Genomic DNA, 461,373 nt, shown 5'->3' with positions numbered 1-461,373 from the left:
GAAGTCGCGAACCGCCTCCTTGATGTCGTTCTTGGAGTTGTTCTCCATCAGGGTCTCGATCGCGTCCACCACTTCGGCGTTGGTCATCTCCGAGAGCCTCGACTTGTAGTCGTTCATGAAGGTGGTGCGTCGGGACTTGCTGTTGACGCTGAAGTCGCGAATGTCGTCGACGATGCGATTGAGACTCCGCGTCCCGTTGTCGCTGTAGGCGGCGAGCATCGTGAGCACGTCGACGCTCGCGGTGTAGCCCGAGACGTACTTGCCCTCACCGACGGTCATGTCGCCGAAGGTCTTGCTGCCGTCGCTGACGACATCGGGAAACTTCACGCGGTCGTTGGTGAAGGCGCCGTCGGCGTCGACCATCGCCTCCCAGATTTCATCGAGATTGTCCTCCACCGAGGAGAGCCCCAAGCGATTCACCGCCGCGAAGGTGCTGTCGTCGTTCATCGAGCCGGAGTAGTCGAGGACCAAGACGATGTCGCGGGCCTCGAGAAACGCGGTCGCGGAACTCTGAATCGCCACCGAGTCGTAGCCCAACACCCTGGCGAACGCCAGCGGCAGGCGACCGTCCTGCGCCGCCAAGTCGGCGTTGTCGCGACGAGCGGTCACCCGGACGACGTTGAACGGTCCATTGGCCCAGTCCGTGGTCAGATTCCCCGCGTCGTCAAGGGAGCGGCGGCCGAACTGGATGTCGGTGGTCGGATCGACGAAGATTCCGTTGCGCTGAGCGACGTCGACCGCGACATTCTTGGCTGCGGTCACCGCGAGGGAGTTGGCGTCCTCGACGCTTCCGGCCTGGGCGTTGACGACCCCATTGCGAATCTCTTGCGTGGCGGCCAGCGCGGCCGCGTCGACGGCGTTTTGCATCCGTCCTTGTTCAAGCCTGATCAAACCGATGTCGACCGCGAATGCCACCATGCCGAGGATGCCGACCAAGGCAATCGCCGACAGGACGAGAATGATCCCTCGACGCTCGTGTTGGGACGTTCCGCGATCTGTGTGCGTTGGAATTGAAGATCGTCTCACCGAGGAGTCTCCCTTGTCACACAGCAATTTTGGTATCAATTGAATCGAAACGATGTCGCTGAGGGGCCGAAAAGGATCCTTCCTTCGGTCACAAGAGTCTAGCATCCCTTCAATACGTACGTCACGTTCAAACCGGACAATATTTCGCTAAGAACGGCTAATTTTCATGGTTCTATTTCAGTTCCAGTCAACTCGATGACCACTTTCCGCACCCCATGAGTCAGCCGGGGGTGAAAAGCCGCGAAATCGCTTTACTTCCGCCGGTTACGGAGCTAGTTTCCTATAGCCTTGCTGAACCACCGCGCGTCGCCGACCAATACCGGCGAACGACTGGTCGTTCGCGAGAAGAATGACCGACAACATCATTGGCCCCATCCCCGATGACGGCCACGTCGTCTCGGGCCCATCATCGCGGAGGGCCAAGGCGGGATCCGAGCCGCCACCGGGCCCGTCCGACGGAAACGAATAGCCGAAATCAAGAGCCGAAGAACACGAAGAAAATTGGGAGCTTTTGCCATGCGTGGTTGGAGAGAGTTTCTCCTGGGTCTGGCCGTCGTCGGCGGCATCTTCTCCTTCACCGGGTTGGCCAGCAGCCTGGAGATCGAGCCCTCGTCGGCCGATCAACACCTTCTGCTCGACGAATCGAGCGAGGAAGCCGAGGAGAAGTCGGAAAACCCCGACAAGCCATAAGCTTACCTCACGCGGCCAACCAAGGGTCTTCTCGGCGCGACGGACAGTATTCGTCTTCCGCGAAGACGGCAACGTCAACTGACCAGTGGAGCCTAACAATGAGTTATTGGAAGAATCTCTTGCTCGGAATCGCCATCTTCGGCGTGGTTTTCGGACTGAGCGGCGTCGCGGTAAGCCTCGAAATCGACACGACCTCGGTCGCGACCAGGGCCGACGATGACGACGACGCGGAATCGGACCGGGAAGAAGACACCGTCGAGGAAGCCGCCGAGCAAGAGCGGAACTAGTGCTGCGTCAATCGCTAGATCTTCGGGGTGGTGATCCTACGATCACTTCTCACTGGCTGACCAGCAGCCAGTGCCACCCGAGCTATTGGATCTGACAACGCACAAGGGGCTCCGTCTCGACCTGCGAGTCCACGCCGTGTGAGATGTCACAAGTCATCGTGAAGAATCAATGAAGAGAGCCTTCGTCCCTCGGGGCGGAGGTTTTTTCACGCGCCGACAGACAATGTCGAGTCCTTTCGCGGTGCCCCGGCGACTATCTCTCGCCACTTACCCTCGAGCCGCACCGCTACATTCCCTGAAGGAGACGATTGACGACTTGCTCGTAGGGCATGGTGTAGGTCTGAATCAGCAAGAACGTCACGAAGTAAGCTAGCCGAACCGACGTCTTCTCGCTCTGGGCGATCCCCATGATCATCAGCAGCCAGCCGAATCCCTTGACGGTCGCCACCAGATAGGTCGTGATCGCGAAGAACATCAGGATCGCGTCGCGCCAGGGCGCCACCCGTGACCGAGCCGGGAAGAAAAACAACACCCCGATCGTCCCCTCGATCAAGATCGTCCACCACGTCATCAGCCACGCGAGCCACTCCATCCGCGCCGAGGAATGGAGCGTCACCGTCGTCGGTGCCGTCCCCTGCAAATAGCCCGTCGTCAGGAGCTGCTCCAACTCGCGGTTGCGCGCCAGTTCGAACGCGGGAACGCTCCCAAACCAGGACGCGAAGTCGGCGAAACGGTGATCGGTCAAGAGCGTGAACTCGAAGAACGAACCATCGACATAGTTCGCCGAGATGAGCTTGGCCACGACCGAAAAACTCATGCAAAGTGCGATCATCCATCGGCCGTTGAGCGCGAGGACTCGCTCACGATCGCTCTCGCCGAGCGAATAGGCGCCGAACATCGCCAGCGCCCAGTAGCACTCCAAGTACTTGTGGTTGTCCGATTGAAACCAGTTGTAGAACAGGGCCGACGCGAGCAGCGCCGTCATGATGAGCCAATAGGTCGGATGGCGGCGATTGCTCGGAAAGACCACCCCGCAGATCGCCAGAATCACCACAGGCGAGCGAACGTACCAGTACTTCGGCGAGTGAAAGAGCAGGAGGACGAGCGTCATCACGGTGATGACGTCGAGCCAGTCGATTCGGGCGAGCCGAGAACCGAGCGACTCGCGTGGCGACGTGGCTTCCGTCATGGACTCCCCCCCTTCCCCTTCCGCGCGGCGGCGACCGGAATCTCGACCGCCAGGAGGGGCTCCGAGGTGAGTTCGTTGGTGGTCGGGTCGAAGCGATAGCGCAGCAATCCGACCTCGACGGCGTTCGCGTCGATCCGTTCCGACTCGGGATAGGGGGCGTCGCCCCGCATCACCGCGACGGCGTGGCGGGGCGGCTTCTCGGGCTGGAGGCCAGCGGCCGGATCGTCGTTGCTTGGGAATTCCTCGGGAGCATGCCGCCAGGGAAGCGACGCGAGGCGTTTGGCCAGTCGGGAGAGTTCGGCACGCGACGCCGTCGCCCGCGCCTTCCTTAACAGATAGCTCAGCGAAGCAGGGATCTCGGCGACGATCGGCCCCTTGTCGGTTCGTAGCCTCACCACGACGAACCGGGCTCTCGTCGAATCGATCGTCGAGAACATCCCGAAGCCGCCCCCCTTCCAGGGAGTCAGGCTCGTCACTTGGGCGGCGATCATCTGGGTCACCGCGATCGCGCAGAGCAAGAGGAGCGGCAGATAGGTGTGGATCACCTTGATCGTCTTGGTCGGCGCGGAGGCGGACACTTCGGCATCGTTCATGGAGTTGTGAACTCCTCGGAGGCCCGACCAGGCGACCGTCTCAACAGCCTACTGCTCTGTTCCAACTTTAGGCTTCGCCTCAAGAGTCGGTTCTGGCTTCGGCTGGCTACGACTTCTCGTCGCCCGACGGCGGTTTCTCTTCGGGATCGACATCCGACGAGTCCTGAATCGCCTTGTTGAGCCAACTCGTCCAGCGATCGCGGCTCTTCAGACGGGGATCGTCCTCGGCGGGCAGCGACTCGTCGACCGTCGAGTCCCCCTGCGACGCGGCCCAACTCTCCAGGTGGAAGTGCCCCGCGGACGCATCGATAGGTTCGACCGTGGTCTCGTCATCGGAGGACAACGGGACGGCGCTCGCCCCGCCGCGATTGGTCAGCTTGTGGTCGCTAGTCAGCTCTCTTCCGGGGGTCGAGTCGGTGTCGACCCAGGACTCGAACGAGCGAATGTCGGTCCGGTCGCCAACGGGTTCGACCTGGTCATCGAGCCCGAGCCAGCGGTACCAGTCCGGCGTCTCCTCGGGCCCGGCCAGCTTCGGCGGCTCCTCGGCGGGGACCTTCGGCTTCGGCGGCGGCGGGGCCTTCTTGATCGGCATCTTGAAGGCCTGCTCGATGCGTTCCTGCAGCGACTTGACCCGATCCTGAAAGGAGGACTCCATGATCGTCTGACCGTGCTGGAGCGTCTCCGGCGGCGCGTTGGCGACCTGCTCGGCTTCGTCGCCCAAGGCGTGGGCCTCGTCGCGAAGCTGCCTTAGGGCGTCCACCTTCTTCGATAGGGCATCGAAATCGAACACTCGCTCGTCTCCCGTCACTTCGATGCGTTTGGATAGCTCGTCCGCCAGTGGCGTTCGCCCTTGACGATCTCCGCCGCGTAGCCGAGCAACTTCCGACAACACTCGGTTTTCTGGTCCTGGGGTTGCTCGGCCCAGAGGAGGTTCATCGCTCCCGAAACGGCGCGATTGGCTTGATAGGGCTTCGGCAAGACCTCGGGGAGATGCGGTTCGCTCATGCTCCCGCCGCTCCAGAACGCGGCCATCGCCACCAATCCGGTCGCCGTTCCCAGCCCCGCCTCCTTACCCGCTTGTCCCGCCTCGCGCCGGGTCGCTTCGCTCGGGTTCGCGACCCAAGCCATCGCGGCGCGAATCGGCTCGGCCTCCTCCTCGGGAATTTCCGGCCCGAGAAGATCGCCGAGGCAGACGCATCCCCACCAGACCGCCGGTCGCGTCGTCAGGAAGAACGCGGTCAGCCCCAGAGCATCCGAGTAGAGCTCCCACTCGAGCAGTCGCGGGATCGCCGCATCGACCGTCGGGACCGGAGCCAACAGGCGTTGAGCATCGTCGCTCAAGCCCGCATGCTCGGCCAGTTCCGGGGGAGAGGCCGTGTTCACTTGGTCAGTGTGGTGAATCGTCATCGAACGCTTCGTCCCCCGCTCGTTAGGAGTTCACGCTTTGCGCGGTCGGCGGCGGCGACTCGACTTCATCGCGGGTCAGGATGAGCGTCTCCTCGTCGTGCGAGTCCTTGGTCTCCTCCATCTCGTCAGCCGGAGCGTGAGACATGCTCGGCTCGGGGGCCGAGGCCGTCTCCGGCTCGAGCCAGCGTCTGGCGCCTTGGGCGACCTGCATCCCGAGGCCGAGCAGCACGCGGCAATGGGCGTCAAGTCGGTGGTAGTCGGCCAACGCCACGGTGAGGACCACCGCCCCCGCGACCGCCTTGGGCACGAGGTACTCGGAAGCTTCCACCGTCGGCATGCCTTCGGGGGCGATACTCCCTCCGCTCCAAAACGCCGCCTTGGCGAGGCATCCCGCTGGAGTGCTCATCCCGGCGGCGAGCGCCGCGCGGCCGGCCCGTTGCCGATGGCTCTCGCTCGGATCGCGAACCCACGCCATCGCGGCGTCGAGCGCGCGGGCCTCCTCGTCGGGAAGGAGACGTGGACCGAAGAGACTGCCATAGCAGAGACATCCCCAGTAGACCGCTTGGCGTTTCTCCAGCCCGAAGGCGACAAACCGCAGCGCGTCGTAGTAGAGTTCGTACGCGACGAGGGCCCGCAAGTAGTCGGCGGCGGTAATCTCCTCGGTCAGCAACCGAAGCGCGTCGCCGGTCGTCGTCCCAGGCGGGTCCCAGAGGTCCACGGCGCGCGTCGTCCCGCCGCCGGCGAACTGGAAGGGAATGTTGAGAACCTTCACGGCTTCCTCCAATGAAAGCATCACTCGATCAACGACAACGCGATCGCCGCGTTCATCTGGACCATGTCTTCCGACAGCGAGACCCCCATCATGCTCAGCTCGGTGTCGGCGTTGAGGCTGATGATCGGTCCATTGAGAATGATCCCCGCGGGCGTGATCGCGATGTTGGTCGGACCCGCCGAAAGCGTGATGGCCGTTCCCATGATCGTGATGATGCCGGTGCTGGAGATGTCAAGTGTCGCGCCCGCATCGATCATCATGGCGGCGCCGGCCGTGAGGTCGACCGCTCCCGCCGCTCCGATGGCAAGATCGGCGGCGGCGGCGATGTCGTGGCTGACCGCGGCCACCTCCTCCTCTTGCTCCTTGAACTTGTTGATCAGGAAGCTGATATTCGACTCGCCCCCCTTGATCTCGGTCGTGAGCGGGCGACGAATTTCGAACTGGGCACCAAAGAAGAGTTCGGTCGTCAGCACCGTGAAGAGGTTGAGCGTCCAGCCGACGTTGACTGTCTCGTTGAACGCGAGATTGATCGCCAGGTTGTTCCCGGCGCAGATCGTGTGCATCTCGCCCAGGCAGTAGGTCGAGTTGTAGTAACCAATCGTTCGCGTCACGTAAGGCGACTGGTAGTTCCACCCCGGCCCCCAGTAACTCGAGTCGCCACCCGATCCGGAACCCTGGCTCGCGGTGGAGGTCGTCGTCGAGGGCGGGCTTGCCCCAGAGCCGTCGTCGCTCGCGTCGCCCGAGGTTCCACCGCCGATGATCATGTTGTAGACGCCCGCGATCGCCTCGTGCTTGTCGGCTCCGGTGCTGACGTGCATGTCGTTGGCGACGACGGTGCTGTGATCGTTCTCGACCGAGGTGGTCAAATCGCGTTCGGCGTGGAAGTGAAGCTGCTCCTTGCCAAGCGTGTCGTCGATGCGGAATTCGCTGTAGTTTTCCGCGTCGCCGTGCCGACTACGAGAACGGATCCCCATCTGGGAACGCTCGTCGGGCAACTTGTAGGGAACCGGTTGCTCGGCGTTGTAGACGCTCCCGGTGACGATCGGTTGATCGGGATCGCCGTCGAGAAAGTCGACCACGACCTCCTGACCGACGCGCGGCAGCGCGACCATCCCCCAACCCTGGCCGGCCCAAGGTTGCGACACCCGTAGCCAGCAACTGTGGCTCGACTCGTCCTCGACCTCCCCCCAGTGAAAACTAACGTGGATGCGGCCGTACTTGTCGGTGAAAACCTCGGTCCCGGCGGGCCCGACGACCTTCGCGGTCTGGCTCCCTTTCATGGTCGGAATCGGCGTCTCGCGTTCGGGGCGAAAACGAACGCTTCGAGGAACGGCGCGGAAGGTGTTCTTGTAGTGCGACACGCCCCTGTCATCACCGCGAAAGCTGGCGAGCTCGACCTGGTGTTCCACCTCGGTGATGAAGTAGGCTCCATCGCCGTCGAAGTGTCCCGCGAGGTGAAAGCCGAAACCGGGGGTCATGTGACTCGCGGTCGATGTTCCCTCGATGACCACGGCGCCGGCGGCGCGTTCCTCCATCCGAATCCGCGCCGTGCGACCTCGGTCCTCGAAGATCTCGTGGAGTTCCTCGGACGATTCCTCACCGGTGGGCAACACCCCGTCGTGCCGGTGCGAGTACGAACCGGGATAGTCGTAGACCTCGGTCTCCTTGAGCGCCCCAAGCGGGAGCGAGTGGCGCACGCTTCCCGCCGTGACCGATTCGGTCAGCGACTCCTGAGCCCCGACGTCTTGGCTGGGCAACTCGAAGGAGTAGTCGCCGAGCTTCACCTTGCCGGGAACCAGCTCTTGGCTCTTGATCCAGTCTCCCACCAGCCCCAACTTACCCTCGGCTTGGAACGTCGCGTCGTAGCGCAGTTCCCCCTGGTCGGGCAACAGGGGCGATTCCCGCGAGTCGTCGCAGATCACCAACTCCTCGCCATCCTCCTGTTGGTCGAAGCGAAAGTGGATCCCCTCCTCTTCCATGAGCCGGCTGGCGAACGCGAAGTCCGATTCCTGCGACTGCACGCAGTAGTTATGTTTCGGGTAGTGATCGTGAAGGGTGAACTTGACGCGGTATCCCTCGAACACCTTGTCGAGGATCTGCGGCACCGTCTGCTGCTGAAACACGCGGGAGCGCTTGTTCTGCGATAGCGCCCACAGCTTCGGCACCAAGCGAGCCCGGTAGAGGACGAATTCCTCGTCCCGTCCCACCTGTGCCATCCGGCTGATCATGCCGCGAAAGTACCGCCGCGGCGTTTCGGGAAGGTGCGACTCCACGGCGGCGCTCTGACCGAGAATCTTGTCGAACGAGATCTCTTCCCCTCGAGGGGCGACCAGGTCGAGTTCGAAGGCGTAGAGTTCGGAAACGGCCTCTCGACCGTGGAAGCCGATGAGCAGCAGCGCATCGTCGCCGAGCGGTGAGCTGAACTTCATCCACCGGTCCGCTTGGGAGTATCGACTCATGGAGAATTCTCAAATCGCGAAGGATGACCAACGGGTGGACCGCAGAAGGCTTTTTACGAAGCGAGTGGGCCGTTTTCATCTTTGAGCATAAAGCGAACCATCACCCATGTCGTCACTAAAGCGATGACAAAAAGAGACGCGGCGACCCCGATGACCCAGTAGTGGTAGCGGACCGCATCCTCGACAAACGTCTGGAGACTGTGCAGGACGATCATGTCGAGTTGCCCCCCCGGCGGTTTCCCCTCGATCTGGAGCCGGCGGATTTCGATCAATCCCGGTTGCTCTCCCTGGGCGGCGATGAGCAATTCGTTGTCGACCTTCTTGTCGAAGAACCCCTCGAGCGGCGGATCGACGAACTCGACCGGCTCCCCCGGACGAAGGGGGAGGCGCGAACGTGGGGGTTGCCCGTGCCAGTTCAGCAAGTGTCCTTGGTCGTCGGTCACCAGGATGGTCGCCGATTTCGCGAGTTCCGAACCGGGAGCCAAGAGGATCTGCTCGAAGTCGACTTCGACGACCACCGCTCCGATGAGTTCATCGGTCTCGGGCTCGCGGACCGCGGCGCCGAGCAACTGGATGGGATGGAGCTTGCCCTGCTCGTCGGTGACCGCCTGCCGCGCCATCACCCCGGAGTAGGTCGTGTCGCCCTGGGGCAGCTTCAGGCAGTAGGCGAGGAAGGGCTTCCACCAGGTCACCAAGGGAATCGGCTCGGAGATATCGACCAGGGTGGAGCCACCGGGAGTGTCGCGCTGCACGCCGCGGACGATGCGCTGATCCTTGGCATCGATGATGTTCACCGAGAGGTACTCGGGATGCCACTTCAGCAACGCGCGGATGTCGCTGATCATCTGTTCCGAGGCGCTGGCCTCGGCCATCTTCTTTCCCCTCTGGCGCGCTTCGATGAAATTACCGACCGCCGGAAAACTGGCCAGAAGGCTCGCGTCGGCCTTCATTGCCTGCATCTGGCTGTCGACGAGAAGCTTCATCTCCTCGACCACCTTGGTGAGCCCGCCGCGTTCGACGAGATTCAGTTGCCGCGACTCCGACCAGGAGTAGGCCATCAAGACCGCGCAGAGGACGCCGACGACCAGGACCAGCGACGCGACCGCCTGGGCGCGAATCGGATTGCGGCGCATCATCGCGACCACGCGCCGCGCGAAGGGCCGATGATAGCAGTCGACTTCCTCGCCTGCCAAGACGCGGTTGATGTCCGCCGCCAACTCCATCGCCGAGTCGTAGCGGTCCTCCGCCGCGAACGCCATCGCCTTGGCGCAGACCGCCTCCAATACCGGCGCGACCTTCGGATTGACCGACCGCGCCAACGGCGTCGGCTCACTGGCCAGACGTTTGAAGGCCGCGCGAACGTCCTCGCCGACATGCTTCTGGTGGGGAGCCTTCCCCGTCAGGATCATGAAGAGGGTACTTCCCAAGCCATAGATGTCGGTCTTCACCCCGACGTGCCCGATGTCGCCCGCCGCCTGCTCGGGCGCCATGTACGCCGGCGTCCCAACCACGTGCCCAACCTGGGTCGTTTCCGAGAACTTGATCTCGTCGCCGAGTGTCTCGTCCGCGACCGCCGTGTCACTCGCGGCATCGTGGACCCTCTTCGCGAGCCCCCAGTCGATCAGGATAACCTCGCCGAACAAGCCGATCGCGACGTTGGCCGGCTTGACGTCTCGATGGATCACGCCCTGGGCGTTGGCGTAGCCGATCGCCTCGCAGACATCGACGAAGCTGAGCAGAAGTTCCCGTAGACGCAGTCCCGACGAGTTCGGTTCGTTCTTGGTGGCGTGGTGGGCGCGAATCCGATCGAGCAAGGTTCCGCCATTGAGCAGTGGCATCGTGTAGTACGGCAGCTTGCCCGCCACACCACGCGCCTGAAAGTCGTAAATCGGCACGATATGGGGATGCTGGAGGCCGGCGGTGATCCGGCCTTCGCGGAGAAAGCGCCGATGCAGCGAGGGTCGCTGCGCCGCGCTCTGCTTGAGTTCCTTGAGCGCGACCGTCCGCTCCATCCCCTCGTCGAAGACTTCCCAGACGGTCCCGATGCCCCCCTCCCCGCGTCGCTCGTCGAAGCGATAGCGCAGGTCGGTATCTCCGGATGCGGCCGCCGGCTTGGTCTCGCACCAGTGAGCCCAGAAGTCGCGGATTCGGTGGGGGGCGGTCCGTTGGAGCAGATGGTCGAAGGCTTCCGACTCCTTCCACCCGAAGCCCTCGAGCTGCGAGCGCACCTCCTCCAGGGAACGTTGCAGGTTCTCCGGACTGACAATACCATGTCGCCGTAGTTGCCGAACGAAGTCCAGCTCATCCGACTGCCCCAACTCGGCGCACGCCGCCCCCAAGCGTTCCGTGGAAACCGACTCGTCCTGCAACAGAACCAGCAACAGGAATAGATCCTGCCGATTGATCATGCTCCCCTTCCTCCAACGGACGTTCTCGCGCCACCGAACACCGCCGGCGTCCACCCGCCACCGAACACCGTTGGCGTTCTCGCGACGACCAAGGTATCGCGATCACCATGTCGAGTGCTCGTTCTATCTGTCCCGACCATCGCGGCCCACGAAACCGGAACAGTGACGAGTCGAGTGAGGAGATTGGAGAAAGGAGTGAGGAGATGGGAGGCAGTTCGAAAGGAAGGAAGCCACAGGAGTCTCCTCTCTCCTTTCGCGGTTCTCCTCGCTCTTTCCCCCTTTCTTCAAGGGAGGGGAACGGCCCAAAAGAATAGATCTTGCGTCACGTCGACACGTCTTCCAACACGGACGCCGCCCCCGACGACTCTTGCAACGGCAACGCCGTTGAAGAACACAGCCCAAGGTCGCGCAGCGCACCTTGGGTCACCAAACACGATTCATTCCAAACCCCGAAGCGGGTTTGACCGCCTTCCCGACCCAACCTCGACACCCGCGTCACGTCGACACGCCTTCCAACACGGACGCCGCCGACGACGACTCTTGCAACGGCAACGCCGTTGAAGAACACAGCCCAAGGTCGCGCAGCGCACCTTGGGTCACCAAGCACGATTCCTTCCAAACCCCGAAGCGGGTTTGACCGCCTTCCCGACCCAACCTCGACACCCCCGTCACGTCGACAGCGTCTTCCAACACGGACGCCGCCCCCGACGACTCTTGCAACGGCAACGCCGTTGAAGAACACAGCCCAAGGTCGCGCAGCGCACCTTGGGTCACCAAGCACGATTCCTTCCAAACCCCGAAGCGGGTTTGACCGCCTTCCCGACCCAACCTCGACACCCGCGAAGCGTCGACACGTCTTCCAACACGGACGCCGCCGACGACGACTCTTGCAACGGCAACGCCGTTGAAGAACACAGCCCAAGGTCGCGCAGCGCACCTTGGGTCACCAAGCACGATTCCTTCCAAACCCCGAAGCGGGCTTGACCGCCTTCCCGACCCAACCTCGACACCCCCGTCACGTCGACAGCGTCGAAGATCGCGGATGGGCACGACCGGTGGGGAGCGCGCGGGTGGAGATGCGAGGACTCGACTACTCTTCTTCCTCGAGATCGAAGAAGGAGTCGACTAAGCCCTCGTCCAAGGGGGATTCGAGGAGGGTCGCCGACGAGCCCGAAAGCCCGATCCATCGGCCGCGGATGCCGACGTCGCCCGTCAGTCCGAATTGGACGCTCGACGAGTTGAGCGACGAGAAGGAGTAGGTGATGCTCGACGAGCGGTAGAGCCCCCGCTGGTCGATTTCTCCCTCGACCCACTGGCCGAGTAGCGGGGCGTCCCCCGCGACGCCGAAGACACTGGGGTTCATCGTCACCGTCTCGGTGACCGAGGTGTTCCCCGCGGTGAGCTGGGTGATGTCGATGTCGGCGATGAAGATGAAGCCGTCGGTCTGGTAGCCGATCTGGTCGCCGAAGTAGTCCTCGATGACGTGACCGACCGCCGGCAAGATCGGCCCGCTATCCGGATCGGCCTGCCCCGATCCGTAGGTGATGTTGCGAATGTTGCTCGCGGTGATGGTGCCACGCTGGCCGGTGTTGAGGACCGGGATGTCGATCGCGACGTAGGTCGCCAGCTCGGCGCGATAGAGACCGATATCGTCGACTTGGTCGCCGTCCCAGTCGCCGATGAGCACCTGATCGGTGTCGAGTCCGATCCTGACGCTGACATAGGCGGCCGAATCGAACGCGTTGATCGAGGAGGTGTTGATGAAGAAGGTCTCGCCGCGCCGGATGCCGACGTTGGGGATGCCGTTGCCGGTGAAGTCGCCGACATAGCCCTGATCGCCGGCGTTGCCGAAGGTGATCGTGAAGAACTCACGGCTGTTGAAGTCGGTCAGCTCGCTGGTATTGAAGGCGAACTCGGCGGTGTCGGGGCGGAAGATGCCGATGCCGTCGGTGGTCGAAGGGGTGAGCCGTTCCTGGAGCGACTCGAACGAGAGCGCGGGACGGAGCCACTTCTTCCTCCTCGGTTGCTCGCTGAGGGCGGCTCGTAGCCGTCGCGTCATCTGACGAAGCAGGCCGAGCGTGCGAGGAGCGGGCTGACGGTTGAACGACACGTTGCGGACCTCCGGATGCGTCAATCAGGGTGCGTCGTCGGCCCAGCGCGGCAGGTGACGTGGTCGCCCCGCGATCGTCCGACATCGTTCTCGTCGGCCTTCCCGTCGCTCGCACGCCGCTCATTTTGCGAGTTTCTTTCGCATCGTCGCGGGGGCGATGCCTCAAAAACGCTTCGTTGATTCCGCCGCGCAATACCGTTAAGGGTCACGCGAAAGGGCCATGACGATCGGGGTGAGTTTGCCGATCGCCGCGATCGCGCGCTCGTCGCCTCCGGCAATCTCCCCTGGCACCACTCCAGCCACGTCGATAGACTCGCGCCTGTCGTCCGACGCACGGCGAACGACCACCGCGCCCCCGGCCCCTTGGAGCGAGCCCGACCTCTATGTCATTGTCCGGATTCAACAAAGTCATTCGCGGCACCAAGCGTCTCGCCCAAGTCGTCCGGGTCCTCGCCAAGCACGGCTTCCGCAAGCTGATCGTCGATTCGGGACTGCACCGGGAACTCCCCGTCGGCAAGGAATTGCTCCAGGGGGAAGTCGAACAGGAGATCGCTTCGAGCCAGCCGACCGAACGGCGCGTCCGTCTGGTCCTTGAGGAACTGGGCCCCACCTTCATCAAGCTCGGCCAGGTCCTCAGCACACGACCCGACCTGGTTCCGCCCCGACTCGCCGAGGAGTTCAAGCACCTCCAGGGGGACTGCCCCAAGCTCGAGTTCGCCCTCATCGGCGAACGCCTCGACGAGGAACTCGGCCCCAAACGCGACGAACTCTTCGCGTCGATCGAGGAGCAACCCCTCGCCGCGGGCTCGATGGCGCAAACCCACCGCGCCCTGCTTCGCACCGGCGAGCGCGTCATCCTCAAGGTCCTGCGCCCCGGGATTCACGACATCCTCGCCGCCGACATGGACGTCCTCTCGGAGATCGCCCGCTTCACCGAAAGCCACTTCCGGGACATGGGCTACAGCCCGACCCAAGTCGTTCGGGAGTTCACTCGCGAACTGCATCGCGAGGTCGACCTCGTCCACGAGGGCAAGTCGACCGATCGGCTCGCGGAGTACTTTCGCGACGATCCCGACGTCCACTTTCCCAAAGTCCATTGGGAAGCGACCACCAAGAACCTCCTCACCCTCGAGGAGATCGACGGCACCCTGCTCTCGCGACTGACGCCCGAGACCCTCACGCGCCAGGAGCGCCGCCGCTGCGTCGAGATCGGCACCGACGCCGTCTTCAAACAGTGCCTGCAGTTCGGCTTCTTCCACGCCGACCCGCACCCGGGGAACATCTTCGTCCTGCCCGGCGGCCGGATCGCCTTCATCGATTGCGGCATGACCGGCCGCATCGAGAAGAAGACGATGTACCAGCTCGCCGATCTGGTCGCCGGAGTCGTGACCGGGAACCTCGAAGGCGTGATCCGCACGACGATCGCCCTGGCCGACACCGACCCGTCGCTGCACGAGAGTCGTCCCTTCCGCGAGGACACCTGGGAGTTCATCTCCCGCTTCGACGGCGCGACCTTCGAAACGCTCGACATGCCGGGCCTGTTGAACGACTTCTTCGGCCTGCTTCGCGAGTACCGGATCCAGTGCCCCAGCGACATCGTTTTTCTCATCAAGGCGATGACGACGATCCAGGGGGTCGGGCGTCAAGTCGATCCGAGCTTCGACGCGATGAGCCACCTACGCCCGCACGTCGAACGACTGATGAAGCAACGCTACGGCTTCGCCGCCCAACGCGAGCGATTGCAACGAAGCATCCTGGGTTATGTGGAACTCTTGGAGGAGATACCCAACGACATCCGGGCACTGGTGGCGCGGCTGCGGCGCCGGGAATTCAGCATCAGCGTCGAGCACAAGGGACTCGAGCGCCTCAACGACGACACCATCGAGCGGGCCGCGCGCAACGTCGCGTTCGCGCTGGTGATCTCCGGCTTGACGATCGGCTCGTCGATCCTCATTCTCGCCGACGAATTGGCCAACGCCTCTCGACTCTTGACGCGAATTGGGTTCACTGGACTCATCGGGGCGGGCGTGTTGATCGCGGTCTTTTTGGCCTCCAACCTGCGGCGATCCCTCTAGCAGACCGTTGCTTTAAGCAGGCTGCCAGAAACAAGCGACTATTGATGGAGTCTTGGACATGATTTACTCCCTGATCGAAGTCAGCGCCAACGACGAGTACCGCAAGTCGACCATCGAGCGACTTCGGGCGCTGCGTCATCGCGTCCTCGCCGCCGAGGGTTGTCGAGGTTTCGAGATTCTCGCCGACGCCGAGTTCGATCAAGCCGGCGTCGTGCCGGTGCGCCCCGACGTCATCACGATTCTGCTGAGGTGGGAGAGCCTGCATCACTACGCGGCCTTTCGCACCTCGCCCTTGGTCTTGGAGTTCGTCAATCAGAACGCCCAGTACCATCACGGCGCCTCGATCCGCGTGCTCAAACCGGAGGAGTAGGCATCGAGACAACCCCGCCGGGGTGGCGATGTCCATTGGTTCGTTACCTAGGGTGCGCTACGCGCCACTTGGCCCCTTCGGCATAAGCCCCAGAGCGAGTTCCCCCGTTGAGTGTTCGCGGAGGTCAGCCGATGCCGCCGTCATGACGGAGACCAATGGCGTGAGTGGCACATGCGTCACATGACGTCTCGTCAACCGTTCGTGCGGAATCTTACTGAATCAAAGACGACTACCGCATGCCAACGGCCAGCGTGGGCACGGCACCCGAGAAACGTTCTCGCCATCCAAACGGTGACGTTCTCTCGGTTCGAACGGCAACGCCGTTCTCTGATGAAGCCCAGGGTCGCGCTTCGCGCACCCTGGGTTACGGGTTGGACAAAGGTGTTCCGAACGGCAACGCCGTGCTCTAATGAAACCCAGAATCGCGCCACGCGCACCCTGGTTGACGGTTGATCGAAAGCAATAACTCGTTGATCGTTTCGCCGGCTACGATTGGTCGAGTTGCGAACGGTAGGTCTTCGCCTTGGTGCGGGCGACGGCGGCTTCGTTCTCCAAGCCGAGCTGCGAGAGCAGCCGTTCCAGATCCTCGTACGAGACCGAAAGCAACGCGGCGATCCGCCGATTGCCCGGATCCCGCTGCCATAACTGCGTCAGACGGGCGATCGAACCCTCGAGCGTGCTCCGCGACTCCATCAGCCGGCCGAGTTCGCGTTGCGCCCGCGCGAGGTCGAGCTGGAACTTGCTCGCCCAGAGCCGATACGCGGTCGCCTGCGGAAATCGCTCCGCCAACGTCATCTGAAGTTCATAGGCCTTGCGAAAACAATCCTCGACCTGGATCAATCGTTCGCGTTTGACCTCGTCGTCGGCGGTGCTCGAACGTTGTTCGATCACGCTGCCCAACTTGTAGTAGAGGTGGACGAGCGCGAGGGAGCAATCGAGCGAGTGGGGATCCTGGCTGACGAGATCTTCGCCGATCGCCAGGGCCCGACGGAGATTCGCCTCGGCGCGGGCGTAGTGCTCCGGCCGCAGCGACGCCCCGAAGACATTGAGCTCCGACAGCGTCTCCATCAACTGATGCCGGCTGTTGACGTCGTTCTTATCTTCCTTGATGAGCTGTTCGAAGATCTCGACCGCCCGCTTCTCCGCGGCGATGTCCTCGTCGGTCCGAAGTGAATACCGATCAGCGGCTAGCTCCCGAAGACAAACGCCCAACAGAGACCGCGCGGCGCGAAACTGGGGATGGTCGTCGACGAGACGCTCAAGGACCGCGACGGCGTTCTCGAGATGCTTGCGGTCCTGACCACGAGGAAACGTGACTTCCTCTTCGGCGTCGAGCGCGTCCGTCACGGGAAAGACCGCCTCGTCGGGCGGCGGACTGAATGGCCCCATTCCCGGCCGTAGCCGAGAGCCGAGTAGATAGTGCGTCCGCGCCACCTCGTAGTTGAGTTCCTTGGTCGGCGTCGTCGTGGCCATCGCTTGCCCCAGTTCCTCGAGCGCCGTCTCGTGAACTTGCCGCGCCTCCTCGGTTCGCTGCAAGCGACGGAGAACGTCGCCCATGTCATTGCGAATGCGAGCCACTTCGAGTTTGGGATCGTCCAGGGCATCGCTGGTCGCCGCGAGCGTTTGATACTTGCCGATCGCGTCGCGGTAGGCTTCCAGCGCCGCGTCGAACTGTCCGAGCGACTGCTGAATGCGCCCGACCCGACGCCGAGCGATCGCCGGCCGAGCCCCGATCGACGCGTCGCGAATCTCCTCCTGGGAGAGTTGGTCGTAGAAGCTCAGCAGTTCCTCGAGCAGGGCCGCGTCGGCGGAGGAGACGGCCCCCCCTTGGTTGCCGGCGAGCGTGGTCGCCCCCTCGATCTCCGTCGCTCCCGCCCCTCGGGACGGATGAAAACGCTCGAAGATCTTATCGAGGGTCGTCGAAGCGATCTGGGCGGAGGTTTCGGCCTTGATGCGGTGTTGAGCTTCGCGATCGAGCGACTGTTGCAGCGCGACCACCCCGAGCGCCGTCACGAGTCCGAACGCGAGTGAGAGCCCAAGCGTCGTCGTCGAGAGGGCCGCGACCGTCGGCGACTGTTTCATCCATCGGCCGATCCGTTCCACCGTCGAATAGCTGCGTGAGGAGACCTGACGATCCTCGAGAAAACGCCGCAAGTCGTCGGCCAAGTCGCTGGCGCGCTGATACCGATCCTCCGGCTCCAGCGTCATCGCCTTCTCGACGATCGTCGCGAGGTCCTTCGGGATTCCCCGGCGAGTTTGATGGAGCGGTTCGCACTTGCCGGTGCGGATTCGTTCGACCATCTCCCGCCAAGGCGTTCGCGCCTTCTGGTCGAACGCCGGCTTGCGCGAGAGGAGTTCGTAAAGCGTCACCCCCAGGCTGTAGACGTCGCTGCGGGGATCGACGAAGCCGTCGAGCCGTTCGGGTGCGATGTAGCGAAGGGTTCCGACAATCTCCCCGGTGACGCTGATTGAATCGCCGTGCAGCGACTTGGCCAAGCCGAAGTCGGTGATCCAAACGTTGCCCCGGCGATCGAGCATGATGTTGCCGGGCTTGATGTCCCGGTGCAGCGTCCCTTGGTCGTGGGCGTACTGAAGGGCTTGGGCGATCTGCAAACCGATGCGCGCGACGTAGCGGTCGTCCTCGATCGGGTACGACGCGGGCGTCAGGTGTTCCTCGGAAGTCAAGTCGATGTCATCGCCGTCGAAGGTATCGACCATCGCCGGGATGGGTTGGGTCGGAAGCTTGCCCGAGGAGGGAGCGACCCGTTCGGCGAGGGGACGATCCTCGTCGAGTAGCGCGTCGAGCGTCACGCCATCGATGAGCTGCATCACGTAGTAGCAGCAGTCCTCGCGGCGACCGGAGTAGTGGACCGGGACGATGTTGGTATGGTGAAGATTGGCGGCGGCGCGGGCTTCCCGGCGGAAACGGCGCACCGCTTTGGAGTCGGCGGTGCCGACGATGGGAAGCACCTTGACGGCGACGCGACGGCGCAGCGAAGCCTGATGGGCTTCGTAGACCACGCCCATGCCACCACGACCAATCTCACGGATGACGCGCAGGTCGCCCAATCGCTCAAGCTGCGCCAGTTTCTTGGTTCGATGGCGCGAGACCTCGAGGCTTTCTTTCTTCTTGGTGCGAATCCCCTCCATCGCCTCGATGGTCGGAAAGAGTTCGCGGATCTCGTACGCCAAGTCGGGGTGTCGGTTGACGTACTCGTCGATCGTGACCCGCTCTCCCTTGCGTTTGCGTTCGATGAACTCGGCGGCCAATTCCTCCAAGGGATCGCGCGGCGCGTCCTCGTCGATCTCGCGTTCCTCGACGAGTGGTTCGTCTTCGTCCGACTTGCCCACGACGTTGGACCCCTCACGCGATCGCCCGACGTTGGCCGACGTCGACGTTCGTCTGGTTGTTGGTTTGGCGGCTACGTTTCATCGAAGAAGCCGGGGAAGCGTTTGAGCACTCCCTTGAGCCTGCCAATGGCCCGAATGTAGCGGATACTCGCCGCCTTCGGTTCGATGTTGAGCACTTCGGCCACTTCGCTGTTGGTCAACTCCTCGAGATGACGCAGCGAGAGCACCTCGCGATCGATGGGGTTCATCTGTTCGAGGGCCTCCTCGAGCAGCCCGGTCAACTCGGCCTTGATCGCCGCTTGGCTCGGCGAGGTGAGTTGGCCGACGAACATGCCCACGATCGAGAGGGACGAGGCGGCGGCTTGCCTGCCACCGCGAATCGAGACTTCTCGACCGGCGTCGCGTTTCTTCGACCCGAGATGGCGTCGATGAACATCGCACAACGTTTGACCCACGATCAAGCGTAGCCAAACGAAGAACGACATCGACGGGTCGTTCAAGTAGTGGTGAAGACGGGAGATCGCGTTGATACACGACTCTTGAAGAATGTCGTCTTCGTCCACCCGGGGTTTGATCCGTCGGTCCATTCTTAAGTGGACCGTCATGGCCAGTCGTTGTCGGTGGCGTGCGAAGAACTCGGCGACGGCTTCCGCCCCCCGCGTCCTTAGTGCCTCAATGACTTCGACCGATTCCGCCTCTTCAGTCAACAATCGTTACCCCCTGGGTTCTACAACGGACCGGAACTTCCAGAATCTACGTCTCGCTTCCGCCTCGCGAGAAAGAATCCACCACAATTTTCGCCCCCGCCATGTAGACGTCGACACAACCCCGCGTTTCCACCTCCATGGGGAGTCGTCACAAACGCTCTTTGCTGTTCGCTGGGGCAAGAAACCGCTCGGGCTGCGGTTCCTCCCCAAACCCGTCACGTCCCTCGTATTCTTCGTAGTCTCACAGAGGAAGGAGACATTCATGTCGATGCGTTTCTCGCCGCAACGGCGAATTCGTTCGTTGGTCGCTCCGAAGAGCCGCCTGATTAGCTGTGAACCACTCGAGGATCGTTTCGTCCTCACCACCGGCACCGTGAGTGCCGCCGAGGTGCTCGGGATGACCGACGCGCTGCTTTCGGCGGACCTTTTCGCCGAGTACCGCACGATTGACGGCACCGGCAACAACCTTTCCAACCCTGACTGGGGCTCCACGGGCATCCAGCTTATCCGCATCTCCGACGCCGAGTACGCCGACGGCGTTTCCGAACCGGCCGGCGAGGACCGAGTCAGCGCTCGGGAAATCAGCAACGCGGTCGCTTCGCAAGAGACCTCCATCGTCAACGATCGCTACCTGACCGACTTCATCTGGCAGTGGGGACAGTTCATCGACCACGACATCGACCTCACCGGTGGTGGCGAACTGGAAGAGGAATTCAACATCGACGTTCCCGCCGGGGACTTCTTCTTCGATCCCACCGGGACCGGCGAGCAGGTCATCGAACTGACTCGCTCTATCTTTGATACGTCAACCGGCACCGATTCCTCGAACCCGCGTGAGCAGATCAACGAAATCACCGCGTTGATCGACGGCTCGATGGTCTACGGATCCGATGAGGAAACCGCCGCGGCGCTGCGGTCATTCGAGGGCGGAAAGCTCCGCGTCACCGAGAGTGAAAACGGCGATCTGCTGCCCATCGGCGAAAGTGGCTCCTTCGAGGCGGGCGACGTCCGCGCCAACGAACAGATCGCCCTGACGTCGATGCACACACTCTTCGTCCGCGAACACAACTGGTGGGCCGATCAGCTCGCCGCCGAGCATCCCGAGTGGACCGACGAGGAACTCTACCAACAGGCTCGTTCGATCGTCGTCGCGGAAATCCAGTCGATCACATACAACGAGTTCCTTCCGGCCCTGCTCGGCTACGACGCGATCGACGACTATGAAGGGTACGACCCGAGCGTCGATCCGAGTATCGCCAATGAGTTCTCCACCGCCGCGTACCGGATTGGGCACACGATGCTCTCGCCGGAGCTCCAGCGACTGAACAACGACGGCACCGAGGCCGAGGAGGGCTCGATCGCGCTTCAGAACGCGTTCTTCACGCCCAGCGAAGTGATCGACAACGGCATCGACTCGCTCCTGCTCGGACTGGCCAGCCAGCAAGCCCAAGAGATCGACAACCAAGTGATCGACGATGTCCGCAACTTCCTCTTCGGACCTCCCGGAGCGGGCGGCTTCGACCTGGCGTCGCTGAACATCCAGCGTGGCCGCGATCATGGCTTGGCCGACTACAACCAGATGCGCGAGGACTACGGCCTCGAACGCGTCACCAGTTTCGCCGACATCAGCTCCGACCCGAACGTTCAAGCGAACCTCGCGTCGGTCTACGACAGTGTCGACGACATCGACGCGTGGGTCGGCATGCTCGCCGAGGACCATCTCCCCGGATCGAGCATGGGCGAACTCGCCTCGACGGTCATCTCCGACCAGTTCGAGCGTATTCGCGACGGCGATCGCTTCTACTACGAGAACGTCTTCTCCGGGGAGGCACTCGCCGAAATCGAGAGCACCAAGCTCTCGGACATCATCAAACGCAACACCTCGATCACCAACATCCAGGACAACGTCTTCTACGATTCCTCGGTCCTGTACTACAAGGCCGACGGCAACACTTCCGCCGAGATGACGGTGGTGATCGACGAGACCGAAGTCCGGATCATCGACCAGCGGACCGGTCAGGTGCTCGAGAGCCGCGCGATCGAGGACGTCAGCCAAGTCCACCTGGTCGGTACCGACCTGGAACAGAACCGCTTCACGATCGACACTTCGCAAGCCGAGATGACCCTCCCCGGCGGGATCGTCATTGCCGGAACCGAGGGCGAGCGTGATGTCGTCACCGTCCGCGGCTCGCGGGATGTCGACGAGGTCGTGATCGACTCGGGCGTCCTCACCATCAACGGCGAAGTCGTCCAAATGTCCGACGTCGACGTCTTGCGTCTCGGCGTTCAGAACCAGGACAACGTCGAGATCGTCGATGCCGACGGGGTGGAAGTCGTCACCATCAACCAGCGTCGTCCCGGTGGCGGTCGCGATGACGGCCGAGATGGCGGACGCGATCGCGACGGTCGAGATGGTCGCGGCGGCGGAGGCCCCGGCGGTCCCGGTGCTCAAGTCGCCGACAACAACGACGGTGGCGGTCGAAGAGATCGCAACGGCGGCGGCGGTCAACAAGATCCCCGTGCCGTCGACATGTTCTTCGAAGGGATGATGGGCTAGATCGCCTCGTCATCCCACCGGCGTCCGTTGGCGGGTGCCCGCTCCGACACTCGCCGACGCCGCCGGGGTTTCATGAGAACGCGAAGCCGCGGTGGGTCGGGGGCCAACGGAAACTTTTCGACATGACTGCGCACGTCGGAAAGAATCTGCCCGACCCGCCGCGTTTTATCGCTGTCGCCATGATGACAGCCACTCATGCTTCCATCAAGTCGCGCCCCGTCGACCGTCAGCCCCATCCGCCGACCAAGGAGATCACCGGGATGAGTTCGCTACGCTACGCTCTCGCCGCATGCTCGCTGCTGCTTGTCGCCACGAGCGTCCTCGCTCACCCCGGTCCCGGCGGCCATCAACATGGTCAGGCCCATCGCGATCAGGACAACGAAGTCAGCATCGTCACTCGCGGCAACTACCGCTACATCACCGCCAACGGCATTCCCGATCACCAACACGGTCGCTTTCCCAACCGCGGCAATCCCAACAGGATCGCGCCGCAGCGCTACACGTTTCGGGTTCCGCTCCAACCGCGAATGAACGAGGAGTTTCGTTCGGCGATGGGCCAACCCTTCGGCGTCGCTCTCAACGGAGTTCCCTTCGACCCGGGAACCGCGGAGTTCTGGAACCGCGATCGTCGCTCGGGGTGGAACTACGAAGCGCTCTCGGGAAAGATCAACCTCGGCCTCGACGCGAGCAACGCTCATGTCCAGCCGACGGGAGCCTATCACTACCACGGCATGCCGACGGGCCTGATCGCCAAGCTCGGCGACGAGAAGAAAATGGTTCTGGTCGGTTACGCCGCGGATGGCTTCCCGATCTACGCTCTCCATGGACATGCCGAGCCCAACGACGCAGAGAGCGATGTCGTCCGCTTGCGCTCGAGCTATCGCTTGAAGAAAGGATCGCGTCCGGGTGGCCGCGGCGGTCCAGGCGGGCGCTATGACGGGACCTTCGTCCAGGACTGGGAGTTCGTCCCTGGCGCCGGGGATCTCGACGAAGCCAACGGCCGGGTCGGCGTCACGCCGGAGTATCCCGAAGGGACGTACTACTACGTGGTCACCAACGAGTTTCCGTTCATTCCGAGACTCTACCGAGGGACACCCGACGAGAGTTTCGCTCGACGGGGGCCGGGTCGAGGTCCGGGCTCCGGTGGGCGTCGAGGTCGTCGTCCACCTCCGTTTGGCGGTCCCGGCGTCCAAGGACGCGGAGGGCGACCGGGGCCGCCGGGCGGATTTCCCCCACCCTCCGAACGCGATCGCTAGCCGCCACCGCGCTCCGCCTCGTCCCGTCGCAACGCATCGCCATCGGGACGCGGCAGCTTCGTTTTCGATCAATAAAGGCCCCGTTTCCCGCCAAGAAGCCCCCGATTCGAGCGAGTTTCTCTCCAAAGTCGTCAGAAAAGCGTCCATTTCGCGCCGAAACGGCGCCAAAACATCACTCGAATTCTCGACTTTCCCCTCGCCTTCCCGATTGGGGAAAGTTAATATTTTCGTCAGCAGTAGAGTTCGGTTCGTTGACGCACGTCTTTCTTTCGACGAAACGGAGAACTGTCGTGACTTCATCTCGCCGCTCCCCATCCATTCGTCGCCCGAGGCGCAAATCGCGCCGCCTCCTTCGAATTGGAGCCGGTATCGCTCAGTTCGTTCTCTTCGTCGCGGTCGCTTGCGCGATGCTCGCGGGACCGAGCGAAGCGACCCTTCGCCAGGGCGAGGAACTCTTCGTTCACGAGTGGCAACCGAACGATCCCTTGGCACGCAACGGCGACGGGCTCGGGCCGGTCTTCAACGCCAAGAGTTGCGTCGAGTGCCATTTCCAAGGAGGCGTCGGCGGCGCCGGCCCCAACAAGCACAACGTCACCGCCTATGAAATTCTACCCACCGCCCAGCGGCCCCAACGGCTCTCCGGCGTGATCCACGCCTCGGCCACCGATGTCTCGTACCGCGAAACGACCGAACAACTGCGGTCGCTCTTCCCCGTCGAGCCCGGCGGCCCGATCCGAGTCAACTGCGCGACGATCACGCCCGACTTCGACCCGCTGCGAATGACCGAGATCAACACCCCGCCCCTCTTCGGGCTTGGGCTGATCGACAACATCAACAGTTTCACGGTCCAAGGGCATCACTTCTCCAAGGCCATCAAGAAGATCGGCAGTGAACTGCAACTCGAGTTCGACGCGGTCTCGGTCGGGACCCCGCGCATTCTCGATGACGGCCGGTTCGGTCGCTTCGGCTGGAAGGGCCAGTTCGCCAACTTGGAAGAGTTCGTCGCCGCCGCGTGCGCGATGGAGCTTGGCCTTTCGAACCCACTCAAGCGACAGCCGGTCCCGGGCAAGCCCAACGAGAGCGATACGGCTCGCTTGGACATGGATCGCCAGCAACTTCGCTCGCTGGTCGCGTTCGTCAGGCACCTGCCCCGCCCCGAACAAGTGATGCCCGAGGACACGGCCGAACGGCAGATCATCGAACGGGGTGAGCATCTCTTCACCTCGATCGGATGCGCTCAATGCCATACCCCGACCTTGGGCGGCATCGAGGGACTATACAGCGATCTGTCGCTCCACCGCCTGACCGAGCCCGACAATGCGAGCTACCGCGAGCCGGTCCCGCGCGATCCGATCGGTCCCGATCGTCATCCGAGCGCGGACGAGTGGAAGACGCCCCCGCTTTGGGGCGTGGCCGACTCGGCCCCGTACTTTCATGACGGCGGCAGCCCAACGCTCGAGAGCGCGATCCACCGTCATGCGGGCGCCTCGCGGAAGGTGACGGAGCAGTACAAACAGCTCGAGAAGGAAGATCGCGTCGCGCTGATCAAGTTCCTAAAGAGCCTGCGGGCTCCGGTGATGCCAGCCGTGGGCGAGGGAACACTCGTCCTCAAGCCCCAGTAGCGGCCAGCATCCCGAACCATAAGTGATCGCGCCGGCGTTTTAAAGGGCTACTCCGGAAGTGATTGGCACATCGTAAGTGTGTCGGTGCACGGCTGGCAACACGGGAAAGTTAAGGGATGGTTTTCACGCCTATACTCTCCTCTTCCGCCATTCCAACATACATGCACCGCGACGAACATTCACAGGGAACGAGACCCGACAATCGGCGTGAGTGCCTCCCCTTGATATCTCGACCTCGATCGATGTAGACTCTCAGACACCAGGGACGGGCACACTAGATGGAAGGGAAGCAACCGATGGCCGAAAAGCCGAAAGAACCAAAGAATCCGCCTCCAGAACCTCCAGCTCAATCACAACCTGCTGTCCCAAATTGGGGACAACGTTCGGGCTCTTTGCCGGGAGAGCGAAGGGCGTTCAGTACGCTACAAGAATTCATTTCGAAGGAAGCGGATTGACGGAAGATTCTTTTGCCCAGAGCACGTAGAGCGTGACCAGCAAAGGAATGATTAGCGATACCACCGCCACGAAGTACCATCTTGTGGCGCGTTTCAGAAGCTTCGCTTTCTCCTCGGATGCGAGGGCCGTTCCCACGCACAGCAAGTGCAACTCGAACACGAGGTGGGCTCTCGGGGCATCCTTTCGATCATCTTCCTCAACATACCGCTTCGCTTCCAGGACGTCGGGGAGGTAAGGGGTGTTCCTTGGCTCAAGTGAGCGAATAGTGCTTCGGATTCCGAGAACGAGCGCACAGATGGGAACGAGGAATGCCGCTCCAGCGGAAACCGACAGTTGCGCAGCTGCTACCCCTCCCGCAACCGTGGTCAGCAAGGAACCGAGCCCAAGCGATTGGAGCATGCTGTTCGCCTTGTCATCCAGCCTGTCGAATCTTTCGACTTGTCTGGAGTAGGCGTTGAGTCCGTAGTCGTAGACCCACTCGTATTCTTCTCCATCAGCATTGAGCTTGAACGCCTCGCGTTTTTGCACTTCTCGGCCGTACTCCTTGCTCGTCGCAACGTCAAGAACACCAAACAACCGATCGTCGTACGCCTTCAGCAATTTCGTGCACACCTCATATGCACAACGACAAGATCGCCCCATGTCACGCCAGACAGTTCGTGCAGCCAAGTCGTATCTCTCCCCGACCAAATCGCTGGGTCACTCCTCGTGACAGACGAAATGTTGCCAGTGTCGTCACTGATCGTGACGTCGCCAGTTCCCTTCCTCGTCGTAGTTCAGGCTTTGGTTGCGACCTGTGGCTTGCCAGAGTGCATCAAAGACAGGTCGCAGGATGTGATCCAAGTTCTGCGACGACTCCTCAATGATCACATCCGGAAGCAAGAGAAAGTCTCGGTCAATTCCTGGCGAAGCACCTCGACTGAAGGCAGCGCTTACCGTCATGTTGAATCCCTTCACGTTGAGGAACGAGAGGAGCAAAACAAGCGGTGGGTCTATCCCGATTTCGCTCAGCATTCTCTCTGACGCCTCAACCGCATCCAGAACTGACTTTTCCATCCGTCCAGAATCGATCATTCTGTCGTGCCCAGCAATATCGTTCACATCGACCATTTCGATGCATCCATCTCGAAATATCTGGGAATAGTTGGCCTCCAAATCGGAAGCCCCCGTAGTCAGAAGGAATCCATCAAGATTTGGACGGCGCTTGCTGGCAACGCTTCCAAGTGAAGGGGGAATAGGCCGCGAGCTGATGAATCGCTTAATGTCAACGCTCGTGGTGTCAGAAAAAGTCGAGATCGGAACGATATGGAGGACAACTGAGGGATCGCCGCACTCAGCTACATGCGTCTCGCCTGCAATGATCCTCGCCAACCGGTCATCGCGAAACCGACGAATACGCTCAGCCAAGTCGGCCGATCGAGTGAACGCGGACCGAAGCTCGACAACGTCTAGTTCGCACTTTCCGCTAGATGTCCTCAAATGGAATTTCGAGCTCGCTATGACTCTGTGTGGACCTATCCAGCTCTTACCGACACGGATGACAAGAACGGCCCCCGAGGCAAACCCGTCGACGAATCGAGGTTCTGCGATTGGCACGCGTGGCTCGATGGTATGTCGAAGGATCTGTTGGATGCGTAGAAGTTCTTGGTCAACGTTGATGTCGGGGAGACCCACCACCGAGTCTGCCAAACCCGTATTCTTCCCGTTCTCTTGCTTCTCCACGATCCCAAAGATGATGTCCCCGCCCCGCGCGTTCGCGAACGACGAAACATCGGCAGCGAACTCCTTTCGTTGATCCCTTGTGTCCAACTCCAATGCTTGCTTGTACTCGAGCGTTGGCCCTTCCGGCACCTCGTTGTCGATGAGTCCCTGGATGTCCGATGCGGTGATGTCGTCGAGCCGTTTGTCGGAGAGCATAGACCTACCCTTGTTACTTCAGAGTCAATCCAATCCTTTGCAGATGTGACAATAACGACGCGCCATGGAACGAACAAGACCCCGATGACATGCCGTCACCATCCGCCAGCACTGCGAGTCTGAATGCATGAAACGTCGGTCATTGACTTCGAACTTTGTGTACTGCATCTGTGAATACTTCTCATCCTCATCGAACAATATCTGCTGACACGAGCATGGCCATAGCGAGCCGCCCTTCGATCGTCCTGCCTGCGACGGACGCCTACACGAGACTTCTGGCGTGCGACGCACGCCCCGGTAGCGGAGCAACCGGGGGTAGCCTGGAAGAGAAGAAGAGTGCGGCAGGCAAATGGCCTGCCCTACGAAAGAGTGTCAATGCGACGCTCTCTGTCCCTACGAGGACTCCGAGAGGCTCCTGAGGGAGTGATCGTGGACTTGGCGGTCGAGCTCCGAACCGATCTGCTTGAAGACCTCCTCCCAGGCGCCGGGGCGAGGCTGACGGAAGAGACGCATCGTGGGATACCAAGCGCAGGAGTCTCCCTCGATGCCGAAACGCCAATCGGTCGGCATCGGCAACGCGACCCAAACGTTGACCCCGAGGCCGCCGGCCAGGTGGGCGAGCGCCGAGTCGGACGTGATTAGGAGATCGAGGTGCGTCATGATCGCGGCGGTGTCCATGAACGAGCCGCTTGACTCATCGATCTCGCCGCCCAGATCCTCGACACGATCGGCGCGGCCGAAGGTCTTGAGCTGCTCGCTCCCCTCCCCCTTTTGCAGACTGACAAAGCGAACGCCGTCGATTTCCATCAGCGGTGCAAAGCGGTCGAGCGGGATCGAGCGTTCGCGGTCCTCGAGGTACTCGACGTTCCCCTGCCATGCGATCCCCACGAGCACGTCGTCGCCCGACCGCAACCGTTCCCCCCACTCCAGTTGCAACTGGGGGTCGGGCGCAAGGTACGGTCCGGCATAGGGAACGTTGTCGGAACGGGTATGAAGCACGCGCGGAAGCGACAGCAGCGGCAGGTGAACGTCGAAGTCGGGACGATCGTCCCCCTCGGCGATGACCGTCTCGATCGCGTCGCAGCGGGAAAGCAAGGGGACAAGCGCGGGTTGGGCTTCGAGCACGACGCTCGCTCCCAACTCCTCCAGTCCCTCGGCGTAGCGAATGAACTGCAGCGTGTCCCCGAGACCGCGTTCGGCGTGCAGCAGGATTGTCTTGCCTTCGAGCGAGTCCCCTTCCCACGCGGGCTTGTCCAATTTCTTCATGGGGGTGAGCTGCCATCGGGCTTCGTAGTTCTTCCAACCCTCGTCCCACTCCCCAAGGGTGAGTTGCGTCAGGGAGAGGTTGAGTTTCGCCTCGGCGTAGTCGGAGCGAACACCGAGCGCTCTTTCGAAGGTCTTCTTCGCGTCGACATGGCGCGATTGTTTTTGACGCGCGGCGCCCAAGGTGTTGAGAGCCTCGGCGAAATCGGGCTGCTCCTCAAGGGCACGTTCGACGAGCCCGACCCCTTGGTCAAGCACCCCGAGCGCGATCTTGACCGCGCCCAAGTTGTGCAGCAGCGGCGCGTGTTTCGGGAAGAGCTGACATCCGCGTTCGAGGCAGGCGATCGCTTCGTCGGTTTGGCCGGCGTAGTGCAACGCAGCCCCCAAGTTGGCATAGGGGTCAGGATTGCGCGCGTTCTTCGCGAGCATTCGCTGATAGATCGGGACCGCCATCGCCGCTTGTCCGGTCGCCATGAAGGTCTGAGCCAGGTTCTCCTCCATGGTGGAGGGATCGAGCTTGGGCGCCTCGCCCTCCCCCGCTTGCATTCCCTCGAACATCTCCATCCCGGGGAACGAACTGGACAGCTTCTTCTCGAGCGTCCGGAGCTTCTCACCCAACTCGACACCGTTCTTGCGTCCCTCGGAGACGACGCCAAGGAGCAACGACTCCAGGGACGCGACATCGTTGGTTTCGCCCTTGACGGCATCCAACGCGAGATCGTCGAGGCGTCGCTGAATCGCCGACCGAATATGGCCGATCCCATCAACGACCTTCGACCAATCGTCGATCCGGTCGGGCAGCTCGTCGCTGAGGTCGCCGCATCCGGTGGCTTGGGCGAGACGGACCTCCTTGTCGAGGTAGGCCGTTCCCAACTCGATCAGTTCGGTTCGGTTGCCGAAGCGTTCGGGAAGTCGCTGGAGAATCTTCAACGTCCCATCGGTCTCGTCGCGAAACGAATCGAGCAGGATCCCGGTCTTCGGCGGCAGGGTCGCGCCACGCGCCGGTCCGATCAGCGACAGAAGCCACGAGGTGAATTGCCTTCCTTGTTCCTTCAGCTCATCCCCACCCCGAAAGAGCAACTCTTCGAGTAGGTACACCGATTGGTCGAGTGCCCGCTTTCCGAGACGGATCGACTCGGCGGGAGGAGCGCCAAACTCTTCCTCGAGCGGCCGCCAGGAGGAAGAGACCGCATCGAAAAAGAGTCCGACGACCGCTTGCTTGTACGCCACCGCGAAGACTTGGGCGATCGGCAGCGCGAGGACGCCCTGCTTGCCGGGCCGCCAGGGAATCTCGATCTTTCCCTTGGGACGAACCAGCGACTGCGGCGCGAGCAGTTCCTTGACGAAGATGAGATCGCTCAGCTTGTTCTGCGCGGCTTGTTCCAGGAGAAACGCGGCCCGAATCCAAGGGTTGATCATTTCGACTTGGGAAAAGACGAAGTATCCCCCGGGAAACCAGTGACTCACGTAGCCGAGCGCCGACTGGTCGACCGGCTTGTCCGCCGCGGCCATCCAGGAGGCATGCTCCAGGGTTCCGACGAGGTAGACGTGCCGAAGCAGGCTCTTGGTCTCGGCGGGAACGAGTCGCATGAGTAGCCGGCAGGCTTCGTCCAGCGCGTCGACCAACTTCGCGGAGGGCGACACCGGCGTGAGCGTCGGCGCCGAAAAGGTTCGGCCGACGTGACGCTCGAACTGTTTGGTCCATTCGTTCGAGCGAGGGGTCTGGTACCAGAGTGCCGGTCCCCACTCTTTATCGGCGAGACGATCGGTCCGCTCGGCGAGCCGTTCAAAGACTGACTCGGTCCGTCCCTCGGCGATCATGGCGGAGACAAGCTCGACGATCGGCGGCGTCTCATCGCCCTGCTGGAACTTCTTGATCTTCACGCGAAAGTTGGCGCCGAGCAGGGAAAGCCTGACCACGGGATCGCCGAGCAGGCGACGCAACTCGAGGGGGTCGCGGGACTCCGCGGCGCCGAGCCAAGCCTGGAGGGCGGGAATCTCGGGCGTCAGCCGTTGGGCGATCGCCAAGAGTCGCTCGATGGTCAATCGCTCGATCGTCGGCCCATCGCCGAACTCGGGATGCTCCGTCAGCGCGCGAAGGTGGGAGGCCCCTTGGCTGGGCGTTTCCGGGAACTGCTGAGCGGCCATGATGATCCTCGAAACGAGAGAGTACGGGAAGCGGCGACGGAGTCCTTCGTCTGCCCGTCCCGTTGGGTCGACGGAAGTTTCCTAAAGAAGTGGCGTTCGACTTTCCAGGACGCGCGCCAAGTGATGTCCGAGCCCGTTGTCGGACAACGTGATGTCCGAGCCCGTTGTCGGACAACGTGATGTCCGAGCCCGTTGTCGGACAACGTGATGTCCGAGCCCGTTGTCGGACAACGTGATGTCCGAGCCCACCGTTTCCCGGACGGGACCTACATCGGGATGATGACGGTGGCGACCCCTGGCCCGACGATGGCGGTCTCCATCGCGACCCCGGTTTCGACACTAACCCCCGAGACGAGACTGCCGACGTAGGTGGCTGGCAGCCCGCCGAAGAGGACCGTCACGCTTCCCTCGGCGACCACCCCTTCGAGGGTCGCCCCGGAAACGATATCGGTCTCCACCGACGCAAAGAGGCCATCCAAGAGAACCGTTTCGGCGCACGGTCCCGTGATCACATTGGCGCCACTGTCCAATCCACCGAGTGTGACCGCAAGAGAACTCATCGCTTCATCTCCTGTATCCTTGGCTCGCTTCGATCAACGGACGGCCAACAGCCCGTTGATCTATTCGACGCCGACTACGAACGGCCCTTTTCTCCAATCTCGGCGTCAACGAAACTCGACGAATCTACCGATTCGTCTCCGTTTCTTCTCCTTGATCTTGGCCAACATGGCTCGTTCTCGCGTTGGCCCGCATAGATCAACGGGCAGCTAGCCGAGAGACAGGCGTTTTCCGCTTGCCCACGGCGAGCGTGGGCATGGCACCCAAGAGTCTCTTGGGCAATAAGTGAACCAATCCGGACTGCTAGGCGCGTGCTTGCCGCGCCAGGGCGCGGAAGACGAAAACACCTACCAGCGCTAATAATACGACTAAAACGGCCACAACCGCGAATAGGAGAGCCGCTTCGATCTCCAAACTCTCGAGCAAATCGCCGTAGTTCCAGGTCGAAATCGCCGCGTAGACGAAGTTGGGTTCCACCTTCAGTCGGGTCACGTGAACGACTTGATTGACCACGTTGATCTCCATCGTCTCCGGTCCCTCCTCGTTCGCGATGAACTGAGCGATCCGTAGCCGATCGTCGGCGGAAAGTTGCGTGTGCCGTTGCCCTTCGACCGGAAAGACGATCTGGCCCTCGGAATTGGCGAAGGTCAAGTTGAGCAGCCCGCTGGCCGGATCCGACATCAAGTCGAAGAAGTTGACGAGATTCAGTTGGACGGAAAGGGCTCCGACCACTTTCTCCATCAGCACGATCGGTCTGACCGCGAGCAACATCGTGCCGGCGGGACTGCCGGGGGCCGGCAGATCGCGGTACGCCGTCTCGCCGGAGAATTCCTCGAGCGGCCCCTTGCGCTGGCGAAAGAGGTCGATCATCCACTGTTGGAGATCCGGGGAGATCGGCAAGGGATGCTCGCCGACCTCCGACGCGCTGGCGACCGCCTCGAACCGATCGCCCGTGAAGCGGTGAAACGTGACCGTCCTGACGACGGGGCGGCCTCGCAGGAAGCTATCCAGATACGTCTCGAGCGCCGCGCGCTTCGTCGCGATCAACTCCTTGTCGTCGTCGGCGACGGCGTGGAAGAGGTCGGCGACGATCGGCAACGACACCAACTCGGTTAGCTCGCGTTCAACGCGGTTGTCGAAGATGTTCGTGGCGCGGCGGAAGCCACTGCCGAGCACTTTCGATTCCATCTCCTCGATGCCGATGGAGGGGCGAACCCCTCCGTAGGCGACGACGAGCAGCGCGATCCCGGAAAGGATGACAGGTAGCAACAGGGCGCTGACGACGGTGCTGACAAACAGGTGGCGATGGATAAAGCTGGCGAAGCGTTGGGAGGTGGGAGCTTTGTACGCCTCGACGGTCTCGCCGGCGATCCAGCGCCGCACGTCCGCGGCCATCTCCGCGGCCGAGGCGTAGCGATCGGCTTGCTCCCGCGCCATCGCCTTGGTACAGATCGCGTCGAGCCCTCGCGGAACGTTGGGGTCGATGTCGCGGGGACTCGGCGCGCTGCGACCGGCGATCCGCTGGTAGAGCAACGCTCTCTTATTGACGACGAGGTCCTGGTGCGGCGGCAGACCGGTCAGCATCTCGAAGAGGATCGCTCCGAGGCCATAGACGTCGGTCTGGACCGAGAATAAATCCTGGCGTCCCATCGCCTGTTCGGATGACATGTAGAGCGGGCTTCCCAGAATCCGGCCGGCGTGGGTTTGGTGGTCATCGGCGGCGAGCGTGATGTCGCTGGCGCTCGCGTCATCGTCCGAGTCGAGGCCCTTGGCCAAGCCCCAGTCGAGGACGTAGACCCCCCCATATCCCCCGACGAGGATGTTGTCCGGTTTGAGATCGCGATGAATGATGCCCTTGGAGTGGGCGTATTCGATGCCCTCGGAGATCTTGAGGAAGACCTCGAGCCACTGATTCAAGTCGGTCGCCGACGACGTGCCAAGGACGGTCGATCCATCGCTGGAGATCATCTCGCGAAGGGTCTGGCCCTGCACGAAGAGCATCGAGTAGAAAGGAACCTTCGAGCGGGCGGGAAAGCCGGCGTTGTAGAGCGGGATGATCGTCGGGTGCTGAAGCTGGGAGGTGATGCGCATCTCCCGTTCGAAGCGTCGGCGCGGCTCGTCCATGGCCTCGAACTCGGGCTTGATCAGCTTGACCGCCACGTCGCGTTCCAACCCGATGTCGTGACCGACCCAAACTTGGCCGAGTCCCCCTTCGGCGTGAAGCGTTTGCAAACGCAGTTGCGTGATCGATCGCAGGAGGTTCTGGTCGGAGGTGACGCTGGGGTCCTTGCCGCGAAGATACATCGCGACTTCTTCCACGGTCGCCATCGGCGTCACTTCACGCAGGGCCTGCTCGGCAAGACGCGCGAGGATCTCGGAGAAATCGCCTCCATCGGCTTGCGCCTGGCGTTGCACCTTCAGGCAGCAGTGAAGCGGATCGCCCAGGTTCATCGACCCGCGTCGCAAGAGCGCGTCCAGGAGGGTCGTGATCTCCGGCTTGCGTCCGATCTGACTTAGACTGACCGCGAGATCGCCGACCTCGATCCTGGAGTTCAATAGCAACAAGGAGGTCAAAAATCGCTCCGCCATCTTGGCGGAGTCCTCCGACTGCTCGAGCCAGCCATCGTCGGCGAGGTACGCTCCGACTTGGTTCGCACCTCGCCACTGCGCGAACGTCGGCGCCAGACGAACCTTGAGAAAGTCGACGATGGGCAGCTTGGCGGCGAGGTACTCGGGATGCAGTTCGGCGAGCTTTTCGTCCGCGTCGGTCTCGGACATCAGATCGATCGCATGCAGCTTGGGCGGCACGCTCACGGAGGAAACAGGCTCGATCAGGCGTAGCGCGGCCTTCGCCCCTCCCGCGAGGGACGAGAGCAGATAGCGGTCGGTCAACCAAACAAGCTCAAACATTCACCCTATCCGCTTCCGCGAGGGCCCATTCTCCCATCGTCCATGGCCCCCGAAGGCGTTTTCCGCGTGCCCACGGCCAGCGTGGGCATGGCACCCAAGACTCTTTTAGTCGATGAATCAACCAATCAGGACACTGGCTCCTTTTTGTCGTCGTCCTCGAGAACCCACTCGCCGGGTCGGGCGCGGACTTCCAGGCCGACCGTCGTGACGCTGAGGGAGTCGTCGCGCCGTTTTCCCTTATCGCCTGAGGCGATCGCCAAAAAGATGGCATCGGCGACCGACTGGGCCGTCATGGCCGGGTTGCCTTTGAGAGGCTTGTCCGGACCGGGAGCGAACCCCGCCTTGCCCACCGCGCGAGCGAGATGCGTCACGACCGTCTTCTCGCGCTGTCGCGGCTTCAGCAATGAGCGGACCATCTTCTGATTCTTCTCGGTGGGATCGCGCACCCAATAGAAGATGCTCCCCAAGAGTGCTTCGTCCTCGCGTACGAACTGTCCCTCGGCATGCTTCCAGGCACACAGCATTCCCCACCATATGGCATCGCGGCTCGGCAAGATCCGTGCGATGATCCGGATGGCGATCACGTACTCGCCAGCCTCGATCAACTTCGCCAAGAAGTCGTCGACCGGCAATTCGAGTAGTTCGTCCGTTCGGAAGTTCCGGGGCAATGGGATGCCCTGGCACACCTCCTTGGCTCGCATCTCGTCGGCGCTAGCAGTTGACATCAAACCCCTCACCAATCTCGTTTGCGGGGCAGGCCTCCCCTGCTCCGTCGTCTCGTTGATCAATCTCCACCACTGCCGTCCGACTTGCTCTGAACGCCCAACCAGTCGACCCAGGACATGTAAGAACCGGTTCCCCTGTCGGAGGGCGGACCGGACGGTTTGGGCGCCTGGGCTCCGACGGGCGTGTCGCTGGCCGCCAGGAAGTCCTGCCAATTGCTCCCTTGGTTCGGCGCCTTCGGCTTGCTCGACGGTCCTTGGCTGGCCAGGACCGATTCGTACAGATCCCTCACCTTCGAGGTCATGACCCAATCCTGGAATTCGTCGTGACTCCGTTCCGCTCCTTCGGGCGACTTCGGCTCGCCGAGATAGTGATCGAGAACCTCCTCGCGGACGCGACCGTGCCAATCGTCCACCTGGCCCGCGTTTCTTCGGATGCCCATCTTGGCGCGGGCCGCTTTCATCAGGTCTATTTTCTTCTTCCTGGCCTTTTCGATCTCCTCGGGCATGTTGTTGATCTGCTCGGTGGCCGCGACGAGCCGGCCGTGCGATTCGGTGATCTCCTCGACCACCCCCTTCATGGTCTCCGGCAGTTTCGATTGAATGTGATCGAGTTGGGCGCCGCACCAATCAAGCTGTTGTTGCATCGCCGGCGGCATATCGGGATACATCTTCTCGATGATCCCCTTCAGACCGTCGAGAGCTTTCCCGTCAAAGTTGCTGATGGGACTCAGGTCCGGGAGCGGGGGAACCGGCGGCAGTTCCTTGAATTCGGGCATCTGGGCCATTGGTGAGGTCTTCCTACTCGCGCGTCGTCTCTGGGTTCGCTGGTGCCTGCCGTCCTACGCGACGATAAGCCCCCCGGTGATGGTCGTCTCCCCGATGATATCGACGGTGCTCGACTCCATCGTGATGAGTACTTCGCTCACCAGGACGTACGAGGAACTGCACTCGAGTTGGGCCCCCGCCTCATCCAACAACAGGTTCGAGATGCCGAAACAATCGACTTCGAACCCCGTGACGCTGTCGAGTTCGATCGTCGCGTCACCGGTCGTCATCGTGATCGTTTCGGGGGTGAGCACTTGAATGCCCGCGGCCTCCATCAGGATCATCTGGTTGAAGTCCTGCGACTGGATCGTGAGCAGTCCGTCCGACGGGAACTCGATGGTCACCTCCCCGGTGGCGTCGGCGGCGTCGAGCAACTGGATCCCGCAGCCTTCCCCGGCGACGAGCGAGATGTACTCGCTCGCGGAGGCCTCGATTCCCCCGCCGGTGAGCCCTTCGATGCCGGGCGCTTGCAGGGAAATGATCGGGGAGTCGAGCGGGGTGACTCCGGGAAGGCTGGCGATCGTCACCGAGCCAGCCGAGACAATCCGTCGCGACGGCGCACTGAAATCGGCCCCGTAGGGCAACTCCGCCATCTCAATCGCTTCAATCTCTGATGCCATGGGTTAGCCCTCGTTGAAGTTGGATTTTTGACATGCGACTCCGCGCCACGACGTCAGCGTCCCGATCGGCAACGTCGCTGAGAGACCGTTGCTCGAGCCAGGCTCCCCTTCTTGCTTCCGGGCGTCAGGGCCACGACGAGCGTGGGCACGGCACCCAAGAGCCTCTTCGTCAGTGAATGAACCCATCAGGACACTAGGCATCCCCATCGCCCTTGAGTCCCTCGTACAGGATGACGATCAACGAATCGATGAAGATGACCCCAATGATCACCCATAACAGACACATCGCCTCGTAGGTCGAACACCACGCAACGAACGCGGCGAACTTGGTGGCGACGAACGTTCCCGTCGTGGTGAACAACGTCGCGACCGCGTTGGCGATCCCGACGATGATCGACCCCGCGAAGTTGGCGTTCTCACTGATGAAATAGGTGATGGTCTCCAACTGATACCACGTTGATTGAATCACGAGGGTCAGCAACTCGAAGATGACGATCTGCCAACTCTTGGAGATGTCGAGGGTTGATTTGTGGTCGACCCAATAGTTCACGTAGCGTTGGAAAATCGACACCACGAGGAACAACAACGCGAAGATGCACGCCGCGATCGAGGTGGCGGATTTGTTGAAGAGCAGCCCCGAACCACCGTTGTACATGATCATCGGACCATGACTGACCAGTGTTTGGGGCCCATATGTCCCCGCGGTAAACGCTCCGAACGTGTTGTAGAGCGTCCCCTGTACTTGTGGCGCCAAGAGCGCTCCCCACCCCGTCAGCGCGGACGTGGTTTCGGCGGCCACCGACAAGTCCGAGGCGAACATGAACGAAAGTCCGATCGGATTGAACGTCACGAACTCCCCGATCCCGATCGTCAGCGAATCGAAGACGCCGACGACGCCCGACTGGGCGATCCCCCACGTCAGCTCGCTGTCGGTCGCGATCTCGCCGAAGGTGTCGTCCCCTGGCTCGTAGACGCCATCGGACCACGAGCCATCTCCCATCGCCCCCGTGCCGCTCGTTGTGCCGCTGTCGGTCGAACCACGTGTCCCCCCGGCGTCCGTGGAACGGGATGAACCACTCAGGTGATGACCGAGCCCTCTCTTGTGAGCTTCCTCCATGATCTTCGCGTGGGCCTTCTGGTAGCTGGTCTGCCCGGAAGAATCGGAGTCAGCGCTGTCACTCGTGCTCGACTCGGTACTACTGGGATTGACCTCCTTGGCAATCTCGGATCCGACGTACTTGGAGCGAAAGCTGCTGATGTTGGACTGATGGGCGCCACCGGTGTTGTGATAGAAGTTCCTGCCGAGTGTCTGACTCATGTCATTCGACGAGAACATGTGCAGATGACTGGTCGAGTCATCCATCATGATGCTTGTCGACTCGGCGCTATCCCCGAGACCGGACGACCGAAAGACCGACTGGCTGTTGTTGTCGGGCAGATCGCGCGGGTGAAGATTTTTGGCGTTGTGCATCGAGTGATCGACGTAGGGCCGATCGGGGTCCTGCTGGTAAAAGTTGACCACCACCTCGTCGCCGGCGCGCGGCAAATGAACGTGTCCCCGCCGGTTGCCCGCCCAGGCATGACCGACCCGCATCCAGCACGATTGGTTCTCCGACTCATCGTCGCTCCAGGAGAAGCAAACCCGAACCCGGCCGTGCTTGTCGACGTGCGGATGCCCTTCGCGCGGCCCGACTACCGTGGCCGGTTCCGGTCCCGCCAATGGTTTCTCGTAAGTCAACTTCGGACGATACGGGAGCGTGGTCGGCTGGGCGCGGAACTGATTCACGTAGGAGAATGCTTCCTCGCCACTGGACGTCGGCAGCGGTTGAGTGGCAAGATGTTCGACGTCCCGAAAGAGGAACGTCCCTTCTCCACCGGGCGTTGACTTGGCCTCGACGAGCTTTCCCGCGGTAAACGCGCCGATATCGCTCGATCCCCGCACCCAGATACTGTCGGCGGCGTGGCGTTCCATCAAGATTCGGACGACCCGCTGACTCTCCGAATAGATTGAATTCAGGTCGCCGCTCTGCTCCTCGCCCTGGGGCCCGACGTCGTCGAACCACTGCGCGAACTCCGGACCATGTTCGCTAACCTCCACCTTCTTGTTCGATTCGGTCAAGAGCGTCTTTGACTGAGTCCCGAGTTCAACCTTTTCGAGGATCGGAGCCATCGAGCTAACGAGCTGGTCACGAAGCTGGAACGCACGATCGCGCACGCTGAAGCTTCCCGGCGTCAATTCCTGATGCACTTCCCAGGACCGGATGACCCCGGTGCGGCGCGCACCACCGGTGATCGGATGAAACGCCCAGGCCCCGCCATCGACCGAGTGCGTGTTCTCGAGACTGTCGAGGATCACCAAGCGGTGCGAATCCTTGGAATGTCGCCAGTTGTAGAAGAGGCCGCACTCCTGGAGGATGCGCTGGATGAAGTTGAACGTCGATTCGCGGTACTGAACGCTGTAGTTCTGGCTCGTGAGCGAGCCGAGGGAATGCGCTTCCGCGTCGATGCCGGCGTCGCGCATCAGTTTCAGCGCGATCTCGACGGCGGTCTTCCGCTGAAAGACACGGCTGCGAAAGTCCTTGGTCAGTAGCCACAACTTGGGAACCAGGACCGCACGATACGATGTGAGCGAGGGGCCCGTATGCCCCCGTTGGAACTCCGCGATGATGCCGTTGACATGCCGTTTGGACTGGCCGGGAATGTCAATCGTGATCGTCGCCGAATGGCCAAGCAGGCGATCGAACGGGATCTCGGTCTCATTGGCGGCGACCAGATCGAGTTCAAAGCGATAGAGATCTCCCACCGCCTCGCGACCGCGCAACCGGTGAATCATCAGGGCGTCATCCGCCAGCGACGTCTTCAGCCGCAAGGGGCGTTCGGCTTGGGAAAAAGAACTCATCGGATCGCAAGTCCCCTGCAAGGGCTCAATGTCGACATGGTGGCACCATGCCCTTCGTCTCTCGGCTGCTCATCGGCATGCGACGGTCATCGACCACTAGATCGTACCCGTCGCAAAGAGGATCCCGATGATGATCCCCAAAAAGATCAATGATTTGATCAGGACAATGATGACCCTGGTGAAGCCAGCCGTGAAGAACGCCGCGAATTGGGTTTCCACAATCGCCCAACTCAACGCGGGAAACGTAAAGAGCGTCGAGATCCAGCCTAGCAAGGTGGTGGAGAGAACGGCAAATTCCTGAGTGGCATCTTGCAGATAGTAGTTGAGCAACTCCAACTGGAACCAAATCGACTGACACTCCATGACGGCCAACTGGAACAGAACGACCTTCTCGAGGCGTGATTCCGAGTAGGTCCCTCCGTCCTTGTGGTCCATCCAGTAGTTGAAGAACCTCTTTAGGATATCCAATGCGAAGGACAGAAGAGCGAAGATTGCCGTCGCCACCGATAGCGCCGAGGTGGCTTCGTAGACGGCGCCCGACCCGGGACAAGAGAAAACGCTCGGACCGTGACCAATGATCGACGTCGGTCCGTAGGTCGCACGCGTGTAGGCTCCAAGCGTCGCGATGGGCACCCCCATGACTTCCACCGCGGCCAAGTTGCCCCAGATCCCGGAGAGCGTCCCCGCGATGGCTGCACCTTCCACCGAAACGATCCCCGACATGAAGGAGAGACCGATGGGATTGATCGTCGGATAGTTAACCGTACCCAGAATCAGGGTGTCGTTGACGCCCACGGCCCCCATCTCGAAGATCCCGAACGTCAAGTCGCCCTCCGAGCTGATCTCGTCAAAGGTGCTATCGCCGCTCGCGGACCAGGCGGCGGGGCCCCCAACACCACCTGAACCGGAGTCGCCCGACGTGTTCGCGTCGGAGGTCGCCGAGGATCCCCGCTTGCTCGAAGATCCCGTCGAGACGCTCTGGGAACGAGCCTGCTCCATCATTCGTTGGTGCAGCGCGGCAAGCTTATCCTTCGAGGAGGTGCTGCCCGACGAGCTGGAACTGCCGACGTTGGGGGCCATCGGCTTATAGATCGACGGACCGAGGTAGCTCGAACGATTGCCAGCAATGTTGCTCTGCTTGCCCCCGCCGACGTTTTCGTAGAAGTTGCTCCCATGTGTCCGGCTCATGTCGTTGGACGAAAAGAACTGCAAATGGCTCGCCAGATCGTCCATCGCGATGCCGGTAAAGTCGGAGCTGTCACTGAGCCCCGCGGAGCGAAAGACCGACTGCTGGTTGTTGTCGGGCAGATCGCGCGGGTGGAGACTCTCCGCATTGTGCACCGAGTGATCGACGAAGGGGCGATCGGGGTCTTGCTGGTAGAAGTTGACGATCACCTCGTCGCCGACCCGAGGCAGATGAACGTGCCCGCGCTGCTTGCCCGCCCACGCGTGCCCAACGCGGAGCCAGCAAGAGAGATTGGTCTGCTCGTCGTCGCTCCAGGAGAACGCGACGCGCACCCGGCCGTGCTTGTCGACGTGAGGATGCCCTTCCCTCGGCCCGACCACGACGGCAGGTTCCGGACCGGCCTTCGGTTTCGTCGCGGTCAGCGCGGGGCGATAGGGAGAACTCGTGGGCAGCACGTCGAAGGTGTTCTGGTACGAGAAGGGCTCACTGTCCTCGCCCGCGGTCGCCCAGGGGACCGGCTGAACGGCCTCGTGCGTCACCTCGCGGACCAAGAAGGTGCCGCTCCCGCCGGGCGTGTTCGAGGTGCTGAGCACCTTCCCGGCCTCAATGGCGGCGATGTCGCTGGCGCCGGTGATCCCCAAGCCTTGAGCGACGTGGCGTTCCATGAAGCGGCGAACCACCTTCTGCCCCTCGCCGTAGAGATCCCCGAGGTCCGCGCTCGAGTCTTCCCCCGAGGGACCGACATCGTCAAACCACTGGGCGAACTCGGGACCATGCTCGACCATCGCGATCTTCCGGTTCGCGTCGCCGAGTAACGCTTGGGTCGTCGAAGCCCATTCGATCTTCTCGATCAGCGGCGTGGCGGCGTCGACGAGTTGCTCTCGCAACTGAAACGCCAAGTCGCGCACTTGGAACTCGCCGGCCGTCAGTTCCTGACGCAGTTCCCAACGGGAGATCGTCCCCGTCGCGCGCGTCCCACCGGCGATGGGAAGGAAGCGCCAGGTCTGCCCGGCGACGGCATAGGTATTCTCCGTCCTGTCCAGGATGATGAGGCGATGCGCGTCCTCGGTGTGCGTCCAGTTGTAGTAGAGTCCGCTCTCTTGGAGGATGCGTTGGACGAAGTTGAAGGTCGATTCGCGGTACTGAACGCAGAAGTTCTGGGCGACGTAGGTCCCGAGGTCGTGAACCTCGACCTCGACGCCGGCATCGCGGAGGACCTTGATGGCGATGTCGGTGACCGACATCTGCTGGAACGCGCGCGTTCGCCGGTCCTTGGTCAGCAGCCAGAATCTGGGAACGAGCACCGCTCGATAGGAGGTGTAGAGCTCGCCGGTTTGGCCTTGGGTGAACTCGCCGATGATGCCGTTGATGCGCCGCACGGGCTGATCGGGGAGCTGGATGACGAGGGTGGCCGACTTTCCGAGGAGGGTCTCGGGGGAAACTGACGTTTCCGGGCGCGCGACCAAGTCGATCTCGAAGCGGTAGAGGTCACCAATGGCCTCTTGGCCGCGCAGCCGGCGGACCGAGAGCACACCGTCGGGGAGCGACGTATTCAGACGCAGTGACCGCGGATTCAGTGAATCGCTCCTCACGAATTCGATGCCTCGGTTTGTTCTCCACCACTCGGCGCGATGCCTCGGGTACGTTCCCCTTTAAACGATGGCTGGGCACTTGATCCACAAGAAATCTAGTCAGGAGGGATTCTGTTTTCTTCGGGCGCGGTCGGTGGAGTTCAGCCAATCGTGCCAGGAAGCGTAGGAAGCGGGATTCTTCGCCTCCTCGTTCGGTGTCCGGGACTCCTCGGGCGTATCGGTCACGGAGGCATTCGTCTCCGGTCCAAGTTCGCTATTTCTGAGGTACTCCGACCAGTTGCGCGGCTGCGATTTCGGGCGACCCTTGCGCGGCTGACTGGGCTCGCTCCCCACAAGGGCCGAGTCGTAGAGGTCTCCCATCCCCGATTCCATGGCCCAATCGTGGAAGTCGTCGAGTCCCGCCTCCAGTGCCAACTCCCCGACGTGCCTTCCGAGAAAGTGACCGATCACCTCGCTGCGTGCGGGCTCGTGCCAGTTCTCAACGACCTCGCCTCTTCGCTGGGGCTTGGACATCTTGGCCCGGGCCCGCTTCATGAGCGACTCTCTCTTCTTCTTGGCCTCCTCGATCAACTTCGGGGAGTCGTTGATCTTCTCGCGCATCTGCCCGAGCGAGGTGTGCATCTCCTCAATCGTCGCCTTGAGATTCGTCATCGCTCCGGGGAGTTCCCCTTGAATGTGCTCGAGTTGCGCCGAGCACCAATCGAGTTGTCCCTGAAGCACCGGAGGAAGATCGGGACGCATCGTTTGGATGAAGTTCTTTAGGCCATCGAACGACGACTCGTTGAACACCGTGAGACAACTCAAGTCCGGCAGCGGGTCAAGCGGCGGAATTTCCTTGATCGCTGGTAACTGGGGCATTGGACGCTTTCTGTTTTCTCATGAATGGATCGATTCCATAAGCGACTTCCCGACGTCGTTCCTATGCGACGATCAGGCCACCGGTAATGGTCGCCGCGCCGGTGATGGAGGTCTCCCCGGTCAATTCGATCGTGCCATTGATGGAAACAGTCGTCGATGCCATCGCGATCGCGGTCTCGGTGGCGACGAAGGTCGATGAGTAACATCCAAGCTGAATGCCAGCTTCGTCGATGAGAAGAAAGGAAACCCCAAAGCAATCGATGTCGACCCCGGTCTCGTTGTTGATCTCGACGTAGCACTCCCCGGTGGTCATCGTGATCGTTTCGGGAGTCAAGATTTGAATTCCCACCGCTTCCATCAGGATCATCTGATTGAAGTCATCCGACTGAATCGTGAGCAATCCGTCGGCGGGAAACTCGATCGTCAGCTCGCCGGCGGCGTCGAGGAGCTGAATCCCGCAGCCGGCACCCGCGGTGAGGGTGACGAACTCACTCGCGGAGATTTCCACGCCCCCACCGGTCAGTCCTTCAATACCCGGCGCCTCGATCGAGACCAGTGGAATGTCGACTGGTTCGACTCCCGGCAAACTCGCGATGGTCACCGAGCCCGCGGAGACAATCCGTCGCGAGGGCGCGCTGAAATCGGTATCGAATGGCAACTCGGCCAACTCGATGCCCTCAAGTTCCGAAGACATCCTCTCGCCTCCCTAACACGTTGAATCCAGATTCGAGCGAGTTGCCTCAGCCCCTCACGCGAACTCGTACGTCAACACAATGACGATGGCGGAGACCGCGATCACGAGCGCGACGACGATCCAACAGAGATTCGCGATCACCCACGCCAACAATTCCGACCACTTCGTGGCCGCGTACGTTCCCGTCGCGACGAAGAGGGACGCGACGGCATCGGTGAACGTCGTGACGTATGATCCCGCCATCGCTTGGGTGTCGTACACGAAGTAGCCGGTCGTCTCCAATAGCTGGCAGACGTTGAGACACTCGATGTGGCCTACCTCGAGCCACATCGCTTTGTCGAAGCGGGACGATGAATAGTCTCCTCCATCCTTGTGATCCATCCAGTAGTTGGCGACCCGCTGAAGAATGGTGAACACCAGATAGAGCAACGCGAAGACCGCGGCGGCGATGCAGGCGCTGTTCGTGTTGTAGAGCACCCCCGATCCGGCCTTGAAGTCGATCCGCGGCCCGTGAATCGTCTTGATCGCCGGTCCGTAGATCAACGCGTTGGTCGTCCCGAACACGTTTGACAAGTTGCCCTGGCACTGTACCGCGAAGAGCGCCGAGAAGGGATCGACCAATTCCGTGGCGGCGGTGGCCGACGCGGAGGCACCCGAACCGATGTAGAAAAGCCCAATGGGGTTGAAGAAATTCGCATTGTGGATACCGACGGTGAGTTCCTCCCAGAATCCGACGACTCCTTCTTCCTTCATCCCCCAAATGAGTTCCGAATCGGTCGCAATCTCGTCGAAGGCGCTGTCCCCGTCGTCGGAGGGCCAGTCGGCTGGCCCCCCTTCCGACCCCCGTCCACTCGACGTCGTGGGACCACTGGACGTGGCGCCGCTCGCCCCACTCGAGAGATGTTGACTCAAACCTTGCTTCGCCGCCGCTGCTCGGATCTTCCCGCGAACGACTTCCGCCGAGCTCCTACTCGTGGCCGACTTGCGATTGCTCCGCGACGTCTGCGACTGACTCTTGTCCGGATTGACCTCTTTGGCGATCGTCGAGCCGACGTACTTCGCGTGGTAGCTGCCGATGTTCGCTTGATGGGCGCCGGAAGTATTGTGGTAGAAGTCGCCCCCGAGCGACTGGCTCATGTCACTCGAGGAGAACATCTGCAGGTGACTGACCTGATCGTCCATCGCGATCCCGGTGTACTCGGCGCTGTCGCTAAGTCCCCCGGAGCGAAATACCGTTTGCTGGGAGTTCTCGGGCACGTCGCGCGGGTGAGTGTTGGTCGCGTTGTGCATCGAGCCATCGACGTAGGGACGATCGGGATCGTGCTGGTAGAAGTTGACGACCACCTCGTCGCCGACTCGTGGGAAGTGGACGTGACCGCGGTTCTTGCCCGCCCAGGGATGCCCGACGCGAAGCCAACACGAGGAGGTCTCCTCGAGATCGTCGCTCCAAGAGAATCGCACCCGCACGCGGCCGTGCTTGTCGATGTGGGGATGGCCCTCCCGGGGGCCTTCCACCACCGCCGCTTCCGGTCCCACATTCGGCTTCGCCGTCGTGAGCGCGGGCCGAAAGGGAAGAGTCGAGGGCCGGCACCGGAACTGATTGCGATACCAGAAACTCTCCGACTCGTCGTCGACACCAATTGGTTGGTTCGCCTCGTGGAGCACCGACGTGACCAGGAACGATCCATCGCCGGCGGGAACCTTCTTCGTTTTCAAGAGGTGCCCGGAGGTGAGCACCGGGACATTGCTTGTCCCCTCGATCCACAAACTCTCCGAGGCGTGGCGTTCCATCATCAGTTTCGCGGCCCGAGTCCCCTCGGCATAGATCGCCCCCATCTGGTCGCTTTGGTCATCGCCGTTGGGCCCGACGTCGTCGAACCACTGGGCGAACTGGGGCGAGTGCTCGCGGACTTCGATTCCGCGGTTCGTTCCCGAGAGTAGCTTGTGCTGCTCGTTGCCGACCGCGGCGTTCTCAAGCAAGGGATTGATGGCGCCGACGACCTGATCCCTTAGTTGGAAGGCGAGGTCTCGCACGCTATAGTTGCCCGCCGCGATCTGCTGATGGACGCGCCAGGTGTGGATCGTCCCCTTCTTGGCAATCCCCCCCTTGATCGGATGAAATGTCCACGAGTCGCCCGCGACCTTGGCGGCACGACTCACGTCGTCCCAGAGTACGAGTTGGTGGGAATCCTTTTCGTGTTTCCACCCGAAGAAGATGCCGTGCTCTTCTAGGATGCGTTGGAGAAAACGGAAGGTGGACTCTCGATACTGAACGCAGTAATTCTTGGCGACGTACGTATCGGACAGTTCGGCGCGGACGTCGACGCTCGCTTCGCCGAGCACTTGCTCGACAACGTCGACCACGGAAAGCTGTTGAAAGACTCGGCTACGGCGGTCCTTCGTCAGCAACCAGAGCCTGGGAACGATAACCGCCCGGTACGAGGTCCACTTGACGCCCATGTCGACGCGAGCGAACTCGGAAATGATGCCGTTGACGTGGCGCGTCGATGGACCGCCAACGTCGAGGTCCAATGTCGCCGACTGGCCAAGCACCGCATCGAACGCGACCTCGGTCTCCTTCTTGGTGACGAGTTCGAGTTCGAAACGAAAGAGGTTACTGACCGGTTCGGTGCCATGAAGACGCCGAACAAGAAAAGTGGAGTCCGGCAACGGGGTTCTGAGGCAAATGAGCCGATCGTGTTGCGACGTCTTCGCGATGACGATCCTCCTACTTTTGGTCTAGGCCAAGTGATTATGAGCCCCTCCTCTCGATCAACAACGTAATTTGACAGGGATCGACACGAAGATTTGATAAATTCGACGCGGATCACCGGACTCACCCCGAGAAACCCTTCGATTGAACATTCCGTGGCGATGAGCGAGGCCAAGGCGTGGACGAGTACGCCGGCGAAGACTTGGAAGAAACGACGGCGAATCCGGAAATTCGTCGCGTATCTTTCGACGCCGAGTTTGGTCAACGTGAGCCGTTTGTAGCCGGCAGCGAGTCGATGGACGGGCTGCGAGCCGACCCGAGGACACGACGTGAATCACCAACCCGACGCCGTCCCCTTCATCCCGCAGTCTGACCCGCGGTTCTGCGGCGCCGCCTCCCTCGAGATGGCCTACCGCCACCTTGGCATCGCCCGATCCCAGGAACTCATCTGGCCGGATATCACCGAGGACGATCGACTCGGCCGCTTTCAATTGATGGCTCGCGACGCGCTGCGCCAGGAGTGCGAGGTGCTACTCGCTCAAGCCGACGACTCCCTGACTTTCCTCGAACGTTGCCTCGAGCAGTCCGTCGTTCCGATCCTCAATATCCGTCCCATCTTTCACCATCACGTGGGGCACTACGTGATCGCGCTGGAGATCAACCAATGGGACGTCGTGGTACACGATCCTCACTTCGGCCCCAGACGACAAATGTCGCGTCAGCGTCTCGCGGAGCTCTGGAGTCCCAACCGCTACATCGCCGGATTCGTCGTCCTAGCCGTCGCGGCCGCCAACGCAACGCCGGCGACCGCGAGCGCCAAGTGCAGCAAATGTGAAGCCGATGTCGCGATGCCACTCGGAAGGTTGCTCGCGAAAGATGAGGGCGATGCGACTCGACGCCATGACGATTGGCGCCGGGTCTTCTGCCCCTATTGCGACGCCACGCTGCTCAACAACCAGCGGACAGAGCCGACATGAGACCGGCAAGCCATCGACAGCAATCCAAGCCAGACCGATTCGGCTCCCATTTTCCCCAGCCATTCGCGGCAACTCCGCCCGCGAGTGCTTGATGCTTCGCCGACCGCTCATACAACGACAGACGTGGCACGGGCCATGTCGCCCCGGGGCATCCCCGACTTGCGGCAAGACGCTCGTGCGAGCAAGCTGATCGCTTGCGACACGTCGCGCCCGTAGCTCAACGGATAGAGTAGCGGACTTCGAATCCGACGGTTGTAGGTTCGAATCCTACCGGGCGTGCTTTCTTAACCACTTCACCTGCAAGACTTTCCATTCATCTGCCACATCCAGGCTAGCAGCTATCCTTCGACTAAATCACCCCTGATCTCCTACCAATGACGCCCCGACCGTGCACAAGCTGTGCACACTTCGTTTTTTGCACTCTCACTTCCCGCCAGTCGCCAATCTGTTGGATATCTGGTGGATGAACCCCTCAAATCCAACAGATTCTTTCGCCCAATTTCCCTCAACAGCAACCCGTCACGGTCTTTACGTCTGGTGGGCGATTGGTGGATTCCACCAGATCCCGTTCTTGCAGAGGCAACGAAGTCCAACGCAGGACGCACAGATGATGGCGAAGTCAGGAACCCGAACAAAACGCGAGCCACGGCCGGCCCCTGAGCCAAGCGAATCGGCGCCGGTGTGGTTCGCCCAACTGGTCGAGGGCCTTGAGGATAACGACCTCGAGTTGGCGGCAGAGGCACAAAAGCAACTCCGTCGACTCGGGTGGGAATGCAAGCGGACCAATCCAGGGCTACCGGTATGAGTGCTTCCGCCACTGACGCCGAGGTGACAGATCTTGCGACACTCAATGTGTTGATCTTCGATCGACTCGAAGTCATCGCGAAGGCCCTCACGGACACCGACGCGAGGATCCTCCCACGGTTCCTCTCGAAGGGAGATGCGGCGCGCTACGCCGGCATCTCGGAAGCCTCGATCGAGAAGCTGTTGAGCATGAGGATGTTGAAGCCCTATCGGCCGGTCAAGCGGAGAACCGTCGTCGATCGGTTGGAGCTGGAGCAATACGTGCTTTCGACTCAACCTCGATAGGTGAGTCATTCCCTGAGCCACGTCGCGTTAGCAGGCATCGCGACGTGTAGGCCCGGAACGGTGGAACGTCGCATGTTGTTCGATCGGTGCGCCACGGCGTGCTGAGCCGTCCGGGCCGCTTTGATTCGTTGTGTTTGGTTGTGTGTTTAGAAACTCAAGAGGAGAGAATTCGATGGATGAAAAGAGACCGGTTCTTGTGACGACTCAATGGAAAGGCGTGTTTTTTGGGCAACTGGAATCGGAAGGGAGCGAAGGCCCCACCGGTTGCTCGGTGGCACTGACGGGTGTCCGCAACTGCATCTACTTCGGGACTGAGGGAGGGTTCCTCCAACTAGCCGATACAGGCCCCACGGAAAAATCGAAGATCGGTTCGCCCGCGCCTCGTGTCTCACTTGTGGGCGTCACATCAATCGTCGATTGCACGCCCGCAGCGGCGGAAGCGTGGCAAGGCGCCAAGACCCACGGGAGCTGAGTATGCAGGTCCCCAAGATCTACTTGACCCCCGACCACTTCCGAGCGGTTGGGGCTTGCGAGGATGGAGTCAGCGAGTTCATCGAATCGCATGGTCTCCAATCGCGGACAGCCGTTCGTGCCGATCGGCTCTACGCTCTCGCTGAGCCCAATCAAAAGGACTGGATTCTGTCGGCAGCGACCGGGCTGATTAACGGCGACGGCGACGGCTACGGCTACGGCTACGGCTACGGCGACGGCGACGGCGACGGCTACGGCTACGGCGACGGCTACGGCTACGGCTACGGCGACGGCGACGGCTACGGCTACGGCTACGGCTACGGCTACGGCTACGGCTAACCACGCCATTCAGAGGGAACACGCAATGTTGGTGCTAAGACGGCGAGAAGGAGAAGAGGTGGTGATCAAGGCAGGCGGGAAGGTGATCCGCGTCGTCCTGCTCCATCACAACTGCCGTGGCGAAGGCGTTCAGATCGGCTTCGATGCGGACAAGGATGTCACGATCGTTCGGAAGGAAGTTGCAGAGAGAGGGGGAAATTGATGGAAGTCAAGATCGGCGACGACGTGGTCAAACCCATCGTCGAGGCGAAGATCCAAGCCGCAATCATTGAAGTGCTCGGCAACGAGAAAGGACTCATTGAGCGAGTCGTAGGCTCGATCATCAATCGCAAGGTGAAAGAGCGAGAATACTCGAGCAACACGATTCCCTGGATCGAACACGTCTGCCGGGATGTTATTCGCGACGCGACGGAACAAGCAATCCAAGAGTGGGCGAAGTCAAACCAAGGGGTTCTCGTCGAAGAGTTCAAGCGGCAATTCGGCCAGAAGAAAACCCATACCGCGATGGTGAAAGCGATGCTCGACGGCATGATCGAAGCTTCGGCGTCACGGTTTCGCTTCAAGGTCGAGTTCCCGTCCGAATGATAGGTGTCGTCGCCAATCGCATCCCCACCCAGGAGAGTTCTGCGGATGTCTAACTTAGTCGAGTGTCGATATGCTCCTATGGAACGCGCCCGTTGCCTAACGTTGGCGCGTGGGACGGCCGCAAAAGCGATTCGACTCTTAGAGCGAGTTGTTCAGCTAGACCTCAATCCTACTCAGCCAACCATCCGATCGCTCTCGTTGTCGGCTGCTGAGCTGCAACTCAATCTGTCGGCGCTCGTCGAAACCTTGGGCATCGAGTCAGAGGCAACGGAACAACTCAGGGGCATCATCGACCCCGAGGAACTGTGCGGGGCGCGTCCCTGTGGGCGTTGCGATGCGATCCTCCCTTGGTGTCCCAGCACATCGGAGGGTGTCACCGATGTCTAAGCAACTCCTTACCCACTCGCGAATGCAGTCATTCAAGGCGTGCCGTAAAAAGCATGAGTTTGAGTACGAGCTAGGCATCCGCAAGGAGGTCGACAGCAAGGCACTCCGCATGGGGGCAGCGGGCCACGAAGGCCTCGATGTCTACCGCAAGACGCAGGACATCGAGAAGGCCCTAGGAGCTGTGCGGACGTCGTACGGCCCCTGTCCCGACGAATTCGACGACTACGAGTGGGCGATGGAGCGAGAGACCGTCGAGTGTCTGGTTTCGGGCTACGTCTGGCGATGGGAAGAGCAGCCAGTCACGGTCATCGCCTCGGAGCAATCCTTTCGGCTGCCACTGACCAACCCCGAGACGGGCGCCGCAACGCCGCTGTGGGACGCCGCGGGGAAAATTGACGGTATCGTCGAGATCGACGGCCGGCTGCTTGTGCTCGAATCTAAATTCGTGTCGGAGTCGCTTGAGCAAGACGGTGTCTATTGGCGACGACTCCAACTCGATTCTCAGATCAGTCTCTACTGTTGGGCCGCTCGACAGATGGGCTACAACGTGAGCGGCGTCCTCTACGATGCCGTTCGCAAGCCTTCCATCGCGGCGACTCCCATCCCGTTGCTCGATGACGATGGCAAGAAGATCGTTCTCGATCGACATGGAGAGCGAGTGTTCAACCGAATCAGGCCAAAGAAGAAATGCGAACATTGCCAAGGCACGGGGGAAGTGTGCCAAGGTGTCGAAACCACTCACGCAATGCCAACGATGACCGCTGACTGCGAATGCACCTACGGGGCTCCACGTCAGACGGCCGACGCCGAAAAGGGATGGGTGTTGCAAAGTCGTCCGATGACGTCCGATGAGTGGCAAGAGAAGCTGTTTGCGGACATGGGCGAACGCCCCGAGTTCTACTTTTCCCGCATCGAGATCGCTCGACTTGATGCCGACATTGACGAGTGCATGTCGGAGATGTGGGACATCCAGCAAACCATCCGCGAGGCTCAGTTGCGTGACCGTTGGTACAAGACGGTTTCACGTAACACCTGCCAATACTGTGCTTTTTTTGGTCTCTGCACTTCCAAATGGAACGGCGGGCCGACGCCGGACGGCTTTGTTCGTGTCGAGAACGTTCATCCGGAACTCACATAAGGACTACCATTCATGGCCAAAGGCGCACCCACACCGAAACCACAGCCGACCAAGCCGAGCGGGGCGTCTCCGCCCTCATCGTCTCAGTCGTCGACGTCGAGCCGCAGCATTGGCGTCGTGCGGGGGACGATCGCTCAGGGAGAGAAGATCGGCATCTACGGGCCGGGAGGCATCGGCAAGACTGAGCTGGTGGCGTCCCTGCCACAGGTGGGGCTTGACCCGCTTTTTCTCGACCTCGACCAGGGGACCATGGGTATCGATGTTGCTCGAGCAACGCTCGATGATGGCAGTTTGGCCTACAGCTTCGAGGATGTTCGCGCCGCTCTCCAAGGGATTGCTCTTAGCGGTGACTTCGACGCCATTGTGATCGACACATTCTCTTCGCTCGAGGATCGAATCCGCGAATGGGTGATCGACAACGTCCCTCACGAGAAAGGGAGGATGGTTCGGCGCATTGAAGACTACGGCTTCGGCAAGGGATTCTCCCACATCTTTGAAGCCGCGATGCTCATTCTCCAGGATCTCGACGCGATCGCTCGCCGAGGAATCCACTGCATCGTGGTCTGTCATCAGTGCACCGAGAAAGTCCCGTCGGCCGAAGTCGACGACTACTACGAGTACCAGCCGCGACTTCAGTCTCCGCCGAAGACTGGCAAACTTCGCGAACGTGTCTTCGAGTGGTGCAATCACTTCTTTCGCATCGACCACGATCGCAGCGTGAACGACGACGGTCGGGTGGCCAAGGGCGATGTCCGCTCGATCCATACGGTTCGGACAACAACGGCGTGGGCGAAGCATCGGACGATCCCCAACGGCAGGGAGTTCCCCGAGGTGATTCCCTACCCGAAGGGGAGTCACGAGCTTTGGGACGTGATCTTCGGAGAGGAGTAGGGACGTGAAGGCACAGGAAGTATTCCATCAGTCTGACGGCGCGGTAACCACTCGCTACTACTGCGACCTGATTGCTCGTGGCCGAATCGGCCAAGTCGCCTTCGGCTTGTTCAGGGCTGCTAAGCGGTCGCAGCGAGCAAAGACCTACCGTAAGCGTTCCCATGCGAAGAGTGCGTATCGAGGGAAAGCAGAGGCGATGCGTTATTTGAACGTGGCGCTCGAGAAGATCGAGTCGATCAACTGGGGATGGAAGGAGGATCCAGAAACGCCGAGATACGACAAGATTCTCTACGTCGATCTCCCCCAGGGCCAAGCGTCGTTTCACTCCGAAGAGAGGTATTCGGATCGCGAATATTACGGCTGGTGGGACGGCTCGGGAAAGACCACGCCGCGAGTAATGGCCTTCTGTGACTCCATCATGGCGCGGGACGCGTACGGCATCGACACGAAGACGCTGATGCCCTTTGGGGCCAACGTCGGCGTTGCTCTCGACGCGTTGCCCGCGGACTACTGTCGGACGATCGGCACTTGGGATGGCCTAGAGAACTGGCCTTTGTTCAGGGCCTACTTTGCAAGGATGGAAGTCAATGCACAAGATCTCGACGGAATCGTCTAGGACCAAGTGGCAACCGTTGCATGTTCGCTTCATCGAGTTCTGTGTAGTGATCTGGGGGTTAGGGGAAATACGTTCTCACCAACACATACACCTGGTCTCATCTAAGCATCGCGCGAAGTGCGAGATTTGCGGAACTGACATGGTCGTGACGTCTCATTGGCTGTTGGCGTCGCTACTCTTCAAAGAGTTCATGGTCCAATGCGAACGGTGTGCACCGAAGAAACATGGGAATCCTCATGATTCAACTCCGAAAAGCGAAATCCGTTACGAGGGGTGGGGATCACGTCCTCTATTAGCTCACAGGAAGGAATGTCGTGAACGAAAAAGCACTAGCTGATCGAGCGAAGGAATTGCTCTCCGAGTTGGGAAACATCATTGAGCAACTCAATGACGCGAGCGGGACCGTCTCGCTTGAGGTGTGGGTCAATGGAGGTGGTGAGTCGATGATGCTTCATCAACTCACTGGTGAGTTCACATTGTTCGCTGGTCTCTACACCGATTTGACCGGCGACGATGAACGGGCGTCTGAGGGTAACGAGCAGGAAAAGGACGGGCAATGAGTCAAGAAATTCAACAGGCAGGAAACTTTCGCGGCGACATCGTCTCCTATTGGCTGAAAGAGGCTGAATCGGAAGCGGTTGCCATTGGGATCGAGGTCAAAATTCTCGACGTCTGGCATGAAGGCGAATGGTGCGATTGGTCCGAGCACAACCTCGTCGCGAGAGGGGATCTGTGGGTCATCAAAAAGGATGGCTCCATCAACCGTCAACAGGTTGAAAGCCTAGCTAAGAGCACGGGGTTCGAGGGCAACCTCGAAGCAATTATCAACCAGGAGTGGGATCCGCATCCGGTCTCGATCGTGGTCCAGGAGGATTCCTACAAGGATCAGATCCGCTTCCGAATCAGTTGGATTAACAACTACGACGCGACGCCCGGCGGCGGCAACATTTCCCCCGAGAAGGCTAAGCAGCTCCAACAGAAATTCGGTGGAGAGTTCCGCGCGATCGCTGGCAACCAGACACGCAACGAGGCCAAGCCGAAGGGGCGACCCAAGGCGGCAAAAGCCAAGTCCAAGGGGAAGGCCAAGGCGACTCCAGCAGAGGCCGAAGAGCCGGTAGAGTCGCCGGTTCCGGACGTCGGTGAAGACGATGACGCAGTCCCGTTCTAATGGTAGCTCTTCGTGGACAAAACGCCCTGGTTTCCGTTCTACGCCGACGACTTCCTCGTGGGCACCATGGACATGTCGGACGCGGAAGTCGGCATCTACATTCGCCTGCTCGCTTTGGAGTGGGCGAAGGGCCCGTTGACGGAACATCAAACGCATCAATGTGGACGCAAACGGGCCCTAATCCGAACCGTAATCGACCTCAAATTTGACTCATACGTCGATGACGTTGGACAGAAACGCTACATCAATTTACGGCTTGAGAATGAACGTAAACTCATGGAACAGAAGAGGAAGAGGAAAGCGGAAGCAGGAACAAAGGGTGCCCGATCACGATGGCAACCGCATGATTCTGCCAATGGCAATACCACAACCACAACCACAACCAGAGATATAGAAGAAGAGAGTTCTTCGAACTCTCTCGATCAAACCTCCGGTTTGACGGATTCCGATTCGGACCAATCGAAGTCTTCAAAATTCAAATACTCGAAGGCCTTCTCCGAGTGGTGGGAACACTACCCCCGGAAGGTGTCCAAGAAAGCCGCGCACGAAGCCTACAAGCGTGCTGGGGCTCGCCTGCGGTCCGAACACGATTGGACCTCGAAGCAAACAATCGACTTCCTCCTGAGCCGCGTGAAGGCGTTCGCGGCGTCTCCGATGGCAAGTCGTGGTGATCGACAATTCATCCCGCACCCCGCGACGTGGCTGAACGGGGGGCGGTACGACGACGACGAGAGCGAATGGGATTTGGCGAACCAAGAGGGTTCGTCGCCGAAGCCATTCGACCTGAAGGCGGAGATGGCAAAGGCGTTTGGCGAGGACGGCGCGGATGACCAATGACGAGTTCAAAGACTGGTTTGAACGCCACTGCGCGTTTTTCCCGGGAATCAAGACGTGGCTCAACAAGCAGGAAGACGACCATCGTCAGATGATCTTCCGAGCATGGCGGGAACTTCTAGTCTCGTTCGAGTTCGACACAGCGCGTGAAGCGTCCAAGCGCCTCTACGGCGCGGAGCAGACAACGCCGTACGAGCGACACGCGGCCGTCATCCGTCGCTTGTGCTCGGAGATGTCGAAGGGCGTCGATACTCCAGCCAACCGGAGGCATCGCGAAGGCACTTACGAGTGCAAATGGTGTCTCGACTCGGGGTACGTGTCGATCTACGCGTGCGGGACGTGGCTGGCGAATTGCATCAAGCTCTACGGCGAAGACTTGGGCATGAAACAAACCGGCACGGTGGCATGCACGTGTCACCGTGGCGACCGAGTCACCAGTCGTACGCGATTCGACCCTGAGCGAATGATCGTGGCCCGTCGCTCGTGGCGCGAAGAGGAGATGCGAGGCGATCGTCCCGAGATCTTCGACAAGGACGGGCGTCTCTACATGGTCAAGCACGAAGGAAAGGAAGCTGTCTGATGAAGTGCCTATCCATCCAACAGCCTTGGGCATGGGCGATCCTCGCCAAAGGCAAGAACGTCGAGAACCGCACGAGGCCGCCGATCAAGTCCTGCTACCGCGGGCCTCTGCTGATCCACGCGTCTCTATCTCGTCCTCGTCGAAACGATGCGTTGCTGAAGAAGACGTACGGGATTCAATCGCCGAACACCCTTCCGGCGGGATGCGTTGTCGGCGTTGTCGATGTCGTCGACAGCATGTCTCTAGGTGACCTGTTCTACGAGCGGCCTGCGTTTCTCTATTGGGCGGAAGGGCCTTGGTGCCTGTTGCTTCAGAACCCGCGAGCACTCGCTGAGCCGATCCCATGGAAGGGGCGACTTGGCAGTTTCGATGTGCCACTAACAATCGAGGAACTGGAGTTCGCAACATGAGTGAAGAAGAAATCATCGCCGCCAAGCAGACGGTTATCGATCTTCTCAAGGAATCGTTAGAGAAGGCAGACATTGGCATCAAGCCTATCGATACCACCTTGGACGAAACTGGCCTTGAGATCGAGGTGGATACCGGCGACGCGCATTGGGGTTGGTGGACGATTGAGCTGACGACCGAGGATGTACCGTGAATCACTCCGGCGCGTAGCCGGCGTGAGGGTTCCGCGTGCTCAGTATCACGTGGGACTCTTTACCGCTTGGGTCCGTGCCCCGGCTGGAACTCTGGCCGGTCGGGGCACGTCCTTGGGAGAGACAGATGAGCACACCGATTGATTGCCTGCGCGAAGGCCAGTGGATCGCGATCACGGATGAGCGAGACGAAACGTCAAGCTGTTGGAACGACTCCTACATCTTCCACTCGCCTCGTCCCAAGAAGAAGAACATCACCGGTGAGCCACTGCGCATTGAAGCGATCAGTCTTCCGTTCCTGCTCGTCAATGACGGCCAGCATCTGTTCGCGATCGACGTGCGACGAGTCGAGGTAACGCTACTCCGTCACCGCTACGCGAAGATCTTGCGGCCGTCGACAGAGAAAGACGTCGTCCAGATGCCAATCAAGCAAGCTCAATCGAAACTCTGTCCGCTCTGCCAAGAGAAGATGATCGAGCGAATGCGCGGGATTGGCGAGTGGATGCTCGCGTGCAAACAATGCGGCTTCGAGGGGAAGGTGGCGAAGAAGTGAGCAACATCGTTGGCATTGACGCTTCGCTGACCAACACAGCCGTGGTGATCGGCGATGGTAGGGAGTGGCACGCGAAGGAGTTTCCGTCGAAGAGCCTAGGGGAAGCGGTTGCAGATCGCGTGATGCGCTACGACCTGCTTGTGGCTAGCATTCTCGACTACCTCAAGAGCCACTTTATCAACGCCATCTACATCGAGAGCTATTCGTTCGGGCACAACCTCGCCGGCCAATCGCGGCTATGCGAACTCGGCGGCATCCTGAGATGGCATCTGGTCGACCTGTCCAACCGCATCGTGGAAGTGCCACCGACAACGCTCAAGAAGTTCGTCACCGGCAAGGGCAACGCGCCCAAAGACGTGATGCTGGCCCACATCCAGAAGCGATGGGAGCAGCTCTTCGAGTCCAATGACGTGGGCGACGCGTTCGGTCTCTACCAGTTGGGTTTGGTGGCGGAAGGGATCGTGGAGCCGGCGACCGTCGCCATGGCGCAAGCAGTGAAAGGGTTCAAATGAGTTTTCCTATTCCATCCGAAACCGACTCTTCTGGAAATCAAAGACGGTAATGTGATCACCGCCAAGGCGTTCGTGATTGGCTGCAATCACGCGTTGACGGCACGGGCATTCGTGGAATGGGGGCCAAAAGGACTCCACCGATGACTGACATTCAATGGACAATTGGCATCCTAGGGACCGTGGCTTTGTTGTTGGCCATGTTGATCGTCGGCTCGATAGCAACAGCGAGAGGGAGGTGGTGAGTGATGCCAATTGACGTTGACCTGTCACCGAACGCGCCGATCACCGAGAACGAGCAAGGCCGCAAACAATCGGCGATAGACGTTCGGTTTGACCTCCTGCCAGCGCATTCGCTGTTCGCGATCGCGGGTGTCCTGCACCGCGGCGCCCTGAAGTATGGGGAGGGCAACTGGAAGGGTATCGCGACAGACGATCATCTGAATCACGCGCTCACGCACGTGTTCGCCTACCTCGCCGGTGACACCCAGGATGACCACTTGGGTCACGCGGCGTGCCGGATGCTGATGGCGCATGAGATGGCGTTGACTGGAGAGGTGGAATGAGCAACGCAACTGAACTCGATATGACGCTCCTCTATCGTTTTTGCGGTGAGCCATACGGGCGGCACAATCTCGCTCACCCGTTCGCTCGCAATGGCTGGATCTACGCGACCGACGGTTGCATTTGCGCCCGCGTGCCCGATGAGGGACAGCTGCGGATGTCGTCTACCGGCCATCTGCCCAAGGGTGTCGATCACCTGAACTGGGATTGGGTCGATGAGCCGGGCGAGCCGGTCACGGATGAGTCAGCAACTGATGTCACCCTGTGGGCTGCTTGTGATAAGTGCAGGAAAGGATTCGTCCAGCGGCTGAAATGCGAGAGGTGCGACATCGACGGCGAGTGTCCACACTGTCACCGCAAGTGCAATATCTGCGATGGCCTTGGCTACGAGGTGAGGCTAGACGGCTTTGATTGGAGATGCTTCGAGTGCAAGGGAACGGGGTGGACGGCCGACAAGCCATTTACCCCCTTTCGCGGAGAGGGACACTTCTACGCTAGTTACTTGCGGCTGGTCTCGATGCTTCCGAACGTGAGAGCGTCAGTCGCGTTTGCCAACAACGAACCACGTTTGCGATTCGTCTTCGACTATGGCGGGCAAGGGCAATTGATGGGCGTCATTCCCCGTGAGGACATGATCAAAAGGAACTGACCTCGCCGGCGGTCGTGTAAGAGGCAACAGGAGGAAAATACTGCGTAGGTTTCAGTAACGCATTTCAAGTGAAAGGGTTCAAGGATGGCAGTGAAGAAGAAAGCCGCAGTGAAGAAGAAAACGGCGGGAAGCCAGAAGCCTAAGGAGCGTCTCGAACAGTCGGAGTTCCCCGGCATGGAGACGCCGAAGCCGCCAAAGGAGGTTCTCGACGCTCGCGACAAATTCATTCAAGCCAAGCGCGATGCGGCCGAAGCCGCAGAGAATCGCGGGCACTGCGAGCAGAGGCTCATCGAGCAGATGCACAAGCACGGCATCACGAAGGTCAAGCTCGACGGCGAGAACAAATTCATTGAGATCGAGGCGCCCGAAAAGGCCAAGGTGAAAACCGTGCCAAAGGAACAGCGGGAACATCGTGGAGAGCAAGACTAGCTCTTCGTCGGCCAACCAGAACCATGGGGCTGGGTTGAGAGACATCCCAGCCCCCGACCTCAATCGACTAAGGGGTGGAACCATGGTTGCGATGAAGAAGCGTGGCACGAAAACCACGCGATTGAAGCGTGGGCAGCGGATAGAGATCATCCCGCCGGACGGGGAACCGATCGTCGTTATCCTCTCCCGCGCGTCGAAGGCGGCAATCACGATCGACGCCTCTTGCGACGTGAAGATCAACCCCGAGACCGAAACTCCACCTTGCTTTTCTGAGACCTGATCGATACAGTGCCGATAGACATCGGTCCAGATGTCTTCTCGCGGGAGTGTCAGGAGGCAGCCCGCGTGCGTTTAACCAAAAACGTGCGCGAGGTATGCCATGAACTTGACGACCATCCTGCTCCTCTTCGTTCCCACGCAAGATCCCTCGCCGGTGCCCCCCTCGCCGGCCAAGGCCGTAATCAATGTCATCGGCACGTCCGAGCCAGACCCAGGAGTCGTCGTGTTCCTCGACGCTTCGGAGTCGGTCGCATCGGACCACGAGTGGTCGGTCATCCCAAACGATGCCGAGCTGCGACCGGTTCCGAAGGCCGGCAAGCTGATGATGCTGTTTTCGAGCAAGTATCCCGGGCCATACGCCGTCATGCTCAGTGTCGCCAACGGTGGAGACGCGGCGGTTGCTCAAACGATCATCACCGTGCAAGGCGACATCCCGCCCGGCCCCGACGACGAACCAATCCTGCCGGCCGACGGTGCGTTCCAGCTCACCAAGCTTTCGTTCACTTGGGCTCAAACGCTTCCAGCCGATGCCCGGCACCGATCCGCTGACGTGGCGGCGGTCTTTCGGGAGATCGGTTCGAGCGTGACGTCCGATAGCGATTGCGGCGAAGTGGTCGCTCTCACGTCGGCTGGCGTCCGCAAGGCCGCTGCCGGATACGTCGGCGACTGGAAGCTCTACTGGCAGCCAGCCTATCAGGCCTACATGTCGGACCTCTTCGAACGCGGCGTATTCAACGACTGCCGCAACATCAAAGACGCATGGTTGGCTATCGCTGACGGCCTGGAAGCAGCGGAACTCGAGTAAACGGAGTCCGGCAATGGGCGAGCAACCGCTCAGCAAGGCGCAGAAGAGCACGTGGATGGCCAGCGGCATCGCGATTGGGACGCTAGTCGCCTCGATGTTCCAGATCCAGTTTCAAATCCCGATCAAACTCGACTTGGCGACGCGGATTGTCGGGTTGAAGACGCGGCAAGAGTCTGTCGAGGTCAGGCCAGTTCCGGTCTGTGACCCGGTCGAAGCAACGTCTCGCTCTCAACGCAACAAACTCGGCGGCGCCTGCCCGTAGGGCGCCGGATCGACCAACGTGGACGAACCAGGGAACTGACGAATGGACTTCTCGAAACTCGGCTCGTGGCTCGCGGCCATCAAGAAGAAACCGAAGACCTCGCTCGCGATGGCGATCGTCGTAGCGATTATCTCGGCGGTGGCGATTTACAACCCGGAACTGATTCCCGACCTCGGCTCCGACGACAACCCGGCACCAGTACCGCTCCAAGGCTGGGCGGGCGAAGATGAAGCCGAGCAGGCGTGGAACGCCATCGGCGACACATTCCCGAAGTTTGCCATCACGCCGGCTCACAGCTCCAAGGGCTCCGTGGTCAATCTTTGGGACGCGGCCAAGCTCGTCAACGACGGCAAACACCTCGAGACATTCGACCAGAAGATCGGGGACTGCGTCAGCCAGGGCGCCGCCAACGCGATCAACTACCTTCAGTGCGTGGAGATCGCTCTCCATAACGAGAGGGAGGAATTCCGCTCGGCGTTCCAACCGTACATCTACGGCACGTCTCGCGTCCAGATCGGGGGCGGTAGGCTTGGTCGATCCGATGGGAGCCTCGGCGTGTGGGCGGCTGATGCGGTCCGCAAGTACGGCGTGCTTGCGGCGGATGCCCCCAATGTCCCGCCATACTCCGGAGATATCGCGAAGGAATGGGGTCACAAGGGCCCACCAAGCCAGTTCATCGAGATCGCGAAAGAGCACATCGTCGGGGCGACGGCTCGCGTTCACTCGTACGAGGAAATTCGAGACGCGATCACCAACGGCTACCCGGTGACCATCGCATCGAACCAGGGCTTCCAGATGCGAGCCAAAGTGATCGATGGGCGGCTGTGGGGGATTCCATCTGGCTCTTGGGCTCATCAGATGTGCTTCGTCGCGGTGGACGACACGGTGGATTGCCCACGGTCCGCCGGCGGTGGTCATGGGGCGGCTTACTGCCTCAACTCGTGGGGTGAAGACGCTCACGCTCCGGTGTCCGAGTATGCCTCGACCGACGATGCCCCTCCGGGTGGCTTCTGGGTCGCGGCCCCGATCGCCGGCAAGATGGCTCAACGTGGAGAGGCGTTCGCCTTCTCAGCTTTCAACGGATTCCCAGCGCAATCAGTCGATTTTTCAATCTTTGGCGAGGCCTTCAACGATGATCTTCGCCGCAACTAAGGAGCGTGTTGATGTGTTCCATCTTCCTGGCTGCCGCACTGTCGTCGTGCGGCGCTGATGTAAGCTTCGCGGTTTTCGGACCTGAGCCGGCCAAGGTCGTCCGTGCCGCACCCGTGCTGAACTTCGCCCTGTTCGAGAGTCCGGCCCCCAAGCAGAAGGCGAAGGAAGGGGACCGAGCCGAGGTCGCGGCCGAACCGGTCCGCTACGAACGGGTCCGCATCCAGGAGTGCGTCAACGGCCAATGCAGTGTCCGCTACGAGCTGCGGCCGATCTATCGACGGTGAGCCTAGCCTCGCGCGGCTGGCCTCGAGTGTTTCGATACCTCCGCTCGGGGCCAGCCTTCCCCCACTGAGGAGAGTCCGATGTCGATGAGACTCCACCACCGATCAACCAACGGCGTCCACCGTCGGCCTCTTGAGCGTCGCGTCCGCATGCCTCTGTGGGCGACCCTCGCGGTGAAGGTGTTGAGCAGTACGCCCGCCGTGATCCTCGCGGTGGGTGCGGTGGTGTTCTCGCTCATGTGGATGTCGTTCTACAGGTGATGCCATGGTTGCTCAGCATGTCGACCCCGAGAGACACCGCACTCCATACATGGAGAGGCGAGTCGGGCCAGTAAGAACCCCGTTGCGCGGCGATGACGGATTGCACGAGCAGCGGATTCGGTCGTATGCGTCGACCGTCGACAGGCTGGAACCGTTATTCGAGCCCCCGGCGAGGTATAGACTACTCGGAAGATGGGGTAACCGGCAACGGTTCCTGATTGGATATGACGACTGCCGGCATAGGGTCCGGCAAGAGCTCCTGTGTTACACCAGGCCAGAGCTTGAGAGGGTTGTGGACGTGTGGATGGAAGAGCGCGTCCACGGGCAGTGGAAGCGAATTTGCACGATCCCGATGAGCGTGGTAAGGGCGTTAGCGGGCAAGCACATTGAGGAGGATGTCTGATGCCGCCAATCGTCATCCCATCTCCGTTCGGACGAACGCTCATCGACGACGCTGATGCTTCGGCGGCGCGTACCACGATGGGGCTAGGGACCATTGCCACCCAGGACGCCGACTCTGTCAACATTGATGGTGGGGCCATCGATGGGGTGGTGTTCGGAGGATCGGACCCCGCTGCGGCGACGGTCACGACGCTGACAGCGACGGGCAATACGACATTCGTCAATGGCACCTATGGAGAGAGTTACCCGGCAACACACTCTGTGGACACGTCGGGCAATTACACGATCTCCGCTCCCGATGACACGTCCTCACCAGGAGAACTCAGGCTCCAGACCGACGGAATGAGTCGGATCACGGTGGCCGCGAACGGCAACATCACGATTCCTCAATCGGTGTTCTTGAATGGTGTGTGCAATGTTCGCGACAGTAGCTATGGGAACTCATACCCAGCGACCATCGACGTTGATAGCTCGGGGCATCTGACCATCTCCGCTCCAGATGACACGTCGACGGCAGGCGATCTGATTCTCGCGACCAATTCGACGACCGCAATGACGATCGATGGGGAGACGGGCGATGTCGACATTGCGAACGATCTGGATGTGGGGGGAACAGTCACCTTTCGCGGCTCGGCGTTCTTCAAGCGTTCATCCCCGATCGTGTTTTCTGATGGCGACGATGGCGCGTCGAATCGTGCGGCGTTCATCGCGCGATCCGAGTCCGACGATGACTACTGGATTTCGATTCAGAGTAATCCCTCAAGTCATTCGAGCCGTCCAGGCCAAAGCCTGTTGACCGCAAAGAGCGCCGGAAGCGTGGCTTCGCTCATATCGTTCGCCCCTGGTGGGGCAAAAGTCGAGACCGGAAATCTAACGGTCGCCAATCGCCTGATCCAAACCCTTCCCGCGTCCGCGATCGACGACGGCGACCTAGGCAACTCTGACGCGTCGTTCTACCTCGATAGCGACACGATCAAGGCCAGGTATAAAAATGCTGGCGGAACTGCCATGACTGTGTCACTTGGCGGAACCACCCTGTTCACTGACGAGCCAGTAGAGTTCGCCAACTCCACGTATGATGCAACGCTAGCAGCCAGGGGCGAGGTAGAGTTAAACAGCAGCGGGTATCTCAACCTGATTGCCCGTGACGTCGAGGGGATACATCTGTCGTGCTCCGCGAACCCTTACGACGTCTCGTTCACCCAGTATTCTGCATCGTTTTCGGTGCCTATCATTGCTGGGAACATTTCGCTCTATCCGCTGTCGGGGACGATATCGTCGGGCGCGCTCAGCGTCGAGCAGCGGTCACATAGGACGGTACAGGGCGAGGGCGGGGCGGCTGACGATCTAGACACGCTCACCGACTTGACGGCTGGGCAGATCGTGATTCTGTCGGCGGGAACGCACGATATTACCGTCCGCGACGGGGTCGACAACATTCACCTGGACACGTCTAGTCGCGTATTGACCGGGAGTAGCAACGATTTTCTGGTGCTGTTCTCTCCTGACGGGAGCAATGCCTACGAGATCAAGTTTGTGGACACGTGAGATGGATCGAGCCTCACGATGACTAGGAGTCACTAGATGCCGTCATTTCCCTACGTCGTGAACTACGACGGGTTCAAGTTCACGATCGACGACCAGGCGATGTACGACAGCATCCTCGCGGCAGCCGACAGGCTCGATCCGATCGCGGAAGAGGACCGCGACCCCGAGGAAACGCAACTCCAGCGATTCCACCGGATCAACAAATTCCAACTCTGCGACATTTGGAATAAAGCGGGCGTGAGACTTGGGCGTCAGGCAATCCCCAGGCGGCCCTATGGCGACTTCATCGGCGATCGGGAGGAATGACGTGGCGTCACTCGCTGGGCTCGGCACCACTGGAGAGACCGCTTACGTCGTGATCGAACGGATCGACGGCAGCGATTCAGGCAAGGTCTGGGATGCCGGTTCCGAAGCTCTCGACACCTACGACTCGTCTGATATTGACGACTACGACATCGCGGCCACCGAGGAGGGGACCGCCAGCGGTCGCTACGCGGTCACGGTCCCATCGTCGCTTCCGGGGGGGCGTTATCGGATCATCTGGAGAATCCGGGCCGGCGGCTCTCCGACGGAGAGCGATAGCCCGTTCTGGGAAGAGACGATCGACTGGGACGGGTCGAACATTGTCGGGCTCACGACCGCGACCAGCGAGTTGACCGATGTGCCGACGAGCACGTCATCGGCATTGACCTGGATGCTCTGGATCGGGGCTTTGTGCTTCCATCGTCGCCGAACGAACAAGGCAGACGGGAAGACCTACGTCTACCAGTCGGACGGATCGACGGTCCTCGGCGAGGTCGAGTTCTCCGACAATGGGAGCGAGGTCGATATCCTGAAGGGAGTTGACCCGTGAGCAGCAGTCGGCTGATGAACATCGCCGCCGCGACCAATCCCGTGGCGGGGGCACCCCTCGATCCGGACGGGAATCTCACGATGCGGGATCTCTACTTCCTGAATAAGATTCCGTCCCCCTACATCGCGGCGGCGGAGATGGCGGCGACGTTGCAGGGCGACAGCCATCCCCCACGGGTGGCGAGAGAAGTGTTGGCGTACTAAGGTGCCGGATCGGATGGTCACACAAGCACATCACGAGCTGTGGGAGGCCTACCAGGCGGACCGGTCCGATGAAAACCGGAACCGATTGGTCGAGGCGAACCTACCGCTGGTGCACCGCATCGCATCGAGAATCCATTCGGCTCAACCAGCGGTAGGTCAGGATGACCTGTTCTCGGCAGGCGCCATGGGGTTGATGCGAGCTGTCGAGCTATTCGATCCGTCTCGGGGCGTCCGATTCTCCACCTATGCCTATCGTTGCATCTGGTCCCACATGATGATGGCGTTCGATTCGATTGATTGGATACCACGACACGTACGCCATGCATGCACGGGCCTGCCCGCAGTCTTGCCACTCAACTCGATAGACAGCATCTCTGATGGAGAGACGGCAAACGTGGTGGACTACCGCACAGCCGAGGCTCCCACGCTGGACACGAGAGAGCATGTCAGGCACTTGCTGTCCGTCCTCACAAGGACCGACAGGGTGATCGTGACCCTGCACTATCTGCGTGGGCTGACCTACCGAGAGATCGGGGAGCAGATAGGGCTTTGCACGGCGGCAACCCAGAGGCGTGGAGCCAAGGCCCTTGACCATCTGCGGGCCATGGTCCAGGGTAGATCTGAAGAGCTGGCTGCATGAAATCCCGTGCCAAACTAGGTGCCATTCAGGTGTCACTTTGGCATGCCAGGATGGCAGGCCCCTGATTATCACTATGAGAAAATGGCGGGTCCTTCGACAGGGGGTACCCGGGGTCGAGGGTTGGCGTATCGCGAGCATTTTTCGCGTGAGGTGGTCAATTCCAGGTTGGGGTTGTAGCGGCCGCGAGGGCATCTGATTGGCGTTATCCGAACGAAACGTGATGCGGCGAGAGCCCAGGGGCTCAAGAGCGAAGAGACCGTCAGGAAGTGGCAGACCCGCGAGGACTTCCCGGCGTTTCCGTGCAAGGAAAAAGAGCTCGATGCTTTTTGCGCGCGGCACCGCATCGGCAAGCACAACGATCGATTCCGCAAGAAGTCCGACAAGAGCACTGAGCCCTCGCGAGAGCCATCGCCATCCGATCGAAAAGAGATCGCCCTCGCGATCAAGCACGAGCTTGAGATCGCGAGGCTCCGAGGTGAACTCGTCTCGCGTGACGCCGTCGATCGAGGCTTCCAGAAGTTTTTTCTCGATGCAAGGTCTCTGTGGGAATCCGTCCCCGACGCCATAGCGATGCTCATCGGCGACGCCGAGCTACGCGAGGTGGTGAGGGACGATGCCAAGCGAATCATCGACGATGGGTTGCGGGCGTGTCAGGCGGCTATGAGGGCGATCGAAGAGCAGTGATCCAGTCGACACCAGAGCCATTCCGATTTAGCGACGCGTGCGTTGGTAGCCTCAGTCCTACTGTCGTGGTCGCTCCCGATTTGTGGGTTGAGGAGAACATGTACTACGGGAGCGACGTGTCCGCGGTGGCTGGGTACTGGTCCCATACCAGGTTTCCCTACAGCCGCGAGCCGCTCCAGATGCTGGACGACCCGCAGATCGAAGGGATCATCCTCAGTTGGGGGACGCAACTCGGAAAGACCACGCTGCTCGGCGCATCGGTTTGCTGGACGGCGGACAACCGGCCGGGTTCGATCATGATCGCGTGCCCGAACCAGGATTCCGCGCACGAGCACAACGACACCAAGCTGATACCGGCCCTTGAGAGCTGTCGCAGCGTGGCGCGGCGTCTTCCGCCGAAACACCAGCGGAACAAATCGCGGCTCGACCTCGGAGACCGATGGATTTACTACGCTTGGTCGGGATCCGCGACGACGCTGTCAGGCCGTACCGTGGCGATGCTGGCCATCACCGAGGTCAATCTTTGGGGAACGCTCATCAAGGAAGGCGATCCCGTGAAGATGGCCCGCGACCGGCTAAAGGCCATACCGGGATCGCGGAAGAAGATCCTCATTGAGGGCAAGCCGACCATCAAAGGCCAGTGCGCCATCACTCGAGCCTACGAGCAATCGGACATGCGACGGTTTCACGTTCCGTGTCCGCACTGTGGTGAGTATCAGGAGCTTAAGCAGGGTAATCTGGTCTGGGACAAGCGGCCCGACGGAACGAGTTGCCCGGACTTCGCGAGCAAGACGACGCGGTATCGATGCGAACACTGCGGACAGGACATCAGCGAGGATCGAAAGGTCCTCATGCTCCGTAGGGGCGTGTGGGTGCCGGCGGGCCAACGAGTCGAGCCACTTCCCGTCACAGCTCACGGCGGCGATGGGGCATCCCTGGCACCTACGTACCGACTTGTCGGCGAGAAGTCGAACCCTTCGCGGTTCGCTGGCTTCCACCTCAGTAGCCTTTACTCCAACGTGATCCCATGGGGCGAATACGCGCGCGAATGGCTGGAAGTCCAAGGCGACTTGGAAGAGCTCCGCGCGTTCATCAACTCGTGGACCTGCGAGCCGTGGGAGGTGCGATCGAGAGCGTCTGATGAGGATGAGATCAGGACGCACATCCAGGACTACAAGATCGGGACGGTTCCCGGCCCGACTCTCTCGCTCATCAGCACGGTCGACGTGCAGCACAACGGGTTGTGGTTCGTCGTTCGGGCGTGGTCGTATTTGGCGTCGTCGTGGCTTGTGGACTACGGATTTCTCGAGGGATGGGACGCTCTCGACGAGCTCTTCCAGTTGACCTACGAGGGCACGGACGGAGAGATTCACACGATTCGCACGTGCTGGATCGACTCCGGCGACGGGACGCGCACCGATGAGATCTACGAGTATTGCGCGAAGCACCGCGGATTCTGCGTCCCGCTGAAGGGCTCACGTCAGTACGGGCTGAAGGGCCTTCTCCAGCCGATGAAGCTCCAGTATCGCCAGCTCGAAGGCTGGATGATTGACGCTGGCCAGGCCCGCGATCGGCTCTACGACTCGCGACTGAACGTCACCTGTGGGGCGCCGGGCTATTGGGCGATTCCTTTGGACGTCGGCGAGGATTACCTCAAGAGCATAGTGTCCTGGAAGCGCGAAGAGGAAGAGGACAGAAAGACCGGCGAGAAGCGGCATCGCTGGGTATCGGTCAGCAAGACGTTCGAGCACTTGGCTGACTGCGAAGTCTACCAGGAGGCTGCGGCGGCAAGGTACAAGTTCGCGATGAGACGGCCGGGCGGTGCGAAGCGTCGGCCCCGCTCACTTGGTCGACGCAAGTCAACGCCTGGAGGATGGTAGTGAGAGCCAGAAAGCCACGAAGTCGTCGATACAGCAATGACACGCGAGAGGCGAAGATGACGCCATGTCCGATCTGCGGAGCACCTTCTAAGGTCTATCATCGGCGCGGTCGAATTCAGTATCTGAAGTGTGCTGGATCGACAGCGACGAAGGGGTGCGGACACACTTTTTCCAACGACGTTAAAATCAAATAGTAACAACCCACAAATCTCGTCGTCGAAATGTCCGTAGAGTGGGACATGGCAACCGACGATCAAATCAATGAACTAGCTGAAACCGAACTCCAGAACCGCTTGGAAAGCGGTGGCGTCGAGGAATATCAGACGCAGGACATTCGGTTTCGAGGCGCACGGCTCTTAGACCTCGACGAACTCCTGAAGCGTCGTCGCAATCGCAGGGCCTCTCGCGCTCGACTCATCAAGCCCATGGGGGACAAATGAGTCTGAGCTACCCCGAACTGTTGGATCGCGTGTCGAAGGGCAACGGCCGCTACTCACCTCAAGCCGGCTACGTTGGCGGTCAGCTCACGCGCACCAACGCCGACTTTCGCCCACGCAACCGATCGGCTGACGCTCACGTCAAGTCCGATGACAAGCTGCTGAAGGCCCGTAGCCGATGGCTCGGCCGCAATAACCCGATGTGCATTGGCGTGAAGAACACGCTGGTCAACAACGTCATCGGGACCGGGATCAAAACGAAAGCCCAGGTCCGCGACGCCAGCGGCGAGCTGCTGAAAGACTTCAACACACAAGCCGACGACTTGTACGCCCGATGGATGGGGGAAGCAGATACCAGAGGCCGGCAGCACTGGTATCAGATGAGTCGAACCAACTTGCATGAGACGATCGAGGCGGGAAACGGGTTTCTCGTCGAGCGGCAAATCAACGATCCTGGTCGGCTGATTCCTCTTGCGTTCGAACTCCGCGAGTCGGACCAGCTCGACGAGACGAGGGACCGACCGGCGGGCGATGGCGTCAACGAGATCCGTCGCGGGATTGAATTCGACGGACGTGGGAGGGCTGTCGCCTACTACTTCTGGACCGAGCACCCCGGCGGCGTCTACACCGGTCGATACGAGTCGGAGCGAATTCCTGCTTGGCAGGTGATCCACCTCTACCGTGGGGAGCGGCCATCGCAGACGCAAGGAGTGTCCTGGTTCGCTCCTTTGGTGCGGAACCTCTGGCACCTCTACGACTACATGGAGTACGAGATCGCAGCGGCGAAGGTCGCGAGCTACTTCGTCTACATGCACAAGCGGGATGACTGGGGCGAAGGCGCCGACGACTACTTCGTCGACGAAAACGGAGACGCCGGTCCGCTCGACGTCGACGGCAACGAGATGCTTCCGCTTGGACCAGGCATCGGGCTAACCGGCGGGCCGAACGACAGCATCGAAGTCATCCAAAGCAACCGACCGAACAGCCAGGCCACAGCGTGGATCACGCTCCTCATGCAGATGATGGGCAACGGCGTTGGACTCAGCCTCCAGCGATTCACCGGCGACTACTCTAAGACCAACTTCTCTTCTGCTCGCGCTGGCGACCTTCAGGACCGCAAGGGTTTCGTGCCCATGCAGCATTGGCATACGTGGTATGTCGACCTCGAGGTACGCCGACGAGTGACGCAGCAACTTATCGGTTCGGGGCTTCTTCCTGTCCCCAATGGCGGGATCGCTCGATTTAACAGGAACCCGTTTCGGTGGCTCCAAGCGGTCGCACGGCCGCCGGGTTGGGGATACGTCGACCCGGAAAAGCAGATCCGCGCGGCCAAGGAGGCAATCGCAGCGGGTCTAGGCAACTTCGAGCTGTTTTTCGCGGACATCGGTCTCGACAGCGTCGAGGTTCACAAGAAGTTGGCCGAAGAGCTCAAGGACATGAAGGCCGATGGGCTGCCAGTCGAGCAGATGCTCTGGGGCAAGATCGAGCAAATGGCCGCCGAGGCACAGTCGGCACGCGAAGAGGAAGAGGACGAAGAATGACCGCGCGACGCATCAACAAGATCGCGAACGCCTTCTACTCAACGCCGCTGGCGATCCTGCCAGAGAAGGCGGCGGACATCGAGACGCTGATTGAGGCTCGGCAAGAGGGCGTCTTCTTCACGCAAGACGAAGTCGCCGCGTTCATCGGCGGGCCGACGGAATCGCACGAGATCGTCATGCACGGCAACGTCGCCGTCGTGTCCGTCTTCGGCGTCATCGAGAAGCGGATGAACCTGTTCGTCGAGATCAGCGGCGGGACGTCGACCGAGCTGCTTGTCCGAGACATTGAGGCGCTCGCCAACGACGACAGCGTCTCCGCGATCGTGCTCGACGTCGACAGTCCGGGAGGTTCGGTTAATGGTCCAAGCGAGCTGAGTCATGTCATCGTCGAGGCTCGCAACAAGAAACGCATCGTCGCCGTCGCCAACGATCTGGCCGCGTCGGCCGCCTACTGGATCGCATCGGCGGCGAGCGAGGTCGTGACGACCGACTCGGCGAGCGTCGGGAGCATCGGTGTGTTCGCGGTCTTCCGCGAGCATTCGCAGGCGGAAGCGGAACGCGGCATCAAGACGACGATCGTTCAGGCCGGCGACATGAAGACGGCGGGGCATCGCTCAAAAGCCATGACCGACGACGAGCGGGCGATGTTGCAAGAGCGTGTCGATTCGTTCCACGAAATGTTCATGGCGGCCGTCGCCGAGAACCGTGGCATGTCGATGTCGGCGGTGCGATCGGTCGCGGACGGACGGGTCTACGTCGGACAGCAAGCGGTCGAGGCGGGGCTGGCCGATCGCGTTGGAACACTGAGTCAGGTAATCGAGGAACTGTCGAGCCGAACGTCTCGGCCGGGCGGTGCTCGTGTAAGAGTCGAGGGAATGCAGATGACCAAGCAAGAAGCCGAGACGACCACCGAGGTCGAGACCGTTGACATGGAGGCCGTGGCAACGAAGGCCCGGCAAGAAGAGCGTGAGCGGGTGACCGAGATCGAAGCGATGGTCAAGGTCCATGGCCCGCGCATCGGCGACGCTGACAAGCTCAAGGAAGAGTTGGTCAGCTCTGGCGCGTCGCTTGACTCCGCTCGCGCTCGCGTGCTCAAGGCGCTCACCGAATCGGAGACGGCGGCCCCTCGCGGAAGTTTCGAGGTTGGCCCCTCGTCAAACGAGAAGTTCTACGAGACAGTGTCCGACGGCCTTGCATTCCGCGTTGGCGGAAGCGAGGCGGCGGCGTCCAACTTTGCACGGGACTCGACCGGTCGGCTCAAGTTGTGCAATTACGAGCGGGTGTACGACAGAGGTCATCCCGCCGGCATTCGGTTCACCGGTCAGGCTCGCAAGATCCACCCCGACGCGAACATTTTTCGAGGCATGCGGCTGATTGACATCGCGGCGGAGTGCCTGAACCGAGAAGGCATCTCCACGCGGGGAATGGACCCCACGCCACTAGCGAAGCTTGCTCTCGGCTGGGAGTTCGAGGGAGTGCCCAAGGCGGGCGCTCTCGGAGGTGGCGGCTTCCATACCACGGGCTCGTTTCCCGAATTGCTTCGAGACGCCGCGAATAAGACGTTGCTCATGGCTTACGCCGAGGCTCCGTCGACGTGGCGGCAATGGGTGCATCAGGCCGAGTCGGTTTCCGACTTCAAGAACATCCATCGCGTGCGATTGAGCGGGGTGTCTGACCTCGAAGTGATTCCCGAGGACAAGGCGTTTCCCGAGGATGAGCTGAAGGATTCGGGGGAAGATTACGCCGTCGAGACTCGTGGCAAGGCCTACTCGTTCACGCGACAGATGCTCATCAACGACGATCTCGGAGCTTTCACCACGCTGACGATCCGGCAAACGCGAGCGGCGGAACGTACGATCAACCGAGCTGTCTACGCGGTGTTGACCGGTAACCCAACGATGCGTGACAACACGACGCTCTTTCACGCGAACCACAACAACATCGTGGACACCACGGGCGCGCCGAGCGTTGCTCAGCTCAACGAAATGAAGCGGCTGATTCGACTCCAGACGGACCCGAACAAGCCTGAAATCATCCTCAACCACGAGATGCGGTTCTTGCTCGTTCCGGCGGCGCTCGAGGGCGTGACGCTCGAGCTGCTCAACTCGGTGTCGAATCCCGAAGGGACGAACTCGGGCGTTGCCAACATTTGGCGTAACCGCGTGACTCCAGTCGTCGAGGGCCAGCTTGATCTAAATGATCCGGTGGCCTACTACGGTCTCGGCGCCTGGCAGGATGCCGATCACATCGAGGTCTCGTTCCTTCGCGGAGAGGAGTCGCCAATCCTCGAAGACGAGTTCGACTTCGACAAGAAGGGGCGGAAGTTCACCATTCACCAGACCTTCGGCGTCAAGGCGATTGACTGGGTGAACATCGTTTACAACGACGGCACGTCGGCCGGATAACCGTCGCTAGCAGTCGTCTTTCTCGGGCAAGCTACCAACTTCGAAAGGTCTGATCATGGCTGACACGTTTCGCATCGATCACCACTTCCTCGGTGAGGGGTCGCTCTCCGCCGCGGGGGACGAATCCGGCTCGCAGTTCATTCAGGCAATCACCGGTTCCGGCCCGCCAACGGTTGGCTACGTCTCGGCCGTCGACGCCGTTGGCGTACTCCAGGCCGCTCTCTCGGCCGACAGCGAAGTCCAGAACGCCTGCGCCTACTCGGGCGATGTCTTGGGCTACGACATCGAGCGGCTCAAGAGCGTCGAGTTTCGCGCGAGGTTGAGTACGGCTCTTGGGACGACTGCAACGACGATGGTAGCGTTCGGACTCACGTCGGCTCGAAACGACGCCATCGACTCCATCACGGAAGCATTGTTGTTCCGGGTGCTCGGAGACGGCTCGGGGGCAGTGCTTGTCGAATCCGATGATGGAACGAATGACAACAACGACGTCGCCACGGGTGAAACGCTTGCCACCACCTGGAAGCGATTCGTCATCGACTTTACGCAGGGGTTGTCGGACGTCCGTTTCTACATGGACGGCGGCTATGGTCTCAAGCGTGTCGCCGAGAGCACGACGTTCAGCGTGGCCAACTACACGGCAGGCCTCCAGTTCTTCGCTCAGATCCAAAAAGCGGCCAACACGAACGTAGGCACGCTCCAGATCGACCGATTCTCGGTGGAGTTCAAGGAGTTGTAAGCCGTGGGGCTGCGTGACCAGATCAGGAACCACGTCGACAAAGCGATTTTGAACACGAATCACTTTGCGCAAGAGATCACGTACACGCCCGACGGAGGAAGTGCGACGACGATCAGAGCCATCATGGTCTACGACGCTGGTTTCGGTGTTCAGATCCTCGACGAAGGTGAAGAAGAGCGGAAGACCGCGATGGCCCGAGTGAAGAGCAGCGACGTCGAAAGCCCGCAGCGAGGCGAAACAATCAGCGACGGCACGACGACTTGGAGTATCACCGGCGTCACGCGTGGAATGGACTTCATGACGACCCTGAACCTCATTGCGATCGGCGACGTCCTCAAGTCACGTCGCGGGCGACGGGAGACCATTTGATGGTGACCGCAACCGGGCCGATCGCGAAGCCCTTGGCTCTCTGCGCGGAGTTGGTGGCGGAGTCGGAGACATTCATCGACCTATGCACGGCGGCGGAAGTCGAGGACGCAAGCACGCGGGTCTACGTCGAGGCGGTGGCGAACCCGGCCAGACCGTTTGCCGTAGTCGCTAGTTCGGATGACACGCGGCATTCACGATCGGGGCACGTCGGCGGGACGTGCGAGATCCACATTGAGTTGGACACTCCAGAGGCCTACCAGGGCGATGAGAACATCGCGGACGCCCTGACGTGGTTCGAGAGCCAGATCGGCGCGATCATCGACGAGATGTACGACCTGGCTCAAGACGGCACCAAACTTCGTCTGGCAGTCGCTCAGGATGACGGAATCACGCTGTCGAGCCTGGGGCTACCTCCAAAGGAAACACAGAGCCAGCCCAACAAGGGTGACTACCTCATGACAACGTTTCGCGTCGAGTACGGCCGGAGGCGGTGATGCTGGCACTTGTGCCGCTATCCGTGGTCATCCAGAGAAAGCGGAAGCTTTCGAAGGACATTCCACAGCGTCGATGGAACGACATGGTCCGCAACTCATTGCACGAAGCGGCGGTGATGTGGATCCGTGAGTTCCTTCCGCTCAAGTTTTTGCCGGGAAACAGCCAGCGATACACCTTCGCGCGTCGGTCTCGCAAGACGCTCGAGATCAAGAAACGGGCGAAGTTTTACCGCCCGTTCTCTCGGAACAAATTCGCGGTGAAGGTTCCGGCGGCGGAACCGAGGATCTCGTGGATTCGCACGGGGACGACACGCGACCTGATGACCAAGCGAGAAGCGTCGAGCTTCAACATCAAGAAGACGGCGACGAGTTCGAAACAAACCGTTCGGGTGCCGCTCAAGCTTGGGCACCCGATCAATCCCAAAAACGTCGGTGAGATTTCGGAAGTTCTCCCGTCTGAAACGCGCGATCTCCAACGGCGGGCCAAGACGACGTTCGTGCGAGAGTTCGACGCGGAAACGCTAGGCAACGAACGGTTCGTGATCAACGGACGCGCAGCGTAGAGGAAATCATGGCACACGAACGTTACACGCTCGGCCGAATCGTGGTGAATGGGTCCTCGACCTGGAATCTCGAAGGGCTCGAGTCGAAGAACCTGTCCTCGGGCATCCAGACGCTGTTGCGTCGCGCTGCGGGTCAGCCAGACGCGTCCTGGATCGCGGTGACCGAGGTTGCCCCTCGCCTGTCGGCCACGTGCTCGGATGTCGAGACGTTTTTGTCGAACGTCGCGATGTCGGGCTTCGCGTTCCCTCAGTCCACGACCTACACCACCGTCGAGAACTACTTCGTCAATCTTCCCGATGGTGGCGTGCGAGACGCGACGGCGTGCGTGAAAGGCGCGATGAACAAGGGGCTAATTGTGCCTCGTCGTCTGACCTGGGGGTTAGAGCCGCCGGCGACGATCGAGTTTGACATCATTGCGACATTCGACGGGACCAACGCTCCGTTGATCCTGAGTGTCAGCCAGACCATGAGCGGGACGCCAGTCATCGGGGAGATGTTCCGCGCGGGCCCGGTCACCATCAACGGCACGACAGGTGACAGCTTCACGTCAGGTTCGTTTGACTTCGGGCTTTCCGAGGAAGCCGCGCGAGCCATGGACCAGATCTATCCAACACGCGTGCACATCCAGGCACGCGAGCCCGAGTTCCGGTTCCCGACCTCGGACTTGTCCATACTCAACACCTACGGGATCAGCGGGACAGCTCAGAGTGCGACCGACAGCGTGATCGCTCTTCGTCACATGCCAAATCGAAGCTCGGTGACGGCGGACACGGAAGAGGAGCACATCACGATGACGGTCGACGATGGGCTGATTTTCTGGGAGGAGGGCGGCGGCTCCAACGACTCGGACGCGGAGTCGACCGTGGTCCTCAAGCCAATCTTCGATGGGACCAATGAAATGGTTGTGTTCGCGACTGACCAAGCCCTGTCGGAATGAGGTGAGATGTGACGAAGGAAAGCACAGCCAACGACGCCGCGAGAATCAAGGCGATCCGAGACGCAGCGCAAGCCGACTCGGAGAAGCTGATCCCGAGGCCGCTCGTCGATCTACTGATCGTCCGAGAGGTCCCGGCGGAAGAGGCTGCTGGCCTCATCGACGACTACCGGCGACAGGGCTACGTCTACGCTCGTGGTCAACTGATCGGCACTCCGCCCAAGGAAGAGCCCACGGTGGCGCCCGAGCCTCAAGAGCCGACGGGAGACGATGAGTGAGTAGCCTCCTCTACTACTTCCCGAAGGCCGAGCCCTTCTACGATCCGAAGCAGATCCCCGCGGCGTGTGAACTCGATCATCTCGCTGGCGCCAAGATCAAGACGTCGTCGAAGGTCTATCGCGACGGTCCCGACGGCGGCATGGGCGCCGTGATCGTCGTCGAGCCGGGCGGTGGGAAGGCCGCGAAGTGCGGCATCTACCCCGACAAACAGACGTGGCACCCAGTGCGCAATGGAGACCAGGTCACTCACTACCTTGGCTGGGAGTCTGAAAACCCGCCAGGTCCATCCGACCTCGAGCGACCCAAGCAGGTCGAAGGCCATCCAGTCGAGCTTGGTGACGGCAACAAGTGGGTGATCCCGTGCGTCCACGTACCAAGCCCGGCGAACACGATGCCGATGGCCTACACCATCGGCGATGACGGAGCCTTCTCGCTGTCGTTGCTTCCCGGCTACGAGAAGCTCATGGAAATGTCGGTGGTATGGCACGATCGAGCGAACAGCAGTGAAAGCTTCCGGTTCTCGCACCTGGAGTTCGCCGAGTACGCTGTCGCGCTGTTGGCAGTCAACTACCACGTCGGATGGCATGAGGTGTTGCGGCTGGCGTTGATCCACACGTCTGCGGCGATGTTCAACGAGATCGTTCTTGCGAGCCTTGGAGGCCCCGACCTCGTGGCTTACGCGAAGGCGCAAAAAAAAAGCGGCACACCTACAAGTGGCTCCGAAGTCTCCGTTGGCGACGTGGGCTAGCACCGGACTACTGGCCTACATGGGCTGACTTGCACTGGCTGGAGGAAGAGCGTGGGAGTTTCGTCGGGTGAAGTCTTTGAGTTCTCCGCGGACGCCAAGCAGGCGATCGCCGAGTACGCGAAGCTCCAGGCGTCTATCCGCGCCACGCAAGGCGAGCTGACGAAGGCGGCACGCGCGGCGGTGAGTGGCAGCGTGGAGGCGCAAGGCGCTCTCGATGCTCACTCGAGCAAGATCCTCATCCTCAACAAGCAGTTCGAGGAAACCCGCAAGCGGATCAACGAGGCGAAGGCCGCACAGCAAGGCCTGTCCCAAATCCAGGTTCCCGGCACCGAGGGTGTCAGCGGCGACCTGTCGGCGGCGATCGCGGCGCAGGCGCGTTTACAAGCCGCCCTTCAGGCCACGCAAAATGATCTCATGAAGGCATCGCATCTTGCCGAGGCTGGCAATGAAGCCGCGGCGAAAGAGACACTCAAACATGCGGCGGCGGTCGCGGTGCTAGAGAAACGGCTGGAAGCGGCTGGAAAAGATGTCGCTCGGGCAAACGGTGCCGGCAAGGGTTTCCTCAAGTTCAGTGGCCAGGCGGGAGCGAACGTCACCCAGCTATCGTTCGCCGTTGACGACTTTTTGACCGTCTGGAGCGGCCAGGGCGGCAAGATGGGGATGGTTAACGGGATGCGGGCGGCAGCGAACAATATGAGTTTCGTTTTGGCTAGCTTCAATCCGTTGCTTGCTATTGTCCCCTCGCTTGCGGGGGCGGTACTGAGCCTTGGTGTTCGATTGCAAGAGACTGCGGACGCCAGCAAGGCGGCTGTCGACGGTAACCGGGAATACCTGTCTAGCATCGAGCACATCGAGGACGCACTGAAGGGTATGGCCGAAGGGGAGAGGGCGGCGGCGGATGCCAGGGATGAGCGACAATTCCTTGGGAAGATGTCGGTACTCACCGAAGCGGCCCAGAAAGCGCGGCAGGAAGTAGTAGACGCACAACACGCATACAACGAGTACATCCGAACAAGCATCACCAGGAAGGATCTGTTCGAGAAGTGGACCCCGGAAGAACAAAGGGAGTTTGTCGCTCGCAGCCCCGCCGGCTCGATAGTCACCAAGAATCTCGACGAGGCCATGCGGCAATCTGATCGTGCGGATCTTGAAAAGAGCCAGCTTCAGCAAAGGCGAGACGAATTCGTAGCCGCACGTGAAGCATCGCGAAAGAAACAGGAGGATGATCGGAAAGCGACCGAGACAAGGCGTTTTCTCGAGTCTCCGTTGAGGGATGTTTTTCGGGATCAGCGAGCCCGCGGATTCCAAGGTCAGGCAGTAGAGCAAGCACTGCTCGACGCGTCTGGCCAAATTGCCCCCGGAAACATGTTTCGCAAAGATGTCACGCTGGATCTGCTCAATCAGTTTCGGGCAGACGAGAAGGCTGGTGTCGCGATCGAGGCGGCAACCGCAACGCCCGAACGAGCGAACCTAGAAATGATCAACTCCAAAGTGGATGAACTTTCTCGCCAGCTAGCGAAGGCTCGGTTTGCCGCGACCGCGCCAGGCAGTGAGCAGGGCGAGCGAATGAGTCCAGCGGAAAAAAAGATGATCGAGCTGGCGGAGCGGCAATTGCGAGAAACTGAGCTCCAACGGCAAGACGCGAAGGCAGTCGAGCGGTCACTGAGCAAGAAGATGCCGACATTGAGAAGGCACGTTCAGCTTTGACTCAATGATGGGTCTGCGTCCACGCGGGCTTTCGTTGCAAGGATCAAGGTGGCACGGATAGAAGCCGCTAATGCCCCGGCAAACGTTCCGGCTGCGAGACAGAGGCCTCCAGTAATCGTGCATGATGCTGCGGATGCAAACAGAAGGTATGCAGCCGTGTAATTTTTCTCTTGCGACCAAGATGCAGGGATGTTTCCAAATGCAAAGAGTACCAAGAATCCAGCTAGCCCAAGCAGGATGCCGCCAACGACAAAGAACACTGTCGAGGATGTCGCGAGCAAGTCGACGCGACTGATCTCCGTTGCAAATATTCGCTGGCATACACGTTGGAGCGAGTAGTTGGTTGGCGAAGGTGTTGTCGTGGCCGGGATCTTTGGTGGCTTCGGTGCTGATGACTGGGGACGCTTCTCGGGCACTGCGACATCGGGCGCAGTTGGTTCGGCCGAGAGATCGGGACCAGATGTGGGTGACTCAAAAAAGTGGCGGATGCTGGTGGCGCGACTAGCCGGAGCCCACTTCTTTCCCGTTGTGCTCACGAGAGTGGATTCCGTGATTGTGCCGTAGCTGACCAGTCTGGCGATGTCGTCAATCGAGCATGGTCCGACTACCGATCCAAGCTCTGCGTCTTTGTAGTGCCAACGCGTGGTGGCCTTGACGCTCATGGTGACCTCCAGTGTGTGTGCCCCGCGAACGGCATTGTAAGCGGGTGGCGACGTGAAGGGCAACTAGCGAACGATGGCGATTCTCTGGGACATGATCGGATCGTTCTCTTTTATCGCTCTCGAAGGCGATGTCGACGGCCTCGGCGGCGCCGAGGTGGAGGACGTGTCGCGATCTGGCGTCGACGGGAACGCCTACCGCGAGACCGGGTCGAAGTCGGAGGAATCCGAGCTTCGGGGAGAGACTGACGTTGCGTCGGCAGCGGCGGCGGACGCTCTGATCGACTCCTATCGCGCCCTCGAAGGGACAGTTGTCTCGATCCGGCTCCGACAGATCACCCGCAGCAACTACTTGGTGATAAAGGCCCGTGTCACGGAACGCTTCCAGTCTGCCAACACGAGCGGTGGCGTGACTGGTGGTCTCTGGACAGTCCGCAGTGTGTGGCGAGTGGTGAGGGTGGGCTCATGACGGTCACCGCCCAGGCCCGACAGATCGACTACTTCGCGTTTCGGCTCTCGTTCTCAAGCGACGAGACACCACCGGTCCCGTTCCGAGTGGTGCGCAACGGCGACATGATCTACTCGTTCACTTCGACCGACGGCACCGGGGAGATCACGGTCACCGTGGAGCCCGGTACGGTGCCCTTTTTCGAGATCCTCGACCGAGCGGGCCAGCGGCCACAGCCAGCATTCCCTGGGAGACTGACGCTCGCATGGCAGGCGGTGACCGGAGCGACTCGGTATCGGGTCGATGAGTACGTCGACTCCGAATGGACTGAGCGACAGACGATCGCCAGCACGGGCGAAACGAGCTACACGTGGGTTTCGCGATGGCTCGAGGACTCGGCATCCCATCAATTCCGCGTGGTCCCTCTCGACAACGCAGGCAACGAGGGATCAGCTCAGACGTTCGCGGCGCTGATGGTGAGGCACCCGGACGCGCCGAATGTCACCTATACGTACAACGGTAGCGCAACCCCGACGCTGACGATCACGGAGGCGAGCTAGATGTGTTGGTTCGATTCGCGAGTGATGGCCAGGTTGTGCGAGCAGATCCGCCGTGACAAGAGGATGATCCGGCTAGCGATTCAGCGGCGAGCGAAACGCGAACGAAGAGAAAAACGATCACGGAGGTAAGCTAGATGGGAACCTATTCCGCCGTCGCCGAAGTCACGGCTGGCGCCGACACAACCATCATGAACATCACCGGCGGCACCGCCGCGCGGGTGAAGGTCAAGTACATCAGTGTCACCTCGTCGTCAGCGCCTGCGGACACGCAGACGAAACTCCAGCTTCTCCGGTCGACATCGGTAGGGACGTCCGACAACGACTATACGCCGGTCAACCTCGACCCGGGCGACCCCAAATCGGCTGACGCGACCGTCAAAACCGGCGACTTCTCCGGCGAGCCGACAGCGACTATTGTCCTTCACGAATTCGCGCTAAACCAGCGAGGCAGCTACCAGTTCCACGCCCCAGAGAAAGCCGAATTCGTTTCCACAGTCGCGGCCAACAACGGCATTTCGCTGAAGTGCGTCTCGTCGTCGGGAACTCCTGAGATCAATGCGACGATCGTTTGGGAGGAGTGATGCCCAGGCGGTTCATTTACCAGCAGTCGTCCGACCCGATCTATGCCGACAACGAGCTTGGCGGTGACTCGCTGCGCCTCTATCTCTCGGGCGCGGCGAGCGATGGCGCATCGCAAGCCGACCCCGACGCGGCACTCGGCAACTACCGTTCCTCGAGCGAAGCCGATCGGGTCGGTGTGATCCAAACGAAAGCGATTAGCGGTATCTCCGTAGAGCAGTCCTCGAGGCGAAACGGCTCCGAGGGTGCCACGGGGCAGATTGCTGTCGTCGACGCCAATCGGGTGAGGTACGCGGCCCCTGGCAGTACGACGTCGGGCGATCCGGTGTCGATCCCCAGCGGAGAGACGCGAGTCGTCGCGGATGGTGATGACCCGTCGAAGTGGCTTCGAATCACCCGGACCTCGTCGGCATCTCTCTCCGGCTCCGCACTGATCGAGTTCTCTCAGCAATTCAACAATCTCTTTGCGATGGGCGACGCCGCGAACGCGGAAACGACTTCCGGCGGCGACCGCTACCGCGCCGTGATCGTTCGCGGCGTCGCCATGCAGACAGCGACATCAACCAAAGTATGGCTCGGAACACTCGGCGACTCCTCTACGTCGTCTGGCGGGGCTCTGGGGGGCTCTGGGGCGGGGTCAGTTACCGGACCGGCCTACGCGTTCGAGTCATGGCCGCAAAAGGGCTGGTGCCGGATCGAGAACAGCGGCGGGACGCTTCGCGAGATCATCTACTATTCGAGCCGCACGGCGAACGTGCTCACGGTGCCGGCTGATGGTCGAGGGAGGCTCGGCACGTCGGCGGCGGCGGGCGCTACGAGTGATCTGGTTCACTCCGTCCCTGGAATACGAGTCGCCTGGGAAGCGGCCGACCCAATCGTCGGTGGAAGTGTCCAGACGATCGCGGACGAAGAAACCGCCCCTACGGGGCTCACGTGGTCGACGGGGATATCATCGTCAACGGGGCTCGACGTGGGGACGATCCAGACTCACGAGCTGGGAGCCATCTGGATTCATCGAGAGTTGCCGGTCGGGACCGGAGGCTTTCCGAAGCATATCAACGACCTCCAGATGTCATTTGCGATCGAAGGGATCACCTACACCGAGACGCTGGATGGGATCTTCCGCGCCGCGGTGGATGCTCTCGCTCGCTACGAGTTGCATGTCGGCGAGGACGCGGCGACGGACTTGACGGCGGACCCAGACGAGACCTTTTCGAGTCTCCCTCACACCACCACGCTCGAGCTAGACCCTGGGCACGTCTACTACGTCGTGACGAATCGACGGAACGCCTACGACATGGCGTCCCAGGTAGGCCAGACAGAGACGATCACGATCGATTCAGGCGGCGACAGCCAGACCAACGCCCCCAGTGCCCCGACGGTCCAATCGTTCGGCCCTGGGCTCTCCGGAGCCTTCTCTCTCCAGGCGATCTACTACGGCGCGGCTGACACGTCCCCTGCGGACACGTGGCTGATCTACTTCACCTCGGACGGCTCCGACCCCGACCCGGGCAACGATACCCCGACCGAGGTCGCGATGAACCTGGCCGATGGCGCGGCCTACCTCGACTGGTCATCGTCGACGTTCGCGGGCGGAACGACGGGCAAGGTGATCGTGCGTGCCCAACGATCGAGCGATTCCGTGGAGAGCGCCAACACCACGATCTACACGAGCACAAATGACGCGATCGGATTCGGGGCGCAGTCGGGCGGGATCTTCTATCGCCGAGTTGCGGAGCAAACGTAATGGGCGTGTCAGTCGCGAACAATTCGACGCTTCTCACGCCGATCCCCACCGCGCGACGGTACGTCTCGATTCGGCGCAATTGGTCGGATGATTGGACCTACATTCCGTTCTTGGAGGCCATCGAGTCGGTCGAGTCCGCGGCCCCGGAGATCTCGTCGGCCGACGTGCTCTACCGCTTCGGCCGGATCATTCGCGAGGGGGACACGTCAGCATCAAGCTACCTGCCCGTCGACCTTCGCAACTACTACCTCAAGATCGCATTTCAACATCCCTACACCGACCCTCAAGACGCGTGGTTGGGCATCGTGACCGAGACGCAATACGTGCTCGACTCCCCCGATGCGCGGGGTGACCAACAGATCAAGGCCTATGGATTTGGCCACCTTCTCGACCAACAGGTGATCCGCACGGCGACCGTCGAGGAACAGGGTACGGCCAGAACCGTCTCTTGGGTGCCGATTTTCAATCGCCCGCACATGCGGGGCACGTCTCTTCTCGGCAACCGATCCACCGACCCGATCGACGGCAACTACCGATTCAGCCGCAACGGGGAAACGTGGAATGCCAAGCAGGTCATTGAGCTGATCTTGGCGGAGCACGCGCCGGGGCCATTCACGTGGGAACTCACGGGCCAGACCGAGCCCCTTGAGCAGATCGAGCAGATCTGGGACTTGGGCGGACAAACAGTGTGGGGAGCCCTCAATACGCTGATCAATCGACGGTTCGGGTTGGCGTTCTTCATCGAGCCCCAGGATGGTGCGGAGACCGTGGCGATTCGAGTGGCGACCACCGTAGGGCAGACACTCTCTGCCGGGGCGATGACACTCCCAGCTAACCCAGATCAAATCTCGTTCACCGTCCCGGCAACATTCCCGTGGACGCACCTGGTCGGAGCGATTCCGTTCCGCCACTCGACCACCAATCTCTACGACAAGATCACCTTCCGTGGGGAGCGAATCAAAGTCTGCGCGACGTGGACGTTTGCCGACGGGACTCTATTCGAGCACTGGCCATCTACCTTGCAGGATGAATACAACGCGGCGGCCGGTGATGACGACGAGGAAGCGAACGCGCTCTTTCGTTCGCAAGAAACCTACGCCAGCGTCTACACGCGGTATCGAGTCCCCTACCTCTGGGACTGGAAGGTCGGCAACGGAGATGGGTCGCAGTTCGCCGCGATCGCGTTTCGCGCGAATGACGATGGCTCTATCGAGCCCGATGCGGAGAGTGACGAGGCGAGGCTGTGGACCTTCCAGAAGGTGTTCCAGCGAGAGACGCTGCTCCGGTACAACGTTGACTACTCGACAATCCCCGCGACTGACAACAACGAGGAAGGGACCGAGCCGGAGTTTCGCCCGCTGATGGTGTTTGTGCTCGACGACACTGATGGCGATGCCCACGAGGCCGATGACAACTATCACTACGTCGACAAGCTCGGCGAGGACATCGAGGGCGCGACCAGCGTTAGCGTTCGCCCGCTCGACAAAGAGATGGGCTTCGAGCTTGGGGTGAGCCCGCAACACTACTTTGCTAACGGGCATTTTGACGACGCCGACGCGGCGAGAGTCCAACCCGAATTCGACTACGAAGCGTTGCTCGTGACCGCGACGATCGAGGTGGATGAGCGGCAACGAGTCACTCTCGATGGGCTAGCGGAGAACCCACACGAGACATCACGGGAGCTAGTGGTAGAGGTGCCCGGCGCCGAGTATTGGGTGATTGCTCCGTGGACCGTGTGGGACCTAGACGACGATGGGTCACTGTTGAGAACACAAGCCACCTATCGAGTGATCCGAAACGACTTGGCGAAGCTCGAGGCCTACGCGGTGGCGTGGGGGGCGTGGTACCTGATCGGCCGACAGGCGGTCCAGATCCCGCTCATGACGCTTGGCCTGTGGTGCCGGATGGGGGCGTTCCTGACGCACATCAGCTCGATTTGGGGCAATGAGCCGATCAGGACGATCGTCACCTCTCGACGGCTGATCTACGATGTATCGGCTGACCAACCCATGGCAGTGATCGAGACCGGTTGGGGCTCGATCGACTATGCCCCGGAGCCGCTTCTATGACCGAAGACGCGATCCTCGATCAACTGGAGCGACAACTCGAGGCGATGGAGCGGGACGCGGCGCGGATCGTGGCGAGATTGCCGGTAACGGTTAGTGGCACTGATCAAATACATTTCGAGAAGAAAACATCAATACCAGCACAGGGAGATAATAACGATGTCCAAGTCGCCGAATTTTCGGACGAACACGAGAACCTTATCGTCGACAGCACGAACGAGCTTCCTGTCGTTCAACGTCCTCGGTTCCGGGTGATCCCAGAAGGCGACGACGAAGAGGTTACAGTAATTTGGTTAGCATTCACCGTGTTCCCGATCGCCATGGCGACGATTAGGAAGATTGACGGAATCTGGTGTTACACCGACTTCAGCCAAACCCATGATCCAAGTTCGTAGACCATGAGTAGCGTTCGCATCCAAAACATCGCCGCCCGAATCGACGCACTCCAGCGAGAGTTGGCGAACATACCAGCCCGGTTTCCATCAGGAGGCCGCGGCGGGGTGTCTCAATACATGTTCGCCAAGCTAACAGAAGACTTGGACACCCCAGGGACCGCGACTGCTCATCGGATGTCGATGCGTCAGTCGGAGGCGAACACGGACCATTATGAACTCTACGAAACGGAATCAGAAGTTGTCGTGGTTGACCCGAACATAGGTACGGCGCCAGTGCCGAAGTCGCGAATCCCTGAGGCGCTAACGCCTGTCGAGGCGGGCAACATCGTTTCTTGTTTCAAATGGAAGGGGAAATGGATCGTGGACGGCATCACTCTTGGGCAGTGTGGGTGAACGATGTTTCAGCAACTCGGACCAGAAAGTAATACTGAAGTTTGGCCAGTTAACGGAGGGGTGCCAGCCGTCATTAGCAAGTCATGCGAGCAAGACACCGAGATCGTGTCCCCTCTCAACGCTCTATCATGCTGGATGACGGTAAATCTTCCCACTAGGGGTACTCAGACGATTCAAGCGGCCTACGTTGACGACGATGACGACTGGATCTACTTTGAACGTGACTCGTCACTGGAGTCGAGCGACGGACTACATATCGACATCCAAATGTGCAAGCACAAGCAGCGGACCCAGACGAGCGTATACGGGTGGGAGTACAAACGCGCCAGCTTGGTGCAAGTGACTATTAGGGACGAAACAAACAACCAGGGCGCCAAGTTTCGGACCAACCAAGCAAGTCAGACCATCTTTAACTCGACGTTGTTTTACGGAAAACAAGCGTACCCCATCGGTGACGGCACTCCGTTGCCGGTTTACCTGGAGGATGATTGCGCGGCAGCGAACAGGGTTTGGGTTGGAAAGTATGCGATCCCTGGCGCGAGCTCTTACGCCGCGACGAGATGGTTTCCGACGACCGCACAGAAGGGCGTCACGGTCACGGTGGACACGACACAGATGGACCTGACATGCCACGGGCAAAAGACCTACTACATCGGCGCGCCGACGGCATCGGTTTATTCTGGAGAGAGCCAAATCGTTGATCCGGTTTGGACTCATGTTGAAGTGCAAGGGAACCTGACGAGGACAATTGAAGTTCGGTCCATCGACAATGGGACCAACGGTTTCCAGTCGGGGTTCATCAAGTACACCGTAGGGCGTAGCGTCCTCAGCCCCGGCAGTTCTACGACGACGTGGCGGCTAACGTGCAATGAAGCGAGAGATCCTACCGATCCATTCACATCAGAAGAGTTCGAGTTCGAGTCCCTTGATCTTGTGGGAGGATCTTGGGAAATCCTTTGCCAGCCGTCCGGGACGCCAGAAGTCACCATTGCTGAGTACACGCCGTGACTAACGAGTGCCCACACTACCGAGACGAGCAGCCCCATGCGAGATGCGCACGCGACGAGATGACGATTCTCGATCAGTCGTATTGCCAGTTTTGCCGAACGACATGGGTTGATGGGCGGCCGCCCGACAAACGGACCGACGTAACCTCCCAGGCGACGAACAAGGCGATCCCCCCTCGCCCCGAATGCTACCACCTCGGCCCCGCCGCCAAACGCTGCGGCTGCGGGGCTCACTGGCACCAGTGCGACGTGATCAACGCATGCGTCAGACGACGACACTGTCAGACGTGCGAGCAATTCGACGAGGCCTAGTCGCCTCCTCCCACCAATTCTGCAAAATTCTCGAATACTCCCTTGCGTTGTTTCTGCACTGTGCTATTATTCAAGTGTAAGGCACACGCAACCAAGGGAGACGAGGAAATGTGGGGACTCAGTAAGAAAGCCAAGACTCAGATCTGCAAGACGATGCTCTTCGACGCGATCGAGGCGAAGGACGAAAAGGAGACCTGGAACATGCTCGAATGCCTGGAGTCCCTGGTAGGGTCGGACGAGGCGGCGAAGTTTTACAACACGATCAAGAGGTGAGACCAGGGGCCAAGGACGGCCGCCCTTCGGGGCGGTCCGAGACCAGGAGGTAGACGATGACCGAGCAACAGATGATTGCGGCACTCAACGAGATGGTCGCCACTCTCTCCAAGCGGATCGGCCTGGAGGAGGATCAAGGCAACCGCGAGGCCCTGGAGGATGCGGTGAGCAATCTCAGGCAAGCTATCATTTGCCTGGAGGATGTTGACTGAACCTCCATTCCCGTTGCATTCTGCACGCTGCTACAATAGTGTGGCAGCGTCGGGAACACGAAAGGAAACACCCATGCCCAGGCCATTAGCCGAGCCAGATACCACCACGCCAGAGGGAGCCCTAGGGGCCGCCATTCGCAAGCAACGGATGCGCAAGGGGCTCAAGTTGGCCGAGCTGGCCAACGCCATCCAGAGCAACCACACGTTGCTCGGTCGCTACGAGAGCGGCAAACATGTGCCCACCGTGCGGCAGATCATTGCGATCGCCAGGGTGGTGGGGTGCAAGCCCAGTACGCTGGTCAAGGCCGTGGATGAGTTCGCTAGCGATTCTGCAAAATCCTAGCAAACGCAGTTGACACGATTCTGCAAGATGCTACTATATGAGTGTAAAGCAAACGCGACACACGGGGCGACGCGGGCCGATGAGGAGGGTAGAGGGATGAGGGGAAGCGACGCGGTCGAAGCCGCGATCAACAGCCTGGAGACGCTCGGGTCACCGAAGGCGATAGCCGACCACTTATACGAGAGCGGGATTCGCGGGTCGATGAATCCCTGGAAGGGGCCGATCAACGTGTACCATGGTTTGGCGGGAGGTCGCTGAAAAGAAAAGGGGCCAACTGCCTCCCAGCATCCAGCAGCTACGCTCGGAGATTGCCCATCATCTCCGGTTGCTCGTGTCCTCGTCCGAGCGGTGGCCATACTGGAACGGAATGGAGATCTGGGATACGTCGTGGCCGATTGAGGCCCCCGACAGGGACGACGAAAGCAAGCGGTTCGCGGGAGAAATCAATGGCCGGATGGTCGAGAGCGACAAAAAATTCGTCTCCGTCCATCTAGATGGACGAGTCAGAGAACTGCCATCCAAACTGAAGGCGTATAATTTCGTCAACCGCTTCCGGGGCGGTGATAATGGCTGGCAGGGGCCGTATCACTGGGACAAGTCGACCGAGTCCTGGGCGTCCTCTCTGGCGATTTACGGAGCATTGGCCTGTCGGTGATCGGCGATACTCGCCACGCCCCAAGGGCTTGGCCCCATTGCGAGCCACCAACAACCAAGCGAGGGCAGCATGCGCGTCCGCTACCACCTATCAGGCAAACAGGCAAAAGATCTATCGCGGGGAACCGTGATCGCCGTCGCCATTCCCGCCCCGTGGCACGTGTGCGACGCTAAAGCCTATTTCCGCGATCACGTGGAGATAGGCTCGTCCGAGATCAAATCAGCCTGGGAAGGCGAGGTCACGTGCAATCTGCTCGGCGGAGGAGGCGGCGACCTCGCCGAGCGATTCGGCTCGATCGTCCAGTCCCCCGAGTCGTGCGGCGATAAGTTGCCGTTCACCGCCCAAGTCGCCGTGATCGTCGCGGCCCTGCGGCACCCTCGGAAACACGAGAAGGGCCGCCAGCCGACCAAATGGGCCGGAGGTTACGAGGTGATTGACTAGTCGACCGCAGCTAGGCTTCGTCTCAAAAGTCGGCTCTGGCTTCGGCTGGCTACGTTGCCGCGGGACTTTGTCGGTCTGCATCGACGAATCCAACGGATTCGCCTGTTTCGACCTCCTCGTCCCCCACCAACTCGCTGTGCCTCGGGCCGACGATCAACTTTTGAGACGAAGCCTAGCACTAGGAGCCCCAGCCATGGCCGAATGGTACGACGAGGTAGCGATCCGCAAGGACGCATGCGATCTTCTCGGGAGGTTGGCCAGCCTCGCGCCGGAACGCGAGACGTTCCCGATCGTTCACTACGATCTGTCGGAGCTAGGACGAACGTCATCATGGGTCGCGATCGACGATGGGGAGATGGTACGAGTCGTCCGCCTGTCGAGCCTTGATCGGCCTGTCCGGCTGTCGACGTGCTACGCCCATTGGGAGCGGTCCGCAGAATGGGCGGACGACACGACGGCTCAACTGGTGGCGACCGAGCTAGGTCTGCCTCGTGTCTGGAGTGCTGACGGTCTCACGTCCTACGCATGCTAGCCACCAGCTCAGCCCTTCGGGCTGTTGTCATTGGGGATTTCGGCAACGAATTACGTCTCCGACCCAGAGTGTGCAACCGTTGCTCGTAACGGCCATCTTGCACTCGTCGCGACCATCTTCGTCCTTGTGGGTCACGCCAACGATATTGATGTTGACTCACACGCTAGCGCACAGCGGGCCTTGACAGAATCCGCATCAGACAAGAATAGGATCTGGTTGCGATTGATCTGTTGGATCATCTCGTCCGCGTTCATCTCTTCCCTCGCCTCCAATCCCACGGCGGTATCGGAATCTCGTCCGCCCACAGTCCGCGGTGTGACTCTCGAGCCTCCGCTTCCAGCCGCTCGAGCACTTCGTCCCCCTCTGCGTACTTACGATACCACCAGGCGAGCCCTTGTGTCACCAGCTCGTGGTTGACTGACCGCCCATCGACGATCACAAACCCGACGAGCCGGCCGTACCGATCGGTATCCGTGACCACCACCGCGACATTCTTCCCGCCGCAGCGATCGAGCACGTAGTCGGTCGCAACCTTGCCGAACGGTTGCCCCCGCTCCGGGCAGTCGATCGAGGCAAGACGCACTCGCACTGCTTTGCCGTCGCGCAGCACGTCGACCGTGTCACCGTCGACAACCTTCACCGCTCGCCCTGTGAACGCCACAGCGGGCCGTTCCCCCGCCCATGCGGATGACGAGATGAGGACGAGAGCGAGGGCCGTGAGAGCGATCCTGGGGGCCATGGGTATGTCTCCGTTGCGCACGGGGTGAGTTGTCGGCTGTATTGTGGGCTGGCGTGCGTGTGAAGGCATTAGGGGTTTCCCTAGCGGGCAACCACGCCGATAGCCCTCCTGATTGCACCCCACGACTCACGCCAAGCCCCGACCGGTGTAGTTGATCACGGAATGGGGACTTGGCCCCATAACGACTTGTTTCCCAATAACTTGCGTCGAAAAGCCACGTTTGGAGCGTAGATTCAACTAGGACAACTTCAGAAAATTCGTGGCGGTTTCAACCACACCTCTACTGCCACGACACCTGACCGCGCAGCGAAAGCCTGAGAACATGCATCGACGGATCGATGAGGACGAACTTCGCGTCCTCAAGCTCTCTTCGCAAAACCTTAATCTGGATGAGATTGCGGCAAAGCTAGGGGTGTCTGTCCGAACTGTCGAACGGTGGAGTTCCAGCGCGCAGCGGAAGCTCGGAGCGACCAGTCTCAAGCAGGCGATCGCACTATACCTCAAGCGAACCAGCGAAAACCGACAGCCTATCCACATTAGGCAAACTCCCCGGATCGCCCGGGATATCGGTTGCGTTTTCGGTTAGCGCTTGTACACTCGTGGAAGTCGTGGTCCTGAGCAACGGAATGCTCTGCCAACTGGCCAAGCCCAGGGGCTCACGGACAAGCCCGGACCCATCGCGACGCTCACGCACTCCATCACCGATGCCACTTCTATCCCCGCGCGGGCAACCGCGAACCCATCACTTGCGCAGGCTTCTCCAACGGCAACGCGAATGAGTCGCGCCCGTTGGGGATTTCCCCAACATGAGAATTCGATGAATCAGACTTGATGGGACGAAGGTAGAGGGGTACGTTGACCCCACTAAAACTCAAAGGTGCCTTACCGTGTTCGCAGCTTTCGCAAATCACCAAAAGCTGAAGAGCGTCGCCCTGACCGCTTCAGAGTCCCTTTGTCGCGAGGCATTGGGCGGGTTACCTTTGACCCGTAGTAGCTCTGTTCGGTCAGGGTGGCGCTCTGCGCGGAGGCCCCACATCACGTGACCAATCCCTGATCTGATCAACTGATTTCGACAACTTGACGTGATTTTGCGGCCGCGCAAAGAGCGGGCCGGCAAAGGTTGCAGCCTTTCCCGGCCCTACACAAGTCCACGCAATGGATTTGATCTTGTGCCCGTATCGTAGATGGTACGCGCGCCTAGGTCAAGGCTCTCTTGCCGGCCGTCCATGAAGGACGGCACAACAAATGAAGAAGCAACGTATCGGTTTGATTGAGCTCTTGGCCCGTATCGTGGTCGACATCGACGAGGAAGGAAACCTCTCGTTGGGTACGACCACCCACACCAACGAGGATCTGGGCGCCGACGCCGTCGGCCGAGCCCTCGCCATCCTCTACTCCGACACATGGCATTGGTCTCAACGATCGATTGCGGAGATCGCGAAAGCGGCTGGCTGTGATCGCTCGACGCTGAGCAGCAACCAGCGGTTTCGTCGTGCCTATCAGGCGAGCATGAGAGCGCATGAGGTTCCGCCGCGGCGTGGATTCAAGATGGACGATGGACGCATGGAGGCGATTGACGACAGGTCAGACGATGAGGAGTTCTAGCGATGAGCGCACGAAAGCTTCCGCCAGGAATGCGGTTGAGAGGCAAGGTCTACTACGCGTGGTTTCGACACCAAAACCAACTGATCCGAAAGCGGCTTTCGTCCGATTTCAACTCGGCGAAAAAGATGCTCACGGAGCTCCGGGCACGTGTCGAGCTTGCTGCGTTTGGTTTGCTCGACAACAAATATCCTTGGGACGAACTCAAGCGAGAGTTCTTGAAATGGGCGAAACAGACGACGCGGATGGAGAGAGAGTACCGGCAACATCTCGACAAGTTCGAATCCTACCGCCCTGTCGTCACAGTGGCAATGATCACTCCATCGCTAGTGATAGGTTATCGCGAATGGCGACAATCGATGGGGAACGTCTGCCCGCGAACCGTCAACAAGGAAATCACCACGCTCAACATTTGTTTGAACAAGGCGGTCAAGTGGAGGCGAATCGAGAGCAACCCGATCAAGGGGCTTGAGCCACTGAAGCACGACATCAAAAGGAAGGTACGACGGGCATTGTCGCCAGATGAGGTCAAGCGATTGATTGACGTCAGCCCACCGCACTTGGCGATTGTGTGGAAGACGTTCGTATCGACTGGGCTCCGCAAAGACGAATTGATCAACTTGACGTTGGATGACTATGACGCGGACGAGAAGACGGTAACGGTCCGGTCCGAGTTTGCGAAGTCTGGCAAGGCTCGGGACGTTCCGCTGATCGACAGTATTGTTGAGTTCATTGAGCAACGAAAGGATGAGGCCGCGCCAACGGATCCCATTTTCGTGGTTCCTAGGACAGGTCACCCCTGGAGGAATAACTTGCTCAGCCGCTTCTACGCCTATGCTGGAACTTGCCCATGCAAGAAGAAAGACCTTGCCAAGTGCCGATGCCTCATCAAACAACGGGCTGAAATCGAAGATGCTCGACCGAACGGATCGGTTGACATCCATAGCCTGCGAGTCACGTTTGTAACTGAAGCCATCAACAACGGGGCCAGCCCAAGAGCGGTCCAAGTGATCGTTGGTCACGCCACGCTTGAGATGACCATGGATATCTATACGAAGGCGACCGATCAGTCTAAGCGCAACGCGTTGGACTCGCTCCCTTGGGCGTAGGAAATCAATACCGACTGCTACCAACCAAGACGTAAGCGCGCACAAGAAAGAGCATTGACAGCATTTTCACCCTGAAACTGTTGCTGCAAAAGCGCTTACGTCGCTACGCTACGTTCTTCGAATCCGACGGTTGTAGGTTCGAATCCTACCGGGCGTGCTTTCTTCATCAACTCCAGCTTCGACGAAGCCTCTTCAAGGAAGAGGGTTCACTCGCAGAGCCATTGCTGACCTCTCCATCCATGCGCTCGATGGTCGAGTCGTCGCGCGCAGTGTCGGATTCCAGGCGGAAGGAACGCCACGTCGTCTGGGAAACGAGGTCCGCAATCGGCGATCGACCGATCCGGCGACGGGAACCGACGGGACGTCGTCCCGTGACTTTCGCGAGCGTCCGCGATCGATGACCATCGCGGGTCTTGGCGGCGTTGCGACCGGATGCCTTTCAATCCTGTGTTCTTGGTTGGCTAGAGTCACTGCGGCAGGCGGCTTGTGAAGAGGGTGCTGTTAGTCAACCGGTCTTCGCCATCGATGGCAAGACGAATCGCCGCAGCCACGACCGCAAACGCGGGCTGGGAGCGTTGCACGCGGTCAGCCTGTGGGCCAGCGAGTTGGGCCTGTCGTTGGGACAGGTCGCCTGCGAGGAGAAATCGAACGAAATCACGGCGATTCCCGAGCTATTGCGGTTGGTCGATCTCCAAGGAGCGATCATCACCATCGACGCGATGGGAACGCAGAAGGCGATCGCCCAGCAGATCGTCGAGGGCGGAGCTGACTATGTATTGGCAGTCAAGGGTAACCAAGAGAGCCTCGAGACAGCGATCGCCGACACCTTTCTGGTCGAGACCGAAGACGACTTCGCCATTGGCAAGGTTAGGCTCCGTCTCAAGAGTCGGCTCTGGCTTCGGCTGGCTACGTTGCCGCGGGCCGACGATCAACTCTTGAGACGAAGCCTAGTAGCCATGAGACGACCGAAACCGCCCACGGCCGCACGACGACACGAACCTATTATCAGATGCCGGCTCCGCGAAGCCTGGTGGACTCGGCCGCGTGGGCGGGACTTCGGACGATTGGCATGGTCATCGCGGTCTGCCTGCGAGACGGGAAAGAGACGGTCGAGATTCGCCGCTACATCAGTAGTCTTGGGATGGGCGTCCGACGTTTCGCCCGTGCCGTCCGCGGCCACTGGGGGGTCGAGAATTCCTGCCATTGGATTCTCGACGTCGTCTATCGCGAGGACGATTCACGTATCCGCGATCGACGCGCCCGCGAGAATTTCGCTTGGCTCGATCGTTTCACGCTCTCTCTCCTGAAGCAACATCCAGGCAAGGACAGCATCGCGATGAAACGCCGAAGCTGCGGTTGGAGCGACGACTTCTTGATGGAAGTTCTTACTGGAAAAGCCACTTAGTATGCGCTGGCCCTGGGGGGGACCGTAGGCTCCATTTCACCAACTTCGCACGGCTTTTCATCCAACGTCCACTTCCCCGTTGACCCTCCATGATGTCACGTGCTATCATGCCCTGCCGGGCATACGGTGAACGTGCGCTTCGCCGCGCCCCATGCGCCGACTCGTCTCCAACCGGAAAGCACGCCATGCCCTTTCCCCTTCGTCATCGTGCGTTCACCCTCGTCGAACTCCTCGTCGTTATCGCGATCATCGGCGTTCTGGTCAGCCTGCTGCTTCCCGCCGTGCAACAGGCCCGGGAAGCCGCCAAGCGTGCCCAGTGCCGCAACAACTTGCGACAGATCGGCGTCGCGCTGCACGGCTACGCCGAGTCTCACGGACGCTTCCCTCCCGCCGCGGTCTGTAGCGACTCGGGAGGATGTCGCAACAGCGCCAACAACGGAGTCAACGCGCGCGATACCAACTGGGGAGCGAGTTGGGTCACGATGTTGCTTCCGTTTCTCGATCAGCAGCAGTTGCACAATCGCTACAACTTCGCGCTGCCGACGGGCGATCCTCAAAACGAACTGGTGACGCGGACGAAACTCAACGTCTGGAAGTGTCCGAGCGACATCGAGACGAACATCATCCTCGACACCTTCACCGGACAAGGCGAGTTCTGGCGGGGAAACTACGTCGGCAACGGCGGCGTCGGCAGTATCGTCAGCGACGCTCACTACGACGACGCCAAGCTTCGGGGAGTATTCCATCTTTCGCGGCAGTGGGGAGGCCGGCTCGGCGACATCACCGACGGTACCAGTAAGACGCTCCTCACCTCGGAGATCCTCGTCAACTCAAACCCCAGCTACAACATCTCCTACGACGACTCGCGCGGGGCTTGGGGGTTCGCCGGCGGAACAATCATCAGCGGCAAGACGACCGATCCCTTTCGCATCCTCGTTCCCAACATCGTTTCGTCACTGGGCAATCGCGACTACGTCGCTCTCTGTCCCGACGGCCCCACCGCGGGCGACCCGATCTTCTACTGCGGGGATAGTGTCGATAGCGTGAATCACTGGATGGCCCCACGAAGCCGACACGCGGGCGGCGTCCACGCCGGCTGGGCGGACGGAAAGGTCGATTTCCTCAGCGACACGATCGACGCCAACATCTATCGGCGGATGCTCGCGATTTCCGACGGCGAGATCATCGACTCCTTTTGACCGGTGCGCGCAGTCCGTTGATCGAAGCGGGCCAAGGCGAGAACGAGCCATGTTGGCCCACATCAAGGAGAAGAAACGGAGGCGAATCGGTCGATTCGTCGAGTTTCTTGGACGCCGAGACTAATCAAAAGGTTCGCTCGCAGCCGGCAGCGAATAGATCGACGGGCCGCTAGGAGCGGGTGGGCCGGGCATCGACTCACCTACTTGCGACAACCACCCGTCTAATTCTTTCGCTACAATGACTCCTCGACACGTCTCGGATAGGAGAGGCTGAAGATTCGATCACTCTGAGGAGTTCCGACTCAATGGACTCGAAACGACGTTCCGTCCTGGCGATCGCCAGTTCCCTTCTCTTCGTCGCCAGTGCCGTCGGCGGGGACCAATGGACCGACTTTCGCGGACCGACCGGCCAAGGAATCGCCAAGGCGAAGGGTGTCCCCATCCAGTGGAGCCCCAAGCACAACGTCACTTGGAAGACCCCCGTTCCAGGGGAGGGCTGGTCCTCTCCCATCGTCTATCGCGGGAGAATCTTCCTCACCAGCGCTGTCCCCGCTCCCGGCGGCGACAAAGGCGACTTGTCGCTCCGCGCGATCTGCCTCGATGAAGAATCGGGCGATATTCTTTGGAACAAGGAGATCTTCCAACAGAAGGGATCGGACGCTCCTCGCATCCACTCGAAGAACAGTCACGCCAGCCCATCACCGCTCATCGATGACGGCAAACTCTTTGTCCATTTCGGACACCAAGGGACCGCCTGCCTCGACTTGAAGGGCAAGACGCTCTGGAAGAACCGGGCGATCACCTACGAGCCGGTTCACGGCAACGGCGGCACACCGATTGTCGTCGACGATCTGCTCATCTTCACCTGCGATGGCAAGGAGGATCCCTTCGTCGTCGCCCTCGACAAGAAGACCGGTAAGGAACGCTGGCGCAGCTACCGCGAGGTCGATTCCGATCGAGGATTCTCGTTCTGCACGCCGCTGGCGATCGAAGTCGACGGCAAGACCCAGGTCATCTGTCCCGGCAGCAACGTCGTCAGCGCCCTCGATCCCGAGACGGGTGAGAAGATCTGGTCGGTCGATTACTACGGCTGGTCGGTCGTCCCGCGCCCGGTCTTCGGCAAGGGGCTCGTCTTCATCTCCACCGGTTACATGACGCCGTCACTGCTGGCGATTCGACCTGATGGCAAAGGCGACGTCACCGACTCGCATGTCGTTTGGTCAACTTCCCGTGCCGTGCCCAACACGCCGTCGATGCTTCAGGTCGAGGATGAGCTCTACACCGTGTCGGACAAAGGAATCGCGACGTGCTTCGACGCCGCCACCGGCAAGGTCCATTGGCGCCAACGTCTCGGCGGGAACTTTTCGGCGTCGCCGCTCTATGCCGACGAGAAGATCTACTTCCAAAGCGAAGATGGTAAAACGACGGTGATTCACCCGGGGACCGAGTTCATCCCGATCGCGGAAAACGATCTCGACGAGACGACCTTCGCCTCGTACGCCGTCTCCGACGGTGCTTTCTTCATTCGGACGAAGGAACATCTCTATCGTTTTGACGAGAAGGGCGAATTGGCAGATACCGGCCCATGATGAAAACGATCGCTCCCGTCGCCACCGTGAGAACCGTCCCCACGACTTGAGCCGGCTTCATGAACGCGAGCACCCCGGCCGTCGCCAGCGTGCTCGCGACGTAGATTCCCGGCAAAACCAAGGAGGGCGTCGGCGTCGTCGCCTTCCGAACCCTCGGCACGAAGAGACACGACACCGTGCACGCGGCACATACCGATAGCGTCAGCCCCAGATAGTCCAACAGGTCCCGCAGCGTGCTCCAGTAGACCAGCCCGGACGCCAGCAGCACTTGCAGAACGATCGCGGCCCGGGGCGAGTCCCCCTCGAAGCGAAGGACGCCTGGCAAGAGCCCGTCGGCGGCCATCTTCGCGTAGACCCGCGGCGCCGCCATCATCATGCTGAAGACCGACGTCACCAGAGCGATCACGACCGTCATCCGTGCGAGACGACCGAACCAGTCGCCGCCGAGAGCTTGCGCCGCCAGCGCCGCCACGTCGGGCTTTCCAACAACCGCCTCCGGGTTGGCGTAGACGAAGACCGCGTTGAGCAACAAGTACAGCACGACAACCGTCGAGGTTCCGAGCAACAGCGCCCACGGGACGGTCCGTTCCGGCTCCTCGGCCTCCTCCGTCAAGTAGACCGCCGCGTTGAACCCCAGGTAGCTGAACGAGATCCAGACCAATGACTGGGCGAACGCGACGAAGGGGAAGCCGCCCTCCCCGCCCTCAACACTGGTCCCACCCCAAGGATGGGTCGGCAGCGTTGTCGCCGCCAGCAGCAGAAGCACCACGAGCAAGCCGAGTTTGATGGCGACAACGACGTTTTGGGCGACGACGCCGACTCGGCCTCTCACTCCATGCAGGAGTCCCGTGACGACGATCAAGAAGATCGCGGGAGCGTCCTCGGAAATCCAAGTCGGTCGATGGGTCTCGGGAAAGAGGTAGCTTTCGAAGGCGGTCGCCGCATAGGCGATCCCTCCCGAGAAGCCGGCGATGAGCGAGATCCAGCCGGCCACAAACCCGAACGCGGGATGGATTGCCCGCGAGAGAAAGAGGTACTCTCCTCCCGATTCGGGCATCGCGCGGGCGAGCTTGCCATACGCGTCGGCCCCCGCCAGCGCGATCGCTCCCGCGACTAGCCACGCGAGAACCACCCAGGCCGGCGAGCCGAGACTTTGTAGTGTGAACCCCGAGGTCGTGAAGACTCCCGCGCCCACCATGTTGGCAATCACCAAAAAGGTCAGCGTCGGAAGCCGAAGATGTTGGCGTGTCGTGGTGATCCCCTAAATTCTCGGAAGATGGTTTGTCTCATCGTCGGCACATCGCCGATCGGTCCGTTCTCTTCGCAGAAACCAATAGGGCAAGCCGAAGCGTCCTTCGTGGACTTTCGAATCGGAGCTTAGCATCGATCCACGAATGAGGCATCATGGACGTGGGTGAGAAGATCGTTCGGGTCTCCCGAGTCGGATCCCTGGCATCTGATTCGGATCACCCACCGAAGAACGAGCGGCGAGAGGGCCCTCGCCGAAGGACACACCGGGTGGTCCCATTTGCGGATGGGCAAGGTGGACTACCGCGACGAGGGGAACCCGATGGCCGAGATCGCACCAAAACTCCAAGCCGCGCTCGCGCTTCACCAACGCGGCGACCTTGACGCGGCGGAGCGGTCCTACCGGAACATCTTGCGAGACGCGCCCGGACACCCCGATGCCCAGCATTTGCTTGGCCTCGTCCTGCATGCGCGCGGCCGAACCGACGAAGCCCTCACGTCGATTGATCAAGCGATCGAACGGCACGACAATCCGACCTACTGGGCGAACCGCGGAGCCGTCTGTCTCGAAACCCAACGACTCGATGAGGCGGCGACCGCCTTCGAGAAGGTCGCTCAGGCACGGCCCGAGGACATCGCCAACCTCGAACGTCTCGCGGCGGTCCTCATTCATCAGCAGCGCTGGAACGATGCCATCCCCACGGCACGCGCGATCCGCGATGCGCGGCCCGAGAACCCGGAAGCCCACGTCACCCTCGGCAATCTTCTCTTCATGGCCCAACAGCCCTGGGAAGCCGAAACCTCCTTTCGCGCCGCACTGAAGATCAATCCCCACCATGCCAACGCTTGGTACAATCTCGGCAACGTCCTCGTCAAGGATGGTCGCGTCGACGAAGCTCTCGACGCCTTCCGCCAAGCGGCGACGTTGCAACCTGGACACGCGAAAGCGAACGCCAACACCGCCCTCATGCTGCTGCAACGAAACGCCCCACACGAGGCACTCCCCTTCGCCCGACGAGCCAACGAACACGCATCGGGGGATGCCAACAACCTCTTCATCCTGGCCAACACGCTCCACCGGCTCGAACAAGCGGAGGAAGCGATTGCCCTCTTTCGCCAAGTCCTCGGCCAACAACCACGGCATCCGGGAGCCCTGCAAAACTTGGCCAATCTGCTCCGAGAACTGGGACGATTCGACGGCGCCGAGACGGTCTATCGCGAACTCCTGAGCATCGATCCGGACTCGGCGATTGGCCACTGGGGGCTCGGCGAGACGCTTGAACGAAAGGGAAACCTCGCCGAGGCCGAATCGGAACTGCGCCGCGCGGTCGAACTCGAACCGCTCGATGCGCGTTTTCGTGCCGCCCTGACGCTCGCTCTCGCATCAACCTGCGATTGGCGTCAGCGAGACGAGGTCGATCAGGTCATCGCCGACACGAGGTCGACCTTTCTCGGCGGCCAGCCGATGGTGATGACCCCATCGATGGCGAGCAAGCTCCCGTTCACGGGAAGAGATCGCCTCGCGATCGCCCAACGATTCAGTCGTGACCTTACCGCCTCGCTCCCACCCAACTACCGCCCCCTCGCCGACGAGCGCATCCGAACCTCGGGCCCGCGACGCAGGATCGGCTACCTCTCCCACGACTTCCGCGATCACGCGACCTCGCACCTCATGGGCTCGGTCTTCGGCTGCCACGACAAGGATCACTTCGAGGTCTTTGCCTATTCGATGGGTCCCGACGACGGCAGCGAGTTCCGCCGACGAATCGCCGAAGACGGCGAGCACTTCGTCGACGTCGCCGCGTTGACGCCCCAAGCGATCGCCGAGCGGATAGCCAGCGATGGCATCGACATCCTGGTCGATCTGATGGGCTACGCCGCGAATCATCGCGCGGGCGTCCTCGCCCTACGACCCGCCCCAGTTCAGGTCAACTACCTCGGTTTTCCCGGGTCGATGGGCGCCGACTTCATCGACTACCTCATCGCCGATCCCATCATCGCCCCCAGTACTCGCTCGGAGGACTACCAAGAGTCGCTGGTCCTCCTTCCCCACTGCTACCAACCGACCGACCACCGCTTCGCGTTACCCGAAGCGCCCAGTCGCTCGACCGAGGGACTCCCGGAAAAGGACTTCGTCTATTGTTGTTTCAACACCGGCTGGAAGATCGAACCCGATGTCTTCGGCTGTTGGATGAGCATTCTGCGGCAGGTTCCCGAGAGCGTGCTCTGGCTCCTCCCGAAGTGGGAAGCGTGCGAGCCTCATCTGCGGCGCGAGGCCGAAGCCGCGGGCATCGACGCATCGCGTCTCGTCTTCGCCCCCGTGCGATCACGCTACGAGCACTTGGCTCGTCATCGACTCGCCGATCTCTTTCTCGATACCTTCTTTTGCACCGCCCACACGACCGCCAACGACGCGATGTTGGCCGGCGTGCCTCTGTTGACTCTGCTCGGCGAGTCCTTCCAGGAACGCGTCGCCGCAAGTGTCGTCACCGCCGCCGGTCTTCCCGAACTCGTCGTTGACGACAAGGAGACGTACGTCGAACGAGCCGTCGTCCTGGCGACGACCGAGCGCGAAAGGCTGAGGGAGCTACGAAGCCGCCTCGACACTCTCCGCTCCTCGGCTCCCCTCTTTGACACGCCGCAAATGGTCCATTATCTTGAAGCGGCCTTTCGCCAGATGTGGAGCCGATTCGAACGTGGCCAGGCCCCCGCGATGATGCACGTAAGCGACACGGCGGACTAGTCCCCCACTGCGGCGAGTTCCGCGCCACCGTCAACCCGCGCAACCACCTCGCCCACTGCTTCTGCTGCTAGCGAAACCTCAACAATATCGACTTCCTGCTCGAACTCGGCTACGACTTCCGCGCCGCCGTCACCCTCCTCGACCAATGGCTCCGCCGCTATCAGCTCCAAAAGTCCCAAAACAAAAATCGTACCCCGCCATTCCCGTCGAAGTAGGACGGCAGCTCACCGGCCTCAACTGTCGTCCAAGGGACCGGCCATGCGCAAGCAACGAACAAGCCAATCCCTTCGCGCCCATCCTCCTCCAGAATTCCCGACAATTCGGCAACACCACCTCCAACATCCCAAAATCCCTACAGCCCTAATTCGGCAACGAATGCGACCAGAATTTGAACCGGGACAGCCAGCCAATCTCATCGCACCCATCCTCCTCCAAAACTCCCGACAATTCGGCAACACCGCCTCCACAGACACAAAATCCTTGAAGCCCTAATTCGGCAACGAATGCGACCAGAATTTGAACCGGGACAACTCAAAACGGGGACACCTACTTCTGGTTGCAGTACAACTCGACGGGAACACAGACAGCAAGAACTCCTAGTGACCCGTAGAAGAGCAGGCCTCCGGTATCTCCGAGAAGGATCCAAGCGACCTCCGTTTTCCAATCTGCGTTGCTCGCACCAGAATACACAGGTGGCGACATAACGGAAAAAAGAACTCCAATGACGCCGCAAAAGATAGCCGTTCGCTGCCAACAGTCCGGTGTGCCCGCCAGTGATACCGACATGCCGACAATCATCACAACGGCCACAGAACCGGCAAAGGTCCACCTCGCAAAGTCCCCACCCAAGAGACATGCCAAGAACAGCAAGGTTACCGTTGATGGAGCTAACAAAAACGCCCTATGCATCCTCATGGCAAGACAAGCAAAGGGAAAAGTAACTGTTGGCAAAAACAGTACCATTGATTCCGTGTGCCAGGGCGTGCGTACTAGCGCTCGCAAAATCATGCCCCAGACAATCGCCCAAGCACAAAGATAGTACTGCGAGAAGCGCATCTTTATCCACACACTGCCTCCAATGAGCATGACAAGAAGAGAGCAGGCACTGCTTTGCTCGCTACCTAAGTGGCCAATCATCATCTTGCGGATAGCTTCCGCCTTCGTTAGTGCACCTGGTAATACTACCATAAAGCTGATTCACCGCATGATCGACGGCCATCAAGGCATCTGGAGTGCCTGCACAGATCATAAATGAATGGCTCTATTGCCAAATCTGTGGGTGGTGAGTGTCTTCTCCGGTGCGCGTTCACGGGTTGACCTTGACGAAAACGGTGGATTGTTCAGTCTTCGTTCATGGAAGGTCATCGGGAGCAAGCATGGAGGATTGCGACGGCGCCACTCGAAGAGCGAGTGGTCGCCATCGAGGAGATCCTGATTCGCCTGAGTAAGCTTGAAGAAGAGGTAGAGGATCTTCGGGCGAAGGCGGGTCAGGATTCGACGAACTCTTCTCGTCCTCCTTCGAGCGATGGTCCTCGTGGCCAGTCCAAGGGGAAGGCGAAGCGCAAGCCACCCTCCGCGCCAACGGGTCGTAAGCGAGGCGGTCAGCAAGGTCATCCGAAGCACTCTCGGCCGTTGACGCCTCCGGAAAAGGTGGCCGCGGTGGTCGATTGCAAACCGCGGTCGTGCGGTGATTGTGGGGCGCCACTGCATGGGGACGACGCGACGCCCGTCCGGCATCAGGTCGCGGAAATCCCTCCCATCGAGCCGGTGGTCACCGAGTATCGACTTCATGAGTGCGTCTGTGACCGGTGCGGGGCTCGGACGCGCGGCGGCTTGCCCAAGGGGGTACCCACGGGCAGCTTCGGTCCCCGGTTGACCGCGATCTTGGCCTTGCTCTCGGGCGGCTGCCGGTTGGGGAAGCGGACCGTCCAACAATTGGCCGACCAACTCTTCGGCCTGACCATCTCGCTGGGCATGATCTGCAAGTTGGAACGCCGGGTGGCCGAGGCGTTGGAGCAGCCGATCGCCCATCTTGGCGAGTACGTGCGAACCCAGCCGGTCAACATCGACGAAACCTCCTGGCGTGAGCATAAGAGCAAGAGTTGGTTGTGGGTGGTGGTCGCTCCCTTGGCCACCTTCTTTCACATCGCTGACCGTCGAACTGGCCAAGTGGCCAAGTCGCTGCTCGGCGAAGCGTATGATCAAGTAGCCACTTCGGATCGTCACGGCGCCTACAACTGGATCAAGCATCGCCAACTTTGCTGGTCGCATCTGCGGCGCGACTTTCAAGCCATGGTCGATCGCGGCGGAGCCGGTCAGCCCATTGGCGAGCGTTTGCTATCGATGTCCGATGCCCTCTTTATCTGGTGGCATCGGGTTCGTGACGGCGATCTGGCCCGCAGCAGCTTTCGCACCTATGTCAGCATCCTCCGTGGCGAACTAACCGACGCTCTCGAAGCGGGAATGCAATGCGGCTGCGCGAAGACCGCGCGGATCTGTAAACGATTGCTCAAAGAAGAAGCGCATCTTTGGACGTTCGCACGCCTCGAAGGGATCGAACCGACCAACAACACCGGCGAGCGAGCGATCAATGTCGCGGTGCGTTACCGTAAAATGAGCGGGGGAACCGACAGCGAGGCGGGAAGTCGATTTGTCGAGCGCGTCCTCTCGGTCGTCGCCACTTGCCGACAACAAGGCCGCGACGTCCTGGAATATCTCACGGAATGCCTGCAGGCCAAACTGCATCAACTCGAACCGCCTTCGCTGGTACCATCACGCGAGCACTAACATCCTACCCAACCAAACCAACACGCCCGCCGATCAAACCCCGTGAACGCGCACCTTCTCCGTTCCGCTTGGTAGTGGAGGTTACCGCCGTAGGCCAAGGGCCGCGTCCGGCTGCTGCTTTGCCTGGTCTTCTCGCTTCGCTCGCCCTGCAGCCTCGCCATCGTGGCTCGGCTTCGGTCGCCCGGCAAAGACTCCTCCTTGGCCGTTGGCGGGGAGGATGTTCCACTGGTCAAGCGGAAAGGAGAGAAGTCGGCAGGAGGGAGTAAAAGAGCATCCCGCTCTCGAGTGGCGCATGATGGAGTTTGCGAGGACTTCTTCAAACGCCAGCCGCGAGAGACGGGATGCAACTGCAGGTTATCCTCAACGCCTTGGAGCGTCACGGGAGTTTCGTCTACGAATCGGTGGCTTGGACTGATTCGTCGAAACGGGGACTGCTGGTTCGGGTTCGCCCACGGCGTCGCAGTCGGCCGATCTGTTCGGGTTGCGGGAATCGTGGCGGCACTTACGACCACCTGCCGGAACGCCGTTTCCAGCATGTGCCGTTGTGGGGCCTGGCGGTTTGGCTGGTCTACGCGGCGCGGCGGGTCGCATGCCCTGCTTGCGGGGTGAAGGTGGAACGCCTTCCCTGGGCCTCGGGCAAGGAGCGGACGACGTCGAGCTTCCAATGGTTCCTGGCCCGTTGGGCCAAACGCTTGAGCTGGCGTGAGACCGCCGCGATCTTCGGCACGAGTTGGCACACCGTCTTTCGTGCGGTGAAAATGGCGGTTTGCTGGGGAATCCGCCATCGCGACCTGGAAGGGATCGAGGCGATCGGCATCGACGAGGTCGCCTACCGCAAGGGCCATCAGTACTTCACCCTGGTCTATCAGATCGACCGCGGATCGCGTCGTCTGCTTTGGGTCGGGCAAGACCGGACCAAGGAGACGCTCGGTCGTTTCTTTCGCTTCTTCGGCAGGCGGCGAACCGAGCGGCTGAAGTACATCTGCAGCGACATGTGGAAGGCCTACCTGTCGGTCATCGCTCGCGAGGCCAATGGGGCCCTGCACATCCTCGACCGCTTCCACATCATGCAGTTGTTCAACAAGGCGATCGACAAGGTGCGGGCCCAGGAGGCTCGCGAACTCAAACGCAAGGGCTTCGAGGTGCTCAAGCGGACGCGTTGGCTGCTGCTCAAGCGTCGCGGCAACCTCAAACGCAAGGAGGTCCTTCGTCTCAACGAGTTGTTGACGCACAACCTCAGGACGGTCAAGTGCTACCTGATGAAGGAAGATTTCCAGCGGCTTTGGGACTACAAGGCTCCCTGGCGGATCGGATCCTTCTTCCAGGAGTGGCTCGATCGGGCCTTGAGCACACGGATCGAACCGATGCGCAACCTGGCACGAACCCTCGAGCGTCACGCCGAGCAGATCTTCAATTGGTTCGAGGCAAAAGGAGAGATTTCCGCGGGCGCCGTCGAGGGAATGAATCTGAAGGTCAAATTGACGACCCGCCGATCCTACGGCTTTCGCGACCCCAGCACCCTCAAATACGCTCTCTATCACAATCTCGGGAACCTCCCCGAGCCACCATCGACCCACAAATTCTGAAGACGAGGCAAACAATACTCTTCCGGTGAGTCCAAGCTGGGGTAACCGCCTTGCTTGTCGAGCCATTCCTGGATCCACCTCTGCACGGAAAGAAGCGTCAACTCAGAAAACTGCTTCTCCAGTCCAGGATTGTTCGTAAGAAAGATCTTTCGTTTCCATTCCCAAGTGCACTGCCAGGCTGAGGGTATCGATGAACTGATCGATGCCCCGGCACCAAGCAACATTGCATGCGGTACTTCGTGGTCCACGCCAATGGCGCGAATGAAAGCATCAAGTGGTAACGAGAAATCATCCATGTACTATCCCAACTCCCGTTCCAAACAGCTCAATAGCTCGATGCACATCAATAGGGCTGACACGGCAACTCCGAGATATACCCGAATGTTGTGTGGTGGTTGAAGGAAAAAAGCGGCGTATCCTGCTGGTGAGGTAGTTGAGATTTCATCAGCGGCCCGACGAGGGCAACGGAGGATACGCCATGAGCAAGAGTACTTGGGAAGAACTCGGGAATCCAGCGGAGAGTCGGGAATCGGAAGCTCTTTCGCTTCCCGCTGCTGGTGAGAAAAAGAGCCCGCTGGATCAGATCGTCCGCGAGGGGGCCCAGCGGATGCCACGGCTGGCCATCGGGGACGGAGCCCTTGGCTTCTGGGCCGCGCTTCGCAAGGTCTACGGCGAGACCCGCGAGCAACGCTGTTGGCTTCACAAGACCGCCAACGTCCTCAACAAGATGCCCAAGAGCGTCCAGCCAAAAGCCAAGGCCGATCTGCACGAGATCTGGATGGCCGCCACCCGGGAGGAGGCACGCAAGGCGTTCGACCATTTCGTGGAGAAGTACGGGGCGAAGTATCCGGGAGCTTCGCAGTGTCTGGAAAAGGATCGCGACGTGCTGTTGACCTTCTACGACTTTCCCGCCGAGCACTGGAAGCACTTGCGGACCACCAACCCGATCGAATCGACCTTCGCCACGATTCGACTTCGCCAGAGAAAGACCAAGGGATGCGGCAGCAGACGAGCAAGCTTGACCATGATGTTCAAGCTCGCACACGCCGCACAGAAGGGATGGCGACGACTCAATGGCTACGAGAAGATCGTCCCTCTCCTCGAAGGAAAGACGTTCGTTGACGGAGACCTGCAGGACGCCGCTTGAACTTCCTCAGAACACAACGTTTGACAGTAGCTCGAATCAATCAGATGGCACTCAAATGTCACCCGAGAATCACCGAGTAGTCGATCAAGAGTCACTCAACGTTTCCCAAGATTCACTCGGGAGTCACCGAAGAGTCACTTTGTCAGAAGGTCAAGCGAGCAGGAGGCTACGTCTTGGCAAAGGCGAAGGCGGCGTAGTTCGGGTCTTGGACCAACGATTGCTCAAGCGACATCCCGACTTGAGCTGCTGCCTGCGTCATCCATTCGACCGACTCGGGAAAATCCGACGATTCGACGTGCTCGACCGCCATCTCCCGCTGTCTTTCGGTCATCGCTTCGCATTCGGTCCGAATTCGGTGTGTCACCCGATCCACCGCCTGCCGGTAGTTCTCCTCGTCGCGGCGCATGACGTCCGCCCAGAGAAAGAGGCCGCCTGGCTTGAGGACGCGCGCGACGTGGGCAATCACCGCTCGCTTTGCTTCCTCTTGGAAATGATGAATCGAGTAGCTCGCCAGCACGAGATCGACGCTGCTGTCGGGGATCTCCATCAACTGGGCCGCCAAGTCGCCGTTGCGGAGGGTGAAACGCCCATTCCACTCGCGAAACCTCGTTGCCGCTCGCTCGATCGCGGCCTCGGAAACATCGACGCCGAGGTATTGCTCGAACGGGATCGCTCGCAAGACATTCCAAGCGAGCCAGCCGTCACCACACCCCAGGTCGACGATCCGTCCCTGAGCGGGGACTCGCTGGCAACAGCGGGCGAATGACTCGACGAGTTCGCGATGCAGCATGTAGTTGTGCCGGATGACCGCCTCGTAGATCTCCCACTGCTCGAACAGGATCCGCGTGTTGTCAATGGCGTCTTGATCCATCGTTGGTACTCGGCAATGGCGGAACCGCAAGCTGGGGCCAATAGCAGTCCGTTGATCTATTCGCTGCCGGCTGCGGACGGCCCTTTTAACCAATCTCGGCGTTGGAAAACCTCGACGAATCTACCGATTCGCCTGCGCTTTTCCTCCTTGATCTTGGCCAACATGGCTCGTTCTCGCCTTGGCCCGCTTGAATCAACGGACTGCTAGGGGCGGTTCGACCTAGTTATGGTGATCACGTCCCGACGTAACGTCGGTTCTACGTGGAATGATACGATGTGGCAGGCAAGGAATCACAGTCCACGAATGACGCGGGTCTTCTTCGCATGCTCACGCAAGCGTGAGCATGACCCGAGTCGTGAATGGCGCCCGCGACCGTGGGACTGGCGTGCGACGAGTGCACTGGTCCATCTAAGTCTTGAGGTGCGGCTGGCCCTGTGTCAGCCAGTGAAAATGAGTTACGTCACCGGCAACCCGAAGTGAGACGTTTGCCCGTGGACTAGTGATCGAAGAAGGTCACGACGCCGGTGTCCATGTTGTAGTAGGCGCCGACGATGTTGATCGCATCGTCCTGTTCCATCTGACGAAGAATGTCGCTCTTGGCGCGGATGTTCTCCATCGTCATGCGGACGTTCTCGAGTGTCACCTTGCGGACGAGTTCGTCGTTCTTGCTGGACTTGTCGCCGTCGATTTTTTCGACGCGTTTGACCGCGGGGCGGATGTTCTTGAGCATCGCGGTGATGTTGCCGAGTTCCACATCGTCGATCGCTGCCTTGATCGCGCCGCACTGCTCGTGTCCGAGGACGACGATCAGCTTCGCTCCCGCGACTTTACAGCCGAACTCCATGCTGCCGAGGATGTCGGTGTTCTCGAAGTTGCCCGCGACGCGCGCGACGAAGATATCGCCGATGCCGCGATCGAAGACGTCCTCGACGGGAATCCGCGAATCGAGGCAGGAGAGGATTACCGCCTTGGGAAACTGGCCGAGGGAGGCTTTGCGGATCTGGGAGGAGTGATCCCGAACCGTGAGTGTTCCGTTGACGAAGCGTTGGTTGCCATTCTTGAGGGACTGGAGGACTTCCTTGGGAGTCAGCTTCTCCTGTTCCTCGCGCGTGAGGACCCTCGTGACGAGGGGTTTGAGATCTTGTGCCGATTCCGCCTCCTTCTCTCCCCCCATTGCTTGGCTCGTTTGGAGCGCGCACCCCGCGGATTGAAGGGAAAGGGCCGCGACGGCGACCATGACCAGCGAACTCGATTGAAACAGCGACGCCCGGTCGTATCGGTCCATGAGAATCCCCAATGCCTAGGAACTTGCCTTTCCAACGCTCATCTCGAGGCCACGTTCCCACCTCCACTCCACCCGTGCGGGCGGCAGGGGGAGCCGAGAGGAGACGACCCAGGGATGTGATGGGAAATCCTGGTAACGTTCCAATGCGACCTTTGGACAAGGGCCGGAAACCAGACGGCATCGCGGGATCTCGAATCGGAAAATGACCAACCGCTATTGGGAGGAAACGACTTCGGCGCCGGAGGGCCCCACTTGGCTCGCTCGCGTCGAAAGTGCGCGAAATGCGCGCATTGGAGATGGGTTCTGCATCGAATTTGACCGTCAGAAGGAGAAAACTGCTGGGAATCGCGGCCCTTCGGCGAGAAATGTTAAAGTTTTCTTCATGGGAAGTGCCGGCGCGACCGGAGACAGGTTCTCCAGACTTCCCCACCCCGCCCATCCGCCGCCTCAAGCGAACCAAGTCCTTGGCAAGGAAGAGGGTCCGTTCACCTCGGGGCTCGGCAACCTCCTGCGATAACTCGCGTTCGGGCATTGGAGTCCGCCCGTCTCCTCCCCTTCGCGGGGGACGTGTTGGTCCTTGGACGACCGGATCAACGGGATGATCGGCACAACGATTGCACATTTCCGATCGCCCAAATTCTCCACTGTCTCGTCCAACTCCAAATTCAGTCACCGAGGGGAGCCACTCAAATGGGATCGGCCGCTGTGAAGTCGTCTAAGAAGAAGGACAAGAAGCTTTCGTCGAGCCAAGCGGCCAACGGAACTCCCAAACCGCCCAAATCGCCCGATGCCGAGAAGCTGTCGAACAAGGTCTACGAGCAGGAGTTGGCCCGGCTGCAAGTCGAACTCGTGAAGATGCAGGAGTGGATCAAGTCGACTGGCCACCGCGCCGTGGTCCTCTTCGAGGGACGCGACGCCGCCGGCAAGGGTGGAGCGATCAAGCGGATCACCGAGTGCTGTAGTCCTCGCGTCGTGAGAGTCGTCGCCCTGCCCGCCCCGACCGAACGCGAAAAGACCCAGTGGTACTTCCAGCGCTATGTCCATCATCTCCCCGCTGCCGGCGAGGTCGTTCTCTTCGATCGCTCCTGGTACAACCGGGCCGGCGTCGAACGCGTGATGGGATTCTGCTCCCAAGACCAGTACCAGGAGTTCATGCGATCCTGCCCCGAATTCGAACGCATGCTGGTCCGAAGTGGCATCAAACTGCTCAAATACTGGTTTAGCGTCAGCGACGAGGAGCAAGAACGCCGTTTCCAGAAGCGAATCTCGGATCCGACTAGACGTTGGAAATTGAGCCCGATGGATTTACAATCGCGGTCGCGCTGGCTGGAATACTCCAAAGCCAAAGACGCGATGTTCGCGCACACCGACATCAAGCAGGCCCCTTGGTACGTCGTCAACGCGACGAACAAGAAGAAGGCCCGTCTGAACGTGATCAACCATATGCTCGAGCAGATTCCCTACGAGGATCTGACCCCCGAGCCAATCGAACTGCCGCCCAGACAGGACAACTCGGGCTATGTTCGTCCTCCGATGGAGGACCAGACTTTCGTTCCCGAGATCTACTAAGTGGCCGATGGTACCGCCTAGCAGTCCGTTGATTGAAGCGGGCCAAGGCGCGAACAAGCGATGTTGACCAAGATCAAGGAGAAGAAGCGCAGGCGAATTCCTAGAGTCGTCGAGTTTCTTTGACGCGGAGATTGGTCAAAAGGGCCGTTCGCAACCGGCAACGAATCGATCAACGGGCTGCTGCGGGTCGAACTGGTACCACGGTGCTCCGGCGGCCCTGAAGGATGTTCCCATCGGCACCCACTTGCAAGGCCACTTCTACATCCGCCGTCCGAACAAAGAAGAGTCAACACTTTCTACTGGGGACGAAGGATCCATGAGTCCGACTTCAACAAGGCGATCTTGCTGGAAGACGACTTCAGCCACTATGCGCGGCAACACCGAGCTTGGCATTCAGGTTCCATTCAAGCCCAACGAGTTGATCGAGGGCTATCGGCCTGGCCGAGTCGTTCACACCATGTCATCGACGACGTGGAGACTGCCGCATCTTCCCCTCGAGGAACGCCTCTTTCCCCTCCGCGACTAGCCGCCGGAAGTTCTTTGGCCAATGGCACCTCTCCTCTTTGGTACCATGGACCCTTCGAGAGCACTGGACGTCGGAAGCGGAGTCCGCGATGCGTGCGGGCACGCTTGTCGTCTCATCCCTCGACGGGACTTAGTTCACTCAAGACAGAGGTGACGGAATGCCAAGGGTCCGTGGCGCGGTGATCGCGGCCGCTCTTTCTCTCTTCCTTCTCAGCAACCGTACGACGGCGACGGCTCAGCCAGCTAGCCAGAAACCCAACATCGTCCTCATCCTCACCGACGACATGGGATGGGCCGATCCCGGCTTTCACGGCGGTAACCCCGACCTGACGCCCAACCTCGACCGGCTCGCCAAGCAAGGCGCCCGCTTCTCCCAGTTCTACGCTCACTCGGTCTGCGCCCCGACGCGAAGCGCCCTGATGACCGGTCGCTACGCCTTTCGCAACTGGATGGATTGGCGCTCGGAAGACTTCGGCAAACCGAGCTATCTCGCCAAATTGGGCCTCCAACTCGCCCATGACCAGCACGGCGAACCGACCCGCATGCTCCATGCCCTCGACACCAACGAGCGAACCGTTGCCGAGGTCCTCCAGGACGCGGGGTACTTCACCGCGATCCTCGGCAAGTGGCATCTCGGCGAGTGGCTGCCCGAGCACCTCCCCATGGGCCAGGGCTTCGACCATCAGTATGGCCACTACGCCTGGGGGATCGACTACAACAACTACACAATCCCGCACAACGCACCGGCACGCTTTGCCGTCTATGATTGGCACCGCAATCAGAAGCCCCTCGACGAGCAAGGTTACTCGACCGACCTCATCGCCAACGAGGCCGTACGCCTCATCGCCGCTCAGCCGAAGAATCGCCCGTTCTTTCTCTACGTTCCCTTCAACGCGATCCATGGCCCGCTGGAAGAGATTCCGCGCTACCTCGACCAGTACGACAAACGCAGCGCCGCGCTCAGGTGTCTCGACGACGCGATCGGCCGCATCGTCGGAGCGATCGACCAGTACGGCTTCGCCGACGACACCCTTCTCCTCGTGGTCAACGACAACGGCGGCTTGCGCGAGGAGTTCAACAAGCCTTACCGCGGGACGAAAAACACGACCTTCGAAGGAGGCGTTCGGGTCCCTTGTGTCATGCGTTGGCCCGGCAAGATCGAGCCTGGCACTACCAACGATGGGATGATGCACGTCGTCGACGTGCTACCGACCTTTGCCGCGATCGCGGGAGAATCGCCGACGGGATCGAGACCACTCGACGGCATGGACATGAGTGACGTCATCACCGGCGAACGTCCCAGTCCCCGAAGCGAGATCATCTTCGAGGTCGAGGGAAGCGTCCGCCTGCCGACGATACGATCGGGCAAGTACAAACTGATGGGTGATGCTCTCTACGACATCGAGCGTGACCCGAGCGAAGCGACCGACATCGCCGCGAAGCACCCCGGCATCGTCAATCGGTTGAAGAAACAACTCACCGAGGTCGGCAAGGAGCGTCCCCCGTTGGCGACGGTCATCGGCGATCCGCCCGTGCTGATGGAGCCACCCCTCCCCTACGTCTACGGACAGCGAGAAAACGAGCAGGTCCCCACGTGGCTCAAGCGCCGGGTCGATGCCGTTCGCGCCAAGCAGCCAACGTCCTGGCCCAAGGGTCAAACGCCCTGGCCGCAAGCACCCTCGGGAGCGACGATCGACTACAAGGGCGATGGACGCTAGCGTTTTGTCAGATCCAAGAGTTCGGGTGGCACTGGCTGTTCGTCAGCCAGTGTCGATGCGTTCGACACTTCAGTTGATGCCTTTCGGGAGACCCGCTACTATCCGGCGGGGCCGACGACATTCTCCTTGAGGGACCGATCATGCAAACTACCTGCCTTGTCATTCTCTTGCTCGGAGCGCCAGAGTCCGCGGCGGAGAAGGTTCCGACGAGCGAGTCGTCCGTCTCGGAGTTCAACGCGGCCAAGCTGAGAGAGCTCGACGCCGACTGCAAGCGATTGGTCGGCGAGGGGAACCTCAAGGGCGCGCGCGACGCCCGTCGGAAAATCGCCGCGATCATCACCAAGGCCTTCGGCCCAAATCACTGGCGAACCAAAGAACAACGCCGCTACTTGGAGCAACTCAACGCCGCCGCGAAGCTCCCGATCGAGGACCAACTGAAGGTCCTCTCGGCCTCGGAAAAGGAACGCGTCGCCCAATCGCTCATGAAGAGGGGTCACTACAAGGACGCCCTCCCGTCGCTGGAGAGCGCCCTTCGCAACTATGAACTCGCCCTCGGGCAATCGAATCTCGCCTATGCCAAGGGCGCCATGGCGGCGGGTTGGTGTGCCCTCATGACTCAGCGATACGAGGAAGCGGAAGCCAAGTACGTGCGTTCCCTCCGACTCTTGGACGAATTGGTCGGCTCCGATCATCCGCTCAACGTTCGGGCGAAGTCCCAACTCGCGAGGGTCTATCAGAAGACGGGAAGAAAGACGAAGGCGTACGAGCTCATCAACGAGGCCCTCGAGCGGCAAGAGCGGATCTCCGGTGCCCAGTCCCTCGAGGCGGCGGAGATCGTCAACGCCCTCGGCGGCTTGCAGTTCGAGCGTGGTAACCCCGAAGCGGCCGAAGCCTCCTTCCGCCGAGTCGCGGCCTCCTGCGAGCACCACGAACGGACCGACGTGCTTCTCTACGCCTACGCGCAAGAGAACCTGGCTCTCTTCTACATCAGCCGTGGCGAGTTTGACCGAGCGGAAGTAGCCCTCCGCCGCGCCATTGCCATTCGAGAGAAGCGCCAATCACCCGACAACCCAAGCTTCCAAGCCATCCGCAAGCGCTATCAGCACGTCGTCTCCAAGCTCAAGGAAGAAGAGCCCAAGGAGGAAGTCTCCTCGTCGTAGCAAGCCTCCAGAATTTGGGTGCCATGCTCGCCGTTCCGGGTGGCCCAGGTTGCTCGCCGTTCCGGGTGGCCCAGGTTGCTCGCCATTCCGGGTGGCCCAGGTTGCTCGCCAACCTGGGTGGCGAAGCCACAAGAGGCCCTTCCACGGACCGGTGGTGAATCGCGACCCGACTGGCGGACCTCTCTTCCGGGTGGCCCAGGTTGCTCGCCAACCTGGGTGGCGAAGCCACAAGAGGCCCTTCCACGGACCGGTGGTGAATCGCGACCCGACTGGCGGTCCTCTCTTCCGGGTGGCCCAGGTTGCTCGCCAACCTGGGTGGCGAAGCCACAAGAGGCCCTTCCACGGACCGGTGGTGAATCGCGACCCGACTGGCGGTTCTCTCTTCCGGGTGGCCCAGGTTGCTCGCCAACCTGGGTGGCGAAGCCACAAGAACATCAGACGTCGGACAAAGTAGCCGCAACACGGCGGCCGAGTACAGCCTGTGGGCATCAGCCCCAGGTCACCCATCAGGCGATTTCGGAGTTCCGGAGGGACGACAGACGTCGCGTTCTCACCATTGTCGCCCTGTTGGGGCTCGACCTTTTCGGCACACCATCCTGGCACTCACGTGCCAGGCATGATTCGCCCCCCGCTTCGCGGCTACTCAACGGAACGGCATCGCGCCGGGAGCCATGCCTACGCGATGATCTCGTGAACCACATCGCCGTGAACGTCGGTGAGGCGGTAGTCGCGACCTTGATAGCGGAACGTGAGCCGCTTGTGGTCCATTCCCAAGAGGTGAAGGATCGTCGCGTTGAGGTCGTGAACGTGCACCGGATTCTCGGCGACGGCATAGCCAAGTTCATCCGTGGCTCCGTGGGAGAAGCCGCGTCTGACCCCACCGCCGGCCATCCAGACGGTGTACGCTTCCTTGTGATGATCGCGACCGGCTTTGGTCACCTTGCCGGTGCCGTTGCGACCTTGTGCCATCGGCGTCCGCCCGAACTCCGCGGACCAGACCACCAGGGTGTCGTCGAGAAGTCCCCGCTCCTTGAGGTCGCCGATCAGCGCCGCGATCGGCTGATCGACTTGCCCGCACTTGACCGGCAAGCGGGAAAAGACGCTGCCGTGCATGTCCCAACCCTGGTCGAAAAGCTGGACGAAACGAACACCGCGTTCCACTAGGCGGCGGGCCAGGAGACAATTGTTGGCGAAGCTCGTCTTACCCGGCTTGGTCCCATACCGCTCGTGCACTTCCAGCGGTTCCGACTTGATGTCCATCAGTTCCGGTACCGAGGACTGCATGCGGAACGCCATCTCGTACTGCTTGATCCGCGTGGCGATCTCGGGATCGCCCACATTCGCCAGTCCGTCCTGGTTGATGGTGTTGATCGCATCGAGTACCCTCCGGCGCGAGGCGGTGTCGATTCCCTTCGGGTTGGAGAGAAAGAGGACCGGGTCACCCTGACTGCGGAACTCGACCCCCTGATAGACCGTCGGCAGAAACCCGCTCCCCCACGCGCTCGAGCCAGCTCCCAGCACTTGCCCGGTGATCAGAACAACGAACCCGGGAAGGTTCTCGTTCTCGCTTCCCAAGCCATAGGTTGTCCACGAACCGATGCTCGGCCGACCAAAACGCTCGAACCCGCTGAGCAGGTACATCTGCGCGGGGCCGTGATTGAACTGGTCGGTGTGAAGCGTGTTGATGAAGGTGATCTCGTCGGCCACCTCCTGCAAGTTCGGCATCAAGTTCGAGATCGCATGCCCCGACTCACCCACCCGGCGGAAGGTGAACTTCTTCTCCTTCGGCGTTCCCAACAGTGTCGGCTGGTTGCGGATGAAGGCAAGCCGCTTCCCTTTGAACATCTCGTCGGGACAGAGTTCCCCGTCGCGTTTTTGAAGCTCGGGTTTGTGGTCGAAGAGATCGAGATGCGAGGGGGCACCGACGAGGTGGATGTAGATGACGCTCTTCGCCTTGGGCGCGAAATGGGTTCGCCGGGCGGGGTCGGCCTTGGCGGAGTCGAGCGACTCGGCGGCAGCGTCCCGCTGAAGCAACGACGTCAGCGCGGCCGCGCCGATGCCGGTCCCGACAGTCTGGAAGAGCTCACGGCGAGTCAGCGCTTGCAGCGCGTTCGTAAGATCGGTCATCGGATCGCTATCCTCTCGTGATGGTCTCGTCCAGGTTCAACAGAACACTCGCGACGTGGAACCAGCAAGCTAGTTCCCCAGCGAGGGTGACATCGCTCACGCCGCCCCGTCGCGCTCCCTTGACGATGCGTCGGGCAAGCTTGGGATCACTTCTCAACCGCTGACGTTCCGCTTCGTGGAGCGCCACCAGCGCGTCGATCTCCTTTTGACGCGGTTCGCGGGCCAAGCAGAGCCGAAGCCCATGCGCGGCACGTCGTTCGACACTCGCATCGGGAAGGTCGTTCACGATCCGTTCGGCCAACGCCAGCGCCATCTCGACGTAGGCCGGATCGTTGAGCAACGTTAGCGCTTGCAGCGGCGTGTTGGTGCGTGGCCGCTTCACGACACACGCCGCCCGGTCGGGAGCGTCGAAGTTGACGAAACTCGGATAGGGAGCCGCGCGCCGCCAGACGACGTAGATGCCCCGGCGGAAGCGATCCTCATCGCGTTCCTCGACCCACTTGGGAGCGTTGCGTCCCACCGACCGCCAGATCCCCTCGGGTTGGAAGGGCATGATCGGTTCGCCCCCCATCTTCGTCGCCAAGAGTCCGCTGACCGCCAGCGCGTTGTCGCGAATCATCTCGGCCGACATGCGGAACCTCGGCCCCCGCGAGTAGAGCTTGTTCTCGGGATCGACCTTGAGGTGCTTGGAGGTGAACGCCGATGACTGCCGGAAGGTCCGGGACATCACGATCAGCTTGTGCAAATGCTTCGCGGACCATCCCCCGTCGACGAACTCGACCGCCAACCAGTCGAGCAGTTCCGGATGGGTCGGCGGTTCGGCTTTCGTTCCGAAGTCCTCCAGCGAACTGACAATCCCTTGACCGAAGAACTCCGCCCACCAGCGATTGACCGTCACCCGCGGCAGGAGCGGGTTGGCGGGATCGACCAGCCACTTGGCCAACCCGAGTCGGTTCCTCGGCAGGCCGGGTTCGAGTGGATGGAGCACGCCCGGCGTCCCGTAATTGACTTCGGAGCCCTTGTTGAGGTAGTCGCCCCGCAAGAGCACCCGCGTCTCGCGCGGCTCGCTCATCTCGACCATGACCAAGGTCGTCGCCGGTTGGAGTTGTCCGAGTTGTCGCGTCGTCTTCTGAATCTCCGCGTCGATCGCCGAGAGTCTGGGGTTGGATTTCGCGAAGTGCTTGTCGAGTAGTCGCCGCTCTTCGTCGGAGAGGTCATTCTCTTTTCGAAGGATCTTCGCGATCGCTTCGGGCAGTTCGGCGGCGCCCGGATCGCCGACGAGGCCGGAGAGCCTCACGCGACCGAGGGTGCGACCGCGTCCGTAGTTCTGCTCGAGCGTGAAGACGAAGGTCGACTCCTCGCCCGAACCGACACGCTTGGCGGTGCGAAAGGACGCCCAGTGCGGTTTACCGAACTGGGGAGCGATCGCCCATCCGGTCTTCGGATTGCCGTCGATCGCGTTGGCGACCTCCCAGCGATCTTGGGAGAAGTCGGCCTGGGCGCCGTGCAGCGGAACGGCGCGGCGTTTGGAGCCGTCCATTTCTCGAACATCGACCTCGCTCAAAATGAAGTTGGTTCGGAGTTCGTCGCCGCGACCGGGCCCCATCCCAGGGAGCGAGGGATGCGTGAGGGCTTCGATCTTGAAGGCGCCGATATCCCTTTGCTTGGTCGTCGCCGTGATGGTGTAGGTCGTCGTCCCCGGAAGGGAGCCACTCACGAGGACCGACTGATCCTCGAGAATCTCATGCTCCTCCCCGCCGGTCGACTCGAACGCGACAATGGCGAGGACCGTCCATTCGGGAGGGCTCTTCAGTCCTTGACGCAGTTCGCGTTCCCACGCGTCTCGCTCTTGTTGATCGAAGGCCGCGCGACGCTGGGCCTTCAACTCTTCAAGCCGTTGGCTCAGCTGCTTCCGCTTCGACAGTCGCTCCTCGGGGAGCGGTAGCGACATCTTCGGCCCGACGAAGTCGTAGGTCACGCCACTCTTCTGCTTGACCTCGAGCGGGGTGTTGTTGAAGTACGCGAAGAGCCGGTAGTACTCGGTCTGCGTAAAGGGGTCGTACTTGTGGTTGTGACACTGGCAGCATTCGAGCGTCGTCCCCAGGAAGACCGTGCCGGTGGTGTTGACGCGATCGAAGAGCTGGTTGACGCGATTCTCCTCGGGATGAACTCCGGCCTCGACGTTGCAGGTGACGGTCCGATGAAATCCCGTGGCGATCTTCTGGTCGATCGTCGCGTTGGGCAACAAGTCGCCCGCGAGCTGTTCGATGGCGAACTGATCGAACGGCATGTCCTTGTTGAGCGCTTCGATCACCCAGTCCCGATAGGCCCAACTCTCGCGAAGTTGGTCGGCCTGGAAGCCGTTGGAGTCGGCGTAGCGGGCCAAGTCGAGCCAGGGCCGCGCCCAGCGTTCGCCATAGCGTGGGGAGTTGAGGAGTTCGTCGACCACCGCCTCGTACGCCTCGGGGTTCGGATTCGCGACAAAGGCGTCGACTTGCTCTGGCGAGGGAGGCAATCCCGTCAGCGCCAGATAGACGCGTCGCAGGAGGACCGCGGGATCTGCCGAAGGCGATGGGCGTAGGCCCTTCTCTTCCAACGCCGCCAGAACGAAGTCATCAATCGGGTTGACCGGCCAGTCATGCTGATCGACGTCGGGACGTTCGGGGCGTGTCGGCGTCACGTAGGCCCAGTGGGTAGGTCCCTCGGCGTCGTCCTTGGGCCAGTCGGCGCCCTGCTCGATCCAGCGATTGATGAGGGCGACCTCCTTGGCCGAGAGCCGGTCCCCCTCGGGAGGCATCATCGCGTCCTCGTCCTGGCTCGTAATCCGCTCGAGGAGGATGCTCTGCTTCGCGTGGCCGGCCTTGATGACGACCTCGCCCGAGTCGGACGCGGTGAAGGCATCCCGCCGGCTGGTGAGCCGAAGCCCCCCGCTGCGGTCGGCGCCATGGCATTCGTTGCAGTGATTCGCGAAGATCGGCCGAATGTCGCGTGCGAACTCGACACGTTCGTCGGCGGTTTGGGCGGGTTCCAGCGCCAAACTCCCACGTGCCACGCACATGGCGAGCGCCCCGACGAGGAGGCTCCATCGAAACGGTCGGAGGGTGCTAGCATCGATCATGAGGGTTCCTTTGTGATCACCGGCCCGATACCTCACGGGCAGGCTCGTTCTCATGAAGGCATCGTGTCGCTACTTCGCCGCCGGTGGCGTGACGGTAAGGGTGATGTCATCGACGAGAACCTCGACATCGCCCGGCGCGGTTCCCGGCACCGCTTGGATCATGACGAAGAGCTCGCCGTCCTCGTACGGAAGTTGCTCGGGAGTTTGGTAGTCAAGGCCAACCGCGATCGTCTGGCCGAGATCGGGGAGCGAAAGCGAACGCCAAACCCGCAGCGGGGTCGTCGGCCCACTCTCGATGGACCCCGCGTAGAGCCCGATCGTGTAGCCCCCATCGTGCCGTGCTGGCTCGGGCGCCTTCGGCTGGGCGACCTTCAGCGCGATCCGATAGGTGACGCCGGCCTCCATCGCTCCGACCGCTTGGTGCATGCTCGTGTAGGTATTGCGACCATCCGCGAAGGTCTTCGCCGCCAAGTAAGCCCATTGCCGCCCCTTGGGGGCCTTGGGAATCGTCGTTCCGCGCGGACGCGGCAATCCGGAGGGAAGCACGCCGGCGTCGATCGTCATTCCCTCGGCGTTGGCCACCGGATGGGCCATGAGCGTCCAACCGGCGGCGGCCAGAAGCGTCCCATCGACCGAGTGGGGATACTCGAAGCTGCCGTTGGCCAGCTTCGACTTCGCGAGGTTCAAATAGTCCCGAACTCCCCGATACCGTCGACCATCCCCCATGATCGCCGAGGTGAGGATGCCGTTCGTGTCGACCGCCAGGCCATCACGACGCGAGAGCCGGAGCACTTCGTCGACGCCGAGCAGTTCGCTGGAAACGACCGCCTCGACCTCGCCGCGAAAGACCGTGGCTCGCGTTCCGCTCGGAGAGACGTGGATCCCGATCTCGGCGCCGAGGTCACGGAACTCGACGTTGGGGGTCTCGATGGTGAAGCGCTGATCCCCATCGCCAAGGGCCGTCGCCAACGTCCCGGCGCGGAGACGTCCCCTGCCCGTCTCGAGCAACCGAAAGCGTGCCGGCCCCTCGAGAGAGACCACCGAGCCATCGTCGAGACGAAGACGCACCCGGCCATTGGCGATGTCGATTGCTTCGGCACCGACGCGCGTCCCGACCTTGATGGCGGGCCCCTTCCAGGTCACCTCCTCGGCGGCGACGAGTTCGGCCCATGTCGGCGTCACGGGGAAGACATCCTCGAGCCCGTGCGTCGCGACTTGCCGAGATGGTATCGACTCCTTCTTCAGCACCGGCGTGGCCTTGGCGAGGGAATGACGTTCCCGCGGCGCGGGGGACCGAGTGTCGCCTCGCGGCCAGGAGAGGGCGATCGCGAGCACTAGGCCCGCGGCCAGCGCCGCCACCCAGCGGAAGCGGTCACGACGTGCGTCGCCATCGGAGGCTGGAAATTCGGAGTCGCCATCGGAGGCTGGAAATTCGGAGTCGCCATCGGAGGCTGGAAATTCGGAGTTGCCATCGGAGGCTGGAAATTCGGAGTCGCCATCGGAGGCTGGCGATACGGGAACGGGCTGAAGGCCCTCCTGCTTGATCGTCGCCAGCGAACGATGGGTCAGCCGGCTCGTCAGTTCCCACCGCAAGCTATGGTGCAAGTCGATCTGATGGAGATAGTACCTTTGGGCTTCCGAGTCGTCGCGCAGGAGCGAGTCGAGCCGCACCATCCCCTCGGCATCGACCGCGCCGCGGCAAAGGTCCTCGATCAGCGCATCCAGCTCCGCACGGCGCCGCGCGTCAAGTGATCCCATGGGCCACTCCTTTCGGCAAGGAGCCACACGTCTCCCCTCCTCTCGCGGGAATGGGGTCGCGGCCCGTAGCGAGGACTCCGCTCATCAGCTTTCCCCCGCCAGTTGACGATCGATGCACGCCGCCAAGACATGGCGAATGCGTCGCAGCGAGCGATAGACGCTTGTCGCCGTCCGGCTCAATCGCTTCGCGATGTGGGCGACCTTGCTTCCGGGAGCGTAGCAGTCCTCGAGCAAGGAGCGATCTTCGTCGGGTAGCTTCGACAGGCAGAGCGAAAGGGCCTCGCGACGCGCTTCGAGCAGCGGTTGTTCGGCGAGCCACGTCGCGGCCAACTGATCGAGCACCAACGGGCTGAAGGTCGCCGTCGCCGAACGCCGGCGTTTGTAGTCGCGAACCTGGAGCGACGCGATGCGAAAGGCCCAAGCCAGAAAATCGCCTCCCGGGCGATCGGGGTCGAACTGGTCGAATTTGTTCCAGATCACGATGTTCGTCTCTTGGAGGACCTCGTCGGCGTCGGCCGGGTTCGGGAGCAGCGAACTGATGAAGAGCGACAAGCGGCGTTGGTGCCGCGCGAAGAGGGAGAGGCACTGATCCAAACGTTCGGATTCGCTCCACTCGGTTTCTGCCATGTCGCTTCCATCCTGCGTTCACGGGTTAACGCGGAATTTGTGCCGATTGTGAACACGGAAAACGAAAAACTTTTGTCGACTTCTCCACGAGCCGACTTGGATTTCCGGCCGCCGATTCCAACAATTCGTGCGTGCAAAGCTCGAGACGGCCCGCTATCCTCGGGCACTTGGGAAAAGGGTGTCCGTGACGAACGCGGGCGACCCTGGGGGCGAACAGACCTGCCGATCGATCCAACCGAGTGAGCTTGAAAGTCCGTCCATTCGGCTTTTGTGACTCTTGAATAGTTCGTGGTGATCGCTGGCGTGGCGTGCTGAGCGTCAACTTCACCGTAACCGAAACAGACCTCCAATTGGGGAGCTTCCACATGAGAAAAGTGTCCATGATGGCCTTCGTCGCCACCGCGTTGTGCGTCGCGAGCGTTCACGCCGAGGACGATTGGGTTGAGATCTTCGACGGCAAGACGCTTGAGGGCTGGACCCAGAAGAACGGCACCGCGACCTACCGCGTCGAAGATGGCACCATCGTCGGCAAGACCAACGAGGGTAGCCCCAACTCCTTCCTCTGCTCGAACAAGGACTACGGCGATTTCGAGCTCGAGTTCGAAGTGAAGGTCGACCCCGGCCTCAACTCCGGCGTCCAAATCCGCTCCAAGACCAAGCCGTTGCCCGAGGGCAAGGAAGGCTATGGTCGCGTCAACGGTCCCCAAGTCGAGATCGAGTCGAGCGGCAACAACGGCGGCGAGGCCGGTTACATCTACGGCGAAGCGGCCGGCGGATGGATGACGCCGCAGGACAGTCTCAAGGCTCACAAGAAGTTCAAGGACAACGAGTGGAACAAGTATCGCGTCGTCGCCAAGGGTCCCCGCATCCAGACCTGGATCAACGGCGAGCAAGTCGAAGATCTCACGCACGAGAAGGCCTACGGCACCCACCCCAAAGGTTTTATCGGCCTGCAGGTTCACGGCATCAAGCGCGGCACCGGCCCCTACGAGGTCTCCTGGCGCAACATCCGCGTCAAGGAACTCGGTGACAGCGACGGCCAATAAGCCGATCACCGACATGGCGCGGATGCCCACCACGTGGCGTCCGCGCCCATCTCCTCTACTCCGAACTCCCGCAAGCCGTCCGGGGGGCGTTGGCTACCGGTCAGCCAGTGACGATCAACAATCATCCGACAACACCACGATCGTCACGAAACACGTCCCATAGTCCCTTCCGCGAGGTCTCTCCATGCGACCACAGTCCTTCGGTTATCGCTCGAGTGCCTCTCGAATCGGCCCGCTTCTGCTGACGACCCTCGTGGGATGGGCGAGCTTGTGCCACTGGTCGGCCCCGGCAAGCGCTCGCGACGTGGCGACGCGTCCCAACTTCGTCATCGTCCTCGCCGACGACCTGGGCTACGGCGACGTCCACTTCCAGGGCAATCCCGACCGAACCACCCCCAACCTCGACGCGCTGGCGGCCGAGGGACTTCGGCTGACCGACTTTCACGTCAGCGGTCCCGTTTGCAGCCCGACGCGTGCCGGCCTTCTGACCGGACGCTATCAGCAGCGCTGCGGCGTGGACGGGGTCATCAATGCCGGCTTTGACAAGAATCGTCACCATGGATTGCAGCCCGATGAGGTGACCTTCGCGGAGTGCCTCCACGATGTCGGCTACACGACCGGACTCTGCGGCAAGTGGCACCTCGGGTACGAACCGAAGTACAACCCGACTCACCAGGGTTTCGACCTCTTCCGAGGTTACGTCAGCGGCAATATCGACTACCAGTCCCACTTCGACCGCGTCGGGGTCAAGGACTGGTGGAGGCAAGCACAACTCAAGGACGAGCCGGGATACTCGACCCATCTGATCACGAGCCACGCGGTCGACTTCATCGACAAGAACCACGACGGGCCCTTCTGTCTCTACATCGCCCACGAGGCTCCCCACACGCCGTTTCAGGGACCGAACGATCCCGCCTTCCGCGTCGAGGGCAAGGTCGTTCAGGAGCGGGTCTCTCCCGCCCACAAGAGGCGGGCCTACCGCGAGATGATCGAAGAGATGGATCGCGGCGTCGGCGACGTCCTCGCGGCCCTCAAACGACACCAGATCGACGACCGGACGCTGGTCCTCTTTTTCTCCGACAACGGCGCCGCTCGCGATGGCTCCAACGGCGAGCTGCGTGGCTTCAAGGGATCGCTTTGGGAGGGTGGCATTCGCGTTCCCGCGGTGGCGTGGTCCCCGGCGACGATCAAGGCGGGAGGGGTCTGCGAAGAGACCGTCTTCAGCCTCGACATCATGCCGACGATGTTGGCCCTTGCCGGGACCACGGCACCGAAGAATCGCCCTCTCGATGGCGTGAACGTCAGCGGGGTGCTGATGCGCGATGAACCGGCTCCCAAGCGGACCCTCTTTTGGAAGTACGGTCGCAAACGCGCGGTTCGCCGTGGACCTTGGAAGCTGGTCGAGAACGCCCCTGGCCTCGAGGGGACGGGCCTCTTTCGCCTCGACACCGATCTGTCCGAAATGACCAACCTCGCCGCGAAGCATCCCGAAGTCGTCTCGTCGCTGACGCGTGCATTGGCCGATTGGGAGAAGTCGGTCGCGTCGAGCGCGACTCCGCAGCCGGGGAGGTCGTCGAAGTAGCCTTCGCCGACAGTCTTGGTTGACGGGGAATCCCTTCGCGTGGGGCGAAAGAAGTGGAAGTGTTTTGCGGGGCCACGCACACGCGCATGCCCACGCAAATGTGGGCATGGCACCCGGCACCTAGAGATGGGTATGGTTGTTAGGAAAGTGTCCTGGATCGCGTCAATGGACTGTCAGACGTCCGACTCGACCGTTGGGCGCCGATGGTTGGTATTGCTCGGCGGGATCGGCTCAGTCGTGGCGTAGTGCGTCGGTTCGGGGAGACCGCTGCGCAGGAACCCGTCGCGACGCTCTTGACACTTGTTGCACTTGCCGCAGGGGAGCATTCCCACCGGCGTGACGCACGAGAAACTCTCTTCGAGTGGGAAATCGCCGCCGCGGCGGATCACTTCCTCCTTCGTCAACTGCTCGTAGGGTCGCTCGAACCGAAGCTCCGCTCCCAGGGCGAGGTTAACGGTCAGACTCAATTGCTCGAAGAAAGCCGGTGTGGCGTCGAGAAACGGATTGCCCGCCAACGTCCCGAGCGCGAGCGTCCTGATGCCATGACGATGGCACCAGATCGCCGGCTGGGTGAGCAGCAGCATGTTGCGACCGGGAAGATAGACGTCGGCGTCGTCGATCGGCATCGCGTGACCGTCGAGGCTCCAGTGACCCGCGTAGGCCTGGGCCAGCGACGACTCCAGAACCCGCAAGGGGTCGATGCTCGGGAGACGGAGCCGGTCGAGATAGCGTTCGAGCGCCGCTTGTTCGGCCTCCTCCCAGACGAGTCCAAATCGCATGTAAAACGGAACGACGCGTGGCGAGGACAACGCGAGTTCGCCCAGGAGAACGCAACTCTCCACGCCACCGCTGACCATCACGGCCACCGGCCTTCGCGCCCATTTCTTATCAATAGCCTGCCGCATAGATTGAGCGTCCACCATCGACGGGCAAACAGACTCCCGTCACGAAATCATTCTCGATCAGGAAACGGACGGCGTGGGCGACGTTCTCGGGAGCCCCTTCTCTCTTAAGGAGCGTCGCCTTGATCACTTCCGCTCGCTCGTCGTCCGCGATGCTCTCGGGGAGCATGACCGGCCCAGGCATCACCGCATTGACTCGCACCCTCGGATTGCGCTCCGCCAACTCGACGGCGAGCGTCCGAGTCATCGTCGGGATCGCTCCCTTCGAGGCAAAATAGGCGACGTGATCCACGTAAGGCCTGCCGATCGCCCAGTCGCCAATCGCGACGATCGATCCACCACTCTCTTGCTCGACCATCCGGAGGCCGACTTCTCGGGCACAGAGGAACGTCCCGGCCGTATTCGTCTCCCACTCCTCGAGCAGACGTTGCTTGGTGACCTCCTCTAACTTGTTACGAGACCAGCGTGCCGCGGCGCAGACGAGAACATCGAGGCGGCCGAAGATGTCATGACAACGATCGACCATTCGCCGAACGTCGTCCTCGTCGGCGATGTCGGCGGCGAAGCAACTCGCGGTCGCGCCGGCGGCTTCGAGCTCGGCCACCGTCTTCCGAGCCGAGTCCTCCGACGTTCGGTAGTGGATACCGACTCGGTAGCCGTGGGCGGCCAAGTCACGCGCGACGACGTTGCCGACACGGAGGCTGCCACTGCCGGTGATCAACGCCACGGGACCAGCGTCGCGATCGCTCATCGAGTTCCTCTCGGTCGTGAGTTCGGAGGTGTCAACGCCTCATTGTAGACTCCGTTTCGAGAGTTCGCTCTGGCTTTGGCTCGCTAGCTTGGAGAAGCGCGTTGCGGGGAGACGGGAGTCAAACGCTTCCGGCGAGAATTCGAAAGGCCTGCTGCCACGATTGGTTGGCATGATCGGAGCGGACCTCGTCGTTGATCCGTCGGAACACGGAGAGAAGGTCGAGAAAGCAGTCGAACAGTTGGGGATCGAAGTGTTCGCCACGGCCGGACATCATCACCCGGATTGTTTCCACCTCGTCCATCGCGGGTTTGTAGACGCGTTCGTTGCGAAGCGCGTCGTAGACGTCGGCGATCGCCACGATCTTGGCGGCCTCGGGAATCGCCTCTCCCGTCAATCCCTGGGGGTAGCCGCGGCCATCGATCCGTTCGTGGTGACTCAGTGCGATATCACGAGCCATCTGTAGTAGCGAGAGATCGGAGCCATCGAGCATCGCGGCGCCGATCGTCGTATGCCTTTCCATGCAGAGGAACTCGTCGGGGGTCAGGCGTCCCGGCTTGCGAAGGATCGAGTCCGGGACCCCGATCTTTCCCAAGTCGTGCATGGTGGCGGCGAGTTGGATCTGGCGAACCCTCTCGGAACTCCAGCCGAGCGCGTCGGCGATCTGAGCGCTGTAGAGGCCAATGCGGCGCAGGTGATCCCCCGTCTCCGTGTCGCGCCACTCCGAGGCCGACACCAGGCGCAGGACAATCTCCTCCTCGCGACGGACCAGGTCGGCGGTGCGGGCGGAGACTTCGACTTCCAGTTGCTGTTGGTAGTGGCTACTGGCCATGACCAGGCGACGGCGTTCCAGCGCGTTGGTCGCGTTGATCAGCACTTCGTTCTGACTGAGGGGTTTCGCGAGATAGCCGTAAGCGCCCTCGCGCAGCGCCCGGATCCCGACCTCACGGTCGTCGAGTCCCGTCACGAGAATGACGGCGGCCAGGGGATCCTTGCAACGCGCCTCGGACAAGAGCTCGAACCCATCGCCATCGCGAAGGAAGACATCGCAAATGACGAGGCTGATGGGCTTGGAAGTAAGCAGTTCTTTCGCGTCCCCGACCGATCCACTGACGTGGCAAGCGTAGCCCTCCTTCGACAACCATCGAGCGATCAACCGTCCGATCAACGGTTCATCGTCGACGATGAGCAAATGGACTTTCGAGGAGTCCCACGCGAGAGCTTCGCTCGCCGCCACTGATGATCTCCTAGTCGCCGCGACCAGCGCGACGTTGAATGAGGCCCACTTCCATCAACAACCTGCTATCCGAGACCGCCTCACTCTTCCCCGAGGTCCCTAGTTCCGCGCGGTGACAAGTCGCCGAGTCGATCGCTGGCTCGCCGTTTCATCGCCCCCGGGATCCCGCCCGTGGGATCGAGTGGCGTTAAAATTTCGTGAAGCCGAACGTACCCTCGCGACACCCTTGAAGACAAGGCCGAAGGACCTCGCCTTGGGCATCACGCCTGCACCTCACGACCCATCGGCGCCGGTATTGCCGAACTTTCCGTCATAATCGTACCTGACAGGCGAATACCCTTCCTCTCGCGGCCACTACCTCGAACTCTAGAGACATCGATCAACCTGGGGCCAGAGATCGGCTCGCACGTTACTTATTGTACGCGTCGTCAGAATCTACCGAGATTCGAACGACGCCTTCAAATAAGGGAGATTGAAGTACTTCCCTCTACAAATCTTTCCCGTCCGGTGTGGGGAAGATCACCCGATGGAGCGAGGGAGCATGCCCATCTTCCTCCGTGGCGACCTCACGAAACCGAGCCGTCATTTTGAGCGAGTTGCGGGGTGACAACAGAGTTGCTGTCGCCATAATCGCCCTCGGGAAGCTTCTCCCCGACAAACTCCGCGAGCCCGGCTTCGAGTGAATGACACCCTATCGTGACCAATTCTTCCTGGCCTCCTGCGTGCAGCGGGGCCTTCTCGACGAACCGTCGCTCGCCGACGCCCTCGACCGGTTCGCCTCGTCGCGACAACGAAGCTTGGTACGGACGCTCGTCGATAGCGGATGGATCGCGGTCGCGGAGTTCGAGGACTTTCGGCGTCGCGTCGAGGAGTACTTGGCGACCTCGGAGGAGGAGGAGTTTCTCGCGCTTTATCGCTTGGCGAAGGGACTATCGTTCCCGGGACTCCGCGACCTGAAGAACCCTCGGGTACGTCGCCTCTTAACGGATTTCATTCCGCGCGCGGAACCGCGACACCGCATCCATACCGTCGTGAGCTGCGAGGACAACGACTACCAGTATTGGCAAGCCGAGCTACTCGCCCACAGCTTCTTCCGCTCGGGAATGACGGGGGACCTGACGCTCCTCGTCGCGACGGAAGGTGCCGCCCCTCCGACGCATGACTTTAGCGCCGAAGTCGTCACGACCCATCGCGCCTCCCCTCATCCCGAGACGGGGGACGACTACGCCGCGTACAACAAACCCGCGTCCCTGCTTGAGTGGTTCTCGAACCATCGCGTCGACGCCGAGCAGATCTTGATCCTCGATCCCGACTGCATCTTCCTACGACCGGTCCTGTCGCAGTCGGGCATCGGTTATCCGCGCGCCGATTCCGTTCACTACATGGACACGACCAACGAGCGAGGAAGCCGCTTGATTCAGAAGCATTGCCGTACCGGCAGCCAATACGCGTTCCCCGCGGTGATCCCCGTGCTCATCGAAGCGGACGATCTCCGGATGATCCTTCCTCGTTGGCTGGAGGCGACCGAGGAGATCAGAAACGACCCCGAGAGCCGTGACCTAGCCGGCTGGGTGGCGGAGATGTGGGGGTACGTAATCGCGGCGGCCGAGAGCGGCCTCGTCCATCTTCCCAGCCGGTTCAGTGCAGCGCCGATGGACGCGACGACCGACTGTCCGATCATTCACTACTGCTTCGACGTCGACTACGGCGAAGGCGGCTACCATTGGGGAAAGAGAACCTACGCTCCCTGGTCGAAGCCCGAACCGCTGCCGAGGGAAGCCAACGGGGCCGCCCGCGCCCTGCTCGAGATCCTCGAGGAGAAGGCGGCCCGGTGCGACTACATGCTTCTCAACGAGCCGCCCGCTGTCAATTCGTGATCGGGGACAGCAACGGGCTCAGTTCCGCCACGAACTCGTCACTCGACAAGAGACCGTCGATGACCGAGCGGACATTGCCGGCTTGAACGAGGTCGACCCATTCGCTTCCCTCGTCGATGCCGCGTTGCCGGTCGAGGAAGCGGATGTAAAAGTGATCGACCTCGCGGACCGCATATTCCCGGCTCCGAAGGAATCCCCGAACAACCTCTTCTCGCGAGCCGGTCTCCGCGAGCAGACGCAACCAATCGTCGATCTCGGAATCGAGGACGCTCCCCTCCCGGTCAAGCAGTTGGCCGTATAGCGCCACGATCCAGTCGCGATCGGTACCCCCGAAACGAGCTCGGAACTCGTCGGAGGCCAAGATCCCCACCTTCGCGGCTTCCTTTCCAGCCCCCGCCTGGATCGCCGCCGCGAGCCCGTCGATCTCCTCGGCGGTGCCAACCCGACCGAGATAGGTCGCGAACAACTCCTCGGCGAAGAGGCGGTCGAATTCGAAGGACCGCGTGAACCCTTCCACGACGCTTTGCCGCGGGGTCCCTTCATCAAGCAGACGCTGCCATCCGATAGTTTCGAGACTGCTCGGGCCGGGGTTGCGTCGCAAGGCGATCGTGTAGAGAGCTTGCGGGAATAGGCTCGTCCGCGGAGCCACCTGAATCCGCTGCTCATCCTGGATGATCTCGCGGCCCTCGCCATCGGTGAAGCGGAACGAGAAGCGGTCATAGCCGACGAACCCGGTGTTGGGAACGTAGCGAACCACTCCGTTGCCAATGATCGAGATCGTGCCCGACGCGGTTGCCGAGGAGATCTCCAGCGAACTCGGATCGAGCGTCGTCAGCCCGAGGTGTCCGGCAAGATCGATCGTGAGGGCCGTGTCCGTCGGCGTGGCGAACTGCACTTCCCCGGCCGGAGGAGCGGTGATGCCACCATTGCCGGTTACCTGGACGGCCCCCATGTCGACCGAGCCCGACGTGCCTCGGGAGAACCCACTGCCACGTTGGTCGGTGAGCAAATCGAGCGGATTCGAGCCGGCCTTCAAGACGGGGCTGCTCGTGGAGGGCTCCTGGGTCAGGGTCGATCCGCCATTGTCCGTGAGCATCCCCAAGTCGGCCGAACTGCCGACGATGTTGCCGTCGGTCCCAGAGACGATGCCCGTTCCCGCGGAGCCGGCAAGCACCTCGACGAGCGAGTAGCTCACCGACAACGTGCCGCCGTTGGCTTGGAGATCGTCGCCCCCACCGGTGGCGCTGTTGCCCGAGAGGATGCTGCTGACGATCGTGACATCCCCGGTGCCGTTCTGGGCGAGAATGCCGGCACCGGCGCCCTGCGTCGAGTTGCTTCCGATCGTGCTGTTGTAGAGAGAGGTGGTCGCGCCGGAGGCCAAATAGATCGCTCCCCCGCCGTAGACGTTCGCGGCCTGATTGCCGCTGAAGGTACTGTTCTGGACCGTCAGTGTTCCCGAATTGACCAGGGCGCCGCCTCCGAAGTCGGTCGAGTCGTTGTTCGAGAGGGTGCTGTTCTCGATCGTCAGGGTCGCGCCCCCGTTGTTGATGATCGCGCCGCCGACTTGGGCGCTGTTGTTGTCGAGGGTCGAAAAGGAGATCGACGTGGTCGCTCCGTCGCTGTTGTAGAGCGCTCCCCCCGAGCGATTGGGGGCGCCGTTACTCACCAGCGAGCTATTGCTGATCGACAAGCTTCCCGCGCTGACAATCGCTCCCCCGCCGAAGCTGCTGGCGGAATTGCTCGAGATCGTCGCGTCGTCGATCGTGACGGTACCGCTGCCGCTGTTGTAGAGGGCCCCCGCGGCGGGCGCGGTATTGTACTTCGCGACCGACTGCTGCTGGAGCGTGAGCGTTCCGCCGTCGTTGAAGAAGGCCCCGCCGTTGCCGGCCGCGGTGTTCCGGTAGAAGTTGGTGGACGAAAGATGGGCGGTGGCGTTGCTGCTCACGCCACCTCCGCCGTAGGCGGTGGTGACGTTGCTCTCGAAGGTGGTGCCGGTTGTTGTCAGGTAGCTCATCGTTCCCGATCCGGGATCGACGATGTTGGCGATGCCACCGCCGAACGGCGCGGAGTTCCCGGTGACGGTCGAGTCTTGAATCGTCAACGTGCCACCGCTGTTGATGATGCCACCACCGCCGAAGTTCTGGGACGAACTCACGATGTTGCTGGAGATCGCCGACGAGTTGGTGATGCTGAGGGTGCCCGAGTTCGCGATTCCGCCGCCGCCGTAGGAAGCGGCGCTGTTTCCGGAAATGGTGCTGCCGTCAATCGTCAGGCTCGCGCCCGCGGCGTTGCCGATGCCCCCCCCGAAGGGCGCGCTGTTGCCGCTGATCGTCGAGTCCCGGATCGCGACGGTTCCCGCGGCGTTGTAGAGGGCGCCGCCACCAAAATTCTCTCCCGTGGCGACGCTATTCGCCGAGAACGTGACGTTGTCGACCAGGACGTTGCCACTCTGGACCAGCACGCCGCCACCCGATCGATCGGCGCCGGCGTCGGTGACCTGTCCGTTGGTGATCGTCAGGTTCGTCAAGGTGACATCGTAGCTGGCGATCGGGTTCGAGTCGCTGATCGCGATGTTGAAGACGCGCGACGAGTTGGTGCCGCTGACCGTCACGTTGCTCAGTTGGGATAGCCCGTTAATCGTGAGTTGATCGGTGATCTCCAGTTCGCCACTGCTGAGCTGAATGTGGAGGGTGGGAATCTCCGAGGCGAAGACGATCTCATCGGCTCCCTCCATCTGGTTGGCGACCTCGACCTGTGCCCGCAAACTTCCCGGGCCGGAATCGTCGGCGTTGGTCACGAAGAGCGTCGCGGGAACGGCACGTTCCTCGAGCAGTTCCAACATCGGAAGGGCGGCACGGCGGTGCGAGGGGGAAGCCACGTTGGCGGGTCGAAAGGGGAAACGTGCATCGATCGACATGGGTAGCGTCTCGTCGAGGTCTTGGTTCAACAACATCCAGGAATCCTCCTTTATACGTAGAGATCCCTCCCATCCGCTCCGGCTTCACCAATTCTTCACGTTGATCGCGCGGGTCACCGGTTGCATCTCGTTGCGATGGTGTCGGAAGACCGATCGCCGCCGATCGAGGGACGGGAAGTCGTGCGCGAACTGGACGTGGTGACTCGGCCCTGCCAGGTCTTATCCGGATGCCCACGCGCGCGAAGCCTTACGGCATTTCCACGCGAACGCGGGCATCGGCCCTTCTCAGACTCTGGGCCATGAAGCCACCGATCCAGGCCTCTACGGGCGGGAGTCGTTGATCACCATGGCGATGGATCGGCCTTCATCGGAGGCGAGATCGATCAACTCCGACTCGTCGAGCACCTGACCATTGGCATTTTGAAAGACGGTGACCAAGGGGCGGGTGAACGAAGCTCGGCCCGAACGAACGATCGTCGCCGCCCGCGCGTCGTCGAGAATCACATCGCAACCCAGCGGTGGGACGCCCAAGACGTGGAGCATGGCGCGAATCACCAGCGGATCAAAGAGTTGGTGACTCGTCATCCGCAACATGTAGCCAATCGCCTTATGCGGGACATAGGCACGGCGATAGGGACGCGGTGCCACCAGCGCGAGGTAGACGTCCGCCACCGCGAGTATTCTCGCGAAAGGATGAATTCCCTCGAGGCTGACCCCGCGCGGGTAGCCGACCCCGTTGGGACGTTCGTGGACCTGATAGGCCGCGAGGTGAGTCGCGCTGGGAAGTCCCGCCAACTTCGTCAGGCAATCGGCCGTGTGAATGGTGTGTCGGGCGACGAGCGCGAACTCTTCGTTTCCCAGCCGCCGCTTCGCTTCGCGAAGATTCCTGGGAACGCAGTGCATGCCGATGTCACAGAGAAGCCCCGCCAACCCGATCTGCAAGACATTTCGTTCATCGTAGCCCAACTCGATGCCGAGCGCCATCGCCAACACCGCGAGCCGAACCGCGTGCCGCTCGATCGTGTCATTGGCCCGGGCCCGCGGGAGGCACCCCAAGACGCCATCGATATCGGTTCGAAGCTGCGTCAGGAATTGCCCCGCGATGGCGCTGACGTGATGATCGCCGAGTTTGGTGTCGCGCCGCGTCGCCAGCAGACTCGCCATCAATTCGGTGAGCATCGTCACCGCGTCGGTGTAGCGGGCGACGACATCGCGCGCGAAGCCCTGGTCGATGTCGGCCCCGTCCTGATCGAGAAGCGTCGCCTTGACGGGGACGCCCGCGTTGACGATCTCGAGCCCCTGCTTGCGACCGGTGTCGATGTCGAGTTTCTTGCTCGCGCTGGTATGGATGTTGAGCTTCGTGTTGATGCGTACCTCGCCGAGCGTCTCGAGCGGTTGGGTGTCGACGAGCGTGGAACGATCATTCTCGTGCATCCAGGCGTTGACGATCTCGCGCGAGCGGAGCGACTGCAACAACTGTAGCGTGATCACCTCGCCCCCCGGCAGCAGACGTCGACCGGAGCGCTGCAACAGCGGGTATTCGGGACGTCCCCCAACGGGCAAGTCGGCCACCGCGACGGGCCGAAGCATGCCGACATTGCGAACGGCGGCACGACGCGGCGAGCGCCGCTTGCGAGCATCGGGTTCGGTGTCGAGGATATGATCGACGGCCGAGTCGAACTTGCGCGCCGTCGCGAGTCCCTGCAACTCTTGCGAGTAGTCCTTGGTGATCGGCTCCGGCGGAGGCTTGGGAATGTAGGGAGGCGCGTCGGGATCGACCACCGACGTCAGCGCCGCCACCAAGTCGGCGGCACTCGAGAATCGTTGATCGGGATCACGCTCAAGCAAGCGATTGACGATGCCGTCGAGCGGCTTGGGAACGTCACGTCGACAACTGACCAGGCTCGGCGCCTCCTCCTGCGCCTTGGCGACGAGCTTCTCGAGCGTCGTTCGCCGGTCGAAGACGACCCTCCCCGTCAACAAGTAGAAGAGCGTCGCCCCAACGGAGTAGAGGTCCGAGCCGCGATCGACTCGCCCCGGATCGACCAACTGTTCCGGGGCGACGAAGTCGATTGTTCCGATCATCCGCCCATGGAGGGTCATTCCGCTGAGGCCGCGTTCGACCAGCCCCTCGTGTTCCTCACCGTCGGGAGCCCCATTGCCGACGCGGGCGAGCCCCATGTCGAGGATCTTGACGACGCCGTCGGAGTTGACGAGCAAGTTCGCCGGCTTGATGTCGCGATGGATGATCTGTCGCGCGTGGGCGTAGTCTAGCCCCCGTGTCGCCTGCAACACGTAGTCGACCGCGATGTCGCAGGGAAGCGGTCCGAAGCGGAGGACCCGATCGGCGAGATCGCTGCCGTCGACATACTCCATCACCAGAAAGGGGATGCCGTCGTCCTCGCTGGCGTCGTAGGCATGAACGATGTTGGGATGGCGCAAGCGCGCCGCGGCCACCACTTCCCGGCCGAATCGCTCCACCGCGTCGGGCGAACGAGCCACCTCCGGCTTGAGGACCTTGAGGGCGACGGTTCGGTCCATGCGGCGGTGCCGAGCCTTGAAAACCGTTCCCATGCCGCCGACGCCAATCTCATTGAGAATCACGTAGTCGCCGAGAACGAGCCCGCGTGTGTGCCCGGCGAGCAGTTGGCGCAGCTGATAGTTAGTGATACGGCTCTGTTCGAGCAGTCGCTGGACCAACGCCTCGGCATCGCTCGGCATTCGCGACGGCGGCAGCGCCTCGAGGAACTCCTCAAGCTCCGCGAGGCTCATCAGACGACTCTTGTCGAGGCGTATCTTCAGTGCCTCCAGAGAGTCCTCCATCTCCCCTCCGATCGTGACGTCAGCACCGAGACGAACTCGTCCGAGAGGACCGCCACCCGAAGAATCCAGGACGTTCCGCTCCGCGACGCGATCCGACTCGCGTCAGGACTCCGCCGCCCGTTGCTGAAGGAGTTTGGCGACGAGGGCCGTCCAACCCGTTTGGTGGCTAGCTCCCAAGCCTTCGCCGGTCTCCCCATGGAAGTACTCGAAGAAGGGAATGTGATCGCGCCAGTGCGGATCGTTCTGAAAGATCTCGTTCTCGCCGAAGACCGCCCGTCGTCCCGTCGCGGCATCGCGCAGGAAGATGTTGGTCAATCGACTCGAGAGTTCGCTGGCCACCTCTCCGAGCGTCGCTTCCCGGTCCGAGTACCGCGGCATCTCGATCTTCAGCGAGTCACCGAAATAGTGATGGTACTTCTGGAGCGACTCGATCATCAAGTAGTTGACGGGGAACCAGATCGGTCCCCGCCAGTTCGAGTTACCGCCGAACAGCCCGCTCTTCGACTCGGCCGGCTCGTACGAGACGCACAGTTGTTGCCCATCGAGGGAGAAGCAAAACGGTTCGTGCATGTGCTGGCGCGACAGGGAGCGAACCCCGAACTCGGAGAGAAACCGCGACGGGTCGAGCATTCGCTCGAGCACTCGGACCAGCGCCCGGCGGTCAACGATCGAGAGCAGCCGCCTTCCGTTTCGCCCTTCGACCGTCAGCGAGTGAAGCGGCTGGACGAGATTGGGGCGGTACTTGATGAACCACTCCATCCGGCGACGAAAATGCGGCAAGCGATCGATGACTTCCGGTTTGAGGGTCTCGACGGCGAAGAGCGGAATCAGTCCCACGAACGAGCGGACCCGCAGGGGAACGTCCTCCCCCCCCTCGCGGCGGATATGGTCGTAGTAGAAACCGTCCTGCTCGTTCCAAAGGCCCGTTTGCCCACAGGTGTTGTTGATCGCGTTGGCGATGTAGACGAAGTGCTCGAAGAACTTCGTGGCGACCGATTCGTACGAGCGGCGATGGCTCGCCAGTTCGAGCGCGATCGCGAGCATGTTCAAGCAGAACATCCCCATCCACGCGGTGCCGTCGGCCTGCTCGATCTGGGTACCGTCGGGCAGCGGTTTCGAACGATCGAAGACGCCGATATTGTCGAGCCCGAGGAAGCCGCCCTGAAAGATGTTCTGCCCTTGGGCGTCCTTGCGATTGACCCACCAGGTGAAGTTTAAGAGAAGCTTGTGAAACGCCTCTTCGAGGAACTCGACGTCCGCCTTTCCCGTCACCTTCTTGGCGATCTTGTAGACCCGCCAAGCGGCCCAAGCGTGGACGGGAGGATTGGCGTCGTTGAAGTCCCACTCGTACGCCGGAAGCTGTCCGTTCGGGTGCATGTACCATTCTCGGAGAAAGAGAATGATCTGCCGCTTGGCCCATTCGGGGTCGATGAGCGCCGTCGGCAGCATGTGGAACGCGACGTCCCACGCCGCGAACCAGGGATACTCCCACTTGTCCGGCATCGAGAGGACATCGAGACAGTAGAGGTGGTTCCAGGCGCCGTTTCTGATGTTGTTTCTGTGCCGCGGCGGTGGCGGCGTGGCGGGGTCACCCTCGATCCACTGCTCAACGCCGTAGTGGTAGAACTGCTTACTCCAAAGCAGGCCGGCGAAGGCCTGGCGCTGGACGAGTCGCTCATCTTCGTTCAGGTTCGAGGAGTGAGTCGCTCGGTAAAACTCGTCGGCCTCATTGGCCCGCTCGCGGACGATGCGATCGGCGTGGGAGAAGGGATGCTCCCAGTTCGTATCGGCGAGTCGAAAATTGATGACGAACTCTTGCCCGGGCGCCAAGACGCGGTGAAAGTGACCCGCGCACTTCGAACCGAACTGCTCGGGATTGACGCACTCGGTCCGACCGCCGACGACCGCTTCCTGAATGCCGTCCTTCACGTAGGGACTCGGGTTCTCCCCGCCGAAGACGGCCGCGACATTGGTGTCGTTCTCGGTGAAGAGGAACGGCGGCGCGACGCCGCTCTCATCCGCGGCCCAGAACCACCGCTTGCCCATGTGACGTTCTTCGGTCTCGATCACTCCCTTACCGAGATGACGCAAGATGCCCCGTTCGGGCCGGTAGCCCCACGACCACGTGTTGCGGTACCAGACGTGGGGAAGCACGTGAATCGGCGCCGCCTCCGGGCCGCGGTTGATCACAGTGACCCGTCCGATGATGTCCTGCTGGCCCGCCTTGGCGTATTCGATGAAGACGTCGAAATAGCGGTCCTCGCGGAAGACGTGATTGAGCGCGTCAAAGAGCTCGTACTCCGGTTCTTCCCGACCGCGACGGCCGTTCTCCTCGATGAGTTGCTCGTAGGGGAACTCGCACTGAGGATACTTGTAGAGCATCTTCATGTAGGAGTGGGTCGGCGTGTTGTCGAGGTAGAAGTAGTACTCCTTGACGTCCTCGCCGTGGTTGCCCTGTCCGTTGGCGAGACCGAAGAGCCGCTCCTTGAGGATCGGGTCGTTCTCGTTCCAGAGCGCGACCGACATGCAGATATTCTGGAGCCGATTGCAAACACCGGCGAGGCCATCCTCGTTCCAGCGATAGGCTCGTTTCCCGGCCATCGAGAAGGGGAAGTAGTCCCAAGCGTTCCCGTCGTCGCTGTAGTCCTCGCGAACCGTTCCCCAAGCTCGTTCGGAGACATAGGGGCCCCAGTCCTTCCAGTCGGCCTTGCGGCCCTCGGAATCAATGAGCCGCCGATGCTCCGCGGTATTCGGCCAGGTCAACCTCGCTCCTCCCTCGCCTCTAGCAAAACAACTGATATCGCCCTCGGGCGCATCGTGGCATTGTCACGATGCGGACAGCGCGATGAAAGCAAATTCCCACGGCGCGCCCGGCGTCACTTGGTCGACAGTTTCGCGACCGCCGCTTCGTCGGTATAGAAAACGAGCTCCCCGTTTGTCGGCTTGATTCGCTGCGAGGGAAGCCGGTCGGGATCGGAGGGTCCTTCAAGAACCTCGACCAACCGATCGGTTTTGCTCTCGCCGACGACCAGGAAGAGGACCTCCTTGGCGGCATTGATCAACGGAGCCGTCATCGTCATCCGGGTCGCGTCGAACTTGGGAACGAAATTGGGCACGACCCACCGCTCCGTTTCCGCCAGCGCGGCGGTCTCGGGAAAGAGCGACGCTGTGTGCCCATCCGGCCCCATGCCGAGAAAGACAAGATCGAACGAGGGGGGCGGACCGTCGACCGCGACGCCGAAGAGGTTCGCGATCTCCTCCTGGTGCTCGCGCGCCGCCGCGTCGTGATCGGCGCGAGCGGCGGGCATGCGGTGGACGTGATCGGCGGCGAGCGACAACGTCGACAGCAGCGCCTCGTTGGTCATGTGGTAGTTGGACTCTTCGTGGTCGGGCGGCACCGGACGTTCATCGCCCCAGAAGAGATGAACCTTGTCCCACGCGACCCGCGCGCGATTCTCCGGCTCGGCGAGGATCTGATAGAGACGCTTCGGCGTCGATCCCCCCGACAGCGCCACCGCAAAGAACCCCCGCTCCGCAATCGCTCGGGCCGCCAGTCGAATGAATTCCTCGGCGGCGGCTCGCGCGACGGCTTCCCCGTCGCGGAAGGTCTCGATTCGGGCTCGCTGTTCGCTCATCGGTCGATCGCTCCTCATCCTGTTCTCGGCATGGACCACCTCGGCCTCGACGTGGCCCTCTACCATAAATGGGGGACCAACGCCCCTTGTCAACGAGGAGAGTCGTCGGTGCTGCACACCCTGGTCGTACCGATCTACGTCAACCTGTGGATCGTGAGCTTGCTCGTCCCATTGATCGCCTACGGTTTGGTCAAGCAACGAGGACGCGCGAGCTTCCACGCGGGAGAGGCGGTTGCGCTGGCCAACTGGCCAATCGCGATGATGCTGCTGTTGGTGGTGCTGGGAAGACTCGACTTTTGGGAAGTGGCTTTGGTCGCGGGACTCTGGGCGACAGCGACGTTCTGCTTCGCGGCGGCCGTGGGGTACCGCCAACTCACCGACGACAGCCGTTGCCGACGACAGGGAATCCCCGTGGCGATGCGTCCCTGGAGCCACTGGGCCGGACTCGCGTTGGGAGTCACTTTCTCGGCTGGGTCACTACTCGCGTTCCTCGTCCCCTGATAGGCACGTTCGCTACATTGAATCTCGGCCCTCAGATCGTGCGGAAGATTGCCCAATCATAGGCGTGTTCCGCATGCCCACGGCCAGCGTGTTCCGCATGCCCACGGCCAGCGTGGGCGTGGCACCCAAGAGTCTTTTTGTCAATGAATTAACCAATCAGGACACTGGCAGTCCAACAAGCTCCATGTGTCAAGAATTCCTCACCTCTCCAAGTCAGGGAGCGCCAAGCGACCCTGGCAGGCTTGGCCTCGGAGAGGTCGACGAGCGAAGCGAGACGGGTGAACAAGATCCCGTTGGAGTCAGGGCTCGTAGCGTCCCTTCTTGCGCGGAACGTACTCGTCGATCGGGAACTCGTCCGACGAAGGGGACTGGTCGGTCCTCTTGGGACGGCGACGTTCCGAGGAGGTGGGTCGCCGTTCGCCGGAAGAGGCTCGGCGAATCTCCTCGGAGATGGCCGACGTTCGCTTCGAGTTCTTCGGCTTGGCGGACTCGCCCGAACTCCTCTTCAACTCGTAGCCGACGATCGTGATCGCGATGATCGGCTGAAGCTCCTTGATCGCGGTCAACATCACCTCGACCGAACGCTTCTTGGCCGCCTCGCCGCCGGCTTCTCCGAAACAAGGGAACGCCAGCGACATGAACCCATGTTCCTCCGCCGCCTTGATGGCGTTCTGGGTCGCCTCGCCGATGGCATCCTCGAGCAGGCTCCCAAAGATCCCGAGCACCGCGACATGAACGATTCCGCGCATTGGCAGGCGCCCCGCGGAGGTGACGAAGGCCTCTCCCTCCTCAAGGCTCCCGGCGCAAGCAAGTTCGCGAAACGGCTGATCCCCGCCGCATGAAGCGATCTCTTTCGCGATCCCCTTTCGAAAGGTCAGCCAGGAGGGAAGCAGATTTCGCGACCAAGGATGAACGATCGCATCGACATCCTGGATCACGAGTCGGTCGGTGGTGAAATGTAAGTCGCTCAAGATGATGGTCCCACGGACGCTTCGCCTACCCATCTCTCGATGAATGGCAGAACCCTACCGACGCATTCGTTTGAAGATGCGGCCGGTAGGCTCGACGTGACAGCGAGCCATCACTCGTAGTGATCTGCGATTCACTCGCCGGAATCTCGTCCGCGCTTACTTTCCATCCTTCTCGGGAAAGAACACTTGGCATCGCGACGGCTTGAAGCGACTTTCGCGAGACGCAACGAAGTAAGAAAACGTGCCCGCCGCGGAGACCTCTTATGGCGGCATGGCAAGGGAAATCTCGAACGCTTGGCGACCATCGCACCGAGAAGACGATCGACCTTCCGAGGGCAGCAGGCCGAATTTCATGCGAAACGCGTACGAATCAGGCGGGCTTGGCAATCCTCTCTAAGAGATTTCTTACCCTTCGAGGCGGCAACTATCACTGTAATGCCTCGGGACGAACACCACAAGGGAACTCCTTGCCCATCACGATGCTTTCCCGCCGAAAACAGAGCTAACACGCCACGACCACCACCTGCACGATTAAGATCATGCACTTCCGCGATGATTCTTTCGCGCTAAGAAACGCGTTGGTACTGTCTTCTCCACGTGTAAGACCCTGTCGCGCGAACGCCCATCATCAAGCGCGAGGCGCCGTGCCGAGCAACCGGAGCCAGGGCCGTTTGTCGTTGGCAGGCCGTTGACGTCATCGGATCGAGAGGATCGGTCGTGGCCGACGGCGAATGGATCGACAAGCCGTTCGTTCGACTCACTCCTCCTTCCGCTCCACGATCGTGGAGATGACGTCGGTCCCAGGCGTGTCGCAAAGGGGAATACTCGTCGTCGGCTCGGACAAGACTTCCGCGAGCGTCGTTTTCGCGAACGCCTGCTCGACATGCTCGAGCGCCTTGTCCAAGCGCGCATGCAGAGGACAGAGGTGGACGCCGTGGGAAGCGAGTCCGAGCGGACACTCGTTGATCCGTTGGATCGGCTCAACGGCGTTGACGACATCGAGGATGGTCAACTCCTCGGGAGACTTGATGAGCGTGACCCCACCACCGCTGCCTCGCTGCGAGCGCACGACCCCGCCGCGCCTGAGCGACTGGACGACCTTGGAGAGATAGGCGCGGGGAACGCGCGTCGTCTTGGCGATCTGATCGGTGGTCTGCGCTTCGGGGGCGTGTCCCGCCAGGTGGACGACAACCCGCAGCGCGTACTCAACGGTTTGAGAGAACATTCAGGGAAACCTCTTGTCTCGTCCTTGCCACGTGACCGGCGTCATCGCCTCGGCCTTCACCCCATGGGAGTTCTCGACAACCTCGCCTCGAGATCCCTTCCGCGACCGATCGTCCAAGTGGACATTGACATCCTATTCAATTGCGGTAAGCTCTTGTAATTGGATGCGTACATCCAATTTCCGCGACAGCCGTGGGGCTGTCAAGCTGCGATAGCAGTCCGTTGATTTAAGCGGGCCAAGACGAGAACGAGCCATGTTGGCCAAGATCAAGGAGAAGAAACGCAGACGAGTCCGTCGATTCGTCGCGTTTCCTCGACGCGGACTTTGGTCAAAAGGGCCGTCCGGAGCCGGCAGCGAATAGATCAACGGGTTGCTAGGAGTCTTCTTCCTCTTTCGCCAAGGAGGCGCTTCCCCGTGCGACACATTGACGAACAACGGCTCAACACCGACCTCGAGTACCGCTACGACTACCTCTCCGAATTCATGGGCTTCTCCGAAGACGACGTCGATTGCCTTCATGAGCTCGCCCAATACCTCGCCCCAGCCGTTCCCGCTCTCGTTGACGCCGTCTACGACAAGCTGTTCGAGTACGATGCGACCAAGCGCCACTTCGCCGTGGCCCAGCACGGCTACGACGGCCCGTTGCCCGAGGGTGTCGCCTCGCTGTCGCTCGACGACGACGTCATTTCGTTTCGCAAGCAGCACCTCGGCACCTACCTCGCCGCCCTGGTCACCCGGCCCTATGACTCCAAGATGGTCACCTACCTCGACAACGTGGGCAGGATGCACACCATCAAGGGCGGCCGCGCCAGTTTGCAAGTCCCCCTCGTGCAGATGAACGCCCTGCTCGGCTTTGTCTCCGATGCGCTCATCGCGACGCTCTTTGGACTCGATCTCGACATCGAGAGAAAGCAACGGATGGTGCGTGCGGTCTCCAAGCTCTTGTGGCTCCAGAACGATTTGATCAATCGTCACTACGCCGAGCAAGAGGCGCCGGTCGCCGTTTGAGGACGAAGTAGCGCCGTGGTTTCTACCCCAATGGGTACATTCGCGACGACGGCATTGCGGAGACCAAGCTTGGCCACCGAACGACAGGCATCACACGCATGCCCACGCTCTCGTGGGCATCGCCCCTGGAGCGTGTTGGTCCAAGCGGACGTTTCGCGACGTCGGCCGGTCGCCAACGATCCTATCAGACGAGCAGGGCCGTTTCGACGACCAGTCCCGGCCCAAAGGCCATCGCGATGCACGGTCTCGGGACTTCGGTTTGACGAAGCCGGTCGAGAATAAAGAGGATTGTCGGCGACGACATGTTCCCGAGTTCGGCGAGCACGCCACGTGAGGCCTCGAGAGCCTGGTCCTCGAGCCGCAACGCTCGCGTCACCGAACGAAGAACGCGCGGGCCCCCCGGATGGACCGCCCACGCCCGAATGTCGTCAAGTCCCATTCCATAGCCCTCGAGCCATGTCGTGAGCCATGGCTCCAGATGGGTCTCGATCAACTCCGGGACGCGCGCCGAAAGGGTCATTTCGAACCCGTGGTCGCCGATCCGCCAGCTCATGCAGTCCTCGGACCCGGGGATCAAGCAGGACCCCGTGCCGCGAATCATGAAGCCTCGCTCTCGCCGCTGGGGCCGCGGCCGCGCGAGGAAGGTTCCCGCACCATCGGCGAACAGCGCGTTCGCGACCGCCATGTCGGGCTCCCATCCATAGCGAAAATGCAAACTGCACAGCTCGACCGCGCAGCCGAGCACCCGGGCCCCGCCACCCCGCACGAGTGATTCCGCGACGCGCAATCCATTGATGACGCCATGGCACCCCATGAACCCGACGTGGACCCTGCCGACATCGCGTCGTAGTTCGAGTTCCTTGATCAACTGAATGTCGACTCCCGGCGCGGAGAACCCGCTACAGGAAACCGTCACCAGGTGAGTGATTTCCTCGGGCAACGTCCCCGACTCGGCGAGCGTCTTCCGAGCGGCGTCGAGGGCGAGCCGAGGAGCCTCCTCCTCGTAGCGAGCCATCCGTTCGGCGGTCGAGGGGCCACGGTCGCCCGGGGACTGAGCCGGTTCGAAGAACTGCTGCCGGCGTTCCCCTTCGGACGCTTCGAGCAAGACACTGTGTCGATGCCCGACCCCGCTTCGCCGATAGAGCGCGGCGAGCAGCCGAGTTTGCTCCTCGTTCTCGCAACATAGCGCGTTGGCGAATTCCACGGCGTCGGATTGCTCGATCCCGTGTCGCGGCAACGATGTCGCCAGCCCTTCGAGCGAAACTCCCATCGTCACGGTCGCACCCTCCTCGGCACCATCCAGTTCACCAGGCCGTTCGATATCCTTGGACTCGCCGAAAGGATCCGAAGAGAAACATCAATCATCCGGGGATGGCGCAGCAGTGTCGCCAGCACCCGACATTTCCATTGTCGTCCGGTAACGACGTGCGCGTGGATCCGCGACCAGCGACGCTCTAGCTCCGGTCGCCAACCACCCACGGTCTCGATCGCCGGTTCCGCGACCGCCAAGCCCGATCGAATCGCCCACTCCATCCCCTCGCCGGTGAAGGGCTCCACGTACCCCGCGGCATCGCCGATCACGAAGAGGCGTTCGGCGGCCAATTGCCGCGTTCGTCGCGTCAGCAAGGGCGTCCCCTGCCAGTCGGCAGACGACAAGTCGCGGATCGGCGCCGCTCCGGCCTCGTCCAGGATCCGACCGATGGCGCCGTCGGCTCCTTCGCGGCGCGTCCGCTCCACATCGAGGGCGGCGGCGACGTTGATCCGCCCGTCCTCCAGTCGTGTCACGCCGACGTAGCCGGTGTGGGCGACATTCATGAAGATCGCGCCCGGTGGGTAGTCGCCTTCGGAGCTCTCGATCGCGGCCCCGAGGCCGATACGCGACCTTCTCTCGACGGTCGTGTCGAGAGTCTCCTCGCCGGCAGCGAGACGGCTTCCCAACCCCGTTGCCAGGATCACGACTCGGGCCGCGACCTCGACCACCTCGTGACCCTGTTCGAGGCGGACCCGTCGATAGCCCTTCTCGATACCTTCCACCAACGCGCGTGTCTCGGGAAGGAAGGACGCCCCCTGCTCCGCCGCCGCCGCGACAAGCATCTCGTCGAGTCGCTCGCGCGAGACGGCGATCCCCATTCCCGGCAAGTCGAGCGCCAAGCGCCGCCCGCGCGTCGCGAGCTCCAATCGCTGCGTTCGCGGTGCGCCGAGCGTGTCGAGCCAAGACGACAACCCGATGTCACTCAATGCGGTGACGGCGGCATCGTTGAGACAACCGCCGCAGACCTTCCGTCTGGGAAAGCTCTTTCGGTCGACGAGAAGTACCTCCGCTCCCCGGCGTGCGGCCTCGTGGGCGGCGACGGCTCCCGCCGGCCCCGCGCCGATGACGACAACGTCCCAAGCACGGTCGGCATCGCGTCGAGCAATCGTTCGCGGCTTCTTCAAGGACGCATCCATGTCAGCAAGAGTCGCTGCAACCAACGCCGGTGAACGTGGCAACCATCCATCCCAGCGGCCTGAGCCAATCGCTCGACCTCTTTCACTGTATAAGCGGCCCGCACGGAAAGGGGGCCATCGGTCCGGACGACGTAGCTGCTGGTCAGGAAATGGCACCCGGTATAGGCCAACGCGTAGCCGAGCGGACCACGGACGAGGTCGTGCACGAGCACGAGATGACCCGCGGCGCCAGCGAGGTTTCGCAACAGGGCGATCGAGCGTTCTTCGTCGAGATGGTGGAGAAAGAGCGAGGCCGTGAGGACGTCGTAGCCCGATGGGATGGGATCGTGGTCCAAGTCGAACGGGAAGAGCTCCATCGCGACGTCGGCTCGAGCGGCGTTCGCACGCGCCTCCTCAAGGGCGACCGGGCTGCGATCGCATCCGGCGACCTCGAGCGTGAACCCCCGGCGACGGGCCCAGGTCGCGAGCCGAACGGTGACGTCCGCCCCGCCGCACGCGATGTCGAGCACCCGCGTGGTCGAACCGCGTCGCGACTCGCAGAAGCGCCGCAGCGGACCCCACAGAATCCGGGCGCTGGAGGTGACCGCGTTGAGTCGCGCCAGTCCCTTGAGCGCTTGGCGATGGGCGCCGCGATCGAGCTCGGCTTGATCCATGATCTCCGGTTCGAGATGACGCGCGCTCAGATCGGGGAAAAGCAACCGTCGGCTCCCAATGGCATGAGTTGAGACATTGAGCTTGTGAGACTGGTGAGACTGGTGAGAGGTCGAGACACAACGACCGGCGGGGATCATCCCTCTTGAATGGCCTTGTAGAGCGTCCGCGATCGCCGAAAGCCGATCTTTCGGTAGAGACTCAAGGCGCCGCGATTCTCGGCGGTCACCTCGAGGCTTCCCATCCGCAAGTTGACACTGCGAAACCCGTGCAAGGACTTCAGGAGAAGCGCCGCGCCGAGACCTCGTCCACGAGCCTCGGGCACGACGCCAAGGTTCTGAATCATTCCGGTGCCGGTTCGGTCGGCGACCCCCTGCACGGTCCCAACATAGCCGACGGAATCGCCGAGAAGCCAAGTCGCTTGGGGAATGAAGCCCTTGCGCGAGGAGATCTCGCGCATCAACCGCTGACAACCATCCTCTTGGCCCAAGCAGGGAAAGATGCGGGCGTCCAATTCGTCGTGGAAGCAGCGAAACTTGACGCGGGCATGATGGTCCAGCATGGCCCGATGCCACGCGACCCAGTAGTAGCCTTCGGGCAAGTCGATCAAGGGGGGGAGTTCGGAGAGATCGATCTCCATCCGGTAGCGTTTGACGTAGGTTACGACCATGTTGTTCGCCACCGAAAGGGCATTCTCCTCGAGCCGCTTCGCGGCTATCCCATTGTAAGTCCGCCCCTAGAGATACGACAATACGCGCGTTTCGGCCCGCCGAACTTCGTCGAGTCCCGCCAGTGGAACTCGCGTCAATTCGGGCGCGTGCGTCCACGAGGCGACCATCGGCGTCGGCGGTGTCCGTGGGCACGCGACGGTCGCCGCGACAACGTCCGCCGCTGGGACGGAAGACGCATCAGCGCCGAGGCGATCAGACCGGAGGGGACCGCGATGGTTCCCACCCCGGCGATGGTAACAAAAGCGGTGAAGATCTTCCCGCCCACCGTCACCGGATACATGTCACCGTAGCCGACGGTGGTCAAGGTCGCCACCGACCACCACATGCAATGAAAGATCGATTGAAACTTGTCGGGCTGGGCCTCGCTCTCGAAGTAGTGAATCCCGACGGCCGACAGGAAGATCATGATCGCGACGACGAGGAGCAGGAGGACGAGTTCCTCGCGAATCGACTCGAAGGCGCGCGCGAAGTCCTTGATCGCGAGGTTAAATCGCATCAGCCGGAAGAGACGAAAGATCAACAAGAGCCGCAGTGCCCGCGCCGGCGCCGAGTCGATCGCGCCCGCCGAGAGATAGAAGGGCAGAATGGACGCCAGATCAACCATGCCCGAGTAGCTGAAGATGTACTCGCGCTTGTCGCGCGCGGCGATGAGCCGCAAGACATACTCCACGGTGAAGAGGACGATGACGACGTAGGTCAACGTATCGACGGTGCGTTCGACGCGAGGCGACAAGCTTGGGCCGTACGACTCGACACAGTAGAGGAGCATCCCGAAGACGATCAGCCCCATCGCGCAGAAGTTGAAGATGCGGCCTGATCGTTTGCTTTCGTCCAGCAGCTCGGCGATGCTCAAGGTCGCCTCCGTCATGAACTCGAAAAGAGGCGGCGCAACCAGCCCGTGGGCGCCGGTTCCGGCGGAGGGACGTTGAGCATCCGCCCGTGCAGCACCGCCAGACCGTTCTCGCGGCAAATCCGCTCGGCCATGCGATGGCCCACGAGCCGGACGATGCGCTGGTGGGCCTCCGCCATCCGGGGGGCCCGTTGGCGAGGCGAATGACCATCACTCCCGAGGAAGTGGACGATTCCGCGTTTCAGCCAGCTCTTCACGCCACGTTCGACATCGGGACTCGACGGCCGGGTGATGCTGCCGGCGTTCACCTGGATCAGGAAACCGTCCTCGACCAGCGATTCAATCAACCCCCGCTCCCTCAGGAGTTCGGGATAGCGCTCCGCGTGAGCCAAGATCATCGACACGCCCGACGGGATGAGGACCCGGCCGACTGGTCGCGGATCGATGAAGAGGTTGTGTGGCATCTCGATCAACAAGTACTTGCCGGCGTCCGCGATCGTCAGGAGTTGCCCCTTGTCGAAGAGATCATCGAGGTCGGGGCAAAGCATCACCTCCGCCGAGGGAAAGATCTCCAGATCGATGCCCTCGTCGGCAAGTTGCTTCGTGAGCCTGCCGGCCGCTTCGCGGATTCGCTCGGGGGTCACGTCTTCCCATTGCTCGTTCTGGTGAGCGACGGCGGCGACATGTCGCGTCCCTTCCTCCCAGGCGATGCGACACATCGCGAGCGCTTCCTCGTCGTTGGCCGGTCCGTCATCGAGACCCGCGTAGAGATGACAGTGCATGTCGACCAGCGTGTCCATGTCCTCGCCCTCCCACCAGGCAACGAGTCGGGCGTCCCAAGGCGCCATGAGCCATTTGCCGAAGGCGATTCTAAGGAAGCTCACCGTCCGCGGCGCGGTTCGATTCTTGACCATTTACTCAGACGGAGACGTCGACGACGACGGAGCGGCATCGCCCTTCCCCGCCGCGACGGGCACCGCGCCCGGGACGTCGGCGTCGGCCACCGCGTAGTTGTCGAACTGGATCGTGTACGCCGAGGAAAACCACGAGCGGATGTCGTCGGTGACGTCCGGCGCCTCGGGGAGATTGACGTGAAAGGTCGCGCTGTGGTGATCGGCGCGAACCTCGCCGTCCTCGACCACCAAGCAGCCGCTCTTAAAAACGTAGCGAGGCGACTCGAACATCGCTCGTTTGTCCTCTTGCGGCAGGTAGACCGTCACGTCCGCGTCCGCCCCCGGCCCCAAGTGTCCCTTCCGCGTCAGTCCGAGCAGCTTCGCCGGGCTCGCCCTGGTGATGATCGCGATTTCTTCCAGCGTGTACTCCCGGTCGAGGTCGGCGAGCAGACACCGACGCGCGATCCCCTTGGGAAGCGTCTTGAAGACCTCCCGGCGTCGATCGCGACTCATCAACAGTTCGATCGTGTGAGGATAGGTCGTGAAGGCGGCCCCGTTGGGATGGTCGGTGCTGAGCGCCAGTCGCCAAGGATCGGAGACCAACAAGTACCACTCGAGCCCCGCCGCCCACTGGATCGCGTGCACGAGATTCTTGTCGCGGTATTCGATCGGCAAGACACCGCATCCGGTCTCGCACTCGCTGTCGGAGGAATACCAACGTCCGCCGGTGACGCGATGCAAGTAATGGCCGACGGGGCCATCGCCCGTCATCGCCATCGTCCGGCCAAAATGGATGTTGCCGACATCGATCGAGAGGTTCGGATGCTTCATCAGCTCATCGACGAGTTTGGGAACCGCGGAAGTGAAGCTGAACTCGTCGTCGGCGCCTCCGCCGTAGCCGTGAAACTGAACGTGAGCCAAGTGGGCGCGATGACCTTCGAAGGCCCGCATCGTCTCACGGGTCGTCTCCCAATTGCCGGGAATGCCGAGGTTGCAGGTGTGGACGTGAACGGAATGAGGCAACGTCAGCGTGTCGGCCGCTCGCGCGAGCTCGCGCAAGATCGCGCGCGGCGTCACTCCGAAACCGGCGACGAGGCTGTCCAAGTCGGTGACCGTCTTGCGACCGGGCCGCTTCCACTGCTCGACGCCGCCGGGATTGACGATCTTGAGACCGTATCCCTTGATCGCGGTCAGCAGCCAAGCGAGGTAGCCGACGGTCCGCTCCTGGTCTTCTTCCTTGATGCGCTCCATCAAGTAGTGATTGTTGCCGCACAGCGCGAGGAAGGCTTTGTCGACGACGGGCGTATCGTCGAATTCCTCGTGAACCTCACGAGCGTAGAGCGGGGGAACCGCGGCGTCGACGGCGGACGTGTATCCCAGTCCGGCGTAGAGGTAGCCTGTCGCGTAGGAAGTCGGCACCGTGCCGCCGAGGCCCGATCGGCGTTCCTCGACGCGGGCGACGGGATCGCCTTCACGTACGATCTCCGGACACATGCGACGGCCCGCGTTGAGTTTGGGGCCCGCGATATGACTGTGCATGTCGACGCCGCCGGGCATCACGACATAGCCACGTAGGTCAATCGTGCGGGTAGGCAAGACGTCCGGATCGGAGGGGGCCGCGACGATCCTCGCGTCCTCGATCCAGAGATCCTTTTCCTCGCCGGCGATGCCATTGGCCGGATCGACGACGGTCCCACCTCGCAACTTCAGTAGCGTCATGTGTTTCCTTCGTCGGAAGCAAGCGGCCGGCGGAAGCGTGCGTGGACGGTCCTCCCCCTCGGCCGACGAGAGGATCGCGTGTCACTAGTGCTCTAGTGTCCTGATTGGTTAATTCATTGACGAAAAGACTCTTGGGTGCCTGCCCACGCTTGCCGTGGGCAGGCGGAACACGCCTATGATTGGGCAATCTTTCGCACGATCTGAGGGCCGAGACTCAATGTAGCGAACTTGCCTATCAGGACACCAGTTCAATTTAGAGCTGGTGTTTGGGGTTGCCTTGACCGTTTAGCACTGGCTGACAAGCAGCCAGTGGCACCCCAAAAATTGGATGGTCCAGTGCACTAGCTTCTTCTACGAGGGTGTGGGAGGAATTCCATCCCGGTGAGGCGCGGGAGCGCCTATGCCGAGGAACTCGGCGTGTCCGATTCAGATTCGATCTGGGAAACGATGGGCGAGGAATCGGCGTCGGACCCGCCCGTCTCCTTTCGCTTGGGACAGGCGCCGCATGAGAGCGTCATGTTGGCGATCCGTACCGGTTCGCCACCACAACTTCCCTTCAGGCAGCGGCCTTTCCACAGAAAGCCGATCCCCATCAGGAGGGCGAAGAGACCGAAGACACAGATGGCGAGTGCGATTTCGAGCATAGCACTTCCATTCTAGGCTGATTGTGCTGATCGACCACCGGTGCCTTGGTTGAGGAGCTTCTTGCGAGGCGGGGTTCGCCGTTCCCGAACGAGAAACCTTCGCCGCATGCCCGCGCAGTGCGTTGTCCCTTTTGGCACCCAAAGCACCCAAGAAGATCGACGAGAGTTCTCGAGTCAGTGGGCAACAACGCCCCTCCAGTCTTTCGCCTGGGGAATCGAAGAGTTCTGGAGGCTACCGCGAAAGAATCGGCATTCCCCGATTTGCCCGCAGGCGACTGGTGCAAACGTCGTCGACGGACGGATCGACCATCGATCGCCAAGCCCGAATCGGACGATGATGACCATGCGCCTCGCGACAACAAGGTCGTGGCCCAACGTCCGATGGACCGGACAAACGAGTATCGCTCCCGTGATCGATCTGCACGCCTACATCCACCGATTGCAACTACACCCGTTGCCGACGTTGGAAACGCCCGTCGAGCCGGGCTCGCTCCTGATCAATCCCCTGCTCAGCCGGGACGTGAGAGTTCAGGAACATGTGCGCCGCTTCCTCCCAAGCCAACCACCGGAGTTCTGGGAAACCGAACGGTCGGCGAGCAACCTCGTCCCCGAGCCGATTCCGGCCACCTTTCGCGCCGATGACGACGGCGGGTTTCGCGAACTCGGCATCCGCATCGACGCCGGGGCCCTACCGCCCGCAACGCCGATCTCCGTCTCCGTGACCGGGGTCGAAGGCCGCACCTTCGCGGCACGCTCCCAACGAGCCAATCGTTTCGCGCTGGTCACGCTCTTGGGCGACCTGCGCGACGATGCGGATCGTTCGCGGTACTTGAAGGACTGCTGGGTGGTGACCGAAGTCTACTACGTGGTCGACGCGACCTTCCGCATTCGGACGTCGACGGGAAATCGCCCTCCCACGTCGGCCACGGAGGTCGGCATTCAAGTGCGTGGCGAGGGACGCGTCGACTGGCTCGACGAGGGGACCTTTCGCATCACCCACCATCATGCCATTCCGTTCGCGTTCGGCGGCTTTCAGGTCGTTTGAGCGGACTACGATCGGCGGTCGGCGTTCCCCTGATCGCGCACGGGCAAGCCAAGGACGTCGGCCGTATGACCGTCCAGTCCACGATTGGGGGATTCGAGCGTGAATCGGTTGGAGGTGGCGGGAGGGTGACCCGGCGCGAGGCTGTCGCCCCTTCCTGGAGCGGGAGGCGCGATCTCCTCCCGCTGGATGTTTACGTTGCCCGTCGGGGCAATCGGCTACAGGCGCGCGACGCTGTCGACGGCCGAAGCGATTTCTTCCGGGCTGGGCACGTAGCGATACTGCATGAGGTAGGCATCCTCGTCCGTATCGGGGTAGTAGTGCCGCAAGATCTGAACCGCCCGGAACCCTTCGTGACGGAAGAAGAGCTGGGCATCCAAGTTTGTTTCTCGAACCTCGAGCGTGATGCGGGTTCGGCGATGACTCGAAAGCTTGCTGATCAGCTTATTGATCATCTGCGAACCGATCCCCTGGCGAGCGTGCTCGGGGTGGACGGCAAAGTTGAGGATGTGCAGCTTCGTCTTGTGTAGCTCGTAGATCATGAAGCCGACAACCTTTTCGCCGAGCTCGGCGACCATCCCGATGCAGTTGCGCTGACGCAAGCATCGCAGAAAGTCCTCTTCGGACCAGGGATAGTCGTAGAGGCCCTGCTCGATGTTGAGGACCTCCGGCATGTCTCTTCGGATCATCCAACGAATATGGACGCGAAGATCACGCTTCTGGGTGTAGCCGGCACTCATTCACATTCCCTTCCCTGGACAGCACGGGCCTCGATGGCTGGTCCCGTACGTCATCCTGACGTCAAGTTGCGGGGCGACTCGCTCGCGCGATCGTCCCCGCACCCAAGGTGACTTCCCAGCGCGGTGACCGGCTCCTCCGGTCGGCTGGAATGTCTCGCGTCGAATCATGTAGCGACGTCCGCTGGTGCCGTTCTCGCGCCCGACCTGATGCGTCCAATCGAGTCCAAAACGACAGGATCGGTCGACATCGTCGCTCAGCGTTTTGGGCTGATAGCAGTCCGCCCAAATCAGAACAAGAGCACTACCCGCCGAGGAGTGGTCGTCGCGAAAAAACCATCGCCCGCCGATCGCTAGCAGATCGCAAGGAGCGATTGCCGTCAAGATCGGGCACGAGGGCTACTTCTCGGATCGGCACCCCTCCCCCCCTTGATCAGTCAACATCAGCGAAATCGAGCTTTTCTCAAACTGGAAGCGTGACAAAGACCAAGAAAACCCCGCAGTCTCGCGCCCTCGCCAAGACCGTTCTCTCCGCTACCGGAAGATGGAGAACACGACCAATTCTTGTCGAATTCACGGGAGGGCTTCTCACCGGCGCGGCGACCTCCTCGTCCCCCACCAACTCGCTGTGCCTCGCGCCGACGATCAACTCTTGAGACGAAGCCTAGTATTGCCAGGAAGGTTCGCGGAGAATTCCGCACGATTGAAGTCGAAGAGCGAATGGGAGAGGAACGACCGCTTCAGCGCGACGTGACGCCGGTCAACCAGGGCATGATGAGCGAACAGACGATGCCGCCAACCGCGAGCGTCGGCCAAAAGATGAAGGGGAAGAGATTGAGTACCGCGTACCAGTAGCGACCACTTCGTCCGCGAACCGCGACCGACGAGGTGATGACGTCTGTTTCGGTCGTCTTCGTTCGACTCGCCATCGTCACCTCAAGATTCCGTAAGGATCCCCTGCAACTGCTTCGCGACCGCAGGCGTCCACCGATAGACTCGGCGGCGATCGCCCTCGAACATCCCGCCGAAAAAGACGGGAACCGCGACCACTCGAAAGCTCGCGTCGTCGACCTTCTCCATCGGAACAAGAAAGGTTTGTCCCGCCGGTGCTTCGGGAGTGTCGACTCCCGAGAGGGCGATTGTCGTTCCCTGAAGAGCCTGGTCGCCGCGCCACACGTTCTCAATGACGAATTGAGGTGGCTCGCCCACGAATTTGCCGGTCACGACCGCGGATGCCGTGAGAATTTGGGGACGCGAGAGGATGACCGGGTTCGAGACCGTGAGAACCTGCACCAAGAGAAAACAGAACCAGAGCCCGAGAGGTATCGTCGCGAGGATCAACCGAAGCTTGGCTCCTGACGTCGACGATTCCGCCGGAGGGGCGGTCGGCGTGGCGGCGTCCTTGGTTGACGTCTCGTCCGTCACTTAGAGTTCGTCCCACTCGATCTTGTATTCGCGGACGAAGACCTCGTCGAAATCGTAGAGATCGTCGAAATCCTCAAGACGATCGTCGTCCGATTTGTGCCAGTGACCGGCCTCGATCAAGGTGTAGACCATGGCGCCGAAGTCGCGGGTGTTTTGGATGCCCCAGAGTCGAAAAACGACGGGAGCCATCATGCCGAACTGCTCGAGGGCGTAGTGGCGAACTCCTTCGAGGAGCTGCTGCCCGGAGACGTGATTGCTTTGGGTTTCGGGCTCCGCCGCTTCTCCAGCCGGACGGGAGACCTTACCCAGCATCCGTTGGGTATACGCGAGAGCATGACAGAGGAACTCGTACGCCTCGACGGCGTAGCGATCGTCTTGCTGCGCGATATCCACCAATTCGGACCGACGCCCGCTCATCGTTGGGATCCTCGCCGAAACTAGTGTCGCGCGGAGAAGAACGCTCCTTCTCCGGAGCGTTCCTGGCCTGTCAACAGTCACTCCCCCATCTCTACGCTTCATTCTAATCGGTCGCGACGACGATGCAAGACGCACCCTCAGGAACGCTAACCTAAAATATCCTTTCGAGTTGCGCGGAATCCCCTTCTCAAACCCCATTCACCGACGGCAAGACCGTTCGACGCGCTTCGAGGGTCAAATTCGACACAATCGGATCGAAATCGCGCCGATTTGCCCCCGTTCGCCCCCGTTTCGCACCAGTTCGCCCTTCCGCGAGTGATATGTTTCAGCAGATCCGCCCGAATGCCAATTTCCCTAGGCGGATGGAAGGACTAGACCCATGGCACAACTCCAACATCTCCATCCACTGCGCAGCACCCGTCCAGCCCGCTGGATCGCGTTGGCTGGACTTTCGCTCTCGTTCGTGATGAGCAGTGGTTGCGCGACCACCGGATCCGGGAAGGAGTTCAACTGGCCGTGGAAGAAAAAGGAAGGGGTCGCGGCCGGGCCGCTGGTTCCGTCCGCTCCCGACGGAGGGTTGCTCCCTCCTCCGGGGTCCGCCGATCGTCGCTTGCCACCGCCAAGCCGTTCGGCCGTGAACCTCGGCAAACCAATCTTTCCCGCGACCGCCCGACAGGAATCGGAAGATCTCAACCTGATCTCCTGGACCACCGGCGACCATCGGTAGCCATTTGGTCTACTATCTGATATCGTTGATCGAGATTGACGCCGAAATCGGAAGTTCTCGAGCAACCGTCGCCGCTTTCTGCACGAAGGTCATCTCTTCCCTCGGCAGCGGCACTTCCACTTTCAACGGCGGATTCAGCGCGACCAACGTCGTTCCCTTCGGCTGCCACCCAAGCGAGTTCTGGAAGTCGAGCACCACCGTCTCGTCGGTCTTGTCGACCAGACAGATGATCTCCAATTCCGTCGAATGCCCCGTCAACACGCTCATCGGTTCAAGGGCATCCTTGTCGGGACTCGCGGTCACCACTGGAGCCCCCTCCCGCCGAATCGCCACCTTCCCCGGCCAATAGTGCGTCAACGTCTCCTCGGCCAAGTTCGTCACCACCAGCGAGACGAGCATCGTTCGACTACGCTGCTCCTTGTCCCCGCAATCGATCCGCGTCACCGCCACCTCGACCCATCCGTTGTGCTCGACGACGAGCTCCTCTTCCTCCTCCGGCTTCTCCGCGACGACCGTTTCCTCGTCGTCCAACCCAAGTTCCATCGAGTCATAACGGGCCATGTAGGGACTGTGGGTACAGCCGCACAGCGCGAACAGCAGCATCGTGGGAGCGAGGGTTCTCAAGACGACGTCTCCTCTAACCGCCGGTGGAAGCATCGAGCGGAACCAACTGCTCGGTCGTCACGATCGGTACCGGCAAGTCGGTCTTGTTGGTCGTGGTGCCGATCACGCCGATGCGCCGACCGACGTAGGAGTCCATGCTGAGTCCTGGGACCGGGACGATGTAGTGCGTGTTGAGCCCAGCGTTGTTGCGGAGCGTGTAGGTCGTCTTGCCATCGACGCGGATCGCCGCCGGTCGCAGCACCCCTTGGGCCGTGAACCGCGGACCGACGTCGTGGGCGATCTGCTCGTGACGCTGCTGCAACTGGGCCAATTCGCTGTCGCGCTGCATCGCCGCTTCGGTCTGACGCCGAGCGTCGAGGAGTGTCCGCTTCAACCCGGACCACCACTGAACCCGACCGAGCGACGCTTCGATCTCGCGGCGCTGCTCCGCCGTGGGGTTGGCGTCGAGCAGCTTCTCGAACGACTCCTGGGCCTCGTCGAGGCTCCACTTTTCCGGTGGGCGGGCCCGCATCGCCTCAAGCTGGTTCTTCAGCGACGCGATCCGCTTCTCGAGAGGAGCCTTCGGATCGTCGGCGAACTTCACGGGAGGTTGATCGGCGTCGGACTCCTCCTTCGGAACCGTCTTCTCCGACTTGGCGAACGTGAGCTCCTCCTCGTCGGCCTTGGGATCTCCCTCATGGATCGCGGGCGGAATGACGCGACTGCCGACGGCATTGACCAGCGGCGCTTGCGGCGCGCTGTCGAAGTCGGTGTCGTCGTCGACCAGGCCGACCTTCTCCTCGGCCGCCGCCGCGACGACGGGCATCTCCGTCCCGTTGCTGGGCAGGTCGAGATCGGTCCGAGCCACGTAGCGAACTTCCTCGTCGGGAGGGAGAATCTTGTACCAGGCGACGATCTTGCCGTCCTCTTTGCCGTAGGCCTTGTCGAGGATGGCGACGTGATCGCCTTGTTTGAGCGTTACTTGAAAGACGTGCCGCGCATCGGTCAATTCGCTACCGATACGCACTTTTGAACTGGGAACAATGACTTTGCCGGAGCCGTCTTCCTGTTCCTCGACGGTGCGCGCGAGGATCCAACTGAAGCTCCCGCCCGGGGGTTTGATCGCGACCCAACGTTTGGTCGAGTCGCCGTAGGCCGTCACCGCTTCACCCACGCTGAGTGCCTGGGTCGGGTAGAAACCGATGCCCGGCCCACTCAGGGCGTAGGCTTGCTCGTTGGCGACCTTCGCTTCATAAGCGGACGGAGGTTGGGCGCTCGCGACCGAACTGGGGCCACTAGCGACCAACCAGGTCAGCAACCAAGAGCCAACGTTCCGAAAGCGATGCCTCATGCCTCGCTCCGACGAGCACCCCGGACTATTCGATCGTTCCCTCAACGATCGTCCAAGCCCTCCTTAGAGTGACCAAGCCGATTTCATGCAAGCCCGTTCGTCGACCGAACCACGTCGGTTTCGACGCGTCGAAACCCACCAGCACGATAGCGAAGCCAGCCAGCTCCCCGTATCCCGCCCCATTCGCCGCATCGAGCCACCCTTTGCGAGCTTGCCTCGTCGTGTGCCTTTGGAGCTTCCCGTGGAGAGGCCCGCGTCCACCAGCTTGTTGAAATGTGGTGGGCCCTCCCTAGATTTGTGAGGGTTGCGACACGAGGTGTCGCAAGCAACAGGGACATGCCCCATCGGCGTCGGCCGGCGAGCAAACCGGTCGGTTCCCACCCACCTAGCGGCCCGAACGACGCTCCTTCGTCATCGAGAGTTTCGCAATCTCTGGGATCGCATCGTGGAGGAGTCTGTTCCCTGAGCCGGCATGGATCCACGCATGGAGTTCGGTCCGTCGCCGCACCGCCTGTTGAATCTTCACCCAGGGAGTCGTCTCAAATGAAGTGGTGGCTGATTTTCGTCATCTGTACCATCCTGGCCTGGGGCTGCTACGTCCCCACCATCCACATGGGCCAAGGCGCTCTCGGAGGGTTGACCGAGTCGGGCAAGCCGAACTTCAAGGCGGGTGGGCTTCGCGCCTTCCTGTGTGTCGGGCTCGCCTACTTCCTGACGGCGGTCATCATCCCCGGCATCATCATCGGCGTGACCCCCGCGGAACAATCCTTCACGATGAAGGGAACGACGATCTCCACCCTCGCGGGGATCTTCGGCGCGATCGGGGCCCTGGGCATCATCCTCGCGATTCGCGCGGGCGGCCATCCGGTCTACATTGTTCCGCTCGTCTTCTCCGGTGCTCCCATCGTCGGCGTGGTCGTCGGCATGATCCTTCATCCGCCCCACAACGCTCCAAGTCCCATCTTCTACGCGGGGATCGTGCTTGCGGCGATCGGAGCGGGGTTAGTCCTCTTCGCCAAACCGGCGTAGTGGCGTGTCTTGGCCTCGTGTCCTGATAGGCAAGTTCGCTACCTTGAATCTCAGCCCTCGGATCGTGCGGAAGATTGCCCAATCATAGGCGTTTTCCGCATGCCCACGGCGAGAACGAGCCATGGTGGCCAAGATCATGGAGAAGAAACGGAGGCGAATCTGTCGATTCGTCCAGTTTTTGGATACCGAGGTTGGTGAAAAGGGCCGTTTGTAGTCGGCATCGAAAAGATCAACTGGCTGCCAACTTCAGCCTCTTGTTCCCCTCTCCCTGTGGGAGAGACAGCCTCTTGTCCCCCTCTCCCTGTGGGAGAGACAGCCTCTTGTTCCCCTCTCCCTGTGGGAGAGACAGCCTCTTATTCCCCTCTCCCTGTGGGAGAGGGGTTAGGGGTGAGGGGATTTTTGAATGAGGGGACTCTTCCCCGATGCACCGACTCGTGGACGGTCGAATTTCCAACCTTGGGTTGTCGGTGACGCAACTCGTTCTCCCTGGACGACAAGCAGCCAGTGGCACCCGAACATCATTTCTTGATCAACCGCTAAGACGCGAGCCGTCGGCTCTCGACGTCGGGCTTTCGGAAAGGATGAGATGTCGCCGAGTCGCCCGTGCTCCATCTCACTCGGGGAGGAGCTTGGCGCGGGACTCGTTGGTCGGCCTTCTCGGAATCGCGAAAAACCGATCCCAACGCGGTCGCCGCGAAGACCACCAAGACCACCGCCCAGATCGTCGAACGGATCGTTCGCAAACCGCCACCAAACGCCATCGCGCCCAGGACGCTGATCCCAAACGCCAACGCCAGGCAGAAGCTCAGCCCACGATAGCCAACGTCCTCGACGATGCCCGCGTAGTTCATCAATCCGGCGATCACCGCCAACCCCAAGGCGATCACTCCCCAGCTTCCGAGTAGATCGAGCTCCCGTTCATCGCGACGATCGAGCAGGATGCCGCCGACTTCCCGTTCGAGTCGATTGAGAATGTCCTGAACCTGGGCTTCCGAAAGGCCTTCGTGGCGAGGGCGTCGTCGGGGCCGTTGCCGGTAGGAATAGGTCTTGCGATGGTCGCCGCGGGTGGACGCCTCGGCTTCGGCGTCGGACTGGCTGTCTCGCGCGAGCAGATCCTCATAGGCCTGCTGGATCCGCACGAAGTCCTCTTGGGTGCCGCCGACGTCGGGATGATGCTTGCGCACGAGTTCGCGGTAGGCTCGCTTGATCGTCTCGAGATCGGCGTCGGCCGGAACGCCGAGGATGAGATGCGGCTGCATCAAGCCTGCTCCCACTGCATCACCGGTTCGAGATTGGCAAAGGGGGCGTCCCTCCCGTCGCGCCGGTCGAGACTCCCCTTCCTTTCACTCTGTGACGCGATCGCGCCGTTGTCAATCTTCGTCGATGAAGGGAAAGAGCCGCTGCAGGAGTTCCTCGGTCATCGGCGAGCCATACTCGGAGATTTCGAAGGCCTCGATCCACTGAATCGATTTAGCCTTCTTGCCGCCGTAGATCTGCTTGAGTTCCTTTGCGTAGCGTTTGGCCGGAAGCGCGAAGATGTCGGAGAACCACTTGCGGACGAACGCTCGCCGCTCACTCAGGTCACTCGGCACCTGATCGAGGATGCCCTGATTGAACGGCAGCCACTCGTGGACCTGCGAGACGTGACAGTTGAGCATGTCGACCACGATCTCGAAAACGTCGTCGATCGGAACGATGACCTCCGGGGTGAAGGGACACGGCTTGGAGAACTGATCGCTCAAGTAACCGAAGACGGGGTTCTTCCGAAGAAAAGGAACGTCGGGAGCGACCGGCGGGACGGTCACCATGTACGCCGCGTCTTGGATCAGTTGGGACGTGTAGCGATGGTCGGGGTGATAGTCGTTCGGACGATGCGTCAGCACCAAGTCGGGCTCGGTCTCGCGAATCAGCCGCACCACCTCGAGGCGTCGTTCGAGCGTCGGCAATAGTCCGCCGTCAGGGTTGTCGAGGACGCGATACTCGACGCCGGCAACCAGCCCCGCCGCCGTGGCTTCCTTGCGGCGACGTTCGGCCAACTCGGGGCCGCTCATCTCATGGTGCCCCGCGGAGCCATCGGTCATGCTGACGAAGGTGACGGCGATGCCGTGGCGTTTCCACAGCGCCGCGGTGCCTCCTGCCTTGATGTCGCAATCGTCGGGATGCGCCCCAACCACCAATACGCGTGGTTCACTCATGAACGATGCCTCTCCTAGCTGCAATGGGTGAGTTTCCCTGCGAACAGTTCCCGACCCCTCGGTGGTGCGGCCCACCTAGTGTCGAGCCATAGGGTGGCTTGTGGCACCCGCGTGACATTTGGACGTAAACGATTCCTAGCAGTCCGGTGATCTATTCGCTGCCAATTGGCCCGCTCAAATCAACGGACTGCTAGGACGACGACTCGCCCTTGGGCTCGAGCGGTCGCGCGGGGACGCCGGCGACGACTTCTCCCTCGGCGATGGTCTGGTTCTTGGTCACGACCGCCCCGGCGCCGACGACCGACTTCGCGCCAACCGCGACGGGAGCCACCAAGACGGCACCACTCCCGAGGAAGGCTCCGTCACCGACCGTCGTTTGGCTCTTCACCCCTTGATCGTAGTTCGCGGTGACGAGTCCCGCCCCGACATTGACTCCTTCTCCGAGGGTCGCGTCGCCGAGGTAGGCCAAATGTTTCGCGGTCGCTCCCTTGCCCATCGTGCTGCGAACGATTTCGACGAAGGCTCCCACTTGAGCCCCCTCCTCCAACACGGTCCCCGCGCGCACGTGGGCGAAGGGGCCGAGGTGGCATCGCTCGCCAATCGTGGCGGGGCCCCCGATGACGGTAAAAGGCTGGATCACCGTATCGCGGCCGATCTCGGCCCGGGCGTCGATGTAGGTATTGCCCGGATCGACGATGGTGACCCCCGCGTCGAGATGCCGCGACTGGATTCGCTGTTGCATCAGGACATGGGCGTCGGCCAAGTGACGCCGATGGTTGACGCCGTGAACATCGATCTCGTCGGCGAGGATCTCCGCATCAACCGCGTCGCCTCGCTTCCGGAGGATACCAGGAACATCGGTTAGGTAGTACTCTCCTTGGGCGTTGGCCGGTTTGACCTCGGCGAGGGCTTCGAACAACGAACGAGAATCGAAGACGTAGAAGCTGCCGTTGACCTCTTGGATCGCCGCCTCCTCGGGCGTGCAGTCTTTCTGTTCGACAATGCGGTCAAATCGTCCCTCCGCGTTGCGAACAATGCGCCCCATGCCGAAGGGATTGCTCATTGTCGCGGTCGCGAGAAAGGCTTTCATTCCTCCTTCGCGCGAACGCTGGAGCATCTGCTCGATCATCTCCGCCCTGATCAGGGGGCCGTCGCCGGCGAGGACGACGACTGGGCCGGCGTGATCGACGAACGCGTCGCGGCAGCAGTCGACGGCATGCCCGGTCCCCTTCTGTTCGGTCTGCTCGACGAACTCGACGCCGGGGGTATTCGCGAACCGCTCCCGCACCAAGTCGCCACGATAGCCGACGACTAGGACCTTGCGGCGAATGCCAGCGCCTTCCAACGCCGCGAGGACGTACGCCAAGAGAGGTTGGCCGCAAAGCTCGTGAAGGACCTTCGGCAGGTCGGACTTCATGCGGGTGCTCTTGCCCGCGGCCAAGACAATCGCCGCCGGTTCGCTCGTCGCGTGCTCGTCCATGAGTCCCCCTCCATTTGCGCTTCTGCTGGGATCTCGCCCACGTCGGCGATGCTCCCTCGGACTCGAGAGAAATCCCATCCCGTTCCGTGTCAATCAATGGACACGGGCCAAACACGGCAAGCCGCCGGACCGGCGCCGAATCGTTGGAGCCCCCGTCGACGGTGAAGGATTCGGGTTCCTCGATTGCGACTTCCCGCCACGATCCTTACGTTGTACAGGGGTTGGTGGACTCTTGGAGACTTTCCTGATGCAGAATCGTCCCTTTGGCAACGACGACGTCGATGTCACGGAAGTTGGATTGGGCACGTGGCAGTTCGGTGGCGAGTGGGGAACGATCGACGACGCGTCGGCCCTGCGAACCCTTTCGGTCGCCCACGAGCGAGGGATTCGCTTCTTCGATACCGCCGACATCTATGGACAGGGCCGCAGCGAAGAATTGATCGGGCGGTTCCTCAAGGAGTCCGATGCGAAAGTCTTCGTCGCGACCAAGCTGGGACGTTTCCCCGAACCGGGCGGCCACGCGAACTATTCGCTCGACGTCTTCCGCCAACACACCGAGGCCTCGCTCAAGCGTCTGGGCGTCGACGTTCTGAACCTGACGCAACTGCACTGCATTCCCGAAGACGAGCTACGGCGTTCGGACGTCTTCGATTGGCTGCGCCGCCTGCAGCGGGACGGGATGATCGAACGCTACGGCGCCAGTGTCGAGACGATGGATCAAGCGCTCTTTTGCCTCGAGCACGAGGGGATCGCGTCGCTGCAGATCATCTTCAATATCTTTCGCCAGAAGGCGATCGCGGAACTCTTCGACGAGGCCCAAGAGAAGGGAGTCGCGATCATCGTCCGACTTCCCCTCGCCAGCGGCCTGCTCGCGGGCAAGTTCACGAAGGAATCGACCTTCGACGAGTCGGATCATCGCCACTTCAATCGCGACGGCCAGTCGTTCAACGTCGGCGAGACCTTCGCGGGCCTTCCGTTCGAGAAGGGTGTCGAACTGGCCGACGAACTCAAGTCGATGGTGCCCGACGGAATGACGATGTCCCAAATGGCCCTGCGGTGGATCCTCGACTTTCCCGCGGTGACGACCGTCATTCCGGGTGCGTCGCGTCCGGAACAGGCCGAGGGGAACGCCGCCGCGAGCGACCTCCCGCCGCTCTCCCCGGAGCTGCATCAGCGGTTGAGCACCTTCTACACTCAACAAGTCGCTCCGCACATTCGCGGCGGCTATTGATCGGCGAGCGGGTCACGTCGCCGCGACCGGCTTGCGATAGAGAATCGTGTCGCGATGCCGTAGGGACTCCAAGGTCACCGGCACGCCATAGAGGCTCTCCGCCGCTCCGAGCAAGAGATAGCCGCCCGGATTCAGCATAAGGTCGATCTGTTCGATCACGCTCCGTTGCATCGGTGGATCGAAGTAGATCAACACGTTTCGGCAAAGCACGAGATCGAACCGGCCCAGGGTCACGAAGGGCTCGGCGAGATTGCAGCGGCGGAACTCGACGTGCCCCCGAAGCCGCGGGCAGATCTGGTAGCTCTCGTCGCACCGGCTCACGTAGGCCTCGATTCGCTCGGCCGAAAGACCGCGCTCGATCTCCGCCCGTCGATAGATCCCCCGACGCGCTCGCCGGATGGCCTCATTGGAAATGTCGGTGGCGAGGATCGAAAAGGCGTTGAGGCCCGCACCCTGATGGCGCGAGCCCGCGAACTCATCGATGAGCATCGCGAGGCTGTAGGGTTCCTGGCCACTCGCCGAGGCGACGCACCATACCGACACCGTCTTCTCCTCCGAGTCGACGCCACCTTGGCCCGTGGGCGCGCACGCGGTCAGGCGTGGCAGGACCAGTTCGCGCAGGGCCTCGAACGGGTGTTCGTCGCGAAAGAAGCAAGTCTCCCGCGTTGTGATCGCATCGATGACCTCATCGCGAAGCTGGAAGGAGTCGTAGCCAAGCATGCGGTTCCGAAACTCGCTCAGATCGGCGCAGCCATGCTTACGCGCGATCGGCCCGAGTCGTTGCTCGATGAGGTATTCCTTCCCGTCGGGAATCGACATCCCGCAGATGCGGCGAATGTAGTCCCTCAGGGCTTGGAAGTCGGAGGTCGAGAGCGCCAAGTCAGCTTGCTCCCGGATGGTGGGCCAACGCCGAGATGACCTCGGCGATCTCCGAGATCGGCACGACGCGATCGACCAAGCCGGCGGCGACCGCGCTTCCGGGCATCCCCCAGACAACGCTACTCTCCTCATCCTGGGCGAGAACGTACGCCCCGGCACGCCGGAGTGCCCTGAGTCCCTCGGTTCCGTCGTGTCCCATGCCGGTCAGGACACACGCCACCGCGTTCTGCCCCAAAACCGGCGCCGCCGACCGAAAGAGAATGTCGGCTGACGGCCGGCAGCCCGACTCGGAGGGAAGATCGTTGATCCCGGTGCGGATCATGCCCTGGCGTTTCCGCAGGAGCAGGTTGCGTCCCCCCGGCGCGATGTAGATCGTTCCCGCTTCGACCGGCTCATCGTCACTGGCGACGACGACGCGAGCGGGACACTTGGCGTCGAGACTCTTCGCGAGAAAAGGGGTAAACTCCGCGGGAAGATGCTGCGCGACGAAAATGGGAGCACGAGTCACCCGGCTCAGCTCGGGAAGCAGGAACGTGAGCGCTTGCGGACCTCCCGTCGAGACCGCGATGAATATTCCCTCGATCTCGCGGTCAAAGCGATGAGCGATCGGCGGCGCGGCAATCGGGGCAGGGACCTGCGCGCTGACGGTGCCGACATCCCGTTGGGAAGCGTAGGCCCGGAGCTTCTCCGAGACGCTGCGCCGGATGCGGTCGATGTCGGTGACGCCGTGGGGGCCGCTCGGCTTACAGACGAAGTCGAACGCTCCCGCCTCGAGCGCCTTGATGGTAACCTCGGCTCCCTGACGCGAATAGGCGCTGACCAGCAGCACCCCGACGGGAGGATCATCCGGTCGCGACCCGTTGAGTCGCTGAATCGCCCGAAGTGTTTCGAGACCATCCATCTGCGGCATCTGGAGATCGAGGGTGACCAGATCGACGGGGTTGGCTCGGAGGTATTCGAGCGCTTTGACTCCGTTCCAGACCGATCCGACCACTTCCACTCCGGGCAGCGGAGCGACGATCTCGCGAAACGCCTCGCGAAAGATCCGCGAGTCATCAACGATCAACAAGCGCAACGGCGACGTCACACACGCCTCCATCGTCATCCGTGCTCTCTCCTTCCCTGAGCCGAAAGTCATCCCTCGAGCTTGAAGCGTTCGACAAGCCGTTGAAGCTCCGCGGCGATGCGGGACAACTCCGCCGAGGAGGCACTGACTTTGCGGGAGCTCTCGACGTTCTCCCGGCTCGACTCGCTCACGCTGTGTATGTTTCGCGAGATCTCGACCGCCGTTCTTGCGGCCTCGCCGGTGTTTCTGGACATGTCGGAAGCCCCCTTGGCCGCCTCGCCCGCGTTCTTGGAGGTGTCGTTGGCTCCCTTGGCCACTTCGGCGATCGAGACTGCGATGTTCTCCACGCCGCTATCCGCGTCGCGGACGTTCTGGGAGATGACATTGGCCGAGCGAGTTTGGCGCTCGACCGACTCGGCCACCCGGTTGGTCGACTGATTGATTGCTCCGATGATCTCGGCCACTTGCTTGATCACCGCGACCGCCTCGCGGGTGCTCGACTGAGCCCCTTCTATTTTACTCGCGATGTCCTCGGCGGCTTGGGCACTTTGGTTAGCGAGCTCCTTGATCTCGCCGGCGACGACCGCGAATCCCTTGCCCGCTTCCCCGGCGGCGGTCGCTTCGATGGTGGCATTGAGGGCCAAGAGATTGGTCTGGAGCGCGATCGTCTTGATCACCTCGGTCACTTTGTTGATCTCACTGGCGGCCGAATCGAGCGAGTTCATTGAGGCGGTCGCGTCCTGGGCGAGCGATGAGGCCTCGTTGGCAACCCGAGACCCCTCCTTGACGTCGTTCTCGATTTCCTGGAACGCCTTGGTCATCTCCTCGATCGACCGCGCCACGGTGCCGACGTTGGTCGACGTCTGTTCCGCGGTTGAGGAAATCGTCGCGATGTTGACGCTCATCTGTTCGGTGGCGGAGGAGATGCTGACAACGTTCATGCTCATCTGCTCGGCCGAAGCGGCCATCGTGTTGATGTTGGCCGACATCTCCTCGGTCGCCCCAGCGACGGCCACCGACTGATCGGAAACGTCCTGTCCACGACTGAGCAAGTTGGTCGAGACGGTCGACAGTTCGTTGGCCGACCGATTGACCTCGCCCGAGACGCTCCGAATGTCGGCGACGATCCGCGTGAGCGAGCAGACGACCGAATCCATCGCGTGGGCCAGCTCGCCGATCTCGTCCTCCTGATCGAGGTTGAGTCGTCGACTCAGGTCGCCTTCGGCGATCGTCTGGATCATCGAAACGCACGCCGCCACCGGCCCGGTGATCGCCTGTTTGATCGCGAGCGAGAGAAAGAGCCCAATCGCGATCCCGACCACCGAGAACCCGACAATCGCGTAGGTCGCTTGGCGGTAGGTCGAGTCGCTGTACTCCTTTTCCTTGCCCAACTCCGCGCGCAGACTCCGCGTCAGATCCTGGATCTTCTCACCGGCTTGCTTCTGCAAGACTTCCTGGGGGCCCATCGACATCTGGGCGGAGAGTTCATTGCTGTTGGCCCGCGAATGGGTGATGATGCGACTGTTGGTTTCCTCGAAGGAGGTCAGGGCCTCGCGAGCCTTCGCGGACTCGTCCTTCGCTTCGGGAAAGGTCTCCGACACGATTCGCAGCTCTTCCTCGATCCGGTCCTGGAGGAGCTTCATCCGCCCCTCCAATTCGTCCATCGACCGCGACGTCAGCGCGTCGATATGAAACGCTTGGAGACCGTGCCAGCGAAGGATGTTGACCTGGGCCTCGGCCAACTCCTCGAACCGGTCGGGAGTCTTGGCGCCCGAGGTCGTCTGAGTCGCCTCGATCGGCCGCGGCTGCGTGCTCTCGACATGGCGACGAACCCCACTCAGCGCCTCCTGAAACCCCTTGAGCGTCTCGTAAGACTCGTTTTGATGCAGATCGGTCGCTTTGAGGTTCGAGTTCTGGATCGCGAGTTCGAGCATCTCCCGATCCTGTTCCTTGAGCTCGTCCCACGACGCCTTGAACTCCGCCAAGTACTTGCGCTGCTGATCCTCGCCATCGGCCTCCAAGAGTAGCTCGAGATCGGCGAGCGTCTTGTCGATGGTCTCTCGTTCCGCCTCGGCGCGCTTTTTGTAGCGTCGCGACTGTTCGTCATCTTCGGAGAGAATCGCGTTCTTTCCCGCCCGGATCTGTTCGAGCAGCCGGGTGCGAATCTCCGTCGAGAGTCGCAACTTCTCGAGCGTGTCACCGACGACGCGAACGAGCTGCTTGTTGACGGAATCGAGTCCGTAGATGCCCACCCCGGCGATCATCATCGACGTCAACACCAATACGCCGATGAGCAGCCCCATCTTGATCGACAGTCGCCAGTGCTTCACGAATCGTTTCCCCCTAGTCCTCTAGTCGGTAGCCCAATCGGATCATCGTCGGACGATTCTCCGCCACTCGCTCAACGCTCCGGCGACGCCGAAAGGGTCGTCGTCGCGGCGCCCTGCATGGTCATGATCTTCTCGATGGCCGGCAAGAGCTGACGCGAGTTGACCACCATCAACAATTCCTCGTCGAGCCGGCAAACGCCACAAACGAAGTCGGCTCCCAACTGACGCCGCTCGGCCCCCTCGGGGAGCCCCTCGTCCCGGCTGCGACGTTCCTCGACCAGGTCCTCGTCGACATCGACGATGTCGCCGATCGCGTCGACCATCACGCCGAAGGAATCGCCCGCCGACGGCTTGAACACCATCAACCTCGTGTCGGGACCGATCTCGAGTCGTTCCATGCCGAGCATCAACCGCATGTCCAGGACGAGGTGGATGCTGCCGCGCAGATTGACATATCCCATCACTTCATCCGGCGCGTGGTGAATGGGCGTCAGTTCTCTTTCCGTATTGATCTCTTTGACGTCGAGCACATCGACACCGAAAAGCCGCCGCCCCAACCGGAACGTGCAATACGGCTTTCGCCCCGTCTCCTTTGGCGTGTTCACGGCGCCGTCTCCTTTCCGGCGACGCACGTGCCGAGCAGGTCGGTCACCGTCGCCATGAACTGCTCGCGGTCGAGCTTCACCTCGTAGCGGTCGAAGCCGCACTCCTGGGCCCGTTCTCGATCGTCGTCGCTGCAGAGAGTCGTCAACGCCATAAGCGGAACGCGGAGCCCGCGGCGCCGCACCTCGCGGGCGAACTCGAAGCCGTTCATCTGCGGCATCTCGATATCGCTGACGATGAGGTCGAACGACCCCTCGTCGAGTTTCGCCAGCGCGTCGGCCCCATGGATCGCGGTGACAACTTGATGACCACCATCCTCGAGAAATCCGGCGACCAGTCGTCGAAAGAACTGCGTGTCCTCCACGAGTAGGATCTTCATCCCGGGAACGCGCGTCTCCTCGAAGTGTTCGGCCGCCCAAAGCGGATCGGCTTTCTCGCTGAGCCGATGCGGATCGACGAAGAGGGTCATGTGATCGCCGACGATCGCCGATCCGAAGATGCCGTCCTCGCGGTAGCTCTCGACACTGAGATCGACCGCCAACGTCTGGGCGTCGATGATCGAGGACGCGAGAATCCCGACCGGACGGCGCCGGTCCTTCGGCATGATCAGGTACATGCGCGACTGTTCGGGATAGGCCGAGACGTTCAGGAGCCGGTCCAGTCGCAGGACCAAGGTACCGACGCCGTCGATGGTGACGAACTCCTTGTCCCCCACGCGTTCGATCCTCGCGGGATCGACGATCGCGATACGGCGCACCGCGGGCAAGTGGATCGCGAAACGCTCCTGTTCCCCGGCTTTGAAGAGAAGCACGGTCTGACGCTCGACCGGTTCCCCGTCGGCCTCGGTGGTGTCGAGACCCGAGTCGGTCTCGAACGAAATGCCGACATGACGCGCGATGCCGTCGACGTCCAAGATGAGCGCCACGCGGCCATCGCCGAGAATCGTCGCTCCCGAGTAGCACGTCAGCGAGCGCATCGTACTTTGCATCGGCTTGACGACGACCTCCGCGGTGTCAACGACTCGATCGACGAGCAACCCGTAGCGATGCCGCCCCACCTTGAGCACGACGATCGCGGAGGTCTGCGAGAACTCCTCGGCGGTGACCGCGTCGAAACGCGACTCGTCGGAACCGTGGTACTTGCGAATGAGCGCCGCGCGGTCCTCGGGTCGAAAGGGCTTTCGGCGGCACAGAACCTCGTGAAACCGGACCAGCGGAAGCAGACGATCGCGCAAACGGTAGATCTCTTGATCGTAGGCGCACTCGATGCGGCCCGAGCGTGACGAGGACTTCGGCCGGACGACTTCTTCCACGCTCTTTTGCGGAATCGCGAAGCGCTCGTTGCCGACGACGACGATCAAGCACGGAATGATCGCGAGTGTCAGCGGCAATCGAAGGGTGATCGACGTCCCCTTGCCGGGCTCGGAGTGGACCGTGACGCTCCCTCCAAGTCGCTCAATGTTGGTCCTCACGACGTCGGTGCCGACCCCGCGGCCGGAAAGATTGGTCACCGAGCTGGCGGTCGAGAATCCGGGAAGGAAGATCAACGAAAGCACCTCGTGCTGGTTCATCGCCTCGAGTTCGGCCTCGGTGCGAAGGCCGAGGTCCATCGCCTTTCGCTTGATGCGCTCGGGCTCGATGCCACGACCGTCGTCCTCAATGGCGATGCTGATCTGCCCCCCCTCGTGGGTCGCGCCCAAGTGGATCTGGCCCGCTTCCGTCTTCCCGGCACTCAAGCGTTGCTCGACGGTGCCGATGCCGTGATCGCAGCTATTGCGAATCATGTGGGTCAGTGGATCGGCGAGGGACTCGAGAATCGACTTGTCGAGTTCGACCTCGCCACCGCTGATCGACAGGTCGATCCGCTTACCCAGTTCGCGGGCGAGGTCGCGCACCACTCGAGGAAACCGGTTGAAGAGATTGGCAACCGGCTGCATGCGGGTCTGCATCACGGTCTCTTGAATTTCGGTCGTCACACCGCTGAGGCGTTTGACCATTCCACGAAGGTTGAGCCGTTCCTTTTTGACGATCGAAAGCATCTGGTTGCGAACCAGGACCAATTCCCCCGCGAGATTCATCAACTGATCGAGCAAGTCGACCGAGATGCGAACGTGCGAGACTCGATCGGAGGAACCCTTCGCGTCCCCGCGCGTTCCCGGGGCCGGCGCGGCGGGTGTCGACGACTTCGGAAACCTGACTTGGCGAAGACTCGTGTTCGGGACCAGCGTCTTGTTGACCAACTCCAGTCGGCAATGAAGCGACGAGAGCAGCAGACGCGCCTTGGGCGACTCGCGCGGCAACCCCAGCGAAAGGTCGAAGTCCTCCACGTCGAGTGCCGTGGCCTCGAGACGGCCGAGATTTCGGAGATCGCTCAATAGCCGTACCGTTCCCCGTCCGGTTTGCTTCGCGAACTCACCGAGATTGACCTCGAGGTAAAAGAGGTGCTCTCCGTGCCGCGTCATTTCGTCCAAACGGGAACTGGACAGCGTCATGTCCGAGGGAAGAGCCCCGAACTCGATGTAAACTTCGCTCGCCACTCCGGGCCGCTGCAACCGCACAAGCAATGCCGAGATGTCGGCGTCGTCGCTGTTGTCGATATCGTCGACAAGCGCCCCGAGACGGTCGATCGCGGACAAGAGCGTCTCGATCTCGTCGCTCTGGAGCGGGGCGCCTTCGTGATAGCTGACTTCGAAGGACGACTCGATGGCGTGGGCGAGTCGAGCGATCGTCTCCAATCCACAGAGCCCGGCTCCCCCCTTGATCGAATGGACGGCCCGGACCAAACGGTCGTGCCGCTCGCGCATCGACGCCCCGCTGTCCTTCTCCAGGGCCAAGAGTTCCGACTCGGCACCGCGGAGGTGCTCGCGAGCCTCGCTCACGAAGTCGGAACGACGCGACGCCTTGTCCATTACGCTCGACCTCCCTGGCTCGGAAGCCGAAACTGCCGATCGAGGCCAAAGGAGCGAAAGAGGTCGGCCACCGCGTCCCGCGCCCCCACGACCTGCAGCTCAATGTCGCGCTGTTGCCCCGCCTTACGGGCGAACTGAACCAAGACCGACAGCGCGGTTGGATGAATCTCCCGGACGTTGGCCAAATCGAGTCGGTAGTGGGTGTTTCCCTCGCCGAGATACTCGAGCAACGCGTGGCGCAAGTCGGCGGCCGCCGCCTCGTCGAGATCCCCCCCCGGCGACAACGAGCAGGAACGGTCCTCCGCGGGAGCCGGCTCGCTCGGCGTGCTGACCTCGGGCATCGGCTCCGGCTCGGCAGGCTCACCGCCCCCCTCACGAAGTGCCTGGATCGCCGCGGCGGCGTTCTCGGCGTCGAGGGAGATCTCCTCGGAGGTCTCCTCACCGACTTCCTCGCCGATCCGCGTGAGCATGTCCAATCCGCCGAGCAGGGCGTCGACGGCGTTGCCGTTGAGCACGAAGTCACCCCGACCGACCGCGACAAACATGTCCTCCATGACGTGGGCGACGCGGACGGCCTCCTCGATCCCGACAATCCGCGCCGCTCCCTTGATCGAGTGGGCCGCGCGCATCATCGACTCGATCTGGTCGCCGCGACTCGGTTCCTTTTCGAGCCGGAGCAAGCCTTCGCTGAGTACTTCCGTATGCGTCTCAAGCTCCGCCCGAAAGAGTTCGAGCATCGGCTGATCGTCGTTGCCAAGTCGCGGGCTCAAGGAGCGGCTCCCTCGTCCAGTGCGGCATCTCGGGGTTTCGTGCGAGCAAGATGTCAGACACAGTGTATGCTCGGCGTCACCTGGGAGAAAGGCGTGCTCGCGACACGAGACGCTTCGAGCCGATCGACCCCACCTATCCGCTCCTCTTTCCTGTATAACGTGAACCGAGCGAGTCCCACCGTCCGGGCTGGCGAACCATTGGGAACGATCCATGGCTCAAGCGACGAGTCCCACCGATCCGACGCTGACGCGCGTGCGTAGCCACACCACCACCGTCTTGATGATCGACGACCAGCCAATGGTCGGCGAGGCGGTCCGGCGAATGCTGCAAGACCAGGAAGATATCGACTTCCACTTTTGCACCGACGCGGGTGAAGCGATCCCGCTCGCCAAGGAGCTCGAACCGACGGTGATCCTCCAGGATCTCGTCATGCCCGATGCCGACGGCTTGATGCTCTTACGGTTCTACCGCGCCAATGGCGCGACGAAAGAAGTCCCGGTCATCGTCCTCTCCTCCAAGGAGGAGCCTGTCGTCAAGGCCGAAGCCTTCGCGCTCGGCGCCAGCGACTACCTGGTCAAGCTTCCCGACAAGATCGAACTCGTCGCCCGAATTCGGCACCACTCCACCGGCTACATCCACTTGCTCCAGCGAAACGAAGCGTTCGCGGCTCTCCAAGAGGCGAATGTCCGCATCGAACAGGAACGAGCCAAGTCGGAAAGGCTCCTGCTCAACGTCCTGCCCCAGCCGATCGCCGAACGGTTGAAGCAGGGCCAGGGAACGATCGCGGAAAGTTTTCCCGAAGCGACCGTCCTCTTCGGCGACATCTGTGGATTCACGGAAATGTCCGCCCAGATCTCTCCGGTCGCGCTGGTCGATCGGCTCAACCAGCTCTTCTCCGCCTTCGATCATCAGGTCGAGTATTTCGATCTCGAGAAGATCAAGACGATCGGCGACGCGTACATGGCCTGCTCGGGCCTACCGACGCCGCGCGAGGATCATGCCGAAGCAGCCGCCCACTTCGCATTGTCGATGCTCGAAGAGGTCAAGCGCATCAACGAGCTCGTCGGAAGCAAACTCAACATCCGCATCGGCATGAACTCGGGGCCGGTGGTCGCGGGGGTGATCGGTCGCAAGAAGTTCATCTACGACCTATGGGGGGACACGGTGAACACTGCCAGCCGAATGGAGTCGCACGGCATCCCCGGCTCGGTCCAGGTCTCCGAATCGACGTACGAACTCATCAAGGACCGCTTTTCGTTTGAGGATCGCGGTGAGATCAAGGTGAAAGGCAAAGGAGAGATGAAGGTCTACCTGCTCGAAGGCCCGCTTGCCGCGAGCGACTGAATTCGCAGTGTTATCGACCTCGAACGGCCAAGTCTTAGAGTTCCCCTCTCCCCGTGGGAGAAAGCCTTTAATTCCCCTCTCCCCGTGGGAGAAAGCCTTTAATTCCCCTCTCCCCGTGGGAGAAAGCCTTTAATTCCCCTCTCCCCGTGGGAGAAAGCCTTTAATTCCCCTCTCCCCGTGGGAGAGGGGTTAGGGGTGAGGGGGCATTCCTTCGTCGAGCCGCCCCAATTCTCCGGCCGTCCATCCCCTCATCCGTCTTGGTCAGGCTGTCCGGGAGAGGTGAGGAACGCTTGGCACCGCAAGACAATTCCTCGCGCGTGTGGCGAGTCGCCGGGCGATGAACGAGTTTACTCCTCTTCTCCCGTGCTCTCACCCTCGGCGGGAGGCGTCTCGGTTTGTTCGGTGCTCGGAGCATCGGTCTCCGAGCCTTCGGTCCCCGATCCGTTGGCGCTCGGGTCGGTGGCGTTCGGGTCGTCACCCTCCTCGTCGCCGTTGACCTGAACATCCTCGCTGGCGATCTTCGCGACCGAGACAACGCGGTCCTCCGAACCGATCCGCATCAGGGTGACGCCTTGCGTGTTGCGGCCGATCGTCGAGATATCCTTGGCGGAGATGCGAACGACCATGCCGCCCGCGGAGATGAACATGACGTCGTCGTCGTCGCTGACGGAAGCGACCGCGACCACCGGACCGTTGCGTTCGGTGGTCTTAATATCGATGAGCCCCTTGCCGCCGCGCCGCTGGGTCCGGTACTCCTCGTAGGGCGTCCGCTTGCCGAAGCCGTGCTCGCAGACGGTAAGCAGCGCGTCGCCCTCATGGATCACGACGCCGCCGACGACAACATCCTCGCCTTGCAGGTCGATGCCGCGCACGCCGTGCGCGGTCCGTCCCATGCTGCGAACATCGGTTTGGGCGAAGCGAATCGACATGCCCCGCGCTGTACTCAGGATCACGTCATTGCCATCGCCGACGAGCAGCACACGGACCAACTGATCGTTCTCGTCGAGATTGACGGCGATGATGCCCTCTTTGCGAGGACGACTGAAGGCCTCCAGCGGGGTCTTTTTGACGATCCCGCGCCGCGTGACCATCAAGAGGAACCGTTCGTCGAACTCGCTAATCGGCAGATAGCTTGTGATCTTCTCATCGGGGCGCAGGTTGAGCAAGTTGACGATCGCCCGACCTTGGCTGGTGCGTGACAAGGAGGGGATGTCGTAGACCTTGAGCCAGTGACAGCGACCCAAATCGGTGAAGAAGAGCAAGTAGTTGTGGGTCGACGCGGTGAAGACGTCGGCGAGAAAGTCCCCTTCCTTGGTCTGCCCGCCGGTGATCCCGCGACCGCCACGTCCCTGGGTGCGGTAGGTATCCAGGTGCAGACGCTTGATATAGCCGGCGTGGCTGACGGTCACGACATTGGTCTCATCGGGGATGAGATCCTCGAGATCGATGTCGCCGTCGAATTCGGTGATCTCCGTCCGTCGGGGATCGCCGTACTTCCGCTTCAGCTCGAGCATGTCCTCGCGAACGACGGCGAGAATGTTCTTCTCGTCGCCCAAGAGACGCTCGTACTCGGTGATTTCGTCGCGGAGACTCTCGTACTCCTTGAGGAGCTTGTCTTGCTCCAGCGCGGTCAGTCGCTGGAGCTGCATCTGCAAGATCTGATCGGCCTGGACTCGCGTGAGGTTGTAGGAAGCCTGGACGCCCATGATCGCTTGGAACGCGGTGAAACCCTCGTCGCCCAGCGCCCGACTGAGCAGTTCCGCCGAGACCTCGAGATCGAGCAGCGCCTGGCGGGCGTCGGGCACGTCGGATGAGCGGCGAATCCGTTCGATCACCTCGTCGATGCTGGAAAGGGCGATCAAGAGCCCTTCGACGACGTGGGCCCGATGGCGAGCCTTTCGCAAGAGGTACTGCGTACGGCGCCGGATAACGGTGACGCGGTGCTGGATAAACTCGGTGAGCATCTGCTTGAGACTGAGCGTCTGCGGCCGGCTATTGACCAGCGAGAGCATGATGACGCTGAACGTGTCCTGCAGCGGCGTGAACTGGAAGAGTTGGTTCTCGACGATGTTGGGATCGGCATCGCGCTTGAGCTCGATGACGATGCGGATCCCCTTGCGATTGGAGTGATCCTGGACGTTGGAAATCCCCGGGATCCGGTCGTCCTTGACCGCTTGGGCGATCTTTTGGATCAAGCGAATTTTCTGCTGCATGTAGGGAAGCTCGGTGACGATGATGTTCGTCCGGCCCCCCTTGACCTCCTCGAAATGGGTCTTGGCCCGCAGCGTGATCGTCGAGCGACCCGTGCGATAGCCCTCAATGATCCCACGGCGACCGCGAATGATTCCCCCGGTGGGGAAGTCCGGCCCTGGGACGCACTGCAACAGTTCCGCGAAGGTCGTTTCGGGGTTGTCGATCAACAGGACGCACGCGTCGCTGATTTCCGAGAGGTTATGCGGCGGGATACTCGTCGCCATCCCGACCGCGATGCCCTGCGAACCGTTACAAATCAGGTTCGGGAACCGTGAGGGGAGAACGACCGCTTCTTCGCGCGACTCGTCGTAGTTCGGGATGGTGTCGACGGTGTCTTTCTCGATGTCGGCGAGCATCTCTTCGGCAATGGGAGAGAGTTTCGCCTCCGTGTACCGCATCGCGGCGGGAGGAAGACCGTCGATCGACCCGAAGTTGCCCTGCCCGCTGATCAGCGGATAGCGCGTGTTGAAGGGCTGGACCATCCGCACGAGCGTCGGATAGACGACACTTTCGCCGTGCGGGTGGTACTTGCCGCTAGCGTCGCCACAAATGCGGGCGCACTTGGATTCCTTGGACCTTGATCCAAGATTGAGGTCGGACATCGACAGGAGGATGCGTCGTTGGGAGGGCTTCAACCCGTCGCGCGACTCCGGCAGCGCCCGGCTGATGATGACGCTCATCGCGTAGGAAAGATAGCTCTCCCGCAGATCTTCATCGATCTGCAGTTCCTGCAGTCCCTCGTCAGCGGTTCCGTCGACGGCGGCGTCGCTCTCAGGGGTGTTGCTAGGAGACTCTTGTTCGGATTCGCCGTTGCCTGGATCGTCGGTCGACATTCGGTCCTTCCGCTCAACAATCGGTGTCGGTCAAACCGCTATTACTACGAGTTTTTGAGGATTGTTTCATCTTCTGCGAAGAGACAAACTCAAAGCCGATTCCCGACATAAACACACCCAAATCATCAACTTACGCGACAGAATCGCGACGAATTCGGACAGATGCGCGCAACTTTGGGCACATCTTGGGCGTCTTTGCCAGTCGGGAGGCTCTAAGAAGTCTCGTTCGGGACAAGAAAAGAGAGATGATGGGTGCTATGGATAAGATGAATCTGGCTCCATTGCTCCTTATCCAGCTTGCCAAAGAAGGGGTGATCGTTGAGCGCTCCGTCAAACTTCTCGAAGGTCTCGATCGATTTCTTGAAGCGACTGACCATCTTTCCCTCGTCGACATCGTCCTTGGGAGCCAACGAGGAGTGAGGGAGCTTGACGCCTTCGGGCATCCGCCGCGACTTGAGAATTTTCCGTAACGCGAAGGGAGCAATGAACGTACGAACAATCCACGGCGCCTTGATCGGGACATCGGCCATCGACCCGACGAAGACGACACGCAAGTGCTGGCACGTTTGCCCGAGATTCCAATGGCCGACTTGCTGATAGCCGTGCTCCTGGAGACGATCGATTTCCGCTACGATCTCGCCGAATGATTGGAAATCCAACTCGCGCCGTTGCATGAATCACTCCCCGTGCCCTATCGGTCGCTGAAACTTGGCCGAAAAGTCCGCTGACACGTCTCCCTGGCAAGTAATCGCCCAGGAAACCTCGCGTCGCGAGCCTGTCGCAGCACTGGGCGTTCTACGCGCCCAGCACCGCGGTTGGCAACGGATCGTGTCGAGAGGGTGTTGGGAAGAAGCCCCGAGGCATGCGGCCGCCCGACGCGAAGACCAGGCGGCCAAAGGGCTTACGCGGATGCGCCCTTGGCTTGCACTTCGTGAAGCCGACGGTAGATGGGACTCAAGCGAAGTACCTCTTGATGCGTCCCGACCGCTTCGACTCGACCATGGTGAACAACCGCGATGCGATCGGCGATGTCGAGTGTGCTCAGACGGTGGGTCACGATGAAGGTCGTTCGGTTCCGCGTGAAGTTGCTCAGAGCCTTGTGGATGAGCGATTCGCTCTCGACGTCAAGCGAGCTGGTCGCCTCATCGAGAATGAGGATCGAAGGATCGCGAAGGATCGCCCGTGCCAGCGCGATCCGCTGGCGTTGTCCCCCACTGAGGGTGCCGCCCATCTCGCCGATCCGAGTATGGTAGCCCTCGGGCAACTCCTCGATGAATCGGTGAGCATACGCCGCTTCCGCGGCGGCGCGAACTTCCTCCTGGGTCACCTCACGGCGTCCGTAGGCGATGTTGTTGAAAATCGTGTCGTCAAAGAGGATCGTGTGCTGGGTGACGATGCCCATCTGCTCGCGAACGCTCCGAAGCGAGACGTCGCGGATGTCCTTGCCATCAATGAGGATCTGCCCATCCTGCGGGTCGTAAAACCGTGGCAACAGGTTGATGAGACTCGTCTTCCCGCAGCCGGTCATGCCGACGATGGCGATCGTTTCGCCGTAGTTGACCTTGAGGTTGATCCCGTCGAGAACCCGCTTGTCCGCATTGTAGCCGAACGAGACGTCGCGAATCTCGACGCTGCGATGGTGAATCGGCAGCGCGGGGCTACCCGGCTTGGATTCGACGCGATTCGGCCGATCCATGCATTGGAAGATGCGTTCGGACGCCGCGATCCCACGCTGGACGCGGGCATAGACGCTGAAGACCTTCCGTAGCGGCTCACACATCCCCGCAATCAACGCGTAGAAAGTCAGCAAGAGGCTCTGATCGAGCGGATCGTTCGTGAGCCGGACGCCGAAGACGTGCGTCTTCCCGGTCATCACCAGGTACGATCCGGCCAACAGGGCGCTGAAGATGCCGACCACGGACAGGAACTCGAGCAACGGACGAGAAAGAGCCTCGGTACGAATCAACTTCATCGACTGACCGTAGTAACGTTTCGCCTCGACGTAGAAGCGGCGGCGTTCGTAGCGTTCCATCGTGAACGCCTTGACGACGCGAATGCCGAGAAAGGACTCCTGGAGGATCTTGTAGATCCGCGCCATGCTCTCGAGGTTGCGGCGCGACACCCGCTTGAGATAGCGCCCGATCACTCCCATCAAGACCGCGGCAACCGGAAAGAGGACGAGCACCAGCAACGTCAAGCGCCAGTTGAACATGCATGCGAAGAAGAGGCAGCTAAAGGCCTTGAGCGGCTCGAGCATCACCTTGCCCAGAAGGGCGCGCAGCCCGCTGGCGAGCGACTCGATGTCGCTGGTGAATCGAGCGAGCAACTCGTGCGTGCCGCGATCGGTAAAGTGCCCAAGATCGAGCCCGATCGACTTGCGGAAGAAGCGTTTCCTCAAGTCGAAGACCGTCAGGTGAACGACCGAACCGGCGAAGTAGATCTGAAGAAACTCAAACAGACTCTTGATGACCAGCCCCACTAACACGCAGAGCATGAGGAGACAGAGAGTCAGAAAGCTGTCGCTGGGCGTGTAGGCGGCGACGTAGGGACGAGCCCACGCGTACCACTTGAGCCAGTACTCTCGCCACCCAAGCTGGCGTTCGCGCCGCCCGAGTCGAGCCGCGAGCGTTCCCGCCTTCGCATCAGCCGATTTGGTCGCCTCATCAATCTCTCCGCCGAGTTGTTCGATCTCGGACTGGAGCTTGCCAATCTGCTTCTCTTCAGCCTGAATAGTCTGATCGACCCAAATCGTCAGGGTCTTGTTGTCAAGCAGGATCGTTAGCAGAGGATAGATAAAGCTGATGTTGGCGCCCCAGAAGAGGGCCACCACCAAACCGGACATGAGCGAGCCCGCCATTCGCCAACGATAGGGCCAGGCGAATCCTAGTGCCCGCCGGAAATTGCGCATGGAGCGTCCATCCCGCCCGAAAGGTTCAATCCTGGAGATGCCGAGAGCGATGTTCGGAAGAAGATCGCCCGCGACTGGGGCAATCCCTACCCCGTCTCCCAAGCCGGATGAGGAATAACGCCTGGGCTGAAACTCGACAAGGCGATTTGCCAAGACGTTGACACTCTGCTTTCCCCAGCCCGTTCATTGACACATTTGTCGCCAAGGATTAGCAGGCTGTTGAAGTGAGCGAGCCGAGGCGAGAACGAAGAATCTCGGCCAAGATCAAGGAGAAGAAACGTAGGCGAATCCGTTGATTCGTCGAGTTCTCTTCGACGCGGAGGTTGGCCGAGAGGCCCGTTCACAGCCGGCATCGAAAAGTTCAACGGTCGGTGATCCCTCCCGCGACTGCTCGAACACCAGGAAAAGGACACCCCATGCGGCTCACGCGGAGTCATTTCTCGAACCCGGCATCGATCCAAGTTGCCTGGCTGCTTTGGGGGACCCTTCTTGCCACGGTCCTCGTCCTTACCGTCCTTCAACCAGAAAAGAAGACCGTCACCCCCGCCTACCGAGCGTGGACCTCGGCGTTCTGGTCGCAATCGACCTACGCCACCGACGACCAGAGCCAGTCCTTTTACCGGTACCCGCCAACGTTCAGCGTCGCGTTCGGCCCGATTCTTCTCCTACCCCATCTTCTCGGGGAGACCCTGTGGCGCGTACTCGGCCTCGTCCTCTTGTCGACGAGCCTCTGGCGTCTCTCGAAGATCGGCCACCACCGCGACTCGTCCGCCTTTTTGATCGTGACGCTGCTCACGCTGCCGGCGAGTCTCGCCAGCGCCAAAAATGGACAGGTCAACCTGCTCCTGGTCGGCCTGGTCGGACACGCGTTCGCGGATCTCTCGCTGAGACGCTGGAATCGCTCGGCTCTCTTCGTCACCGCCGCCTTCATGCTTAAGCCCTTGGCCCTCGTCCCAGCCCTGCTCATTGGCACGCTCTACCCGAGAACGGCCAAGCCTCTGCTGCTCGGACTCGCGGGATGCTTGCTCGTTCCGTTCGCGTGCGTCAGCTCGGCATTCGTCTGGGACCAGTACGCCCTCAACGCGGTCCAGCTTTGGCGTTTCAGTGGATCCATTGAGCATCGCTTCTGTGATCTTGGGGGAATGGCGCGCTGTTTCGGAGTCGCCGATCCGTCCCCCTTGCTCGGCCCGCTCCGCTTGATCGCGGCGCCGTTGACACTCTTGGGATGCGCCCTCGGGATCCGGCGCCACGGTCACCGCTGCGGCCCCATCGTCATTTTCGCGGGGTCGATGTGCTACTTGATGCTCTTTAACCCGATGACCGAGACGAACTCCTACGTCATGCTGGGGCCCGCGATCGGCCTCTTCGGAGCCTGGGCTTTTCTCCGAGACAACCATCCCCGAGAAGCTTGGTTCCTCACGGCGCTCGCGATCGGGATCGGATGCGACAACCTCGGCAACCCGATTCACCCCTGGACCAATCTCTGGTTCAAAGCCTTCGTCTGCCTCCTATTTGTCGGCTATCTTGTGGTGAAGATCGCCCGCCCCAGCCCCGAGCGTGCCATGCTTAAATTGTGGCGTGCCCGAGCGTTGACTCCTCCCGCGGCCACGTCAACTTAGTCTCGCAGCCTCTTCGCCTCATGAGGGTTACGCACCGACTCCTCTCCCCAAGGTCTTCGCGGCGCTGTATCATGGTAAATCAAGCGGTGAGTGGGGGGCCCGCTCACTCCGACATCAGACTCTTGTTCATCCCGCCGTCCTCGCGCCAGGCTCATGGGACTCCCGAAAGGGGGAACCGGATCCCCGACTTGCGGCGACGACGCGTCAACGGACGGCGCGTCAACGGTCTCGTTGATAACGTCCTACCGACGTGAGCATGGAGAGTTCTCCCACGGACGACAAGACATCGGTGTCGCGCATCTACATGAGGAGTCACTATGTCTCGCAACTCGCGGCGATCCGCGTTCACCTTGGTGGAACTCTTGGTCGTCATCGCCATCATCGGCATCTTGGTCGCCCTCTTGCTGCCCGCCGTTCAACAGGCCCGCGAAGCAGCCCGGCGTTCCCAGTGCAGCAACCATCTCAAGCAGATCGGTGTCGCGCTGCACAACTACCACGACAGTCACGGGGGCTTTCCGCCCGCCGCGATCACCTCCAATCAACATGGCCCCACGGCCTGGGTGATGCTCCTCCCCTACCTCGATCAAGCCAGCTTCTACGACCAGATCGCCGACAAAAGGTTCACGCAGTGCTACTGGCTCGGAAGTAGCGGTTCGTGCGCGGCCGACCTCGCCCCAGTCTTCGATGGTCGGACCGTTTCCACGTTCAACTGTCCCTCGAGCGCCATGCCGAAACTCGTCAGCATGTTGCAAGCTGACGCCCAACAGGGTAGCTACGTCCTCCTGGCGGGCAGCACCAACCATCCGACCGTCGACATCACCGGCCTCTCCGGTAGCGCGTACCATTCGTCTGGCGGCGCCTTCGCAAACAATCGGCTAACAAAGCTGAGTTCCTTTACCGACGGCTCTTCCAAGACAATCGCCATTGGCGAACAGTCCGATTGGCTGCGGGACAACAGTGGCGGCAGGTACGACGGACGGGCCGATGGCGCCAACGGTATCTGGATGGGACACAAGAACACCAATGTCCCCAACGGCCACATGACCTACATCACCGGCACCGGGTCGACCGCCGACGGGCGTTGCTTCAACTTGACGACCGTTCGCCAACCCATCGGAACGCGCGTGCAGACGAGTTACAACGAACGGCAGCGGTGCAACACCACCCTTCTCTCGACGCATCCCGGGGGGACTCACGTGCTCATGGCCGATGGAAGCGTCTCCTTCTTGGGAGAGAGCCTCGACCTGATGACGCTCTACAATCTCACCGACCGCGACGACGGTGGGATCATCTCCGGGCTTTGAGGTCCACCAAGAGCAAGCTGGTCGCGCGTTCGACTCATTGAATCGCGCGATCAGCCAACTTGTCTTCTCCGTACGCCCAAGTTTGCTTGCGTGGGCATGAACTTCCGGCGGACACGTGCCGACGATGACGATCGTCTCATTTCTTCACCAGACGTGGTCGCGCGTTTGGCCGCGGACGCCGCGACGCCGGCCCGCGACGCTCAGTGTCCCTCTGACCGAAACTTGGAGGGTGATTTTCCCGCTCGCTGACGAAAGATCGTCGTCATGTACTGAACGTTGTTGAACCCCGCTTGCCGAGCAACGATCTTCAGCGGCAAGTCGGTCGACGTCAGCAGCGAGCACGCCCGCGCGAACTGGCAGCGTCCGATCTCCTCGGCGATAGTGTGACCAAGCAATCGTTTGAACCGCTTGTCGAGCGTCGACCGGGAAAGCCCAACGTGCCCGACGACGTCGGCCGGTCCAATCCGTTCGCCGGCAAAGTCCCGAATGTAACGCACCGCGTTGACGAGATCCTGATCCTCGAGCGCGAGCGTGTCGGTCGAACGTCGCGTCATGATCCCCAAGGGATTGACCACGACCCGAGAACCTCGTCGACGGCGACCGCTCATGAAGGCATCGAGCAATTCGGCCGCCGCGTAGCCGATCTTTTCCGCCCCCTGAATGACACTTGTCAGCGGTGGGTCGGCCAGTTCGCACATCAACTCGTCGTTGTCGACACCAATGACCGCGACATCCTCCGGTACCCGCGCGCCGCAGCGACGGCAGGCCTCGAGCACGTGGCGGGCCCGCGCATCGTTGCAGGCCATCAACCCGACCGGCTTGACCAAGCCGTCGATCCATTTGGTCAGTTCTTTCTGCAGTCGCTCCCAGTCGCGCATCGTTGCCCGCCGGCCGAGAAAACTCTCACACTCACTCGCCTCACCGAGGGCGGCGACGCGATGCTCGAAGGCTTCTCGACGCCGCTCGGACCAGACGTTGACCGATGTCGACGGCAACCCGCAGTAGGCGAAACGGCGAAAACCACGATCGCGCAGGTGATCGACCGCCATTTCGGCGATGCGCACATCGTCGGTCGCGACGTAGGGAATCTCGCTAGAATCGTCGTAACCACCCGCCCCTCCTCCGAGCCCCACAATCGGCACCGAAAACCGGCCGACGGCCCGGGCGACCTCGAGATCGTCCAAATCGGCGATGATGCCGTCGCCGCGCCACTGCCGCGTCTGCGGAATGCGCGCCAGCGGATCGTCCTCGATGTAGAGGCTCCAACGACCGATGGCGTGGACGTAGCGCGCGATCCCCGCGATGATTTGACGATCGTAGGCCTTGTTCGTGTTCATCACGATCGCGACATGGCGAAGCCCCTTGCGTTTGAGCGCCATCGGTCACCCTTGAGCTTGAGCCCACCTCCCCAAAGAGAGGATGGTCAGTGCAACTTACCATGATTTGTAAAACTATTACCAGATATTGTCGTTGACCTCACCTGCTTCATGCCGGAGTCTTAGAAGAGAAGATGAAGTGAACTTGTTTGTGATCATCGTGGGCTGGAACTCGTCGCCGATAACCCGTTCCCCCGCCGACCCGTCCCTGTGACGCCGGTCAGGCTTCTGGGCTCACGAGTCGGTGACGACGAGACGCTTGATCCCGCACGAATACTGAGCATGATTCTTTCCCCCTGAAACGAATGGGAGTTCGTCGATGGCCAACCTCGCGCTAACCCGAACTCGAACCTCACTGGCACTCTTGCTTTTCGCCACGATCGTGGCGCTGGCTCCCCCGATCACGTCGACCGGTCTCGCGGCCGACGCCCCGACAACCGAGGATCGGATCGACTTCGAGAAACAGGTCGCCCCGATCTTCGAACAGCACTGCGTTCGTTGTCACAACCCGGGCAACGAAAAGGGCGACGTTTCGCTCTCCTCCTTGAGCGATTTGCTTGAGAACGAGTACGTCGTCGCCGGCGACCCCGATAGCAGCTATCTAGTCGACTTGATCACCGCGGTGGGCGATGCCGAGCCGGAGATGCCCAAGGAAAGCGAGCCGCTCACCAAGGAGCAGGTCGAACTGGTGCGCCGCTGGATCACCGAGGGGGCGACGTGGCCCGAATCGGTGGTGGTGCGCGAGCCTTCCAAGGCCGACTCTTCGTGGTGGTCGCTTCAGTCGCTGGCGTCGGTCGAGCCTCCATCGCTCGAGGGTCTGCCCGAAGGTTGGCACGTCAGTCCGATCGACTGCTATGTCTTCGCGAAGCTCGCCGAGAAGAAGCTCCATCCCAACCCGCCGGCGGACCGCCGCGAACTGATCCGCCGGGCGACGTACGATCTTCACGGCCTGCCCCCCACTCCCGAGGAGGTGGAGGAGTTCGTCAACGACGCCGATCCCAACGCGTACGAGAAGCTGCTCGATCGGCTGCTCGACTCGCCCCGCTACGGCGAACGCTGGGGACGCCACTGGCTCGACGTCGTTCGTTTCGGCGAGAGCAACGGCTTCGAGCGCAACGTCATCATCAACGAGCTGTGGCCCTTTCGCGACTACGTGATCCGCTCCCTCAACGCCGACAAACCGTTCGACCAGTTCATCCGCGAGCACCTCGCCGGGGACGTGATCGACAAGAACGAACCGAACGTCGTCGTCGGTTCCGCGTTCCTTGTCGCCGGCCCCTACGACAACGTCGGCAATCAGGATCGGGTTCAGGCCGCGCAGATCCGCGCCAACACGATCGACGAGATGATTCGGGCGACGGGGGAAGCCTTTCTTGGTCTCACCGTCGGCTGTGCCCGCTGTCACGACCACAAGTTCGACCCCATTCGCCAAACCGATTACTACTCGCTCTACGCGACCTTCGCGGGGATTCGCCATGGCACCCAAGTCGTCGCGACTCCCGAGCAGCGGACTGAGCACGCCGCGCGCCTGAATCCGCTCAAGAAGAAGGAGGCGGAACTGACCAAGTGCCGCCAGGAGGTCAACGACGCCGTCCTGCGTCGCAAGGAGGAGATCGCGACCCTCGAAGCGACTTGGCCACGTCCCCCGATCGCCCGCACGGGAACCGAGGAGACGTTCGAGCCGGTGACCACCCGCTTCGTGCGTCTCGTCTCCGAGGGAAAGGACACCAATCCCGGGGACACACGTAGCTTCCGCGTCGACGAGTTCGAGATTTGGTCGTCCGGAGAGGAACCGCGCAATGTCGCTCTCGCGAGCCACGGCGCCAAGGCGAGCGGACCGAGCCGTCAGATTGTCGACTTCCCGGGAGCCTACGGACCGCACCTCGCTATCGACGGCAAGCTCGGCAAGCGGTTCTTCGCGACCGGCGGTTACTTGACGATCGAGTTCCCCGCGCCAACGGCGATTGATCGGATCTCCTTCTCCAGCGCCCGCGGCGAAGCGAACCCGGGACATGGCAACTTCTCCTTCCTGGCCGAGTACCGCATCGAAGTCTCCGACGATGGCAAGACCTGGAAGACAATCGCGACCTCGCACGATCGCAAGCCGGTCAACAACCGTCATCGGGAACACCGTATTCGCACGCAGCTTATGACACCCGAAGAGAAGAGCGAACTGGTCGAACTCGACCGCGACCTCCAACAGGTGCGGCGTGAGATCCGGGCGATCCCGCCACTGCCGAGAGTCTTTGTCGGCTCGCGTCAATCGACAGCCAAGCAGCCTTTTCATGTCTTCCTGGGTGGTAGCCCGCAGAAGAAGGGCGAGCGTGTCGCCCCGGCGAGTTTCTCCGCTCTTGAGGAAGTCACGCCTCCGTACGCCTTGGACGACTCCGCCCCCGAGGCGACACGGCGAACCTCCCTCGCCGACTGGATCGTCCATCCCGACAACCCGCTGACACCCCGGGTCCTGGTCAACCGACTGTGGCACTACCACTTCGGCACCGGGATCGTCGCCACGCCAAGCGACTTCGGCTACATGGGCGTCAAGCCAACTCACCCCGAACTACTCGATTGGCTCGCGCGGCAACTCCAGGAACACGGCTGGCGTCTGAAGCCGATGCACAAGCAGATCATGATGTCGCAGGCCTATCGGCAGTCGAGCGACTTCCAGCCGGCGGCGGCGGAGATCGACGGCGATGCGCGTCTGCTCTGGCGTTTCCCGCCCAAGCGCCTTTCCGCCGAGGAGATCCGCGATTCGTTGCTCACGATCGCCGGTGTCATGAGGACCGAGATGGGAGGCCCCGGCTTCCGGCTCTACCAGTATCTGCAAGACAACGTGGCGACGTATGTCCCCTTGGACGAACATGGCCCGGAGACCTACCGTCGGGCGGTTTACCACCAAAACGCCCGAGCCTCGGTCATCGACTTGATGACGGAGTTCGACCAACCCGACTGTGCTTACTCGGCGCCGCGCCGGGCGGAGACGACCACCCCGCTACAGGCGCTGACGATGCTCAATCACGACTTCACGCTCGACATGGCCGGTGCGCTCGCCGATCGCCTCAAGCGGGAAGCCGGCGACAACCCCTACGAGCAGATCAAGCGAGCGTATCAGCTTTGCTACTCGCGGACGCCGACCGACCAAGAGATGAACGACTGCAAGGCCTTCGTCGAGGAGCATGGACTCTTCGCGCTGTGCCGCGTGCTGCTCAACACCAGTGAGTTGATCTACGTGAAGTGACAACGATTCCCCTCGGAATGATCGACGGAAGATAGGAGAGGATGACCGTGCCCGCACCAACTCGAGAACTCGCCGCGCTGACACGTCGCCGCTTCCTGGGAAGTGTGCCCACGGGACTCGCGGGAATTGGGCTCATGCACCTCCTGGGCGACCGGAAGGCCCAGGCCGCTGCCGCTACCCATCACCCACCCAAGGCCAAGCGCGTCTTGCAGATCTTCTGCCCCGGCGCCGCTTCGCACATGGACCTGTGGGAGTACAAACCGGCCCTGGAGAAGTGGAACGGCAAGCCGCTTCCCGGCGAGGAGAACTTCGTCTCGTTCCAGGGCAAGAACGGCAATCTCATGAAGAGCCCCTGGCCCTTCGTGCCCGCCGGTGAGTGCGGCAAACCGATCACGTCGATGCTTCCCCACATGGCCAAGCATGTCGACGACATCGCGTTCATTCATTCGATGAAGAGCAAGACCAACACCCACGGGCCAGGCTGTATCTTCATCAACACCGGCCACGACTCCGAAGGATTCCCGAGCGCCGGCGCTTGGCTTAGCCATGCGCTCGGCAGCGCCAACGACAATCTACCGACCTACGTCGCGATTCCCGACATCCGTGGCGAGCCCCCCAACGGCAAAGCCAACTGGTCCAACGGCTTTCTGCCCGCGCGTCATCAAGCGATCATGATGAGCGACCAGCAACCGATCCGAAACCTGGCGCGACCGAAACAGATTTCGGCCTCCGACGAAGCCGCCTCGAGAGACCTACTCGCTCGACTGAACCAGTCGTTCGCGTCGGCCAACCCGGCCGAGACCGACCTTCAGGCCCGCGTCGCCGCCTATGAGCTCGCCGGGCGGATGCAGCTTTCCGCTCCCGAGGTCGCCGATCTCTCGAAGGAGTCGGTCGCCACCCACGACGCCTACGGGACCAAGGATCCCAACGAGCTGAAAGCCGCCTACGCGCGCAACTGTCTCTTGGCTCGACGGCTGCTCGAACGGGACGTCCGCTACGTCAGCCTCTACTGTTCCTCGCGGGCGTCGGGCGTCGACGGGCTTCTCAACTGGGACGCTCACAAGACCCTCAAGGCGGACTACGAACGCCACTGCCCCATCTTCGACCAGCCAACCGCGGCCCTGCTGAGCGACCTCAAGCAGTCGGGCCTCCTTGAGGACACGCTCGTCTTGTGGACGACCGAGTTTGGCCGCATGCCGACTCACCAAGCGGGGACCTCCGGACGCGACCACAATCCCGACGGGTTCACCTGCTGGATGATGGGAGCCGGCATCAAGGGAGGTGTCAGCTACGGCGCGACCGACGAGTTCGGCCGCCGTGCCGAAGTGAACCCGACAACGGTGTGGGATTTCCACGCAACCGTCCTTCACTTGCTCGGCTTCGATCACGAGAAGTTGACGTGGTACTACAACGGCTTGGATCGCCGGTTGACCGATGTCCACGGTCACCTGATCAAGGAGATCCTGGCGTAGTAACACACTCGTTGAACCGGTCACCAACCCCGCGCACTTCCCAACCACCGGTGACCGGAGCGACGAATGTCCCGTGCACCGAGAGGGCCGCTGAGTCCTCGGGCGTCGGGAACCAATGGACCAGATGAGCGTCGCGACCCTCGCGGCGACGGCACCTCTTGGATCGGTCTTGTCGGGAGAATGAGCATCATGCTCCAGCGTTTGCATCGTCATGCCTTCACGCTCGTGGAACTGTTGGTCGTGATCGCGATTATCGGGATCTTGGTCTCGCTGCTGCTGCCGGCGGTGCAAGGCGCCCGCGAAGCGGCCCGTCGCTCGCACTGCCAGAACAACCTGAGGCAATTTGGGATCGCGATGCACAACTACCACGACGCGGTCGGCCAACTGCCGCCGGGAGTGCGAAGTTGGATCGGCGACCCCGATCCCTTCACGCCGACAGGCTGGTTTCACGACTTCTCCTGGGCGCTGATGATCGCTCCCTACCTCGACCAGCCTACTTGGGCGGACCACTTCAACTACGAGCGTAGCGCGAGCAACGACCAGAACGTGACCGCGCGAAAAATGATGATCAACGTCGGCATCTTCGCCTGTCCCAAGGACGCGATGCGTCCATTCGACTGGGCGTCGCTCCGGTGGTCGCGCGTCCGCGCCAACTACGTCGTCAACTTCGGCAACACCAACTATGGTCAAACCGACAAGGCGGGCGTCCAGTTCGGAGGCGCTCCCTTCAGCTACCGAGGTAGCAAGAGTTTCGGCAAGATCTCCGATGGCTTGGCGAAGACCTTGCTGATGTCCGAGTGCGTCACCTCCACCGGAACGGGATGGGACGGACCGATCGCGGAGACGCAGATCGCCTTGGGCGGTTGCCACTTCACGAGTTGGCTCGCTCCGAACAGTCAGGTTCCCGACGACGTCGCGCGACAATGTCCGACCCCGGCGAACCTCAATGGGCTCCCCGGATGCAATAACATCGGCGGCGGCGCCCAATTGCCCAATCAGGTCTTCGCCGCTCGAAGTAAGCACGCGGGCAATGGCGTCCAAGTCACCCTCTGCGACGGCTCCACGCGATTCATCAGCCAGTCGATCGCGCACGACGTCTGGCAGGCGCTCTCGACGTCCAATGGTGGCGAGATCGTGGACGGTGTCCGCTAACCGGTTGGCTCGCGCGAACGTCGTCCAGGACAGTTGAGGATGGGAAACCACTGGGGGAGTGTCATGCCCAATCGCCAATCGCAAGGGGTGATCGTTCTGGCGGTCGTGTTGGTGGCCGGCTGCGGAGACTCCCAGGAACCTCCGCCCTACCCCTCGTCGCGCGTGACCGGTTCGATCACCATTGATGGGAAGCCGATCGAAGAGGGCCGCGTCCAGTTCCTCCCAAAGGACTCCGCGCAGGGGCCGGTCACCTCGGCCGAGATCCGCGAGGGAACGTACACCCTCGATCGCGTGCCGATGGGAAAACAGACGGCCATCCTCACCGCGACGCGCAAGACGGGACGCATGATCGACGACTACGGCAAGCCCTTCCCCGAAGTGGTCAATATCATTCCCGAAACCTATCGCGACGGCATCACCATCGACATTTCCGAGAAGGAACAGCGGTGCGACTTCGAACTGGAAAGCCGCGACCAATGAGATTCAACCGATTCACTCTCGGCGATCGGCGAGATGGCCAGATTGTCGGTAACTACTAGGCTTCGTCTCAAAAGTTGATCGTTGGTCCGAGGCTCAGCGAGTTGGTGCGGGACGAGGAGGGCGAAGCAGGCGAATCCACTGGATTCGTCGATGCAGCCCGACAAAGTCCCGCGCCGACGCAGCCAGCCGAAGCCAGAGCCGTCTTTTGAGACGGAGCCTAGCGTCGGCTAGCAATTCAGGAATCATCAACGCCACGCCCGTCTGGGGGAAGGACGGGCCGGGCGATTCCTAACACGTTCGACGAACAGGGCCGGTTCGTTCGAACATTCACCTCTTGGGGCCGCTTCGTGGGAGAGAACGCATGTCATCGCGCCGTCAGGCGGGCTTCACGCTCGTGGAACTTCTCGTCGTCATCGCCATCATCGGCGTCCTAGTCGCCCTACTCTTGCCGGCGGTACAGAGTGCCCGCGAAGCCGCGCGCCGCGCCCAGTGCCAGAACCATCTCAAGCAACTCGGCATCGCGATTCACAACTATCACGACAACCACGGACAGTTCCCGCTGACGGTCCACGTCGGCCCTCCGTTCACCTGGGGAACGAGCCCCAACCACAAGGGGAGTTGGTTGGTTCGTCTGCTTCCCTACGTCGACCAGACGCAGATTTACGATAGCGTCGACTTCGACGCCGATACCGTCCAGGACAGCGAGCTTCCCTCGGGGCGGAAGGTCCACGAACTCGTGGTGAATACCTTCATCTGTCCCAGCGACGATCATCCTGGGTACTGGCAGGACGGGTTTGCTCTCGACTCGACGTCCAACGGTCAACGCCGGGCTCTATCGAACTATTCGGCGAGCATGGGTAGCCAAGCCAACAGTCCTTGCGGCACCCACAACAACTACTTCGGCAACGGCCCGGTCGTTCGCGCCGACACGATGAACCCCCAATCCGTTTCGGGCGTCTTCAGCCATGTCGCCTGGGCGGCCCGTCTTAACGATATCGAGGACGGTACGACTCAAACGATCGCGTTGGGAGAGATCCGTCCACGGTGCGCCGCCCACACTCGCGATGGCTGGATGGACATCAACTCGCTCTACACCGGGACCGGCATCGCGATCAACTTCAACACTTGTGAAGGGGCTCCGGGAACGGGTTCGGGGTGCAATCAACACCAGGGCCAATGGGGAGCTTCCCAAGGCTTCAAGTCGATTCACCAGGGTGGCTGCCACTTTCTCCTCTGCGACGGTACCGTCAAGTTCATCGGCGAGACGATCGACATGGTCACCTATCAACGACTGGGTGATCGACGCGATGGTGAGATCGTCGGTACGTACTAGTGCGCTGGTCCATCTAAACCTTGGGATGCCACTGGCTGCGTGCCAGCCAGTGCAAAGGGTTAGCAGCCCGTTGATCTATTCCCTGCCCGCCACGAACGAGCCTTGGCCCGCTTAAATCAACAGGCTGATGGGGTTGCACCAACACTAGCTTCAAGTTGGAACAGACCAATCGTCGCCGGGGCGACGATCCACCGATGGACGGGTGGGGGGATGACGTGGTGACCGGCACGTCTTGATGCTTGCGTCGCGCGGCCGGTCCTGCAACGATGCACAAGTTGGGACGGTGCATCACTTCTTACAATCCGAATGCGGGGGGAACACGATGTCGTTGCGGCTTCGGTCTCGACTCGGCTTTACATTGGTGGAGTTGCTTGTTGTCATCGCGATTATCGGAGTTCTCGTCGCTCTACTTTTGCCGGCGGTACAAAGCGCCCGCGAGGCGGCAAGGCGCGCCCAGTGCCAGAACCATCTCAAGCAACTCGGCGTCGCGATCCACAACTATCACGACAATCACGGGCAGTTTCCGCCCACCATCCACACGGTGCGGCGATTCAACACCTCCGACCCCGACCACAAGGGAAGTTGGATGGTACGGTTGCTCCCCTACATCGACCGCGGCGATCTCTACGATCACCTCGATTTCGGTGCCGACACCGTTCAAGCGAGCCAATTACCGTCCGGGCAAATGGTCTATGAATCGGTGGTCCAAACCTTCATCTGCCCAAGCGATAGCCACAACGGAATCTGGGAGGGCGGCAATTCCTTCGACTCCTCGTCGAGCGGCCAACGCCGCGCCCTGTCGAACTATTCCGCGAGCATGGGCAGCCAAGCCAACAGTCCTTGCGGCACGCACAACAACTATTTCGGGAATGGACCGATCGGTCGCGCCGACACGCTGGACCCCAATCAGATCTCGGGGGTCTTCGGGCACATGGCGTGGGCGGCGCGGCTTGGCGACATCCAAGATGGAACGACCTCGACGATCGCTCTCGGCGAGGTTCGCCCCCTCTGTTCCGATCACGTTCGTGACGGCTGGATGGACATCAACTCCCTCTACACCGGGACGGGAGTGGCGATCAACTTCAACACCTGCGAAGGCGCGCCGGGGACGGGATCGGGATGCAATCAGCACACGGGCCGCTGGGGAGCTTCCCAAGGATTCAAGTCGCCTCACTTGGGCGGCTGCCACTTCTTGCTTTGTGACGGCTCGCTCAAGTTCCTCAGCGAGACAATTGACATGGTAACCTATCAAAAGCTCGGCGACCGACGCGATGGTCAGATCGTCGGTTCCCTCTGAGCGAAAAAGGACGAAACCTCCGATGCGGCTGCGACCAGCGACCTTGGGATGCCTTCTCTTCCTCGCGGGCTGCGCGAGCGGAACCGACTTGCCGAAGACGATTCCCGTGACCGGGATCGTCACCTACAAGGGTGAACCCGTCGACGAGGCGAGCGTCTCGTTCATCCCGAAGAGTGGCCGACCGGCGACGGGCACCACAAACAACCTGGGCGAGTTCGAGCTGACGACATTTCGCCAAAACGACGGGGCGTTGGTGGGAGAACATCAGGTCACGATCGAGAAGATGGTGCCTAAGATGGGAAGCGAAAAGGACCCCTACGCCGAACTCGATTCGGTCCTGCCCGTCCGCTACACGAAGCCGGGCGACTCCGGCCTCGTGGCGAACGTCAGCAGTGATTCGACGGAGTTCCGCTTCGAATTGACCGACTGAGTCGGTCCGTTTACGCTTCCGCGTAGACAGCGTCGGGGATGTTGGCGTTGGAATAGACGCTCTGCACATCGTCGAGATCCTCGAGCTTCTCGAGCAAGCTCGCGATCTTTCGGCCCACATCCTCGTCACAGTCGACGAGAGTTTCGGCGATGCGAACGAGATCGGCCTCCTCGGCCTCGATCTTCTGCTCGTCGAGCACGTTGCCCAGCGAGTCAAAGTCGTTGGGATCGCAGAGAAACTCGAAGTAGTCCCCCGAGCGTTTGCAGTCCTCCGCTCCGGCTTCCAGCGCGAGTTCCATCATCTCCTCTTCCTCGCGCCCTTCGGCCTCGACGAGAAAGCGGCCCTTGCGATTGAACATGAAGGCGACGCAGTTGGTCGTGCCGAGCTTGCCACCATGGGTGTCGAAGATCTTGCGAACTTCCGAGGCGGTTCGGTTGCGATTATCGGTGAAGATCTCGCAGATGACGGCGACGCCGTTGGGGCCGTAACCCTCGTAGAGGATCTCCTCGTAGCCTTCACCCTCGAGTTCGCCGGTCCCCTTCTTGATGGCTCGCTCGATCGTCTCCTTGGGAAGCGAGACGCTCTTGGCCTTGCCGATCGCGAAGGAAAGCTTGGCGTTGAGGTTCGGATCGCCGCCGCCGGAGCGTGCCGCGGTGGTGATCAGCTTGGCCATCTTCGTGAAGAGCTTGCTTCGCTTCGCGTCGACCGCGGCTTTACGAAGCCGAACGTTCTTGGAATGGGAATGTCCCGCCATACTCACTTTTCCTCGTGGTGCGCGATCCTGCTGGTCGAAGGAGTCGTTCCTACCGGGGAATGTACCTATAGGGCGGGAACGGAGCCGGGTCAAGGAGAGGTCTTCTCGGCCGACCCCGGCGATGCATCATCCTTCTGACCAAGTAGCTTGAGTTTCTCGCGGAGCGCCTTCAACTTGTCGGCGTCGCGCTCGGCATCCTTCTCTTCGTACAACTTGATCGCCTTTTCCCAAGCCGTCTTGGCGTCGTCGCGCTGCTTGAGCTGGAGATGGGCGTCGCCAAGATGGTCGTAAATGACCGCATCCTGCCCCTCTTCCATCTCGGATGCTTCCTTGAGATACTTCAGGGCCTGCTTGTAGTTCCCCTTCTTGAAGTAAACCCAGCCCATGCTGTCGAGGTAAGCGGCGTTGGGCCCCTCGCCACTGCGTTCGTAAATGTCGATCGCCCGCCGGACCATCTCCTCGGCGCGATCGAGATGCTTGCCCTTGTCCGCCCAGATGTACCCCAAATCGTTGTTCACCGCCGCCTCGATGAACGGAAGCAGCGTGTTGGGCTCGGCGTCGGCCAGCTTGACGAGGCTCTCTTCCGCCTTCTCCTCGTCCCCCTTGAGCAAGTAGCAATTGGCCATGCGATAGCTCGCAAGTCCCGACTGCTTGGGGTCGGGGAAGTCGTTGATCACGCGCTGACACGTCTTGATCGCGTCGTCGTAGCGTTCGGCCATCTGGTAGATGCGAATGAGCGTGTCGAAGACGAGGATCGTCGAATCCTTCTTCTTCACGCGGTTGAGGTAGTCCTCAATGAGGGCGACCGCCTCGTCGGTCTTCTCGAGCATCTGCAGCGCCGAGGCTTGCCGATCAACGAAGCGGTAGTCGTCGGGATGCTGCTTGGCGCCCTCTTGGGCCTGCTTGATGACGTCCTCGTAGAGTTCCTTGTTCATCAACATCGCGATCAACTGGATGCGGACGTCGGCGTTGTTTGGCTCGTCCTCCAGCGCGAGAGCGTAGAACTCCTTGCTCAAGTCGATCAAATCGGCCTGCTTGGCGGTGTCGGCGATGATCAGCTTCCCACGAAAGCCGAGCGGATCGTCCTCATCCTTGACCCGAGCCCGGGCGGCATCGGCCACTTTGGTGACGAAGTCGGAGTCCTTCGACATCTCCTTGAGCTGCTCGGCGATTTTGGCCAGCGTCGCCACTCGCGACTCCCGGGTCGCGAACCGGCTCCGGCCCGCGAACGCCTCCAGGATGACGTCGAGCACCTTCTCCGGCTGATCGTTCTTGCGATAGAGTTCGAAGAGGAGCGGCAAACTCTCCGAGCGCGTCCCGGGACGACGCAGGATCTCCTCCGCGTCGGCGAACCGCTCCGCCTCGATCAGCTTGCGAGCGTAGAACTGGCGAAGCTCCGCGTTGTGACGATCGCGCTCGACGAGTTTCTCGAGCTCGGCAAGCAGATCCTTGTCGCGACCGAGTTTCGCGAGGACTTTCTCGTAGTGGGCGAGAGCTTCGGGATTTTGGAACTTGAAGGCGAGATACTCCTCGACGAGCCGGAGCGCATCCTCGAGCTTGCCTTGCTCGACGCGAACCTCACTCTCAATAAGAAGCAGACGCCGGGCCTGGCCGCCAATCTTCTGGCGGCCTTCCTCGAGCACCGCGAGAGCCTCTTCGTGCTTTCCCTGATCGTTGAGCGCTCGCGCCAGTCGTTCGAAGTAGGTCACCCGCCGACGCAGCATGCGTTGACGAACGGTCGGTTCGAGCGGATAGCGAATCGGATCGTCGAGAATGTTGAGGACCTGGCTCCAGGCGTTCGCGACCCCCTCGTTGTTGCCGGTTCCCTCGTAGAGCTGAGCCAAGAGGAGCTGCAACTCGAGGAAACGCATCGGATCGCTCTTTGCCGCTCCTTCAATCGCCGACGCTTTTTCGAACGATTCAATCGCGTCCTCGCGTCGGCCGGCGCTGGCGCTGTGCTTGCCGAACTCGTGCAGCAACACGAAGTCGCTGGGATAGCGATCCAGGGCACGTCGGGCGTACTCGAGTCCCTTGTCGTGCTGTTCGAGGAGGAAACTCATCCGAGCGGCGTTGCGAAGCGCCGAGACCGACTCGGGCCAGAGCTTGGCCGCCTTCTCGTACAGTTCCAGCGCCGAGACGAGATGCCGACGCTCCTCCTCGGCGAATCCGAGCACGACCAGCGTCCGCGCTTCGATCGCTTTGGCGTCGTCGGTCGTCAGCGGCTCCGCGGGAACGAAGGGATCGAGGGTCTCCTCGCCGGGCAGCAACGAGGTGAGGTAGCCCGACTTGGGCTTCTCCGCTTTCTTCTCCTTCGCGGCCGGTTGCTGATCTTCCTTTTGGACGAGTCCCTGGATCGTCGATCCCGGAGACTCGATCGCCCAAGACTTGCTCAGGGCACACTCGGAGAGGGCCGACAAAGCAACGATTGCGACTAGTGCTCTGTTCATTCGATGGACCGGCATGGGAGTAGTGTGATTGTTTTCCCGATCAACGAACACGCGGTCTTGCGGTGTGTCGCTGGGACGGCGGGAGCATCCTTGTCGTCAAGTTGGCGGGCATCCTTCCCAAAAGAGCGCCACCTCCCGCATCTCCCAATTCTACGCTTTGGCGAGAAACGTAACAACACGACTCCGCGAGGTCGCCGTCTTTGGGCGATCTCGGGAGTTCGTGAAGTGCCTCCAGCATGGGGAACGTAGCGTGGTCAGCGGCCGGGCTTGGATGGCTCCTTCGTGGGAACCTCGAAGTCTTGGGTCGCGTCCTCGCTAGGGAACTCGACTTCCGCTTCGTACTCCGAGAACAAGATCGTTCCCGACGCCTCTTCGCCCAAATCGTTGACGACGGGAACCCCGTCGGTCCCGCGAATCCGGACGAGGTAGTGTCCACCCACCACCCCCTTGTCGCGTGGCGTCGCGTACGAGCCGTTGATGATTTTCGCCCCACCGCCGGGCCCACGGGTCCCCTTGGACGCGTTTGGCACGAAGACGATAAACCCGTCGGGCACGGGTTCTCCCCGGTAGGTCACCTCGCCGGAGACGACGTAGCGTGGGGGCCCGGGAGGCTTGACGCCACAACCGAGTCCTCCAACGACCACCAAACTCAACCAGACAACCCAAGCGGACGAGGGTCGGCAACGAAGACGATTCACCGAGGCAGACCTCCGAGCGGTTGACCGTCGTCCCGCTGTCCCAATTGCTGATAGACATCCAAGTCGATGGACTCACTCACGAAATGAACCGAACCGTCGGCCATGGTGAAATGGCAGCCACCGGGGTGATAGCTGCTGAAGCCCTTCGTCGATTGCGGCAGCCCCTCCCCGTCGTGGAGATTGATCGGTTCCTGAGCACCCGCGAGTGTCCCGGCGACGGCGTTGCCGCCGAACTTGACGCTCGAGGCCCACGAGACCGCCGGGTTGCTCGCCGCCTGCTGATAGCGCGACTCCCCGACCATGAAGACTTGCGAGGTCCCATCGCTGACGTGCCCAAGCGTGATCTCCGAGTTGTGGTAGAGGACGCCATTGAGGAAGAAGTCGCGCGTCCCCGAGAAACCGGAGCACGCTTCGGTGCCGCCCCCTTGAACGCCGAAGTAGCTGGTCTTGTCCGGATTGCTCGCCACGTCTTGGTCCGAAGGACAGATAAAGGCGGCCAAGGGGACGATGAAGGCGTCGTTGGGAGAGGGCACGCCGAGATTGGCTTGGGAAAAACGCTCCTCAAGGTTCAGCTTGTCGTAGAGCGCCTGTTGGTCGAGAAACGGAAGGATGTAAACCGCCCAAGGCGCCCGACCCTGCGCACTGGCTCCCGAGCCGCCCGTGCACCAGGTGCTCGACGTGTTCGTCTCGATGTCCGCCGCGTAACCGGGAGGCAGCCTCATGTGAGAGGAATGGAACGCGTGCAAAGCCGTTCCGAGTTGTTTCATGTTGTTCTGACACTGAGAGCGGCGCGCCGCTTCGCGGGCCTGCTGGACCGCCGGCAAAAGAAGCGCCACCAAGATCCCAATGATCGCGATCACCACGAGCAGTTCCACCAAGGTGAAACCGGCCCCACGAGCGCGACGGGGCGAAGGATTCATCATTGCGGGAGACCTCCGAGAGGTAGATTGTCGGCACGCTGACCCAATTGTTGGTAGACATCCAAGTCAATCGTTTCGCTGATGAAGTGTGTTGAGCCGTCGGCCATGGTGAAGTGGCAGCCTCCTTGATGAAAGCTGCTAAAGCCCTTGGTCATCTGCGGAACTCCGCCCACGTCATAGAGATTGATCCGCTCCTGTACGCCGGCGAGCGTGAAGGGCATCGCATTGGCGTCGTTCTTCGCCGAGGATGCCCAAGAGAGGGCAGTATTGGAACTCGCTTGATAGCGGGTCTCTCCAAGGAGGAAGACCTTGGCGGTTCCATCGCTAACACTGCCCAGGGGGATGCTCGAATTGTGAAACAGAAGCCCACTGATGAAGAAGTCGCGCGTCCCGCTAAAGCCGGAGCAGGATTCGGCACCACCTCCTTGGACCCCGAAGTAACTCGTCAAATCGGGATCCTGAGAGAAGTTCACGTCGGAGGGGCAGCGGTACGCCGCCATCGGTGTCATTACATTGGCATTCGGTGTCGGAACCCCGCCATCTCCCTGAGCGAAATCCTCCGAGACATTGAAACGGTCGTAAAGCGCTTGCTGATCGAGAAAGGGTAAGATCAACACCGACCACGGTGCTCCGGCGAACTGCCGAACGCCCGAGCCGCTACGACACCAACTCGTGTTCGAAGGATTGGATCCAACATGCGAGACGTAGCCGGGCGGAAGCGTTTGATGGGAAGCGTGGTAGGCGTGCATCGCCGTCCCGAGTTGTTTCATGTTGTTTTGACATTGAGAACGACGCGCCGCCTCGCGCGCTTGCTGAACCGCCGGCAAAAGAAGCGCCACCAAGATCCCAATGATCGCGATCACCACGAGCAGTTCGACGAGCGTGAAGGCTGATCGATGCACGAAGCGCCGACGCACGCGCGGAGGCTGGTCCTGCATGTCGATTCCCCTGTACGTTCAGATCAAGATGCTTTTGGCGGTGAGCCCCGGCCGCCCCTGGCCTTACCCTTTGCGTCGCGAATCATTGACACTGAGTGAATCGACCGACTACCCCCAACAGTCCGGTTGGGAATGTGGGTCGGGATCAAGTGTCAGCAATGTCGACAGAGAATGGCCGGTTGGACTGTAACGGACGGGGAAGCGGGGGTCAACGAACTCATTGGGCAAGTTGACGAAGTTCAGAGACACAGGCGCCGACAACGTCCGAAGCCGCTACGCGAGAGGTGAGAGGTGGTGGAGAGCTCAAGGGTCTTCCAAAACAACAGAGCCGACCCCGAAGGATCGGCTCGTCGCGAGATCGTCGACCGGGGCGAAGGAACCCCCGCCAGTCGTTGACAGCGCCGCGTTTAGGACTTCTTGTGCGACGTCCGGTTCGCGATCGGCTTCTCCGGCGTCGCGTCGGCGACGGTACTTGCCCCATTACCCGATTGAGTGGGCTCGCCCTTGTGCTCCTCGACCATCTCGCCGAAGTACTCGGGCATTTTCACGCCGCCGATCTGCTCCATGATCTGAAGGACCGGCGGGAGAGTCTTCGCCATGTTCTGGAGGAAGCCGGCGGTCGCCCCGTTTCCATTCTGCCCGCCGTTCTCCCAGACGATGACCTTGTCGAACTTGATGTTCGAGATCGCCTCGGACGCGGTCCGCGACAGCTCATCGAGGTGTTCGAGCATGAGCAGTTGGAACGCGGCCTGCGGTCCACCACAAGCGGAGATGATCTCGCCGAGACCTTCGGCTTTCTTCGAGAGCGTCTCGTACTGACCGCGAGCTTCGGCCTCGAGTTTGGCGAAGATCGCCTTGGCTTCACCTTCGGCCACGAGGCGATTGCGTTCGGCCTCGGCTTCGGCGTCGACCATGATCTTGGCCTTCTGGGCCCGCGCGGGAGCTTCCAACTCCGCCCGACGTTCGGCTTCGATCTTCTCGGCCTGCACTTTGGCGGCTTTGGTTTCCGCGGCGTACTGGGCCTCGCGGACGGCCGCTTCGGCTTCACGCTTGCGAGTTTCTCCGAGTTGGTAGGCTTCGGCCTCCTTCACCGCGAGCGTCGCTTCCGAACCGGCGACGGACGCCTTGGCTTCGTTTTCGCCACCGATCGCCAGGGCGTCGGCATCGGCCAACTTGATACGCATGTCGCGTTCGGCTTCTTTGATCCGCGCCTCTTGCTCGAAGCGTGCGGTCTCGACGCCGACTTGTTGTTCCCGTTCGAGATCGGCGACGCGGACCGACCGTTCGCGTTCGGCGTTCTTGGTACCGATCATTTTCTCTTTGTCGGCATTGGCGACCTGGATCGCCTCTTCCTGCTTGGCGCGGGCGACGCCGATCGACCCCGATTTCTGTTGCTCGGCAACATCGATCTCGGCCTGCTGGATCGCGGCGCTGGCCGCCTTGCGCCCGATGGCGTCGATGTAGCCCGAGTCGTCAGTGATATCGGTGATGTTGACGTTGAGCAGCACCAGACCGATCTTTTCGAGTTCCGGTTCGAGCGACTCCTGCACGCTCGAGAGGAACTTGTCACGATCGCGGTTGATCTCCTCGATCTTCATCGAGGCGATGACTTGACGGAGCTGACCGAAGATGATGTCGCTCGCCTGATCCTTGATCTCGTTGTGACTAAGTCCGAGCAAACGGATCGCCGAGTTCTGCCTGACCGCCGACTCGCTGCCGACCGCGACGGTGAAGACGCTCGGCACGTTGACGCGGATGTTCTCGGCCGAGAGCGCTCCCTTGAGCGGGACCTCGATCTGCATCGGCTCGAGACTCAAGTAGGCGTAGTTCTGGAAGATCGGGATGACCCAGGCGCCACCGCCGTGGAAGACCTGCGCCGATTGAGAGCCCGATTTGAGACCCCAGCGAACCAGAATCCGGTTCGACGGGCAGAGTTTGTACCACCGCAAGATCATGACGAGCAGGCCGAACGCGATCATCGCGAATAGGATGACCCCCGCCCAAACCACGACGCTCATCGTGTCCATCTCACCAACCTGCGCGAATATCGTCACTTCGTCCCCCTCTGTGCCAACCCGAACGTTGCCTCATCCACACCGACGGCGCGGGGAGGGCGTTGGGAGAATCTGATTTAAGCTTGCTGAGACACTTCCCGCTCGACCGAGGAACCGAGAGCCACCACTTCCACAGTGCGTTGGTCGAGCAAGCGCGTCACGACGCAACGTGTGCCAGTTGTCAGATCTGGGCCTTGGGTCTTCGCGGGCACTTCGACCGTTCGCCCCTGCAAACTGAGAGTGACCTTGCCGAATCCCTGACCATCGCCGGGGATCTTCAAGTAGACCCGCCCGCGCGCCCCTTCGATGTGCCGCATCCTGATCGAGCCATCTCGTTCCAAGCGATGCAGGTGCTCGAACACCCATCCCAGGGCCATCATCACCAATAGCCCAAGGCCGACGCCGACGAGCACCGACAGCGGCGAGGAATAGCCCGCTTCCAGGCTTCCCAAGCCGCCCAGGCCGAAAAACGCCAGGAACGCGACGATCGTTTGCAGCGTCAGGTACTTCGCGAAACCCCAGGAGCTTCCCTTGTGGGCCTGCGTCGGATCGGTCTGATGATGGTGATCGACGCCGTCGACCATGTCGACCGATCCGGCGTCTCCGCCCGAGTCCCCTCCGCCAAGATCGACATCGAGATCGGCGACCGAGTCGAAACCGAGACCGAGAAGATTCATCGCGAATTGAATGACCAACACGGTCCCGCCAAAGATCGCACACACAAGGAATAAGGTCGCCATCCTGCACCCTCCCCGGACCGAAGCGGATCACCAATCGCCCGTCGCACCACGTCGGTGATCGGCCCCAACGACGCTCGCCCCTTTATTCGCGTCCAAGAGAGCAATATTGGCAAGGGAAAACCCCGCCTTTTCTCCACCGGCAGATTCGGTGAAGAGCCCCCCGTCGCCCCAATCCCTAGAGCCGGAACTGGGAAGAGGTCGAACCGTCGCCCATGCGTCACGATCCGCGCCATTGGTCCAATCCGCGCGGTCATCGACTTGGCAACCCTACATCACGCGGCGGAGAGAAAGAGGAAGACGGAGGTGAGACGGTGGTCACAGCGAGCGCGGCGGCAACTACGGCAACCAGTCGTCCCCGAGTGTCGACTGCTTCGCGGGGGAGGGGAAAACGAACTTCAGCCGACTCGTCTCGGTCCGCCTCGCGGCCATGACCGCGAGGTCGAGGATCTCTTCGAAGTCGATCTCGCTGCTGGGAGGCAAACGGCAATAGGTCGTTCCGCCTCCGACGCCGCTGTGGAGCCGAGCTCCCGCGAGGATCTGTTGACGAGGCCCCGGACCGGCGAGCGAAGGGGTCACGCCCCAGAGCTGGTTCGATTCCCCTTCCACCGAAGGCATCTCCATCTCGTCGAGGGCCGCGGGATGGCCGTCGACGATGGTCGCCAACTGGTAGGGTCGCCCCTCGCGGCGTAGCCGATGCTGGAGTCGCGAGACGATCTGCTCGGCAAGGCTCAGGGCGCCGGCGTCACTGCTGATGGAACGGCCGATGAGCTTGTAGACCAGCCAATCGAGCCCGAACGGGACGACGACCAACGACAGAGCCGACGCCGAGGGCCGCATCTCCGAGAAGGAGGCCGAATGCCGGAGGAACTCGCGCCGCTGAACGCCTGCCCGAACCGACGACTCGCAGAGGAGCCCGAGCCGCTCGATGATCGTCGCCGCATCGCTCCCTTCGCCCAGACGCCGATAGAGCCGCGGCAGCATGATCCCGACATATTGGTAGACCGCTGGACGCCGCCCACGCACGCGCCGTAACCCTTCGCCCAACGAGGTTTCGCCACGATCAAACGACAGCGCCAACGGCGTATCGCGAACCAACCAGCGCCACCAGGGCCGCAGCGTCTCCTTGAGTTCCTCCTCATCTCCCTCCATCGGCGGATGAAGGTCGAGACGACAACGCCGCTGGAGCTGCGCTCCCTCCAAGACCCGCTCGGCCAGCCGAAGGGCGAACTTGCTCGCGAACGCGTGTTGCTCTCGGCTCGGTTCGGTCGAGAAGAGCGGTCCACCACTGAGCAAGTCGGCGGCCCACGGGGTGACCCGAGCGTAGAGATTGACGATGAAACGCGACTCGCGTCCGCGCAAGATTCCCGACAAGATCGAGGCGAAGCGGTCGGCCAACTCCACGGGATCGTCGCCGAGATCGCTCCAAAGCGCGAGCGTCGCGTCGACCCCGTCGAGGGCAATTGTGCCAACGATCTTCCGCGCGACCTCGTCCAAGGAGCGTTCCAGCTCGTCGAGAAACGCGCGCGACCCCGAGGTACGTTGAGCGAGCGCCACGACGTCGACCGAGCCGGCGGCCCACTGCCCTGGGGTGGCGGCGTCGAAGAGATAGATCAGCCCCTCTTGGTGCAGTCCCGCGATGTCGGGCGAGAAGACCTCCTTGAGCGAGTATTGATTGAGAATCTCGCGGCCGGCCCAACGCATCACCGCGTCGGGATCCTCCTTCGAGGCGAGGCGCTCGCGCAGGATGTTGGTGGGAATGCCAAGCAGCCCACGCCGCTGCAAGACGTGATGGAGCCCGCGTTCGCGGAGCTCGTAGTCGACCAGTTCGCGCACCAGCCCCGAGGGGATGCGATGGAAATCACCGGCCAGCAGATAACGTTCGGTGGTCGCCGCGATCTCCCGCGCCGTGACGGGATCGAGATCCGCATCCGTCTCGAGCGCCCGCGCGAGTCGCCCCTTGTCCCAGGACTGAACGCGGGTGCGCCCCGAGGTGGACCAAGCGGACGCCTCTTCGGGGGCCGTTCCCGAACTCTTCGCGGAGTGCTCCGCGGCCCCCTCCTGTTCGACGATCTTCATCGAATCGCGCCGAGATTGGCGCCGATCGCGGTAGTCGGCGTAGAGCTGGGCGGTGGGGCCTTGGCCAAGTTCGCGCAAGACCTTGGTGACGGTTTCGCCGATGTCGCTGGTCGAGGGGGTGCGCCCCTCGAACTCTTCGATCAGGAAGTGCAGCGCGGCTTGCGCGAACTCCTGGGCGTCGAAGGCGGCGCTCTCGGGTTCGACCTCCTGGCGAGCGGCGTATAAGCTGCCGACGAGCTTCGCCGGATCGAAGGGCTCGACACTCCCGTCGCGTTTGCGGACGAATTGGACCGCCTCGGGCCAAAGTTCGGCGGGCAGGTCCTCGGGCAAGAGATTCACGCAGTCACGCCCCTCGAGCTATCAACCAGAAGGAGTCCAAGGTTCCGCGTACGGAACATCCCTCCCTCTCGAGCACCCATCTCGTTCGCGAAAGGTCTTCGGCCGGCGTTCTCGGGGAGAAGTCCCTTCGCTCGCAACCGCGCCTGGGGCCCGTTATCGGAGTTCCACAAGTCGGTCAAGCGGCGAGCATCCGCCTTGCATACCACCGATTGCCATATCGAAACACGGCTAGTCCGGCTTCTTCACCAGTTTCTCCAGCAGCGGCTTGATCTCGGCCTCGAAGTCGTTGATGTCCTTGAACTCCCGGTAGACCGAGGCGAAGCGGACGTAGGCGACTTGATCGAGTTGCCTGAGCTCTTCCATCGCCAATTCACCGACGTTGGTTGACTGAACTTCGGTCTCGCCGCGGGCGAGGATCGTCGCTTCGATGCGGGCGGCAAGCTCCTCGACCTGTTCGGGACTGATGGGGCGTTTGTAACAGGCCTTCTCGACGCCGACGCGGAGTTTCTCGCGGTTGAAGGGAACGCGCGACTGATCCTTCTTCACGACGACGACGGGCGTCTCGTCAATCTGCTCGTAGGTCGTGAAGCGGTTGTCGCAACCCTCGCACAGACGGCGACGCCGGATCGCGAACCCTTCGCGACACGTGCGCGAGTCGATCACGCGCGTGTTCGATCCTTGACAAAAAGGGCATTTCATCGTTCGCGAACCGCCCCATCCTGGCGAGCCCTGGGCACCGAGGCGCGACAAGTTTCGCGCGTCAGTCGAGTTCCATGATCGGGCAATTATATCGGGCGCGGGGAGAGGGGCCAACCGACGGATTGCCTGAAACGCGTGCGTGGTTGATGAAGGCTCGGGCATCGCGAGGGGCATGCGGCGTCCGAATGGTCGGCTCGAGGGCAATTTGACGTAAAGGCGCGCCATTCGCAGATGATGTCTCGTGAAATCTTGCGACCGGTCCTCCCGATCCCCCGACGCCCCGGACGCGGTTGACGAAAACCCCCAATGACTGGTACCGTTGACGGTGCGATTAAGAGGAGATGTCACGATGAACGAGAATTCACCACCGGCGCACGAAGTGTTCGATCTCGCTCTAAGGCTCACCGAGGAAGATCGAGCCGCCCTCGCCGGCCTACTCATCGATAGCCTCGAGATGCTCGAGGAACTCGAGAAGCAAGAGGTGCCGCGAACCCCTTGGGACGCGGAAGTCGCTCGACGCGTCGACGAGATCAAGAGAAGCACTCACCTCTCCTTCCCGCGCGCCGGCAAGAACGAACTGCAATCGACTCGCTAGCACGCTTGATTGATCCATTCGTCGCCGTTTGGCTTCTTGGATGGCCTCTTCGATAGCTTCTTCGGTGCGATGCCCACCCTCGCCGTGGGCATGAGGGAAACGTCCGGCCTCTTACAGACGCCCGCACGAAGAGCGGACGAGGCTTCACGAAACGCACTTGGCCATCAGGACACGCGGCGTCGATTCAACCTGCTGGATGAGTTGGCGGAACGTCGACCCTTTGGCACGGGCGGATACGCGGCCAGCGGCACCCGAGTCATCTGGAAACGACTCTTGGAAGCGATGGTCCCCGCACGCGGAACCGACTGGGAATGGTTCAAGAAATGAAGCGAGGCGCCAAAGCCAAGGCGCCTCTTCATGGATGTTCTCGTCACGTTGCTTGAAGGTTCGCGGATCTCCAACGGGAGCGTTGGCGGCCGCTAGACGAGAAGCCCTTCGGAATTTTCAAAGAGGAGGGGCGTTTCCGCATCCCACTCTTGGGGAATCGGACGAAGCTTCTCTTGGTCGCGATAACGCCAGCTACGAATATCCTCGAGTTCGTGCTGGAAGACCAAGTACGCCAAGCTCCCGTTGACGATGGTCGGGAAACCGGCGAGCCCGCGGATATCGTCCATCAGGACGACGCCCAGGTCGAACAGCTCTTGCTCGAGGGCTTCGTGACGAGCTTCGTCACGTTTGATCTCATCACCGAGTCGGTAGATGTCCTTGCGAACGTTCCAGTCGCTGGTCCGCAGCGCCTGAAGCTTGTCGGCTTCACGACGATTGTGGATCCATCGGGTGCGGACCTCGACCGCTTCGGCGACGATGTGGCCGACCAACGGCAAGGTGCGACGCGCCGAGGAGAGATCGAAGATCTTCTTGGGAGTGCGACGCGAACGACGGACGCGCGACGATTCTTCAAAGGCTGGCATACTCATGGCTGTTCCCCTAGGCACGTGACGAGGACAGCGCCTCGTTACACTAACAATACGTCAAGCAACGGTTCGTTAGTGGCATCCGTGCCAGAAAACACGATCCCGAGGGCTTGCCTCTCGCCTCCTCAGCCGTTCAGGCCAAAGAGCCATGACAATCAATGAACCCCTCTTGATCGCTGCGGCCCATTTCATCCTCGTAGGCCGAAGTCATTCAGTTGACTTTCGCCCCTTATTACGAGTTGAAGCGTCGTCTTTGTTGGCGCCGCGGATCGTCCATGAGTGATCGACCGAAGACTCATTGGCAGGTCGCCCCCCTCCTCGGAGAAGACCCGAGTCGACTCGCGTCGATCGGTCGGTAAGGGATCACATCAAAGGAAATGGGTCAAGCTGTGTTCGGTTCCCCTCACAACAACGATTGTTGCACCGAGCCGCCTCGAGTCCAGTCTTCGAGCCACGGTGCGTCGAAAGCCCTACCCTGAAAGAGACTTGGCACAATCGACCTTATCGGGGGACACATGGCAGATCGGGTCTTCGAAACGTGCGGCGCTCGAGGCTACACTTTCCGCTATCCGCTAGCTTGGAGCAAGGAGGTGGAAGAGTCAGACGAGGGAACCTCGATCGTCCTGCAAAGTGACGGGGTCACCTTCGCGGTTGTCGGCCTCTACGACAGCTCGATCGCCCCCGAGGCGGTGGTCGAGAACGCCATCGAGTCGCTGCGCGAGGAGCACCCCTCCCTCGAGTTGGAAGAACTCGAGTCGAAGGCCCATCCTCAAGCCCGCGGTTTCGAGGTCCTCTTCTTCAGCATCGACGTCCTGACGACCTGCCTGATCCAGAGTTGGACGTGGGACGAGACGACCTTCTTCGTGATGGTTCAAACGATGGAGAAAGAGGCCGAGATGGGCCGAGCGGCCTTCGAGTTCCTCGCCCAGTCCTTCCGCCTCGACGGTGTCAAAGAACCTGACGCTTGAGGGAGCCACTCCTTCCTCTTCCCCTCGTCGAGCCGGTCTCTCTCCACCTTGTCCAACGGGGAAGTTCGTGGGGGTCTCTCCTTTATCCCCACTCAATTGGCAAACCAGGCAAAAGACAGAAGACAGCGACCCCCCTCTTTCTCCCCTTGGTCATGGGGGGACGGCTGAGGCTCCCAGCGGTCCCCAAATGGCGAACGCAGGGCCAGTCTCTTGGAATTCGCCTCCCATCGTCCGAAACAGGAGTCGCTATCTCGTTGACCAATCGGTTATGATAAATGTGTGAAGACAACGTATCAGAGGTGATGCGGGATCGCGACGGCCTACGCCAACATGGGAAGCCTAGGAAGCCCAGGAAGGGCAGTTTGTACCCGCCCACCGATGAAGGGACGTGCCCACGTTGACGAGGGTACCCCAGGATTCAAGATGCAACCATTGGTCCAGCGAACGGATCACGCGCGGAGAGATTGAGGAGCACGAGTGTCGAAACGACTAGCGGGATTGGCAGCCGAATCATCAGCCACGGGAGCGGCGTATCGCGCCGTCGGGCAGTATCTTGCGACGGTGGCTCACTACGCGCATCGAATCCGCGACGCCTCCGAGGCCGAGGTCGAGGACGTCCATCAATTGCGTGTCTTCACACGGCGAACGGTGGCGGCGCTGCGCGTTTTCGAGAAGTTCCTCCCCGAAAAATCGGTCCGTAAGCTGAAGCGGCGCTTGGCTGGACTGCGCCGATCGGCCGGCGACGCCCGTGACCTCGACGTGATGATTCTCGATCTCGAGAAGCTCACCCAGGAAGTGACCGACGTCGAGTCGTACACGTTGGAAGTCCTCTCGGAACGCTCGACCAACGAGCGCGTCACCGCGTACGAGAAGCTGCGCAAGGCCCTCGCGGAGCTGGAGGAGAAGGGATTCTGGAGGTGGTGCGAAAAGCAGTTTGGGGATTTCCCCAAGCAACCGAGCAAGCAAACGCTCGGCCAACTCGCCAAGCACTCGTTGCGTGACGACGTCTCGGAGCTCTACCGCCGCGAGAGACGAGCCCACGAACATCAGGAGGATTTCGAGGAGTTGCACCGCGTCCGGATTGCCGGCAAGGGATTCCGCTACGCGTTGGAACTCTTCGAGGGCTGCTTCGAACCGACCGACCAGGAAAAGCTCTACGCTCCGGTTAAGAAGATGCAGGACTACCTCGGGGCGGTCAACGACGACCACACCTTCCTGATCCGTTTCGAACGGCTCGCCGAACAGATCGACCAGAAGAAGCGCAAGGAACGCACCGACGAGGACAAACGCTTCAAGCGGGGCCTGACCCGGCTCATCGAGCGATATCGCCAGCGGCTCGAGGACGACGCCAAGGCGTTTGACGAGTACTGGGCCCTGGAGATGGGCGACCAATATCGCCAGGTCTTCCGCCAGATCGTCGAGAGACGCGGCACCAACGGCGTCAAACATCCCGCACGCGAGAAATCGTCGCCAAAACAGCGCGCCGGTAGGCCAAGAGAAGTCTTGTCCTAAAACGATCGACCAACTAACGTCAGCGCCGACGACTGTCTGGGAGCCAACCGGCCGAACCACTGGGGAGTTGCGAGGCCGGTTACCCGCAGGAAGCCAAGTCTACCAAAAGACTTAGGGAACCACCTGCCCGATGTGGCCCGACGACGGGTCGCCGACTCCTTCCAACCGCGGGCTCGCACCGGCTTGGGTGTGCTCCCGCTTCCCCGCCGTGACCCGGAGCCGCTCCATCCTCAAGCGTTCTCAAGGTCGGCGATGACGAAAGGCAAGGACGCCGTGCGTTACTTCTTCTCGGTGGGCGAACCGAGTGGCGATCTTCACGCCGCGAATCTGATCGCGGCCCTCCAGGCCCTCGACCCTCAAGCGGAGTGTTCCGGCTTCGGCGGCGACCTCATGGAGCGTGCCGGCTGCGAGTTGCTCTACAAGCTCGCCGATCAAGCGATCATGGGCATTGGCGGCGTCGTCAAGGCCCTGCCCCTGATCTTGCGGCTCCTTGGCCAAACCAAACAACATCTCGCGAGCTGGCGTCCCGACGTGGTGATTCTCGTCGATTACCCAGGATTCAACTGGCAGGTCGCGAAGATCGCCAAGCAACTCGACATCCCCGTTCACTACTACTGCCCACCACAGATCTGGGCTTGGGCGACCTGGCGCGTCCGGCGGATGCGGGCAAACGTCGACCGGGTCTATTGCTGCCTCCCCTTCGAGGAGACCTGGTTTCGCAAACGGGGCGTCCACGGCGCCGAGTACGTCGGGCACCCCTACTTCGACGAGCTGACCCAGCGTCGACTCGACGACGCCTTTCTCGAGAACCAGCGCGGTCGGGATCTGCGCAAAGTCGTGGCGCTCTTACCTGGGTCGCGGACACGTGAAGTGCATCAAAATGTGATCACTTTGGTCCGATCCGCGCGAAAAATTGCCGAGAACGTGCCCAATTCGCGCTTCTTAGTGGCCGGTTTCAAGGAAAAACAGCGCCCGATGCTCGAAAAGGCGATCGCCCGCAGCGGGCTGAATATCGAGGTCCACGTCGGCCGCACGCCCGAGATCATCCAGCTCGCCGATGCTGCCGTGTCGGTCTCCGGTTCCGTCAGTCTGGAATTGCTCTACCACTGCGTCCCGACGACGATCATCTATCACCTCAATCCGCTCTACGACGCGCTACGGAGCCAATTCCTGAGGGTTCCGTACATCACGCTGGTCAACTTGATCGCCAATCGCGAACTCTTCCCCGAGTGCGTCGGCTGGCGTGACCTCTCAACTCAAGTCGCAGAAACGGTTTGTGGTTGGCTAAGCGACAAGGAGAAACGGGAACAACTCCGGTTGGAGCTCGAACAGTTGAAGTCGAAGCACGCCCAGCCCGGGGCCACATATCGCGCCGCCCAGATGATCCATGGCAGCATTGCCGAGGATCTCTCCCAAGCCGCTTGACCGAAGACCGACTCAGGACGCCCGCGGGCCTCTGGGCTCGCGTTTCCCCGTCGACCGACTTTTCCCCGACGAAGTCTCTCCCCGAACCTCGCCAAAACCGTTACGCTCAGGTTGCCATAGAACGGCGAGGCGAGAAACGACGGGAGTGAAACCTACCCTCCATGACGAGCGAATCCTTTCAACGCGGGCTACCCTGGGCCATCCGCTACGCACTGCGGCGCGTTCGCTTCTGGCTGGTGACGGTCGCCACCTTCGACGGCATCGCCCTGGCCGCTCTCGGGATCGTGCTGGTTGGCTGGCTTAGCCTCGTCGTCGACTTTGGCTTCGAACCCGATCTCCCCACGCGCGTGGTCCTGCTTGCGTTCGGCCTCGGCGCCATCGTCTGGCTGACCTTCCGCTACGTCGTCGCTCGGCTCCTCGCCCGTCCGAATGACCGGCAACTCGCGATGCTCCTGGAGCGACGACTCCCGGAGTTGGGCGATCGCCTCGTGACCGCCATCGAATTGCTCAATGGACCGCACCCCTTCTCCGATCCCTTCGTCGTCGAGGCCACCATGCAGGCCAATGAGCGACTCGAGGGGTTTTCCATGCGAAGGATCCTCCGTATCAGCAACGTTTGGCGGCACGGGCTTTTGCTCCTTGCCGCCCTCGCGATCACGTTGACACTGGTGTCTACCTTCCCGGTGACAGCATCGACGTGGTTCGAGCGCGTCGCCCTACTGCGACCGATCCGCTATCCCCGCGCGACACACCTGCTGTTCGACCACTTCGAGGATGGGACCGCCAAAGTGGCCAAGGGACGCGATTTCGAATTCAACCTCGCCGCCGATCCCGACGGCGTCGTCCCCGAACGCGTGCGTCTGAAGTTCTGGATGCGGGAGTCCGGCACCAGCGGCTCGAGCTACCTGACGAAGATCGGCTCGCACCGCTTTCGCCACGTCTTTCAAGACGTACTCGAACCAATCACTTTCTGGGTTCGCGGCGGGGACGACAGCTCCGACTATCTCCGGTTGATCGTCGTGGAAGCTCCCGTCCTTGAGAAGGTCACGCTTCACAGCGACTATCCCGCTCATACTCGGCTCGGCGAGCGGGAAACGGAGCTGACTGGCGGCCAAATCCCACTTCCGTTCGGAACCCAGGCGACGCTTACCCTCGGCTGCAACAAGCCGCTTCAGTCGATGCGCTGCCTCGTCGGCGAAGAGGAGATGCCGATCGAACGACTCGACGAGCGAACCTTCTCGGTCCGCTTTCCCGTCGAGCAGTCGCTCGCGCTTCGAATCACCTACGAGGACATCGACGGCATCGGTCCCGAAGAGACCTTTCCGATCGACATCATCTCGGTTCCCGACGAAGCCCCCTATGTTCAAGCGAGTCCCGAGGGGATCGGCACTTCGGTGACGCCACGGGCCCGTCTTCCCATTCGACTAAGTGTCAAAGATGATCATGGGATCGCCGATCTCGCGTTTCGCGTTCGCCGTGGACGCTCCGAAAGTGCTTCCTCCGAGCCGACCAACGAGGAGTCTGCGTCCGAGGAAGAGCTTGTGCCCATCGCGATGGCCGAGCCCCTGAGCCGGAAAGTTCGCGTGCTCGGCGTCTTCGATTTGCTCGAACGCGATCTTTCCGCGAACGAGACCCTCTCCCTCTCCGTCCAGGCGACCGACGGGGATTTGCTGACCGGCCCCAAGACCGGAACTTCGGAGACGTTTCCGTTTCGCGTCGTCACCGCCGAGGACCTCCTCTCGCTGCTCTCCCAACGCGAACTGGCCCTTCGGCAGCGATTTGAACAGATCATCCGCGAGTTGGTTGAAGCACGCGAGGGCCTCGAACCACTCCACGACGAGCAGAGCGCGACGCCGACCCGGCGCCGCCTGCACGTGGAGCGAATTTTGCATCGGCTGCGAAAGAGCGAGAATGAAGTGGGCGGCGTGCTCGGCGACTTTCGCGAGATCGCGCTGGAGATCGACAACAACCGCATCGAGTCCGACGCACTGCGCCAGCGGCTCGCCAGCGGGATCATTCGCCCGCTCGACGCGATGACGGGAGAGGATTTCCCCGCCTGTAAGAGCGTCCTGGCCAGCCTGCGCGACGCTCCCGAGGGCGATATCGCCGAACCGCTCCAGGTCGCCGAGGCGCATCTCGATCGACTCATCAGGACCGCGCGGTCAATTCTCGAGTCGATGGAGAAGATGGAAAGCTTCAACGAAGTCGTCGCCTTGCTCAAACAGATCCTCGAAGACCAGGAGGAGCTGACGGAAAAGACGCGACTAGAGAGGAAAAAAAGAGTACTCGATCTGTTAAGGTAGAGGAACTCGTCGGTTCGAGGTTGGCCGCAGAGAAGGACAAGCCATTGCGAAGCTTGCTTGCGTTGGTCGCATGCATGGGATGCCTTTCGCTCGGGTCGTTCGCCAACGCCCAGAGTGAGCCGAAGGACCTCGCTGAGCGTCAAGCGCGTCTCGCGGAGCGATTCGAGGAGTTCGAAACGCTTCTGGAGCGAATGGGCGACCACCTCGCCAACGGCGATCCTGAACGCTCCGCCCTCCTGAAGAAGGCGTTCGCCAAGTCGAAGAAGGATCTCATCGGCCTTGAGTTCGACGCCATCGCCAAGGCGCTCGACGAAAAACAGTACAGCAAGGCCCTCGACCGTCAACGCGCCCTACAAGAGGACATGGCGTCCCTGCTGGAGCTCTTAGTCTCCCAGGATCGCCTCAAACTCCTCCGCGAAGAGAAGCAGCGACTCGAACGGTTGGCCAAGGACGTCCGCAAGCTCATCGGCCAACAGCGTCAGATTCGCTCCGCCACCGAACGCGACCAACGCGGCGACGCGCCCACGCGACTCGCCGACAAACAGGGCGAACTCAAGCGGGAAGCCGAACGACTCGCGAAGGAGGCCGAAGCCTCTGGGGAAAACGCTCCCTCGGACTCGAAGTCGGCTCCCTCCGAGAGTCCCGACTCGCCCCCTCAGCAGGGAAGCCCCCAAGGATCGAGCGGCCCGCAACAGGACGGCAAGGCGTCGCCTCAAAAAAGCCTCGAACAAGCCCGCGAGGCGATGAAGGATGCCCAAGATCATCTCCAACAGCAACAGCGCGGCCCCGCCTCGGAAGATCAAGACAAAGCGATCCGCGACCTGAAGGAAGCGATCCGCAAGATCGAGGAGATCCTTCGCCAGCTCCGGGAGGAAGAGCGAACCGAGATGCTCGCCTCGCTCGAGTCACGACTGCACAAACTGATCGACATGCAGCAAGTCCTCAATCGAAAGACGGTCGAACTCGACAAGGACGCCGCCGTCAAGGAGAGCAAGACCGGCGAGCAGAAAGCGATCGCCCTCTCCGAGCGCGAACAGGAAGTGGTGCTCGGCCTCGACCAGATCCTGATGCTCCTCCGGGAGGATGGATCGGCCTTCGCCATGCCCGAGGCGGTTCAGGAAGCGCGCAACGACGCCAAACTCGTTGTCACCCGTCTGGCGCGGGGCGATGCCAGTTCCTTCACCCAGACGCTCGAGGAGTCGGTGCTCGAAGCCCTGCAAGACATGCTCGCCGCGGTCAAGGAGGAGCTCGAACAACTCCGCGAGTCGAAGTCGGGACAAGGGCAAGCTCCCGGCCAAGGAGGCCCCAACGCCGCCCTGATCAATCGCTTGGCGGAACTGCGGATGCTTCGCACGCTCCAATACCGCGTCAACAAGCGAACGTCTCGGATCGGCGAGGAACTCAAGGGACAGCCACCCACCAGCGAAGAGATGGTCGACGCCGTTCGGCAACTCGCGGAACGTCAGGAACGTATCGGCAAGATCAGCCGCGAGATCGCGACGGGAGCCCGCTAGTGAAGAGACACACAACCTCCCTCGTGCTGTTGGTGGGGATCGCCCTTCCCGCATTGGGCGACGACACGGAACCAGCGAAGAGGCAACCCGACAACGACACCAATTCCCCGGCGCTGGTGGCAATGAGCCGTGCCGAGGCCCAAATGAAGACGATGCAAGCCCTGCGCGAAAAGTTCCCCTCGCCCCAACAGGCCGACGAGATCCTCGAACCCCTGTGGTCCTCGAGCCTTCCCACCCTCGACGCGATCGGCTATTCGGTCCTCGAATCCGACCAAGAGGTCGCAACCTGGCTCGACGGCTTGCTCCAGAAACAAGCGGCTCCGCTCCCTTCGATGCTCGCCAGCGTCGACGGCGATCCGTTCCTCGGCCAGCAACTGAAACTCTTCGCTGGGCGGGAGTTGGTCCGAAGTCAGCGTTTGGACGAAGCGCTGACCTTGCTCGATAAGCTCGAGCCCAAGGAGGTCGTCGATCCCGCGGCCCTCCATTTCCAACGCGGCATCTGCCTCTACTATCTTCACCGGACCGAGCATGCCAAACGCGATCTCGGGCAGCTCGACAGGATCGAGGACGTTCCGCTGCGCTACCGAGCGATGGCCCAGTCGATGCTCGCCAACGTCGATCGCCTCGAACCGAAGTCACTCGACGGGATCGCCCACGACATGCGGGACGTCAAGCGTCGCTTGGCCCTCGGTCGAACGGGCAAGCGCGTGCAAGCGATCGAGAAGGATGTCTTGGATCGCCTCGACAACTTGATCGAGGATCTCGAGAAGCAGCGGCAACAGCAGCAAAGTTCCTCGAGCGCTGGCGGCGCGCCGTCCGGCACGCCCATGCAAGACAGTCAGCGAGCCGGAGCCAGTGGCGAAGGCAAGGTCAACGAACGCCGTTTCAAGGAAGGCGACTCCTGGGGAAACCTTCCCGACAAGGAACGGCAGCGAATCATGCAGGAACTCGGGCGCGACTATCCCGGACACTACCGGGACGCCATTGAAGAGTATTTCCGTCGCTTGGCGCGCGAGGAGGATGCCCCGTAACATGTTCAGACTCTGCACGCTTGCCTGTCTGCTCGCGGCTCCCGCCAGCGAATCGACAACCTCGACGCCCACCGACGAAGTTCAAGTCACGACCATCGACGGACGCTCTCTCCGGGGGCGACTGCGCCGGCTCGACGCCGAGGTCGTGGAGATTGAAACCAAGGAGAAACGGGAGCAACTCCCCGCCCACGATCTGCTCTCGCTCGACCGTATCGGGGCCGACATCGCGGCGGCGTCCGAGCCCATGGACCCGCCGGAGTCCGCCAAGCCGACGACGATCCTCCTCGCCGATGGATCACGGCTCCGCGCCACCCGCTTCGCCCTCGCCGATCAGGAAGCGACGATCACGCTCGCCAGCGGCCAGACGCTTCGGGTGCCGCGGGAACTGATTGCCGCCCTGCTCTTTGGCGAAGGAACCAACGCGATCGCGCGCTGGCAACGTCGCGGCCTGGCCGAGCGCGACGCCGATACCTTGATCGTCGTCCGCGAAGGAGTTTCCCACGAGATCACCGGAGGCGTCAACGCCCTCGACGAGGAGGCCCTTCACTTCAGTCTCGACGGGGAAGAGATCCCTGTCCCCAAGGAGCGACTGCATGCCGTCTATTTAAAGGGACCGGAGATTGACGTTCGGTCGCAGGCTTCGTTGCGTGATCGGGATGGCAATCACTGGCGGGTCCGCGAGTTGACCTTTCGGGAGGGGCGACTTCATTTCGCCATCGCCCCCGAAGTCGCGGTCGAGCTTCCCCTCGAGCGGACGGTGAGACTCGACTTCTCCGGCGATCGCATTCGCTTTCTCTCCGACCTCGACCCGACAGTCGTGCAGCACACACCCTTCTTCGATGTCGTCTGGCCGGTGCATCGTGACCAGAATGCCCGCGGCGAGGCACTCCGCGTCGCCGGCCAAGCGTTCGGCAAGGGACTGCTGGTTCACTCACGCACCGTGCTCGAATTCGACGTCACCGGCGACTACCGCGTCTTCGAGGCCGCCCTGGGGATCGAGGAGAGTGCCGGCCCGTTCGGAGACGCGATGGTCCGCGTCGGCTTGGACGGTCGTCAGCTTCGCGAGTGGCGCATCAAAGCGGGCGAGGCGCCGGTCAACATCTCCGTCGAGATCGCCGGCAAACAGCGCATGACGTTGGAAGTCGACTTCGGCCTCGGTCTCGACGTCGGTGACTACGTCGTCTTCGGCAACGCCCGGATCATGAAGTGAACAGCAATCCGATCTTTTCTCGCATGGACTGTTCCCCTGACTTGGGTGGCCCTGGTTCCTATGACCTCTCCCACAGGGAGAGGGGAACATGAGGCTCACTCTCCCACAGGGAGAGGGGAACAAAAGGCTCTCTCCCACGCGGAGAGCGGAACGCTCGACGTGGACTCTCCTTACCTCTCCTTGGGGAGAGGTCGGCGAACGCAGTGAGCCGGGTGAGGGAGTTTCCGACTCGGCAGAACAAGGGTGATAGTCAAAGAGAGGCCCCCTCACCCCTAGCCCCTCTCCCACAGGGAGAGGGGAACATGAGGCTCACTCTCCCACAGGGAGAGGGGAACATGAGGCTCACTCTCCCACAGGGAGAGGGGAACATGAGGCTCACTCTCCCACAGGGAGAGGGGAACAAAAGGCTCACTCCCACGGGGAGAGCGGAACGCTCGATGTGGACTCTCCTTACCTCTCCTTGGGGAGAGGTCGGCGAACGCAGTGAGCCGGGTGAGGGAGTTTCCGACTCGGCAGAACAAGGGTGATAGTCAAAGAGAGGCCCCCTCACCCCTAGCCCCTCTCCCACAGGGAGAGGGGAACATGAGGCTCACTCTCCCACAGGGAGAGGGGAACATGAGGCTCACTCTCCCACAGGGAGAGGGGAACATGAGGCTCACTCTCCCACAGGGAGAGGGGAACAAAAGGCTCTCTCCCACGGGGAGAGGGGAACATGAGGCTCACTCCCACGCGGAGAGCGGAACGCTCGACGTGGACTCTCCTTACCTCTCCTTGGGGAGAGGTCGGCGAACGCAGTGAGCCGGGTGAGGGAGTTTCCGACTCGGCAAAACAAGGGTGATAGTCAAAGAGAGGCCCCCTCACCCCTAGCCCCTCTCCCACAGGGAGAGGGGAACAAAAGGCTCACTCCCACAGGGAGAGGGGAACAAAAGGCTCTCTCCCACAGGGAGAGGGGAACAAAAGGCTCTCTCCCACAGGGAGAGGGGAACACGAGGCTCACTCCTACGCGGAGAGGGGAAGTTGACACCCCGGCGTCATGAAATCAACTGAGCCCCCATCGGAGAACCGCCAACCTTGATGTCCCTGCTCCTGCTCGTGAGCCTCTTCGGAGCCGAGCCCCAAGCACTGCCGAAACCCGACGCCAGCGTCCTGGATGAACAGAACCGCCGGGTCGCGATGATCAAGAGGATCACGCCCGCGGTGGTCGCGGTCTTCGGCAAGGACGATGCCGGCGGCGGCTCAGGCGTCCTGATCTCCAACGACGGCTACGTCCTGACCAACTTCCACGTCGTCCGCGGCAGTGGAATGGCGATGAAGGCCGGCCTCCCCGACGGCAAGGTCTACGACGCGGTCCTTGTCGGCATCGACCCCGTCGGCGACGTCGCGATGATCAAGCTCCTCGGCTCCGACGACTTTCCCGTCGCCACCATCGGCGACAGCGACCGTCTCCGGCTGGGCGAGACCGTCTACGCCGTCGGCAATCCCTTCCTGCTCGCGACCGACTTCCAACCGACCGTCACCGCCGGCATCGTCAGCGGGCTGCAACGCTACCAATACCCCGCCGGCACCCTGCTCGAGTACGCCGACTGCATCCAGACCGACGCCGCGATCAATCCCGGCAATAGCGGCGGGCCCCTCTTCAACGACGCGGGAGAACTCGTCGGCATCAACGGCCGGGGCCAGTTCGAAAAGCGCGGTCGCGTCAGCGTCGGCGTCGGATTCGCGATCTCCATCAATCAAATCAAACACTTCCTCGACCACTTGCGCGGCGGCCTCATCATCGACCACGCCACCCTCGGGGCGACCGTCACCAGCGACGCCGAAGGCCGCGTCGTCGTCGACAACATCCTCAGTTCCTCCGACGCCTACCGCCAAGGCCTCGACGTCGGGGACGAGATCGTTCGCTTCGGCGGCCGAGCCATCGCGAGCGTCAACGACTTCAAAAACGTCCTGGGCATCTACCCCTCCGGCTGGACCGTCGAGCTGACCTACCGCCGCGACGATCGCAAGGAGACGATCCACCCCAGACTCGTCGGCGTTCACGGCCCCGGCCAACTCGAGGAGATGATCGCTCCCAAGGAGAAGCCCACCCCCGACGGCCATCCCGAGATCGCTCCCGATAAGACCGACGTTCCCGAGAAGGCCCGCCCCTTCATCGAGGAGAAACCGGGCTTCGCCAACGAATACTTCAATCGCCTGCAACGCGAACGATTGCTCGCCGGCTTGCGACAGAAGATGGCCCGACCCGACGACACCAAGACGTGGCGGCTGACGCTCCTCGATCAGAAGCTCGCCGAGGCCAAGCTGCTCCTCGACGACAAAGCGGCCCTTTGGGACTCCCCACAGCGGAGCGACGCGATCGAACATGGTCGCGACGCGGTTCGCGGCGACGGGCTCGTCGGCCTGTTGGTGGCGCTCGATCAGTGGCGTGGGCTGCTCATCAACCCCGAACGCTGGTTCGAGGATGCGACGTTCGTCGGCGGCTACCCCTCGGGCGATGGCGCGCGGTGGCTGGCGATCCGCACCGACCACGCGGGGATCGTGACCACGTGGTACTTTGATCGCCACACCCAACTACTGCGGGCATTCGAGTGCGAGATCGACCCGGAACTCGCCCCGGTGCGCGTCTCCCTCGACAACTACCGAAGCCTCGAGGGCAAGCTCTTCCCCCACGACTGGCGTCTGGAAATTTCGAGCGGCCCCCTCGGCGAGTTCCGCGTCAAGGAGGTGACATTTGACGTCAAGTAAGCAAGCCCGCCCGACCGCTGTCGCCTGGGCCGTCACCCTGATGGCAGTCCCGCTCTTGGCATTGCCCTGCTCCGCCGATCTGCTCAGCGCCGACACCGACCGGGTTCACGAAACGCTGCGCGCGGTCGTCAAGCTCTACGGCGCCGGCGGCCTCGGGCGGATCGAGTCGCAGGGCAGCGGCATCCTCGTCTCCGCCGACGGCTTCATCCTCACCGTGCTCAACCCACTACTCGAAAGCGCCAAGCCGCTCGTCGTGCTCGACAATGGCCGACGTATCGAGGCGCGCATCGTCGGTGTCGACTCGACGCGGGAGTTGGCGCTACTGAAGGTCGAGGCGGAGGACCTTCCCTTCGTGCAGCTTCGGGCCTCCTCCGGGACGCGGGCGGGAGATCCGATCCTCGCGTACTCGAACTGTTTCAACATCGCCGCCGGCGCCGAGGCCGCCACCGTGCAGCGCGGCGTCATCGCCGCCGTCGCCAAGCTCCGCGCCCTTCAGGGCTTCGAGCGGTTTAGCTACCCTGGACGCGTTCTCGTCCTCGACGCGACGACCAACAACCCGGGCGCCGCCGGCGGAGCGATCACCGATCCGCGCGGGCGACTGCTCGGCATGATCGGCAAGGAAGTCCAGTCGGCCGCGACGCGGACGTGGGTCCACTACGCGATCCCGTGCGATACCCTCTTCTCCTTCGCCCAGCCCTTGATGTCGCAACGGCGCGACGAGAACGCCGCCCCCATCGACGTCGCCACCGCCGATCCCATGGCCGGCAGTCCTCGCAATACCACCATCGCTCGAAACGACCTCAAGGCCGCCGGTATCCAGCTTCTGCCGAACCTCCTGGACCGCACGCCCCCCTTTGTCGACGGCGTCCTCCCCGGCTCCGTCGCGGAACAGGCGGGCGTTCGCGCCGACGATCTAATCGTCTTTGTCAACGATCGGACCATTCAAGACCTCAACGATCTCCAAACCGTCCTCGGCTCGCTCGAGGAGGACGAACCGATCACCATCACCCTCCTGCGCGGCGACAAGCTCCTGACCGTCGAACTCGCGGAAAAGGCCGAGGGGACCAGCCGATGACGATGACGCGAACCCTTCCGGCGATCGTGCTGCTTCTCGCCGCGATACCACTGACAGCACAGGGTCAGTCGCCCGAGACTTCCGCCACGCGCGAGGCGGTCGCGAGAGCGGTCCAGCACGTCGCTCCCTCGGTCGTGCGGATCGAGACCACCACGGGCATGGAGCGAATCGGCCGTGTCCGCAAGGGACTGGGACCATCGACCGGCACCATCGTCGGGGCTGATGGCTGGATCGTCTCAAGCTCCTTCAATCTCGCCCACCGCCCGGCGGGGATCATCGTCTCGCTCGCCGATGGTCGCAAGTTCCCCGCCCGCGTCGTGGCTCAAGACGACACCCGCAAGCTGACGCTCCTCAACGTCGATGCCTCCGGACTGCCGGTGCCGACGCCCGCGCCGAAAGACGCGATCGCCAGCGGAGCGTGGGCGATCGCGTTGGGCAAGGTCTGGAGCAATACCGAGCCGTCGATCTCCGTCGGCATCGTCAGCGCCGTCGATCGCCTTGATGGCCGTGCGATTCAAACGGACGCGAAGATCTCGCCGACGAACTACGGCGGACCGCTCGTCGACATCGAGGGTCGCGTCTTGGGCGTGCTGGTTCCCCTCTCGCCAGGTGGTGACAGCGTCGAAGCGGGCTTGGAGTGGTACGACTCGGGCATCGGCTTCGCGATCTCCTTCGAAGAGATCCTTTCGCGTCTCGACCGCTTTCAGAAGGATGAACTCAAGCGGGGCTACCTCGGCGTCGCCTTTGGCGGCAAGAACCGCCTCGCGGAGCTTGGGCCGATCTCCCGGGTGGCGTGGCACTCGCCGATCGCGTCGCTCGGGGTCCAGCGCGGCGATCGCATCCTCGCGATCAACGGCAAGACGATCGAACGCTACGGTCATCTCGTCCAGGCCCTAAGGCCGCTCTACGCCAACGATGTCGTCACGCTGACCGTCGAGCGTGACGGGAAGCGACAAACGCACGAGGTCCCGCTCGCGGCGAAGCTCCCTGTCTACGAGCGGCCCTATGCGGGGGTGCTGGTCGATCACGCAAAGACGGGAGTTCGCGTTCGGGGTGTCGTCCCAGGGAGCCCGGCGGAAGCGGCGGGGCTGCGGGCGGGAGATGTGATTGGGGAGGTGAAGACAAGCGACTCGGAAGAGCCCTCTTCTAACTCCCAAGCCAAGAAACCTTCAGGGAAGCCCCCCTCTAACTCCCCCTTGGACAAGGGGGAGCAAAAGGACGGACCCTTGGACAAGGGGGAGCAAAAGGACGGTCCCTTGGACAAGGGGGAGAACCGGAAGGACAAGGGAGAGCCGAACGATGTCGTCACGTTGGCGAAGGTCTTCGACGATGTGCAACCGGGGGGGAAGGTGGAGCTGACGGTTGATCGCGAGGGGAAGACGCTTGCGGTGCCATTGACGCTTGGGCGTTTTCCGCTGGCGTTGCCGGAGGAGGTTCCATCGACGCCGCTGGCCCCGGGGGAGTGGGAGTTGAAGTCTTCCGAAGCCGAGCGCGATGCCGCGTGGAGCTATGCGCCGAAGACGGCTGTCAAGGAACCGCTGGGCGTTCTGTTCACGTTTCGTGCCTCCGACGATCCGACGGCGAAAGAACTGGCCGAGAGGTGGAAGCCCGTGCTCGAGAAGCATCGGCTGCTGCTTGCGGGGATTGGCCCTAAAGCGAAGAGGTGGCAGCGTTCGGATCTCGAGCGGGCCTCGACGCTGCTCGAGGACTTGGAGAAGCGATTCCCCATCAATCGTGATCGAGTGATCGTCGTTGGTCGAACCAATTCCGGAGCGGTCGCTGAGGCCTTCGTCAACGCGAATCGTCGCCGCGTCGGTGGACTGGTCCTTCTCGATGGAGGTCGGCTTTCTTCTCCCGAAACGCACCCCGACGAGAAGCTCGCCTACTGGATCGGCTGGAGCACCGACAACCCGAAGAAGTCGGGTTTCGAGCAAGCCGCCCAGCGATTGCGCAAAGCCAAGCATCCCGTCCTCGGTGGCGAGCGCACCACCACCGCCAAGACCTATCCCCCCGCTGACGAACGCCAGCGCATTGGCCGCTGGAGCGAGTTGATCGGGGCGTTGTAGAGACTTCGTCGGCCCCGGTTGAATCAACCGGGGGTCGCCTTGCGGGTTGTCGTGATCACCTTCTCTTGGCCAGCCCCGGTTGCTGTGCTACCGGGGCGGCGCAGCCGCAAGAAGTCGCGGGCGGTGGTTGAACGTCCGGGGACGGTTGACTGCCGGGGACGGATGACCGCCGGGGACGGATGACTGCCGGGGACGGATGACCGCCGGCGGGTGCGGGTTTTGCGCGAGACTTCTCGCCGACTTCGTCGGCCCCGGTTGAATCAACCGGGGGTCGCCTTGCGGGTTGTCGTGATCACCTTCTCTTGGCCAGCCCCGGTTGCTGTGCTACCGGGGCGGCGCAGCCGCAAGAAGTCGCGGGCGGTGGTTGAACGTCCGGGGACGGTTGACTGCCGGGGACGGTTGACCGCCGGGGACGGATGACTGCCGGCGGGTGCGGGTCTTGCGCGAGACTTCTCGCCGACTTCGTCGGCCCCGGTTGAATCAACCGGGGGTCGCCTTGCGGGTTGTCGTGATCACCTTCTTTCGGCCAGCCCCGGTTGCTGTGCTACCGGGGCGGCGCAGCCGCAAGAAGTCGCGGGCGGTGGTTGAACGTCCGGGGACGGATGACTGCCGGGGACGGTTGACTGCCGGGGACGGTTGACTGCCGGCGGGTGCGGGTTTTGCGCGAGACTTCTCGCCGACTTCGTCGGCCCCGGTTGAATCAACCGGGGGTCGCCTTGCGGGTTGTCGTGATCACCTTCTCTTGGCCAGCCCCGGTTGCTGTGCTACCGGGGCGGCGCAGCCGCAAGAAGTCGCGGGCGGTGGTTGAACGTCCGGGGACGGATGACTGCCGGGGACGGATGACTGCCGGGGACGGATGACTGCCGGGGACGGATGACTGCCGGGGACGGATGACCGCCGCGGACGGATGACTGCCGCGGACGGATGACTGCCGGGGACGGTTGAACGTCCGGGGACGGTTGAACGTCCGGGGACGGTTGACCGCCGGGGACGGTTGACTGCCGGGGACGGTTGACTGCCGGCGGGTGCGGGTTTTGCGCGAGACTTCTCGCCGACTTCGTCGGCCCCGGTTGAATCAACCGGGGGTCGCCTTGCGGGTTGTCGTGATCACCTTCTCTTGGCCAGCCCCGGTTGCTGTGCTACCGGGGCGGCGCAGCCGCAAGAAGTCGCGGGCGGTGGTTGAACATCCGGGAACGGTTGACTGCCGGGGACGGTTGACCGCCGGGGACGGATGACCGCCGGGGACGGATGACCGCCGGGGACGGATGACCGCCGGGGACGGATGACCGCCGGGGACGGATGACTGCCGGCGGGTGCGGGTCTTGCGCGAGACTTCTCGCCGACTTCGTCGGCCCCGGTTGAATCAACCGGGGGTCGCCTTGCGGGTTGTCGTGATCACCTTCTCTTGGCCAGCCCCGGTTGAATCAACCGGGGGTCGCCTTGCGGGTTGTTGTGATCACCTTCTTTCGGCCAGCCCCGGTCTGGCTCGTCACTCATTGGCATTGAGTCGCTGGAGCCCCCACATGTCCCTCGACCGATCGGTGCTACTGCCGCTTGTCGCGTCGCAGCTTGGCACGAAGGGAAAGATCGCGGCCAAGATGGGGGCGGTGATTGATGAGCTGGAAAAGGATCATCCGCACGCCGACTGGGCGAAGTTTCGCAAGCTCCCCTACGACCGAATCGCTCCGATGAAGAAGTGGCTGACACATCGCTTCACCGAAGAGCCACCAACGATCCCCGTCAAAGGGCTATGGTTCGGTCTCTGCCACACCAAGCACGGCAGCAAGTCGGCCGACCTCTATCTGTCGGCGTCCTCTCGATTTGGCGGCCACGACCCGGCTTTTCGCTGGGCCCGCGATGCCGAGTACCACCCCGACGACTGCTACGCCCGTTCGGATGCCCTCTGGAAGATCTACCAGGCGGCCCACCGCAAGAAGGGTCGTCTCAAGGAGACGGCCGAACGTCCCCTTTGTTTCGCATACGCCTGCTTAGTCATGGTCAAGCTCCTGGCGGAACTGGCTGAGCCACGGTTGCTGTTGGGCAGCTCGGACTCCGTGGGCGTCGCGGCAGGCTATACGATCGGCGAGGCGTTGCTGCTCGGCCGGCTCTCGCAAGAGGGCTTTGAGCTCACGAGTGACGAAGCCCGGAAGCTCGCGGAATCGACACTGGAGCCCGAACCGATCACCGGTCGAGACAGCTTCTGGAACCTGATCGCCGAGTTGATCGAAGAGACCGGCACTCTCGAAGACTTCGAGAAACGGCTCGAGGACGAGCTATCACGTCGTCCGCCCGAGGAAGCCCAAGCGTTCGCCCGCGAGTCTCGAGCTCGTCTCGAAGAGACGTGCAACTGGGACCTCTACGCCGCCGCGACGAACATCGGCTGTGTTTCCGAAGACGCCTTTCTGAGCTTTCGCCGCTGGACTATCTATCAGGGCCCGCGGCAGTACGCGCGGATCGTCCGAGATCCCGACTATCTCGGCGAGTACGATCCGACCGCCGAGCCGCTCGAGCACTGGTACAGCGACTACTCACCGCTTCATTACCTGGGAAGCGATGAAGAACGGTCCCTTTCCCCTTTTCCCAAGGGCGAGAGTCCCTACGGCAGCGACCAAGAGCTTGCCGCGCGTTTCCCGAAGCTCTGGAAGCGACTGCGGCAGTGAGGATGAATGTCCCGTTGCGTGGAACAATGCATTTCCGAGTCGCCCAACGCGTTCGATTCGAGACTCAGCCGACCGGCTTGCCGTGAAAGCGAACCAGGGCGGCGAAGCGGTAGATGCCGTGGACGAACTTGCAGTAAGGCATCAGCAGGAAGAATCCGAGGACGAAACCGAGATGGACGGCCAGGACGATTCCCATGGCCGAGGTCTCGCGAAGGGCAAGCAGAAGGAGCCCGGTCAGGCTGATAAAAAAGAGCAACGCCAGGAAGGCGTAGTCCATCCCGTAGTGCCGCAAGAGCATCGGCCGCGAGTCGCTCTGAAGCTTCACCCAAAGCAAACCGGGCGGTCCGATCAACAGGCCGAGTCCACCGAGCGAGCCAAAGACCACCGGCACGCTCAGAAGAGGATAGGGCGCCACCCAGCCCATCATGTGATCGTAGAAGGCGGCGACCGACGTCGAGACGAAACAGAAGAGAAACCCCCACATCGTGAACTGGTGGAAGACGCGGCGCTGGTTGGAATAGCTTTCGTCACGCGTGGTGCAACCTTCATTGTGACCGCCACCGAGGTTCTTGAGCGTCACGACATCCCACAGCGCCCGTAGCAGCGAGCCGATGCCGACCCGAACGCGCGAGGAACGCTGCGTCGAGAACCAAAACCGAACCACGCCGATAAACATCGCCAAGATGCTAAACCCGAACGTGCCGCCCGCCACGGCGATCATCACGTTCTGGCCAATGACCTCATAGAAGGAGCCGGCTTCGACGTGACTTGAAAACAACACGCTCGCGTCGCGAAGCACGATCACCAACACCAGGACCAGCGACAGCGAGAAGGCGGTCACCATGGAGACGGCCAAGCCGTTACGGCGAAGTAGCGTCGCGAGAAACCCGGGCCAAGCATACTTCTCGTAGGTCTCGACCCGAAGCGCGGTGAGGGACTGGGGCACGTTGAGGTCGATCAGGTGCGGCGGCGAGTAGGGGCAGACGTGAAAGCAAGCCGTGCAGTTGTGACAAAGGTTCGCCAGGTAGTCGAGTTCCGGTTCCGGAAACTCACGCTTGCGGACCATCGACTGAAACGTCGCGCAAAGCCCCTCGCAGTAGCGGCACGCGTTGCAGATCTGCATGACGCGACGCGCCTCGGTGACGGCGTCCGATTCACGGGCAGTCTCTCGCTCTAGTTCCGACAGCATGCTGCGTGCTCTCCAGCGATGCGACCAAAGACCGATCCTAGCGTCATCCCCGTCCCGGCGCAGTATCCCTGTCCCAGGATGTTGCCCGCCATCACCTCGCCTGTCGCGAAGACGTTGTCCGACGGGCTGCCATCGCCGAAGAGGACGCGTGCTTCGTCATTCACCTTGAGTCCAAGGTACGTGAACGTGATCCCGGGCTTCATCGGGTACGCGAAGTATGGGGGTGTGTCGAGCTTGAGCGCCCAGTGCGACTTCGGCGGATCGAGGGACCTCGTCGAGCAGTTGTCCAGGACCGCCTTGTCGAAGCTGCCGTCAACCACGGCGTGGTTGTATTCGGAAACGGTGTGAGCGAGTGCTTGCTCGTCGATGCCGATCTTGCGGGCGAGTTCCTCGATCGAGTCGGCGGAAATCGATGGAAAGACCGACGGCATGAAGTGATGCAGGACCTTCGAGTCGAGAATCGCGTAACCGATCTGATCGGGCTGCTGGGCCAGCAAACGCCCCCAGATGGCGTAGCGCTTCGGCCAGAAGTCCTCCCCTTCGTCGTAGAAGCGTCGTCCCAGGTTGTTGACGACGATGCTGAAGCAGACGCAGTCCAGTCGGGTCACGATGCCACCGTCGTACCTCGGCCCCCGGGCATCGACCGCAACGGCATGGCACTGAGACGGGTCGCCGACCGGATCGGCTCCTTTCGAAAGCAAATCCTTGAGCACCACACCGCGGTTGTAGGGAGTACCGCGAATGCAGAAGTTGTCGGCGGCGTCTCCCCACACCTCCTTCATCCACTGCTCGTTGGCTTGAAACCCGCCGCTGGCCACGACGATGGCACGGGCATTGATCGTGTAGGTGAATCCCCGATTGACGACGGTCGCCGACGTCGCGTGCCCATCAGTGATGTCGATCGCGGTGACTTGGCTGTCGTAGAAGATCTCAACACCGAGTCGTTCCGCGGTGAGGTACTCCGCGTTGAGCACCGCCTTGCCGCCACCCAGATAAAACGCATTGGTGCGTGTCAGGCTGAGCGTACCGCTGAGGGCCTGCTGATAGCGGACGCCCCGGGCGCTGAGCCAGTCGAGTAGTTCGCGACTCTTGCGGATCATCATCCGCGCAAGATGCTCGTTGGTATTGCCGCCGGTCACGCGTAGCAGGTCCTGCCAGAACTCTTCTTCGGAGTAGCTTTCGACCATGGTGGCGGTCGGTTCGTCGTGCATGACCCGGTGATCGCGTGTGTGCCGCGAGTTGCCGCCGCGCATCGACTTGTTGGCGTGTTCGAGCAACACCACATCGGCGCCGGCTTCACGAGCCGCGATGGCGGCACACATCCCGGCGTTGCCACCGCCGATGACCAAGACATCCGTACTCGCGGGAAGCATGAACAGCCTCGGGAGTTTCAAGTAGTCGGTTCGGTTAAGGGTGACTGTAACCGACTTGACCCGACGATCAATCAAGTTCGGTGGATACTTCTTCAGCGTCTCTGAAGCTTTATACGGGAGTACTGGGCAAGACGGTCAATGGAGAGCTGTTCGCGGAAGGAAGTGACGAAGAGCGTGACGCCACAAAAAAACCGGCCCGCGAGGGGGCCGGTTCTTCGGTTGTCGTTGCTCTAGCCGGAGGGCTTAGTTGTCGCGTGAGGCGATCTTGCGAGCGATGGCACGCTCGACCTCTTTGTCGAGGTCGCTGTACTGGACGTTGCGGTTGATCACCCGGCCGTCGGCGTCGATGAGGACGACGTAGGGAAGGCTGATCACGCCGTACTGAAGCGCGGGAGCACTCTCCATCGAACCCTTCTCGTAGATCTGCGGCCAAGTGTAGCCGTTCTTGCGAAGGTGGGCCATCGCTTGCGGGGCGGTCGCTTCGCCGTCGAGGCAAACGCCGACGATCTCGAGCCCGTCCTTGGCGTGCTTCTCGCGAAGTTTCTTGAGGTTGCCCATCTCCTTCATGCACGGATCACACCACGTCGCCCAGAAGCTGACGACGAGGATCTTGCCGCGGTAGCGACGGGTGTCGATCTGGCCACGCTGGTCGATCGAGTTGCCCGCGAGCATGAAGGGCTGGCCAACCGACTGCAAGCGGCGCAGAGCCCCTTCGGCCTTGGGCGTCGACTCGTCGTTGGGGAACTTCGTCAGCAGTTGACGATAGTAGTCGACCGCTTCTTCTTCCTTGTTGGTGAACTCCATGCCGTTGCCCAACTGCAACAGGGCGTCGGCGGCGTCGCCCGACTCCGGATAGTCCTTGTTGAACTTGGCCAGTCGGCTGAGATACTTCTCCTGGGCCTCGACATGTCCCTCTTCCTTCTGAAGAGCCAAGGCGTAGTCGGAGTTGATCGCCCGGTAAAGGAAGTACGCCGCCAGTCCCTTGCCCCAAGAGGTCTGATCGAAACGCTGGCCGTACTGCTCAAGCGTCGCGATGCCCTGCGGGTAGCCGCCGGTCTGGACCGCGGCGTTGAGGCTGTCGGCAGTCTGCTCGTACCAGTGCTCGCGATTCTTTAGCCGCGACGACTTGGCACCGATCTGAGCACAGATCTTCGCCCGTTCGATGTGGTACTTGACCATCGAGTTGACGCTCGAGGAGTTGGTCGGAGCACCGCGGTCGAGCTTCTCGAGTTCGCCGATGTACTCGCGAATTTGATCGTTCTCCTCGATGAACCCGGCGTCACCCTCGGGCGTCGGCGTCGACGCGATCGCTTGCTCGACGATGGTCGGAATGATCACCCCGGCGGCGTCGATCGGACGCTCGGCGTCGATCTCGGTCGGGATATCGGTGAGCTTCCAGGTATCGTTGACGCGAACGATTTCGGGAACGCGAAGCCAGATGCTGCGTCCACCGGCATCGGCGATGATCGTGCCGTTCTGGAACATGATCAGGTCTTGGCGCGAGCCGACCTCGTCGGAGGGAATGCTCATCGGCGAATGGCCGTCAAAGCGGGTCCACTCGAGGTTGGTGCCAATTGCGCCGGCGAGGGTGCGGAACTTGGCCGAGGCGCCGCGAAGCGACTCCTGGGCGCGACCGGCGGCCTGCTCTCCCAAGCCGACGGCACGGATGTCGGTCTCGGTGAAGAGAACGCGAGCCATGCGGTCAAAGTCACGGTTCTTGATCGCGGCGACCGCTTCGGCCGAGGCCTCCTGCGCGGAGATCCTCTTCCAACCGTCGATGCGACCATCCTCGTTGGAGTCGACGCCCCAACGACTTCCGGCGGTGTTGTACCAGTGGAAATCGTCGGCTTTGCCGTTTCCGTTGGTGTCGCTCTCGCGGTAGACTTCCTGTCCGTTCATGTAGTAGGACCAGCGGTCAACGACGTTGTCCCCGTTGGCATCGATGAAGCGGCGGATGACGAAGCCGCGATGGTCGTGAAGGACCCAGCCGCTCGGCTTCTTGAGGACCTGGAGCTTGCACTTGGTGCGGTTCTCGCCCTCGGGAATGTCGTAGACGATCCCCTCTTGTTTCGGTTGTAGCGCTAGAATCTGATCCACGCTCGGAGTTGCGGCGAGGACCGGCGATCCGCCGATCACTAGGCTGGCCAGCCCGACCAACGCCGCTGCTCGATGCCACGTCATGGAATTCCGTCTCCTCTTGCTCTCGTTGGTCCCGTGGAGCCTTTCCTTCGGCTCCCCATCCGTATCCCCGTGGTCGGTCGGACTAGTCGAACCATGCCAGTCAGGGTAGACTGCGCACTGGGGGACTAGTCTCGCAGGGGCATTTAGCGCCAATCGCCAAAACAGGAAAAGATCAGTTTTGCACGCTCAACGACCAGCCTCGCCCGTCCGCCGTCGGGCCCTCGGGCAATGGCGGACTTTTCTGCGGGAGTTTCGCGACAGTTTCGCCACCACCGGAGCGGTGTTGCCCAGCAGCCGCTACTTGGCGCGGTCGATCGCCAAGCTCGACGCCGACCTGCCGCCGCGAGCGCGACTTCTCGAGGCCGGCCCCGGAACGGGCGCCTTCACCGATGAGATGATCCGCCAACTCCGCCCCGGCGACGAGTTGGTTCTGGTGGAGATCAACCAGCGATTCGTCCACGTCCTCGAGGAACGGCTGCGCGAAGATCCCGCTTGGAGCCCGAAACGCGACCAGGTCCGCCTCGTCCATGGCTCGATCGAGGACTTGCCCTCCGAGGAGCGATTCCACGCGATCGTCTGTGGGCTCCCGTTCAACAACTTTCCTCCGGACCTGGTCGAGACCCTGGTCGGGCGGCTCGTCGAAGCCCTCGAGCCAGGGGGGACCTTTCGTTTCTTCGAGTACCTGTGGATCCGAACGCTCTCGTCCCCCTTCGTCGGATCGACGAAACGCGACCATCAGCGGTCGGTGGCGGAACGACTGGGCCGATTCCTGCAAGATTACGGCGTCGGCCGCCAGCAAGTCATTCTGAACATCCCCCCCGCCGTGGTCCATCGCCTCTGCCGCGATCGCGCCGGGGTCGGCTGACTTCCCCAAGTCGACTTCCCGAGGGTCGACTTCCCGAGGGTCGACTTCCCGAGGGTCGACTTCCCGAGGGTCGACTTCCCGAGGGTCGACTTCCCGAGGGTCGACTTCCCGAGGGTCGACTTCCCGAGGGTCGACTTCCCGAGGGTCGACTTCCCGAGGGTCGACTTCCCGAGGGTCGACTTCCCGAGGGTCGACTTCCCGAGGGTCGACTTCCCGAGGGTCGACTTCCCGAGGGTCGACTTCCCGAGGTCTGAGGCTCCGACATGCTTCGCAAGATCGTCAGTGGTGGGCAGACGGGCGTCGATCGAGCCGCCCTCGAGGCCGCGATCGCTCTGAACATCGCCCACGGCGGTTGGTGTCCCAAGGGACGCCGGGCGGAAGACGGCACCGTGCCGAGCCGCTACGAACTGGTCGAAGCCGATTCCCGGGACTACGCGGTGCGGACCGAGCGGAACGTGGTCGACAGCGACGGGACGCTCATCGTCGCACCAGGCGAACTGTCGGGCGGGACGGCGCTGACCGCCAAGCTCTGCCGAAATCACGAGAAACCATTGCTGGTGTTGTCGCTCGAGGAACCCGCCGCGGGAGAGCGTTTCCCCACCTGGCTTGCCGAGTCGTCGATCGAGGTCCTCAACGTCGCCGGTCCCCGCGAGAGCGAGGTCGAAGGCGAAAGTCTGCAAGTCCGCGCGGAAGCCTTTCTGGTGGGGCTCCTGGCACGAGTCGTCTAGCCGTCCTTGCCTGTACTTTGTTTCGGCAAGGGATGACCCTTGAAGAACGCCCACATGAGGTCGTTGGCGGAGATCTCCCGCGAGGTCTTGCCGAGGATCTTCGCGTCGCGCGTCCCGCCGGGCCACGAGTGCCCGCCACCTTCGATGCGATAGAGAATCACGTCTCCATCGCCCTTCTTCGGGACGTAGATGAAGCGGGTGACTCGGGTTCCGTCGTCGACGCGATCGGGGAGCTTCGTCTCGGTCGGTTTTCGCTCGCAATCGTTGCGCTCGACCCAAAGCGCGATCGTGTCGTCCACCGACCGCAGTCCCGCGAGCCGCGAGAGCTTGTTCTTCGAGACGTCGTAGGGAGCGAAGTGGTCCTTGGTCCCGTGGAAGTGCATCACCGGCACCGGCCTACCGGGCGGACACTCGTCCGTCACGATCGGACCGGAAACGGGGGCGATCGCGGCGATCCGCTCGGGGAGTTCGCACGCCAAGCGGTAGGACATCATCGCCCCGTTGGAGATTCCCGTCGCGTAGATCCTGCGAGGGTCGACGCTCACGCGCTGGGCGAGCCGATCGAGCAGCGTCTCGACGAACCCGACGTCGTCGATCCCTTCCTTCGATGCATGACCGCAGCAGCGGCCCGCGTTCCAGGTGCCGACCCACGGCGTCCGTCCCGTGCCGTTGGGGTAGGCGACAATGAATCCTTCCTTGTCCGCCTTCGCGTTGAACTCCGTCAGGTTCGCCATGATGTGGGCGTTGGTCGCGGCGCCGTGAAAGGCCAGGACCAGCGGCAGCGGCTGGCCCTTCTTCGCTTGCGGCGGGACATGAACCAGCGCGAACCGCTTGCGGCCATCGACGCTGACGTCGAATCGATGATCGCCCGGCCCGAGGGCTTCCTCGGCCAAGAGCACCAGCAGCGCGAGGAGCAACACCGTCCTACTCCTCGACGGCCGAAAGTGCGGGTTGGCCACGCTCGGCGCGGATGCGGTCGACTTCCACCATCACCTCGTCGGTCAACTGGATGTGCTCCTCGACCGCGAAATACTCGACGAAGTAGGCGTAGAAAACGAACAAATAGGTCACGGCCGGGGCGACCCAGTGGAGCCAGAGGGGCCAGACCTTGGTGTGCGTCCCCGCTCCGGTCGCGATCGTCGCCACGACCAGCAGAATGCTCGGCACGATCACCATCATCGAACGCGTTCGGCAGGAACGACTCCGCATGGTGAAACGAGGATCGAGCGCGTAAGCCTCGGCGGTCTCCCGCACCCAACGATTGGTCCCGAGAAAGTACGTCATCACCAGGCAATTGACCAGCATCGTGAAGAGCGCGGTGAAGATGCCGAGCGGCAAATGATAGAGAAACGCTCCATCGCCGAGATGGTTCGCGTCGACCGGCGGCTGGCTCAACAGCCCGAGGAAGGCGGTGATGGCGACGAGCAGGAAATTGGTCGCGCCAAGCACCAAAATCACGTGGTTCATGGAGGCTCCGAATTCAGAAACGGTGATGAGGTTTATCTTATAGGCTGCCGCCGCTTCGCGCAGGGGACGTTGACGGCCGGTTTGGTCGGCTTTACAACGTTGGCTTGGGCAACGTTTCCTTCGGGGTTGTCGATCGTCTCGCCCGCTCGCCGGCGGCGTCACGGTTCGATCGTTGCCGCGAGACACAACCACCACGCTCGCTCACGAGCGACGGATCCTCACGAAAGGAATCCCCCGACGCGGCAATCGTGGAAGTCGCTGGATGCAACCCGAAGGGCCGCACCGACTTGGTGTTCGTCCGCGGCGTCAGTCGAGACCTCCCACAAACGTCGGCTTCCTTGGATGAGCTGGAGTCATTCCCATGCGCGTCGGCATCGTCGGTTACTCACAGAGTGGTAAATCGACCCTCTTTCAAGCCCTGACCGGAGTCGCCCCCGACCCCGCGGCGGCCCTCAAAGGACAAATCGGCATCGCCAAGGTCGGCGATGATCGCCTCGATTTTCTCACCGGGATGTTCAAGCCGAAGAAGACCACGCCCGCGACCGTCGAGTTCATCGACACCCCCGGGCTGATCCCTGGCCAGAAGGCCGACAATCCCCAGCGGATCGCCACGCTTCGCGGCGCCGACGGGCTGCTCGCGGTCCTCAACGGTTTTTCCGACCCGAAGGAGCCGGCCGCGCAGCTCGAATCGTTCCGCGACGAACTCCTCTTCGCCGACCTTGAGGTCGTCACCAACCGACTCACCAAACTCGAAGCCCAGGGCAAACGCCCCAAATCGGCCGCCGATCGCGAACGCGACGACAAGGAGATCGAGGAACTCAAGGCGGTCGCCGAGAGGCTCGAGTCGGGACAATCGATCGCCGGCATGGAGTTCTCCGAGGAGACCGGAAAGATCATCCGCGGTTTCCAGCTCTTCTCGCTCAAGCCCGAGATCGTGGTCCTCAACTGCTCCGAGGACACGATCGGCGAACCGCCGTTGGACGGCTTGAAGGATCTGTGTAACGGTCCGACCGGCGTCGCGGCCAAGCTGGAACTCGATCTCGCCGAGCTCGATGGCGAGGAGCGCGCGACCTTCATGGAAGAGCTGGGCGTGACGGAACTCGCCAAGGACAAGCTGATTCGCGCGGCCTACGACATCCTCGGGCTGATTTCCTTCTTCACCGTCGGCGAGGACGAGTGCAAAGCCTGGACGATCGACCGAGGCACCACCGCGGTCGACGCGGCCGGCAAGATCCACAGCGACATCGCCCGCGGTTTCATCCGGGCCGAACTCTGCAACTACGCCGACTTGGTCGAGTGCGGGTCGATGAAGGAGGTCAAGGCCAAGGGCCTACAGCGTCTCGAAGGCAAGGAATACATCGTCGCCGACGGCGACATCATCAACTTCCGCTTCAACGTGTAGGCTCCAAGTCCCCCATTGAACGGGCCGTTGGCCCGTTGCGGAACGACGTTGAACCGAAGTTCCCCTCTCCCCGTGGGAGAGGGGTTAGGGGTGAGGGGGCTTTCTTCCGACCAAACGCCTTGCAGGTCCGGGCGTTTAATCTCCCTCACCCGTCTCGCTTTCGCTCGCCGACCTCTCCCCAAGGAGAGGTGAGGCATACCTGACCCGTAGACCTTGATGGCCCACTGCAACCGAGCCGTGTCAGGCAATGCCCTGACCTACTTGGTCTGTCGACCCGTCAGAGCCTATTGTTCCCCTCTCCCCGTGGGAGGAGAGCCTTTGATTCCCTCTCCCCGTGGGAGGAGAGCCTTTGATTCCCCTCTCCCCGTGGGAGAGGGGTTAGGGGTGAGGGGGCTTTCTTCCGACCAAATTCCTTGCAGGTCCGGGCGTTTAATCTCCCTCACCCGTCTCGCTTTCGCTCGCCGACCTCTCCCCAAGGAGAGGTGAGGCATACCTGACGTAGGTGCTGACATCTCAACGTCGTCGGACGACGTTCAATTGACGCCGAAACCGTCGAGCTTCGGGGCGACGTTCTCGATCTCGGAGGTGCGAAAGACGACCTCGCCGTCGGGGCCGATGATCAGGTACTGCGGCAGCCCCTCGAATTTGAACTTTTCCTGAACCTTTGCGATCGAGGCATCGATGAGGAGGTTCTTAAGTTCGCTCTCCTGCTCCGCCAGGAACTCCTGCGCTTCCTCTTGTTGATCGGTGTCGTCAAAGTTGGCGGTCACGAAGACCAGTTTCTCGCCCGCCTTCTTGTTCGCCAACTCCATGTACTTGGGAAACTTCTGCCGACACTGGATGCACCACAGCGCCCACGCATCGATGACCACGTACTTGCCCTTGTGGGAGGCGAGGAACTGGTCGAACTCCTTCTCGTTGACGACTTGGAGCACAACGTCCGCCGGCTTGGACGCGGCCTTTCCCTTCTCCGCGCTGGAGTCGGTCGCTTTGGGTTTGGTCGCGGGAGGCGCGGTCTTCGAGGCATCTCCGGGGGGCATCTTCGTCGTCGCGACGGGCGCCGGCGGCGCGAGCGTCGGTCGATCGGCCGCGGGGATCGAAGACGCCTTCTCTTCCTTCTTGGGGGCGACCGCCTCGTCCTTCGCCGGAGCCTTCACGGTCCCAGCCTCGTTCGGCTTTTGAGCGGCCGGCTCACTCTTTCCACATGCGGAAAGTGAAAGGAGCACCAGCCCGGAAATGAGGATTCGAACGTTTCTGATCATCAGTGATCTCACTCATAACGAATGGAACAGCCAGTGGCACGGGTCTTGGCGACCGGCACCTCCTTGCCTGACAACAACGCCTCGACGGCGTCGACGACATACTCTTTGGTCACTCGCTCCGGCTTGCGGGCATCGTCAAACGACCCGACGTAAGCGATCTTACGATCCTTGTCGAGCACGTAGAGATGCGGAGTCACCTTCGCTCCAAAGGCCCTGCCGACCGATTGGCTCGCATCGTGCAAATAGGGGAAGGCGAAGCCCTGCGCCTTCGCGCGTTCCTTCATTGCCGGCAACAAGTCGTCCTCGTCGAGGTTGCAATTGATCGCCACGAACTCGACACCCCGATCGGCGTACTTCTTGGCGAATGTCGAAAAGCGTTCCTCGTAGGACTGGGCAAAGGGGCAGGTGTTGCACGTGAACGCGACGACGACGACCTTCGCGTCGTCCAAATCGGCGAGGGAATGCTTGGCGCCATCGATGCCGGGCAATTCCTTCCACGTCGGTGCCGCGGTGCCCGGTCCGAGCGGTGTGACGGCGGCGTGGGCGATCAGGACAAAGGCGAGCGGCAGCGACAACGCCCACAGCGCGACGCGCGAGAACGATTTGGCTGGCCCCATTTGGGAATGCATCGATCAAACCTCCATGAAACAAGAGGGAGTCGTCCTGGCTCGTCTCTGGCAGGTCTCCAGCAAGCGGAGTCGATCCTCTTCAAGTCCCGAGGAACGGAGTGCTGGGCAATCGAGCGTGCATCATCCCATCCCCATTCCCTTCGACGTATCGTACCAAGCCGGCGACGAACCGCCAGTTCGGTTGTACGAGGCGGCGGGGTCCGGAGTTCGACGAACCAACTTGCATGTGGGGCTGAAACGAGCGAGACTCAGAGGGAGGATGCTCCCGAGTTCCGAGATGGCGGGAGGAGCGTTCCCACGGCCACACGCCGACGAGTTTTCCGACGGCGTCGAAGGGTCTCTTTCGTCACTCCCCATCGACCATCAGCAATTCCACGAGCGAAGGATTCCATGGACTACCGACGACGCGACCGATTCCCTCGGGGAAGCTGGCCGAACTGGATCGGGCCGCTCTTGGCGATTGGATTCATCATCGTCTCGATCCAGTTGATCATCAGCGTCTCCCGCCCGAAGACCGTCGACTACAGCGAGTTCCGTAAACTCGTCTCCGACGGCAAGGTCGAGGAAGTGACGATCGGGCCCTCCGAGATCAACGGCGTGCTCAAACCGACCCAGTCCAAAGAGCCGGAGGAGGATCGGGAGTTTCGCACCGCCCGCGGCAGCATCGAAGAGGACGACGGCCTACTCCCCCTGCTCGACGCTCACGACGTCAAGTACAGCTCGACCGAGGAACCCAACCCGCTGCGGACCGTCTTTCTCTGGTTTCTCCCCACCGTCGCGATCGTCGTGCTGCTGTACTTTCTGCTCATCCGACGACTCGGCGGCAGCTCGGCGATGACCTTCGGCAGAAGTCGCGCCAAACTCTACGCTCAGGAGGACGTCGATGTCTCCTTCGACGACGTCGCGGGCATTGACGAGGCGGTCGAGGAACTGCGCGAAGTGGTCGACTTTCTACGGACCCCGGAGAAGTACCAAGCGATGGGTGGGCGCATCCCGCGCGGCGTCCTTTTGGTGGGAATGCCGGGCACCGGCAAGACCCTCCTCGCTCGCGCGGTCGCCGGGGAAGCCGGCGTCTCCTTCTTCAGCCTGAGCGGTTCGGACTTCGTCGAGATGTTCGTCGGCGTCGGGGCGGCCCGGGTTCGCGACCTCTTCGGGCAGGCCCAGCAGCGCGCTCCGTGCATCATCTTCGTCGATGAGCTCGACGCGCTCGGCAAGACACGCTCCTCCGGCTGGACCGGCGGTCACGAGGAACGCGAGCAGACGCTCAACCAGCTTCTCGTCGAAATTGACGGCTTCGACTCCAATCGAGGCGTCATCATCATGGCGGCGACCAACCGCCCCGAGACGCTCGATCCGGCCCTGATGCGACCCGGACGATTCGATCGCCACGTCGTCGTCGACCGTCCCGACATCAACGGTCGCGAGGCGATCCTGAAGGTTCACGCTCGCCACGTGAAGATCGACGACGACCTCGACATGCGCGCGATCGCCGCGTTGACTCCGGGATTCGTCGGCGCGGATCTGGCCAATCTCGTCAACGAGTCGGCCCTGCTGGCGGCGCGTGAAGGCAGCACGCGGGTTCAGCGGACTCACTTCGAGGAGGCGATCGAGCGCGGTGTCGCCGGCCTGATGCGCAAGCAACGCGTCATGATGCCCGAGGAGAAGCGACGCATCGCCTACCACGAATGCGGCCACGCGATCGTCGCGTACCTGATCCCCGGCGCCGACCCGGTGCACAAGATTTCGATCATTCCACGCGGCTTCGGAGCGCTCGGCTACACGCTCCAGCGACCACTCGACGATCGCTACCTGGCGACGCAGACGCAACTCGAGAACCGGATCTGCACGCTGCTCGGCGGAATGATCGCCGAAGAGATCGTCTTCCCGGACGTCTCCACGGGCGCCCAGAACGACCTTCAACAACTCACGCAGATCGCACGACAGATGGTTCAGCTCTACGGCATGAGTCCGCGGGTGGGACGGATCGCGTTCAGCGACGAGGATTCGCCCTTTCTTGGCCCCGGGTCGCAAAGTTATGCTCGGGAGTTCAGCGAAGTGACCGCCCGCGAGATCGACGAGGAGGTGAAGCGGATCGTCGATACGGCCGCGACCTTCGTGCGCGATATCCTAACTGAGCATCGCGACGCGCTCGAGAAACTCTCCGCACGGGTCCTGGAAAAGGAAGTGCTCGACGCCGAGGAGCTCAAGGAGGTGATGGACGCGGCCTCCCCCCGGTTGGTACCGGGAAGCGAACGTTCGGACTACCATCCCCACCTCCTCGACGACAACACCGACGAGCAGCGACGCCAAGCCGAAGGAGACTCATGAGATCTCCATCCCGCCGCCCTGGCATCGGCAACCGGGCATCGGGTGCCCGGAGATCGGGTGCCATGCTCACGCTCGCGTGGGCATGCTGAAAAGACCAACGCTTGCGTGGGAATCTCCCTCTCCAGAGGATGCCCCCAACAGGACACGAACCGTTTTCGTCGCCTCGTGGAGAAAGTAAGGATCGATGAACGTCAGGATCAAGTACTGCCAACCCTGCGGCTACCGCCGTTATGCCGAGGAACTTGCCGGACACTACCCGGACGCGGAGTTGTCGTTCGTTCCCGGGTTCTTTGGAGTGTTTAAGGTCTGGATTGATGACCGGCTCGTCTTCGATCGATATCAAACGGGAGGGGTATTGGGACGAGTCGGCCTCAATCGCTTACCAACGCCCGCCGAGATCCACGATCACATCCGCCGCGAACTCGAGGTGGCGGGCTAGCGGCCCGATTGAACTAGTCGTCGCCGGGAGCGAGTAGTCGTTCCAACTTGTCGGGATTGCGCTGGATAAAGATCGACTGGATCACCCCCTCCTCGATCGCGAACTGGTAGGCCGACGGGGCCTGTCCCTCGGCGAGCACCAACAAGCCCGGGGCGCCGTTAAACCAGGTCTGCTTGAGCTGAATTCCGCCCACTTTGGCATAAAAACGGCGCAAACTGAGGAAGAATCGCTCCACTTTGTCCCTTCCTTGGAGCGGTTTGAGCACGGCCGAAACCTTTCCGCCCCCATCCGAGAGGACGACGACATCCTCGGCCAGGACCGCTCGCAACCCCTCGACGTCACCCGATTCGATCGCCGAGAAGAACGCTCCGCTGAGTCGTTCGACCTCCTCGGGCGAACTTTCGACGCGCTGATGGTCACCGCGCAAGTGCCTCCGCGCCCGCACCGCAAGCTGCCGACAGTGGGCGGCCTTGAGCTCGAGCGTCTTGGCGACCTCCCCGAAGTCGAAACCAAAGACGTCGTGGAGGATGAACGCCGCCCGCTCCGGCGCGGTGAGCCGTTCCATCGCGATCATCAACGCGAGCGAAATCGATTCGTCCAACTCCGCTCGATTGCGCTCGTCCATCATCGGCTCGGGCAGCCATTGGCCATGATACCGCTCCCGTTTGACCGCCACGGATTTGAGCCGATCGAGACACAATCGCGTGCAGACCGTCGTCAACCAAGCCCGGGGAGCGTCGAGAACGGGCTCCCCGGCGCCGTGCCAACGCAGATAGGCCTCCTGGAGGACGTCCTCCGCTTCGCCCACCGAGCCGAGCATGCGGTAACACAAGCCGAGCAAGTACGGCCGATGTTCCTCGATCACGTCCGCGAATGAGACTTCTCTCACCATCTCAGAAGTCCAGGGTCGGCAATTGGCAGGACTGAGCCATCATCAGGCCCCGTTTGAGCGTCGGATACATCCGAACCATCGCGGCGTGAAGGGCGAGTTCCGCGAACGCCTCTCTCCCGTAGCGCTGCTTGATTCGCTGGGCACATGCCGGATCGGGAGGCTCGTGACGCGTGATCGACGAAACATGCTCCCAAACGTCCCGAAGCGGTTCGGAAAGTTTCTCCGGCGACTCGAGCAAGAGGGCGAGCGTCTCCCGGTGAACGCCGGCCTGAACCGCCATTCTTAGGTTTAGTTGCAAGCACGTCCCACAGTCCTCGATCATCATCACCGTGATGCCCGCGACGTGAAAGGCCTCGACCGGCAATTCCCTACGGTATTTGGCCGCGTCCTCGGCCTTGGCGAAGGTCGCGAACGCCTCGGGCGACGATTCGAGCAATTCCACCATGTAGCCCGCATCGTAATCGTACGCCTGTTGAAACGCGTGAATCTCGTCAAGATAGGTCGACGTGGTCGTCATGATCGCTCTCCTTGTTTCCTTGCGTGGTCGCTCTCCTCCCATCTGACGAATCGGGGCGACAGGTTGTGACAATCGGGGAGCGATTTTCAAACGATGCGGGTCGACCGCCGCGACGAGGTGGGAGTAGCTATCGGTTCTTTCAGCGACCTCCGGTAGACTGTGGCCAGGGGAGCATCCTCCCTCGCGGCACCAATCCGCATTCCCAAGCAAGCAGCACGAAGCCCTACGGCGTTTATCCAACGCTGGACCGGCTACCCGACCTTCGGCACATGGCGGGAGTCGATGGCGGGGCGAGTGAGCGACATCTCGTCCTGGCGAGCGATGACACGTCAAGAGGCCGTGGAATGGCTTCAAGCCAAGCTGCGAGGCGAAGAGCCAACCCTCCCAGGTCGCCACAGTCACCCCCAAGCGTGTTACGGTCCTCCCTTCACGCGGTTGCCAGCGAATCCGTCTTGCATCAACTTGAACCCTCTCCTAGATTCCCGAGGAACAATCGGCGGAACGCCTCCTCTTTGGAGACCCTGAGCGGGGAAGGAATTGGCGTTCACGCGCGTGCGGGAAAGGATTGTCCGTGACTTACACCGTTGCTGAACTCGCCGAGCATGTGGGCGGCACCGCCCATGGGGACGTGACCCGAACGATTCGCGACGCGCTTCCACTCGAGGAAGTGACCGGCGACGCGATCACGTTCGTGACCGACCTGAAGAAGCTCGCCCGTCTGGAAGCGATGGACGCGGGAGCGGTGCTGCTGAACGAGAAACTCCCCCTTCCCGCCCAGATCCCCGCCATCGTCGTCGGCAACCCGCTCGAAGCCACCCTCAAGATCGTGACCCTGCTGCGTCCCTCGAGCGCCCCCTTGCCGCGAAAGATCGATCCGCGCGCGGCCATCGATCCCTCCGCGGAGATCGGTGACGACTGCCACATTGGACCCTTCGCCGTCATCGAGGCGGGCGTCCGCATCGGCGACCGTTGCACCATCCACGCTCACGCCGTGATTCGCAATGACTGCCAACTTGGTGACAACGTCGAGGTTCATCCGCACGCGGTCCTCTACCCCGAGACGAGCCTCGCGGATCACTGCATCATTCACGCCGGCGCGGTGATCGGCTGTGACGGGTTCGGTTACAAGCGGACCGCCGAGGGACACAAGAAGGTTCCCCAGCTCGGACGCGTCGAGATCGCCGCCGACGTCGAAATCGGCGCTTGCTCGACCGTCGACCGAGCGACGATCGGCACGACCCGTGTCGGCGAGGGGACCAAGATCGACAACCAAGTCATGATCGCGCACAACTGCCAGATCGGACCGCGCAACATCATCGTCAGCCAGGTTGGCATCGCGGGTTCGTCCTCCACCGGCTGCGACGTCGTCATCGCCGGGCAAGCGGCGTTGGTCGATCACGTCAACGTGGGCGATGGATCGGTTGTCGGTGCGGGCTGTGCGGTGATTCGCGACGTCCCCGCGGGAGAGCGGGTGCTGGGCGTTCCGGCCCGTCCCGAACGCGAGGCGAAGCGACACTTCCTCACGCTCGAGAAGATCGTCAGCCGCTTCCCGGAAATCATTCGGGAGTTCGACAACTTCAAGAAGCAACTGGGTGGCGATTCGTCCAAACGAAAAGCCGGCTAGTGCCCTTCGGTCCAACGAAGATCGTGCACTGGTCTATGGAGACTTGGAGTGAGTCGAGTCAAGGCCCGTGGGAATTGAGGCGAGAGAGCGGGAATCCTGAATCGAAACCGCGTGGCACCGGCCACGCGAGGGGAACCATCGGGGAATGCTGGAAACGAAACTCGCCGACAAGCCGCGCTTTTCGGATCGCGTGGGGCTCCTCGCCGGCGCTGGCCGATTCCCCTTTCACTTTGCGGATGCGGCCCGCGAACAGGGCATCGAGGTCGTCTGCGTCGGCGTTCGGGACCACGTCGATCCGGCGCTTCGCGACCACGTCGATCGCTACTACGAAGTCGGCCTGGGCAAACTGGGCGGCGCGATTCGTTGCTTCAAGGGTGAAGCTATCACCTGGGCGGTGATGGCAGGGAAAATTCACAAGGTGATGATGTTCTCCCCCATGCCACTGCTTCGCATGTTGCCCGACTGGCGAACCATCCGTTGGTGGCTCGCCCGCAAGGGCAGCGACAACAAAGACGACACGCTGCTGCTCAGCATCATTCGCGAGTTCCAGAAGGACGGCATCGAGTTCGCCTCGGCCCTCGAAGTCTGCCCCGAATTGCTCGCCGATGTCGGCACCTTCACGCGGCGTCAACCGACCGAATCGCAAGCTCGCGACATCGCCTTCGGATGGACGCTCGCGCGCGAGATGGGACGGCTCGATGTCGGCCAGAGCGTGGTGGTCAAGAATGCCGCCGCCATCGCGATCGAAGCAATTGAGGGAACCGACCGAGCGATCGCGCGCGCCGGGCAACTCTGCCGGGCGGGAGGCTTCACCGTCGTCAAGGTCGCCAAACCCTTGCAGGACATGCGTTTCGACGTCCCCACCGTCGGCGTCCAAACGATCGTGGGAATGGCCAAAGCGGGCGGTTCGGTCCTGGCGATCGAGGCTCACCGAACGATCCTCATCGACCGCGAGGAGACAATCCAACTCGCCAACCGTCACGGCATCGCCATCGTCTCACTCACTGGCGAAGAAGCTGCGAAGACCGATCCGATGGTCGCGTAGTACGCTGGGTTTACTCCTAGCCTCCGTCTCAAAGCTCGGCTCTGGCTTCGACTCGCTGCATCGGCACGGGACTTTGTCGGGCTGCATCGATTGGCTGAGTCTCGGGCCGACGACCTACATTTGAAACGAAGCCTAGCGTGCCACGGGCTGCTCGCCAGCCAGTGATACGAAGAGAAGGGTCTTGTCAACCGTCCCTTTCATCCGAAACCAAGCAGTCGTCACTGGTCGCTAGCCGGCGGGAAGCTCCGCTCGACGGTACCGTCGAGGCTCAGCAGATCGATGACCGGCCGTCCCTTCTCCATCCAAACCCGAAGCCGAGTCGTTCCCGGCGGGTCGCAAAGAAAGAGCCCCGGGTTCTTCGGATCCCCATCGAGCATCACGAGCAGTTCGCCATCGGGGGAACGCAAGCCGAGCCCCGGGCCGTTGCTTCCGACCTCGAGGATCGCGCGCACATTCTGTTTCTCGTCGAAGAGTTGCAGCGCCCGTCCCGCCGCCCCACCGAGCTGCGCGATCACTTGGCCGCGATCGTCCCGGAGCGTCAGCCCCTCTTGAGTCGACGTCGGTCTCATCCACAACACGCTCACCGCGATCACCACCGCGAAGGCCCCGGCGATGACGAAGCCGATGAGCGCGTTGAGTCGATTCTCGAGTCGTTTGATGCGAAGGTCGGAGTCCATGGTCGGCGTTCCTCGGTCCCAGGCAATCGGAGGTGTTCTCCGCTCATCATAGAATCGGACGTCCGGAAACGCCCGCCGTTGGTGAATGGAGAACTACGAGAGGTCGCCGCTGGAGGTGGCGTCGCGGTAAAAGCGAACACGAGTTGGAGAAGAGCTGCGTTGAACGCGAACGTTTCTTGGACAAGACGCGCGGAGAAGAGCCCCAACTGGGGGCCTTTTCGCTCCGACAAATCGGGGCTTCTGTCCCGATGGTCTCCTCTTCCCTCAGTCCTGCTCCCCTGTCGTCAGCTTGCTTGCTGGTAGGCGGGGAAGTCGACGTAGCCCTCGGCGTCGAAGGAGTACCAAGCGGACATCTCGGCCTCGGGGGCGAGCGGCCAGCCGTTGCGGAAACGCTCGACGAGGTCGGGATTGCTGATGAAGGGTCGCCCGAACGCGATCAGGTCGGCTTGCCCCTCCTTGATCGCCGCGTTGGCCGACTCCATCGTGTAGCCGCAGTTGCCCATCAAGGGGCCCTTGAAGAACTCGCGTGACTCGGCGAGCGTCATCGGTTCGCCCAACTCGTGAAACCCGAACGCGAGCCCGTCGACGACGTGCAAGTACGCCAAACCGTAGTCGTTCAAGCGCGACATCGCGTAGCGGAAGGTCTCGCGGAAGTCGATCGATCCCATGTCGTTGAAGTTGCCATTGGGCGAGAGACGCGCCCCGACGCGATTGGCGGGAAAGACCGTTTGGACCGCCTCGACGATCTCGCTCAGGAAGCGGAAGCGGTTCTCGATGCCGCCGCCGTACAGGTCGTTCCGCTGATTGGTCTTCGACTGAAGAAACTGATCGATGAGATAGCCGTTGGCGCTGTGGATCTCGACACCGTCGAAGCCGGCCGCTTTGGCGCGCTGGGCGGCCTTGCGGTAGTCGTCGACCACGCCGGGAACCTCGTCGGTCGCGAGCGCGCGCGGCGTCTCATAGGACTGTTTTCCCGTCGGCGTGTGAATGTACTCGCCGTTGAGCTTGACCGCGGAGGCCGAGACCGGGGGCGCGCCGTCGTGGAAGCTGCTGTGCGACGCCCGTCCACAGTGCCACAGTTGCAGGAAGATCGGTGTCCCCTTGGCGTGGACCGAGTCGACGACTTGCTTCCAACCCTCGGTCTGAACATCGGAGTAGATGCCCGGCGAATTCAACCAGCCGATCCCCTGTTGGGAGACGACGGTCGCCTCGGTGATGATGAGCCCGGCACCGGCCCGCTGCGTGTAGTACTCGGTCATAAGTCCGTTGGGAATCCGCTCGACGCCCGCTCTCGCGCGCGTCAGCGGCGCCATGACCACGCGACTGTCCAGGTTGATTCCTCCCAGATCGAAGCCTGAGAGCAGTTGCTCGTTTTCCGCCATCTCTGTTCCACTCCTCGCCTAGTTCCGGATGTGCTCGATCGAGAACGTGTTCCCACCAGTCGGCTGGGTTGCCTCACGTTCTGTTGCTAGAGTGTAGGCACCTTGGTATCATTTGGGTACTAGGCACTTTTTTGTTATGTAGTTACCTTTTGGAAACTATCGCCGACGCAACAACCAGAACGTTGTTCGCGGGGATGGTCGGGTGGAGCCGATGCCAACGAGAACATGTGCTGAATCGAGTTGTCCAATCTCCGATGTCTTGAGCGTGATCGGGGGACGATGGAAGGTTCATCTGCTCTGGTACGTGCTCGAGGGGCCGGTCCGGTTCAACCAGTTCCGGCGCAAGATGCCGGGGATCAGCCAGAAGATGCTCACGCAGCAGTTGCGGGAGCTGGTCCGCGATGGACTCGTCGCTCGTAAGCAGTTTCCCGAGATCCCCCCGCGGGTCGAGTACTCGATGACGCCCCTTGGGCGAACGCTCGAACCAACGCTCCGGTCCATTCATGACTGGGGAAACAAGCACTGGTCGGAAGTCGAAGAAGCACGATCGGCGATGATGTCGAAGGCATGACACCGGACGTCGCCTCCCCACCCTCCCTCCTGGCTCCTTCCAACGATCCATGAAGTTTCGATGAGCCTCGCGGATGACCAGGGCCGCACTCGAGGCGAAGGTCTATCTTGGACGGCGGTTTCACTACCCCCGCACAAGAGGACCTACTCATGAGAGAATCGCTCCTAGCCTTGGTGGGCGTCGTGCTGCTCGCCCAGGGAAGTGTCGCGGCCGACAACCTTCAGTACTTCGAAATGACCGAGGATCACTGGGGGGAGCCGATTGTGGTGTCGCTCTATGCTCCCGACAAGAAGACCGCGGAGGTCGCCACACGCGCGGCGTTCGAGCGGATTCGGGCACTCGCGGGCCGCTACAGCGAGCGAGTTCCCGAAAGCGACGTCTCGAAGCTCAACAAGGCGGCCGGAGACAAACCGGTGACGGTCGACGAGTCGGTCTATCAAGCGATTGACCATGGCCAGAAGATGGGTCGCCGCACCAACGGCGCCTTCGACATCACCGGCGGACCGCTGGTGGCGCTCTGGGCCGATGACAAGGAGCCGACCGAGAAAGAGGTCGCCGAGGCGAAGAAGCAGATCGGTCACGACAAGATCGTCCTCGATCCGCAAGCGACGAGCGTCCATTTGCCGGCGAAGGGGATGCGGGTCGATCTCAACGGGATGATCAAGGGCCACATCGCCGACGAGGCGCTGCGCGCGATGCAGACGCATGGGATCCGCCAAGCGAGCCTGCAGATCGGTCGTGACGTGGTGGTTGGGGAAGCTCCTCCGGGCGCTGACGGTTGGGTCTTCACCATCGAGCCGGCCGCCGGTGAAGCGGCTCCGACGGAAGTCGCGATCAAGAACACCGCCCTGGCAACGTCGGGCGATCTGATCATCGATCCGCGGACGGGCAAGCAAATCGAGGGCGTTCAGGTCTCCGTCATCGCCAAGCACGCGATGACCGCCGACGCCCTGGCGACGGTGATCCCGGTCCTTGGCCCGCGGAAGGGTTTGGATCTGGTCGAGTCGACGCCCTTCGCCGCCGCGAAGATCACGGTCGAGGAACCCGATGGCAAGGTCCAGGTGATCACTTCCCGCCGCTGGAAAGAGGCGAAGGGCGAGTAGTCCTCCGAGGTCGATCGACGAGCGAGAATCGCTCCACCTTCTGGTCACTTGGCACTGGCTGACAAGCAGCCAGTGGCATCCGAGGAATAGTCATCAAAGGTCGTTTGTCGATCCCCTCACCCCCGATCCCTAGGAGAACAAAAGTCTCTCTCTCCCGCAGGGTGAGGAGAACAAGAGGCTCTCTCTCTCAGAGGAACTCGGGATGCCGTCACGACCCCATTTCGAACGGGCGAGTGGACGCAAAGATGCTGTCGCAGGCCCCTCTTCCCACGGAAGAGGGATGGGTGCTTGCCTCACAGCGTCAACTGCTTGGCGATGGCCTTGATCGAGTAGACGGGAATGACCAGACTGCTGGTCCCGTCGAAGGATTCGAAGTAGATGAAGTCGACGCCGATCTTCTTGACGGTGTAGCCGACGGCGATGTTGTCGGCGGCCTGGACGATGAGGTAGCTCGAGTCGGCGTCCTTGATCTCGACCGAGTCCCCGACGCGGAGCACATCGGCGAAGCGCGAAAGGGCCGGCTCCGGCGCCGACCGCGATCCCTCGGCGACGACGAGCACCACGACCGCGGCCAACAGCGCCCCGGCCATTCCCATGCGTGTTGTCGAACTCTTCACGGTCGCTCTCCTACGCTATTCGTTGATGTTGACCCTCGGCGGCTTTCTACGATCCGCGTTCGTCGGCGGGGAGTCCCCGTCGCTGCCCAGTCGTCCGAAACCATCCTAGTTTCACAACTGTCGACGCCCTCGGAGGCGTGCCCAACCGGAAATTCTCGCCAAGGAGTTCGGGCCTCGCTCGGGTTTCCCGTCTGATCGGACTCCTCAAGTTTGTGCGGATCGCTAGAATTGCCCCATTGTGTTTTGAGGGATCAGAGCGTGGTGCGAGAGAGGCCACGATTTGTGGCTTGCTGATCGTGAGCGGCGCCCACACATGGAGGGACAGCGTGGCCGGCGAAGCTATACGCCCCTTTTACCTGGGGATCGACATACGTGGAGCTTCGGCCCATGCAGGAGTGGTCGACGATACGGGCAAAGCGATTGGAAGTGTCGCGAACCCGACGCATGCCGAACGCGGTTCCGAACAGGGCGTCTTGCAGATCTGCCGGACCGCTCGCGAAGCGGTGATGGCGTCGGCGTTGACGCTCGATGATATCGAGGCGGTCGGGATTTGCTGTCGCGGCCCGCTCGACCTCACCGAACAGATTCTGCTCAGTCCTCCCAACTTACCCGGATGGCTGAATTTGCCGCTTCCGCAACTGGTCGGCGAACAGCTCGGCGTTCGCGCGGTGCTGCAAAATGACGCCAACGCGGTCGCCTTCGCGGAGCACTGGGTCGGAGCCGGCCAAGGAGCGAACAGTCTCGCGCTCTTCACGCTCGGGTCGTCGATTGGCTGTGGAATACTCCTACGCGGGCAACTGCTCGAGGGAGCGCACAGTCACGCCGGCGAAGCCGGGCACTTGCGGATCGCCCTGGAGCAGCCGCGACGAAACACGACGGGGCTCTTTGGTTCGCTCGAGGCGTACGCCAGCGCGACCGCGATGGTCGATCGGACCCGCGAGGCCCTGGTCGCCGGGGAGTCCTCGGAGTTGCTCGACGCAACCGATCGAGGGGAAAAGTTGACGGCGGCGTTCATTTTCGAACGGGCCACCGCTGGCGACGCGCTGTGTGAACGAATCGTCGACGAAACGGCCTTTTACCTCGCCGTCGGCGCCGTCAACGTGATGCATTTGGTGGACCCAGAGGTCGTCCTCTTTAGCGGCGCCATGACCGATGCGGGCCCAGGTTTCCTAGAAAAGATCCGATCATGCGTGCGTGAGAACGCCCTGCCGATCCTCGCCGACGCGACTCGGATAGACTACGCCTCGCTCGGCAGTGATGCCGGCTTCATTGGAGCTGCTGGATGCGCCCGGAAAATATTCGCAACTTCTCCATCGTAGCCCACATCGATCACGGAAAGAGTACGCTCGCCGACCGGATCCTGTTGCAGACAGGGGCGATCAGCGAACGGGAGTTCCGTGACCAGGTCCTCGACGACATGGACCTCGAACGCGAACGTGGGATCACCATCAAGGCCCGCGCCGTCGCGATCCGTTACCAGCGCGACAACGAGGAGTACGAACTCAACCTGATCGATACGCCGGGCCACGTCGACTTCCATTACGAGGTCTCGCGGAGTCTCGCCGCGTGCGAGGGAGCCCTACTGCTCGTCGACGCCACCCAAGGTGTCCAGGCCCAGACCGTCGCCAACGCCTACCTCGCCCTCGACGGCGATTTGGCGATCATCCCCGTCGTCAACAAAATCGACATGGCCGCCGCCCGTCCCGAGGAAGTCGCCGAGGAAATGGACAGCACCTTCGGCTTCACGCCCGAGGAGTGCCTGCCCTGTAGCGCCAAGACCGGAATGGGCGTCGATCGCATCATCGACGCGATCATCGAGCAGGTTCCTCCGCCGCCGGGCAACCCCGACGACAAGCTGCGAGCGCTCATTTTCGACAGTCACTTCGACGAGTTCCGTGGCGTGATCATCTACGTCCGGTTGATCGACGGCGAGTTGCGCAAGGGCCAACGGGTCAAGATGCTCTCGACCAACGCGACCTACGACGTCACCGAACTCGGGCAGTTCCGCCCGCAGCGCCGTGCCGTCGACTCGCTCTCGGCCGGCCAGGTCGGCTACGTCATCGCCAGCATCAAGGATCTGAGGGACATCCACATCGGCGACACCGTGACCGACGCCGCCAATCCCTCCGCGGACCGGCTTCCGGGTTACGAGGAACCCAAGCCGATGGTCTACTGCGGCATTTTTCCCACCGACAACGACGACTACGACGATCTGCGCCAGGCGCTGCTCAAGCTCAGTCTCAACGACTCGAGCTTCTCCTTCGAACCGGAATCGAACGAGGGGCTCGGCTTCGGCTTTCGCTGCGGCTTCCTCGGCATGCTCCACATGGAGATCATCGCCCAGCGACTCGAACGCGAGGAGGACATCGACCTCGTTCAGACCGCCCCGAGTGTCACCTACGAGCTCGGGCTGCGCGACGAAACGACGATCTCGATCAACAGTCCCGACAAGGTGCCCGATCCGTCGACGATCGAGTCCTGGAGCGAGCCGATCGCCAAGGTCAGCTTCATCACGCCGAGCGATTCGATCGGTCCGATCATGCAGCTCTGCCAAGACCGCCGCGGCAAGTACCTCCGGACCGAGTACCTCAGCCAGTCGCGAACGATTCTCGTCTACGAGCTTCCGCTCGCGGAACTGATCGTCGATGTCTACGACCGCCTCAAGTCGATCACGCGCGGCTACGGAACCCTCGACTACGAAATCATCGGCTTCCAGAAGGCCGATCTCGTCAAGATGGACGTCATGGTCGCCAGCGAGAAGGTCGACGCCCTCTCGACGATCGTCCATCGCGAATTCGCGATGAAGCGCGGCCGACGACTGGTGCAGAAGCTCAAGCAAGAGATTGAGCGCCACATGTTCCCGATCGCCGTCCAGGCCGCGATCGGCGGCAAGATCATCGCGCGCGAAACGATCTCCGCCCTACGCAAGAACGTGACCGCGAAGTGCTACGGCGGCGATATCTCCCGGAAACGCAAGCTGCTCGAGAAGCAAAAGGAGGGCAAGAAGCGGATGAAGCAGTTCGGACGCGTTGAAATCCCTCAAAAGGCCTTCCTCGCGGTGCTGCAGATGGAGTCGGAGTAGCCCCGGCGCCGGTTCGATTCTCACGCGATTCCAGAGACCGGCGTTGGTTCTCTCGGACCGCCAACGGCTACAATGGCAGAGAGTCCTTGGGAACCGGAATCGGTCTTCTCATTGACCACCCCGCACGAAAACGAGATGCTGACAGACGCATCGCGGACGGGACGACGAATCATCCATCAACGAACGCCGTCAACGTGTTGGTCCGAACCGGGCCAAGCTTGACACGCCGCGTTCGCGAGACGGCACCACGTGGGAAGGAAGAACGTCTTGGGCTCGACTCAACCAAAGACAGGCGAACAGGGCAAGGAAACGAGTAGCGCCGAAGGGCCGTCGAACTTCTGGAGCGACGCGCGCGAATACGTCGAAACGCTCGTCTTCGTGCTCGTGCTCGTTTGCCTCCTGCGCGCCTTCGCGGTGGAAGCCTTCGTCATCCCGACCGGGTCGATGGCGACGACACTGCTCGGCGTCCACAAACGCGTCGTCTCCCCCACCACCGGCTACCCGAGCCTGATCAACGCCAGCGGCGAGGTGGAGTCGGGAATTCCCGTCACCATGGGACGCGGTCAGAATACCGAGGAACCCCTCGACTTGACCAACCTCGGGCGGCGCGGGGGCGATCGCGTCGTCGTCGCCAAGTTCCTCTACGAGGGGTTCGACGACCCCGACCGCTGGGATGTCGTCGTCTTCAAGTGCCCCGACACGCAAAAGTCGCACATCAACTTCATCAAGCGACTCGTTGGATTGCCCAACGAAACGGTGAAGATCTCCTACGGCGATCTCTGGGTCCGCGACGACAGCGACCAGGGCGATGGCCGCTTTCATATCGCCCGCAAGCCGCCCAAGGTTATCGACGCCGTGCGCCGACTCGTCTACGACAACGACTACCCCTCCAGGGCGATGCTCGAGACGGGGACCGCGCCGCGATGGGCTCCCGAGTCCACCGACCAGTGGACCGTCGCCGACGACGGGAAGTCCTTCAGCTCCTCGCCGAAACGCGACGGCTGGCTCGACTACCGCCACCTCCTCCCCGACTCGACCTCGAGCGATGGGCCAGCGCCGTCACTGATCACCGACTTCGAGTCCTACAACAGCAACGGTCGACAGTCGCGTCCCAACAACGACTGGGTCGGCGATTTGATGATTGAATGTTCCCTTGAGGTCCGTCAGCTAGAAGGAAAAGTGACCTTCGAACTCGTCGAGGCCGCCCGCGTCTACCAAGCGGTGTTCGACCTCGCGACCAAGAAGATCGAGCTGACGCAAAATGGCGAGAAACTCGCGGAGGCGTCCTCGCCGATCACCTCGACTGGAAGCTGGCCAATCCGGTTCGCGAACTTCGACGATCGCCTGACGCTCTGGGTCAACGGAAGCCTCGTCTTCGGCGATGGCGTCGACGTCGCTCCGCTCGAAGGGGATGAACTGGGCCCGACGATGGCAGACACTACCCCCGTTCGGATCGGGTCGCGAGAAGCCGATGTCACTGTCAGCCAACTGAAGATCTTCCGGGACCTCTACTACAGCCAACAGGCCGCCGAAGCCGACTACCGAGCCCCCTTCCACTCGCGGTCCCCGGAAGTCACTCCCGATTCGGTCGGGTATTGGCGAGAGGCACTCTCCGAACGGGTCCCGCGCGAGTTCTCCATGGCCGACGACGAATTCCTGATGTTCGGCGACAACAGCCGCGCCAGCTCCGACAGCCGCGAGTGGTTCCGAGGCCACGTCGTCCCGCGTCATCTCCTGCTAGGCCGAGCCCTCGTCCTCTACTGGCCCGCGTGGCGCTGGCGCTTCGTCCGCTAACGCGGGATACTGGATCACGCATCGCCGCGTGCCCCATTCGATTTTCTCATTGCCGGAAACTCTTGGGTGCCGAATACTCCCCACGAAAATGGGACTATGGGATGGAGAAGAAATCCCCTCACCCACAGGGAGAGGGGAACGAGAGACTCACTCTCCCTCGGGGAGAGGGGAATAAAAGACTTTCTCTTTCGCCAGTTGCCCCAACCTGCCAACTCCGCCATCAACTTCTCTTGCTCCACGTTGAACCGCGAACTATAGACGAGGCGTGTCGATCCAAAGACCGCTGATCCACGTTCGTACGGGAATCGATTCATGGCGTTGCTGGAAGCTCGGGGACTCATCAAACAGTACGGCCGGCGAACCGTCGTCAAGGGCGTCGATATCGACGTCAATGTCGGGGAGATCGTTGGTCTGCTCGGGCCCAACGGAGCGGGAAAGACCACGACCTTCCGCATGATGGTCGGGATGATCTCGCCCAAAGACGGCAAGGTCACCTTCAACGGCCAGGAAGTCACCCACACCGCGATGTACAAGCGAGCCCGTCTCGGGCTTGGCTATCTCGCCCAGGACTCGAGCGTCTTCCGAAAGTTGACCGTCGAGCAGAATCTCTACGCCATTCTCGAGCTGATGACGGTTCGGCGGGGCGAGCCCTACCACTCCAACCGGCGCCAGCGACGCGAACGCGTGGATGAACTCCTCGAACAGTTCGGCCTGACCCGTCTGCGCAAGAGTGTCGCGATGACCCTCTCCGGTGGCGAACGACGCCGTTTGGAGATCGCCCGCTGCCTCGCGTCCGAGCCGATGCTGATCATGCTCGACGAGCCCTTCACCGGCATCGACCCCAAGACGGTCGCCGACATCCAGGAGATCATTCGCGATCTGCGCAACTCCTCGATCGGCGTCCTCATCACCGACCACCACGTCGCCGAGACCCTACGGATCACGGACCGAAGCTACCTGATCGCCGACGGCACCATGCTCACGCACGGCACGCCGCTCGACATCGTCAACGACAAGCGGGCCCGGGAAGTCTACTTGGGCAAGAACTTCAACGCCGCCGCGATCTCCGAGGAGTACGCCTCGACCCCGGCTCCCGCGCCGCAGCCGGCCCCGCAGACCCAGAGCATCCGGCAACTCCTGGATGCCGAGGAAATCGTGCAGTTGGTCAATCGGCTTGGCGGTCCCGACGACGTCACCGCCGCGGCCCTCCTGGAAGCGCGTGGCTACCAAGTCGTCCCCGCCCTGGTGCAGACGCTCGAACGCAGTGACGCCACGATGCGGCTGCGGGCCGCTCAGTTACTCGCGAAGGTTTTGGGAAGGGACATCGACTTCGATCCCGAGGGCGACGACGTCACCCGTTCGCGCCAAGTCGCGATGCTCCGACGCATGCTCGGCGAACGCCTCGCCGGCTAACTCCTTCGGCGACCACCTTCTCCGCTGCTCCCGCTCTTCGTCTTCTGCTCCCCCTTGGCCAAGGGGGCAGAACCAATGTCCCCCCTCGTCCAAGGGGGGATTAAGGGGGGGGCTTCTTCTTTCCTCTCAGGGCGTGCCTAGCCTCCTGGCGGAGCTTGGCTTGGGAGATCAAGGGGAGAGTCGTCTTCTCTCTACGGGTGGCCTCGGTTGCTTGTCAACCGAGGTGGCGAAGCCACAAGAGACCCTAAAACACGCCACCAATCGACGGGCAACGCCGTTCCCCACTCCGGGACAGGTGTACGCTTCGCGCTCCCCTCACTCTCAACCACCACTATCGCGACGGCTTGAGGCCCTTGAAGTTCCACGCCCGCCGCTTGCCGTCCTTGTTGCTGAACGCGAGCGTTTGGACCTCCACCGGCGAGTCACTCGCGGGAAGGTAGAGCCGAACAACCTGGGCTTCGCCCTCGACAGGGACGGCGACTTCGACATCCGACCACTCATTGCCCGCGGGTAGCTTGAAGGAAGCGACCTGGGTGCCACGAGGGAACTTCTCCTGGGCGGTGGTCTTCCAAACGACCTTCCCCTCGCCCCCCTTCGCGCTGCGAGCCCGAAGCTTCATCGTCAGCGGCCCCGCGAACTTGGCCTGCGCCGTCCCCAGGAAGGGCGTGCGACCATCCGCCTCGATCCGAAGTGCTCCGGCGACCGGCGTCGTCTTGCTCATCTTCGGCACGAGACCCTTCGCGGGATCACGCGTCGTTGCCGCCACCGGCTGCTTCCCCTTCGCCTGTCGCGGCTCCTTGTAGGCCGGGTTGGGAATCGGCTCGAGCGCCCCCGTGTCGGCGATGAACTTGTCGATGAGCCGATCGAGCTCCTTCACCTTGCTCGGCATCGTCTCGGCGAGGTTGTTCGTCTCCCCGATGTCCTCTTTCAAGTTGTAGAGCTCCCGCACCTCGGGGTACTTCGCGTGCGGCTCCCAGCGGCGGATGAGCTTGTAGTCACCCGATCGAACCGACACCGCGGGGATCAGGTGCGGGAACCAAGTGAAGTACGCCTCCCGATCGAGCGACCCACGCTCTTCGAGCACGGGGAGGATCGACTCGCCGTCGAGGATGTGGCCATCGGGGCGTTCGACCTCAAGGGCCTCGAGGATCGTCGGGTAGAGATCGATTGCGCCGACCACCTCGTCGCTGGTGGTGCCGGGCTTGATGTGGCCAGGCCACCGGACCATGAGGGGAACGCGAGCCCCTCCCTCGTAGATCCGCCCCTTCCCCTCGCGAAGCGGGGCGTTGTTGGTCGGCCCTTCGGGCCCTGCCCACTTTCGCCAGTCCTGGACGAAGTCGTACTTCGGGTGTCCCGGTTTGACCTTCGCGAGCTTGCGGTCGTCGGACCTGTTGCTGTGGTCGTTGCCGCCGTTGTCGGAGTAGAAGATCAGCAGCGTGTCCTCTTCGAGACCGAGTTCGTCGAGCTTGGCGGTGATCCGGCCCAAGCTCTCGTCGACGCTCTTGAGCATCGAGGCCATGATCGGGTTACGCTGCTCACCGCGCGGGTCCTTCTTCTTGGCGAACTCGCGAGTGTACTCTTCCTTGTGTCCCCACGGCCCGTGGACGCCGTACTGGCAGAGGTTCAGGTAGAAGGGCTCATCCTTGTGAGCCTCGATGAATTTGATCGCCTCGTCGGTGAGCCGGTCGGTGATGTACTCCCCCTCGGGGCCGTCGGTGATGTTGCCGACCTTATGGCGGCCCTTCGGCGTGCCGTCGGGATGAACGCCATAGGGCGAAAAATAGCTCGGCGGTCCCGGGTCGGGCGTGCAGTGCCAAGTCGTCTCGAAGCCGTGCTTGTCGGGCCAGTATTCCTGCGTCGAGCCGAGATGCCACTTGCCAAAGTGCCCGGTGCGATAGCCCTTCTCGCGGAGAACCTCGGCGATCGTCACGAGCTCGGGATCGAGGTAGTTCTTACTCTCGGCGTAGATCAGCTTGCGTGCCGGGGGAGCCGTCTTGGGATACTTCGACGCCCCCTTCGGCTGAGGCGGTTGATGCCCGCTGGCGCTGGTGACGCCGTGGCGTGCGGAGTACTGTCCGCTCAGGATCGACGCCCGCGTCGGCGAGCAGAGCGGCACCGCGTAGGCGTTGGTGAAGCGCATCGACTCCTTGGCGAGCCGCTGCATGTTCGGCGTCTCGTAGTACTCCGAACCGTAGGGCGTGCTATCCATCCACCCCATGTCGTCGACGACAAAGAGGATGACGTTTGTCGGCCGTTCGGCCCCCTGCCCCGCCCCGACGAAGAGGAGCGACAGCAGGCCCGCGCAGAAGCAAAGACTCGATCTCATCGTGGTCGTGATCTCCCCGAGCGCGACCGAGTTCCCTCACTGCCGCGCCAATTCCCCAACCCTCTCCCCGACCCGCCATGGTAAAGGGTTTCGGGGTGGGGAACCAGCAGGAATGAGGGGGTGTCGTTGCCGAAGGAGTTCCGATCGGCAGGCAATGGCCTGCCCTACGGGTTGCTTGGTTTCTCCAACCATCCCAGCGACGTCAAAAACCCATCGGTTTCGCCGAGGGTCTTCTTGTACCACTTGCCGTTGTCGCGGCCGACGTTGAAGAAGCCGTGGGGTTGGCCTTCATAAACGCGTAGCTCGCTGCGGACGCCGGCGTCCTTCATCTGCTTCTGGAAGGACTCGGCGGTGGCGACGGGGATGAGGTTGTCCTTCGAGCCGAGGAAGACGATGCTCGGCGGGTCGTCGCTGGAGATGTTGTGAATGGGTGAGAACTCGCGATATCGCTCGCCGGTCCGCTTGTAACTCCAGCCGTCGGGGCCGTTGTCGTAGACCGGGTTGAAGAGAACCATCGCGTTGGGCTTCGCGGACGTCTGCCCGTCCTTCGTTGGTTGATCGACCGTCCCGAGGTAGGCCGCCAAGTGCCCGCCCGCCGAGCCCCCCGCCGACGCGATCCGGTCGGGGTCGATGCCAAGTTCCTTCGCGTGATCGCGCACCCAACGGAACGCGGCGAGAGCATCCTCGACGCAGATCGTTGGCGGCTCCTTGCTCTTGCGATCGAGCAGTCGGTACTCGACCTGCACCGCCACCATCCCCCGATCGGCCAGGTGCTTGCTGTGTTCGGTGAACTGTCCCGGCGCCCCACCGACCCAGCCGCCGCCATGGAAAAAGACGATCGCGGGTCGCTCATCACCCTCCTTCCAGTCCTTCGGCCTGGTGACATAGAGCTTCAGCTCACGGCCATCGACAGTCTTGTAGACGTGCGGCGTCCCGACCGGCTTGGCGGCGAGAGCCGTCGTTGCCATGACGGCAATGACGCAGACAAATGCGACGAAGGCTAGGGGTCGGTATGATCTCATCGAGGACTCTCCAGGTCAGTTCTTCCAGGTCATCGGAACGCCCCCTCGATCAATGTCGAGAGAACGCCGTTGGTATGTCGGACACGGAGACGGACCGAAGGGACTCTTGGACGCTTCGCGTCCCCAGATTGACAAGCAATCTGGGCCACCCTTGAATGTTGTTGAAACACCGCACATGCCCACGAGAGCGTCAATCCTCTTTGCATGCCCACGCAAGCGTCAATCCCCTTTGCATGCCCACGCAAGCGTCAATCCCCTTTGCATGCCCACGAGAGCGTCAATCCGCTTTGCATGTCCACGAAAGCGTCAATCCCCTTTGCATGCCCACGCAAGCGTGGAGCATGGCACCCGTCCAACACATCTCACTTCTCCGGCTTCTTGTACCACGCGGGGGTTCCGAACCAGTCGTGCATCTCCTTCTCGAAGGGAGCGACGACGCCGGGCGGCTCGGGGATGTGGCCACGATCGCCCGATTCGACGATCCAAGTGTCGAGCGCCGCGCGCATGCGTTCGAGGGCGGCTTGGTCCTTGGGATCCTTCGAGTCGGCGAGGTTGTGGATCTCGTGCGCGTCGGCCTTCGTGTCGTAGAGCTGTTCCTTCGGAAAGGGCTTCATCAGGTCTAAGGGCGGTCCCGAGAGCTTGCCCTCCGCCGCGAGTTCCCTCATCAGCGGCTTGACGAGAAAGCACTTCTCCTTGTAGCGGTTGAGCGTCGGGAAGCCGGCGCCCGGCGTGAGGTTGCGAATGTAGTGATAGCGTTTGTCGCGGACCGAACGCTGCCTGACGACGGTCTCGTCGATGCGATCGCGGGCACTGAACGCATAGGTCCGCGGCGGGTCGACGACGTTCCCGAGGAAACGGCGGCTTTGCATCAGCGGCGGGCGCGGGATGCCCGCGATTCCGAGCGTCGTCGCGGTAATGTCGAGCAGGCTGATGACTTGATCATCGACCGTTCCGGGCCGATAGCCGGGCGGCGTGGAAATCCCCTTGGGCCAGCGAACGATCATCGGCACGTGCAGTCCCGAGTCGAAACACCAGTGAATCCCGCGAGCTTCGAGCCGGCCGTTGTCGCCAAAGAAGATCACGACCGTATCGTCGGCGAGCCCATCTTTCTTGAGTTGCTCCAAGATCCATCCGACGCGGACGTCGGTTCCGGTAACGGAGTTGAGGTAGCGGGCCCACTCTTGCCGCGAGATCGGATGGTCCGGGTAGTACGGCGGCGGGGTGACGTTCGCTTCGGTCGCGACCTTGGGGTGCCACTCCTCGCCCACCCAAGGCACACGCGCCTTCTCGCCCGACTTGCGATCATAGATGTCATACTCCGCCTCGGGCATGTTGATCTGCGCGAAGAAGGGCTGATGGTCCTTCAGTGCCTCCCACGCGTCGGATTGATAGATCGGCCCTTCGTTGACGAAGTTGAGGTCGAGCTTGCCGGTGCCGACGACACGTTCCCCGATGAGCTTGATGTTCGCGGTGAAGTAGCCGGCGTCGGCAAGACGATGGGTCATCGGCCGGACACCGGGCGGAAGGCGAAAGGCGTCGTCGCGATGGGAACGCATGTGGTGCGTGTCAGTCGTGGTCTGATACATCCCGGTCATGAAGGCCGAACGACTCGGGGCGCAGACAGGCGAGGTAGCGTAGACGTTGGTGTAGCGGATGCCCTCCTCGGCGAGACGGTCGAGATTCGGCGTGTGGACGTTCTCGGCGCCGTAGCAGCCAAGGTCGAGGGCGAAGTTTTCGCCGACGATCCATAGGATGTTCGGACGCTTGGCGGCGTCGGCGGTCGATGCGGTCAGGCAGAGCGTCGCGAGAAGAATGGAGGCGGCAACTTTCAACGGTACACCTTTTCCCTTCGAGGTAGGAACGGACCAGAGGGACTTCGAGGGTAACGTCGTTCGGTACGCTCAGCAAGTTTCCGGCATGAAGGTCGGCAAGACCACTCCCTTGATCGTGGGTGGCGGCCCGAGGGATTGCCCGACGTGGAGTTCGCAATTGCGGGCCCCGAGCCCATACATCAGTCCGACGAGTTCCCGATTGGCGGCCGGGACCAGAAAGACCGGCGAACGCCCTCGGTGAACATTGAGCTCCGCCAAGATCAGGGCACTTGCGGCAGTCGCGTCAAGGGCCACGCCCGGGCCGAGCATGTTGCTCCCTGGGTGATGGACCGAGGCGAGCACCCCGGCTAGCGTCCGATCCTCTCGCTCGATCACACTCGCGTGCCAGATGCCACGCCGGTTCTCCAGGAAGTATTTCCAGTCGCCCGCGCGGCCAATCCCCCAAACCTCCCGCTCGAGCGCGACGATCGAGTCGAGGTCCTCGAGGGTGGCATCGCGGACGCGAGACGTGTCCACCACCTCCGAAAGGAGACCTTTTTTCGGAACGGGAAGAATCATGTCCTGAAAGATCGCGTAGGGAGCTAATCCACTGCGAGTGTAGAGCGAATAGGAGTCGAGGTTGAGGGCGCTGGAAAAGAGCCTAAGGGGCTTGCCCGCCTCCGTCGCCCGCCGAATGATCTCGCGCAGCAGCCCCTTCGCGACCCCTTTGCCAGCCGCCTTCGAATGGGCGTTCATGATCCCCAGCGACCAATGGGTTTCGCGCGAACGGTAGAAACAGGAGCCGAGTGGCTCCTCGGTCTCGTCATCGATCGCGAGCAGGCAGCAGCCGGGGTCGAGATCTTCGTAGACCTCGCAAAAGAGCCGACAATCGCTCGGCTGGCCAAGGAAGATGTGGCCGAATCCATGCCGCTCGTACCAGTAGTTCGTCGACTCGAAGATCAACTCGGCCACGCGATCGAACTCGTCGTCTCTCATCGCCCGAAGGTGGACCATGGTGGGGATTCTCCTTTGAGGCCATGGTAGCCAAGCGGCGCCGGTGGTAGGAACAGCAACCTTCGGCGATTGAACCGACAGGCCGCGAAGTCCCCCAAGTGGGCCGCGTCACGCCGATTCCAGTGCGACCAAACTCCTAGTTTTTTCTGTCGAAACTCGCGGCCAAAACTGCTGTAGGCGCGTGCGTGGAAAAGCGTACTTGGTCATTGAAAGGGCCACAAACTGGGTCAAGAATGGGAAAGACGTGGGAAATAGAGCACAGCTTGAGCATTTCCCTAGTAGGTGAATCATGCAATCCTCTCGAAGCTGGTTCCTCCTTTTGGCCGTTGGGGTCATTGGAGGAAGCTCCATTTATCATCAACTCGCCAACCAAACCAATTCGCCCGACCATCAGCGAAACACCGGTGGAAAGATCTCGCTCGTCTACGGACAAGTGACCGGTGTGATCGACGGGGACAAGCTTCGACTGCGTCTCAAGCTCGAAACTCCGACCGGTGACCAACTAGGGGACGAGCACGATGTTCGCCTCTTCGGCATTGATGCGCCGGAGCTGGACCAACCCAAGGGGCAAGAGGCGAAGGATCTCGTCAGCGAGATCATCCTCGATCAAGAGGTCCTGCTCGAAATGATTCGCACCAACGACGAGCACTGGGAAGCCCTCGTCTATTCCGTTCCGGGAGTCTCCGTCAACGAGATCGTGCTCGCGTCGGGACTGGCGTGGTTGGACGAGAAGCGAGCGAGCGAGGAAGAGGCATTCTGCGTATCGGCTAGCGTGGCCCGAGGCGCGGCCCTCGGCATCTGGGCCGACGCCGACTCCATTCCCCCCTGGCAGTGGCGGAAAATGACCGCGGCAGCGAAACAACTCCGCTGGAAACAAGTCTACCGCGAGAAAGGTCTAGCGAAAGCGTGACCAACCGGAACGGTAAAGGAGCCGACTGAGCCGTCGCAGCAACCTGATCTTGCCGCGGACCGGGAACCATTGCAGTTCCATGCGCGGGCCGAACCGATGGGTCACCACCGATTTGGTTCGGCAGAACTCCATCAGCCCTTCCCGACCGTGCAGCCGGCCGAACCCACTCTCTTTCACGCCCCCGAACGGAAGATCGGCAAACGCAAAATGGACGAGGTTGTCGTTGATGACCACGCCCCCGACGTCGAGGTCGGCGGCGATGCGCCTCGCCCGCGCCTGGTTCGAGGACCAAACACTCGCCGAGAGGCCAAACGGCGAGTCGTTCGCGAGGTCGATCGCTTGGCCGTCACTCTCGTAGCTCATGATCGGCAGGAGCGGGCCGAAGACCTCTTCCCGCGTGAGGCGCATCGTATGATCGACGTTGGTGATGACGGTCGGCGGAAAGAGCCGAGCGTCGATCGCATCCGGAACGCCGCCACAGCGAATCACCGCCCCCTTCGCGACGGCGTCGTCGAGTAGTTCGCGAATCCGCTCGCCCTGACTCGTCGAGATGACCGGGCCAAGATCGCGCTGGTCCTCCTGGCCATCGTGGACCACCGCGTAACCCTGACGAAGTCGCTCGGTCCGCTCGACGACACGTTCGACGAAGCGGTCGATAATCGACGCATGGGCGTAGCAGCGCTCGACGGCGATACAGCTTTGCCCGGCGTTAAAGAAACTCCCCCAAACCGCCGCGGCCGCCGCGCGCTCGATGTCGGCATCCTCGGCGACGATCATGGCGTCGTTGCCCCCGAGTTCGAGCACCGTCGGGGTCAAGCGTTCGGCCGTCGCCCGAAGCACGGCTCTACCGCCCACTGTCCCGCCGATGTAGACGATCTTGTCGACCGATGACTCGGCGAGGGACAACGCGGCGTCCGGCCCACCATGGAGGTACTTGACCAAGGGAGCGCCCAGATCGCTCTCGGCGAGCAACTCCTCGAGCAGGAGATTGGTGGTCGGAACGCGTTCGGAAGGTTTCAGAAGCACCGCGTTGCCCGCGACGAGAGCCGGGATGATCGTCCCGATCGAAAGGACCAGCGGATAGTTCCAAGGGCTGATGACGCCAACGACGCCACATGGCTCGTAGTGCAGTTCGGCGCGTTTGTTGAGCAGGAGCCCCGAGGACCGACGCCGTGGCCGGAGAAGCTGCCCCCCCCGCTTGGCGTAGTAGCCAATCAAGTCGGCGACGTTGAGGACCTCGGAGGTGACGTCGAAAGCCGGCTTGTCGACATCGCGCTGTGCCGCCTCGACAATGCCCTCGAGGTGATCGACTAGGAGATCGCGAAAGGCGAGAAGTCGCGATCGGCGCTCGGCGAACGACAGCCGGCCCCAAGCTCGTCCCGCCTTCCGCGCGGCTTCGAGCAAGGGGTCCAGTGCGATCGCCGACTGATCCGCGTCCTCCATCGTGTCCCCATCGGATGACCGCGCGAAGGCGTCGCGTGGGCGAGAGCTCCCGCGAGAGGCCTGCTCGGTCAGCGGAGTCATGCACCGATCCCCAATTCCTTGCGCACCTCTTTCTCGATCTTGCCGATCGGTTGCCGCTTGGCGAGGGCTCGCAGGAGCCGGAAGCGGACCTTGCCGGTGCGCTGTTCGAAGTTCCACTCGCGGGCGAACTTGCCCCGACGAATATTGTCGAGAATCTTCCGCATTGGCCGCTTCAAATTGATCCCCAGGAAGCGCATGCCGCGCGAGATGGCGCCGTATTGGCTCGTCTGCGAATGAGCGTCGAGTTGTTCGATAAGCCCCATCTCCGCCATCGCCTGGAAGATGTAGGACATCTCGCCGGAGAGGTAGAACTCCAACAAGACCGCTTCCTTGGGATAGCCCGCTTTGATCAGCGTATCGATTGACGTCAACAAGACACGCCCGAACGCGGGCCCGAACCCCTGCTCGTTGAAGAGATCGAGCTCGGTTTCGACTTGGAAGCTGACATCGACGGCCCCCTTTCGCAAGGTGCCGATGCCCGAGGCGAGGGCGAGCATGACGTCGCGTGCCCCCCCACTGGCATCTTGATGGACACCGACGAAACTAAAGAAGCCGTCGCCGGAGAGGTAGAGGTCGCGGACACCACGGCCGATCATCCGCGGCGCCAGAAGGACAACGTCGACGTCCTCGGGGCAGACGATGTGCTCGTAATGAACGTTGTAGCCGGACGCGAAGCTGATGGCGTCGCCTGCCCGCAAATGGGAGGCGATGTCGCGGGTGTAGACTTCCGGAGCGATCTCGTCGGGCAGCAGCAGCATCACCACGTCGGCGGCCTCGACGGCCTCGGCGATGGAGAAGACCTCGAAGCCATCCTCGATCGCCTGGGCGCGGTAGTTATCGTCGATGTTGCCGACGATGACCTTGGCGCCGCTGTCGCGCAGATTGAGGGCTTGGGCTCTCCCCTGGTTGCCGAAGCCGACGATGGCGATGGTTCGTTCAGTCAAGAGGTCGGGATGGGCATCCGCTTCGCGGTAAACCGTTGCCATGAGTGTCCTTCCGTAGGTCAGCCGGTGGTGGTCCCCGGCGTACCATGCCTGATTCCCCTTACTCTGCCAAGCCCGCTTCCCTCATTTTGAAAGGGGATGTCTTTGGACAAACGGTGTTCACCGGGGACAATCGCGCTCGCCGACCCGCGAGGGGAATTCAGCGTATCACGTTGTGACAGAAGGAGAAAGGAGCAAACCAATGCGTGAGGTCACTCGGAGGCATGCGGCAAACTCGGTTGACCCGTCTTGGCCAGGCGATACAAAGAGTAGCTGATTCGGGGAGTAGCTCAGCTTGGTAGAGCGCACGGTTCGGGATCGTGAGGTCGCAAGTTCAAATCTTGTCTCCCCGATTTTTGCCGCGAAGCGGCAAAAATAGAGCAGGAGAGTCAAGAAAGGAGTGAGGAGAGCAGCAGAGCTGCGACCCGAGCCCTTTCTCTCCTGCGGTCTCCTTTCTACTTTCTCCTCTTCGTCGAGATGGGCCGAGTCTCATGCCGAGTTCGTTTCCGACCATGGACACGCCGATGAGCAGACGCGACGCGATCGGGGCTCTCGCCCTTTTGCCTGCGTCCCCGGCCCGACGAGCGGGGACTCGGACCCGCTAACCCGACTCGACAATCACATCGACCGTGACGTGAGGAGGCCGGTCGATCCGAAGCCCCTTCATCCCAGTCTGGCGACGAGCGTTGCGCTCCCCACGGACTATCTAAGGTTCCTTGGCAACATTCTGCCCCGGGACCTTTGACGTTGGTCGGTATCCGTTGGAGATCGCCGACCTGACTTCCACGATCGACACCACCGCGCTCAATCTCTTCGCGGTCCTCCACGATCGCGACGACGAGGTTAACGGAAGTAGGTTGAAGGGGTTTCGCGACATCCCAGGAATCATTCCCTATTCCCTGGGGGGACGATCTCCAGGAATCGACACTCTGCTGGGTGGCAAGGTCCGAAACTCCGACGAGCGGGCGGGTCGCCGTCGACTCGAACTCCCACGAGTTGAACTTGTGGCCCGGCTCGACCATGAGCCTACTTTCGACCTGGCTGCTCGACGCGATTCCGTTCCACTATGGTCGCCCGCGATTCGACCTGAATCGGCTCCAATTCATCTCCCACTGGCTCTTCCCAGCCCAACGACAACTCCGTCGCCAATCCTTCCCAATGGGTGATCGAGAGAAATTCCTCGCGATCTGTCACACCAACGCTCTCCCGATCGTCATGACTTGGGAATCAGAGTCTGGTCGCTCCCAATGGGGGCCAAGCATCGAACACGAGGAGATACCATGAAGCGCGGCGTGCTGTTGATCCTGACCGGCATTCTTGTCGGCGCGGTGGGCATGTCCCTCGCCCACCAGGGGAAGACTGGATCATCGGTCCGCGTTCTTTCCACGCAGGAAACTGAGGAACAGCTCGACGGCAAGGCGACCGCCGCGACGGTGGTGGAGGTGACGCTTGCCCCGGGTGGAGCGGGCATGCCTCATCGTCATCCAGGTCCCGTCTTCGGCTACGTTCTGCAAGGCGACTACGAGCTGGGCATCGACAACAAGCCGACGACGATTCTCAAGGCGGGCGAGACGTTCTACGAGCCGACGATGTGCCTGCACCGGGTCTCGAAGAACCCGTCAACGGAATCGACGACACGGCTGATCGCGGTGGTGCTGCACCCGAAAGACGCCAAGCGCCTGACCATCCCTGAAAAACCCAGCGACCTTGATTCCAGACCTTCTGGAAAATGAGATGTCGTCATCTCGAGGAACGGTGACGAATTGGGCGACTCTCCCGTGGGTCACTCTTGATGGGTTCGCAGGCTTCGAACGAGCGCCCACGCGAACCACAACGGAAAGAGACTCAGTGCGAGCGTGATCAACCCCAGGGAGAACCCGATGAGATGTAAGCCGTGTTCGGAACCGGCTCCCCAACCGAAGTGATAGGTCAGCCAGCCACCAAACGATCCTCCCACAACAAAGTACCCCGCGAAGAAAGTCGCGGCCCGAACCATCGCGTAGGCGTTTGAACACGTGGCGTCGTTCATGAAGCGTTCCTCGGTCATGCCGGTCGATTCTCCCCCATCGTAACCGCGCGACAGGAAGGCCAACAAGCGATCCTTCATCGGCCCATCAAGCCCCCTGCATCTCAACCACCACGCCAATCTTTCAAGTTCGTTGCCTTGCACCTGCCCGACGCATAGAGTCGAGAGAAGCATGCCGTCTGCTTCGTATCGCTGACACGATCATGACGCCGGGGGCCCGGCGATCCCGTCCGACAGCCAGTACCTTCTGGAGCCAATCGCCATGAAGATGCCACCCGTGAGCCGGCCACTGCTCGCGCTCGGTTGCTTGGTCGCCCTGTCGCTCACCGCGGGCGCCGACGAGAAGCCTAACGTCGTCGTCATTTGGGGCGACGATATCGGAATCTGGAACATCAGCCACAACAACCGCGGCATGATGGGCTACCGAACGCCGAACATCGACCGGATCGCGCGTGAGGGGATCAGCTTCACCGACTACTATGCCCAACAGTCCTGCACCGCCGGACGAGCGGCCTTTCTTGGTGGCTGCGTTCCGGTCCGCACGGGGATGACCAAAGTGGGCCTGCCCGGCGCCGCCGAGGGGTGGCAGGAGTCGGACATCACGATCGCCGGCGTCCTCTCGCAGCAGGGCTACGCGACGGGACAGTTTGGGAAGAACCACTTCGGTGACCGCGACGAACACTTGCCGACCAATCACGGCTTCGACGAGTTCTTCGGTCCCCTCTACCACCTTAACGCCTCGGAGGAGCCGGAGAACCGCGACTACCCGAAGGACTTCGTCCTACCCAGCGGCAAGACCTTCTTCGAACAGTACGGACCGCGTGGCGTGCTCAAGTGCAAGGCCAACCCGGATGGAACACAGACGATCGAGGATACCGGCCAACTCACGAAGAAGCGGATGGAGACGATCGACGACGAGACGGTCGCCGCCGCCAAGGACTACATCAGGCGCCAACACGAGGCGGGCAAGCCCTTCTTCTGCTGGTGGAACGCGACTCGCATGCACTTCCGCACGCACGTCAAGGAAGAACACGTCGGCCTCTCGAGCCCTCATGGCGACGAGTATCACGACGGCATGATCGAGCACGACATGCACGTTGGCCAACTCCTGGACCTGATCGACGAACTCGGCATCGCCGACAACACGATCGTCTTCTACTCCACCGACAATGGCCCGCACTTCAACACCTGGCCCGATGCCGGCTACACCCCCTTCCGCAAGGAAAAGAACAGCAACTGGGAAGGCGCCTACCGCGTGCCCGCGTTCGTCCGCTGGCCGGCGAGGTACCCGTCGGGAGCGACCCTCAACGGGATCGTCGCGCACGAGGACTGGATGGTCACACTCGCCGCCGCCGCGGGCAAGGACGATCTCAAGGAGGACATGCTCGACGGATACCAGGCGATCGGCCGGAACTACAAGCAATATCTCGACGGCTACGACATGAACGAGTACTTCTCCAACGCCGACAAGTTCGCCAGTTACAGCGAGAACATCCAAGCTTCGCCGCGCAAGGAGTTCTACTACGTCAACGACGATGGCCAGATGGTCGCGATCCGCTTGGGTGACTGGAAAGCGACCTTTCTCGAGAACCGCGCCGACGCCTTTCAGATCTGGCGGGAGCCGTTCACGGAACTGCGTATTCCCCTCTTGTGCAACTTGAGGCGAGATCCCTTCGAAAAGGCCCAGATCGACGCCAACGTCTACCACGACTGGTTCCTCGATCGCCCCTATGTCATCGTTCCCATGCAGCAGTTGGCGGGACAGTTCTACCAAACCCTCAAGGAGTATCCGCCCAGCCAAACACCGGGATCCTTCAACCTCGACAAGGTGCAGAAGCAGATCGAGGACGCGGCGCGCGGCAAGTAGTTCCTCGGTCCCGAAGCGCCGCCGGCCCTCAACCAGCCGGCGGTCCCACCTCCCTCGCGAGAGAGTCCCATGAAATCGATCGTTTCGACGACGTGCGCGACGTTGCTCCTCGTAGGTGTCGCGAGTCCCGTCTTGGGTCAACCGACGCCGGGCTCGGACCCGTTGCCGTCGTGGAAGGAGGGCGACGTCAAGCGAGCGATTATCACGTTCGTCGACGCCGTCACGACCGAGGGCTCGCCCGACTACGTCCCGCCCGAAGAACGGATCGCGACCTTCGACAACGATGGCTCTCTTTGGTCGGAGAAGCCGACCTACTTCCAACTGTTCTTCGCCATCGATCAAGTGAGGAAGATGGCCGCCAACCATCCTGATTGGGAAACGACCGAGCCGTTCAAAAGCGCCCTTGCCGGCGACGTGAATGGACTGATGGCCACCGGCAAGGAGGGACTGGCCAAGATCCTCGCGTCCTCCCATGCGAACCTGACGGCCGAGGAGTTCTCCGCCGCGGTCCGCGATTGGCTGGCCACGCGGCGGCACCCGATTACCAATCGGCCCTACGACGAGATGGTCTACCAACCCATGCTGGAGCTATTGGCCTACCTACGGGAACACGGCTTCAAGACCTTCATCGTCTCCGGGGGTGGCATCGACTTCATCCGCGTCTTCGCGGAAGAGACCTACGGCATTCCACCAGAACAAGTGATCGGCTCCAGCATCGCTGCGAAGTTTGAAATGCGCGACGGCATTCCGACCATCGTCAAACGTCCCGAAGGGATGTTCATCGATGACAAGGAAGGTAAGCCGATCGGGATCTACCAGCACATCGGGCGGCGACCCCTCTTCGCCGCGGGCAACTCCGATGGCGACTTGCAGATGCTGCAATACACGACCATCCCCCGCTCCGAGAGCGACTCCGGCCGTCACTTCGGTTTGATCGTTCACCATACCGACGCCGATCGCGAGTGGGCCTACGACCGAGATTCGCACGTCGGCCGACTCGAACAGGCACTCGACGAGGCCCCCAAGCGTGGGTGGAGGGTCGCCGACATGAAGCGCGATTGGACGCGGATCTATCCCGACGCGACCCAATCAAGCGATCGCTGAACATCGCCATCGGCATCAAGTCGAATTTCATTGGTGGAATCGCTTCGACCGGACGCCCCGGAGCGGTTACGCTAATTTCCTTCCGACACCCCGCCAAACGATGTTAACGACGAGGAATCGATGCTCCAACCGCTTGCGGCCGTCTCGGTCACGGTCTTGACCTGCTCCAACTTGCTCGCCGCGCCGCCAGTGAGGAAATACGACGCTCCTGGCGCTCCGCCGTTCACGGTTCTTGAGACCGGCGAAGATCCCCCGCTCGAGGCCAACGACAACTTCGTCATCGGTCCGGACTACGTCCCCGCCCCCGAACGAGACAAGGTCGACGGTGTTCCTCAAGGCCGAGTCCAACAGTTCGAGATCGACTCGCGCGAGACCAAGCTCCTCAATCCCGGCATCGCCCGCGAGGTGTTCGGCACGGTCGACCCAAGCAACCCCAAGACGCTGATCGTCGACACGCATCCCATCGACTACAAGCGCAAGATCACGGTCTATGTCCCCGCGCAATACCAGCCGGGCACCGAGGCGCCGTTCATGGTCGTTCATGACGGGCCCAAGGGGAAACCGAACATGGAACTGCCGAGGATCCTCGACAACCTAATCGCCCAGAAACGCGTGCCGCCGATGGTTCTCGTCATGATCGCCAATGGCGGCGGCGATGCCCAAGGGCACCAGCGGGGCAAGGAATACGACACGATGTCGGGGGTGTTCGCCGAATACATCGAAACGGAGGTGCTGCCACGAGTCGAGAAAGAGTGCGACGTCAAGCTGACGAAGGATCCCGATGGCCGCGCGGTGATGGGCTCCAGTTCCGGCGGGTCGGCCTCGCTGATCATGGCGTGGTTTCGCCCCGATCTCTACCGTCGGGTGTTGACGACCTCGGGGACGTTCGTGAACCAGCAGTGGCCGTTCGACCCCGATTTGCCCGACGGCGCCTGGGGCTTCCACGAGACGATCATCCCCAATTCGCCGAAGAAGCCGATTCGCTTGTTCATCTCCGTCGGCGATCAGGACCTGCTCAACCCCAACGTCATGCGCGACGGCATGCACGACTGGGTCGAAGCCAACCACCGCATGGCCAAGGTTCTCAAGGCGAAGGGGTACGACTACCAATACCTCTTCTGTCGCGGAGCCAAACACGGTATCCGCAACGCGAAGCAACAGTTCCTCCCCCACGCCATCGAATGGGTGTGGCGGGGATATTCGCCGAAGAAATCCGATTGATCTCCGGCAACTCCCCATCCGCTCGATTTTCGTTGACATGCTTGTTCGTTCGCAGTGAAGTGGCGTTACATTCATTGTCGCCACCATGGCAAGTCGCTCGTTCAGCCGGCGTCATCGTACCCCAACAGCGACCACGGTCGAAAGCGGAGCCACCATGGACTTCGGCAAGCTTGGCGTGACCCGAAATTTCGTCCTGCCGGCGCTCTGCATTTTCCTGGTGCCGGTCATCTCTCTGCTCTTCTTCCTGCATGCCCAGCAACAGCTCAACGCCCGTTACCGCGAAGCAATCCTAAAGCAGATCGCCAACGATCCGACCCTGAACGAGGAACAACGCCACGAGGCGACGGCTTTTCATCGCGCCATTCCCCTGTCGCGGTTGATCCTTCAAGACGAGGTGGCGAAATCGTTCGATGCCGAGACGCGGTTCCACTTCGCCACCTTTCGATGGGCGATCCGCTTGTCGATTTGGTCCATCGCCGCCGGCGTGCTGGTCCTCGCCCTCGCCGGTGTTTGCGTCCTCTTCTCGATGCGGTCGCAACGCGCGCTGGCCCTCAGCCTGGCGGTCGGCTGGCACGTCCTGCGCATCTATACCGCGATTCAAGTGCTGGTCCAGGGCGTGCTGCTGGTCGCTCTCTCGTTCTGGGTCACCGCGCTCTGGTTCAACCTCTACTCGGTCAAGCTCATCGGACTGACCGCGCTCTTGGCCGTTGTCGCCGCCGGCACCCTGATCAAGGGAATCTTCACGGTCCCGAAGTTCAGCGCCGAAGTCGAGGGGGAGATCTTCCCCAAGAACCACGGCGCGCCGATTTGGAAGGAACTCGAAAGCATCTGCGCCACGCTCGGCACCGAACCACCCGATCAGATCATCGCGGGCATCGACGACAACTTCTTCGTCACCGACGCTCCCCTCACCGTCAACGGCGAACGCTACCAGGGTCGCACCCTCTACATCAGCCTGTCGCTACTCAAGCAGTTGGATGGCGACGAAGCGAAGGCCGTCCTCGCCCACGAGATGGCACACTTCAGCGGCATGGACACCCTCTACGGCGGCAAGATTTCTCGACTCGAGCACCGCTACGATCACTACCTCCAGACGCTCTATGAAGGTGGGACGACGATCCCGATCTTCTACTTCCTGAACGTCTTTCGCTTCCTCTTCGCTCTCTCCCTAGGTAAGCACAGCCGTCAACGGGAGTTTCGCGCCGACGGGATCGCCGCCGACGTCGTCTCCCCACAGTCCAACGCGAAAGCCCTGCTCCGCGTCTCCGCCTATTCCGCCTATCGCGGCAACGTCGAGCAAGAGGTCTTCGACCAGGAATCGGTCCTCGAGTCGACCAACCTGCGGGAAAAGATCGAGCAGGGATTCGCCCCCTTCGCCCAACAATTCCTGTCCAGCGCCGACCTCGACCATATCGAGACGGCTCATCCGTTCGACACTCATCCCCCGATCGCCGATCGTTTGACCGCGATGGGCGTGTCGCTCCGGGATCGCGAGACCACCGCCTTGCTCGAGACCAAGGGTGACGGCAAGTGGTACGAACTGATCGCCGGGGCGAGCGAGATTGAATCGAATCTCTGGCGTTCCTACGAGGAGCGCTTCCTCAAGGTCCACGAGCAGTCGCTCCCCTATCGTTTCTTGCCGGAGAACGACGCGGAGCGGGAGATCGTCGAGCGCGCCTTCCCCAAGATGGAATTTTCGTGCAAGAAGGGTCTCATCACCATCGACGATCAGTCGATCGCGTTCGCCGAATGGCAGGACAAGCTGCCCTGGTCAGACGTGGGCAATTGCGTGCTCGACGATGGAACGCTAAAGATCCATCGCGAGTCAACCGCCGGTGGTGACCTTCAAATCAAGATGCAGTGGTTTCGCGCGGCGGCCGAGCGTCAGCAGTTTCTCGAAACCTTCGAGAAGTATCTCGGGCGCTACAAGATAGCGGCGGAATTCCAGGAACAGAAATGCCGCCAGCGGGAAGAAGATTCGTCCGCGGAGTGACTTGTTTCGGGGCCCGAGCCGGTCACGAGGTCGCCCGCTTGGCGCGAGCCTCCTCGGCCCCCTTCGCGACCGCGCCACGAAGATCCCGCCCCGCGATCGCCGACGCCGTCAAGAATCCTCCCGAAAGCGCACCGGCGACCCCGAGCGTGCAAATGTCGGTCCCCGTCAGGTAGAGTCCCTTAATCGCCGTCCGAGGACGCAACCGTTTCTCCAGAAACCGAGCAGGCGTCGCGGCGAGACCGTAGATCGCGCCCTTGCGATGTCCCATGAAGTGCTCGGTCGACAACGGCGTCGATAGCTCCATCGTGTCGATCTTCCCCTTCACCTGCGGACAATGAACGTAGAGCGTCTCGAGCAATCGCTCGCTGAGTTCCTCCTTGAACGCGTCGTAGTCGTCGCCCCGCTTCTTCCAGCGCGTCTCTTTCCACGACTCGAACCACGCGTAGGGCGCCATGCTGATCACCTCGATCGTCGCGTGGCCCGGATGGCGCTGCTCGAAATCGGGATCTTTCGCGGAGGGAAAGGAGAGGTAAACGCACGGGAAGGGCGCGTCCGGATCGTCGCGGAGTCGTTCGACGTTGCGGTCGTGATCGTGATTGGGGTAGACCCACAGATTGGTCTTCGAGAGCCCAAGTTCGGCGGCCGTCTGCTTCAATCCGATGTAGAGTGAAACGTGGGCGATCGAGTCGGTGTGCCGGCTCATCAGTTCATCGAAGCGGTGCTTCCTCCGGGTCTCTTCCGGCAGCAGTTTCCCCAGTGTCGTGGGCACTCCCGCGTCGCTAATGATCAACGGTGCCCGCAACTCGTTGTCGTCGGCTAGCCGTACTCCCACGGCCCGGTCTTTGTCGATGACGATCTCTTGGACGTCGGCATTGGTATAGACCGCGCCTCCTCCCGCCTCGATGACCGGAAGCATCGTCTGGGCGATGGTCGCGGAACCGCCAACGGGATAGGCCGCCCCTTCGAGGTAGTGATAAGCGACCAGCGCGTGGACGAAGAAGCTGCTCTGCGCGGGAGGTAGCCCGTAGTCGCCGTACTGCCCGGCCAGAACGCCGATCAGCCGTTGGTCCGACGTCAGCGTCGCGAGGGTCTCGAGCGTCGTTCGCTTCGCCTTTCGCGCGAGCGGCCACCGCATGAACCCGCCGACGAGACGCGACAAGAAGGTGGGAAGGCACTTCTCCGCGAAGTAGAGATCGGCCCAACCGACCGTCGACTCCAGTTCCTTCAGGTAGCGATCAATCGCGCGTGCTTCCTTGGGAAAGTACTCCTTGAGCCTGGCGCGAAATGCCTCCTTCCCCTTCACGAGGTCGTACGAATCCTCGCCGATGATGATGCGATCGTAAACCTCGCCCATGTCCGCCCACTGGAGGCCGGCGTCGGTGACATCGTCGAAGAGCTGACAGAGCGAGGAATCGGGATCGAAGACGCCGCCGATGTAGTGAACGCCGACATCCCAGTCGTACCCGGGACGATGGAAAGTATGCGTGAAGCCGCCGGCGGTGTAGTGGCGTTCGAGCACGAGCACCCGTTTGCCCGCATGTTTGGACAGCAGCGCCGCGGCTGCCAGCCCCCCGATGCCCGAACCGATGACGATGACGTCGTAGTCACCGTCGATGGGATGCTGCTTGTAGGATGTCCCAATGTTCACGGCGTTCCTCGCTGGCAAGGGATCGACGACAAGATGACTCGTCCTAGGCTCCTGATTGGTCAATTCATTGCCAAGAGATCTCCTGGGGGCCATGCCCACGCTCGCCGTGGGCATGCGTGGAACGCCTGTGATTGGGCGAACTCCCGCAGGATCACAGGGCCGAGACTTCATGAACGAACTTGCCAATCAGAACACTAGGCTCCGTCTCAAAAGTCGGCTCTGGCTTCGGCTGGCTAAGTTGCCGCGGGACTTTGTCGGTCTGCATCGACGAATCCAACGGATTCGCCTGTTTCGACCTCCTCGTCCCCCACCAACTCGCTGTGTCTCGGGCCGACGATCAACTTTTGAGACGAAGCCTAGGTCAGCCTAGCAATTCGCGAGAAACGTTCTCCTCCGGGTCGACTACGTCGTCACGCTCGACGCGAACTGCCGCGCGACCAGGGCGACGCGACGGCCGAGATGACGAGCGGTCGCCAAGTCGGCTTCGGGAGGAGCCGTCTCGGGACCTTCGTCGACGTTCGACTGAGCTCCGGCCCCGAGGAAGAACCCGAGCCGATTGAGATCCTCTTCCGAGCCGGTCGAGGAGTGATTGGCGGGAGGAAGCCCGAGGTTGACCCAGTGCATCCCGTGTTGGGCGGCGAAGATGGCGAGTTGGATAAGCGTCGCGAGCTTGTCCCCCGAGCGGGAGCCCGAGTTGGTGAAACCCGCGGCGATCTTGTCCTTCCACTTGCCCGCCATCATGACGTGCGAGGTCGCATCCTCAAATGTCTTGAACGGAGCCGACGGCCCGCCCATGTAGGTCGGCGTGCCGAAAATGATCGCCTCGGCGCGCTCGAGTTCCTCCCACGCTCCATCAACCTCCTCGACCGAGAAGAGACGCGACTCGACCCCGCTGGCACTCGCCGCGCCCTCGGCGACCGCTTCGGCCTGCTTGGCCGTGTGCCCGTAGCCACTGTGATAGACCACCGCGACAAGCACGCTTTGATCCGCTTCTGCCATTTTGTTCTCCTGGAACATCGACCAATGGTGACTCAGAATCCCTTGGGCCACTCGCGGGTTTCGGCGAGCGATTCCCCGGTCTCGAGAAGACTCTTCAAGCTCGCGAGCAAGCGTGGCCATCCTTTCGACAACGTGCCGAGCAGCTTCGATTCCGGCTTGTCGATCTCGTGGACAACGGTGAGCTTCACCGACGCTCCACACCGCTCGAGCTCAAAGGTGACCCTCGAGTGACCTTCCTCTCGCCACTCCGGTCGGAACTCCGCCCGCCACGACAGGACCAAGCGACGCGGCGGATCGATCTCGAGCACCTCGCCGCTGTAGCCGACGCGACCGTCGGGAGTCATGAGCTTCCAATCAGCGTTCGCTTCCCAAGAGCACTCGTGGCGCGTCCCGAACCAGTATTGACAGGTGAACTCGGGATCGAGGAGGGCCAGCCACAGCTTCTCGGGCGTCGTCCGAATGGTGGTGACATAGACCAACCGCGAATCAGCCATCGGCCTCTCCTTCAAGCTTCTTCTTGAGATCCGCCAGGGCACGAAGACGCCCCTGTTCGAACTTGTGAATCCATCGCTCGGCGATGTCGTGGATGGGCACGGGATTGAGGTAGTGCCGTTTCTCGCGCCCTTTGCGAACAGCGACCACCAGGTTCGCTTCCTCCAAGATCGCCAAGTGTTTGGTGACCGCCTGCCGACTCATCGCCAAGGGCGCGCAAAGCTGCGCCAGCGTTTGCCCGTTCTCTTCGTGCAAACGATCGAGGAGCCGTCGTCGACCTGGATCGGCAAGCGCCCGGAACACCTTGTCCATGGCTTCGTCCATCACCCGATTATGCAACCAAACGGTTGCATGTCAAGCGGAGTCTTCCGCGAACGAGATCGTCCGGCGCTCCACGCAACGGGCACAACTTTCTCCGTTCGGCCGCTGTGCCAAGTTCGTCCTGGAACCGATGGCGGGACTTGGGCATTCTCGATGCGGGGCAATCGACGATTTCGCGGGAGAGGGTTCATGGGATCCAAGAAGTTTCACGGCATCGCGGCGCCGTCGGCGGACGACGCCGTCGCCATCGCCGCCGCCCGCGGCATGGTGAAGGAGTTCCGGCTTCTCCTCGACGATGGGGCCGACATCAACGCGGTCTCGAGCGTCACCCGCTCTACGGCGTTGGCCGGGGCCGCGGAACTGGGCCTGACGAAGGTCGTCGGGCTATTGCTGAAGTTCGGCGCCGACCTCGACAAGCCTGGTGCGTACGACATGACGCCACTGATGGCCGCCTGTTCGCTCGGCAAGACCAAGGGCTCGAAGGTCGCGATGCAACTTCTCGAGGCGGGCGCCGATGTCGACTACGTCCGGAACGAGGACGAGATGACGGCCCTCAAGTTCGCCGTCCAGGAGTGCAAGCCGGAGGTCATTCAAGCGCTTCTCGACAAAGGGGCCGCCGTCGACGGACCGCCGAACACGTCGCTAACCGCCTTGATGCTTGCCGCCCGCGCCAACAACGTCGAGGCGTTGACGGTGTTGATCGACAACGGCGCCGATCCGTCGATCCCCTGCAAGCTCCCCTGGGCCGAGAACCGGACCGCCCTCGGTTTAGCGCAACTGGAGAAACGCAAGAAGGCCGTCGAGTACCTCGCCTGCATCCCCTGAACGGCAAGGTCTTCCGTAGGTCAGGCCATTGCCTGACAAAATCGGCGGTTGGCGCTCCTGGTGGGCCACAAGCCACGCCTACTTTGGGGACGAGTGGCAGCGGGTCGGGCGGCTCGGGACGGGAAAGTGGTCGGGAGTCGAAAAGGTTCCCGCACGCCTGTCGCAACACTGCTACAATGTCGCCCTCATCACCGATGCCGTCGGTCCGTCACTCACGAGGGATCGACGAGGGGAACCAGGGGCCAGGAGACGAACATGCCAGAAACGGTCGCCCGTACCCAGACGCCGATGCGCGCCTGGGTGGTCGTTTTTTCGGGAACCGCCATCAACCTATGTCTGGGTATCCTTTACGCCTGGAGTATCTGGAAGGCCAACCTCATCGGTAAAGCCGAGTACCCGCCCGGCACCGCGATGACGGGGCTCAACGAAGGCTGGCACTACCTGACCGACGCCCAAGCGACGTGGGCCTACGCGATCTGCGGCATCACCTTCGCCCTCTTCATGATCCCCGGCGGCATCTTGCAAGACAGACTCGGCCCGCGTCTCGGGGCGACGCTCGGCGGTCTCTTCCTCGGCGGCGGCTGCCTGATCGCGGGATTTAGCCGTAGCTATTGGGGCTTGGTCGGCGGTTTCGGCCTGATGGGGGGCATCGGGATGGGGCTCGGATATGCCGCCGCGACCCCCGCCGCGGTGAAGTGGTTCGGGCCGGAACGTCGCGGGTTGGTCGCCGGCCTCGTCGTGGGAGGTTACGGCGCCGCGGCGATCTACATCGCGCCGTTGGCGGAGTTCCTCATCGGACGCGTCGGCATCTCCGGAACCTTCATCGGTCTTGGGATCTTCTTCTCGATCGTGGTCGTCGGCGCGGCCCAGCTCTTGGCGACGCCTCCGAGTGACTATCAACCGGCAGCGCCGGCCAACTCCTCGAGCGCCCCCGCCAGCGTTCCCACGGGTATGTCGATGCGGCAGATGCTCGGCACCTGGCAGTTCTACGCGATGGTCGTGCTCTTTGTCGCCTCGGCGCAGTCGGGATTGCTCGTCATCGCCAACGCCAAGGGGATTCTCCAGGAGACGACGCAGGGAGTCGGCTTCCTCGCGGCCAACGCGTGGCTACTCGCTTCGTTCGGCGGCTTCATCAACGCCGCCGGCCGTGTCGGCACCGGGGTCTACTCCGACAAGATCGGTCGCCAGGGCGCCTACCTCATCAACGGCTTGGCGTCGGTGGCGTGCCTCTTTCTCACGCCGACGATCATGCACTCGGGCAGCGTCGCGCTCGTCTTCCTAACGGTCGGGGTCGCCTTCTGGCAGTACGGCGGCGGCCTGTCGCTGATGCCCGCGATGACCGCCGACTATTTCGGCGCCAACGACCTAGGCAGCAAGTACGGCTTGGTCTTTCTGGGATGGGGCATCGCCTTTTTCGTGCCGCAGCTCGCCGGCTATTTGCGCGACATGACCGGCACGCTCGACACCGCCTTTTACATCTCGGGAACGCTAATGTTCCTCGCCGTGATCCTCAGCCGCTTCGTCACTCGGCCGACGGCGGCGTAGTCCGAGACGTTTCGCCATTTGAGGACTGCACCAAGGACGTCATCTCTTCTCCATCGAGTTTCAGCGCACGCATCGCGATGAAGGAGGAGAGATAGTCGGAGATGGGATCGTCCTCGTCATCTCCGAATTTGTCCTCGTAGAAACCAGCGATCACAAAACCGGCTTCGATTTGGCCCCCAATTTGATCGTCGAGTGTATGTCCGAATTCGAGGGGATGCTTCGTCACTTCGACCGTTCGATCTGAATCCGACCTGCCGCGATTCATCTCCAGAACGTCGGAATAGGGAATGGCGTGACGAACTTCGAATTCGCCTCGATCCATGGCTTCGTCGTCGAAGACGTATCGAATAGGGTTGCTGAATCCGGATAGCAGGCTCCCGCGAGGACGAAGGACGCGATAGCATTCGCGCCATACCGGTCGCACCTCGGGAACGAAACAGTTCGAGCATGGATGAACAATCAAGTCAAACGAGGCAGCTTCAAACGGCGAGAGGTCGGCCATGTCACCTTCCACCGTCTCGATCGAAAGCCCCTCCCGTTCCGCGACCAAGCGATCCTGCGCAAGTTGCTTCGGTGAGTTGTCCACCACCGTCACGTTCGCTCCCGCCGCGGCGAGCAACGGTCCCTGTTGCCCGCCTCCGGATGCCAGACATAGCGTCTTTGTCCCCTTCAGTTTCGGAAACCACTCAAGGGGTACGGAAATCGTTGGCGTCAAGACGATGGCGAGTTCGCCTCGTCGTGCCCGTTCAATCGCCTCGGGCGTGACGGGCACCGTCCAACGGTTTCCCTCGTCGACTTGTCGGTCCCAAGCCCGACGATTGTGTGAGCGAATCTCCATGAGCGATCCCTTTGCGTGATGGTAAAGCTATTGGGCAGCCCGTCTCTTCTCGGTCACATCAGGCCCTCTCGCATCAACCGAAGCAGCCGGCAGAGGATCTCGGCGATGTTCCAAGCGTCGTCGTCGCCGCGATGATGGGTCCCCTCCATGGTGAGCCCGAGCCGCTCGAAGGCACCGGCGACACCCATCTCGCGAGTGCTCCCAAGAGCCGTGGCGAAGAGCGACTTGACGTTCAGATGACTTGTGCCGAAGGGATAGCCCACGCCAAGCTCCTTGCCGACGCCCTCGAACTGCCGCCGATCATAATCGCCCCAACTGGCCCAGAGCCGCGACCGGGCATGGTACTCGCTCTTGAGCGTCTTGCAAGCCTGGGCGAAGGTGCCCGCGTCGGTGAGCAACTCGGTCGTCAAGGTCGTCAACGTCGTGCGGAAGCCACAGATCCGCGAGCGGACCGGTTTGATGAGGATGCTTCGCTTCTCCATCCGCGTGAGGCTCTCCGCGTCGACCGGGCAGACGCCGATCTCGATGATCTCGCTCACTTTACCCTCCGGAGACGCTCTCTCCCGACCCCTCGCTGATGTCTCGAGAAATGGACTTCCTTACCCAATGCCGGCGTTGAGTGGCGCGACGGATCCTGGTACGCTGAATGACTCATCGACGGTTCCCTCGTTGACAAGGTACTCACCAAGACGGAACGAACATGAAGTCCTGCACGTCGCTCGTGGCCCTCTATCTCGCTATCCTCGCCGCTTCCCCCCTCCTCGCTCAGAACATCTCGCAACAACGCAAGCTCGCGGTCGCCAACCGGCTCCACAATCGCGCGGTGCAGATGTTCAACGACGGCCGCACCAAGGATGCCCTCGAAACCGCCGAGCAAGCCGTCAAAGTCCGCGAGCAGGTCTTTGGAACCGGTCACGCCGAAACCGCCCGCGGGTATCACAACCTTGGGGTCATGCTCTCGCGCGTCGGCAGGCACGCCGAGGGCCGGGAGTACCTCGAGAAAGCCCTCAAGATTCAACAACAGACTCTCGGTGAAGGCCACGAGGATTTTCACGACACCTTGCGAACGACCGGCTCGATCGCCGCCCGGATGGGCGACTACGGATCGGCCAAGAACTATCTCGAAACCTCTCTCAAAATCGCCCGCGAACGCTTCGGCCCGGAAGACCCGAAGACCGCCGACGCCCACACCGACTTCGGCACCCTGCTCACCGGCATGGGAGACGAAATCGCCGCCCAGTACCACCACGAGAAGGCCCTCGCGATCCGCCGCAAAGTCTACGGCGACAAACACACCGACACCGCCGAAAGCCTCACCCTGATCGGCGGCTTGCACCTATCCCGCGGTCAGGACGAGAAAGCGAAACCGCTGCTGGAAGAGGCCCTCGAAATCCGCAAGGAGGTTCTCGCTCACGACGACCCCGACATGGCCCAGAGCTACGCCCATCTCGGTGGACTCTACGAACGCGAGGGGGACTACGAGAAGGCGAAGACTTACTTCAAGCAATCGGCGGCGATCCGCAAGCGGGCCCACGGCACCCGCCATCCGGGAACCATCAACAGCCTCGACCACGTCGCTCGCCTCTGCAAGCGGACCGGCGAGTTCGACGAAGCGCGGCGAACGCTCCAGCAAGCCGTCCAGATCGCCAAACGGGAACTCGGCGAGAACCATCGCCAAACGATCTCGCTCTACAAGAATTTGGCCTACCTCCACCAAGCTCAGGGCAATTCCTCCGAGGCGATGGAGATCATTCATGACTCGCGGCGGCGTTCCCTTCGCCACGTGACCGGCGCGATTTGGGGACTGACCGAACGCGAGCAACTGATGTACCTGCGCGACTTCGAGGCGGGCCCCCTTTCGGCCGCGCTGACACTGGGACTGCTCGCGGAGGACGATCCCCAGATCGTCGCCAAGTCGGCCGAGTGGTTGCTCAACGGCAAATCGATCGCCCAGGAGGCGACCGCGCGGCGCTACCTGAAACTACGGGACGCCACCGACCCCATCACCGCCAAGCTCTTCGAGCAACTCAACGACCTCAAGGGGGAACTGTCGGCTTTCAACATGCCTTCGGAGAACGAGGGCGGGTTTCTCGCCTGGCAAGTCCAAATGCTCAAGCTGGAATACAAGGAACGGCAGCTTCTCCACTGGCTCAAGCAGTCCGACCAGATCGACGAGTCGACCGATCCTTGGGTCGAACTCGACGAGATACGCGAGGCGCTCCCCAAAGATGGCGTCTTCATCAACATCGCCCGTTTCTGGCCGTACAACTTCTACGCCGAGGGGGACGACAAGGACTACAGCTCCGCTCGCTACGCGGCGTGGCTCGTCTATCCCGACCACGAGGAGGTCGACGTCGTCTACCTCGGCAAGGCGGAGGAGATCGACCAAGCAATCGATGACTTTCGCAATACCGTCGAGCCGCCCCAGATCATCGGGCGGCTCGCCTTCCACGCCCTCCCGAGCGAGAAGAAGATGCGCGCGCAGCTCGCCGCCATCGCCGAGTTGGTCCTGCGTCCCATGGAAGAGAAAATCAAGGGCCGCTTTCAGTGGATCATCAGCGCCGATTCGTCCCTATGGCTCTTCCCCTGGTCGGCGCTGCCACTCTCGGATGGCAAGGATGCGATCGAGAACCATCTCGTCACCTACAGCACCACCGGCCGCGAGCTGATCCTCTCGGAGGAGACGTATCCCACGAGTCGGGCGATGGTCTTCGCCAACCCCGACTACGATGCGATCTTGGATGGTTCTCGGCCGCCGGCGACATCCATCGTCAGGGACGCGACGAAGAAACCGGCCGCGCCCAAGACGCCACCCAAGCCGAAGACGCGACCGGTTCGCGCGAAGGTGACGCGACGACTGCAAGCCGCCGCCGAGCCCGACGACGAAGAGGAACCCCATCGCCGGTTTCATCCCGTACCCAACGGCGAACAGTCCGCCCAAATGCTTCTCCCCTCGCTGCGGCAGTACTTGCTTCACGAGCCTCACTTCTTCACCGGCACCGCCGCCAACGAAGGCAACTTCAAAAAGGCGAAGAGTCCCCGCCTGATCATGATGACGACGCACGGCACCTTCATTCCCCTCAAACTCGACCTCGTCGACTTGAGCGGGCTGCTCGGACTCGTCGGCATCGGCAAGAAATACACCTTGCACACGATGATCCAAAACCCGCTGGCTCGCTGCGGGCTGGGCCTCGCGGGCGGCAACAACCCCAAGGAGAATCAGGAGGCTGTTGGCGAGGACGGCATCCTCACCGGGCTCGACATCGTCGGCACCGACCTACGGGGAACGGAGTTGGTCATCCTTCAAGCATGCCAATCGGGATTGGGGGATGTGCGTAACGGCGAGGGCGTCGCGGGGCTACGTCAGGCGTTCCAACTCGCCGGCGCCCAGGCGGTTGTCTCGACGCTCTGGTCGGTCACCGTCGTCGATTCGACGGTCATCCTCGAGTACTACTGGAAACATCTCGCCGCGGGCGAGGGTCGCAACGAGGCCCTTCGTTCGGCGAAGCTCGACTTCATGCGTTCCAAGGTAGCGGGCCGAGAATCGACCCATCCCTATCATTGGGCGGCCTTCATCTACACCGGCCCGCCCGAACGCGACTGATCGCCCCCGGGGTTATTCGACAAGAATCGACCAGGGTGTTGGAGTCCCCCAACACGAACGCACCGGCTGACAAATAGCCGGTGGTACCCCGAGGATTCTGATGGACCAGAGCACGACGCTCCGTCTCAAGGGTTGGCTCTTGCCGCGGCTGGCGACGATCAGCCGAGCCCCCGGAGTTTCCCGGTGCTGTCGCCGAATCGCTTCTCCTCGATGCCCATTCGTTCAAGCATCGAGAGGTAGAGATTGCACAGCGGCGTATCGCGGGTGAACCGGATGCGTCTGCCCGGCCGGAGACTCCCCCCGCCGCGACCGGCAAGGATGATCGGAAGATCGTGCGGGTCGTGCTTGTTGCCGTCGCGAAGCGTCGATCCGAACATCACCATGCTGTTGTCGAGCAAGGTCGACTCCCCTTCGGAAATCGACTTCATCTTCTCCAGGAAATAGGCGAACTGCTCGATGTGCCAGGTGCCGATCTTCTCGTACTCCGCGATCCGCTTGGGGTCGTTGCGATGGTGCGAGATGCCGTGATAGCTGCTCTTGACCCCATCGATGAAGGAGAAGTTGCGCCCTGTCTGGGCGTTGCCGAACATGAAGGTCGACACGCGGGTCGAGTCGGTCCAGAACGCCAGCAGCATGATGTCGAGCATCAGCCGGACGTGCTCTTGGTGGGTCGCGGGGATGCCGGGCTTCGGTCGCGGGACCTCGAAATCGCCCTCGTTCATCCAGCGTTTTTGGGGCTTCAGGGCGTTCTCCAGCCGTCGTTCGACCGAACGGACCGACTCGAGGTACTCTTCCATCTTCGTCCGGTCGCTGGTGCTGATCCGGCGCCGCAGCGATTTGGCGTCTTCCAGAACGCTATCGAGCACGCTGATATCGTCGCGAGCCAACGCCCGCGTCACCGCGGGTTGATCGAGTTTGAACCCCGAGACGACCGGGATCGATGGACCGGTCCGAAACAGCCGATCGAACGCGAGCTGAGGGACGATTTCCTTCGGCACCGGCGTGTGCGGATCGCGCCACGCGATGTGCGATCCGTAGATGCGGGTGAAGCCGCCCCCCACGTTGTCGACGCCGGTGTACGCTTCGTCAACGCCGAGTTCAAGCGAGGGCAGCGGCGTTTGAGCGCCAAGTCGATGCGCCATCAACTGGTCGACGGACGTTCCCCCGGTGTCCATGTCGCGACCCGATGTCCGGACAACGTAGCCACCCGAGAGAAACGCGGGCACCTTCGGCCAGTGTCCGTTGCGCCCGACCGTCTGCTCGTTCCAGAGGTTTTCGAGCAGCGAGTAGTCCCCCTTCACCTTCGCGAGCGAGCGAAGCATCGGGGTCAGTTCGTAGTCCTCCGCGTCCCCCTTCGGCGTGAAGTGCTTCGGGTAGACGCCGTTGGGTTTGAACAGAAACGCGGCCCGCAACGGCGGCTTGTCGAGTCGCATCCCGTCGGCCCCTTCGGCAAGACTCCGCGGGGTCATCGCCTCAAGCCACGGAAGCGCGACCGCGGCCCCAGCACCACGTAGGAAGGTTCGTCGAGAAAGAGGCAGTCGTTTCATGGTTGAGAACTCACCGTCTTGCCGGGTTTCGAACGGACGTCTTCTGATTCACGTTGGCGTTCGCGGAAGGGCGGGCTGAGCGCGATCTCGCGGACCAGAACCCGCGTGCGATAGCCCGAATCCTCGAGTTTGTCGGCGATCGCCAAGATCGTGTGATCGTCGCGATCGACAAGGCTCCGCCCCAGGGCGTAACCGAGCATCTTGCCCGTGAGATGGCGAAGGAACTGATCCTTCTTCCCGAGCAGCGCCTTCTTTAGGCCCCCAGGACCTTCGAACGTCTCCCCCGTCGGTAGGGAAGCGGAAGCATCGATCGGCGCCTTGTTCTGTTCCTCGCGCCAGCGGCCCAGGACGTCGAAATTCTCCAACGAAAACCCGATCGGATCCATGAGATTGTGGCACGCCGCGCACGAGGGATTGTCGCGATGAAGGGCGAGTTGCTCGCGAACCGTCTGTTTCTTCTTGTTGATCTTCAGTTCGGGGACGTCGGGAGGCGGCGACGGGAGGTGAACGCCGAGCAAGGTCTCAAGCACCCAACCACCCCGCAACACGGGACTCGTTCGGCTGGGATACGACGTCCGCAGATGAACGCCGCCCATCCCCAGAAGCCCTCCGCGACGATCGTCCGGCAACGGAAACCGCTTGAACGGCCCACCGGAGCCCTTCTTGGGGTTCTGACTCCAGGGCCACGGCTTCTTCTCGCCGTCCTTCTTCTCCTCCTTGACGTAGCCGTAGTGCTTGGCCAGCCGGGCGTTGATCACGGCATAGTCCGAGTCGAGCAAGTCGAGCAGCGATCCGTCCGAGGCGATCAGATGACCGAAGAAACGCGCCGGCTCTTCGCGCATGTCCAACAGTAGCTCCGTCGTGAACTCTCCCTTGAAGGTCGACGTGCTCGGTGCGACCCGAGCCCCGACGTCGTTGGTTCCGAGCCACTGTCCCATGAAGCTCTCGGCGAAGTAGTCCGCCTTGGGGTCGTCGAGCATGCGATCGACTTGGGCGATAAGCACCTCGTCCTGGTGAAGTTTCCCTTCGCCCGCCAGCCGGAAGAGTTCCTCGTCGGGCATCGTCGACCAGAGGAAATAGGAGAGACGCACCGCCAACTCGTGATCGTCGAGCGGCTCCCGCTCGGTCGAGGTCGGCTCCGCCTCGATGCGGAAGAGGAAGGCCGGAGACACGAGGACTCCCTTGAGCGCCAGTTTGATCGACTCCTCGAAGGGATCGTCGCGCGATGCCGAACGCTCGTAGAGCGCGAGAAAGGGTTTCAGTTCCGCCTCGCTCACGGGACGCCGGAAGGCGCGGCGTGCGAACCGGGAAACGATCTCCCGCGCCGCTCGGTCTCGATCCTTGGGTACTTCGCCGGGCTTGGAGCCGATGAGTTTGACGTGATTGGCCACGCGTTGGGACGAGGGACTCTTGCGTCGTTCGGCGACCGCGAGCGACGCGACCTCGATCGGCGTCTGGCCAATGGTTCGTAGCGCGATCGCGTGGGTGCCGCGGCTGAGTCGCACGACGATCGACTCCTTCTTCTCGCCGTCGCTCTTCGCCTTGGCGTCAATCGCCAGTTGTCCCACCCGGATGCCGTCGACCTTGACCTGCATCGTCGAAGGCGACTCCAGAGCCCGGGCATCGATCACGACCGAGTAGTTGCCCGTGATGAAGACCGTCACAAGCACCGCCGCTTCGCTCTTCGGAGCAATCGTCAGCGACCGGTCGTCCTTCGGGGGCTCCTTGCCCAGAAAGTCTCCGGGCGCGAACCTCTCGCGGTACGTGGGAGAGACGATCGCCTCGTCGAGCGCCTTGCCGGCGGTGTCGAGGTAACGCTCCATCAGGATCGGCGGCAAAAAGAGCGTTTCGCCGTTGTTGTTGAATCCCTCCCCTCCCGATCCGTCGACGGGGAAGCTGGTCGCGGCATCGGTTCGAACACCAAGCAGATTCTCGATGGTCCGCGCGTACTCCTCACGGTTGAGTCGGCGGGTCGTCACAAAGCCGGCGAAGGGCCCCTGCTCCCGAGCGCTCTCGCGGAGCGTCGTTTCGATCCACGTTGCCAGCTCGAGGCGATCCTGCTCGCTCGGCTGCTCGGCATCGGATGGGGGCATCGTGCGGTTGCGGAGCTGTTCGGCCACGCTCTTCCAAATTCCACGCTGCTCGCTCATCGCTCGCGCGGTGGTCGCCCGCAGAAAGGTGATCGGATGCTCGTCGTCATCGGGAGAATGGCAGTCGGCGCAGAGTCGGGTGAGCTTGGGGCGCACCTTCTTCTCGAAGTCCTCTTCGCGCTCGTTGGCCGCAGCTTCAAACACCGTAAACGGCGTGAGCAGCGAAAGGGAGATCACCAAAAGGCGTGAGAGAGTCATCGGCGCATCGACTTCAGGCGGGAGGATCGTGACCAAGCTGAGGATGTAGCATACCCGAAAGGGTCATCGCAAAGCAAGGCGTAGCGATCGGTTGGAAAGGATCGCCGACCATCGGTGGCACACGTGGCGACGTCCGGGAAACGCCACTCGGGACAAGAAGGTATGCCCTACGCCTTCACGGCTCCGAAGGCGGCGAAACAGGCGTTCTTATGCAACACGTCGCGGTGAACGAATCCCACTTCACGCAACAGATCGAGTTGAAACACGAGCGGCTTGGGCGTGTCTTCCTTCTCGATGTAGTCGAAGACGTGATCGCGATAGGCCTCATCCTTGAGTCCCGTCAAATAGTCCCCGTAGCGGCGTTTCATCATCTCCCGGACCGGCGTCGCGTCGTGGTCGAGCAGATCGAAGACCCAAAACGACCCGCCCGGACGAAGCGAGCGATAGATCTTGGCGAAGGTGTCCCGCCACTCCTCGTCGGCGCGAAGGTGATGCAGGACGGCGGCCGCGACGACGAGATCGGCGTCTCCCTCGCCCAGTTCGAGTTCGCGGATGTCGGCCTGTCGCGTAACGACCGTGCCGTTGGTGGCCGCCCCGACGCGGTCCTGAGCTCGGCGAAGCATGTTGGAGCTAAGGTCAATTAGCGTGACGTCGAGATTGGGGAGTTGCCTCAAGACCGAGAGGGTGTAGTTCCCCGCTCCGCAGCCAATGTCGACCAAGTGCTTGGCCCCAGGAGTGGTGCGGGCCGCGGCCTCGGCGACCAGCGACAGCGCCAACGGCGCGTCGACGGTCGCGGACTGGCCCGATTCGAAGTTCGAGAATCGCTCCACGTCGTTGTCGAATCGTTCGCGAATCTCCTCCACCGACGATTTTCGCATCGAAAACTCCCCCCTATCCGTTTCGACAACCCGACGACCGTCACCACGCTATCTCGTCGCCGCTGACTGACAAGCAGACTCGTTGGCACCCTAAATCTCTTGTCCTGACTGGCAAGTTCGTCGCTTGAAACCACGTTCACCAATCGTGCGGGAGTGTCCTGAATCAGAGGCGTCTCCCGCATGCCCACCGCGAGCGTGGGCACGGCACCCAAGAGTCTGTTGGGCAATGAACGTACCATACAGAACACTAGCCAAGATCATTGGTTCACCGCTTGCGGTGCATCTTGTCATCACACGGGCGGACGAGCACCCAGTGCCAAACTGCTGGCCGGGCAACGATGACGACTGTCGTGACTTCGGTGGGCGTTCCATGAAAATCACCCGTGTCCGCACGAGCGATCGCAGGGACACGGGCGGAAGGACGGATTCGTCGGCGAGCGACCTACTTGCGGAACATCGGCGAGCGCTCGTTGCCGCCGGAGAGCAGGTACGCCACCAGATCGGCGAGTTCCTTATCGCTCAGTTGATTGGCCACGTCCTTGGGCATCTGCGAGGTCGGCGAGCGTTTCATCAACTCGACGTCCCCCTTCGCGACCTTGATCGGCGGCTTGCTGACGTCGCTGGTATAAATCAGCAATTCGGCCTCGGGGTTGGAGGGCTCGATGTCGACCACCACGCCCGTGAAGGTCTCGCCGTCAACCGTCAAGACGATCGAGGAGGCGAACTGGTCGGAGATGACCTTGCTCGGCTCGATGATCGCCTCGAGCATGTCCTTGAGCGAGAACTTGCCGGAGACGGGGGTGAGGTCCGGCCCGACCATGCCGCCGGTGCCGTCAAAGCGATGACAGTCCACGCACTTGAGGGCGTGGAAGAGATTGCGGCCTTTCTTGAAGTTCCGCTTCTTGAGGCCGACTTTTTTGACGGCGTCGATCGCCGAGGCGACGGTCCATTCCCGTCCCGGTCCCTTCGGCGGGGTGACCTCGAAGTCCGGCTTGGGAAAGAGATCGACGGTGATCAACTCCCCGAGGGCGACCCGTTGGTTCTGCGGCATGCTTCGCAGAGCTTCCTCGCGCATGTTCTCGAGGTAACCGGCGAAACTGTGACCGCCCGGCATCTTCGAGGCCTTCACGAGATACTGGAAGTATTCCTTTCGCAAAGGCAGCGTCCACCCTTCCTTCGCGTTCCGAAGAATGAACGCGTAGTAGACCCCATCGGTCGGCGGCATGTTGTCGAGCATCGACTGAGCCCGCTCCCCGTACTGGTCGTTGAGCGCCAGCGACGTGAGCCATTGCGGTTTCGGCTGCGGCGGAAGGTTCTTGATCACCTCCAGCGTCTTGGCGGGCGCCGAGGGGGCTTGCAAGTAGATCAAGACGCGGCCCAGTTCCTTGTTGGCCGTCGAATCGCTGTTGGGATAGAGCGGGTCGAGTTTCGCGATCACTTGCTGACGCAGTTCGCCGGACGGCTCGCCCATGCGGATGAAGCAGAGAGCGTACGCGCGAAGGGCTTCCACCAACTGCGGCTTCGGCAACGAGGCTAAATCGAGTTCGCCGAGCTTGCCAAGCAACTCCGCTTGCAGCGACGGATCTCCCTGCCGAGCCAGGGCGACCATCGCGGTGATGAGTTGCTGGGGGTTCGCGGAGCTGGCTTTGTCGAGGACCTTTCGCTGCCACGACTCGGCCGGCTGCGCCTCGATCGCCATCCGCGCGGCGTGGCGGATGAAGCGATCCGAGTGGTTCAGGTGTTGCCAAGCGCTCTCGAGCGCGGCCGGGTCTTCCTGGCCGTGAAAAGCTTCGAGCTTCTTTCGCAACTGATGATCGGGGTTCTCCTTGATCGAGGTGAAGGACTCGGTGCCGTCGTCCTTGCCGTCGTAGGTGATGCGATAGAGCCCCGACTGCGTGCCACGACCTCCCACGGCGAAGTAGAGGGCTCCGTCCTTGCCGACCACTCCGTCGGTGACCGGAAGCGGCTTGCCAACCACGAACTGCTCCACGTTGCCGGTGTAGCTCGCCCCCTCGGGCTTGAGGTGGGCCGCCCAGATCGTGCCGTAGGTCCAGTCGAGGATGTAGAACGCATCTTCCCAGCGTTTGGGGAATTTGGCGCCGTAGCCGAACAGGACGCCCGTCGGCGAGGCCGGGCCGATGTCGACCACCGAAGGTAGGCTGTCGGCGTAGTATTCGGGAAACTTGCCCGAGCCGTTGCGCCAGCCGAACTCGCTCCCGCTGACGACGTGGTTGATTCGCGTCGGGCGATACCAAGGAAGGCCGAAGTCCCACTCCATGTCGGAGTCGAACGTGAAGATCTCCCCGTCACGGTCGAGGGCGATGTCGTATTCGTTGCGGTAGCCGGTGCTGATCAGTTCGCGCTCTTTGCCGTCGGGACTGACCTTCGCCACCCAGCCTCCAGGGGCCATTCGGCCGCGAGCGTGCCCACGGGCGTCAGGCTGCCGCGGCAAGAGAAGGTCTTCCCCCCAGTTGGTCGGGACGCGAGTCTTCGTCAGGTCGGCGGGAACCTCGGTGTGGTTGCCCGCGCAGACGAGGAGGCTCTTCCCGTCCTCGGAGAGAATGATCGCGTGGGGGCCATGCTCGCCCGCTCCCTGCAGCGGCATGATTAGCTCGGACTTGTCGAGTTTGCCGTCGCCGTCGCTGTCGGTGACGCGCCAAAGGCCGCTTCCCTTGCCGTTGCGCATCACGTAGAGGCTGTCGAACGCCCAAAGGAGGCCATGGGCGTTGCTGATGTCGACGGGGATCTTCTCGACCGTGGTCCCCTTCTCTCCCTCGCCCGGCTTCGAGGGCGTGATGAGATAGAGGCCCTTGTCGCCTTGGTCGGCCGCGATGATTCGCCCCTGGTCATCGACCGTCAGGGCCACCCATGAGCCCTGCTGGTCGCGCGGGACGTTGTAGACCACCTCCGCTTTAAAACCCTCGGGGAGCTTCAGTTCCTCGGCGGGAGTGGTGCGAGCTTCTTTCTTCGGCTCGGCCGCTTGTGCTCCACTCCCATGGACGACGAAAGTCGCCAACGTGGCGACGGTGATGGCAAGCAGTTGCTTCATGACGATCCGTTCTCGACATTGGGTTCGTGTGATGATTCGCGAGGGTGCGGACGATACCCGCCACTCCACACCCGTTCGGTGAGATTGTCGCATCGGTCGGCCCTATCGGACAATATCCGGACCGATGCCGCGTCCCTTCGAGGTGGGAGCGTCGATCAGAACTCCCCCACACCCCGACGCCAACCTAAGGCGCGCCTTGCGAGCGATGGGTACCTTCGGTTATTCTTTTTGATTGATGGATGGGGTCGTCGTCCCGCGATCGTCGCTGGCACGACCAGCTAGAGCTAGGCTCTCTGGCGGGAGCCCAGCGCGTTGGTCCTCACATCCTTTGGGGTGCCACGGGCTAATTGTCAGCCAGTGACGGTAGGGGTCGTCCGACGCCAACCAGAGACTGAGACGGTGACCAAACACTAGTTCGCCAAGTCCAGAGCATACGCTGCCGTGTCCACGCTATTGCCGAGAGATCGAATCACCCCGCCGGACGCCAGCGATGTCTCCGCACCGACGCTGCGCCGGCCGAGTGGCGGCGGCATGCTCGCGCACCAGTTCTGCGAGCTATACAACCAGCACCGCCAAAGTCTCTTCGCGTATCTCTACTCACTGGTCACCGATCGCGTCACCGCCGAGGACCTCCTGCAGGAAACCAGTCTGGTCATGTGGCGCGAGTTCGATCAGTTCGAGCCAGGGACCAACTTTCTCGCATGGGCGCGGCAAGTCGCGTTCAACCGCGTCCGCGAGTGCCGCCGACGCCGACAGCGTGAAGGCATGGTCTTCAGCGAAGAGGTCGTCAGGCAACTCGCCGACGAACGGGCGAAGATGGATCGCCACCTCCAGGATCGCTGGGACCAGTTCCAGCAGTGTCTAACCAAGCTGCGGGACCAAGATGCCGAGCTCATCGATCTCTACTACGCCAACGACGCCACCGCCGAGGAGGTCTGCCAGCAGACCGGACGCGGCATCCACGCCATCCGCAAAGCGATCAAGCGCATCCGACGCTCCCTCTTCGAGTGCGTCGGCAGAAACTTGCCGGGTAGAGCCTCCTCATGAGTTCGCCGCATGACGAGCAAACGCGCCGCCGGGTCCTCGAACTGACCGAACGCCTTCTCGACGGCGAGGCGACCACCGCGGACCACGAGGAACTCGAACAACTTCTCCAAGACCCCGGCGCCCGGCGTGCCTACCTCGAGTTCACCGATCAGCAAGGCCGGCTCGTCACCCCCGAGAAGTCGTCCTCTCCCTGGCTCGTCGCCGAGCGGGTCACGTATGAGCGCCTCGAGTGGGATCCGTCAACGCACCCGCCCGTGCCCCAACAGCCCTCACCGACGCCGGAGCCCACCTCCCCGGCACTTACCGCGTCATCGCCGCGCGGGACACCCTATGTCAAACTGACGTTGCTACTCGGCCTGTTCGCATGCCTGGCCCTGGGCATCCTGACGTTGATCCCCGGCCCCGTCGCCGAGCCTCCCGTCGCGCGATTGGCGCGGGGCCACGCGACCCTGCTGCCGAGCAAGGAGGACCTCGCTCCCGGCGCGGTGCTGCCTCGTCACGTGACTGTTCGCTTCTCCGACGACGCGGTGCTCGAGACGACTTCGGGCTACACTCTTGAGATGGAGGGCCCGACGGAGCTGATGCTCACGGGTGCCGGCGGCATCACGCCAGCGTTTGGCCGCTTCATCCTACGGAGCCTCGCCCCCAACCAGACGATGCGGATCACCCTCCCCGCCTCGACGATCGCGGCGCGAGAGGGCAAGCTCGCGATCGACCTCGCTCGACGAGGCAGCGCGACGCTCCATGTCCACGCGGGCGAGGCGACTGTCACTCCTCGTTCCCACTCGCCGCGTCACTATTGGCCGCTCGATAACGTCCGCGACCGTCGCGTCGCTGACCGAGTCGGCGATGTCGGCGGCGTCCTCGGCGAGAGGGTCCGCCCCGCGAAGGGGCTCGTCGGCCCCGGAGCGCTCGCCTTCGACAACTCGCGGGACGCGTACGTCGCCCTAGGCAGCGGGGGTGGCACGGCGCTGGCCACGGGGAGCTTCGCCCTTGATCGCGCGGTGACGATCGAGTCGCTCTTCATTTCGAACTGGGACAACGAGGACCCCGAGTCGATCGCGGTTTCCGCGCGGAACCGGGAGATCATCTTTCGCAAGAACGACGAGAACCGGCTCCTGCTGCTACTCCAGTTCAAGGACCAGAGGCAATTCCCCTTCGCCGATCCCAAGACCGACTACTCCGGGCCGGCGTTCTGTTTCGGGCTCTACCTGATCGGCCCCGGTTACGGCGAGATGGTCGTCCCCTTGGACGGGAACGAGGGCCGCCCCACCGTCGCGGAACTGACCGATGGCGCGATGCACTCGCTGGTGGCGACCTACAACGCTCAGTCAGGAGAAAAGGCGATCTTCTACGACGGCCGGCTCATCGGCTCCCAGAGCTACCCGCCGGGTACCCGGATTCTCAGCGGTGGCCCCGGCGGCGCCGCGATCGGCAACATGCCCGAGACTCACGACGAGCCCTTCTCGGGCGTCATCGATGAAGTGGCGGTCTATGACTACCCATTGACACCTTGGAGTATCGCCAAGCACCTGGAGCGGGCCCGCTCGGGGCGGAACTACTTTGGCGCCGTCCCCGACTCGATGACGCCCCCCTTCGATCAGTTCGTCATCCCCGCTGGCGAAACGGTCCACCTCGACCCACGCGACGGACTACCCGATGCGCCGCTCGGTCCGAACTCGAACAACTGAAAGCCGGGCGCCATGCACCACGCTTGCGTGGGCATGCGTATAAGACTCACGCTTGCGTGGGCATGCAGGAAGCGTTGCCCCTCCGGGATCCACTACTTCTTTAGTGAGAAGACCATCTCCCGATCCCCCTGTTCGGGGATCTCCGCCGTCAACTCGGTCTCCTGGTTATAGCGTGTGGGAAGGAATTGCTCGAGCGACGGCTTTCCCTCGAACTCGGGCCCGGTCTCGCTGAAGCCAAGGATCGACACCCGTTTGGGGCCCTTCGACACCGTGCCGCTAAACTTCCCGCCGACGACCTCCAGCACTTCACCGGAAGCGTCGCGATCAGTGGGGTAGAAGTTGATCTGCCCCTTCTCAATGGGAGCCTCCCCAAAGGTCACCTTCCCCGCGACCGGAACGGTGGCGGCCCCCCCGCCACCACAGCCGCCAAGGAGCCCCAACAGCCCCAACACCACCCACGAGCAAGCACTAGTACGACGTGATTTCCGAGCCATTGCGCGTCCCCAACCCCTGAAAGAGACTCCGATCAATACTGTCCGAGAAGAACTCGACCGCCCCGTCGGCCAGGATGCAGTGCGCACCTCCCGGATGGACGCTGCGCGCGTACATGACATTGTCCGACCCCTGATTCGACGTGCAGGGAGCGTAGTCCTTGTTGTCGCAGCGAATGAGCCGATCGGGAATCTGCGTGTTGGGCGTCTCGAGTGTGCTGATCAAGACTCCCAGATGCTTTCCGCGGTAGTAGCGCCCGCGCCAATCGCGTTCGCTGGACGAATCGCGAACCGCGACGTGCTCCCCCCCCATGATCGTCTTCGACAGGCCGTCGGAGACATCCTTGAAGCGAATGCCGCTGTAGTGAAAGAAGAGCCCCGTTTGCGACCCGGGGTCCTTGTCGGTGGCGGTCGTGATCGTCGTGTCGCCGTTACACATCGAGTAGTTGCCGCAAAAGCCGTCGTTGTAGTCGTGCGTCCCGCCCCAGTGCGCGGTCGTCTTTGGACTGTTGGGATCGGAGGGACAGACGAGCGTCCCGATCGGCACACCCGCTTCGACCACGTTGCCGGCATTGGTGTGCATCCATTCCTTCGCTTCGGTGGTATCCATCAGCGGCGAGAACTTGTCGTAGAGCGACTGCTGATCGATATAGGGCAAGATCATCACCATCCAGGTCGACTCACAACCACCGGGCGTCGAGCAAGCCGGCGTCTGCGAGAGATCGCCCATCGCCCCGAACGGCAAGATGCCGTGGGCCTCGTGGTAGTTGTGCATCGCCTGCCCGAGTTGCTTGAGATTGTTCTGGCACTGACTGCGTCGCGCCGATTCGCGCGCTTGCTGCACCGCGGGCAAGAGCAGCCCGACGAGCACGCCGATGATCGCGATGACCACCAGAAGCTCGACCAACGTGAACCCGACTCTCATCTGACCCTTGACGTGCGTCACGGCGGAGTTCCCCCTCATCATGAATAAACGAGGCCCCATTCACGAACGGAACGTGATTGCCTCTTCGACGTGCCTAGCGACGAGATGGGCCCCCGGCCCCCTGTACCTTGCCAGCCCCGACATTCCCAGTGCCGGCCATCCCAACAATCCCGGTACCATGCTCCACGCTTGCGTGGGCATGTGGGAAAGACCCACGATTGCGTGGGCATGCTGAAATAGTTCCACGCGTGCACAGGCCTGCCGGGTGCCACTGGCCGCTGGACAGCCAGTGATAGGAGGTGCAGGCTGACGTTGCCCCTGGTACGGCCCCACCCATCTATGCCCCTTAAGGCGCCGGAATCACCGAACGGGTACCTCCTTTGCCGATTTTTTCTCGAGTGTCGCTCCGTGGGCCGACAATGCCCCTGCCGGAGACACGCAACGGACCTTCGCGTGTCTATCCCGAGCGGTGTCGTCCCGCCAACGTCCGCGGCAGGATGGGGAACGAGACGGCGGGCGGCAAGAACTAGGTGGTGAGTCCAGCCCCGCGCTACTCAACGGCTTTCCGTACCTCTCCCATGGGGAGAGGTCGGCGAGCGAAGCGAAACGGGTGAGGGAGATTCCGGCTCGGTAAATCTAGGGTGATTCGCGAAAATAACCCCCTCACCCCTAACCCCTCTCCCACAGGGAGAGGGGAACAAGAGGCTCGCTCTCCCACAGGGAGAGGGGTACAAGAGGTTCGCTCTCCCACGGGGAGAGGGGTACAAGAGGTTCCGTAGGTCAGGCTATTGCCTGACACGAACGCCAGTCGGTTCTCGTGGTGGGTCATCTCTTGGCACCTCTCCCATGGGGAGAGGTCGGCGAGCGAAGCGAGACGGGTGAGGGGATTCCGGCTCGGTAAATCTAGGGTGATTCGCGACGATGAACCCCCTCACCCCTAACCCCTCTCCCACGGGGAGAGGGGAACAAGAGGCTCGCTCTCCCACGGGGAGAGGGGATCAAGAGGACGTGTTACCCATGTCCCCGAACACCTGTTACCCTTGACTCCGGCCCATCCCCCCCTTGGACAAGGGGGAGCAATAGGAGTTTAAGGGGAAGGACCGTCCCTGATCGCGAACCGTCGGCTACATCTGCATCGCGAAACTGGTGCCGACGGCTTCCAGTTCCGGTTCGCTAGGGACCCCGAGCCGCTCGTCGGCGAGCTTGTTCATCAAGCTAACCCAGATGCCGCGAATCTGGCCGAGGACCGTGATCGCCTCATCCAGAAGCGTCAGGTCCATCTTGGCCGAGGCGGTGATGAGACGGGTATGGCAGAAGTTGTAAAGCGCCGCCATGTTCGCACAGAGCTCGGGGGCGATGTCGGGACGCAGCCCGTTGTGCAGTTCGCACATGATCGCGCCGACGCGCTCGAACCAAGCCTGGGCGGCGTCGTGGTTATTTTCCTCGAGGGCTCGCCGGGCCAATCGGGCGAACCGGATCGCCCCGTCGTAGAGCATGAGCTGTAGCTCTTCGCTCGAGGCGGTATGGATCTGATTCTGAAGATAAGCGTTCGAAGCGGGATGTTGCATGCGATCACCAGTCCAAGATAGTCCATGTCGCGAACTTGGGCTCTTCTGGTCGCGAGGACGAAGCGACGCACTCGAAAGAGCGGCAAGTCGGGGATTGAGCCGGCGAGCAAGCCCCGCCCATCAATCCTAGAACGCGAATCCATTTGCGGTCGAAGAACGTCTCTAACAACAGCGTGAACCATCCGAGCGACGTTCCCATCGCCGAGATCACCCTCTCCGCCGAAGCAACCATTGCGTACCGGACGCGAAGAGAAGAGAAAGGGTCAGGCCCCGAGTCTCGAGAGAAAAGGAGCCTGACCCTCCGGCTGAAAAGCGCCGCGTGATCACTACCCGAGAAGCTGAAGTAGCGTCTGCGGGTTCGAGTTGGCAATGGCCGCGGTGCTGACGTTGGCCTGCAACAGAATCTGTTGCTGCGTCAGTTCCGCAGTCGCTTGTGCGAAGTTCACGTCGACGATCGTGCTTCGCGCGGCGGTGATGTTCTCGAACGCGACCGAGAGACTGTTGAGGTTCGTCTCGATCGTGTTTCGTTGAATGGACCCGAGGAAGCCCTGGGTCGTGGTCACTTGCCGTTGGGACTCGGCCACGATGTCCTGGGCAATCGAGGCACTCCCCGCCAGGATGCTATTCTCGCCACCAGTGACGATACTCGACAGCGTCCTATTGAGGGCGTTGCCATCCTCGTCCACGGAGACCGATCCGAGGCTCGACGCCAGGAACGATTCCAGGCCGATGTTGACCTGTTGGGCGAGGTTGATTTCGGCCCCGAGTTGGAACAACGCCCCACCGCTTTCGATGGAGAAGCTGCCGACGTCGCCGGTCGTGGTCACCGACTCCTGGAACGACAGTTCCAGTTGCAAGTTGGTGGTCGCCAGCGTGGCTCGCAAGCCATCGCCTTCGAACTCCTGACCATTGATCGTCCCTTCGACATTCGTGCCGACGGCCGAGGCTTCGCTGTTGGTCAGCAGGGCACCGACCACATTATTGACGTTGACGAACGCGTTGGAGCCGAACTCGACGCTGGTGAGAATACCGTTGGACGAGCTGACGCCGGTCGCGTCAGTGAAGGCGTTGACCGCGTCGTCGACGGACTGGCCGGCACCGATGTTGAGCGTGACGGCGCCGCTGTTGCCGATGATCTCGATCGTCGAATCGACCGAGGCGGTTCCGCCGTTGTTGAGGGTCACGGTCGCTTGCGAGGCGGTCGCGGTCAGGTTGACATCGACCGAGATCGCGTCGCCGCTGGAGTTGAAGTTGGCCAAGCGGACGTTGACGTCACTGAGCGTGCCGGCTTGATCGAAGCGGTTGACGCCACTGAGTTCGAAGCCGAAGCTGCCGTCGAGGACCGAGCGATTGGCGAAACGCGTCGAGGACGCGATGCGGTTGATACTGAGGACGGCTTGGTCGACCGACGCCTGGTTGGCTTCGAGTTCCTCTTGCGAGAGAACGCCTTCGTTGGCGCTGTTGACCAAGATGCCTTCGATTTCGTCGAGAAGTGACCCGATCTCGCGGAGCGACGCTTCGGCGGTCGCGGCGAAGTTGTTGGCACGCTGATTGTTCTGAATCGCGGAATTGATGGAGGTCAATTCCAGACGCAAAGTCTCACCGGAGATGAGGTCGGCCGGCCCGTCCTTGGCGGAACGAATCCGCAAGCCGGTCGAGATCGACTCGAGCGTGTTGTTGAGTTTGTCCGAGTTGCGTTGCAGATTGAACTGGGAAACGACAGACGGAACGTTGGTGTTGATACTTAGCTGGCTCATCGAAAATACTCCAAAAGTTGGCCAAATCCGGCCCGAAATACTCCTTAATCAACCCAAAACGACACGATATCCGTGCCGATCGCACCATTTTCGCGCTCTTTTGCTCTCCTTTTCACCGGTTCTTCAGGCGAAGAGACCTTTCGACGCCGACGGAACCTCAACCAAAATGATCCTGCTTCAATGGAATATTGGTTACTCCGACGCGACTGTCAACCAACCCGGCTCAAATCCAGCGCAACTCGCGAAATCAATCCATTCGCTCCACTCCGAATCACCCAGTCAACGCCTTGGTCGTGCATCGCCTGAGTCATGTCCCGCCAATGCGTATGATTCATCGAATCCTCATAATCCCTACGGATCATGAAGATTCATTCCCTCCGACCGGTCGGCTCCCCTCAAGCGGTCCCTCGCCCCAAGTCGATCCTCCAGACGGAGCCATGAAGGCATCCCCAGTCTGGACCCAACGTCGCGAGGGATAGTGTCGCCGATGATTCAGTTGCCGACCTTTGATTCTCTTCGTTCCTTTGTGCATGAAACGCTTTGCACGCGGGCCGATCTCGACCCCGATACACCACTCTGGGAGTCGACCGTGAGCCGATCCAACCGCCCTTGCGGCATCGAATACACGCTCCTGGCGCCCCGTTCGGTCAGGCTCTCGGCGATCTGGGAAGCGGAATCCGATCGGATCCTCTTTTACGATCAGAACTTGGAGCGATTCCAAACCAACGCCATCACCGGCCCTGGCACAGACGGTATCCTCGAACGGCCGAAGGTGAAGCTCGAAGTCAAATCGCTCTGGAAAGGCAAGTAAGCCCCGGTTCAGGAAGGAGTTGCGTCCGCCGAGCCCATTGAGTCCGCCAAGTTGGCGATCTCGACTTCCGCGAGACGGCCCAACGACGCGATGCAGGCATCGAGGGAAATCACCGCCTGGACGAAGTTGGTGTGCGTCGAGGCTTTCGGGGCATCCTCACGGAATTGCTCGGCGGCGCGGCGCAGCTTCGAGAGCTTCTTTTTCAGCATCGCCACCATCGCCTCGGGATTTCCCTCCCGAGCCTCGATCGCTCGCGAGCAATCGAAGATCGTTCGGACGACCTGCATCAATTCGGGAAAATCCTCGGCCTCGGGCGAGTGCTTGACGAAGGTCCGCACCATCCAGGCGTGGGCGAGTTCCTCGGTGATCCGCCGCTCGACGTCATTCGCTTCCACCACGCTGCTCACCCTACTCGAACTCGACTTCGATTTTCCATGGCTAGTTCAAGACCGCTTTCGGCCTTCGCTCGTAGCGGCTATGCTCGATGATGAGGGGGAGCCCCACTGCCACCATTGACGAGGATAGTGTCTCGCGCCGGCGCTAGCAAGCCGTCGACCACGAGGCGAGCTCGGGAACACGACGAAAAAGGACACGCATCGTTGAGTGATGAACTCGTCTTCATGATGGGAACCGCCGAGGCTCGCTTCCCGACCGATCGCGGCTACGCCCGCAACCACATGTGGCTCCTTCCCGACCCGGTCAGTCCCGACCTCCATCGCGTCGGCCTGACCGAATACTCCGTCCGGTTGCTCCGTGACGTCTACTTCCTCGACTGGTCGATCGACCCCGGCACGCCTGTCGCCACCAAACAGGAGATCGGCGAGATCGAGAGTTCGAAAGCCCTTTCGAGCCTTTATGTCCCCTTCCCCGGCGAGGTGGTCGCGTTCAACGAAGCCCTCCTCCAAGACCCCTCCGCGATCAACACCTTCCCCTACGGCGACGGTTGGCTCTTCTCGCTCCGAACCGACTCGGAACTTCTCACGCCCCAAGAGTATCTCGATCATGTCAACGCGGGTTGGAAGGACGCCCAGCATCTGATCAAGAAGCAGATGAACGAGTAAGTCCAGAAATTGCTTTCAGGGATTCGGTTGATAGATCTCATCCAGGCAGTCCGTCCAGCCCCCCTCCTTAAGAGCAACGCCGCCATTTGTCGAAGCCGCCTCCAACCTCCGGCAACGACAACGCCGTTATCTATTGAAGCCCAGGGTCGCGCCAGCGCACCCTGGGTACCGGATGATTGAAAATGCCAACCCCGCAGGGGTTGTCTAGCAGGGCCAGCGCGCAGTTTCGGGGGATTGGGCAATCGAGGAAGGGTTGCGCCAGTGGTGAGCGATGAGTAGAACGTCTTGCATGGGCCCGAGGGATGGTGAGCATGCAAGGAGAGGTTCTGATGAGCAAGGACGTTCGGGTAACGCTTGAGGATGTCATCACCCACTTTGAAGACTTGGAAGATCCACGCTCGACGATCAATCAGCGTCATCCGCTTATCAGCGTGGTGGTGATCGCGGTGATGGGCGTGCTCGCGGGGGCGAGCGGCCCGACCGGCATCGCGGAATGGGCGCGCATGAAGAAAGACTTGCTGCTGGGGACGCTCGAGCTTCCCAACGGCATTCCGGCCAAGGACGTCTTCCGACGGGTCTTGGCGGCGTTGCGACCGGATGCCTTTCAGTCCTGTTTTGTCAGTTGGCTGTGAGCGTTGCAACGGTGGCGTGTGGGAGAAGCAGGAGCCGATGACGATGGGGGACCGGTCACCGATCAACGGGGGGTGGCGGCAGGGACGCGGCGTTGGGCTCGGCGGGCGCGTTTGCGGTCGGCTCGTTGGCGGGCTTCGTCGGCGCGCTCTTGGAGTCGATGCTGGGGGTGCTCGTCGATCCAACGGTCGGGTAGCAACGAAGGGAGATCCGAAGCCGGGGTGGTCGGCAGGCGGGTGTAGACGTCGCGGAGATACGCGAAGGGATCGACGTGATGGCGGTTGCAACTCTTGGTCAGCGTGAAGAAGGTGGCGGCGGTCTCGCCTCCTTGGCTGTTGCCGAAGAAGAGCCACGCCTTGCGGCCGAGGACGGCGTACTTCAGCGCCGCTTCGGTGCGGTTGTTGTCGATGGGAATCGCCCCATGGTCGAGATAGCACGCGAAGGACTGCCACCGGTTGGTCATGTAAGCGATGGCGGCGCGCAGCTTCGATTTCGGAAGCTCCCGCTCGTGCTGCTCGAGCAGCCACTGGTGGAACTCGGTCACGATCGGCTTGGCGTCGCGTTGCCGCAGGGCGCCGCGTTGTGACACACTACTGTCACGGGCGCGATCTTCGATGTCGTAGAGCCGCTGGAAGTAGCCGTCGGCGCTCCCGATCGAGTTCGATGATCAACTCGTGGCAGGCGTCGATATCGTGGGGGAGGTTCACGTCGAAGGCGTCCATCAAACCGATCTCAGTTGTCGCGGGGACACCCTAGCACGTCGGCGTCGGAGGCGCCAGAGCAGTTTCAGCAATTTCGTCGGAATGACGAGAAAGCCTGCGAGTCCGCCTCATCGCTGCCATCACCATGACATCGTTGTCGCTCGCGAAGAGAACGCCAGAGTCGATCGTCCAACGAGATTGGCAAGCGAAGAACCCTGGGTCCGAGGACAACCGAAGACAAAACTCGGTTTTGGTCGCGTGCCGTCCCATGGCTTCCAGGCTCTCGCCGCCGCGACGGGGGACTGGCGATCCGAAGGAGCAGCGGCGCGTCCTGGCTCCGCGGAGCGGCGAGCATCATTCGGGAAAGAGTGAAGGGAAGTCACGAACGACGGGACGACGGCGTGTCACGGTGCTGATCGGAGACTTGAAAGCGTTTGCGATGCCGGACCGAGGAGAGGTCGATGCCCTCGAGAATGAGTGACAATTGTCCGGCAGTGATCTCGAGGCCGGCCTCGTCGTCGGCCGCCTGGGCGTCGGGAAGCTGATAGCTTCCTTCCTCCAACTGCTGATACCAAATGCAATAGCCGACGCCGCCCCAATAGAGCACCTTGAGGCGATCCCGGCGGCGATTGATGAAGACGAACAAATGGCCCGAGAGAGGATCTTGCTCGAGCACCGACTCCGCCAAGGCGATGAGCCCATGAAAGCTCTTACGCATGTCGACCGGTTCCCGAGCCAGGAATATCCGCACCTGATGAGGGACCGACCACATGCTCACTCCTCCTCGACGCTCTCGAGGGCCGCAAGCACTTTGCGCAACGCGTCGCTGTCGACTTGGGCCGGCGCCCGCACGATGTAGCCTCGGGGATGAACGATCTCGATCACGCTCGTCGATTCGGGGACCACCCGCAACGCCACGAACGGCGACGGACACGTCCCACCGCCATCGACCGCAGGCGACCGTTTCTCTTGTCGATCGCGTCGCTGTAGCTCACGCCGCCAACCGTAGAACGACGCCTCCGAGATCCCCTCTTCCCGGCAGAACCGTCGAACGCTCTGCCCGCTCTCCTCTTGCCGACGAACGACCTTCCGCCAATACGCTTCCTTCTCCGCACAACGAACTCGCATCTTCCGCCTCGCGACAAACCAGGGCCAACCAACCCAAGCCTACCGCAACCCACAAGACGCCACCGTTGCAACGCTCACGGCACTGCGCGAGCGGGGATGGGAGGTCTTCTTCGCCTCGCGGAACCTGCAGGCGATGGAGAAGGTCTTCGGCGGCCTCGGAATCCGCTACCTGCAGGCTCACTTCAAATGCAGTCCGCCCACGTACCCCATCGAGAAGACCGTCACCTTCGCCCATATTCTGAACAACGTCGGCTTCGATCACCCCGGCGAACTCTTCTCCCTCGTCGCCGCCTGGCGCAACCTCTTCGAGCTCGTGGAGCCCGATCTCGTGATCTGCGATCACAGCCCCACCGCACTCCTCGCTCTTCGCGGCCTCCCCGCCAAGCGAGCCACCATCGGCGCGGGCTTCAGTTGTCCGATCGCCATCGCCCCCTTTCCGGTCCTCGAACCGCGCTTGCCGCACACGCCCGAGGAACTCCTCGCCGACGAGGCCCGACTCCTCGCCAACGCCAACGAGGTCCTCGACCGCTTCGGCAGCCCACCCCTCGAGTACCTTGCCCAGCTCTACGCCGACCTCGACGATCGCATCCTCATCACCTTCCAGGAAATGGACCACTACCAGGATCGCGCGGGCGCCACCTACTGGGGGCTTTCGCCGCTGGTCCCGGGTGCTCCTCCCGCCTGGCCACACGGCGATCGCCGCAGGGTCTTCGGCTACCTGAAACCCTTCGCGTCGCTCCCCACGCTCTTGGAACTCCTCAATAGGCTCGAGCTTCCGACCGTCATCCATCCCGACGGCATCTCCACTTCGATCCAGCAGAAGTACGCCTCGCGAACGCTCCACTTCCAGCAAGAGCGCGTCGACATCACCCAAGCCCGGCGCGACTGCCACTTCGCGATCCTCAACGCGAATCACGCGACGTTGGCCGCGTTCATCCTCGGTGGCAAACCGGTCCTCAACTTCCCCTTGAGCCTCGAACAAGAGATGTGCGCCGCCCCCATCGTCGAGCGGGGAGCCGGCCTGGTCGTCTCGGGGACAGAACCCAACGACATCTTCCGCAAGATGGAGATGATCCTCGGCTCCGACGAGTACACCGCGGGCGCCGAGCGCATCGCCGAGAAGTACCGCGACTGGGACTACGAAGCTTCCGGTATCCGCCTGGCCGAACACATGGAGTCGCTCATCGCGAGGACATGATCGCTAATCCTCGAAGAACGTCGTCCACTCGCTGCCCTGGAACGCTCGCTTAAGATCCTCGTAGTTCACGATCGCTTCGGAGAGGAGCCGCTTCTCAATCCGCTGCGTCCCCGGTGCTATCGAAACCACTGGAACACCAAGGTACTCCTGCATCCTGACAAGCATCGCCGGCACATTCGCGACGAGTTCCTCGAAGACGATGTCCATCATCTTGTGGTCCTTGAAGAACTCTTCGACGAGCTTTTCCTGACGCTTGGTCCATTCGAAACTCTCTCGGCATCCCCGCGGATCGAGTGTCACCGGCGGCGGGACGGGCGGCCGAGTCCCGGCTTCGACGAACCAGCGATTCGTCCGAAGGGCGTTGCACTCGGAGACGAGCCGTGCGAGGAGATTCTTCCGCTTGAGGTGGATGAGCCTGATCCTGGTATCCGCCCGGAGTAGTTTCCAAACCGACTGCCACCAGGGGTTGCAGACAGGCTGGTCGTACTGAAGCTTGAACCCGACCGCCTCAATCTCTTCCGGGTAGGCCTTAAAGAGATGCCGATCGAGGATGTCGCGAGCCTCGGTATTGTGCGGGAACGATTGCGGATGTTGACGGCGGTTGAAAATGGTTGCGCTGGGCGGTCGAAAATGATGGCGCCTGGTTGGGAAAAGGTCTCCGTATGCCGAGATCGTGTCGCGGTTGATTCCTAGGTTAGCTGGTTCGCTGTCGGCGGCGTTTGGCGTCCTTTAGCCGATAGCTTTCGCCGGTGGTTTCGAGGATGTGGCAGCGATGGGTCAGCCGATCGAGAGCGGCTCCGGTGAGCCGTTCGCTGCCGAGGACCTCGGTCCAGTGCTCGAAGGGCAGATTGGTGGTCACAAGAAGACTGTACCTCTCGTAGGCGGTGGCGATGACGTCGAAGAGGAGTTCCGCCCCGGCCTTGCTCGCCGGCACGTAGCCCAACTCGTCCAGGATCAGTAGGTCCAGCTTGGCAAGTTGTTGCCGGTACCGCAAGAGTTGACGTTCCTCGCGGGCCTCGAGCAAGAGGGTGAGCAGTTCGGTCACGCGCACGAACCGCACCTTGCGTCCCTGGGCGCAGGCGGCCATGCCCAGGGCGGTGGCCAGATGCGTTTTGCCCGTCCCCGAAGGTCCGACCAACAAGATGTTCTCTCGGCGCTCGAGATAGTCCCCCTTGAGAAGTTCCAGGACCAACGGCTTGTTGAGGCTCGCGCGGGCGGCGAAGTCGAACTCCTCGAGCGTCTTGGTGGTGGGGAAGCGAGCCGCCTTGAGTCGCCTCGCGGCGGCCCGACGTTCGCGTTCGATCAGCTCCAGTTCGCAAAGCTGCAAGAGGAACGCCAAGTGGTCGGCGTTGTCGGCGGCGCAGCGCCGGGCGATCCGCTCGCACTCGTCGTGAACGGTCGGCAGCTTGAGCGCCTTGAGATGATGCTTGAGCAGCACGGTGCTCTTGGTCGTCGTCTTGTTCATGGTGTCTGCCCTCCCAGCAAGACGCCGTAGGAAGCGACGTCGGTCGTCGGGACATGCACTCGCGCGAGGTGCGGTCGGCCATCCAACGAGAAGACGGTGACCGGCTCGTCGGCGCGATGGTCGAGGATCGTGCGGATGCTCTCGGCATCGGTGACGTCGATCGCCAACGCCTGCTCGACCGCGGCCGTCAGTTCCTTGAGCGGAAACTTCTCTAGTAGGCGAAGCACGCGGATGTAAGACCTAGTTCCATGTCGGTCGTCCTCGGCCTCCAAACGGCGTCGCAACAAGCCAAAGCAGTCGGGCAACGACCACTCCTCCAAGGGGCGGGCGACATCGAACCCGCCCGGCTTGCTTTCGAGCAAGGCGAGGTAGTGGACCGGGTCATAGCAAGTCTTTTCCCGCTCCCAGCAGCGCGCGTGCCGGGCCACCAAGCGGTCCTCGAAGATCAGTCGTACCTCCAGGACGGTGGCGACGATCGTCAAGCGGCGATGGGCGTAGGCCACCGGCACCGAGTAGTCGTTGCGATCGAAACGGACGAGTGACTCACTGTTGGCACTGGCCTGGACCAGTCGCCTCGCCTCGAAGCGTTGCTTCGGCAGAGGCAGGAAAGCGGCACGATCATCGAGGAGCAGGTCGCGCTTGCAGGAGGACTTGCCGCGCGTGCGGCGCTCCAGGTCTTTCTCGCAAGAGACCACGAGCCGTTCGTTGAGTACTGCCAGCGAGGTGACATCGGGAACCGGGACCAGGAAGTTCCGCCGCGCGAAGCCGAGCAATCGTTCGACGTGTCCTTTCTCGTTCGCGCGTCTGACCAGGCAAAAATGCTCTTGGAAGAGATAGTGACTACGAAACCGAAGAAACTCCTTGGTCAGCATCCGCTCACGGCCGGGAAAGACCTTCGTCACCGCGATCGCCGAGTTGTCGTAGCTGATCCGTTTGGGCACGCCGCCGAGGAAGGAGAACGCGCGGACATGGCCTTCGTGGAAGGTCTCGGTGCATTCGCGTGGGAACGCCTGGATGAAGATCGCCCCCGAGTAAGGCAGCGTCATGACAAAGAGCGCGACCTTCGTCGGCTCGCCCGCCAGGCGGACCGTCGCTTCGCCGAAGTCGACTTGGGCCTCGCCCGGCGGATGCGAAAGCGGCACGAAGACTTCCCGCCGCGATTGCCTCCAGGCACGCACGGCGTCCTTGACGATCGTCTCCCCACCGTCGTAGCCGTGCTCGTCGCGTAGCCGCTCGAAGATCCGCTTGGCGGTGTGACGTTGCTTGGGCGGCTGCTTGCCGTCCTCCTCCAGGATCCGATGGATGATCGGCAAGAATGGTTCGAGCTTGGGCCTCTTGCGAGGCCGCGACAACCGATAACCCGGCGGCTCGGCGTGAGCCAGGATCTTCGTCAACGTGTGCCAACCGAGGTCGTACTCGCGGCACGCTCCTCGCTTGCTCAACTCGCCGGTCAAGACCCGCCGGCGCACTTCCGTCCACCACTCCATGTCGGTTCGCACTCCTCCGCCTCCTTGCGAACTTCGGAACGATCGGGACCAAAGCCCCCATCTTCCCAAATCGCAACAAGACGTGAATGAGCGCCGCCATTTTCAACCGCCGCGACACACCCCCAGCGCCGCCATTTTCAACCGCCGTCAACAATCGCCGAGTTGTCGTAGCTGATCCGTTTGGGCACGCCGCCGAGGAAGGAGAACGCGCGGACATGGCCTTCGTGGAAGGTCTCGGTGCATTCGCGCGGGAAGACCTGGATGAAAATCGCCCCCGAGTAAGGCAGCGTCATGACAAAGAGCGCGACCTTCGTCGGCTCGCCCGCCACACGGACCGTCGCTTCGCCGAAGTCGACTTGGGCCTCGCCCGGCGGATGCGAAAGCGGCACGAAGACTTCCCGCCGCGATTGCCTCCAGGCACGCACGGCGTCCTTGACGATCGTCTCCCCACCGTCGTAGCCGTGCTCGTCGCGTAGCCGCTCGAAGATCCGCTTGGCGGTGTGGCGTTGCTTCGGTGGCTGCTTGCCGTCCTCCTCCAGGATCCGATGGATGATCGGCAAGAATGGTTCGAGCTTGGGCCTCTTGCGAGGCCGCGACAACCGATAGCCAGGCGGCTCGGCGTGAGCCAGGATCTTCGTCAACGTGTGCCAACCGAGGTCGTACTCGCGGCACGCTCCTCGCTTGCTCAACTCGCCGGTCAAGACCCGCCGGCGCACTTCCGTCCACCACTCCATGTCGGTTCGCACTCCTCCGCCTCCTTGCGAACTTCGGAACGATCGGGACCAAAGCCCCCATCTTCCCAAGTCGCAACAAGACGTGAATGAGCGCCGCCATTTTCAACCGCCGCGACACACCCCCAGCGCCGCCATTTTCAACCGCCGTCAACATGACAACGCCACCAAGGAATCGTGCGCGCTTGCGGATGACAGCGGACGTGATCCCTTGTTGGGGGAAGTGGCGATCTAACATGTTGGTGATGAATGAGTTGCGGCTGGTTCGCATCACTTTGCAGCGGAGAAGTGGCCGATGCAATTTGATCCTGCTCGCCCCAATATTGAACTCGGCATCGTTCAATTTCAATCTGTGGCCCGATTGTGTCAAGATACATGAGTGAGCCCGAGTATCCATTGGAACAGCTTAAACCCCATCCCTCTTGTCTGTGGTCGTCCTCGTGCTCAACGCCTGACGGCATCAAAGGAGTCGGCACGTCGTACCGTGTGATCCCAACCTCGTTGGTGTCGTCGGGTGCTCAACGCCTGACGGCATCGGAGGATTCGGCACGCGTTGCCGTCACGCGACCGTTTTGGCCTATCACTGCCCGTGCTCAACGCCTGACGGCATCGGAGGATTCGGCACACTGATTGATCACGTTTGTTGCAACCGGTCTCGAGCAGTGCTCAACGCCTGACGGCATCGGAGGATTCGGCACGACAGGTAGTGTTCCGTTCTCGGACACTGGGAAGATTTAGTGCTCAACGCCTGACGGCATCGGAGGATTCGGCACACTGATTGATCACGTTTGTTGCAACCGGTCTCGAGCAGTGCTCAACGCCTGACGGCATCGGAGGATTCGGCACGCCTCCGCGAAGGACTGGATGATAGTAAGAGGTCGGTGCTCAACGCCTGACGGCATCGGAGGATTCGGCACAGGGCGTATCCCCGGGCGCCTCCAACGTCTTGGCGAGTGCTCAACGCCTGACGGCATCGGAGGATTCGGCACAGGGGCTTCTGGGAAGGTGTTTCCCCTTGTCGCAGTGCTCAACGCCTGACGGCATCGGAGGATTCGGCACCCGACTCAGGTTGTTCCCGAGCGCCGCTGATTCCATCTGGTGCTCAACGCCTGACGGCATCGGAGGATTCGGCACAACGATCACTTGTGGGAGATCGAACACCGACGCAAGGTGCTCAACGCCTGACGGCATCGGAGGATTCGGCACGAGGAGGACTTTCCATGCGCCACGCCACCCCGTTTCTGTGCTCAACGCCTGACGGCATCGGAGGATTCGGCACGGGGCCAAGCACCTCGCGGGCCAACCGAACGATCGACGTGCTCAACGCCTGACGGCATCGGAGGATTCGGCACACGACTTCAAGGCGACCGTCCCCTCGGCGGGAGAGTGCTCAACGCCTGACGGCATCGGAGGATTCGGCACGAAATTGATCTCCATCGTCGAGCCGACCGGGGTCCCGTGCTCAACGCCTGACGGCATCGGAGGATTCGGCACTCGACATCATCTTTGATGCCAACGCAATCGTCCCGTGCTCAACGCCTGACGGCATCGGAGGATTCGGCACACCTCGCAGGCAACACCCAGACAGCAATAATTGCGTGCTCAACGCCTGACGGCATCGGAGGATTCGGCACGGGTCTATTCTCCCCTTGCGGTGCGTTTGGAGTGAGTGCTCAACGCCTGACGGCATCGGAGGATTCGGCACGGTGAGTTTGGCGATCGCGGGGACGGTGAGCTTGTGCTCAACGCCTGACGGCATCGGAGGATTCGGCACCCGTCAAACTGCGACTGCCTTACCTGTTCCTCAAGGTGCTCAACGCCTGACGGCATCGGAGGATTCGGCACTGACGACCGGCGCGAAGTGGGTTCAGACCGGGTAGTGCTCAACGCCTGACGGCATCGGAGGATTCGGCACATCCTCCAACCGAAGCAGGCGGGCGTGCCGGTTGATGTGCTCAACGCCTGACGGCATCGGAGGATTCGGCACGGGGCAAAGAGCACCCGGTCGGCAGCGACTACCGGTTGTGCTCAACGCCTGACGGCATCGGAGGATTCGGCACATCCCCATGTTCTTGGCTAGATACTCAGCATTAAGTGCTCAACGCCTGACGGCATCGGAGGATTCGGCACAAGTCGTTGTCGGCCCCGACGCATGCCGCCTTGAGTTGTGCTCAACGCCTGACGGCATCGGAGGATTCGGCACCCGAGGTGCTCACCTGGTTCTCGACGAATTGGCAGGAGTGCTCAACGCCTGACGGCATCGGAGGATTCGGCACCCGCAAGAGGGCAAGAGGAGGGAAGAGGGATGAAAGTGCTCAACGCCTGACGGCATCGGAGGATTCGGCACTAGCTGCAAGGGACACATCATGGCTACGGCCAATACGTGCTCAACGCCTGACGGCATCGGAGGATTCGGCACGGACCATCAGAACGGCGACGGTCGGATCTGGATCACATGTGCTCAACGCCTGACGGCATCGGAGGATTCGGCACCGACAGCGACCAAGGCGAATGCTGCCAAAGCAATGAGTGCTCAACGCCTGACGGCATCGGAGGATTCGGCACCAACCCACGGCCCCACCCGTGCGGGGCCGAGATCACGTGCTCAACGCCTGACGGCATCGGAGGATTCGGCACAGTCCTTTTGTAACGTTATAGCACATAAGAGGTTATGAACCATGGTTTCAAGCTCTTCCCGAAGGGGACGTTGAGACTTCCTCAAACGGTCGTTTCGGGAGGAGGCGGACTTGCCGGAAAGATAGCAGAGCACGTTACTTAGCCTACATTCAAGGATGATTTAGTTGTCAAAGATCGGTAACGTCCTGTAGGGCAACGGTTTCGGCGCGACGATTGGGCTTGGAGGTAGAACAAGCGCCGGTGCTTGAGTCGTCGATCTTCAGACGATTTCGTGACGCTTCGGTTCTTCGGGCCACTCCGGGCTCTTCGTCACCGAATGTGTCACCTTCATTCCCCGTACGCAGCGCGGACAAAGAGGAATGAATAGCGTATCGTCCTCGGGTTCGAGGATCGTTGTCAACCGCCATCGCAGTCTTTCCATTTCGCGAGCGGACAGCCAACAGCGAAAGACGGAGTACTGGACACGTTCGCCGTGGCCTTCCATCACTTTGGCGCATTGGCGAAGGCGTTTGGGGTCGCGAACATCGTAGCAGACAAGCCACCATTTCGATTCGCTCATGGCCGCTCCTCGTGCTTGGTCGGCTAGCGAAGACGGGAGCGAGCGAAGAGCCCCGGCTCTCCCGTCCATTCTTTCTCGAGAAGACGTGCTTCGAGCTCGATCGTGCGGGCGTACGAGAGCGAGTAGCCTAGGATGGGGTGCTTCCAGCAGGCTGCGAGACGGGCTTCGAACAAGTCGATGGCCTTTGCTCGGCCTCCTTGGGATAGCCACACCTTGGCGGGTGTCACGTTGAAGTCATCATCGACCTGCCATTGACCTCGGTTTAGCGAGCCGACGACGACCAGATCCCAGAGCGGGACCCGGAAGAGCTCCATCAGATCCAGGACGAGCGGATAGGCAGCGCTTCGCGGCGTATGGAAGAAGCCGAGGGCCGGTTCGAGGCCGCTGGCGAGAAGAGCCTGGAGCACGGCCGTATGGAGAAGACCGTAGCCGAAGCTGAGAAGTGCGTTGAGGCGATCGAGAGGGGGGCGACGGCTCCGGCGTGCTGAGCGGAACTCGACGGGGACTTGGTCTCCGAGGAGCGAACGAAGTCCTTCGAAGTAGCGGACGGCCGCCGCCCCTTCATGGCCGCGTAGGGCATCTCGATTGGTGGCTCCATTCAGGGAGGCCAGCGATTCCCTCAGGAACGCGATCGACTGTGTCATGCTCTTCCGCTGATCGGGTTGTCCCCGCGTTGTCCGCAATAGGTAGGCAAGTTGGCCGCCGATCTTCGCGCGGGTGAGACTTTTGGCGAGCCTGAGACAAGTCTCCTCGTCGGAGAGGGCCCGGTATTGGCGGATGCGACGTTGGACCTGTCCGATGGTGGGGACGGTGCTCGCGATGTGCTTGCCGCCGGCGGTCAACCAGTGGATGCCGATCTGATGATCCGCGCAGAGACGTGCGGCTTGGGTCGAGATCTGACTCATGCCGTGAAGCATCACGGACTCCACGCCGCGGACCGGATACTTCTTCGCGGGGCCTTCCTTGGGCGTGACGACGAGGCTTTCACTGGACCGACCGACCCGCGTTCCGCTCGAAAGAACGTGCAGCGTCGCACCGTCCCGGTCGGGAGGAAAGAGACGGTTCAGCCGACGTTCCGGCTCCTCGTGGTGCCGAACTTCTTCCGGCAAGCAGACGGGGGCCAGGGAACAGTGGGTACAGAGGCGTTCGTTCTCGGTGATCGGAGGACGTTCAACCGATTGCCGGAGAGACCTTGCCCGGGCGATTGCCCCATCGAGGGATTTGCGAGCAGCTTGGTCAATGGGGACGCGAACCGTGACGTTGGTGGCATGATAGCGGATACGGCCCTCGGGGATGCTGGCTTCGAGCGTCTCTTCGAGCAAGATGGCGTAGGCGATGATTTGCAGTCGATCACTGAGCCATGCACCGTACGAACCGTCCTCGTTCTTTGCCGCTCGTCCCCTCTTGTGCTCGTAGGGGATGTAGACACCATCGCGGCGCCGAAGGCAATCGACCTTCCCGGTGAGACCGAGTCGTTCGCTTGTTAACTCGTGTCGTTGCCAATCGCCTTCCGGGTCATCATCGGCGAGTGCCGTATGAAGCTCCCGGCCCGCGTAGACGCGAGCATCGGCGACGCGGATTTCCTCGACTTCCTCCAAGTAGAACAGCCGCTCGCAATAGCCGAGGGCATGCAGTGACATGACGCGGAGAAGTGGCTCCGCCGTTTCAAGTAGAGATCCTGGCATCGCAATACCCCGCAACATTGGGTTTCGAAGTACAGTCACCTCAAGCCGACCTGGTTCGCGTCATTTCCTTGGTCCCACGTGAATCCAGGCGGATTCCGGAATGGTCTCCGCATCGGACGCAGTTGACGGAGCAAACAACGCGGATTTCGTGTTTGCCAAGTTGGCTCGATCGATGGCGATCGTGAGCCGAGTGGCGCGTGTGTGAGCGCTTCCGTCTTCCTTGTCAATTGTCTGGTACCACTGGATAGATGTGAAACGATCTCGGAGATCGGGAATCTCCTCAAGTCGATCGATCAAGAATGCATTGTCTCCGAGGAACGGGATTCCGTAGCGAGCGGGCGAGGACTGCCCACTTAGCCCCCGTCGGACATCGCGCTGGAGATTACCTGGAGCATCGAGGGCGATGATGGCCTGCAGGTCGGAGAGGAACTCGCGGCGAACCGGAGTAATATTGTATTTGTTGCCATGACAGTCGCTCGCCCTGTCCTTTCCTGACTGGCCAACCGGGTAGTTGTGAAGCTGCTGATAAAGCGATTGAAGACGTGGAAAGCGATCTTCAGGGAGCCCCAGAGCGAGGTGGAACGAGGGAAGGCCTGAGCCCATGTAGCTCGCGGGAGTTCGGCCGTCGTGTTCTTTGTCACCTTCGAGCAGGCGCGACTCGATACCGGCCACATTCAAGATGAGGCCGTACGCAGCGGATGGGGTCACAAATGTCGCGGTTGGGCGATACCAACCCGCCGTGAAGGTACGAAAGACCGCAAAGGGAGCTTCGACGTAGAGGTAAAGCACTACAGTTCTCCAAGGAATCTTTCGGCAACCATTTCCAGAAGCTTGCGAGGGTCACGGAGAAGTGTCACCCCTTTGTCGCGGAGTCCCTGCTGCACATCCTCGGACAAGTCGCGTTTGACGAGTTCGCCTCCGAGGACAAACTCGCTGCCGGGATAGTCATCGTGCAAGATGTCGTCAATGAGATGTGGATGACCGTCGGGTCGGAAGCAGTAGGTCCGAAAACCCGCCACGAGGGAGTCGGTGAGACGGACCACGATGCTCGCGGGCGCCATTTCGAAGTAGCTGCGTGCGTGGTTGCCGGCGACGCCGCCCAGTTCGGAAATCGCTCGGAGCAGCTTGCGCGTCCAATCGGGCTTTTCTTTGCAATCGTTGCCCGCAAGCGCGAAGGGATATTGAAACGCCGTCACGCAGGTTTCTCGGTGAAGGAGAGCGGATTTGTCTGCATTCTTATAGGGGCTATCCACCGCCAGAGGAGATTGCGTGAACACGGCGTTGTGTCGATACGGTTCGAGCGCCTTGGCAAGATTCATGCGCAAGACAGAGTCGCGTTTGAACTGGAACGATTTGGCTGCGTCCTTGCCCCGATCCTTCTCGATCTTCTCTCGGTATTTCTTCCTGTCTTTGTCACCCGCCGCGACGAGATATCCGAACAGAAAATCATCGATGTACTTGTCGGGGTTCGGAAGATCCTGAAAACGGACTGCGAGTTGCTCCTCGTCCGGCAGCCGCATGCGATTACATTCGAGTCCGTAGCCGGCCAACATCTCACGCAATGCATTCCGCATCGCTTCGGGCGAGATGATCGGATAGTCGAATCGGCCGTCGGTGACCTTCTGAATGACGCTTCGATTGAGTTCACTCTCTCCTCGGTAATTGGCCGACGGAGCGGGATGGGTCAAGATGGTGGCGAAGAGGTTCAAGATTGGTCTCCATTCTGCTCTTTGGGTGTGTAGGACGCCGCCGACAAGGCAGCCAAGGTGAGTGTTTTTAGGTCCGCGCGCCGATCGGCATTGCGATCGATCAAACAAGTCGATAGGACCTCGAAGTCGTTGCTACTGCGTTCAAACCATTGGCCCACAGCGAAGAAGGTACCGGCGAAGTGATCGACGAACTCTTGGTCGCGGCGTGACCGAAACTCAAGGAAGAGTGATTGGGCCACATGTTCCCGCTCGGTGGCAAGCTTCTTGGGATCGTCCTTGGAACGTTCCTTGGCTCTCGCCCAAACATACGTGGCGACGAGTCGCTTTACGATCTCGGGGAGACGTTGTGTTGAATTGGTGGCTTCATCAGGTGGCATGTTTGTTCGTTTCTCCTCTTCATTTCTGAACTTGTTGGTCATGTCGAGCCAGAACCAGCGTAGTCTGGCGATAGCGGGCGCGTCACTCTTCGTGTCGGCGGCACTGACAAAGAACCTCCAGTCGCGGCGAGTGAAGAGGTTTGCCAATTCGCTCCACCATGGTTTTCGCTCAAATAGCGCGAGCATCAAGGCAGCGCGAAACAAAGGATTCTGATAGGACTTGGAGGCATTCGGACGGCCGACAATGTCGCGGTAGTCTTCGAGGAGTTGTTGATCGGGGAAGACGCGGCCGGAGGAAAGAAGCTTGAGGTTGTGCCCCTTCTTCTCGAAGTGACAGAAATCGACGGCATTCACCGTCCATGATCCTTCCTCTTCCTGGGCCGACTTCATGGCTGACACCGAGTCGACAAACTGAAGGGCCCCTTGGGCGGGAACGTCAATGAAGGCTCGTGTGGGACGACGATGATCCGGTTGCTTCTCACCGAGTGAATGGAAAACTCTGGCAAGCTTATTGCAGAATCGCTCGAGACGAGAGACTTCCGGAATGGCAATCACGAATCCGACTTGGGTCATTTTCCCATCATGATCGATCTGTCGCGGAATGGAGATCATCACAACTAGAGACCAGAAGTGAAGAAGCAAGTTCTGGTCAAGCCTGCCGACAAAGGGAACTCCTTCGGCATTCGAGGCCTGGGCCCCGAGGAGCAGCGAACCCGCCACCGGACCGGTGGCAAACTCATTCTTCTTCAAAGCCTTGTCGAACTTGACAACACCCTTCCAAGTTTGAAGCCCCTCCCCGCATGGCTGGCCGTTCGCACGCTGTTCGTAGGGTTTACGCGTGGTCGCTTTCTCTCGTGGTATCTGCCAGATCATGTCTCGCCAAAGTTCGAGCCAACCTTCTGGTAGCAGCGGCTCGAGAATCGTTCCTCTCGGGCGAACGTCTTCGTAGACGTAAAGCTTGACTTGTTTGATCTGTCCCGGCCCAACGGAAGATTCTTCACTCCTCTCGATCACATCTATCGGGGCTGTCTTTGGCCGTTTTTGGGGCGAAGAAGTCTTCTCCCAGCTGGCATCATAGAGGTCGTCGAACAATCCCCGAATTGACCGTTCCGTGAACTGAACACTCAGGCTGTTATTGTCCAGATGCTGAATCGACGGAACCGACTCGGGCCGAATGATCTCGGGCTCTTTCGCGGAGCGTTCTTCGAGAGAACGGATCGCCAACACCAGGCCGGCGAGACCGGCCTTGTGCTGAGCCGTCGGCAGATCGTGCAGGTAGTAGTGGAGATCGATCGACTCTGGATCCTTCAGCTTGGGCACGATTTAACCTCCGATCTCATCATCGCAAAGTCCCCAAGCGGGGTGATAGTGGCCGCTCTTGGCAATGACCAATCGCCTCGTTTCCTGTCGAGAGCCCTGGAATTGTTCGATCAGCCTCTTGGGCACCGGGACAACGAGCCCTGGACGGACGCTCGGCTCGGTCTCCAGGTACTCCTGCTCATCAAGGATTCCCTGAAGCGTAAAATCCTCCATCTCACGAAACTCGTCACCGCTGTCGGCGAACGGCCCACTGTCGAAGAACGGCACCATGCGGTCTCCCTTGGGTGGCTGATGACCATGTCGGTGGAGCGCTGTTTCGAGGTCACTCTGATTGATCGATTCCGAGCCGCCAATGTCGGCCAGAAACTCGTCGACGCCCGTCAGATCGTCTTTCGTGTAGGGGCGTTCGCTGTCAGCAGGCGGATAGACGTAGACGCCTCCCAGATTCCCCGGGATTCCACGTTTCCGATTGCAGCGACCCATTCGCTGGATCAGGGAAGTGATCGGTGCCTTCTCAGAAATCAGCACGTCCGCGTCAAGATCGAGACTCATCTCGCAGACCTGCGTCGAGATTGCCAAGACACCCCGGGTCATTTCCCCTCTTGTTGGCTCGAAGGCTGCAACTACTTCCCGATGACGTTCCTTGCGATCATTGAGCTTGAAACGTGAGTGATAGCAAAAGACGCGTTCGGTATCGCATGAGACCAAACCCTCGAACCGACGAGCTATGTTCTGGGCGACATTCACTTTGTTAACGACCCAGAGAACGCGTTTATCCTCGCCGAGAGCCTTCAAGACAACTTCTTCCGGGGCGTTGGCATCAGGCAGAAGTTGCACACGGTAGCGTGGAGCTTCCGCGATCCGTTGAAGATCCTCTGGAGGTCGATCGCCGTACCTTCTCATTGGAACCACGTTCAATTCGCAAAGTTCTCCTTGTCTCGCTTGCGACAGCGTGGCCGTCATGCACAGGACGGGAACATCGAGTTCCCTGAGAAACCGCTTGAGCGAGCTGAACATGTTGTCGTCAAAGCTGTGGACTTCGTCGATGACCAGGACCGAGTCAACGAGGACGGGGAGAAGGCACGTCGAACCGTAGCGGTGGTGGAGGAACGCAAGGAACTGATCGACGGTCCCGGCGAAGACTCTTTTGCTCCAGAATCCCAGGGCGAATAGTCGCGGATCGGGACCGTAGTCCCGCATTCCCCGCTCGTCTGGTGTCTCGAACATGCCGTCGAGTTCGTATTGCGCGGTTCCGTGAATGAGCGTGCCGTCCGGTGCCCAAGAGACGTAGTCTTTGAATCCTTCTGTAGCCGTTGCCCTAGTCGGGTAGAGAAAGATCACTCGCTTCACTGTTCGGCGACGAGTTTGTGTCTCAATCCACCGCCAAGCAGCGAGCGTCTTTCCGGCACCGCACGGAGCAAGCAGCAGCGTCCGCGACGGCTGTTCCGCGGCAGCGTCCTGGAAAGAGTGCCATCCTTTCCAGTTCGCGCCAACTTCGTCGATGCGTTTCTGGATGATCTTTTCGCGGACGAACGGAGGATCACAATCCGGCATGGTGACGAATCGCTCGTTCAGCCAGGACCGCAGATCATGGCCCGTTCGGAAGAGCCCCGAAGCCGCGGCGTCGGAAGCGATCAAACCTGCTCGAATCGACCAGAGGAGACGACGGCGATCGTCCGAGCACTCATCGTCAAACTCTTCAAGCATGTCCTTGAGTCGACGGGTCTGGGATCGGATCGACTCTCCCTTTCCTCCGTGTGAGAATGACCACTGTTCGGGGAGATCGGGCCAGGCGCCTCCGAGGCCGAGATGATGGGCGATTGTGCCTTTGAGCAAGCCGAACTCTTTCCCTGTGAGCAGTCGAATCCACTTGCGGGTTTCCGACAGGGAAGGGATTGTTTTCCACTCTGTGGCTTTAATGTGGTGGGTCAGGACAGCCGAGAGGGCGACTTCCCAATCCACTCCTGAGTGTCCTGACAGCCAATCCCATGTCGGCCGATGTGACATCAACAAGGCGCTAAAGTGTTCGTGGCGGATCGCTTGTTCACCAAGACCCTGCACGGCATCTTGGAAGCCATCATTCGCTTTTCCGAGATCGTGAAACGCGGCTGCCGCACGGAGAGTCTTCGCGAAGAGGTCAATGACGCGGTCCACGTCAAGTCGGAAGAATCTCAGCCAACAGGCACCAAGTCGCGTCGGCGCGCCGATCGTGCCAAAGAGATACTCTCCCGCACGTATCACTTCCAAGGTGTGTTGTGTCAGCGTTAGCCGAGGAAGCTCCCTCTTAAGGGACTTGGCCAGCAATTCACTCATCGTTTCCCACCTCTACGAGTGTCCCTGATCAAGGAGAAGCTGTGTTGGGAGACCGACCTCAAGCACTCCTCGGCACCATCGGAACGAAAATCCCGCAGCCCATGTGGCGGCGCCCGCCGACTCCCTGTTCTTGAATCTTGATGGACTCCTCCGCGGAGAGCGCCTCGACGAGCAACTCGAAGCCGACGATCTCCTTGTCCTTGATCCGAAGCGTGCGCCGTCGGGTGACGGTGGCGATCGTCTCATTCGAGATACCAAGGTCCGCGAGTTGTCGTCTGGCGGCTTCTAGAAAGGCGTCAGCGTCCAAGAAGCCCTTGATGGTCACCAAGCGTGCCCGGAGGGAGGTGGCGGGGACGAGAGGCCAAACCTCGGGGATTCCGATTCCCAACGATTGGCCGCCGACTTTCAACGACTTGCCGGCGAGACCGACGAGTTCCCCGATGCCGGTCTCCGGAGTGCGGATCGTCATTCGGCTCCAGGACTGCAACTGCAGGTTGCGATCGCCATTCTGTCGTCCAGCAATCGGGTGGACGCCTATGCCGTTGCCCTGATGTAGCCTCGGCACCAGCGTCGACAAGGCGCTGTAGAGGAGGTACCCGTGGTCGGCCGCGATGGCCGATTCGGATCTCAAACGGAAGGAGAGGTCAAGCATGTCTGGCTTTCCTTGTCTCGTGTTGCGGAGAACGACGAGTGTTCTTCGGTCCGCGCCGGGATTCACGGCTCTTGGCCAAAAGTTTTCCCCGAACGGTGTCGCGCTGTCCGAGAGTCTCCCGGATCGTCGAACGTTTGGTAACCATTGAGCGCTGCCGCCAACTCATTTGAAACGTCCTCACGGAAGTTGGCTGGCGATGAGACTCGGGCGTTGGCGCCGAATCCAAGAATCCAGGTCTTGAGTTCTTCGGTCGCGTTGACGACAAACGTCGCGACTACCGAGCCGTCCGCTCGTCGCCCGATGTCGCGGCAGGAGGGCCAAGTCCGCTCGATCACGTGCCGGGCGGCCCATCCAGTGAACCGAACGACAACCGTCACTTCCGATTTGCCTCGGAAGACACCGAACGTCTTCTCGTAGAACCGCTCAAGATTGAAGTCGTCCGGGCGAGGAAAAGGCAGGTCCGTCCGCTCCACCGAACCGACTCGATCGACCTTGAAGGTCCGAATCTCCTTGTGATCAAGCGAGTGAGCGATCAGGTAGAGTGAGCCTTGGTGAAAAGTGATCCCAAGAGGGTTCACTGCGTAGGTGACGGGTTCGGTAGCGCGGAGCGACTGGTAGTCGATGAGCACCTGACGGCAATCTTCAACAGCAACGAGCAGATCGTCGATGAGGTTTGCCTTATCCGAGTAGTCGCTTGCTCCAGGCAGGACGTGATGAAGACGGGGAGCCAATCGGTCGAGATGCTCGACGACGTCATCGGTCAGGCTGGCCCTCAGTTTTCGAAAGGCTCGTTGGGTTGCGTCCCAGAAATACGTCCCCGCGAGAGGCTGCAAGCTGTGCCGGCCTAGGTAGAGGGCCAGTGCCTCGTCGAACTGAAGCGAAATCGCTGGATACTCTTCTGATGTCGAGATCCGCCAGCGCTTCCGGTTGAACTTTCCGGTCGACTCCGTGATGGGAAAACCGGCTTTGAGCAGAACAGCGAGGTCGCGTCGAATGGTCTTGTCGCCCACGGCCAACTCGGTGGCTGCCTCACGGACCGAGACGCCCACTCGTCGACGTGACAGCAATGTCAACAGCGTCCATTGGCGGACGACTTTCGCGTGACGCACACTTTCCATCCCGTTTCAGGGAGAATCAGGCCCGAGGTGCAAGGAATGGCTACGATAGTCCAGTTCCCCGTTGCTCTCCATGGGAATTGGTAGGGAAGTGCGGGACGAATCTGGTCCAACCGAACAGATGTTCACTGTCCTGTCGTCTTGAGAGCAGCGTTTCGAAAGCGACAACGTTTCGGCTGAATTCGCGGCTCGAAAGGTTCCAAGAGCGACCGGCGTGATCGTCGGACCAATTGAACTGACTCGCGGGGCTGCTGTTCGTCATCGCGCGTGGAGGACGTGCTGCGATCGGACCGTTCGCTTCGTCGGGGAGAATAGTACTTGCCGAAGGGAGAGCTAAATTTCGGCCAAAAACGTGGCAAGATACTTGAGAGCGAGGGGCTTAGCCTTTATCGACATTGCATCTGCAGGAGCACGACGGCTTTCGGACGGTCCTATCGACCGTTTTGACGTGGGTGGTCCCATGTCCATGAACTGAAGTCGCGGACAACTTCGCGCTCAAAGCTACATGCGGGCATTCTGTTTGGACGAGAGTCAAAGGCGAGCCGCCGTCTCGCGGGCCAGCGTTCCAGAGAGGGGAGTGAGCTTCATCATGGTGGACGATGAAGAGAAGAAACGCCTCATTGAGGAATACCAACGCGACTGGAACACGGCAGAGAGTCAAGTGAATAGTACGAACTCGGCACTGCGCATGTGGAACCGAGTACTGACCGTAGAGGAGAGACAGTCGCTTGGTGGAGACATCAAAAAACTCGACCGTCACTACGACAACGGTGGTACGGCGAGAATCTACATGCAATTGAGAAACTGCTCGTACACGCGGGCGGTCCTCGAACTGGCACGTGATCTTGAACTCTTGAGCGAGAGAACCGCTAACGAAATGCTGCACATTGCCGGCGAATCGGAGGATGGGCGGTCCACTTCACCGAAGAGTCGTCCCGTCTGGGACCGCGAGCGGGGGCAGCTTCTGTTTGGCGGTCAGTTGGTCCGCCGCGTGTCGATCAAAGAACCGCCAACGAACATTGAGCTGATCCTCAACTCATTTGATGAAGAGGGATGGCCAGGCCAAATCGACGATCCTCTCCCAGCGGGTCCCAATCGAAAGAGGCTCGAAGACACGATTCGATCGCTCAACCGCGGTCTTCGGTTCGGTGGTGGCCCACCAACGATCCGTTTTCACCTCCAAGGAAGTGGCACCGCGATCTCATGGAAACCTCTCAACTCCGGGTGGAGTTCGGGTCCAGTTCGGTAGTCCTCCGGTGACTTACCACCGACAATGAAGACGCATACGACGCCTTGGCTGGCGCCGCCACGTTGTCTTTGAAGATCGGAAGTCAGGGATGGACGCAACAAGGGACGGGATGTCCCACCTCTCCGCCATGAATCCGCCTACTCGAACTGGCGAGAGAACGACTCTCCAGCAATCAACTCTTCCAGCCGGCACGGTCGAGAGCGACGCCCCGCCCGAGCTGCCTGAAACCATCAAGAGATATCTGTCGCCCGCCGAGTTCGCGAAACTCTTCCGCCTTTCCCTTTCGACGGTACGTCGGCGAATCAAGGACGGAAGTCTTCCCGCCATTCAACCGGGGGGCAAACGCAAGCATTGGCGGATCGACGTCGTTCAGTTTCGTTCGTCGGTCAACTCCGTCGAACCTGTCAATGACCAACATCAACAATCAATCGAAACCAAGCAACCGACGCCCCGTTCCGGGGACGGCGCGAAGCCTATCCCGGGTCCGCCTGCGCGCTGGATGACGAGTCGGTCGATGCATTTGGAGGACTAGCCATTCCAAAGAAGAGAAAAAGCGAACGCGTTCGCTGTCAGTACTTCAGCTGGTTGCTGTCACCTCGAGATGGCGTCTACCAGGCAGACGGGCGTTCCAACAAGCCCAAGGTCGGTCGCCACTCGCTCCAGACGCGGGACCACCACGAGGCGATCGAACGATTGAAGCAGCTCGACGCATTGATGGCCGTCGAACACGGTCTCGCGGATCGAGCCATTCTCCGAGAACAGCCGGCCGAGACCGTCGGACTCGAAGATGGTCGCGACGCATACCTCAATTACCTGGTTCGACCCACAAGCATTGGCGGCGTCAAACCTAAGACTGTGAAACGTTATAACTCCGTCCTCGACAAATTCCTTTCGTTCGCCAAGGGTCGTGGCGTAACGACGTGGAACGCCGTGACGGAATCAACGGTAGAGGCCTACATTGATTGGCTTGACAGTCACACCGACAAGTATGGGTACAGCACCCAGTGCTACGAGGTCAGGGTCATCATGCAGGCGAATCGCTGGTTGGTCAAGCACGACAAGTTGCCGAAGACCTCTCTGCTCACGATTCCCATGAAGAAGTGCGTGGAATCGACGACGTACTGCTACACCTCCGAGGAGATCGTCGCCATCGTCGATCACTGTCGGCAGCGGCCAAAGCTTCGATGGCTGGGCGACGTCGTCGTCGCGTTGGTGTGTACCGGAATGCGGATCTCGGAACTCGCCAATCTTCGCCATGCCGATGTCGATCTCGACGGGAACAGGATTCTACTGGTCGACGAGAGCCGCCATCGTCGTGTCGGTAACAAGGTGGCGCGAACGACCAAGACGGGTCGGAGTCGCAGCTTTCCGATCCATCGGGAACTTCGTCCGATCCTCGAGCGATTGCGATCGGGAGAGGACGGATTGGTCTTTCATGGACCGCGGGGAGGGTGCCTCAAGTCCGACACGGTGCGCAACATTCTCGTGCGAGAGGTGTTGACGCCGCTGGCCGAGCGGTTCCCATCACCGCCCGACACGAGCGGTTTCATCAATGGACGGCTCCACAGCTTCCGTCACGCCTTCTGTTCGCAGTGCGCGAACCAGGGAGTTCCCGAACCTGTGGTCCAGCAATGGCTTGGACACTGCTCCAGCGAGATGGTGGCCCGCTACTACCATCTCCACGACCAGGAGAGCCAAAAGCACATGCAACGAGTCAACTTCCTCTTGAGTCGGTGACTTGGTCGTCACCGGCGGGAGTTGTGGTGTGAAGAAGAGGAGGTCGCCAAGGCAACACGATGACCGGCGTAAGGAGTTCGAGATCGACGTCGAGACCAATGCGGCAGAACCGAGCTGTTGGAGGGGAAGGAACATCCTCGTGGAGGGAAGGATGGCTCCTCAAGGCTGCGGTCCCGTACGGGTTGATTGCCACAGTCTTGTCACAGTCGACTGTGACAATCAAGAGCGTCGCCGCAACCCATTTGGCGAAAGCAAGTTGCGAAGCAAGGCGAGGCAAAAACGGAGAAGGAGGGGGTCTTCAGTGAGCCAACAACGTCCCCGGGTGGCCTCGGTTGCATGCTAACCGAGGTGGCGCAGCCACAACACAAGAGCCCCAGAACCCAGTGATCATCGGACGGCGGGGCGAACCCTCTTCAAAAGCGGCCTCTTGTTCGCTTCGCGAACCCAGATTGGCAAGCAATCTGGGCCACCCATCCGCTCCTCCGACCGCTCCCCCTCTTCCCAAGGGGCATCCCGACCGCTCAACCTTGTCCCAAGGGGCATTCCGACCGCTCACGCTCAACCTTGTCCAAGGGGGAGAAGGAGGGGCTCTTCAGTGAGCCAACAACGTCCCCGGGTGGCCTCGGTTGCTTGCCAACCGAGGTGGCGCAGCCACAAGAGCCCCAGAACCCAGTGATCATCGGACGGAGGGGCGAACCCTCTTCAAAAGCGGCCTCTTGTTCGCTTCGCGAACCCAGATTGGCAAGCAATCTGGGCCACCCATCCGCTCCTCCGACCGCTCCCCCTCTTCCCAAGGGACATTCCGACCGCTCAACTTCTTCCCAAGGGGCATTCCGACCGCTCCCCCTCTTCCCAAGGGGCATCCCGACCGCTCAACCTCTTCCCAAGGGGCATTCCGACCGCTCCCCCTTGTCCAAGGGGGAGAAGGAGGGGCTCTTCAGAACTCCGCCTCTCCCTTCTCCAACCTCGCTCCTGTTCGAACTGACAACGGATCGCTAAAACGCACGTCATGAATGTTCTCGATCATCTCCGCGCCCTCTTTGCGGACGCGCTACGCCCGTTGACCGAACGTCCTGAAGACTACGCCCTTCACGTTCGTCCCGCCCAGGATCCCAAGTTTGGCGATTACCAAGCCAACTGCGCCATGCCGCTACGCAAGGAACTGGGGGGCAATCCGCGCGAGATCGCCCAGAAAATCATCGACAACCTTCCCGACCAGTCGATCTTCGAGTCGATCGAGATCGCCGGTCCGGGCTTCATCAACTTGTGTCTGACGAGCGATGCCCTCGTCGGCGAACTGGGCACCCTGCTCGGTTCGGATTCCTTGCTCCCCGCGACGAGTGGTCCAGCACCGACGATGGTCATCGACTACTCCTCGCCCAACGTCGCCAAGCCGATGCACGTCGGCCACCTGCGCAGCACGATCATCGGCGACGCCCTCGCCCGCATTCATCGGGCCCTTGGCTGGAACGTCATCTCCGACAACCACCTCGGCGATTGGGGCACCCAATTCGGGATGCTGATCCACGGCTGGCGCCACTATCGCGACGACGCCAAGGCGAAGGAGAACCCGCTCGCCGAACTGGCTCGGCTCTACCGCCACGTCAACGAACTCGGCGAGAACGACCCGGTCGTCGCTCGGGCCGCGCGTGACGAGACGGTCAAGCTCCACGAGGGCGACGAGGAGAACCTCGCTCTCTGGAAAGAGTTCATGCCCTGGTGCTTGGAAGACTTGCACCGAATTTACGATCGCCTCGACATCCGCTTCGATCACGAACTCGGCGAGAGCTTCTACCAGCCGATGCTCGCGGAGACCGCCAAGTCGCTCGAAGAAAAGCAAATGGCCACGCCGAGCGACGGGGCCCTTTGCGTCTTCTTCCCCGATCCCTCGGGCAAAACCGACGACGACGACAACGTGATCCAGCGTTTCGCCCCGATGATCGTTCGCAAGGCCGACGGTGCCTTCACGTACGCCACGACCGACCTCGCGTCGATTCGCTACCGAGTGGAGGAATTCCAGCCCGACGTGATCGTCTATGTCGTCGATGACCGCCAATCGCTTCACTTCCAGCAACTCTTCGAAGTTGCCGAGAAGTGGGGCTACACCGACGTTCAGTTCGAGCACGTCGCCTTCGGCAAGATCACCGGCAAGGACGGCAAGCCCTACAAGACGCGTCAAGGCGGCACCGTCGGTTTGGAGATGCTCCTCGACGAAGGCATCACCCGAGCCAAGGCATCCGTCGACGAGATCTCGCCCGACCTTTCCGAGGAGGAGCGTCAGCAAGTCGCCGAGGTCGTCGGCATCGGGGCGATCAAGTACGCCGATCTCTCCCAGAATCGAATCAGCGACTACATCTTTGACTGGGACAAGATGATCTCGCTCAACGGCAACACCGCGACGTACCTTCAGTACGTCTACGCTCGTAACCGGAGCATCTTCCGCCGGGGCGAGATCGATCCCGCCACCTTTTTCGCGACTCTCCCGGAGATCGTCCTCGATCATCCGTCCGAGCGAGCCCTTGCGTTGATACTGCTACAGTTTCCGGAGTCACTCCAGCAAGCTGCCGGCGACTTTAAGCCGAACATGCTGACGACGTATCTCTTCGACCTAGCCAACGCGTACAACGGCTTCTTCCGCGACTGCCCGGTGTTGAAAGCTCCCTCGGAGTCGCTTCGTGCCAGCCGGCTCGCTCTCTGCGAGCTGACTGCCCGCACCATTCGCACCGGCCTCGATCTTCTCGGCATCAAGACCGTCGAGCGGATGTAGTCAGGCTCGTCCGATCACCTTGCGCCCCATCCGGCATTGCCCCCAAGCCTCCCATCGGCCAAGATGTTCATCGACGGTAGTGTGATCCGGGAGGAGGCTGACGCGAGGTTGTGGTGGGTCAAGACCCACCCTACATCGGCCCCTCGGCAATCCTTCCTAGTGAACAGATTGCTCCCCCTTGTCGAGATCAATGGCGCCAAGCTGTCCTGGCGGGCTTGGCTGGGAGGTAGAGGGGTTCTCTTCGAGCGAGGACTCCTCATGCGAGCCCCATGCATGCCCACCCCAAGCTGTGGGCATGGCACCCGACGCGAAGCCGACTGAAATGTCCGGAATCGAAGGAGAGGGATGTACCGGAATCTGCTGACGATCCTTGCGGGCTGCGGGCTGCTCCTGGGCGTCTTCGCGCTGAGTTTCCAGGGTAGCTCCCGAACCCGAGCCGACTACGTGTGGAACAACGGCACCGAACCGCAGACGCTTGATCCGGGCAAAGCCAGCGGCCAACCCGAGGGCGAACTACTCCTCGGACTCTTCGAAACGCTGACGGTCTACGATCCCTTCACCCTCAAGCCGGTCCAGGGAGTCGCCAAGTCGTGGGAGTCCGAAGACGGGCTGACCCACACCTTTCACCTGCGTCCCGACGCCTGGTGGGTCCAGCGGGGCGAGATCTTCCAGGTCGACGGCAAACCGCGTAACGTCACCGCGCACGACTTCGTCTACGCCTGGCAGCGGCAGTTCTACCCGGAAGTCGGCTCGGAAATGTCCTTCCTCCTGCTCATCATCGAGGGAACGACCGAGTACCAGACGGTGCTCGCCGAGCACTGGGAGAAGGTGCTCGAGGAAGCCAAGACTCGCGGCGTCTCGGTCAACAACCTCTCCGATCTCGAACCCGACTACCGCGAGGCGGTCAAGACGTTCCGGCAAGAGCAGTGGGATCGGCTCGTCGGCGTCAACGCCATCGACGACTTGACGCTCGAGGTCACGCTCAAGTCGCCGGCTCCCTTCTTCCTGAGCGTGACCTCCTTCTACGTCCTGGCGCCGGTCTGCCGGGAGATCGTCGAGACGAAACCCGACTCGTGGACGCATCCCGACCACATCGTCACCAACGGCCCCTACTACCTCGACCAATGGCGCTACAACGAGTTCGTGAGCCTGAAGAAGAATCCCAACTACTGGGAAACCTCGAATTACGTCACCGAGTCTCTCAACGCCTGGAGCCAGCAGGAGAAACTGACGCCCGCCGAGGAACGTCAACAAGAGCTCTGGAACAAGCTCGGTAGTTTCGACGAACACGGCATGGAATCGCTCGAGGCGCTCGCGCTCGAGAATGACAGCACCGCCCTGAACATGTACCTCTATGGCAACATCGATCGGGTCCGCTCGCTCCCGAGCGAGCTGCTCGGCCCCATGGTTCGGGCCGCCGAGAAGCCGGGGGCCCACTTCCCGCAGTTCCACCATGGCGTGCTCGGGGGCTACTACTACTACGCGATCAACCTCAAGCTCCCGGTGTTCAAGGATCCCGAGCACGGCCGCAAACTCCGCTTGGCCCTCGCATTGACCATCGATCGCACGAGCATGGTCGAGAACATCACCCGAGGTGGACAGAAGCCGGCCTATTCGATTGTGCCTCCCGGCGTCCCGGGCTATCCGGACTATGCGATCTTCGGATCGGGTGACTTCAGCAAAGACGTCGCGCGGGCGCGGGAACTCGTCGAAGAGGTCCGCGCGGCTGGCGTCAAGATTCCAAGACTGCGAATCCTCTACAATACCTTCGAAGGTCACGCGAAAATCGCCGCCTACATTCAAAGTAACTGGCGGGAGTACCTCGGCATCGACGTCACCCCTACCAACCAGGAGTGGGGCGTCTACCTCGACTCGAAACGGACCTCGAACTTCGACATCGTCCGGGCCGCGTGGATCGGCGACCACGAAGATCCGTCGACCTTCCTCGACATGTACACGACCGAGAACCAGAACAACGACCCGAGGTACCACAACCCGCTCTACGATCGACTGATCCTCGACTACAGCGCGAACATTCTCAGAGCCCTGGAGACGCCGACATCCCGCGACGCCATTCTTAACGACGTTCGGAACTGGCCGCACTACGACGAGACGATCGCCCGCCGCAAGTTGCCGTCAGATGACAAGACGCTGGCCCAACAGTTCGAGGAGCGGATCGAGGCATTCGCGAAGGCTTCCGAGGAGGACAAGCTGGAGAAAGCGATGGCGGTTCGGCTCACACTCTTTCGGATCGCCGAGGAAATCCTGATGTGGGACATGCCGACGATCCCGATCTACTTCTACACCTCGACGCAGCTTTGGCCGCCCGAACTCGAAGGGATGGCGATGAACATTCGCGACTCCCACCCGCTGAAAATGCTCCGATGGAAAGACGGCAAGCGCCCCACCGGAACGCGCTATCAAGAGATGCCGAAGCTCGACTGACCCCGCGTGTGAAACGGAGGCTCCGTTTGGTTCGATTCGTTTTCGGCCGACTGTTCGGCGTCATCCTGACCGTCTTCGCGGTGACGACGCTCTCCTTTTTCCTGGTGCGCGCCGCTCCCGGGAATCCCTTCATGAACGAGGTGCGCAACCTCCCCGAAGCCGCGATGAAGGCGCGGATGCGGGAGTACCATCTCAACGAGACGATCTGGGTCCAGTACGCCTACTACCTCGGCGACCTGCTCCGCGGCGACTTCGGCAAGTCGACCAAGTACCGCGATCGCTCGGTGACCGAGATCATCTCCCAGACGTTTCCCGTCTCGATCGCGCTCGGCTCGGTCGCGATGGTGATCGCCGTCGTCCTCGGGCTCACCACGGGCGTCGTCGCGGCGCTGCGCCAGAACACGCTCCTCGATTACGGCATGATGACGATCGCCCTCTTGGGCATCTCGCTTCCGAGCTTCGTCATCGCGAGTCTTTTGATCGCGCTGTTCGTCTTTCAGCTCAACTGGGCCCCGCTGGCCGGTTGGGGCACCCTGGCGCAAATCGTCCTGCCGGCCCTGGCGCTGGCTCTTCCCTTCGCCGCCCGGATCAGTCGACTCTCGCGCGTCGGCATGCTCGAAGTGCTCAGCGAGGACTTCATCCGAACCGCCCACGCCAAGGGACTTCGTGAGTCGGAAATCGTGGTCAAGCACGCCCTCAAGGGAGCGATCTTGCCCGTCGTCTCCTACCTCGGGCCGGCCTTCGCGGCGATCCTTACCGGCTCGCTGGTGATCGAACAGATCTTCTTCATCCCCGGTCTCGGGAAGCCCTTCGTCCAGGCGGCGATCAATCGTGACTACAACCTCGTCCTTGGGACGGTGATCGTCTTTAGCACGCTGCTTTGTGTCTTCAACTTCCTCGTCGATATGTGCTACACGCTGCTCGATCCGCGGGTCAGCCTCAAGGGGGGCGGTGCCTGATGGACCAACCCGCGACAACCTTCGACGAGACCGGCGACCCAATGACCGCGACGCGCCGCCTGAGCTGGGCGGAACACCCTCTCTCGATCCCCACGAATCTCTGTTGGGTGACCTGGGGGCTCTTCACACTGATCATCGTCGCCATCGACGACTTGCCCGAGTGGCTCTGGATCGTCGATGCGGCTTGGTTGCTCGGCTGTTTTCGGCTCACCTGGCAAGTCTTCCGGACCCGCGACGTAGCGATCGCCCCCCCCACGCGCGCAGCCTCCGGCCCAGTGGAAGGGACCTCGCTCTATCGGGACGCGATGCACCGCCTCGGCCGCAATCAGTTGGCGACCCTTTCGATGGGAGTCATCGTGCTGATGATGCTCGCGTGCTTCGGGCAACGGGTCGCGTACGAACTCTTTCGCAACACGCCAATCGCCGCGAGTCCCGACTCGTTCTTCGCGCTACACCTGGACCACACCCGCATCAACGAGAAAGAGGAACTCAAGCCTCCCGACAAGGTCCATTGGTTCGGCACCGACGCCCTCGGGCGCGATCTCTTCGCGCGGACGCTATACGGAGGGCACATCTCCTTCATGGTCGGGATCGTCGCGACGGCGGTCTCCCTGGTCATCGGCGTGACCTGGGGAGCCAGCGCCGGCTACTTCGGCGGCCGTGTCGACGACGCGATGATGCGGATCGTCGACGTCCTCTACGGTCTGCCCTTCATGTTCCTGGTCATCCTCATTCTGGCGCTGGTCAACGGGCTCTACTCGGTGGCTCGGCAACAGCGAGAACACATCGAGGCGATCGACGTTCTCTACGCCGAGGGCAAGCCGCTCGAGGCCCAGACGCTCGCTCTCGAGAAGGAGGTCAACGGGTCGACGCGCTGGGCGGTATGGCTCGCCGACAACCTCAGCCCGATCATGGCGATGTTTCTGGCGCTCGGCCTGGTCTCGTGGCTGACGATGGCCCGGATCACGCGTGGCCAGGTCCTCTCGCTTCGGCAGCGCGACTACGTGATGGCCGCTCGATCGGTTGGGGCCCGTAGTGGCCGAATCATCGCGCGGCACATCGTTCCAAACCTCCTGGGACCGATCATCGTCTACAGCACGTTGACGATTCCCGCGGTCATGCTTGAGGAGGCCTTCCTCAGCTATCTCGGTCTCGGCGTGTCGGAGCCCGACTGCAGTTGGGGATCGCTCGCCAAGGATGGGCTCGCGGCGCTCAATGTCCTCAAGCCCTATTGGTGGCTGCTCACCTATCCGGCGGCCGCGATCTCCTTGGCCCTCTTTTCGTTCAACTTCATCGGCGATGGGCTGCGCGACGCGCTCGACCCGAAAGGCAAGAGGTGAACGGGCGTCCCATGCTTCTCGACCCACTTCACTTCGCGCCCATCTTCATCCCCCTCGCGGGGAGCACGGCCGGCTACGTTCGCTTGCCGGGCAACCCGGGGGACGGGATGATCGAGTTGGCGACGTTTCAGCTCGCTCGTCGCTTCGGCGTCCGCTTGGTGCCTGCGATCGTCGAGCTGGCGCGTCGCGAAGTCCGTACCTCCGAGCGCTGCGATCTGCTGCTTCTCGCGGGAGGAGGCAGCATGGGCGATGCGACGCCCTACCGACACAACTACGAGATTCGCGACCTCGTGCGTCAGCTCTCCCTCGACTCGATTGTCTTGCCCCAGTCGTTCGTCGGACCAGAAAGCGGAAGCGAGACGCACGCTCGCGTCTACGTTCGCGAAGCGGCCAGTCTGGAACATTGCCCTCACGGTATTCTCGCTCCCGACTTGGCGCTCGGCTACACACCGAGCAACGACCCGCGTCGCGCGCCCCCGAAGGCCGATTGTTTGGTCGCGTGTCGTGACGGCATCGAGGGCCTCTTCGCGACCGACGATGTTCGCGATCCCGTCCGCGGCTATCCGATGCTTGGGCAAGCCGACACCCAATTGATCGTCGACGACTACCTTCGGGCCGCGGCGGCGCACGAGCGACTCGTTACCGACCGCCTGCATTTCGCCATTGCGGGGCTGATCGGCGGACGTCACGTCACGCTTCTGCCCAACAACTACCACAAGAACCGGAGCATGCACGAGACGTGGCTAAGGCACCTTGGATGTCATTGGGCCGACGCCCCTCGGCAAGCGACCAATGACATCAGGGCGACAGTCTAAATGGGAAACGGTTCGACCGGCATCCGATGCCGATGGATCCGATAGGAACGACCGAATGACAGACACGCTCCTCGAAGTCCGCAATCTTCGCACCTCCTTCCCCACTCGCGACGGCATCGTCCGCGCGGTGAGCGGGATCGACTTGACGGTCGCGCGCGGCGCCTCGATCGGGATCGTGGGCGAGAGCGGCTCGGGCAAGTCGGTCACGAACCTCACCATCATGGGACTGGTTCCCTCGCCTCCCGCCGTCATCGAGGCCGACGCGATCTCCTTCGAAGGAGTAGACCTTCTCACCATGCGCGAGTCGCGCCGGCGACACCTTCGCGGCAACCGCATGGCGATGATCTTTCAGGACCCGATGACCTCGCTGAATCCCTTCCTGCGGATCGGAGAACAACTGACCGAACCGCTGCTCGTCCACGGCAAGGCCAGTCGCCGCGCCGCCAAAGATCGCGCCATGACCCTGCTCCGCGAAGTCGGCATTCCCGACGCCGAGCGCTGCATGCGCGCCTACCCGCACCAGTTCTCCGGCGGGATGCGGCAACGCGTCATGATCGCGATGGCGCTCACGTGCGAGCCGGCGCTCTTGATCGCCGACGAACCGACAACGGCCCTCGACGTGACGATCCAGGCCCAGATCCTCGAGCAAATGCAACGGATTCGCCAGGAGCACGGCACCGCGATCGTGCTCATCACTCACGATCTCGGCGTCGCCGCCGGTTTCTGCGACGAGATTCACGTCATGTACGCCGGCAAGATCGTGGAGGAAGCCGCCACCGACGATCTCTTCGCCCAGCCGCGTCATCCCTACACCGAGGCCCTGCTGCGATCGGTCCCTCGACTCGACGACGAGACGAAGGCGGAGTTTCTTCCCATTCGCGGGGCCCCGCCCGATCTGTCGCAGCTCCCACCCGGTTGTTCGTTCGCGCCGCGCTGCGACTACCGACTCGATCGCTGCGAACGCGTCGAGCCGATGCTCGAACCGGTCGAAGGGCGAGACTCGCGCCGGAAGTCGTGCCACGTCGACATCACGCGGACCCAACCAGTGGCCGCCAACAGCACCGAGGAGAGTGTGCCATGAGCAGCGTCGTCGCCGGTCCATCTACCCAACCGGTGCTCGAGGTCCGCGACCTGCGCGTCTCGTTCGAGGTCTCCCAAGGGGGATTTCGGGCAAAACGGCAACTCCTGCGCGCTGTCGATGGCGTCAGTTTCACTCTTCATCGCGGCGAGACGCTCGGGCTTGTGGGGGAATCGGGTTGTGGCAAGTCGACCACCGCCCGGGCGATTCTGAGGCTGGTTCCCTCCGTCGCCGGCCGTGCCCGGGTCAATCTGCGGGAGGACGACGGCCCTCCGGAATGGCATGACCTGCTCGGAGCCTCGACGTCGCAACTGCGCGGCCTTCGTCAGCACGTTCAGATGATCTTTCAAGATCCGTACGCGTCGCTGAATCCGCGGATGACGGTCGGCTCGATCATCGCCGAGCCGATGCAAATCTTCCGGCTGGGAAACCGGCGCTGGATTGAGGAAAACGTCGAGAAACTGATGCGGGAGGTGGGACTCGATCCCCGATTGAAGCGCCGCTATCCCCACGAGTTCTCCGGAGGACAATGTCAACGGATCGGCATCGCCCGCGCCCTGGCGCTCGACCCGAAAGTAATCATCTGCGACGAACCGGTCTCGGCGCTCGATGTGTCGATTCGGGCGCAGGTCCTGAACCTGCTCGTCGACCTGCAGCGTCGTCGCGGCTTGGCGTACGTCTTCATCGCGCACGACCTAAGTGTCGTCCGCCGGATCAGTCATCGCATCGCGGTGATGTACCTGGGCAAGATCGTCGAGTTGGCCGACGACCACCATCTTTACGCCGAGCCGCTACACCCTTATACCGAGGCCCTGCTTTCGGCGATCCCGATTCCCGATCCGGAGAAGGAACGCGCCCGCAAGCGAATTGCCCTCTCCGGCGACGTCCCGAGTCCGACCGAGGAGTTCGCCGGGTGCCCATTCGCGTCTCGCTGCCACAAGGTGATGCCCCACTGCTCCGAGGTGATGCCGAAACTGCTTGAACATCGGCCGGGACATTGGGCCTCGTGCCTCCTCCACGAGAACGACGCCGCCGGCGCTCCCCAGAAGAGCGACGCCGCGAGTTCTCCCCAATAGTCCTCGAGAACTCGGTTGCCCTTCGCGATCCTGAGGCTCACTGGATACAATAGCCCTCGGCGCGCGGGCGACGTCCCCCAACGACTCCACCCATTCCCCAAAGGAACCAACATGCTGTTCATCGGGTCAAGGCTCACGGGACAGCGGGCGGCGAAAGACCGTCCGGAGAGAACGCCCTGGTTGGGAATTCCCCTACTCGCTCGGCTCGGCTACCGCATGGCGACGCAGATTCCGATTGGAGTCGCGGCCAAGGCGGCTTACCTCTGCGCCCTCAAGGGCATGCGAGCGGTCTGGCTCTACAAGCGCGCCCTGAAAAAGGGGGAGCTTTTCCCCCCTTTCATGTTCGTCGCGCTGACCGACACCTGCAACCTCCGCTGCGAGGGCTGCTGGGTCGAGAAAGAGGGAACGGCCCACTACATGCCGACCGCCGATCTCTTGCGGATGATCGAGAACGGCAAGCGGCGCGGAGCCAACTACTACACCCTCCTGGGTGGCGAGCCCTTCATGCACAAGGGCATCTGGGAAGCCTTCCGCAAGCACCGCGATTGCTACTTCCAGGTCATCACCAATGGCATGTTCTTCAACGAGAAGAACGTCAAGGAGCTGCGCCGGCTCGGCAACGTGACCCCCTTGATCTCCATCGACGGGATGGAAGCCAACAACGACCAGCGCCGCGGCAAGGGCGTCTTCGAGTCGGCGACCAGCAAGATGAAGCTGCTGCGCGACGCGGGCATTCTCTTCGGCATCGCCACGACCACCACCGGCAAGAACATGACGGAGGTGATGACCGACGAGTACCTCGAGTACTGGATCCGCCAGGGAGCGATGTACATCTGGTACTACGTCTACCGCCCGGTCGGCGAACATCCCCACCCCGAGTACTGCATGTCGCGCGATCAACTGATCGAGATGCGCAAGCGGCTGCTGCATCTGCGGCGTCGCCAGCCGATTTTCATCATCGACACCTACTGGACCGCCGACGGCGAGGCCTTCTGCCCTGCCGCGATGGGACTCGGCTTTCACGTCGGCCCGAGCGGAAGCATCGAACCCTGCCCGCCTCTCTCCTTCGCCCGAGAGCGCATTCAGGACAACGACGGCGACTTCTACAAGACGATCGCCGACAGCGAGTTTCTCAAGGGCTTTCAGGGCTTCGTGAAAGAGCGGACCAAGGGATGCGTCATCCTCGAACACCCGCAGGAGTTGGTCGAATACATCGGGGGGATGGGGGCTCAGGACTTTAGTGGCCGCGATGCCCTCGCGGAGATCAACGCGGGAAGTCCTCGTTCGAGCCACCACTTACCGGGCGAGGAGATCCCCGAGGACTTTTGGCTCTACCGCTTCCTCAAGCGCCAGGTCTTTTTCGGGATGGGAGCGCTCGGCTAGTGTCCTGATTGGTTAATTCATTGTCTAAGTGACTCTTGGGTGCCATGCCCACGGCCGCCGAGGGCACGCGGGAAACACCTTTGATTCGGCAAGCCGCCGCATGATCTACGTTGAGATCGTTTAAGAACGCCCTTCGTAACCGACAGGGAAGACATCAGCCGGTTGCTCAGTGGCGCGTCGCGCCATATCGCGAGTGGGGGCCGTCACTCCATCAGCGGGTAACTGACAGCTTTGAGGGCCTTGGCCCAGCGGCGAACTTTCTTCTCGGCGTCCTGGGCCACCTCGAGAATCAATTCGAGCGGTTCGATCGGCTTCGTGAGGAAGTCGTGGGCGCCGTGTTCGATGCACTCGACGACCATCCCCTGATCGTGGAAGGCCGTCATCATGATGACGACCGCCATTGGACTACGGCTCTTGAGAGCTTTGAGTAGTTCCAACCCGGACATTCCCGGCATCTGAATGTCGGAGAAGACGATCCTGTAGAGGCCCTGAGCCATTTTCTCGATGGCCTCGTGGGGATCGTTGACCAGTTCGACGGGAAAGTCGTTGAGGGTCAGTACCTTGCCGATCGTGCGACAAATGTCCGGCTGATCGTCGACGATAAGAATCTTGGGATGCGCCACTGTCAGACTCCGGTCCTGCGTTGTTGAAGATTCGAGGTCAAGACGCGTCCCCAGGTCGACTCTTACCATGAAGCGTCCTGGCGATCGCCCTTGACCAATCCTATCTCACGGACGTTTTATTTGGTTCCGGACGAGGCCCCTTCCCGACCGCGCCGACGAGACCAGCGATCGTGATCCGGAACGCCGCCCCCTTGGCGACATCCTGACGGAGCCTGATGTTACCGCCATGGCTGCGGAAGATCTCCGAGACGATCATCATGCCCAACCCAGTTCCTCTTGACTCATCCTTGGTGGTGAAGAAGGGCTCGAAGACACGTTCACCGATCGCTTCGGGGATTCCGGGGCCATCGTCCCTGTAGTCAACGACCGCGAGGTTGTTCTCGCTCCACGCCTTGATGGAGACGGTGCCATGGTCAGGTTCGATGGCGTCGGAAGAGTTGACGATCAGGTTGGCGAAGGCTTGTTGCATCGCCTGCACGTCGCAGCGAAGCATGAGCCCCTCCTGCACATCGATGTCAAACGAGACGGCAACGCGCACGCGAGGCCTGACGATCTCGATGGCCCGGGAAATGATCTCGGCCAACGGCGCGGCGGTCCCCTTGTGAGATTGCCCCCCCTTCCGCGCGTAGCGTCTTAGCCCGTCGGCGATCGACGTGATCCGTCCGGCGGCTTCGGCCGCTTCCCCCAACGACTCCTCAACGTCGGCGATGCGCTCGAGAACCGCTTCCTTCGAAGCAGGCGTCGGCTCGGCATGAATGCGGCGCATCGAGTCGAGCGCCAGTTTTCCCAACTGGAGTTGGCCCATGACGGTCGTCAGCGGGTTTTGAATCTCGTGAATGATCTTGGCCGACATCGTGCCGAGGGTGACCAAGCGGTCGGAGTGGATGAGCATTCGAGTGCGTTGCTCGACCATTTCCTGAAGCCCGTCGGCATAGTGGGTGAGATCCTGCTGCTGAAAGTACAGCCGCAAATGAGCGCTGACGCGGGCGAGCAACTCGGCTTCCTGAAAGGGCTTCGACAGAACGTCGGCCGCCCCGACTTCGAAAGCGCGAACCCTCGACTCCAGATCGGTCAGCGCCGTGAGAAAGAGCACCGGGATGGGTTTTGCTTCTTTGGAAGCCTTCAGCCGCGTGCAGGTCTCGAACCCGTCCATCACCGGCATCATGACATCGAGCAGGATCAAGTTTGGTCGCTGAGCGTCGACGGCTTCCAACGCGGCTCGGCCATTTTCCGCGACCGTCGTGGTGAAGCCGAGTGGATTCAGTGTCTCTTGAAGAACCAAGTTGTTGATGGGCTCGTCATCAACAATTAACACATGAGCGGCGTCGCGCCCCACCTGTTCGCGCAGATCGAACATCTTTAGTTCCTGCTGTTGCATCCGCCTTTCCCACGATTATGGAACATGTAGCTAACGAGATCGACCACGTTTCTCAACCCGCGGTCGGACTCCACGCTACCAGTGACACCGAGGGTGCCGTCTTAACCATCACCAGCGCCCTCGGCGATGGCGTACGAATACGGACGACGTCCTAACGAGATGACGATCCACTTTTGCTGGAACAAGCCTCTAAAGGATAGTCTATTTTGAGGACGCACGCCCATTGTTTTCCTCTAATAACCGGTGACCGACCACAAATCTTCAAATCAGGGCCACTAGAATTACTTCGCCCGAACCACCTCGAAAGGATCACGTGCGACCGGAACTCGTTGGCGGTGTTCGAGAAGCGGAATTTGGGGCTGGCGATGATGGGATTTATACCCCCAAGAATACGCCACGGGGCTTAGTAGCCTGAACGGCCTGTTAGACGATCACATCGATGATCTGACCTAACGCGACATCCTCGAGCACGGGTGAATCGCCATCACCGCCCGTGGACTCGGACGTACGGTAGGAAGCCGCTCCGGAAGCGGGCGTGAAACGATGCTCCTCGGCGAGATCGACGACGACGACGTCGTCATCTTGGTCGGGAAAGTGACGGGCACCATCACCATGTTGGTGTTGACGAAATCCTGCCCCGCCCTCTCGCCGGGTGGCCCTTGGGGCGAGCGAGTCGATCGCGAGTCCCGTGTTCGCGGAAGAAATCCGGCTCATCGTTCCACCGAACCCAGGAAGAAAGGTGGGAAAGCGCCCATCGTCGGGCGCTCGGCTCCACGATCGATCTCGGTTCGCGTCGTGAGGAAACTTGAGGAAATCTCGCGGAATGCCGTTTTCCGCGCTCAGTCTCCATGAGCGATGCGGAGGAGACCGTCGGCCAGTTCTCCGGCCGCAGCGGGGTTCTCAAAGAGGATCGACGTCGCGCCAGCGAGCTCCGCCTCGAGACGATCGCGGTAGCCGCGATCGCATGCAATCTTGGTTGCCCGTTCAATGTAGGCTTCCTGGCTATCGACAACGCATTCGCCCACTCCCATGACCTCGTAGCAACCCGAGGTATAGCGCCCCCGATGCTGCGCGGAGGGCATGGTGACGATCGGCCGATTCAGCGATAGCCCGTCGTAGGTCGAATTGACGCCTCCAAAGTGAGGGGGATCCAGCAGCGCATCGGCTTGCATGACGAGACTGCTGTAGTCGTCGCCACGCTGGGGAGGCAGCAGGACGATTCGCTCGGCCACCTCGCCCAGTCGATGATCGAACCGCGCCCGCAAGCGTTCCGCGGCCCCCAATTGCTTTCCCGCCGAGAGAACCACCACTCCCTCATTGTCCTCGCGCAGAATCCCCGCCAAGATCTCATCGAAGTCGGGATGGAGCTTGCCGACGTGTTGGAAACAGAGATACAGCCGCTTGTCGTCCGGCAACCCGTAGTGGCTTCGTGGTGTGAGGACTTTCGGGGGCTGCATGCGCTTCTGGTACGAGAGCATCGTCTCGAGAAGCAACAACTCCTCGCTGTAGTGCGACGCGGCATCTTCCGGCTCGAAACGACGACTGGAGATGTAGTAGTCCATCGCGGGAATCCCACTGGTCACCTGGATCCCCCAGGAGGTGCACTGTCGCGGAGCGAGCCGGAGAAAAGGCAAGCAGTAGTTCAGCGCGTCGGTACCGACCTCGAAGTAGTAGAGCAAGTGCAAGCCGGCCTCGGCGATGGCGCGAGCCGCTTGCCGGAGATTCGCCGGATAGACCAAGTACTCGACCGGCGTGCCATCGAGTTCCTTCGCGATCCGGTGTTGGCCAAGCGGGCTGCAAACGATCACCGACTGAAACATGCTTGGATCGAATTGCCCGAAGAACGCGCCGATCGACCGCAAAAAGATCGACTCGTGCCCCGGTGTGACGACAAATCCGATCCGGGGCCGTCCCGGCTTGGGCGTCGGTGGCTCGCGATCCCCGAAGGTCGGCGCCACCACCTTCGCGAACGCCTCCTTGAGTGGTCGATCGTCTCCCCCATGAAACGGTAGGTTGAAGCTCGGGCGAATGTCGAGTTCCACCAGCGCCGTCCAATCGTCGGTCAGTGGCTGCTCGGCGGCACGCTCCAGATCGAGCCGAAGTCCCTCCCGATACTCGGCGATCGCTCCCGAGTCCGGAAACACCAGCGGACAGAGGCAACAATCGACCCGGAACGCCAACAAGCGATCGGTCGGATCGAGTGCTCGCAGCCGGCCGTACGCCACTTTCGCTTCGTCGAGCCAGTCGAGATCCGCCAACAGGTTGCCCAGATTCCTAAGGGCCGACGGCTCATTGGGATCGATCTCCAGCGCCGCCCGAAACGCGGCGATCGCGTCGCTGACCCGCTGGCTCTTGTAAAGGGCTGTCCCGAGGTTCACCCGCGCATCGACGAACGTTTCGTCGAGCCGAACCGCTGTGGAAAAGGCTTCCGCCGCTTGCTCGACACGGCCCGACTCGTGCAAGACGATCCCGAGGTTGTTGTGCGCGATGGGACTCTCCGGATTGAGGCTTAGCCCCTTCCGACAATCCTCCTCCGCCTCTCCCCAATTGCCCAAGAGCGCCTGGCAGATGCCCCGGTTGCCGTAGGCTTCGGCGGCCTTCCCATTGAGCGCGATGGCTTGGTCGAAGGAGGCGACGGCGTCGTCAATTCGCCCGAGCGATTTCAAAACACTTCCACGCGTGACGTGAGCGGAGACCAAGGCACGATTGGCGGTGATCGCCGCCTCGGCGCTCGCGAGGGCATCGGCCAGTCGCCCCTGTGCCCGAAGCGCGAGCGCGAGGTGATCGTGGGCTTCGGCGAAGTCGGTTCGCAGGGAAACAGCCCGCGTGAAGGCGTCGGCCGCTTCCTCAACTCTCCCCAACTCCCGCAAACTATTTCCGAGGTTGTAAAGGTGCTCCGAAGCATCAGGCCTGAGCTGTGTCGCCCGACGGAATCGCTTCTCGGCCTCGGCGGGCTTTCCCTGCCCCAGCAGCACCAGTCCGTAGCTGTTCAGCGCATCCGGCTGATCGGGGCGTTCGGTCAGCGACCGGCGCAGGAAGAGCGCCGCGGACCCGAGTGTCCCTCGCTGAAAGTGAATGGTTCCCAAGAGATAGAGCGCGTCGGGGTGCTTGGGAGATCGTTCGAGGACGACACGATAGGCCTTTTCCGCGTCGCCGAGACGGCCGGCGCGATGATGCGCCAAGCCCTCGCGAAGCCTCGATTCGATCGACGACATCGGTCAACTCTCCTTTCGATCCCCGTCTCTCATGTCACCACAGATCCCCCTCTTGACGCAAGGCATCGAAAAGGGTGTAGTTCTTGGGGCTTGTAATCGTGACACGCCGGGACCACCGACCACCGGCCATCGAATGCAGCCTGGTCGCTTGAGCGTCTCGAAAGCGCTCGCGAACGAAATGGGGCTGATCGCGGCTTCTTAATATGGCAATCTGGTCCACATGGAGAAACTGGCAAGCCCATGCTCTTATCACCCAAAACCGCATTGGCCGCAGGGAGTCGAACTAACGCGATGTTACCGAAGGGTTCCCGCTATCTCTTGGCAAGCCAGTTCCTCGCCACTTCGGCAAAGGTCGCGCTCTCCGTCGGCTTCGTGACAGCCTCAGGAGTCCTCCAGTCGGGATTCTCGCTCGTGCTGGCGGCCGTCTGGTGCTCGCTCGCCTTTCTCCTGCCCAGTCTCGCCATCAGCGCCGTCGCCGGCGTGATCGCCACTCGGGCGGCGAAGCAACGAGTTCTTCGCGTGGTCCGAGGGCTCGAACTGGTCCTCGTCAGCATCGGTTGTCTGTTGCTCCCCTTCGCTCTCGAAACGCCCGGATCGGCGAGTTCCTGGGCGCTGCTGATACTTTGGGCCCTCTCGACGGGCACCCTCTTCGCGCTGGCTCACCCAGCCGGACTCGGCATCGTGCCCGAGCTACTGGCCGAGCGGGAGACACCGCTCGGGTTCGGACTTGCCCAGGCCGCCTCGGTCGCCGGCGCCCTCGTCGGCTTGGAGTTGGCCTACCTCGGCCTGGTGAGCAACTGGCTCTTGCTGCTCGTGCCCCTCTTCTCCCTCGGCGCGGTTGCTGTCAGTTGGCTCCTCAAGGACGTCGACTCGGTCGACCCCTCGGCCCCCTTGCGCCCCGCGGTCAATCCCATCAACGCCTGGAAGCACGGACTCGCGACCGCGATCTCGACCGGAACGACTTGGCCCGCGATCATCGCTCGCGCTCTCTTTAGCGGCGTCGCCCTCTTCATGACGTTGAACTTCTTCGGTGCCGGCTCGGCCCTGACCGGCTCGTTCTCCGCGCCCCTATTCCTGGCGGTTCCGTTGTTGATCGCCGTGGGCTTGGGAGTTCTGTTTGGGGGAAGCCTACTTCGCGGACTTCCGGACATCGGCCTGGTACCGTTCGTCGCGGGACTTTGGTGCCTCCTGACGCTTGTCACCGCCGCGATCACGTTGGTGGTCACGCCCTGGATGAGCGTGACAATCGCGATGCTCATGCTGACGGGGTTCGCGGCCGGCGCGACCTTTCCCGCGTTGTCGGCCTTCCCGAGCGTGATGGCTCCCGCCGAACAACGCGGTACCCTCCTCGCGGTCGCCGACGTTCTGTCGCTCGGCGCGATGGCGGTGGCTTGCGTCCTATCGCTGCTGACCGCGGCGATCGGCCTGCCGACGTGGCTTCACCTTCTGATCAGTGCCGTCGCGTTGGCCGGCTTGGTTTACTTTGTTTTCAAACAATACACGCGTTACTTCTGCCGCTGTGGTTCGAACCTCATCACCCTGGCCCTGGTTCGCCTGCGGATCGTCGGCGCGGATCACATCCCGCAGACGGGGCCGGCGGTTGTTGTCTTCAATCACGTCTCCTACGGGGACGGAAGCATCGCGTGCGCCAGCATCCCGCGGTTTGTCCGCTTCCTCGTCGACAAGAAACTCCACGACCTGACCTTCCTCAACTGGATGGGCAGGATGACCAAGGCCATTCCGATTCGCGGCGACGCTTCCAAGTCGGAGATCGGCGCGGCCCTGCGGCTCGCCACCGAGGCCCTCAACGAGGGAGAAATCGTCGGCATCTTTCCCGAAGGCGGTATCAGCCGGATCGGGATCATGCAGCCCTTCCAACGTGGGCTCGAGTTGATCATGCGCCGCGCGCCCAAGGATACCGTCATCATTCCCGGCTACATGCACGGGATGTGGGGGACGGCTCTCAGCTTCGAGGGCGGCGGCTATCTCAAGGGACCCCTCTTCGGCCGGCACGTCACCGTCGTCTTCGGCCACTCGATGCCCGCCGACTCGAAACTCGCGACGATCCGCGAGCGGGTTCAACTTCTCTCCGTGGAAGCCTTCGATCACAGCAAGGAGGACCGCCATCCTCCCCATCACGAGTTCCTGCGGCAGATGCGTCGTCGACCATTCCGAAAGGCGATGGCCGACTCGCTCACCCCGATGATGTCCAACGGTCAGGCCTTGATGCGGGCGGTCATCCTCAATCGGCTCCTCAAACGCGTACTCTATCCGCAACAACATGTCGGCATGCTGCTGCCGCCGTCGGTCGGGGGAGCCCTTTCGAACATCGCCATCGCGATGATGGGCCGCGTCCCGGTCAATCTCAATTACAGCATCGGCGAAGAGGTCATCAACAGTTGCATTCGCCAATGCGGCATCAAGCAAGTCATCACCTCCAAGAAGTTCCTCGCGAAGGTGAAACTCAATCCCGACGCGGAGATCGTTTACCTCGAGGACGTTCGCGGCCATCTCGCTCGACGGGATAAAGTCTTCGGGCTCCTCGCTCGAATTCTTCCCACTTGGGCCACCGAGAAGTTCATCCTCCAGTCCCCGAAGATCTCGATGGACGACGTCGCGACCATCATCTTCTCCAGCGGATCGACGGGCGACCCCAAGGGCGTCGTGCTCACCAATCACAACGTCACCTCCAATGTCGAACAGATTCGCCAAGTGCTCGACACCACCAAGCGTGACGTGATGATGGGCGTGCTCCCCTTCTTCCATTCGTTCGGCTACACCGCGAGCCTTTGGCTCCCAATCTCGATCGGCATCCCCGCGGTCTACCACTACAGCCCGCTCGAACCCGACGTCATCGGCAAACTCATCAAGAAGTACCGAGCGACGATCTTCCCGTCGACCGCGACCTTCCTTCGCGGCCACATGCGCAAGTCGTCTCCCGACGAATTCGAGACGATGCGGCTGATCATCTGCGGCGCCGAGAAGCTGCCGCGCAAAGTCGCCGAGCAGTTCGAGGCGAAGTTCGGCGTCGCTCCGGTCGAAGGCTACGGCTGCACCGAACTCTCGCCGGTCGTCTCCTGCAATCGGCCCAACGAACCGACCGACGATCATCTCCAAATCGGACACAAGCCCGGAACGATCGGCCATCCGTTGCCCGGTCAGGCCGTCCGCGTCGTCGATCCCGATACCTTCCAACCCCTGCCCACCGGCGAGGAGGGTCTCCTGCTCATCAAGGGCCCCAACGTCATGCACGGCTATCTCGGCAAGCCCGAGATGACCGCCGAGGCGATTCGCAACAACTGGTACGTCACCGGCGACATCGCCCGGCTCGACGACGCCGGCTTCATCACCATCACCGACCGAATGAGTCGCTTCAGTAAGATTGGTGGCGAGATGGTTCCCCACGGGAAGGTCGAGGATCTCATCCACGAGATTCTCGAGACTCACGATCGGCTCTGCGTCGTGGTCGGCGTGCCCGACGAGAAGAAGGGCGAACGGCTTCTGGTCCTCCACACGAAGTGGGAGAAACCGATCGAGGAGGTATGGCAACGACTCCGCGAGAGCGACGTTCCGTCTCTTTGGGTCCCCGCCCGCACCGCCTTCCACGAGATCGAGGAACTCCCCGTTCTCGGTTCCGGCAAGCTCAACCTCAAGCAGGTCAAGCAAATCGCCCTCGGCCTCGCCGCCGCGTAGCGCCGTTGGGGGCTCGTTTCTTCAATTCGTAGGTCAGGTCGTGACCCAACGATCCTTGGAAACTGTCGGCGATTGCGAAAGATTTCGGCGATACTGTCAACAGTTGTGTTCTGAGGAAGTTCAAGCGGCGTCCTGCAGGTCTCCGTCAACGAACGTCTTTCCTTCGAGCAGGGGGATGATCTTCTCGTAGCCGTTGAGTCGTCGCCACCCCTTCTGAGCGGCGCGTGCGAGTGTTGACGGCGGTTGACAATGGCGGGGCTCATTCACGTCTTGTGGCGATTTGGGAAGATGGGGACGTTGGTCCCGATCGTTCCCAGGGCCAGCGCGCCGTTTCGGAAGTCTGAGCAAGAGGGGAAGTGTATCGCCGGTGGTGACCGATGAATAGAACGTCTTGCATGGGACCGAGAGATCGTGAGCATGCAAGGTACGTTCCCGATGAGCAAGGACGTTCGCGCCGCTCTTGAGGAAGTCATCACTCACTTTGAGGATTTGGAAGCCCCACGCTCGTCGTTCAATCATCGTCATCTGTTGGTCAGCGTGATGGTGATTGCGGTGATGGGTCTGCTCGCGGGAGCGAGCGGCCCGACCGGCATCGCGAAGTGGGCACGCATGAAGAAGGACTTGCTGCTGGGGACGCTCGAGCTTCCCAACGGCATCCCCGCCAAAGACGTCTTCCGACGTTCTTTCAGGGAGAGCCACTTAGTATGCGCTGACCCTGGTCCCCGGTCGACTCAATGCCGAGGAATTCCTCGTCCCAATTCAAAGGCTGGCACAAGTCGCGCGGTTTGATCCGCGGCCACTCGATCGGTTAGCGCATCGACGCCTCGTGCGGGACGCTCAAGGTCGGTGTGTGGAGAAGATCGTGCGTCAAGACCCACCCTACTTGGCTACTTGTTCCAGAACGGTTTACCGACGATTTCACCCAGAATCGCCTTTGCAGATCCTCAGCCTCAATGCCGCCCAGTATTGACAATGTCAATCTTTAGCCGATAATGAAGCCGAGTAATGTCAAGAGCTGTCAGCAGGTGGGAGCCACTGAGCCGTGGCGGAAAACGAATATCTCGATTCATCAAAAGCACGTCGGTGGCAATCCGTCGCTCAATCGATTCGGGATGGTCGTCCTGCTGAGGACGTGGCGTTCCAAATCGAGATGTGCCTGCACAAGACGTTGCGGCAGATTCGCAAAGACCTTCCATGGGGTGACCTAATCCGCTCGCTTCATGATCCAGATTCACTGAGAAATCAATGCGATCAAATCGATGGTGCTCATGACGTGAAGTACATCTTGGGCGAAGCCGCAGCTATCGTCGCTATCGCAGCGAGTGGACGGAGACGATTCGAAGGGCCGAGTCAGTCGGTTGCGAGTGGACCAAAATGATCGACCTGCCACCTAGGGCAGCTTGAATAAAGGGAGAGATCCATTATGGCCATGATCGACCAGACCGATCCCAAGATCGTCGGCCTTCGACTCGCAGAGGCGAGAAAGGCCAGAGGCGTGACTCAAGAAGAAGCTGCGAAGCATCTTGGATGTAGTCGTCCAACCTTGATCGCAATTGAAAAGGGCACTCGACAGGCAAAGTCCGAAGAGATCGTGAGTCTGGCTGGTCTTTATGGTCACAAAGTAAGCGACATTGTGCGTCCGGGTGAGCCGCTCTCAAACCTTCAGCCGCACCTGCGAGCCGTTGCCAACCAGATGAAGGTTGACGAAAGCGAGATTGGTGATGGTATTGCTTCACTCCAGCGATTTGCAGAGGACTATCGCCGCCTTGAGATCATGCTTAGCGTTTCGCTGCCGACAAATTACCCCGAAATCGTGACGATCGGGCGTGGCAATCCCGTTGCATTGGCGGAAGACGTAGCCGATCAGGAGAGAAGGCGGCTCGGTGTTGGCGACCAACCGGTTGTCCATCTTCGCAGCCTGCTCGAAGCCGAAGTCGGCCTTCGTATCGCCTACGAGGATTTGCCCTCACGAGTCGCTGGTATGTTCGCCTTCTCAAGTGAGTTGGGCGGAGTGATCTTGGTCAACCGGAAACATCCGCCTGAACGAAGACGGGCAACGATGCTCCACGAGTATGGCCATTTGATTACTGATCGGTTCAAGCCGGGAATTGACTACTTGACCTATACGGGCCGGAAGCCAGCGAATGAGCGGTTCGCTGAGGCATTTGCGATGGCATTCTTAATGCCATCTACTTCTATCAGGCGTCGCTTCAATCAAATCGTCAACGAGAGTGGCGACTTTCAAATCTCCGATCTTTGCCGATTGAGTCACTTCTTCTATGTGTCGGTCGAGGCCATGACTCTCCGCCTAGAAGGGCTTGGGATGATTCCGAAAGGAGTGCGAGACCATCTCAAAGAATCTCGATTTGAAGTGCGTCGTGCGGCAGAAATGTTGAACCTTGAGGATCACCCGATTGCCGACAATCGATTTCCCGACAGGTACATGTATCTGGCAGTGCATGCGTATGACCGGGGCGAGTTGAGCGAGGGCGAGCTTTCTGCCCTGCTTCGCTGTGACCGAGTGTCTGCAAGAGAAACTGTCGAGCGATATTTGACGACGACTGAGATTTCGGACGACGGTCACATCCATCGCGTTCAGTTGGAACCGCAGTTCTCGTTGCTTGGCGAAAAAGAGTCGGCATCAATGGACTGATTCTGCAGGTAGGTTCGCCGCATGACGCAATCAACTGATGAAGACATGGAAGAAGAGCAGATTGTCGACACTTGTTGCCTACTGAACCTGTATGCAACGGGCGAGCAAACGGCGATCTTTCAGCATCTGGGAGGTATCTTCGTCTCTGCCCAGATTCAGGGAGAAGCACTTTCGATCCGTTGTGTGGATCACGACTCACCGCCACATTTGGTGCCCAAAGAGATCGACTTGACTGAAGCCATTGACGCTGGGCACATCACCGTCTTGGACCTAGACGGGCAGGAAGAAATGGATTCGTTCGTTCGTTTTGCCCAGCAACTGGACGATGGAGAAGCCGGTGCTCTCGCCCTTGCAAAATCAAGGGGCTGGACGGTCGCAACTGATGACAAGAAAGCAAGACGCATTGCCGGCGAAGAAGGAATTAGAGTCGTCGGCACAAGCGAAATGATACGCACTTGGGCTGAATCACAAGGCATGGATGATCGTCAGGTTGGCGAAGTGCTTCGTCGAATTCAGACCATGGGTCGGTTTCGACCTCGCCGTGCAGATTCGCTCTATGAGTGGTGGAATCAGATGGTTGAAGCAACCGAATCCTGACCCTATCCGCCCATCGAAAAGGGTGGCCTTCACCTGGATAGGCTCTTTTGCTTGTTCAGAACGAGATGTTCTCAGCAGCAGCAGACAGGGAAGCGTCCGCTCGTTTCGTGTACCGAGCCGTCGTGTTCAGGTGTTTGTGCCCAAGAATCTGAGCCAACCCCACCAAGTCATTCTCGTGGTCAGCGAGAAACTGGCGGGCCATTGTTTGCCGAGAGCTACTGTCAAACGTTGTGTTCGGAGGAAGTTCAAGCGGCGTCCTGCAGGTCTCCGTCAACGAACGTCTTTCCTTCGAGCAGGGGGACGATCTTCTCGTAGCCGTTGAGTCGTCGCCACCCCTTCTGAGCGGCGTGTGCGAGCTTGAACATCATGGTCAAGCTTGCTCGCCTGCTGCCGCATCCCTTGGTCTTTCTCTGGCGAAGTCGAATCGTGGCGAAGGTCGATTCGATCGGGTTGGTGGTCCGCAAGTGCTTCCAGTGCTCGGCGGGAAAGTCGTAGAAGGTCAACAGCACGTCGCGATCCTTTTCCAGACATTGCGAAGCTCCTGGATACTTCGCCCCGTACTTCTCCACGAAGTGGTCGAACGCCTTGCGTGCCTCCTCCCGGGTGGCGGCCATCCAGATCTCGTGCAGATCGGCCTTGGCTTTTGGCTGGACGCTCTTGGGCATCTTGTTGAGGACGTTGGCGGTCTTGTGAAGCCAACAGCGTTGCTCGCAAGTCTCGCCGTAGACCTTGCGAAGCGCGGCCCAGAAGCCAAGGGCTCCGTCCCCAATCGCCAGCCGCGGCATCCGCTGGGCCCCCTCCGTCCGTTCCACACCCGAAACCGAAGAAGAGGACGTGTTACGTGTTACCCATGTACCCGAACACCTGTTACCCTTGACACCGGCGATCCCCCCCTGGGGAGAGGGGAACAAGAGCCTGTCTCATCGACGTCAACGGACCCTTGGGTCAGGCCATTGCCTGACGCGGTCGGCGGTCGACGCTCGCGCTCGGTCGAGAACCACCCGACTCCCTTGGCATCCTCGGCATTCGTCATGATTGGCCCAACCCAAGGCCATCCCTTCTCCACGAAGCCGCTTTTGGGTGGCTACATCGACCCACAGTTGGTATTCGTTCAAATAGGGACGGCAGGAGATCATGGGGAAGGAAGACAACATGAGGCGACAGGGGCGACTACGGCAAATGCGAAGAGTTCTCGTCCCTTCCCTCCGCACACAGTTCCAGGTGGAGCTTCTGGAAGACCGAACCGTTCCGGCCGGCGCTTTCTGGGACCCCGCATTCGTCGCCGGTCCGCCGACCGTGCCGACGAGCCTCTTGAGCCAAACGGACTCCGAGATCGAACCGACTCAAGAGCAAGGCGACAACGCTACCAATAGCGGGACAATCACCAACGAGGTCTTCATCGCCGGCGGCACCGGCGACCTCCCGAAGATCATCGACAACGCCAATCTCGCCGACATGAACATCATCCTGATCCACCGGAGTTCCTCGACGACGACGGGCGACGCGAACCAAGGCTTGTCGGTAAGCAACGCGGCAAACAAGGACTCCCCGATCAGGAACTCGGCGAACACCGTCACCAGCCCCAGCGCGAATGTCGACGCCGTCAACACGAACCAGCCCACTTACGGCATCGGCAGCATCCAGTCGACCTCTCAAGTCGCCGGTTCGCTCGATCCCGACAACGCCCTCATCGCTCCAAGCGACACCACCGACGGAACAATCGACGACGAGGCCGAGATCTCGATCGAGACCACCAAGGAACAGGGCAATTTCGCCTTCAACAGCGGGACGTTGATCAATAGCATCTTCGTCGACGGCGGCCTGAGCGACATCGGGATCTTTATCAACAACTCCACCCTGACCGGGGTGAACTTCGCGGTCATCCACGCGAGCGCCTCGGTCTTGATCAACTCGGCCAACGTCGCGGCCGGTCCCGTCGGGGCGATCTCCACCGTCAACACGAACCGGCCCTCCTACGATATCGGCGCGATCGCGTCGACCTCTCAGGTGGCCGGCGTGATCGGTCCCGATCAAGCGGTCATTCGCCAAGGCGCGGGCGGCGACGGCGCCTCGGAGGTCTCGATCGAAACCACCGAGGAACAGGGCAACTTCGCCTCCAACAGCGGCACGATCCTCGATAGCGTCTTCATTGACGGCGGCTTGGGTGACATCGGTCTCATCATCAACAACTCCACCCTCACCAACGTCACCATCACCATCATCCACTTGAGCGACTCGCTGCTCGACGACTCGGCGAACATCGAGGCCGGTCCCGTCCAGGATGTCTCCACCGTCAACGGCAACGAGCCCGTCTATGACATCGACAGCATCGCATCGACCTCCCAGGTGGCCGGAGTGATCGGTCCCGAAGAGGCGGTTGTCGTCCAAAGCGAGACGGTCGGCGGCGAGGCCGAGGCCTCGATCGAAACCACGAAGGAACAGGGCAACTTCGCCACCAACAGCGGCACGCTGATCGATAGCATCTTCGTCAGCGGAGGGATGGGCGAGATCGGGTTCGTCGTCAACAACTCGACCCTGACCGGCGTCAATGTCGCGATCGTTCATGCGAGCGAGTCGCTGTTGATCGATGCGGCGAACATCGCGGCTGGTCCCATCCAGGATGTCGTGACCGTCAACACGAATCAGCCCGACGGCATCATCGGCGAGATCGAATCGACCTCCCGTGTCGAGGGCTCGATCGATCGCGACGAAGCCGTCGTTGACCAAACCGGTTCCTCGGACGAGGCCGGCGACGCGTCCGAGGCCTCGATCGAAACCACCAAGGAACAGGGCAATTACGCTTCCAACAGCGGATCGGTGCTCGGAAGCCTCTTCGTCGACGGGGGGACCGGCGATGTCTCGCTGATCGTCAACAACTCCATCCTGACCGGGGTGAATTTCGCGATCGTCCACGCCAGCGAATCGGTGATCGTCAACACGGGCAACGTCGCGGCCGGCCCCATCGGGGATGTGGAGGCTCACAACATCAACGAGCCGGTCTATGACATCGTCGGCATCGAATCGGACTCGCGCGTGGCCGCGTCGTCCGGTCCCGACCAAGCGGTCATCGGCGGTCCAACCGACTCCTCAAGCGGTAGCACCATCGGTCAAGCCACCATCGAGACGACCAAGGAACAGAACAACGCCGCCACCAATAGCGGCACGCTGCTCAACAGCTTCTTTGTCGATGGCGGGACGGGCGACATCGCCGACATCCTCTACCAAACCACCCTCGCCGGCGTGAACATCAGCACGCCCCACGCGAGCGATTCCCGAATGGTCGGCACGGGCAATATCCACGCCCTCGACGTCCGGGATCTTTTTAGCCTCAACACGATTCGACCGGTCTACGGCATCGGCGACATCGCGTCCGCCTCGGAGGTGGTCGCCTCGATCGTTGACGACCAAGCGGGCATCGGCGGCCAACTCGGCTCCTCAAGCGGTGGCACCATCGTCCAAGCCTCCATCGAGACGACCAAGGAACAGGGCAACTTCTCCACCAACAGCGGCTCGGTGCTCGACAGCTTCTTCCTTGATGGGGGCACGGGCGACATCGCCAACATCGTCTATCAAACCGCCCTCACCGCCGTGAACATCACCACGCCCCATGCGAGCACCTCGGTGATGCCCACCACCGCGAACATCGACGCCGGTCCGGTGCTGGAGGTCTCCACCGACAACACGAATCAACCCATCTACGCCGTCGGCGGCATCGAATCGGACTCGCGGGTGGCCGCCCTGATCGGTCCCGACCAAGCGGTCATCGGCGTTCAACCAAACGGCACCATCAGCCAAGCCACCATCGAGACGACCAAGGAGCAAGGCAACTTCGCCACCAACAGCGGCACGCTGATCAACGGTTTCTTCCTGGATGGAGGGACCGGGGACATCGCCAACATCATCTACCAAGCCACGCTCACCGCCGTGAATTTGAGCACGCCTCACGCGAGCCAAACGCGGATGGAGTCCGCGGGCAACCTCAGCGCCCTCGAGGTCCGAAACGCCTCGTCCCTTCACGACACCAACCCCGTCTTTGACGATGACCGCATCGTGTCGACCTCGCCGGTGGCGGCCTTGATCGTTTCCGACCAAGTCATCATCGACGACGATGCCACGATCGAGACGACCGAGGAGCAGGGCAACTTCGCCACCGACAGCGGCACGGTCCTCGACAGTTATTTCCTCGATGGTGGAACCGGTGTCATCGCCAACATCGTCGGCCAATCGACCCTCACGGCCTTCCTCCGTGCCACGCCCCACACGACCGATTCGCAGGTCCCCTCCGCGACCTTGTTCTTCGAGCGAAGTCCCCTCCTCATCGCCGACCGTCAACCCCAGGCAACCAGATCTTGACCCACGCTCTTCGTCACCACGGTGGCGGGTGGCGCCTTTTGACCAATCTCCGCGTTGACGAAACTCGACGAATCTACGGATTCGCCTGTGTCTCATCTCCTCAATCTTGGCCAACATGGTGCGCTCTCGCTTTGGCCCACTCAAATTTCCTTGACGACGTCGCCAGCGAGCGCGATCGTCGCCAAAAGGATCGAAAACGCGCCGATTCCGACCGAAAAGGGAACAACATGGACCGATTCTCGACCAAATCGCGCCATTTCTCGTCCAATTTGACGCCGTTCTCGACCAATGTCCATCCCGATCGCCACGTCGTCCCGCCTCATGAGTCGCCCTTGTTGCGCTCCGCGATCAACCCGACCCACTTACTTATTGAGATTCAATCTCGATACTCCGCCCCATTGTAGTCGGAAGGCCAGTCACGATTCACCACCTACTCCCGACTTCTTCCCGAGCGAGCCAGATGACCTTGCCGCTTCGGACCGCGGCCGTCACTATTCGGGGAATCACCCGAGGAGTCTGGACGACGCTCATGACACGACGAGGCACCGCCCATCTCCCGCTTCACGGCGGCAAAGCCCCCCGCTGGCTCTTCGAACGCATGGTCCAACTCGCCGGCGCGATCAGCATCGCCATTGTCCGCGACTACGGACCGGACGAAATGCTCCGCCGGCTGAGCGATCCCTTCTGGTTCCAAGCCTTCGGCTGCGTCCTCGGCTTCGATTGGCACTCCAGCGGCGTCACGACCACGGTCTGCGGTGCCCTCAAGGAAGCGACCAAGGAGTACGGCTCGGAGATGGGCTTCGTCGTCTGCGGCGGCAAGGGCAAGACCAGCCGCAGGACGCCCGAGGAGATCGACCGCGTCTGCCAAACGTCAGGTGACAACGGCGCGTCACTCATTCACGCGAGTCGCACGGCGGCGAAGGTCGACAGCGCCGCCCTCCAGGACGGGTACCAGGTCTATCAGCACAGCTTCTTCTTTATTCCGGGGGCCGGGGAGCAGTGGTGCGTCGTGCAGCAAGGGATGAACGACGCCGAGGGTTACGCCAGGCGTTATCATTGGCTCTCGGGCGTACGACCTAGCCTCGTCAGCGATCCGCACGCGGCGGTGGCCGACGACCACCGCGGGGTCTTTCTCAACCTCGTCGCCGAGGAAGCGTCCCAACACCAGGCATGCCTGACCGATCTCTCACGCGAGCACCCCGACCGGCTTCTTGAGGAAGCCTCGCCCCTCTTCGCCGAGCCGATGCCTCTCTTTGAGTTAGCGATGCCTCGACGCCATACCCTCTCGACCGGCCACATCGACCCCAGGGCTCTCCGAAAAGTCCTCGTCAGCACCTACGAAAAACAGGCGACCGACTTCGAGACGCTGCTCGGGACGCCCGGTTTGGGCCCCAAGGCGCTCCGAAGTTTGAGCCTGATCGCCGAGGTGATTCACAACCAGCCCGCCAGTCGCCGTGACCCAGCCGCTTACAGCTTCGCCCACGGCGGCAAGGACGGCCATCCCTACCACGTCAACCGTCTCCTCTACGACGAGAACATCGACCGCCTCCGCACCGCCCTGAACCAAGCCCAAGTCGGCCACTCCGACAAGCTTCACTCCTACAAGCGATTGGCCAAGTTTGTCGATGGGCTGGGGTGAACAATGAGGCGTTCGAAGCCTCCGTTCGGTCGGGAGTTCTTGGGGGAGTTGTGATATGGGGTCCATGCTCACGCTTGCGTGGGCATGCTTGGGATCATGCTTGCGTAGGCATGCTTGGGATCACGCTTGCGTAGGCATGCAAGCCAACAGCATCTAACTCAATGTTTGGGTAGCCCCGGTTGCTCCGCTACCGGGGCGGCGCAGCCGCAAGAGAACTCGGGGGAACAGTTGAACTGCAAACGACTCGTTCTGAGCGGACAGCCGTCGATACGAGATCTCTTAGCGACTCCGTCTATTTGTCCCGGTCCAGAGAGGATGACTACTTCATGTAGTCCCACGGCACAGAGTCCGAATAGGTCATCATGTGACTAGCCGATGTGTCGATTGCACATATCAGGGCCCACAGTGACGCACCTTCCGTTGCATGACCTGACCCATGCTTGATCTGAAAGCAAAACAAGCCGTGCTCAATAACGAGTATACCGTTCACTGAATCGGACGCGGAGAGCTTCTCGTGCAGCTTGTCCATCGTCTCCGTTGCCAAGTCGGTAGCGAGGTGGAAGAACTCGTTTGAGGTACTCCGTTATAAATACCTCTCGCTCCTCGCCCTTGGACGCATTCGACATACCATCGCCTCCATCCAGGCGCCCATCATCTGGACACGAATCGCCTCCATCCTCCGTTCGATTTCTGGATGCATCCGACGTCCTTTCTGTACTTGGTTCATATCGCAGGAAGACTTACCCCCAAAGGACACCCAATGCGATTGGCAGGCAAATGGCCTGCCCTACGGGAAGCGATATGGAGACGCTCGCATGTTGGGACTCTTGTGGCTGCGCCACCCCGATTGGCAAGCAATCGGGGCCACCCGCAGAAACGAATGGCAGGCAAATGGCCTGCCCTACGGGAAGCGTTATGGAGACGCTCGCATGTTGGGACTCTTGTGGCTGCGCCACCCCGATTGGCAAGCAATCGGGGCCACCCGTCGTCGATCCCTGCCGCGTCGCACGGGAACGGAGGGCGACGCCGATGGCAGGCAAATGGCCTGCCCTACGAATGGCGAGGAAGTCGTTATCTCGAGCTTCCGCGGAACGGCAACGCCGTTCTCTGATGAAGCCCAGGGTCGCGCTTCGCGCACCCTGGGAACCGAATCACGAGAGAATCCAACCCCGGATGGGGTTGTCTAGACGCGATTGACCGGGCCGCGAATGACCCCAGGAATCGTTAGAAAACCCTTTCAGGGTTTGGGAAACGGGGCTCATCCTAACCCAGGGTGCGCGGAGCGCGACCCTGGGCTTCGTTAGTCAATGCCTCCGGCATAGGGGCGGCAGAGTCCGCAGTCAGCGCGACCCGTCGTCGATCCCTGCCGCGTCGCTCGGGAACGGAGGGCGACGCCGATGGCAGGCAAATGGCCTGCCCTACGGGAAGCGATTTGGAGACGCTCGCATGTTGGGACTCTTGTGGCTGCGCCACCCCGATTGGCAAGCAATCGGGGCCACCCGCGTCGCACGGGAACGGAGGGCGACGTCGATGGCAGGCAAATGGCCTGCCCTACGGGAAGCGTTATGGAGACGCTCGCATGTTGGGACTCTTGTGGCTGCGCCACCCCGATCGGCAAGCAATCGGGGCCACCCGCGGGTTCGGTGAGAAGGTCGATGATCCGTGGAAGAAAGCCCCCTCACCCCTTGCCCCTCTCCCAGCGGGAGAGGGGAATCATCGAGCCCATCGCCTTACGGTTGACCAAACGCCATCTGACCAAACGCCATCTGACCAAACGCCATCTGACCAAACGCCATCTGACCAAACGCCATCTGACCAAACGCTGGTTGATCGGCGGCTAGGTGCCGATCTTCATGCCGACGGCTTCGGCGACCTTGGAACACTCGGCGACCATTTGCTCGAAGGCGGTGGGGGTGAGCGTTTGTGCTCCGTCGCTCCAGGCCTCTTCGGGACTGGGGTGAACCTCGACGATGAGGCCGTCACAGCCGACCGCGACCGCGGCGCGAGCCATCGGCGCGACAAGTGAGGCCTTGCCGGTGCCGTGACTGGGGTCGATGACGATCGGCAGGTGCGTGTGCTGACGAAGGTACGGCACGCTCGCCAGGGGAAGCGTGAAGCGGGTGTGCGATTCGAAGGTGCGAATGCCGCGTTCGCAGAGCAGGACCTGCTTGTTGCCCTGATCGAGGATGTACTCGGCGGCGAGCAGGAACTCCTCCATCGTCGCGGAGGGGCCGCGTTTGAGCAGCACCGGCTTGGGCTGCTTGCCGACCTCGGCGAGAAGGTCGTAATTCTGCATATTGCGGGCGCCGATCTGAAGGACGTCGGCGTAGCTGGCGACGAGTTCCACGTTCGAGGGGGTCATCACTTCGGTCACGATCGCGAGCCCGGTCTCCTCGCGGGCCAGGGCGAGCAGACGAAGACCCTCCTCCTTGAGCCCTTGGAAGCTGTAGGGGCTGGTGCGTGGCTTGAACGCCCCGCCGCGCAGGGCGGTGGCTCCGCCCTTTTTGACTTGCCGCGCGGTCTCAAGAATCTGCTCCTCGCCTTCGACCGAGCAAGGGCCGGCGATCACGCCAATCGTCCCACCGCCGATCGTCAGGCTGCCGATGGTGACGACGGAGGGATGTTGCTGGACCTCGGTCGAGGCGATCTTGTAGGGAGCGAGGATTGGCACGACGTTGTCGACCCCTTCGCAGGACTCGAGAGCCTCGCGCGTTCCCTGCTGCCGCTTGGCCCCGACGGCGGCCACGACGGTCCGTTCCTCACCGACGATGACATGACTCTTCAGGCCCAGTCCCTCGATCCGCTGACGGACATGTTCGATCTGGCTCTGTTTTGCCGACTGTTTCATCACAACGATCATGGAGAATCCTTTACACTTCCTCGGGCAAGGAAAGTCGGCACCGCGCCGGTCGGGGCTGGGCGAACGCCGGCCCGGAATGGCCACTTGCGGCGACATTGCTTTCACTAGATGGAGTTACGTCCAATTCATCCGCTCGCCTACCGGAGGAATTGGAGCGGGGCACTCGCGGATCAAGCTACCATTGTATGGCTGGCGTCGCCTGGCGGGTACAGTCCCTTTCCCTGGGGCGAGCGGAGCCGGCCGCCGTCGATCGCGCCGGTCGCGAGACATGGGCGCGTTCGGGACAAGGTCATTACAGGGGTGCTCCTCATGGCGGGTTCGCTGACGCGGGCGATCGACCTACTTCGGCTCGGCGGCTCGGCCTGGCGTCTTCGCGGGGCCGACGAACAGTCCGTTCGCGACAGCGCTCGGCATGCGTTGATCGAGCGGATGGGGCGGCTGCGCGGGCTTCCGCAGAAGGTGGGCCAGATGCTCTCGATGGGCGAGAGTGAATCGGCCGAGGACTTTCGCCGACTGACCGAACATGCCCCGGCGCTTCCGGTCGACGTGATCCGTTCGGAGCTAGCCTCCGCATGGCAACAACCGGTCCAGGAGGTGCTTGGTCATCTCGACGCCAACGGGTTGGCGGCCTCGCTGGGTCAAGTCCACCGGGGGGAGTTGGTCGATGGGACGTCGGTCGCGATCAAGGTACGACTCCCCGGGATCGACGCCGCGGTCGCTTCGGACCTCAAGCACCTTGGGTGGCTGAGCCTGCCGGTTGGAGGTCTGGCGGGGCGCGGGTTCGATCTGGCCGGCTATCGCGAGGAGATCGTTCGCGATTTGAACGAGGAACTCGACTACCGCGTCGAAGCCGAGCAACAGCGTCGCTCCGCCGCGTTTGCCGGACGTCTCGGCTTTGTCGTCGTGCCGGAAACGATCGACGAATTCTGCCGCGAGAACGTCCTGGTTTCCTCTTGGGAAGAGGGCGAGACGATCGACAAGGTGGTCGCCGAATGGAGCGCCGCGGAGAAGCGATCGCTGGGCAAGCAACTGCTGAGGCTCTTCGCGGCGTCGCTGTTCGACGAGGGCTGGGTCCACGCCGACCCGCATGCGGGGAACTACCGCTTTCGCCGGGATGGGCGGGAGCCGAAGGTGCTGCTCTACGATCACGGCTCGATCTGGAAGCCGGACCGGGAGCATCGGCTCGCCCTGGTTCGGTTGATCCTCTCGACGGCGCGAGGGGCGGACGAGGACCCGTATCCGCTTTTTTTGAAGCTCGGCTTTCGCGAGGAGACGCTCGAACCGATGCGCGACCGATTGGCCCCGCTCTGTCGCGTCCTGTTTGAACCGCTGACCGTCGAGGCCCCGTACGATCTGCGCGACTGGCGCCGCGGCGAGCGAGTCGCGGACATCTTGGGCGACGATCGCTGGAACTTCCGCATCAGCGGGTCCCCGAGCCTCGTCTTTCTGATGAGAACCTTTCACGGCTTGATCTACTACCTCGAACAACTCGGAGAGCCGGTCAATTGGTGGTGGCATTGCCGCGGCGTGCTCGAGGGACTCGAGCGCGAGGCCGCGAGGCTCCCGCTGCCGATGACGTCTCGACGGTCGACGACCTTCGGGCAACTCGCGAGTCATCTGCACATCCGCGTTCAGGAGGAGGGACGCACGAAGGTCAAGGTGTCGCTCTCCGCGGGGGCGGTCGAGGACTTGAGCGATCTTCTCGACGACGATGTCCGCCGCAAGATCCGCACGCGCGGCATCGACCTCGAGGAGTTGGTTCGCGGCGTGCGCCGATCGGGCTACGCTCCCAGGACGCTCTTCGAACTGGACGAACCGCCCCGCCACTTCGCGGTCTGGCTCGAATAGGGACGATTGGTTCCGACTTGGCATTGAGCTAAAACACCCCCAGCGAGGATAATGGCGGGGGACCGAACTTGAGACATCTATTGATCGAACGATCGCGACGGGAAGGGGCCAGTGATCGACTATACCGATGGTGAGATCCACGACGTCGTCGTCAAGGAACTGCGGAAGTTCAGCGACCGTCGCGGCTGGTTGATCGAGATCTACCGGAGCGATGAGCTGCCCGAGGCCTACCTGCCGACGATGAGCTATATCTCCGAAACCCTTCCCGGCGTCGCCCGCGGGCCGCACGAGCACGTCGATCAGACCGACACCTTCGGGTTCGTCGGCCCGTCGACGTTTCGGCTCTACCTTTGGGATCGGCGCGAGGACTCGCCGACGGCGGGCCGCCGAATGATCATGGAGGTCGGCGAGGAAAAGCCAGCGGCGGTGACGATTCCGCCGGGGGTCGTCCACGCTTACAAGAACGTCGGCCCCAAACCGGGATGGGTGATCAACTGTCCCAATCGTCTGTACGCGGGGGAAGGCAAAAAGGAACCGGTGGACGAGATCCGCCACGAGGACGATCCCGAGAGCCCCTTTCAACTCGTCGATTGACGAGCGTTTGCTGGAGAGAAGACCACCATGCCGGAGAGTTATTCGCTGACACCCGACCCCAATCCCCCCAGTGGCGGTGGGCAACGACCGCCTCAGACGCCCCCTATCGTGATCAACAACATTCCGCCCAAGAAGCCTTGGCTGGGAAGCACGATCGTGCGAACCCTGCTGGTGCTGTCGATCCTCGGCAACATCGCGCTGTTCGGCATGTACCGCACCTACTATCCGGGGGTCTCGAGCAACGAGCAGTTCGTCTCCGGCAAGCAGTTCGCCTCCGCCAAGATCGCGATCATTCCCGTCGAGGGCATGATCACGACCGAGTCGGTCAAGTCGGCCCGTGGCGAACTGAAAAAGGCGATGAAGGACGATGATGTGAAAGCGATCGTCCTCGCCGTCAACTCGCCGGGCGGCACGATCTCCGGTAGCGACGAACTCTATCACACGATCACCGAGTTCAAGCAGAAGACCCAGCGTCCGATTGTCGTTTCGATGGAAGGGCTCGCCACCAGCGGGGCCTACTACATCTCGATGCCGGCCGACGAGATCTTCGCCGAACGGTCGTGCATCACCGGCTCGATCGGGGTCATCGTCAACCTGATGAGCTTCGAGAAGCTACTCAAGGACTGGGGCATCCAGCCGGAAGTCATTAAGAGCGGCTCGATGAAAGACAGCGGCTCGCCCTTCCGGACCATGACCCCGGAGGAGCGCGAGGAGTGGCAGGGTCTGGTCACCGCGATGTTCGATCAGTTCCTCGGCGTGATTCTCAAGCACCGCACCGAGAAGATCGGCGGCGAGGAGAAGCTCCGCAAGATCGCCAACGGGCAGGTCTTCATCGCCGAGGAAGCCAAGAAACTCGGCTTGATCGATGCGATCGGCTATCGCGATGATGCGATCGAGAGCGCGAAGAAACTCGCCGGTGTCGGCGAGGAGGTCCGGATCATCACCTACCAGCGGCCCTTTGGCGGTTGGCTCGACGTGATCCAGTCGAAGCGGCAATCGAGCGTCTTGCCCAACTGGACCCAGCTCGCCGATCTTCGCATGCCCGGTATCTGGCTTCTCCCCGGCAGCATGTTCACCGCCGGCCCGTGACGTTGGCCGGTTTGGGGAAAAGGGTCGGGTGGGCCTGTGGCCCAGCACAACCGACAATACCTCGGGTCAATAACAACCCGCGGTATCAACGACCAATGATCCGCGGCGTCTCGAATAGCGACGCCCTTCGATTAGGACACGACGACTCTCAACCGTTTGGCAAGGAAGCCTGCTCATGCTGCCGCACCACCGAACCATTCGCCATCGCATGTTGCTCGTGATCGCGAGCACCGCCGTGTGCGCGACCCTCGCCTGCTCGAAAAACAAACGTCCGAAGATCTACCCCGCCCAAGTCAACGGCCATGTCACGCTCGACGGCACGCCGCTCGAATCCGGCACCGTGACGCTGATTCCCGAAACCTCCGAGGAGGAAGGAGGGAGACCCGGCATCGCGCGGATCGAGAAGGATGGCAGCTACTGGATTGGCAATGCCAACCGCTCCAAGCCCGCAGGCGTCCCCGTCGGACACTACCGGGTGACCATCTTGTCGATGCAACCCGATCCGTCAGGCTCGGGACGTCCCGTCGCGTCGCTGGTCATCCCCGAACGATATGCCGATCACGAATCGACGCCCTTTCTCGTCGAGGTCGCCGCCGGCGACAACAAGGTCGATCTCAAGCTCACCTCGACGGAGGAAGCCTCCCCCGCGACCTCAGAAGAGTCGGGCCCGCTCGGCAATTGACGCCGCGGCCGAAACCCGTTTCGATTCCCTTGACGCCAACCGCGCGACGGTGGCGGCTTCGTGCCGCAACAGCCAACGCTTGACCCTCACCCCGCCGGCGTAGCCCGAAAGCGATCCGTCGGCGCCGATGACGCGATGGCAAGGGACGACGATCGACAACGGGTTGCGGCCGTTGGCGGTTCCCACCGCACGGACGGCCGAGGGACGCCCGACACGCTTGGCGAGTTCCGTGTAGGTGATCGTCTCTCCCATCGGGATCCGCGCAAGCTCCCTCCAGACGGCTCGCTGGAAGTCCGTTCCCGCGGCCGCGAGGGGAAGTTCAAACGTCAGTCGGTCACCCGCGAAGTAGGCCTCCAGTTGTCCGATGACCTCTCGAAAGGGCGCCTCGTCCCGGCACCAGCGGTGATCGATCGCCGGTCCCCCCTTGTGCCCTTCGAGGTAGAGCCCCGTCAGCGCATCGCCACGAGCGAGGAGCGAAAGCTCGCCGATCGGACTCGAGACCGCCCAGTAGGATGTCGACTCGCTCATGGTCAGTTCCTCCCCTTTTCGTTCTGCCGCTGACTGATTCGCCATAGATGCATCGCGGCGTAGGCCCGCCATGGACGCCACGCCATCGACTCGCGCAGGAGTTCTCGAGAGCCAATCCCGCCGAGCGCTTTTCGCAGCCCGAGGTCGGCATGAGGAAAGGCGTCGGGCCAACGGAGTGCCCGCATCGCGATGTAGTGGGCGGTCCAGGGTCCAATGCCGTCGAGCCTCTCGAGTTGTTCGACCACCACTTCCGGCCGGGGCGCCAGCGCAAGCGCCACCCGCTGCTCGCTGACCGCGGCGGCCAACGAACGAATCGAGGACGCGCGCTTGCCCGGCATGCCAAGTCCGGCGAGCGCCGCGACCGTCGCTTCGGCCAGTCGAGGTGCGTTCGGCGAAAGGTGCGTCAGCGTGGGGAACGGCGTTTCGATCGGCTCCCCGAAGCGATCCGCGACCCGTCCGGCCAGATCGGTCGCGGCACGGACGGAGATCTGCTGCCCGAGGATCGCCCGCAGCGCGATCTCGAAGCCATCGAACGCCCCAGGTACCCGCAAGCCCGGCGACCGGCGGAGCGATTCCGCCAAGCGATGATCGCTACGCAAATGTTCGTCGATCACGTCGGGGCGAGCCCCGAGATCGAAGAGAGACTTCACCCTCGATAGGACATGGGCCAGCACGGGAACCAACGAGAGAGAGACGTCCACCACTAGTTCTGGACGTCGCTCACGAGGAGAGACGCGGAGCCACCCACGACAGTCCCCTTCGCGCACCGTCCGCACGTAGCTCCCCTCTTCGACGACTTCCACGCCACGGGTCGTGCGCGCGGCAAGGAACTCGAGCATCTCCTCCCAAGCGTAAGGAGGCCGATACGCCAGGCGCAGCTTGAGCGAGGTCGCCCCCTCGCTCGGAGCGGGTGTGGAACGGCGAAGCTGGGTCGGGGCGAGCTGATAGTGCCGACGAAAGAGGTCGTTGAATCGACGCACGCTGCCGAAACCACTGGCGAACGCGACGTCCGCGGCGCTCAAGTCGGTCTCCGTGAGAAGCTGCTTGGCGAGGAGCAGGCGTCTGGTCTGAGCCAGTCCCACTGGCGAAACGCCCAATTCGCTCTTGAGCAAGCGACGGATCTGGCGTGGGCCGAGCCCGACTTCCTGGGCGAGACGTTCGAGCGATCCCTCATCATCGAGCGCCCCCGACTCGATGCGGTTCGCCACCACATGGGCCATTCGCTTTCCCGCGTCGACCGGGGCGAAACCGGGAGCAAGTTCCGGACGGCACTTCAAGCAAGGGCGAAAGCCCTGCCCCTCCGCGGCGGCGGCACTGGCGAAGTAGCGACATCGGTCCTGGCGCGGGGTACGGGCGGTGCAGATCGGTCGGCAGTAGATCCCCGTCGACGTCACCGCGACGAAGAAGACGCCGTCGAAGCGCTCGTCTCGCGCCGCGATCGCTCGGTAACAACTTTCGGCATCGAGTGTCATGGCAGAAACTTGGCAGCCCGTTGAAGACAGATTGACGTTTTCCGAGACAGCCTAACAATCGCCACGCCGACAAGCTGGCCGTTTTCGGACACGTGAGTCGAGAAGGACGCTTGGCAAACTTTCCCTCACCGCCCTCGCCGTCTCCCCACCGTTGGACCGCCGGCGTCCGATGGGAGGAGCAACCCAAGAGCTCTGGGGCAATTGTGTTGTGAACGGTAGGACGTCGCGTATACTATCTAGCTCACTCGGGGGGCCACTCGAGCCAAACAATCGGCACGCATCGTCACGTTCGCGTCGCCGCTTGCGCTCATTTCTTACAAGGGGGACTTCATGAAACGACGTGGTTTCACGTTGGTCGAATTGCTCGTCGTGATCGCGATCATCGGCGTCCTGGTCGCGCTCTTATTGCCAGCGGTTCAGCAAGCCCGCGAAGCCGCGCGGCGAACGATGTGCACGAACAACCTCAAGCAAGTCGGCCTCGGCTTGACCAACTACGCCGAGGCCCACGGTCAGTTTCCCCCCGCCGCCTCCTGGCGCGACGTCGGAACGGCCACGGAGTACACTCACGGCTGGTACAACTCCTCGTCGCACTACCCGAAGATGGGGGCGACCTTCCTCGTCCACATCCTCCCCTACATCGACCAAACCCAACTCTACGACCGGGTGAACTTCGACCACGGCATGCCCGAAGCGGAGAACGAAACCGTCCGAGCGACGCGCATCGGTTCGTATCTCTGTCCGAGCGATTCGTTCAACTCGACGACGATGACGCGCTACGGCGGCAACTGGGCTCGGGGCAACTATGGCGCTTGGATCAACAACGTCACCAATCCCAACACCAACGCGAGAGGCTTCGGCTGGATCCAAGTCGACGGAAGCAAAACCCCGATGGCGATCCAGGCCTCCGCGCGGCTCAACCAACTGCAAGACGGTGTGTCCAAGACCGCGTTGGCGTGGGAACTTCGCTCGCACCTGGCGGACAGCCCACGCGGCGTTTGGGCGTTGCCGAAGTTCGGAGCGACGCTGCTCGGCAACTGCTGGGGCGTCGCGGACTGCCATCACGGCATCAACTTCTACGGGGTCAACGGCGAGGATATCGTCCACGGGGTCGACGATCCGCAAGCCCGACTTCGCAACTATCCCAGCAACGATGCCCAGGCCGCATCTCACAGCCTGCATCCGGGAGGCGTCAACGTCCTCTTCGCCGACGGCACCGTGACCTTCGTCAACGAAGCCATCAACGTGAAGGTCGGCCGCGGGATCTCGACAATCGACGGTGGCGAAATCGTCGAGTTCTAGGCTCCCATCAATCGACCTCTTCGAAACGAGATATCCCATGAAGAAGCGTTGGCACGTCTGTCGACGGATGATGGTGTTGATCGGATTGGCATTCGTCTCGCTTGGCTGCTCCGCCCAAGCCCCTCAGAACGAGACGACCAAAGTCGAAGGTCTCGTGACGATCAACGGCACCCCGCTGCCCCGGGTGGCGGTGACGTTCTTTCCGGTCGGCGACCAGCCCAACGGTCGCCCCACGAGTGTCGAGGCGAACACCGAGGGTCACTTCGCCCTCGACGCGGCGGCGGGAGCCAACAGTGTGACGATCGCTCCGCTCGATCCCGAGATGGACATGTTCGATCTGAACCCAAAGTGTCGCTCCGCGACGGAGACCCCTCTCGAGATCGATCTGCCCAAGGGTCAGTCCATCACGCTTGTGATCGAGGCCGGCGCCAAGCCCAGCATCACCGAGAAACCAGTTCCTTAGTGCACTGGTCCATCTAGGTTCTCGGGTGCCACTGGCAACTGGTCAACCAGCGCTAAAGGGATAGGGTTGCACGAACACGAACTACAAGCTGGAGCAGAGCACCAGTCTCCTGATTGGCAAGTTCGTTGCACGAAGCCTCGATCCCCAATCGTACGGGAGAGCGCCGAATCAAGGGCGTTACTCACATGCCCACGGCGAGCGTAGGCATGGCACCCAAGAGTCTATTGGGCAAGGAATTGACCTATCAGGCTAGTGGTTCATCTATCCTAGGATTTCGGGTTGGTTGATTGCTTCTGTTCGAGGAAACTTGCTGCTTCCTGGAAAGCACGGAGGTTTCCCAATGAACAAGAAGTACATCGTTCGCCTCACGGAAGAGGAACGCGCAACTTGTCACGCGGTCATCAAGAAGCTCAAAGGCTCCTCCCAGAAGGTTCGACGGGCACAAATGCTCTTGAAGACAGACGCCAACGGTCCGGCGTGGACGGATGAGAGAATTGCCGAGGCTTTTGGTTGTCGTGTCCAGACCGTTGAGAATCTACGCAAACGCCTAGTCACCGAGAGTTTTGCGTTGGCATTGGATGGAATGAGACGCGAGAAGCCACCGACTCCGCCGAAGCTCGACGGGCAGGCCGAAGCAAGACTAATCGCCATGCGTCTGGGAGAGCCGCCCAAGGGATACGGCAAGTGGACGCTGCAACTGCTTGCCGATCAATTGGTTAAACTAGAGGTAGTGGAATCCATTTGTCCCGAGACCGTTCGCAAGACGCTAAAAAAAATCGCATGACCAAGCGTATGATCGACTATTGGGTGATCCCCCCCGAGAACGACGCTGAGTTCGTCGCTTGCATGGAGGAAGTCCTCGAAACCTATGAAAGACCCTACGATGCAGACCATCCGGTCATTTGCATGGACGAGCAACCGGTCCAGCTGATCAAAGAAACAAGGCAGCCGATTGAAGCTGCCAAGGACCATCCCAAGCGAGTCGATTACGAGTATGAACGAAACGGAACGGCGAGCATCTTCATGTTCAGCGAGCCGCTTTCAGGTTTTCGCCAAGCGACGGCCAGGTCGCAACGCACCAAGGTTGATTGGGCGCAAGAGGTCGCGCAACTGCTCGACACTCGCTACGCCGATTGCCAGCAAGTGACGCTGGTTCTCGACAACCTAAACACCCACACCAAGGGAGCGTTCTACGAGTTGTTTGAGCCTGCCGTGGCACGTGCCTATGTCAAGCGAATCACGTTCGTCTACACTCCGAAGCATGGGAGCTGGCTAAACGTCGCCGAATGCGAACTGAGCGCGATGACACGACAGTGTCTGACCGGTCGACGCGTCGGCGAACTCGACGAATTACGAGACGAAATCGGGGCTTGGTCCGACCAGACCAACCAGAAGCAGCGCGGCGTCGACTGGCAACTACAAATCGACGAAGCACGCACCAAACTGGCCCGACTCTACCCCAAAATTAAGAATGGATGATGCACTAGCAGCCCATTGATCTCTTCGCTGCTGGCTGCGAACGGCCCGCTTCAATCAACGGACTGCTACGATGACGTCTCCTCAGTCGATGACGGCAAGCCGCTGTAGCTGACGGTCTCGGGAACGGAGATGCCGCCGGAAATCACCGCGCGCAGGGTCTCGTCGAGATCCCAGTTCAACTCGACCACATCCTCTTCCGGCACCAGCAGCATGTACCCCGAGGTCGGAACCGGCGTCGTCGGCACGTAGAGGCAGAGGATCGTCTTGCCCGATTCGGTATCGACGCAAGTCGAGGTGACGAACGCGGGAACGCGCGTCCCCGGGTGGGGGAACGAAACCAGGACGACCCGCTTGAACTGCCTCATGCCGGTCTTCGATTGCTGCACCGAGTTGAAGACGCCCCGGACGGCATTGTAGATCACCGTCACTCCCGGCAGTTTGCGAAAGATCCAGTCGAACGCCGCGTCGAGGCGCGAGTGGACCAACATCCCTAGCATGTACAGCCCCGCGCCGATCGCCACGATCGCGAGCAGTGGGGCCACCCAGTCCTCGATCCAGTAGGGTAAGTCGCCCGACTCGCTCGCATGCACCCGACCGCTGAAGGTAAGCGCCTTGATGATCAACATCGCCACCGGTTCGATGACGCTATCGCGCACCGTTTGGTAGAGCCAAGCGATGATCATCGCGGTGATCGCGAAGGGCAGGATGAGCACCGTTCCGCCAATGATCCGCTTCCGGACGAGCTCGATGATGCCACGGGGCGTCGGATCCTCGGAAGGATCGGTCGGGGGAAGAACGCTCATGAGGGTGCCTCTTGGAAGAGCCTGGCGAAACGGGTCCGATGGGTCGACGGCCCAACGTACATCGACTTGGGCCTACTGGCAAGCCGAGGGGGAGTCGCCCTAGCGGCCTCGCATCCCCTCCCCCATCTCCCCCAAGCTGCCACGAAACGCGGATGTGATCTTCCGGACGAACTCGGTCCCGAGCGAGACGAAGGTCGACGCGCCGGCGAGGACGGGCCTCAATTCTCCTTCCGCGGCGTCCCAACCTACGCGAGATGGAATAAGTTCCGCCGAATTGTCAAACTCACGCCCCGCAAACGTCCGATGAACCGTGGGACACCGATATTCGGCATCTTCGCTACCATCCATCTCATCCTCTCCACGAGCAGCGCGGAGAGGGGGAACGGACGTCGGCGAGCCGAGAGGAGTGACGGATGCGACGAGCACTAGTCGGGATCGCTCTGACCGTCGGCCTATGCTGCGCCGACCCCGCGCGTGGCTTGGCCCAGGAGCCAGTGCCGCTCTCGCCGGGAACCTACGAGCCAGACCCGAGTTCCCAGCCGATCGACGGCGCGACGGACTTTCAACTGTTGACCGCCGAATGGTCGCCCACCGATCCGACGGCCCCCGCGCCCCAGGCGCGTCCCCAAGGGCAAGGAGGCGCTCCGGGCGGCATCACGCCGATCGTGCACACGACCGAGTGCGAGTTCGACGCGGTCTCGCACTTCAACGAGGTCTCGTGTCGGCCCGCGCAAAAGCAGCCGCTGTGGAAGAAGTTCATGGCGCTCAAGCACAAGCCCTGCGACGACTGCGGTTCGCTCGGGGCGTGCGGCTGCGGCGAGACCGGACCGTGCGATTTCACCTGTGCCAATTGCATGTCCTGGCTCAACTTCGAGAAGCGCATCATCCTCGCCTACGGACGCGGTGCCGCGTGGAAGACCTTCACCCGCACCGTCTACGGCGGCATGTACCAGGGACAGGCAGGCGTCGAACTGTTGCCCTTCGTCTGCTGGAACGGCGACTGCATCTACAGCCGCTGGGGCATGATGTTCATGTTCGACTACAACCGCTACGAGGGGAGCGCCGACACGGTCACGCTCCAAACCCTCAACGCCCAACAGGGAACGCTTAGTCAACTCGCGGTCAATCGAGGCGAGACCTTCAGCTTTCAGATGGGACCGGTTTGGCGAACCGACTTGAACCTTTGGAAGGTGCGGCTGAGTCCCAACTTCTCGACCGGAATCACCTTCGACTGGACCAACATCGAGACCGGTCCTCCGGTCAGCTACTACATCTACCAAGTCGAGAAGTTCAAGGCGTCCGGCTTTGACGTCGGTGGCTATCTCCGCTTCGTCCTCGGCATCGGCTTGACCAAGACGACGACGTTCGGCGTCGGGACCGAGTTCCGCTACACCCCCACCGACGTGTTGACGCCTGACGATCGTTCGATGCGGAAGTACCTGAGCCTGATCCTTCAGGTGACACAGAACTTCTAAGTCACGCGAGACATCCCGAAAGGAGTCGGTGGCAGGGCACACGCACTGTCACCGTTCCGGTCGTTCTTGAGGTTGGCTTCGGCAGAAGACGACCTGCCCAAATCCCCCGCGGCGTTCACCGCGATCCTCTCCCTGCCCCTCCGAGGCACCGAACGAGCCCTTGACCGATCCCTTCCCGGCGATATTACAATGTCATACCTTTAATGCGACGCGACCTTCACTCCATGATGAGGCGAACCATCCGTGAGCGACCGTGAGACCCTGCTAGTCGTCGCCACCACCATCATCTGGCTCTCCGCCATCGCGGGGGGCTTGTTCGCCCTCTGGTTGCGAGGAACGAAGTCGGCCAAGCGGACCCTGGGATTGGGCAACGCGGCCGCCGGGGGAATCTTTCTGGCGATCGGTCTCATCCACATCCTCCCCGACGCGAGCGACGGACTCTCCGGCGTCTCCCGTTTGATGGGAGGCTATCCGGTAGCGGGCCTCGCATGCAGCCTCGGGTTCCTCGTCCTCTTTTCCATCGAACGCGTCGTCCTCTCCTCCGCTCACCATCACGACGAACCAAGCACCCAATCGGTGGTTGAAGGGACGGAGGAAACCGCCCAGCCAAGCTGGCTCTTTCCCTTGGTTCTGCTGACCGTTCTCGCGTTTCACTCGTTCATGGCGGGGGTGGCCCTTGGCTTGCCCGAAGACTTGATCACCGCCATGGTGCTCACCGGGGCGATCCTCGCGCACAAGGGATCGGCGGCATTCGCCCTCGCGGTCAGCATGCTCCGAGTCGGGATGCCGCGTGGCACGATCTTCATCTTGGTGATGGTCTTCTCCCTGATGACCCCGCTCGGCGTCGGAGGGGGTTACCTGCTCGGCGAACTCCTCCAAGGAAGTGACGTGCATGCGGTCTCGTCCATGGTGCTCGCGTTCGCCGCGGGGACGTTCTTGTACATCGCCGCGATCGACATCCTGCATGCCGAGTTCGCGTTCCCGCTCGATCGCTACCCGAAATTTCTCGCGGTTTGTCTCGGTTTCGCGCTGACGGCTGCCGTGGCGATCTGGTGCTAGCAGCCTGCGAAGGGGTTCTTCTCTTCTCGGACACGTCATCACATGCGTCGTGGCCCACAGGCGCCCCCATCGTGAGTAAGCCGCATACGCCTCTCCGTTAAGCAATAGACCCGATCTTGGTCGTCCCACGTTGCTCGTCAATCGGAGCCAGTGGAGCAGAGAGGAGACGTTCGTTCAGTCTCCTTTCCTCGAGCACTCCCACCTTGATAAGGCGCCTTCGTGCCTGCATTCCCCCTTTTGCCGTGCGATCGAGACCACCCGGCCAGGCTCCCTCCCAAGAGGTCCTCCGCAACTCGTTAGATTTTCGTGAACCACCATTGTCATACAACGTAATACCATGTAATTCTGATAGGGTCGCCAGGGACAAGGCGCCAGGCAAGGAGTATTCACGCCATGAATCGACTCGTTTCTCTCGTCCTCGGAACGCTGCTGCTCCTCGGGCTGTTGGGGCGCGCGGGCGCGGAGGACGCCGAGACCCAAACCCGTCTCTTCTTCCAGGATGGCCAGACGCAAGAGCTACATTGGGCCGACGTCTCCAAGGACCTGATCCTCGAACTCGGCGAACCGACCACGATCGCCGGATTCCCCAAGATCGACCCCGAGAAGCAAACACTCCTGCAGATGGCCGAGGGCAATGGTTTTCTCATGGTCGGCGTCCGAGACCACGACAACGGCAACCACGAGAGCGGCTGGGTGCTCGCCCACACCGGCGTCGAACATCATGACCACGGCGACCATGCCGACTGGAAGTACCCCGCCACTCCCGTGACGTGGCAACATCGACTCGACGACAACCAGGGAAACCCCGCCCACCTCTACCGCTATGGAGGCGTCTTCTACCTCGCCAACGACCGAGCGGACGGCTACACGCGGCTCGATCCGCGGGACTATGGTCTCGATCGCCGGAACCAACGGGTGCTGGGGACTCCTCGGTTTGTTCAAGGGGGAGGCAATCACATCACGCTTGGGGTCGCGAACGATCGCGTCGGCTATGCGACCTGGATCGATGGCGGTGGCCCGAACATGGGACGTGTCGACGTGACCCGGATCAAGAAGGATGCGGACTCGGAGATCGCCTACTCGTTTCACCTGCCCCACGGCGGGCTGCACGGGGTCACCGTCAACGAGGGCAAGGTCTTCTTCGCTCCCAGCGACGGGATCTACTGGTGTGACGTCGACGAGCGGACCGAGAAGTCAACCGAAGAGGTGATGCCGCATCACCTCTCCTTGGGGAAGGATGACGAATCGGGCAAGCCGCGCCGGACGGGAGCGTTCACCAACCACAAGCAGTACGTCCTATTCGTCACCGGCAAGGGGGAGAACGCTGAGCTCGTCATCCTCAATGCCCGCTCGTCGCATCCTCAACTGCTGCTGGTTCCGCTCGCGATGAGCGAGGAAAACGGTCCCGTCACGCCCAAGGTCGTGCGGACGGCGCAGGGTCGAGAGCTGGCGTTCGTCTTCCACAACCATCCCGCCGAGACCAAAGCCGACGACGAACTGAGCATCATCGATCTCGATCCCAATCGCGATCGAGACGTCAGTGACGCGGCGGTCGTCAAACGCATGAAGGTGGGAGCGAGTGATGTCCACAGCCACTTCGGCCATCACGGGATCGCGTTCGACGCGGACGGTCGGCGGGCCTACTTCACCAACCCAGGCGACGGGACGATCACCGTCCTCGCGCTGAACGACCTCGAAGAGAAGGCGACGTTCCCCGTCGGCGGCAAGCCGGGGGCGATCATCGCTCGCGGCGGCGTCGAGTCCGATCACTAAACGCGGCGGCGTTCGCGACTGCCAGCCATGACCAATCGTTTCTGGTGGCACACCGGTTCACCCTATCGGCTAACCCCGGTCGTTCGCGATGGGTCACGGCCCAACCTACGGTCCATGCGTCGGGTGCCACTGGCGGCTCGTCAGCCAGTGCGTCCATGCGGTAGCCCACCGGCCCAGCGTACGGATTGATCGCGAGTCTCGCGACCACTGCTCCCGTGGCCGTTCGGGTGTCGCTGCGCGCTCGCGGACCGTTTCTCCCTTTGGTTCAGAATCACAACACGATGGAAGGAATCAGAAGATGATTAAGGTGCGCCCCCGGTTCGCGATGACGTTGATCGAACTCCTCGTCGTCATCGCGATCATCGGAGTCCTTGTCGCGATGCTCTTGCCGGCGATTCAGGAGGCGAGGCGAGCGGCTTGTCGGATGCAAAGTGCGAACAACCTCAAGCAGCTCGGCATCGCGCTGCACAACTACGCGGAGGCTCACGGCGTCCTGCCTCCCCAGGGAACCACCGACTCGAACTACAGCTACTCCGTCCATGCCTACATCCTGCCCTACCTCGATGGCGAAGCGGCGTACAACCGAATCAACTTCAACTTGCCGACGACCGCCGGTGGCGGTGGTTCGCGAACGCTGCTTGCCGAGCATACCAGCATCGCTCGTTCGGCCCTGTCGACGTTCATTTGTCCCTGCGACTCGCGGAACCCCGTCTTCGACGCCTCGGCGACCTACATCGGCGAAGTGATGGGGGGGACGAGCTATGCCGTCAACGCCGGTACAGGCAACGCCGCGAACAACTACTACGACGCTTCGGTGCCGAACGACGGGCTCTTCTGGAAGTCCTCGGCGGTGCGGTTTGGAGCGATCAACGATGGACTCTCCAAGACGATGATGATGGCCGATCAACTGCTGGCCCCAGGCAGTTCGAGTTACACCGGCGATCAACCGCCCCAGCGACAACGATGGGCGCTAAACATTGCCGCCGGCCCTCCGCCCTCGGTCGGCCTGACGCCTCCTCCAAGCGAGACGACCTGCGGCAATGTGACCGTCGGGAGTAGCTGGAGTGGGAACCGCGGGTCGATCTGGTTCATCGGCGCCCATCATCTAAATAGCTTCAACACCGCCCTTCCCCCAAACAGTGCCATTCCCGATTGCACCGGACACGGACGGGGTTGGTTCGCGGCGCGAAGCAATCATGTCGGCGGCGTCAACGCGGTCTTCGCGGACGGAGCGGTCGCTTTCCTCAACGACTCGATGGACCTCGGCGTCTGGCAAGCCCTTTCGACCCGGGCCGGCGGTGAGATCACCGATGGACTGTAGCAAGTGACTCTTCCGCGAACGCGCGAGCGCGAGGGGGGGGGCGAACGCGAGAGTTCGGCGGAGGGTGATTGTTGAAACTATTACAAACCGCGCCCCGGAGGATCTTTTGCCCGAAACCAAACGGAAGGAGCGGTTGTTTGATCGTTTGAGCCGACTCCTTCCCTCGCTGTCCACTGCCGTGCCCCTGGGAAGAGACGCCATCGGCTGGCAGGCGAGCACGTCGTGTCTTCCCAAGAATGTCGCCGCGTGATAGATGCCTGTCGATCAAGTGACGTGACCATGGACGGGTACGCGGTCCAGGAAGTACGGAGACTCTCGATGAGAGCGATCATCGCGACGATGATGCTGGTTGGCTTGACGACGTCGATGGCCGAAGGGGGCCCTCGCGGCCATCACCCGCGGCATCACCACCACCGTCCCCGAGTCGGCATTCCCGTTCGACGCGGCCCGGTCGTGGTGCGGCCGTCACCCGTGGTCGCGACCGTTCGAGCCGCGGCCTACTTATTGGCTCCACCACGAAACCACGTAGTCGTCGTGGTGGGAGGGCACACCTACTATCGGGATGGGAGCGTCTTCTATCGACCGGCGATCGTCGAGGGACGGAAAGTCTACGTCCAAACGGCGCCGCCGGTGGGGACGGTGATCACGACCCTCCCCGATACCCCCGAGGAAGTCGTCGTCAACGGCGAAGTTTACTACCGCGCGAGTTCGACCTTTTATCGAGCCGAGCCGAGCCCTAGCGTGGAAGTGCCGCAGTACAAAGTCGTGCGTCCCCCCGTCGGTTCGTTTGTCGAAGAGTTGCCCGATGGGGCCACGAAGCAGACGCGCGACGATGGCTCGGCGGTCTACATCGCCGAGGGGGTCGAGTATCTGCCGGTGCAAGTCGCCGGGAAGTCGCAGTACGTCGTCGTCCGCTAGTCTCCTGATCGATCAATTCACTGCGCAAGAGACTCTTGGGTGCCATGCTCACGCTTGTCGTGAGCATGGCACCCGGAGTCGTGACATCGTAGCGTCACCTTGGTGATATGACGCTAGGTCGTCACGCCGGCGGTCTCCAGGATGGCTTGGGCGGCGACCTTCGCCCCATCGCAGGCCATCGGCTCCTTGACTTCAAGCGCGAGGGTCTCGAGCATCGCGTCGCGAAGGCCGTTGCGAAAGAACGTCTCCTGGTCGACGCAGAGCGCCTTGCCCCACTGCCGCAAGCCGCGATCAAGCGCCGCGTGCTCGGAGAAGCCGTCGCGACTCGTGTAGAGCAGTGGCGTTTCGGTCGAGACGCAATCGGCGACGATCCCGTATCCCGCCTTACCGATGACTAGATCGGAGGAGGCGATCACGTCCTGCCCCTCGAATCGGACCGGATCGATGACGCTGACCCGTCCGTGGGGCGCCGATCCATCTCCCAGACAGACGAACTCGAAGTCATCCATCTCGTCGAGGCGATCCCAATCGAAGTGGGAGGGCCACTGGCCGAGGTAGAGCACGGCCCAACGACGCGAGGGGTCGAGGTCGTGATACCCCGCGAGCGCCGGCCGAATCGACGTCGGTTCACGCGCCACCAGCGGGATCGACTCGCATTGGGGAAACTCGGGCATCGGGTCGGAAAAGGGAAGCCGGAGCCAGCGTGTGGCCGAGATGTAGTCCTCGCGAACGCGATCGACCAGCGGCGCGAACTCCTCGCGGCGCGGTCCGAGTTCTTCCAGCAAGGAGCCGTAGATGCCCGCCCAGTGGAAGTTGCTGATCGCGATGGACGGGATACCCGCCTTGGCGGCAGCGCGAAGGGGCAATGCCGGAACATCGGCGACGATGACGTCGACCTCTTCTCGCTTGAGGAAATCGACCTCTTCGTCGAGCTTGGCGCGCCACTCCTCCTCGAGGGCGGCGTACTTCTCGAAGGTCGCGACCACATCGGTATGAAAGCTGTCCCGCTGAACCGTCCCACAGTCGAAACGTTCGGGAATCAGGTCATACGGCCGGCGAATCTCCTGCTCGAGAAAGACCGGCGCGACACACGAACGAACGATGACTCGCTGCGATCGAGGAATCTCGTTGATCACGGCCGCCGATCGGACGGAGTGTCCCAACCCATGAGCCGTGATGTAGTAGCAAACCGCCAAGTAGACCTCCGCGAAATGAGATTCCGGGGCGTGGCCGAAGAAGTGACCGCAGTCCTTCTCGCCCTGCCGCCGGAGATACCCAAACGGCCCAAGCCGCAATGTCTCAAAGGGTTATAACTTTGTCCGCTCCCCAATCAAGGTGCCGGGACAAACGTCACGGGAGCTTCATGAGCAGTCGCGCGGGCCGACGCGCCAGTCCTGTGGAGTCGTCGCTCGCCCATCTTCGAGTCGCTCCCGGTCAGACGGACGCCCCGCTCCGTTCGAACGAACGGAGTTTTCGGTAGATCAGATGTCCTAGTGGCCGTACCTAGGTCTAACGAGCGACATTGACGGTGGTGACGATTGCGGGAGCGACCCTGCCCGGTTCGGCCCCTGAAGTCCATGACGGAGGGGGAGGAAGACGTCGCGAACGGGGGAGCCAAGATCACTTCGACACGAGCCCCCGCGAAACGCGATCGCTGAAAAAGCGGATACGGACCGAACCGCCTGGTGGCGCGGTCCGCGTCCTCGACGCGGCAGGATCCTTTCCCCGTTCGATCCTGTCGCCGAAAGTCCAGGGCGAGGTGAGGTTCATCGCCACGTCCCAGCGCGAGAGAGGGATTCTCTCGCCGACCCAGGTGGGTCGTTCCACTCTTGAGACGAAATCGCCGCGATCGGCCCGTCAATTTGCGGCAGGAACAATTCTCTCGGTCGCCAAGGGTTATTAGAATGAAGGCGTATGGACTTCGCCAGCCGCATCAGTGTCACCTGCTTCGTCGCGAGCTACGCCGTCAGTTTGGGCGGAGAGCTTGTGCGCATTTTCCGCCAGAGCCGTTGGGCTCGGTGGGTGGCGACCGGTGGTGCGCTGGCGGGAATCTTCGCTCAAACGCTCTACCTCCTGGCGATCGGCCTCGACTGGGGCCGGCTGCCGATCAACTCGCAGTTCACCACGCTAATCACGGTGAGCTGGCTGATCAGCCTGATCTACATCTACCTGTTGCTGCACGATCGACGCTTGGTGGCGGGAATCTTCATCTTGCCAGTGAGCATCGGGCTGTGCCTCTATGCCGCCACGCTCTCGCCGCGGGGAACACCGCAGCAGGGCGAGGGCAATCGGCTTATTGGCGTGACTCACGGCATCCTGCTTCTCGTCGGCACGGCGCTCGTGATCATCGCCTTCGTGGCGGCGCTGATGTACCTGGTAAAGTACCGCCAACTCAAATCGGGACGGATTCGCAGTTCGCTGCGTCTGCCAAGCCTCGAGAAGATCGATCGGATGCACGGCACCGTCGTCTATCTCGCCTGGCCGCTCTTGACGCTCGGTATCGGCCTGGGACTGTCCCTTCGCCAACTCCATTTGCTTGATCCCAAGGTTCTCACGACGATCCTCGCGTGGGGGGTGTTCACATTTCTCGTTCATTGCCGCTACCGACCGGAGAATCGTGGGCGAAAGCTCGCGCTCTTGACGATCGTCGCCTTTGTCGTCGTTTTGGTGAGCGTCCTTGGGGATCCCATCTTCGGGACTGGGCATCAGCCTCTGTTGGAGGCTGCCCCATGAAGCTCCTGTGCGTCGGCCTCAACTGGAAAACGCCGGTCAAGATCCGCGAGCAACTCTCCTTCGACGCGGAGGAGGCTCAGGGAGTCTTGGCCAAGCTACAAGATCGCTTTCCCAACGCGGAGTTCGCCGTCCTCAGTACCTGCAACCGGACGGAAATCTACTCGGCCGAGCCGACCCAGGAGTCCTCGATTGGGGTCGAGGGGCTCTGCGAGTTTTTTGCGGAGGTGAAGAACCAGCCACTCTCGGAGTTCTACGACTACCTCTACCTGCACGAGGACGCGGGGACGGCGCTTCACTTGTTCAACGTCGCCTCGGGCCTCGACAGCCTGATCCTGGGAGAGGCCCAGATCCTCGGCCAGGTCAAGATCGCCTATCAGCAGGCGATCGACTGTCGCACCATCGGGAAAATCCTCCATCCCCTCTTCCAGCGCGCCCTGGGCGTCGCCAAACGAGTTCACACCGAGACCTCGTTGGCCAAAGGACGTCTCTCGATCGCCAGCGCCGCGATCGACTACCTTCGAGGGGTCTTCGAGACCTTCTCCGACAAGAGAGTCCTGGTCATTGGGGCCGGCAAGATGGCCGAGCTGGTCATGGTCCACTTGCGGGAACTCGAACCGGGTCGCGTCGAGATCTGCAACCGCACCGAAGCCCCGGCCCTCGACCTCGCCCAGCGGATGGGGGGGCACTACCGCCCCATGGCGGAGCTTCACCAAGCCCTGGCCGATGCCGACATCGTCGTCTCGAGCACCGGCGCCGAGGAGCCGATCGTCAAATCCGCTGACTTCGCCAAGTTGATGGAGCAACGGCGCAGCCGCTGGTTGGCGGTCATCGATATCGCGGTGCCACGCGACTTCGATCCGGCGATCGCCGACTTCGACAACGTCTGGCTTTGGAACATCGACGACTTGGAGAAGGTCCGCTACAAGACCATCCGTTCCCGGGAGCGCGAACTCGATCACGCCCTGAAGATCATCGATCACGAGACCGCGGCCTTCGAAGCGACGATGGCCATCAAGCAAAGTGGCCCGGTGATCGGTCGGCTTGAGGCGGGCTATCAGGAGATCATCGAGCAGGAACTCGATTGGCTCCTGCCGCAGCTCAACGGGCTCCCCGAGGATCAGAAGGAAAAGATCCGCTACTTCGCCCATCGGCTCAAGAACAAGTTCCTCCATCCTCCCAAGGCGGCCCTACGAGCCCAGGCGCACGCCGGCGAGCATCACGGACTGCTCGACGCCTTCCGCAAGCTCTTCGGCCTGGAGACGTGATCTCCAACTCACTTCTCCAAGCCAGGAAGCACCAAGCGACCCTCGCGGGCTTGGCTTCGGAGAGGTCGGCGACGCGGTGAGCCGGGTGAGGGAGATTCCGGATCGGAAGATCAACGCTACGTCGCGAATGCGAACCCCCTCACCCCTAACCCCTCTCCCACCGGGAGAGGGGAACAAGAGGCTCACTCTCCCACGGGGAGAGGGGAGTAAGAGCCTGACGAAGCGGATCTTAAGGCGCCATCTACATTTCGCGAACGACTTCGTCCGGGCGATCGTGATGGCCGCGGTAGAGGCGGTAGGGTGGAAAGAGCCGACGTCCGATCATGCCGCCGATCGACGCGATAAAGACCATGAAGGCTAGCTCCGGCAATCCCACCGAGGCATAACCGAAGAGGACGAGGACCAATCGGAGACCGTAGATCCCGAATCCACAAAGCATCCCCTGGATGAATCCGCTCTTGGTCCAAGCCCCGGCCAACATCCCGCCGAGCAGATACGCGATCCCGGAGAGCAGAAGCTGACTATCGCTGAGCATCCCCTCGATCGTCGCGGGATTCAGCCCACTCTTCAGTCGCATCAGCAGCCTGATCAACGAATTGAGCCCGCCATCAGCGAAACGTCCGACCAGCACGCCGAGACAAAGCTGTGCCCAACGGACCGAGAAACGAACGCGCATCTCCGAGAACTGTGGCGCGTTGAGAGCCTCGGCTTCCTTGGGCGGAGCAAGAGGATCCTCCTCCGGCTCAACCTTCTCCGGCATCGCGGCGGCGCGAACCCCAAAGAGGTACCCGACCACCGTTCCCAACGCCGGCAGAAGCACCCAGTCGGTCCAAGGAGCGTTCCACTCGATGAGAAAGTCGCGCATCAGCATCATGCCGATCGGACTGGCCAGCCCGACCCAGAGCCCGATCGTCGGCGCCAAACTGACGCGTGGCAGCGCCATCATGACGCCGATCGCCACGCCGACCAACGTCACCGCATAGGTCCCACAAATGAAAATGGCCGGATGGGTCGTCGGGAGATTGACCGGCTTGGTCCCCATGAGCGCGACGCACAGGATGAACGCATAGCCGCCGAAGGCGATGATGACTTGGGACAGAATGAACGCGATGAGCCATTGGCCGACGAACGAGAAGAGCCCCGGTTCCTTCTCTTGAAGGTTCATCGGCTTGGCGGCATTTTCCTGAACGTCGCGCAGCAGGGAAAGCCGCATGCGAGCGCCGCATTCCGGACAAATCGACCGGTTGGCGTCATCGGTGATGAACTGGCACCGCGGGCATTCCATCGGCATCTTGACAAGATCCTCTCAGATGGCCCCCGCTCGACGTTCATGGGCGGGAGCGGGCGGCGTTTACTGCTAGTCTAACTCGCTCTTGAGCCAAAATGACGACTTCCGCGCGGGAAATCGGTCGGAAAGTGATGCTGGCGAACTACTTGGGAACCTACCAAGTCGACTCGGCTTGGCCAAATTCCTCGCCGGTTCGTGGAGAAAGGGAACCATCGGCCGGTCAATCACGTCCAAGGTTCGAGGGGAAGATTCACATCTTGCAGCCGGGTATCCGTTGAAAAGCTTGATGCCCGGGCCGGGGGCATTTACCCTAACTCTCAGGGCTACTTTACTTTCGACCGACAGGAGAGAGAGATGATCGTACCTTTGTGGCTTCGCGGCTTGTCGCTGGTGCTTTTGGCGATGATTCTCGCGTCCCCATCGGCGGTCTTCGCGCAATCCGACGCGGCGAAGAGCAAGACCGATGCGGCCGCGGACGCGGATGACGATGACGACGACGAGCCGACCGTCAAGTTCGGGGCCGGTCGCGACACCGCCAAGAAGGACGCCGACGCGAAAGCCGACCCCAAGGAGAAGAGCGGCTCCAAGGACGCGAAGGACTCCAAGAGCAAAAAAGACGACGAGGAAAAGAAAGAGGTCGACCGGGACAAGGAAAAGGCACTTCGTCTGCTCACCAAAAAGTTAGGCCGCAAGAGGGACGGCTACTTCGTCGTCATGTTCAAGGAGGCCGTTCCCCAGAGTCGCTACACCGATGGCGGGGACCAACTCCCCGGCTTCGACTGGAAGGACAACACGCACTTCCGCGTCCTTGAGGGTCGCGATCAAGCCGCGGACGTCCTCTACGATTACCTTACCGAGTTCGGCCCGATCGAGACCAAGTCCCGCAGTCGCCGTTCGCGTAGTCGTGACCGAGACGCGCAACCCTCCAAGCCGAACCCGCAGCGCGACTTTCAGATGATCCGCTGGTTCCCCGACAGCGCCACGGCGATGAACTTCCAGACCTTCGCCGTCAACAAGTACAACGCTCAAAAGAAGGCGTACGAAGAACGGATGAAAGCCCGCAACACCCGCTAGGGCTCTGTTCCAACTCGAAATTGGTGTTGGTGTATCCTTAACCGTTTGGCACTGGCTGACAAGCAGCCGGCGGCCCCCGAGATTTGGATGGCCTAGGATACCAGCGCGATCGATCACGTTATCGACAAGATCCATCGAGACCGGGAACCCTGCGTCCCCGGTCTCGTTTCTTTTTCCCATCCTGCGTGCTCGCGCAACTTGCTCAACGTTTGAAAACTGACCTTGCCTCCGATTGGAATTGCGCGCATAAGCCCATCCTTCGACAAGAATCAGCGATCGATTCCAGGTCTTCCCGGGAAAGCGACCTTCGCCCCCGAGGGGAGGATGCCATGCACGGCTTGGGCCGCGCTTCACTCATCTTGTTGGCGTTGACGGCCGGGTGCGTCTCGGTGCCGGCGACGTTCGAGGATCCGACGACGGTGTCGTGCGACAACTTCGACTTGGTCTGGGAGACCACCGTCGATGTGCTCGAACGATACTTCGAGATCGGCTACGAGAACCGCTATGACGGCCGGATCGAAACCCAGCCCCTCTCGGCGGCGACGTGGTTCGAACCCTGGCGGCATGACTCGATCGGCTTCGAGCAACGACTGGAAGCGTCGTTGCAAACGATCCGGCGCCGGGCCTTCGTCTTGATCCAGCCCGCGCCCACCGGCGGTTTCACCATCCTCGTCGAGGTCTACAAGGAACTCGAGGATCTGCCGCAGAACCCGACATCGTTCCTGGGTGAAACCGGCATCATCACGAGCATCGAGCCGACCACCGAAACGCTCGTGACCTCCGCGGTCCCGGTCGCCGCCGGTTGGATCTCGCTCGGTCGTGATCCGCTGCTCGAATATCGCATCATCGAGGAGATTCACAAGAAGCTCGGCATCTGTGGCTGCACGCCCTGCGCGACTCCGGGCATGACACCCGCGATGACCCCTGGCGTTTCCGTCCCCGCGGGGACTCCCGTCGCCGTTCCGGTGGGCACTCCGTAGTGCTTCGTTCCAACTTGACGTCTCCGTTGGTGTGGGCCTATCCCCTTGGCAGTGGCTGACAAGCAGCCAGTGGCACCACAAGCTCTTATTGGACCGGAGTACTCGTATCCGGTGCTCGATTCGATGCCGGCCGCGAATCAGGCGAATGGTGGTGGTTGCCGACGACGGGGCTGGTGGACTAAGCTGTACGTAGCGTCGAGTCGAACGACTCTTCGAGACACGACAGATCGTTCAAAACCTGTAGAACGAAGTACTTCAAGCAACGCGAGTGCTCGTTGACGGGACACGCCCGGCCGCGTTTCACTTCGCTCAACGCCTGTTCGACGACCAACGATGGACATCACCAGGGCCTATCACGAATGGTTGGGAATCGACGAGTCGATCGCGCAACCGAACCACTATCAGCTTCTCGGTCTCGAGAACTTCGAAGCCAATCCCGACACAATCCACCGCGCCGCGTTGACGCGGATCGCCAAACTGCGCCCCTACCAAGCCGGCCAGCATAGCGAACTCTCCCAAGAGCTCATGAATCAGATCTCCATGGCGCGCGTCTGCCTGCTCGACGCCGAGGCCAAGGGAGAATACGACCTTCAACTCAACCTGGGATCGCGCAAGGGAGCCGAGAAACCCAAGGATTCCACCGCCCCCGATGTCGACGCCGCCCGTCTCGCGGCTATCACCGGTTCGGAGGCTCCGCCGCCGCGCGCCTGGTCGAAGGAACCCGAGCCCGAACCGGTCGACGAAGATGACGAACTCGAGGAAGACGAGGAGTGGGAGGACGAGGACGAAGCGACTTCGGGAAAGGGTCGCCGTCTGGTTCTCGCCGGTGGATCGATCGCCGTCGCCTTGGTGGTGGGAGCCCTGGCATACTCGTTTCTCCTTCCCCAGCAATCGGCCTCCACCGAGAACGGCCTCGGCGCCAACGGCCGACCGCCCCTGGAATTGCCCCCGGTCGCGGCTAACGAACAAGTCCTCTATGAAGCGGCTTTCGACGATGAACTGGGAGCCCAGGAATTCTGCCGCATCGGCTTTCCATCGACCCTCCTGCCGATCAAGCCGGCCGAGTCCACGCTCGATCTCTCCGTCGACGGCGCGGCTCGACGCGGGCTCTTTCTGCCAATGCCCAAGGGGAACTTTCGGCTCCTCTTGCGGGTGAACGAGCACTCATTCACGGACCTCGCCCAACGGGTTGTCGTCGGGGCGTTCCGTACCCCCAACGAACTGGTCGGCGCCGAGTCGAGTCGTGCCGAAGCGGGATCGGCCCTGACTCTCCGCGTTCAGGACGAGCAGCGATTGTCGCGCCGAGGACGGGGAATTCCGCCCGGTCCGTGCTGGATCGAGCTACGCCGTACGGGTAAGACCTGGTCCGTCGGCGTCAGCGACGACGGCAAGTCATTCACCAACGTCGCCTCCTCCGACACCGTGATCGAGCCGGTCGCTCTCGGGATTCTCGTCTCCAACGCAAGTACCAAGGATCTCAAGTACTCGATCGACCACCTTCGGCTCGAAGGGGGTGATGTCGCGTATCGCAAGAGCCTTGACGACCAGTGGCCTCGAACGCTCGCCGCCCCGACCGCGGATGAGTCCGAGGAGTACTTCGGGACGCCCACCACCATCGATGGCGATCTCCTCTCGACGCGCTACACCTTCGAGCGCCAACCGGAGATCGAGGCCTGGGGCGGGAAACTCAACGACGTCGCGGGGGTCGACGTCTACGCCGGCCGAACGGTCCAGCTCGGCCCCATCACCGACCCGCGCCGCGTCCTGCTCAGCTTTCGTCTAGGGCAACCCACGACGTCGGTGCAGTTGTACTTCTCCGATGGCGGCGAGTTGTCCCTCGATCCGAAGAACGGCACCATCGGTAGCAAGCGCGGTCGGCGACTCGCGTTTCCGTTCGAGGCCGACAAACTCTACGAGCTGCGTCTGGAGCGCAAGGCCGCAGACACCTACCGTGTCGCGGTCGACAACAAGGAGATTCTCATCACCGATCCAGGATTCGGTGGGCGACTCTCCTTGAAGGTCGGGGGTCAGGGCCACCTTCAAGTCACCGGCTTCGAGATGGACGGCCCCTTCGCCGGACTCGACTATTTTCTCGCGAGTCTTCGCAAGGACGCCAAGGCGATCGAAAGCCTCAAGGCTCATACCACCGATCCGAAGAAGGGCTCGGCATCACCCCGCGGCGCCAGCCCGGAGCTGATCGCTCGACTCCACGGCCCGCCGCGACCGCTCGATGGCCCCCGCGGAACCCCGATACATCTAGACTTGGTCAACTCCGACCGTGACGAACGTCATCCGTCGCTCGACCCGACGCGAATGCACTTGGTCTTTCAGCGGAGCACCCCCGACGAGTCGCGCCTGCTTCGAGCGGAGCGAGAGGAGGCGACGAACAACTTCCAAGACTTGCTTCATTTCTCGAAGCTCTCCGAGGCAAAGAGTCCCCAGACGCCCGCGATCAGTCCCGATGCGAAGGAAATGCTCTTCACCGATAACAAGTTCGGCCCCTACCAGCTCTTCGTGATGCGGCGATCGACCGACGGGATGTTCCAGGCGCCTGACGTCATCCATGAGTTGCGTTCCCACCTAAGCGTGACCGAACCGGCGTTCACCGCCGACGGGTTGACGCTCTACTACGTGATCGACCGACCGGAAGGCAAGAAGGTCTACCAAACCCAACGCTCCGCCACCGACTGGCCCTTCGAGAAGACCGCGCCCCTCCCCTTCCCGTTCGACTACCACTCGCCGAGCGTCACCGCCGACGGGCTGACGATGTACCTCGAGGGTCCGCTCGAGGATGGTCGTCGTGGCATCTTTCAATCGAAGCGTTCGGCTCTCGACGCCCCGTGGACGGTCCCGGTTCCGTTGCCGAACCTTGCGGATCCGAACGCCGAGGTCGGCGACGTCAGCCCCTTTGTCACGGCGGATGGCAAGTGGCTCTACTTCGCCAGCGACCGTCCAGGCGGCGTGGGTGGCTTCGACCTGTGGACGGTGCATCTCCCCCAGGAGATCATCGACGGCCCGCCCTTCGATCAGACTCCCTCGCCGGCGGAAGCGGTCGATCCCCGGATGTTGGCCGAGGTCGTTCCGATTCCCAATGGGCGCATCACCGAGGGCATGGTTCTCGGCCCCTTGCCGGAGGAGGAACTTCCCATGGGAGCCGGGGAGAAGCAGTGTGTCCGGGTCGCCGATCGGTTGACCCGCCGGCTCCGGGAGATTCCCACGGACAAGGTTGGGACACTGACATGGAAGCGGCGAGTCTTTGAGAAGATGGACGAACCAGGCGCGTACCTCGTCTACGTTCCGCTCCACTTCGAGGTCAGCCAGAAGATCGTGCTCCAAGCGGAGGACCTTCCCGGGCAAGCCTTCCTGAGGCTCGACGGTCGGCGCGTGCCCCTTGAGGCGGTTCGGCGAACTTCGAACCCGAGAGATCCCTGGGAACGGTTCCGGGGGCTCTACGAGTCGAAGCTCGTGCTCGCCAAACCGGGGCAGCGGCCGTTGGTCGGCTTACTCTGTGTCGGAGCCGATGGGGGAACGATCAATCTTCAAGTGGTGCCCGACAATGACGTCAAACCCCTCGAGGGGGTATCGCTCGACTTTGGCGTGAGAAAGTAATCAGGTCAGCTCGTGCCACGGGCAACGCGAGATCAGTTCGACGGCCTGATCGATCTCGTCGGTCGTCACGAACCAAGCCGTCGACATTCGCACGAAGTGTCGGCTGGCCCCACTGCTGGCGACCATCTCGACTCGCCCCTCGTTCCAGAACCATTCCCGCGTCCTGAGCGCGTCGACCTTCGGCACGTCACAGGTGACCAGGGCCCCGGACAACTCCGGGTGATCGCTGGTCGCCGGCGACCATCCCACCTCGAGGAGCCGGGCACGGGCATGACTCGCCAACTCGCGCGAGCGCCGCCGAATCGCCTCCTCGCCGATCGAATCGCGAAACGCGATCACTTCGGGAATCACCATCTGTGGTGAGCGATCGGTCGTGCCTTGGAACTCGAACTGCCTGGCCCAATAGGAGGCTCCCCACCCGCTGTCGTCATCGGGTCGTTCGGGATCGAACTTCCACCCCCAACTGGTCATGAACGGGCGTAGCGTCGCTTTAACGGACTCGTGCACGTGAAGGAACCCGACCCCGACCGGAGCCATGAACCACTTGTGTCCATTGCCGCCGTAGAAGTCCGCCCCGATCTCGGCCAAGTCGAGGTCGAGCATGCCCGGGGCGTGGGCGCCGTCGACGAGCGAGAGGATCCCGCGTTGCCGGGCCAGCGCGCAGAGTCGCTTCGCCGGCATGACCAGGCCGCTCGGACTGGTGACGTGGCTAAAGAAAAGAGCTCGCGTCTCGGGCTTGAGGACGCGTCTGAACCGGTCGACGATCTCCTCGGGTTCGGCGACGTCGACGGGGATGCGGACTTCGTCGAGAGTCCACTGGTGGCGCTTCGCCAACTCCCGCCACATGAACTGCATCGCGCCGTACTCGTGGTCGGACATCGCGATCCGCGAACCGGGCGGCAACGAAAGCGACGAGGCGGCGGCATTGAGCGCTTGCGTCACGTTCGCGAAGAAGACCAGCGCCAACGGGTCGGCCCCGAGGTAGCCCGCAAACGCTCGGCGGGCTTCCTGAATCGTATCGGGCACCCGCCGCCAGTAGAAGTCGAGCGGCGCCCGCGCGAGGTGCTCCCGCCAGTCGGCGAGCTTCTCGGCCACGGGACGAGGCAGGACGGAGTACGAACCGGTGTTTAAGTACACCACCCCCGGTTCCATGCAGAGTCGTGAGCGATGCTCAAGCCACGTCTCGTCGCGAAGCGTCATCTTCTCCCCCTCGGCCGGCGCTCTCGGTTCTCTCGTTGTCGCGGAGTTTAGCAGCCCGTCGGTCTTCCCGACGGAAGCCCGATGTCTGTCGCCGTGGCGAGGGGCGCAGAGCCACCGACCGCGCGCGAACCGTATCAAGCTCGATTAGGACGTGGGCGTGCTAAGGCAAGTCGGCTTCGGCGGCCGAGGAGTGACTGGCGTCGAGATGGCTGTGACCGTCCCAATAGCAGACGCGGTTGCGGCCTCGGGTTTTGGCCGCGTAGAGTGCTTGATCGGCGAGATCGAGCAAACTCCTGGGCGTGGGATCGAAGAGCTCGTTGGTGGAGGCGACCCCGATGCTGACGGTCACCTTGGCCTCTCCCTTGCGGTGAACGAAGCGCATCCGTTCGACGTGTCGCCTCAGTCGCTCGGAGAAGGTGGATGCTCCCTCAAGGTGCTGCTCGGGCAGAATGACGACGAACTCTTCCCCGCCGTAGCGGGCGACAAGATCGACGGCGCGAACCTGTTGCCGCATCGCGTCGGCGACTTCGTTGAGCACGAGATCGCCGAAGAGGTGTCCGTAGGTGTCGTTGATCTCTTTGAAGTGGTCGATGTCGATCATTACACAGCTCATCGAGCTTTGATAGCGCTGGACCCGATCGAATTCCTGTTCGAGTCGTCGCTCGAGGTAGGAGCGGTTGTAGAGCCCGGTCAACCCGTCGATTTGCGCCTTCTGCTCGAGAAGATCCAACAAGTACTTCGTCCGGAAGGCCGAACGGACTCGAGCGCGTAGTTCGATCGGGTCGAATGGTTTGGTGACGTAGTCGACCGCCCCCATGTCGAGGGCACGGACCTTGTCCTCGGTGTGACTTTGCGCGGTGAGGAAGATGACGGGAATGAGCCGAGTGGCCGACTCTTCTTTGAGACGTCGACAGACCTCATAGCCGTCGAGGACGGGCATGTCGATGTCGAGCAGGATGACGTCCGGCTTAAGGCTCGCGACCACCGCGAGGGCCTGTTTGCCGTCATCCGCGGTACATACCTCAAATCCATCAGCGGCAAGCCGCGAGCGCACGAGTCGCTGGATGACGACGCTGTCGTCGACCAACAACACTCGACGCGAGCGCGAAGCTCCCCGCTCTTGATGGTTCTCTACATCCAAGGTCATCTTAAATAATCACTGTGACTGGAACGCCTCTTCCCCCAGTGGCAATCTCCAGACTCGCCTCTAAAGAATGAGCGATAGGTATCACGACGTCAACACGAAAAGGGAAGACCCTCGCAACTGTCGCTAACTTATCGTCATCTCTACGAGCTTGTCGATGCCCTTACTCCTTCCGTGAAGAGGAATTCTAAATTCCGCGATCGATTCCGTCCGAGAACGTCAGCGGCATCGACTCCGAATCCAGGCCCTTCGCCACCACCATTGCTGGGCCTCTAACGTGTATACGCAAGTCATACCGAAAGCGGACAAGACTTGATTCAAGAGACTCAATCGGCGTTCGCTTTTGGCTGAAGTGTGAACATCCTATGTCACTACGCTCCCGGACACCGACCGCTTTCTCAGCCTCCATGCTCTCTTCTCCCGTACGTTCCCAATCTTGGGCCGTCCCTTGTCAAAACGTCGTCACTCCCCCAAGTTCGACGTCGGAAATCGACGCAAAATGCCCTGTCCGCGTTTCCCATACCGGGTTATAGGCTCCCTGCTAGACGCGCGCTCTGGAGGACATGAAGCGCAGGATTTGATGCAAGGGAAACCTCACGTGCACCGTCACCTTCTCACGCAGTCATTCCGGACCACGTCGCGACGCGGCCGTCGCCTGATCGAAGCGTGCGCCCTGCTTGCGGCTCTCCTCGTGCTTCCGACGGATGCCGCGGCCGGCGATCTGGCGGTCGTCAACGGAAAAGTCGTCACCAGCAAGGATGTCGATCAAGCCTTCCAACGGACCCGCTTCGCCAACGAGAAACGGACCGAAGAACAGGTGAAGCTCTTTCGGCGCCGCTTGCTCCAGTTGATCATCGACGACACCCTCGTCAACCAGTACCTCGACCAACGCGACATCCAGGTCGACTCCAAGGACGTCGACAAGCACGTCGCGACCTTCCGCAAGAGAATCGAAGCCCAGGGCGGCACCCTTGAGGAGTTCCTCGAGGAGATGAACATCGACGAAGACAAGATGCGGCAAGACATCACCAACATTCACCGGTGGCTCAAGTATGTCCGCAGCCAAGCCAACGACTCGGTCCTTCGCACCTATTTTGAAGCCAATGCCGACGCCTTCAACGGCACCCTCATCGGCGTCCAGCACATCCTGGTCAAAGTCGATGCCGACGCCGATCCGCAGGAGTGGGATAAGGCGCGTCAACGAATCTCCTCCATCCGCGCCCAACTGGCCAGCGGCGTGACCTTCGACGAGTTGGCTCGCGTCCACTCCGACTGCCCGTCGCGCGAGAAGGGTGGCGACCTGGGAAAGATCCGGCGCAAGGGGGACATGGCCGAACCATTCGCCGCCGCCGCGTTCGATCTCAAGGTGGGACAGATCAGCGGCTTGGTGAAGACCGACTTCGGCTACCACCTCATCAAGGTCACCGACCGGGAGCCGGGCAAGTCCGTCTCCTTCGAGACCGTGGTCGAGAGCGTCACCAGCCAGTATGCCGAGGACCTTCGCGATACCGTCATCGCCCGCATGCGAAGCAACTCCGAGGTCAAGATGCTTCGCTAGTCTCGCCGCGCATGGCGGGAGACACTTCCATTTCCCCCGTGAGCGACCGCCCCGTCCAGTGCCGCAGTAGGCACAGGGTCGCTCCCTTGTCGGGAATCGGATATCCCCGCGACAAATCGGGATCGGCGTGAATCGCCGGTCTCAGGTTCGGCAATCCGACACAGCTCGGGCACCCCTCTTCGCAGCCACAGTCCTCGACCATCCGACAGCTCATCTCCAGCAGTCGTTCGAGCTGCTCATAGCCACGCTCGGCATAGCCGAGCCCGTGGGGATAGCGGTCGTAGACGAAGAGGGCCGACGTCCCCAAGTTCGAGGAGTCGACGACGCCGCTGATGTCGCGCACGTCGCACATCGCCAAGAGGGGGAGCGCCATGACGAAGAGGTTGCGCGTCCCCGCCAGCGCTTCGCTCGGCCGGTACCCCATCGACTTGAGCAGAGCCCGGGTCTCCGGCCCCATCGCCAACCACAGCCCCGTCGTCGGTAGCGTCTGTTCGGGAATGTCGACCGGCCCCATGCCGAGGTTCTCGCGGGTCTCGAACTTGATCTTCTTGAACGCGACTGTCTTCCAGGTGACATCGACCATTCCGAACCCGGCCTCGCCATCCCCCCAGGGCTTGTCGCGGCGCCGCTCGCGCAGCTTGATGTTCGATTCCAAGATCGCTTGCGTGTAGTAGTCGGTCTCGAGCCGTTCGACGCGGGCGATCTTTCCCTCGAGATCGAGTTCGCGAACCAGGTAGGTCTCCGCCGCGTGCAAATAGACCGCCTCGGGGTAAACCAGTTCCGGCGCGCTGATGGCGTCGACGTTGGCGATCACCACTTCCCCCTCGGGCCGTCGCTCGATGATGCTGAAGGTGTTGTCCGCCATGTGCCGGAGACTGACGCCGACCGCGGGGTTGTCGGGACGCGCCCAGTAGTAGGCTCCACCCGTCTCGGTGAGCCGCTTCTCCTTCTGGAGTTGTTCGGCGGTCTCTTGCGTCTTCGGCCCGAATCGTGGCGGATCGTCCTCGTCGAGAGGAAGCTCGAACGCCGCGCAGGAGAGATGCCGCGAAAGAATGTATGGGTTCTCGGCATCGAGTGTCGCCGCCTCGGGTGACTGCTCGAAGAAGTAGTCGGGATGGCGCAGCATGAATTGATCGATGGGGTCGCTCTGGGCGATCAGGATCGACACGCTTGGCCCGGCGCGACGTCCCGCCCTGCCCATCTGCTGCCAAGTGCTCGCGATCGTTCCCGGGTATCCGATCAAGACCGCGGCGTCGAGCGAGCCGACATCGATGCCGAGTTCCAACGCGTTGGTGCTGACGATCGCTTGGAGTCGCCCCTCGAAGAGGTCGCGTTCGATGGCGCGGCGCTCGTCGGGGAGGTAACCGCCGCGGTAGGCCTTGACCTTGGAAGCGAGTCCCGGAGCGTGATGGGCGAGTCGCTCGGTCAGTCCTCGGTAGACCAGTTCCGAAGCAAGTCGCGTGCGCGTGAAGGTGATCGCACGGCCTTGATGGCGCAGAAGCGTTTGCAGCAGGAGCACCGCTTCATCCGAAGCGCTCTTGAGGGCAAGCCCACCCAGACCCGCCTCGGCGGGACTCCACAGGAAGATGTGCTTGGGCCCACAAGGAGCCCCGTTTTCCTCGACGACACTGACCGGCGCGCCGATCAACTCCTCGGTGAGCGGGCCCGGATTTCCCACGGTGGCGCTCGTCGCCAGGACCACCGGATCGCTGCCGTAGTGGTGACAGATCCGCCGCAGCCGGCGCAAAACGTTGGCGACGTGGGATCCGAAGATCCCCCGATAGGTGTGGACCTCGTCGAGAACCACCACCCGCAGATCGGCGAAGAAACGCGACCACTTGGGATGCTGCGGCAGCAACGAGACGTGCAGCATGTCGGGATTGGTCATGACGACGTTCGCCCGTTCCTTGATGGCGCGCCGCCTCGCGGTGGGCGTGTCGCCATCAAAGACGTCGGGACGGATTCGCTCCCGTAGATCCGGAGAGGCCGCCGCGAGCCGTTCGAGGCCGCCCAGTTGGTCGCGAGAAAGGGCCTTCGTCGGGAAGAGGTAGAGGGCACGTGCTTGGGGATCGAGAAGCGACTGTTCCAGCACCGGAAGGTTGTAGCAGAGCGACTTGCCGCTAGCGGTACCGGTTACGGTGACGATCGAGCGTCCCGAGCGGGCATGCTCGAGCGCGGCAACTTGATGGGTGTAGAGTCGTTCGATCCCCAGTCGTTCCAACGCGGAGCGGAGTCCGTCGGGCAGTTGGGGATCGGGCGTGGCGTAGGAGGCCTCCCGACCGGGAAGCGTTCTCAGTAGCCGTTTTCTCCCAGGAAACCGGGAGTCATCGATCAGTTCCGCGATGACCGCGTCGACATCCATGTTCACCATCCTGGCCTGAGCACCGCTGGTGCATCCTCGCAAGCCAGGAAGTGTACATTTGAATAGACTTCTCGGTCAAGCCGATTTCCGCTCGAGCGGGAAGTCGGCCCCGACGTAGCGGCGCCAGAAAGGCAGGATCGAGAGCTTCTTCTCCAGGAGTTCGACGTATTTGCAGACCGCGCCGAGTTGCTCGTGGGCTTCCACCAGCGCGGCATGATCGTGTTCGTACATCGATGGGAATGGCGCGAGCTGCCCAACCGCGGCATTGAGCTTCATGACGTCGTCGTTCTTCGCGTGCAGCGCGTCGACGGTCCGCTGGTACTCGTCCCAAAGTTCCTTCTTCTCCTCGCCGAGTTTCTGTTGGGCTTCGAGCAGTTCGACCTTCTCCGCCAACGCCGCCTCTTGGGCCTTGAGCAACTCGTCGATGTCGGCGGCCTTCTGCTGCAAGAGCCGTTCTTGTTCGGCGATCGCCTCGTCCTTGCGGCCGAGATCCTCCACGATGTAGCGACGGTCGGCGAGCATCTCCTCGATCTTCTTCTTGTACGTCCGCACGTCGGCCTCCAGGCAATCGCGCTGGTGGACGATCTCGTGGAAGTTGACGCCATGCTCGACGGCGAAGGCCTTTGTCTCCGCGCTGATCGAGCGTGGGAAGAGCAGGATCGTGTCGTTGAGCACCATGATCTCGTGTTGATCGCTGATGCCGCGCAGGGCGTCCATGACCTCGTCGAACGAAGGCCACTGCGAGCTGTCCATCGGGGCGGGCGGAGGACAGAGAAAGAAGCGGGCGTCGTCGATGATCAGAACACTCTGCTCGTTGAGGTGCCGCAGCGCCTCGATCTCTCCGATCAGCGGACACTGCGACGTGTCCCCGGAGGTATGATCGGCGACGCACCAGTGGGCGTCGAGCCAGTAGAGGACCGGGCGGTCGCGCCACGACTCGGCGCGGTCGCGCAGGTACTGGGCCGAATCGCCCTGCGCGGGATGGATCTTCTCGACGTCGGAGAAGCGCTCGCAAATCCGCTGGTGAAGCGGCTCGCTCAGCTCGACGGTGTGGATCTCCTCGAATCGATCGCAGATGCGGGCGACCGTATCACCCTCGAACGTGCCGGTCTCCACGAAGGTCGCGATCGGCAGGAGGCGCTGAACGTGTTCGACCAGGGCGAGGTCGATGGAGAAGTGAATCATGCCCATGGCATTCTCCTGGAAGGATAGGAAGTGGAGTGAATGTTCTTTTCATCTCGAGAAAACAGTTCTGTCTTCGAGAGCCCGCCGCGCTCGGCGAGCGACTGGTTGGCACCACGAACGGCTCACGTCCGATCGCGGCTTGCCTACGCCGAGGCCCGTCGTTCGGTCGACGAGCGTCCCCGTAGGGGGAGTTGTTGAAGCATCTCGAGCCAAGCTTCCAGCGGCTCGAGGTTGGCATCCCACGTGTAGGACGCGTCGATTAGCGCCCGGGCACGGCGAGCCATCGCGGCGCTCTCCTCCGGTTGCGTGATGACCTGCGAGATCGCCTCGGCGAGTTCCCCATCTGTCTGACGAATGAGGACGTGCTCGCCATCGGCAATCGAGAGTCCTTCCGCGGCGAGCGGCGTGCAGCAAACCGGCACGCCGGCGCTCATCGCCTCGAGGATCTTGTACTTGGTCCCGCTCCCGGTCTGAAGCGGAGCACAGATGACCGAGGTGTTCGCGAGATAGACGCGGACGTCCTCGACGCGCCCGGTGACGACAATAGTGTCGCCGTCGGCGAAATCGATCAAGTCCTGCGCCGGCCCAGCGCCGACGATGACCAAGCGGGCATCGGGGTGTTTCTCTCGGACGGCGGGAAAGACGCCGTTGACCAATCGCAGCGCCGCTTCGTGATTGGGCGGGTAGCCGAGGTTGCCGACGAAGGTGACGGTCGGACGCTCGAGTCGCTGACGTTCCTCGAACGAGAAGTACCGCTGATCGACACTGTTCTCGAGGACGAAAATCCGCTCGGGCGGGAAGTTGTAGCGTTCGACGAAGAGGTCCTTGTCGAGCTGGCTGACCGAGATGATCCCGTCGTGGTATTCGAGATTGTCCGTCTCAAATCGTCTGGCCCGCTCCGACTCGATCCGCGCCAGCTCCGCACTGAGCGTCGACGCGGCGAGCCGTTCGATACGAACCGACTCGACATCGTAGGAGGCCATCACCAGCCGCGTCTTGCGAGACTCCGCCAGCATCGAGAGCGCGATCGGATTGCTTTGCGGACTGACGAAAAGGAAGTCCCACTTGCCGATGCGAAGGAAGGACTCGATCTCCTCGGCGAGATCCCAGAAGGAACCCTGGGCACGAACGGCGGCGTCGCGGTGATAGCGATCGGCCCACTCATCCGATTCGGAGTACTTGGTCGAACCGGCCGAAGCACGCGCGAGCCACTGATGGGCCGGCTTGGGCCCGCGATAGCTCTCCAGGTAGGTGTCGAGCACGTTGTCGCGTCCCTGGGGCTCTAGGTCGTAGAGCGCGAAGAAGTCCAGTCGCGAGAAGGAGAGCAGCTTGCGCACCATGTGGAAGTCGCGAATCTCACCTCCGGAGTGCCCTGGCGACAGCGGCAAGAAGAACGAACAAAAGGCGGCTCGGAAGCGACCACTGCGCGATTCGATCGCGTAGTCGACCGGCGCCGGTGCCGTGGTCGTCTCGATGGACTCGGTTGGCGGCATTTCGGGCTTCTGGAGCAGGGCCCGTCCCCAGTGAACCAAGCGATCCCACCGACGCCGCAGCGACGATCCATCCAGCCTTGGGATGGTGTTCCCTGGCCAGCGAATCGCTTCGGGATTCATCATGCCCGTGGCGGCGCAGAACCCGACGAAGGCACTTGTCAGCCTATACCAGTTGTCGCGTGGGACGCCACCAAAGGTCCGCCCCATGTAGTTGTCGACGTAGTCGCGGAGCGTCTCGGCGAAGCCGGGCTGCCGCATACCGGGCCAATGCAGCCGACTGAAGCGGAAGAGCTCCACGAGGAACTTGCTCCAATCGCTCGTTTTGGACGACGCGTGGATGCGGTAGAAGGCCTGAACCCGTTCGATCTTCTCGATCTTCGCCGTCTGGACAAAGCGGAAGAAGAGCTCGAAGTCGAAGATGAAGTGGTACGACGTGTCCAACATCCCGCACTGCTCCAGCAATCGTCGGCGGAAAAAGACCGTCGGTTGGGGCACGGCATGGACGTACTTCCAGTAGGCTGGGATGAGACCCGCCGATTGGATCTCGCCGTAGTAGAGCCCCGTCTTGTGCGTGCCGTGATCGGCCAGGAAGAGCGAACCCTCCTCGTCGATGTACAAGGCGTTGCCGTAGACCATGTCGAGATCGGGATTGTCGGCGAAGGCCTTGGCGACATGACGCAGCGCGTCGGCGCTAAGCAAGTCGTCGGAGGCGAGCCAGCCGACGATGTCGCCGGTCGCCACCGTGAAGCCCTTGTTGATCGCGTGGGCCGGCCCCTCGTCGGGCTCGGAGACCCAGTAGTGCAGTTTGCGATCCCAGCGTTCGAGAACCTCGAGCGAGCCATCGGTCGAGGCCCCATCGACGACGATCGTCTGACACTTTGAATACGCCTGGTCGTCGATGCTCTCGAGCGTCTCCTCGAGGAATTCGACCTGGTTGTAGGAAGGCACGACGATGCTGATGGTCGGCAGATCGTCGGCGTCGTCACCGATCGGATCGCGGCGCGCGGGGGTCGACCGCTTTTGCAGGTAAACCTCGTCGCGTTCGTCGGACTGTTCGGGAAAGCCGTGATTGCCGCCGTAGAGCATCTTCCACCGATCGCGCAGATACTCGATCGAAGCGTAGGCTTGATGGCGCGCCGGCTCGATGTCGAGCGGAACCGCCACGTCGAGAATCGTCTCGAGGAAATAGTAGAGCGTTCCCGGGCTGAGCTCTTCGCCGGTATGTTTCTGAATCATCGCGCGGATCTCTTCCACGCGCACCATGCGCCCCGAGGCGGTCTTGGTCTCTTCATACTCGCGGCTACAGGCGAGGTACTCGTTGACGATCACCGCCGGCCAGCGGCGCGAGATCCGCAGGAAGAGATCCCAATCCATGCAGAAGCGAAGCGACTCGTCGAGTCCGCCGACGTCGTCCCACGCGCGACGGGAGAAGAAGGTCGCCGGCTGCAGGATGTAGTCCAAGCCGTAGAGCAACGCGTGTCGGTTCAACGCCATGTGGTGCCGCGCGAAGGGAGCATAGGTCTCCGTCGCGTCGGTGTAGCGCATCCCGTTGCCGATGTACAATCCGCGATCGGGATGGGCGCGGAAGGCGCGGGCGAGGGTCCAGAGCGAGTCGTTGTGGTAAAAGTCGTCGGAGTTGAGCCAACCGACCACTTCGCCCTGGCAGTGATTCATGCCCTCGTTGATGGCCGCCGATTGCCCCCCGTCGGGCTCGCTGCGCCAGTAAACGAGCTTTGATTCGTAGCGGCGGATGATCTCGACGCTATTGTCGGTCGACCCACCGTCGATGACGGCGACCTCGAGATTGGGATAGTTTTGATCGAAGATGCTACTTAGCGCTTCCTCGAGAAAACGTCCCTGGTTGTAGGAGGGGACAACCAGACCGATCTTGGGAAGATCCTGCATCAAGATTCTCCGTGTCTCGTTGCCGCGAGACTCTTGAATTCCCGCCGTGAAGCGTTGACGAGCACCGGTTCGAAGGGTCGCGGAGGGGCGACTCTCTCGATCTACGGTGGTCCGATCTCCCAGGCGGAACGTCCGTAACGGGCACTGCGCGCCCAAACCCGACTCGACGACGGGGAGAACCAGCTTCCCCCCACCACACGCGAGTCGTCACCATCGTCGTCCCTCGCGAGAAAGGCTTCGTCGCCGATCGGTCGCGAGCACGCCCATCGTTGGCATCCTCGACTTCTCGACCACGAACCTCATCCCGAGGGTGAGAATCTCCGCACGCCGCCCCTGCCCCCTTCCCCAACGCCGAGGCGTTTCGAGGAACGAGAGTCCCGGTGCGGACGTACGCTACCGTCCGGCGTTCGGTCACTTCACTCGCCGGAATCTAGGTGCTTCGTCTCAAGCTGCGCGCTCCGTAACTTTCGTGAGGGGGCACGTCACAGATTTGCCAATGTGTGTCAAGTCGAGTCGTCACTCTGCCGAGGACGGAATCGCCCTGGCCCTGTCTCCCGCGTTGACAAGAGTGGAGCTCCAGCTATGGTCGCCCCCGAAACAGAGTGTGGCCGCGTCAAATCCTTCGAGCGGAACCCATCATGTCCCAACGATCCTTCGCCATCGTCACCCCATCGTTCAATCAGGGGCGATTCCTGCGTCGAACCATCGAGAGCGTCCTTTCCCAAGACGTTGGCGAGCTCGACTATTTCATCGCCGACGGCCGATCGACCGACGAAACAGTCGACGTGCTCAAGTCCTACGGCAATAGGATCCGGTGGGTCTCGGAGAAGGACGATGGACAGGCGGACGCGGTCAACAAGGGGATCAAGGCAACCTCGGCACCGCTGATCGGGTGGCTCAACTCCGATGACGTCTACGAGCCGGGAGCGCTCGCGAAGGTCGAAAGCTACTTCGCCCGGCATCCCGAAGTCGACGTCGTTTATGGACGGGCTTGCCACATCGACGCACAAGACAGCATCATCGAGCCCTACCCGACCGAACCGTGGGACTTGGCACGACTCAGGGAGATCTGCTACCTCTGCCAGCCGGCGGTCTTCTTTCGGCGCCGGGTCGTGAAACGCTGTGGGGGGCTCGACGCCACGCTGCGCTACTGCATGGACTACGAGTATTGGCTGCGGCTCGCCGAGGGAGGATGCCAGTTCGCGGCGATCCCCTTCAAGCTCGCCGGCTCGCGTCTCTATCCGACGAACAAGACGCTCGGCTCCCGACTGGCGGTTCACGCGGAGATCAACAACATGCTGCTCGCGCGCTACGGCGCCGTGCCGCGCCGTTGGCTGGTCGGCTACGCCGTCGTTCTCATGCAGCAATGGGGAATCCCGACCAACGTTCGCTATCTATCGGGTCTCGTCCGACGGCTGGTGACGCTCTACGTCTTGAAGAAATGGCCGGTGCTTGTCGATCTGGACAGTGTCCTCGTGCAAACCCTCCGCCCCCGCCGCGCGGCCTAGCAGTCCGTTGATTTAAGCGGGCCAACGCGAGAACGAGCCATGTTGGCCAAGATCAAGGAGGAGAATCGCGGTCGAATCCGTAGTTTCGTCGAGGTTTTTCAACGCCGAGACTGGTCAAAAGAGCCGTTCGTCAACGGCAGCGAATAGATCGACGGGCTGGTGGGAGACGGGGTGCCTTGGCGATGCCCCTTCGTTGCATTGGTGCCGCCCATCCGGAATCCCGTAGTCCAATGCAATCTTCTCTGATGCTCCCTATTATCCAAGGGGATTCCATCTTGATGCTCCCCCTTATCCAAGGGGATTCCATCTTGATGCTCCCCCTTATCCAAGGGGGAGATAAGAGGGGGTCTTCTTTCCAAGGGCAACGTCGACGATTCTCGGAAAAGACGGAAGAGATACCGACCCCCCTTGGACAAAAGGGGGACAAAAGAGGCTCACCCCTTGGACAAAAGGGGGAGACGTTCGAGGACAAAGCGGGTCGTAGGCGAACATACCAAGACATAAGATCACGACCCGACCAACGCGGCCTAAATCGAGGCGAACTCATCGCCGAAGAAGGCGTCGAGCACCTCGATCCACGAGGCTTCCTCGTCCGTACTGCCGTCGGTGGGTGCGGCCGTCTGCTCGGCAACATCGACGCTCGTCGCTTCGGAAGAACTCTCCTCCTGCTCCTCTTCACGGTCCTCGATGACGTCGCCGCCCAAACCGACCACCGAAACGCTTTCGCCGACGCCCGATTCGAGTGGTCCGACCACCGCGTCTCCCGCGGCGCGGGAAGCGGTCGAGGAGAGGACTTGCTGCGCCGAGAGTGCCGACGTCGATTGTTGCTCGAAGTAGTAGAAGAACTCGCCCACCAACGGCAGATCGCCGATGTTCCCAAACCCGAAGCCCAGGTCCGCCTCGGCGCTGTAGACCAGGTTGCCGTCGATGTCGAGATCCATGCTCCCATTGCGGAAGATTCCGATGCGATCGAACCCGGTGGTGCTCCAGTCGCCGACGATCGGAAGGTCGCCCACAGTACCGTAGGCGGCGGTTACGTCGACGCCGGAAGTGAAGACAAAATCCTCGTCGACGTCAATCGCCCAAGCGCCGTTGAACATCGTGGCGATCTGGTCGATCCCGTTTCCATCGAAGTCACCGGCCACGGGAGTCGCCGCGGCGACGCCATAGGCGAACGTCTGATCGATACCGGCGTCGAAGGCGAAGTTGTTGTTGGTGTCGATGATGATGTTGCCTTCCCGGAAGATCGCTAACTCATCGACGCCATCACCGTTGAAGTCTCCGGCGAATGCCTTGTCTCCAGCCACCCCGAAGGTGAACGCGACGTCGACGCCCGACGTGAAGGCCAGATCGCCGTCGAGATCGAGGGCGAAGAGATTGCCGCGTTGGATCCCGATCTTATCGATGCCGTTGCCGTTCCAGTCCCCGACGATGAAGTTGTCGCCAGGCTGACCAAATCCGACGGTGAGATCGACACTCGCGTCATAAACGTGATTGCCGTTGATATCGAGGACCGCCGTCCCGTCGCGATAGATGCTCGGGATGCCGGTCGCGGTGGTCACGGGATTCGGCGCCGGCGGTGGCGCGGGAACCGAGTTCTGCGGCGTGAAGTCGCGTTTGAGGTTCAGGTCGCCGATCGTCACTTCTTGGACGGTGTTGATCCCGGCTCCGGCGATCGTGACGGTGTAGGTCCCAGCGGGAAGCTCCAGCGAGTAGCCGCCCGAGGTGCCTGTCGAGGTCGAGAAGACCTGCCCCCCGCTCGAGATCGCAGTGATGAAGACGCCTTGCAGCCCTTCCCCGACGCCGTAACTCCCCGAGGCATCGACATCGTCGTAGGCGACCCCCGTCAGGAACGGGTTGGAACTCCGGGTGCCGAACTCCTGCACGAGGAAGAGCGACTCGAATGTCCCCGACTGATAGGTGAGCGGACCGACCGGCGTCGCGGTGCCGATCTCGCGGTAGCCCTCATTGAGCATGTTCGTGCGATGGCCCCGCCCCTCAATCCCGGCGTCGACGAAGAGACCTTCAAAGAGCGTGTAAACGGTACTGAAGTTCGAAGTCCCAACCGCGAGGTTCTCGCCGATGAGCGTCCAGTCGTAGCCGGCCGCGGTCGCTCGCGAACTGGGGGACGAACCGGTAGTCGGATTGTCGTGGGCGAAGAAGTCCTGGGCGATCATGGCGTCGCCATGGCCGACGGCGGCAGTGGTCAACGATGCGTTGTAGGCGAGCGGTTGCTTGGAGTCGGCGGAAATGGTCCCGGCGGCGAGCCCTTCATTGAGATCGATCCCATAGAGATTGGCGAATCCAACCGGGTCGATTCGAGCGTAGTTGACCAACTCGATCGCGAGTTGCTGTTCCGCGGAAATGTTGAACGTCGGGACCCAGCGGTCCTCGAGTTCGTCAATCATCGGCTGGCAACGGGCGCTGCTGGGAGCAATGGGCGCCAACCGGCCAACCGTCCGGGTTACCGAATCGATCAAGAAACGTGAAAGCGAGCACGCAACATCATTCGTCATCGCGAATCCTTCATCAGACAAGACAGCGGTAGTCGAGACGGCTGCGCGCTCCGTCGTTCCCACATCCGTTGAAAAAACCAACCTCGCGAAAGGGTTCCTTCCTCCGGCTCGCCGATCGGCTGATCGGGCGGACCACTCGGAATGAGCCTGTCGCTCCTGGAATGCGGGACGCCGAAATTGACCGTTTCGAGAAACGTCGTTACCAAGTGGAAATTACTTGTCCAAAAGCGTCAAGGTCGAACTACCCCACTCACCCCTCACTCTGTTCGATGGACGCCGAAACCGTGGATGTCGCGACGCGGTGGGGAGACGAGAGAAAAGCAAGTACCCAACTACCAGAATAGTGCCCCTAGCGACTCGACGCCAAGGGGCATTCAAAGGAGTGATACTGAAAAAGGGGTGATCCCCGGACATGCCGCGTCGGCGGAATTGGGAAACGGCGCCGAATGGCACAACTGGGCAACGAAGAATGGGACGCGGGGGTTTTCTCCCAATGAGCGGGTCACCTCCAGTCCGCTGATACTGAAGGGAACCCGCCTCTCCTCTTGCACTTTGGCTTGCCCACCGGAAGTGACCGCTAACCAACCGGCGATGCCTCGCCTTCGAAGAGTTCGTCGAGCACCGCGATCCAGGGCTCTCCAGGCTCGCTCGCTACGAGATCGCGATCGCCAACGTCGTTCCGGCCGGTGGTTGTCGCGTCACGAGCAAGCGACGACGACTCTTCGCCCACGGCGGTCAGGACCGTGACGGGAGACGTGCTCCTTGTCTGTCCAGCCGCGACGGCGGAATGCCCCGTCTGGAGTGCCGCTTCGCGCGAACCCGTCGCGGAGAGGACCGAGAAGGGACCGCTCACCGCTGTGGTGAGACCTTCCGGGAAGAACCGACCGACCAGCGGCAGATCGTCGGCGTTTCCGAACCCGAAGCTCAAGTCGATCTGGACGTTGTAGGTCAAGCTCCCATCGATATCGAGATCGACCCCACCCTGGCGAAAGATGCCAATCCGCGCGTTGCCGTCGGCATCCCACCGCCCCAACAGAGGAATATCTCCCACCGTTCCAAACGCGGCGGTCGTGTCGACGCCAGGCGTGTAGACGAAGTCCCCGTCGAGGTCGAAGGCCCACGCGCCGTTGAACATCATCACCAGTTGGTCGCGGCCGTCACCGTTGAGGTCGCCAGCCACCGGGGTCGCCTCGGGGACGCCAAAGGGAAACTCGTGATCGACGCCCGGTTCGTACGCCCGAGAGTTGTTGCTATCGATGACCACGACGCCGCTTCGGTAGAGCCCGATCTCGTCAATGCCATTGCCATCGAAGTCGCCGACAAAGATCTTATCGCTGGCGATACCGAAGAGGAACACGGCGTCGACGCCCTCGTCCCACTGCCAGTTCCCGTTCAGGTCGAGGACGATCAGGTTGTCGCGTTTGAGTCCGATCTCGTCGGCACCGTCGCCATCCCAGTCCCCGGCGAAGAAGTGGTCTCCCGGAGCGCCGAACCCAACCGTGCGATCGACCGCGCCATCGTAGGCGTGGTCACCATCGACATCGAGGACGACAGTTCCACTGCGAAAAATGCCTGGGACGTCGACCGTTCCTGGCGTCGACGGTGGTGATGCTGGAGGCGATTCCGGAACGGCACTCGGAGGCGACGCGGGTGGACTGGAAGGCGGCGAAGAAGGCGGATCGGTCGGCGGAGAGGCGGGTGGCGACTCCGGAGGCGTGACCGGCGGTGATGAAGGTGGATCGTTGGGAGGATCGACTGGCGGTGGCGGCGGTGGATCCGAAGGGGGATCAACCGGCGGCGGTGAAGGTGGCGGGTCGGTCGGTGGCGGAGAGGAGGGCTCGTCGTCTTGCAACGTGAAGTCGCGTTTGATGTTCGCACCGTCGATGGTGATCGTACGCGTCGCGTCGATGCCCGCTCCAGCCACCGTGACGGTGTAAGTACCATCAGGCAACTCCAGCGAGTACCCTCCCGAGGTCCCCGACGTCGTCGAGAACTCTTGGTCGCCGTCGCTGGCCGTGATGGTCACGCCCGCGAGTCCTTCGGTGACCCCGTAGAAATCGGAACCGTCCGCGTCGTCGTAAACCACGCCCGTGAGAAAGAAGTCCGAGGAACGTCTTCCGAAGTTCTGAACGACGAAGAGGGCGTCGAAGGTGCCGGGGGATGTCGTGAAAGCCCCCACCTCCGCCGAGGCCCCAATCTCGCGAAAGCCTCCCGCGAGCATGTTGGTCCGATGCCCGCGTTCCGGAATTCCCTCGTCGACGAAGAGGAGTTCCTGTAGATCCGCGACGCTGTAGAAGCCGGCGCTGCCGTAGGCGATGTTCTCGCCGTAGCTGTTCCAGTCGTAGCCCGCGGCTTGCATCCGATCGCCGGGCGAACCGGTGCGCGGGCTCGAATGCCCGAAGAAGTCGAAGTCAATCATGTCCTGAGCGTGGACGTCGGCGGCGTTGGAGATTTCCTGGCTGATCGCGAGGGGTTGTTTGGGCGTTGATGAAATCGTCCCAGGGTCGAGCCCTTCGTTGAGGTCGATCCCATAGGAAGCCGCGACTCCAGCTGGGTCGGCGCGGGCCAGGTTGACCAGTTCAACGACCAGTTGCGCTTGTCCGGAGATGTTGACCACGGGAACACAACGTTCCTCGAGCCGGTCCAGCGCGGGACGATGGCGGCGAGGATCATTGGTGACAAGTTGACAAAGGGGAAACGCTCGATCGACACATAGCACCCATAGGGATGCTAGAGACGTCGCGGCTTCTAGCGGCATCGGAATGGCCTCGGCGGTAGTCGTCGTTGATCAATGGACGCGACGGGATCCCGTCGGCTTCATCAGGAGGGGGAGAAGTCGGGGGAGCGAAAAGAAGGATCAATTTCCTCTTTGATGGTGGGAGTATAGCTCGCAAATCGCGTCGAACGGGTCGCGACGACGCGTGAGAAGGGGACGCGTCAAGACGCGGCTGAGGCGTCATTCAGCGGCAGTGAATTCATGGAGAGAGAAGGTCGCGACGGCCAGCGAGTGAACCAATCGCACGGGCGGGAAGTCACGACTCGTTGGTCGTGTCCGGCCCGGTCTCATCACTCTTGCGGGTACGAAAATACCCACGAAGCGTCGGGTACGAGACCGACATGCAGAGCAAGGGCAACATCAAAGCACCGGCCGTCCATTGCCCGATGAAGGAGTCTCCGTCGGTATCCAGCGTCAACCATCCAGTGGAGGTGAAACCGGCAATTTCGACTTCCGCGGGGAAACCGTGCTCGGCCGCGGCGATCTCGTAGTTTCGGTGGCCGGAAAGCGAGTGACGAAGGGAGAGATTCAGGCGGAGTCCAAGCTCGCCACGCGGGATCTTGCGGACCCAGGCCTGTTCCGTCTCGGCGGCATCCTCGACGAGGAGAGCCGCGGAAGCTTCGGCACTGTCCCCCGCATGGTCCTCGGGATCATCCGAGCCCCCTTCGGCGGCGATGCTTACCGACGTCCAACCGTCTTCGCGCTTGTTGACGACAACTTCGTTGCCGTTGGCGGTCACCAAGGTATTCCGCTTGCCGGCTTCGGGGGCACGCCTCTTACTCGTCGCGCGGTTCGCGTAGGCACGCGTCTGCTTGGTGACGGCTTCGTCGTCGGCGTTGACGTCGATCATCGAACCGGCCGAGAAGGAACCGATCGCCTCCTCACCCATCTCCAATTCGGGGGCCTCGACCAAGTCATCCTCGACGTCGCGCTCGTCCTCTTCTTCCTTGGAGGGCGACTGACTCTTCGGCTCCTCGGGCGTGTCGGCGCCGCCACCGGACTTGCCGTCGCTGCCGCTGCCGGAATTTCCACTGTTCGGCCCATCGAATGAAGGATAGTCTTCGTCGGCAGGGTCGTCGAAGTCGTCGCCAGGCTCGTCGAAGCCCCCCTTGCCATGACCGATGATGTCGTCGATGACGATCTCGGTGACGGTATCGCCCGTGAAATCGATGACGATCACGTCGCCGTCATACTGTCCTCGGGGGCCAGCTTCACCAAAGTCGATGCCGTCCAAGTCGATCGGATCGAGGAAATCGCCTGGCTCGAGCACACCCTCGCCATCGAGATCGTCCAATTCGAACTCGCCGAGCTTCTCCCAGATCGGACCGAGCGACCGGATCGAGTACTCGAACGCGGCCGAGGAGACCTGAACGATTGTCTTGGTCGTCAGGTCGGGAGCGTAGGGTAAGGGCGAACTGATGACGCGGACCTCTTCCGACGTCTTGTCGTCCACCGACTGAAAAATGCTGAACATCGTGAGCGTGTCGAGCCGCTGATCGAAATCGCCCGCCACGACGCGGGTGACGAATTCCGTTTCGACCTCGGCAAAGAGCCCCACCAAGGAGGTCATCCCGTCGGCTTCGTACGTCTCGCGGCGAACGGTCGCCCACACCGTCGTCTTCGAGAAGGGCGACTGCGGGGCATGCGATTGCTTCGATGAAACCGTGTGCGGGACGAGAAAGACATCGCTCTCCTCGGCACCGACCCGAAGATGGGACGTGCCCGCCTCGGCATCAGCGGAGATATCCACCGGAAGCAGCACGTAGTTCGATGACGAAGGCGTCGAGGAAGCCAGTTCGAGCAGTTCCTCGCCACTGGCGTCGGTGACGGGGACAAGCATGTAGGCTTGGATACCGGATGATTCGAGGGAGGCGTTCCAACCAATGGGGCCATCCTCACCGCCGATCACGACGTCGAGGGCGGTATCGCCTTCCACCTGGTTGACGCTCGCGGTGAAGGCCACCACCTCGTCAGAGAATCCATCCAACTCGTGACGCTCGGGCGACGATCCATCCGCCAGAAATGAGTCGACATCCCCGACGTCTTGACCAGCGAGAAGAAGGTAAATTCCCTCGCTCGCGGCAACAGCGGGGGCGTTGCGTGGTTCCAATTGCTCCACGCCGACACGGGCGACCGATCGCCCCGTCCCGAGAGCACGCGCTCGACGCCGCTTCGCGTCCTTCGGCTGGTCAATTGGTGCGGCACCTGTCCAACAAGTCATGTCGTCAGATCGTGGAATGATTGATGTGCTCGCTCTTAGGTGAATGTTCCATCACGGAATTCGCATCCTGCTCCGCGAGAACCGGCCACTCTCCCCAGGCGATGGTACGATAAGAAATCCCGTCCGTAAAGAGCATCACCCCAAATTCGTCGATGTGACCCCTTTCACCCGCGTCTCCGGGAGCGATGGCCCAGGCAACATCGGGTCACCGTCGTACTCGCTTACCAACCAAGTGACGATTCCTCGGAGGAGGACCGGACGCGCCAAAAGAGAACAAGGTCAACGATTTCCTACGGCTTTGGTGCAAGGTTCCGCCGCCGCGGCGGTATGAAGGGTAAGGATGCTCGTCGCCGACCCGCGATTCGATGTCCGGTCGAGGCGTTCAATCCTGATTCAACTGTCAGAGAGATCGACACCCCGCCAACGGGATGGAGATTTCCACGCAAGCGAGTGTCGACGGCAAGTCAGGTTTGCCGTTCGTACTCGTGGAGGGGGGGTCTTCTCTTTTCCGAGGGGGCCGATCACAAACGAACGACCAGAATCACGAGCAAGCCCGGCAGGGTCGATGATGCGCGCCGACCACGGGTGTCGTGTTTGCTCGAGGACAGCAGAGGTGGGCGTCCGATCTCCCGGTGAACCGGGCGATGCCGCGAAGGCCTGGAGATTGGGATCTCGCGACGCCCACCAACGCTGCCTCCCCGACCTGCGATGCGCGCGAGAGGATGAAGCGAACTTCATCCTCTCATCGGCCGGGGTGCTCCCCTTTCCTGCGCGACCCCGAGTATAGACCAGATCGCCCCCCCATTCCAGTTCAACCACGATTTCCCGGAGTCTCGCTCGTTACGCTCGCGCCATCACTCCATCTCAAGTTGATCGTGTGAACTCCATGCTCGTCCAGCGTGAGTTCCTCGCTGCGCTACTTACCCCCAAACCCGACAACGGCTCATCCATCCCCATTCCCCTCAGCTTCCGCGACCACCGCGATCTCGACTTGACCCGTTTCGACGCTTCCTCGACATAACTTTTGGTCGAGTACCCGCGACATGGCGGCACCTTCACCAAGAGAGACAACCGATGGCCAAGCCGAGTCAGTGGCTCCACGAGCACGCGCACGATGTCACCTCCCAATTCGGCGAGGACGGCATCATCGAGAAAGCACTCGAAACCATCGGCCAGCGCGACGGCTGGTGCGTCGAGTTCGGCGCGTGGGACGGCAAGCACCTCAGCAACACCCACACCCTGATCGCCGACAAGGGCTACTCCGCGGTCCTCATCGAGGGCGACCCGCAGCGTTACCAAGAGCTGTGCGCTCGGCACGGCGAACGCGAGAACGTCGTCCCGATGAACGCCTTCGTCGGTTTCGAGGCATCCGACTCTCTCGACACGCTGCTCGACAAGACCGCGATTCCGAAGCAATTCGATCTTCTCTCGATCGACATCGACGGCAACGACTACCACGCCTGGAACGCCGTGACGACCTATCGGCCCAAACTGGTCGTGATCGAATACAACCCCTCGACCGCCAACGACGTCGACTTCGTCCAGGACGCCGACCCAACAATCAATCATGGCTCGAGCCTGCTTGCGCTCGACCGACTGGCCAAGGAAAAGGGCTACGAGCTGATCGCCACCACGACGACCAACGGCATTTTCGTCGACGCCCAGTACTTCCCGCTTTTCGAGATCGAGGACAACAGCGTCCGGGCAATGCGGACCGACGAGTGGTTGGTCACCCATCTCTTCTGCGGCTACGACGGGACCGTCTTCGTCCGTGGCTACGGCACCCTGCCCTGGCACGAGATCAAGTACAACGAATCTCGCATGCAGTTCCTCCCCAAGTGGCTTCGCAAGTACCCGCACAACTACTCGAAAACCCAGGCGTTCGTCGCCGACCTCTACAACCGCTGGTTCAACAAGCGCAGCGCCTAACCGTCAGCCCTCGCCCCAAGGACGGCACTCATGACTCGCGTTCTCGTCAACGATCACTGCTTGCTGCGAACCCGCACCGGCGTCGGCCAATACCTCGCGTCGCTCGTGGCCCATTGGCCCGAGAAAGCGACGATCCGGCTCGAAGGGATCAAGACCGGTCCCAATCTTCCCGAAGTCGCCAAGGAGTACGCCCGCTCCCAACTGCCCGATGTCGCGGGGATCGAGCAAGTGACGCTGCGGCCGCTGACGACCATCCAGACACCCCGGCCGAGTTGGAAAGCCGCTTGCCGAGCACTCGTCGAACCGGCCTGGTACGCTCTCAAGGAACAGCGCGTCCGACAGCAGTTCAAGCGTGGCGGTTACGACTCGTTCTTCGAGCCGAACAACATCCCCATCGCTCGCCTGGAACCGACGGTCACGGCGATGATGGATCTCTCGGTCCTCGAAGTGCCGCAGTTTCACCCGGCCAACCGCATCTCCTTTTGGACTCGGCGGCTCGGGCGTGCGGTGTTGTGGACCAAGCACTGGACGTGCATCTCCCAAGCGACGGCTCGAGCCCTGACCCGAGTCCTCGGCGTGCCGGCCGACCAGACGACCGTCACCCCTCTCGCCTCTCGTTGGGACAGCGTTCCCGTCGACTGGACCCCGCGGGCCGTGCGGGCCCAACTCGGCTTGGGCAATGGCTACCTGCTGCACCTCGGCACGATCGAACCGCGCAAGAACCTCCTGTTGTTGCTCGACGCCTACGAACGGCTCCCTGCGGAACAGCGGCGCCGCTGGCCCCTGATCTTCGCGGGTTCGCCCGGCTGGGGTGATGAGAGTTTCTGGACGCGGCTGCGCGAGCATCCCGTCGCCGGCGAGGTCTCCTGGACCGGCTACGTCAGCGACACGCAAGCCGCCGCGCTGATTCGCGGGGCGAGCACCCTGCTTTATCCCTCGCTCTACGAGGGCTTCGGCCTGCCGCCGCTCGAAGCGATGGCGCTCGGCGTGCCGGCGGTCTGTTCTCCCGCCGAGAGTTTGCAAGAGGTGTGTGGGGACGCCGCCCCGCTAGTCGGATTCGACGAGACCGAAGCCTGGTCCGAGTGGATGCTCCGCATGCCCGAGCCTGGCGCCGAGCGCGACGAGTGGATCCGCCGTGGCCACGACCAAGCTCGTACCTTCCAATGGAGCCACACCGCCAAGCTCCAGCACGACGTCATGACCCGCCACGCCGCGTAGGGATCGCGCATCCCTTCTTCGGCTACTCCCCGGTTGATTCAACCAAAGCAAGCCTGGAAAAACACACAACACCCCGCAAGGCTACCCCCTAGCCTGGAAGAGCACACAACACCCCGCAAGGCTACCCCCGGTTGATTCAACCGGGGCCGACGAAGTCGGTGGGAAGTCTCGAGCAAGACCCACACCCGCCAGCAGTCATCCGTCCCCGGCATTCAACCTCCGACCAAGACTTCTTGCGGCTCCGCCGCCCCGGTAGCACAGCAACCGGGGCTAGCCAATGTCAAGGGCGGCACAGCAACCGGGGCTAGCCTGGAAGAGCACCAAACACCCCGCAAGGCTACCCCCTAGCCTGGAAGAGCACACAACACCCCGCAAGGCTACCCCCGGTTGATTCAACCGGGGCCGACGAAGTCGGTGGGAAGTCTCGGGCAAGACCCACACCCGCCAGCAATCATCCGTCCCTGGCGTTCAACCTCCGCCCACGACTTCTTGCGGCTCCGCCGCCCCGGTAGCACAGCAACCGGGGCTAGCCAATGTCAAGGGCGGCACAGCAACCCGGGCTAGCCTGGAAGTCGGTGATCCAGCTTTCAGATTTTGCCCAAGATCATTTCCCGCCGATCGAAGAGATCGGAACCCCCACCTCTTTTCCAAGCTCGTACCAGCGGGCGGAACTCCATGGCCAATCGAGTGGATGATCCACCAAATTTGCGCGCACGGGGTTGGCGTGCATGTAAGCAAGCTTCTCCAACAACTTCGCGTCTTCGTACACGTTGAACACGTGGTACTTGGGCATCCAGAATCGTTCGCCCGCAGGGGCAATGTCGTGGTAGCGAACGTCGCCTTGTTTGTACCAGGAGCGAATCGAATGACTCGATAGCCGTTTCCATTCGTGCATGAACTTCGGGAGCCTCTCCGCATGTTCGAACCACAAGAGGACATGGACGTGGTTTGGCATCACGACAAAACCGACACACGTTCCTTCGTGGCGTTCCAGTTGTCGTGATAGTTCACCAATCACGATGCGTTTCGGTCGGTCAAGTGACAGGAGTTTTCGTCGTTTGTCGCAGGAGAACGTGACGAACCGGGCGTAGGGGCGATCATCGATCAGACTTTGACGAGCGGGCATCCCCTCGACTCCCTCTTCCTTGGCTACCCCCGGTTGATTCAACCGGGGCCGACGAAGTCGGCGGGAAGTCTCGGGCAAGACCCACACCCGCCAGCAGTCATTCGTCCCCGGCGAACATCCGTCCCCGGCGAACATCCGTCCCCGGCGAACATCCGTCCCTGGCATTCAACCTCCGCCCACGACTTCTTGCGGCTCCGCCGCCCCGGTAGCACAGCAACCGGGGCTAGCCTGGAAGAGCACCAAACACCCCGCAAGGCTACCCCCTAGCCTGGAAGAGCACACAACACCCCGCAAGGCTACCCCCGGTTGATTCAACCGGGGCCGACGAAGTCGGCGGGAAGTCTCGGGCAAGACCCACACCCGCCAGCAATCATTCGTCCCCGGCGAACGTCCGTTCCTGGCGAACATCCGTTCCCGGCAGCCAACCTCCGCCCGAGACTTCTTGCGGCTCCGCCGCCCCGGTAGCACAGCAACCGGGGCTAGCCTGGAAGAGCACACAACACAACGCAACGCAAGGCTACCCCCGGTTGATTCAACCGGGGCCGACGAAGTCGGTAGGAAGTCTCGAGCAAGACCCACACCCGCCAGCAATCATTCGTCCCCGGCGAACATCCGTTCCCGGCGTTCAACCTCCGCCCGAGACTTCTTGCGGCTCCGCCGCCCCGGTAGCACAGCAACCGGGGCTAGCCTGGGAGAGCACCAAACACAACGCAAGGCTACCCCCTAGCCTGGAAGAGCACACAACACAACGCAAGGCTACCCCCGGTTGATTCAACCGGGGCCGACGAAGTCGGCGGGAAGTCTCGAGCAAGACCCACACCCGCCAGCAGTCATTCGTCCCTGGCGAACGTCCGTTCCCGGCGAACATCCGTTCCTGGCGAACATCCGTTCCCGGCAGCCAACCTCCGCCCGAGACTTCTTGCGGCTCCGCCGCCCCGGTAGCACAGCAACCGGGGCTAGCCAATGTCGAGGGCGGCACAGCAACCGGGGCTAGCCAATGTCAAGGGCGGCACAGCAACCCGGGCTAGCCAATGGAAGTCACCAGAACCTCACTCTCACCCCTCGCGGGGAGAAGCGCCGTTGCGGATCGATTTGATCTTGGTGACTTGGGATTCGATCCAGTGCTTCCAGTTGGCGTCCTTCTTGGCCTGATCGGCTTGTAGCAAAACCGAGAGGCGCTGGAGGGCGCGGTCGTCCCATTGGTCGGCTTCGCCCCGATACTCCTTCATTCGCTCGCTGATCGCCGCCATCGTCCGGTAACTGAGCACGAGTTCCCGCTGATCGGCGATCGAGGGTTGATCGCGACGGGTCAGCTCCTCGGTCAAACGAACCGCGTCGAGAGCCAACGTCCTGGCGTCCTCGTAGCGACGCGACTGCAACTCCCGCGCGGCAAGCTCCCGACTGATAAGCGCCAAGTCGTGTTTCAAGTCGACGTTCTTCGGATCGCGTTTGGCCAGCTTTTCCAGAAGTTCGCGCGCCGTCCGCAAGTGCGCGGCCGTCTGTTCGATGTCGTCCGCGAGCGAGGCCAACTCCGCCAAGTTGACGTGGGACGCCGCCAGATCCCGCGCTGAGGTCAGTCCGCGCGGGTCCTCATTCGACAGGGCCACGAAGTACTTGTGAGCCTGCTCGAACGACTCCCGCGCTTCGCCACCATGGCCCAACCGCAGGAGGACACGACCGTTCTTCTGGTAGCAAACGGCGACATCCCGCTGCATCTGCCGTCGCTTTTGGAGTGCCTCGCGATTCCGCTGCGGACTCTCGAAGTCGTCCTGACGAACGAGGGCTTCCTGCTGGCGAAGGATCTCGCGTTGATGCATCAGCGCCTCGACGAAGTGCTTCGCCGCGAGGTCAACCTTCCCGGTCTCGAGCGCGATGTCCCCAAACCGATCGCACGCGCTGGCCAGATCCCACTTGGCGCGAACCTCGTCCGGAAACTCCTCGGCGTACTTGCGGCTGATCGCGAGAGCTTCGCTGTAGTGCTTCCCGGCGACTTGCAAGTCCCCCGCCTTGGCGGAGGCGTCCCCCAGACGACCGATCGCGACACTGAGAACGTGGAGCGTGTCGTTCTTGGCGGCGCTGCGGCTCTCGTCGAGATCGGTCGACTCCCTGGGCGTTGACGCGAGTTCCGTTTCGAGGAGTTCCTCGCTGATGCGCACCGCCTGGGCGAAGCGCTCGGCGGCGTCGCCTGTACGGCCGGTCGACAGGAAGATCTCGCCGATACGGATCTGAGCCACCGCCTCGAGCATGTCGATGCGGTCGGAGTCGTCCAGACCACTTTGCAGCCGAATGCCGGCGAGGCTCTCGTTGAGCATGTACTGCTTGAACTGATGGGTGTCGGGCAGTTCCTGCAACCCGTTGGAGATCTCGATGATGACGTCTTGGAGAATCGTCTCGACGACGCGGTACTGCTCATTGCGTTCCTGAAGGCTCCGCTCGGAGTCCTCGAGCGCCTTGGCGGTCTTCGCGTTCGACTGCGCGAGCTCGACGGCGGCGAAGACCGAAACGCCGGTAACGGTCAGCAACAGCATGAAGACCGCGACGCTGAGGGTCGCGACTCCAGGATTGCGTTGACACCAGCGAGCGAACCGAGTCACCGGTCCGATCGGACGGGCGAGAACCGGTTCGCCGGCGAGCCAACGGCCGAGGTCGTCGACAAGTGCCCCCACGTTGACGTAGCGGCGGGAGGGCTCCTTCGACATCGCCTTGAGACAGATCGTTTCGATGTCGCGCGGGATGCGGTCGTTGAGCCGTCTAGGCGGCCGCGGGTCGTCGTGAATCGCCTGCAAGAGGGTCATACGCAAGACCCCTCGGAACGGCGGCTCTCCCGTGAGCAGTTCGTAGAGCACCACCCCGAGGGCGTAGACATCGCTGCGACCGTCGACTTGGCTGGGGTTGGTGATCTGCTCGGGGCTCATGTAGGCGGGTGTCCCGGCGATGACTCCTTCGCGGGTCACCCCGGCGGCCGACTCAAGGGCCCGCGCGAGCCCGAAGTCGGTGATCTTCGCTTGCCCGGTCATCCGATCGAGCATGATGTTCGAGGGCTTGATGTCGCGATGGACAATCCCTTGGCGATGGGCGGCGCCGACCCCCTTGGCGGCTTGCCGGACAATCTGCGCCGCGGTGGTGGGGTCGATGAGGCCTTCGCGGCCGAGCCTGTCGCTGAGGGTTTCGCCGTCGATGTACTCCATGACCAAGTAGGGCGGGAAGTTCGGCGGGCTGCCGACGTCGTGAACGGTGACGACGTTCTCGTGCGCGAGGGCCGCCGCCGCGCGAGCCTCGCGAATAAAGCGAGCCCGTTCGGTTTCGATCGCCGCCAGTTCCCCTTTAAGGACTTTGAGCGCGACCGTCCGCCCCAGACGCGTGTCGTAAGCGCGAAAGAGAACGCCGCTGCCCCCTCGGGCGATCTCTTTGTGAATGTGGTAAGATGCCAGCCGGCCGAGTGGGGCCTCGGACGTGGGCGGTTCGGGAAACTCGATCCGGTTGTCGTCTTCCTCGGACTCCTCGCCGGAACGCTCCTCCGGAGGCTCTTCGCGCATCCGGCTGAGAAGCTGCTCCAGAGCGGGATCGGAATCTTGCTCTTGAGTGGGGAGATCCCCGATGAGCTGTTCGGCGTCGGCTTGGGTCAAGTCGTCGAGGCGAAGCTGGCAGGACTCGCACCGTTCAACGAGACGCCCCACTCGCAGCTGCTCGTCGTCAGCGAGTTCTTCGGCGAGAAAGCGCCGAAGCTGATCATCGGTCGGACAATCGGGACGGCAGTTGGTCATGGGCCCGCAAGCGCTATTCGGCGGATTGGCTTTCCGGGGCGTCGGTGCCGTTGAGCTTGGCAACCTCCCCTCGCAGCATCTTAATCACCCGCGACTTGGCGACATAGACCTCGGAGACGGCGATTCCCAAGGTCTTGGCGACCTCGGCGGCCGGCTGGCGGTCGATGGCGTTGAGTTGATACGCCTGCCAGGTGTGCGGCTTGACGCGCAAACGGATCCGGGCGTGAGCCTCGTCGAGCATTTCCCGCTCGGCTTCCGCTTCGATCATCGCGGCCAGGTCGGCGATCGCCTCGGGGGCGTGCAAGGCATGCAGACTCTGCAGGACCTGAGTATCGCCCGAGCCCCGTCCCGGCCGGGACCAGCCTTTGGAGAGATCGCGAATGGCGTTGTTGGTGACCGTCTTGAGCCACCCTCGGAAGCTGCCTTTGGAGGGATCGTACTCGAAGCTGCGCATGGCGGCAACGAGCTTGCCGAGGACCTCCTGGGTGACGTCGGACGCGTCGGCCTCTTGCAGTCGATGACGGCGACACCAGTGAAAGATCTTTGGGGCGTAGCGCTCGAGGAACTGGTTCCAGGCCTCGCTGTCGCTCAGATCGCGCAGGCGCAGCAGGAGCGTCGCCCGAGTCCTCCGTGAATCTCGATCCTCAATCATTCGCCAATCCCTACGTTGTCATCATGCGAGCCAGACGGCACGCGGCATCGGCCATCGGTGGCGTTGCCATTGGGAGATGAGCGACGACATCGCTTCCACTCCTCTTTTACGTGCATTGTGAGCGAAGAGAACTGCCCTGCGGCACGGAAAGACCACCCTTGCCAACGCTCGCGCCACCCAAGACGCCCAGCCTACGCAAACTGCACCTCGTGCATCCCTGACGTGGAGCGACCCTCTAGGGCTGTAAGGCGGGAACGGAACCAAAACCGGCGGGTTTTGATCCTTTAAACCGACAGATCGGCTCCGTTTTCCTCTGATTTGACGCGAAAGAGAGCAGAACAGATCCCGATTTCCAACTGATCGCGGAATTCGCCGACCTTCCTCCGAAGAGAACCTATCGCCATAACCCCATACCTTCAAAACGGTTCCGACACACGGAGACCTAGAGAACCAAACTCGTCAGATTTTTGTCCGTTCGACGTGCAAGATCCGACTCTCGGTTGGGTACCTATTGATGAAGAGTGCCCGGAGCAGGTCACCTTTGCGGTGCGCGTTGGCAGAGACCACCTTGGACACTCCCACGTCCAGGACGCCAACGAGGCAGAGAATCAAGACATCTGCGCACCGTGATGGTGGCTCGCTCCCCCTTCGGGGTTTCTCGAACGAGTACATGGCGCGATGGTTCGCTTGGGCTCCCAGGCGGGAGCTTGATGGTGAGGCGACTTTTGCGGGGATAAAGCGAAAGGCCACGGACGCAGCCAAGAAAAATAAAACTCGCTGGACCGGCAGGCCCTAAGCAATCCGGCCGGCCCAACGAGGCATGGAGAACCAAGACAACAGAAGTATAGCGTCTGTCTTCGACCCGATCCAGTCCGATCGGCGGATTCTGCTGCGCCGGGCCCAGGAGCCTATCGACGCGGCAACCTGGAATTCTTCCCGTTCTTGCCCTAGCGCCCCTCCTTCACCCTTGCTCCTTCGGCCTACTTCACGTTGCTCATGTTGCTCGGCTCCGAGGCGAGCTGCGTCGGCACAAACCGGTAGAGGCCGCTATCTCCTTGCTGCTTAACGAGTTCCATCCGATGTGCCGGCAGCTTCGACCGGTAGGTCTCCTCCACCACGTCGATACGACCGACCGCAAAGAATGGTCCCTTCGAACCAACCGTATCCTCGACGCGGCCCGGATCCCGAACTTCTCGACTCACGTGGTCAAAATAATAGTGGGCCGCCGGGATGTGGATCGCTTTCTTGTTCCTCCCGTCCGACTCCATCAGCAAAAAGATCGTCTCTTCTTGCGGAACTTCGCCCTGAATCGTCGGAACGAGCCCCTTCGCCGCCCAAAGGGCCTCCTGTTTCGGCAACGGCAAGTAGAACGAAGCCTGGAATATCACCGCCCAGCATCCGAGCACCCCCATGACCGGACGCGGCCAACGCTCCCACACCGGCAGACCGTTGATCGCCAGCCCCGCCAAGATCGCCACCCCGGGATACATCGGCACGATGTACCAGTAGTGCGGGGCCCCGAAGTACGAGAACATCCCCGGAATCACCAACGCCCAGCAAGCCATCAGCATCGGCAGCTTCTCGTTGGCCGTCACGCGCCGATAGACCGCCCAGCCCGCCCCGAAGAGCATCATTACCACCAAGACGTTGTGGCGCTCGACAAGATATCGCGTGTAGAAGAGGTGATCGTTGAAGTCGTCGGCGAAGGAATAGTTCTTGTAGTAGAACCAGTCGAGAAACGCGGCGCCGTGCACGACGTACTGATGCAGGTACCACGGCAAGCCGATCGCCGCGACGATGCCGAACCGGGCATACCAGCGCCACTGCCGCAGGGGCGCGAGATCCCACGCGACGATCATGTACGCCACTTCGATGATCACTCCGAGCACCCCGACTTGGTTCTTCGTGGCGATCGCGAGTCCCATCCACAGCCCCGACATCCAAAAGGCGTTCGGCCGCCCGCGCGCTCTCCAGAAGCTGATGAGCTGAAGCGTTAGGAAGAGGGTGACGGGGATATCCATCTGCCCCTTCGCGGAGAAGCGAACAAAGTCTTGCGCCCCCAGCAACACAAGGCCCGTCAACAGCGCCACCGCGACATTCACCTCGCGGCGAACGAACCCAAAAACCGCGAGCAGGCACGCGAGCCCACATCCCATCGTGAAGATCCGCGACGCGAAGTCGGAGACTCCGAAGAGCTTGAAGGAGACCGCCGTCGTCCAAAGAAAGAGCGGCGGTTTCTCCCAGAAGGGTTCGCCGTTGTAGTAGAAGGTCAGCCAATCGCCCGAGTGCAGCACATTGCGACCGACCGAGGCGTACCACGCTTCGTCGAAGCTCGCCATTGGGTTGTAGATCGCCGCCGGCAAGACCATCATCGCGTAGAGGAAAGTCAGCAACGCGACCGACGCGACGATCTTTCCCCGGTTCGCCGATCCCCTCAAATCGCCAGCATGAAGCGAGTCACTCATCGACGCGTTTCTCCCGGAGAACTCGTGCCTACCCGATTCCCCGACCCTTCGGAGAAACCCGGCTCGTACTCGGCCGTAGAAAACGCGTCAAGGTTCGGGAAGTGCGGCGGGAGGCTTTGGGTGTGGTCGAGAAACCCGATTGTTCGTCTCTTCGGGCTAGCCCCGGTTGCTGTGAGGTGACTTGCCTCCATGCACGTAGCACCTTTCCCGTGCTACTCTCGATACTAGCTAGCCCCGGTTGCTGTGCTACTCTCGATACTGGCTGCCCCGGTTGCTGTGCTACTCTCGATACTGGCTGCCCCGGTTGCTGTGCTACCAGCTTGTTTCCTTCACCTCCCCATGTGAGCGTGCCGCACTCTCGATACTGGCTAGCCCCGGTTGCTGTGCTACCGGGGCGGCGGAGCCGCAAGAAGTCACGGGTGGAGATTGAACCACAGAGGAAACGCCCGGGTGGCCCAGATTGCTCGCCAATCTGGGCGTGCGCAGCACGCAAGAGGCCCATGAAAGAAGACGGCGAGCAATGACGCGAAACTGGATAACTTGGTGTATTGCGGTTACGCTTTCACTCAATCAGTGAAGCGGCACCGGGAATCAACCTTTGGCGTGAGCGCCAGGCGCTCGAGAGGAGATTTGCGAATCTCCACCTCAGGTGGGCGGCGATCCAGAACCACGGTACGCTCCTCGGTGTCTTTGAGGTGAATGCGATCACGTGGTGTTCGACTGGGGCTCTTTCCAACTCGGGACGCACATGAGATTCACAGAAAACGGACCATGGATACCTGACGAACTTCTCCGAGCAAGAGACGAAGGACGCGTTGTCTTCTTCTGCGGCGCGGGAGTGTCGCGAGCACGAGCCGGGCTTGTGGACTTTTTCGGTTTGGCCGACGCCGTCATCAAGGAACTCGGCGCAGCCGCTGACAGCAACGCGAAAAAGCTCCTCGAAAAGGCGAAGGAAATTGGAGAAGAACTCGATGTCACTGGACTGATCTCCGCCGACAGGGTGTTCTCGCTCTTGGAACGCGAATTCACAACACCGGACATTCAATCGGCTGTCGCAAAGAGTCTGAAACCAGCGTCGGACGTGGATCGTACGGCGCACGACGTACTCCTTCGTTTGGCCCGGACACCTGAAGACAAGACACAACTCGTCACGACGAACTTCGACCGCCTTTTCGAATCCGACCCCAGCACGATCCAGACTTATCTGCCTCCGCGTTTACCTCAACTTTCACGAGGTGACGCTCTAAACGGAATCGTCTACCTCCACGGTCGTGTCGATATCGAGTATCAACACGCGGAAGCCGACGGGTTCGTCTTGTCTAGCGCAGATTTCGGCCACGCCTACCTGACTGAGGGCTGGGCAACGGAGTTCTTCCGCGAAATCGTTCGAAAGTATGTTGTCGTCTTCGTTGGGTACTCTGCTGACGATCCTCCTGTTCACTACCTTCTCGAAGGATTGAGACGAAGCCCTGACTCATTGAACCGTCTCTACTCCTTTCAGTCTGATGGATCAGTCGAGGACACTGCAAGATGGCGACATAAGGGAGTTCACCCAATTGCCTATGCGAGAGCGGATGGACATCCCGCCCTGTGGGACACGTTGGACGAGTGGGCACTTCGGGCGGAAGATGCTGAACGGTGGCAACGAAACGTTCGGCTCTATTGCCAAATCTGTGGGTGGTGAGTGTCTTCTCCGTTCCGCTTGGTAGTGGAGGTTACCGCCGTATGCCAAGGGCCGCGTCCGGCTGCTGCTTTGCCTGGTCTTCTCGCTTCGCTCGCCCTGCATCCTCGCCATCGTGGCTCGGCTTCGGTCGCCCGGCAAAGACTCCTCCTTGGCCGTTGGCGGGGAGGATGTTCCACTGGTCAAGCGGAAAGGAGAGAAGTCGGCAGGAGGGAGTAAAAGAGCATCCCGCTCTCGAGTGGCGCATGATGGAGTTTGCGAGGACTTCTTCAAACGCCAGCCGCGAGAGACGGGATGCGACTTCAGGTTATCCTCAACGCCTTGGAGCGTCACGGGAGTTTCGTCTACGAATCGGCGGCTTGGGCCGATTCGTCGAAAGAGGGACTGCTGGTTCGGGTTCGCCCACGGCGTCGCAGCCGGCCGATCTGTTCGGGTTGCGGGAATCGTGGCGGCACGTACGACCACTTGCCGGAGCGCCGTTTCCAGCATGTGCCGCTGTGGGGCCTGGCGGTCTGGTTCGTCTACGCGGCACGGCGGGTCGCATGCCCTGTTTGCGGGGTGAAGGTGGAACGCCTTCCCTGGGCGTCGGGCAAGGAGCGAACGACCACGAGTTTCCAATGGTTCCTGGCCCGTTGGGCCAAACGCTTGAGTTGGCGTGAGACCGCCGCGATCTTCGGCACGAGTTGGCACACCGTCTTTCGTGCGGTGAAAATGGCGGTTTGCTGGGGAATCCGCCATCGCGAGCTGGAAGGGATCGAGGCGATCGGCATCGACGAGGTCGCCTACCGCAAGGGCCATCAGTACTTCACCCTGGTCTATCAGATCGACCGCGGATCGCGTCGTCTGCTTTGGGTCGGGCAAGACCGGACCAAGGAGACGCTCGGTCGTTTCTTTCGCTTCTTCGGCAGGCGGCGAACCGAGCGGCTGAAGTACATCTGCAGCGACATGTGGAAAGCCTACCTGTCGGTCATCGCTCGCGAGGCCAATGGGGCCCTGCACATCCTCGACCGCTTCCACATCATGCAGTTGTTCAACAAGGCGATCGACAAGGTGCGGGCCCAGGAGGCACGCGAACTCAAACGCAAGGGCTTCGAGGTGCTCAAGCGGACGCGTTGGCTGCTGCTCAAGCGTCGCGGCAACCTCAAACGCAAGGAGGTCCTTCGTCTCAACGAGTTGTTGACGCACAACCTCAGGACGGTCAAGTGCTACCTGATGAAGGAAGATTTCCAGCGGCTTTGGGACTACAAGGCTCCCTGGCGGATCGGATCCTTCTTCCAGGAGTGGCTCGACCGGGCCTTGAGCACACGGATCGAACCGATGCGCAACCTGGCACGAACCCTCGAGCGTCACGCCGAGCAGATCTTCAATTGGTTCGAGGCAAAAGGAGAGATTTCCGCGGGCGCCGTCGAGGGAATGAATCTGAAGGTCAAATTGACGACCCGCCGATCCTACGGCTTTCGCGACCCCAGCACCCTCAAATACGCTCTCTATCACAATCTCGGCAACCTCCCCGAGCCACCATCGACCCACAAATTCTGAAGACGAGGCAAACGTTCTTGAGCGTGCACAGGATGGACCGAGGCGGTTGAGACCATACGAACGAGGACAAGTCGCCCACGTTGTGTCAACCCGCGATGGTGCTAAAGCTTTCTCCGAATCGGTGCCGCCTGCAGAGTGGCTATGCGTCCTTGACTCTCGATGCCGCCATGAACGGCCCGGCCAAGTCGACTGGGCGAGCACAGACAATCCGACCGTCGATCCCTTTTCCTTGTACGGCTTGGATTCCGATGCTATTCCTCAGCAAAGCGAGAACGATTCGAACCCGAATAACGGGGAAACGCCAATCGATGCTTGGGACGCCTTTGTCGTAAGTGAAAGGGATCAAGTAGTTCTCGCGTCTGCCAAACTTCCGAACGTTCGTGGGCACTTGGCTTCCAGCACTCCATCATTACCTATGCGCCTATTCTGGCTCGCCGAGTGGATTGGGAAGGCCCTACACGAGCCAGCAACAGTTTGGTGGGCTCTCCGGCAAGGACCTCTACATCCGGACTATTGCCGAATCATCGAGCGGGGACTCGCGCGCTTTCGTGACGAGATCGATGCCACCTTCCAACAAGCTTGGAGCTACGTCCTCGAAGCGTGGGACGCCTCGGCCCAGCGACGAAGACTCGATTGGTACGATCTGAAAGAAGACCTCAATCGCGACGGATGGTCGCCTCGTGGCGTTCGACGATTCGTCAGTCTCGGTGAGCCCTATCTAACAATTGGTCCGGGATTGAACCGATCGCCAGTTCCGCCAACCTCCGTCGAAGCCTTTCGTGAGTTCGTCCTGTCGTACGTTGAGGTTGAGTGTCCTGTTCCACCACGCGATGCTGAAATCCCGGACGAATGGCTGCATCAGGTCGTGCGCGGACTTCGCACAAACCTAGAGGCGGCAGCTCGACTCAAAGAAGAAGCAGACGACTACGACCGCTCTTTCATCTGTCCCCTTGAAGAAGACGACCTCCCCAACCTATCCGACTACGATCGCACCCACGGCTTCTCGGGGTGCGTGTTCTCTTTCTCCCGACTGTATGAGCGACTCCTCGATGTTGATCGAGCACGAGCAAGGGAAGAGTTCGCGGCTTGGCCTTCGGATGAACATATTGCATTCGCAAGACTTCGCGTTTGGGCAAGCGGAAAACGAGAACTTGCAACGCCTGAAGCATTCTCTCGGGTTGTAATCAGCTTGACGGACCGTGTCTTTTGGGGCTCCCGCCATCAACGGGACTTGCTGACGGTGTTGGAGAGGCGATGGGCCGAACTACCGGTTGGAGATCGGCAGCGAATAGAGGCTCGACTACTGAGCGGCCCCACACGTTTTGAAGGCGAAAGTGAGGAAGGGTTCACGGAGCGCGCCGCATGGGAAGTGATGGAACGACTGGAGTGGCTTCGAACGAACGGATGTAAATTCTCCTTCAATGTTGAGCAAGAGATCTCCGATCGCAGGCCAAAAGCACCCAACTGGAAACCAGAGTACGCGAAGCATGCCGCAGAGTCACGAGAAGGCCGAAGTGGGAGAGTCACGACAGAAATAGATTGCAGCGTGCTCTTGACTGGTTCAATTGACTCAATACTCCCGACAGCATCGAATTTGACTGCTACGTCAACATCCAGCTTTCAGAGACTAGACCCGTTCGCTGGACTGAGCGCCGAACGCCCGAAACGTGCGTACCTCGCACTCGCTCATGCCGCAGAACGTAAGGACTTTCCGGTATGGGCATGGAAGAAGTTCCTGGACTCCGACGCGAGAACCAATGACTCCTCGAGATTCTCCGCGGCCATCGCGGCTCGACTGTGTCGGTGTCCGGATGAAGTTCTCTCACAGTTGCTGTTCTCTGCGACTTGGTGGCTACAGAAAGTCGCCAAGCCGATGTCCACCAATTTTCCCGACTGCTTCAAATCATCCCTACAGCGATTTATCGACGTCGCAAGAGTCCATCCCAATTCGACTTCTTCTGCCATTGGAAGTTCCGGGCGCGGTCGTGATTGGGTTACGGAGGCCATGAATGCGCCTCTGGGTCGCATTGTTCGAGCGATCTTCGATGACCCGGGTTTCGAAGCGACTGGCACTTTGGCAGGATACCTTGATCTGCTTGATCAGTGCCTTCGCCTTCCTGGTGATGCAAGGCGGCACGCCATCGCGATCCTGTCACTAGATGTTCGCTGGTTGCACACGAAGGACACTGATTGGACTGATCGAAATCTACTTGGTGTCCTCAACTCGGATGATCAGCAGGATTGTGATGCGTTTTGGTCAGGAGTCCTGTATCGCTCTGAACTACTGCCTCCCGCTCTGTACCTTCGGCTGAAGGAAGAATTGATCCGTCTCTGCAAGGCGAAACCCCGACTTAGCGAAGGACACGAGCGATCACTCGCACACCTTCTCATTCAGGGATGGGTGTCGACCGACGAGAACGCCGGATACCGATGGCTAGACTCCACGGAGTTCAGAACTGCGCTCCTTGAAGGAGGAGACGAACTTCGGTCCAATGTGCTGTGGCACTTCGAAAGGGTTCTAGAAAACGAATCGGCGGACGAGCGAAGAGAGTGGCAGACTAGAGCCAACAACTTTTTCAAGGATGTCTGGCCGCGGCAGCGAGAGGTCAAGACACCGGAAGTGAGCGCCAGACTTCTTGAATTCCTCGTATCCCACCCGGACACCTTCACGGCCCTCGTCGACGCCGTTTCTCCGCTGCTGATGACGATCGAGAACGGAATGCGATATCACGTCCGCTTCCCGCCCAAGGCGGAAGATCTGATCCGATCGAACCCCGAGCGTTTCCTCCACGTCATGGACATCGTGCTGTCGGAGAATGCCCGAGACTGGCCGTGGGGAATCGTCCTCAAGTTTGACGAGTTCGCCAAGGTATGGGAAGCCGAGGACTCCTTGCGTTCCGATCCCCGATTCATTGAACTTCGCCGAAGGTGGAACACGAGGTAGCCGCGTCGTGTCGTTGTCTAACCCGGTTCTTGGAAGTCGCCCGTAGGCTGGGATGTTGCACTGTCTTGACACCTATCTGAAGTGGACAAGAGACCCCCTCTATCTCCCCCTTGGACAAGGGGGAGCATCAAGAGGGAAACCCTTGGACAAGGGGGAAGTGAAGTGGCAGGCAAATGGCCTGCCCTACGTGTGTTTCCGAGGCGGTGGCCTGGTCGGCGTGGATGTTGCGGACTGGGCTCAGGCGGTTTCGGCGGGGGAGGCAAGGAGTGTGCCGATGGGGGGAAGGACGTCGAGGGTGCCGCGACGGACGGCGTCGAAATAGCGGTAGAGCTGTAGTTCGAGCAAGTCCGCGACGTCGGGAGACTCGGCCGTGAGATCGTTGACGTCCCAGCGGTCCTCGGGCTTGGCGTGAAGACGGCGACGTTCCTCCTCCGGCTCGAGGTCGTGGCCGAGGGAAAGGACGAGCTGCCATTGATGAGTGCGAATCGCGTAGCGCGTCTCCTCGAGACCGAGGCAGAGGAAGTCGCGAATCGGAATCGGCTCGCCCCGAACCAACGGCAAGAGACTGGTGCTCTCCGCGAGCGGTTCGCTCGGTTCGACGCCAAAGTGATCGCTGAGCGTCGCCCGCAAGTCGGACGCTTGCACGAGCGAGGGACTGCGCCGCGCTTGCTCGCCACCAGGAACGCGCATCAGCAGCGGCGTGTGAATTCGCTCCTCGAAGAGCCACGGTTTGCCATTGCCGACAAGTTCATGCTCGCCGAGTGGATAGCCCTGATCCGCCGTCAGCAGCCAAAGCGTCTGGTCCGGGTCGAGTTCGGTCGTCTCGAGAAAGCGTCCGAACGCCTCGTCGAGGGCGGAGACGCGCGCCCCATAGCTCATGCGGAGCCGATCGAGCGACTCGGGATCGACCTCCTCCCCGACGAGTCCGTTGGGGAAATCGACGATCGGCTCGGCCTCCTCGTCGAGGTAGCGCGATGCCGCCTCCTCGTTCATGCCGAGCGAGGCCACATCGGTCGGCGCGTCGATCCAGAGTAGCCAATCCTCGTCGGGGTGCTCCTCGATCCACCCGGCCGCTTTGGCGAGTAGGAGTTCGAGGGTGTCCTCGGGTTCGCCGAGAATCGTCCCAAATCCCCCTGGCGAACGATTGCGGCCGACATGAATCGTCGCGACGCCGAGCGAGTTCAAATCATCCAAGAGCGTGGTGGCGGGGCGTTTGCCGGAGAAGCCCGATCGGCCACTCAAGCCAGCCTCGCGCCAGATGCCGGCGCGGGGCTGATTGGGGAAGCAAAAGTCAAAGAGAAAGCCGGTGGCGGCGAACTCGTCCAACGCGGGGGTCTCGATCCACTCGTTGCCGTAGCAGCCGACGTAGCCGACCGGAAGCGAATCGAACACAACGACAACGGCCTTCATGATTCACGACCCATCACTGCCCCAGTAGTCGGATTTGGTCGCGAATCTCGGCCGCCAGTTCGTACTGTTCGCGCCGGATCGCGTCATTGAGTTTCTCTTCGAGTTGTTCGCGTCGATCGCGGGGCCTCAGCTCCTCAATCCGCTGGCGCAGGGCTTCGAGCTGTTGGATCTCGTCGCTGTCGCCGATCTGGTCGGAGAGCCCGTACTCGCGATAGAACTCCTCGATTTCGACGCGGCCCCGGACGATCGACTCGACGGCGGCGCCGAAATCCTGTTGCTCGATGGAGTCGAGCGATTCGGCCCGCGCCCGGTGGTAGATGACGAAGCCGCGATACTGGTCGAGCAAGCGGGCGTCGTCCTCGTCGGACGCGTAGGAGCGAGCGAACGCAAAGACCTCGAGGTTGCGTTCGGCGTCGCTGGCGGCGCGTTTGTAGTTTCCCAGCTCGAAGAAGCAGAGACGGCGCTGGTAGTAGAGCAGCGCCTCGGCGGCGAGCGATTGGCACTCGTCGTGCCCGAGTTGGAACTCCTCACCGGCGCCCTGCGCCATGTGCTTGAGGTAGTCGAAGTAGGAGTCGAATCCGGAGGGGCGGACGCCGTCGGGTCGGCCCTCCAGCTCGAATTGCAGGAGTCCCAGAGGGAGACGCCGTTGAATCTTCGGGCGACCGTCAACCCCTTGGATGACGCGGACCGCCGGATCCTCGACTGGCCAACTATTGAGGATGGCGCTGATGTCAGACGACATGCCCACGCTCCCTAGAGAAATCCCTCATGAAGCCTCCAAAGTCCGGCCGTTTTGGTCGGAGAACCACCCGGTGCTCGCTACCTGGTCGAGTGCCACGACGCGGGAAGACGCGAGGCCTCTCGTGCGTCATCCCCATTCACGGTGCCTAGCAGCGGAGACCCAACTCGTTGTCACTGAACAACAAGCGATCCGTGGCATCCAAGGCGTTCGATGGACCGACGACCAACGGTTGAGACAAAGCTTAGTGTCCCGCCAACTCCCGGAGCCCGGCGAGTTCGAAGAGCGACCGCAGCCCCGTCGAGGCGCCGTTCAACTCGACCTTGCCCGGGCAAGAGCCAATCGCGTGAAGCAGCGCGTCGAAGCCATAGCAGTCGACGTAGTCAAGCGACGAGACATCGAGCACGACGGATCGCTCGGCGCGAAGGTGCTCCGACAGGGCAGCCTCAAACGCGGAAACGCTCTCCAGATCGAGTCGATCGTGGAGAAGACGTAAGGTCACCCCGCTGGGGGTTACCTCGACCTCAACGGGATAGCTGTCTGGCACCATGGAGTGCGTCGGATCGCATGAGGGTGACTCCGTACCAACGACGACGAGCCCCACGCTCAGTTCGGCTCGTCGTTTCGACGGATACGCCCCGGCGACAGGGCCGGCGCGTGGCGAATGCTGATCATCGCCGATTGACTAGACGGCGGCCCCTTCGAGCGCCTTTTTGAGTTCGGCCTTGCCGGTGACTCCGGTGAAGCGTTGGACGACCTCGCCCCCCTTGAAGACCATCAGGGTCGGGATGGCGCTGACGCCGTACTTGGCCGGAACCGTCGGGGAATCGTCGATGTTCATTTTACCGACGCTGTAGTCCTGGCCCATTTCGCCGGCCAGTTCCTCGATAGTGGGAGCGATCATCTTGCAAGGACCGCACCAGGGGGCCCAGAAGTCGACAAGGACCGGCTTGTCGCTCTTGAGCACCGATTCCTCGAAATTGCCATCATTGAACTCGTGAACGTTGTTGCCGGACATCGTCGTAAACCCCTCTTCGTTCGTCGCCGGTACCGCCACCAGAAGCCACCCACAGAAGCCATTTCCGCTAGGATTCTGCTTGGAATCGTCGCCGTCGCCCCGGCAGTCGGGACGATCGGCCAACGCTGGCCACGGAGAAACGAGTTGTCGTCCACGCCACGGCATGTCCGCAACCCCGCCAATGCGTAGGGATTATAGGATGGGTCGATAGCGCGTCAAACAACGTGTCAAACGCCTTGAACAACAGGGTAGAACGCGCCTTGGAGCGTCCGAGAGCGCTGTCCGAGGGGACCATGCAAGGGATCCGAACCACGCGATGAGCACCCCCATGAGTCTGACGGAAATCTTCGTTTGTCCGGCCACCGGCGAGCCCCTCCGCGAGCGACACGACACGTCGCCTCGGTCTCTTGAGTCGACCGGCGGCCAGCACTACCCGATCGTTGACGGAATCGCCCGTTTCGTCGAGGACGACGATTTCGCCGATTCGTTCGGGTTCCAATGGAAGCGATTCGAAGTTCGCCAGCCCGCCGAGGACGAGGAGACGTTCGAAGTGAAGACCGGCGTGGCTCCCGCGGCGCTTTCGGGGCAACGCGTGCTCGACGCTGGTTGCGGAGGAGGCCGCTACTCGCGAATCGCCGCCGAGCATGGAGCCCACGTCGTGGCGGTCGATCGCAGCCGGGCGGTCGAGAAAACCCGGGAACTGACCGCGCATTTGCCGAATGTAACGCTTGCCCAGGCGGACTTGCTGACACTTCCTCTCCCGAAAGCGAGCTTCGACCTGGTATTTAGCGTCGGGGTGTTGCACCATAGCCCTGACCCGCGAGCGTGCTTTCGCGCGATCGCCGAGTTGGTCAAGCCGGGGGGACGACTGAGCGTCTGGGTTTATCGCCGGAATACGTGGCCGCAGGAGGTCATTAACGACTCGCTGCGATGGGTGGCGCACCGGCTTCCCCGTTCAATCCTGCTCGGATTTTGTCGAGTGGGAGCGTTTCTGGGAGGAATTCCAGGGCTGAATCGAGTACTCAACAAGGTGGTGAGTTTCAGCAACCACCCGGATGGGGAAATCCGAGTGTGCGATACGTTCGATTGGTACGCGCCGCGATACCAGTTTCACTATCGCCCTGAGGAGATCAAGGACTGGTTTCTCGAGGCCGGATTCGAAACAATTGAGGAGTTGCCCCCGGCGCGCGACGGAAGGGGTTATCGCTGGGCCTGGAAGCAAGGTCTGCTCCCAGGCAGCGGCGTGAACGTGACGGGGGTTCGGCGCCGGGCAGACGGCTGAGCGACGACAAAATCGTCGCCAGAGCGTTGGAGAGGCCGCGAAATCGCCATGCGAGGGCTCTGGTTTCTCTGGTGCTTTTGCCCCTTCCTATTTGCTCTGTTATACTTTAAGCGATGTCTACAGACGCAGGGACGGAAGCGACCCTTCCGGGCTGACGAGAGTTGATATGGTGTCAAATGTTCAGTCGCCTGCGTGAGATTTGCTCCAGAGTCTTTAGGACGGCCGGAGATTTGGACGAACCAAGCGGAAACCACCGATCGGCCGCGAGCCCCTTCCGTATCCTTGCCGGGAAATGTACGGACATAGGGAACTTTCGCGACAACAACGAAGATCGCTACTACATCGACGAGGAGCGGGCGATCTACATCGTCGCCGACGGCATGGGGGGACAGGCCGCCGGGGAGCAGGCCAGCCAGATCGCCGTCGACATCATCCCGGAGAAACTCGCCAAGTTGCCGGTCGAGTGCCAGGATGAGGAGGAGGTCAAAGGGGCCGTCAGCCAAGCCGTGATCGCCGCCAACGAGGCCATCATCGCGCAAGGAAACGCCGACCCCAGTGTCCAGAACATGGGGACCACCGTCGTCATCGCGACGATGCGCGGCGAAAAGGTCTACCTCGCCCATGTCGGTGACAGCCGGGCCTACTTCTTCCGCGACGGCAGTGTCGCCTCGGTCACCACCGACCACAACCTCGCCCAAGCCCTCTTCGACGCCAAGACGATCACCCAAGAGGAGCTCAAGAACCACCGCTTCAAGCACGTCCTCTGGAAGTACCTCGGTTCCAAGGAGGCCGACGAGGGCCCCGACATGGAGCGTGACAACCTCCAAGCCGGCGATCGAATCCTTCTGGCCACCGATGGTATCTGCGGGGTGGTTGACGACGAGGTCATCGTCGAAACCATCAATCGCCACGACGATCCCCAAGCATGTGCCGAGGAATTGGTGCGGCTAGCCCTCGAATCGGGCTCGAAAGACAACATCACCGTCGTCGTCCTCTTCATCGAGGCGGCGGCCGATCCTTCCCAAACGGCCTCGTCGACCAACGTCGGCTGATCGCCCGTCCTCTGCTTGCGTTGCTTCCAGGATTGTGGCATCCTGGAACGATGCAGAGGAGCGAACGCGTGAGCCCTATCTCCAACGACCCATCGCGTGGTAAGACCGGCAAATTCGACGCCGGTCGCCCAAAGACCGGCCAGGCTGAAGTCGGTCGCCCAAAGACCGGACGCCGCGACTTTCTCAAAGCAGGAACTGTCGCCGGACTGTCATTCGGTCTTGCCGGAGCGACTTCCCCCAGCGTGCCGCCGACACCACGGGCCAAAGCGGTCATCCAATTGTCCCTCGTCGGCGGCCCCTCCCAACTTGAGACCTGGGATCCCAAACCGCACGCCCGAAGCGAGGTGCGTGGGCCCTTCGCGGCGATCCAGACCCGTATCCCCGGCGTCCTCTTCAGCGAACTCTTCCCGCGCATGGCAGTCGCGGCCGACCAGTTCGCGGTCCTTCGGACTCTCAGCCACGACGAAGCCCCCCGGCACGACACCGGGCACCAGTTGCTTCAGACCGGCACCATCGCTCGCGAAGGCACCACCCTGCCCCATTTCGGCGAGCTGGCCACTCGAACGCATGCGGGCACCGCGCCGATGACACCGTGGGTCGTCCTGGCGGGGTCGACGTCGCCCTCGTGCGATTCGCTCTCGCGGACCGACGCCGCCACGAGGCTTGCTCCCTCGACACCAACTTCCGTCGACGGGTCCCGCTACGGCGCCACCGCCTTTGGAAAGGCCTGCGCCAGTGCCCCTGGGCTCATCGAACGGGGAGCGCGTGTCGTCACGATCGACATGTTCCCCGGAATCTTCCAACAGATCAGTTGGGACGTCCACGCCAACGGTCGGCGCTTCCCGACGACGTTTGATCACTACCGGGATCAAGTGTCTCCCGCCTTCGACTGGGCCTTCACGGCGCTGCTCGAGGATCTGACCGCTCGCGGCATGATCGACGATGTCCTCGTCGTCGCGATGGGCGAGTGTGGCCGAACCCCGAGGCTCAACAACCAGGGGGGTCGCGATCACTGGACCGGAGCCTGGAGCATCCTCATGGCCGGGGGCGGCGTTCGTGGCGGCCAAGTCCTCGGAACGACCGACGATTCCGCGAGCTATCCCATCGATCGGCCAGTCCATCCCACTGAAGTCAACGCGACGATTCGGTCCTTCCTGGGCATCTCTTCATCGGACGAGTCCCCGTCCGCGGCCCGCCCGCTCGGGGAACTTTTCGCGTAGGTGCTGCGCCTTCGGTTCATTGGATGCCACTGGCTGCTTTCCAACCAGTGATTGTGGGATGGGATTCCGCCAACTCGCCATGGGATTGGCAACCAGGACGTGGGCACGGACCTGAGCGCCCGCGATCCGACCGGCCCCATTTCGCCAAGTCTCGACAGATCCGCCATGCTCATCTGCCATTGCTTCTGAAAAGAGGGCCCTTTACCATACCGCGATGTCGATGAATGGGCTCAATCACGATGCCCGCGTCCCGTCATGGCGCTCATCCAGTTTGACGATCTCACGCAGTCGCAGGATTGCCGTCGCCCGAGGATGGCGTTTCGGAACTGATTCCGAATCACGCAGAGGGCCTGAACCAACGATGGAGGGAGTCTGAATGTCTCGTAAGAAGGTCTACCCCGACGCTTGCTCCGCGATCGGGGATACCCCCATGATCCGCATCAATCGCCTCGTTCCGAGCGATCACGCGGAAGTCTATGCCAAGTGCGAATTCTTCCAACCGCTCAATAGTGTCAAGGACCGTATCGGCGTCGCGATGATCGAGGCCGGCGAACGGGACGGCTTCGTCAACGAAGCGACACACATCGTCGAACCGACCAGCGGCAACACCGGCATCGCGCTGGCGTTCGTCTGCGCCGCGAAGGGCTACCGGCTAACGCTCACCATGCCCGAATCGATGTCGGTCGAACGGCGTGCCCTGCTCCGCTCCATGGGTGCGAACCTGGTGCTGACGCCCGCCGCCGAGGGAATGAAGGGCGCGATCAACCGCGCGGCCGAGATCGTCGCGAACAATACCGACGCCTGGATGCCGCAGCAGTTTGAGAATCCCGCCAATCCCGCGATTCACGAGAAGACGACCGGCCCGGAGATCTGGGAAGACTCCGAGGGCAAGATCGACGCGATCGTCGCCGGCGTCGGCACCGGCGGCACGATCACCGGCGTCGCCCGCTACATCAAGGCGAAGAACCCCGACTTCAAGGCGATCGCGGTCGAGCCGATCCACTCGCCGGTCATCAGCGGCGGCGATCCGGGACCGCACAAGATCCAAGGAATCGGGGCGGGCTTCGTCCCCAAGAACCTCGACACCTCGCTCGTCGACGAGGTCGTCACCGTCTCCAACGATCAGGCGTTCGAGTGGTCGCGTCGTCTGGCGAAGGAAGAAGGGATCATGGCGGGGATTTCCAGCGGAGGCAACATGTGCGCCGCCGCCCAAGTCGCCGCTCGCCCCGAGTTCAAGGGTAAGCGCATCGTCACCATCATGTGCAGCTTGGGCGAACGCTACCTCTCCACGCCGCTCTTTGAAGGGTTGACCGGGTAGGAACGCGAGGACAGTTCTAAGGAGTGGGGCGTCGGGAACGATCGCCCCCTCACCCCAAACCCCTCTCCCACAGGGAGAGGGGCTTCTCCCACCACCCTCTCCTTGCCGAAACTGGCTTCTCTTAACACCCTCTCCCCGTGGGAGAGGGAAGCTCGCGCAGCGAGCAGGGTGAGGGGTTCTTCCATCCCGCAGTCAGCCCCCGCTCTCTACGCGAAGACCTCCGTTCCCGTTCGCTCAGGCCGGCGGCTTCTCTTAACACCCTCTCCCCGGGGGAGAGGGAAGCTCGCGCAGCGAGCAGGGTGAGGGGTTCTTCCATCCCGGAGTCAGCCCTTGATCGACCCGAGGATACTGACGTTCGCCCGCGAACTCCGCCGCGAACAGACCGATGCTGAAGAACTGCTCTGGAAACTTTTGAGAGATCGTCGGTTCGGCGGAGTGAAGTTTCGACGTCAACATCCCGTCGACTCCTACATCCTCGACTTCTACGCTCACAAGCATCGAATTGCCATCGAACTCGACGGTGGGCAACACAACAGCGATCCCGAGCGACGCCGAGACGACAAGCGATCAGCCCATCTGCGCAACCAAGGAATTCACGTGCTCCGGTTCTGGAATCACGACGTCTTCCAGCAAACAGATGCCGTCCTCACCACCATCTGGAATACTCTTGAAGAGGCAGGTGCGTTTGAAGGCGCCGAGTGAGTGACGGAATCAGTTGTTGGCGGTCGGTAGGAAACAGCGTCACCAGAGAAGAATAGCCCCCTCACCCCAAACCCCTCTCCCACAGGGAGAGGGGCTTCTCTTAACACCCTCTCCTTGCGGGAGTTGGCTTCTCTTAACACCCTCTCTTTGTCGAAGGCGGCTTCTCTTGACACCCTCTCTTTGTCGAAGGCGGCTTCTCTTGACACCCTCTCCCCGTGGGAGAGGGAAGCTCGCGCAGCGAGCAGGGTGAGGGGTTCTTCCATCCCGGAGTCAGCCCCCGCTCTCTACGCGAAGACCTCCGTTCCCACCAACTTGGGAGGGGCGAGTTCCGACTCGCAATGGACACATCCCTTCCGATCCCTCGGCGTCTCCTCGCCACACTGGGGGCATCGCTCCAGCACTGGCCAATGCCGACAGATCAAGAAACTGACCCAGAAAGGAAGTCCTCCGAGCGCGACCAGGACCGTCCAGATCGATCGTTCCGATTGGCCGAACCCGTAGCGTGCCGTTCGCCGTAGCGTCCACCAGGCGAGCAGAAGTCCGAGCCCGTGGACCACGAGGATGGCTGGCCAGAGTTCGGCGAGCGACTTCGCGAGCCCCTGCTGATACGTGACCACCTCCGTTCCGCCGTAGGACAGCAACGGCATCAACACCAAGATGCTAAGGTCGATCAGCAACGGGCAGGGAACCACCAGCGAAGCCCCCACCCACGCTTGCCCGGTCAAGGGATCGGGTCCCATCCGCCGCAGGGCGAGCGTCCGGTCTCGCTTGATCCGACCAGTGGGATCGACCCAGTAGAGCATGTTGATCTCGACCCCGGTGGAGTTGTCGATCGGAAGCTGTTGGGTGACGAACGACTCCTCCGCGGAGATCGGGATCCACGTCAGTGGCCGATCCCGCAACTCGCGGGGAATGCCCCAACGCCGAGGGTTCGTCAGGTCGCGATCGAACTCGAGGATCGTGTCGTTGGTGCGAACGAGCAGTCGACTCATGGGCTCGACGGCCGATGACGTGCTGCGATTGAGCATCACCATCGATCGAATCGGCGTCTCTTCCAGAACGCGTTTGATGGTCTTCCGGTCGAGATCCACGACCATCAGAGAATCGTCGGTCGTCACGAAAAAGACGCTGGCATTGGGGATACTGTCGGGCCCAGCGACCACCGATCCATAGTAGGGCTGCGTCGCGTTCTGTATCTGCTGTGGACTCACCACGAGCTGATTGAGGTGCGAAAGATCGCCCTTGATGGAAAACCGTTGGCCCGCGGGGATCGGTTCGCCACGCTCGCCGTAAGCTCCGAGAAATCCGATCCGTTGACTACTGAGTCTCTCGTAACCGACGAAGTAGGCCTTAGGATGCGGCTCATCGCCACAGATGAAATACCAATACTGTGGGTGTCGACTGGTCGTGTTGAAACCCCGGATCCGGTTGCGCCACGACACCGGGGTCATCCAGGTCGGCAGATGCGATGGAGGTACCCCGAGCCGTAGCGGCCCCGACGACAGCCACGCTTGGTCGGCCGGAACATCGACGCTGTTGCCTTCGAGATCCTCGTAGGTGTAGCCGCCCCAGCTATTGTTGCCGTTCCACGTCGCGACGAGGGGCTCGCCCCGCCCGGTGACTTGAAGTTGCCGTGCGCCGCCGCTCCCGCGGAGGGCCGTGGTCACCATCTGCAACGGCCAGGAGACCACGAATCCCCAGACGATCGCCACGCCCACGGCGAGCGTGAGCGCGGACACAAGCCGGACACCCAATCCTCGAATTTCAGGCATCTCTCGCGGTCTCCTCACCCGTAGTCTCGTTCGCTGGCGATCGCGCGGATATCGACCGCGAGCAGTCCATAGAAAACGGCCGCGACCGGAATCCGCAGCCACCATTGATCGGGCACCATCATGACGACCCCAAAATAGAGGCCGCTGGCCGCCAAAGGAAGCAGTCGCGTCCCGATCCAGCGCCCAGGGCGAAGCCCAGTGAGAAAGGCCCCCGCGTAGACGATGGGCGAGAAGAGCATGAACTGCCACGCGCCACGCGTCATCGACCATTCAAAGGGACTCGGGTGGTTCCCCGGGGTCGCCGCCCACCAACCGAAGAGCAAAATCGGAATCGCTTGCACCACAAGCATGACGGCGATCCCGACGCCGAGTTTGGTCAGGATCAGTGTCGAACGTGCGATGGGGCGATGAAAGAGAAAGAGGTAGACGCCATTGCCAAGTTCGCGGGTCGCCTGCCGATAGCCGAGGGCGATCGCGAGCGGAATCACCACGTAGGACAGGTACGCCACGAAGACGCCACCGGCGAACGGGACGACGTGAATCCGTTGCGGGAGAACGTCGATGGAGGGAAGAAGTGTCCTCCCCATCAAGCCGTTGACAATGGCGAGGCTCACCGCGAGCGCGATCGACGCGAAACCGATCGTCTCACGCAGCTCCTTGAGCACCAGGGCGCGGATCATCGGGCTCCTCCGTACCGAAAAAAGAAAGCGACCGCCGCGGGCCGCGGGTGTACTCGATAAAGGTGTCTTCCAAGTTCATCTCCACCCGCTCGACCTCGACGGGATCGAGACTGGCGACCGCCGCCTCCTGCTCCGAGCCGTAGCCGGCGAAGATGAGCTCGAGCCGATGCCCGACGTGCCACGACCCGACGAGGCCGGGACACTCGGGCACTTCGGGAACGTCACGATCGAAGGTGAGCACGATCTTGCGGACCGCTTCCTTGAAGTGCTCCGTCGGACAGTCGACGCGTAGCACGCCGTCGAGCATGATCCCGATCCTGTCGGCGACGCGTTCGACATCGCCCAGCACGTGGGAGCTGAAGAGAATCGTTCGCCCGCGCCGCTGAATGATCTGGATCATCGACTCGAGGAAATCTCGGCGCACGTTCGTATCGAGCCCCAAGGTCGGGTCGTCGAGGATAAGCAGTTCCGGGTCGGGGGCGATGCCGAGGATGAGCGAAACCTGGGCGAGCTGCCCCTTCGAGAGCCTGCGAAGTTTGGCCCGTTTGCTCAGCGCGAAGTGGTCGAGGACCGACTCCACCAAGTCATGGTCCCAGTCCTCGTAGAAGGCGCGGGTGAAGCGGATGACCTCGCCTACGCTCATCCAACTCGGCAGCGGGTGCCCCTCCGCGAGATAGGCGATGCGCGAACGGGTCTCTGGTGCCAGGGTGGCGACATCCTCCCCCAGCAGCTCGGCCCGCCCGTAGGAGGGACGCACCATCCCGGTGAGCATCTTGATGGTCGTCGACTTGCCGGCGCCGTTGCGGCCCAAGAGGGCGTAGACGGTACCTTCGTCAATGCTCAAGCCGAGCGAGTCGACCACTTTCGTGGAGCCGTAGTACTTCGTCAAGGACTCGGTTCGGATCGCCAACGTCATCGGTCGTCAACCTCTCGTGGTCATCACCTCGAAAACGCTCACCCGCCAGAAGACGCAAGACCGCACTTCTCGCTCTCGGGAAAAGAACGCCGTCGGCCGGTCACTGCCCCAAACCTGGGGGAGGAATGGGGGGGACCCTATGGACAGGGACCGACCGACGGCTGGGGACACCCATGACTTTTCGCACCGAACTCGCTTCATTCGAGCGGCCCCAATGTCCCGATGAGTGAGTTCGTTTCATGAACACTCGTTCCGCACTCGCGGAAATGTGTCGAACCCGGGGCATTTCCCACATGCCCACCGCGAGCGTGGGCATGGCACCCAAGCGGAACGTATCACGCTCGCGTGGGCAAACCGAAGTGGATCACGCTCGCGGCAATTGGTCGGCACTGGCTGACAAGCATCCAGTCGCACCCGCGCCGTTTCAACCGCCGCCACTGGACTGTTGCCACGCGAAGTCCTTCGCGCGGGCGGTGACAATCTCAAGGACCTCATCGGCCGAGAACCCGAGATTGACCGCCTCGGTAAGCCACAAATCGAGCATTTCCAGCAAGCGACTCTTGCGCGCCTTCTTCGTCAGTTGTTGCTCGCGCCGCGCCACGAAGATCCCCACCCCGGCGCGACTGACGATCAGCCCCTCCCGCTCAAGCTCGGTGAAGGCGCGGGCGATCGTGTTGGGATTGATGACCAAATCGCGCGCGAGCTGACGGACGGAGGGGAGTTTCTCCTCCGGGCGCAGTTCGCCGCGGGCGATCGCCTCGCGGACCTGCTGAACGAGTTGACGATAGATCGGCGTCCGAACGCCGGTGTCGATGCTGAGCTGCATGACTGCCCCATAACTGTACTAATTGACATAGTACACCTAACTCGCGCGCGCACAAGCGAATTCCACAGAATCTTCGATCCGGCCTTTCGGCAACGGATCACCCCGACCGAGTAGTCGAACGAGTGATGGTGGCAGGACGCCTCATCGCGCCGGAAAGGAGATCTGCTCTTCGAGATGGTGACGCGATGTCATGATCATGACACGACCGGCGTTTCCTGGCCGTCGAGCAATCAGTGGCACGCAGCGGGTGAGGGAAACGAACGTCACTGCGGAGAGGTCGCCGTCGAGAGGTCGCCGCGAAGTGTCGTCAGGCCGCTTCCACGGCCTCGGTTTCGCTGGGCGACGAGGTGGAAGAAGAATCCCCGTGGGGAAAGGAAAGCACCGCCGTCTCGACGCGGGTGCGCGAGAGCAGTTGCAAGAGCGCCGGCAAGAGGACCAAGGCGGCCAGCGAGCAGCACGCGACCCCGAGCGACAACACAACCCCGATGCTCGACATGCCGCGATGACTCGCGGTCATCAGCGACGCGAATCCGAGGATCGTCGTCAGGCTCGTCAGCACCAAGGCGCGCCCAAGCCCTCGGCCAAGAACATACGTCCCGTTACTGGCGTGAAAGTCATGCACCACGTGGACGCCGAAATCGACGCCGATCCCCAAGATCAGCGGCAACGCGATCATGTTGGCGGGATTGAGCGAGATCGAAGCGATCCCCATCAGCCCGAACATCGCCAGGCAACCGAGCACCAGGGGCGTCATCGCCAAGAGCGAGTCGCGCCAGCTTCGCACTCCGCACCAGACCGCGAGCAGGATCACCCCGATCGCCAGCCAGGCGCTGCGCTGGTAGCCCGCGGTCATCTCTCGGAGCGACAGGAGCGTCGAGATCGGCTTGCCGGTGACGTGCGGATCGACGGAGTAGACCTCACGCACGAAGGCGTTGAGCGGCTCGCCATCCCAAACGCTCGCGTCGGCGAAGATCTGCAAGAGCCATGTTCCATCGGGGCTGAGGTAACGCGAACGCAGCGCACTGGGCAGATCGGCCACGCCAACCGGTTCGGGGTTGGCGACATCGTGGAGTTTGCGAAGTTGGCCAAAGAGATCCTCGAGCCAACGGGTCTGGAAACTCGCCACCCGGCGGTCTTGGTCCAGTAGCGGCAGCCGACGCATCGCCTCGAGGGTCTCCTCGGCGGCATGACGCAGCCGGGTGATCGCCACCAATTCCGACACCGGCACGTTCTTCGGCAATTGAGCGATCGCCTCGATGCGCTCGGTGAGCTTCGCCAACTCCGGCGGCGGTAGCTTCTTGACCTGCTCGGTCGTCGGCAGGTCGGCGACCGCCTTGGAAATGGCGGCGACATAGGGACGCTTCTTCTCTTGATCGGTCGGAATCAGCGACGCGACTTCGACCACGCGCCCAACGCTCGGCAAGGCGGCGAACTCCTCCCCGAGGCGGCGAGCCTCCTCGGGCGTCTCCGCCATCGAGAGCGCGTACCACGCGGAGGCTCCCATTCGCTCGACGAGTTTCTCTTCCCATTCGACCGACGCGAGCCCATCCGATTGGAGGTTCAGCAAGTTGTAGTCGAAACGGAGCTTGGTAATCTGCGTCGCCAAGCCGATCACGACCAGGAGGGAAAGGAGCCCGACCAGGGCGGGCCGTCGCGCCAGAAAGAGCGCGGCCGGTTGATCGGCGACTAGTTCCCGCTCGCACCGCCTGACTCGCCCCTTGGTGAGCACCAAGAGCGCGGGCAGCACCGTGAAGGCTCCGACCAAACACCAGAGGACGCCGCTGCCGGCAATCCAACCCATCTCGCGCAGACCGAGAAAACCGGTCGCCATCGTGGTGAAGAAGGCTAGCGCCGTCGTGAGCCCTCCGATGAGGACGCCGGGGCCGACTGTCGTCGCCGCCCCCCTGTTCGATTCCGCCACGCTCAGGCCGAGCCCCCGCATCGATTCAAAACGGGAGAGCCAGAGAATACCGAAGTCGATCCCCAAGCCGACAAGCGTCACGATGAACGACGCCGAGAGAATGTTGAGGTGACCGACGGTCAGCGTGACCCATCCGAGCGTCCAACACGCACTGATGATCAGCGTGAGGATGGCGCACATGGGGTGACGCCACGCCCGAAAGGCGACCATGAAGAGACAGCCGACGCCGAGAAGCGAAATCAACATCGCCCGCGTGCTGTCCCGTTTCGCCGAGATCATCTCATCGGCTTCTAGGACCGGAAGCCCGGTGAGCCCGAAATGAAGATCGGGAAAGACCGGCTCCATGCGGTCGATCATGCGTTTGGCGAGATCGACCGACTTGCCGAAGTCGGAGAGGCTCGACGTGTCCTTAATCGGTTCGGCGCGGACGATGGCGGTCTTGCCATCCTCGGAGAAGAAGTACTCCGGCATCCCCGCGACCGAGGCGCCCAAGGTGGGTGATCGCAGCGGCACCCAAGGAGACCGAAAGGCCCGCCCGTTGTAGAGATAGCTGGTCATGGACTGCAAGAGTCGCGTCGCGGCGGCCGCCTTTTGGCGTCCCGACTCGTCGAGTGACTGCTGCTTGTCGATCGCGGTGCTCGAAGCGGCCAGGGCCGCCCCCAACGCCGAGTCGAGTGTGAGAAAACGCCATCCTCCCGCCAGGAGGGGCGTCAGCGGTTTCACGCGGGAGTCGATCGCTTCGAGATCCTCGATCGGGAGCTGATAGAGCCCCTTCGCATGAAGCCGCGAGAGATCGATGCGGTAGCAGACGTTCTGAAAGGCTTGGGGAAAGGACTCCAGATCGCGTGCCAGGGTCTTGATCGCTCGGACGATCTCCGAACGCTTGGTTCCCTCGATGATGAAGATGATGTCGGACTCGCCGCCGAACTCCTTTTCGTATTTCGCCCAGTCCGCGTAGTACGCGGCGGTGGGATCGACGAGATCGGTGCGGTCGGTCTTGAAGCCGAGCCCGTGGGCGGCGACGACGAGCGAAAGGACAGCGATCACGCCGGCGACCAGCGCGACCCGTCGCGGCGCCGCCTGCACGAGACGAATCCATGATTCCAAGAATCGCGCGGTAAGATCCGCTCGCCCCAAATGGCCTCTATCCCAGATCAAGCTCTCGGCCTCCGTCAGCATCTTCTGCTAAGACCTCGGGCCGATAGCACGCCCGTTGGCTTGATTCAATCCGATCTTTGGAGTTGTTTGCCAAGATTTGGAATGGGAATTGCTCCCCAGCACCCGTCAACGTTGGGGAATCGCTCCCCAACGTCGCGTAGGACAGTGGGAAAGTGGCGGGTCGCCAGAAACCCTCTTAAAGCACCAGCGAACGCGGATCGTCGGCGAGTCGATGAATGTCGTCGACGAGTTGTTCCTTGATCCCCTTTTCGCGACCCTCGGAGTCGACCTTCCGGCCATCATTCTCTTGGACGTAGAAGACGTCGACCACCTCGTCGGAGTACGTGGCGATCTTCGCGAGATGGACCCGCAGCCCGAGACGGTGTAGCGACTTCGCCATCGTGTAGAGCAGACCGCGCCGGTTCGGCGTGAAGATCTCGATGATCGTGAACTCCTCGGAACCCTTGCTGTCGACCACCACTTGAGTGGTCTCGCGCCCCACGATGCGCTTGCGGGTCACGAACGCCGACGGCAACGAGCTCCAAAGGACGTCTTGGATCTTGAGCTCGCCGGCGAGCAGCCGCCGGACCGTCGTCGCGAGCTGTCGGCAGCGTTCGGGGGTCGGTGGCCCGGTGTGGTGCTTGTCCTTGACGTCGAACTGGTCGAGGATGGTCTTGTCGCCGAGCGTCCGGATGCGCGCGGAGAGGATCTCCATGTTGTGGGCGGTCAACGCCCCGCAAATGAGACTGAACGACGCATCCGACGTCTCCTCGTGACTGACGACAGTCAGCGTGACCGAGTCCCCCGCCGGACGATACTCCGCGTTGAGGATCGCGACCTGGTCGGGCGTGAAGTCCTGCCAACGCCGCCAATGGGCGAGAATCTGCTCGTCGGTTTGTTCCTCGAGCATCTCGTTGGGGATCAAGTCGAGAAACGCCATCGCGCGCTCGTCGGCGCCCGCGGTCTTGGCGAGTCGGCGCCGCACCTCCTCCGACTTCACTTCCGATTCGACGAGCGGGTGTTCCTCGCCCAGCAGTCGCGCGGTTCGGCGGAAGAGATCCGCGAGGATGTCGGCCCGCCACTGATTCATCGTCCCTGGGCCAACCGCTTCGACGTCGACCACCGTCAGGACATAGAGCATCCGAAGCCGCTCGACGGTGCCGACCGTTCGGGCGAAGTCGATGAGTAGCTTCTTGTCGGTGATATCTCGATGAAAGGCGATCTGCGAGAGCAGCAGATGGTGCTCGACGAGGAAAACGACTGTCTTGTGCTCCTCGGCGTTGAAGCCGAATCGCTCGGCGACGACGCGCGTGATCCGGGCCCCAACCTTGGAGTGGTCCTCCTCGTACCCCTTGCCGACGTCGTGAAGCAAGATCGCCAGATGGAGCAGATCGAGTCGCTTGATCTTCTCGTAGACCCTCCCCAACAACCCATCGTTGAGAACGAGCTCCTCCGCGAAGCCAAGCATGACGAAGGTGTGTTCGTCGACGGTGTACTTGTGATAGGCGTTGAACTGAAGCAAGCAGCGAGCGTGTTCGAACTCGGGAATCAGGCGTTCGAGCACACCGACCTCGTGGAGTCGCCGAAGCACCTTCGCCATTCCGCCGGGCGTCTTGAGCAATTCGAGGAAGATGCGCACCGCTTCCGGATCGAGGTCCCCGGCGGCGTCCGAGTCGTCCCCCTCCTTCGGGTGCGGTAGGACGCCGTAGACCTCGCGCATCGCGTCGAGCGTTTCGAACTCGAAGTCGTAGTGGTAGAGCGACGCGAGTCGCGCGAGTTCGAGCGTGCACGCCAAGGACCCGAAGACCTCGACTTGGTAGCGCGGGATGACGCCGGCCCCGAGCGGTCCGACGCGAAACCATTTGCCCGTCCGCCAGGTCACGAGCCGTTCTTGGACGCGACGAGCCATGTGACGCGGGCGCGAGCGGGCGACGAAGCGCTGGACGATCTCCTCGACGGCGGTCGTCCGCCTGAAGTAGTCGCGCATGAACTGTTCGACGGCGAGCATCGAGGGGGAATCGTGATACCCCCATTCCTTGGCGATCCGCATCTGTTCGGAGCGCAGGAGCACGTCGGCCGCCTTGCCGGCGTGAAGATGCAAGTCGATCCGGACTCGCAGCAGAAAGTCGTGCGCGTCGGTGAGGATCCGCGCCTCGTCGGTTCCGATGAGCCCGCGCCGTTCGAGTTCGTGGGGCTCGGGGGCTTCGTAGAGCGCGCTACCGAGCCAGTGAATCAGGTGAAGATCGCGCAGACCGCCGACGGTCTTTTTGACGTCGGGCTCGAGAAGGTGGGACGTGGTGCCGAACTTCTCTTGGTCGGAAGCGACCGATCGAACCGTCTTCTCGTAGAGCGTCGCGGCCCCCCCGCGATTGAGATGTCTTCGGTAGCGCGTGACGAGATCGTCGTGCAGTTGTCGCTGCCCAAGGAGATAGCGCGCGTCGATCAGCGCGGTCCCGGGAAGGACCTCCTGTTTCGAGAGCGCGAGAATGTTGCCGACCGTTCCGACGTTCTGGCCCAGTTCGAAGCCGACGTCCCAGATGTCTCGAACGAGGACTTTGATGAAGTCCAGCACCACCTTGTGCGGATCGCGGCGGTGCAGGAACCAGACGTCGACATCCGAATGGGGCGCGACATCGCGGCGTCCGAAACCGGCGACGGCGACGAGCGCCAACTGCTCGACGACCGCGGCGCGTTCCTCTTCGGTGCGCTGCTCGAGGGCGTGCTGGTAGAGTTGGCAGATGACTTCTTCGATCGTGTTGGCGACCGAACAGGCGATTCCGAGCCCCGAGGAACGTTCCGCGTGCAGCGAGCGCAGCACGTCGAAGCGTTCTTGCGTGAATGCTTTAATACGTTGCAGATGCAATCAGATGACTTCCTCTCCGCGTTCCCCCGTCCGAATCGCGATCGCATCGATGACATCGGAGATGATCATCTTGCCGTCGCCGACGTCGCCGGTCCGCGCCGAATGGAGGATGGCGTTGGTGATCGCCGACAATTGCTCGTCGCGCACAAACAGTTGGATATGGATTTTGGGAATGAGATCGACGGTGTATTCGACCCCACGATAGTGCTCGGTACGCCCTCGCTGTCGCCCGAACCCTCGCACCTCGGTGAAACTGACTCCGAGAGCTCCGGCCAGGGCCAACGCCTCCTTCACCTCCTCGAGTCGGTGATGGCGAACGATGGCTTCAACCTTCTTCATCGCCCGACACCTTTCCTTGGATGAAGACGTGGCCCACGTCAGGGCGCGAGATGGACCCGTTCCCATCGTGAGCGGGGATGATCGAGGAAGCGCCACTCGAAAAAGAGAGGGACGGGGAATGACGTCCCCCGTCCCAGCGTGTGCCGGCCCCACTGAACCCGTTGCCCATGATCGACAACTTTCATCGCTCGGTGAGGTGGACCAACATGGCCAACCGCCTCGCGTCCGTTCCCTCATCGCGACACCGACACTTCGGGAGGCGGCGCGACATTGCGAGCGGACCTATTGGCATCGCCTGCTAGACGGCGCCGTCGCCGGTCTCGCCGGTGCGAATGCGGATCACGTCGGACAAGTCGGTGACGAAGATCTTGCCGTCGCCGATCTCCCCGGTCCGTCCCGCGGCGATGATCGCCTCGGAAACCTTCTGGACCATGTCGTCGCCGACGACGATGTCGAGCTTGATCTTCGGGAGAAGATCGACGGTGTACTCGACACCGCGGTAGGTCTCGGTGTGACCCTTCTGTCTTCCAAAACCGCGAACCTCGGTCACGGTGATCCCCGTCACGCCGGCATCGGTCAGGGCACCCTTGACGTCGTCCAACTTGTGATGACGGATCACTGCTTCAATTTTTTTCACCTGCGTCTCCTTGTTTGGTCAGTCTCTCGTTTCCCCGAAGGTCGGGGGATGGAGAAGGCGACCGGACCTTCCGCTCGGTTCGGCTCGATCACCTTCCCGGTTGCCACGGTCTGTCGATGCTCGACGATCCGAACATGCAGGCGGCTTCATCTAGTTCGTTGTACGAACCGCCTCCGCCACTTGTTGACGGAGGCGGCAACGCTCGGGGAGTTGACCCCAAGTCAGCTTAAACGTGGCCCGATCCAGCATCAAAGACAACATGCGACGGATAAGCCCCGATCCCATGCTCGTCGATGTCCAGACCTTGCTCTTCCACTTCGGGAGCAACTCGCAGCCCAACGATCGCGTCGACGATCTTGAACACGATGAAGGAGACCGGGAAGGCCCAAAGTCCCGCGGCGGCGATCCCGACCAACTGCGGCAGAATCAAGCCGGGGTTGCCTTCGATCAGTCCACTGTTCCCGCCGTAGATCTCCTGGGCGAAGATGGCGATCGCCAACGTCCCCCAGATACCGCAGACCAAGTGAACACTCAAGGCACCGACCGGGTCGTCAACCTTGATGTTGTCGAAGAACTTGATCGAGCAAGGAATGATGATGCCCGCGATACCGCCGATGATGACCGCCGAAAGGAGGCTGACGTCATAGCAGGGAGCGGTGATCGCGACGAGGCCACCGAGCACACCGTTGGCGGTGATGCCGAGGTCCCATTTGCCGTACATCGCCTTGGAGGTGAGCATCGCGATGAGTCCACCGGCACACGCGGCGAGCATCGTCGTCGTCGCGGTGTGAGCGAACTCACTGCCACCGATGGCGGTGGTGGAACCGGCGTTGAAGCCGAACCAACCCATCCAGAGGATGAAGGTACCGATCATGCCGTAAACCATGTTGTGGCCGGCGATAACCTTCGGCTTGCCATCGGCGCCGTACTTGCCGATCCGCGGACCGACCGCGATGGCTCCGGCGAGACCGCACCAACCACCGATGGAGTGAACCACCGTCGATCCGGCGAAGTCGAGGAAACCCCACTTGTCTTCCAGCCAGCCGGCTCCATCGTCGAGGAACAAGCTGCCCCAGGCCCATTTACCAAACACGGGATAGATGAAGGCCGTAATACAGCAGGAGAAGATGATGTAGGCGGGGAAGTTGGTACGACCGGCCATACATCCGGAAACGATCGTCGCGGCAGTCGCGGCGAAGACTGATTGGAAGATCCAGAAGACCATGTTGGCCTCATCGATCGATCCATCGGAGCCGACACCACTGAAGAGGAAGTCCCCCGTTCCGATGATGCCGTACGAGTCGGAAGGCCCAAACATGAGACCATACCCGACGATCCAGAACGTGATTCCACCGAAGCACATGTCGGCGGCGTTCTTCATCATGATGTTCGCGGCGTTCTTGGCTCGGGTGAATCCAGCTTCGACCAGGGCGAAACCGGCTTGCATCCAAAAGACCAAGATCGCGGCGATCAACGTCCAGAGATGATCCCCTTCCGCTTGAACGACCTCCGGCGTAAGCGGTTCACCCTCCTCTTCGACCGCCGCCTCGTCGATTGTCGCCTCCTTATTCCCCTCGGTCACGCCCTTGGGGAGGGCATCCCCTTCGGCGGCCTTGGCGGCGGTTGGCGTCGGTTCGTCTTGCGCGAAAGCGACCGGGCTGGTCGCCAAGATTGTCGCAAAACAGCTCAACAAGAGCAGTAACTTCCACTGACGGTGCATTCTCAGCAATTGGCTCATTGGCGCTTTGTTCCCTTTCTACACTTGGCAGGACGCGGGTAACTCTCCCAAACGGCGGACCTAGCGCGTACGCTGTCCAGACCCCGAAACATGGTGTGATAAGCCGGCTTCGCCCGCGATAGGGACGTTGAGAACCATCCGATCGAGAGCGGAACCGCGGTCCGCCAGGAAGAGGACGAGTCCTCCCGGAGTGTGCGTTTCCCCTTTTACGGAGGCCGCGCCGTTTCTATCGCGAAGCGGGCGGTAAGGAAGCAAGCAGAGTGCCAAGCAGAAGGGTCGGGGCGCTCTCGGCAAGACGAGCGATTTACTTAAACCTTTCTTCACAACACAGTTGCAAAAAAAGTAAAAAAGAGGTGACTATTTAGAGTTGGTGCTAGCGACGACTCAACTGCCGCGCCTGCGATCATCCGCTGCCTCGGATCGCGGCAAGTTTGCCTCAATCGAAGCTCCTCACAAAACTTTCCTTCACGATCGGCGCCGAACCACCCGAGTTCCCCTTGAATTTAGGCGAACTCGGAAGCATGCTAAGAACCCGTGAAATGTCCGGGACCGCCTCTGCTCGGACCTAGACATCTCGACTGCGGCATCTCCATGGTGTCCCTGCGGTGCCAACGATCACGGTTGCCCTCGAGCTAAGCGACCTCCCGGTCGCCCCTTCGTAGCGAGACTTGCATGAGCGACTCAGAGTCATCCCGCCCGACCGAGCAATGGGGTTCGAAGTTGGGGGTCATCCTGGCGGTCGCCGGATCAGCCGTCGGCCTCGGCAACTTCCTCCGATTCCCCGGACAAGCGGCCGCCAACGGTGGCGGCGCCTTCATGATCCCCTACTTCATCTCCTTTCTCATCGTCGGCATCCCGATCTGCTGGGCGGAGTGGACGATGGGACGCTACGGCGGGAAGTTCGGGTTCCACTCCTCCCCGGGCATCTTCTCGGTCCTGTGGCGCAATCCCCTTTCGAAGTACATCGGATCGCTCGGGCTACTCATTCCCGTCGTGATCTACATGTATTACGTCTACATCGAGTCGTGGTGCCTCGCGTACGCCTTCTACTACGCCACCGGCGATCTCGACCTCGGCAAGAACCCCGCCTCCTACAGCAACTTCTTCACCGAGCTGACCGGCCAAGTTTCCGACGGCGCCATCATCAGCGGGGACCACGACAGCGACGGCAGGGTCGAGTTTGCGCTGCAGCCGATCTTCTGGTTCTTCCTCATCACCTTCGTCGTCAACTTCTACTTCATCTATCGCGGGCTCAGCAAGGGCATCGAGCGGTTCTGCAAATTCGCGATGCCGCTGTTGATTCTCGCCGCGATCGGCGTCGCGATCCGTGTCCTGACCCTTCCCGAGCAACCGTTGCCCGAACCGTGGCCGCGCAGTCTCCCCCAAGCCCTTCCGACGAGCCAGTGGGACACGCTCAAGGAGACCGCCCTGGCCCCGAAGACGACGCCCCCCGAGATGCGCAAGAGCGTCGTCACGGCGTTCAACCACTACTTCGACGGCATCCAGGAAAACCAAGAGGGCTACGACGGCGATATCCCCGTTCTCCCTCCCGTCGGGTTCGCCAATAGCGACCAGGGCATGGGCATCGCGATGGGTTACCTTCGCGCGGGCGACAAGGCAGAGCCCTACGTGACGTGGCTCCACAAGGTCCACGAAGACCTGAGCCAGTCCCAGAAGCTCCAGCTTCAAGATCTGGAGCGTTCGCAAACCAGCCTCGTGACCGAACTGCAAGCGACCGTGAAGGCACAGACGTTGCTGAAAGCGGCCGCCGATCACAAGGGTGCTCCCCCACCGGCCGAAGCAATGGCGAAGTTCCAAGAGGACGAGGTCGCCCTCAAGGAGCAGCTCAAGGGGATCACCGCGAAACGCAAGGAAATCATCGCGTCGACGGGCGCCGGCGCGATGCCGAGCCTGCTCCCCTTTCTCGTCACCATCAACGAAAAGCTCACCAACGACCAATGGACCGAAGCCCAAGAACGTTACGCCGCCCTCGAAGTCGCTCGGCTTCGGCGTACCGTCTTCAACGGGCTAGGATACATGTGGAACCCCGATCTCAGCCGGCTCTTCGAGGCCAATGTTTGGCTGGCGGCGGCAGGGCAGATCTTCTTTTCCCTATCGATCGGCTTCGGCATCATTCTCACCTATGCCAGCTACTTGCGACGCGACGACGACGTTGTTCTTTCGGGGCTGACCGCCTCGAGCACCAACGAGTTCTGCGAAGTGGTGCTTGGAGGATTGGTCGCAATTCCCTCAACCTTCCTCTTTCTCGGCATGGCCAGCACGATTAGCGTCATCGAGAAGGGGTCGACCTTCGGCCTCGGCTTCAACACATTGCCGGCGGTCTTCGCCAACATGCCGGCGGGGCGCTGGATCGGGATGATCTGGTTCGGACTGCTCTTCCTGGCGGGGATCACCAGTTCACTCTCGATGCTCCAGCCGGCGATCGCGTTTCTGGAGGAAGGGTTCAATCTCAAGCGTCGGGCCAGTGTCAGCGCCCTCGGCTTGATGACCCTCAGCGGCGCGCTGACGGTCATCTACTTCTCGCACAACGTCACGGCGCTCGACACGATGGACTTCTGGGTCGGCACCTTCGCGATCTTCGTCCTGGCGACGATCGAGGTGATTCTCTTCGGATGGGTGATCGGGATTAAGGCAAGCTTCGCCGAAGCTCACCGCGGCGCCGACATGCACATTCCACGAGTGTTCGGCTTCATCCTGAAGTTCGTCACGCCGGTCTTTCTCCTGACGATCTTCGCGTTTTGGCTGCAGCAGAACTTCGCCGATCGCGTCCAACAGATGTTCGACAACCCGGCGGTGATGCTGACGGTGCTCTATCTGATCATCATTCTGCTATTCATGTTTCTGTTGATCTCCCTCGCCGCCGAGCAATGGAGAAAAATAGGACTCGGAGAGAAGGAGGTGGCCGAATGAGTACGCTGGGAATCCTGATGATGGGATTGAGCTACAGCGTCGTCTTTTCACTCACGATCTATTGCTTCTATCGTGTCCTCACGACACCGGATGCCTCGGAGCACGAGCACTCGCCACTGGAAATCGACACCCGCGATGCCGATCCGCCCGCGAAGTAAGCTCTCCCGGTCGGCTCCGCCAACACCTGACACCACGAGAAAGCCCCGCCGACCACGAGGTGGTTGACGGGGCTTTGTTCTGAGCCGCACGCGTGTCGCGATTGATCATCTGGGTGTCATGCTCTCAAGGCAGCCAGTGGCGCCCGTAGAGTGAACCCAGGGCTCAATAGCGGTAGTGCTCGGGCTTGTAGGGGCCTTCGACCGGAATGCCGAGATAGTCGGCCTGCTTCTTGGTCAGCGTGCTGAGCTTGGCGCCCAAGTGACCCAGGTGCAAGCGAGCGACTTCCTCGTCGAGCTTCTTCGGCAGCGTGTAGACACCGACTTCGTAATTGCCCTTGTTCTTCCAGAATTCAATCTGCGCCAGGACCTGGTTGCAGAACGAGTTGGACATCACGAACGAGGGATGCCCCGTCGCACAACCGAGGTTCACCAAGCGGCCCTCGGCGAGCATGATGATCGTTTTGCCGTTGGGGTAGGTGTAGCGATCGACCTGCGGCTTGATCGTGGTCTTGGTGATGTCCTTGCGATTGTTCAAGTACGCGACGTCGATCTCAATGTCGAAGTGACCGATGTTACAAACGATCGCGTTGTCGCGCATCTTGTCGAGGTGCTCGCCACGGATGATGTCGCAGCAGCCGGTCGTGGTGACGAAGATGTGTCCCAGCGGCGCGGCGTCTTCCATCGTGACGACTTCGAAGCCTTCCATCGCGGCCTGCAAGGCGTTGATCGGATCGACTTCGGTCACCAGCACGCGGGCTCCGAGTCCGCGCATCGACTCGGCGCATCCCTTGCCGACATCGCCGAAACCGGCGATGACGACGGTCTTGCCCGCCACCATGACGTCGGTGGCGCGCTTGATGCCGTCGGCGAGCGACTCGCGGCAGCCGTACTTATTGTCGAACTTCGACTTGGTCACCGAATCGTTGACGTTCATCGCCGGCGACTTGAGGTCGCCGCGCTCGAGCATCTGGTAGAGACGATGAACACCGGTCGTCGTCTCCTCGGTGATCCCGTGGATGCCCTCGAGCATCTCCGGGTAGCGGTCGTGGACGATCTGCGTCAAGTCACCGCCGTCGTCGAGGATCATGTTCAGCGGCTGACCATCGGGGAAGACGAGCGTCTGCTCGACACACCACTCGTACTCTTCCTCGGTCTCGCCCTTCCAGGCGTAGACCGGAACGCCCGTCTTCGCGATCGCGGCGGCGGCGTGATCCTGGGTCGAGAAGATGTTACAGCTACTCCAGGTGACGTCGGCGCCCAGCGCGGTGAGCGTCTCGATCAAGACGGCGGTCTCGATCGTCATGTGCAGGCAACCGGCGATGCGAGCGCCGGCGAGCGGCTTGGAATCGCCGTACTGACGACGAATCGCCATCAGGCCGGGCATCTCCTTTTCGCCCTGCTCGATCTCCAGTCGGCCCCAATCGGCCAGCCCCAGATCCTTGACCTTGAAGGCCGGCTTGGTGCTTGTTTCCGTTGCCATGTTCAAGAAGCTCCTTTCAAGAGAATCCCTTCTTCCGCCGGAAACGATGTGCCGCCCCGACCAGAATCTACCCGTGTTTTCATCATAGTATCGCCCACCGAGTCGCGCCGTTGAGCCGAGCGCGGTCGGTTGTCCCACCTTCCCGGCACACGAACGCGAGAAGGGAGGAACGGTGGTCGGGACCGTTTGGCTAGCGAGCCACGAGGTGCCAGCAGGGCTTGTCCCGAAAGGGCCGACGCGAAGCGCGTCCGTTAGGCATCTGAGCGTCGATCAGCGCGATGCGAGGACTTCTCGCTCCGCCGCCAACCAGAACTCCGCGCCGTCGCCGGGCGGGCAGCCCGCGTCACACCATTTGGCGTACGCCAGCGCTTCGATCTGTTCGCGGACCGAATGCGTCGCCGCCCGATCGCGCGACAACACCTCTTCGGGCATTGGCGGTGGCGTGTCGATCACCTCCTCGGCATGAGGAGTCTGGATTGACGCCTGCGATCGAGGCGTCGCCTCCGCGACCGATCGCGTCTCGGCGTTGCCCGAGTCCGCGGTTGCTCGGTCCGTGCGACGGTCGGTGTACCGTAGCCAAGTACTCGGGCGAAAGATGTTCGCCATCAGTTTTGCCTCGCTTGCCCGGCCCCATCGTCAAACGTGACTCCCAGCCTCTGGGAGCGGCGGCAAAAGCCGACTCAGACGGCGCTTACGTTACCGCCCCAGGCACCTTGTTTCAAGATGGGCTGTCGATTGAGAGGGTACACCGAATCGCTCGGCTCGGTCACTCCGTACTTGACAACCCGGTCACTTACGAGTCATCCTGTTGCTTGAGGAGTTGTTTTTTCGGGGGGAAGGACGGTCTTCGGCATTTCTCGCATGTCAATCCCCTGATGGCGTTCGCCTCGGCAACAAGACTCAGGGCGCGAGGTCCTTTAGGGCCGAAATCAACACCGACGCCTCCCGAATACGACCAACTTGAGCGGGAACAACGATGAGCACACCATCCACCGAGGATTCGAAGCCTCGTCGCGCCAAGTCCGCGCGATCGCCGAGCCCCGGCAGTTCGCCGGGAGCGCCCAGGAAGAAAAAGGTTCCTTCCCGAACCAAACGCGGGACGGCGAAGAGCCCTCCCATCGAGGCAATTCCCGTCGCCGAGGCGGATGTCGAGGCCGAGGCCGTCGCGGAACCGGTCGCCAAACGAGTTCCCGCCAAAGCCCCCGCAAAGAAGCTTCGCTTTAAGTGCGCCCGCTGCAACGTGGTGTTGACCGTCCCCATGTCCAAGGCGGGCAAATATCTCGACTGCCCCAAGTGCTCCGAACGGACTCCCGTCCCCTCCACCCAGGAGGAAGCGGACGCCGATATGATCGACTACGGCGTCAAATCGATGGCGTACGAGATCCCCGCCGTCTGCACCCACTGCAAGACCAAGATGAAAAAAGGAGCCGTCGTCTGCGTCAAGTGCGGCTTCAACTATAAGACCGGCAAGCAGCTCGAGAAGACCGATCACACCTTGGGTAGTGACGAGAAGGCTCGCGGTACGCGGGCCTTTATCGGCTTCCTGTTGAACGTTTGGGGCTTCATCGGTTCCTGCATCGGCTCGGTCGTGCTGGTCTCGGGCGAGTCGGCGTTCTACTTGATCGGCAGCGCGTTCGGCGGCATCATGACCACCGCCATTCTCGGCTACAAATATTGTGACCTCTGGCTGATCTATCGCAAGATTCCGATTCGCGACAAGGACACCAAGGCCGAAGAGGACCGCGAGGAACGCGACGACGCGAAGAACCCCTTCGGCGGGTGGACGCCCGTCATTCCTCTCGTTTGTGCCGGGCTGGGGATCGGCATCGCGTATCTGATGTGGGGATTCCGTATCCCCGAGCCGGGAAGTCAAAGTCTTGCCGCCGCGATGAAAGAGGTCGCGGCCGACGTCGAGAAAATGAAACTTCCCGACGGTGCCAGCATCGCCGGACCATTCGTTCAAGGAAACGTCAAGAACGCCCTGCAGAAGAAGGTTCAGCGGCAACCATCGTCCAAGCCGCCCAGGATGCCCAAGGGTTTCGCCATCCGCTATGGGATCAATCCCACGGCGACCGACTTTGACTACGATGGCTTCGCGAGCCTCGTCAATGTGTCAGGGAAGGATCGGCCAATCATGTTGACCGCCCTACACGCCTTCGGCCCCGTCAATGGCATGCCGAGTCAACTTACGCCGAGCGAACTCTCCAGCGAGGTCACCAGACTGTTCACGGAAGACCGCTACTCGCTCGACGAACTTGGCGATGTCGATGTCGAGTTCATCCCAATCATGAACGCCGCTCCCGTCGACAAGAACTCCGAAGCGGGAGACATCGCCGCCTTCTGGCTCCCCAAGAGCCACATGAAGCATGCGGCCCCCCTGGCTAAGGAGGCACCCAAGGAAGGTGATCGCGTATGGTTCGCGGCCCCAGTCTGGGGCGACGATTCATTCGACAACGATCTCGAGCCAGCCATTTGCCTTGGAGGCGACGACCGAGGAAACCTCGTGTACGAGTTCGACAACAGCGAGTTGACGCTGACAGAGACCAGCGGCTTGCCCGTGATCAACCAGAAGGGAGAGATCGTCGGCGTTCAAGTCGCGGGTTGGAAGAACGGCAACCGACTCGTCGGCGTTGCCAATTCCGTCAAACGCTTTCGTCCCTTCCTCGACAAGGCAATCGACAAGTAGATCGAGAGCTGGTTACTCCGCCAACTCGGGCAACCCCATCTTCCGGCGAACTCGGTTCGCCTCCTCCAGCGAGATGTCGTAGAGGAGGATCGAATAGCCGATCGCCGGGTCGATGGTGGGGGTGAACTCCTGGAAGTAGGCGTAAGCTTCGGCGGGCTGCCGCATCAGGGGAGAGCCACTCATCAAGAGCCGTGGGTTGGTCGCCACGATCGTGCGGAGATCTACGAGCGGCACCGGCATGTGAAACGACATCCCCCGCTCGAAGTTGACGCTCACCGCGTACTTGCCCGGTTGCGGGCCCATCACCATCTCGTCGGTTTCCCCCGGAAGCCTTGCCGCCGCCGGCACGATTCGCGGGTCTCGAGGAGCGAGTTGATACGTCTCGATCCCCTCGAATTCCGGTGGAACGGTCCCAAAGTACGCAAGCCGGACATCCTTCCACTCCGGATGCTCGTCGATCCACGCCGACAACCTTCGCAGATCCTGGCCCCAATCGAGATTGCTGTCGATGAGGTGAAAACGACCCTCGCGCGGGCCGCCCACCAAGGCGTTGAAGTAGGCTAGCTCGGAAGGGTGAATCATCGCCAGCGTGACGGCGTTGGCCAGAACGAGCGCCGCGATCAGCCCATTCCACCAGCGGGGCCGCGACCAGCTTGCCGCTCCCCCCGCGATCAGGAACAAGAACGGAAAAATCGGCAGCAGGTAACGGACGCCGATGTTGATATCGGTCAGGAAGGTCATCGCGAAGATCGGCACGCCGGCCAGGAGAACGAGAGGCCACGCCGAACGTCTCGGCGTCGTCGGCCATCCCCACGCGACCAGCCCCAGCGCCAGAAGCGCCCAACTCGACAGCGGCAGCTTCACCGCCAACGCGTAGAGGTAGTAGTACCACCAGCCCTCGCGCCGAAGTTGCCCGCGCAGGTACATCTGGTAGCGACCGATGTCGTTGTCGCCGGCCTCGAACTTCTGCTCGTCGAAGCCGCCCACGTAGTTCGCCGGCAGCGGCGTCGGCAACCACCCCAGCGGCGTTCCCCGAAAGCGATTCACGCGACGCTGATGAATCTCGTTGTACGTCATGCTCGACCCCTGATCGGCGGGGCCATCGTCGATGCCACGCTCGCGGGTCAGCGAGTTGCTGACGAAGGGGAACGAGCCGAGCGGGCGGAACGTCCCCTCGAAGAGATAGCCCGCGTTGAGAACGAAGAGACTCAGCGCGTAGATCGCGATCATCTGCCAACCGGCGGTGCTTCGTACCAGTAGCGAGGGTCGCCGCCGCTCCCACAGCGTTTTCCAACGAGACGATTTCCCGTCGTGGTTCCACAGCGGATCGAGCAGCGCCCACAGCGCGAACGCGCCATAGAGCAGCAGCGTGCTGAACTTGATTAGTTGGGCAAGCCCGAGACTTCCTCCCGCGAGCAGCGCCCGTCGCCAGGAGGGTTGGTCGAGCCAGCGCGAGAAGGTCCATGCCGCGAGCAGGGTCATCACCGTGGTCGGAATGTCGGTCGTCGCGAAACTGGCGTGGGCGATCATATTGGGCGCGATGGCCCAAAGGGTCGCGGCCAACCAGCCCGCGAGCCGGCCGAACCACGACGATCCCCAGGCGAATAGGATCGGGATCGCCAGCGATGACCAACAAGCGACGACCCAGCGCGCGCACGTGAAGAGCCGTAAGTAGCGTTCGGGATCGTCGGCGTTGATGAGCAGGAACTCGAAGGCGAAACTCCAGTGGTTGGCCGGGTTCTGCCTCGACCAGGCACGGTCGTAGCGGGTCTTCGGCGAGGCCGCGAGCGACGCGGTCGCGGGTAGGAGCCGCCCCAAGGGTGGGGAGAGTCGATACATCCCGAACGTGCCGGTCTGCAAGTACGAGATCCCCGCCGGCACGTGGGCGATCTCATCGACCGTCGGCGTCAACCTCGTGAGGGCATCCCCGACGATCGCGACATGAACCAGCATCAACAGGATGACCAAGGCGACGGTCCGAAACGACCGGCGCCGTGAACTCTCCGCACTCGACTCGGCACTCTCCAAGGCGCTCATGCTCCGCTACGTGCTCTCGTCATTCTGGCAATTCGAGGGCTCTCGGCTCTCTGGCACTTCGGGTGCCACCGGCCGCTTGTCAGCCAGTGGCAGAATGCTGGCAGATCGAGGCATATCAGTAGGGCAACGGCTGCCCCACCCCTTCGCTCTTCGCCAGCTTGTAGACCATCGACGCTAACGCGAGATCCTGAATTCCCGTCCCCACCGACTTGAAGAGCGTCGTCTCCCCGGGATCGCTCCGGCCATCGACCTCGCCACTGACCAGACTCGACAATTCGACCGCGCGCGTCCACGAGAATCGCTCCGCGGCGACCGCTTGGATCAGCTCCCCCGCCTCGATCTGGGCTTGAGCGACATCATCGACCACCACCTGGCGACAAGCCCCGACGATCGCCAGATCGAGTTCCGTCTTCGCCGCGAAGTTCGACCCCATCGCGTTGAGGTGGACACCCGGCGAAAGCCAAGCCTTTTCCACCACCGGCTGACGACTGCTCGTCGCGGTGATGACGATCTCCTTGTCGCGCACCGCGAGGGTGGCACTCTCCACCGGCCGGACGGGAACGTGGAGCCGTTCCTCCATCTCGGCGGCGAACTTCTCGCGGCTCTCCTTGGTACGGCTATGGATCTCGACACTCTCGAGCTTGCGGACCGCGGCGACGGCCTCGAGCTGGGTTCGCGCTTGCCGTCCCGATCCGATGATCCCGACGCGCGACGCATTGGTCGGACTCATGAGTTTCGTCGCCAGCCCACTGGTACCGCCGGTGCGCAGTCGTCCCAATTGATCGGCCTCGACCACCGCGAGCAGGTCTCCCGAGCTACCGTCGTAGAGATGGACGAGAAACCGTGCCGAGGTTTTGGTGGTGGTGTAGGCCTTGAAGCAGAGGGCGTCGAGTTCCCGCGAGGCTCCCCCAAGGAGGTGAAGCATCGCCCCTTCCCCCCGGCATCGCCCTCGCGGGATGTTTTCGGCCCCGCCCGCGGCTTGCTCCCGAAAGATCCGTTCCAACGCGGAGATGACTTCCTCCATCGACAGGAGTCTCGCCACATCCGCTTCCCGAAGGTAAATCGCCGCCATTGGCTCGGTCCTCCCTGGGTTCCCACGAGACATGGCAAGTGCAGTCTCGGTCCCATGATCTTGGGTGTCACTGGCTGCTTGCCAGCCAGTCGGAAGGGGTCGCGTCGGTACCGGTTGATTGGTAGAGCCCGACAAAAAGACACCCTATCGGGGCGTTCAAATCGATCGTCACCGCCGGATTGTACCCCTGAACTCCCATAGTGTAAGGACAACACGCGGAACGTTGTCTCTTCCAACGCTCCCCTGGTTATTCTGACGCTCCCCCTTGCCCAAGGGGGAGTTGGCGGGGGTCGCCTTCTCGGCGTTGGAGTGCATCGACGTCCGTGGAGGGGAGAAGACAAGGCCTCCAACAAGCCCCCCTTGGACAAGGGGGGAAAGAGGCTGTCCCTTGGACAAGGGGAGGGAGAAAGCCGTGGCCTCTGGGAGAGGTCTCGGCGCCAAAGAACACGTTGTCGTGCGGCGACTCCAAGTAGCGGGAGAGATTCGTGTCCAACAACGATGCCTCGTCCCTGAGCGAGCGCGAAGTACAACTCCTCGCCGACATGCGAGGGGCGACGGTGTGGCTCGACGGGACCGAGCAGTGGCGCCAGCGTGCCAACGGCCTTGATGTCGTCGAAGCCTGCGACATTCGCCAGCGCGACGAGGGAACTTCGCACCTGCACGTCACCTTCGTGGAAGGCGATGCGTGGGAAGCTCCGATCGGCGCCCTTTCGGTCGACGAGGACGGCATCGAAGTCGACCACGACGGGGACTGGTGGCACGTCCGGCTCGTCCCCAGGGAATGGCCCGACGCGATCTTCGACGCCCTCGATCGGCTGACCGGCCGCGTGTGCGAACTCGATCGTCGGCACCTGGTGGTCATCGAACGGGTCGAGACGAGGAAAGGAGTTCGAGCCACGTTTGTCGTGAAGGATCTCAGCCGAGGCCATCGCCGGAAGCTGACGGCCCCGGTCGGGGAAACGCTCATCGCCTCGGGAGTGATTCTGCACGGTCGCGAGGGCTGGCACCTGGCGACGCGGCCACGCAAGCGGCTCGTCTATACAGAACTGCTCAAGGCGTTGGGAATGCAACGCCACCTCGAGACAACACCATGGATGTAGGAATGAACTCGGCATGAAGACCATCCGGGACGCGGTGCACGGCGACATCGAACTCGACGACCTCGAGATCGCGCTGCTCGACACCCCCGCGATGCAACGACTCCGCGGCATCAAGCAACTTGGCACCTCGAACCTCGTCTACCCCTCGGCATCCCACACCCGGTTCGAGCACAGTCTCGGCACGCTCTGGATGACCAAACGGATGCTGCGCGTCCTCCGCGCCGACGATCCCTCCATCAGCGACGCCGAGGAACGAACTGCTCGGCTGGCCGCCCTCTTGCACGACATCACGCACGTCCCCTTTGGGCACACCTTCGAGGACGAACGCCGACTCTTCGAACGCCACGACGAGGACGAGGACCGCTTGGCACGCTACCTCGATCGTCCACCGATTTCCACTCTGCTCGACCAGTCGGGAGTGCGCGACGAGGTCCGCGGCGTCCTCACCGCCCGCGCCGCCGGTCGCCCCTTCGTACGCGAACTGGTCACGGGGACCGTGTGTGCCGACCTGCTCGACTACCTTCGCCGCGACGCGACGATGTCGGGCCTCGCTCTCAGCTACGACGATCGCCTCTTGCAAGCTTTTCGGCTTTCCGACAATCATCTCGTCGTCCGGCTGCACAAGCATGGCGGCTTCCGTCACGATACGCTCTCGGAGCTAATCCGCCTGCTCCAAATCCGCTACAACCTCACCGAACGGGTCTACTACCATCACGCGAAAGTCGTCTCCGGAGCGATGGTCTCGCGGGCGTTGGAGTTGGCGCTCGGCCTCGGAGCAATCGCCAAGAAGGACTTGTTCGAGCTTCGCGATGACAGCTTGCTCGATCGGCTGATGATGCACGCCGACCGCGATCAGGGGCTCAAGGACGTCCTTTCGGACCTCGCGGGTCGTCAGCTTTTCAAGCGTGCGTACTACCTCACGATGGAGCGGTTCGGTCAACGGGGGCTCGACGACGCCACCCGCGATCAGCTTGCGAAGCGGTTCCATCAAGACCTGGAGGGTCGCCGGGCGCTCGAACGGGAACTGGCACGGAGACTCGACATCCCCCCCGCGCACGTCATCGTCTATTGCCCCTCGCCGGCGATGTCGCTGAAAGAGGCCAACGTCCCGGTCGAGATCTCCCCCGGTCAGGTCGAGCCCTTGTCCAACCTCGGACATCCCGACGTCGCCGCGTTGACCGAAAAGCACCGCGCGTTGTGGAGTTTCACCATTTGCCTGCGTCGGACGCACGCCGCCCTCCTCCCCAGCGCGAGCGCCCTCTGCGAGGGACTCGTCGGTTACCCCAACCAGCTCCATCCCCAGGAGCAGGGCCGTCTCGCCTTCCGCGCGTAGGTGCTCAACTCACCGTCCCCCCTTGCCCAAGGCGAGAGCGTCAGAAAAACAAAAGGGGAGCGTAGAAGAAGACATGGGTAGCGTCATGGTTGCCCCACGTCTCATTCGCCGTCTCAAGACGACTTGCAAAAAACCTCGGTCGCGATATCTGGCGGTCTGTTCCCAAGTGCGCTCTCGGTCCGCGCTCGGTGGTCGTGGCCACCGCGTGCGAGGGAGTCGACGGCAACAAGTAAGGTGGATAGGCAAATGGCGTTGGGCCGGAAGGACATCGTGATCGTCGTCGCCATGACGAGCGCGATCGGCTGCACGCTTCCCCAGCAGCCGCCTCCCGAAGTTGCCTCCCTGCCCCGTTCGGTCTTGGCCGACCAAGCTTCCCAAGATACTTCCGAAATGAAGGCCGAGTCGACGCCCGCGAAGGGACTCCGTGCTCGCCTGCACGCGAAAGACCAGACGCCGGCCGACTCCCCCACCGACTCGGTTCGCAAAGCGAGCCACACCGAATCGAACGGCCCCCGGCTCCCGGAGAGCGTCATCCTTCCCGAGGCCCAGTCGGCGACGCCACCCCAAGCCACGGCGAACCAACAGCCTCTCTCGAGCGTGCTGAACCCGAACAACGAACCGGCAACGACATCCAGTCGGCCACGATGGGATGAGCCCTCCCGAACGACGATGGTCTCGAAGCCCAAGGATTCGGCGACCTCGCCGCGATCGGAACTCCCCGCGCGTATCGCTCGCGTTCTGGCCCAACTCGATCCCAAGGAAGTCGACGACTTCAACGCTCAAGTGCGTGGGATGCGTTCCCCCGACGAGATCGCGCAGATCGTCGACGTTTGGGAGACGCAGATCGCGTTCGCGAAGACACGCCCCGACCCTCCCGCGAATCTTCCCTCCAAGGCCAGGTCCGCGTCGGCGCTCGACCCGAAGAGCGACCCGGCCCGGCAAGAGGAAGGAAGTTGGCCACGGCGGTTGCCGGAGGAGTCATTCGCCAGCGAGGGTGACGATGTGCTTCGTCGTCGCCTCTCCCCACACCGCGAGCCCCACCATTCCGCCCCGGCGACGAGCGAGGGCCTTCGAGCGGACGACGATCTGATGACGGCTTCCCGGTCGATCGTCAGTCCGGAACGAACCATGCGCCGCGACGACGCGACCGCTCCGATGGAGGATCCCCGGAGTCGCCGACTGGTCTACGATCGCCGCGAGGTCCAACGAGAGTCACGAACGTCGACCAGCCCGGTTGACGGTGGCAGCCTCGAAACGGAACTCCGGTCGATCGCCCACCGGATGGAGGAAACGGAAGCGGTCGGCCAAACCGACGTCATTCGCCAGCAGGTCTACCAACGGCTGCTCCACATCATGGCGGGCGAGAGCGACCAAGCGTTCCAGCCCGTTCGCGGGGGCGACTCGGTCGATCGCAACTTCTGGCAGAGCCTGCTCTGGGCGATGGTCCAGTACTTCAACGACGACGACTATCCGCAAGATCATCAGCGGGCCGCGGAGGTCCTGCGAACGCTCCGCGAGGCACTGACCACGCTCGAACTTCGGGCCGATCTCGAAGTGACGCCTCCGGTCTTTTGCAAGCAGGTCGTCAACTACGGCAACTATGTCGAATTCGACACCCAGACGTTCCGTTCCGCCCAAGAGATCGTCATTTACTGGGAAGTCGCGAACTTCGGGAGCATGGAGAGTCGCGAGGGTTATCGCACCCACCTCGAGGCGTCGCTGGAGATCTTCGACGAGTCGGGCAAGAGCCGCCATCGCTCCCATCACCCATTCAGTCCGGACGTTTGCCGGAACAGGCGCCGCGACTATTTCCAAGTCATTCTTTTTCGCCTGCCGAAAGAACTCTCGGCGGGTGACTACACGCTGCGGATCACGGTCACGGATCAGACAACTAGGAAGGTTGCCGAGAATCAGCGTCGATTCTCGATCAAGTAGTGAGGAGCGCCTCGGATGGGCTTTGACATCTTCTTCGGCATCATCTTGCTCTTAGGAGCATTCCACGGCTATCGCAAGGGATTCGCCAACCAAGTGATCCAGCTTTCGGGAATCATCCTCGGGGTGGTCTTCTCGCAACCGCTGGCCAAAGCACTGTTGCCCTTGGCGGACAAGTACGCGACGGCGATTCCCAGCCCGCTACGGCTGCCCGCCCTGTCGCTGGCGTCGATTCTCACGATCTGGCTGCTCTTCACCTTCGTCTTCTCGCTGATGCTGATGGCCTATCGCAAGAAGGTCTTCGGCGACAACAAGCCGAGTTCCGGCGACCGTTTCTTCGGGATCGGTGTCGGCCTGGCCCAGGCGAGCTTCTTCGTGCTCGTGGGCGTCTTCTGTGTCGATCACGCTCCGGGCATCGTTCGCGACATGGACCTCTTCAAGACGCAGTACGATTCGTCCCAGGTCATCGAGACCGCCAATCGATACCATGTTGTTGATCAGTTGATCGAAACGAAGGAAGTTCAGCAGGTCCGCCAGAGCATCGGCCAAATCGTCCACTACTACAGTGACGAAGCCGACGACATGACCGAGAACGTCGCGAGCGACCTGCCGACGCTGCGTTAGCGGTCTGTTGACGTCAATGGGCCGGGAACGAGGAGTCTCGGCCAAGAGTGTGGAGAGCCGGCGCAAGCGGATCGGTCGATTCGTCTGGTTTTCTCCACCCGGAGACTGGTCGGGAGAAGCGTTCGTCGTCAACGACGACTCGTTCAACGGGCTGTAGGGTGAATACCGAATGACCGAAGCGATCATGGACCGCGAGCAGACTTTCACGTCGGAGTATCCGTTCGCCTCGCACTGGCTCGATATCGATGGCTGGCGCTACCACTACGTGGATGAGGGGGCGGGCGACCCGATCCTCTTCGTACACGGCAACCCGACGTGGTCCTTCGCGTTCCGCCGCTTGATTCAGCACTTCTCACCGACGCACCGGGCGCTCGCGGTCGACCATCTTGGTTGCGGGCTCAGCGATAAGCCGGCCGATTGGACCTACCGGTTGGCCAATCACGTGCACAATTTGCGCTGTTTCGTTCGCCAGCTCGATCTGCGCGACGTGACGCTGGTGGTCCACGACTGGGGCGGGCCGATCGGGCTCGGCGTCTTCGTGGAGGAACTCGAACGCGTTCGCCGCGTCGTGATCATGAACACCGCCGCCTACCCATCGTCGCGGATCCCCAAACGCATCGCGATGTGCCGTTGGCCCCTCTTCGGGACAGTCGCGATTCGCGGCTTCAATGGGTTTTCGCAAGCGGCGCTGCGGATGGCGACCGCGCATCCCGAGCAGTGGACGCAAGCCGCTCGGCAAGGCTACCTCTTCCCGTACGACTCGTGGGAACACCGGATCGCGGTCGATCGGTTCGTCAAGGACATTCCGATGCAGCCGAACCACCCGAGCTATCCGATGATTCGGCGTCTGGAAAAGCGTCTACCGCGTCTGGCCGACAAGCCGATCCTCTTGGCGTGGGGGATGCGAGACTGGTGTTTCACGCCTCACTTTCTGGAGCGATTCCAGGAAATCTACCCCGATGCCGAAACCGCCGCGTTCGACGACGCAGGACACTACCTCTTTGAGGACGCGCCCGCCGCGCTGGCCGCGAAGATCGAAGAGTTCATCAGCAGGACTTAATCAAGTAGGGTGGGTCTTGACCCACCATGCTCTTGTCTCGCCGATTCCCGGCGAACCTTCGCGCCTTCGCGACGATTGAATCGACTAGGGTCCCCACGAGTCGATCGGGGACCTGGACCTACCCGAATGAGCAAGATGGTGGGTCAAGATCCGCCACCTTGGCTTTCGGAGATTCCTCTGGCTATCCATCGCTTGACGCTCCAGCAGACCGTAAACTTAAGGTGCGTGGATCGTCGTAGTCGAAGTAAACGAGGGAAACTGTTCTCGGCCCGAATGGAGAGGAATACCAACGCCCAGACTCCATCGCCCTTATCAAGAGGGCCAAGAGTTGAGGATGCTCATGACGATGACCAACACTCCACTGAAGGTGATCGAATCGTTCGAAGAGAACTGGAAAGTCGCTCACAAAGAAGTGACGAAGGTCTGGAAGCTTGAGGACTTTCTGTTCGAAGGTGTGTACATCTTCAAGATGGTCAATGACTTTGACATGTACTACCGCGAACGTGTCATCACAGGCAAGGAAGAGTTCGATCCAGGCATGATCGACGGCTACAAACACGTGATTGGCAGGTGGCTACAGATCGCCAATCACCTCGAGAACCTCGTCCTGCAATTCGAGCGAAGTGGATTCGAAGTATCGAGGGCCGAAGAGTTTCGTAGCACTATGCGCGAAGCCGAAGGCATTCTGACCCCCGACGACGACTTCTTCTCTGGAGGGAAACTCGATGCCATTAAGGAAGTGGCGATCGAGGAGTACAAGAGGGGCGAGTTCACCGAAGGGCTGATCGATTGAAATCCACTTGGGTTGACGCGAGAAGCAAACAGTTCAAGAGCCAGTTTGCCAAACTTCCCAAGAGAGTTCAGGACTTTGCGACGATGGCCTTCAAAGCCTATCGTAAGAACCCAAACACGCCAATCCTTGAGCACCATCCGCTCAAGAATAAATCCAGTAGCCAACACCGTAACAACTCTGTCGCCGTCACTCTCACGGGAAGCTATCGGGCGATCTACGTGGACTTCCCCAACGGGCACAGATCGGGCAAGAGGGATCTTCGACTCTGGTACTGGATCGGAACCCACGAGGCCTACAACACCTTCACCGGCTCAAAGAAACACTGAGCGAAGCAGGATGGGTCTCGCTTTCATCCCCTCGCTCTTGTCTCACAGGCTCTTCGCCGAGCCGATTCGCCTGCAAGACGATTGAATCGATTGGGGACTCGGCGAATCGTGCAGGGACCTGGACCTACCCGAATGATCAAGATGGTGGGTCGAGACCCACCCGACGCTGGCTTGCCCAATTCGGCATTTTCTACCGACGCCGACTGGACACCTACTTTCCGGAGAGTTGTTCGCGGACGCCTTGCTCCTCGGCGACGCCGCGGATGCGTTCGAGAACGCGGCGCACGGTCCGCTCGGTGCAGCCGATCTGGTCGGCGATCTCCTGTTGGGTGAGATCCTGCAACCGAAGCTCGAGAATCTTGCGATCCTGCTCGCGAAGTCCGCTGAGAAAATGCTCGAGGAGATCGAGAAAGGCGACGACGGCCGAGGGAGAAGGAGTTTCGCCATCGGGCGCGAAGGCGCTAGGCAGGCTCGAATTGCCATCCATCCGGCGTTCGGCACCGACATCGCGCTTGGCGGCGGTGTGCCAGTCGACCTTGTTGCGGAGCTTGTTCATCGTCATCGAGACGAGCAGCTTCCAGAGGTCGTTTTCCTGCTCGAAATGAAAGCGGTTCTCTTGGACGCGGCCAAAGAAGGTCCGAAAGACCGACTGAACGACGTCTTCCGCCTCGATGCGCGCGGAGAGACGTTCGCTGATCCGGCTGCGGGCCAGATTGATCAGTTTGCGTGCATATCGTTGGTAAATCTCACTAAACGCGTCTTCGTCGCCAACTCGGCACTGTTCCGCGAGTGTTCGATCACCAACCCGTTCGGCCTCTTCCGCCACGGGCAATCCTCCTCTCGGACCGCGAAGTCCATCTAAGGTTACCAAACCGCACACGATCTTTCCAACGTCGAGACCGAGCCCGGCGAAGGTCAACTCCTCCCCGCGGCTCGCGATCAGCCTCTTTCGGTTGTCAGTCGAAGAGGGTTTGGGTCCTCAACGGAGCTTCCAGACAAGACGGATCGTCATGCCGAACGCTGTTGACGCGAGCACTGACGCGAACGCACGTCAACTCCTCCTCAGGATAGGCGCCGAGCAAGGGAATCAAGTCCTCGGCGTGTCGCGATTCCTCAAATAGCCAACGTTCGCCATGGTCCCCCTGGAGCATCACCGGCATCCGCCCATCGTGAAAACGACTTAACAAGGCGTTGGCCTCGGTCGTGACGATGACGAAGGTTTCGATCGCGGGCCCTCCCTCGGGCGGTCGCCACGATTCCCATAGTCCCGCGAACGCGAAGGGGCGATCGTCGCGCCGGCTCACGAAATAGGGCTGTCGTTGCCGTCCGTCCTGTTCCCATTCGTAGAAGCCGTCGGCGGGGATCAGACAGCGTCGAAAGTGAACCGCATCGCGAAACGAGGGTTTTTCGGCAATCGACTCGGCCCGGGCGTTGATCAGCGGGGCGCGATGCTTCTCCCCCGCCGACCAGGAAGGGATGAATCCCCAACGGAGCTCGTCGCAAGCTCGCGTCCCGTTGGCGGACAGGCGCACGACGGGAAGCCGCTGGGTCGGCGCCATGTTGTAGCGAGGGGCGAAGAGGGGCAATTCCTCGAGAGCGAACTGCCGCGCCCAGCGCTCGGTGGGGGTTCGCAAGGTGAATCGGCCGCACACGCTTCGCTCTCCGACACACGAAACTCATTGCTGGCCGGCGTCGCCACCGCGAGCCGGGAATACTCACGACTACCTGCCCCTCGCTCAGTGGCCGATGTCGGGATGCACCGACTCGAAGAGCGTCGGGTTGTCCCGGTAGTCGATCGGGATCTCGACTAAGACAGGTCCGCCGATGCCAAACGCCTTTACGAGCGTTGGGCGAATGTCGCTCGGGTTGGCGATTCTCAATCCCGTCGCTCCGAAAGCCTCGGCGTAGCGGACGTGGTCGACCGGCCCCAACTCGACGGCGTGGGAGCGACCGTACTTCGGCTCCTGCTGAATCTTCACCATGTCGTAGGAGCCATCGACCCAGACCAGATGGACGAAGTTCGCCTTTAGCCGTACCGCGGTCTCGAGTTCCTGAGCGGAAAAGAGAAATCCGCCGTCGCCGGACATCGACAAGATCGGCGTTCCGGGCCGCACGAGACACGTCGCGATGGCCCAGGGGAGAGCGACGCCGAGCGTTTGTTGACCGTTGCTCGTCAGAAAGTGCCGGGGGTTAAACGCGAAATAGTAGCGGCTCATCCACATGTAGATCGAACCGACATCGCAGATGACCGTTCCCTCGTCGCCCATCATCTGCTGGATTTCGTGAATGAGACGCAAGGGATGAATCGGCGAACCGTCGTACTTCGCCCCAAGTTCCTTCCTTGCGGCAAGTTCGCCCCGTGCCGCGACGAGTTGAGGAAGCCTGGAGAAGTTTCGATCTCCCGCCAGGCACGACGCAAGTCCGGTCAGCGCCGAGGCGGTCTCTCCGACGAGTTCGATCATCGGCCAGTAGTCTGCGTCGGTCTCGGCGGGGACTTTGTCGAAGTGGACGATGGGGCGCGATTTTCCCCGATTCCAGACGCCGGGATCGTACTCGATCGGATCGAAGCCGACGGTAAGGACCAAATCGGCCGCGTCGAGGAGTTGATCCCCGGGTTGATTTCTCGAAAGCCCGACGCGCCCCGCGAAGCAAGGGAGCAGGTCCCGAGGAACCACGCCCGCCCCCTGATAGGTGCAAATCACCGGCATCGCGGTCTTGCGCAACAGTTCGCGAACCGCTTCGGCGACCCGTGGCTCGGTCGCGAGCATCCCCAGGAAAAGCACGGGGACCTCCGCCTGCTCGATCAACGCGGCGACCTCGCGAAGGTCGTCGGCATCGGGGCTCCCCAAACGGGCGACATTGACCGTTCGGCTCGGGGACGCGAAGGGAGCCGGTCCCTCCATCACATCCTTGGGCAATGCCAAAAACGCTGCGCCCGGTCGCCCCTGCTCGGCGCCACGAAAGGCGGAGGCGACGGCTTCGGTCACGCCATGCCCCGTGGTCACTTCCGCCGCGAATTTCGTGATCGGGCGAAAGAGGCTGACCGCGTCGAGCGATTGGTGCGAGAGTTTGAGCCGATCGGCCAGTGGCACCGAACCGCCCAGGGCCACGACGGGGTCGCCTTCATAATCCGCCGTCGCCAGTCCGGTCGTCAGATTCGTGCAGCCGGGCCCGGAGGTCACCAGACAAACTCCCGCCTTGCCGGTCAGCCGCCCAGTCGCCTGGGCCATCAGCGCGGCATTCTGCTCGTGGCGACAGACGATGGTCTCGATCGTTGAATCGACCAGGCAATCGACCACTTTATCGACTTTGGCGCCGGGAATGCAAAAGAGCCGTTCGACTCCTTGCGTCTCGAGACAGCGGACCAGAAGCTCCGCGCCGCTCGAAGCCACGTCATTCATGATGTGGGCTCCCTGCTGGGCATGACGACCCGTTAATCGTGCGACTTTTCCGCCCGGTCCAAGTCCTCGCTAGGGTCGCGGGTGAGGTCCGCGTGCAGAAACGAAACCGATTCGGGAAGCGAGAGGCGAAAATCAGCCTCCCGTCGGACGGCGACGCGCAGGTCCTCACCCGCGCAGTCGAGAAGATGTCCCCCCAGCGTGCGATCTTCGGACAGGAAATGCAAGTGGTACCCCGCGACAAGTACCGACTGCATATAGCTGGGCGACCAAAACCCGACCAAGGACCCGCGAACGTTGGCAAACTCGAACTCGCGCTGGTTCGATGCCGCCTCCACCAGCGGGACGCCCTCGGGGGTCAACCGCACCGTCCGGGTTCGCATCGAGGTGAACATTCCCTGCACGTGAACGGAGTAGAAAACGTTCGCCGAGTCGCGAAACGCGTCGATTTCGGCCTCCAATTGCGCCAAAGAGTCGCAATTCTCGACCGATTTCCACTCATTCGGCTCCGAAAAGCGCGTGATCATCGCATAGGGGCTCATCTCCTCGTCGGAGGCTTCGGAAACCGTCCCGTCGTCGCGCACCTGGTAGAAGTGCCCGTCAAGGACGACCATTTCCCCATCAAGATTGACGAACGTTCCCAAGCCGAAGTCGCCGTGCTCGCGCAGAAGGCCGATGGTGACATCCCCACCATAGATCCCCTCGACGAGGGCTCCCGCGGTCGAGACTTGAAAGAGCGTGGCGTGGTCGACTTGCAGGTACTCGGCCAGCGCGTGCCGAACGATATGCCCAACCGACTCCCCCGTCTCCCGACGGCGTCTCTCCAGGGCCTGGGAAAGGGACGTCGAGATCCGGCACGAAAGAGGGACCGCCGCGCGTGGATTGTCGTGGTGCATGATCGCGACCTCTCCCCAAGACGCTCTTTCCGAACTGGAACCGCCGCCAACGAGTTCATGGAGAGGAAATCGACGAAATCACGCGATTTCCTCTCCGCGATGGCCGAAGAGTACTCGATACGAACCCCGCGAACCGAGAAACGACGTGAGGCCGGCCGACCGCGTCAGCCGATGAGCGCGGCCCAAACGCCCCTCGCTCGAATTCTAGCGGTTGACCGAACGCCGGGTTCGGGAGGACTGGGTCTTCCGAGGAAGACAAAAAGTTCTCAGGCAATCCGCCCCACGTTTTTTTGCCCACGCTTGAAGAGATTTCAGAGGGAATCTAAAATCGGCAGGGCTGCGTTCGCGTGTTTCGCGGGGGGAGTGTGCGGCCATCGTGATCACCAAGTCTCCGGAATAACCCGTCGTGAATGCCTCAATCCATCTGCTCAACGGGAACAACGCGGGCCAACGCGTCGAACTGACGACCGAGACCGTTCGCATGGGGCGCCACCCAGACTGTGAAGTGGTCATCGATGCCAGTTCCGTCAGCCGCTTTCACGCCCGATTGATCCGCGACGGCGATCAATACCTCATCGAAGACTTGAAGAGCCGCAACGGAACCTACGTCAACGGCCAACGCGTCGAGGGGACAGTGCCCCTTCGCGACAATGATCGCGTGAAGATCTGCGAGACGCTTCTCGTCTACAACGGGATCGGGTCGACGTCGCCCAGCACGGGGATTCCCCAACGCCCCGAAGAGAGTGACCTGCAGGTCGAGGAGTCCGAGGACAACGCCTCGGCAACCGTGCTGACATCGCTCGACGCGCGCCGTAGCTCCGAGTCCTTCGCGAGCGTCAATCCGGAGGCCAAGCTTCGCGCGATGATCGAGATCAGCCAGGCGATCGGCCAAACCCTCGAACTCGACGCTCTCTTCCCCAAGATTCTCGACAGCCTTTTCGGCATCTTCCCCCACGCCGACCGGGCGATGCTCCTGATCCGCGATGGCAACGGCCGACTCATCCCCCGCGCCGTCAAGCACCGCCGCGAAAGCGAGGACACCGTTCGCTATAGCCGGACGATCGTCGAAGCGGCTCTCG

At 61.7% G+C, this 461,373-nt stretch carries 364 protein-coding genes, 2 tRNA genes, 4 pseudogenes and 1 CRISPR repeat array (2 of these 371 only partly in view); of the genes and pseudogenes, 196 read left to right on the top strand and 174 right to left on the bottom strand.

Annotated features, from left to right (window positions below; genetic code table 11):
- Positions 1–1,026 carry the 5' portion of a VWA domain-containing protein gene (locus Pan216_RS10320; RefSeq protein ID WP_419193487.1) on the bottom strand. 1,200 nt of this gene lie to the left of the window's left edge, so only the first 1,026 of its 2,226 coding nucleotides appear in the window; the start codon lies at positions 1,024–1,026; its stop codon lies off the left edge, out of view.
- 516 nt (positions 1,027–1,542) lie between these two features.
- Here Pan216_RS10320 and Pan216_RS28205 point away from each other — a divergent pair.
- Positions 1,543–1,716, top strand: coding sequence for a hypothetical protein (locus Pan216_RS28205; protein WP_419193486.1), 174 nt, complete (start codon positions 1,543–1,545; stop codon positions 1,714–1,716).
- A gap of 98 nt (positions 1,717–1,814) precedes the next feature.
- Entirely contained in the window at positions 1,815–2,003 is a 189-nt protein-coding gene (locus Pan216_RS10315) for a hypothetical protein (protein ID WP_145257915.1), read from the top strand.
- Positions 2,004–2,289: 286 nt separating this feature from the next.
- Here the strand turns inward: Pan216_RS10315 and Pan216_RS10310 are convergent, their stop codons facing one another.
- From Pan216_RS10310 to Pan216_RS10275, 8 genes are all read right to left on the bottom strand, one after another.
- Positions 2,290–3,192 (bottom strand): hypothetical protein, encoded by a 903-nt coding sequence (locus Pan216_RS10310; protein WP_145257914.1) that lies wholly within the window; start codon positions 3,190–3,192, stop codon positions 2,290–2,292.
- The gene (locus Pan216_RS10305) at positions 3,189–3,785 is read right to left on the bottom strand and encodes a hypothetical protein (protein ID WP_145257913.1); all 597 of its coding nucleotides are present in this window, start codon (positions 3,783–3,785) and stop codon (positions 3,189–3,191) included. The genes Pan216_RS10310 and Pan216_RS10305 overlap by 4 nt, the downstream gene beginning before the upstream one ends.
- Positions 3,786–3,891: 106 nt before the next feature.
- The gene (locus tag Pan216_RS10300) at positions 3,892–4,575 is read right to left on the bottom strand and encodes a hypothetical protein (protein ID WP_145257912.1); all 684 of its coding nucleotides are present in this window, start codon (positions 4,573–4,575) and stop codon (positions 3,892–3,894) included.
- A 14-nt stretch (positions 4,576–4,589) separates the two neighbouring features.
- Positions 4,590–5,192 carry a DUF6931 family protein gene (locus Pan216_RS10295; protein WP_145257911.1) on the bottom strand — a complete coding sequence of 201 codons (603 nt, stop codon included), beginning with the start codon at positions 5,190–5,192 and terminating at the stop codon, positions 4,590–4,592.
- A gap of 22 nt (positions 5,193–5,214) precedes the next feature.
- A complete protein-coding gene (locus Pan216_RS10290) occupies positions 5,215–5,964 on the bottom strand; it encodes a DUF6931 family protein (protein WP_145257910.1) in 750 nt (249 codons plus the stop codon).
- 20 nt (positions 5,965–5,984) lie between these two features.
- Positions 5,985–8,393, bottom strand: coding sequence for a type VI secretion system Vgr family protein (locus Pan216_RS10285; RefSeq protein WP_419193485.1), 2,409 nt, complete (start codon positions 8,391–8,393; stop codon positions 5,985–5,987).
- A gap of 83 nt (positions 8,394–8,476) precedes the next feature.
- The gene (locus Pan216_RS10280; RefSeq protein WP_145257908.1) at positions 8,477–10,831 is read right to left on the bottom strand and encodes a serine/threonine-protein kinase; all 2,355 of its coding nucleotides are present in this window, start codon (positions 10,829–10,831) and stop codon (positions 8,477–8,479) included.
- Between the two features lie 1,090 nt (positions 10,832–11,921).
- Positions 11,922–12,941, bottom strand: a complete 1,020-nt coding sequence (locus Pan216_RS10275; RefSeq protein ID WP_145257907.1) for a hypothetical protein — start codon at positions 12,939–12,941, stop codon at positions 11,922–11,924.
- A 383-nt stretch (positions 12,942–13,324) separates the two neighbouring features.
- Here Pan216_RS10275 and Pan216_RS10270 point away from each other — a divergent pair, with 383 nt between their 5' ends.
- Positions 13,325–15,016, top strand: a complete 1,692-nt coding sequence (locus Pan216_RS10270; RefSeq protein WP_145257906.1) for an ABC1 kinase family protein — start codon at positions 13,325–13,327, stop codon at positions 15,014–15,016.
- Positions 15,017–15,074: 58 nt separating this feature from the next.
- A complete protein-coding gene (locus tag Pan216_RS10265; RefSeq protein WP_145257905.1) occupies positions 15,075–15,386 on the top strand; it encodes a putative quinol monooxygenase in 312 nt (103 codons plus the stop codon).
- A gap of 486 nt (positions 15,387–15,872) precedes the next feature.
- Here Pan216_RS10265 and Pan216_RS10260 read toward each other — a convergent pair whose 3' ends face one another.
- Together Pan216_RS10260 and Pan216_RS10255 are read right to left on the bottom strand one after the other, a co-directional pair.
- The gene (locus Pan216_RS10260; protein WP_145257904.1) at positions 15,873–18,737 is read right to left on the bottom strand and encodes a serine/threonine-protein kinase; all 2,865 of its coding nucleotides are present in this window, start codon (positions 18,735–18,737) and stop codon (positions 15,873–15,875) included.
- Between the two features lie 71 nt (positions 18,738–18,808).
- Positions 18,809–19,444: a sigma-70 family RNA polymerase sigma factor gene (locus Pan216_RS10255; RefSeq protein ID WP_145257903.1), complete on the bottom strand. Its 636-nt coding sequence runs from the start codon at positions 19,442–19,444 to the stop codon at positions 18,809–18,811.
- A 262-nt stretch (positions 19,445–19,706) separates the two neighbouring features.
- Between Pan216_RS10255 and Pan216_RS10250 the strand changes: the two genes are divergently transcribed.
- The 3 genes from Pan216_RS10250 to Pan216_RS10240 all read left to right on the top strand — a co-directional run bounded on the left by Pan216_RS10250 (position 19,707) and on the right by Pan216_RS10240 (position 24,879).
- Positions 19,707–22,001, top strand: a complete 2,295-nt coding sequence (locus tag Pan216_RS10250) for a peroxidase family protein (protein WP_419193484.1) — start codon at positions 19,707–19,709, stop codon at positions 21,999–22,001.
- A 122-nt stretch (positions 22,002–22,123) separates the two neighbouring features.
- Positions 22,124–23,257 carry a YHYH protein gene (locus tag Pan216_RS10245; RefSeq protein WP_419193483.1) on the top strand — a complete coding sequence of 378 codons (1,134 nt, stop codon included), beginning with the start codon at positions 22,124–22,126 and terminating at the stop codon, positions 23,255–23,257.
- Between the two features lie 290 nt (positions 23,258–23,547).
- Positions 23,548–24,879 carry a di-heme oxidoredictase family protein gene (locus Pan216_RS10240; RefSeq protein WP_145257902.1) on the top strand — a complete coding sequence of 444 codons (1,332 nt, stop codon included), beginning with the start codon at positions 23,548–23,550 and terminating at the stop codon, positions 24,877–24,879.
- A gap of 432 nt (positions 24,880–25,311) precedes the next feature.
- Here Pan216_RS10240 and Pan216_RS10235 read toward each other — a convergent pair whose 3' ends face one another.
- The 13 genes from Pan216_RS10235 to Pan216_RS10175 form a co-directional block, all read right to left on the bottom strand.
- Positions 25,312–25,935 carry a hypothetical protein gene (locus Pan216_RS10235; RefSeq protein ID WP_145257901.1) on the bottom strand — a complete coding sequence of 208 codons (624 nt, stop codon included), beginning with the start codon at positions 25,933–25,935 and terminating at the stop codon, positions 25,312–25,314.
- A 135-nt stretch (positions 25,936–26,070) separates the two neighbouring features.
- Positions 26,071–27,252 carry an AlbA family DNA-binding domain-containing protein gene (locus Pan216_RS10230; RefSeq protein ID WP_145257900.1) on the bottom strand — a complete coding sequence of 394 codons (1,182 nt, stop codon included), beginning with the start codon at positions 27,250–27,252 and terminating at the stop codon, positions 26,071–26,073.
- A gap of 393 nt (positions 27,253–27,645) precedes the next feature.
- Complete coding sequence (locus Pan216_RS10225; protein WP_145257899.1) at positions 27,646–30,663, bottom strand: tetratricopeptide repeat-containing glycosyltransferase family protein; 3,018 nt, start codon at positions 30,661–30,663, stop codon at positions 27,646–27,648.
- A gap of 266 nt (positions 30,664–30,929) precedes the next feature.
- Positions 30,930–31,223 carry a PAAR domain-containing protein gene (locus tag Pan216_RS10220; protein ID WP_145257898.1) on the bottom strand — a complete coding sequence of 98 codons (294 nt, stop codon included), beginning with the start codon at positions 31,221–31,223 and terminating at the stop codon, positions 30,930–30,932.
- Between the two features lie 301 nt (positions 31,224–31,524).
- On the bottom strand, positions 31,525–34,131 hold the full coding sequence (locus tag Pan216_RS10215; RefSeq protein ID WP_145257897.1) for a serine/threonine-protein kinase: 2,607 nt from the start codon (positions 34,129–34,131) through the stop codon (positions 31,525–31,527).
- Between the two features lie 125 nt (positions 34,132–34,256).
- Positions 34,257–34,856 (bottom strand): DUF6931 family protein, encoded by a 600-nt coding sequence (locus tag Pan216_RS10210; RefSeq protein WP_145257896.1) that lies wholly within the window; start codon positions 34,854–34,856, stop codon positions 34,257–34,259.
- Between the two features lie 59 nt (positions 34,857–34,915).
- Positions 34,916–35,641, bottom strand: a complete 726-nt coding sequence (locus Pan216_RS10205; protein WP_145257895.1) for a hypothetical protein — start codon at positions 35,639–35,641, stop codon at positions 34,916–34,918.
- A gap of 54 nt (positions 35,642–35,695) precedes the next feature.
- Complete coding sequence (locus tag Pan216_RS10200; RefSeq protein ID WP_145257894.1) at positions 35,696–36,301, bottom strand: hypothetical protein; 606 nt, start codon at positions 36,299–36,301, stop codon at positions 35,696–35,698.
- Positions 36,302–36,494: 193 nt separating this feature from the next.
- Positions 36,495–39,200: a type VI secretion system Vgr family protein gene (locus Pan216_RS10195; RefSeq protein ID WP_145257893.1), complete on the bottom strand. Its 2,706-nt coding sequence runs from the start codon at positions 39,198–39,200 to the stop codon at positions 36,495–36,497.
- Between the two features lie 96 nt (positions 39,201–39,296).
- Positions 39,297–41,978 (bottom strand): type VI secretion system Vgr family protein, encoded by a 2,682-nt coding sequence (locus tag Pan216_RS10190; RefSeq protein WP_419193482.1) that lies wholly within the window; start codon positions 41,976–41,978, stop codon positions 39,297–39,299.
- A gap of 99 nt (positions 41,979–42,077) precedes the next feature.
- Positions 42,078–42,836 carry a hypothetical protein gene (locus Pan216_RS10185; RefSeq protein ID WP_145257891.1) on the bottom strand — a complete coding sequence of 253 codons (759 nt, stop codon included), beginning with the start codon at positions 42,834–42,836 and terminating at the stop codon, positions 42,078–42,080.
- Between the two features lie 61 nt (positions 42,837–42,897).
- Positions 42,898–43,530, bottom strand: a complete 633-nt coding sequence (locus Pan216_RS10180; RefSeq protein WP_145257890.1) for a hypothetical protein — start codon at positions 43,528–43,530, stop codon at positions 42,898–42,900.
- A gap of 54 nt (positions 43,531–43,584) precedes the next feature.
- Positions 43,585–46,200: a type VI secretion system Vgr family protein gene (locus Pan216_RS10175; protein ID WP_419193481.1), complete on the bottom strand. Its 2,616-nt coding sequence runs from the start codon at positions 46,198–46,200 to the stop codon at positions 43,585–43,587.
- A 372-nt stretch (positions 46,201–46,572) separates the two neighbouring features.
- On the opposite strand from Pan216_RS10175, the gene Pan216_RS10170 reads away from it, so the two are divergent.
- From Pan216_RS10170 to Pan216_RS10050, 26 genes are all read left to right on the top strand, one after another.
- Positions 46,573–47,220, top strand: coding sequence for a cysteine peptidase family C39 domain-containing protein (locus tag Pan216_RS10170; protein WP_145257888.1), 648 nt, complete (start codon positions 46,573–46,575; stop codon positions 47,218–47,220).
- A 206-nt stretch (positions 47,221–47,426) separates the two neighbouring features.
- A tRNA-Arg gene (locus Pan216_RS10165) sits at positions 47,427–47,499 on the top strand.
- A 522-nt stretch (positions 47,500–48,021) separates the two neighbouring features.
- Positions 48,022–48,309, top strand: coding sequence for a hypothetical protein (locus Pan216_RS10160; RefSeq protein ID WP_145257887.1), 288 nt, complete (start codon positions 48,022–48,024; stop codon positions 48,307–48,309).
- Between the two features lie 172 nt (positions 48,310–48,481).
- Entirely contained in the window at positions 48,482–48,781 is a 300-nt protein-coding gene (locus Pan216_RS28200; protein ID WP_419193480.1) for a DUF6948 domain-containing protein, read from the top strand.
- 2 nt (positions 48,782–48,783) lie between these two features.
- Entirely contained in the window at positions 48,784–49,119 is a 336-nt protein-coding gene (locus tag Pan216_RS28195; RefSeq protein ID WP_419193479.1) for a hypothetical protein, read from the top strand.
- Positions 49,120–49,144: 25 nt separating this feature from the next.
- A complete protein-coding gene (locus Pan216_RS10150; protein WP_145257885.1) occupies positions 49,145–49,321 on the top strand; it encodes a carbon storage regulator in 177 nt (58 codons plus the stop codon).
- On the top strand, positions 49,321–49,704 hold the full coding sequence (locus Pan216_RS10145; protein WP_145257884.1) for a hypothetical protein: 384 nt from the start codon (positions 49,321–49,323) through the stop codon (positions 49,702–49,704). The genes Pan216_RS10150 and Pan216_RS10145 overlap by 1 nt, the downstream gene beginning before the upstream one ends.
- Before the next feature lie 379 nt (positions 49,705–50,083).
- A complete protein-coding gene (locus Pan216_RS10140) occupies positions 50,084–51,229 on the top strand; it encodes a PD-(D/E)XK nuclease family protein (protein ID WP_419193478.1) in 1,146 nt (381 codons plus the stop codon).
- A gap of 12 nt (positions 51,230–51,241) precedes the next feature.
- Positions 51,242–52,120, top strand: a complete 879-nt coding sequence (locus Pan216_RS10135) for an AAA family ATPase (protein ID WP_145257882.1) — start codon at positions 51,242–51,244, stop codon at positions 52,118–52,120.
- 196 nt (positions 52,121–52,316) lie between these two features.
- Positions 52,317–52,736 (top strand): hypothetical protein, encoded by a 420-nt coding sequence (locus tag Pan216_RS10130; protein ID WP_145257881.1) that lies wholly within the window; start codon positions 52,317–52,319, stop codon positions 52,734–52,736.
- Between the two features lie 314 nt (positions 52,737–53,050).
- Positions 53,051–53,296, top strand: coding sequence for a hypothetical protein (locus tag Pan216_RS10125; protein ID WP_145257880.1), 246 nt, complete (start codon positions 53,051–53,053; stop codon positions 53,294–53,296).
- Positions 53,293–53,904: a hypothetical protein gene (locus tag Pan216_RS10120; protein WP_145257879.1), complete on the top strand. Its 612-nt coding sequence runs from the start codon at positions 53,293–53,295 to the stop codon at positions 53,902–53,904. Before Pan216_RS10125 ends, Pan216_RS10120 begins: the two co-directional genes overlap by 4 nt.
- A gap of 12 nt (positions 53,905–53,916) precedes the next feature.
- Positions 53,917–54,741: a DUF1376 domain-containing protein gene (locus Pan216_RS10115; protein ID WP_145257878.1), complete on the top strand. Its 825-nt coding sequence runs from the start codon at positions 53,917–53,919 to the stop codon at positions 54,739–54,741.
- Complete coding sequence (locus tag Pan216_RS10110) at positions 54,731–55,318, top strand: hypothetical protein (RefSeq protein WP_145257877.1); 588 nt, start codon at positions 54,731–54,733, stop codon at positions 55,316–55,318. The genes Pan216_RS10115 and Pan216_RS10110 overlap by 11 nt, the downstream gene beginning before the upstream one ends.
- On the top strand, positions 55,318–55,728 hold the full coding sequence (locus Pan216_RS10105) for an ASCH domain-containing protein (RefSeq protein ID WP_145257876.1): 411 nt from the start codon (positions 55,318–55,320) through the stop codon (positions 55,726–55,728). The genes Pan216_RS10110 and Pan216_RS10105 overlap by 1 nt, the downstream gene beginning before the upstream one ends.
- On the top strand, positions 55,725–55,919 hold the full coding sequence (locus Pan216_RS10100; RefSeq protein WP_145257875.1) for a hypothetical protein: 195 nt from the start codon (positions 55,725–55,727) through the stop codon (positions 55,917–55,919). Before Pan216_RS10105 ends, Pan216_RS10100 begins: the two co-directional genes overlap by 4 nt.
- A gap of 125 nt (positions 55,920–56,044) precedes the next feature.
- Positions 56,045–56,470 (top strand): hypothetical protein, encoded by a 426-nt coding sequence (locus tag Pan216_RS10095; protein ID WP_145257874.1) that lies wholly within the window; start codon positions 56,045–56,047, stop codon positions 56,468–56,470.
- The gene (locus Pan216_RS10090; protein ID WP_145257873.1) at positions 56,467–56,982 is read left to right on the top strand and encodes a hypothetical protein; all 516 of its coding nucleotides are present in this window, start codon (positions 56,467–56,469) and stop codon (positions 56,980–56,982) included. The genes Pan216_RS10095 and Pan216_RS10090 overlap by 4 nt, the downstream gene beginning before the upstream one ends.
- A 245-nt stretch (positions 56,983–57,227) precedes the next feature.
- Positions 57,228–57,545, top strand: coding sequence for a dATP/dGTP diphosphohydrolase domain-containing protein (locus tag Pan216_RS10085; RefSeq protein WP_419193668.1), 318 nt, complete (start codon positions 57,228–57,230; stop codon positions 57,543–57,545).
- Entirely contained in the window at positions 57,542–58,192 is a 651-nt protein-coding gene (locus Pan216_RS10080; protein WP_145257871.1) for a hypothetical protein, read from the top strand. The genes Pan216_RS10085 and Pan216_RS10080 overlap by 4 nt, the downstream gene beginning before the upstream one ends.
- Before the next feature lie 84 nt (positions 58,193–58,276).
- Positions 58,277–58,621: a hypothetical protein gene (locus Pan216_RS10075; RefSeq protein WP_145257870.1), complete on the top strand. Its 345-nt coding sequence runs from the start codon at positions 58,277–58,279 to the stop codon at positions 58,619–58,621.
- A gap of 379 nt (positions 58,622–59,000) precedes the next feature.
- The gene (locus Pan216_RS10070; RefSeq protein WP_145257869.1) at positions 59,001–59,705 is read left to right on the top strand and encodes a hypothetical protein; all 705 of its coding nucleotides are present in this window, start codon (positions 59,001–59,003) and stop codon (positions 59,703–59,705) included.
- Between the two features lie 13 nt (positions 59,706–59,718).
- Complete coding sequence (locus Pan216_RS10065; RefSeq protein WP_145257868.1) at positions 59,719–59,967, top strand: hypothetical protein; 249 nt, start codon at positions 59,719–59,721, stop codon at positions 59,965–59,967.
- 42 nt (positions 59,968–60,009) lie between these two features.
- Positions 60,010–61,119: a C1 family peptidase gene (locus Pan216_RS10060; RefSeq protein WP_145257867.1), complete on the top strand. Its 1,110-nt coding sequence runs from the start codon at positions 60,010–60,012 to the stop codon at positions 61,117–61,119.
- 11 nt (positions 61,120–61,130) lie between these two features.
- Positions 61,131–61,403 (top strand): hypothetical protein, encoded by a 273-nt coding sequence (locus Pan216_RS10055; RefSeq protein WP_145257866.1) that lies wholly within the window; start codon positions 61,131–61,133, stop codon positions 61,401–61,403.
- Between the two features lie 78 nt (positions 61,404–61,481).
- Positions 61,482–61,661: a hypothetical protein gene (locus tag Pan216_RS10050; RefSeq protein WP_145257865.1), complete on the top strand. Its 180-nt coding sequence runs from the start codon at positions 61,482–61,484 to the stop codon at positions 61,659–61,661.
- A gap of 12 nt (positions 61,662–61,673) precedes the next feature.
- Here the strand turns inward: Pan216_RS10050 and Pan216_RS28190 are convergent, their stop codons facing one another.
- Positions 61,674–61,880, bottom strand: a complete 207-nt coding sequence (locus Pan216_RS28190) for a hypothetical protein (RefSeq protein WP_419193667.1) — start codon at positions 61,878–61,880, stop codon at positions 61,674–61,676.
- A 183-nt stretch (positions 61,881–62,063) separates the two neighbouring features.
- Here Pan216_RS28190 and Pan216_RS10045 point away from each other — a divergent pair, with 183 nt between their 5' ends.
- The 16 genes from Pan216_RS10045 (at position 62,064) to Pan216_RS09970 (ending at position 78,088) form a co-directional block, all read left to right on the top strand.
- A complete protein-coding gene (locus Pan216_RS10045; RefSeq protein WP_145257864.1) occupies positions 62,064–63,611 on the top strand; it encodes an autotransporter outer membrane beta-barrel domain-containing protein in 1,548 nt (515 codons plus the stop codon).
- Between the two features lie 36 nt (positions 63,612–63,647).
- Positions 63,648–63,917, top strand: a complete 270-nt coding sequence (locus tag Pan216_RS10040) for a hypothetical protein (RefSeq protein ID WP_145257863.1) — start codon at positions 63,648–63,650, stop codon at positions 63,915–63,917.
- Between the two features lies 1 nt (position 63,918).
- Entirely contained in the window at positions 63,919–64,464 is a 546-nt protein-coding gene (locus Pan216_RS10035; RefSeq protein ID WP_145257862.1) for a hypothetical protein, read from the top strand.
- Positions 64,461–64,667 (top strand): hypothetical protein, encoded by a 207-nt coding sequence (locus tag Pan216_RS10030; protein ID WP_145257861.1) that lies wholly within the window; start codon positions 64,461–64,463, stop codon positions 64,665–64,667. The genes Pan216_RS10035 and Pan216_RS10030 overlap by 4 nt, the downstream gene beginning before the upstream one ends.
- Positions 64,668–64,680: 13 nt before the next feature.
- Positions 64,681–65,307: a sigma-70 family RNA polymerase sigma factor gene (locus Pan216_RS10025; protein ID WP_145257860.1), complete on the top strand. Its 627-nt coding sequence runs from the start codon at positions 64,681–64,683 to the stop codon at positions 65,305–65,307.
- A 782-nt stretch (positions 65,308–66,089) separates the two neighbouring features.
- Positions 66,090–67,871, top strand: coding sequence for a terminase gpA endonuclease subunit (locus tag Pan216_RS10020; protein WP_145257859.1), 1,782 nt, complete (start codon positions 66,090–66,092; stop codon positions 67,869–67,871).
- A gap of 436 nt (positions 67,872–68,307) precedes the next feature.
- Positions 68,308–69,849: a phage portal protein gene (locus Pan216_RS10015; RefSeq protein WP_145257858.1), complete on the top strand. Its 1,542-nt coding sequence runs from the start codon at positions 68,308–68,310 to the stop codon at positions 69,847–69,849.
- Positions 69,846–72,254 (top strand): signal peptide peptidase SppA, encoded by a 2,409-nt coding sequence (gene sppA, locus Pan216_RS10010; protein WP_145257857.1) that lies wholly within the window; start codon positions 69,846–69,848, stop codon positions 72,252–72,254. The genes Pan216_RS10015 and sppA (Pan216_RS10010) overlap by 4 nt, the downstream gene beginning before the upstream one ends.
- Positions 72,255–72,309: 55 nt before the next feature.
- Entirely contained in the window at positions 72,310–72,993 is a 684-nt protein-coding gene (locus Pan216_RS10005) for a hypothetical protein (protein WP_145257856.1), read from the top strand.
- Positions 72,994–72,996: 3 nt separating this feature from the next.
- A complete protein-coding gene (locus Pan216_RS10000) occupies positions 72,997–73,362 on the top strand; it encodes a head-tail joining protein (RefSeq protein WP_145257855.1) in 366 nt (121 codons plus the stop codon).
- On the top strand, positions 73,362–73,856 hold the full coding sequence (locus Pan216_RS09995; RefSeq protein WP_145257854.1) for a hypothetical protein: 495 nt from the start codon (positions 73,362–73,364) through the stop codon (positions 73,854–73,856). The genes Pan216_RS10000 and Pan216_RS09995 overlap by 1 nt, the downstream gene beginning before the upstream one ends.
- An 83-nt stretch (positions 73,857–73,939) precedes the next feature.
- Complete coding sequence (locus Pan216_RS09990) at positions 73,940–74,419, top strand: hypothetical protein (protein ID WP_145257853.1); 480 nt, start codon at positions 73,940–73,942, stop codon at positions 74,417–74,419.
- Between the two features lie 8 nt (positions 74,420–74,427).
- The gene (locus tag Pan216_RS09985; protein WP_145257852.1) at positions 74,428–75,357 is read left to right on the top strand and encodes a hypothetical protein; all 930 of its coding nucleotides are present in this window, start codon (positions 74,428–74,430) and stop codon (positions 75,355–75,357) included.
- An 8-nt stretch (positions 75,358–75,365) separates the two neighbouring features.
- Complete coding sequence (locus Pan216_RS09980; protein ID WP_145257851.1) at positions 75,366–75,632, top strand: hypothetical protein; 267 nt, start codon at positions 75,366–75,368, stop codon at positions 75,630–75,632.
- Positions 75,629–76,381 carry a hypothetical protein gene (locus Pan216_RS09975; RefSeq protein ID WP_145257850.1) on the top strand — a complete coding sequence of 251 codons (753 nt, stop codon included), beginning with the start codon at positions 75,629–75,631 and terminating at the stop codon, positions 76,379–76,381. Before Pan216_RS09980 ends, Pan216_RS09975 begins: the two co-directional genes overlap by 4 nt.
- A 51-nt stretch (positions 76,382–76,432) precedes the next feature.
- Positions 76,433–78,088: a hypothetical protein gene (locus tag Pan216_RS09970; RefSeq protein ID WP_145257849.1), complete on the top strand. Its 1,656-nt coding sequence runs from the start codon at positions 76,433–76,435 to the stop codon at positions 78,086–78,088.
- On the opposite strand, the gene Pan216_RS28185 is transcribed toward Pan216_RS09970, so the two are convergent.
- Entirely contained in the window at positions 78,079–78,750 is a 672-nt protein-coding gene (locus Pan216_RS28185; RefSeq protein ID WP_419193477.1) for a DUF4339 domain-containing protein, read from the bottom strand. The two genes, Pan216_RS09970 and Pan216_RS28185, sit on opposite strands and share 10 nt — an antisense overlap.
- Positions 78,751–78,823: 73 nt before the next feature.
- Here Pan216_RS28185 and Pan216_RS09965 point away from each other — a divergent pair, with 73 nt between their 5' ends.
- The 15 genes from Pan216_RS09965 to Pan216_RS09910 all read left to right on the top strand — a co-directional run bounded on the left by Pan216_RS09965 (position 78,824) and on the right by Pan216_RS09910 (position 88,710).
- A complete protein-coding gene (locus tag Pan216_RS09965; protein ID WP_145257848.1) occupies positions 78,824–79,216 on the top strand; it encodes a hypothetical protein in 393 nt (130 codons plus the stop codon).
- The gene (locus tag Pan216_RS09960; RefSeq protein WP_145257847.1) at positions 79,213–79,755 is read left to right on the top strand and encodes a hypothetical protein; all 543 of its coding nucleotides are present in this window, start codon (positions 79,213–79,215) and stop codon (positions 79,753–79,755) included. Before Pan216_RS09965 ends, Pan216_RS09960 begins: the two co-directional genes overlap by 4 nt.
- 134 nt (positions 79,756–79,889) lie before the next feature.
- Positions 79,890–80,336 (top strand): hypothetical protein, encoded by a 447-nt coding sequence (locus Pan216_RS09955; protein WP_145257846.1) that lies wholly within the window; start codon positions 79,890–79,892, stop codon positions 80,334–80,336.
- Positions 80,336–82,081: a hypothetical protein gene (locus Pan216_RS28690; protein ID WP_145257845.1), complete on the top strand. Its 1,746-nt coding sequence runs from the start codon at positions 80,336–80,338 to the stop codon at positions 82,079–82,081. The genes Pan216_RS09955 and Pan216_RS28690 overlap by 1 nt, the downstream gene beginning before the upstream one ends.
- Positions 82,081–84,150, top strand: a complete 2,070-nt coding sequence (locus tag Pan216_RS09945) for a hypothetical protein (RefSeq protein ID WP_145257844.1) — start codon at positions 82,081–82,083, stop codon at positions 84,148–84,150. Before Pan216_RS28690 ends, Pan216_RS09945 begins: the two co-directional genes overlap by 1 nt.
- Positions 84,147–84,542 (top strand): hypothetical protein, encoded by a 396-nt coding sequence (locus Pan216_RS09940; RefSeq protein WP_145257843.1) that lies wholly within the window; start codon positions 84,147–84,149, stop codon positions 84,540–84,542. Before Pan216_RS09945 ends, Pan216_RS09940 begins: the two co-directional genes overlap by 4 nt.
- A 396-nt stretch (positions 84,543–84,938) precedes the next feature.
- Positions 84,939–85,943, top strand: coding sequence for a hypothetical protein (locus tag Pan216_RS09935; RefSeq protein WP_145257842.1), 1,005 nt, complete (start codon positions 84,939–84,941; stop codon positions 85,941–85,943).
- Positions 85,944–86,002: 59 nt separating this feature from the next.
- Positions 86,003–86,254 carry a hypothetical protein gene (locus Pan216_RS09930; protein ID WP_145257841.1) on the top strand — a complete coding sequence of 84 codons (252 nt, stop codon included), beginning with the start codon at positions 86,003–86,005 and terminating at the stop codon, positions 86,252–86,254.
- A gap of 108 nt (positions 86,255–86,362) precedes the next feature.
- A complete protein-coding gene (locus Pan216_RS28170) occupies positions 86,363–86,527 on the top strand; it encodes a hypothetical protein (RefSeq protein ID WP_419193474.1) in 165 nt (54 codons plus the stop codon).
- A gap of 56 nt (positions 86,528–86,583) precedes the next feature.
- Positions 86,584–86,739: a hypothetical protein gene (locus Pan216_RS28165; RefSeq protein ID WP_419193473.1), complete on the top strand. Its 156-nt coding sequence runs from the start codon at positions 86,584–86,586 to the stop codon at positions 86,737–86,739.
- Positions 86,740–86,812: 73 nt separating this feature from the next.
- Positions 86,813–87,082, top strand: a complete 270-nt coding sequence (locus tag Pan216_RS09925; RefSeq protein WP_419193472.1) for a helix-turn-helix domain-containing protein — start codon at positions 86,813–86,815, stop codon at positions 87,080–87,082.
- Positions 87,083–87,178: 96 nt separating this feature from the next.
- Positions 87,179–87,340, top strand: coding sequence for a hypothetical protein (locus Pan216_RS28160; RefSeq protein WP_419193471.1), 162 nt, complete (start codon positions 87,179–87,181; stop codon positions 87,338–87,340).
- A gap of 109 nt (positions 87,341–87,449) precedes the next feature.
- Entirely contained in the window at positions 87,450–87,737 is a 288-nt protein-coding gene (locus Pan216_RS09920; RefSeq protein ID WP_145257839.1) for a hypothetical protein, read from the top strand.
- 69 nt (positions 87,738–87,806) lie between these two features.
- Positions 87,807–88,178 carry a hypothetical protein gene (locus Pan216_RS09915; protein WP_145257838.1) on the top strand — a complete coding sequence of 124 codons (372 nt, stop codon included), beginning with the start codon at positions 87,807–87,809 and terminating at the stop codon, positions 88,176–88,178.
- A 193-nt stretch (positions 88,179–88,371) separates the two neighbouring features.
- The gene (locus Pan216_RS09910; RefSeq protein ID WP_145257837.1) at positions 88,372–88,710 is read left to right on the top strand and encodes a hypothetical protein; all 339 of its coding nucleotides are present in this window, start codon (positions 88,372–88,374) and stop codon (positions 88,708–88,710) included.
- Between the two features lie 250 nt (positions 88,711–88,960).
- Here the strand turns inward: Pan216_RS09910 and Pan216_RS09905 are convergent, their stop codons facing one another.
- Entirely contained in the window at positions 88,961–89,449 is a 489-nt protein-coding gene (locus Pan216_RS09905; protein WP_419193470.1) for a thermonuclease family protein, read from the bottom strand.
- 322 nt (positions 89,450–89,771) lie between these two features.
- Here Pan216_RS09905 and Pan216_RS09900 point away from each other — a divergent pair, with 322 nt between their 5' ends.
- The 7 genes and pseudogenes from Pan216_RS09900 (at position 89,772) to Pan216_RS09875 (ending at position 96,353) form a co-directional block, all read left to right on the top strand.
- Positions 89,772–90,035 carry a helix-turn-helix domain-containing protein gene (locus Pan216_RS09900; RefSeq protein ID WP_145257835.1) on the top strand — a complete coding sequence of 88 codons (264 nt, stop codon included), beginning with the start codon at positions 89,772–89,774 and terminating at the stop codon, positions 90,033–90,035.
- A 659-nt stretch (positions 90,036–90,694) separates the two neighbouring features.
- Positions 90,695–91,054 (top strand): hypothetical protein, encoded by a 360-nt coding sequence (locus Pan216_RS09895; RefSeq protein ID WP_145257834.1) that lies wholly within the window; start codon positions 90,695–90,697, stop codon positions 91,052–91,054.
- Between the two features lie 2 nt (positions 91,055–91,056).
- On the top strand, positions 91,057–92,160 hold the full coding sequence (locus Pan216_RS09890) for a tyrosine-type recombinase/integrase (protein WP_145257833.1): 1,104 nt from the start codon (positions 91,057–91,059) through the stop codon (positions 92,158–92,160).
- A gap of 413 nt (positions 92,161–92,573) precedes the next feature.
- Positions 92,574–92,978, top strand: a pseudogene (locus tag Pan216_RS28155) (ISAs1 family transposase); the annotation flags it as partial.
- Between the two features lie 74 nt (positions 92,979–93,052).
- Positions 93,053–93,565 carry an ISAs1 family transposase gene (locus Pan216_RS28150; RefSeq protein WP_419193666.1) on the top strand — a complete coding sequence of 171 codons (513 nt, stop codon included), beginning with the start codon at positions 93,053–93,055 and terminating at the stop codon, positions 93,563–93,565.
- 185 nt (positions 93,566–93,750) lie between these two features.
- The gene (locus tag Pan216_RS09880) at positions 93,751–94,764 is read left to right on the top strand and encodes a DUF1559 domain-containing protein (protein ID WP_419193469.1); all 1,014 of its coding nucleotides are present in this window, start codon (positions 93,751–93,753) and stop codon (positions 94,762–94,764) included.
- Positions 94,765–95,069: 305 nt separating this feature from the next.
- Positions 95,070–96,353, top strand: coding sequence for a PQQ-like beta-propeller repeat protein (locus Pan216_RS09875; RefSeq protein ID WP_145257830.1), 1,284 nt, complete (start codon positions 95,070–95,072; stop codon positions 96,351–96,353).
- Here Pan216_RS09875 and Pan216_RS09870 read toward each other — a convergent pair.
- Positions 96,286–97,575 carry an APC family permease gene (locus Pan216_RS09870; protein WP_419193665.1) on the bottom strand — a complete coding sequence of 430 codons (1,290 nt, stop codon included), beginning with the start codon at positions 97,573–97,575 and terminating at the stop codon, positions 96,286–96,288. The two genes, Pan216_RS09875 and Pan216_RS09870, sit on opposite strands and share 68 nt — an antisense overlap.
- Positions 97,576–97,896: 321 nt before the next feature.
- Here Pan216_RS09870 and Pan216_RS09865 point away from each other — a divergent pair, with 321 nt between their 5' ends.
- From Pan216_RS09865 to Pan216_RS09850, 4 genes and pseudogenes are all read left to right on the top strand, one after another.
- Positions 97,897–100,344, top strand: coding sequence for a tetratricopeptide repeat protein (locus Pan216_RS09865; protein ID WP_419193468.1), 2,448 nt, complete (start codon positions 97,897–97,899; stop codon positions 100,342–100,344).
- 1,353 nt (positions 100,345–101,697) lie between these two features.
- Positions 101,698–103,131, top strand: a complete 1,434-nt coding sequence (tnpC, locus tag Pan216_RS09860; protein ID WP_419192686.1) for an IS66 family transposase — start codon at positions 101,698–101,700, stop codon at positions 103,129–103,131.
- 341 nt (positions 103,132–103,472) lie between these two features.
- The gene (locus Pan216_RS09855; RefSeq protein WP_145257827.1) at positions 103,473–104,717 is read left to right on the top strand and encodes an ISL3 family transposase; all 1,245 of its coding nucleotides are present in this window, start codon (positions 103,473–103,475) and stop codon (positions 104,715–104,717) included.
- A gap of 550 nt (positions 104,718–105,267) precedes the next feature.
- Positions 105,268–105,864 (top strand): annotated as a pseudogene (locus Pan216_RS09850) (IS256 family transposase); the annotation flags it as partial.
- Positions 105,865–106,030: 166 nt separating this feature from the next.
- Here Pan216_RS09850 and Pan216_RS09845 read toward each other — a convergent pair.
- Both Pan216_RS09845 and Pan216_RS09840 read right to left on the bottom strand, forming a co-directional pair.
- Positions 106,031–106,735: a class I SAM-dependent methyltransferase gene (locus tag Pan216_RS09845; RefSeq protein WP_145257826.1), complete on the bottom strand. Its 705-nt coding sequence runs from the start codon at positions 106,733–106,735 to the stop codon at positions 106,031–106,033.
- A 496-nt stretch (positions 106,736–107,231) separates the two neighbouring features.
- Complete coding sequence (locus tag Pan216_RS09840; protein ID WP_419193467.1) at positions 107,232–108,020, bottom strand: carbonic anhydrase family protein; 789 nt, start codon at positions 108,018–108,020, stop codon at positions 107,232–107,234.
- 690 nt (positions 108,021–108,710) lie between these two features.
- Between Pan216_RS09840 and ppk2 the strand changes: the two genes are divergently transcribed.
- The 3 genes from ppk2 (at position 108,711) to Pan216_RS09825 (ending at position 112,992) form a co-directional block, all read left to right on the top strand.
- Positions 108,711–109,589: a polyphosphate kinase 2 gene (gene ppk2, locus Pan216_RS09835; protein WP_145257825.1), complete on the top strand. Its 879-nt coding sequence runs from the start codon at positions 108,711–108,713 to the stop codon at positions 109,587–109,589.
- Positions 109,590–110,272: 683 nt separating this feature from the next.
- Positions 110,273–111,832, top strand: a complete 1,560-nt coding sequence (locus Pan216_RS09830; RefSeq protein WP_145257824.1) for an arylsulfatase — start codon at positions 110,273–110,275, stop codon at positions 111,830–111,832.
- A gap of 140 nt (positions 111,833–111,972) precedes the next feature.
- On the top strand, positions 111,973–112,992 hold the full coding sequence (locus Pan216_RS09825) for a tetratricopeptide repeat protein (RefSeq protein WP_145257823.1): 1,020 nt from the start codon (positions 111,973–111,975) through the stop codon (positions 112,990–112,992).
- Between the two features lie 675 nt (positions 112,993–113,667).
- Here Pan216_RS09825 and Pan216_RS09820 read toward each other — a convergent pair.
- From Pan216_RS09820 to Pan216_RS09805, 4 genes are all read right to left on the bottom strand, one after another.
- Complete coding sequence (locus tag Pan216_RS09820; protein ID WP_145257822.1) at positions 113,668–115,119, bottom strand: DUF1501 domain-containing protein; 1,452 nt, start codon at positions 115,117–115,119, stop codon at positions 113,668–113,670.
- A 7-nt stretch (positions 115,120–115,126) separates the two neighbouring features.
- Positions 115,127–118,237 (bottom strand): DUF1553 domain-containing protein, encoded by a 3,111-nt coding sequence (locus Pan216_RS09815; protein ID WP_419193466.1) that lies wholly within the window; start codon positions 118,235–118,237, stop codon positions 115,127–115,129.
- 69 nt (positions 118,238–118,306) lie between these two features.
- On the bottom strand, positions 118,307–119,995 hold the full coding sequence (locus Pan216_RS09810; RefSeq protein WP_145257821.1) for a FecR domain-containing protein: 1,689 nt from the start codon (positions 119,993–119,995) through the stop codon (positions 118,307–118,309).
- An 84-nt stretch (positions 119,996–120,079) separates the two neighbouring features.
- Entirely contained in the window at positions 120,080–120,622 is a 543-nt protein-coding gene (locus Pan216_RS09805; protein WP_145257820.1) for a sigma-70 family RNA polymerase sigma factor, read from the bottom strand.
- 365 nt (positions 120,623–120,987) lie between these two features.
- Here Pan216_RS09805 and Pan216_RS09800 point away from each other — a divergent pair, with 365 nt between their 5' ends.
- Entirely contained in the window at positions 120,988–121,668 is a 681-nt protein-coding gene (locus tag Pan216_RS09800) for a 3-keto-disaccharide hydrolase (protein WP_145257819.1), read from the top strand.
- Positions 121,669–121,852: 184 nt separating this feature from the next.
- Positions 121,853–123,250: a sulfatase-like hydrolase/transferase gene (locus tag Pan216_RS09795; RefSeq protein WP_145257818.1), complete on the top strand. Its 1,398-nt coding sequence runs from the start codon at positions 121,853–121,855 to the stop codon at positions 123,248–123,250.
- Between the two features lie 173 nt (positions 123,251–123,423).
- On the opposite strand, the gene Pan216_RS09790 is transcribed toward Pan216_RS09795, so the two are convergent.
- From Pan216_RS09790 to Pan216_RS09780, 3 genes are all read right to left on the bottom strand, one after another.
- Positions 123,424–124,107, bottom strand: coding sequence for a 7-cyano-7-deazaguanine synthase (locus tag Pan216_RS09790; protein WP_419193664.1), 684 nt, complete (start codon positions 124,105–124,107; stop codon positions 123,424–123,426).
- Between the two features lie 31 nt (positions 124,108–124,138).
- Positions 124,139–124,903 (bottom strand): SDR family NAD(P)-dependent oxidoreductase, encoded by a 765-nt coding sequence (locus Pan216_RS09785; protein WP_145257816.1) that lies wholly within the window; start codon positions 124,901–124,903, stop codon positions 124,139–124,141.
- Positions 124,904–125,021: 118 nt separating this feature from the next.
- The gene (locus Pan216_RS09780; RefSeq protein WP_145257815.1) at positions 125,022–126,137 is read right to left on the bottom strand and encodes an HD domain-containing phosphohydrolase; all 1,116 of its coding nucleotides are present in this window, start codon (positions 126,135–126,137) and stop codon (positions 125,022–125,024) included.
- Positions 126,138–126,820: 683 nt separating this feature from the next.
- Between Pan216_RS09780 and Pan216_RS09775 the strand changes: the two genes are divergently transcribed.
- Positions 126,821–128,014, top strand: coding sequence for a hypothetical protein (locus Pan216_RS09775; protein WP_145257814.1), 1,194 nt, complete (start codon positions 126,821–126,823; stop codon positions 128,012–128,014).
- Here Pan216_RS09775 and Pan216_RS09770 read toward each other — a convergent pair.
- The 4 genes from Pan216_RS09770 to pgl form a co-directional block, all read right to left on the bottom strand.
- The gene (locus Pan216_RS09770) at positions 128,004–130,967 is read right to left on the bottom strand and encodes a DUF4214 domain-containing protein (protein WP_145257813.1); all 2,964 of its coding nucleotides are present in this window, start codon (positions 130,965–130,967) and stop codon (positions 128,004–128,006) included. The genes Pan216_RS09775 and Pan216_RS09770 overlap by 11 nt on opposite strands.
- A 285-nt stretch (positions 130,968–131,252) precedes the next feature.
- Positions 131,253–133,754 (bottom strand): protein kinase domain-containing protein, encoded by a 2,502-nt coding sequence (locus Pan216_RS09765; protein ID WP_145257812.1) that lies wholly within the window; start codon positions 133,752–133,754, stop codon positions 131,253–131,255.
- A 102-nt stretch (positions 133,755–133,856) separates the two neighbouring features.
- Positions 133,857–136,517: an MGH1-like glycoside hydrolase domain-containing protein gene (locus Pan216_RS09760; RefSeq protein WP_145257811.1), complete on the bottom strand. Its 2,661-nt coding sequence runs from the start codon at positions 136,515–136,517 to the stop codon at positions 133,857–133,859.
- A 113-nt stretch (positions 136,518–136,630) separates the two neighbouring features.
- Positions 136,631–137,389 (bottom strand): 6-phosphogluconolactonase, encoded by a 759-nt coding sequence (gene pgl, locus Pan216_RS09755; protein WP_145257810.1) that lies wholly within the window; start codon positions 137,387–137,389, stop codon positions 136,631–136,633.
- A 108-nt stretch (positions 137,390–137,497) separates the two neighbouring features.
- Here pgl and Pan216_RS09750 point away from each other — a divergent pair, with 108 nt between their 5' ends.
- Entirely contained in the window at positions 137,498–137,890 is a 393-nt protein-coding gene (locus Pan216_RS09750) for a hypothetical protein (protein ID WP_145257809.1), read from the top strand.
- A gap of 299 nt (positions 137,891–138,189) precedes the next feature.
- Here Pan216_RS09750 and Pan216_RS09745 read toward each other — a convergent pair whose 3' ends face one another.
- Both Pan216_RS09745 and Pan216_RS09740 read right to left on the bottom strand, forming a co-directional pair.
- Positions 138,190–138,861 (bottom strand): macro domain-containing protein, encoded by a 672-nt coding sequence (locus Pan216_RS09745; protein WP_419193465.1) that lies wholly within the window; start codon positions 138,859–138,861, stop codon positions 138,190–138,192.
- Positions 138,862–139,618: 757 nt separating this feature from the next.
- A complete protein-coding gene (locus Pan216_RS09740) occupies positions 139,619–140,086 on the bottom strand; it encodes an RrF2 family transcriptional regulator (protein ID WP_145257807.1) in 468 nt (155 codons plus the stop codon).
- Between the two features lie 414 nt (positions 140,087–140,500).
- On the opposite strand from Pan216_RS09740, the gene Pan216_RS09735 reads away from it, so the two are divergent.
- Positions 140,501–141,094 (top strand): protoglobin family protein, encoded by a 594-nt coding sequence (locus tag Pan216_RS09735; RefSeq protein WP_145257806.1) that lies wholly within the window; start codon positions 140,501–140,503, stop codon positions 141,092–141,094.
- Positions 141,095–141,278: 184 nt separating this feature from the next.
- Here Pan216_RS09735 and Pan216_RS09730 read toward each other — a convergent pair whose 3' ends face one another.
- The 8 genes from Pan216_RS09730 to Pan216_RS09695 all read right to left on the bottom strand — a co-directional run bounded on the left by Pan216_RS09730 (position 141,279) and on the right by Pan216_RS09695 (position 149,030).
- Positions 141,279–142,364 (bottom strand): type III polyketide synthase, encoded by a 1,086-nt coding sequence (locus tag Pan216_RS09730; protein WP_145263826.1) that lies wholly within the window; start codon positions 142,362–142,364, stop codon positions 141,279–141,281.
- 2 nt (positions 142,365–142,366) lie between these two features.
- Positions 142,367–143,542 (bottom strand): NAD(P)/FAD-dependent oxidoreductase, encoded by a 1,176-nt coding sequence (locus Pan216_RS09725; protein WP_145257805.1) that lies wholly within the window; start codon positions 143,540–143,542, stop codon positions 142,367–142,369.
- Positions 143,527–144,240, bottom strand: a complete 714-nt coding sequence (locus tag Pan216_RS09720) for a methyltransferase domain-containing protein (protein ID WP_419193464.1) — start codon at positions 144,238–144,240, stop codon at positions 143,527–143,529. Before Pan216_RS09720 ends, Pan216_RS09725 begins: the two co-directional genes overlap by 16 nt.
- Before the next feature lie 89 nt (positions 144,241–144,329).
- Positions 144,330–144,875, bottom strand: coding sequence for a GNAT family N-acetyltransferase (locus Pan216_RS09715; RefSeq protein WP_419193463.1), 546 nt, complete (start codon positions 144,873–144,875; stop codon positions 144,330–144,332).
- Between the two features lie 122 nt (positions 144,876–144,997).
- Complete coding sequence (locus tag Pan216_RS09710) at positions 144,998–145,777, bottom strand: ion transporter (protein WP_419193462.1); 780 nt, start codon at positions 145,775–145,777, stop codon at positions 144,998–145,000.
- An 11-nt stretch (positions 145,778–145,788) separates the two neighbouring features.
- The gene (locus tag Pan216_RS09705) at positions 145,789–146,574 is read right to left on the bottom strand and encodes a tyrosine-protein phosphatase (protein ID WP_145257802.1); all 786 of its coding nucleotides are present in this window, start codon (positions 146,572–146,574) and stop codon (positions 145,789–145,791) included.
- 114 nt (positions 146,575–146,688) lie between these two features.
- On the bottom strand, positions 146,689–148,386 hold the full coding sequence (locus Pan216_RS09700; RefSeq protein WP_145257801.1) for a formylmethanofuran dehydrogenase subunit A: 1,698 nt from the start codon (positions 148,384–148,386) through the stop codon (positions 146,689–146,691).
- Positions 148,387–148,784: 398 nt separating this feature from the next.
- Complete coding sequence (locus Pan216_RS09695; protein ID WP_145257800.1) at positions 148,785–149,030, bottom strand: hypothetical protein; 246 nt, start codon at positions 149,028–149,030, stop codon at positions 148,785–148,787.
- 409 nt (positions 149,031–149,439) lie between these two features.
- On the opposite strand from Pan216_RS09695, the gene Pan216_RS09690 reads away from it, so the two are divergent.
- Complete coding sequence (locus tag Pan216_RS09690) at positions 149,440–150,075, top strand: hypothetical protein (RefSeq protein ID WP_145257799.1); 636 nt, start codon at positions 149,440–149,442, stop codon at positions 150,073–150,075.
- A 215-nt stretch (positions 150,076–150,290) separates the two neighbouring features.
- On the opposite strand, the gene rimI is transcribed toward Pan216_RS09690, so the two are convergent.
- The 4 genes from rimI to Pan216_RS09670 form a co-directional block, all read right to left on the bottom strand.
- Complete coding sequence (rimI, locus tag Pan216_RS09685) at positions 150,291–150,812, bottom strand: ribosomal protein S18-alanine N-acetyltransferase (RefSeq protein ID WP_145257798.1); 522 nt, start codon at positions 150,810–150,812, stop codon at positions 150,291–150,293.
- A gap of 737 nt (positions 150,813–151,549) precedes the next feature.
- Positions 151,550–151,738, bottom strand: a complete 189-nt coding sequence (locus Pan216_RS09680) for a hypothetical protein (RefSeq protein ID WP_145257797.1) — start codon at positions 151,736–151,738, stop codon at positions 151,550–151,552.
- 7 nt (positions 151,739–151,745) lie between these two features.
- The gene (locus Pan216_RS09675) at positions 151,746–152,234 is read right to left on the bottom strand and encodes a hypothetical protein (RefSeq protein ID WP_145257796.1); all 489 of its coding nucleotides are present in this window, start codon (positions 152,232–152,234) and stop codon (positions 151,746–151,748) included.
- Positions 152,235–152,651 (bottom strand): Minf_1886 family protein, encoded by a 417-nt coding sequence (locus tag Pan216_RS09670; RefSeq protein WP_145257795.1) that lies wholly within the window; start codon positions 152,649–152,651, stop codon positions 152,235–152,237.
- Between the two features lie 379 nt (positions 152,652–153,030).
- On the opposite strand from Pan216_RS09670, the gene Pan216_RS09665 reads away from it, so the two are divergent.
- Positions 153,031–153,378, top strand: a complete 348-nt coding sequence (locus Pan216_RS09665) for a hypothetical protein (protein ID WP_145257794.1) — start codon at positions 153,031–153,033, stop codon at positions 153,376–153,378.
- Between the two features lie 12 nt (positions 153,379–153,390).
- On the opposite strand, the gene Pan216_RS09660 is transcribed toward Pan216_RS09665, so the two are convergent.
- On the bottom strand, positions 153,391–154,002 hold the full coding sequence (locus Pan216_RS09660) for a hypothetical protein (RefSeq protein WP_145257793.1): 612 nt from the start codon (positions 154,000–154,002) through the stop codon (positions 153,391–153,393).
- 13 nt (positions 154,003–154,015) lie between these two features.
- Positions 154,016–155,332: a hypothetical protein gene (locus Pan216_RS09655; RefSeq protein WP_145257792.1), complete on the bottom strand. Its 1,317-nt coding sequence runs from the start codon at positions 155,330–155,332 to the stop codon at positions 154,016–154,018.
- 543 nt (positions 155,333–155,875) lie between these two features.
- Between Pan216_RS09655 and Pan216_RS09650 the strand changes: the two genes are divergently transcribed.
- A complete protein-coding gene (locus Pan216_RS09650; RefSeq protein ID WP_145257791.1) occupies positions 155,876–156,361 on the top strand; it encodes a hypothetical protein in 486 nt (161 codons plus the stop codon).
- A 536-nt stretch (positions 156,362–156,897) separates the two neighbouring features.
- Here Pan216_RS09650 and Pan216_RS09645 read toward each other — a convergent pair.
- The 3 genes from Pan216_RS09645 to Pan216_RS09635 all read right to left on the bottom strand — a co-directional run bounded on the left by Pan216_RS09645 (position 156,898) and on the right by Pan216_RS09635 (position 160,036).
- The gene (locus tag Pan216_RS09645) at positions 156,898–157,620 is read right to left on the bottom strand and encodes a J domain-containing protein (protein WP_145257790.1); all 723 of its coding nucleotides are present in this window, start codon (positions 157,618–157,620) and stop codon (positions 156,898–156,900) included.
- 111 nt (positions 157,621–157,731) lie between these two features.
- Positions 157,732–158,556, bottom strand: coding sequence for a PIG-L deacetylase family protein (locus tag Pan216_RS09640; RefSeq protein WP_145257789.1), 825 nt, complete (start codon positions 158,554–158,556; stop codon positions 157,732–157,734).
- 190 nt (positions 158,557–158,746) lie between these two features.
- Positions 158,747–160,036 carry a bifunctional UDP-N-acetylglucosamine diphosphorylase/glucosamine-1-phosphate N-acetyltransferase GlmU gene (locus Pan216_RS09635; protein WP_145257788.1) on the bottom strand — a complete coding sequence of 430 codons (1,290 nt, stop codon included), beginning with the start codon at positions 160,034–160,036 and terminating at the stop codon, positions 158,747–158,749.
- A gap of 247 nt (positions 160,037–160,283) precedes the next feature.
- Here Pan216_RS09635 and Pan216_RS09630 point away from each other — a divergent pair, with 247 nt between their 5' ends.
- Positions 160,284–161,267 carry an aldo/keto reductase gene (locus Pan216_RS09630; RefSeq protein ID WP_145257787.1) on the top strand — a complete coding sequence of 328 codons (984 nt, stop codon included), beginning with the start codon at positions 160,284–160,286 and terminating at the stop codon, positions 161,265–161,267.
- Between the two features lie 12 nt (positions 161,268–161,279).
- Here Pan216_RS09630 and Pan216_RS09625 read toward each other — a convergent pair whose 3' ends face one another.
- From Pan216_RS09625 to Pan216_RS09600, 6 genes are all read right to left on the bottom strand, one after another.
- Positions 161,280–162,146, bottom strand: a complete 867-nt coding sequence (locus tag Pan216_RS09625) for a CheR family methyltransferase (RefSeq protein ID WP_419193461.1) — start codon at positions 162,144–162,146, stop codon at positions 161,280–161,282.
- Position 162,147: 1 nt separating this feature from the next.
- Entirely contained in the window at positions 162,148–163,233 is a 1,086-nt protein-coding gene (gene cheB / locus Pan216_RS09620; RefSeq protein ID WP_419193460.1) for a chemotaxis-specific protein-glutamate methyltransferase CheB, read from the bottom strand.
- Positions 163,234–163,280: 47 nt separating this feature from the next.
- A complete protein-coding gene (locus Pan216_RS09615; RefSeq protein ID WP_145257784.1) occupies positions 163,281–165,542 on the bottom strand; it encodes a HAMP domain-containing methyl-accepting chemotaxis protein in 2,262 nt (753 codons plus the stop codon).
- A 71-nt stretch (positions 165,543–165,613) separates the two neighbouring features.
- Positions 165,614–166,147 carry a chemotaxis protein CheW gene (locus Pan216_RS09610; RefSeq protein ID WP_419193459.1) on the bottom strand — a complete coding sequence of 178 codons (534 nt, stop codon included), beginning with the start codon at positions 166,145–166,147 and terminating at the stop codon, positions 165,614–165,616.
- Positions 166,144–169,053, bottom strand: coding sequence for a hybrid sensor histidine kinase/response regulator (locus Pan216_RS09605; protein WP_145257783.1), 2,910 nt, complete (start codon positions 169,051–169,053; stop codon positions 166,144–166,146). The genes Pan216_RS09610 and Pan216_RS09605 overlap by 4 nt, the downstream gene beginning before the upstream one ends.
- Entirely contained in the window at positions 169,053–169,823 is a 771-nt protein-coding gene (locus Pan216_RS09600) for an STAS domain-containing protein (protein WP_419193458.1), read from the bottom strand. Before Pan216_RS09600 ends, Pan216_RS09605 begins: the two co-directional genes overlap by 1 nt.
- A gap of 211 nt (positions 169,824–170,034) precedes the next feature.
- On the opposite strand from Pan216_RS09600, the gene Pan216_RS09595 reads away from it, so the two are divergent.
- Positions 170,035–171,168, top strand: a complete 1,134-nt coding sequence (locus tag Pan216_RS09595; protein WP_145257781.1) for an adenylate/guanylate cyclase domain-containing protein — start codon at positions 170,035–170,037, stop codon at positions 171,166–171,168.
- A 347-nt stretch (positions 171,169–171,515) separates the two neighbouring features.
- On the opposite strand, the gene gyrA is transcribed toward Pan216_RS09595, so the two are convergent.
- The 3 genes from gyrA to Pan216_RS09580 form a co-directional block, all read right to left on the bottom strand.
- Positions 171,516–174,254 (bottom strand): DNA gyrase subunit A, encoded by a 2,739-nt coding sequence (gene gyrA / locus Pan216_RS09590; protein ID WP_419193457.1) that lies wholly within the window; start codon positions 174,252–174,254, stop codon positions 171,516–171,518.
- Positions 174,255–174,466: 212 nt separating this feature from the next.
- A complete protein-coding gene (locus Pan216_RS09585; protein ID WP_145257780.1) occupies positions 174,467–174,928 on the bottom strand; it encodes a DUF1569 domain-containing protein in 462 nt (153 codons plus the stop codon).
- Between the two features lie 227 nt (positions 174,929–175,155).
- Positions 175,156–177,162 carry an ABC transporter ATP-binding protein gene (locus Pan216_RS09580; protein WP_145257779.1) on the bottom strand — a complete coding sequence of 669 codons (2,007 nt, stop codon included), beginning with the start codon at positions 177,160–177,162 and terminating at the stop codon, positions 175,156–175,158.
- Positions 177,163–177,578: 416 nt separating this feature from the next.
- Between Pan216_RS09580 and Pan216_RS09575 the strand changes: the two genes are divergently transcribed.
- Both Pan216_RS09575 and Pan216_RS09570 read left to right on the top strand, forming a co-directional pair.
- Positions 177,579–178,781: a glycosyltransferase family 87 protein gene (locus Pan216_RS09575; RefSeq protein ID WP_145257778.1), complete on the top strand. Its 1,203-nt coding sequence runs from the start codon at positions 177,579–177,581 to the stop codon at positions 178,779–178,781.
- A 317-nt stretch (positions 178,782–179,098) separates the two neighbouring features.
- Complete coding sequence (locus Pan216_RS09570; protein WP_145257777.1) at positions 179,099–180,085, top strand: DUF1559 domain-containing protein; 987 nt, start codon at positions 179,099–179,101, stop codon at positions 180,083–180,085.
- A 200-nt stretch (positions 180,086–180,285) separates the two neighbouring features.
- Here the strand turns inward: Pan216_RS09570 and Pan216_RS09565 are convergent, their stop codons facing one another.
- Positions 180,286–181,464 carry a XylR family transcriptional regulator gene (locus Pan216_RS09565; protein ID WP_145257776.1) on the bottom strand — a complete coding sequence of 393 codons (1,179 nt, stop codon included), beginning with the start codon at positions 181,462–181,464 and terminating at the stop codon, positions 180,286–180,288.
- A 316-nt stretch (positions 181,465–181,780) separates the two neighbouring features.
- Here Pan216_RS09565 and Pan216_RS09560 point away from each other — a divergent pair, with 316 nt between their 5' ends.
- From Pan216_RS09560 to Pan216_RS09530, 7 genes are all read left to right on the top strand, one after another.
- Positions 181,781–184,699 carry a DUF1553 domain-containing protein gene (locus Pan216_RS09560; protein ID WP_145257775.1) on the top strand — a complete coding sequence of 973 codons (2,919 nt, stop codon included), beginning with the start codon at positions 181,781–181,783 and terminating at the stop codon, positions 184,697–184,699.
- A 134-nt stretch (positions 184,700–184,833) separates the two neighbouring features.
- The gene (locus Pan216_RS09555; RefSeq protein WP_419193663.1) at positions 184,834–186,171 is read left to right on the top strand and encodes a DUF1501 domain-containing protein; all 1,338 of its coding nucleotides are present in this window, start codon (positions 184,834–184,836) and stop codon (positions 186,169–186,171) included.
- Positions 186,172–186,360: 189 nt separating this feature from the next.
- Positions 186,361–187,323 carry a DUF1559 domain-containing protein gene (locus tag Pan216_RS09550; protein ID WP_145257773.1) on the top strand — a complete coding sequence of 321 codons (963 nt, stop codon included), beginning with the start codon at positions 186,361–186,363 and terminating at the stop codon, positions 187,321–187,323.
- 63 nt (positions 187,324–187,386) lie between these two features.
- Entirely contained in the window at positions 187,387–187,803 is a 417-nt protein-coding gene (locus Pan216_RS09545) for a hypothetical protein (protein WP_145257772.1), read from the top strand.
- 361 nt (positions 187,804–188,164) lie between these two features.
- Positions 188,165–189,136, top strand: coding sequence for a DUF1559 domain-containing protein (locus Pan216_RS09540; protein WP_145257771.1), 972 nt, complete (start codon positions 188,165–188,167; stop codon positions 189,134–189,136).
- Between the two features lie 322 nt (positions 189,137–189,458).
- Positions 189,459–190,433 (top strand): DUF1559 domain-containing protein, encoded by a 975-nt coding sequence (locus Pan216_RS09535; protein WP_419193456.1) that lies wholly within the window; start codon positions 189,459–189,461, stop codon positions 190,431–190,433.
- A 22-nt stretch (positions 190,434–190,455) separates the two neighbouring features.
- The gene (locus Pan216_RS09530; protein WP_145257769.1) at positions 190,456–190,863 is read left to right on the top strand and encodes a hypothetical protein; all 408 of its coding nucleotides are present in this window, start codon (positions 190,456–190,458) and stop codon (positions 190,861–190,863) included.
- Between the two features lie 10 nt (positions 190,864–190,873).
- Here Pan216_RS09530 and Pan216_RS09525 read toward each other — a convergent pair whose 3' ends face one another.
- From Pan216_RS09525 to nrdR, 9 genes are all read right to left on the bottom strand, one after another.
- Positions 190,874–191,617 (bottom strand): YebC/PmpR family DNA-binding transcriptional regulator, encoded by a 744-nt coding sequence (locus Pan216_RS09525; RefSeq protein ID WP_145257768.1) that lies wholly within the window; start codon positions 191,615–191,617, stop codon positions 190,874–190,876.
- Positions 191,618–191,706: 89 nt separating this feature from the next.
- Entirely contained in the window at positions 191,707–194,064 is a 2,358-nt protein-coding gene (locus Pan216_RS09520) for a tetratricopeptide repeat protein (RefSeq protein WP_419193455.1), read from the bottom strand.
- 254 nt (positions 194,065–194,318) lie between these two features.
- Entirely contained in the window at positions 194,319–194,618 is a 300-nt protein-coding gene (locus Pan216_RS09515; RefSeq protein ID WP_419193454.1) for a hypothetical protein, read from the bottom strand.
- Between the two features lie 140 nt (positions 194,619–194,758).
- On the bottom strand, positions 194,759–195,685 hold the full coding sequence (locus Pan216_RS09510) for a DUF1559 domain-containing protein (RefSeq protein ID WP_419193453.1): 927 nt from the start codon (positions 195,683–195,685) through the stop codon (positions 194,759–194,761).
- Positions 195,682–196,620 carry a DUF1559 family PulG-like putative transporter gene (locus Pan216_RS09505; protein ID WP_145257765.1) on the bottom strand — a complete coding sequence of 313 codons (939 nt, stop codon included), beginning with the start codon at positions 196,618–196,620 and terminating at the stop codon, positions 195,682–195,684. Before Pan216_RS09505 ends, Pan216_RS09510 begins: the two co-directional genes overlap by 4 nt.
- A 407-nt stretch (positions 196,621–197,027) precedes the next feature.
- A complete protein-coding gene (locus Pan216_RS09500; protein WP_145257764.1) occupies positions 197,028–198,647 on the bottom strand; it encodes a flotillin family protein in 1,620 nt (539 codons plus the stop codon).
- A gap of 104 nt (positions 198,648–198,751) precedes the next feature.
- Positions 198,752–199,414, bottom strand: coding sequence for a hypothetical protein (locus Pan216_RS09495; protein WP_145257763.1), 663 nt, complete (start codon positions 199,412–199,414; stop codon positions 198,752–198,754).
- 336 nt (positions 199,415–199,750) lie between these two features.
- Complete coding sequence (locus tag Pan216_RS09490) at positions 199,751–201,829, bottom strand: ATP cone domain-containing protein (protein ID WP_145257762.1); 2,079 nt, start codon at positions 201,827–201,829, stop codon at positions 199,751–199,753.
- Positions 201,830–202,057: 228 nt separating this feature from the next.
- On the bottom strand, positions 202,058–202,528 hold the full coding sequence (gene nrdR, locus Pan216_RS09485; protein ID WP_145257761.1) for a transcriptional regulator NrdR: 471 nt from the start codon (positions 202,526–202,528) through the stop codon (positions 202,058–202,060).
- A gap of 349 nt (positions 202,529–202,877) precedes the next feature.
- Between nrdR and Pan216_RS09480 the strand changes: the two genes are divergently transcribed.
- Positions 202,878–203,123 (top strand): hypothetical protein, encoded by a 246-nt coding sequence (locus Pan216_RS09480; RefSeq protein ID WP_145257760.1) that lies wholly within the window; start codon positions 202,878–202,880, stop codon positions 203,121–203,123.
- A 419-nt stretch (positions 203,124–203,542) separates the two neighbouring features.
- Here the strand turns inward: Pan216_RS09480 and Pan216_RS09475 are convergent, their stop codons facing one another.
- On the bottom strand, positions 203,543–204,040 hold the full coding sequence (locus tag Pan216_RS09475; protein WP_145257759.1) for a DUF2203 family protein: 498 nt from the start codon (positions 204,038–204,040) through the stop codon (positions 203,543–203,545).
- A gap of 512 nt (positions 204,041–204,552) precedes the next feature.
- Here Pan216_RS09475 and Pan216_RS09470 point away from each other — a divergent pair.
- The 11 genes from Pan216_RS09470 to Pan216_RS09420 all read left to right on the top strand — a co-directional run bounded on the left by Pan216_RS09470 (position 204,553) and on the right by Pan216_RS09420 (position 222,546).
- Positions 204,553–205,005: a hypothetical protein gene (locus Pan216_RS09470; protein ID WP_145257758.1), complete on the top strand. Its 453-nt coding sequence runs from the start codon at positions 204,553–204,555 to the stop codon at positions 205,003–205,005.
- Between the two features lie 477 nt (positions 205,006–205,482).
- The gene (locus Pan216_RS09465) at positions 205,483–206,517 is read left to right on the top strand and encodes a CHAD domain-containing protein (protein ID WP_145257757.1); all 1,035 of its coding nucleotides are present in this window, start codon (positions 205,483–205,485) and stop codon (positions 206,515–206,517) included.
- 252 nt (positions 206,518–206,769) lie between these two features.
- Complete coding sequence (lpxB, locus tag Pan216_RS09460; protein ID WP_145257756.1) at positions 206,770–207,942, top strand: lipid-A-disaccharide synthase; 1,173 nt, start codon at positions 206,770–206,772, stop codon at positions 207,940–207,942.
- A gap of 161 nt (positions 207,943–208,103) precedes the next feature.
- Entirely contained in the window at positions 208,104–210,245 is a 2,142-nt protein-coding gene (locus Pan216_RS09455; protein ID WP_145257755.1) for a hypothetical protein, read from the top strand.
- Between the two features lie 44 nt (positions 210,246–210,289).
- A complete protein-coding gene (locus Pan216_RS09450) occupies positions 210,290–211,759 on the top strand; it encodes a hypothetical protein (RefSeq protein WP_145257754.1) in 1,470 nt (489 codons plus the stop codon).
- Positions 211,759–212,790 (top strand): hypothetical protein, encoded by a 1,032-nt coding sequence (locus Pan216_RS09445; RefSeq protein WP_145257753.1) that lies wholly within the window; start codon positions 211,759–211,761, stop codon positions 212,788–212,790. The genes Pan216_RS09450 and Pan216_RS09445 overlap by 1 nt, the downstream gene beginning before the upstream one ends.
- A gap of 1 nt (position 212,791) precedes the next feature.
- Positions 212,792–214,000, top strand: coding sequence for an NPCBM/NEW2 domain-containing protein (locus tag Pan216_RS09440; RefSeq protein ID WP_419193452.1), 1,209 nt, complete (start codon positions 212,792–212,794; stop codon positions 213,998–214,000).
- A 1,074-nt stretch (positions 214,001–215,074) separates the two neighbouring features.
- Entirely contained in the window at positions 215,075–216,745 is a 1,671-nt protein-coding gene (locus tag Pan216_RS09435) for a S1C family serine protease (RefSeq protein WP_145263811.1), read from the top strand.
- The gene (locus tag Pan216_RS09430; protein ID WP_145257751.1) at positions 216,732–217,820 is read left to right on the top strand and encodes a S1C family serine protease; all 1,089 of its coding nucleotides are present in this window, start codon (positions 216,732–216,734) and stop codon (positions 217,818–217,820) included. The genes Pan216_RS09435 and Pan216_RS09430 overlap by 14 nt, the downstream gene beginning before the upstream one ends.
- Positions 217,817–219,886 (top strand): trypsin-like peptidase domain-containing protein, encoded by a 2,070-nt coding sequence (locus tag Pan216_RS09425; protein WP_145257750.1) that lies wholly within the window; start codon positions 217,817–217,819, stop codon positions 219,884–219,886. The genes Pan216_RS09430 and Pan216_RS09425 overlap by 4 nt, the downstream gene beginning before the upstream one ends.
- A 1,523-nt stretch (positions 219,887–221,409) precedes the next feature.
- Complete coding sequence (locus Pan216_RS09420) at positions 221,410–222,546, top strand: DUF4240 domain-containing protein (RefSeq protein ID WP_145257749.1); 1,137 nt, start codon at positions 221,410–221,412, stop codon at positions 222,544–222,546.
- A 64-nt stretch (positions 222,547–222,610) separates the two neighbouring features.
- On the opposite strand, the gene tcuB is transcribed toward Pan216_RS09420, so the two are convergent.
- The 3 genes from tcuB to Pan216_RS09405 form a co-directional block, all read right to left on the bottom strand.
- Positions 222,611–223,735, bottom strand: a complete 1,125-nt coding sequence (tcuB, locus tag Pan216_RS09415; protein WP_145257748.1) for a tricarballylate utilization 4Fe-4S protein TcuB — start codon at positions 223,733–223,735, stop codon at positions 222,611–222,613.
- On the bottom strand, positions 223,720–225,108 hold the full coding sequence (tcuA, locus tag Pan216_RS09410; RefSeq protein WP_145257747.1) for an FAD-dependent tricarballylate dehydrogenase TcuA: 1,389 nt from the start codon (positions 225,106–225,108) through the stop codon (positions 223,720–223,722). The genes tcuB and tcuA overlap by 16 nt, the downstream gene beginning before the upstream one ends.
- Before the next feature lie 243 nt (positions 225,109–225,351).
- Positions 225,352–227,289, bottom strand: coding sequence for a redoxin family protein (locus Pan216_RS09405; protein ID WP_145257746.1), 1,938 nt, complete (start codon positions 227,287–227,289; stop codon positions 225,352–225,354).
- Between the two features lie 178 nt (positions 227,290–227,467).
- Here Pan216_RS09405 and Pan216_RS09400 point away from each other — a divergent pair, with 178 nt between their 5' ends.
- Both Pan216_RS09400 and Pan216_RS09390 read left to right on the top strand, forming a co-directional pair.
- Positions 227,468–228,154: a class I SAM-dependent methyltransferase gene (locus Pan216_RS09400; RefSeq protein WP_145257745.1), complete on the top strand. Its 687-nt coding sequence runs from the start codon at positions 227,468–227,470 to the stop codon at positions 228,152–228,154.
- A gap of 263 nt (positions 228,155–228,417) precedes the next feature.
- On the top strand, positions 228,418–228,882 hold the full coding sequence (locus tag Pan216_RS09390) for a putative molybdenum carrier protein (RefSeq protein ID WP_145257744.1): 465 nt from the start codon (positions 228,418–228,420) through the stop codon (positions 228,880–228,882).
- Here Pan216_RS09390 and Pan216_RS09385 read toward each other — a convergent pair.
- Together Pan216_RS09385 and Pan216_RS09380 are read right to left on the bottom strand one after the other, a co-directional pair.
- Positions 228,879–229,802, bottom strand: a complete 924-nt coding sequence (locus Pan216_RS09385; protein WP_419193451.1) for an extracellular catalytic domain type 1 short-chain-length polyhydroxyalkanoate depolymerase — start codon at positions 229,800–229,802, stop codon at positions 228,879–228,881. The genes Pan216_RS09390 and Pan216_RS09385 overlap by 4 nt on opposite strands.
- Positions 229,803–229,806: 4 nt before the next feature.
- Entirely contained in the window at positions 229,807–230,349 is a 543-nt protein-coding gene (locus Pan216_RS09380) for a hypothetical protein (RefSeq protein ID WP_145257742.1), read from the bottom strand.
- Between the two features lie 361 nt (positions 230,350–230,710).
- Between Pan216_RS09380 and Pan216_RS09375 the strand changes: the two genes are divergently transcribed.
- Entirely contained in the window at positions 230,711–231,751 is a 1,041-nt protein-coding gene (locus Pan216_RS09375; RefSeq protein ID WP_145257741.1) for a DUF933 domain-containing protein, read from the top strand.
- Between the two features lie 533 nt (positions 231,752–232,284).
- On the opposite strand, the gene Pan216_RS09370 is transcribed toward Pan216_RS09375, so the two are convergent.
- Together Pan216_RS09370 and Pan216_RS09365 are read right to left on the bottom strand one after the other, a co-directional pair.
- Complete coding sequence (locus tag Pan216_RS09370) at positions 232,285–233,013, bottom strand: TlpA family protein disulfide reductase (protein WP_145257740.1); 729 nt, start codon at positions 233,011–233,013, stop codon at positions 232,285–232,287.
- A gap of 8 nt (positions 233,014–233,021) precedes the next feature.
- The gene (locus tag Pan216_RS09365; RefSeq protein ID WP_145257739.1) at positions 233,022–233,642 is read right to left on the bottom strand and encodes a thioredoxin family protein; all 621 of its coding nucleotides are present in this window, start codon (positions 233,640–233,642) and stop codon (positions 233,022–233,024) included.
- Between the two features lie 390 nt (positions 233,643–234,032).
- On the opposite strand from Pan216_RS09365, the gene ftsH reads away from it, so the two are divergent.
- Both ftsH and Pan216_RS09355 read left to right on the top strand, forming a co-directional pair.
- Positions 234,033–235,970, top strand: coding sequence for an ATP-dependent zinc metalloprotease FtsH (gene ftsH, locus Pan216_RS09360; RefSeq protein WP_419193450.1), 1,938 nt, complete (start codon positions 234,033–234,035; stop codon positions 235,968–235,970).
- Positions 235,971–236,154: 184 nt separating this feature from the next.
- A complete protein-coding gene (locus tag Pan216_RS09355; protein WP_145257738.1) occupies positions 236,155–236,409 on the top strand; it encodes an Rdx family protein in 255 nt (84 codons plus the stop codon).
- 13 nt (positions 236,410–236,422) lie between these two features.
- On the opposite strand, the gene sigJ is transcribed toward Pan216_RS09355, so the two are convergent.
- Positions 236,423–237,301, bottom strand: coding sequence for an RNA polymerase sigma factor SigJ (gene sigJ / locus Pan216_RS09350; RefSeq protein WP_145257737.1), 879 nt, complete (start codon positions 237,299–237,301; stop codon positions 236,423–236,425).
- A 1-nt stretch (position 237,302) separates the two neighbouring features.
- Positions 237,303–237,818: a carboxymuconolactone decarboxylase family protein gene (locus Pan216_RS09345; RefSeq protein ID WP_419193449.1), complete on the bottom strand. Its 516-nt coding sequence runs from the start codon at positions 237,816–237,818 to the stop codon at positions 237,303–237,305.
- Between the two features lie 571 nt (positions 237,819–238,389).
- On the opposite strand from Pan216_RS09345, the gene lpxD reads away from it, so the two are divergent.
- Together lpxD and Pan216_RS09335 are read left to right on the top strand one after the other, a co-directional pair.
- Positions 238,390–239,442: a UDP-3-O-(3-hydroxymyristoyl)glucosamine N-acyltransferase gene (gene lpxD, locus Pan216_RS09340; protein WP_419193448.1), complete on the top strand. Its 1,053-nt coding sequence runs from the start codon at positions 238,390–238,392 to the stop codon at positions 239,440–239,442.
- Positions 239,443–239,587: 145 nt separating this feature from the next.
- Complete coding sequence (locus Pan216_RS09335; RefSeq protein ID WP_145257734.1) at positions 239,588–240,487, top strand: LpxI family protein; 900 nt, start codon at positions 239,588–239,590, stop codon at positions 240,485–240,487.
- Positions 240,488–240,705: 218 nt separating this feature from the next.
- On the opposite strand, the gene Pan216_RS09330 is transcribed toward Pan216_RS09335, so the two are convergent.
- A complete protein-coding gene (locus tag Pan216_RS09330) occupies positions 240,706–241,164 on the bottom strand; it encodes a hypothetical protein (RefSeq protein ID WP_145257733.1) in 459 nt (152 codons plus the stop codon).
- A gap of 284 nt (positions 241,165–241,448) precedes the next feature.
- Positions 241,449–242,546 (bottom strand): alkene reductase, encoded by a 1,098-nt coding sequence (locus Pan216_RS09325; protein ID WP_145257732.1) that lies wholly within the window; start codon positions 242,544–242,546, stop codon positions 241,449–241,451.
- Between the two features lie 211 nt (positions 242,547–242,757).
- On the opposite strand from Pan216_RS09325, the gene Pan216_RS09320 reads away from it, so the two are divergent.
- On the top strand, positions 242,758–243,117 hold the full coding sequence (locus Pan216_RS09320; protein ID WP_145257731.1) for a winged helix-turn-helix transcriptional regulator: 360 nt from the start codon (positions 242,758–242,760) through the stop codon (positions 243,115–243,117).
- Between the two features lie 149 nt (positions 243,118–243,266).
- The gene (locus Pan216_RS09315; RefSeq protein WP_145257730.1) at positions 243,267–244,220 is read left to right on the top strand and encodes an FAD:protein FMN transferase; all 954 of its coding nucleotides are present in this window, start codon (positions 243,267–243,269) and stop codon (positions 244,218–244,220) included.
- Positions 244,221–244,513: 293 nt separating this feature from the next.
- On the opposite strand, the gene Pan216_RS09310 is transcribed toward Pan216_RS09315, so the two are convergent.
- Positions 244,514–244,837: a hypothetical protein gene (locus Pan216_RS09310; protein ID WP_145257729.1), complete on the bottom strand. Its 324-nt coding sequence runs from the start codon at positions 244,835–244,837 to the stop codon at positions 244,514–244,516.
- A gap of 326 nt (positions 244,838–245,163) precedes the next feature.
- Here Pan216_RS09310 and Pan216_RS09305 point away from each other — a divergent pair, with 326 nt between their 5' ends.
- The 4 genes from Pan216_RS09305 to lptB all read left to right on the top strand — a co-directional run bounded on the left by Pan216_RS09305 (position 245,164) and on the right by lptB (position 251,126).
- Positions 245,164–246,156 (top strand): ROK family protein, encoded by a 993-nt coding sequence (locus tag Pan216_RS09305; RefSeq protein WP_145257728.1) that lies wholly within the window; start codon positions 245,164–245,166, stop codon positions 246,154–246,156.
- The gene (lepA, locus tag Pan216_RS09300) at positions 246,120–247,919 is read left to right on the top strand and encodes a translation elongation factor 4 (RefSeq protein WP_145257727.1); all 1,800 of its coding nucleotides are present in this window, start codon (positions 246,120–246,122) and stop codon (positions 247,917–247,919) included. The genes Pan216_RS09305 and lepA overlap by 37 nt, the downstream gene beginning before the upstream one ends.
- A gap of 267 nt (positions 247,920–248,186) precedes the next feature.
- Positions 248,187–249,713 (top strand): S26 family signal peptidase, encoded by a 1,527-nt coding sequence (locus tag Pan216_RS09295; RefSeq protein ID WP_145257726.1) that lies wholly within the window; start codon positions 248,187–248,189, stop codon positions 249,711–249,713.
- 312 nt (positions 249,714–250,025) lie between these two features.
- Positions 250,026–251,126: an LPS export ABC transporter ATP-binding protein gene (lptB, locus tag Pan216_RS09290; RefSeq protein ID WP_145257725.1), complete on the top strand. Its 1,101-nt coding sequence runs from the start codon at positions 250,026–250,028 to the stop codon at positions 251,124–251,126.
- Between the two features lie 331 nt (positions 251,127–251,457).
- Here the strand turns inward: lptB and Pan216_RS09285 are convergent, their stop codons facing one another.
- The 4 genes from Pan216_RS09285 to Pan216_RS09270 all read right to left on the bottom strand — a co-directional run bounded on the left by Pan216_RS09285 (position 251,458) and on the right by Pan216_RS09270 (position 257,299).
- The gene (locus tag Pan216_RS09285; protein WP_145257724.1) at positions 251,458–253,452 is read right to left on the bottom strand and encodes a sulfatase; all 1,995 of its coding nucleotides are present in this window, start codon (positions 253,450–253,452) and stop codon (positions 251,458–251,460) included.
- A gap of 164 nt (positions 253,453–253,616) precedes the next feature.
- Positions 253,617–254,420 (bottom strand): alpha/beta hydrolase, encoded by an 804-nt coding sequence (locus Pan216_RS09280; RefSeq protein WP_419193662.1) that lies wholly within the window; start codon positions 254,418–254,420, stop codon positions 253,617–253,619.
- A gap of 416 nt (positions 254,421–254,836) precedes the next feature.
- Positions 254,837–256,306 carry a sulfatase family protein gene (locus Pan216_RS09275; RefSeq protein ID WP_145257722.1) on the bottom strand — a complete coding sequence of 490 codons (1,470 nt, stop codon included), beginning with the start codon at positions 256,304–256,306 and terminating at the stop codon, positions 254,837–254,839.
- A 69-nt stretch (positions 256,307–256,375) separates the two neighbouring features.
- Complete coding sequence (locus Pan216_RS09270) at positions 256,376–257,299, bottom strand: GNAT family N-acetyltransferase (RefSeq protein WP_145257721.1); 924 nt, start codon at positions 257,297–257,299, stop codon at positions 256,376–256,378.
- 289 nt (positions 257,300–257,588) lie between these two features.
- Between Pan216_RS09270 and Pan216_RS09265 the strand changes: the two genes are divergently transcribed.
- The gene (locus Pan216_RS09265; RefSeq protein ID WP_145257720.1) at positions 257,589–258,209 is read left to right on the top strand and encodes a thermonuclease family protein; all 621 of its coding nucleotides are present in this window, start codon (positions 257,589–257,591) and stop codon (positions 258,207–258,209) included.
- Here the strand turns inward: Pan216_RS09265 and Pan216_RS09260 are convergent.
- Together Pan216_RS09260 and ilvC are read right to left on the bottom strand one after the other, a co-directional pair.
- Positions 258,195–259,733, bottom strand: a complete 1,539-nt coding sequence (locus Pan216_RS09260) for an aldehyde dehydrogenase family protein (RefSeq protein WP_145257719.1) — start codon at positions 259,731–259,733, stop codon at positions 258,195–258,197. The two genes, Pan216_RS09265 and Pan216_RS09260, sit on opposite strands and share 15 nt — an antisense overlap.
- Positions 259,730–260,719 (bottom strand): ketol-acid reductoisomerase, encoded by a 990-nt coding sequence (gene ilvC, locus Pan216_RS09255; protein WP_145257718.1) that lies wholly within the window; start codon positions 260,717–260,719, stop codon positions 259,730–259,732. The genes Pan216_RS09260 and ilvC overlap by 4 nt, the downstream gene beginning before the upstream one ends.
- A 276-nt stretch (positions 260,720–260,995) precedes the next feature.
- Between ilvC and Pan216_RS09250 the strand changes: the two genes are divergently transcribed.
- Together Pan216_RS09250 and Pan216_RS09245 are read left to right on the top strand one after the other, a co-directional pair.
- A tRNA-Pro gene (locus Pan216_RS09250) sits at positions 260,996–261,069 on the top strand.
- 927 nt (positions 261,070–261,996) lie between these two features.
- Positions 261,997–262,449, top strand: coding sequence for a cupin domain-containing protein (locus tag Pan216_RS09245; RefSeq protein ID WP_145257717.1), 453 nt, complete (start codon positions 261,997–261,999; stop codon positions 262,447–262,449).
- Between the two features lie 50 nt (positions 262,450–262,499).
- On the opposite strand, the gene Pan216_RS09240 is transcribed toward Pan216_RS09245, so the two are convergent.
- Positions 262,500–262,823: a hypothetical protein gene (locus Pan216_RS09240; RefSeq protein WP_145257716.1), complete on the bottom strand. Its 324-nt coding sequence runs from the start codon at positions 262,821–262,823 to the stop codon at positions 262,500–262,502.
- Between the two features lie 181 nt (positions 262,824–263,004).
- On the opposite strand from Pan216_RS09240, the gene Pan216_RS09235 reads away from it, so the two are divergent.
- From Pan216_RS09235 to Pan216_RS09220, 4 genes are all read left to right on the top strand, one after another.
- On the top strand, positions 263,005–264,609 hold the full coding sequence (locus tag Pan216_RS09235; RefSeq protein WP_145257715.1) for an arylsulfatase: 1,605 nt from the start codon (positions 263,005–263,007) through the stop codon (positions 264,607–264,609).
- Positions 264,610–264,678: 69 nt separating this feature from the next.
- A complete protein-coding gene (locus Pan216_RS09230; RefSeq protein ID WP_145257714.1) occupies positions 264,679–265,713 on the top strand; it encodes an HAD family hydrolase in 1,035 nt (344 codons plus the stop codon).
- A 120-nt stretch (positions 265,714–265,833) separates the two neighbouring features.
- Positions 265,834–266,934, top strand: coding sequence for an alpha/beta hydrolase (locus tag Pan216_RS09225; protein WP_145257713.1), 1,101 nt, complete (start codon positions 265,834–265,836; stop codon positions 266,932–266,934).
- Positions 266,935–267,088: 154 nt separating this feature from the next.
- Positions 267,089–268,927: a M48 family metallopeptidase gene (locus tag Pan216_RS09220; RefSeq protein WP_419193447.1), complete on the top strand. Its 1,839-nt coding sequence runs from the start codon at positions 267,089–267,091 to the stop codon at positions 268,925–268,927.
- A gap of 22 nt (positions 268,928–268,949) precedes the next feature.
- Here Pan216_RS09220 and Pan216_RS09215 read toward each other — a convergent pair whose 3' ends face one another.
- The 4 genes from Pan216_RS09215 to Pan216_RS09200 form a co-directional block, all read right to left on the bottom strand.
- On the bottom strand, positions 268,950–270,575 hold the full coding sequence (locus Pan216_RS09215; RefSeq protein WP_419193446.1) for a phytoene desaturase family protein: 1,626 nt from the start codon (positions 270,573–270,575) through the stop codon (positions 268,950–268,952).
- 402 nt (positions 270,576–270,977) lie between these two features.
- Positions 270,978–271,574 (bottom strand): flavodoxin family protein, encoded by a 597-nt coding sequence (locus Pan216_RS09210; protein WP_145257710.1) that lies wholly within the window; start codon positions 271,572–271,574, stop codon positions 270,978–270,980.
- A gap of 32 nt (positions 271,575–271,606) precedes the next feature.
- Positions 271,607–272,068, bottom strand: a complete 462-nt coding sequence (locus tag Pan216_RS09205) for an SRPBCC family protein (RefSeq protein ID WP_145257709.1) — start codon at positions 272,066–272,068, stop codon at positions 271,607–271,609.
- Entirely contained in the window at positions 272,061–272,378 is a 318-nt protein-coding gene (locus Pan216_RS09200; RefSeq protein ID WP_419193445.1) for an ArsR/SmtB family transcription factor, read from the bottom strand. Before Pan216_RS09200 ends, Pan216_RS09205 begins: the two co-directional genes overlap by 8 nt.
- Positions 272,379–272,576: 198 nt before the next feature.
- Here Pan216_RS09200 and Pan216_RS09195 point away from each other — a divergent pair, with 198 nt between their 5' ends.
- Together Pan216_RS09195 and Pan216_RS09190 are read left to right on the top strand one after the other, a co-directional pair.
- The gene (locus Pan216_RS09195; protein WP_419193444.1) at positions 272,577–273,212 is read left to right on the top strand and encodes an ankyrin repeat domain-containing protein; all 636 of its coding nucleotides are present in this window, start codon (positions 272,577–272,579) and stop codon (positions 273,210–273,212) included.
- A 255-nt stretch (positions 273,213–273,467) separates the two neighbouring features.
- Positions 273,468–274,757: an L-lactate MFS transporter gene (locus tag Pan216_RS09190; protein ID WP_145257706.1), complete on the top strand. Its 1,290-nt coding sequence runs from the start codon at positions 273,468–273,470 to the stop codon at positions 274,755–274,757.
- On the opposite strand, the gene Pan216_RS09185 is transcribed toward Pan216_RS09190, so the two are convergent.
- Entirely contained in the window at positions 274,735–275,595 is an 861-nt protein-coding gene (locus tag Pan216_RS09185) for a class I SAM-dependent methyltransferase (protein WP_145257705.1), read from the bottom strand. The two genes, Pan216_RS09190 and Pan216_RS09185, sit on opposite strands and share 23 nt — an antisense overlap.
- Before the next feature lie 53 nt (positions 275,596–275,648).
- Positions 275,649–276,134, bottom strand: a complete 486-nt coding sequence (locus Pan216_RS09180) for a 3'-5' exonuclease (RefSeq protein ID WP_145257704.1) — start codon at positions 276,132–276,134, stop codon at positions 275,649–275,651.
- Between the two features lie 161 nt (positions 276,135–276,295).
- On the opposite strand from Pan216_RS09180, the gene Pan216_RS09175 reads away from it, so the two are divergent.
- On the top strand, positions 276,296–279,199 hold the full coding sequence (locus Pan216_RS09175; protein ID WP_145257703.1) for a CHAT domain-containing tetratricopeptide repeat protein: 2,904 nt from the start codon (positions 276,296–276,298) through the stop codon (positions 279,197–279,199).
- 158 nt (positions 279,200–279,357) lie between these two features.
- Here the strand turns inward: Pan216_RS09175 and Pan216_RS09170 are convergent, their stop codons facing one another.
- The 4 genes from Pan216_RS09170 to Pan216_RS09155 all read right to left on the bottom strand — a co-directional run bounded on the left by Pan216_RS09170 (position 279,358) and on the right by Pan216_RS09155 (position 287,021).
- Complete coding sequence (locus tag Pan216_RS09170) at positions 279,358–280,746, bottom strand: DUF1552 domain-containing protein (protein ID WP_145257702.1); 1,389 nt, start codon at positions 280,744–280,746, stop codon at positions 279,358–279,360.
- On the bottom strand, positions 280,743–283,094 hold the full coding sequence (locus tag Pan216_RS09165; protein WP_145257701.1) for a DUF1592 domain-containing protein: 2,352 nt from the start codon (positions 283,092–283,094) through the stop codon (positions 280,743–280,745). Before Pan216_RS09165 ends, Pan216_RS09170 begins: the two co-directional genes overlap by 4 nt.
- 167 nt (positions 283,095–283,261) lie before the next feature.
- The gene (locus Pan216_RS09160; protein ID WP_145257700.1) at positions 283,262–283,972 is read right to left on the bottom strand and encodes a class I SAM-dependent methyltransferase; all 711 of its coding nucleotides are present in this window, start codon (positions 283,970–283,972) and stop codon (positions 283,262–283,264) included.
- Between the two features lie 442 nt (positions 283,973–284,414).
- The gene (locus tag Pan216_RS09155; RefSeq protein WP_419193443.1) at positions 284,415–287,021 is read right to left on the bottom strand and encodes a heme-binding protein; all 2,607 of its coding nucleotides are present in this window, start codon (positions 287,019–287,021) and stop codon (positions 284,415–284,417) included.
- A 441-nt stretch (positions 287,022–287,462) separates the two neighbouring features.
- Between Pan216_RS09155 and Pan216_RS09150 the strand changes: the two genes are divergently transcribed.
- Both Pan216_RS09150 and Pan216_RS09145 read left to right on the top strand, forming a co-directional pair.
- Positions 287,463–288,068: a sigma-70 family RNA polymerase sigma factor gene (locus tag Pan216_RS09150; protein WP_145257698.1), complete on the top strand. Its 606-nt coding sequence runs from the start codon at positions 287,463–287,465 to the stop codon at positions 288,066–288,068.
- On the top strand, positions 288,065–289,759 hold the full coding sequence (locus Pan216_RS09145; protein ID WP_145257697.1) for a LamG-like jellyroll fold domain-containing protein: 1,695 nt from the start codon (positions 288,065–288,067) through the stop codon (positions 289,757–289,759). The genes Pan216_RS09150 and Pan216_RS09145 overlap by 4 nt, the downstream gene beginning before the upstream one ends.
- 92 nt (positions 289,760–289,851) lie before the next feature.
- Here the strand turns inward: Pan216_RS09145 and Pan216_RS09140 are convergent, their stop codons facing one another.
- The 4 genes from Pan216_RS09140 to Pan216_RS09125 form a co-directional block, all read right to left on the bottom strand.
- Positions 289,852–290,253 carry a hypothetical protein gene (locus tag Pan216_RS09140; protein WP_145257696.1) on the bottom strand — a complete coding sequence of 134 codons (402 nt, stop codon included), beginning with the start codon at positions 290,251–290,253 and terminating at the stop codon, positions 289,852–289,854.
- Positions 290,228–291,196, bottom strand: a complete 969-nt coding sequence (locus Pan216_RS09135) for a DUF1559 domain-containing protein (RefSeq protein ID WP_419193442.1) — start codon at positions 291,194–291,196, stop codon at positions 290,228–290,230. Before Pan216_RS09135 ends, Pan216_RS09140 begins: the two co-directional genes overlap by 26 nt.
- A gap of 1,103 nt (positions 291,197–292,299) precedes the next feature.
- Positions 292,300–292,743 (bottom strand): flagellar export chaperone FliS, encoded by a 444-nt coding sequence (gene fliS / locus Pan216_RS09130; RefSeq protein WP_145257695.1) that lies wholly within the window; start codon positions 292,741–292,743, stop codon positions 292,300–292,302.
- Positions 292,744–293,069: 326 nt separating this feature from the next.
- Complete coding sequence (locus tag Pan216_RS09125) at positions 293,070–294,500, bottom strand: flagellin N-terminal helical domain-containing protein (RefSeq protein ID WP_145257694.1); 1,431 nt, start codon at positions 294,498–294,500, stop codon at positions 293,070–293,072.
- A 589-nt stretch (positions 294,501–295,089) separates the two neighbouring features.
- On the opposite strand from Pan216_RS09125, the gene Pan216_RS09120 reads away from it, so the two are divergent.
- Positions 295,090–295,311, top strand: a complete 222-nt coding sequence (locus Pan216_RS09120; protein WP_145257693.1) for a hypothetical protein — start codon at positions 295,090–295,092, stop codon at positions 295,309–295,311.
- 8 nt (positions 295,312–295,319) lie between these two features.
- Here Pan216_RS09120 and Pan216_RS09115 read toward each other — a convergent pair whose 3' ends face one another.
- Positions 295,320–295,709, bottom strand: a complete 390-nt coding sequence (locus Pan216_RS09115; protein ID WP_419193441.1) for an amidohydrolase — start codon at positions 295,707–295,709, stop codon at positions 295,320–295,322.
- 201 nt (positions 295,710–295,910) lie between these two features.
- Between Pan216_RS09115 and Pan216_RS09110 the strand changes: the two genes are divergently transcribed.
- Together Pan216_RS09110 and Pan216_RS09105 are read left to right on the top strand one after the other, a co-directional pair.
- Positions 295,911–296,372, top strand: a complete 462-nt coding sequence (locus Pan216_RS09110) for a glycine cleavage system protein H (RefSeq protein ID WP_145257692.1) — start codon at positions 295,911–295,913, stop codon at positions 296,370–296,372.
- A gap of 329 nt (positions 296,373–296,701) precedes the next feature.
- Positions 296,702–297,004 carry a transposase family protein gene (locus Pan216_RS09105; protein ID WP_419193440.1) on the top strand — a complete coding sequence of 101 codons (303 nt, stop codon included), beginning with the start codon at positions 296,702–296,704 and terminating at the stop codon, positions 297,002–297,004.
- A gap of 62 nt (positions 297,005–297,066) precedes the next feature.
- On the opposite strand, the gene Pan216_RS09100 is transcribed toward Pan216_RS09105, so the two are convergent.
- From Pan216_RS09100 to tnpA, 3 genes are all read right to left on the bottom strand, one after another.
- On the bottom strand, positions 297,067–297,657 hold the full coding sequence (locus Pan216_RS09100) for an IS66 family transposase (protein ID WP_419193661.1): 591 nt from the start codon (positions 297,655–297,657) through the stop codon (positions 297,067–297,069).
- Positions 297,658–298,082: 425 nt separating this feature from the next.
- Positions 298,083–298,475, bottom strand: coding sequence for an IS66 family insertion sequence element accessory protein TnpB (gene tnpB / locus Pan216_RS09095; protein WP_145257689.1), 393 nt, complete (start codon positions 298,473–298,475; stop codon positions 298,083–298,085).
- Positions 298,476–298,477: 2 nt separating this feature from the next.
- Entirely contained in the window at positions 298,478–298,831 is a 354-nt protein-coding gene (gene tnpA / locus Pan216_RS09090; protein WP_145257688.1) for an IS66 family insertion sequence element accessory protein TnpA, read from the bottom strand.
- A 133-nt stretch (positions 298,832–298,964) separates the two neighbouring features.
- On the opposite strand from tnpA, the gene Pan216_RS09085 reads away from it, so the two are divergent.
- Positions 298,965–300,029 (top strand): hypothetical protein, encoded by a 1,065-nt coding sequence (locus tag Pan216_RS09085; RefSeq protein ID WP_145257687.1) that lies wholly within the window; start codon positions 298,965–298,967, stop codon positions 300,027–300,029.
- Between the two features lie 3 nt (positions 300,030–300,032).
- On the opposite strand, the gene Pan216_RS09080 is transcribed toward Pan216_RS09085, so the two are convergent.
- The 13 genes and pseudogenes from Pan216_RS09080 to Pan216_RS09025 form a co-directional block, all read right to left on the bottom strand.
- Positions 300,033–300,239 carry a hypothetical protein gene (locus tag Pan216_RS09080; protein WP_145257686.1) on the bottom strand — a complete coding sequence of 69 codons (207 nt, stop codon included), beginning with the start codon at positions 300,237–300,239 and terminating at the stop codon, positions 300,033–300,035.
- A 484-nt stretch (positions 300,240–300,723) separates the two neighbouring features.
- Positions 300,724–301,494: an IS21-like element helper ATPase IstB gene (gene istB / locus Pan216_RS09075; protein ID WP_145257685.1), complete on the bottom strand. Its 771-nt coding sequence runs from the start codon at positions 301,492–301,494 to the stop codon at positions 300,724–300,726.
- The gene (gene istA, locus Pan216_RS09070) at positions 301,491–302,993 is read right to left on the bottom strand and encodes an IS21 family transposase (protein WP_419193439.1); all 1,503 of its coding nucleotides are present in this window, start codon (positions 302,991–302,993) and stop codon (positions 301,491–301,493) included. The genes istB and istA (Pan216_RS09070) overlap by 4 nt, the downstream gene beginning before the upstream one ends.
- Positions 302,994–303,118: 125 nt before the next feature.
- Positions 303,119–303,727, bottom strand: a complete 609-nt coding sequence (gene istA / locus Pan216_RS09065; protein WP_145257684.1) for an IS21 family transposase — start codon at positions 303,725–303,727, stop codon at positions 303,119–303,121.
- A gap of 425 nt (positions 303,728–304,152) precedes the next feature.
- Positions 304,153–306,349: direct repeats of the CRISPR family, unit length 36 nt; unit sequence GTGCTCAACGCCTGACGGCATCGGAGGATTCGGCAC.
- 259 nt (positions 306,350–306,608) lie between these two features.
- Positions 306,609–306,908: a CRISPR-associated endonuclease Cas2 gene (gene cas2, locus Pan216_RS09060; RefSeq protein WP_145257683.1), complete on the bottom strand. Its 300-nt coding sequence runs from the start codon at positions 306,906–306,908 to the stop codon at positions 306,609–306,611.
- A 23-nt stretch (positions 306,909–306,931) separates the two neighbouring features.
- A complete protein-coding gene (locus Pan216_RS09055) occupies positions 306,932–308,593 on the bottom strand; it encodes a type I-MYXAN CRISPR-associated endonuclease Cas4/Cas1 (protein ID WP_145257682.1) in 1,662 nt (553 codons plus the stop codon).
- A 60-nt stretch (positions 308,594–308,653) separates the two neighbouring features.
- Positions 308,654–309,382, bottom strand: coding sequence for a type I-MYXAN CRISPR-associated protein Cas5/Cmx5/DevS (gene cas5 / locus Pan216_RS09050; RefSeq protein WP_419193438.1), 729 nt, complete (start codon positions 309,380–309,382; stop codon positions 308,654–308,656).
- Positions 309,382–310,302 carry a type I-B CRISPR-associated protein Cas7/Cst2/DevR gene (locus Pan216_RS09045; RefSeq protein ID WP_145257680.1) on the bottom strand — a complete coding sequence of 307 codons (921 nt, stop codon included), beginning with the start codon at positions 310,300–310,302 and terminating at the stop codon, positions 309,382–309,384. The genes cas5 and Pan216_RS09045 overlap by 1 nt, the downstream gene beginning before the upstream one ends.
- A complete protein-coding gene (gene cmx8, locus Pan216_RS09040) occupies positions 310,299–311,999 on the bottom strand; it encodes a type I-MYXAN CRISPR-associated protein Cmx8 (RefSeq protein ID WP_419193437.1) in 1,701 nt (566 codons plus the stop codon). Before cmx8 ends, Pan216_RS09045 begins: the two co-directional genes overlap by 4 nt.
- Positions 312,000–312,002: 3 nt before the next feature.
- Positions 312,003–313,835, bottom strand: a complete 1,833-nt coding sequence (cas3, locus tag Pan216_RS09035) for a CRISPR-associated helicase Cas3' (protein ID WP_419193660.1) — start codon at positions 313,833–313,835, stop codon at positions 312,003–312,005.
- A 57-nt stretch (positions 313,836–313,892) separates the two neighbouring features.
- Positions 313,893–314,312, bottom strand: a pseudogene (locus Pan216_RS28145) (CRISPR-associated endonuclease Cas3''); the annotation flags it as partial.
- A gap of 58 nt (positions 314,313–314,370) precedes the next feature.
- Positions 314,371–314,964, bottom strand: a complete 594-nt coding sequence (cas6, locus tag Pan216_RS09030; protein WP_145257677.1) for a type I-MYXAN CRISPR-associated protein Cas6/Cmx6 — start codon at positions 314,962–314,964, stop codon at positions 314,371–314,373.
- Positions 314,965–315,026: 62 nt separating this feature from the next.
- Positions 315,027–316,082 (bottom strand): helix-turn-helix transcriptional regulator, encoded by a 1,056-nt coding sequence (locus tag Pan216_RS09025; RefSeq protein ID WP_145257676.1) that lies wholly within the window; start codon positions 316,080–316,082, stop codon positions 315,027–315,029.
- Positions 316,083–317,416: 1,334 nt separating this feature from the next.
- On the opposite strand from Pan216_RS09025, the gene Pan216_RS09020 reads away from it, so the two are divergent.
- From Pan216_RS09020 to Pan216_RS08975, 10 genes are all read left to right on the top strand, one after another.
- A complete protein-coding gene (locus tag Pan216_RS09020; RefSeq protein WP_145257675.1) occupies positions 317,417–317,860 on the top strand; it encodes a helix-turn-helix domain-containing protein in 444 nt (147 codons plus the stop codon).
- A 161-nt stretch (positions 317,861–318,021) separates the two neighbouring features.
- Positions 318,022–319,065 (top strand): tyrosine-type recombinase/integrase, encoded by a 1,044-nt coding sequence (locus tag Pan216_RS09015; RefSeq protein ID WP_419193436.1) that lies wholly within the window; start codon positions 318,022–318,024, stop codon positions 319,063–319,065.
- A 1,009-nt stretch (positions 319,066–320,074) separates the two neighbouring features.
- Entirely contained in the window at positions 320,075–321,832 is a 1,758-nt protein-coding gene (gene argS, locus Pan216_RS09010) for an arginine--tRNA ligase (protein ID WP_145257673.1), read from the top strand.
- A gap of 345 nt (positions 321,833–322,177) precedes the next feature.
- Positions 322,178–324,277: a peptide ABC transporter substrate-binding protein gene (locus Pan216_RS09005; protein WP_145257672.1), complete on the top strand. Its 2,100-nt coding sequence runs from the start codon at positions 322,178–322,180 to the stop codon at positions 324,275–324,277.
- Between the two features lie 26 nt (positions 324,278–324,303).
- Positions 324,304–325,236, top strand: coding sequence for an ABC transporter permease (locus tag Pan216_RS09000; protein ID WP_145257671.1), 933 nt, complete (start codon positions 324,304–324,306; stop codon positions 325,234–325,236).
- Positions 325,236–326,576, top strand: coding sequence for an ABC transporter permease (locus tag Pan216_RS08995; protein WP_145257670.1), 1,341 nt, complete (start codon positions 325,236–325,238; stop codon positions 326,574–326,576). The genes Pan216_RS09000 and Pan216_RS08995 overlap by 1 nt, the downstream gene beginning before the upstream one ends.
- An 11-nt stretch (positions 326,577–326,587) precedes the next feature.
- Complete coding sequence (locus Pan216_RS08990) at positions 326,588–327,391, top strand: polysaccharide pyruvyl transferase family protein (RefSeq protein WP_145257669.1); 804 nt, start codon at positions 326,588–326,590, stop codon at positions 327,389–327,391.
- Between the two features lie 55 nt (positions 327,392–327,446).
- The gene (locus Pan216_RS08985; protein ID WP_145257668.1) at positions 327,447–328,472 is read left to right on the top strand and encodes an ABC transporter ATP-binding protein; all 1,026 of its coding nucleotides are present in this window, start codon (positions 327,447–327,449) and stop codon (positions 328,470–328,472) included.
- Complete coding sequence (locus Pan216_RS08980; protein WP_145257667.1) at positions 328,469–329,545, top strand: ABC transporter ATP-binding protein; 1,077 nt, start codon at positions 328,469–328,471, stop codon at positions 329,543–329,545. The genes Pan216_RS08985 and Pan216_RS08980 overlap by 4 nt, the downstream gene beginning before the upstream one ends.
- Before the next feature lie 111 nt (positions 329,546–329,656).
- Positions 329,657–330,928 (top strand): radical SAM protein, encoded by a 1,272-nt coding sequence (locus Pan216_RS08975; protein ID WP_145257666.1) that lies wholly within the window; start codon positions 329,657–329,659, stop codon positions 330,926–330,928.
- A 203-nt stretch (positions 330,929–331,131) separates the two neighbouring features.
- Here Pan216_RS08975 and Pan216_RS08970 read toward each other — a convergent pair whose 3' ends face one another.
- The 4 genes from Pan216_RS08970 to Pan216_RS08955 form a co-directional block, all read right to left on the bottom strand.
- Positions 331,132–331,551: a response regulator gene (locus Pan216_RS08970; protein WP_419193435.1), complete on the bottom strand. Its 420-nt coding sequence runs from the start codon at positions 331,549–331,551 to the stop codon at positions 331,132–331,134.
- Between the two features lie 100 nt (positions 331,552–331,651).
- A complete protein-coding gene (locus Pan216_RS08965; RefSeq protein ID WP_145257664.1) occupies positions 331,652–332,929 on the bottom strand; it encodes a sensor histidine kinase in 1,278 nt (425 codons plus the stop codon).
- A gap of 423 nt (positions 332,930–333,352) precedes the next feature.
- Positions 333,353–333,643, bottom strand: coding sequence for a hypothetical protein (locus Pan216_RS08960; protein ID WP_145257663.1), 291 nt, complete (start codon positions 333,641–333,643; stop codon positions 333,353–333,355).
- A 125-nt stretch (positions 333,644–333,768) separates the two neighbouring features.
- The gene (locus Pan216_RS08955; protein WP_145257662.1) at positions 333,769–336,144 is read right to left on the bottom strand and encodes a tetratricopeptide repeat protein; all 2,376 of its coding nucleotides are present in this window, start codon (positions 336,142–336,144) and stop codon (positions 333,769–333,771) included.
- Between the two features lie 291 nt (positions 336,145–336,435).
- On the opposite strand from Pan216_RS08955, the gene Pan216_RS08950 reads away from it, so the two are divergent.
- From Pan216_RS08950 to Pan216_RS08935, 4 genes are all read left to right on the top strand, one after another.
- On the top strand, positions 336,436–339,837 hold the full coding sequence (locus tag Pan216_RS08950) for an MFS transporter (protein ID WP_145257661.1): 3,402 nt from the start codon (positions 336,436–336,438) through the stop codon (positions 339,835–339,837).
- 435 nt (positions 339,838–340,272) lie between these two features.
- Entirely contained in the window at positions 340,273–340,626 is a 354-nt protein-coding gene (locus tag Pan216_RS08945; protein WP_419193434.1) for a transposase family protein, read from the top strand.
- A gap of 634 nt (positions 340,627–341,260) precedes the next feature.
- A complete protein-coding gene (locus Pan216_RS08940; RefSeq protein ID WP_145257659.1) occupies positions 341,261–342,490 on the top strand; it encodes an XRE family transcriptional regulator in 1,230 nt (409 codons plus the stop codon).
- A gap of 21 nt (positions 342,491–342,511) precedes the next feature.
- Positions 342,512–343,087 carry a PIN domain-containing protein gene (locus Pan216_RS08935; RefSeq protein WP_145257658.1) on the top strand — a complete coding sequence of 192 codons (576 nt, stop codon included), beginning with the start codon at positions 342,512–342,514 and terminating at the stop codon, positions 343,085–343,087.
- 245 nt (positions 343,088–343,332) lie between these two features.
- Here Pan216_RS08935 and Pan216_RS08925 read toward each other — a convergent pair.
- Positions 343,333–343,893 (bottom strand): annotated as a pseudogene (locus Pan216_RS08925) (IS256 family transposase); the annotation flags it as partial.
- Between the two features lie 346 nt (positions 343,894–344,239).
- Between Pan216_RS08925 and Pan216_RS08920 the strand changes: the two are divergent.
- The 3 genes from Pan216_RS08920 (at position 344,240) to Pan216_RS08910 (ending at position 350,920) form a co-directional block, all read left to right on the top strand.
- Positions 344,240–347,440, top strand: coding sequence for a beta strand repeat-containing protein (locus tag Pan216_RS08920; RefSeq protein ID WP_145257657.1), 3,201 nt, complete (start codon positions 344,240–344,242; stop codon positions 347,438–347,440).
- A gap of 529 nt (positions 347,441–347,969) precedes the next feature.
- Positions 347,970–349,079: a DUF763 domain-containing protein gene (locus Pan216_RS08915; RefSeq protein ID WP_145257656.1), complete on the top strand. Its 1,110-nt coding sequence runs from the start codon at positions 347,970–347,972 to the stop codon at positions 349,077–349,079.
- A 1,655-nt stretch (positions 349,080–350,734) separates the two neighbouring features.
- The gene (locus Pan216_RS08910; protein WP_145257655.1) at positions 350,735–350,920 is read left to right on the top strand and encodes a hypothetical protein; all 186 of its coding nucleotides are present in this window, start codon (positions 350,735–350,737) and stop codon (positions 350,918–350,920) included.
- Here the strand turns inward: Pan216_RS08910 and aroF are convergent.
- Positions 350,917–351,939 (bottom strand): 3-deoxy-7-phosphoheptulonate synthase, encoded by a 1,023-nt coding sequence (gene aroF / locus Pan216_RS08905; RefSeq protein WP_145257654.1) that lies wholly within the window; start codon positions 351,937–351,939, stop codon positions 350,917–350,919. The two genes, Pan216_RS08910 and aroF, sit on opposite strands and share 4 nt — an antisense overlap.
- Before the next feature lie 309 nt (positions 351,940–352,248).
- On the opposite strand from aroF, the gene Pan216_RS08900 reads away from it, so the two are divergent.
- The 4 genes from Pan216_RS08900 (at position 352,249) to Pan216_RS08885 (ending at position 356,152) form a co-directional block, all read left to right on the top strand.
- Positions 352,249–353,787, top strand: coding sequence for an AarF/UbiB family protein (locus Pan216_RS08900; RefSeq protein ID WP_419193433.1), 1,539 nt, complete (start codon positions 352,249–352,251; stop codon positions 353,785–353,787).
- Between the two features lie 114 nt (positions 353,788–353,901).
- Positions 353,902–354,381 (top strand): dTDP-4-dehydrorhamnose 3,5-epimerase family protein, encoded by a 480-nt coding sequence (locus Pan216_RS08895; RefSeq protein ID WP_145263797.1) that lies wholly within the window; start codon positions 353,902–353,904, stop codon positions 354,379–354,381.
- A 27-nt stretch (positions 354,382–354,408) separates the two neighbouring features.
- A complete protein-coding gene (sppA, locus tag Pan216_RS08890; protein ID WP_145257652.1) occupies positions 354,409–355,470 on the top strand; it encodes a signal peptide peptidase SppA in 1,062 nt (353 codons plus the stop codon).
- A gap of 175 nt (positions 355,471–355,645) precedes the next feature.
- Positions 355,646–356,152 (top strand): SMP-30/gluconolactonase/LRE family protein, encoded by a 507-nt coding sequence (locus tag Pan216_RS08885; RefSeq protein ID WP_145257651.1) that lies wholly within the window; start codon positions 355,646–355,648, stop codon positions 356,150–356,152.
- Here Pan216_RS08885 and Pan216_RS08880 read toward each other — a convergent pair.
- Both Pan216_RS08880 and Pan216_RS08875 read right to left on the bottom strand, forming a co-directional pair.
- Complete coding sequence (locus Pan216_RS08880) at positions 356,123–356,680, bottom strand: methylated-DNA--[protein]-cysteine S-methyltransferase (protein ID WP_145257650.1); 558 nt, start codon at positions 356,678–356,680, stop codon at positions 356,123–356,125. The two genes, Pan216_RS08885 and Pan216_RS08880, sit on opposite strands and share 30 nt — an antisense overlap.
- A gap of 2 nt (positions 356,681–356,682) precedes the next feature.
- Positions 356,683–358,152, bottom strand: coding sequence for an AlkA N-terminal domain-containing protein (locus Pan216_RS08875; RefSeq protein ID WP_145257649.1), 1,470 nt, complete (start codon positions 358,150–358,152; stop codon positions 356,683–356,685).
- Between the two features lie 330 nt (positions 358,153–358,482).
- On the opposite strand from Pan216_RS08875, the gene Pan216_RS08870 reads away from it, so the two are divergent.
- The 4 genes from Pan216_RS08870 to Pan216_RS08855 all read left to right on the top strand — a co-directional run bounded on the left by Pan216_RS08870 (position 358,483) and on the right by Pan216_RS08855 (position 361,393).
- Positions 358,483–359,451, top strand: a complete 969-nt coding sequence (locus Pan216_RS08870) for a DUF1559 domain-containing protein (protein WP_145257648.1) — start codon at positions 358,483–358,485, stop codon at positions 359,449–359,451.
- Positions 359,452–359,488: 37 nt separating this feature from the next.
- A complete protein-coding gene (locus tag Pan216_RS08865) occupies positions 359,489–359,914 on the top strand; it encodes a hypothetical protein (protein ID WP_145257647.1) in 426 nt (141 codons plus the stop codon).
- 340 nt (positions 359,915–360,254) lie between these two features.
- On the top strand, positions 360,255–360,698 hold the full coding sequence (locus Pan216_RS08860) for a helix-turn-helix domain-containing protein (RefSeq protein WP_145254025.1): 444 nt from the start codon (positions 360,255–360,257) through the stop codon (positions 360,696–360,698).
- Positions 360,695–361,393 carry an IS630 family transposase gene (locus Pan216_RS08855; protein WP_145254028.1) on the top strand — a complete coding sequence of 233 codons (699 nt, stop codon included), beginning with the start codon at positions 360,695–360,697 and terminating at the stop codon, positions 361,391–361,393. Before Pan216_RS08860 ends, Pan216_RS08855 begins: the two co-directional genes overlap by 4 nt.
- 65 nt (positions 361,394–361,458) lie before the next feature.
- Here the strand turns inward: Pan216_RS08855 and Pan216_RS08850 are convergent, their stop codons facing one another.
- Positions 361,459–362,196, bottom strand: coding sequence for a DUF502 domain-containing protein (locus Pan216_RS08850; RefSeq protein ID WP_145257646.1), 738 nt, complete (start codon positions 362,194–362,196; stop codon positions 361,459–361,461).
- A 413-nt stretch (positions 362,197–362,609) separates the two neighbouring features.
- Here Pan216_RS08850 and Pan216_RS08845 point away from each other — a divergent pair, with 413 nt between their 5' ends.
- The 5 genes from Pan216_RS08845 (at position 362,610) to Pan216_RS08825 (ending at position 368,742) form a co-directional block, all read left to right on the top strand.
- The gene (locus tag Pan216_RS08845; RefSeq protein ID WP_145257645.1) at positions 362,610–363,671 is read left to right on the top strand and encodes a hypothetical protein; all 1,062 of its coding nucleotides are present in this window, start codon (positions 362,610–362,612) and stop codon (positions 363,669–363,671) included.
- Positions 363,672–363,914: 243 nt separating this feature from the next.
- On the top strand, positions 363,915–364,730 hold the full coding sequence (locus Pan216_RS08840) for a ZIP family transporter (protein ID WP_145257644.1): 816 nt from the start codon (positions 363,915–363,917) through the stop codon (positions 364,728–364,730).
- A 393-nt stretch (positions 364,731–365,123) separates the two neighbouring features.
- Positions 365,124–366,503 (top strand): YncE family protein, encoded by a 1,380-nt coding sequence (locus Pan216_RS08835; RefSeq protein ID WP_145257643.1) that lies wholly within the window; start codon positions 365,124–365,126, stop codon positions 366,501–366,503.
- Positions 366,504–366,801: 298 nt separating this feature from the next.
- The gene (locus tag Pan216_RS08830) at positions 366,802–367,824 is read left to right on the top strand and encodes a DUF1559 domain-containing protein (protein ID WP_419193432.1); all 1,023 of its coding nucleotides are present in this window, start codon (positions 366,802–366,804) and stop codon (positions 367,822–367,824) included.
- Positions 367,825–368,142: 318 nt separating this feature from the next.
- The gene (locus Pan216_RS08825) at positions 368,143–368,742 is read left to right on the top strand and encodes a DUF6515 family protein (RefSeq protein WP_145257641.1); all 600 of its coding nucleotides are present in this window, start codon (positions 368,143–368,145) and stop codon (positions 368,740–368,742) included.
- 113 nt (positions 368,743–368,855) lie between these two features.
- On the opposite strand, the gene Pan216_RS08820 is transcribed toward Pan216_RS08825, so the two are convergent.
- Positions 368,856–369,938 (bottom strand): hypothetical protein, encoded by a 1,083-nt coding sequence (locus Pan216_RS08820; RefSeq protein WP_145257640.1) that lies wholly within the window; start codon positions 369,936–369,938, stop codon positions 368,856–368,858.
- A gap of 718 nt (positions 369,939–370,656) precedes the next feature.
- On the opposite strand from Pan216_RS08820, the gene ccsA reads away from it, so the two are divergent.
- Together ccsA and hemA are read left to right on the top strand one after the other, a co-directional pair.
- Positions 370,657–371,475 (top strand): cytochrome c biogenesis protein CcsA, encoded by an 819-nt coding sequence (gene ccsA, locus Pan216_RS08815; RefSeq protein WP_145257639.1) that lies wholly within the window; start codon positions 370,657–370,659, stop codon positions 371,473–371,475.
- Positions 371,472–372,740, top strand: coding sequence for a glutamyl-tRNA reductase (gene hemA, locus Pan216_RS08810; RefSeq protein WP_145257638.1), 1,269 nt, complete (start codon positions 371,472–371,474; stop codon positions 372,738–372,740). Before ccsA ends, hemA begins: the two co-directional genes overlap by 4 nt.
- A 241-nt stretch (positions 372,741–372,981) precedes the next feature.
- On the opposite strand, the gene Pan216_RS08805 is transcribed toward hemA, so the two are convergent.
- Positions 372,982–374,031 (bottom strand): YrzE family protein, encoded by a 1,050-nt coding sequence (locus Pan216_RS08805; protein WP_145257637.1) that lies wholly within the window; start codon positions 374,029–374,031, stop codon positions 372,982–372,984.
- A 351-nt stretch (positions 374,032–374,382) separates the two neighbouring features.
- Between Pan216_RS08805 and Pan216_RS08800 the strand changes: the two genes are divergently transcribed.
- The 3 genes from Pan216_RS08800 (at position 374,383) to Pan216_RS08785 (ending at position 379,691) form a co-directional block, all read left to right on the top strand.
- Positions 374,383–375,102, top strand: a complete 720-nt coding sequence (locus Pan216_RS08800) for a hypothetical protein (protein WP_145257636.1) — start codon at positions 374,383–374,385, stop codon at positions 375,100–375,102.
- Between the two features lie 329 nt (positions 375,103–375,431).
- Entirely contained in the window at positions 375,432–376,082 is a 651-nt protein-coding gene (locus Pan216_RS08795) for a hypothetical protein (RefSeq protein ID WP_145257635.1), read from the top strand.
- Positions 376,083–376,415: 333 nt separating this feature from the next.
- On the top strand, positions 376,416–379,691 hold the full coding sequence (locus tag Pan216_RS08785) for a TolB-like translocation protein (protein ID WP_419193431.1): 3,276 nt from the start codon (positions 376,416–376,418) through the stop codon (positions 379,689–379,691).
- Here Pan216_RS08785 and Pan216_RS08780 read toward each other — a convergent pair whose 3' ends face one another.
- Together Pan216_RS08780 and Pan216_RS08775 are read right to left on the bottom strand one after the other, a co-directional pair.
- Entirely contained in the window at positions 379,692–380,891 is a 1,200-nt protein-coding gene (locus tag Pan216_RS08780) for an aminotransferase class V-fold PLP-dependent enzyme (RefSeq protein ID WP_145257632.1), read from the bottom strand.
- 160 nt (positions 380,892–381,051) lie between these two features.
- On the bottom strand, positions 381,052–382,038 hold the full coding sequence (locus Pan216_RS08775) for a diguanylate cyclase (RefSeq protein WP_145257631.1): 987 nt from the start codon (positions 382,036–382,038) through the stop codon (positions 381,052–381,054).
- Between the two features lie 595 nt (positions 382,039–382,633).
- Here Pan216_RS08775 and Pan216_RS08770 point away from each other — a divergent pair.
- Positions 382,634–383,593 (top strand): peptidylprolyl isomerase, encoded by a 960-nt coding sequence (locus Pan216_RS08770; protein ID WP_419193430.1) that lies wholly within the window; start codon positions 382,634–382,636, stop codon positions 383,591–383,593.
- On the opposite strand, the gene Pan216_RS08765 is transcribed toward Pan216_RS08770, so the two are convergent.
- From Pan216_RS08765 to Pan216_RS08755, 3 genes are all read right to left on the bottom strand, one after another.
- Positions 383,577–385,955, bottom strand: a complete 2,379-nt coding sequence (locus tag Pan216_RS08765; protein WP_419193429.1) for a DEAD/DEAH box helicase — start codon at positions 385,953–385,955, stop codon at positions 383,577–383,579. The two genes, Pan216_RS08770 and Pan216_RS08765, sit on opposite strands and share 17 nt — an antisense overlap.
- 75 nt (positions 385,956–386,030) lie before the next feature.
- Positions 386,031–387,146, bottom strand: coding sequence for a hypothetical protein (locus Pan216_RS08760; protein ID WP_145257628.1), 1,116 nt, complete (start codon positions 387,144–387,146; stop codon positions 386,031–386,033).
- A gap of 137 nt (positions 387,147–387,283) precedes the next feature.
- A complete protein-coding gene (locus Pan216_RS08755; RefSeq protein WP_145257627.1) occupies positions 387,284–390,538 on the bottom strand; it encodes a glycosyltransferase in 3,255 nt (1,084 codons plus the stop codon).
- A gap of 638 nt (positions 390,539–391,176) precedes the next feature.
- Here Pan216_RS08755 and Pan216_RS08750 point away from each other — a divergent pair.
- Positions 391,177–392,046 carry a glycosyltransferase family 2 protein gene (locus Pan216_RS08750; RefSeq protein ID WP_145257626.1) on the top strand — a complete coding sequence of 290 codons (870 nt, stop codon included), beginning with the start codon at positions 391,177–391,179 and terminating at the stop codon, positions 392,044–392,046.
- Between the two features lie 527 nt (positions 392,047–392,573).
- Here the strand turns inward: Pan216_RS08750 and Pan216_RS08745 are convergent.
- The 3 genes from Pan216_RS08745 to Pan216_RS08735 all read right to left on the bottom strand — a co-directional run bounded on the left by Pan216_RS08745 (position 392,574) and on the right by Pan216_RS08735 (position 399,559).
- Positions 392,574–394,562 carry a CAP domain-containing protein gene (locus Pan216_RS08745; protein ID WP_145257625.1) on the bottom strand — a complete coding sequence of 663 codons (1,989 nt, stop codon included), beginning with the start codon at positions 394,560–394,562 and terminating at the stop codon, positions 392,574–392,576.
- 577 nt (positions 394,563–395,139) lie between these two features.
- Positions 395,140–397,320, bottom strand: a complete 2,181-nt coding sequence (locus tag Pan216_RS08740) for a CAP domain-containing protein (RefSeq protein ID WP_145257623.1) — start codon at positions 397,318–397,320, stop codon at positions 395,140–395,142.
- 274 nt (positions 397,321–397,594) lie between these two features.
- Positions 397,595–399,559, bottom strand: a complete 1,965-nt coding sequence (locus Pan216_RS08735; RefSeq protein WP_145257621.1) for a hypothetical protein — start codon at positions 399,557–399,559, stop codon at positions 397,595–397,597.
- A gap of 1,074 nt (positions 399,560–400,633) precedes the next feature.
- Between Pan216_RS08735 and Pan216_RS08730 the strand changes: the two genes are divergently transcribed.
- Both Pan216_RS08730 and Pan216_RS08725 read left to right on the top strand, forming a co-directional pair.
- Positions 400,634–401,488 carry a class I SAM-dependent methyltransferase gene (locus tag Pan216_RS08730; RefSeq protein ID WP_145257620.1) on the top strand — a complete coding sequence of 285 codons (855 nt, stop codon included), beginning with the start codon at positions 400,634–400,636 and terminating at the stop codon, positions 401,486–401,488.
- Between the two features lie 30 nt (positions 401,489–401,518).
- The gene (locus Pan216_RS08725; RefSeq protein ID WP_145257619.1) at positions 401,519–402,706 is read left to right on the top strand and encodes a glycosyltransferase family 4 protein; all 1,188 of its coding nucleotides are present in this window, start codon (positions 401,519–401,521) and stop codon (positions 402,704–402,706) included.
- A 604-nt stretch (positions 402,707–403,310) separates the two neighbouring features.
- Here Pan216_RS08725 and Pan216_RS08720 read toward each other — a convergent pair.
- From Pan216_RS08720 to Pan216_RS08705, 4 genes are all read right to left on the bottom strand, one after another.
- Positions 403,311–403,832, bottom strand: coding sequence for an REP-associated tyrosine transposase (locus Pan216_RS08720; protein ID WP_145257617.1), 522 nt, complete (start codon positions 403,830–403,832; stop codon positions 403,311–403,313).
- 1,055 nt (positions 403,833–404,887) lie between these two features.
- A complete protein-coding gene (locus Pan216_RS08715; protein WP_419193428.1) occupies positions 404,888–407,509 on the bottom strand; it encodes a protein kinase domain-containing protein in 2,622 nt (873 codons plus the stop codon).
- A gap of 100 nt (positions 407,510–407,609) precedes the next feature.
- Positions 407,610–408,248, bottom strand: coding sequence for an RNA polymerase sigma factor (locus tag Pan216_RS08710; RefSeq protein WP_145257612.1), 639 nt, complete (start codon positions 408,246–408,248; stop codon positions 407,610–407,612).
- 980 nt (positions 408,249–409,228) lie between these two features.
- On the bottom strand, positions 409,229–410,713 hold the full coding sequence (locus tag Pan216_RS08705; protein ID WP_145257609.1) for an ArnT family glycosyltransferase: 1,485 nt from the start codon (positions 410,711–410,713) through the stop codon (positions 409,229–409,231).
- Between the two features lie 709 nt (positions 410,714–411,422).
- Between Pan216_RS08705 and Pan216_RS08700 the strand changes: the two genes are divergently transcribed.
- The 3 genes from Pan216_RS08700 (at position 411,423) to Pan216_RS08690 (ending at position 416,877) form a co-directional block, all read left to right on the top strand.
- The gene (locus Pan216_RS08700) at positions 411,423–412,397 is read left to right on the top strand and encodes an SIR2 family protein (RefSeq protein ID WP_145257606.1); all 975 of its coding nucleotides are present in this window, start codon (positions 411,423–411,425) and stop codon (positions 412,395–412,397) included.
- 291 nt (positions 412,398–412,688) lie between these two features.
- Positions 412,689–413,933 carry an ISL3 family transposase gene (locus Pan216_RS08695; protein ID WP_145257603.1) on the top strand — a complete coding sequence of 415 codons (1,245 nt, stop codon included), beginning with the start codon at positions 412,689–412,691 and terminating at the stop codon, positions 413,931–413,933.
- Between the two features lie 2,401 nt (positions 413,934–416,334).
- Complete coding sequence (locus tag Pan216_RS08690) at positions 416,335–416,877, top strand: hypothetical protein (protein ID WP_145257599.1); 543 nt, start codon at positions 416,335–416,337, stop codon at positions 416,875–416,877.
- Between the two features lie 237 nt (positions 416,878–417,114).
- Here the strand turns inward: Pan216_RS08690 and Pan216_RS08685 are convergent, their stop codons facing one another.
- From Pan216_RS08685 to trxA, 4 genes are all read right to left on the bottom strand, one after another.
- Positions 417,115–418,287 carry a sulfatase family protein gene (locus Pan216_RS08685; protein WP_145257596.1) on the bottom strand — a complete coding sequence of 391 codons (1,173 nt, stop codon included), beginning with the start codon at positions 418,285–418,287 and terminating at the stop codon, positions 417,115–417,117.
- Positions 418,288–418,300: 13 nt separating this feature from the next.
- Positions 418,301–419,029 carry a UvrB/UvrC motif-containing protein gene (locus Pan216_RS08680; RefSeq protein ID WP_145257593.1) on the bottom strand — a complete coding sequence of 243 codons (729 nt, stop codon included), beginning with the start codon at positions 419,027–419,029 and terminating at the stop codon, positions 418,301–418,303.
- A gap of 241 nt (positions 419,030–419,270) precedes the next feature.
- Positions 419,271–419,576, bottom strand: coding sequence for an STAS domain-containing protein (locus Pan216_RS08675; RefSeq protein ID WP_145257590.1), 306 nt, complete (start codon positions 419,574–419,576; stop codon positions 419,271–419,273).
- A 135-nt stretch (positions 419,577–419,711) separates the two neighbouring features.
- Positions 419,712–420,209 carry a thioredoxin gene (gene trxA / locus Pan216_RS08670; RefSeq protein ID WP_419193427.1) on the bottom strand — a complete coding sequence of 166 codons (498 nt, stop codon included), beginning with the start codon at positions 420,207–420,209 and terminating at the stop codon, positions 419,712–419,714.
- Positions 420,210–420,372: 163 nt separating this feature from the next.
- Between trxA and Pan216_RS08665 the strand changes: the two genes are divergently transcribed.
- From Pan216_RS08665 to Pan216_RS08645, 5 genes are all read left to right on the top strand, one after another.
- Positions 420,373–421,326, top strand: a complete 954-nt coding sequence (locus Pan216_RS08665; protein WP_419193426.1) for a methyltransferase domain-containing protein — start codon at positions 420,373–420,375, stop codon at positions 421,324–421,326.
- Positions 421,327–421,556: 230 nt separating this feature from the next.
- Positions 421,557–422,378 (top strand): PP2C family protein-serine/threonine phosphatase, encoded by an 822-nt coding sequence (locus tag Pan216_RS08660; RefSeq protein ID WP_419193425.1) that lies wholly within the window; start codon positions 421,557–421,559, stop codon positions 422,376–422,378.
- 68 nt (positions 422,379–422,446) lie between these two features.
- Positions 422,447–423,598 (top strand): DUF1501 domain-containing protein, encoded by a 1,152-nt coding sequence (locus Pan216_RS08655; protein ID WP_419193424.1) that lies wholly within the window; start codon positions 422,447–422,449, stop codon positions 423,596–423,598.
- Positions 423,599–423,974: 376 nt separating this feature from the next.
- Positions 423,975–424,916, top strand: a complete 942-nt coding sequence (cysK, locus tag Pan216_RS08650; protein WP_145257578.1) for a cysteine synthase A — start codon at positions 423,975–423,977, stop codon at positions 424,914–424,916.
- Positions 424,917–425,246: 330 nt separating this feature from the next.
- Positions 425,247–425,618, top strand: a complete 372-nt coding sequence (locus Pan216_RS08645) for an endonuclease domain-containing protein (RefSeq protein WP_145257575.1) — start codon at positions 425,247–425,249, stop codon at positions 425,616–425,618.
- 284 nt (positions 425,619–425,902) lie between these two features.
- Here the strand turns inward: Pan216_RS08645 and Pan216_RS08640 are convergent, their stop codons facing one another.
- From Pan216_RS08640 to Pan216_RS08600, 9 genes are all read right to left on the bottom strand, one after another.
- On the bottom strand, positions 425,903–427,390 hold the full coding sequence (locus Pan216_RS08640; RefSeq protein ID WP_145257572.1) for a hypothetical protein: 1,488 nt from the start codon (positions 427,388–427,390) through the stop codon (positions 425,903–425,905).
- A gap of 14 nt (positions 427,391–427,404) precedes the next feature.
- Complete coding sequence (locus Pan216_RS08635) at positions 427,405–428,070, bottom strand: hypothetical protein (protein ID WP_145257569.1); 666 nt, start codon at positions 428,068–428,070, stop codon at positions 427,405–427,407.
- On the bottom strand, positions 428,036–428,986 hold the full coding sequence (locus Pan216_RS08630) for an ABC transporter ATP-binding protein (protein ID WP_145257566.1): 951 nt from the start codon (positions 428,984–428,986) through the stop codon (positions 428,036–428,038). The genes Pan216_RS08635 and Pan216_RS08630 overlap by 35 nt, the downstream gene beginning before the upstream one ends.
- A 424-nt stretch (positions 428,987–429,410) precedes the next feature.
- The gene (locus Pan216_RS08625; protein WP_145257563.1) at positions 429,411–429,812 is read right to left on the bottom strand and encodes a GntR family transcriptional regulator; all 402 of its coding nucleotides are present in this window, start codon (positions 429,810–429,812) and stop codon (positions 429,411–429,413) included.
- Positions 429,813–430,119: 307 nt separating this feature from the next.
- Positions 430,120–432,819, bottom strand: coding sequence for an MMPL family transporter (locus tag Pan216_RS08620; protein ID WP_419193423.1), 2,700 nt, complete (start codon positions 432,817–432,819; stop codon positions 430,120–430,122).
- 268 nt (positions 432,820–433,087) lie between these two features.
- Positions 433,088–435,754, bottom strand: coding sequence for a [protein-PII] uridylyltransferase (gene glnD / locus Pan216_RS08615; protein WP_145257557.1), 2,667 nt, complete (start codon positions 435,752–435,754; stop codon positions 433,088–433,090).
- On the bottom strand, positions 435,755–436,093 hold the full coding sequence (locus Pan216_RS08610; protein WP_145257554.1) for a P-II family nitrogen regulator: 339 nt from the start codon (positions 436,091–436,093) through the stop codon (positions 435,755–435,757).
- 298 nt (positions 436,094–436,391) lie between these two features.
- Positions 436,392–436,730 (bottom strand): P-II family nitrogen regulator, encoded by a 339-nt coding sequence (locus tag Pan216_RS08605; protein ID WP_145257551.1) that lies wholly within the window; start codon positions 436,728–436,730, stop codon positions 436,392–436,394.
- 226 nt (positions 436,731–436,956) lie between these two features.
- Complete coding sequence (locus Pan216_RS08600) at positions 436,957–438,468, bottom strand: ammonium transporter (protein ID WP_419193422.1); 1,512 nt, start codon at positions 438,466–438,468, stop codon at positions 436,957–436,959.
- Positions 438,469–439,140: 672 nt separating this feature from the next.
- Here Pan216_RS08600 and Pan216_RS08590 point away from each other — a divergent pair.
- Positions 439,141–441,399: an SLC5/6 family protein gene (locus Pan216_RS08590; protein WP_419193421.1), complete on the top strand. Its 2,259-nt coding sequence runs from the start codon at positions 439,141–439,143 to the stop codon at positions 441,397–441,399.
- The gene (locus Pan216_RS28140) at positions 441,396–441,557 is read left to right on the top strand and encodes a hypothetical protein (RefSeq protein ID WP_419193420.1); all 162 of its coding nucleotides are present in this window, start codon (positions 441,396–441,398) and stop codon (positions 441,555–441,557) included. Before Pan216_RS08590 ends, Pan216_RS28140 begins: the two co-directional genes overlap by 4 nt.
- 163 nt (positions 441,558–441,720) lie before the next feature.
- Here the strand turns inward: Pan216_RS28140 and ahcY are convergent, their stop codons facing one another.
- The gene (ahcY, locus tag Pan216_RS08585; protein WP_145257548.1) at positions 441,721–443,037 is read right to left on the bottom strand and encodes an adenosylhomocysteinase; all 1,317 of its coding nucleotides are present in this window, start codon (positions 443,035–443,037) and stop codon (positions 441,721–441,723) included.
- Positions 443,038–443,307: 270 nt separating this feature from the next.
- Positions 443,308–443,643 carry a DUF2934 domain-containing protein gene (locus Pan216_RS08580; protein WP_145257546.1) on the bottom strand — a complete coding sequence of 112 codons (336 nt, stop codon included), beginning with the start codon at positions 443,641–443,643 and terminating at the stop codon, positions 443,308–443,310.
- 370 nt (positions 443,644–444,013) lie between these two features.
- On the opposite strand from Pan216_RS08580, the gene Pan216_RS08575 reads away from it, so the two are divergent.
- Complete coding sequence (locus Pan216_RS08575; protein ID WP_145257543.1) at positions 444,014–445,723, top strand: hypothetical protein; 1,710 nt, start codon at positions 444,014–444,016, stop codon at positions 445,721–445,723.
- 12 nt (positions 445,724–445,735) lie between these two features.
- Here Pan216_RS08575 and Pan216_RS08570 read toward each other — a convergent pair whose 3' ends face one another.
- Both Pan216_RS08570 and Pan216_RS08565 read right to left on the bottom strand, forming a co-directional pair.
- Positions 445,736–447,760 carry a glycosyltransferase family 39 protein gene (locus Pan216_RS08570; protein ID WP_145257540.1) on the bottom strand — a complete coding sequence of 675 codons (2,025 nt, stop codon included), beginning with the start codon at positions 447,758–447,760 and terminating at the stop codon, positions 445,736–445,738.
- 115 nt (positions 447,761–447,875) lie between these two features.
- On the bottom strand, positions 447,876–448,832 hold the full coding sequence (locus tag Pan216_RS08565) for an ornithine cyclodeaminase family protein (protein WP_419193419.1): 957 nt from the start codon (positions 448,830–448,832) through the stop codon (positions 447,876–447,878).
- A gap of 485 nt (positions 448,833–449,317) precedes the next feature.
- On the opposite strand from Pan216_RS08565, the gene Pan216_RS08560 reads away from it, so the two are divergent.
- The 7 genes from Pan216_RS08560 to Pan216_RS08530 all read left to right on the top strand — a co-directional run bounded on the left by Pan216_RS08560 (position 449,318) and on the right by Pan216_RS08530 (position 456,000).
- On the top strand, positions 449,318–449,932 hold the full coding sequence (locus Pan216_RS08560) for a hypothetical protein (RefSeq protein ID WP_145257535.1): 615 nt from the start codon (positions 449,318–449,320) through the stop codon (positions 449,930–449,932).
- 13 nt (positions 449,933–449,945) lie between these two features.
- Positions 449,946–451,265, top strand: a complete 1,320-nt coding sequence (locus Pan216_RS08555) for an HD domain-containing protein (protein ID WP_145257532.1) — start codon at positions 449,946–449,948, stop codon at positions 451,263–451,265.
- 246 nt (positions 451,266–451,511) lie between these two features.
- Positions 451,512–453,200: a hypothetical protein gene (locus tag Pan216_RS08550; protein ID WP_145257529.1), complete on the top strand. Its 1,689-nt coding sequence runs from the start codon at positions 451,512–451,514 to the stop codon at positions 453,198–453,200.
- A 15-nt stretch (positions 453,201–453,215) separates the two neighbouring features.
- Positions 453,216–453,821 (top strand): CvpA family protein, encoded by a 606-nt coding sequence (locus tag Pan216_RS08545; protein ID WP_145257527.1) that lies wholly within the window; start codon positions 453,216–453,218, stop codon positions 453,819–453,821.
- Between the two features lie 169 nt (positions 453,822–453,990).
- Positions 453,991–454,881 (top strand): alpha/beta fold hydrolase, encoded by an 891-nt coding sequence (locus Pan216_RS08540; protein ID WP_419193418.1) that lies wholly within the window; start codon positions 453,991–453,993, stop codon positions 454,879–454,881.
- 346 nt (positions 454,882–455,227) lie between these two features.
- Positions 455,228–455,674 carry a hypothetical protein gene (locus Pan216_RS08535; protein WP_145257525.1) on the top strand — a complete coding sequence of 149 codons (447 nt, stop codon included), beginning with the start codon at positions 455,228–455,230 and terminating at the stop codon, positions 455,672–455,674.
- Between the two features lie 83 nt (positions 455,675–455,757).
- A complete protein-coding gene (locus Pan216_RS08530) occupies positions 455,758–456,000 on the top strand; it encodes a hypothetical protein (protein ID WP_145257522.1) in 243 nt (80 codons plus the stop codon).
- Positions 456,001–456,211: 211 nt separating this feature from the next.
- On the opposite strand, the gene Pan216_RS08525 is transcribed toward Pan216_RS08530, so the two are convergent.
- The 4 genes from Pan216_RS08525 to budA form a co-directional block, all read right to left on the bottom strand.
- Positions 456,212–456,826: an RNA polymerase sigma factor gene (locus Pan216_RS08525; RefSeq protein WP_419193417.1), complete on the bottom strand. Its 615-nt coding sequence runs from the start codon at positions 456,824–456,826 to the stop codon at positions 456,212–456,214.
- A gap of 130 nt (positions 456,827–456,956) precedes the next feature.
- Complete coding sequence (locus Pan216_RS08520) at positions 456,957–457,652, bottom strand: SOS response-associated peptidase (protein WP_145257515.1); 696 nt, start codon at positions 457,650–457,652, stop codon at positions 456,957–456,959.
- Between the two features lie 84 nt (positions 457,653–457,736).
- The gene (gene alsS / locus Pan216_RS08515) at positions 457,737–459,401 is read right to left on the bottom strand and encodes an acetolactate synthase AlsS (RefSeq protein WP_145257512.1); all 1,665 of its coding nucleotides are present in this window, start codon (positions 459,399–459,401) and stop codon (positions 457,737–457,739) included.
- A gap of 32 nt (positions 459,402–459,433) precedes the next feature.
- On the bottom strand, positions 459,434–460,294 hold the full coding sequence (budA, locus tag Pan216_RS08510) for an acetolactate decarboxylase (protein ID WP_145257509.1): 861 nt from the start codon (positions 460,292–460,294) through the stop codon (positions 459,434–459,436).
- A 406-nt stretch (positions 460,295–460,700) separates the two neighbouring features.
- On the opposite strand from budA, the gene Pan216_RS08505 reads away from it, so the two are divergent.
- Positions 460,701–461,373: the 5' portion of a SpoIIE family protein phosphatase gene (locus Pan216_RS08505; RefSeq protein WP_145257507.1), read on the top strand. The gene runs 1,010 nt beyond the window's last position; only the first 673 of its 1,683 coding nucleotides appear in the window; it begins with the start codon at positions 460,701–460,703; its stop codon lies beyond the right edge, outside the window.

The organism is Kolteria novifilia (genome assembly GCA_007748055.1).
GTDB lineage: Bacteria > Planctomycetota > Planctomycetia > Kolteriales > Kolteriaceae > Kolteria > Kolteria novifilia.
Note: the sequence above shows the minus strand (reverse complement) of the source record. Positions and strands in the feature narration are given on the sequence as shown.

Excerpts from the sequence above, each read along its gene's own strand:
- Pan216_RS09605 (WP_145257783.1), bottom strand. The coding sequence starts at position 169,053 with ATGGACAAGGCGTCGCGTCGTTCCGACTTCGTGAGCGAGGCTCGCGAG.
- lepA (WP_145257727.1), top strand. The coding sequence starts at position 246,120 with ATGCGCCCGGAAAATATTCGCAACTTCTCCATCGTAGCCCACATCGAT.
- Pan216_RS10225 (WP_145257899.1), bottom strand. The coding sequence starts at position 30,663 with ATGGCCGCTCAGCAGTTCCCGGAAACGCCCAGCCAAGGGGCCTCCCAC.
- lpxB (WP_145257756.1), top strand. The coding sequence starts at position 206,770 with ATGACGAAAGGCAAGGACGCCGTGCGTTACTTCTTCTCGGTGGGCGAA.
- Pan216_RS08555 (WP_145257532.1), top strand. The coding sequence starts at position 449,946 with ATGAAGACCATCCGGGACGCGGTGCACGGCGACATCGAACTCGACGAC.
- Pan216_RS10135 (WP_145257882.1), top strand. The coding sequence starts at position 51,242 with ATGGCCAAAGGCGCACCCACACCGAAACCACAGCCGACCAAGCCGAGC.
- Pan216_RS09585 (WP_145257780.1), bottom strand. The coding sequence starts at position 174,928 with ATGCAACGGCGCGAGTTGGATTTCCAATCATTCGGCGAGATCGTAGCG.
- Pan216_RS08530 (WP_145257522.1), top strand. The coding sequence starts at position 455,758 with ATGGCCTTCAAAGCCTATCGTAAGAACCCAAACACGCCAATCCTTGAG.
- Pan216_RS09510 (WP_419193453.1), bottom strand. The coding sequence starts at position 195,685 with ATGATGAATCCTTCGCCCCGTCGCGCTCGTGGGGCCGGTTTCACCTTG.
- Pan216_RS08825 (WP_145257641.1), top strand. The coding sequence starts at position 368,143 with ATGAGAGCGATCATCGCGACGATGATGCTGGTTGGCTTGACGACGTCG.
- Pan216_RS09800 (WP_145257819.1), top strand. The coding sequence starts at position 120,988 with ATGAGAAAAGTGTCCATGATGGCCTTCGTCGCCACCGCGTTGTGCGTC.
- Pan216_RS10045 (WP_145257864.1), top strand. The coding sequence starts at position 62,064 with ATGCCGCCAATCGTCATCCCATCTCCGTTCGGACGAACGCTCATCGAC.
- Pan216_RS09855 (WP_145257827.1), top strand. The coding sequence starts at position 103,473 with ATGCAACTGCAGGTTATCCTCAACGCCTTGGAGCGTCACGGGAGTTTC.
- Pan216_RS08730 (WP_145257620.1), top strand. The coding sequence starts at position 400,634 with ATGGCCAAGCCGAGTCAGTGGCTCCACGAGCACGCGCACGATGTCACC.
- Pan216_RS09285 (WP_145257724.1), bottom strand. The coding sequence starts at position 253,452 with ATGAGATCGAGTCTTTGCTTCTGCGCGGGCCTGCTGTCGCTCCTCTTC.
- Pan216_RS08545 (WP_145257527.1), top strand. The coding sequence starts at position 453,216 with ATGGGCTTTGACATCTTCTTCGGCATCATCTTGCTCTTAGGAGCATTC.
- Pan216_RS10080 (WP_145257871.1), top strand. The coding sequence starts at position 57,542 with ATGAGCAACGCAACTGAACTCGATATGACGCTCCTCTATCGTTTTTGC.
- Pan216_RS10280 (WP_145257908.1), bottom strand. The coding sequence starts at position 10,831 with ATGATCAATCGGCAGGATCTATTCCTGTTGCTGGTTCTGTTGCAGGAC.
- Pan216_RS09265 (WP_145257720.1), top strand. The coding sequence starts at position 257,589 with ATGCAATCCTCTCGAAGCTGGTTCCTCCTTTTGGCCGTTGGGGTCATT.
- Pan216_RS09740 (WP_145257807.1), bottom strand. The coding sequence starts at position 140,086 with ATGTTCTCTCAAACCGTTGAGTACGCGCTGCGGGTTGTCGTCCACCTG.
- Pan216_RS08845 (WP_145257645.1), top strand. The coding sequence starts at position 362,610 with ATGCGACGAGCACTAGTCGGGATCGCTCTGACCGTCGGCCTATGCTGC.
- Pan216_RS08780 (WP_145257632.1), bottom strand. The coding sequence starts at position 380,891 with ATGACGCTTCGCGACGAGACGTGGCTTGAGCATCGCTCACGACTCTGC.
- Pan216_RS09875 (WP_145257830.1), top strand. The coding sequence starts at position 95,070 with ATGGACTCGAAACGACGTTCCGTCCTGGCGATCGCCAGTTCCCTTCTC.
- Pan216_RS09905 (WP_419193470.1), bottom strand. The coding sequence starts at position 89,449 with ATGGCCCCCAGGATCGCTCTCACGGCCCTCGCTCTCGTCCTCATCTCG.
- Pan216_RS08960 (WP_145257663.1), bottom strand. The coding sequence starts at position 333,643 with ATGAGCCGGATTTCTTCCGCGAACACGGGACTCGCGATCGACTCGCTC.
- Pan216_RS08805 (WP_145257637.1), bottom strand. The coding sequence starts at position 374,031 with ATGCCGATGGAATGCCCGCGGTGCCAGTTCATCACCGATGACGCCAAC.
- Pan216_RS09665 (WP_145257794.1), top strand. The coding sequence starts at position 153,031 with ATGGCACAACTCCAACATCTCCATCCACTGCGCAGCACCCGTCCAGCC.
- Pan216_RS08640 (WP_145257572.1), bottom strand. The coding sequence starts at position 427,390 with ATGCCTGAAATTCGAGGATTGGGTGTCCGGCTTGTGTCCGCGCTCACG.
- Pan216_RS08915 (WP_145257656.1), top strand. The coding sequence starts at position 347,970 with ATGACACGACGAGGCACCGCCCATCTCCCGCTTCACGGCGGCAAAGCC.
- Pan216_RS09170 (WP_145257702.1), bottom strand. The coding sequence starts at position 280,746 with ATGAAACGACTGCCTCTTTCTCGACGAACCTTCCTACGTGGTGCTGGG.
- Pan216_RS09730 (WP_145263826.1), bottom strand. The coding sequence starts at position 142,364 with ATGGGAGTTTCGCTCGAAGGGCTGGCGACATCGTTGCCGCGACACGGG.
- Pan216_RS09560 (WP_145257775.1), top strand. The coding sequence starts at position 181,781 with ATGGCCAACCTCGCGCTAACCCGAACTCGAACCTCACTGGCACTCTTG.
- Pan216_RS09640 (WP_145257789.1), bottom strand. The coding sequence starts at position 158,556 with ATGAGTGAACCACGCGTATTGGTGGTTGGGGCGCATCCCGACGATTGC.
- Pan216_RS10150 (WP_145257885.1), top strand. The coding sequence starts at position 49,145 with ATGTTGGTGCTAAGACGGCGAGAAGGAGAAGAGGTGGTGATCAAGGCA.
- Pan216_RS09200 (WP_419193445.1), bottom strand. The coding sequence starts at position 272,378 with ATGGACAAGGTGTTCCGGGCGCTTGCCGATCCAGGTCGACGACGGCTC.
- Pan216_RS09655 (WP_145257792.1), bottom strand. The coding sequence starts at position 155,332 with ATGAGGCATCGCTTTCGGAACGTTGGCTCTTGGTTGCTGACCTGGTTG.
- Pan216_RS09325 (WP_145257732.1), bottom strand. The coding sequence starts at position 242,546 with ATGGCGGAAAACGAGCAACTGCTCTCAGGCTTCGATCTGGGAGGAATC.
- Pan216_RS28170 (WP_419193474.1), top strand. The coding sequence starts at position 86,363 with ATGTGGGGACTCAGTAAGAAAGCCAAGACTCAGATCTGCAAGACGATG.
- Pan216_RS09630 (WP_145257787.1), top strand. The coding sequence starts at position 160,284 with ATGCAGAATCGTCCCTTTGGCAACGACGACGTCGATGTCACGGAAGTT.
- Pan216_RS09525 (WP_145257768.1), bottom strand. The coding sequence starts at position 191,617 with ATGGCGGGACATTCCCATTCCAAGAACGTTCGGCTTCGTAAAGCCGCG.
- Pan216_RS08940 (WP_145257659.1), top strand. The coding sequence starts at position 341,261 with ATGGCCATGATCGACCAGACCGATCCCAAGATCGTCGGCCTTCGACTC.
- Pan216_RS08535 (WP_145257525.1), top strand. The coding sequence starts at position 455,228 with ATGACCAACACTCCACTGAAGGTGATCGAATCGTTCGAAGAGAACTGG.
- Pan216_RS08900 (WP_419193433.1), top strand. The coding sequence starts at position 352,249 with ATGGCGGGTTCGCTGACGCGGGCGATCGACCTACTTCGGCTCGGCGGC.
- sppA (WP_145257652.1), top strand. The coding sequence starts at position 354,409 with ATGCCGGAGAGTTATTCGCTGACACCCGACCCCAATCCCCCCAGTGGC.
- Pan216_RS09205 (WP_145257709.1), bottom strand. The coding sequence starts at position 272,068 with ATGGCTGATTCGCGGTTGGTCTATGTCACCACCATTCGGACGACGCCC.
- Pan216_RS09220 (WP_419193447.1), top strand. The coding sequence starts at position 267,089 with ATGGACTTCGGCAAGCTTGGCGTGACCCGAAATTTCGTCCTGCCGGCG.
- tnpB (WP_145257689.1), bottom strand. The coding sequence starts at position 298,475 with ATGTGGTCGGTCCCTCATCAGGTGCGGATATTCCTGGCTCGGGAACCG.
- cysK (WP_145257578.1), top strand. The coding sequence starts at position 423,975 with ATGTCTCGTAAGAAGGTCTACCCCGACGCTTGCTCCGCGATCGGGGAT.
- Pan216_RS10160 (WP_145257887.1), top strand. The coding sequence starts at position 48,022 with ATGAGTGCTTCCGCCACTGACGCCGAGGTGACAGATCTTGCGACACTC.
- Pan216_RS09020 (WP_145257675.1), top strand. The coding sequence starts at position 317,417 with ATGGACGCAACAAGGGACGGGATGTCCCACCTCTCCGCCATGAATCCG.
- Pan216_RS09815 (WP_419193466.1), bottom strand. The coding sequence starts at position 118,237 with ATGATCGATGCTAGCACCCTCCGACCGTTTCGATGGAGCCTCCTCGTC.
- Pan216_RS09390 (WP_145257744.1), top strand. The coding sequence starts at position 228,418 with ATGCTTCGCAAGATCGTCAGTGGTGGGCAGACGGGCGTCGATCGAGCC.
- Pan216_RS09920 (WP_145257839.1), top strand. The coding sequence starts at position 87,450 with ATGGAGATCTGGGATACGTCGTGGCCGATTGAGGCCCCCGACAGGGAC.
- Pan216_RS09440 (WP_419193452.1), top strand. The coding sequence starts at position 212,792 with ATGTTCAGACTCTGCACGCTTGCCTGTCTGCTCGCGGCTCCCGCCAGC.
- Pan216_RS09125 (WP_145257694.1), bottom strand. The coding sequence starts at position 294,500 with ATGAGCCAGCTAAGTATCAACACCAACGTTCCGTCTGTCGTTTCCCAG.
- Pan216_RS09705 (WP_145257802.1), bottom strand. The coding sequence starts at position 146,574 with ATGGACACGCTGGTCGACATGCACTGTCATCTCTACGCGGGTCTCGAT.
- Pan216_RS08795 (WP_145257635.1), top strand. The coding sequence starts at position 375,432 with ATGCACGGCTTGGGCCGCGCTTCACTCATCTTGTTGGCGTTGACGGCC.
- Pan216_RS09315 (WP_145257730.1), top strand. The coding sequence starts at position 243,267 with ATGAGAGAATCGCTCCTAGCCTTGGTGGGCGTCGTGCTGCTCGCCCAG.
- Pan216_RS08665 (WP_419193426.1), top strand. The coding sequence starts at position 420,373 with ATGAGTCTGACGGAAATCTTCGTTTGTCCGGCCACCGGCGAGCCCCTC.
- Pan216_RS08635 (WP_145257569.1), bottom strand. The coding sequence starts at position 428,070 with ATGATCCGCGCCCTGGTGCTCAAGGAGCTGCGTGAGACGATCGGTTTC.
- Pan216_RS08910 (WP_145257655.1), top strand. The coding sequence starts at position 350,735 with ATGATCCGTGGAAGAAAGCCCCCTCACCCCTTGCCCCTCTCCCAGCGG.
- Pan216_RS09155 (WP_419193443.1), bottom strand. The coding sequence starts at position 287,021 with ATGAAGCAACTGCTTGCCATCACCGTCGCCACGTTGGCGACTTTCGTC.
- Pan216_RS10210 (WP_145257896.1), bottom strand. The coding sequence starts at position 34,856 with ATGTCAACTGCTAGCGCCGACGAGATGCGAGCCAAGGAGGTGTGCCAG.
- Pan216_RS08720 (WP_145257617.1), bottom strand. The coding sequence starts at position 403,832 with ATGCCCGCTCGTCAAAGTCTGATCGATGATCGCCCCTACGCCCGGTTC.
- Pan216_RS09235 (WP_145257715.1), top strand. The coding sequence starts at position 263,005 with ATGAAGATGCCACCCGTGAGCCGGCCACTGCTCGCGCTCGGTTGCTTG.
- Pan216_RS10110 (WP_145257877.1), top strand. The coding sequence starts at position 54,731 with ATGACCAATGACGAGTTCAAAGACTGGTTTGAACGCCACTGCGCGTTT.
- Pan216_RS09085 (WP_145257687.1), top strand. The coding sequence starts at position 298,965 with ATGGAGAAGGTCTTCGGCGGCCTCGGAATCCGCTACCTGCAGGCTCAC.
- Pan216_RS10230 (WP_145257900.1), bottom strand. The coding sequence starts at position 27,252 with ATGCTCTCCGACAAACGGCTCGACGACATCACCGCATCGGACATCCAG.
- Pan216_RS08955 (WP_145257662.1), bottom strand. The coding sequence starts at position 336,144 with ATGTCGTCGATCGAATCGAGGCTTCGCGAGGGCTTGGCGCATCATCGC.
- Pan216_RS10055 (WP_145257866.1), top strand. The coding sequence starts at position 61,131 with ATGTGTTCCATCTTCCTGGCTGCCGCACTGTCGTCGTGCGGCGCTGAT.
- Pan216_RS09500 (WP_145257764.1), bottom strand. The coding sequence starts at position 198,647 with ATGGACACGATGAGCGTCGTGGTTTGGGCGGGGGTCATCCTATTCGCG.
- Pan216_RS09260 (WP_145257719.1), bottom strand. The coding sequence starts at position 259,733 with ATGACTCCGCTGACCGAGCAGGCCTCTCGCGGGAGCTCTCGCCCACGC.
- Pan216_RS08880 (WP_145257650.1), bottom strand. The coding sequence starts at position 356,680 with ATGAGCGAGTCGACATCCTACTGGGCGGTCTCGAGTCCGATCGGCGAG.
- Pan216_RS09225 (WP_145257713.1), top strand. The coding sequence starts at position 265,834 with ATGCTCCAACCGCTTGCGGCCGTCTCGGTCACGGTCTTGACCTGCTCC.
- Pan216_RS09330 (WP_145257733.1), bottom strand. The coding sequence starts at position 241,164 with ATGGACTCCGACCTTCGCATCAAACGACTCGAGAATCGACTCAACGCG.
- Pan216_RS09765 (WP_145257812.1), bottom strand. The coding sequence starts at position 133,754 with ATGGAGGACTCTCTGGAGGCACTGAAGATACGCCTCGACAAGAGTCGT.
- Pan216_RS08760 (WP_145257628.1), bottom strand. The coding sequence starts at position 387,146 with ATGGGCATGATTCACTTCTCCATCGACCTCGCCCTGGTCGAACACGTT.
- Pan216_RS10140 (WP_419193478.1), top strand. The coding sequence starts at position 50,084 with ATGTCTAAGCAACTCCTTACCCACTCGCGAATGCAGTCATTCAAGGCG.
- ccsA (WP_145257639.1), top strand. The coding sequence starts at position 370,657 with ATGGACTTCGCCAGCCGCATCAGTGTCACCTGCTTCGTCGCGAGCTAC.
- Pan216_RS08580 (WP_145257546.1), bottom strand. The coding sequence starts at position 443,643 with ATGGCGAACATCTTTCGCCCGAGTACTTGGCTACGGTACACCGACCGT.
- Pan216_RS10145 (WP_145257884.1), top strand. The coding sequence starts at position 49,321 with ATGGAAGTCAAGATCGGCGACGACGTGGTCAAACCCATCGTCGAGGCG.
- Pan216_RS09810 (WP_145257821.1), bottom strand. The coding sequence starts at position 119,995 with ATGGGATCACTTGACGCGCGGCGCCGTGCGGAGCTGGATGCGCTGATC.
- budA (WP_145257509.1), bottom strand. The coding sequence starts at position 460,294 with ATGCACCACGACAATCCACGCGCGGCGGTCCCTCTTTCGTGCCGGATC.
- Pan216_RS28205 (WP_419193486.1), top strand. The coding sequence starts at position 1,543 with ATGCGTGGTTGGAGAGAGTTTCTCCTGGGTCTGGCCGTCGTCGGCGGC.
- Pan216_RS09650 (WP_145257791.1), top strand. The coding sequence starts at position 155,876 with ATGAAGTGGTGGCTGATTTTCGTCATCTGTACCATCCTGGCCTGGGGC.
- Pan216_RS09890 (WP_145257833.1), top strand. The coding sequence starts at position 91,057 with ATGAGCGCACGAAAGCTTCCGCCAGGAATGCGGTTGAGAGGCAAGGTC.
- Pan216_RS09240 (WP_145257716.1), bottom strand. The coding sequence starts at position 262,823 with ATGAAGGATCGCTTGTTGGCCTTCCTGTCGCGCGGTTACGATGGGGGA.
- Pan216_RS10120 (WP_145257879.1), top strand. The coding sequence starts at position 53,293 with ATGAGTCAAGAAATTCAACAGGCAGGAAACTTTCGCGGCGACATCGTC.
- Pan216_RS08985 (WP_145257668.1), top strand. The coding sequence starts at position 327,447 with ATGACAGACACGCTCCTCGAAGTCCGCAATCTTCGCACCTCCTTCCCC.
- Pan216_RS08785 (WP_419193431.1), top strand. The coding sequence starts at position 376,416 with ATGGACATCACCAGGGCCTATCACGAATGGTTGGGAATCGACGAGTCG.
- Pan216_RS09535 (WP_419193456.1), top strand. The coding sequence starts at position 189,459 with ATGTCGTTGCGGCTTCGGTCTCGACTCGGCTTTACATTGGTGGAGTTG.
- Pan216_RS09335 (WP_145257734.1), top strand. The coding sequence starts at position 239,588 with ATGCTGGAAACGAAACTCGCCGACAAGCCGCGCTTTTCGGATCGCGTG.
- Pan216_RS09355 (WP_145257738.1), top strand. The coding sequence starts at position 236,155 with ATGAACGTCAGGATCAAGTACTGCCAACCCTGCGGCTACCGCCGTTAT.
- tcuB (WP_145257748.1), bottom strand. The coding sequence starts at position 223,735 with ATGCTGTCGGAACTAGAGCGAGAGACTGCCCGTGAATCGGACGCCGTC.
- Pan216_RS08870 (WP_145257648.1), top strand. The coding sequence starts at position 358,483 with ATGAAACGACGTGGTTTCACGTTGGTCGAATTGCTCGTCGTGATCGCG.
- Pan216_RS10185 (WP_145257891.1), bottom strand. The coding sequence starts at position 42,836 with ATGCCCCAGTTACCAGCGATCAAGGAAATTCCGCCGCTTGACCCGCTG.
- Pan216_RS09055 (WP_145257682.1), bottom strand. The coding sequence starts at position 308,593 with ATGCCAGGATCTCTACTTGAAACGGCGGAGCCACTTCTCCGCGTCATG.
- Pan216_RS08980 (WP_145257667.1), top strand. The coding sequence starts at position 328,469 with ATGAGCAGCGTCGTCGCCGGTCCATCTACCCAACCGGTGCTCGAGGTC.
- Pan216_RS09210 (WP_145257710.1), bottom strand. The coding sequence starts at position 271,574 with ATGGCAGAAGCGGATCAAAGCGTGCTTGTCGCGGTGGTCTATCACAGT.
- Pan216_RS08850 (WP_145257646.1), bottom strand. The coding sequence starts at position 362,196 with ATGAGCGTTCTTCCCCCGACCGATCCTTCCGAGGATCCGACGCCCCGT.
- Pan216_RS09725 (WP_145257805.1), bottom strand. The coding sequence starts at position 143,542 with ATGGATGCGTCCTTGAAGAAGCCGCGAACGATTGCTCGACGCGATGCC.
- Pan216_RS09365 (WP_145257739.1), bottom strand. The coding sequence starts at position 233,642 with ATGCATTCCCAAATGGGGCCAGCCAAATCGTTCTCGCGCGTCGCGCTG.
- Pan216_RS09965 (WP_145257848.1), top strand. The coding sequence starts at position 78,824 with ATGGCGATTCTCTGGGACATGATCGGATCGTTCTCTTTTATCGCTCTC.
- Pan216_RS08995 (WP_145257670.1), top strand. The coding sequence starts at position 325,236 with ATGGACCAACCCGCGACAACCTTCGACGAGACCGGCGACCCAATGACC.
- Pan216_RS09505 (WP_145257765.1), bottom strand. The coding sequence starts at position 196,620 with ATGCAGGACCAGCCTCCGCGCGTGCGTCGGCGCTTCGTGCATCGATCA.
- Pan216_RS08965 (WP_145257664.1), bottom strand. The coding sequence starts at position 332,929 with ATGCAACAGCAGGAACTAAAGATGTTCGATCTGCGCGAACAGGTGGGG.
- Pan216_RS09455 (WP_145257755.1), top strand. The coding sequence starts at position 208,104 with ATGACGAGCGAATCCTTTCAACGCGGGCTACCCTGGGCCATCCGCTAC.
- Pan216_RS08610 (WP_145257554.1), bottom strand. The coding sequence starts at position 436,093 with ATGAAGAAGGTTGAAGCCATCGTTCGCCATCACCGACTCGAGGAGGTG.
- Pan216_RS10315 (WP_145257915.1), top strand. The coding sequence starts at position 1,815 with ATGAGTTATTGGAAGAATCTCTTGCTCGGAATCGCCATCTTCGGCGTG.
- Pan216_RS10220 (WP_145257898.1), bottom strand. The coding sequence starts at position 31,223 with ATGAGTTCTCTTGCGGTCACACTCGGTGGATTGGACAGTGGCGCCAAT.
- Pan216_RS09190 (WP_145257706.1), top strand. The coding sequence starts at position 273,468 with ATGCCAGAAACGGTCGCCCGTACCCAGACGCCGATGCGCGCCTGGGTG.
- Pan216_RS09570 (WP_145257777.1), top strand. The coding sequence starts at position 179,099 with ATGTCTCGCAACTCGCGGCGATCCGCGTTCACCTTGGTGGAACTCTTG.
- Pan216_RS10065 (WP_145257868.1), top strand. The coding sequence starts at position 59,719 with ATGGGCGAGCAACCGCTCAGCAAGGCGCAGAAGAGCACGTGGATGGCC.
- sppA (WP_145257857.1), top strand. The coding sequence starts at position 69,846 with ATGACCGCGCGACGCATCAACAAGATCGCGAACGCCTTCTACTCAACG.
- cas6 (WP_145257677.1), bottom strand. The coding sequence starts at position 314,964 with ATGCTTGACCTCTCCTTCCGTTTGAGATCCGAATCGGCCATCGCGGCC.
- Pan216_RS09645 (WP_145257790.1), bottom strand. The coding sequence starts at position 157,620 with ATGCAGCCGCATCTCATCCTCGGCGTTCCGGCCGACGCCGATCTCGAG.
- Pan216_RS09575 (WP_145257778.1), top strand. The coding sequence starts at position 177,579 with ATGCGGCTCACGCGGAGTCATTTCTCGAACCCGGCATCGATCCAAGTT.
- Pan216_RS09915 (WP_145257838.1), top strand. The coding sequence starts at position 87,807 with ATGCGCGTCCGCTACCACCTATCAGGCAAACAGGCAAAAGATCTATCG.
- ftsH (WP_419193450.1), top strand. The coding sequence starts at position 234,033 with ATGGACTACCGACGACGCGACCGATTCCCTCGGGGAAGCTGGCCGAAC.
- Pan216_RS09270 (WP_145257721.1), bottom strand. The coding sequence starts at position 257,299 with ATGGTCCACCTTCGGGCGATGAGAGACGACGAGTTCGATCGCGTGGCC.
- Pan216_RS09380 (WP_145257742.1), bottom strand. The coding sequence starts at position 230,349 with ATGAACCACGTGATTTTGGTGCTTGGCGCGACCAATTTCCTGCTCGTC.
- Pan216_RS09165 (WP_145257701.1), bottom strand. The coding sequence starts at position 283,094 with ATGACTCTCTCACGCCTTTTGGTGATCTCCCTTTCGCTGCTCACGCCG.
- Pan216_RS09145 (WP_145257697.1), top strand. The coding sequence starts at position 288,065 with ATGAGTTCGCCGCATGACGAGCAAACGCGCCGCCGGGTCCTCGAACTG.
- Pan216_RS09140 (WP_145257696.1), bottom strand. The coding sequence starts at position 290,253 with ATGGCTCGGAAATCACGTCGTACTAGTGCTTGCTCGTGGGTGGTGTTG.
- lptB (WP_145257725.1), top strand. The coding sequence starts at position 250,026 with ATGGCGTTGCTGGAAGCTCGGGGACTCATCAAACAGTACGGCCGGCGA.
- Pan216_RS08750 (WP_145257626.1), top strand. The coding sequence starts at position 391,177 with ATGTCCCAACGATCCTTCGCCATCGTCACCCCATCGTTCAATCAGGGG.
- Pan216_RS08865 (WP_145257647.1), top strand. The coding sequence starts at position 359,489 with ATGAAGAAGCGTTGGCACGTCTGTCGACGGATGATGGTGTTGATCGGA.
- ppk2 (WP_145257825.1), top strand. The coding sequence starts at position 108,711 with ATGGGATCGGCCGCTGTGAAGTCGTCTAAGAAGAAGGACAAGAAGCTT.
- Pan216_RS08710 (WP_145257612.1), bottom strand. The coding sequence starts at position 408,248 with ATGATTGAGGATCGAGATTCACGGAGGACTCGGGCGACGCTCCTGCTG.
- Pan216_RS09520 (WP_419193455.1), bottom strand. The coding sequence starts at position 194,064 with ATGAACAGAGCACTAGTCGCAATCGTTGCTTTGTCGGCCCTCTCCGAG.
- Pan216_RS09530 (WP_145257769.1), top strand. The coding sequence starts at position 190,456 with ATGCGGCTGCGACCAGCGACCTTGGGATGCCTTCTCTTCCTCGCGGGC.
- Pan216_RS10265 (WP_145257905.1), top strand. The coding sequence starts at position 15,075 with ATGATTTACTCCCTGATCGAAGTCAGCGCCAACGACGAGTACCGCAAG.
- Pan216_RS09175 (WP_145257703.1), top strand. The coding sequence starts at position 276,296 with ATGAAGTCCTGCACGTCGCTCGTGGCCCTCTATCTCGCTATCCTCGCC.
- Pan216_RS08725 (WP_145257619.1), top strand. The coding sequence starts at position 401,519 with ATGACTCGCGTTCTCGTCAACGATCACTGCTTGCTGCGAACCCGCACC.
- Pan216_RS08800 (WP_145257636.1), top strand. The coding sequence starts at position 374,383 with ATGATCGTACCTTTGTGGCTTCGCGGCTTGTCGCTGGTGCTTTTGGCG.
- alsS (WP_145257512.1), bottom strand. The coding sequence starts at position 459,401 with ATGAATGACGTGGCTTCGAGCGGCGCGGAGCTTCTGGTCCGCTGTCTC.
- Pan216_RS08885 (WP_145257651.1), top strand. The coding sequence starts at position 355,646 with ATGCTGCCGCACCACCGAACCATTCGCCATCGCATGTTGCTCGTGATC.
- Pan216_RS10040 (WP_145257863.1), top strand. The coding sequence starts at position 63,648 with ATGCCGTCATTTCCCTACGTCGTGAACTACGACGGGTTCAAGTTCACG.
- Pan216_RS10285 (WP_419193485.1), bottom strand. The coding sequence starts at position 8,393 with ATGAAGTTCAGCTCACCGCTCGGCGACGATGCGCTGCTGCTCATCGGC.
- Pan216_RS08860 (WP_145254025.1), top strand. The coding sequence starts at position 360,255 with ATGAACAAGAAGTACATCGTTCGCCTCACGGAAGAGGAACGCGCAACT.
- Pan216_RS08755 (WP_145257627.1), bottom strand. The coding sequence starts at position 390,538 with ATGCAGGATCTTCCCAAGATCGGTCTGGTTGTCCCCTCCTACAACCAG.
- Pan216_RS09770 (WP_145257813.1), bottom strand. The coding sequence starts at position 130,967 with ATGTTGTTGAACCAAGACCTCGACGAGACGCTACCCATGTCGATCGAT.
- Pan216_RS08600 (WP_419193422.1), bottom strand. The coding sequence starts at position 438,468 with ATGAGCCAATTGCTGAGAATGCACCGTCAGTGGAAGTTACTGCTCTTG.
- tcuA (WP_145257747.1), bottom strand. The coding sequence starts at position 225,108 with ATGCTTCCCGCGAGTACGGATGTCTTGGTCATCGGCGGTGGCAACGCC.
- Pan216_RS08740 (WP_145257623.1), bottom strand. The coding sequence starts at position 397,320 with ATGCCGCTAGAAGCCGCGACGTCTCTAGCATCCCTATGGGTGCTATGT.
- Pan216_RS09985 (WP_145257852.1), top strand. The coding sequence starts at position 74,428 with ATGGCACACGAACGTTACACGCTCGGCCGAATCGTGGTGAATGGGTCC.
- Pan216_RS28185 (WP_419193477.1), bottom strand. The coding sequence starts at position 78,750 with ATGAGCGTCAAGGCCACCACGCGTTGGCACTACAAAGACGCAGAGCTT.
- Pan216_RS09930 (WP_145257841.1), top strand. The coding sequence starts at position 86,003 with ATGACGATTCTCGATCAGTCGTATTGCCAGTTTTGCCGAACGACATGG.
- Pan216_RS09935 (WP_145257842.1), top strand. The coding sequence starts at position 84,939 with ATGTTTCAGCAACTCGGACCAGAAAGTAATACTGAAGTTTGGCCAGTT.
- Pan216_RS08550 (WP_145257529.1), top strand. The coding sequence starts at position 451,512 with ATGGCGTTGGGCCGGAAGGACATCGTGATCGTCGTCGCCATGACGAGC.
- Pan216_RS09435 (WP_145263811.1), top strand. The coding sequence starts at position 215,075 with ATGTCCCTGCTCCTGCTCGTGAGCCTCTTCGGAGCCGAGCCCCAAGCA.
- Pan216_RS09470 (WP_145257758.1), top strand. The coding sequence starts at position 204,553 with ATGGCAGATCGGGTCTTCGAAACGTGCGGCGCTCGAGGCTACACTTTC.
- Pan216_RS10100 (WP_145257875.1), top strand. The coding sequence starts at position 55,725 with ATGAGTGAAGAAGAAATCATCGCCGCCAAGCAGACGGTTATCGATCTT.
- Pan216_RS09320 (WP_145257731.1), top strand. The coding sequence starts at position 242,758 with ATGCCAACGAGAACATGTGCTGAATCGAGTTGTCCAATCTCCGATGTC.
- Pan216_RS10075 (WP_145257870.1), top strand. The coding sequence starts at position 58,277 with ATGGCAGTGAAGAAGAAAGCCGCAGTGAAGAAGAAAACGGCGGGAAGC.
- Pan216_RS09795 (WP_145257818.1), top strand. The coding sequence starts at position 121,853 with ATGCGACCACAGTCCTTCGGTTATCGCTCGAGTGCCTCTCGAATCGGC.
- Pan216_RS09695 (WP_145257800.1), bottom strand. The coding sequence starts at position 149,030 with ATGCTCGAAATCGCACTCGCCATCTGTGTCTTCGGTCTCTTCGCCCTC.
- Pan216_RS09995 (WP_145257854.1), top strand. The coding sequence starts at position 73,362 with ATGGTGACCGCAACCGGGCCGATCGCGAAGCCCTTGGCTCTCTGCGCG.
- Pan216_RS08835 (WP_145257643.1), top strand. The coding sequence starts at position 365,124 with ATGAATCGACTCGTTTCTCTCGTCCTCGGAACGCTGCTGCTCCTCGGG.
- Pan216_RS08830 (WP_419193432.1), top strand. The coding sequence starts at position 366,802 with ATGATTAAGGTGCGCCCCCGGTTCGCGATGACGTTGATCGAACTCCTC.
- Pan216_RS10270 (WP_145257906.1), top strand. The coding sequence starts at position 13,325 with ATGTCATTGTCCGGATTCAACAAAGTCATTCGCGGCACCAAGCGTCTC.
- sigJ (WP_145257737.1), bottom strand. The coding sequence starts at position 237,301 with ATGGTGAGAGAAGTCTCATTCGCGGACGTGATCGAGGAACATCGGCCG.
- Pan216_RS08675 (WP_145257590.1), bottom strand. The coding sequence starts at position 419,576 with ATGGTGCCAGACAGCTATCCCGTTGAGGTCGAGGTAACCCCCAGCGGG.
- Pan216_RS09955 (WP_145257846.1), top strand. The coding sequence starts at position 79,890 with ATGGGAACCTATTCCGCCGTCGCCGAAGTCACGGCTGGCGCCGACACA.
- Pan216_RS09775 (WP_145257814.1), top strand. The coding sequence starts at position 126,821 with ATGACACCCTATCGTGACCAATTCTTCCTGGCCTCCTGCGTGCAGCGG.
- Pan216_RS08680 (WP_145257593.1), bottom strand. The coding sequence starts at position 419,029 with ATGTCGTCTGACATCAGCGCCATCCTCAATAGTTGGCCAGTCGAGGAT.
- istB (WP_145257685.1), bottom strand. The coding sequence starts at position 301,494 with ATGAACAAGACGACGACCAAGAGCACCGTGCTGCTCAAGCATCATCTC.
- Pan216_RS08855 (WP_145254028.1), top strand. The coding sequence starts at position 360,695 with ATGACCAAGCGTATGATCGACTATTGGGTGATCCCCCCCGAGAACGAC.
- Pan216_RS28195 (WP_419193479.1), top strand. The coding sequence starts at position 48,784 with ATGCAGGTCCCCAAGATCTACTTGACCCCCGACCACTTCCGAGCGGTT.
- Pan216_RS09080 (WP_145257686.1), bottom strand. The coding sequence starts at position 300,239 with ATGATGGACATCGTCTTCGAGGAACTCGTCGCGAATGTGCCGGCGATG.
- Pan216_RS09425 (WP_145257750.1), top strand. The coding sequence starts at position 217,817 with ATGACGATGACGCGAACCCTTCCGGCGATCGTGCTGCTTCTCGCCGCG.
- Pan216_RS09960 (WP_145257847.1), top strand. The coding sequence starts at position 79,213 with ATGACGGTCACCGCCCAGGCCCGACAGATCGACTACTTCGCGTTTCGG.
- Pan216_RS08875 (WP_145257649.1), bottom strand. The coding sequence starts at position 358,152 with ATGACACTCGATGCCGAAAGTTGTTACCGAGCGATCGCGGCGCGAGAC.
- Pan216_RS09805 (WP_145257820.1), bottom strand. The coding sequence starts at position 120,622 with ATGGCAGAAACCGAGTGGAGCGAATCCGAACGTTTGGATCAGTGCCTC.
- Pan216_RS08950 (WP_145257661.1), top strand. The coding sequence starts at position 336,436 with ATGTTACCGAAGGGTTCCCGCTATCTCTTGGCAAGCCAGTTCCTCGCC.
- Pan216_RS09160 (WP_145257700.1), bottom strand. The coding sequence starts at position 283,972 with ATGCGAAAATCGTCGGTGGAGGAGATTCGCGAACGATTCGACAACGAC.
- Pan216_RS10310 (WP_145257914.1), bottom strand. The coding sequence starts at position 3,192 with ATGACGGAAGCCACGTCGCCACGCGAGTCGCTCGGTTCTCGGCTCGCC.
- Pan216_RS10060 (WP_145257867.1), top strand. The coding sequence starts at position 60,010 with ATGGACTTCTCGAAACTCGGCTCGTGGCTCGCGGCCATCAAGAAGAAA.
- Pan216_RS08685 (WP_145257596.1), bottom strand. The coding sequence starts at position 418,287 with ATGAAGGCCGTTGTCGTTGTGTTCGATTCGCTTCCGGTCGGCTACGTC.
- Pan216_RS10005 (WP_145257856.1), top strand. The coding sequence starts at position 72,310 with ATGGCTGACACGTTTCGCATCGATCACCACTTCCTCGGTGAGGGGTCG.
- Pan216_RS10050 (WP_145257865.1), top strand. The coding sequence starts at position 61,482 with ATGTCGATGAGACTCCACCACCGATCAACCAACGGCGTCCACCGTCGG.
- Pan216_RS09840 (WP_419193467.1), bottom strand. The coding sequence starts at position 108,020 with ATGGACCGATACGACCGGGCGTCGCTGTTTCAATCGAGTTCGCTGGTC.
- Pan216_RS08695 (WP_145257603.1), top strand. The coding sequence starts at position 412,689 with ATGCGACTTCAGGTTATCCTCAACGCCTTGGAGCGTCACGGGAGTTTC.
- Pan216_RS09635 (WP_145257788.1), bottom strand. The coding sequence starts at position 160,036 with ATGGACGAGCACGCGACGAGCGAACCGGCGGCGATTGTCTTGGCCGCG.
- Pan216_RS28160 (WP_419193471.1), top strand. The coding sequence starts at position 87,179 with ATGAGGGGAAGCGACGCGGTCGAAGCCGCGATCAACAGCCTGGAGACG.
- Pan216_RS08945 (WP_419193434.1), top strand. The coding sequence starts at position 340,273 with ATGAGCAAGGACGTTCGCGCCGCTCTTGAGGAAGTCATCACTCACTTT.
- Pan216_RS08625 (WP_145257563.1), bottom strand. The coding sequence starts at position 429,812 with ATGCAGCTCAGCATCGACACCGGCGTTCGGACGCCGATCTATCGTCAA.
- Pan216_RS08935 (WP_145257658.1), top strand. The coding sequence starts at position 342,512 with ATGACGCAATCAACTGATGAAGACATGGAAGAAGAGCAGATTGTCGAC.
- Pan216_RS09405 (WP_145257746.1), bottom strand. The coding sequence starts at position 227,289 with ATGACGTGGCATCGAGCAGCGGCGTTGGTCGGGCTGGCCAGCCTAGTG.
- aroF (WP_145257654.1), bottom strand. The coding sequence starts at position 351,939 with ATGATCGTTGTGATGAAACAGTCGGCAAAACAGAGCCAGATCGAACAT.
- rimI (WP_145257798.1), bottom strand. The coding sequence starts at position 150,812 with ATGAGTGCCGGCTACACCCAGAAGCGTGATCTTCGCGTCCATATTCGT.
- pgl (WP_145257810.1), bottom strand. The coding sequence starts at position 137,389 with ATGAGCGAACAGCGAGCCCGAATCGAGACCTTCCGCGACGGGGAAGCC.
- Pan216_RS09185 (WP_145257705.1), bottom strand. The coding sequence starts at position 275,595 with ATGGAGATTCGCTCACACAATCGTCGGGCTTGGGACCGACAAGTCGAC.
- Pan216_RS09105 (WP_419193440.1), top strand. The coding sequence starts at position 296,702 with ATGAGCAAGGACGTTCGGGTAACGCTTGAGGATGTCATCACCCACTTT.
- Pan216_RS09830 (WP_145257824.1), top strand. The coding sequence starts at position 110,273 with ATGCCAAGGGTCCGTGGCGCGGTGATCGCGGCCGCTCTTTCTCTCTTC.
- Pan216_RS09025 (WP_145257676.1), bottom strand. The coding sequence starts at position 316,082 with ATGGAAAGTGTGCGTCACGCGAAAGTCGTCCGCCAATGGACGCTGTTG.
- Pan216_RS10250 (WP_419193484.1), top strand. The coding sequence starts at position 19,707 with ATGTCGATGCGTTTCTCGCCGCAACGGCGAATTCGTTCGTTGGTCGCT.
- Pan216_RS09825 (WP_145257823.1), top strand. The coding sequence starts at position 111,973 with ATGCAAACTACCTGCCTTGTCATTCTCTTGCTCGGAGCGCCAGAGTCC.
- Pan216_RS08990 (WP_145257669.1), top strand. The coding sequence starts at position 326,588 with ATGCTTCTCGACCCACTTCACTTCGCGCCCATCTTCATCCCCCTCGCG.
- Pan216_RS09680 (WP_145257797.1), bottom strand. The coding sequence starts at position 151,738 with ATGGCGAGTCGAACGAAGACGACCGAAACAGACGTCATCACCTCGTCG.
- Pan216_RS10180 (WP_145257890.1), bottom strand. The coding sequence starts at position 43,530 with ATGTCTTCGGAACTTGAGGGCATCGAGTTGGCCGAGTTGCCATTCGAT.
- Pan216_RS10085 (WP_419193668.1), top strand. The coding sequence starts at position 57,228 with ATGCCAATTGACGTTGACCTGTCACCGAACGCGCCGATCACCGAGAAC.
- Pan216_RS09580 (WP_145257779.1), bottom strand. The coding sequence starts at position 177,162 with ATGCGCAATTTCCGGCGGGCACTAGGATTCGCCTGGCCCTATCGTTGG.
- Pan216_RS09195 (WP_419193444.1), top strand. The coding sequence starts at position 272,577 with ATGGGATCCAAGAAGTTTCACGGCATCGCGGCGCCGTCGGCGGACGAC.
- Pan216_RS09245 (WP_145257717.1), top strand. The coding sequence starts at position 261,997 with ATGAAGCGCGGCGTGCTGTTGATCCTGACCGGCATTCTTGTCGGCGCG.
- Pan216_RS09595 (WP_145257781.1), top strand. The coding sequence starts at position 170,035 with ATGGCTCAAGCGACGAGTCCCACCGATCCGACGCTGACGCGCGTGCGT.
- tnpC (WP_419192686.1), top strand. The coding sequence starts at position 101,698 with ATGGAAGGTCATCGGGAGCAAGCATGGAGGATTGCGACGGCGCCACTC.
- Pan216_RS09555 (WP_419193663.1), top strand. The coding sequence starts at position 184,834 with ATGCACCTCCTGGGCGACCGGAAGGCCCAGGCCGCTGCCGCTACCCAT.
- Pan216_RS10020 (WP_145257859.1), top strand. The coding sequence starts at position 66,090 with ATGTACTACGGGAGCGACGTGTCCGCGGTGGCTGGGTACTGGTCCCAT.
- Pan216_RS09900 (WP_145257835.1), top strand. The coding sequence starts at position 89,772 with ATGCATCGACGGATCGATGAGGACGAACTTCGCGTCCTCAAGCTCTCT.
- ahcY (WP_145257548.1), bottom strand. The coding sequence starts at position 443,037 with ATGGCAACGGAAACAAGCACCAAGCCGGCCTTCAAGGTCAAGGATCTG.
- Pan216_RS09820 (WP_145257822.1), bottom strand. The coding sequence starts at position 115,119 with ATGACCGATCTTACGAACGCGCTGCAAGCGCTGACTCGCCGTGAGCTC.
- Pan216_RS09280 (WP_419193662.1), bottom strand. The coding sequence starts at position 254,420 with ATGGCAACGACGGCTCTCGCCGCCAAGCCGGTCGGGACGCCGCACGTC.
- Pan216_RS09550 (WP_145257773.1), top strand. The coding sequence starts at position 186,361 with ATGCTCCAGCGTTTGCATCGTCATGCCTTCACGCTCGTGGAACTGTTG.
- Pan216_RS10215 (WP_145257897.1), bottom strand. The coding sequence starts at position 34,131 with ATGTTTGAGCTTGTTTGGTTGACCGACCGCTATCTGCTCTCGTCCCTC.
- Pan216_RS28165 (WP_419193473.1), top strand. The coding sequence starts at position 86,584 with ATGACCGAGCAACAGATGATTGCGGCACTCAACGAGATGGTCGCCACT.
- Pan216_RS09005 (WP_145257672.1), top strand. The coding sequence starts at position 322,178 with ATGTACCGGAATCTGCTGACGATCCTTGCGGGCTGCGGGCTGCTCCTG.
- gyrA (WP_419193457.1), bottom strand. The coding sequence starts at position 174,254 with ATGTCGACCGACGATCCAGGCAACGGCGAATCCGAACAAGAGTCTCCT.
- trxA (WP_419193427.1), bottom strand. The coding sequence starts at position 420,209 with ATGCCGTGGCGTGGACGACAACTCGTTTCTCCGTGGCCAGCGTTGGCC.
- Pan216_RS09565 (WP_145257776.1), bottom strand. The coding sequence starts at position 181,464 with ATGGCGCTCAAACGCAAGGGGCTTCGCCATGTCGCGATCGTGATGAAC.
- Pan216_RS28690 (WP_145257845.1), top strand. The coding sequence starts at position 80,336 with ATGCCCAGGCGGTTCATTTACCAGCAGTCGTCCGACCCGATCTATGCC.
- Pan216_RS09895 (WP_145257834.1), top strand. The coding sequence starts at position 90,695 with ATGAAGAAGCAACGTATCGGTTTGATTGAGCTCTTGGCCCGTATCGTG.
- Pan216_RS08705 (WP_145257609.1), bottom strand. The coding sequence starts at position 410,713 with ATGAGTGACTCGCTTCATGCTGGCGATTTGAGGGGATCGGCGAACCGG.
- Pan216_RS09845 (WP_145257826.1), bottom strand. The coding sequence starts at position 106,735 with ATGGATCAAGACGCCATTGACAACACGCGGATCCTGTTCGAGCAGTGG.
- Pan216_RS09475 (WP_145257759.1), bottom strand. The coding sequence starts at position 204,040 with ATGAGTATGCCAGCCTTTGAAGAATCGTCGCGCGTCCGTCGTTCGCGT.
- Pan216_RS10105 (WP_145257876.1), top strand. The coding sequence starts at position 55,318 with ATGAAGTGCCTATCCATCCAACAGCCTTGGGCATGGGCGATCCTCGCC.
- ilvC (WP_145257718.1), bottom strand. The coding sequence starts at position 260,719 with ATGGCAACGGTTTACCGCGAAGCGGATGCCCATCCCGACCTCTTGACT.
- Pan216_RS09480 (WP_145257760.1), top strand. The coding sequence starts at position 202,878 with ATGAACGAGAATTCACCACCGGCGCACGAAGTGTTCGATCTCGCTCTA.
- Pan216_RS08570 (WP_145257540.1), bottom strand. The coding sequence starts at position 447,760 with ATGAGCGCCTTGGAGAGTGCCGAGTCGAGTGCGGAGAGTTCACGGCGC.
- cas2 (WP_145257683.1), bottom strand. The coding sequence starts at position 306,908 with ATGAGCGAATCGAAATGGTGGCTTGTCTGCTACGATGTTCGCGACCCC.
- Pan216_RS10295 (WP_145257911.1), bottom strand. The coding sequence starts at position 5,192 with ATGACGATTCACCACACTGACCAAGTGAACACGGCCTCTCCCCCGGAA.
- Pan216_RS09790 (WP_419193664.1), bottom strand. The coding sequence starts at position 124,107 with ATGGTCAGCGGTGGCGTGGAGAGTTGCGTTCTCCTGGGCGAACTCGCG.
- Pan216_RS09880 (WP_419193469.1), top strand. The coding sequence starts at position 93,751 with ATGCCCTTTCCCCTTCGTCATCGTGCGTTCACCCTCGTCGAACTCCTC.
- Pan216_RS08630 (WP_145257566.1), bottom strand. The coding sequence starts at position 428,986 with ATGACGTTGGCGATCCGAACCGAGTCCTTGACGAAGTACTACGGCTCC.
- Pan216_RS28140 (WP_419193420.1), top strand. The coding sequence starts at position 441,396 with ATGAGTACGCTGGGAATCCTGATGATGGGATTGAGCTACAGCGTCGTC.
- Pan216_RS10305 (WP_145257913.1), bottom strand. The coding sequence starts at position 3,785 with ATGAACGATGCCGAAGTGTCCGCCTCCGCGCCGACCAAGACGATCAAG.
- Pan216_RS09945 (WP_145257844.1), top strand. The coding sequence starts at position 82,081 with ATGGGCGTGTCAGTCGCGAACAATTCGACGCTTCTCACGCCGATCCCC.
- Pan216_RS09370 (WP_145257740.1), bottom strand. The coding sequence starts at position 233,013 with ATGATCAGAAACGTTCGAATCCTCATTTCCGGGCTGGTGCTCCTTTCA.
- fliS (WP_145257695.1), bottom strand. The coding sequence starts at position 292,743 with ATGCAACATCCCGCTTCGAACGCTTATCTTCAGAATCAGATCCATACC.
- Pan216_RS10095 (WP_145257874.1), top strand. The coding sequence starts at position 56,045 with ATGAGCACACCGATTGATTGCCTGCGCGAAGGCCAGTGGATCGCGATC.
- nrdR (WP_145257761.1), bottom strand. The coding sequence starts at position 202,528 with ATGAAATGCCCTTTTTGTCAAGGATCGAACACGCGCGTGATCGACTCG.
- argS (WP_145257673.1), top strand. The coding sequence starts at position 320,075 with ATGAATGTTCTCGATCATCTCCGCGCCCTCTTTGCGGACGCGCTACGC.
- Pan216_RS09785 (WP_145257816.1), bottom strand. The coding sequence starts at position 124,903 with ATGAGCGATCGCGACGCTGGTCCCGTGGCGTTGATCACCGGCAGTGGC.
- Pan216_RS08575 (WP_145257543.1), top strand. The coding sequence starts at position 444,014 with ATGAGCACACCATCCACCGAGGATTCGAAGCCTCGTCGCGCCAAGTCC.
- Pan216_RS10015 (WP_145257858.1), top strand. The coding sequence starts at position 68,308 with ATGAGTCTGAGCTACCCCGAACTGTTGGATCGCGTGTCGAAGGGCAAC.
- Pan216_RS09990 (WP_145257853.1), top strand. The coding sequence starts at position 73,940 with ATGGTCCGCAACTCATTGCACGAAGCGGCGGTGATGTGGATCCGTGAG.
- Pan216_RS08735 (WP_145257621.1), bottom strand. The coding sequence starts at position 399,559 with ATGACTTGTTGGACAGGTGCCGCACCAATTGACCAGCCGAAGGACGCG.
- Pan216_RS09375 (WP_145257741.1), top strand. The coding sequence starts at position 230,711 with ATGCGCGTCGGCATCGTCGGTTACTCACAGAGTGGTAAATCGACCCTC.
- Pan216_RS10200 (WP_145257894.1), bottom strand. The coding sequence starts at position 36,301 with ATGGCATCAGAGATTGAAGCGATTGAGATGGCGGAGTTGCCCTACGGG.
- Pan216_RS10130 (WP_145257881.1), top strand. The coding sequence starts at position 52,317 with ATGCGTTATTTGAACGTGGCGCTCGAGAAGATCGAGTCGATCAACTGG.
- Pan216_RS10205 (WP_145257895.1), bottom strand. The coding sequence starts at position 35,641 with ATGGCCCAGATGCCCGAATTCAAGGAACTGCCGCCGGTTCCCCCGCTC.
- Pan216_RS08975 (WP_145257666.1), top strand. The coding sequence starts at position 329,657 with ATGCTGTTCATCGGGTCAAGGCTCACGGGACAGCGGGCGGCGAAAGAC.
- Pan216_RS09540 (WP_145257771.1), top strand. The coding sequence starts at position 188,165 with ATGTCATCGCGCCGTCAGGCGGGCTTCACGCTCGTGGAACTTCTCGTC.
- Pan216_RS09670 (WP_145257795.1), bottom strand. The coding sequence starts at position 152,651 with ATGAGCGGGCGTCGGTCCGAATTGGTGGATATCGCGCAGCAAGACGAT.
- Pan216_RS10195 (WP_145257893.1), bottom strand. The coding sequence starts at position 39,200 with ATGAGTTCTTTTTCCCAAGCCGAACGCCCCTTGCGGCTGAAGACGTCG.
- Pan216_RS10025 (WP_145257860.1), top strand. The coding sequence starts at position 64,681 with ATGGTCACACAAGCACATCACGAGCTGTGGGAGGCCTACCAGGCGGAC.
- Pan216_RS09925 (WP_419193472.1), top strand. The coding sequence starts at position 86,813 with ATGCCCAGGCCATTAGCCGAGCCAGATACCACCACGCCAGAGGGAGCC.
- Pan216_RS09940 (WP_145257843.1), top strand. The coding sequence starts at position 84,147 with ATGACCGAAGACGCGATCCTCGATCAACTGGAGCGACAACTCGAGGCG.
- Pan216_RS08920 (WP_145257657.1), top strand. The coding sequence starts at position 344,240 with ATGAGGCGACAGGGGCGACTACGGCAAATGCGAAGAGTTCTCGTCCCT.
- Pan216_RS09345 (WP_419193449.1), bottom strand. The coding sequence starts at position 237,818 with ATGACGACCACGTCGACCTATCTTGACGAGATTCACGCGTTTCAACAG.
- Pan216_RS10070 (WP_145257869.1), top strand. The coding sequence starts at position 59,001 with ATGAACTTGACGACCATCCTGCTCCTCTTCGTTCCCACGCAAGATCCC.
- Pan216_RS09420 (WP_145257749.1), top strand. The coding sequence starts at position 221,410 with ATGTCCCTCGACCGATCGGTGCTACTGCCGCTTGTCGCGTCGCAGCTT.
- Pan216_RS09545 (WP_145257772.1), top strand. The coding sequence starts at position 187,387 with ATGCCCAATCGCCAATCGCAAGGGGTGATCGTTCTGGCGGTCGTGTTG.
- Pan216_RS10245 (WP_419193483.1), top strand. The coding sequence starts at position 22,124 with ATGACTGCGCACGTCGGAAAGAATCTGCCCGACCCGCCGCGTTTTATC.
- Pan216_RS08540 (WP_419193418.1), top strand. The coding sequence starts at position 453,991 with ATGACCGAAGCGATCATGGACCGCGAGCAGACTTTCACGTCGGAGTAT.
- Pan216_RS08590 (WP_419193421.1), top strand. The coding sequence starts at position 439,141 with ATGAGCGACTCAGAGTCATCCCGCCCGACCGAGCAATGGGGTTCGAAG.
- Pan216_RS09700 (WP_145257801.1), bottom strand. The coding sequence starts at position 148,386 with ATGACGCTACTGAAGTTGCGAGGTGGGACCGTCGTCGATCCGGCCAAT.
- Pan216_RS08765 (WP_419193429.1), bottom strand. The coding sequence starts at position 385,955 with ATGGATGTCGACGCGGTCATCGCGGAACTGATCGATGACTCCCGGTTT.
- Pan216_RS28200 (WP_419193480.1), top strand. The coding sequence starts at position 48,482 with ATGGATGAAAAGAGACCGGTTCTTGTGACGACTCAATGGAAAGGCGTG.
- tnpA (WP_145257688.1), bottom strand. The coding sequence starts at position 298,831 with ATGCGAGTTCGTTGTGCGGAGAAGGAAGCGTATTGGCGGAAGGTCGTT.
- Pan216_RS09230 (WP_145257714.1), top strand. The coding sequence starts at position 264,679 with ATGAAATCGATCGTTTCGACGACGTGCGCGACGTTGCTCCTCGTAGGT.
- Pan216_RS08775 (WP_145257631.1), bottom strand. The coding sequence starts at position 382,038 with ATGACCTTGGATGTAGAGAACCATCAAGAGCGGGGAGCTTCGCGCTCG.
- hemA (WP_145257638.1), top strand. The coding sequence starts at position 371,472 with ATGAAGCTCCTGTGCGTCGGCCTCAACTGGAAAACGCCGGTCAAGATC.
- Pan216_RS09910 (WP_145257837.1), top strand. The coding sequence starts at position 88,372 with ATGGCCGAATGGTACGACGAGGTAGCGATCCGCAAGGACGCATGCGAT.
- Pan216_RS09495 (WP_145257763.1), bottom strand. The coding sequence starts at position 199,414 with ATGGCGACCTTATTCCTTGTGTGTGCGATCTTTGGCGGGACCGTGTTG.
- Pan216_RS08565 (WP_419193419.1), bottom strand. The coding sequence starts at position 448,832 with ATGGCGGCGATTTACCTTCGGGAAGCGGATGTGGCGAGACTCCTGTCG.
- Pan216_RS08745 (WP_145257625.1), bottom strand. The coding sequence starts at position 394,562 with ATGACGAATGATGTTGCGTGCTCGCTTTCACGTTTCTTGATCGATTCG.